Source organism: Actinoplanes lutulentus (assembly GCF_003259845.1).
Taxonomy (GTDB): Bacteria; Actinomycetota; Actinomycetes; order Mycobacteriales; family Micromonosporaceae; genus Actinoplanes; species Actinoplanes lutulentus.
In genome coordinates, this window is the sequence record NZ_QLMJ01000002.1 from 399708 (window position 1) to 787191 (window position 387484).

Annotated in this window: 332 protein-coding genes, 1 pseudogene and 1 riboswitch (1 of these 334 running past the window's edge); of the genes and pseudogenes, 192 read left to right on the forward strand and 141 right to left on the reverse strand. The window is 70.0% G+C overall.

Annotated elements, in window-relative coordinates; all coding sequences use genetic code 11:
- The 5 genes from B0I29_RS05230 to araA all read left to right on the forward strand — a co-directional run.
- Window positions 1–294: the end of an ABC transporter substrate-binding protein gene (locus B0I29_RS05230; protein ID WP_111647688.1), read on the forward strand. 696 nt of this gene lie to the left of the window's left edge; the window shows 294 of its 990 coding nt (coding positions 697–990); the start codon falls outside the window, past its left edge; its stop codon occupies window positions 292–294.
- Between the two features lie 67 nt (window positions 295–361).
- Window positions 362–1888: a sugar ABC transporter ATP-binding protein gene (locus tag B0I29_RS05235; RefSeq protein WP_111647689.1), complete on the forward strand. Its 1527-nt coding sequence runs from the start codon at window positions 362–364 to the stop codon at window positions 1886–1888.
- Window positions 1885–2895, forward strand: coding sequence for an ABC transporter permease (locus tag B0I29_RS05240; protein WP_111647690.1), 1011 nt, complete (start codon window positions 1885–1887; stop codon window positions 2893–2895). Before B0I29_RS05235 ends, B0I29_RS05240 begins: the two co-directional genes overlap by 4 nt.
- Window positions 2892–3917, forward strand: coding sequence for a galactofuranose ABC transporter, permease protein YjfF (gene yjfF, locus B0I29_RS05245; RefSeq protein WP_181557697.1), 1026 nt, complete (start codon window positions 2892–2894; stop codon window positions 3915–3917). Before B0I29_RS05240 ends, yjfF begins: the two co-directional genes overlap by 4 nt.
- Entirely contained in the window at window positions 3918–5399 is a 1482-nt protein-coding gene (araA, locus tag B0I29_RS05250) for an L-arabinose isomerase (RefSeq protein WP_111647691.1), read from the forward strand.
- A 32-nt stretch (window positions 5400–5431) separates the two neighbouring features.
- Here araA and B0I29_RS05255 read toward each other — a convergent pair whose 3' ends face one another.
- Window positions 5432–6154 (reverse strand): laminin G domain-containing protein, encoded by a 723-nt coding sequence (locus B0I29_RS05255; RefSeq protein WP_111647692.1) that lies wholly within the window; start codon window positions 6152–6154, stop codon window positions 5432–5434.
- A 275-nt stretch (window positions 6155–6429) separates the two neighbouring features.
- Between B0I29_RS05255 and B0I29_RS05260 the strand changes: the two genes are divergently transcribed.
- Window positions 6430–7131 carry a hypothetical protein gene (locus B0I29_RS05260; protein WP_221402302.1) on the forward strand — a complete coding sequence of 234 codons (702 nt, stop codon included), beginning with the start codon at window positions 6430–6432 and terminating at the stop codon, window positions 7129–7131.
- 41 nt (window positions 7132–7172) lie between these two features.
- On the opposite strand, the gene B0I29_RS05265 is transcribed toward B0I29_RS05260, so the two are convergent.
- From B0I29_RS05265 to B0I29_RS05275, 3 genes are all read right to left on the reverse strand, one after another.
- Window positions 7173–8810: an amidohydrolase gene (locus B0I29_RS05265; protein WP_111647694.1), complete on the reverse strand. Its 1638-nt coding sequence runs from the start codon at window positions 8808–8810 to the stop codon at window positions 7173–7175.
- A 40-nt stretch (window positions 8811–8850) separates the two neighbouring features.
- Window positions 8851–9789, reverse strand: a complete 939-nt coding sequence (locus tag B0I29_RS05270; RefSeq protein ID WP_146616723.1) for a hypothetical protein — start codon at window positions 9787–9789, stop codon at window positions 8851–8853.
- A 252-nt stretch (window positions 9790–10041) separates the two neighbouring features.
- The gene (locus B0I29_RS05275; protein ID WP_111647696.1) at window positions 10042–11274 is read right to left on the reverse strand and encodes a glycosyltransferase family 87 protein; all 1233 of its coding nucleotides are present in this window, start codon (window positions 11272–11274) and stop codon (window positions 10042–10044) included.
- 134 nt (window positions 11275–11408) lie between these two features.
- Between B0I29_RS05275 and B0I29_RS05280 the strand changes: the two genes are divergently transcribed.
- The 5 genes from B0I29_RS05280 (at window position 11409) to B0I29_RS05300 (ending at window position 17078) form a co-directional block, all read left to right on the forward strand.
- Complete coding sequence (locus tag B0I29_RS05280) at window positions 11409–13085, forward strand: AAA domain-containing protein (RefSeq protein ID WP_111647697.1); 1677 nt, start codon at window positions 11409–11411, stop codon at window positions 13083–13085.
- Complete coding sequence (locus B0I29_RS05285; RefSeq protein ID WP_111647698.1) at window positions 13082–13816, forward strand: hypothetical protein; 735 nt, start codon at window positions 13082–13084, stop codon at window positions 13814–13816. Before B0I29_RS05280 ends, B0I29_RS05285 begins: the two co-directional genes overlap by 4 nt.
- A 71-nt stretch (window positions 13817–13887) precedes the next feature.
- On the forward strand, window positions 13888–14451 hold the full coding sequence (locus B0I29_RS05290) for a TetR/AcrR family transcriptional regulator (RefSeq protein ID WP_111647699.1): 564 nt from the start codon (window positions 13888–13890) through the stop codon (window positions 14449–14451).
- Between the two features lie 18 nt (window positions 14452–14469).
- Window positions 14470–16695 (forward strand): MMPL family transporter, encoded by a 2226-nt coding sequence (locus tag B0I29_RS05295; RefSeq protein WP_111647700.1) that lies wholly within the window; start codon window positions 14470–14472, stop codon window positions 16693–16695.
- Window positions 16696–16793: 98 nt separating this feature from the next.
- Window positions 16794–17078 (forward strand): TM2 domain-containing protein, encoded by a 285-nt coding sequence (locus B0I29_RS05300; RefSeq protein WP_245972243.1) that lies wholly within the window; start codon window positions 16794–16796, stop codon window positions 17076–17078.
- A 24-nt stretch (window positions 17079–17102) separates the two neighbouring features.
- Here the strand turns inward: B0I29_RS05300 and B0I29_RS05305 are convergent, their stop codons facing one another.
- From B0I29_RS05305 to B0I29_RS05335, 7 genes are all read right to left on the reverse strand, one after another.
- Window positions 17103–17918, reverse strand: coding sequence for a hypothetical protein (locus tag B0I29_RS05305; protein WP_111647702.1), 816 nt, complete (start codon window positions 17916–17918; stop codon window positions 17103–17105).
- Between the two features lie 112 nt (window positions 17919–18030).
- On the reverse strand, window positions 18031–19119 hold the full coding sequence (locus B0I29_RS05310) for a glycoside hydrolase family 53 protein (protein WP_111647703.1): 1089 nt from the start codon (window positions 19117–19119) through the stop codon (window positions 18031–18033).
- The gene (locus tag B0I29_RS05315) at window positions 19119–20225 is read right to left on the reverse strand and encodes a glycoside hydrolase family 53 protein (RefSeq protein WP_111647704.1); all 1107 of its coding nucleotides are present in this window, start codon (window positions 20223–20225) and stop codon (window positions 19119–19121) included. Before B0I29_RS05315 ends, B0I29_RS05310 begins: the two co-directional genes overlap by 1 nt.
- 121 nt (window positions 20226–20346) lie before the next feature.
- Window positions 20347–21366: a LacI family DNA-binding transcriptional regulator gene (locus tag B0I29_RS05320; protein ID WP_245972245.1), complete on the reverse strand. Its 1020-nt coding sequence runs from the start codon at window positions 21364–21366 to the stop codon at window positions 20347–20349.
- Between the two features lie 14 nt (window positions 21367–21380).
- Window positions 21381–22232 (reverse strand): carbohydrate ABC transporter permease, encoded by an 852-nt coding sequence (locus B0I29_RS05325; RefSeq protein ID WP_245972246.1) that lies wholly within the window; start codon window positions 22230–22232, stop codon window positions 21381–21383.
- Window positions 22233–22234: 2 nt separating this feature from the next.
- Window positions 22235–23206, reverse strand: coding sequence for a carbohydrate ABC transporter permease (locus tag B0I29_RS05330; protein WP_111648014.1), 972 nt, complete (start codon window positions 23204–23206; stop codon window positions 22235–22237).
- Between the two features lie 65 nt (window positions 23207–23271).
- Entirely contained in the window at window positions 23272–24579 is a 1308-nt protein-coding gene (locus B0I29_RS05335) for an ABC transporter substrate-binding protein (RefSeq protein WP_111647706.1), read from the reverse strand.
- A gap of 209 nt (window positions 24580–24788) precedes the next feature.
- On the opposite strand from B0I29_RS05335, the gene B0I29_RS05340 reads away from it, so the two are divergent.
- Entirely contained in the window at window positions 24789–27077 is a 2289-nt protein-coding gene (locus tag B0I29_RS05340) for a beta-galactosidase (protein ID WP_245972248.1), read from the forward strand.
- A gap of 58 nt (window positions 27078–27135) precedes the next feature.
- On the opposite strand, the gene B0I29_RS05345 is transcribed toward B0I29_RS05340, so the two are convergent.
- Window positions 27136–27426, reverse strand: a complete 291-nt coding sequence (locus B0I29_RS05345; protein WP_220091279.1) for a type II toxin-antitoxin system Phd/YefM family antitoxin — start codon at window positions 27424–27426, stop codon at window positions 27136–27138.
- A 143-nt stretch (window positions 27427–27569) separates the two neighbouring features.
- Here B0I29_RS05345 and B0I29_RS05350 point away from each other — a divergent pair, with 143 nt between their 5' ends.
- From B0I29_RS05350 to B0I29_RS05375, 6 genes are all read left to right on the forward strand, one after another.
- Complete coding sequence (locus tag B0I29_RS05350) at window positions 27570–29165, forward strand: methyl-accepting chemotaxis protein (protein WP_111647709.1); 1596 nt, start codon at window positions 27570–27572, stop codon at window positions 29163–29165.
- A 41-nt stretch (window positions 29166–29206) separates the two neighbouring features.
- Entirely contained in the window at window positions 29207–31225 is a 2019-nt protein-coding gene (locus tag B0I29_RS05355) for a TRAP transporter permease (protein WP_111647710.1), read from the forward strand.
- Entirely contained in the window at window positions 31222–32223 is a 1002-nt protein-coding gene (locus B0I29_RS05360) for a TAXI family TRAP transporter solute-binding subunit (RefSeq protein ID WP_111647711.1), read from the forward strand. The genes B0I29_RS05355 and B0I29_RS05360 overlap by 4 nt, the downstream gene beginning before the upstream one ends.
- 67 nt (window positions 32224–32290) lie before the next feature.
- On the forward strand, window positions 32291–32785 hold the full coding sequence (locus B0I29_RS05365; protein ID WP_111647712.1) for a SigE family RNA polymerase sigma factor: 495 nt from the start codon (window positions 32291–32293) through the stop codon (window positions 32783–32785).
- Window positions 32786–32798: 13 nt separating this feature from the next.
- A complete protein-coding gene (locus tag B0I29_RS05370) occupies window positions 32799–33623 on the forward strand; it encodes a hypothetical protein (protein ID WP_111647713.1) in 825 nt (274 codons plus the stop codon).
- Between the two features lie 98 nt (window positions 33624–33721).
- Window positions 33722–34096: a ferric reductase-like transmembrane domain-containing protein gene (locus tag B0I29_RS05375; RefSeq protein WP_111647714.1), complete on the forward strand. Its 375-nt coding sequence runs from the start codon at window positions 33722–33724 to the stop codon at window positions 34094–34096.
- Between the two features lie 67 nt (window positions 34097–34163).
- Here the strand turns inward: B0I29_RS05375 and B0I29_RS05380 are convergent, their stop codons facing one another.
- The 3 genes from B0I29_RS05380 to B0I29_RS05390 are packed head-to-tail and all read right to left on the reverse strand — an operon-like array spanning window position 34164 to window position 36786.
- Window positions 34164–34994: an ABC transporter permease gene (locus B0I29_RS05380; protein WP_220091280.1), complete on the reverse strand. Its 831-nt coding sequence runs from the start codon at window positions 34992–34994 to the stop codon at window positions 34164–34166.
- Window positions 34991–35992: an aliphatic sulfonate ABC transporter substrate-binding protein gene (locus B0I29_RS05385; protein ID WP_111647715.1), complete on the reverse strand. Its 1002-nt coding sequence runs from the start codon at window positions 35990–35992 to the stop codon at window positions 34991–34993. The genes B0I29_RS05380 and B0I29_RS05385 overlap by 4 nt, the downstream gene beginning before the upstream one ends.
- Window positions 35989–36786 carry an ABC transporter ATP-binding protein gene (locus B0I29_RS05390; RefSeq protein WP_111647716.1) on the reverse strand — a complete coding sequence of 266 codons (798 nt, stop codon included), beginning with the start codon at window positions 36784–36786 and terminating at the stop codon, window positions 35989–35991. The genes B0I29_RS05385 and B0I29_RS05390 overlap by 4 nt, the downstream gene beginning before the upstream one ends.
- A 94-nt stretch (window positions 36787–36880) precedes the next feature.
- Between B0I29_RS05390 and B0I29_RS05395 the strand changes: the two genes are divergently transcribed.
- The 7 genes from B0I29_RS05395 (at window position 36881) to B0I29_RS05430 (ending at window position 43779) form a co-directional block, all read left to right on the forward strand.
- Window positions 36881–37660, forward strand: coding sequence for a TIGR02452 family protein (locus B0I29_RS05395; RefSeq protein WP_111647717.1), 780 nt, complete (start codon window positions 36881–36883; stop codon window positions 37658–37660).
- An 875-nt stretch (window positions 37661–38535) separates the two neighbouring features.
- Window positions 38536–39087, forward strand: a complete 552-nt coding sequence (locus B0I29_RS05405) for a hypothetical protein (RefSeq protein ID WP_111647719.1) — start codon at window positions 38536–38538, stop codon at window positions 39085–39087.
- 53 nt (window positions 39088–39140) lie between these two features.
- Complete coding sequence (locus B0I29_RS05410) at window positions 39141–39584, forward strand: MarR family winged helix-turn-helix transcriptional regulator (RefSeq protein ID WP_111647720.1); 444 nt, start codon at window positions 39141–39143, stop codon at window positions 39582–39584.
- A 40-nt stretch (window positions 39585–39624) separates the two neighbouring features.
- Window positions 39625–41175 carry an MFS transporter gene (locus tag B0I29_RS05415; protein WP_111647721.1) on the forward strand — a complete coding sequence of 517 codons (1551 nt, stop codon included), beginning with the start codon at window positions 39625–39627 and terminating at the stop codon, window positions 41173–41175.
- 112 nt (window positions 41176–41287) lie between these two features.
- Window positions 41288–42919 (forward strand): methyl-accepting chemotaxis protein, encoded by a 1632-nt coding sequence (locus B0I29_RS05420; RefSeq protein WP_111647722.1) that lies wholly within the window; start codon window positions 41288–41290, stop codon window positions 42917–42919.
- Window positions 42920–42992: 73 nt separating this feature from the next.
- Complete coding sequence (locus B0I29_RS05425; RefSeq protein ID WP_111647723.1) at window positions 42993–43265, forward strand: hypothetical protein; 273 nt, start codon at window positions 42993–42995, stop codon at window positions 43263–43265.
- Window position 43266: 1 nt separating this feature from the next.
- The gene (locus tag B0I29_RS05430) at window positions 43267–43779 is read left to right on the forward strand and encodes a GAF domain-containing protein (RefSeq protein WP_111647724.1); all 513 of its coding nucleotides are present in this window, start codon (window positions 43267–43269) and stop codon (window positions 43777–43779) included.
- Here B0I29_RS05430 and B0I29_RS05435 read toward each other — a convergent pair.
- Entirely contained in the window at window positions 43761–44411 is a 651-nt protein-coding gene (locus B0I29_RS05435; protein WP_111648016.1) for a hypothetical protein, read from the reverse strand. The genes B0I29_RS05430 and B0I29_RS05435 overlap by 19 nt on opposite strands.
- 72 nt (window positions 44412–44483) lie before the next feature.
- Between B0I29_RS05435 and B0I29_RS05440 the strand changes: the two genes are divergently transcribed.
- From B0I29_RS05440 to B0I29_RS05450, 3 genes are read left to right on the forward strand one after another with little or no spacing between them, the layout of a single operon-like run.
- Window positions 44484–44930, forward strand: coding sequence for a hypothetical protein (locus B0I29_RS05440; RefSeq protein WP_111647725.1), 447 nt, complete (start codon window positions 44484–44486; stop codon window positions 44928–44930).
- A 43-nt stretch (window positions 44931–44973) separates the two neighbouring features.
- Window positions 44974–46038, forward strand: coding sequence for a carbohydrate kinase family protein (locus tag B0I29_RS05445; protein WP_111647726.1), 1065 nt, complete (start codon window positions 44974–44976; stop codon window positions 46036–46038).
- A 7-nt stretch (window positions 46039–46045) separates the two neighbouring features.
- Window positions 46046–47374, forward strand: a complete 1329-nt coding sequence (locus B0I29_RS05450) for a family 4 glycosyl hydrolase (RefSeq protein WP_111647727.1) — start codon at window positions 46046–46048, stop codon at window positions 47372–47374.
- Window positions 47375–47439: 65 nt separating this feature from the next.
- Here B0I29_RS05450 and B0I29_RS05455 read toward each other — a convergent pair whose 3' ends face one another.
- On the reverse strand, window positions 47440–48615 hold the full coding sequence (locus B0I29_RS05455) for a fatty acid desaturase family protein (protein ID WP_111647728.1): 1176 nt from the start codon (window positions 48613–48615) through the stop codon (window positions 47440–47442).
- Window positions 48616–48652: 37 nt separating this feature from the next.
- Window positions 48653–49762, reverse strand: coding sequence for a ferredoxin reductase (locus tag B0I29_RS05460; RefSeq protein WP_111647729.1), 1110 nt, complete (start codon window positions 49760–49762; stop codon window positions 48653–48655).
- 77 nt (window positions 49763–49839) lie between these two features.
- Between B0I29_RS05460 and B0I29_RS47385 the strand changes: the two genes are divergently transcribed.
- The 7 genes from B0I29_RS47385 to B0I29_RS05495 all read left to right on the forward strand — a co-directional run bounded on the left by B0I29_RS47385 (window position 49840) and on the right by B0I29_RS05495 (window position 56246).
- Entirely contained in the window at window positions 49840–51045 is a 1206-nt protein-coding gene (locus tag B0I29_RS47385) for a PucR family transcriptional regulator (protein WP_111647730.1), read from the forward strand.
- Between the two features lie 68 nt (window positions 51046–51113).
- On the forward strand, window positions 51114–51800 hold the full coding sequence (locus B0I29_RS05470) for a YqeB family protein (RefSeq protein WP_111647731.1): 687 nt from the start codon (window positions 51114–51116) through the stop codon (window positions 51798–51800).
- Window positions 51797–52999: a sensor histidine kinase gene (locus B0I29_RS05475; protein WP_111647732.1), complete on the forward strand. Its 1203-nt coding sequence runs from the start codon at window positions 51797–51799 to the stop codon at window positions 52997–52999. Before B0I29_RS05470 ends, B0I29_RS05475 begins: the two co-directional genes overlap by 4 nt.
- Window positions 52987–53649 carry a response regulator gene (locus B0I29_RS05480; RefSeq protein ID WP_111647733.1) on the forward strand — a complete coding sequence of 221 codons (663 nt, stop codon included), beginning with the start codon at window positions 52987–52989 and terminating at the stop codon, window positions 53647–53649. The genes B0I29_RS05475 and B0I29_RS05480 overlap by 13 nt, the downstream gene beginning before the upstream one ends.
- Before the next feature lie 137 nt (window positions 53650–53786).
- Entirely contained in the window at window positions 53787–54761 is a 975-nt protein-coding gene (locus tag B0I29_RS05485) for a methionine ABC transporter ATP-binding protein (RefSeq protein WP_111648017.1), read from the forward strand.
- Window positions 54758–55414 (forward strand): methionine ABC transporter permease, encoded by a 657-nt coding sequence (locus B0I29_RS05490; RefSeq protein WP_111647734.1) that lies wholly within the window; start codon window positions 54758–54760, stop codon window positions 55412–55414. Before B0I29_RS05485 ends, B0I29_RS05490 begins: the two co-directional genes overlap by 4 nt.
- A gap of 19 nt (window positions 55415–55433) precedes the next feature.
- Window positions 55434–56246 carry a MetQ/NlpA family ABC transporter substrate-binding protein gene (locus B0I29_RS05495; RefSeq protein WP_111648018.1) on the forward strand — a complete coding sequence of 271 codons (813 nt, stop codon included), beginning with the start codon at window positions 55434–55436 and terminating at the stop codon, window positions 56244–56246.
- Between the two features lie 52 nt (window positions 56247–56298).
- Here the strand turns inward: B0I29_RS05495 and B0I29_RS05500 are convergent, their stop codons facing one another.
- On the reverse strand, window positions 56299–56994 hold the full coding sequence (locus B0I29_RS05500) for a lytic polysaccharide monooxygenase (protein WP_111647735.1): 696 nt from the start codon (window positions 56992–56994) through the stop codon (window positions 56299–56301).
- A gap of 124 nt (window positions 56995–57118) precedes the next feature.
- Here B0I29_RS05500 and B0I29_RS05505 point away from each other — a divergent pair, with 124 nt between their 5' ends.
- Window positions 57119–57304, forward strand: a complete 186-nt coding sequence (locus tag B0I29_RS05505; RefSeq protein ID WP_111647736.1) for a hypothetical protein — start codon at window positions 57119–57121, stop codon at window positions 57302–57304.
- A 72-nt stretch (window positions 57305–57376) separates the two neighbouring features.
- On the opposite strand, the gene ald is transcribed toward B0I29_RS05505, so the two are convergent.
- A complete protein-coding gene (ald, locus tag B0I29_RS05510) occupies window positions 57377–58492 on the reverse strand; it encodes an alanine dehydrogenase (protein WP_111647737.1) in 1116 nt (371 codons plus the stop codon).
- 131 nt (window positions 58493–58623) lie between these two features.
- Between ald and B0I29_RS05515 the strand changes: the two genes are divergently transcribed.
- Together B0I29_RS05515 and B0I29_RS05520 are read left to right on the forward strand one after the other, a co-directional pair.
- Complete coding sequence (locus B0I29_RS05515) at window positions 58624–59091, forward strand: Lrp/AsnC family transcriptional regulator (protein ID WP_111647738.1); 468 nt, start codon at window positions 58624–58626, stop codon at window positions 59089–59091.
- Window positions 59092–59153: 62 nt separating this feature from the next.
- Entirely contained in the window at window positions 59154–60389 is a 1236-nt protein-coding gene (locus B0I29_RS05520; protein ID WP_111647739.1) for an endonuclease/exonuclease/phosphatase family protein, read from the forward strand.
- Window positions 60390–60715: 326 nt separating this feature from the next.
- On the opposite strand, the gene B0I29_RS05525 is transcribed toward B0I29_RS05520, so the two are convergent.
- Genes B0I29_RS05525 through B0I29_RS05545 form a run of 5 tightly spaced genes read right to left on the reverse strand, consistent with a single transcriptional unit; the run spans window position 60716 to window position 65428 of the window.
- Complete coding sequence (locus tag B0I29_RS05525) at window positions 60716–61291, reverse strand: hypothetical protein (RefSeq protein ID WP_111647740.1); 576 nt, start codon at window positions 61289–61291, stop codon at window positions 60716–60718.
- Window positions 61288–62118, reverse strand: coding sequence for a carbohydrate ABC transporter permease (locus tag B0I29_RS05530; protein WP_111647741.1), 831 nt, complete (start codon window positions 62116–62118; stop codon window positions 61288–61290). Before B0I29_RS05530 ends, B0I29_RS05525 begins: the two co-directional genes overlap by 4 nt.
- Entirely contained in the window at window positions 62118–63095 is a 978-nt protein-coding gene (locus B0I29_RS05535) for a carbohydrate ABC transporter permease (protein WP_111648019.1), read from the reverse strand. The genes B0I29_RS05530 and B0I29_RS05535 overlap by 1 nt, the downstream gene beginning before the upstream one ends.
- Window positions 63096–63100: 5 nt before the next feature.
- On the reverse strand, window positions 63101–64393 hold the full coding sequence (locus B0I29_RS05540) for an ABC transporter substrate-binding protein (RefSeq protein ID WP_111647742.1): 1293 nt from the start codon (window positions 64391–64393) through the stop codon (window positions 63101–63103).
- A 9-nt stretch (window positions 64394–64402) separates the two neighbouring features.
- Entirely contained in the window at window positions 64403–65428 is a 1026-nt protein-coding gene (locus B0I29_RS05545; protein WP_111648020.1) for a LacI family DNA-binding transcriptional regulator, read from the reverse strand.
- A gap of 231 nt (window positions 65429–65659) precedes the next feature.
- Here B0I29_RS05545 and B0I29_RS05550 point away from each other — a divergent pair, with 231 nt between their 5' ends.
- The 14 genes from B0I29_RS05550 (at window position 65660) to pruA (ending at window position 82557) form a co-directional block, all read left to right on the forward strand.
- Window positions 65660–66979 carry a Gfo/Idh/MocA family protein gene (locus B0I29_RS05550; RefSeq protein ID WP_111647743.1) on the forward strand — a complete coding sequence of 440 codons (1320 nt, stop codon included), beginning with the start codon at window positions 65660–65662 and terminating at the stop codon, window positions 66977–66979.
- Entirely contained in the window at window positions 66976–68379 is a 1404-nt protein-coding gene (gene uxaC, locus B0I29_RS05555; RefSeq protein ID WP_111647744.1) for a glucuronate isomerase, read from the forward strand. Before B0I29_RS05550 ends, uxaC begins: the two co-directional genes overlap by 4 nt.
- Window positions 68376–69812: a mannitol dehydrogenase family protein gene (locus B0I29_RS05560; protein ID WP_111647745.1), complete on the forward strand. Its 1437-nt coding sequence runs from the start codon at window positions 68376–68378 to the stop codon at window positions 69810–69812. The genes uxaC and B0I29_RS05560 overlap by 4 nt, the downstream gene beginning before the upstream one ends.
- Window positions 69809–70906 (forward strand): Gfo/Idh/MocA family protein, encoded by a 1098-nt coding sequence (locus tag B0I29_RS05565; protein ID WP_111647746.1) that lies wholly within the window; start codon window positions 69809–69811, stop codon window positions 70904–70906. The genes B0I29_RS05560 and B0I29_RS05565 overlap by 4 nt, the downstream gene beginning before the upstream one ends.
- A 9-nt stretch (window positions 70907–70915) precedes the next feature.
- Window positions 70916–71251 (forward strand): cupin domain-containing protein, encoded by a 336-nt coding sequence (locus B0I29_RS05570; RefSeq protein WP_181557699.1) that lies wholly within the window; start codon window positions 70916–70918, stop codon window positions 71249–71251.
- Between the two features lie 8 nt (window positions 71252–71259).
- Complete coding sequence (locus B0I29_RS05575; protein ID WP_111647747.1) at window positions 71260–72579, forward strand: pectate lyase family protein; 1320 nt, start codon at window positions 71260–71262, stop codon at window positions 72577–72579.
- A 1200-nt stretch (window positions 72580–73779) separates the two neighbouring features.
- Window positions 73780–74964 carry a hypothetical protein gene (locus B0I29_RS05580; protein WP_111647748.1) on the forward strand — a complete coding sequence of 395 codons (1185 nt, stop codon included), beginning with the start codon at window positions 73780–73782 and terminating at the stop codon, window positions 74962–74964.
- Window positions 74965–75078: 114 nt separating this feature from the next.
- Window positions 75079–75738, forward strand: a complete 660-nt coding sequence (locus B0I29_RS05585; protein WP_111647749.1) for a GntR family transcriptional regulator — start codon at window positions 75079–75081, stop codon at window positions 75736–75738.
- A gap of 149 nt (window positions 75739–75887) precedes the next feature.
- The gene (locus B0I29_RS05590) at window positions 75888–77102 is read left to right on the forward strand and encodes an ABC transporter substrate-binding protein (RefSeq protein ID WP_111647750.1); all 1215 of its coding nucleotides are present in this window, start codon (window positions 75888–75890) and stop codon (window positions 77100–77102) included.
- A gap of 69 nt (window positions 77103–77171) precedes the next feature.
- Window positions 77172–78449 (forward strand): branched-chain amino acid ABC transporter permease, encoded by a 1278-nt coding sequence (locus B0I29_RS05595; protein WP_111647751.1) that lies wholly within the window; start codon window positions 77172–77174, stop codon window positions 78447–78449.
- Between the two features lie 8 nt (window positions 78450–78457).
- On the forward strand, window positions 78458–79429 hold the full coding sequence (locus B0I29_RS05600; RefSeq protein WP_111647752.1) for a branched-chain amino acid ABC transporter permease: 972 nt from the start codon (window positions 78458–78460) through the stop codon (window positions 79427–79429).
- Window positions 79419–80219, forward strand: a complete 801-nt coding sequence (locus B0I29_RS05605; RefSeq protein WP_111647753.1) for an ABC transporter ATP-binding protein — start codon at window positions 79419–79421, stop codon at window positions 80217–80219. The genes B0I29_RS05600 and B0I29_RS05605 overlap by 11 nt, the downstream gene beginning before the upstream one ends.
- Window positions 80216–80950: an ABC transporter ATP-binding protein gene (locus tag B0I29_RS05610; protein WP_111647754.1), complete on the forward strand. Its 735-nt coding sequence runs from the start codon at window positions 80216–80218 to the stop codon at window positions 80948–80950. Before B0I29_RS05605 ends, B0I29_RS05610 begins: the two co-directional genes overlap by 4 nt.
- Window positions 80947–82557: an L-glutamate gamma-semialdehyde dehydrogenase gene (pruA, locus tag B0I29_RS05615; RefSeq protein ID WP_111647755.1), complete on the forward strand. Its 1611-nt coding sequence runs from the start codon at window positions 80947–80949 to the stop codon at window positions 82555–82557. The genes B0I29_RS05610 and pruA overlap by 4 nt, the downstream gene beginning before the upstream one ends.
- Here pruA and B0I29_RS05620 read toward each other — a convergent pair.
- Window positions 82554–83132: a hypothetical protein gene (locus B0I29_RS05620; RefSeq protein ID WP_111647756.1), complete on the reverse strand. Its 579-nt coding sequence runs from the start codon at window positions 83130–83132 to the stop codon at window positions 82554–82556. The two genes, pruA and B0I29_RS05620, sit on opposite strands and share 4 nt — an antisense overlap.
- A 177-nt stretch (window positions 83133–83309) precedes the next feature.
- Here B0I29_RS05620 and B0I29_RS05625 point away from each other — a divergent pair, with 177 nt between their 5' ends.
- Window positions 83310–85316 (forward strand): MFS transporter, encoded by a 2007-nt coding sequence (locus tag B0I29_RS05625; RefSeq protein WP_111647757.1) that lies wholly within the window; start codon window positions 83310–83312, stop codon window positions 85314–85316.
- Here the strand turns inward: B0I29_RS05625 and B0I29_RS05630 are convergent.
- Window positions 85313–86236 (reverse strand): class I SAM-dependent methyltransferase, encoded by a 924-nt coding sequence (locus tag B0I29_RS05630; protein ID WP_111647758.1) that lies wholly within the window; start codon window positions 86234–86236, stop codon window positions 85313–85315. The genes B0I29_RS05625 and B0I29_RS05630 overlap by 4 nt on opposite strands.
- A 47-nt stretch (window positions 86237–86283) precedes the next feature.
- Between B0I29_RS05630 and B0I29_RS05635 the strand changes: the two genes are divergently transcribed.
- Window positions 86284–86850 (forward strand): helix-turn-helix domain-containing protein, encoded by a 567-nt coding sequence (locus B0I29_RS05635; RefSeq protein WP_111647759.1) that lies wholly within the window; start codon window positions 86284–86286, stop codon window positions 86848–86850.
- A gap of 48 nt (window positions 86851–86898) precedes the next feature.
- Here the strand turns inward: B0I29_RS05635 and B0I29_RS05640 are convergent, their stop codons facing one another.
- Genes B0I29_RS05640 through B0I29_RS05650 form a run of 3 tightly spaced genes read right to left on the reverse strand, consistent with a single transcriptional unit; the run spans window position 86899 to window position 89937 of the window.
- Window positions 86899–87915 carry a LacI family DNA-binding transcriptional regulator gene (locus B0I29_RS05640; RefSeq protein WP_111647760.1) on the reverse strand — a complete coding sequence of 339 codons (1017 nt, stop codon included), beginning with the start codon at window positions 87913–87915 and terminating at the stop codon, window positions 86899–86901.
- Window positions 87916–87931: 16 nt separating this feature from the next.
- A complete protein-coding gene (gene gap / locus B0I29_RS05645) occupies window positions 87932–88927 on the reverse strand; it encodes a type I glyceraldehyde-3-phosphate dehydrogenase (protein WP_111647761.1) in 996 nt (331 codons plus the stop codon).
- A 47-nt stretch (window positions 88928–88974) separates the two neighbouring features.
- Complete coding sequence (locus B0I29_RS05650) at window positions 88975–89937, reverse strand: GlxA family transcriptional regulator (protein WP_111647762.1); 963 nt, start codon at window positions 89935–89937, stop codon at window positions 88975–88977.
- 135 nt (window positions 89938–90072) lie between these two features.
- Between B0I29_RS05650 and B0I29_RS05655 the strand changes: the two genes are divergently transcribed.
- A complete protein-coding gene (locus B0I29_RS05655; RefSeq protein ID WP_111647763.1) occupies window positions 90073–91083 on the forward strand; it encodes a LacI family DNA-binding transcriptional regulator in 1011 nt (336 codons plus the stop codon).
- Here the strand turns inward: B0I29_RS05655 and B0I29_RS05660 are convergent.
- Entirely contained in the window at window positions 91080–92447 is a 1368-nt protein-coding gene (locus B0I29_RS05660; protein WP_181557700.1) for a serine/threonine-protein kinase, read from the reverse strand. The two genes, B0I29_RS05655 and B0I29_RS05660, sit on opposite strands and share 4 nt — an antisense overlap.
- 160 nt (window positions 92448–92607) lie before the next feature.
- On the opposite strand from B0I29_RS05660, the gene B0I29_RS05665 reads away from it, so the two are divergent.
- From B0I29_RS05665 to B0I29_RS05690, 6 genes are all read left to right on the forward strand, one after another.
- The gene (locus B0I29_RS05665) at window positions 92608–94434 is read left to right on the forward strand and encodes a sensor domain-containing diguanylate cyclase (RefSeq protein WP_111647765.1); all 1827 of its coding nucleotides are present in this window, start codon (window positions 92608–92610) and stop codon (window positions 94432–94434) included.
- Window positions 94431–96722: a putative bifunctional diguanylate cyclase/phosphodiesterase gene (locus B0I29_RS05670; RefSeq protein WP_245972250.1), complete on the forward strand. Its 2292-nt coding sequence runs from the start codon at window positions 94431–94433 to the stop codon at window positions 96720–96722. Before B0I29_RS05665 ends, B0I29_RS05670 begins: the two co-directional genes overlap by 4 nt.
- A gap of 162 nt (window positions 96723–96884) precedes the next feature.
- Complete coding sequence (locus B0I29_RS05675; RefSeq protein WP_146616724.1) at window positions 96885–98816, forward strand: zinc ribbon domain-containing protein; 1932 nt, start codon at window positions 96885–96887, stop codon at window positions 98814–98816.
- A gap of 9 nt (window positions 98817–98825) precedes the next feature.
- Window positions 98826–99326 carry a hypothetical protein gene (locus B0I29_RS05680; protein WP_111647767.1) on the forward strand — a complete coding sequence of 167 codons (501 nt, stop codon included), beginning with the start codon at window positions 98826–98828 and terminating at the stop codon, window positions 99324–99326.
- Window positions 99323–100186, forward strand: a complete 864-nt coding sequence (locus tag B0I29_RS05685; protein WP_111647768.1) for an SCO6745 family protein — start codon at window positions 99323–99325, stop codon at window positions 100184–100186. Before B0I29_RS05680 ends, B0I29_RS05685 begins: the two co-directional genes overlap by 4 nt.
- Before the next feature lie 73 nt (window positions 100187–100259).
- Window positions 100260–101033, forward strand: coding sequence for a hypothetical protein (locus B0I29_RS05690; RefSeq protein ID WP_111647769.1), 774 nt, complete (start codon window positions 100260–100262; stop codon window positions 101031–101033).
- Window position 101034: 1 nt separating this feature from the next.
- Here the strand turns inward: B0I29_RS05690 and B0I29_RS05695 are convergent, their stop codons facing one another.
- The 7 genes from B0I29_RS05695 to B0I29_RS05725 are packed head-to-tail and all read right to left on the reverse strand — an operon-like array spanning window position 101035 to window position 107784.
- Entirely contained in the window at window positions 101035–102174 is a 1140-nt protein-coding gene (locus B0I29_RS05695; protein ID WP_111647770.1) for an ABC transporter substrate-binding protein, read from the reverse strand.
- A gap of 11 nt (window positions 102175–102185) precedes the next feature.
- Window positions 102186–102941: an ABC transporter permease gene (locus B0I29_RS05700; protein WP_111647771.1), complete on the reverse strand. Its 756-nt coding sequence runs from the start codon at window positions 102939–102941 to the stop codon at window positions 102186–102188.
- Window positions 102938–103696, reverse strand: a complete 759-nt coding sequence (locus tag B0I29_RS05705) for an ABC transporter ATP-binding protein (protein WP_111647772.1) — start codon at window positions 103694–103696, stop codon at window positions 102938–102940. The genes B0I29_RS05700 and B0I29_RS05705 overlap by 4 nt, the downstream gene beginning before the upstream one ends.
- On the reverse strand, window positions 103693–104535 hold the full coding sequence (locus B0I29_RS05710; RefSeq protein ID WP_111647773.1) for an ABC transporter permease: 843 nt from the start codon (window positions 104533–104535) through the stop codon (window positions 103693–103695). The genes B0I29_RS05705 and B0I29_RS05710 overlap by 4 nt, the downstream gene beginning before the upstream one ends.
- Window positions 104532–105533, reverse strand: coding sequence for a TIGR03842 family LLM class F420-dependent oxidoreductase (locus B0I29_RS05715; protein ID WP_111647774.1), 1002 nt, complete (start codon window positions 105531–105533; stop codon window positions 104532–104534). Before B0I29_RS05715 ends, B0I29_RS05710 begins: the two co-directional genes overlap by 4 nt.
- Window positions 105534–105544: 11 nt before the next feature.
- Window positions 105545–106945 carry a dihydropyrimidinase gene (gene hydA, locus B0I29_RS05720; protein ID WP_111647775.1) on the reverse strand — a complete coding sequence of 467 codons (1401 nt, stop codon included), beginning with the start codon at window positions 106943–106945 and terminating at the stop codon, window positions 105545–105547.
- Window positions 106942–107784, reverse strand: coding sequence for a nitrilase-related carbon-nitrogen hydrolase (locus B0I29_RS05725; protein ID WP_111647776.1), 843 nt, complete (start codon window positions 107782–107784; stop codon window positions 106942–106944). Before B0I29_RS05725 ends, hydA begins: the two co-directional genes overlap by 4 nt.
- 193 nt (window positions 107785–107977) lie before the next feature.
- Here B0I29_RS05725 and B0I29_RS05730 point away from each other — a divergent pair, with 193 nt between their 5' ends.
- The 6 genes from B0I29_RS05730 to B0I29_RS05755 all read left to right on the forward strand — a co-directional run bounded on the left by B0I29_RS05730 (window position 107978) and on the right by B0I29_RS05755 (window position 115596).
- Entirely contained in the window at window positions 107978–109354 is a 1377-nt protein-coding gene (locus B0I29_RS05730) for an aminotransferase class I/II-fold pyridoxal phosphate-dependent enzyme (RefSeq protein ID WP_111647777.1), read from the forward strand.
- A gap of 28 nt (window positions 109355–109382) precedes the next feature.
- Entirely contained in the window at window positions 109383–110678 is a 1296-nt protein-coding gene (locus tag B0I29_RS05735; RefSeq protein WP_111647778.1) for an aspartate aminotransferase family protein, read from the forward strand.
- 149 nt (window positions 110679–110827) lie between these two features.
- Window positions 110828–111742: a sugar phosphate isomerase/epimerase family protein gene (locus B0I29_RS05740; RefSeq protein ID WP_111647779.1), complete on the forward strand. Its 915-nt coding sequence runs from the start codon at window positions 110828–110830 to the stop codon at window positions 111740–111742.
- On the forward strand, window positions 111742–113808 hold the full coding sequence (locus B0I29_RS05745; protein WP_111647780.1) for a PQQ-dependent sugar dehydrogenase: 2067 nt from the start codon (window positions 111742–111744) through the stop codon (window positions 113806–113808). The genes B0I29_RS05740 and B0I29_RS05745 overlap by 1 nt, the downstream gene beginning before the upstream one ends.
- Window positions 113809–114046: 238 nt before the next feature.
- A complete protein-coding gene (locus B0I29_RS05750; protein ID WP_111647781.1) occupies window positions 114047–115273 on the forward strand; it encodes an inorganic phosphate transporter in 1227 nt (408 codons plus the stop codon).
- A gap of 11 nt (window positions 115274–115284) precedes the next feature.
- On the forward strand, window positions 115285–115596 hold the full coding sequence (locus tag B0I29_RS05755; protein ID WP_111647782.1) for a hypothetical protein: 312 nt from the start codon (window positions 115285–115287) through the stop codon (window positions 115594–115596).
- Between the two features lie 47 nt (window positions 115597–115643).
- Here the strand turns inward: B0I29_RS05755 and B0I29_RS05760 are convergent, their stop codons facing one another.
- Together B0I29_RS05760 and B0I29_RS05765 are read right to left on the reverse strand one after the other, a co-directional pair.
- Complete coding sequence (locus B0I29_RS05760; protein ID WP_111648023.1) at window positions 115644–116735, reverse strand: glycerophosphodiester phosphodiesterase; 1092 nt, start codon at window positions 116733–116735, stop codon at window positions 115644–115646.
- Between the two features lie 121 nt (window positions 116736–116856).
- Complete coding sequence (locus tag B0I29_RS05765; protein ID WP_111647783.1) at window positions 116857–119814, reverse strand: glycine--tRNA ligase; 2958 nt, start codon at window positions 119812–119814, stop codon at window positions 116857–116859.
- Between the two features lie 44 nt (window positions 119815–119858).
- On the opposite strand from B0I29_RS05765, the gene B0I29_RS05770 reads away from it, so the two are divergent.
- On the forward strand, window positions 119859–121001 hold the full coding sequence (locus B0I29_RS05770; protein ID WP_111647784.1) for an acyl-CoA dehydrogenase family protein: 1143 nt from the start codon (window positions 119859–119861) through the stop codon (window positions 120999–121001).
- Window positions 121002–121094: 93 nt separating this feature from the next.
- On the opposite strand, the gene B0I29_RS05775 is transcribed toward B0I29_RS05770, so the two are convergent.
- Window positions 121095–121841 (reverse strand): hypothetical protein, encoded by a 747-nt coding sequence (locus B0I29_RS05775; RefSeq protein WP_146616725.1) that lies wholly within the window; start codon window positions 121839–121841, stop codon window positions 121095–121097.
- 162 nt (window positions 121842–122003) lie between these two features.
- Between B0I29_RS05775 and B0I29_RS46285 the strand changes: the two genes are divergently transcribed.
- On the forward strand, window positions 122004–122777 hold the full coding sequence (locus tag B0I29_RS46285; protein WP_146616726.1) for a DUF6082 family protein: 774 nt from the start codon (window positions 122004–122006) through the stop codon (window positions 122775–122777).
- Between the two features lie 118 nt (window positions 122778–122895).
- Here B0I29_RS46285 and B0I29_RS05785 read toward each other — a convergent pair whose 3' ends face one another.
- The 3 genes from B0I29_RS05785 to B0I29_RS05795 all read right to left on the reverse strand — a co-directional run bounded on the left by B0I29_RS05785 (window position 122896) and on the right by B0I29_RS05795 (window position 125991).
- Entirely contained in the window at window positions 122896–124428 is a 1533-nt protein-coding gene (locus B0I29_RS05785; RefSeq protein ID WP_111647787.1) for a sensor domain-containing diguanylate cyclase, read from the reverse strand.
- Window positions 124429–124555: 127 nt separating this feature from the next.
- Window positions 124556–125443: a hypothetical protein gene (locus B0I29_RS05790; protein WP_111647788.1), complete on the reverse strand. Its 888-nt coding sequence runs from the start codon at window positions 125441–125443 to the stop codon at window positions 124556–124558.
- Entirely contained in the window at window positions 125440–125991 is a 552-nt protein-coding gene (locus tag B0I29_RS05795) for an RNA polymerase sigma factor (protein WP_245972251.1), read from the reverse strand. Before B0I29_RS05795 ends, B0I29_RS05790 begins: the two co-directional genes overlap by 4 nt.
- A gap of 200 nt (window positions 125992–126191) precedes the next feature.
- Here B0I29_RS05795 and B0I29_RS05800 point away from each other — a divergent pair, with 200 nt between their 5' ends.
- Window positions 126192–128000, forward strand: a complete 1809-nt coding sequence (locus tag B0I29_RS05800; protein WP_111647789.1) for a glycoside hydrolase family 6 protein — start codon at window positions 126192–126194, stop codon at window positions 127998–128000.
- 79 nt (window positions 128001–128079) lie between these two features.
- Here B0I29_RS05800 and B0I29_RS05805 read toward each other — a convergent pair whose 3' ends face one another.
- Together B0I29_RS05805 and B0I29_RS05810 are read right to left on the reverse strand one after the other, a co-directional pair.
- Window positions 128080–128688 carry a DUF3455 domain-containing protein gene (locus B0I29_RS05805; protein ID WP_220091282.1) on the reverse strand — a complete coding sequence of 203 codons (609 nt, stop codon included), beginning with the start codon at window positions 128686–128688 and terminating at the stop codon, window positions 128080–128082.
- 115 nt (window positions 128689–128803) lie between these two features.
- Window positions 128804–129592, reverse strand: a complete 789-nt coding sequence (locus B0I29_RS05810; protein WP_111647790.1) for a hypothetical protein — start codon at window positions 129590–129592, stop codon at window positions 128804–128806.
- A gap of 380 nt (window positions 129593–129972) precedes the next feature.
- Between B0I29_RS05810 and B0I29_RS05815 the strand changes: the two genes are divergently transcribed.
- Genes B0I29_RS05815 through B0I29_RS05825 form a run of 3 tightly spaced genes read left to right on the forward strand, consistent with a single transcriptional unit; the run spans window position 129973 to window position 133862 of the window.
- Window positions 129973–131841: a translation initiation factor III gene (locus tag B0I29_RS05815; protein WP_111647791.1), complete on the forward strand. Its 1869-nt coding sequence runs from the start codon at window positions 129973–129975 to the stop codon at window positions 131839–131841.
- Entirely contained in the window at window positions 131838–133313 is a 1476-nt protein-coding gene (locus B0I29_RS05820) for an NADH-quinone oxidoreductase subunit NuoF family protein (protein ID WP_111647792.1), read from the forward strand. The genes B0I29_RS05815 and B0I29_RS05820 overlap by 4 nt, the downstream gene beginning before the upstream one ends.
- Window positions 133314–133337: 24 nt before the next feature.
- Complete coding sequence (locus B0I29_RS05825) at window positions 133338–133862, forward strand: TlpA family protein disulfide reductase (RefSeq protein WP_245972252.1); 525 nt, start codon at window positions 133338–133340, stop codon at window positions 133860–133862.
- 42 nt (window positions 133863–133904) lie between these two features.
- Here B0I29_RS05825 and B0I29_RS05830 read toward each other — a convergent pair whose 3' ends face one another.
- A complete protein-coding gene (locus B0I29_RS05830; RefSeq protein ID WP_111647793.1) occupies window positions 133905–134156 on the reverse strand; it encodes a PspC domain-containing protein in 252 nt (83 codons plus the stop codon).
- A 173-nt stretch (window positions 134157–134329) separates the two neighbouring features.
- Between B0I29_RS05830 and B0I29_RS05835 the strand changes: the two genes are divergently transcribed.
- Window positions 134330–136105, forward strand: a complete 1776-nt coding sequence (locus tag B0I29_RS05835; protein WP_111647794.1) for a serine/threonine protein kinase — start codon at window positions 134330–134332, stop codon at window positions 136103–136105.
- Window positions 136106–136124: 19 nt separating this feature from the next.
- On the opposite strand, the gene B0I29_RS05840 is transcribed toward B0I29_RS05835, so the two are convergent.
- On the reverse strand, window positions 136125–138515 hold the full coding sequence (locus B0I29_RS05840; protein ID WP_111647795.1) for a Tex family protein: 2391 nt from the start codon (window positions 138513–138515) through the stop codon (window positions 136125–136127).
- 402 nt (window positions 138516–138917) lie between these two features.
- Here B0I29_RS05840 and B0I29_RS05845 point away from each other — a divergent pair, with 402 nt between their 5' ends.
- Both B0I29_RS05845 and B0I29_RS05850 read left to right on the forward strand, forming a co-directional pair.
- The gene (locus B0I29_RS05845) at window positions 138918–139637 is read left to right on the forward strand and encodes a PP2C family protein-serine/threonine phosphatase (protein ID WP_111647796.1); all 720 of its coding nucleotides are present in this window, start codon (window positions 138918–138920) and stop codon (window positions 139635–139637) included.
- Between the two features lie 10 nt (window positions 139638–139647).
- The gene (locus B0I29_RS05850) at window positions 139648–140214 is read left to right on the forward strand and encodes a GNAT family N-acetyltransferase (protein ID WP_111648027.1); all 567 of its coding nucleotides are present in this window, start codon (window positions 139648–139650) and stop codon (window positions 140212–140214) included.
- Here the strand turns inward: B0I29_RS05850 and glgB are convergent.
- From glgB to B0I29_RS05870, 4 genes are all read right to left on the reverse strand, one after another.
- Window positions 140202–142307, reverse strand: coding sequence for a 1,4-alpha-glucan branching protein GlgB (glgB, locus tag B0I29_RS05855; protein WP_111647797.1), 2106 nt, complete (start codon window positions 142305–142307; stop codon window positions 140202–140204). The two genes, B0I29_RS05850 and glgB, sit on opposite strands and share 13 nt — an antisense overlap.
- A gap of 65 nt (window positions 142308–142372) precedes the next feature.
- Window positions 142373–143689, reverse strand: a complete 1317-nt coding sequence (locus B0I29_RS05860; protein WP_111647798.1) for a maltokinase N-terminal cap-like domain-containing protein — start codon at window positions 143687–143689, stop codon at window positions 142373–142375.
- Window positions 143686–145443 (reverse strand): maltose alpha-D-glucosyltransferase, encoded by a 1758-nt coding sequence (gene treS, locus B0I29_RS05865; protein ID WP_111647799.1) that lies wholly within the window; start codon window positions 145441–145443, stop codon window positions 143686–143688. Before treS ends, B0I29_RS05860 begins: the two co-directional genes overlap by 4 nt.
- 10 nt (window positions 145444–145453) lie before the next feature.
- Window positions 145454–147418, reverse strand: a complete 1965-nt coding sequence (locus B0I29_RS05870; RefSeq protein ID WP_111648028.1) for an alpha-1,4-glucan--maltose-1-phosphate maltosyltransferase — start codon at window positions 147416–147418, stop codon at window positions 145454–145456.
- A 382-nt stretch (window positions 147419–147800) separates the two neighbouring features.
- Here B0I29_RS05870 and B0I29_RS05875 point away from each other — a divergent pair, with 382 nt between their 5' ends.
- From B0I29_RS05875 to B0I29_RS05885, 3 genes are all read left to right on the forward strand, one after another.
- Window positions 147801–148382: a hypothetical protein gene (locus B0I29_RS05875; protein ID WP_111647800.1), complete on the forward strand. Its 582-nt coding sequence runs from the start codon at window positions 147801–147803 to the stop codon at window positions 148380–148382.
- Between the two features lie 145 nt (window positions 148383–148527).
- Entirely contained in the window at window positions 148528–149109 is a 582-nt protein-coding gene (locus B0I29_RS05880) for a SigE family RNA polymerase sigma factor (RefSeq protein ID WP_111647801.1), read from the forward strand.
- Window positions 149099–150001: a hypothetical protein gene (locus B0I29_RS05885; RefSeq protein ID WP_111647802.1), complete on the forward strand. Its 903-nt coding sequence runs from the start codon at window positions 149099–149101 to the stop codon at window positions 149999–150001. Before B0I29_RS05880 ends, B0I29_RS05885 begins: the two co-directional genes overlap by 11 nt.
- Window positions 150002–150563: 562 nt before the next feature.
- Here the strand turns inward: B0I29_RS05885 and B0I29_RS05890 are convergent.
- On the reverse strand, window positions 150564–151025 hold the full coding sequence (locus tag B0I29_RS05890; protein ID WP_111647803.1) for a PPOX class F420-dependent oxidoreductase: 462 nt from the start codon (window positions 151023–151025) through the stop codon (window positions 150564–150566).
- Window positions 151026–151817, reverse strand: coding sequence for a polyphosphate--glucose phosphotransferase (gene ppgK, locus B0I29_RS05895; protein ID WP_111647804.1), 792 nt, complete (start codon window positions 151815–151817; stop codon window positions 151026–151028).
- Window positions 151818–152065: 248 nt separating this feature from the next.
- Between ppgK and B0I29_RS05900 the strand changes: the two genes are divergently transcribed.
- Window positions 152066–152827, forward strand: coding sequence for an RNA polymerase sigma factor SigF (locus B0I29_RS05900; protein ID WP_111647805.1), 762 nt, complete (start codon window positions 152066–152068; stop codon window positions 152825–152827).
- 55 nt (window positions 152828–152882) lie between these two features.
- On the opposite strand, the gene B0I29_RS05905 is transcribed toward B0I29_RS05900, so the two are convergent.
- The gene (locus tag B0I29_RS05905) at window positions 152883–153521 is read right to left on the reverse strand and encodes a general stress protein (RefSeq protein ID WP_221402299.1); all 639 of its coding nucleotides are present in this window, start codon (window positions 153519–153521) and stop codon (window positions 152883–152885) included.
- Complete coding sequence (locus tag B0I29_RS05910) at window positions 153518–154393, reverse strand: phosphatase PAP2 family protein (RefSeq protein WP_245972253.1); 876 nt, start codon at window positions 154391–154393, stop codon at window positions 153518–153520. The genes B0I29_RS05905 and B0I29_RS05910 overlap by 4 nt, the downstream gene beginning before the upstream one ends.
- 271 nt (window positions 154394–154664) lie before the next feature.
- Here B0I29_RS05910 and gsmA point away from each other — a divergent pair, with 271 nt between their 5' ends.
- The gene (gene gsmA / locus B0I29_RS05915; RefSeq protein ID WP_111647807.1) at window positions 154665–155777 is read left to right on the forward strand and encodes a sporangiospore maturation cell wall hydrolase GsmA; all 1113 of its coding nucleotides are present in this window, start codon (window positions 154665–154667) and stop codon (window positions 155775–155777) included.
- A gap of 67 nt (window positions 155778–155844) precedes the next feature.
- Window positions 155845–158127: an ATP-binding protein gene (locus tag B0I29_RS05920; protein ID WP_245972254.1), complete on the forward strand. Its 2283-nt coding sequence runs from the start codon at window positions 155845–155847 to the stop codon at window positions 158125–158127.
- A gap of 7 nt (window positions 158128–158134) precedes the next feature.
- Here B0I29_RS05920 and B0I29_RS05925 read toward each other — a convergent pair whose 3' ends face one another.
- Window positions 158135–158494 carry a response regulator gene (locus B0I29_RS05925; RefSeq protein ID WP_111647809.1) on the reverse strand — a complete coding sequence of 120 codons (360 nt, stop codon included), beginning with the start codon at window positions 158492–158494 and terminating at the stop codon, window positions 158135–158137.
- Window positions 158495–158630: 136 nt separating this feature from the next.
- On the opposite strand from B0I29_RS05925, the gene B0I29_RS05930 reads away from it, so the two are divergent.
- From B0I29_RS05930 to B0I29_RS05945, 4 genes are all read left to right on the forward strand, one after another.
- Window positions 158631–159704 (forward strand): LCP family protein, encoded by a 1074-nt coding sequence (locus B0I29_RS05930; RefSeq protein ID WP_221402297.1) that lies wholly within the window; start codon window positions 158631–158633, stop codon window positions 159702–159704.
- Between the two features lie 55 nt (window positions 159705–159759).
- Window positions 159760–163680 carry an ATP-dependent RNA helicase HrpA gene (gene hrpA, locus B0I29_RS05935; protein WP_111647810.1) on the forward strand — a complete coding sequence of 1307 codons (3921 nt, stop codon included), beginning with the start codon at window positions 159760–159762 and terminating at the stop codon, window positions 163678–163680.
- A 75-nt stretch (window positions 163681–163755) separates the two neighbouring features.
- Window positions 163756–164136, forward strand: coding sequence for a DUF6401 family natural product biosynthesis protein (locus B0I29_RS05940; RefSeq protein WP_111647811.1), 381 nt, complete (start codon window positions 163756–163758; stop codon window positions 164134–164136).
- Window positions 164137–164210: 74 nt separating this feature from the next.
- Window positions 164211–164954: a LamG-like jellyroll fold domain-containing protein gene (locus B0I29_RS05945; RefSeq protein ID WP_111647812.1), complete on the forward strand. Its 744-nt coding sequence runs from the start codon at window positions 164211–164213 to the stop codon at window positions 164952–164954.
- A gap of 596 nt (window positions 164955–165550) precedes the next feature.
- Here the strand turns inward: B0I29_RS05945 and B0I29_RS05950 are convergent.
- From B0I29_RS05950 to B0I29_RS05965, 4 genes are all read right to left on the reverse strand, one after another.
- Complete coding sequence (locus tag B0I29_RS05950) at window positions 165551–165775, reverse strand: hypothetical protein (protein WP_111647813.1); 225 nt, start codon at window positions 165773–165775, stop codon at window positions 165551–165553.
- A 161-nt stretch (window positions 165776–165936) separates the two neighbouring features.
- Window positions 165937–166959, reverse strand: a complete 1023-nt coding sequence (locus tag B0I29_RS05955; RefSeq protein ID WP_181557704.1) for a cobalamin B12-binding domain-containing protein — start codon at window positions 166957–166959, stop codon at window positions 165937–165939.
- Window positions 166956–168602: a PP2C family protein-serine/threonine phosphatase gene (locus tag B0I29_RS05960; RefSeq protein WP_111647814.1), complete on the reverse strand. Its 1647-nt coding sequence runs from the start codon at window positions 168600–168602 to the stop codon at window positions 166956–166958. The genes B0I29_RS05955 and B0I29_RS05960 overlap by 4 nt, the downstream gene beginning before the upstream one ends.
- A 41-nt stretch (window positions 168603–168643) precedes the next feature.
- Window positions 168644–169414, reverse strand: a complete 771-nt coding sequence (locus B0I29_RS05965; RefSeq protein WP_111647815.1) for an exodeoxyribonuclease III — start codon at window positions 169412–169414, stop codon at window positions 168644–168646.
- Between the two features lie 238 nt (window positions 169415–169652).
- Between B0I29_RS05965 and B0I29_RS05970 the strand changes: the two genes are divergently transcribed.
- Window positions 169653–170276, forward strand: coding sequence for a hypothetical protein (locus B0I29_RS05970; RefSeq protein ID WP_111647816.1), 624 nt, complete (start codon window positions 169653–169655; stop codon window positions 170274–170276).
- A gap of 3 nt (window positions 170277–170279) precedes the next feature.
- Here the strand turns inward: B0I29_RS05970 and B0I29_RS05975 are convergent, their stop codons facing one another.
- The gene (locus B0I29_RS05975; protein WP_111647817.1) at window positions 170280–172628 is read right to left on the reverse strand and encodes a putative bifunctional diguanylate cyclase/phosphodiesterase; all 2349 of its coding nucleotides are present in this window, start codon (window positions 172626–172628) and stop codon (window positions 170280–170282) included.
- A gap of 68 nt (window positions 172629–172696) precedes the next feature.
- Window positions 172697–173464 (reverse strand): universal stress protein, encoded by a 768-nt coding sequence (locus tag B0I29_RS05980; RefSeq protein ID WP_111647818.1) that lies wholly within the window; start codon window positions 173462–173464, stop codon window positions 172697–172699.
- Between the two features lie 173 nt (window positions 173465–173637).
- Between B0I29_RS05980 and B0I29_RS05985 the strand changes: the two genes are divergently transcribed.
- The 7 genes from B0I29_RS05985 (at window position 173638) to B0I29_RS06015 (ending at window position 192524) form a co-directional block, all read left to right on the forward strand.
- Window positions 173638–174921: a citrate synthase gene (locus B0I29_RS05985; protein ID WP_111647819.1), complete on the forward strand. Its 1284-nt coding sequence runs from the start codon at window positions 173638–173640 to the stop codon at window positions 174919–174921.
- Window positions 174922–175548: 627 nt separating this feature from the next.
- On the forward strand, window positions 175549–177114 hold the full coding sequence (locus B0I29_RS05990) for a gluconokinase (protein ID WP_111647820.1): 1566 nt from the start codon (window positions 175549–175551) through the stop codon (window positions 177112–177114).
- A 62-nt stretch (window positions 177115–177176) separates the two neighbouring features.
- A riboswitch (cobalamin riboswitch) is annotated at window positions 177177–177298 on the forward strand.
- A gap of 55 nt (window positions 177299–177353) precedes the next feature.
- A complete protein-coding gene (locus B0I29_RS05995; protein ID WP_111647821.1) occupies window positions 177354–179414 on the forward strand; it encodes a magnesium chelatase subunit D family protein in 2061 nt (686 codons plus the stop codon).
- A gap of 132 nt (window positions 179415–179546) precedes the next feature.
- The gene (gene cobO / locus B0I29_RS06000; RefSeq protein ID WP_111647822.1) at window positions 179547–180146 is read left to right on the forward strand and encodes a cob(I)yrinic acid a,c-diamide adenosyltransferase; all 600 of its coding nucleotides are present in this window, start codon (window positions 179547–179549) and stop codon (window positions 180144–180146) included.
- Window positions 180140–181486 (forward strand): cobyrinic acid a,c-diamide synthase CobB, encoded by a 1347-nt coding sequence (locus tag B0I29_RS06005; RefSeq protein WP_111647823.1) that lies wholly within the window; start codon window positions 180140–180142, stop codon window positions 181484–181486. The genes cobO and B0I29_RS06005 overlap by 7 nt, the downstream gene beginning before the upstream one ends.
- Complete coding sequence (locus B0I29_RS06010) at window positions 181483–181878, forward strand: cobalamin biosynthesis protein (protein ID WP_111647824.1); 396 nt, start codon at window positions 181483–181485, stop codon at window positions 181876–181878. The genes B0I29_RS06005 and B0I29_RS06010 overlap by 4 nt, the downstream gene beginning before the upstream one ends.
- Before the next feature lie 83 nt (window positions 181879–181961).
- A complete protein-coding gene (locus B0I29_RS06015; RefSeq protein ID WP_146616728.1) occupies window positions 181962–192524 on the forward strand; it encodes a hypothetical protein in 10563 nt (3520 codons plus the stop codon).
- 547 nt (window positions 192525–193071) lie between these two features.
- On the opposite strand, the gene B0I29_RS45620 is transcribed toward B0I29_RS06015, so the two are convergent.
- From B0I29_RS45620 to B0I29_RS06030, 3 genes are all read right to left on the reverse strand, one after another.
- Window positions 193072–194265 carry an acyltransferase family protein gene (locus B0I29_RS45620; RefSeq protein WP_181557705.1) on the reverse strand — a complete coding sequence of 398 codons (1194 nt, stop codon included), beginning with the start codon at window positions 194263–194265 and terminating at the stop codon, window positions 193072–193074.
- Window positions 194266–194311: 46 nt separating this feature from the next.
- Entirely contained in the window at window positions 194312–195787 is a 1476-nt protein-coding gene (locus B0I29_RS06025) for a glutamate-cysteine ligase family protein (RefSeq protein WP_111647827.1), read from the reverse strand.
- 165 nt (window positions 195788–195952) lie between these two features.
- Window positions 195953–196474, reverse strand: a complete 522-nt coding sequence (locus tag B0I29_RS06030) for a hypothetical protein (protein ID WP_111647828.1) — start codon at window positions 196472–196474, stop codon at window positions 195953–195955.
- Window positions 196475–196695: 221 nt separating this feature from the next.
- Between B0I29_RS06030 and B0I29_RS45625 the strand changes: the two genes are divergently transcribed.
- Together B0I29_RS45625 and B0I29_RS06045 are read left to right on the forward strand one after the other, a co-directional pair.
- Window positions 196696–198912, forward strand: a complete 2217-nt coding sequence (locus B0I29_RS45625) for a hypothetical protein (RefSeq protein WP_181557706.1) — start codon at window positions 196696–196698, stop codon at window positions 198910–198912.
- Window positions 198913–199041: 129 nt separating this feature from the next.
- The gene (locus B0I29_RS06045) at window positions 199042–200190 is read left to right on the forward strand and encodes a SigB/SigF/SigG family RNA polymerase sigma factor (protein ID WP_111647830.1); all 1149 of its coding nucleotides are present in this window, start codon (window positions 199042–199044) and stop codon (window positions 200188–200190) included.
- Window positions 200191–200234: 44 nt separating this feature from the next.
- Here B0I29_RS06045 and B0I29_RS06050 read toward each other — a convergent pair whose 3' ends face one another.
- The 4 genes from B0I29_RS06050 to B0I29_RS06065 form a co-directional block, all read right to left on the reverse strand.
- On the reverse strand, window positions 200235–200948 hold the full coding sequence (locus tag B0I29_RS06050; RefSeq protein ID WP_111647831.1) for an ATP-binding protein: 714 nt from the start codon (window positions 200946–200948) through the stop codon (window positions 200235–200237).
- Window positions 200949–201049: 101 nt separating this feature from the next.
- Entirely contained in the window at window positions 201050–201775 is a 726-nt protein-coding gene (locus B0I29_RS06055; protein WP_111647832.1) for an ATP-binding protein, read from the reverse strand.
- A gap of 63 nt (window positions 201776–201838) precedes the next feature.
- On the reverse strand, window positions 201839–202954 hold the full coding sequence (locus tag B0I29_RS06060) for a glycosyltransferase (RefSeq protein ID WP_111648032.1): 1116 nt from the start codon (window positions 202952–202954) through the stop codon (window positions 201839–201841).
- A gap of 8 nt (window positions 202955–202962) precedes the next feature.
- Window positions 202963–203976, reverse strand: coding sequence for a glucosyl-3-phosphoglycerate synthase (locus B0I29_RS06065; RefSeq protein ID WP_111647833.1), 1014 nt, complete (start codon window positions 203974–203976; stop codon window positions 202963–202965).
- 183 nt (window positions 203977–204159) lie between these two features.
- Here B0I29_RS06065 and B0I29_RS06070 point away from each other — a divergent pair, with 183 nt between their 5' ends.
- The 8 genes from B0I29_RS06070 (at window position 204160) to B0I29_RS06105 (ending at window position 212432) form a co-directional block, all read left to right on the forward strand.
- A complete protein-coding gene (locus B0I29_RS06070) occupies window positions 204160–205152 on the forward strand; it encodes a Gfo/Idh/MocA family protein (protein ID WP_111648033.1) in 993 nt (330 codons plus the stop codon).
- The gene (locus B0I29_RS06075; protein ID WP_111647834.1) at window positions 205145–206248 is read left to right on the forward strand and encodes a zinc-dependent alcohol dehydrogenase; all 1104 of its coding nucleotides are present in this window, start codon (window positions 205145–205147) and stop codon (window positions 206246–206248) included. The genes B0I29_RS06070 and B0I29_RS06075 overlap by 8 nt, the downstream gene beginning before the upstream one ends.
- 57 nt (window positions 206249–206305) lie before the next feature.
- Complete coding sequence (gene secA2 / locus B0I29_RS06080) at window positions 206306–208597, forward strand: accessory Sec system translocase SecA2 (protein WP_111647835.1); 2292 nt, start codon at window positions 206306–206308, stop codon at window positions 208595–208597.
- 360 nt (window positions 208598–208957) lie between these two features.
- Window positions 208958–209407, forward strand: a complete 450-nt coding sequence (locus B0I29_RS06085) for a winged helix-turn-helix domain-containing protein (RefSeq protein WP_375790609.1) — start codon at window positions 208958–208960, stop codon at window positions 209405–209407.
- Between the two features lie 52 nt (window positions 209408–209459).
- Window positions 209460–210089 (forward strand): nucleoside/nucleotide kinase family protein, encoded by a 630-nt coding sequence (locus B0I29_RS06090; protein WP_111647837.1) that lies wholly within the window; start codon window positions 209460–209462, stop codon window positions 210087–210089.
- 199 nt (window positions 210090–210288) lie between these two features.
- Complete coding sequence (locus B0I29_RS06095) at window positions 210289–210711, forward strand: TraR/DksA family transcriptional regulator (protein WP_111647838.1); 423 nt, start codon at window positions 210289–210291, stop codon at window positions 210709–210711.
- Window positions 210712–210954: 243 nt separating this feature from the next.
- Window positions 210955–211212, forward strand: a complete 258-nt coding sequence (locus B0I29_RS06100; RefSeq protein WP_111648034.1) for a BatC protein — start codon at window positions 210955–210957, stop codon at window positions 211210–211212.
- The gene (locus tag B0I29_RS06105; RefSeq protein WP_111647839.1) at window positions 211212–212432 is read left to right on the forward strand and encodes a cupin domain-containing protein; all 1221 of its coding nucleotides are present in this window, start codon (window positions 211212–211214) and stop codon (window positions 212430–212432) included. Before B0I29_RS06100 ends, B0I29_RS06105 begins: the two co-directional genes overlap by 1 nt.
- Here the strand turns inward: B0I29_RS06105 and B0I29_RS06110 are convergent.
- The 5 genes from B0I29_RS06110 to B0I29_RS06130 form a co-directional block, all read right to left on the reverse strand.
- Complete coding sequence (locus B0I29_RS06110; protein ID WP_111647840.1) at window positions 212424–213128, reverse strand: hypothetical protein; 705 nt, start codon at window positions 213126–213128, stop codon at window positions 212424–212426. The two genes, B0I29_RS06105 and B0I29_RS06110, sit on opposite strands and share 9 nt — an antisense overlap.
- The gene (locus tag B0I29_RS06115) at window positions 213125–215866 is read right to left on the reverse strand and encodes an FtsK/SpoIIIE domain-containing protein (protein WP_111647841.1); all 2742 of its coding nucleotides are present in this window, start codon (window positions 215864–215866) and stop codon (window positions 213125–213127) included. The genes B0I29_RS06110 and B0I29_RS06115 overlap by 4 nt, the downstream gene beginning before the upstream one ends.
- A gap of 20 nt (window positions 215867–215886) precedes the next feature.
- Complete coding sequence (locus tag B0I29_RS06120) at window positions 215887–216777, reverse strand: hypothetical protein (protein ID WP_111647842.1); 891 nt, start codon at window positions 216775–216777, stop codon at window positions 215887–215889.
- Between the two features lie 4 nt (window positions 216778–216781).
- Window positions 216782–217042: a hypothetical protein gene (locus B0I29_RS06125; RefSeq protein WP_111647843.1), complete on the reverse strand. Its 261-nt coding sequence runs from the start codon at window positions 217040–217042 to the stop codon at window positions 216782–216784.
- 363 nt (window positions 217043–217405) lie between these two features.
- Entirely contained in the window at window positions 217406–217783 is a 378-nt protein-coding gene (locus B0I29_RS06130; RefSeq protein ID WP_111648035.1) for a PIN domain-containing protein, read from the reverse strand.
- A gap of 247 nt (window positions 217784–218030) precedes the next feature.
- Between B0I29_RS06130 and B0I29_RS06135 the strand changes: the two genes are divergently transcribed.
- Window positions 218031–220622, forward strand: a complete 2592-nt coding sequence (locus tag B0I29_RS06135) for an ATP-dependent Clp protease ATP-binding subunit (protein WP_111647844.1) — start codon at window positions 218031–218033, stop codon at window positions 220620–220622.
- A 46-nt stretch (window positions 220623–220668) separates the two neighbouring features.
- On the opposite strand, the gene B0I29_RS06140 is transcribed toward B0I29_RS06135, so the two are convergent.
- Together B0I29_RS06140 and B0I29_RS06145 are read right to left on the reverse strand one after the other, a co-directional pair.
- Window positions 220669–221658 carry a LysR family transcriptional regulator gene (locus tag B0I29_RS06140; protein WP_111647845.1) on the reverse strand — a complete coding sequence of 330 codons (990 nt, stop codon included), beginning with the start codon at window positions 221656–221658 and terminating at the stop codon, window positions 220669–220671.
- 126 nt (window positions 221659–221784) lie between these two features.
- On the reverse strand, window positions 221785–222279 hold the full coding sequence (locus tag B0I29_RS06145) for a hemerythrin domain-containing protein (RefSeq protein ID WP_311733580.1): 495 nt from the start codon (window positions 222277–222279) through the stop codon (window positions 221785–221787).
- A 127-nt stretch (window positions 222280–222406) separates the two neighbouring features.
- On the opposite strand from B0I29_RS06145, the gene B0I29_RS06150 reads away from it, so the two are divergent.
- Together B0I29_RS06150 and B0I29_RS06155 are read left to right on the forward strand one after the other, a co-directional pair.
- Window positions 222407–223714, forward strand: a complete 1308-nt coding sequence (locus tag B0I29_RS06150; protein ID WP_111647847.1) for a M20/M25/M40 family metallo-hydrolase — start codon at window positions 222407–222409, stop codon at window positions 223712–223714.
- 22 nt (window positions 223715–223736) lie between these two features.
- Window positions 223737–224405 carry a hypothetical protein gene (locus B0I29_RS06155; RefSeq protein ID WP_111647848.1) on the forward strand — a complete coding sequence of 223 codons (669 nt, stop codon included), beginning with the start codon at window positions 223737–223739 and terminating at the stop codon, window positions 224403–224405.
- A gap of 24 nt (window positions 224406–224429) precedes the next feature.
- On the opposite strand, the gene B0I29_RS06160 is transcribed toward B0I29_RS06155, so the two are convergent.
- From B0I29_RS06160 to B0I29_RS06180, 5 genes are all read right to left on the reverse strand, one after another.
- Complete coding sequence (locus tag B0I29_RS06160) at window positions 224430–224627, reverse strand: DUF5703 family protein (protein WP_111647849.1); 198 nt, start codon at window positions 224625–224627, stop codon at window positions 224430–224432.
- A 4-nt stretch (window positions 224628–224631) separates the two neighbouring features.
- Window positions 224632–225705 (reverse strand): hypothetical protein, encoded by a 1074-nt coding sequence (locus tag B0I29_RS06165; RefSeq protein WP_111647850.1) that lies wholly within the window; start codon window positions 225703–225705, stop codon window positions 224632–224634.
- A 76-nt stretch (window positions 225706–225781) separates the two neighbouring features.
- Window positions 225782–226420, reverse strand: coding sequence for a response regulator transcription factor (locus B0I29_RS06170; RefSeq protein WP_111647851.1), 639 nt, complete (start codon window positions 226418–226420; stop codon window positions 225782–225784).
- Window positions 226417–227577 (reverse strand): sensor histidine kinase, encoded by a 1161-nt coding sequence (locus tag B0I29_RS06175; RefSeq protein ID WP_245972258.1) that lies wholly within the window; start codon window positions 227575–227577, stop codon window positions 226417–226419. The genes B0I29_RS06170 and B0I29_RS06175 overlap by 4 nt, the downstream gene beginning before the upstream one ends.
- Before the next feature lie 3 nt (window positions 227578–227580).
- Window positions 227581–228576, reverse strand: a complete 996-nt coding sequence (locus tag B0I29_RS06180; protein ID WP_111647852.1) for an aldo/keto reductase — start codon at window positions 228574–228576, stop codon at window positions 227581–227583.
- A 115-nt stretch (window positions 228577–228691) separates the two neighbouring features.
- Here B0I29_RS06180 and B0I29_RS06185 point away from each other — a divergent pair, with 115 nt between their 5' ends.
- From B0I29_RS06185 to B0I29_RS06210, 6 genes are all read left to right on the forward strand, one after another.
- Window positions 228692–229738, forward strand: a complete 1047-nt coding sequence (locus tag B0I29_RS06185) for an LLM class F420-dependent oxidoreductase (protein WP_111647853.1) — start codon at window positions 228692–228694, stop codon at window positions 229736–229738.
- Window positions 229738–230415 carry a histidine phosphatase family protein gene (locus tag B0I29_RS06190; protein ID WP_111647854.1) on the forward strand — a complete coding sequence of 226 codons (678 nt, stop codon included), beginning with the start codon at window positions 229738–229740 and terminating at the stop codon, window positions 230413–230415. Before B0I29_RS06185 ends, B0I29_RS06190 begins: the two co-directional genes overlap by 1 nt.
- Window positions 230416–230524: 109 nt before the next feature.
- Window positions 230525–231139, forward strand: a complete 615-nt coding sequence (locus B0I29_RS06195; protein ID WP_111647855.1) for a DUF3090 domain-containing protein — start codon at window positions 230525–230527, stop codon at window positions 231137–231139.
- Complete coding sequence (locus tag B0I29_RS06200; RefSeq protein WP_111647856.1) at window positions 231136–231951, forward strand: SCO1664 family protein; 816 nt, start codon at window positions 231136–231138, stop codon at window positions 231949–231951. Before B0I29_RS06195 ends, B0I29_RS06200 begins: the two co-directional genes overlap by 4 nt.
- A gap of 89 nt (window positions 231952–232040) precedes the next feature.
- Window positions 232041–233285 (forward strand): cysteine--1-D-myo-inosityl 2-amino-2-deoxy-alpha-D-glucopyranoside ligase, encoded by a 1245-nt coding sequence (gene mshC, locus B0I29_RS06205; protein WP_111647857.1) that lies wholly within the window; start codon window positions 232041–232043, stop codon window positions 233283–233285.
- Window positions 233286–233521: 236 nt separating this feature from the next.
- On the forward strand, window positions 233522–233974 hold the full coding sequence (locus B0I29_RS06210; protein WP_111647858.1) for a hypothetical protein: 453 nt from the start codon (window positions 233522–233524) through the stop codon (window positions 233972–233974).
- Window positions 233975–234043: 69 nt separating this feature from the next.
- On the opposite strand, the gene B0I29_RS06215 is transcribed toward B0I29_RS06210, so the two are convergent.
- The gene (locus B0I29_RS06215; RefSeq protein ID WP_245972303.1) at window positions 234044–234691 is read right to left on the reverse strand and encodes a response regulator transcription factor; all 648 of its coding nucleotides are present in this window, start codon (window positions 234689–234691) and stop codon (window positions 234044–234046) included.
- A 140-nt stretch (window positions 234692–234831) separates the two neighbouring features.
- Window positions 234832–236145, reverse strand: a complete 1314-nt coding sequence (locus B0I29_RS06220) for a histidine kinase (protein ID WP_111647859.1) — start codon at window positions 236143–236145, stop codon at window positions 234832–234834.
- 108 nt (window positions 236146–236253) lie between these two features.
- Between B0I29_RS06220 and B0I29_RS06225 the strand changes: the two genes are divergently transcribed.
- Window positions 236254–237561, forward strand: coding sequence for an alpha/beta fold hydrolase (locus B0I29_RS06225; protein WP_111647860.1), 1308 nt, complete (start codon window positions 236254–236256; stop codon window positions 237559–237561).
- Here B0I29_RS06225 and B0I29_RS06230 read toward each other — a convergent pair.
- A complete protein-coding gene (locus B0I29_RS06230) occupies window positions 237548–238339 on the reverse strand; it encodes a GntR family transcriptional regulator (protein WP_111647861.1) in 792 nt (263 codons plus the stop codon). The genes B0I29_RS06225 and B0I29_RS06230 overlap by 14 nt on opposite strands.
- A 299-nt stretch (window positions 238340–238638) precedes the next feature.
- On the opposite strand from B0I29_RS06230, the gene B0I29_RS06235 reads away from it, so the two are divergent.
- From B0I29_RS06235 to B0I29_RS06250, 4 genes are all read left to right on the forward strand, one after another.
- Window positions 238639–239055, forward strand: coding sequence for a DUF6232 family protein (locus B0I29_RS06235; protein WP_111647862.1), 417 nt, complete (start codon window positions 238639–238641; stop codon window positions 239053–239055).
- 132 nt (window positions 239056–239187) lie between these two features.
- Window positions 239188–240108 carry a helix-turn-helix domain-containing protein gene (locus B0I29_RS06240; protein ID WP_111647863.1) on the forward strand — a complete coding sequence of 307 codons (921 nt, stop codon included), beginning with the start codon at window positions 239188–239190 and terminating at the stop codon, window positions 240106–240108.
- Window positions 240109–240302: 194 nt separating this feature from the next.
- Window positions 240303–240515 (forward strand): DUF397 domain-containing protein, encoded by a 213-nt coding sequence (locus B0I29_RS06245; RefSeq protein ID WP_111647864.1) that lies wholly within the window; start codon window positions 240303–240305, stop codon window positions 240513–240515.
- 157 nt (window positions 240516–240672) lie between these two features.
- On the forward strand, window positions 240673–240858 hold the full coding sequence (locus tag B0I29_RS06250; protein ID WP_111647865.1) for a DUF397 domain-containing protein: 186 nt from the start codon (window positions 240673–240675) through the stop codon (window positions 240856–240858).
- Window positions 240859–240866: 8 nt separating this feature from the next.
- On the opposite strand, the gene B0I29_RS06255 is transcribed toward B0I29_RS06250, so the two are convergent.
- Window positions 240867–241736, reverse strand: coding sequence for a PAC2 family protein (locus tag B0I29_RS06255; RefSeq protein WP_111647866.1), 870 nt, complete (start codon window positions 241734–241736; stop codon window positions 240867–240869).
- A 116-nt stretch (window positions 241737–241852) separates the two neighbouring features.
- Here B0I29_RS06255 and B0I29_RS06260 point away from each other — a divergent pair, with 116 nt between their 5' ends.
- The 3 genes from B0I29_RS06260 to B0I29_RS06270 are packed head-to-tail and all read left to right on the forward strand — an operon-like array spanning window position 241853 to window position 243232.
- Window positions 241853–242407, forward strand: a complete 555-nt coding sequence (locus B0I29_RS06260) for a hypothetical protein (protein ID WP_221402292.1) — start codon at window positions 241853–241855, stop codon at window positions 242405–242407.
- A gap of 58 nt (window positions 242408–242465) precedes the next feature.
- Entirely contained in the window at window positions 242466–242792 is a 327-nt protein-coding gene (locus tag B0I29_RS06265) for an ArsR/SmtB family transcription factor (protein WP_111647868.1), read from the forward strand.
- Complete coding sequence (locus tag B0I29_RS06270; RefSeq protein ID WP_111647869.1) at window positions 242789–243232, forward strand: SRPBCC family protein; 444 nt, start codon at window positions 242789–242791, stop codon at window positions 243230–243232. The genes B0I29_RS06265 and B0I29_RS06270 overlap by 4 nt, the downstream gene beginning before the upstream one ends.
- Window positions 243233–243324: 92 nt before the next feature.
- On the opposite strand, the gene B0I29_RS06275 is transcribed toward B0I29_RS06270, so the two are convergent.
- Both B0I29_RS06275 and B0I29_RS06280 read right to left on the reverse strand, forming a co-directional pair.
- Window positions 243325–245862 (reverse strand): ABC transporter permease, encoded by a 2538-nt coding sequence (locus tag B0I29_RS06275; protein WP_111647870.1) that lies wholly within the window; start codon window positions 245860–245862, stop codon window positions 243325–243327.
- The gene (locus tag B0I29_RS06280; protein ID WP_111647871.1) at window positions 245862–246629 is read right to left on the reverse strand and encodes an ABC transporter ATP-binding protein; all 768 of its coding nucleotides are present in this window, start codon (window positions 246627–246629) and stop codon (window positions 245862–245864) included. Before B0I29_RS06280 ends, B0I29_RS06275 begins: the two co-directional genes overlap by 1 nt.
- 329 nt (window positions 246630–246958) lie before the next feature.
- Between B0I29_RS06280 and B0I29_RS06285 the strand changes: the two genes are divergently transcribed.
- The 3 genes from B0I29_RS06285 to B0I29_RS45630 all read left to right on the forward strand — a co-directional run bounded on the left by B0I29_RS06285 (window position 246959) and on the right by B0I29_RS45630 (window position 249250).
- Window positions 246959–247558 carry a neutral zinc metallopeptidase gene (locus B0I29_RS06285; RefSeq protein WP_245972260.1) on the forward strand — a complete coding sequence of 200 codons (600 nt, stop codon included), beginning with the start codon at window positions 246959–246961 and terminating at the stop codon, window positions 247556–247558.
- A 69-nt stretch (window positions 247559–247627) separates the two neighbouring features.
- Window positions 247628–248275: an HAD family hydrolase gene (locus B0I29_RS06290; protein ID WP_111648039.1), complete on the forward strand. Its 648-nt coding sequence runs from the start codon at window positions 247628–247630 to the stop codon at window positions 248273–248275.
- A 576-nt stretch (window positions 248276–248851) separates the two neighbouring features.
- Complete coding sequence (locus tag B0I29_RS45630; protein WP_181557707.1) at window positions 248852–249250, forward strand: hypothetical protein; 399 nt, start codon at window positions 248852–248854, stop codon at window positions 249248–249250.
- Window positions 249251–249775: 525 nt separating this feature from the next.
- On the opposite strand, the gene B0I29_RS06300 is transcribed toward B0I29_RS45630, so the two are convergent.
- Window positions 249776–250687 (reverse strand): LuxR C-terminal-related transcriptional regulator, encoded by a 912-nt coding sequence (locus B0I29_RS06300; RefSeq protein ID WP_245972262.1) that lies wholly within the window; start codon window positions 250685–250687, stop codon window positions 249776–249778.
- A 307-nt stretch (window positions 250688–250994) separates the two neighbouring features.
- Window positions 250995–252170: a RecB family exonuclease gene (locus B0I29_RS06305; protein WP_111647873.1), complete on the reverse strand. Its 1176-nt coding sequence runs from the start codon at window positions 252168–252170 to the stop codon at window positions 250995–250997.
- Between the two features lie 77 nt (window positions 252171–252247).
- On the opposite strand from B0I29_RS06305, the gene B0I29_RS06310 reads away from it, so the two are divergent.
- The 13 genes from B0I29_RS06310 (at window position 252248) to B0I29_RS06375 (ending at window position 266687) form a co-directional block, all read left to right on the forward strand.
- Entirely contained in the window at window positions 252248–253456 is a 1209-nt protein-coding gene (locus B0I29_RS06310; protein ID WP_111647874.1) for a site-2 protease family protein, read from the forward strand.
- Window positions 253457–253466: 10 nt separating this feature from the next.
- Entirely contained in the window at window positions 253467–254435 is a 969-nt protein-coding gene (locus B0I29_RS06315; protein ID WP_111647875.1) for a tRNA (adenine-N1)-methyltransferase, read from the forward strand.
- 62 nt (window positions 254436–254497) lie between these two features.
- Window positions 254498–255088 carry a hypothetical protein gene (locus B0I29_RS06320; protein ID WP_111647876.1) on the forward strand — a complete coding sequence of 197 codons (591 nt, stop codon included), beginning with the start codon at window positions 254498–254500 and terminating at the stop codon, window positions 255086–255088.
- A 315-nt stretch (window positions 255089–255403) separates the two neighbouring features.
- A complete protein-coding gene (gene arc, locus B0I29_RS06325; RefSeq protein ID WP_111647877.1) occupies window positions 255404–257185 on the forward strand; it encodes a proteasome ATPase in 1782 nt (593 codons plus the stop codon).
- Between the two features lie 60 nt (window positions 257186–257245).
- Window positions 257246–258448, forward strand: coding sequence for an acyltransferase family protein (locus B0I29_RS06330; protein ID WP_181557708.1), 1203 nt, complete (start codon window positions 257246–257248; stop codon window positions 258446–258448).
- Window positions 258449–258495: 47 nt separating this feature from the next.
- Window positions 258496–260013, forward strand: a complete 1518-nt coding sequence (gene dop, locus B0I29_RS06335) for a depupylase/deamidase Dop (RefSeq protein ID WP_111647879.1) — start codon at window positions 258496–258498, stop codon at window positions 260011–260013.
- 80 nt (window positions 260014–260093) lie between these two features.
- Complete coding sequence (locus tag B0I29_RS06340) at window positions 260094–260309, forward strand: ubiquitin-like protein Pup (RefSeq protein WP_111647880.1); 216 nt, start codon at window positions 260094–260096, stop codon at window positions 260307–260309.
- A 183-nt stretch (window positions 260310–260492) separates the two neighbouring features.
- Window positions 260493–261332 (forward strand): proteasome subunit beta, encoded by an 840-nt coding sequence (prcB, locus tag B0I29_RS06350; RefSeq protein WP_111647881.1) that lies wholly within the window; start codon window positions 260493–260495, stop codon window positions 261330–261332.
- Between the two features lie 33 nt (window positions 261333–261365).
- The gene (gene prcA, locus B0I29_RS06355) at window positions 261366–262181 is read left to right on the forward strand and encodes a proteasome subunit alpha (RefSeq protein ID WP_111647882.1); all 816 of its coding nucleotides are present in this window, start codon (window positions 261366–261368) and stop codon (window positions 262179–262181) included.
- Between the two features lie 174 nt (window positions 262182–262355).
- Window positions 262356–263714, forward strand: a complete 1359-nt coding sequence (gene pafA, locus B0I29_RS06360) for a Pup--protein ligase (protein ID WP_111647883.1) — start codon at window positions 262356–262358, stop codon at window positions 263712–263714.
- A gap of 147 nt (window positions 263715–263861) precedes the next feature.
- The gene (locus tag B0I29_RS06365) at window positions 263862–264074 is read left to right on the forward strand and encodes a hypothetical protein (RefSeq protein ID WP_146616730.1); all 213 of its coding nucleotides are present in this window, start codon (window positions 263862–263864) and stop codon (window positions 264072–264074) included.
- A gap of 169 nt (window positions 264075–264243) precedes the next feature.
- Complete coding sequence (locus B0I29_RS06370; RefSeq protein WP_111647885.1) at window positions 264244–264894, forward strand: O-methyltransferase; 651 nt, start codon at window positions 264244–264246, stop codon at window positions 264892–264894.
- A 338-nt stretch (window positions 264895–265232) separates the two neighbouring features.
- Window positions 265233–266687: a GGDEF domain-containing protein gene (locus B0I29_RS06375; RefSeq protein WP_245972264.1), complete on the forward strand. Its 1455-nt coding sequence runs from the start codon at window positions 265233–265235 to the stop codon at window positions 266685–266687.
- Window positions 266688–266690: 3 nt separating this feature from the next.
- Here B0I29_RS06375 and B0I29_RS06380 read toward each other — a convergent pair whose 3' ends face one another.
- Both B0I29_RS06380 and B0I29_RS06385 read right to left on the reverse strand, forming a co-directional pair.
- Window positions 266691–267773, reverse strand: a complete 1083-nt coding sequence (locus tag B0I29_RS06380; protein WP_111647886.1) for a DUF3866 family protein — start codon at window positions 267771–267773, stop codon at window positions 266691–266693.
- A gap of 11 nt (window positions 267774–267784) precedes the next feature.
- The gene (locus B0I29_RS06385) at window positions 267785–268738 is read right to left on the reverse strand and encodes a cation diffusion facilitator family transporter (RefSeq protein ID WP_181557709.1); all 954 of its coding nucleotides are present in this window, start codon (window positions 268736–268738) and stop codon (window positions 267785–267787) included.
- A gap of 59 nt (window positions 268739–268797) precedes the next feature.
- On the opposite strand from B0I29_RS06385, the gene B0I29_RS06390 reads away from it, so the two are divergent.
- The 6 genes from B0I29_RS06390 to B0I29_RS06415 all read left to right on the forward strand — a co-directional run bounded on the left by B0I29_RS06390 (window position 268798) and on the right by B0I29_RS06415 (window position 273445).
- Window positions 268798–269781, forward strand: a complete 984-nt coding sequence (locus B0I29_RS06390; RefSeq protein WP_111647888.1) for a helix-turn-helix transcriptional regulator — start codon at window positions 268798–268800, stop codon at window positions 269779–269781.
- On the forward strand, window positions 269778–270740 hold the full coding sequence (locus tag B0I29_RS06395; protein WP_111647889.1) for a helix-turn-helix transcriptional regulator: 963 nt from the start codon (window positions 269778–269780) through the stop codon (window positions 270738–270740). Before B0I29_RS06390 ends, B0I29_RS06395 begins: the two co-directional genes overlap by 4 nt.
- A gap of 54 nt (window positions 270741–270794) precedes the next feature.
- Window positions 270795–271037, forward strand: a complete 243-nt coding sequence (locus B0I29_RS06400) for a hypothetical protein (protein ID WP_111648042.1) — start codon at window positions 270795–270797, stop codon at window positions 271035–271037.
- A 134-nt stretch (window positions 271038–271171) separates the two neighbouring features.
- On the forward strand, window positions 271172–271522 hold the full coding sequence (gene tatA, locus B0I29_RS06405) for a Sec-independent protein translocase subunit TatA (protein ID WP_111647890.1): 351 nt from the start codon (window positions 271172–271174) through the stop codon (window positions 271520–271522).
- Window positions 271523–271543: 21 nt separating this feature from the next.
- Entirely contained in the window at window positions 271544–272506 is a 963-nt protein-coding gene (tatC, locus tag B0I29_RS06410) for a twin-arginine translocase subunit TatC (RefSeq protein ID WP_375790614.1), read from the forward strand.
- A gap of 39 nt (window positions 272507–272545) precedes the next feature.
- A complete protein-coding gene (locus tag B0I29_RS06415; protein ID WP_111647891.1) occupies window positions 272546–273445 on the forward strand; it encodes a diacylglycerol/lipid kinase family protein in 900 nt (299 codons plus the stop codon).
- A 107-nt stretch (window positions 273446–273552) separates the two neighbouring features.
- Here B0I29_RS06415 and B0I29_RS06420 read toward each other — a convergent pair whose 3' ends face one another.
- Entirely contained in the window at window positions 273553–274287 is a 735-nt protein-coding gene (locus B0I29_RS06420; RefSeq protein ID WP_375790608.1) for an HAD family hydrolase, read from the reverse strand.
- Between the two features lie 77 nt (window positions 274288–274364).
- On the opposite strand from B0I29_RS06420, the gene B0I29_RS06425 reads away from it, so the two are divergent.
- The 3 genes from B0I29_RS06425 (at window position 274365) to B0I29_RS06435 (ending at window position 278441) form a co-directional block, all read left to right on the forward strand.
- Window positions 274365–277127, forward strand: a complete 2763-nt coding sequence (locus B0I29_RS06425) for a DEAD/DEAH box helicase (protein ID WP_111647893.1) — start codon at window positions 274365–274367, stop codon at window positions 277125–277127.
- A 145-nt stretch (window positions 277128–277272) separates the two neighbouring features.
- The gene (locus B0I29_RS06430; RefSeq protein WP_111647894.1) at window positions 277273–278103 is read left to right on the forward strand and encodes an ATP-binding protein; all 831 of its coding nucleotides are present in this window, start codon (window positions 277273–277275) and stop codon (window positions 278101–278103) included.
- Window positions 278100–278441 (forward strand): STAS domain-containing protein, encoded by a 342-nt coding sequence (locus B0I29_RS06435; protein ID WP_111647895.1) that lies wholly within the window; start codon window positions 278100–278102, stop codon window positions 278439–278441. Before B0I29_RS06430 ends, B0I29_RS06435 begins: the two co-directional genes overlap by 4 nt.
- 4 nt (window positions 278442–278445) lie before the next feature.
- On the opposite strand, the gene B0I29_RS06440 is transcribed toward B0I29_RS06435, so the two are convergent.
- From B0I29_RS06440 to B0I29_RS06450, 3 genes are read right to left on the reverse strand one after another with little or no spacing between them, the layout of a single operon-like run.
- Window positions 278446–278826: a VOC family protein gene (locus B0I29_RS06440; RefSeq protein ID WP_111647896.1), complete on the reverse strand. Its 381-nt coding sequence runs from the start codon at window positions 278824–278826 to the stop codon at window positions 278446–278448.
- A gap of 9 nt (window positions 278827–278835) precedes the next feature.
- Entirely contained in the window at window positions 278836–280626 is a 1791-nt protein-coding gene (locus B0I29_RS06445; protein ID WP_181557710.1) for an AMP-dependent synthetase/ligase, read from the reverse strand.
- A complete protein-coding gene (locus tag B0I29_RS06450) occupies window positions 280626–281294 on the reverse strand; it encodes a TetR/AcrR family transcriptional regulator (protein WP_111647897.1) in 669 nt (222 codons plus the stop codon). The genes B0I29_RS06445 and B0I29_RS06450 overlap by 1 nt, the downstream gene beginning before the upstream one ends.
- 101 nt (window positions 281295–281395) lie before the next feature.
- Between B0I29_RS06450 and B0I29_RS06455 the strand changes: the two genes are divergently transcribed.
- From B0I29_RS06455 to B0I29_RS06465, 3 genes are read left to right on the forward strand one after another with little or no spacing between them, the layout of a single operon-like run.
- Complete coding sequence (locus B0I29_RS06455; protein ID WP_245972268.1) at window positions 281396–282205, forward strand: inositol monophosphatase family protein; 810 nt, start codon at window positions 281396–281398, stop codon at window positions 282203–282205.
- A 20-nt stretch (window positions 282206–282225) separates the two neighbouring features.
- Window positions 282226–283467 (forward strand): DUF3500 domain-containing protein, encoded by a 1242-nt coding sequence (locus tag B0I29_RS06460; protein ID WP_181557711.1) that lies wholly within the window; start codon window positions 282226–282228, stop codon window positions 283465–283467.
- Window positions 283464–284087, forward strand: a complete 624-nt coding sequence (locus B0I29_RS06465) for a hypothetical protein (protein WP_111647899.1) — start codon at window positions 283464–283466, stop codon at window positions 284085–284087. Before B0I29_RS06460 ends, B0I29_RS06465 begins: the two co-directional genes overlap by 4 nt.
- A 496-nt stretch (window positions 284088–284583) precedes the next feature.
- On the opposite strand, the gene B0I29_RS06470 is transcribed toward B0I29_RS06465, so the two are convergent.
- The 11 genes from B0I29_RS06470 to B0I29_RS06520 form a co-directional block, all read right to left on the reverse strand.
- The gene (locus B0I29_RS06470) at window positions 284584–285786 is read right to left on the reverse strand and encodes an MFS transporter (RefSeq protein ID WP_111648046.1); all 1203 of its coding nucleotides are present in this window, start codon (window positions 285784–285786) and stop codon (window positions 284584–284586) included.
- Window positions 285787–285982: 196 nt separating this feature from the next.
- Window positions 285983–286816 carry an alpha/beta fold hydrolase gene (locus B0I29_RS06475; protein ID WP_111647900.1) on the reverse strand — a complete coding sequence of 278 codons (834 nt, stop codon included), beginning with the start codon at window positions 286814–286816 and terminating at the stop codon, window positions 285983–285985.
- 90 nt (window positions 286817–286906) lie between these two features.
- A complete protein-coding gene (locus B0I29_RS06480; protein ID WP_111647901.1) occupies window positions 286907–289144 on the reverse strand; it encodes an ATP-binding protein in 2238 nt (745 codons plus the stop codon).
- A gap of 22 nt (window positions 289145–289166) precedes the next feature.
- Window positions 289167–289778: a double zinc ribbon and FHA domain-containing protein gene (locus tag B0I29_RS06485; protein ID WP_111647902.1), complete on the reverse strand. Its 612-nt coding sequence runs from the start codon at window positions 289776–289778 to the stop codon at window positions 289167–289169.
- Window positions 289775–291040, reverse strand: coding sequence for a vWA domain-containing protein (locus tag B0I29_RS06490; protein ID WP_111647903.1), 1266 nt, complete (start codon window positions 291038–291040; stop codon window positions 289775–289777). The genes B0I29_RS06485 and B0I29_RS06490 overlap by 4 nt, the downstream gene beginning before the upstream one ends.
- A gap of 10 nt (window positions 291041–291050) precedes the next feature.
- On the reverse strand, window positions 291051–292661 hold the full coding sequence (locus tag B0I29_RS06495; RefSeq protein WP_245972270.1) for a PP2C family protein-serine/threonine phosphatase: 1611 nt from the start codon (window positions 292659–292661) through the stop codon (window positions 291051–291053).
- 11 nt (window positions 292662–292672) lie between these two features.
- The gene (locus B0I29_RS06500; protein ID WP_245972273.1) at window positions 292673–294730 is read right to left on the reverse strand and encodes a serine/threonine-protein kinase; all 2058 of its coding nucleotides are present in this window, start codon (window positions 294728–294730) and stop codon (window positions 292673–292675) included.
- Window positions 294731–294921: 191 nt separating this feature from the next.
- Complete coding sequence (locus B0I29_RS06505; RefSeq protein ID WP_111648048.1) at window positions 294922–296091, reverse strand: hypothetical protein; 1170 nt, start codon at window positions 296089–296091, stop codon at window positions 294922–294924.
- The gene (locus B0I29_RS06510; protein WP_181557712.1) at window positions 296088–297026 is read right to left on the reverse strand and encodes a glutamate ABC transporter substrate-binding protein; all 939 of its coding nucleotides are present in this window, start codon (window positions 297024–297026) and stop codon (window positions 296088–296090) included. Before B0I29_RS06510 ends, B0I29_RS06505 begins: the two co-directional genes overlap by 4 nt.
- Complete coding sequence (locus B0I29_RS06515) at window positions 297026–298318, reverse strand: MCP four helix bundle domain-containing protein (protein WP_111648049.1); 1293 nt, start codon at window positions 298316–298318, stop codon at window positions 297026–297028. Before B0I29_RS06515 ends, B0I29_RS06510 begins: the two co-directional genes overlap by 1 nt.
- Window positions 298319–298402: 84 nt before the next feature.
- Entirely contained in the window at window positions 298403–299950 is a 1548-nt protein-coding gene (locus B0I29_RS06520; protein ID WP_111647906.1) for a long-chain-fatty-acid--CoA ligase, read from the reverse strand.
- A gap of 207 nt (window positions 299951–300157) precedes the next feature.
- Here B0I29_RS06520 and B0I29_RS06525 point away from each other — a divergent pair, with 207 nt between their 5' ends.
- The 3 genes from B0I29_RS06525 to B0I29_RS06535 all read left to right on the forward strand — a co-directional run bounded on the left by B0I29_RS06525 (window position 300158) and on the right by B0I29_RS06535 (window position 303131).
- Window positions 300158–301309, forward strand: a complete 1152-nt coding sequence (locus tag B0I29_RS06525; RefSeq protein ID WP_245972275.1) for an HDOD domain-containing protein — start codon at window positions 300158–300160, stop codon at window positions 301307–301309.
- Window positions 301310–301450: 141 nt separating this feature from the next.
- On the forward strand, window positions 301451–302200 hold the full coding sequence (locus tag B0I29_RS06530) for a peptidase associated/transthyretin-like domain-containing protein (protein ID WP_111647908.1): 750 nt from the start codon (window positions 301451–301453) through the stop codon (window positions 302198–302200).
- 43 nt (window positions 302201–302243) lie between these two features.
- Entirely contained in the window at window positions 302244–303131 is an 888-nt protein-coding gene (locus B0I29_RS06535; protein WP_111647909.1) for a GGDEF domain-containing protein, read from the forward strand.
- Here the strand turns inward: B0I29_RS06535 and B0I29_RS06540 are convergent.
- Window positions 303111–303800 (reverse strand): response regulator transcription factor, encoded by a 690-nt coding sequence (locus tag B0I29_RS06540; RefSeq protein ID WP_281270871.1) that lies wholly within the window; start codon window positions 303798–303800, stop codon window positions 303111–303113. The two genes, B0I29_RS06535 and B0I29_RS06540, sit on opposite strands and share 21 nt — an antisense overlap.
- Window positions 303797–305041, reverse strand: coding sequence for a sensor histidine kinase (locus B0I29_RS06545; protein ID WP_111648051.1), 1245 nt, complete (start codon window positions 305039–305041; stop codon window positions 303797–303799). The genes B0I29_RS06540 and B0I29_RS06545 overlap by 4 nt, the downstream gene beginning before the upstream one ends.
- A gap of 110 nt (window positions 305042–305151) precedes the next feature.
- On the opposite strand from B0I29_RS06545, the gene B0I29_RS06550 reads away from it, so the two are divergent.
- Together B0I29_RS06550 and B0I29_RS06555 are read left to right on the forward strand one after the other, a co-directional pair.
- Window positions 305152–305994 (forward strand): ABC transporter ATP-binding protein, encoded by an 843-nt coding sequence (locus B0I29_RS06550; RefSeq protein WP_245972276.1) that lies wholly within the window; start codon window positions 305152–305154, stop codon window positions 305992–305994.
- Window positions 305991–308387 carry an ABC transporter permease gene (locus B0I29_RS06555; protein ID WP_111647910.1) on the forward strand — a complete coding sequence of 799 codons (2397 nt, stop codon included), beginning with the start codon at window positions 305991–305993 and terminating at the stop codon, window positions 308385–308387. Before B0I29_RS06550 ends, B0I29_RS06555 begins: the two co-directional genes overlap by 4 nt.
- A gap of 613 nt (window positions 308388–309000) precedes the next feature.
- Here B0I29_RS06555 and B0I29_RS06560 read toward each other — a convergent pair.
- Window positions 309001–309876, reverse strand: coding sequence for a DUF1028 domain-containing protein (locus B0I29_RS06560; RefSeq protein WP_375790607.1), 876 nt, complete (start codon window positions 309874–309876; stop codon window positions 309001–309003).
- Here B0I29_RS06560 and B0I29_RS06565 point away from each other — a divergent pair.
- Window positions 309875–311038: a Rieske 2Fe-2S domain-containing protein gene (locus tag B0I29_RS06565; RefSeq protein WP_111648052.1), complete on the forward strand. Its 1164-nt coding sequence runs from the start codon at window positions 309875–309877 to the stop codon at window positions 311036–311038. The genes B0I29_RS06560 and B0I29_RS06565 overlap by 2 nt on opposite strands.
- 172 nt (window positions 311039–311210) lie before the next feature.
- Here the strand turns inward: B0I29_RS06565 and B0I29_RS06570 are convergent, their stop codons facing one another.
- From B0I29_RS06570 to B0I29_RS06590, 5 genes are all read right to left on the reverse strand, one after another.
- Window positions 311211–312047, reverse strand: coding sequence for an ABC transporter permease (locus B0I29_RS06570; protein ID WP_111647912.1), 837 nt, complete (start codon window positions 312045–312047; stop codon window positions 311211–311213).
- A complete protein-coding gene (locus B0I29_RS06575) occupies window positions 312044–312985 on the reverse strand; it encodes an ATP-binding cassette domain-containing protein (RefSeq protein WP_111647913.1) in 942 nt (313 codons plus the stop codon). The genes B0I29_RS06570 and B0I29_RS06575 overlap by 4 nt, the downstream gene beginning before the upstream one ends.
- A 69-nt stretch (window positions 312986–313054) precedes the next feature.
- On the reverse strand, window positions 313055–316195 hold the full coding sequence (locus B0I29_RS06580; protein WP_111647914.1) for an ATP-binding protein: 3141 nt from the start codon (window positions 316193–316195) through the stop codon (window positions 313055–313057).
- Window positions 316196–316248: 53 nt separating this feature from the next.
- Window positions 316249–317736 (reverse strand): GGDEF domain-containing protein, encoded by a 1488-nt coding sequence (locus B0I29_RS06585; RefSeq protein WP_111647915.1) that lies wholly within the window; start codon window positions 317734–317736, stop codon window positions 316249–316251.
- Window positions 317737–317766: 30 nt separating this feature from the next.
- The gene (locus B0I29_RS06590; RefSeq protein ID WP_245972277.1) at window positions 317767–318402 is read right to left on the reverse strand and encodes a TetR/AcrR family transcriptional regulator; all 636 of its coding nucleotides are present in this window, start codon (window positions 318400–318402) and stop codon (window positions 317767–317769) included.
- Window positions 318403–318476: 74 nt separating this feature from the next.
- Between B0I29_RS06590 and B0I29_RS06595 the strand changes: the two genes are divergently transcribed.
- On the forward strand, window positions 318477–319916 hold the full coding sequence (locus tag B0I29_RS06595; RefSeq protein WP_111647917.1) for an MFS transporter: 1440 nt from the start codon (window positions 318477–318479) through the stop codon (window positions 319914–319916).
- 261 nt (window positions 319917–320177) lie between these two features.
- Here B0I29_RS06595 and B0I29_RS06600 read toward each other — a convergent pair whose 3' ends face one another.
- The 6 genes from B0I29_RS06600 to B0I29_RS06625 form a co-directional block, all read right to left on the reverse strand.
- Window positions 320178–321254: a glycosyltransferase gene (locus tag B0I29_RS06600; protein ID WP_111647918.1), complete on the reverse strand. Its 1077-nt coding sequence runs from the start codon at window positions 321252–321254 to the stop codon at window positions 320178–320180.
- A gap of 5 nt (window positions 321255–321259) precedes the next feature.
- Window positions 321260–322216 carry a phosphodiester glycosidase family protein gene (locus B0I29_RS06605; RefSeq protein ID WP_111647919.1) on the reverse strand — a complete coding sequence of 319 codons (957 nt, stop codon included), beginning with the start codon at window positions 322214–322216 and terminating at the stop codon, window positions 321260–321262.
- Between the two features lie 46 nt (window positions 322217–322262).
- Complete coding sequence (locus tag B0I29_RS06610; RefSeq protein WP_111647920.1) at window positions 322263–323138, reverse strand: helix-turn-helix domain-containing protein; 876 nt, start codon at window positions 323136–323138, stop codon at window positions 322263–322265.
- 213 nt (window positions 323139–323351) lie between these two features.
- On the reverse strand, window positions 323352–325157 hold the full coding sequence (locus B0I29_RS06615; RefSeq protein WP_111647921.1) for a carbohydrate-binding domain-containing protein: 1806 nt from the start codon (window positions 325155–325157) through the stop codon (window positions 323352–323354).
- Between the two features lie 37 nt (window positions 325158–325194).
- Window positions 325195–325941 (reverse strand): polyphosphate polymerase domain-containing protein, encoded by a 747-nt coding sequence (locus B0I29_RS06620; protein WP_245972278.1) that lies wholly within the window; start codon window positions 325939–325941, stop codon window positions 325195–325197.
- Window positions 325938–326534 carry a DUF4956 domain-containing protein gene (locus B0I29_RS06625; RefSeq protein WP_111647922.1) on the reverse strand — a complete coding sequence of 199 codons (597 nt, stop codon included), beginning with the start codon at window positions 326532–326534 and terminating at the stop codon, window positions 325938–325940. Before B0I29_RS06625 ends, B0I29_RS06620 begins: the two co-directional genes overlap by 4 nt.
- Window positions 326535–326691: 157 nt before the next feature.
- Here B0I29_RS06625 and B0I29_RS06630 point away from each other — a divergent pair, with 157 nt between their 5' ends.
- Genes B0I29_RS06630 through B0I29_RS06645 form a run of 4 tightly spaced genes read left to right on the forward strand, consistent with a single transcriptional unit; the run spans window position 326692 to window position 330688 of the window.
- Window positions 326692–328095, forward strand: a complete 1404-nt coding sequence (locus B0I29_RS06630; RefSeq protein WP_111647923.1) for a ferredoxin reductase family protein — start codon at window positions 326692–326694, stop codon at window positions 328093–328095.
- Window positions 328096–328114: 19 nt separating this feature from the next.
- Window positions 328115–328525: an FMN-binding protein gene (locus tag B0I29_RS06635; RefSeq protein WP_111647924.1), complete on the forward strand. Its 411-nt coding sequence runs from the start codon at window positions 328115–328117 to the stop codon at window positions 328523–328525.
- 52 nt (window positions 328526–328577) lie between these two features.
- Window positions 328578–329276, forward strand: a complete 699-nt coding sequence (locus tag B0I29_RS06640) for a response regulator transcription factor (RefSeq protein ID WP_111647925.1) — start codon at window positions 328578–328580, stop codon at window positions 329274–329276.
- The gene (locus B0I29_RS06645; protein ID WP_111647926.1) at window positions 329273–330688 is read left to right on the forward strand and encodes a HAMP domain-containing sensor histidine kinase; all 1416 of its coding nucleotides are present in this window, start codon (window positions 329273–329275) and stop codon (window positions 330686–330688) included. Before B0I29_RS06640 ends, B0I29_RS06645 begins: the two co-directional genes overlap by 4 nt.
- Window positions 330689–331950: 1262 nt before the next feature.
- On the opposite strand, the gene B0I29_RS06650 is transcribed toward B0I29_RS06645, so the two are convergent.
- Window positions 331951–332625 (reverse strand): GntR family transcriptional regulator, encoded by a 675-nt coding sequence (locus tag B0I29_RS06650; RefSeq protein ID WP_111647927.1) that lies wholly within the window; start codon window positions 332623–332625, stop codon window positions 331951–331953.
- Between the two features lie 155 nt (window positions 332626–332780).
- On the opposite strand from B0I29_RS06650, the gene B0I29_RS06655 reads away from it, so the two are divergent.
- Window positions 332781–333854: a 4-oxalomesaconate tautomerase gene (locus B0I29_RS06655; RefSeq protein WP_111647928.1), complete on the forward strand. Its 1074-nt coding sequence runs from the start codon at window positions 332781–332783 to the stop codon at window positions 333852–333854.
- A 217-nt stretch (window positions 333855–334071) separates the two neighbouring features.
- Here the strand turns inward: B0I29_RS06655 and B0I29_RS06660 are convergent, their stop codons facing one another.
- Window positions 334072–334482: a cupin domain-containing protein gene (locus tag B0I29_RS06660; RefSeq protein WP_111647929.1), complete on the reverse strand. Its 411-nt coding sequence runs from the start codon at window positions 334480–334482 to the stop codon at window positions 334072–334074.
- A gap of 147 nt (window positions 334483–334629) precedes the next feature.
- On the opposite strand from B0I29_RS06660, the gene B0I29_RS06665 reads away from it, so the two are divergent.
- From B0I29_RS06665 to B0I29_RS06720, 12 genes are all read left to right on the forward strand, one after another.
- Window positions 334630–335202: a carboxymuconolactone decarboxylase family protein gene (locus B0I29_RS06665; protein WP_111647930.1), complete on the forward strand. Its 573-nt coding sequence runs from the start codon at window positions 334630–334632 to the stop codon at window positions 335200–335202.
- The gene (locus tag B0I29_RS06670) at window positions 335199–336707 is read left to right on the forward strand and encodes a sugar ABC transporter ATP-binding protein (RefSeq protein ID WP_220091284.1); all 1509 of its coding nucleotides are present in this window, start codon (window positions 335199–335201) and stop codon (window positions 336705–336707) included. Before B0I29_RS06665 ends, B0I29_RS06670 begins: the two co-directional genes overlap by 4 nt.
- Window positions 336704–337666: an ABC transporter permease gene (locus B0I29_RS06675; protein WP_111647932.1), complete on the forward strand. Its 963-nt coding sequence runs from the start codon at window positions 336704–336706 to the stop codon at window positions 337664–337666. The genes B0I29_RS06670 and B0I29_RS06675 overlap by 4 nt, the downstream gene beginning before the upstream one ends.
- A 3-nt stretch (window positions 337667–337669) precedes the next feature.
- Window positions 337670–338596 (forward strand): sugar ABC transporter substrate-binding protein, encoded by a 927-nt coding sequence (locus B0I29_RS06680; RefSeq protein ID WP_111647933.1) that lies wholly within the window; start codon window positions 337670–337672, stop codon window positions 338594–338596.
- 5 nt (window positions 338597–338601) lie between these two features.
- Complete coding sequence (locus B0I29_RS06685) at window positions 338602–339522, forward strand: LysR family transcriptional regulator (RefSeq protein ID WP_111647934.1); 921 nt, start codon at window positions 338602–338604, stop codon at window positions 339520–339522.
- Between the two features lie 91 nt (window positions 339523–339613).
- The gene (locus tag B0I29_RS06690; RefSeq protein WP_111647935.1) at window positions 339614–340516 is read left to right on the forward strand and encodes a VOC family protein; all 903 of its coding nucleotides are present in this window, start codon (window positions 339614–339616) and stop codon (window positions 340514–340516) included.
- Window positions 340513–341928: an NAD-dependent succinate-semialdehyde dehydrogenase gene (locus tag B0I29_RS06695; RefSeq protein ID WP_111647936.1), complete on the forward strand. Its 1416-nt coding sequence runs from the start codon at window positions 340513–340515 to the stop codon at window positions 341926–341928. The genes B0I29_RS06690 and B0I29_RS06695 overlap by 4 nt, the downstream gene beginning before the upstream one ends.
- 1 nt (window position 341929) lies before the next feature.
- On the forward strand, window positions 341930–342694 hold the full coding sequence (locus B0I29_RS06700) for a fumarylacetoacetate hydrolase family protein (RefSeq protein ID WP_111647937.1): 765 nt from the start codon (window positions 341930–341932) through the stop codon (window positions 342692–342694).
- Complete coding sequence (locus B0I29_RS06705; RefSeq protein WP_111647938.1) at window positions 342691–343062, forward strand: VOC family protein; 372 nt, start codon at window positions 342691–342693, stop codon at window positions 343060–343062. The genes B0I29_RS06700 and B0I29_RS06705 overlap by 4 nt, the downstream gene beginning before the upstream one ends.
- The gene (locus B0I29_RS06710) at window positions 343062–343829 is read left to right on the forward strand and encodes an alpha/beta fold hydrolase (RefSeq protein ID WP_111647939.1); all 768 of its coding nucleotides are present in this window, start codon (window positions 343062–343064) and stop codon (window positions 343827–343829) included. Before B0I29_RS06705 ends, B0I29_RS06710 begins: the two co-directional genes overlap by 1 nt.
- Entirely contained in the window at window positions 343829–344275 is a 447-nt protein-coding gene (locus tag B0I29_RS06715; RefSeq protein WP_111647940.1) for a GlcG/HbpS family heme-binding protein, read from the forward strand. Before B0I29_RS06710 ends, B0I29_RS06715 begins: the two co-directional genes overlap by 1 nt.
- Complete coding sequence (locus B0I29_RS06720) at window positions 344268–345323, forward strand: methionine synthase II (cobalamin-independent)-like protein (protein ID WP_111647941.1); 1056 nt, start codon at window positions 344268–344270, stop codon at window positions 345321–345323. The genes B0I29_RS06715 and B0I29_RS06720 overlap by 8 nt, the downstream gene beginning before the upstream one ends.
- Window positions 345324–345439: 116 nt before the next feature.
- Here B0I29_RS06720 and B0I29_RS06725 read toward each other — a convergent pair whose 3' ends face one another.
- On the reverse strand, window positions 345440–345727 hold the full coding sequence (locus B0I29_RS06725) for a putative quinol monooxygenase (RefSeq protein ID WP_111647942.1): 288 nt from the start codon (window positions 345725–345727) through the stop codon (window positions 345440–345442).
- A 151-nt stretch (window positions 345728–345878) separates the two neighbouring features.
- Between B0I29_RS06725 and B0I29_RS06730 the strand changes: the two genes are divergently transcribed.
- The 5 genes from B0I29_RS06730 (at window position 345879) to B0I29_RS06750 (ending at window position 352267) form a co-directional block, all read left to right on the forward strand.
- Entirely contained in the window at window positions 345879–347324 is a 1446-nt protein-coding gene (locus tag B0I29_RS06730) for an aldehyde dehydrogenase family protein (RefSeq protein ID WP_245972283.1), read from the forward strand.
- 18 nt (window positions 347325–347342) lie between these two features.
- Window positions 347343–348539, forward strand: coding sequence for an L-2-hydroxyglutarate oxidase (lhgO, locus tag B0I29_RS06735; RefSeq protein WP_111647944.1), 1197 nt, complete (start codon window positions 347343–347345; stop codon window positions 348537–348539).
- A 124-nt stretch (window positions 348540–348663) separates the two neighbouring features.
- Window positions 348664–349536, forward strand: a complete 873-nt coding sequence (locus B0I29_RS06740; RefSeq protein ID WP_111647945.1) for an amidohydrolase family protein — start codon at window positions 348664–348666, stop codon at window positions 349534–349536.
- 1 nt (window position 349537) lies between these two features.
- A complete protein-coding gene (locus B0I29_RS06745) occupies window positions 349538–351211 on the forward strand; it encodes a thiamine pyrophosphate-dependent enzyme (protein ID WP_111647946.1) in 1674 nt (557 codons plus the stop codon).
- Window positions 351212–351220: 9 nt separating this feature from the next.
- Window positions 351221–352267 (forward strand): Ldh family oxidoreductase, encoded by a 1047-nt coding sequence (locus B0I29_RS06750; protein WP_111647947.1) that lies wholly within the window; start codon window positions 351221–351223, stop codon window positions 352265–352267.
- 5 nt (window positions 352268–352272) lie between these two features.
- Here B0I29_RS06750 and B0I29_RS06755 read toward each other — a convergent pair whose 3' ends face one another.
- From B0I29_RS06755 to B0I29_RS06770, 4 genes are read right to left on the reverse strand one after another with little or no spacing between them, the layout of a single operon-like run.
- On the reverse strand, window positions 352273–353880 hold the full coding sequence (locus B0I29_RS06755) for a methyl-accepting chemotaxis protein (protein ID WP_111647948.1): 1608 nt from the start codon (window positions 353878–353880) through the stop codon (window positions 352273–352275).
- 39 nt (window positions 353881–353919) lie between these two features.
- Window positions 353920–354702 (reverse strand): ABC transporter ATP-binding protein, encoded by a 783-nt coding sequence (locus B0I29_RS06760; protein WP_220091292.1) that lies wholly within the window; start codon window positions 354700–354702, stop codon window positions 353920–353922.
- A gap of 48 nt (window positions 354703–354750) precedes the next feature.
- Window positions 354751–355779: a FecCD family ABC transporter permease gene (locus B0I29_RS06765; protein ID WP_111647950.1), complete on the reverse strand. Its 1029-nt coding sequence runs from the start codon at window positions 355777–355779 to the stop codon at window positions 354751–354753.
- Window positions 355776–356714 carry a FecCD family ABC transporter permease gene (locus tag B0I29_RS06770; RefSeq protein WP_181557721.1) on the reverse strand — a complete coding sequence of 313 codons (939 nt, stop codon included), beginning with the start codon at window positions 356712–356714 and terminating at the stop codon, window positions 355776–355778. Before B0I29_RS06770 ends, B0I29_RS06765 begins: the two co-directional genes overlap by 4 nt.
- 249 nt (window positions 356715–356963) lie before the next feature.
- Between B0I29_RS06770 and B0I29_RS06775 the strand changes: the two genes are divergently transcribed.
- From B0I29_RS06775 to B0I29_RS06795, 5 genes are all read left to right on the forward strand, one after another.
- Window positions 356964–358004, forward strand: coding sequence for an ABC transporter substrate-binding protein (locus tag B0I29_RS06775; RefSeq protein WP_111648055.1), 1041 nt, complete (start codon window positions 356964–356966; stop codon window positions 358002–358004).
- Window positions 358005–358085: 81 nt separating this feature from the next.
- Entirely contained in the window at window positions 358086–359084 is a 999-nt protein-coding gene (locus tag B0I29_RS06780; protein WP_221402286.1) for an ABC transporter substrate-binding protein, read from the forward strand.
- Entirely contained in the window at window positions 359084–360109 is a 1026-nt protein-coding gene (locus tag B0I29_RS06785) for a FecCD family ABC transporter permease (protein WP_111647951.1), read from the forward strand. Before B0I29_RS06780 ends, B0I29_RS06785 begins: the two co-directional genes overlap by 1 nt.
- The gene (locus B0I29_RS06790; RefSeq protein WP_111647952.1) at window positions 360106–361152 is read left to right on the forward strand and encodes a FecCD family ABC transporter permease; all 1047 of its coding nucleotides are present in this window, start codon (window positions 360106–360108) and stop codon (window positions 361150–361152) included. Before B0I29_RS06785 ends, B0I29_RS06790 begins: the two co-directional genes overlap by 4 nt.
- Window positions 361149–361937, forward strand: coding sequence for an ABC transporter ATP-binding protein (locus B0I29_RS06795; RefSeq protein WP_111647953.1), 789 nt, complete (start codon window positions 361149–361151; stop codon window positions 361935–361937). Before B0I29_RS06790 ends, B0I29_RS06795 begins: the two co-directional genes overlap by 4 nt.
- Window positions 361938–362339: 402 nt before the next feature.
- Here B0I29_RS06795 and B0I29_RS06800 read toward each other — a convergent pair whose 3' ends face one another.
- A complete protein-coding gene (locus B0I29_RS06800) occupies window positions 362340–362687 on the reverse strand; it encodes an MmcQ/YjbR family DNA-binding protein (RefSeq protein ID WP_111647954.1) in 348 nt (115 codons plus the stop codon).
- Window positions 362688–362772: 85 nt separating this feature from the next.
- Between B0I29_RS06800 and B0I29_RS06805 the strand changes: the two genes are divergently transcribed.
- Complete coding sequence (locus B0I29_RS06805) at window positions 362773–363768, forward strand: sulfotransferase family protein (protein ID WP_111647955.1); 996 nt, start codon at window positions 362773–362775, stop codon at window positions 363766–363768.
- 109 nt (window positions 363769–363877) lie between these two features.
- Here B0I29_RS06805 and B0I29_RS06810 read toward each other — a convergent pair.
- The 6 genes and pseudogenes from B0I29_RS06810 to B0I29_RS06835 form a co-directional block, all read right to left on the reverse strand.
- Window positions 363878–364147: pseudogene (locus B0I29_RS06810) on the reverse strand (ArsR/SmtB family transcription factor); the annotation flags it as partial.
- Window positions 364148–364207: 60 nt separating this feature from the next.
- Window positions 364208–365710, reverse strand: a complete 1503-nt coding sequence (locus B0I29_RS47775; RefSeq protein ID WP_111647957.1) for a cellulase family glycosylhydrolase — start codon at window positions 365708–365710, stop codon at window positions 364208–364210.
- Between the two features lie 128 nt (window positions 365711–365838).
- Window positions 365839–366864, reverse strand: coding sequence for an ABC transporter ATP-binding protein (locus B0I29_RS06820; RefSeq protein WP_111647958.1), 1026 nt, complete (start codon window positions 366862–366864; stop codon window positions 365839–365841).
- Entirely contained in the window at window positions 366861–367661 is an 801-nt protein-coding gene (locus B0I29_RS06825) for an ABC transporter permease (RefSeq protein ID WP_111647959.1), read from the reverse strand. The genes B0I29_RS06820 and B0I29_RS06825 overlap by 4 nt, the downstream gene beginning before the upstream one ends.
- Window positions 367649–368509 carry an ABC transporter permease gene (locus B0I29_RS06830; RefSeq protein WP_111648057.1) on the reverse strand — a complete coding sequence of 287 codons (861 nt, stop codon included), beginning with the start codon at window positions 368507–368509 and terminating at the stop codon, window positions 367649–367651. Before B0I29_RS06830 ends, B0I29_RS06825 begins: the two co-directional genes overlap by 13 nt.
- Before the next feature lie 25 nt (window positions 368510–368534).
- Window positions 368535–369656: an ABC transporter substrate-binding protein gene (locus B0I29_RS06835; RefSeq protein ID WP_245972287.1), complete on the reverse strand. Its 1122-nt coding sequence runs from the start codon at window positions 369654–369656 to the stop codon at window positions 368535–368537.
- Window positions 369657–370034: 378 nt separating this feature from the next.
- On the opposite strand from B0I29_RS06835, the gene B0I29_RS06840 reads away from it, so the two are divergent.
- Window positions 370035–370361: a hypothetical protein gene (locus B0I29_RS06840; RefSeq protein ID WP_111647961.1), complete on the forward strand. Its 327-nt coding sequence runs from the start codon at window positions 370035–370037 to the stop codon at window positions 370359–370361.
- Window positions 370362–370455: 94 nt separating this feature from the next.
- Window positions 370456–371388, forward strand: coding sequence for an alpha/beta hydrolase family protein (locus B0I29_RS06845; RefSeq protein ID WP_111647962.1), 933 nt, complete (start codon window positions 370456–370458; stop codon window positions 371386–371388).
- Window positions 371389–371418: 30 nt separating this feature from the next.
- Here the strand turns inward: B0I29_RS06845 and B0I29_RS06850 are convergent, their stop codons facing one another.
- Complete coding sequence (locus tag B0I29_RS06850; RefSeq protein WP_111647963.1) at window positions 371419–371976, reverse strand: hypothetical protein; 558 nt, start codon at window positions 371974–371976, stop codon at window positions 371419–371421.
- Window positions 371977–372062: 86 nt separating this feature from the next.
- Here B0I29_RS06850 and B0I29_RS06855 point away from each other — a divergent pair, with 86 nt between their 5' ends.
- Complete coding sequence (locus B0I29_RS06855) at window positions 372063–373031, forward strand: FUSC family protein (RefSeq protein WP_181557714.1); 969 nt, start codon at window positions 372063–372065, stop codon at window positions 373029–373031.
- Between the two features lie 588 nt (window positions 373032–373619).
- Here the strand turns inward: B0I29_RS06855 and B0I29_RS06860 are convergent.
- Complete coding sequence (locus B0I29_RS06860; RefSeq protein ID WP_221402285.1) at window positions 373620–375146, reverse strand: M28 family metallopeptidase; 1527 nt, start codon at window positions 375144–375146, stop codon at window positions 373620–373622.
- A 208-nt stretch (window positions 375147–375354) separates the two neighbouring features.
- Between B0I29_RS06860 and B0I29_RS06865 the strand changes: the two genes are divergently transcribed.
- The gene (locus tag B0I29_RS06865) at window positions 375355–376800 is read left to right on the forward strand and encodes an ATP-binding protein (protein ID WP_111647966.1); all 1446 of its coding nucleotides are present in this window, start codon (window positions 375355–375357) and stop codon (window positions 376798–376800) included.
- Window positions 376801–376804: 4 nt separating this feature from the next.
- Here the strand turns inward: B0I29_RS06865 and B0I29_RS06870 are convergent, their stop codons facing one another.
- Both B0I29_RS06870 and B0I29_RS06875 read right to left on the reverse strand, forming a co-directional pair.
- Window positions 376805–378451 carry a serine/threonine-protein kinase gene (locus B0I29_RS06870; protein ID WP_111648058.1) on the reverse strand — a complete coding sequence of 549 codons (1647 nt, stop codon included), beginning with the start codon at window positions 378449–378451 and terminating at the stop codon, window positions 376805–376807.
- A 46-nt stretch (window positions 378452–378497) separates the two neighbouring features.
- Complete coding sequence (locus B0I29_RS06875) at window positions 378498–380783, reverse strand: putative bifunctional diguanylate cyclase/phosphodiesterase (RefSeq protein ID WP_245972289.1); 2286 nt, start codon at window positions 380781–380783, stop codon at window positions 378498–378500.
- Between the two features lie 151 nt (window positions 380784–380934).
- Here B0I29_RS06875 and B0I29_RS06880 point away from each other — a divergent pair, with 151 nt between their 5' ends.
- Genes B0I29_RS06880 through B0I29_RS06895 form a run of 4 tightly spaced genes read left to right on the forward strand, consistent with a single transcriptional unit; the run spans window position 380935 to window position 384620 of the window.
- Complete coding sequence (locus B0I29_RS06880; protein ID WP_111647968.1) at window positions 380935–382635, forward strand: methyl-accepting chemotaxis protein; 1701 nt, start codon at window positions 380935–380937, stop codon at window positions 382633–382635.
- A gap of 9 nt (window positions 382636–382644) precedes the next feature.
- The gene (locus B0I29_RS06885; protein ID WP_111647969.1) at window positions 382645–383316 is read left to right on the forward strand and encodes a phosphatase PAP2 family protein; all 672 of its coding nucleotides are present in this window, start codon (window positions 382645–382647) and stop codon (window positions 383314–383316) included.
- Window positions 383317–383326: 10 nt separating this feature from the next.
- Window positions 383327–384079, forward strand: coding sequence for a phosphatase PAP2 family protein (locus tag B0I29_RS06890; protein WP_111648059.1), 753 nt, complete (start codon window positions 383327–383329; stop codon window positions 384077–384079).
- Window positions 384080–384110: 31 nt separating this feature from the next.
- Window positions 384111–384620: a ribonuclease FAU-1 family protein gene (locus tag B0I29_RS06895; RefSeq protein WP_111647970.1), complete on the forward strand. Its 510-nt coding sequence runs from the start codon at window positions 384111–384113 to the stop codon at window positions 384618–384620.
- On the opposite strand, the gene B0I29_RS06900 is transcribed toward B0I29_RS06895, so the two are convergent.
- The gene (locus B0I29_RS06900) at window positions 384611–386023 is read right to left on the reverse strand and encodes a sulfatase-like hydrolase/transferase (RefSeq protein ID WP_245972291.1); all 1413 of its coding nucleotides are present in this window, start codon (window positions 386021–386023) and stop codon (window positions 384611–384613) included. The two genes, B0I29_RS06895 and B0I29_RS06900, sit on opposite strands and share 10 nt — an antisense overlap.
- A 35-nt stretch (window positions 386024–386058) precedes the next feature.
- Window positions 386059–387084, reverse strand: a complete 1026-nt coding sequence (locus B0I29_RS06905; RefSeq protein WP_111647972.1) for a hypothetical protein — start codon at window positions 387082–387084, stop codon at window positions 386059–386061.
- Window positions 387085–387484 lie beyond the last annotated feature (400 nt).

Here is a 387484-nt window from a genome sequence, read left to right on the forward strand (position 1 = left end):
GCGCACAACGACGACATGGGTCTCGGCGCCATCGAGGCGATCGAAGCGGCCGGCAAGAAGCCCGGCACCGACATCAAGATCATCACGGTGGACGCGGTCAAGGACGGCATGACGGCGCTGTCCGAAGGCAAGATCAACTTCATCGTGGAGTGCAGCCCGCTCCTCGGCCCGCAGCTGATGGACCTGGTCAAGAAGGTCGACGCCGGTGAGGAGATCCCGACCCGGGTGCTCACCGAGGAGACCACCTTCACCCAGGCGCAGGCCAAGGAAGCCCTGCCCACCCGCCAGTACTGATCGATCGATCCGTCAGCGCCCCGGCCGGCCCGGCCGGGGCACTGCGGAGCTTCGAAACGGAGCACGAATGGGCGAGCAGTCCCTGGTCCTCGAGATGACCGGGATCCGAAAGGTCTTCCCCGGCGTCGTCGCACTCGACGGCGTCGATTTCCGGCTGTTCCCGGGCGAGGTCCATGCCCTCATGGGCGAGAACGGCGCCGGGAAATCCACCCTGATCAAGGTGCTGACCGGGGTCTACACGATCGACGGCGGCGAGGTACGGCTGGGCGGCGAGGTCGTGCACATCAACGGCCCGCTCCAGGCTCAGCAGGCCGGCATCAGCACCGTTTACCAGGAGGTCAACCTCTGCACCAACCTCTCGGTCGCGGAGAACATCTTCATCGGGCGTGAGCCGCGCAAGTTCGGCCGGATCCAGTGGGGCCTGATGCGGCGGCGCGCGAGCGAGCTGCTCGCCCGGCTCGACCTGGACATCGACGTGTCGGCCCCGCTGAACACGTACTCCCTCGCGATCCAGCAGATGGTCGCGATCGCGCGCGCGGTCGACATCTCCGCGCGCGTGCTGATCCTCGACGAGCCGACGTCCAGCCTGGACACCTCCGAGGTGGCGCAGCTCTTCGCCGTCATCCGCCGGCTCAAGGCGGACGGCGTGGCGATCCTCTTCGTCTCGCACTTCCTCGACCAGATCTACGAGGTCTCCGACCGGCTCACCGTTCTGCGTAACGGTCAGCTGATCGGCGAGTTCAAGACCGAAGAGCTTCCCCAGGTACGCCTTGTCGAGAAGATGATCGGCAAGGAGCTCGCAGCCCTGGAGTCCCTGGAGGACAAGGCCCAGCGCACCCGCGAGAAGGTGGCCGAGGCCGAGCCGATCCTGCAGGCCAAGGAGCTCGGCCGGACCGGTGCGATCGCCCCGTTCAACCTGACGATCCACGCCGGCGAGGTTGTCGGGCTGGCCGGGTTGCTCGGGTCCGGGCGTACCGAATTGGCTCGGTTGTTGTTCGGCGCCGACAAGCCGGACAGCGGTGAGCTGCTGCTGGAGGGCAAGCAGGTCAATCTGCGTGACCCGCAGGTGGCGATGAAGCGCGGCATCGCGTTCTCCTCGGAGAACCGCCGCACCGAGGGCATCATCGGCGAGCTCAGCGTCCGGGAGAACATCATCCTGGCGATGCAGGCCTCCCGGGGCTGGACCCGCCCGATCCCGCGCCGCAAGCAGGACGAGATCGTCGAGAAGTACATCAAGGCGCTGCAGATCCGGCCGGCCGATCCGGAACGCCCGGTGCGCAACCTGTCCGGCGGCAACCAGCAGAAAGTGCTGCTGGCCCGCTGGCTGATCACCGAGCCCCGGCTGCTGATCATCGACGAGCCGACCCGTGGCATCGACGTCGGCGCCAAGGCGGAGATCCAGAAGCTGGTCGCCGAGCTCTCCGACGGCGGCATGGCGGTGCTCTTCGTCAGCGCCGAGCTCGAAGAGGTCCTCCGGCTCAGCCACAAGATCGAGGTGCTCCGGGACCGCAGGCTGGTCGAGGAGCTGGAGAACACGTCGGACGTCGACGCCGACCGCATCATGCAAACCATCGCCAGCGGAGCGACTTCATGACCATCCTCAAGAACAGGTTGTTCTGGCCGGCGGCGATCCTGGTGGCGCTGCTGATCGTCAACGCGTTCACGTCCAACCAGTTCGTCACGGTCCGCGACGGGCACCTCTTCGGCAGCCTGATCGACATCCTGCGGGGCAGTGCGCCGCTGGTGCTGGTCGCGCTCGGCATGACCCTGGTGATCGCCACCGGCGGCATCGACCTCTCGGTCGGCTCGGTCATGGCGATCTCCGGCGCTGTCGCGTGTCTGCTGATCAGCGACCTCGGCAACCAGAACAGCGTCGGCTCGGTGCTGCTGATCATCGTGATCGCGATCGCGGTGTCGCTGCTGGCCGGCCTCTGGAACGGCGCGCTGGTCGCTCTGGTCGGCATCCAGCCGATCATCGCGACGCTGATCCTGATGGTGGCCGGCCGGGGCATCGCCCAGCTGATCACCGACGGTCAGATCATCAACGTGCAGTCCGGGCCGTACGCGACGATCGCGACCGGCTTCTTCCTCGCGTTGCCGGTGGCCTTCCTGATCGCGGTCGCCGCGGTCGTCCTGATCACGTTGCTGACCCGGCGTACCGCGCTGGGCCTGCTGCTGGAGTCGGTGGGCGGCAGCCCGACGGCGAGCCGGCTGGCCGGCATCCGGTCCCGGCGGATCACCACGATGGTGTACGTGGTCTCCGGCGGGTTCGCCGGGCTCGCGGGCCTCATCTACAGCGCGAACATCAAGAGTGCCGACAGCATCTCGGCCGGCAACCTGATCGAGCTGGACGCCATCCTCGCCGTGGTGATCGGTGGCACCGCGCTGATCGGTGGCCGGTTCTCGATCGCGGGGACCGTGCTCGGCGCCGTCCTGATCCAGGCGCTCGGCGTCACGGTGGTCGCGGTGGGTGTGCCGCCCGAGGCCACGCTGCTGTTCAAGGCCGTCGTCGTGGTCGCGCTCTGCCTCTCTCAGTCCGCGGCTTTCCGGGAGAAGGTCTTCGGGCGCTTCACGTCGACGCGAACGGAGGCGATCGCATGACGACCATCGACGCGACGCCGGACACCGGCAACAAGAAGGACTCGCCCGCCAACCCGCGCCGGCGGGTCTACCGGCCGAACGCGAAGTACATCCCGATCCTCTCGACCCTCGCCCTGCTGGTGATCATGTACAGCGGCGCGGTGGCGAACTTCGAGAACTTCGGGCAGCCCAGCGTCGTGGTCAACCTGTTCCGCGACAACGCGGTGCTGCTGGTGGTCGCGGTCGGGATGACCTTCGTGATCATCACGGGCGGCATCGACCTGTCGGTCGGCGCGGTCATCTCGCTGACCACCACGCTGACCGCGACCCTGCTGCAGGGCGGCTGGCCGCCGCTCGTGGTCCTGGTCCTGGTGCTGCTGCTCGGCTCGCTGATCGGCGCCGGACAGGGTGCGGTGATCCACTACTTCAAGGTGGAGCCGTTCATCGCCACCCTCGCCGGGCTGTTCCTGGCCCGGGGACTGGCGCTGTTCATCAACCAGCAGTCGATCCCGATCCGCGACGAGACCTGGAAAGCCATCTCGGAGTACCGGATCCCGCTCGCCGAGGGCGTCGTCACCAAGCCGATCGCCATCGTGGCGCTTGCCGCGGTGCTGATCGCCGCGGCGGTGCTGGCCTGGACCCGGTTCGGTCGCAACGTCTACGCGATCGGTGGCAGTGCCGACTCCGCGCTGCTCATGGGCCTGCCGGTCGCCCGTACGCGGATCGCCGTCTACACCCTGAGCGGCTTCTGCGCGGCCCTCGGCGGTGTGCTGTTCAGCATCAACTCGACCTCCGGCTGGGCCCTGCAGGGCAACGGCCTGGAACTCGACGCGATCGCGGCCTGCGTCATCGGTGGCGTGCTGCTCACCGGCGGATCCGGTTACGTGTTCGGTGCGCTGCTCGGCGTACTGGTCACCGGCCTGATCCAGACGATCATCATTTTCCAGGGTGACCTGAACGCGGCCTGGACCCGGATCATCGTCGGGGTCCTGCTCTTCGCCTTCATCGTCCTGCAGCGACTCGTGACGAGAAAGGTCAAGTAGATGAGCAACGGGGAAGTCTGGTTCCTGACCGGCAGCCAGGGCCTCTACGGTCCGGAGACCCTCGACCAGGTCGCGTCGCAGTCCCGGGAGATCGCCGCCCAGCTGGACGCGAGCCTGGACGCCGACGTGGTCTGGCAGCCGGTGCTCACCACGGCCGAGCAGATCCTCGACATCTGCCGCCGGGCCTCGTCGACGCCCGGCGTGCTCGGCGTGATCACCTGGATGCACACGTTCTCGCCGGCCAAGATGTGGATCGCCGGTCTGGACGCGCTGCGGGCGCCGCTGCTGCACCTGCACACCCAGCACAACGTGGCACTGCCCTGGGCCGAGATCGACATGGACTTCATGAATCTCAACCAGGCCGCGCACGGTGACCGGGAGTTCGGGTTCATCGAGACCCGGCTCGGTGTGCCGCGCAAGACGGTGGCCGGGCACGTCAGCAACCCGGCGGTGGTGAAGCGGATCGACACGTGGGTGCGGGCGGCCCGTGGTTACTCGGCCATGCGCAACCTCAAGCTCGCCCGGTTCGGCGACAACATGCGCGACGTGGCGGTGACCGAGGGGGACAAGGTCGAGGCGCAGTTGCGCTTCGGGGTCTCGGTCAACACGTACGGGGTCAACGACCTGGTCGCCGTGGTCGACCAGATCGCTGACGAGGATATCGACAAGCTGGTCCGTGAATATCAGGATATTTACGAGGTTGCCCCCGAGCTGCTCAATGAGCGGCGCGAGTCCCTCCGTTACGGGGCGAGGATTGAACTCGGGCTACGGCAGTTCCTCACCGAGGGCGGCTTCAAGGCGTTCACCAGCAATTTCGAGGACCTGGGCGGCCTGCGCCAGCTCCCCGGCCTCGCGGTCCAGCGCCTGATGGCCGATGGGTACGGGTTCGGTGGCGAGGGCGACTGGAAGACCTCGGTGCTCGTGCACACCCTCAAGGCGATGGCACCCGGCGGCGCGACGTCCTTCATGGAGGACTACACGTACGACCTCACGCCGGGCAACGAGGTCATCCTCGGCGCCCACATGCTGGAGGTCTGCCCGTCGATCGCGTCCGGCACGCCGAAGCTGGAGATCCACCCGCTCGGCATCGGCGGCCGGGAGGACCCGGTCCGGCTCGTCTTCGACGCCGCGCCCGGCCCGGCGATCGTGCTCGGCCTGGCCGACCTGGGTGAGCGGTTCCGCCTGGTCGCCAACGAGATCGAGGTGGTTCCGCCGACCGCGCCGCTGCCGAAGCTGCCGGTCGCCCGGGCCGTCTGGAAGCCGGCGCCGTCACTGGAGACCTCAGCCGAGTGCTGGCTGACCGCGGGCGGCCCGCACCACACGGTGCTGTCGTCGTCGGTCGGCGCCGAGGAGCTGGCGGACCTGGCCGAGATGGCCGGCACCGAGCTGCTGGTGATCGACTCGGCCACGACATCGCGGTCGTTCACCAAGGAGGTGCGCTGGAACCAGGCGTACCACCGGCTGGCGCGAGGCTTCCGCTAACCGCTTTTTCACGAGGAACGACGGCCATGCGCTCACCACTCCGGGCGCATGGCCTCGATCGTGATGTAGTCCAGATCCCCCGCGTAGTAGTCGCAACCCACGTCGATCTGGTCGCACTCGTACTTGCCGCCGATCGTCACCGGCCACGAGTTGGCGATCGGCCCGGTCCAGCCGTCCCGCGCCGCGACCTGCTGCCCGTCGATGAACAGGACCACCCCGGCCTGGACGCGGACACACCGCACGACGTGCCAGTACCCGTCGTTGATCGAGTACGGCGCGATCACCTCCAGGAACGCCTTCGGGCCGCGGAACGTGCACTCCACCCGTCCGCTCGGGATCTGCAGCTTGAAGTTGCCGCCGGAGACCGTGGCCTGGCCTTTCTGGATGATGTTGCCGAACTTGTTGGTGGTCCGGAGCCGGACCGTGACGGCGTAGTCGTTCGTCCCGGGATCGAGCGCCGAGTCGTCCGGAACGACGACCAGATGGCCGGGTCTGGCAGGCGGAGTGTCCGGTTCGAGTCGTTCGAAGTGGTACCCGATGTCGTCGCCGAGCATCAATCCGGTGCCGACCTCGCCGCCGATTCTGCCGTCCAGGCCGTTGCCGCTGCCGTCGATCATGCGGCTCGCGCCGGGCTCCTCATCCATGCTCCAGGATGCCACCGGATAGCCGTCGGCTCGCGCCGGGCTTCCGACCAGCGCGGAAGCGGCCGTCAGCGTGGTTGTCAGGGCGGCGACCAGCGCGCGGCGGCATTCCATGGCTCATCCTTGAGGGGCGGCGGAGCAGAGTTTAATGATCTTATGGGGCAAATGTTCTTTTTACGTAGCGTTCCGGGATTCGGCTGCTCAGTGTCATCGCCTGATCACTGAGGATCTCTCGCAAACGACCTGCTCAGCTTGGTAGCATCCGCCGATCATGGTCGCTCTCCGACGGGAACCCGGGGCAGCGCCTGACCCCCCGCGCTGACGAATCAGATAAGGAACGTGTCGAAGTGCTGCTCAATGGGACGGACAGTGAGACCTCGGAGCACGCGATGATCCCCCCGAACCCCGGTCTGCCGAACCAGGCGCTCCAGGTGCTGGCCCTCGCCCAGCGCACCGCCGAGGAGCACGTGGCGAGTGCCCAGCACCACGCGGACAAGATCCGTACGGACGCGCTGGCCGCCGCCGAGCAGATCGCCCGCGAAGCACAGGCCCACGCGAACAACGTGCGCCGCGAGGCCGACCGGGTGCTGGCCGAGGCCCGCGCCGGAGCCGAGCAGATGGCTCGTGACGCTCAGGCCCGCGCCGAGGACGCCCGGCGTACCGGAGAGAAGATCGTCGCGGACTCCCGCGCCCGGGCCGAGACGATCGGCGCCGACGCGATGGCCGGCGCCGAGCAGCTGCGCCACCAGGCGCAGCAGCGGTACGACGACGTGGTCGGCAGCCTCGGCACCAAGCGGGAAGCGCTCCAGCAGCAGATCGAGGCGCTGGAGGACTTCGACCGCGATTACCGGGGCCGGCTCACCGCGTTCATGCAGAGCCAGTTGCGCGCCCTCTGGATGGACGCGCCGCAGCTCACCGCCGAGGTGATCGACGAGGAGCCGGTGGCGGAGGAGCTGGAGGCGGCGCAGGCCCATGCCCAGGCCCAGGCCCGGCACGGCGCGCCTTCGCACGGAGCCCCTTCGCACGGTGCTCCGGATGCGGACGACGAGGACTTCGACGACGAGGACGAGCAGCCCGCCGAGAAGCAGTAAGCAGTAATAGGGAAGGCCCGGGGGAAACCCCGGGCCTTTTCTCATGAGGCCGCGGTGTAGACCCGCTCCCCGCCGACGTAGGTGATCGCCACCGACGCGTCGCCGATCTCCTGCGGCGCGCCGGCGAACGGATCCCGGTCCAGCACCACCAGGTCGGCCCGGTTGCCGGCCCGGATCACCCCGCTGTCGTCCAGGTGGTTCACGAACGCCGACCCCGCCGTGTACGCCGTCAGCGCCGCCGCCAGATCCAGCTCCTGACCCGGCAGGAACGGCGGGTAGTCGCTGCCGTGATGCACCCGGTTCACCGCCACGTGGATCGCTTCGAGCGGATCCGGCGTGGTGACCGGCCAGTCGCTGCCGGCGGCCAGGTGCGCGCCGGCCCGCCGCAGGTCGCCGAACGGATATTGCCGGCCCACCGCGTCCGGGTCCAGGAACGGGATCGTCAGATCATCCATCTGCGGCTCGTGCGACGCCCAGTACGCCTGCAGGTTCGCGCTGGCGCCCAGCTCGCGGAACCGGGGAATGTCGTCCGGGTGCACCACCTGCAGATGGGCGAGGTGCGGCCGGGTGTCCTTCCAGCCGTTCGCCGATCGGGCCGCCGCGACCGCGTCCAGCGCGTCGCGTACCGCCCGGTCGCCGAGCGCGTGGAAGTGCGCCTGGAAACCGAGGGCGTCCAGCTCGGTGACGTACCCAGGAAGTGCTTTGGGGGCGATGAAGGACAGGCCCTGGTTCGTGGTGGCGCAGCCGCAGCCGTCCCGGTAAGGCGAGGTCATCGCGGCCGTGAAGTTCTCCGCGACGCCGTCGAGCATCAGCTTCACGCTGTCGCAGCGCAGCCGGCCCACGGTGAACTTCTCCCGTTTCGCGACCAGCTCCGGGATCTGCGAGGCGTCCCGGTCCCGGTCCCACCAGAGCGCGCCGACCACTGTGGCGCGCAGCGAGCCGTCCCGGGCCGCCGCCAGGTACGCGTCGGAGACGTCCGGATATCCGTTGGTGGCGCACACCATGGCGTCCTGCCAGGACGTGACGCCGAGCGAGAAGAGCAGGTCCTGGCCCCGGTACAGCCCGGCCAGCCGGTCCGCGGCGGTCAGCTCCGGCAGCAGGTCGGTGACCATCTGCATGGCGCCCTCCTGCAGCCCGCCCGACGGTGAGCCGTCCGGCGCCCGGTCGATCCGGCCGTCCGCCGGGTCCGGGGTGTCCGCGGTGATCCCGGCCAGCTCCAGGGCGCGGCTGTTCACCCAGGCGCCGTGGTGGTCGCGGTTGGAGAGGAACACCGGCCGGTCCGGCACCACGCTGTCGAGCAGCTCGCGCCCGGGAACCCCGCCGGGGAAGCTCTCCATCGCCCAGCCACCGCCGGAGATCCACGCGAGGTCCGGGTGCTCGTCGGCGTACGCCCGGACCCGCCGGAGGTATTCGTCGACGACGACGGTGCCGCTCAGATCGCACTGGTTCAGCTCGACGCCGCCCATCACCGCGTGCACGTGCGCGTCCTGGAACCCGGGCAGCAGCAGCCCGCCGTTCAGGTCGACGATCTCGGTGCCCGGGCCGGCGAGGTCGCGGACCTCATCGGTGCCGACGGCCTGGATCCGTCCGTCCCGCACGGCGACGGTGGTGGCGTATCCGCGGGCGGCATCGGCGGTGAAGATCCGTCCGCCGACGAAAAGCAGGTCAGCTGCGGGCATGACGTCCAGATCCGATCTGTCGGGAGTATTGATCGAATCACTAGCCGTGAGCGCCCGTCAACGTCACCATCAGGACAGCGAGGCAGACCGTCGCGCCTGCCAGCGGCCGGCCGAGCGAGGCGGCGAGCAGCGCGAGATAACCGAGCAGCGCCCCGGGCCACCACCGCCGATCCGGCATCAGCGCGAGCACCATCACGGTCGTCACCGCGACCGGCCCCCAGTAATACCGCAGCTCCACCGAGTCGGTGGCCACCCGCAGCAGCACCGCGGCGGCCGGCGCACCCGCGATCACGATCGTCTTTTCCCGGAAGCGCCACGCCACCAGCCCGCAACCCCCCGCCACGACGACCGCCTGCACGAGCCGCACCGCCCAGGTCACCTGATCCAGCCCGGCGAACGCCGCGAGAGTCCCCTCGGCAACCGGCCAGACATGCCCGAACATTCCGAAATGCCCACCGGCCACAAACGGCAGATAAGCCGCCACCCCCACGATCCCGCCAAGCCCCGCCACCCGCACGACCAGCCGCAACGGCCCGGCGGCGAGCAGACACGGAAAACCCAGCACCGCCCACGGCGCGATCGCGACGGCCACCCCCAGCACGGTCCCGGCCGCGACCCGCCGCCGGCTCTTTCCCAAGACCATGGCGTACGCCCAGAGCACCGGCACCACCAGTTCCGCAGGATGCCCGTCCCCGACGACCGGCAGGGCGATCCATAGCAGCGCGAGCAACCCGGTGATCGCCTCCCGCCGAGGGTTCCCGCCACAGAGCCGGAGCGCGGCGATCATGAGCCCCGCGTTGACCACGAAGAACGTGGCAGCCGAGGGCTTCCCGTCCGCACCACCGATCATGAGGAGCCGGCTCACGAGCAGCTGAAGTGGGCCCGCCTGGTTCCAGCCGCTCTCGTAGATCCCGTCCAGATGCCCGCCGAGCAGCCGCTGCCCGGCCCCCGCGAAGTCCGCCAGATCCGGAGGCGCCATCCGGGTGACCACCCCGACAATCCCGGCAACGACAGCGGCCCCGGCGGTCCGAGCGGCCCCGGCGGCCCGAGTGGCTCCCTTGGCCCCGACGAGCTGCCGACCGGCCCGCGAACATCCCGCCATCACTCGCGAGCCACCGGCCGGACGCTCACTCACCGTGTGCCCCAGCCCGGTGAACAGCGGCCCACAGTGCGCCCCCACCCCGGCGTGACCGAAGCCCACCGTGTGCTCGCGCCCCGCCTGGACGCGCGCTCACCGTGTGCCTTGGGCTCGGTGGGGCGACACCGTCGGGGAGGCCGGCTCCGGCTCGGAATCGCCCGGCCGCCCGGCACCACCTGGGCGGCGCACCCCACGACCCGAGCGGTGCATGGTGAGCAGGGCCGTGAACAGCAGCAGCTCGGCCAGGACGAACCATGTCTGGCCGCTTGATCGCTGGCCCAGCAGCATCGGGACGTAGGGCCCGGGGATCGCCAGCAGCGTGATGCCGGGTGTGAACATGATCCAGGCCCGTGACCCCGCCGGCTGCAGGGCCAGCAGCAACAGGATCGCGGCGAGCACCACCAGCAGGTAGTGCACTTCGGATATGCCGCCGGCCAGTAGGGTGCCGACGAGGACCAGGGTGCCCAGCCAGACGGGAGACGGGCGTTTTTCGGAGGTCAGGGACGCCATTACGCGTACCCCGAGAATCAGCGATGTTGCCGCGGCCGCGGCAATGCCGGTGAGGTGCGGCCAGGCGTGCGCTTCCGCCCAGCCACGCAGGGAGAGGTTGTTGATCGCGTTTGCGCCGTGCAGGTTGGTGCCGGATACGACATAGCGCAGGATTTCGGGATAGTGCGAACCGCCCGGGATCAGCGCCATCGCGGCCAGCAGGAGCGCGCCGGCCGGGATCATGGTGCGGGCCAGGGCGGACCATCGGCGGTGCAGCAGCGGTACCAGGATCAGCGGCGCCAGCATCGGCTTGACCAGCAGTGTCGCGGCCAGGATCGCGCAACCCAGCGTCCAGCGGCCCCGGTGGAACGCCAGGAGGATCGCGATCACGGCGGGCACCAGGAAGACGGTGAGGTTGCCCAGTGAGAGTGACCGGGACGCGGCGAAACCGCCGAGCAGGCTGAGCAACGCGACCGCGGTGATGATCGCGCGCCGGCCGGGCGCGGCCAGCGAGCGGGAGTCGGGCTCGGCCTGGCGGCCGGCCAGCCACGCCGCGCAGGCCAGTGCGGCGCCGCCGGCGAGCGTCCACAGGGCGAAGGCGGTGTACGGGTCACCCAGCGCCGTCGGCAGCAGGAGCGGTACCGCTGTCGGGGGATAGACGAAGTACGGGTCGGTGAAGACGGATTCGCCGTGCAGCAGGGATGTGGCGGCGTTGCGGAGCGGCTCGAAGTCGATCCCCATGGCCAGCACCTGGAGCACCTGGATCAGGCCGCTCAGCGCGATGAACGCGGCCAGCGCCACGAGCGCGGTTCCGGGCACACGGCGGATGCGGTCCACGACTGACCTATCGGCATGTCACCCGCCGGAGTGAACCGGCCAGAGGTACCCGAGCGCACATGGGAGCGATTCCATAGCCGGAAAGCGCACAAAGCGTGTTGGGTGGCCCGCAGGGGCCCAACTATGGTGGGCGAATGGCGTCGACCTCTGTCGATTTGGATCGTGATGACCGCGAACGCCACACCTCCGGTGGCGGCGGTCTCGGCGTCGATGCCTTCTATCCGGGACGCTACAAGAACGACCGGTTCTGCGCCGCCCTCGAGCTCGCTGTGGTGGCCGCCCACGAGCTCGACGCGGTGCCCGACCGGATCCCGGGGCCGCGGGCGCCGGCCGAGGAGCCGGTCGAGTTCGGTCTGGGCCAGCGGATCCAGCGGGACGCCATCGTCCGGCTGCGAGCGGGTGCGACCGCCAACGCGGGGCTGCTCGCGCTGCTGGCCGAGGGCCGGTTCGCGCCACCGGGCCCGTTCTGGCAGGACAACAACACCAAGCACACCACCCCGGAAACACGGGCGCCCGCCCCGGACCGCGCCGAGGCTGTCCGGCGGGCTCTTGCCGTACCCGATCTGCTCTGTCTGATCGCGCCGCGAGGCGCCGCACGGACCTTGACCGTCGTGGAGATCGTGCGAGCCGCCGCGGAGCGCGGTGAGCGCGTGCTGATCACCGCACCCGACTCGGCGACCGTCGACGCCGTGGTGGACAGGTTGCCGCCCGGGCCGACAGTGGTCCGCGCCGATCAGCCCGGGGGAGGTCCCGGCAGCCTCGCCGCGGCTGCGTCCGAGACCCAGCGGCGGATTCTGGCGCGCTCGCAGGCCGCCGCCGTCGCGCTCGAACCGTGGCTCGGTGAGCCGTCGCCGGCGATGGGCTGGCTGCGCCGGCTCACCACCGCGCTGGCCGAGGCCGAGCAGGAACGCCGGCGCGCCGACCAGGCCGGCGACGAGCGGGACGCGATCGCCGCGGCCGCCCGGGAACGGCTCGGTGCCTCGCTGCGTGACCACGGACGGGTCGTCGAGGTCGCCGAACGAGCTTTCACCCTCGCCGAGGACGCGATGCGCCGGCTCGGTGTTGCGCTGAGCCGGGCGGAGAATTCCCGGTTCGGGCGGTGGCGGGCCGGGCGTCTGCGCACCCGGCTCGCTGTCGCCGCGCCCGCCGCGCTGACCGCGCGGGAAACCCTGGCGAGGGTACGCGAGGAGCACGCCGACCATCGTGACCGGCTGGACAAGGACGTCGAGCAGGATGCCGCCGTCCGGGCCGCCGCGGATCGGGCCGCCTTCGCCGACGTGGCGGCCCATCGTGCCCTCGAGTCCGCCGAACGCTCCGCGCACCGGCTGACCCGCCTGATGTCCGGCGTCGCGCCGGAGCCGGCGTGGACCGCCGACGCGGCCGGCCTCACCGATTTCGCCGGCCACTGCTCCGGGCTCGAACCGGTGCTGCGCGGCCGGGCCGGCCTGCTGCGCGAGTGGCGTCAGCGGGCCGCGCGGCCGAGCCGCCAACTGCACGCCGAGCTGCTGCGGTACGCCGATGTGGTCGCCACCACCTGCCTCGGTGTAGGCCGCCCGGAGCACGGCGACCTGGAGTTCGACCTGGTGGTGATCGTGGACGCGGGCCGGACCGGGCTGCCGGTCGCGCTGGTGCCGCTGGTCCGGGCCCGCCGGGCGGTGCTCGCCGGCTCGGTGGGCCGGATGCCGCTCTTCGATCTCGGGGCGGCGCCGGTGCCGGACGAGGTGACCGGGCTGCTCCATCGCAGTGTGCTGGAGCGGCTTCTGGAGAAGGCGCCGGCCGCGAATCGCGTACGCCTGAGGTCCGGATCGTGAGCGAGCCGGCGCACCTGCCGTTGCGGGAGATCGAGCGCCGGGTGGCCGCCCTGCCCGGTGTCGAACCGCAGCGGATCGTGCCGCTGCTGCTCCCGATGTGGGCCGTCGAGGTGACCGCGACCGTCCGCGACTCGCAGCCGTACGACGTGCTGGACCGCTATCTGTCCCGGGCCGTCGCCGAGGGCGGCCTCGACCGGACCGACGAGCTCGCCGGGTTTCTCGGTGTCGAGCCGCCGCTGGTGGCCCGGGCGGTGCGTCACCTCGCCGGGATCGGCCATCTGGTACGCGACGGCGACAAGCTGAACATGACCGAGCTGGGCCGTCGTTCCGTGGCGGACGGCCGGCGGTACCACCTGGCGGCGGGGCGGCGCCTGTCGTTCCGGTTCGACGGTTTCCAGGGTGAGCCGGTGCCGTACGCGACGGTGGTGCACTCGACGTGGCTGCCATCGCCGGAGCTGACGCTGAGTGATGGGACGGTGTTCTCGGCGGTCTCCGGGGTGCCGTTGCCGTCGGATGCGGTGTCGTTGCTGCTCGCCCGGCCGGATGCGGGGGACTTCACGGGGGCGGTGGTGCCGGTGACGGCGTCGGTTGATCGGGTCGTCGGACGATATCTGCCGATTTATCTGGTCATCTGCGCGGAAGACCATCTGGTCTTCGGCACGGCGCTGGACGGACCGGATCCCTACCTCGCCGGGTTTATCCCTTTCCTCGGCGGGAACCTCGAAACCTGACATGAATCAGTGTGGGGACCAACACGGTCCTTGACGGACCGTCCTGGTCCATTCCGGTCTACGGTGGTCCTATGCCCCGTCCCACCCGACAGCAGATCGACGACGAGATCCTCGACGCCGCGGCCAGCCTCTTCGCCCGCCACGGATTCAGGGAGACGTCGATCCAGCGCATCGCCGACACGGTGGGCTACTCGAAGACCGGCCTGCTGCACCGCTTCCCCAACAAGGAAGCCCTGCAGCACGCGGTCATCGAGCGCTGCGTCAACCAGGTCCGTGACATCGCCACCGGTGTGTCGGACCTGCCGGTGGGGCCGGAGCGGGACCGCGCCGTGATCACGGCCGTGGCCCAGCTCGCGCTCGCCCAGCCGGGTGTCGTCGCTCTGCTCCTCTCCTCCCTGGTCAGCGAACCGGAGAGCGAGATGGGGCAGGCGTTGAGGGAGATCGGCGAGGCCATCACCGCGGCCTTCGGCGAGGAGTTCCTCTGCGACCCGCCCCGGGCTCTGCGCAAGGTCGGCGCGCTCGGCGCGATCGCGGTGGCCAGTGTGGCCCTGCGTGACGTGCTCAGCCCCGACGCGATGGCCGGCCTCGTCGAGGTCGGCTGTAACGCTCTCGGCCACCCCTCCGTCACACACTGAGAAATTAGGGATCCCCTCATGGCAACGTTGTTGCATCGCCTCGGGTTGGCGTCGGTACGCCACAGGATCATCGTCACGTTGGTGTGGCTGCTGGCCCTGGTGGCCGTCGGGGTCGGAGCGGCCACTCTCTCCGGGACCACGGCCAACACCTTCAGCATCCCCGGCCAGGAGTCGACAAAGGCCCTGGACCTGATGACCGAGAAGTACGGCGCGGCGTCGGCCGGCGCCACCGTGCAGGTGGTGTTCGAAGCCCCCGCCGGCGAGACCGTGACCGCGCCGGAGAACGCCGCGCAGATCGCCAAGGCGGTCACCGACCTCGGCACGGTGCCCGGCGTCGTCGGGGTGAGCAATCCCCTCGACAAGGCCAACCCGGCGGTGTCCCGGGACCAGACCGCGGCGTACGCCTCGATCACGTTCGGCGTGCAGCCGTCCGAGGTCACCGATGAGCAGCGCGAATCCATCATCGCCAAGGTCGAGCAGGCCCGGTCGCTCGGCCTGACCGTCGAGGCCGACGGTGAGGCGCTGAGCAACCCGGCCGACATCGGTGGCGCCTCGGAGATCCTCGGTGTCGTCGTCGCCCTGCTCGTGCTGGCCCTGACGTACGGCTCGCTGGTCGCCGCCGGCATGAACCTGCTGACCGCGATCGTCGGCGTCGGCATCGGCGCGGCCGGCATCGTCACCCTGACCGGCTTCGTCGACCTCCAGTCGACCACCCCGATCCTGGCGGTGATGCTGGGCCTGGCCGTCGGCATCGACTACGCCCTGTTCATCATCACCCGGTTCCGGCACGAGTTGCGCCGCGGCCTGGCGGTCGAACCCGCCGCCGCGATGGCCGTCGGCTCCGCGGGCTCGGCGGTCGTCACGGCCGGCCTCACCGTCGTGATCGCGCTGGCCGGGCTGTCGATCGTCGGCATCCCGTTCCTCACCGAAATGGGCCTGGCCGCCGCCGCGACGATCGTGATCGCGGTGCTCGTGGCGATCACGCTGGTGCCGGCGATCCTCGGGTTCGTCGGGGTTCGTGCGCTGCCGCGCAAGCAGCGCGAGATTGCCGGCGGCTCTGCGGGGGACGAGATTCCGGTCGGGCGTGGCTTCATCGCCGGTTGGGCGCGGCTCGTCACCACGAAGCGCACCCTCAGCCTGGTCCTGGCCGTCGCGGTCCTCGCCATCATCGCGATCCCGTTCTTCTCGATGCAGACCACGCTGAACCAGCGCGCCGCCGAGGGCAGCACCCAGGCCAAGGCTCAGGCGATCATGGACAGCCGCTTCGGCCCCGGCGTGAGCAGCCCGCTGCTGGTTCTGGTCGACGGACCCAACGCGGTCGGTTACGCGGCCACCGTGCAGAAGCAGGTCGCCGCTCTGCCGGACGTCGCTCTCGCCACCCCGGCCCAGCCCAGCCAGGACCAGTCGGCCGCCCTCATCACGATCATCCCGGGCTCCGGCCCCGAGGATCAGAAGACGATCGACCTGGTCAACGCCATCCGTGACACGGTCCCGGACGCCGACGGCGCCGAGGTCTACGTCACCGGCAACACCGCGGTCAGCATCGACGTCTCGCAGAAGCTGAACGACGCGCTCCCGGTGTACCTCGCGCTCGTCGTCGGCCTCGCGTTCGTCCTGCTGGTGCTGGTCTTCCGGTCGATTCTGGTGCCGGTCGTCGGCGTACTCGGCTTCCTGCTCACCATCGGCGCCGCGTTCGGCGCCACGGTCGCGGTCTTCCAGTGGGGCTGGGCCGCTTCTCTGGTGAACGCGGGCTCCACCGGTCCGATCCTGAGCCTCGCGCCGATCATCATCGTCGGCATCCTGTTCGGCCTCGCGATGGACTACCAGGTCTTCCTGGTCGCCCGCATGCACGAGGCGCACGCCCACGGCGCCTCACCCCGCGACGCCATCGTCACCGGCTTCCGCCAGGCCGCCCCGGTCGTGGTAGCCGCCGCCACCATCATGTTCGCGGTCTTCGCCGCCTTCGTCCCCGAGGGCAACGACACGATCAAGCCGATCGCGTTCGCGCTGGCGGTGGGCATCGCGTTCGACGCGTTCATCGTGCGGATGGTCCTGGTCCCGGCGGCGCTCGCGCTGCTCGGCCGTTCCGCGTGGTGGCTGCCGGCGTGGCTGCGCTGGCTGCCGGAACTCGACGTGGAGGGCGCCGCTCTGGAGCGCAAGGCCCCAGCCCCGGCTGCTTCCCCGGCATCGACTCCGGCCTCGGCCTCGGCTCCGGCCCCGATCGACGAACCCAGCTCCGTCTGACGCGCCTGGTTCGTCTGACTCACCCTTGAGAGAGGCCGTCACCCTTCCCGGGTGGCGGCCTCTCCCGCATGGGTACGCGTCTCGCTATCGTTGCGCCGGTGAGCGACCCGATCAAGTACCGCCTGCTCCGCGCCGAGTCGGAGTCCGCCTCGGTGCGGAAGGACCTGAAGGTGGCGGTGGTCCTGTGGTGTTTGACAGGGTTGCTGGGCGGCCACAGGTTCTACCTGGGCGACACGGGCCGCTCGGTGGCGATGCTCTTCACCCTGGGTGGCCTGGGCGTGTGGACACTGGCCGACGTGTTGTTCCTGCCCCGCCGCGTCCGCGTGGTGAACGCCCGCCGCCGGGCAGAGGTGATGGCCCGACACGGCCTGCTGGAGGGGTAACTCAGCCCTGCGCGTTCGGCGGGGTCAGGGCTTGCGGGGGCGGGTGGCTCGGCTCGGGAGCCTGGTGCCGGCCAGCGTCAGCATCGCTGCCTGACTCCGCAGCCGCCGCCGGGCAGCCGCCGGGGAGTGGAAACGGCCCGCGGTCAGGGCATCGCTGTGCGGCGTGAACCGGGCCGGCGCAAGCTCGGAGGCCGCCGGGGCGTCCGGGGCCGGGACTCCGGGGGCCAGATCCTCGTAAGCCGACGAGCTCTCCCCGGGAGCCGGCGAGCGCTCTTCGACGGTGGCGTTCTCGTCGAGGTCGGCGACAGCGTCCTTGTCCAAATCGACGGCGGCTTCCTCGTCGAAGTCGAAGGCCGGGACGTGGTCAGGGAACTCGGCGAGCGTGGATGCGGCTGCGGGCTGGGCATAAGCGGCTCGGAACAGGATCCAGGCCGCCGCCACGTTGACCAGGGCGAACGGGGCCGCCAGCATGGCCACGCCGGGGGTTGCCGTCAGCAGGATCGCTGCGGCTGCCGCTGTCGCCAGGGCTGCCACGCCGTCCGCGATGCGAGGCGGATCAGACGGGCGGCGGGCGAACCGTACCGTCGCCACCGCGTTGAGCGCGCCCAGCGCGAGGGCGCCGGTGAGCGAGGCCACCAGGGGCCAGAGGCGCTGCCAGGTCTCGGTCTCGTCGGCGAAGAAGAAGAGCATGAACGGTACGCCGACCACCGCGATCGCCAGCAGGATGATGGCATTCGCGGTGAGCACGATCGCGGACGCCGTGATCGTGTCCAGTCGCCGCCGGCCCTGGCCCGCGGGTCGCCAGTCCTGGCCGGTGTCTGTCGTATCGATGCTGACCATGACTCGGCACCGTAACGTATCGCGCCCACTTCGTGGATGTGCGGCTCTTTGCGCGTACCCCAGCAAGGAGCCCGGTCCGGCGGGGAGCCGGACCGGGCGTCATGGGAGTGAGTTACGGGGTCCAGGTGAGGTTGGGGTTGACGTTGCCGGTCCAGTCGAAGGTGGCCATGTTGTCCCAGCCGTCGCCGGTGCCGTTGATGTTGGCGGGATCCCAGCCGTTGCCCTTGATGGCATACCAGGTGGGTTCCCAGTAGAAGACGCCGATGGCGCCGGCGTTGCGAGCGGTGTTCTGCACCCAGCTGAACTGCTGGGCCTGGCCCGCGAAGGTGGACGGGATGCTGTCGCAGAGCACGGTGCCCGGGATCGAGTTCTTCTCACTGTCGGCGTCGGCCGAGGTGAATTGGTACGCGGTCTCGGCGACCACGACCGGCTTGGCATAGCGGGTACGCAGATCGGTGATCACGTTGTAGAGGTTCGCCAGCGTCCCGTGCCACATGCAGTAGTAGGAGAGCGCGGTGATGTCCCACGTGACGCCGGCCGCCTTGATGCCGTCGTAGAACCAGCGGGCGTTCGTGAGGCTGTCCGAGTTCGCCGTGTGGATCATGACCTGGGTGGAGCTGTTGCAGGCCTTGGTGGCGTTGTAACCCTGCTTCAGCAGCGACGCGAGCGGCGTGAAGTTGCTGCTCACGATCTGTCCGCGCGGCCAGAGCATGCCGACGTTGATCTCGTTGCCGATCTGCACGCTGTCCGGCGTGGTGCCCTGCGCCTTGAGCGAGGTGCAGACGTCGTAGGTGTAGTTGTAGACGTCGGTCTGCAGCTGGGTGAGCGAGTGCGAGGCCCAGGCCACCGGCGGGTACTGCTTGCCCGGGTCGGCCCAGGTGTCCGAGTAGTGGAAGTCGATCAGCAGCTTCAGGCCCTTGGCCTTGATCGCTTTCGCCTGCTGGAGGACCTTGGCCTTGTTGTTGTAACCGCTGGCCGGGTTGTTCCACACGCGCAGCCGCATGTAGTTGGCGCCGGCACCCTTGAGGATGTCGTACGGGTCGGTGGCGGTGCCGTTCTTGTAGTACTTCGCGCCGAGGTCGAGGCTGCGCTGCAGCGAGGAGACGTCAGCGCCGAGCATCGTCATGGAGGCCGCCTGGGCGGGACTGGGAGTGAAGGCGATCAGGACCGCCGCGATGAGGATCGCTCGAAGGGCGCGCATCACTTCTCCCAGCGGATGTAGGGGTTGATGCGGCCGTTGTCGTCGAAGGTCGCCATGTTCTCCCAGGCGTTGCCCGAGTTCTCGATGTCCTCGGTGTCCCAGCCGTTGCCGTCGATCGCGGTCCAGGTGGGTTCCCAGTAGAAGACGCCGAGCGCCCCGGCGGCACGGGCCGTGTCCTGCACCGCGGAGAACTCCTGTGCCTGGCCCTTCTGGGTGGCCGGGATGTCGTCGCACGGTGCCGGCGACAGGATGATGTTCTCCAGGTGGTCGTAGTTCTCGGTGGTGTACGGATACGCCGTCTCGGCGATGACGACCGGCTTGCTGTACCGGGTCTTCACGTCGGTGATCACGGTCGCCAGGTTGTCCAGGCTGCCGTGCCACATGCAGTAGTAGGAGAGCGCGGTGATGTCCCACTTCGCGCCGGCCGCGGTGATGCCGTCGTAGAACCAGTGGGCGGCGCCGATGTTGCCGGCGTTGGCGGTGTGCACCAGGACCTGGGTCTTCCGGTTGCAGGCCTTGGTGGCGTCGTAACCGGCGTTGAGCAGGCTCGCCACCGGGGCGAAGTCGCTGTTGGCGACGTATCCGACCGGCCACAGCATGCCGACGTTGATCTCGTTGCCCACCTGCACGCTGTCCGGCGTCGTGCCCTGCCGCTTGAGCGAGGTGCAGACGTCGTAGGTGTAGTCGTAGACGTCCTTCTGGAGCTGCGGGAGGTCGTGGCCCTCCCAGGCGCCCGGGATGAACTGCTTGCCCGGGTCGGCCCAGGTGTCCGAGTAGTGGAAGTCGATCAGCAGCTTCAGGCCCTTGGCCTTGATCGCCCTCGCCTGCTTGAGCACCTGCTCCTTGTTGCTGTACCCGCTGGTCGGGTCGTTCCAGATGCGCAGCCGGGCGTAGTTCACGCCGGCCTGCTTCAGGATGTCGTACACGTTGTCGCGCCGGCCGCGGAAGTCGTAGAACTTCGCGCCGAGCTCCAGGGAGCGGGGAAGGGTCGAGACGTCGGCGCCGCGCATGGTGAGTTCCGGGCCTTTGCCCGAGGTATGCGCTGACGCGGGTGCGGGGGTGAGGATCGCCGCGAGGACGGCGACGATCGCGAGGACGGATCTCATGACACTCCTTTGTGGACAAAAGGGGCGAAATGGGGGTGCGTGTTTCCAGTGGAGCGCGGGGCCGGTCGCGGTACATGGGGGAAAACCGAGGCCGGCCCCGCCGGGGAGCCCGAGTAAGAACTCAGGCAGGTGAGGAGGAGCGGATCACCAGGCTGGTCGGCACGGTGATCGAGAGCGGGGTACGGCCGGCGATCACATCGGTGAGCAGCCGGACCATCTCCTCGCTGATCCGTTCCAGCGGATGCCGGACGGTCGTGAGCGGCGGCTCGGTGGTGGCCGCCAGCCCGGAGTCGTCGAAGCCGACGATCCGGACGTCGCCGGGAACGTCCCGGCCGTGCTCGCGCAGCACCGGCAGGGTCGCCGACGCCATCGCGTCGGACGCGGCGAACACCGCGTCCACGTCCGGGAGACGATCGAGCAGGGTACGCATACCAGCCGCACCGCTCTCCCGGCTCCAGTCCCCGTGCACGATCAGGGCGGGGTCGACCTCGATACCCGCCGCGGTCAGCGCGTCCTTGTAACCGCGCAGCCGGAACACCCCGCCGAACGTGTCCTGCGGCCCGGTGATCGTGGCGATCCGGCGGCACCCGGCGGCGAGCAGGTGCTCGACCGCGCTGCGGGCGCCACCCCAGTCGTCCGCCGAGACCGAGCTGATCGTGTCCTCGAAGCCGAGCACCTGCCCGCACGCCACGATCGGCACCTCGGCCTGCACCAGCTGCTTGAGCAGCGGGTCACCGGAGTGCGGGGAGACCAGCAGCACCCCGTCGACGTGGCCGCCGGAGAGGAACGTGATGGTCCGGTTCCGCTCCTCGGGCGTCGACGCGATCATCAGGATCAGCGTCAGTTCCCGGTCGGAGAGGGCCTGCGCCACCCCACGCAGCAGCACCGAGAAGTTCGGGTCCTCGAAGAGCAGGTGCTGCGGCTCGGTGAGCAGGAACGCGATCGACCCGGATCGCCCGGTGGCCAGCGAGCGGGCGTGCTGGTTCGTTGTGTAACCGGTCCTGGTGATGGCGTCGTTGACCGCGCGGACCGCTTCCGGGCTGACCCAGTCGCGCCCGTTGAGCACCCGGGACACCGTCGCGTAGGACACCCCGGCCTCGCGAGCGACGTCGCGGATGGTGGGGCGTTTACGCGACTGCACGTTCGGGATCATAGCTACGCCTTGACCCCGCCGGCGGCCAGGTCGACCTGCCAGTAGCGCTGCAGCGCCAGGAACAGCGCGATCAGCGGGATGATCGAGAGCAGCGCGCCAGTGACCACCGAGGTGTACATGGCCGGCTGGTTGGCGCCCTGGTTGAGCAGCCCGTTGAGGCCGACCGTGATCGGGTACAGCTTGTCGTCGCCGAGCATGATGTACGGCAGCATGAAGTTGTTCCAGACCGCCACGAACTGGAACAGGAAGACGGTCACCAGGCCGGTACGCATCATCGGCAGCACGACCCGGGCGAACGTACGCCAGTCGCCGGCCCCGTCGATGCGGGACGCCTCCAGGATCTCGGTCGGCACCGCCGCGGCCGCGAAGATCCGGGCCAGGTAGATGCCGTACGGGCTGATGAAGCTGGGCAGCAGCACCGCCCAGTACGTGTTGGTCATGCCGACCTTCGCCAGCAGCAGGTACTGCGGGATGGCCAGGATGACGCCGGGCACCAGGACGCCGGCGAGGATCACGTTGAAGACGAAGCTCTTGCCGCGGAACTCGAACTTGGCGAGCGCGAACCCGGCCATCGCCGAGATCAGCGTCGAGACGGCGGCGCCGACACCGGCGTACAAAGCGGTGTTCGCCATCCAGCGCCAGTACAGGCCGTCGCGGTAGTTGTTCAGGTCGACGATGTTGTCCCACAGGTGGGTGCTGGGGGCGAGGGTGAACGTCGAGAACAGCTCGCCGGCGCTCTTGCTGGAGGCGATCAGCACCCAGAGAACGGGGAGCAGGCAGTACGCGGCACCGAGAATCAGCAGCGTGGTGGCAAGCGTGCTGCGATTCTGCTTCTTGGCGGTCATCGTTGTCATCGTCAGTCTTCCTGGTTGAACGCGCGCCGGCCGACGAGCTTCAGGAAGCCGAAGGACACGATGAACGTGGCGAGCGCGATGATCACCGAGGTGGCGGCGGCCGCATAGATGTCGTTGCGGGTGAAGGCGTCCCGGTACACCTTCATGAGCGGCGTCCACGTCGTGGAGATCGTGTTAGCGAGCGGCCGCAGGGTCATCGGCTCGGCGAAGACCTGAAGTGTGGCGATCAGCGAGAACACGAACGTCATGACCAGCGAGGGCATCACGATCGGGATCTTGATGCGCCACGCGATGGTGAAGTCCGACGCGCCGTCGATCCGGGCTGACTCGTACAGGCTGGTCGGGACCGCCCGTAACGCGGTGTAGATGACGATCATGTTGAAGCCGGTGCCGCCCCAGATCGCGATGTTCGCCACCGCCCAGAGCGTCAGGTCGCTGGAGAGCAGGTTCGGCGCGGTGATGCCGACGGCCTCGAACAGATCGGTGATCGGGCTGACCCGGGGCAGGTAGAGGAAGCCCCAGAGCAGCGAGGCGACGACGGCCGGCACCGCGTACGGAAGGAAGATCGAAATGCGGGCGAACTTGCTGATCGACTCCCGGGTGCGGGCGGCGTCCAGCAGCAGCGCCATGAGCAGTGCCAGGCCGAGCATCGTGGGCACGACGATCAGTCCGTACGCCCCGACGCGCAGCACACTCGGCAGGAAGTCCGGGTCGGTGAGCGAGCGGGCGTAGTTGCTCAGCCCGGCCCACACCTCGGTCCGTGACTTCGCGCCCAGCCCCAGCCCGCTGACCTGCACCTTGCGCAGGCTCAGGTAACCGGCGTAGAAGATCGGCGCGGCGAGGAAAAGGGTGAAGAGGATCATCGCCGGGGCGAGGAAGGCGTAGGGGGTGCCGGAGCGCTTGGCCGGGCGCTTGGCGGCCTTCGCCGGGACCTGGCGCGCCGGGGCGGCAGGCTTATCAATGATCAGCGACATCGCCGAACCTTTCTCCATGAGGCCCGGGCGGGCCTTCTAAACTCCGGAGACCCGCCCGGGAGGACTCATCCAGCGACGTTGAAGCCGGTGTTCTTCAGGTCGTCGACGGTGGTCTGCTGGATGGTCGCGAGCGACTCGGTGAAGGCGGCGGCCTTCTTCGACTCGGCGGCCTTGCCGAAGGCGTCGTTGAACGCGCTGTACGCGACGTTGACGTTCGGGCCGTAGGTGAACGGCTTCGTCGCCTTCGCGGCCTCGGCGGCGATCGTGTAGTAGTCCGCCTGGTCCGAGAAGAACGCCGGCGGCGTGGTCAGGACGCTGGTGGCGTCGTTCGCGGCCGGGTAGATGTTGGCGTCGGTGGCCAGCAGCTTCAACGCGGCGGGGTCGCTGTTGAGCCACGCGATGAACTTCGCGGCCTGCGCCTTGTGCTTGGTCTGGGTCGTCACGCTCGTGGCGGAACCACCCCAGTTGCCGGTCGCCGGGCTGGCGGCGTCCCACTGCGGCATCGGCGCCGCTTTCCACTTGCCCTTGGTGTCCTTGGCGCTGCCCTCAAGCACGCCCGGCGCCCACACGGCGCTGACCCAGCCGACCTGGGTGCCGTCGTTCAGAGCGGCGTTCCACTCCGGGGTGTACATCGGCTTGTTGTCGACGACACCCTTCTCGACCAGGCCACCCCAGTACGAGGCGACCTTCTGGGTGGCGGCGTCGTTGATGTTGACGCTCCAGGCGTCGCCGTTCACACCCCACCAGGAGGCGCCGGCCTGCTGGGCGAGGCCGGTGAACAGGCCCGCGTCAGTGGCGGAGAAGGTGCCGATGTACTGCTTCGCGTCCGCCTTGTGGATCTTCTCGGCGGCTGCCGCGTAGTCGTCCCAGGTCTTGGGAGCCGCGAGGCCGTTCTTCTCGAAGACGTCCGAGCGGTAGAAGAACATCAGCGGGCCGGAGTCCTGCGGGACGCCGTAGACGGCCTCCGAGCCGAGCGTGACACCGTTCCAGGAACCCTCCGGGAACTTGTCCTTCAGCGAGCCGACTTCGCCGGCGATGTCGGCGATCGCGTCCGAGGAGACCAGGGTGGGGATCTTCTGGTACTCGGCCTGCATGATGTCCGGCGCGCCGCTGCCGGCCTTGATCGCGGTCAGCAGCTTGGTGACGGCCGGGTCGCCGCCGTCCTGCTTGTTGACCGTGATCTGGATGTTGGGGTTCGCGGAGTTCCAGGCCGCGACCACCTTGTCCATGTTCGGGGTCCAGGTCCAGTAGGTCAGCGCGACCTTCTCGTCGGGGTTGACCTCCTCCGCGGAGTCGGAGCTGCTGCATGCGGTGCCGGTGAACAAAGCCGCTGCGGTCAGAGCCGCCATGAGCGGGGCGTATTTAGTCTTCATCGATCCTCCTTGATCGGCTTGGCCGGTAACGGGAAGCCGTTGACGGGTCCGTCCGAGTGGTGAGCGTCTCGGTAAGGAGCCTGTGACCGGTTACAGTGCTGGTGTTACGGCCATGTGTCAAGCCCTTGCTTTTAGGCTGTCGAGGCTGTGTATCGTTCGGGCTCGCCGGGCTGTGACCGGTTACAGTCAAATTTCGAGGAGGGGTTCTCGTGACCACTGAATCAACGAGGTGGCCAGAGCCGCTCTCCGTCCGCCACCAGGGTTGGACGACGCCGCTGAGCCGGCCGCGGATGGCCAACGACGAGGACGTACGACCCGGTCTCGCACTGACGAATCGCTATCTGTCCCGCGACGGCGTGCCGCTGATCCCGGTCTCCGGCGAGGTGCACTACAGCCGGATTCCCCGGCACCGCTGGGCCGAGCGCCTGCGTCAGATGAAGGCCGGCGGCGTGACCGTGGTGGCCAGCTACATCTTCTGGCTGCACCACGCCGAGCACCGTGACCAGGTGAGCTTCGAAGGCGACCTGGACGTGGCCGCATTCGTCGACCTGGCGATCGAGACCGGCCTCGAGGTGGTGCTGCGGATCGGCCCGTGGGTGCACGGCGAGAGCCGCAACGGCGGCTTCCCGGACTGGGTGCAGCAGGCGCCGGTCCGGCATCGCACCGACGACCCGGCGTACCTCGAACTTGTCCGTGAATGGTTCGGTCAGATCGGTGCCGCTCTCGACGGAAAGATGCACACCGTTCTCGGCATCCAGCTGGAGAACGAGCTCTACGACCAGCCACAACACCTCGTCACGCTCAAGCGGATGGCCCGTGAGGCCGGGATGAGCGCGCCGATCTGGACGGCCACCGCGTGGGGCGGCGCCGACCTGCCGGAGACCGAGGTGCTGCCGCTGTACGGCGGTTACGGCGACGGCTTCTGGGTCGACGCCGACGCGCCCTGGGATCCCACGTTCCGGGACCACTACTTCTTCTCGCACGTCTGGGACGACGCGGGCATCGGCGCGGACGTCCGGCGGGCACAGGCGATCGAGGCGGCGTCCGGCGGTCCGCGTACCCCGTCGGAGCTCTTCCCGGCCGCGACCTGCGAGCTCGCCGGTGGGATGGCGACCGCGTACCACCGCCGCCCGCGCCCGGAGGCGCTCGACGTCGCCGCCATCGCGCACTGCAAGATCGGTAACGGGTCGGCCTGGCAGGGCTACTACATGTACACCGGCGGCACCAACCCGCCCGGCGAGCACGGCATGCAGGAATCACACGCGACCGGGTACCCCAACGACATCCCGCGCCTCGGATACGACTTCCACGCGCCGATCGGCGAGGCCGGTGTGCTGGCCGGCAGCCACGCCGAGCTGCGCCGCCAGCACGCGTTCCTCGCCGCGTTCGGCGACCGGCTCGCCGAGATGCCGTCCAGCCTGCCCGCGATCCGCCCCACCGGCGTCGAGGACGGCGAGACCCTGCGCTGGGCGCTGCGCAGCGACGGCCGGTCCGGCTTCCTCTTCGTCGCCTGGCATCAGCCGCACTTCCCGCTGTCCGTTCATGAACAGGCCCGTTTCCGGGTCGAGCTGGACGGCGGCGAGGTTCTCGAATTCCCGTCGACGCCCATCGACATCCCGTCCGGCACCCTCGCCCGCTGGCCGGTCAACCTGGCCGTCGGCGACACCACGATCGCCTGGGCCACCGCGACCGCGCTCACCCTGCTGCCCGGATCCGTCCCGACACTGGTGCTGATCGCCGAAGCGGGCATCCCGGCGGAGGTCGCGCTCGCCGGCTCGGCGCCCGTCATCGTCGAGCCGGGCTTCACCCCTGTCCGTTTCGGATCTCTCGACGTCCTCGTCCTCCCGGCCGGGACGGCCGGATCGGCCTGGGTGGTCGAGCAGCCGGCTCGCCGCCTGCTCCTCTCCGCCGACGAGCTCCAGTGGGACGCTTCCGGCAAGGTGCGGGTCAAGGCCGCGGAGACCCCGTGGGTACGCGTATACGACCCGGCCACCCACGCGTTCCGTGACCGGGACATGCTCCCGTCCGTGACGGTGTCCGGCCCGGTCTCACCGGTGGTGACCGCCGAGCTGGTGCGCCCGGCGGCCACGGCGGTCCCGAACAGTTACGGCAAGCACGACGGCCGCCCGTCCGCGCCCGCTCCGGATGTCTTCGACGAGCTGGCCGCGGTGTACCGCCTGACCCTGCCGGCCTGGGCCGCCGAACCCTCCGCCGACGCGCTGCTGCGCATCGACTGGGCCGGCGACATCGGCGAGCTGCGCATCGACGGCCGCACCGTGACCGACCGCTTCTGGGACGGCTCCCGCTGGCTGGTCAACCTCACCGACGTGGGTTACCACCCCAGCGCCGAGGTCACCCTCCACCTGCTGCCCCTGGCGGCGGGCTCCCCGGTGCACGTCCCGGCCGACTCCCGTACCCGCCTCACCACCGTCGACAACCAGCTCCTGGAGATCGACGCCGTTGACGTCCAGCCCCGCTACACCGCCACCGAGCACTGACCGCCCGGCCGGCGGCAGCCCACCTGCCGCCGGCCCGGGGTGAAGCGCACGCTCAGCCTCACGCCACGGCCTTCGTCTCGCCGTTCGTCTTGTCGAGCATGGTGTCGGGGTCGGTCAGGTCGTGTTCATGGGTGAGGCCGGCGTCGGCCTGGGCGATGCTCTCCAACAGGCGGCGGGCCTGGCCCGGAGTGCCGAGCAACCGCAGCGTTTCCTTCATGGCGTTCCACTCATCCAGCGAAACGATGACGACTGCTCGCCCTCCGCCGCGGGGGATGACGGTCTCCTCGGCATCGTCGATGACCGCATCGACCACGGCGGCGAGACTACGCCGGACCTCACTGATCGTCATGACTTTCATCTTGTACCTCCCGAAGTACCTTCCAGCGTACAAGTCGTCCGATGGAAAAGCTGTCACCTCAGGGGCTCAGTGAGGTCCGGCCGGTGCCGAACCAGGGGGTGGGGAGGAGTGGCTGCCAGGAAAGGGACCGGAACATGTCTCGCTCGCCGTGGCAGCGTCTTGCCGACCTGCCTATGGCGGTCAAAGTGCTCACTTCGGTCGTGGCCGTCGCGATCGCCTGCGCCGCGGTCATCGGTATCGCCGTGGGTGGGTTGCGGACCGTCGAGACCAAGTCCAAGGTCGTGTACGAGCACGGGGTGACACCGATCCAGCTGCTCGCCAGCCTGCATCAGGACGTGCTGCGGACCCGGATGTTCACGCTGAACTACTTCATGTCCGGCGCCGCGTACCGGGAGAAGATCACCGCGCAGGTGGCCGACCTGGACGCGGAGGTCGCGGCGACCTGGGACGACTACACGCCGCTGGCCGCCGACGCGGAGCTGAACACCGAGCTGCGGGCCAACTACGAGAAGTTCATCCAGCTCCGCGACGACGTGATGCTGCCGGCCGCGTCCACGAGCAACCTGCCCGGGTTCTGGACCGGATGGAACGAGGGGACGACGGTCTTCACCGACGTCGACGAGCAGTTCGCCACGCTGGAGACCGAGCACGCCGAGCAGGCGGCCGCCGCCATCCAGGAGGTCTCCGACGCGAAGGGCTCGGTGACCACCCAGGTTCTCGTGATCGGTGTGCTGGGCCTGCTGATCGGTCTCGGTGTGGCACTGCTCGCGGTGCGGGCGCTGGTCGGACCCGTACGCAGGGTGACCGAAGTCCTCAAAGCTGTCGCCGCCGGTGACCTCACCCGGGACGCCGACGTGCACAGCCGCGACGAGGTGGGGCAGATGGCGGTGGCGCTGCGGCAGGCGACCACGAGCATGCGGGACGCCGTCACGGTGATCAACGGGAGCGCCGCGACCGTCCTCGACTCGTCCCGGAACCTGAACGCCGTAAACGACAACCTGGCCGGCGGGGCGGCGACGGCGTCGGACCGGGCGGCCGCCGCGCAGCAGGCCGCCGAGGACGTGGCGCGGCACGTGAACACGCTGAGCGCGGCCGCCGAGGAGATGGGCGTGTCGATCCGGGAGATCGCCACGAACGCCTCGGACGCGGCCGGCGTCGCCAGCGAGGCCGTCACGGTGGCGCAGGAGACCAGCGGCATCGTGGCGAAACTGGGTGAGTCGTCGAACGAGATCGGCAACATCGTCAAGGTGATCAACCAGATCGCCGAGCAGACCAACCTGCTCGCGCTGAACGCGACGATCGAGGCCGCTCGCGCCGGTGAGCTGGGCAAGGGCTTCGCCGTGGTGGCCGGTGAGGTCAAGGAGCTGGCGCAGGAGACCGCGAAGGCGACCGAGACGATCAGCCAGCGGGTCCAGGAGATCCAGGGCGACACGTCGAGCGCGGTTGCCGCGATCGAACGGATCTCCGAGGTGATCGTGCGGATCAGCGATTACCAGACCACGATCGCGTCCGCTGTCGAAGAGCAGACCGCGACGGCCGGCGAGATCAGCCGCAGCGTCACCGAGGCGGCCGGCGGCGCCGAGGAGATCGCCCGCAACATCAGCGAGGTGGCCGACGCCGCGCAGGCGACCACCTCCGGGCTGCGGGGTTCCCGGGCGGCGGCACACGAGCTCGCGGGCATGGCCGACGAACTGACCGGCGCGGTGCGGAGGTTCGAGATCAGTCGTTAGCGGTCGTTACAGATCGGAACGGACATAGTACTCTCCGTTTCATGGGCGTTGATCGATCTATTGAAGTTCATTACGACGAGGAGGAACGGCCCGCCCGTGCGCTGACCGGCCGGATCGGCGCCTTCGTCTCGATCGTCGCCTTCGGTGTCGCCCTGCTCGTGCTCGCCCAGGTGTTCCGCCCGCTCGCCCAGGGGAGCCAGTTCTACCTGATCATTTTTCTGGCCGGCACGCTGCCGCTCGTCTTCCTCGCGTACTCATCAGGTTTTGAAAAAAGAGGAAGTGGCCCCACCTGGATCGACCTGGTCCTGGCTGGGCTGACTTTGATCGTCTGCCTTTATCCGGTGAATCCGTTCACCGGCGGGTACAACGCCTTCCTCGACCGGCAGGGTCTGCTCGAACCCGTCGACGTCGCCTTCGGCGCCGTTCTCCTCCTTCTCGTCGTCGAGGCCTGCCGCAGGACCACCGGGTGGGCACTCCCCGTCGTCTGCGCGATCTTCCTTGGGTACGCGTATTACGGCGGCCTGCTACCCCAGCACTGGCCCGTCGCGCATGCCGGACTCGACTTCGCGCAGATCGTGGACGCGCTCTACAACTCGGGCAGTGGCTTCTACGGCACGCCGCTGGACGTGGCGGCGACCTACATCGTGCTGTTCACGATCTACGGCGCGGTGCTCGACCTCTCCGGTGCGAGCCGCTTCTTCGTCGATCTGTCGGTCGCCGCTTTCCGCAGGTCACGCAGCGCGGCGGGGCGCACCGCGGTAGCCGCCGGCTTCCTGCTCGGCACGGTCTCCGGATCGGGTACGGCCACCGCGGTCAGCGTCGGAGCGGTCACCTGGCCGATGCTCCGCAAGGCCGGGTACCCCCGTGAGCAGGCCGGCGGGATGCTGGCCGCCGCCGGGGTCGGCGCGATCCTGTCACCGCCGACGCTCGGGGCGGCCGCGTTCATCGTGGCCGAATATCTGAACGTCTCGTACCTGACCGTCCTCGGCTGGGCGATGATCCCGACGGTCCTGTACTACCTGGGCATTCTGCTCGCTGTCGAGATCGACGTGCGGCGGTTCGGGGTGCGGCCTCTTTCCTATTCGGGGGCGAGCGCCTGGCGGCTGCTCGGTCGCTTCGGTTACCACTTCTCGTCGCTCGTGCTGATCGTGGTGCTGCTCGCGCTCGGCGAGTCGGCGACCCGCTCGGTGGTCTACGCGACCCTCCTCGCCGGGGCGCTGTCGTTCCTGGACCGGCAGACCTGGCTCACCCCGCGCCGGGCGTTCGAGGCACTCGCCGCCGGGGTGCGCAGTGTGCTGCCGGTCGTCGCGGTCTGCGCCGCCGCCGGCATCATCACGGCGACCACCACGAAGACCGGCCTCGGCGCCCAGCTGGCGTCGCTGCTGGTCAACGCGGCACAGGCGGTCAGCGACAACCCGACAGTGGTGCTCGGGCTGACCGTGGTGCTGGCGGCGTTCGCCCTGGCGCTGCTAGGCCTCGCCGTGCCGGTCACCGCCAGCTTCATCATCGGCTGGGTGATCATCGGGCCGGCGCTGCTGACGCTGGGTGTGCCGGCGCCGGCCGCCGCGATGTTCGTCTTCTACTACTCGGTGCTCTCCGAGGTCACCCCGCCGACGGCTCTGGCGGCGGTGGGCGCCAGCGCGATCACCGGCGGCCGCGCGATCCCGACGATGTGGCAGGCGCTGAAGTACGCGCTGCCGGCGTTCCTCGCGCCGATCGCGTTCGTGCTGACCGACAACGGGGAGCATCTGCTGGCCCGCGGGTCGGTGGTGGGGGTGCTGTGGACCACGGCGGTGGCGGCGCTCGCGGTTTTCGGCCTGGCCGTCGCCACCGGGGGATGGGTGCTCGGGGTGGGGCCGGCCGGGGTGGTATCCCGGGTGCTGGCCGCTGTGGCGGGGTTGTTGCTGCTCTATCTGGAGCCGGTCGCGGTGGGCATCGGCGTGGGCGTGCTGGCGCTGGCCGTCGTGCTGGCAGCGCTCGGGCGCCGCGATCCGGTCATTGCGGAGGCTGCTCCCGGCATTTCCGATTTATCCGACCCGATTCCTCGGAGGAGTTCATGAGAAGGATTGTGGGCATCACCGCGGTCGCCGCCCTGGTGGCAGCTGCTGCGGCCTGTGGCGGTAAACAGGACAGCGCCGCCACCGACACCGGTGGTGACGTCACCTGTGAGGTCGGCCAGTCCACCCGGATCGGCATCGCGACCGGCAATGCCACGGGTGTCTACTTCGCGCTCGGTAACGCGTACGCCGAGCAGATCAACGCCGCGGGCGGCAACGTGCAGGCGACCGCCTCGGAGACCGGCGCCTCGGTGCAGAACATCCAGCAGCTGGTCGCCGGCACCTACGACGTGGCGTTCTCCCTGGCCGACACGGCCGCGAACGCGGTGAACGGCACCGGCAGCTTCACCAGCAAGCAGCCGGTCGCCGCACTGGCCCGGATCCACACCAACTACACGCAGGTGATCGTCCGCAAGGGCGCCGGCATCACCGACGTCGCCGGGATGAAGGGCAAGCGAGTCTCCACCGGCTCGCCGAAGTCCGGCACCGAGGTGATCGCGAACCGGATCCTGACCGCCGCCGGGCTCACGCCGGAGTCCGACGTGAGCGCCCAGAAGCTGGACCTCACGAAAACCGTCGACGGGATGAAGGACGGCACGATCGACGCGCTGTTCTGGTCCGGCGGCCTGCCCACGCCGGGCATCACCGACCTGCTCACCACGTCGGCGGACAAGGTCGAGTTCCTCGACATCACCCCGCTGCTGCCGGAGATGCAGAAGATCAACGAGGTGTACCAGGAGGGCTCGATCCCGGCCGCCACCTACAAGACACCGGCCGACGTGAAGACGATCGTGGTGCCGAACGTCCTGCTGGTCCGCGAGGACTTCGACCCGGACGTCGCCTGCGTCCTGACCAAGACCCTCTTCGACCGCAAGACCCAGCTCGAACAGGCCAACGCCGCCGCCAAGGAACTCAGCCTGACCACCGCCCGCGCCACCGACCCGGTGCCGGTCCACCGAGGAGCCACCAAGGCCCTGGACGATCTGGGCGCACCTCAATAGACAACCGATGCAACCTCGGGGTGCGGTCGGCTCGTGCTTAGCCCGAACTGACGAGATGGGGGACGGGATGAGCGACCGCGACGAGGCGTTCGCCGAGTACTTCGCGGCCAGGTCGGCGGCCATGCGGTCGACGGCCTATCTGCTCTGCGGCGACTGGCATCGCGCTGAGGACCTGGTGCAGACCGCCTTCACGAAGCTCTACCTGCGATGGAACCGGGTGCAGCGGCATGACGCGCTGGACCCGTACGTCCGGAAGGTTTTGATCCGGGCCTTCATCGACGAGGGCAGGTGGGGATGGTGGCGGCGGGAACGTCCGCACGAGACGCAACCGGACGTGGCGACGGCTGCCGTGCCGTCCGACGACCGGGTGATGCTGCTGGCCGCGCTGGCCCGGGTGCCGGACCGGCAGCGTGCCGTGCTGGTGCTGCGGTACTGGCAGGACCTGAGCGTCGAGGAGACCGCGGAAGCGCTGGGCTGTTCGGCCGGGACGGTCAAGAGTCAGGCCTCCCGGGGGCTCGTGACGTTGCGTGCCCTGGTCACCCCACCCGTCGCCGCTGAGTGAGAGGAGGATTCTTGTGGACGAGAACGACTTGCGCGCCGCCATGCGAACCACGATGACGGTGAGCCAGGAACCACCGGCGATGGAGTCGGCGACCGCGCTCGCCGCCGGTCGCCGCGCCGCCCGACGGCGTAACACCCTGTCCGGTGCGGGCGCCGCCGTCGCGCTGGCCGCGGTGGCTCTGGCGATCGTGCCGCTGCGGGGCACGCTGGGTGAACCGGCCGGGTTGCAGGCCGCGGCTCCGGTGCCGTCGCCCGGTGCCGGAGGGCTTCCGGTGCCCGGCGAGGACGAGACCAAACCGGCCTGGCCGGCGGAAGCCAGCGGGGACGCGACCTACGACAGCGGAACCCATTTCACGAAAGGGGAGAAGCTGCTCGACGAGATCCTCGCCGTGGTGCCGAAGGGTTACACGAAGCCGGAGGTCACCACCGCGGACGGCATCGAGTCGCGGTATCACCAGGCCACCTTCGAGGACGACGGTGCGGCCTATCTGGCGCACGCGTGGATCGCCAAGGGCGGCGGGACCGGGCGGCTGCTCGCCGAGGTGCGCGGTTCGGGTGCGTCGATGCCCGCCGATGTGTGCGACCTGGCGAAATCGTTCTGGGGAATGGGCGGCACGTGTACGCCGGCCACGGTCGGCGGCGAGCAGGTCGGTGTTGTCGCCGATTCGCCGGATCCGCGGCTGAGCCAGTGGGCGGCTTATCGGCACGCGGACGGAACCGTGGTATTCGTGGCTCAGGGATTGAAGGCGGACGATTCGGTTCCGGGTTTGGCGGAGCTGCCGTTCAGCGTACAAAAGCTCGCGGAGCTGGCCACCGATGAGCGTTTCCGGTTGCAGTGAGATCTCGAGTTCTGTCGCGGAGCGGCGAAAGCCGCCGAACCGGAGAGTGATGGGCGCGGTACACCCTGTAGGCAGGAAGTCCAGCAGGGGAGACCGGGATGATCATCGGCCGTCGCTCTGCCCCGGTCGCCCGCGCGGCGCTCTGGGCCTTCCTCATCTTCTGGCTCGCGGTGCTGCACCCGGTTTTCGTCATCCTGGGGTTCGCGAGATATGACCAGGTGTCGTTCCCGCGGACCGCCCTGTCGCTGTCCCGGCAGCTCCCGGTGCTGCTCGGCGTCATCGCGGTCGCGCTGATCGTGCTGGTGGTCGCGCTCTCCGTGCGGGCCGCGCGCCGGCGTCTCTCCTATGAGGCCTGGCACGCGGTCCACCTGCTGCTCTACGCGGCGCTGACCCGGACGGTGGTGGCTGGTTTGCGGGCGCTGAAGGTGCCCGGCCGCCAGGTGCACGCGGAGCTGTTCCGCCTGGCCTCCTGACGCCGCGCTCGCCGGCGGGCGGCGTGGGGGATCTCGGTTCCACCAGCGCATCCACATCGAGGCACTATCACCTGCGGTGGGCCAGGAGGCGGTTCTCGGCCTGGCCCAGGATCGTGTCGCTCAGCTTGCCGAGCAGGGCCAGCAGGATTATCGCCAGGAGCATGATGTCGGTTCGGCCGGTGTTCTGGCTGTCGATCAGGAGGAAGCCCAGGCCCATCGACGAGGCGATCAGTTCGGCGGCCACCAGGAAGAGCCAGCCCTGTGCCAGGCCCAGCCGTAATCCGGACAGGATCGCCGGGGTTGCCGCCGGGAAGAGGATCGTGGAGAGCAGGGGTAGGCCGGAGCGGCCGTACGCGCGGCCCACCTCGATCAGGTGCGGGTCGATGTGCGCAAGGGCGGCCGAGACCGTCGTGTAGACCGGGAAGAACGCGCCGATCGCCACCAGCACGATCTTCGGGGTTTCGCCGATGCCCAGCCAGAGCAGCAGCAGCGGTACCCAGGCCAGCGACGGCACCGCGCGGATCGCCTGGATCGTCGGGGAGAGGGCGGCGCTCGCCGTGCGGGAGAGGCCGACCAGGCCGCCCAGGGCGAGGCCGAGGACCGAGCCGGCGGTGAAACCGATCAGGACCCGCTGGGTGCTGATCGCCAGGTGGTGCCAGAGTTCGCCGCGCCGGATCAGCTCGGTCAGGGCCGACAGGACCTCGCTCGGCGGCGGCAGCTGCGCCGTGGAGTAGATCCCGGCCGACGCCGCCAGCTGCCAGCCCGCGAGCAGCAGCAGCGGAAGCAGCAGGCCGAGGAGCGACCGGCCGGACAGCGCCGGCAGGGAAGACAGGGCCGAGCGGCCGGCGCGCGGAGAGCGCTGGCCGGCCGCATCGGTTTTCGGGTGGAGCAGGGTCACGAAACGCTCCGGGCGGTGGCGTACTTGGGCTCGAAGAGGGTGTCGATCGCGGTCTTGGCCGACTCCTCGGTCTTCACGTTGGCGTCCGCGACCAGGACCGGCAGGATCTTCTCGAAGACGGCGCGCTGCGCGGCGCCGGGGACCGGGTCGATGTCGAGGCCGGTACGTGTGGTGAGCACCGTCTTCGCGACCTGCTCCGAGATCTTGGCTTCCCGGGCGTACAGTGCCGTGGCCTCGTCCGGGTTGTCCTTGATCCACTGACGGGCCTTCTCGTACGCGTTCACCACGGACTGCGCGAGCTCCGGGTTCTCGGTGAGGAAGGCCTCCCGGGCGTTGAGGACGCCGTACGAGTTGAAGGCGACGTTGCGGTAGATCAGCTTCGAGCCGGCGTCCAGTTCGGACGTGGCCATCAGCGGGTCGAGCCCGGCCCACGCGTCCACGTCGCCGCGTTCCAGAGCGGCCTTGCCGTCCGCGTGCTGCAGGTTCGTGACGACCACGTCGCTGGGCTTGAGCCCGGCCTCGTCGAGGGCCTGCAGCAGGAAGAAGTACGGGTCGGTGCCCTTGGTGGCCGCCACCTTCTTGCCCTTGAGCCCGGCGACGTTCGTGATCGCCGAGGTCTTGGGTACGACGATCGCGGCCCACTCCGGCTGGCTGAACACGCTGATCGTCTTGATCGGCGAACCGTTCGCGCGGGCCACGAGGGCCGCCGCGCCGGCCGTGGAGCCGATGTCGACGGCGTCCGCGCGCAGCGCCTCGTTCGCCTTGTTGCTGCCGGCCGAGAGCTGCCAGCTGACCGTGACGTTCTTGGCGGCGAGCTCGGTCTCCAGCCACTTCTGCTCGCGCAGCACCAGGCTGGCCGGGTTGTAGTAGGCGTAGTCGAGCCGCAGCGTGGTGGCGTCGCCGGCGCTGCCGGCGACGGGTGTGTCCTCACCCTGGACACAGCCGGCCAGCAGGGCGGTGGCTACCGCCGCGGCGGCAAGAACGCGGTAGATCCTCATATCAGGGATTCCTTTTTCACGGGGGAAACGGGGGTTTGCACGCCGAGTTCGGCAAGGAGCGTCACGCGCAGGGCGGCGAGCTCGGCGTCGCCGCGGTCGCGGGGGCGGTCGCCGGGCACGGGCTGGATCAGGCGTACCGAAGCGGGCTTGCCGGGAGCGGAAGCTCCCAGAAGGACCACACGGTCGGCCAGGTGCAGGGCCTCGTCCACGTCGTGGGTGACCAGCAGCACGGTGGTGCCGGCCTCGCGCTGGACCTCGGCGAGCAGGTCCTGCATGCGCAGCCGGGTCAGGGCGTCGAGCGCCGCGAACGGCTCGTCGAGCAACAGCACACCGGGACGCCGGGCGAGGGCGCGGGCCAGGGCGGCGCGTTGCGCCATGCCGCCGGAGACCTGCCGGGGGCGATGCCGGGCGAAGTCGGCAAGGCCGACGACCGAGAGCCAATGCGCCACTTCGGTACGCGCACGCTCACCGGTGGTTCCGCGCGGGAGTCCGTACGCGACGTTGCGCTCGATGGTCCGCCAGGGAAGAAGCCGTGGCTCCTGGAAGACGACGGCGCATCGGGGCTCGAAGCCGCGGACCGGGCTGCCGTCGACGAGCACCGTTCCCGCGCTCGGCGTGTCCAGGCCGCCGGCCAGGCGCAGCAGCGTCGATTTGCCGCAACCGGACGGGCCGAGCAGCGCCACCACCTCGCCGGCGGCGACGTCGAGATCCACATCGGCCAGAACGGCGTGCCGGCGGCCACTCGCGGTGAAGTCCTTGCCGACGCCGGAGATGGTCAGGGGTACGGCGCTCATGCGGGGAAGTTTACCCATAAATCCTACGGACTTACTAGACTAAGATGCATGTGAAGATCTCCATATCTGGTGGTCGGATGGCAGACTTCCGGATATGCGTGACACGTTGCGAGCCATGGCGGCCGAGACTCTCGCCATCGTGCAGGACGGTCGCCTGGGCGGCGCCGACATCTCCGACGAGATCGAGAGGGCCATTCGTGGCACCCGGCTGTACCTGCCCGGCGACGACCTTCCCCTGCCGGTCGCTGTGGGCGGTCCTCCGGCGATCGAGATCACCGGAGAGTCCACGCTGGCCGCGGCGGCGCGGCTCGACGACCCGCTCTGCCTGAACTTCGCGTCGGCCACCAAGCCGGGCGGCGGTTTCATCAACGGGGCGCAGGCCCAGGAGGAGAGTCTGGCGCGCAGCTCGGCGCTCTATCCGAGCCTGCTCGCGGCCGAGGAGTTCTACGTCCATCACCGGCAGCACCGGGGGCCGCTCTACAGCGATCGGGTGATCTATTCGCCGCGGGTGCCGGTGTTCCGGGACGACCGGGGTTCGCTGCTGCCGGAGGCGTACCCGGTCTCCTTCGTCACCGCGGCCGCGCCGAACCGGACCGCCATCGTCCGCGATCGGCCGGATCTGCTCCCGGAGGTTCCCGGCGTGCTGGCCCGCCGGGCCGCGTGGATCCTGCGGGTGGCTGCCGCTCACGGGCATCGGGAGCTGGTGCTGGGTGCGTGGGGGTGCGGCGTGTTCGGCAACGATCCGGCGCTGGTGGCGGAGGTCTTCGCCGGTGCGTTGCGCGAGGCGCCATGGTTCGACCGGGTGGTCTTCGCGATCCTGGATCGCCGGGAGCAGGTCCGTGACGTCTTCCGTGAGCGGCTGGCCGAGAAGTGAGTCCTGGCCGATCGGCCTCATGAGGGCGCTCCGCCGTTTCGTCACTCACGGCCGCCACACCCGACAGTTGGCAGTCATGCGTGACAGCCATGCCGAGGCGGCTGCACGTCACGGTCGCCACACGTGACAGCCGGCAGCCGTGCGTGACAGCCATGCCGAGGCGGCTGCACGTCACGGTCGCCACACGTGACAGCCGGCAGCCGTGGGTGACAGCCAAGCCGAGGCGGCTGCACGTCACGGTCGCCATACGTGACAGCTGGCAGCCGTGAGTGACAGCCGCCGCCGGGCTTGCGCACCAGGGCTGAGCGGCTGGTGCTCGTGGTCGCGTTTGAGCCCTGTTATCGACCGCAAGCGCTGGCCGGCTCCGGATTGGCCGGTATCGCTGCCCGGTGGCGAGCTCTTGCGGGCGAGCCGTAGCTCAGATAGGTCATCGGACCCGGATGAGGTGTCTGGACTACGGCTCGTCGACCTGAGCCGTAGTCCAGGCATGTCATCGGGCCCTCATGACATATCTGAGCTACGGCTCGCCGCGGTGGTTCCAAGATCTGCGCGCCGGGTCTTCAGCGTGTCGATTTCGGGTGCACATCGAACCCGAAATCGACACGCTCTAGAGCGCCCGGCCGGCGGCCCTCCCTGCCGCCGCTGCCTCCCGCCGCTGTCCTCCCGGCGCCCGGCCCCCCGGCGCCCGGCCCCCGGCCCCCGGCGCCCGGCCGGCTGCCGTCCCGTGGCTGGCTTCCCTTCCTGCCGGCTGCTGCCCTCTTTTGCTGGCTGCTCGCCCGGCCTAAAGGCACGCCGGTCTCCGTTTTGGCCTGCCGTGGGTGGTGGGGTGGCCGGTAGGCTTTCGGGCGGAGACTTCGGCTCGGTGGGGGCTGGCGATGGCGACGAACTCCGAGGATCCGCTTGTCCGCGTCGGGCGCTGGGCGCTGGGCAAGGTCTGGTTCGGTTGCGTGCTTTCCGGGGCCTATGCGGCCGGCCGGCATTACCACTGGTCGCACGCCTTTCTCTCGGTTGCGGCGGTGCTCGGTGCGATCGGGCTGGCGCTCGCTACGTCGTTTCTGCCGATCTGGACCCGGCAGCGGCCCAGCGGCATTCCGGTCGTGGACGTCGGCCTGCGCGTGATGGTGTGGGCGGGGCTGACCGGCTCGGTTATCGCGCTGCTGATCGGGATGCCCGCGATCGGCATGGTCGCGACGGCGCTGCTGCTCAATACGGCGGCGCGCACGTTCGGCGATCCGTTCGCGCCGTTCCTGCGCCGGCTGCCGATCACGCCCGCGGTCTCCGCCTGCGCCGACCACACCGACACCGGCGGTCCCCGCCGGCCAGCCGATCACGCCGGCGGTTCCCGCCGATCAGCCGATCACGCCCGCGCCGGCGGTCGGCGGTGGTCTGTTGATCACAGTGGCGGTGTCTTGCGTAAGGGAAAGTGACGCGCCACCCATGAGCTTGAAATAGGTATGCCGTCATACCTAATAATGGCTTCATGACCGAGACGGCCGTTCAGTTGATGCACCTGGCACACCAGTTGCACCGCAATCTTGAACGCCGTCTTCAGTCCGACTTCACCCACCCGAAACCGCCGGAGTTGCAGCTCAGTGCGCTCTGGCAGGTCCGGGAACGTCCTGGCATCACGGTTCGCGAGCTCGCCGACGAGCTCCAGCTGCGGCCGAACAACGCCAGCGCCCTGGTCACCGCGATGGTGAACGACAACCTGCTGCGCCGGGAGCCCGACGAGCGGGACCGGCGGGTGGTGCGGCTGCACGCCACCGAAGAGGCCCGGCATCGGATGGATGCGGTGCAGGGGCACTTCGCCGGCTATCTGTCGGCCGCTCTGGAACAACTGAGCGAGGAACAGCGGGTCGCGGTGGGTGTCGCGATGCCATTGCTGGCTGAAGTGTCGCGACTTATTCGTGACGGCGGGCGCTGAGCTATTTCCGTATCAAATGGTTTGAAGATGGAGCACCACCATGTCCGCATCCCAACCGCCGGTGGCCGCAGGCCGCCGCGGTAATCCCTGGCTGTCGCTGATCGCGGTCGCTTTCGGTCTTTTCATGGTCGGACTCGACGGCAGTGTTGTGTCGATCGCCAACCCGGAGATCGGCCGTGATCTCGGCGCAAGCACTGCTGAGCTGCAGTGGGTCACGAACTCTTATCTGCTGGCGCTGGCCGCGGCGCTGATTCTCGGCGGCAAGCTGGGTGACCGATTCGGTCGGCGGCGTTACTACCTGATCGGTGTCGCGGGCTTCACCGTGGCGTCGGTCGCGATCGGTCTCGCGGGGTCGATCGAGGGTGTCATCGCCTTCCGCGCGTTGCAGGGATTCTTCGGCGCGCTGCTCATGCCGAACACGCTCGGTACGCTGCGTGCGGTCTTCCCGCCGAAGAAGTTCGGCATGGCGGTCGGCATCTGGGCGATGGTCTCGTCGGTCTCGACCGCGCTCGGCCCGATCGTCGGCGGTCTGCTCGTGCAGAACGTCAGCTGGGAATCGGTCTTCTACATCAACGCGCCGATCGGCGTGATCGCCCTGGCCTTCAGCGCCTATGTCCTGCCGGAGAGCAAGAATTCGACCGGCAGGCACAAGTTCGACGTGGCGGGTGTGCTGCTGCTCGCGGCCGGTCTGCTCGTCCTGATCTTCGGGGTGGTCAAGGGCGAGACCTGGGGCTGGGGCTCCGGATCGACCATCGGCACGATCGTCGCGGGCCTACTGATCATCGTGGTGTTCGGATGGTTCGAGACGCGCCAGGAGCACCCGCTGCTGCCGATGCGGTTGTTCCGCAGCCCGGCGCTCACCATCGGCGCGGTGATCACCGCGATCAACTTCTTCACGCTGCTCGGCTCGATCTTCTACATCATGCTGTACCTGCAGAACGTCCGCGGTTACACACCGGTGATGGCCGGCGTGCTCACCCTGCCGCTCAGCCTCGCCTCGGTGGTCGCCTCCCCGATCGGCGCGGCGCTCACCGACAGGTTCGGCCCGCGTCTGACCATGCCGGTCGGCATGGTCCTGCAGGGTGCGGCCTCGCTCGGCCTGCTCTTCCTGGACACCGATTCGAGCTATCACGTGATGTGGCCGTCGTTCGTCGGCCTCGGTCTCGGCGTCGGCATGGTGATGGCGGCGTCGAGTGAGGCGATCGTCGGGAACGCGCCGGTCAAGGACGGCGGTGTCGCCGGCGGCCTTCAGGCCACCATGCTGCAGGTCGGCGGCGCGCTCGGCACGTCGGTGCTGATCTCCCTGATCAGCAGCCGGGTCGGTGCCACGCTGGTCGGCTCGCTCACCGACGCGGGAGTCCCCGCGCCTCTGGCGCAGGGCCTCTCCGAGGCCAAGGACGCGGTGAGCATGGGAGTCGCGCCGGTCACCGCCGACATGACAGCTTCGGTACGCGCAGCCGTGGTCGAAGGCGCCGGAACAGCGTTCATCAATGGGGTCCACGTGGCGGCCCTGGTCGCGGCGGTGCTCTGTTTCGCCGGGGCGCTGGTGGCGGTCGTCGGAATCCGCCGGGGTACGCCGGCGCATCAATAGGGGGATGGGCTCTCGCCACGGCGGGAGCCCATCGCTTTTAGAGTTAAATGTCGGACTTGTAGTGGCCCGGTGGGGTCTCAGTAGTTGCGGCACGGTTGCCGACTGGGTAGGCATGAGCGCGATGACGGCGACGGCCGTGCTGCCCCGGGCCAAGGGGCGGGCCTACTGGGCGGACCTCAGTGTCAACATCAAGATCCTGGTGGCGGTCTGCGTGGCCGCGGTGGTCGCACTCTTCATCGGGGTGCTGGGCCTTCGCGCGCTCTCCAGCGCCAGCGACTCGGCGCAGACGATCTACAGCAGCAACGTGCTGGGCGTCGCGGCGCTGGGCGAGGTGCAGAACGGCATGACCCAGGCGCGCCTCGACCTGACGAACTCGGCGATGAACAGGGACGCCACCACCAAGGAGAAGTTCGCGGATCTGTACGCCGCTGACGTCGAAGCGGTCGAGGCCAGCTGGGACGAGTACGAGGCCACCGGGCCGGTCCCGCCGGCCGCCATGATCGCCGACGTGCGGGAGGACTGGCAGGCCTTCGTGAAGATCGCCCAGGAGCAGCTGCTCCCGGCATCGGCGCAGAACGACCTGACCACGTGGCTGGCGGTCCGCAACGGCGACATGCAGGATCTGGTCACCGAGATCAAGGAACACGTCGCGGAGATGAACGCGATGGAGCAGGCCGCCGCCGCGGAGGCCGCCAAGCAGGCCCATGACGCCTACGAGTCCAGCCGGCTCCAGTCGATCACGCTCCTCGTCCTCGGCATCGTCGTCGCGATCGCCCTGGGCATCGTGGTGGCCCGCGGCATCGTCCGGTCGCTGCGCCGGGTCACCGACGTCTGCGAAGGCCTCGCCGACGGCGACCTGACCCGCAGCAGCGGCCTGACCTCGCACGACGAGCCGGGCCGGATGGGCCGCGCGCTGGACGCCGCGATCCTGCGGCTCCGGGACACCGTCAACACCATCGGCGGATCCGCGGCCACCCTGGCCGGTGCCTCCGAGGAACTGTCGGTGGTCAGCGCTCAACTGCAGAGCGGCGCCTCCGACGTGGCCGCGAAGGCCGGCTCGGCCAGCACCGCCAGCGAAGAGGTGAACACCGGCGTCCAGTCGATCGCGGCCGGCGCCGAGGAGATGAGCGCCTCGATCGCCGAGATCGCCTCCAACGCCTCCCAGGCGGCCCGGGTCGCCCAGGAGGGCATGGCCGTCGCCGAACGCACCAACAACCAGGTCGCCGAGCTGGGTGCGGCGAGCGCCGAGATCGGCGACGTGGTCCGGCTGATCACCAGCATCGCCGAGCAGACCAACCTGCTCGCTCTGAACGCGACCATCGAGGCGGCCCGCGCCGGTGAGCTGGGCAAAGGCTTCGCCGTGGTGGCCGGCGAGGTCAAGGAGCTCGCCCAGCAGACCGCCAAGGCGACCGAGGAGATCACCCAGCGGATCGGCGCGATCCAGGAGTCCAGCAACTCGGCGGCCACCGCGATCGGTGAGATCACCTCCGTGATCGAGCGGATCGGCGACTACACCACCACGATCGCCTCGGCCGTGGAGGAGCAGACCGCCACCACCGGCGAGATGAGCCGCTCGGTCGCGGACGCGGCCACGAGCAGCGGGGACGTCGCGCGTACCGTCTCCGGGGTTGCCGAGGTGGCGAACGCGACCGCCGACGGCGCGCGGGCCACCCAGCAGGCCGCCGCCGACCTGACCCGGCTCGCCGGCGACCTCACCAACCTGGTCGGCGGGTTCCGGCACTAGATATCTCTCGGTTCGGCGGATCGGCCGCCGATGCTCCCTTCGCTGATGTCCCCTAGCCGAACCGGAGCCGTGGATGACTGTGCTTTCGCTGGACGCCGAGGTGTACGGGCTCACCCGGCCCACCGTCGAGGACGCGCGGGACGCCGTGCTCCGGGTGCACCGTTCGAACGGGCCGGTGATCTGGGAACAGCTGGTCCGGGCCGCCGGTTCCGGCTCCTCGCTCGATCGTCTCCTGCCGGTGATGGCGGCCGCCGACCCGACGACCCGGCTCTGTGCGCTCGCCCTCCAGATCCGGCTCACCGCGTACACCGAGCTCGCCGCCGCACAGACGACAGTCAGGAGCTGACGTGCACACCGAACTGTTCGACCGGCTCGGCACCCCGGAGCGGATGCGGGAGATCGCCGGGTACGACCTGCTCGACCCGGATCTGCGTACCAGCCTAGACGAGGTGGCCAAGCGCAGCGCGACGCTGCTCGAAGCGCCGGTGTCGCTGGTCTCGATCGTGCTGGACACGTCCCAGATGATCATCGGAGGACACGGTGTCTCGGGCTGGGTGCAGCAGGCGCAGGGCACGCCGGCGGAGTGGGCGATGTGTACGCACACCGTGCTCGCCGGCGAGCCCTACTGCGTGATCGACGGCCGGGACGACCCGCGGCACGCCGGGAACCCGTTCCTGGAGATGACCGGGCTGCGCAGCTATCTCGGCGTACCGCTGCTGGGTGAGGGCGGGCAGGTGATCGGGGCGCACTGCGTGATCGACAGCCGCCGGCGGATCTTCACGGATGTGGACCTGGCGCTGCTGACCGACGGCGCCGAGAAGGTGATGCGGCTGCTCGGTTCTTACCGGGCGGCGGCCTGACGGGGATTGGCGTCCCAGCGCCACTGGGACAGCAGCGGGTGGCCGGGCAGCTCGCCGCGGCCGGTCGCCCAGAGCAGCGTCGGCCAGCGCTCGGTGTCCAGCGGCGCGTCCGGGAAGAGCCGCCACAGCACCCGGTCGCAGAGATCGGCCGGCGGGTTCCATGCGAGCCCGAGGGCGGCCGCCACGTCGTGCACATGGACGAGCGTCTCGACCAGGCCCATCGCGGCGAAACCCTCGGCGTCGGCCATGCCCATCGGGTGGTAGGCGCGCCGGTCCGCCGGCGTGACCTGTGCCGTCGCGGCGAGCAGCCCGCCGCAGGAGTCAAGCACCTGCAGGAGGCCGGTCACGCCGCCGTCCGGGTCGGCGTAGACGGTGAGCGCCGGGCCGCCGTCGCGGTGTTTCCAGCCCCAGGAGACGTACGAGGTCATCGGCGGGGTGGCCGTGGCGAGCTGGCCGGCGTACGAGAAGAGGTCGTCGGCGATGTGCTCGACCGTCTCCCAGCAGGTCCAGGTGAGGCCGCTGGCCGGGATCTGCCAGTCGTGGTCATCGTCTGCTGCCGCGGTGAGGGTGTCCACGGCGAGGGCGACGGCTGTGCGTACATCTGCCGGTGTGACCGGTCCTGGGTGATCCATGCGGGCGACCATAACGGACCGTCCGGTTTGCCGCCGCCGAAAATTGTCATAGGCAGGCGGCATCATCGCGGCATGGGAGAACCAGCCGTACCGATCCGTCGCCGCATCGAGCTCACCGTCGCCGAGGCGCGCCTGCGGTTCCAGCAACTCGTTCGCGTCACCGGGGTCACCGGCCAGGTGACGGTGGTGGTCGACGGTGGACGGCCGATCGCCGCCATCGTGCCGGTCAGCGATCTGGTGGGCGACAAGCCGCCGGCCGGGGCGCCACCCGCCCCGCCGCCCGTCCCGCGACAGGTCGCGCCGATCCACGCGGCGCCCTCGCGGGTGGAGGAGGGCTGGCTGCAACGGATCGAGCGGGTCCGCGAGGACGTCCGCCGTCAGCACGCCGGCCGGATCAGCGAGCTCACCCGGGCTCTCGACGAGGCGTGGGCGGCGCTCGACGCGGTCCGCCCGGCGGGTGCCGATCGGGTGGTGGACACGCTGCGTGCCGCCCATGGTGACCTGCGCCGCCCGCGATGATCAATTGATACTTGGCCGATGGGTGCGGGGGTAAGATCGGACGATGCCTGGACAGCTCGACCTGTTCGTGCCGGGGGTGGTGTACCTCGACGTCATCTTCACCGGCCTCCGTGAGCTGCCCGGGCCCGGCACCGAGGTGTGGGCGCCGGGGATGGGCTCGTGCCCCGGCGGGGTGGCCAACCTGGCCGTCGCCGCGAGCCGGCTCGGCCTGCACACGGGGCTCGGCACGGCGCTGAGCACCGACGCGTACGGCGAGTTCTGCCACCAGGTGCTCAGCCGCCAGGAGGGCATCGACCTCTCCGCGTCGAAACGCGTGAGCGACTGGCACTCGCCGGTCACCGTCTCGGTCGCCTACGACCGGGACCGCAGCATGATCACCCACGGTCATCCGCTGCCGACCGAGCCCGACGGGCTGGTCAACGGCCTTCCGGCGGCCCGCAGCGCGGCCGTCAGCCTGGCCGGCTCCGGCATGGGCTGGGTGCACCGGGCCAAGGCCGAGGGCATGCTCGTCTTCGCCGACGTCGGGTGGGACGAGACCGAGGAGTGGTCGCCGGACGTCCTCGCCACGCTGACCGACTGCCACGCCTTCCTGCCGAACTCGGTGGAGGCGATGCGGTACACGCGGACCGACGAGCCCCGGCAGGCGCTCGACAAACTCTCCGGCCTCGCCCCGGTCGTGGTCGTGACCTGCGGCGGTGACGGCGCGATCGCGACCGACGCGACCACCGGCGAGGTGGCCTCCGTCCCGGCCGTGCCGGTGGAGGCGCTCGACCCGACCGGCGCCGGCGACGTGTTCACCGCCGGGTTCATCACCGGCACGCTCGGCGGCTGGCCGCTCGCCGACCGGCTGGCCTTCGCCAACCTGGTGGCGGCGCTGTCCGTGCAGCACTTCGGCGGGTCGCTCTCCGCGCCCGGCTGGGGCGACATCGCCGACTGGTGGGCGGGTGTGCGCGCTGCCGGTTCTCGTGGCCACGACGACTCCGCCGAGGCCGAGCTGGCCCGCCGGTTCGGGTTCCTCGACGACGTGATCCCGCCCGGCCGGCGTGACGCCGTGCACCGGGCCACCGCGACCATCGCCCGGCTCTCCGACGCCCGGGCCGAGCACTGAGGTCTCCATGCGACTGACGATTCTGGGTGGCGGCGGTTTCCGGGTGCCGCTGGTCTACCGCGCGCTTCTCGCTGATCACCGGCACACCGGGATCACCGAGGTGGCGCTGCACGACGTCGACGCGGCACGCCTCGACGGGATCGGCCGGGTGCTCGCCGCCCTGGCCCGGGACGTGCCCGACGCGCCCGCCGTGGTCACCACCACCGACCTGGACACCGCGGTGACCGGGGCGTCCTTCGTCTTCTGCGCGATCCGGGTGGGCGGCCTGTCCGGCCGGGTCCTCGATGAGCGGGTCGCCCTCGACGCCGGCGTGCTCGGCCAGGAGACGGTGGGTGCCGGCGGCATTTCGTACGGCCTGCGGACGGTCCCGGTGGCGCACCACGTCGCCTCACGGATCGCCCGGCTGGCCCCGGAGGCCTGGACGATCAACTTCACCAACCCGGCCGGCCTGGTCACCGAGGCGATGACGGCCGAGCTCGGCGACCGGGTGATCGGGATCTGCGATTCACCGTCCGGGATGGTCGACCGGGTGCTGCGGGCGATCGGCGCCGATCCGGCGACGACCCGGGTGGATTACGCGGGGCTCAACCACCTCGGCTGGCTCTACGGCGTCGGGGTCGATCTGCTTCCCGGTCTGCTGGCCGATACGACGAAGCTGCAGTCACTGGAGGAGGGCCGCCTCTTCGGCGTCGACCACCTGCGTGAGCTGGGCGCGATTCCGAACGAATACCTGCACTACTACTACGACGCGGCCGGCACGCTCGCCGCGGTCCGGGACGCGCCGCAGACCCGCGGGGAGTTCCTGCTCGACCAGCAGCACCGCTGTTACGCGTCGCTGGCCGCCACCGATGACCCGCTCGACGCCTGGCTCGGCGCGTGGCGGGAGCGGGAGGCGACGTACATGGCGGAGAACCGGGAACTCGCCGGTGCCGGTGAGCGCGAGCACGACGAGTCACGGCCGGCCGGTTACGAGGGGGTCGCGCTGTCGGTGATGCGGGCCCTCGCCCGGGACGAACCGGCCCGGCTCATTCTGAACGTGCGCAATCGCGGCACCCTCGACGTCCTCGACGACGCGGCCGTCATCGAGGTTCCGTGCACGATCGACGCGGGTGGCGCGGTGGCGGAGAAGGTCTCACCGCTGCCGGATCACGCGGTGGGCCTGGTCCAGGCGGTCAAGACCGCCGAGCGCGGGGTACTGGAAGCGGTCACCACCGGCTCCCGGGCCGCCGCGATCCGGGCGATGGCCGCTCACCCGCTGGTCGGATCCGCCGAGATCGCCGGCCGGCTGGTCGACGGTTATCGGGCGTCGTTCCGGCAGCTCGACTACCTGCGCTGACGCCGCCGGCTTTCGCAAGCCGGCGGCGTCGGTGACCGGCTTTTTCAAGCCGGCGGCGACAGTGATCAGACGACGGCCGGCTCGCGGCGCGGCGGGACCGAGTGGTCGATGTCGTTGGCCGGCTTGCGGTTCGGCAGGGCCAGGCGGATGACCTTGGCCCAAGCCGACGCGACCTGCATGGGCAGCGGGCCGGTGACGTAGTTCAGCTCGTACTTCTCGAAGAGCGCCCGCACCTTCGGCGCGATCTCCGCGTACCGGCTGGCCGGCAGGTCGGGGAAGAGGTGGTGCTCGATCTGGTGCGACAGGTTGCCGGTCATGATGTGCATCAGCTTGCTGCCGGAGATGTTGGCCGAGCCGAGCATCTGACGCAGGTACCACTCGCCGCGGGTCTCGCCGGTGATCGAGGTGCGCTCGAAGGTCTCGACGCCGTTCGGGAAGTGGCCGCACATGATGACCGAGTGGGTCCACAGGTTGCGGGCGATGTTCGCCACCACGTTCGCGCTCAGCGTGCCCAGCAGCGCGCCGAACGGGTTGCCGAAGGCCAGGCCGATCGGCACCGAGAGCAGCGGGTGGACCAGGTAGTCCTTCGCCGCCTGCTTGCGGATCTTGCGGCCGACCTGGGCGAGGCGTGCCCGGAACGCCGGGTTGTTGCGCCGCTTCTTGGTCGCCAGGTTGCGGCCGAGCTCCAGGTCGTACGCGGCGATGCCGTACTCGAAGAAGATGGCGTTGACGAAGTTGTAGAGCGGCTGGCCGAGGTGCGCCGGCGTCCACCGCTGCTGCTCGTCGACGCGCATGATGCCGTAACCGAGGTCGTTGTCGCGGCCGATCACGTTCGTGTACTTGTGGTGCAGCTCGTTGTGCGAGTGCTTCCACTGCTCGGCCGGCGACGCCGAGTCCCACTCCCAGGTGGTCGAGTGGATCTTCGAGTCACGCATGAAGTCGTACTGGCCATGCAGGATGTTGTGGCCGATCTCCATGTTCTCCAGGATCTTGGAGATGGTCAGGCCCAGGGTGCCGACGATCCAGGCCGGCGGGAACAGCGAGAAGAGCAGCACCGCGCGGCTGCCGACCTCGATCTGCCGCTGGACCTTGATGACGCGCCGGATGTAGGCGGCGTCCTTCTCGCCGCGCTTGGCGATGAACTCGTCGCGGATGGCGTCGAGCTCGACGCCGATCGCCTCGATGTCCTCAGGGGTGAGGTGGGCGATCGGGTTGACGTCCTTGCGCTGCAAAGTGGTCACGGCGTTCCTCTGTTTCTCAGGGAGGCGGAGCTGAATGTCAGGCGTCCAGACGGCACGGCCCGGCGGCGGCCGAGATACACGTCTGGATGAGGATGGGTTCGTCGAGCTCGGTCGCGGTGGTCAACGATCCGTCGCGCATGTCGCGGACGATGCCCTCGCGCAGCGGCAGCACACACTTGAAGCAGATGCCCATCCGGCAGCCGGACTGCATCAGCTGGCCGGCGGACTCGCCGGCGTCGAGGATCGAGACACCGCCGGGAGCGTCGGCGACCGTCCCGGAACGTTCGAAGGCGACAGTGCCACCGTCGCCGGCCACCAGCACGGTCGGCCGGAAGCGCTCGACGTGCAGCAGCTCCTCGGCGCCCGCGTCCGTCCAGTGCTCGGTGAGCGCGTCGAGCATCTCGCCCGGGCCGCAGGCCCAGGTCTCCCGCTCGAACAGGTCGGGCACCAGGTCGGCCAGGTCAGCCGCCTTGATCCGGCCGTCGGCGCGGGTGTGCCGCTCGATCAGGCGGATCTTGCCCTGCTCGCTCAGCTCGCGCAGCTCACGCCCGAAGACAACATCCTCTTCGGTACGCGCGGAGTGGACCACCACCACGTCGGGAAGCTCGTGGATCGCGCTGCGCAGCATCCCCATGACCGGGGTGATGCCGCTGCCCGCGGTCAGGAAGAGGGCCTTGGCCGGCCGCTGTCCCGGCAGCAGGAAGTCGCCGGCCGGCAGGTCGAGCGCGAGAAGCATCCCGCGCCGGGCGTTCCGGAGAAGGTACGAGCTGACGACACCGTCCTGGACGGCGTTGACCGTCACCGTGAACTTGCCGTCGGCACGGCCGGCCGCGCTGCTCACCGAGTACGCACGCCAGAGCCGCACGCCGTCGACGTCCACGCCGAGGCGGACGTATTGTCCGGGCTGGTGCGGCTGCCAGTTGCGACCTGGGCGCAGTTCGAGCGTGACGGAGTTCTCCGTCTCCGGGCGAACCGCCTCGATCCGGGCGCGCAGGACGTTGGGATTGCGGAGCGGCGCGATGACGTCGAGGTAATCAGCAGGCACCACCGGTGTGGTGATCAGCTCGACGACACGCCACGCTCCGTTGCGCAATGTCTGTGTAACTGGCACGTGTACAAGACTGCTGGCTCGGCCGGGCGAAAGCATGACCTGGGGAAGTGAATCCGAGGCCGCATAATTGTTCGACGGGAACAAGGGTCGGACTGTAAACGAGAGGAGCTCGTGTGCGAGAGCCATTACGCGACGTGCGGTCCTACCGGCTTCCCGAGGAAGTCGTCGCTCCGCTGCTGCACGGGCTGCCCGAAGTGGCAGTGCAGACGATCGCGGCCATCACCATGGAGGTGCCGGCGTACGCCGAGGCGTTCGCCGGCGAACTCGGGCACAAGATCGAGCGGGCCGTGCAGGCGGCCCTCGGCACATTCTTCAAGCTCGTGTCGCGTCCCGGGGCCGATCCGGGAACTCCGCTGCAATCGGCGCTCGACGGGGCGTACGCATTGGGAAGGGGTGAGGCCCGATCGGGCCGCAGCCTGGACGCCCTGCTGGCGGCCTATCGGGTTGGCGCGCGGGTCTCCTGGCGTGAGCTGGCCGCGATCAGTGTCGGCACCGGGCAGCCGGCCTCGACCATCGCCGACTTCGCCGAGCTGGTCTTCGCCTACATCGACGAGCTCTCCGCGGCGAGCGTGGCCGGGCACGCCGACGAGCTGGCCGCGACCGGGCGGATCCGGCTGCGGCACCTCCAGGAGCTGGCACAGGCCCTGGTGGCCGGCGAGCCGGCGCACGTCCTGCAGACGCGCGCCGAGCAGGCCGAGTGGACGCCGCCGCAGACGCTCACCGCGATCATGCTGCCGGAGCGCGCGGCGCGCTGGGTGATAGACCTTCTGGATCGGCGGACGCTTCAGCTCGCCGACGCGGTGCCGGAGGTGCCCGGGATGACGGTGCTGCTGGTCCCCGACCCGCAGGGCGCGTCCCGGCCGACGCTGTTCCGGCTGCTGACCGGGCACAGCGCGACCATCGGGCCGGCCCGCCCGTGGCTGGAGGCGCAGACCTCGGTGGCCCGGGTGATCCGGGTGCACGAGCTCTGCCGCAGCAGTGCCCCGGGCGTGCTCGACACCGAGGATCACCTGGCCAGCGTGGTGGTGACCGCTGACCAGGGTGCGCTCGCCGACCTGCGGGCCCGCGCGCTGGCGCCGCTGGCGGGGGAGAAGGGCGCGGCCGCGGCGAAACTGCTGGAGACGCTGCGCAGCTGGCTGCTGCACCACGGCCGGCGCGAGGACGTGGCGGCGGAGCTGTTCGTGCACCCGCAGACGGTGCGGTATCGCATGGCGCGGCTGCGGGAGCTCTACGGCGACCGGTTGAAGGAGCCGGAGTGGGTGCTGGCGCTGACGATCGCGCTGGCGGTGCCGGATCCGGGCGGGGTCGGCTCGGGATAGACCAAAGTCGCGGACGGCCGACTTTGGTCGTCTGGCCCGGCCTTTCCGCAGGGCTTAGCGTCTATCTCGTGAGCAGCGAACCGACCGTCCTCAGCCTCTCCCGGCTCGACCGGGCACTGATCGTGCTCGGCCCGGTGACGGTCGGCGTTCTGCTCGCCCTGGTCCTGCCGCCTCTCGCCCGATGGCTGGTGGGCCTCGGGATCGCCCTGCCGTTCGGCTTCGTGGTGAAAGCTGTTGCCGGCGTCGGCGGCGGCTGGCAGCTCGCCGTGCAGGCGGTGATCTTCGGCGTCCTCGGGCTGCTGGTCACCGCCGAGATCCTGCGGCGCGTCACCCGGATCACGGTCGCCGACGACGTGGTCGAGCTGCTGACCGCGGGCGACCGGCGCACCTTCGCGCGCATCGACATCGGCGCGCTCTACCCGGAGCGTGACCTGCTGATCATGCTCGACCCCGACTCGCGGCGGATGTTCCACGGCGAGCCCGGCGCGAGCAAGGCCGCGATGGGGCAGGCGTTCCGCGACCATGGTTACCCGTGGCACGACACCGACCCGTTCGGCGAGCTCTACTCCCGGTGGGAGCCGGAGTCCGGCCGTCTGCCGATCGAGGCCGAGGCGGTGCTGTCGGCGCGTGCCGTCGCGCTGCGCAAGAAAGCCGGCACCGAGGCCGGTGAGCTGCGCGAGACGCTGCAGAAACTGGGATACACGGTCCGCGACGACGGCGACAAGCAGTTCTGGCGTCCCCTGGTCCGCCGATGAGAGACGCCAAGGAGCCCAACGCCAAGGACCCCATCGCCACGGAGCCCAACGCCAAGGACCGGGCGGTCGACGTCGCCGCCATCCTGATCTCCTGCTTCTGCGCGATGCTGCTCGCCGGCGAGGCCGAGTCGACCGGCCGGATCCACGGCGAGGAGACCTTCTGGGTGCTCCTGCTCGGCTGCGCCGGCTCGCTCGCGCTCTGGTGGCGGCGTCATCACCCGTTCGCCGTGGCGCTCTTCCTGATGCCGATCGCCGCGATCACCGACACGGCGGCCTACGCCGGGGTGGCCGCTCTCTACACCCTGGTCATCCAGCGGCGGACCCGGGCGCTCGCCGTGACGATCGTGCTGAGCGTGTTCACCGCCGCCCTCTACGGGTGGCGCCGCCCCGATCCGACCCTGCCGCCGGTCGCGGAGGTCCTGCTCACCTCGGCGCTGCTCGTCGTGGCGGTGGCGGTCGCGGTGGCGGTGCGTTCCCGGTTCGAGCTGATCGAGTCGCTGCGTCACCGCGCCGAGCAGGCCGAGGAGCAGGCCCGGCTGCGCGCCGACCGGCTGCGCTCGCTGGAGCGCGAGCGGATCGCCCGGGAGATGCACGACTCCCTCGCCCACCGGATCTCGATGGTGAGCCTGCACGCCGGCGCCCTCCAGATCCGCCCCGACCTCACCGCCGACGAGGTGGCGAAAGCGGCCGCGACGATCCGCGACAGCGCCCACCACGCCCTCGAGGACCTGCGCGAGATCCTCGGGGTGCTGCGCGCCGGGGAGACCGTGGGCGAGCCCGACGGCGGCCTGCGGCCGCAACCCGACCTGAGCCGGCTCAGCGACCTTCTCACCGAGGCCGAGACCGCTGGGGTACGCGTCGAGGCCGTCGACCACCTCAACGGGACGCCCGTCTCCGCGTCGCTGGGCCGCACGGTCTACCGCCTGGTTCAGGAGGGCCTCACCAATGCCGGCAAACACGCGCCGGCCGCGCCGGTGCGCCTGCTCCTGGAGCGATCCGGCGACGACGAGCTGCACGTCCTCATCGCGAACCCGCTGACGCCCGGCCAGAAAACCGCCGTGCCCGGTGCGCACGCCGGGCTGGTCGGCCTGACCGAGCGTGTCGAGCTGATCGGCGGCCGGCTGCGCCACGGTGTCCGGGCCGACCCGTTCACCGGCGCGGCCTTCTATCTGGAAGCGTGGCTGCCATGGCCGAGCTGATCCGGGTGCTGATCGCCGATGACGACCCGCTCGTGCGGGTCGGCCTGACCCTGGTCCTGGGCGCCGGGCCGGACCTGCGGGTGGTGGGCGAGGCCGGCGACGGGGCCGAAGCGGTCGCGGCGGCCCGGGAGCTGCGGCCGGACGTCGTGCTGATGGACATCCGGATGCCGCGGATGGACGGCCTGGCCGCCACGGCCGAGCTGCGCCGCGACGGGCCGCTGCCCGCGATCGTGGTGCTGACGACGTTCGACACCGACGAGCACCTGCTCGGGGCATTGCGGCTGGGCGCCAACGGTTTCCTGCTCAAGGACATCGCGCCCACCGAGATCCTGACGGCGGTGCGCCGGGCCGCGGCCGGCGAGTCCATCCTCGCCCCGTCGGTGGTGCCTCGGTTGATCTCGCACGCGATCGGCCGTACCCCGGACCCGGCCGCTGACCGGCGGCCGAGCCCACTGGACCGGCTCTCCGAGCGGGAGCGCGACGTCGCCCAGGCGGTCGCCACCGGGGCGTCGAACGCGGAGATCAGCCGTGATCTGCACATGAGCATCGCCACCGTGAAGGCGTACGTGTCCCGCCTGCTGGAAAAGCTCGCGTGCGCCAACCGGGTGCAGATCGCCATTCTGGTGCACGAGGCAGCCCAGCGACGGTGAAAGTGGCGGTTGCCGTGAGGGTCGTTACACCAATTGGATTCACAGCAACCTGAACGCTACGGTTGGCCGCGGTGCAAAACCCATCGATTGAGTATGTTTTGCGACGCGCGTCACATCGGCTGACCAGGGTGTTTTACGTGATAGAAATCCGCGGGCTTCGCAAGACGTACCGCTCCAGAAAGCAATCCGTCAATGCTGTCGACAACGTCGACCTGACCGTCGGCGAAGGCGAGGTCTACGGCGTACTCGGGCAGAGCGGCGCCGGCAAGAGCACGCTGCTGCGCTGCGTCAACATGCTGGAGCGGCCCGACACCGGGACCGTCGCGGTCGACGGCGTCGAGCTGACCGCGCTCGGCGGCAAGCGGCTGCGGATCGCCCGGCACGGCATCGGGATGATCCACCAGCACTTCGCGCTGCTCTCGTCGCGGACCGTGGCGGGCAACGTCGCGTTCGCACTGGAGGTCACCGGCGCGCCGCGGGCCGAGCGCCGGGCACGGGTGGCGGAACTACTCGAACTTGTCGGGCTCAGTGGGCGTGCTGACGCGTACCCCTCGCAGTTGTCCGGTGGGCAGAAGCAGCGGGTGGGTATCGCTCGCGCGCTCGCCGCGCGGCCGAAGGTTCTGCTCTCCGACGAGGCGACGTCCGCGCTCGACCCGGAGACCACCGACTCGATCCTGCGCCTGCTGCTCGATCTGAACCGGCGGCTCGGCCTCACCATCCTGCTGATCACCCACGAGATGACCGTGGTGAAACGGATCTGCACGTCGGCCGCGGTGATGCGGGACGGGAAGTTCGTCGAGTCCGGGCGGGTCGCCGACCTGCTGCGCCGCGATTCCGAGCTGGCTCGTGACCTGTTCCCCCTCGACGGGCCGTCGTCGGTGGACGGGTCGGCGGTGCTCGACGTGACGGTGAGCGGCGACGACGCGGACAAGCCGCTGCTCGCCGAGGTCGCACGGCGCTTCGACACCGATGTGCGGATCCTCGCCGGTCACGTCGAAACGCTGGCCGCCACCCGGGCCGGCCGCTGGCGCATCGCTGTCCCCACTGCTGCCTCCGAGGATGCGGCGGACTTCCTGCGCAAATCCGGCGCACAGGTGGGGGTCGCGTCATGACCTGGGATGAAGTCTTCGAGCTGCTCGCCGTCGGATTCCAGGAGACCGCCTGGATGGTCGGCGTCTCCGCGCTGCTCACCGCGGTCGGCGGCCTGCTCGTCGGGGTGCTGCTGGTGCTCACCGACTCTGGTGGCCTGCTCGCCGCGCGGCCGGTCAACGCCGTGCTCGGCCTGATCGTCAACGTCGGCCGGTCGCTGCCGTTCATCATCCTGCTCGTGGCGATCATCCCGTTCACCCGGGCGGTCGTCGGCACCACCATCGGCACCGACGCGGCGATCGTCCCGCTGACCGTCGGCGCCATCCCGTTCTTTGCCCGGATCGTCGAGGCGGCCCTGCGTGAGGTGCCCGCCGACGTGGTCGCGGCGAGTGTCGCGATGGGCGCCACCCGCCGCCAGATCGTCGGCAAGGTGCTGCTCCGCGAGGCGCTGCCCGCCCTCATCGCCGGCCTGACGATCACCGTGATCGCGATCATCGGGTACTCCGCGATGGCCGGCACGGTCGGCGGCGGTGGCCTCGGTGACCTTGCGATCCGGTACGGCTACCAGCGCTTCGAGACCGAAGTCATGATCGCCACGGTGGTGGCGCTGGTGGTCTTCGTCCAGCTTGTCCAGATGGTGGGCGACGTCCTCGTCCGCCGGCTCTCGCACCGTTGATTCAGGAAGGCAATTGATCATGCGCCGCTTGGCCGCTCTCCTCGCCGCCGGTTCCCTCGTCCTCGGGCTGGCCGCGTGCGGTTCATCCGACGACTCCGCAGCAGCGGGCGACACCCTCAAGATCGGCGTCAGTCCGGTCCCGCACGGCGAGATCCTGAAGTACGTCGCCGACAACCTCGCCGCCGCCGAGGGCCTCAAGCTGGAGATCGTCGAGTTCAACGACTACATCCAGCCGAACGTCGCCCTCAGCGAGAAGCAGATCGACGCGAACTACTTCCAGCACATCCCGTACCTGGAGGAGGAGGTCGCCGCGAAGGGCTACACGTTCACCGCGCTCAAGCCGGTGCACATCGAGCCCCTCGGCGTGTACTCCAAGACCGTGAAGACGATCGCTGACGTCCCGGATGGCGGCGTCGTCGCGATCCCGAACGACCCGTCGAACTCGGGCCGTGCCCTGAGCCTGCTCGCCAAGAACGGCCTGCTCACGCTGAAGGACGGCGTCGGCGTCAAGGCCACCGAGAAGGACATCACGGCGAACCCGAAGAACCTGCAGTTCAAGGCCCTCGAAGCCGCGCAGCTGCCGCGTAGCCTGGAGGACACCGCGATCTCGGTGATCAACGGCAACTACGCGATCGAGACCGGCCTCAAGCCGTCGACCGACGCGCTCGCGCTGGAGGCGGGTGACGACAACCCGTACGCGAACCTGGTGGTGGTGCGTACCGGTGACGAGACCAGCGAGAAGATCGTCAAGCTGGAGAAGCTGCTGCACTCGGCCGAGGTGAAGAAGTTCATCGAGGACAAGTACCAGGGCTCCGTTCTCGCCGCGTTCTGAGCTGACTGACAGAGGGCCGCGCATCGCGCGGCCCTCTGTCATGTAGGAAAGATCAGCAGGGGCCCTGGTCGACCCAGACGGCTGCCGCGCCCGGGGTCTCGCCCTGCGTCCACCAGGACGCCTTCCACTTGCGGCCGTTGTGGGTGGCGAAGTTCCCGCCGACGTACACGGTCGAGCTCGTCCACGCCGCGACCCCGCCGCAGCTGCCGGTGGGCGGCGGAGTGGTCCCGCCACCGCCGCTGCCGCCGATGTTGACGTCGATGCACGAGTAGAACGCGTTGGTGGTGTCCGAGATGTTCCAGACGGCGAGGATCTTCTGACGTCCGGAGAACCCGCTCAGGTTCACCGTGTGCGACAGCGTGGCCGGCGGCTGCTGGTTGTTGCCGCCGAACGACGCGACCCGGGTGTTCCCGATCCAGTACTCCCAGTTCGCCGTCGCGTGCCGCGCCGTGTTGACCCAGGTGAACGTCTGTGACGTGCTCACACTGGTGGCCGGCCAGCCCCGGCTGTCGTCGTTGAGCTCGGCGAACCCGGCCACGTTCGCGTTGCAGGTCTTCAGGCCTTTCGGGCCTTCGACACTCTGCGGTTCGTACTTGATCTGCCCGCACGACATGACGCCCTGCGCGCAGAGCGCCTGACGACTGGGCGGCGAGGAGACGTACCCGTGCGCTGCTGCCGGGGATGCCGCCAGCAGAGATCCGGCGGCGCCGACGATGGCGACCGCGAGCAGGGCGAGCAACTTGCGCATGTCACTCCTCCAATGATGAACATCAATTGATGGGTGTGACAGAAATATAAAGCAAACTTTCCTAACAGAAAAGACGCGGGTCCAAGGTCGATTTCAAGATGCCGCACCGGCGCATAATCAGCACATGGATGACGCGAGCCAGGTGGACGAGGAAACAGTCGACGCTCAGCGCAAGGCGCGGTTCGGTGCTCTGCCGCCGCGGATTCAGCCCGATGACTTCATCGGCGAGGTCGAGACCCGCAAGCACGAGGGCCGGCACTTCTCCGCCGTGAGTGACGCCCAGGCGTCCGCCCTGCCGGTCTCCGGCTGACGACCAAAGCCCCGGAAACGGGGCGCGCCCTCGCGCTGGGGGAGCAGCGGAGGGCGCGTGGGGGAGGGTGGATCAGGCCAGGGTGCTCGCGACCGTCTCGGTCGGGAGGCCGAGGGCGGTGCCGACCGACTCGTTGGTCAGCACTCCCTCGTGGGCGTTGAGGCCGAGCGCCAGGGCCGGGTCCGCGCGCAGGGCGTCCTTCCAGCCGAGGTCGGCGAGCCGCAGCACGTACGGCAGGGTGGCGTTCGTCAGCGCGTACGTCGAGGTGTTCGGCACCGCGCCCGGCATGTTCGCGACGCAGTAGAAGACCGACTCGTGAACGCGGTACACCGGCGCCTCGTGCGTCGTCGGCCGCGAGTCCTCGAAGCAGCCGCCCTGGTCGATGGCGATGTCGACAAGTACCGAACCCGGCTTCATTCGCTTGACCAGGTCGTTGCTGACCAGGGTCGGCGCCTTCGCGCCGGGCACCAGCACCGCGCCGATCACCAGGTCGGCCTCGATCACCGACTGCTCGATCGACAGCGAGCTCGACACCAGCGTCTTGACCCGCCCGCCGAACTGCGCGTCGATCTGCCGCAGCCGCGGGATGCTCAGGTCGAGGACGGTCACGTCGGCGCCGAGGCCGAGCGCGATGGTCGCCGCGTTCACCCCGGAGACGCCGCCGCCGATCACAGTGACCTTGGCCGGGGTCACGCCGGGCACGCCACCGGGGAGGACGCCGCGGCCACCGCTGTTGCTCATCAGGCTGTACGCCCCGACCTGCGGTGCGAGCCGCCCGGCGACCTCGGACATCGGGGCGAGCAGCGGCAGCGAACCGTCGGCGAGCTGCACCGTCTCGTACGCGATCGCGGTGGTCCCGCTCTCCAGCAGCGCCTTCGTGCCCTCGGCGTCGGCGGCGAGGTGCAGGTAGGTGAAGAGGACCTGGCCGGCCCGCAGGCGGTGGTACTCGGAGGCGATCGGCTCCTTCACCTTGAGGATCATGTCGGCGGCGTCCCAGACGGCGTCCGCGTCCGGCGCGATGGACGCCCCGGCGGTGAGGTAGTCCTCGTCGGTGATCGCGGATCCGATGCCGGCGCCGGCCTGGATCAGAACCTCGTGCCCATGCCGTACCGCCTCGACCACGCCGGCCGGGGTGATGGCCACCCGGTACTCGTGGTTCTTGACCTCTTTCGGTACGCCGATGCGCATGGGGTTCGTCCTTTCGACCTCGTTGTCCTCTGGCGATAGAGTGGAACGATGTGCAGTAGGCAGGCAAGACGAGCGAAGATGATTCTGTTCGTAACGGACGGGATGCAGATTCTGCGCGCCGAGCCGCTCCGGTGACCGATCTTCCGAAGGATGTTCGAGGCCTCGACAACGTCGATCTGGAGCTTCTGAGCCTGCTGACCGCCGACGGCCGGATGCCGAACAACGCCCTCGCCGACCGGGTGGGCATCGCCCCGTCGACCTGCCTCACCCGGGTTCGCCGGTTGCGCGAGATCGGCGCGATCCGCGGCTTCCACGCCGACGTCGACCCGGCCTGGGTCGGCCGCCCCATCCAGGCGATGATCGCGGTCCGGATCCGCTCCGACGCCCGCGACGGCATCGGCAAGTTCGCCGAGTCGCTGGCCGGGATCCCGGCCGTCCGGGACGTCTACTTCGTCTCCGGCTCCTACGACTTCCTGCTGCACGTGGCCGCCGCCGACGTCGACGACCTCCGTACGGTGATCACCGAGCGGCTCAGCAGCACCCGCCTGGTCGCCGGCACCGAGACCTACCTGATCTTCGAACACCGCCGGGGCGCGTGAGGTTGCCCTGATGTTCCACCGTCCGGTATGGAGGGTTAACACTCCGGCGATCGGATGGTGCGATGAGAAGACTTCTGGCGGCCGCGGTGATCACCGCGGCGGTTCTGACCGCTGCGCCGAGCCTGGCTCAGGCCGGCGGGCGGCATGACGACATCCGGTTCGCGACGTACAACCTCTCGCTGAACAGGCCGGCCGAGGGGCTGCTCCGCGAACACCTGGCGAACCCGGGCGTCGACGACGTCTACCGCCGGCAGGCGCGCAACGTGGCCGAGGTGATCCAGCGGGCCGCGCCCGACGTCGTGCTGATCAACGAGTTCGACTACGACCCCGAGGCGGCCCGCCTGTTCGCCGCGAACTTCCTGGAGAAGTCGCAGAACGGCGCACCGGCGATCACCTACAAATACCGCTATGTCGCCCCGTCGAACACCGGCATCCCGTCGGGCTTCGACCTGAACAACAACGGCGTCACGGACACCACGCCAGGCGACGGGTCGTACGGCGACGACTCGTTCGGGTACGGGGTCTTCCCCGGCCAGTACGGGATGGTCGTGTACTCGAAGTACCCGATCTCGACCCGTGACGTGCGGACCTTCCAGCTCTTCAAGTGGAAGGACATGCCGGGCAACCTGATCCCGGCGGACTTCTACTCGCCGGAGGAGCAGGCAGTCCTGCGGCTCTCCTCGAAGAGCCACTGGGACGTGCCGATCCGGGCAAACGGCAGGACCGTGCACTTCCTGGTCTCGCACCCGACGCCGCCGACGTTCGACGGCCCGGAGGACCGCAACGGCCGGCGCAACCACGACGAGATCCGCTTCTGGGCGGACTACGTGCGGAGCGCCCGGTACATCTACGACGACAAGGGCCACCGGGGCGGCCTCACGCCGGGCGCGGCCTTCGTGATCGCCGGGGACCAGAACGCGGATCCGTTCGACGGCGACTCCTACGACGACGCGATCCACCAACTGGTCGACCACCCGCTGATCAACGCGCGGCGCGCGCCGTCGTCGGCCGGCGCGGCCGAGGCGTCGGTGTTGCAGGGCGGCGCGAATGCCACGCACGAGGGCGACCCCCGCACCGACACTGCCGACTTCGCGGACACTGCGCCGGGCAACCTGCGCGCCGACTACGTGCTCCCGCGCCGCGGCCTCAAGGTCACCGGAACCGGCGTCTTCTGGCCGGTCCAGTCCGACCCGTTGTCCCGCCTTACCGGCGTGTACAGCCCGGAGTGGTCCGCGGTGGGCGGCTACCCCACCTCCGACCACCGCCTGACCTGGACCGACATCTCCCTGCGCCACTAACCACCAGTCCGGCTTGTGCTCGTGGTCGCCGGCTTGTGCCGGGAACGACCACGAGCACGAGCCGGATCGGGGTGACGTTCTGGCTTGCGCTTGTGGTCGCCGGACGGGGCTGGGGGCGACCGTAAGCGCGAGCCGGGGGCGGGGTGAGCGTGAGGGGACGCCGGGGACGGCGGCGAGGTGCGCCGGGGGGACGGGCGTCAGGGGCGGAGCATTCGGTGCGGCGTCGCTTGCGGTTGTGGGGCTCGTCGGGCGTATCCACGATGGCTGGTGAAAAGGGGGAGCCGCCGCGCGGGGCCGGGATGGAACGGCCTCGCGCGGCGGCCGGCTCAGGTCAGGCGATCGCTGATCATGTGGGCGGCGAAGAGTTGGAAGCCGATGATCAGGGGGATCGTCGCCGGGACCGAGAGAGCCAGGAAGAGGGCTATCGCGGCGGTCGTGGTGATGGCGCCGGTTGCTGCGGGGTGGGTCCAGGACCAGCGGGCCGCGGTGCGCCATGACTGGTTTGGATCACGTCCGAGGGCGGTCAGGGATAGGCCTGCTATGCCGGCCAGCCAGGCTGTTGCCGCTGCGGTGGCGATGAGGAGCACGGGGCCGCCGGGGACCCAGCGTCGTGCCACCGCGGTCAGGTCCAGGAGTAGGAAAAGGGCTATGAGCAGGACCGGAAGGCCTCGGAGCAGGCCTTCGCGGAACTGTCGCAGCAGGGGGCGGATCGGGGGCAGGGTGTTCTGGCGGTACCGGTGATGGACGGCCGCGGAACCGGCCGCCAGCGCTGCCGGTGCGGTGAGTACCGGCAGCGCGAAGACCGTGGTGACGATTCCGATCAGTGCGATGTCGGTGCCGAGGGTGAAACGGTCCCGCCAGTCCGGGCGTGGTGGCGCTTGGTCCTCCTCGGCGGTTCTCATCCCTTGAGGCCGGAGGTGTTGATGCCTTCGACGAGCATGCGCTGGAAGGCCACGAAGAACAGGAAGACCGGGGCCAGGGAGAGCACCGACATCGCGAACATCGGGCCCACCGCTGATTGGCCGGTGGAGTCGATGAAGAGGGTCAGCGCTACCGGGGCGGTGTATTTCTCCAGGTCGGAGAGGTACACAAGCTGGCGGAAGAAGTCGTTCCAGGTCCAGATGAACGAGAAGATCGCGGTGGAGACCAGTGCCGGGCGGGACAGCGGCAGGATCACGTGCCGGAAGACGCCGTACGCCGTGCAGCCGTCGATCTTGGCGGCGTCGTCGAGTTCCTTGGGTACGCCTCGCATGAACTGGACCATGAGGAAGACGAAGAACGCCTCGGTGGCGAGCAGTTGCGGGACGATCAGCGGGGCATAGGGCCAGTCGCCGCCGACCCAGCCGAACGTCTTGAACATGACGAACTGCGGGACGATCAGCACGTGGCCGGGCAGCAGCAGCGTCCCGATCATGATGGCGAACCAGAAGCCGCGCAGCCGGAACCGCAGGCGGGCGAACGCGTACGCGGCAAGCAGGCACGAGATGCAGTTCGCGACGACGGTGAGTCCCGCGACCATGGCGCTGTTCAGGAAGAACCGGCCGAACGCCACGTCGAAGTGGTTCCACCCGTCGATGAAGTTGCCCGGGGTGAACTCCCGCGGCCATGCCGACATGTTGTTCAGGACCTCCTGCGGCGACTTGAACGCGCTGCCGAGCATCCAGACCAACGGGTAGAGCACGATCGCGGTGAGCAGGACGAGAACAAAGGGTCGTGCTCTGAGAGTCATCAGTCCTCCCCGTCCGAGTAGTGCACCCAGAATTTGCCGGTGCGGAAGATGAGCGCGGTGACCAGGCCGATCGAGAGCAGGAAGACCCAGGCCATCGCGGACGCGTAGCCCATCTGGTACTCGGTGAAGCCCTTGTTGTAGAGGTGCAGCGTGTACATCAGCGTCGAGTCGACCGGGCCGCCGGTGCCGCCGGAGAGTACGAACGCCGAGGTGAAGCCCTGGAACCCGTTGATCGTTTCGAGGACCAGGTTGAAAAAGATGACCGGCGACAGGATCGGCAGCGTCACGTTGAAGAACTGCCGCACCGGGCCGGCGCCGTCCACCGACGCCGCTTCGTAGAGCTCGGCCGGCACCTGCTTCAGACCGGCCAGGAAGATCACCATCGGGGCGCCGAACTGCCAGACGGCCAGCAGGATCAGCGTGCCGAGCGCGTAGTCCGGGTCGTTGACCCAGGCCTTGCCGGTGATGCCGAACCAGCCGAGGAACGAGTTGAACGCGCCGTCCTGGTTGAACATGCTGACCCAGACGATCGCGACCGCCACGCTGCCGCCGAGCAGGGACGGCAGGTAGAACAGGCCCCGGAACAGGCCGCCGGCGCGGAACGAGCGGTTCAGCAGCAGGGCCACGCCGAGGGCCGCGGCCAGTTTGAGCGGGGTCGCGACCAGGGCGAACGTGATGGTTACGCGTACCGCGTGCCAGAACGAGGGGTCCTCGGTCATCATCTGGCGGTAGTTGTCCAGCCCGACCCACTCGGTCGCCGACCAGTCGCTGAGCACGTCGTAGTTGGTGAAGCTGAGGTAGAGCGACATGAGCATCGGGATCGCCGTGATGGCGGCGAAACCGAGCAGCCAGGGGGAGAGGAAGACATATCCGGCCACGCCGTCGGTCTTGGGCCGGGCGGGCCGGCCCCGCCGCCGGGTGGCGGCGGGACCGGCGGGCGGCGGCGCTGGCGACGGCGGCGCCTGGGTTACTGCCACGGGACTCACCGGCTGACTGCCGCCTGGCTGGCGGCGAAGAACTGCTCGGCGGCCTTGGCCGGGGTGGCGCGACCGTACTGGGCCTCCTCGGCTGCCTTGATCAGCTCGCTGCGGACCGTGCTGTGGCCTCGCGGCGGCACGGACGGCGACGGACCGTAGTTCTTGGACAGCTCGTCGATGGTCGCGATGGTCTGCTTCATCGACGCGTTGTCGGTGGAGGCGGCGACCGCCGCGCGGATCTCGGTGTTCGACGGCAGGCCCCGGTCGGTGCCGAGCAGCTTGCCGGCCTCCGGGTCGTTCGCCAGGAAGTTGATCACGTCGACCGCGATGTCCTTGTGCTCGCTGCCGCGGAAGACCGAGAAGTACATCGAGGCGCGCGGCCACTGCTTGCTGGCATCACCCGGGTACGCGACCAGACCGAGCTCGTCCTGTGTGTTCTTCTGCAGTTCGGGCATCTGGTTGGCCCACACCCATGAGGTGAGCGCCTTGTTCGTCACCACGAGCTGCTTGGTGATGTCGGTGGCGTTGCCCTCGTGGATCACGTCGGCGGTCGGGGTGGCCTTCGCGTCGCGGGCGCCCTTCCACAGCTCGAACCACGCCTGCACGTCGGCCTGGGTGAAGCCGAGCTCGTTGCCGTTGTACATCTCCTTGCCCTGCTGGCGCAGCCACACCCAGAACGCCTTGTAGTCGGCGCTCGGGTCCATCGTGCCGGCGAGTTTCGTGGCGGCGCCCGCCTTGCCGGCCCAGGCGATGAAGTCCTCCCAGCTCATCCCGGTCTCCGGAAGAGGCTGCTTGGCGGCGTCCAATTTGGACTTGTTGAAGACGAGGCCCTGGGTGTTCTCACCGAAGGCGACACCCGCGAGCTTGCCGTCGACCACGCCGTACTTCCACAGGCCCTCGGGGAACTTCGAGGTGTCCAGCGTGCCTGCTGTCTGGTACGACGTGAGGTCGAGCGTCACGTTGCGGGTCGCGTACTCGGCGAGGAAGTTGTCGTCGATCTGGAAGATGTCCGGGGCGTCGTCGCCGGCCGTGAGCGTGGCCAGCTTGTCGAAGTAACCCTGGTTGGCCTGCCACGTCTTCTTGAACGTGACGTCCGGGTGCTTGGCGGTGTAGAGAGCGAGAGCCTTCTCGGTAAGTTCGGCCCGGGCCTCGCCTCCCCACCAGAAGAAGCTCAGCTCGGTCTTGCCGTCGTCGCCCGAGTCGTCGCCGCCACAGGCGCCGAGGACCAGGGGAAGGGCGAGCATGCCGGCTACAAGAGTGCGCAGAAATCTGCGGCGGGGCGGGTGTGTTGCGGTCATGGCTTGTCGTCACTCCTTGACGTATGCGGCGACCTCAGCGGTGGTCGCACCGGCCGGCAGGAAGGGTCCCGGGCCGGTGGAGTTGCGGATGACCAGGTCGGTGTGCAGATTGATCTGTCCGGTGGAGCCGTCGTCGCCCTGCTGGAGCAGCATGTCGACGGCGGCCCGTCCGGCGGCCGCGGTCGGGTTCGCCACCGTGGTGAGCTGGGGACGGACCAGTTCGCTTGCCGCGATGTCGTCGATACCGACGACGCTGACCTGACCGGGCACCGCGATGTCACGGTCCTGCAGTGCCTGGAGCAGGCCGATCGCCATCAGGTCGTTGTAGGCGAGCACGGCGGTGGCGCCGGTGGCGAGCACGGCCTCGGCGGCCGCGGCGCCGGCCGCGGAGACCGGCTGGTGCGGGCCGAGGACGGTGAGCTCCGCGCCGGCCGCCCGGGCGGTGGCCCCGGCTGCCTGGCGGATTTTCTGATTGGTCCAGGAGCCACGTGGCCCGGACAGGTAGACCAGGTGGCGGTGCCCCAGGTCGAGCAGGTGACGCACGGCGGACCGGGCGCCCTGACCGACATCCATCACCACCGCGGGCAAGCCGGTGATCATGCGGTTGATGACGACCAGCGGCACCTCACGACGGAGCTGCTCGATCTGGTCGTCGCTCATCCGGGGGCTGCAGAGCAGGATCCCGTCGACCTGTTTCGCCAGGGCCTGGACCAGGTCGGCCTCGACGATCGGGTCTTCATCGGTGTCGGCGACGAACACGTGGTAGTCGCGTCGCCGGGCATGTGTCTCGGCCGCCTTGATCAGCGGCGGGAAGAACGGGTTGGCTATATCGGCCACGATCAGGCCGATGTTGTGGGTACGTCCGGTGATCAGCGCCCGGGCCGCCCGGTTGGGGCGGTAACCGAGCTGCTCCGCGGTGGCCAGCACCCGGGAGCGGGTCTCGGGGTTGACCAGATGCGGCGCGGAGAAGGTGCGCGACACCGTGGAGATGTGCACTCCGGACGCTCGTGCTACGTCCCGGATCGTCACGGCCACGGTGCCCTCCTCGGTTTGCCTGTGAGAGGCCGGCATCGATGTGACCCCGGTCTCTCAGTGAGAGCAATTGATGCAAACGGTTGCGGACGTGTCAACCCCTGTCTATGTCGATCTTGTTTCCGTGGCGTTATGAAAGTGGGATAAATGTGGACGATTTTCCCAAGACATTGACTTCTGTCGTGGTCTCTTCCCTAATCTGTTGCAAACGTTTGCTGTTGATGGAGGCTCGGAATGACCCACGCACCCCGTCGGCGGTACGCCCTCGTCGGCGCCGGCGCCCGGGCCGGACTCTTCGTCAGGGCGCTCACCACCGACCACGCGGACGTGGCCGAGCTGGTCGCCCTGGCCGACACGAATCCGGCCCGGATCGCGGTACACAACGCCCGCCTCGCTTCACCGGTGGCTGCTTACGACGCCGCCGATTTCGCCGAGATGCTCAAGCGGGAGCGGGTGGACGTCGCCCTGGTCACGACGGTGGATCGATATCACGACGACTACATCGTGACGGCGCTGGAAGCCGGGTGTGACGCCATCACGGAGAAGCCGATGACGGTGGATGCGGCGGGGTGCCGGCGGATCCTCGACGCGCGGGCTCGATCTGGCAAAAAGGTCAAAGTCACGTTCAACTATCGCTACAACCCGCTGCACGAGGCCGTGAAACGCATCCTCTCCAGCGGTGAGATCGGTGAGATCGGCTCGGTGCACTTCGAGTGGCTGCTCGACGTACGCCACGGCGCCGACTACTTCCGGCGCTGGCACCGCGACAAGGCGAACTCCGGCGGACTGCTCGTGCACAAGGCCAGCCACCACTTCGACCTGGTCAACTGGTGGCTGGACGACTCGCCGTCGGAGGTGTTCGCGGCCGGGAGGTTGTTCTTCTACGGGGATCAGGGGCGCAAGCACGGGTACGCGCGGGACTATGACCGAGCCCATGGTGCGGCCGACGCAGCCGATGATCCTTTTGCTTTGAAGCTGCAGGAAGAGCCCGCTCTCAAGGCGCTCTACCTCGACGCCGAACACCACGACGGATACCACCGCGACCAGAATGTCTTCGCACCGGGCGTATCCATCGAGGACGATATGGCAGTGCTGGTCCGATACTCCGGTGGCGCTTCGATGAGCTACCACCTGACGGCGTACGCGCCGTGGGAGGGGTACCGGCTCATGGTCAACGGCAGCAAGGGACGCCTCGAACTCGAGGTGGTGGAGAGTGACCACGTCGCGCCTTCGGCGGCCGGCGCGGTCAAGGGCGAGCCGGGTGCGGCCGCCACGGCGGAGCGGGGATCAGCGCGTCTGCTGGTCCGTCCGTACTGGGCGCCGCCACGGGAGGTGACCGTCGAGGGGTATTCCCGGGGCGGTCACGGCGGTGCCGACGTACGGATGCTTGATGATCTTTTGTCCTTTGAAGATCGGCAGGATCCACTCGGCCGGGGCGCCACCGAGAAGGACGGCGCCCGTGCCCTGCTCACCGGACTCGCTGCCAACGAGTCGCTGCGGACCGGCACCGCGGTACGCGTGAAGGACGTCCTGGATCTTGAGGAGATCAGGTGACCCATCTCTTTCCCTCCGACCCGACGCAGCGACAGATCGCCGGTGAGCTGTATGAACTCGCCAAGGATCTGCCATTGATCAGCCCGCACGGCCATGTCGACCCCGCTCTGCTCGCCGACGACACCCCGTTTCCTGATCCGGCCCGGTTGTTCGTGGTGCCGGATCACTATGTGACCCGGATGCTCGCCAGTCAGGGGATTCCGCAGAGCCGGCTCGGGGTGCCGAGTGTTGACGGGTCGGAGGTGGAGACCGACGGGCGGGCGATCTGGAGATTGCTGGCGGCCAATTGGAAGTTGTTCCGGGGGACGCCGTCGAGATTGTGGACGGAGAAGGTGTTCTCGGAGGTTTTTGGCGTCGATTCCACGCTCAGTGAAGTCACGGCGGACGCCATTTATGACGAAATATCGGGCAAACTGAACCAGCCCGAATTCCGGCCCCGGGCACTGTTCACCCGGTTCAACATCGAAGTCCTCGCCACCACCGAAAGCCCCCTCGACGAACTCACCTCGCACGCCAAACTCGCCGCCGACGGCTGGGGCTCCCGAGTCATCACCACCTTCCGCCCCGACGACCTCGTCGACCCCGAATGGGCCGGCTGGCAGAACCGGGTCGCCGCCCTCGGCGAGCTGACCGGAACCGACGTGGGCACCTACTCCGGCTTCCTCGCCGCCCTGCGTTCCCGCCGCGAGCGCTTCATCGCGGCCGGCGCCACCAGCTCCGACCACGGCCACCCCACCGCCGCCACCCTCGTGCTCGACGACGGCGAGGCCGCCGTCCTGTACCGCAAGGCGCTCGGCGGCGGCGCCGACGCCCGGGACGCCGAGGCCTTCCGCGCGCACATGCTCGTCGAGTTCGCCCGGATGTCGCTGGACGACGGCCTGGTCATGCAGCTGCATCCGGGTTCGGTGCGCAACCACTCGCTGTCGCTGCATCACCGGCACGGCCGTGACGTGGGCGGCGACATCCCGTCGGCCACCGAGTACGTGCGCGGTCTCCGGCCGCTCCTGGACGCGTACGGTGACGACCCCCGGCTGCGGATCGTGCTCTACACGCTCGACGAGACCACGTTCACCCGCGAGCTCGCGCCGCTCGCCGGCGTTTATCCGGCGCTCTACCTCGGCGCACCCTGGTGGTTCCTGGACAGTCCCGAGGGTCTGCGCCGGTTCCGCGAGGCGGTCACCGAGACGGCCGGTTTCTACAACACGGCCGGGTTCGCCGACGACACCCGGGCGTTCTGCTCGATCCCGGCCCGGCACGACGTGGCCCGCCGGGTCGACGCCGGATTCCTGGCGCGCCTGGTGGCGGAGGGCCGGCTGCCGCTGGACGAGGCCGCCGAGACGATCGCGGATCTCGCCTATCACCTGCCGAAGCGAGTCTTCCGGCTGGACCGGCCGGCATGACGGTGACCACCCGGCTCGGGCTCTCCGCCCTCGACTCGCTGCCGATCGCGAACCGCCCTCTGGTACGCCCCGGCGAGGTCCGCCCCGGCATCGTCCATCTCGGACTCGGCGCGTTTCACCGGGCGCACCAGGCCGTCTACACCGAGGCGGCGGTCGCCGCGTCCGGCGGTAACTGGGGGATCGTCGGCATCGCGCCCCGGTCCCGGGAGATCCTCGACCAGTTACGCGAGCAGGACCGGCTCTACAGCGTGCTCACCGCGGGCGGTCCGGCCGACGAGGCCCGGGCGATCGGCATCCTCGCCGGGCTCGGTCACGCCGCCGGTGACCCGTACGGCGTCGTCGCGGCGATCGCCGATCCGGGCATCCGGATCGTGTCGATGACCGTGACCGAGAAGGCGTACCGGATCCTCGACGATGGCCACTTCCGGGCACAGCTCACCGGGCACGCGCCGCCGGTCTCGGTGCCCGCCCTGCTGGCCCGGGGGCTGCTCGCGCGCCGGGCCGCCGGTGCCGGTCCGCTCACCGTGCTCTGCTGCGACAACCTGCAGAACAACGGCCCCCGGATCCGGGACATGGTCACCCGCGCCCTCGCGGTGGCGGGCGCGGAACTGCCGGACGACGTCGCGTTCCCGGCCACCATGGTCGACCGGATCGTGCCCGCGACCAGCGCCGATCATCGCCGGCGTGCGGCGCTCGCACTCGGCGCCGACGACGCGGTCCCGGTGGTGGCGGAACCCTTCACCCAGTGGGTCATCGAGGATCGGTTCCCTGGTGGGCGCCCTGACTGGGCGGCGGCCGGAGCGATCCTCACCGATGACGTCACGCCGTGGGAGACGCTCAAACTGCGTGCTCTCAACGCCGTGCACTCGGCTCTCGCGTACCTCGGCGCGCTCGCCGGGCTTCCCCTGATCGCCGACTCACTGGAACTTCCGGGCATGCCCGAGCTGCTGCGGCGCTTCCTCGCCGACGAGGTCGCGCTCACCGTCACCCCGCCGCCCGGCGTGACCGTTTCCGGTTACGGCGAGACCGTCCTGGTCCGCTTCGCCAACCGCGAACTCGGGCATCGCAACCTCCAGGTCGCCATGGACGGCACCCAGAAACTGCCACATCGCCTGCTCGGCACCATCCACCACCTGCGCGATCTGGGTGCCCACTCACCCTGGGCGGCGCTGTTCCTGGCCGCGTGGATGCGCTTCGCGCGTGGGTACGCCGACAGCGGCGCGACCTTGCCACTCGACGACCCGCTGGCCGAGCGGATCCGGGAGGCGCTCGCCGCCGCGCCGGACACCCCGGACGGCGTGGTGGGTGCGCTCCTGGAGTTGTTCCCGCCCGCGCTGGCCGGCGACGACGTCGTGCGGCGCGAGGTGATCCGCTGGTACACGTCGCTGGAGCGGTACGGCGCCGCGGCGACCGTCCGGGAGGCTTTCGCGTGAGCCTTCCCCGGGTGGCGCTGATCGGAGCGGGTGGGCACGGCATCTCGCATCAGCGGGTTCTGCATGCCTTGTCACTCTCCGGATGTGTTTCGGTGGCCGCGCTCTGCGATCGGCAGCCGGTCGTGTCCGACCTTCTGCCTGGCGTTCCGTTCTTCACCGACCACGAGGTGATGCTCGCCGAGGTGCGCCCGGACGTCGTGATCATCTGTACGCCGCCGCACACCCACCTGCCGATCGCCCTCTCCTGTCTGGAGGCCGGCGCCGACCTGCTCCTGGAGAAACCGCCGGTGATGTCACTGGCCGAGCATCGCCGGCTGTCGGCGGCGGTCGCCGAGAGCGGGCGGCTCTGCCAGGTCGGGTTCCAGGCGCTCGGATCGGCGGCCCTGCGATCTCTGGTCGACGCCGAGCCGAACGGCCCGATCGGGGTCTTCGGCGCCTGGTGGCGGCCGGACACCTATTACTCCCGGGCGCCGTGGGCCGGTCGGCGATCCGTCGGCGGCCGGCCCGTCTTCGACGGCGCGCTGGTCAACCCGTTCGCGCACGCGCTGATGCAGGCGCTCGTCCTGGCCGGTCCCGGATTCCGGCCGGCGCAGGCCGAGGTGGCCCGGTACCGGACCCGGAACATCGAGACCGACGACACCACGTTCCTGCGGGTCACCGGGGTGGACGGGCGGCGGATCACGGCGGCCGTCACGCTCGCGTCGGCGGTCTTCCTGGCCGGGGAGATCCGGGTCGGCGGGGCAGCCCTGGAATATCCGACAGACCGCTTGCGGCTGCCCGGCGAGGACACGTTCCGCGAGGTGCCGGGCCGGGCCGGGCTCCTCGGCAACCTGCTCGACCACCGTGCCGATCCGGCGGTGCCGTTGCTGGTGCCGCTGGACCGTACCGAAGCCTTCACGACCGTGGCCGCAGCGATCGTCGGGTCCGCGCCGCCGGTGGAGATCGCGTCGCGGTGGCTGGCGCCGCATCCGGACGGTGGTGGGTGCGTGCTGCCCGGCATCGACGAGGTGGTCCGGGAGGTCGCCGAGACCGGTGAACTGCCGTCGGCGGTTCCGTGGGCTGGTCCTTCTTCTCTCGTCTCATTTGTTCAATAGGAGGGTTCGATGCGCAAATTGGCTGTGTCCGAGCTCGCGGATCACTATCGCGGGCCACAGTTCACCAGTGTTCTCCCGGGTCATGTCGTGCAGCGTGGTGGATTCCGGGTTTACGCCCAGCCCGGTTTCCGTACGCATGACGAGCCTGGGCGGCACGTTCATTCCGTACCCGAGGTCTTCGTCATCATTCAGGGCAGCGGGGTCATCGAGATCGAGGGTGCCGAGGTGGACAAATTCCAGTCGGGTGAAGCCGTCGTCTTCGAACCGGGGGAGGACCACCACCTGATCAGCCGGGGCTCGGAACCGCTGGTCTTCGTGTGGATGCACCTGGAACCGGTCGAGTAGGCCTCGCGATGCGCTCCCTTTCTCTCTTTTCTTGTTTTTCGGTGGCACTTGTCCTCGCTGGTGCCGCGGCCGTCCCCGCCGCCGCTGCTGTTCCCGCTGCCGTTCCGGCGGCTGCCCGTCAGGTTCTGCCCGCTAACGACGGATGGGCCGCTGCCACCAGCGGAACCACCGGCGGCGCGGCAGCCGACGACGCGCACGTCTTCGTGGTCCGCAACCGGGCCGAGCTGGCGGCCGCCCTGGCCGGCGGCACCGATCCCACCCCGCGCATCGTGCTGATCGCCGGAACCATCCGCGCCAACACCGACGACTCGGGCAATCCGCTGACCTGCGACGACTACGCCGATCCGGCGTACGATCTGGATTCTTATCTCGCCGCTTATGACCCCGCCGTCTGGGGCACCGCCGCCCGGCCGAGCGGACCCCTGGAAGAAGCCCGGGTGCGCTCCGCGCGCAATCAGGCAGCCCGAATCCAACTGCGAGTCGGCGCGAACACCACCATTCTCGGCCTGCCGAACGCTCGCCTCGTCGGGGCGAACCTGCTGATCCAGAACGTCGACAACGTCATCGTCCGCAATCTGCGCCTCGAAGACGCCGCCGACTGTTTCCCGCTGTGGGACCCGACCGACGGCGCGGCCGGAAACTGGAACTCGGCGTACGACCTCGTGACATTGACCGGCGCCACCCACGTCTGGGCCGACCACAACACCCTGAGCGACGGCAACAACGTCGACGCGGCGCAGCCGCTCTATTTCGGACGCCCCTATCAGGTGCACGACGGCGCCCTGGACATCATCCGGGCATCGGATTATGTGACGGTCTCCTGGAACACTTTCCAGGAACACGACAAGACCATGCTGATCGGCTCGACGAACACGGTCGGCGCGGATGTCGGCAAGCTGCGCGTGACCATCCACCACAACAAGTTCGCGAACGTCGGCCAGCGTGTGCCGCGCGTCCGTTTCGGCCAGGTGGACGTCTACAACAACTATTACTATCTGACCGACGAGGACGACTATTCGTATTCGTGGGGCGTAGGCGTCTATTCCGCCATCTACGCGGAGAACAACTTCCTCCTGCACAGCGCCGACATCAGCCTGGACGAGTTCGTCTACGACTGGGGCGGCACAGCGATCACCGAGATCGGCACGCTGGCCCGCGTGGGCACCGGCCCGGTCCGCGAGGTCAACCTGCTGGCGGAGTACAACGCCACCCACGACCCCGACCTGGGCACCGACGCGGGCTGGACTCCGGCCCTGCGAGCGGGCCTTTCCCCGGCGGCTCAGGTACCGGCTCTGGTGAACGTTTACGCCGGAGCAGGCCGCATCTGACGTGCCGCGTTTCTCAGATGGCGGTGGGCCAGATGTGCCCGCCGCCGTCCGGGGCGGGGGGGCGGTGTGTCATCTGGTGGTTGCTGCTGCCCTGATTCCTGCGATAGTGACACCCGCCGCGACCCGGCGTTCGTGGTGACGCCAGATCACCAGCAGACGCGAGGCCGAGCCTGAGTGTCGAGTTCGGGTCCGTGCCGCACCCGGGGTCGACAGGGGCGGGCGCTCTCAGAAGGGGTGGGCGCTGTCAGAACGGGCGCGCGCTGTCTGAAAGGGCGCGCGCTGTCAGAGGCGCGTGTCGAGTTCGGGCGCATATTGAACCCCAGTTCGACACAATGAGCAGCCCGCCAGATCCCGGGGCAGCCGCTCCCCAGATCTTGAGCGATTTCCGACCGCCCGATGTAGAAAGTCGCTCAAGATCGCAGCAGGCCAACGGGCGCACGCGTCAACGAGCCAACGAGGCAGTGGGCCAATGGGCGCACGGGCCAACGGGCCAACGGGGCAGTGGGCGAGCGGGCGAGCGGGCCAACGGGTAATCGGCCGACCGGGCGAACGGGTAGGTGGGCCGGCGGGCGCACGGCCGCTCAGCTCGATCTTGTTGAGTTGTGCGGACCGTTCGCGGTGAACTCATCAAGATCGACCAGCCGTATTCGATCTTGATGAGTTGAGCTGACACGTGTCCGGGAAAGTCAACAAGATCGCCGCCATCCGCGCGCCCAGCTGCCGGTCTGATTGCGTACGCCGCACCTATGGGGGCGTCACCGTGCCTTGTGGTGGCAGGTTGATGCGCGGCGTAGAAGCGGCCCTTTCTGCGATCTTGAGCGACTTTCGACTGCGGGGTGTGGAGGATCGCTCAAGATCTGCGGCGGGCCCGCGGCGCCGGCGGTGACGCGAGGCGACCTTGTGAGGTTGTGCCGCGTGGTCGACCGCAAGCTCACAAGATCTCCGCCAGCGGGGGCGCGGCCCACCGTGGGCTCCCGTGTTGGCGGGACGGGGGCTCACCGTGGGTTCGCGTGTTGGCGGGATGAAGGCTCACCGTGGGTTTTTGTTTGGGCTGGTCAGCGGGATATTGGCTGATCGTTAACGGTCAGGTTTCTTAAGAGGGCGACCCCTCGAACCTTAAGTTTCTCTTTATTTCGATCTCTCGTGGGAGCGTTCCCGTATGGACCGATCGAGTAGGCGGTGCGACAGGAAGGCACAGAGATGAAGCGCTACCGGAGCAACGGCGGATCGAATGTCCGGCGCTGGCGTGTGGCCGGCGTGGCGGGTGTCGCGGTGGCGATGGTCGGAGTCGGACTGGGTGTGGCCGCTGCGGCTGACACCGCGGTGCCGACCGTTAACTGCGCGTCCGTGGCGGACAAGCTGCCGGCCGTTCCGGCTTCGGCCAAGGCGGAGATTGAGCGGAACCTGGCGCTGCTGAACACCCAGATCCAGGAGGCGAACGCCCGGATCGTGAGTACGCAGGGTCAGGGTGGAGCGAATTTCATCCAGAACGCGATCCTCGGCCCCCTGAAGGACAAGCGTTTCGCCACCATCAATCGGATGGAGACGGCGATCGGGCGTACCGCGGCCAAGCCTGACCTGAACGCGGAGGCCCTCGCGCCCTGTTCGCTGAACGCCAACGGCGGCGGCAACGCGGCGCCCGAGCCCGCGGTCGTGCCGAGCGCAGCGGCCGGAAACAACGCCGGCGGCAACACCGGTAACGGCGCCGCAGCCGGTGTGGCGACCGTGAACTGCCCGGCCGTGACCATCAACGTCGCGGTTCCGGCGCAGGCCAAGGCTGAGGTCGAGCGGAACCTGGAGCTGCTGAACACGCAGATCAAGGAAGCGAACGCCCGGATCATCAGCACGCAGGGTCAGGGTGGGGCGAACTTCATCCAGAACGCGATTCTCGGCCCGCTGGAGGACAAGCGGTTCGCGACGATCAACCGGATCGAGACGGCGATCGGCCGCAACGCCCCGAAGCCGAACCTGAACGCCGAGGGTCTGTCGCCGTGCAGCCTGAACCAGAACGGTGCGGCCTCCGCGGCCCAGCCGACCGCCGTCGCCACCGCCGCTGCCGGCAATGGCAACGGGAACGCCGGTAACGGCGCTGTCAAGACCGTGAACTGCCCGGCAGTGACCATCGGTGTGGCCGTTCCGGCGCAGGCGGCGGCTGAGGTGGCCCGCAACCTGGAGCTGCTGAACACGCAGATCAAGGAAGCGAACGCCCGGATCATCAGCACGCAGGGTCAGGGTGGAGCGAACTTCATCCAGAACGCGGTCCTCGGCCCGCTGGAGGACAAGCGGTTCGCGACGATCAACCGGATCGAGACGGCGATCGGCCGCAACGCCGCCAAGCCGAACCTCAACGCGGAGGGCCTCGCCCCCTGCACGCTGAACGCGTGAACTAGCAGTTGACGAAGGGCCCGGTCACCACGGTGACCGGGCCCTTCGCGCGTAGGACGGCCACATACACTCAAGTCTTCTCAACCCGAAAACGAAGACCCGTGAAGGACCGCCGTGGTACTCCCGAAAAGTTTGCAGCCCGCCCCGGTCGACGGGGTCCAGTTCGCTGCGGACAAGGCGTACCAGGAGCTGCGCGACGCGATCCTGGACGGCGACATCGCCCCGAACCGCCGGCTCGTCGAAGAGGAACTGGCCGCATCCCTCGAAGTGAGCCGCACCCCGGTACGCGAGGCGCTGCTCCGCCTCGCGCAGGAGGGCCTGGTCACCCGGGTTCGTGGCTGGGTGGTACGCGACCACTCGCCCCAGGAAGCGCTGCAGATCGTCGAGGCTCGCGCCGCCGTGGAGAGTGCCGCGGCGCGCCTGGCCGCCGAGCACATCAGCACCGAGGACCTGGAGCAGCTGGCCCGGATCGCCGACGCGATCGACCAGCCCGGTTCGACGGTGAAGGACCTGAACCGGCTCAACCGGCAGTTCCACGGGCTGATCACGGCGGCTTGCGGCAACCCGTTGCTCGTCCAGTTCGCGCAGCGGACCAACATCAGCCACTGGTCGCTGAGCGCTACCTGGCTCATGTCGGCCAAGGACGCCGCCGAGGTCAACGCCGAGCACCGTCAGATGATTGAAGCGTTGACACACCGTGACGGTGCGGCGGTCGAGATGCTGGTTCGGGAGCACATCGGGCGTACCCAAATGATCTTGAAGCAAGCGATCTAACCTACCGCGACCAGCGCAGAAGCCCGGAGGCCATCGGCCTCCGGGCTTTCGTTACATTGTCGTAATGGGCTCTGTATACGGTGCCGGATACAAGATCGGCGAGACTCTCGTATACCGATTGGTATCCGCACCGTGAATAGGAGTGCAGCATGGCTGCTGTCCGTCGTGGACTTATAACTACGCTCGTCACCGGTGGCCTCGTGGTCGCTCTCACCGCCTGCTCGTCGAGCGGTGACGCCCCTGAAGAAAAGACCGGCGGGCCGCTGAAGGTCGGCGCGATCCTGCCGCACACGGCCTACGCAGGTGCAGGTGAAGCCCTGGTCAGCGCGGTCGACGTCGCGGTCGAGGAGATCAACGCGGCGGGTGGCGTGAACGGCGGCAAGGTCGAGCTCAAGCAGGTCGACTCGACCGACAACAACGACACCGCGGTCCAGGCCGTCGACAGCCTGGTCACCTGGGGATCGAACGTGGTGATCGGCGCTTACGGCTCGGGCATGTCCGGCGCCATCGTCAGCAAGATCACCGAGTCCGGGGCGCTGCAGGTCTCCGGCTCGAACACCTCGTCGAGCCTGACCGGCATCAACCCGCTGTACTTCCGCACCGCACCGACCGACGCGCTGGAAGCGGCCAAGCTCGCCGACCTGGTCGTCCAGGACGGGCACGCCACCGCGGCGATCATCGCGCAGAACGACGCCTGGGGTCAGGCGTTCCAGAAGTCGATGGTGGAGTCGTTCACGGCAGCCGGCGTCGAGGTCGTGGCGCAGCAGCAGTTCAACACGACTGATACTGATTACAGCGCGCAGGTCGACGCCGTTGTCGCGGCCAAGCCCGAGTCGATCGTGCTGCTCTCCTACGCCTCGTACTCCGGCAGCATGATCGAGTCGCTGGTCGGCACGCACGGGTTCACCGACAAGAATCTGTACCTGTCGAACTCCACGCTCGGCAAATACACGATCAAGCCGTCGCTGCTGAAGGGCCTGCGCGGATTCCTGGCCGGCCCCGACCCGGCCGTCGAGGCCGAATTCGACAAGAAGCTCCTGGCGAAGAACCCCAACCTCAAATCCTTTGCGTACGCAGGATCGACCTACGACGCCGTGATCGTCTCCGCCCTGGCGGCCATCGCCGCGAAGTCGGCCGACGGCAAGGCGGTCGCCGCGAAGATGGCCGAGGTCTCCGGCGGCGCCGAGGGCTCGACCAAGTGCAAGGCCTTCAAGGAGTGCGCCGACCTGCTCGCGGCCGGCACGAAGGTCGATTACGACGGCCTTAGCGGCGGGTTGAAGTTCGCCTCCAACAACGACGTCACCGAGACGGCCTACAACCTCTACGCATACGACGACAAGGGCTCGTACGCGGTCGCCCCGTAACAAAGCCAGGACCCACGGTGGCCCCGGCGACGGTGCCGGGGTTACCGCTGACGACAAGGAAAAACCTCAGTGACACCGAGCAAAGCCATCAGGTGGCTGCTGGCGGTCCTGGCGCTGGCATGTGTCCTCGCCCTGCCGTCTCCAGCCGCTGCAGCGCCGGCCGACGAGTGGGGCTTCCGCGGCCTGCTGCGGGACGGGGAGAAACAGCCGGTCAGCGGCGCCGCCGTCCAGGTCAAGGACGGCGACACGGTCGTGGGCAGCGACACCACCGACGACAAGGGCCGCTGGGAGATCATTCCGGTGCCCGGTCCGGGTACCTACACGCTGACCATCGACACCACGGCCGCCTCCGGCCACTTCGCCGGCGATGAGTACGAGGTGGACAAAGAGCTGGTCGAATCGCCGACCACCCTCCCTGTGCTCAACGTCGTGGTCTCCACGACCGAGAGCTCCCAGCAGGTCGCGAGCTTCACCGACCGGCTCGCCCAGCGCGCCGTCTCCGGATTCAACCTCGGGCTGCTCATCGCCATCGCCGCGATCGGTCTCTCGCTGGTCTTCGGCACCTCCCGGTTCACGAACTTCGCACACGGCGAGAGCGTCACCTTCGGTGGCCTGACGGGCTTCGTCCTCGCCCACGTGCTGGGGTTGCCGCTGCTGCTCGCGGCGGCCGTCGCCACGGTGCTCGGCGGGTTCTTCGGGTACGCCCAGGACGTCGCGTTCTGGCGGCCGCTGCGCCGCCGGGGCGTCTCCCTGATCACCCTGATGATCGCCAGCATCGGCATCAGCATGGCGATCCGCAGCCTCATGCAGTTCTCCTTCGGCAGCGCCTCGCGCGGGATGACCGAGGAGAGCTGGGGCACGGTCACCCTCGGGCCCGTGGTCATGCCGGCCACCAGTTACGCCGGCATGGGCATCAGCATCGTGGTGCTCGCCGGCGTCGGGCTGTGGCTCAAGCACGGCCGGATCGGCAAGGCCACCCGGGCGATCGCCGGCAACACCGCGCTCGCGGCGACCAGTGGCGTCGCCGTCGACAAGATCACCCGCATCGTCTGGGTCCTCGCGGGTGCGCTCGCCGCGCTGTCCGGCGTGCTGCTCGGCGTCTTCAACCAGGTCTCCTTCGACATGGGCTTCAACCTGCTGCTGCTGATGTTCGCCGGGGTGATCCTGGGCGGCCTCGGCACGTCCTTCGGCACCCTGGCCGGCTCGATCGTGGTCGGCCTCTGCACCGAGATCCTGGTGCTCTGGATCCCCGCCGACATGAAGTACGTCGGCGGCCTCGCGGTCCTGGTCATCGTCCTGCTGGTACGCCCGCAGGGCATCTTCGGCCGCCGTGAGCGGATCGGTTAGGGGTCGGCATGGACATCATCTGGAACTCACTGCGCGAGCTGATCACCCCGACCACGGCGGCGTACGCCCTCGCGGCGATCGGGCTCAACGTCCACTTCGGCTTCACCGGCCTGCTCAATTTCGGCCAGGCCGGCTTCGTCGCCATCGGCGCGTACGGCTTCGCGATCTCGGTCATGACGTTCGGCTTCTCCACGCCGCTCGCCATCGCGGTCACCCTGGTGCTCGCGGCCGGGTACGCGCTCCTGCTCGGCGTGCCGACGCTGCGGTTGCGCGCCGATTATCTGGCGATCGTCACCATCGCGGCCGCCGAGATCATCCGGTTCGCCCTGAACTCCAGTGCTTTCGCGAAATGGACGGGCGGCGCCAATGGCCTTTACAACGAGTATTCGGGCTGGCTGAAGGGCTCCAACCCGTACCCAAGTGGGGTGGTGACGGTAGGTCCTTGGACTTTCGGTAGCAACGATTTATGGATCGCCACCGTCGACTGGCTGGTGGTGCTGCTGACCGCCGGCGCCATTTATCTGCTGGTGCGCAGTCCGTGGGGGCGGGTGCTCAAGGGGATTCGCGAGGACGAGCACGCGATGCTCAGCCTCGGTAAGAACGTCAATCTCTACAAGCTCCAGGCGCTGGTCATCGGTGGGGTGATCGGAGCGGCGGCCGGAATTCTGTACGTGCAGCCGACGTCGGTGCAGCCGTTCGACTTCGCGACCCGGATGACTTTCAACATGTACACGATGCTCATTCTCGGCGGCGCCGCCACGGTTTTCGGTCCGATTCTCGGCTCGATGATTTTCTGGGTGGTCATGCGTTTCACCGACGAGCTGGTGAATCTGGGCGTGGACGGCGGCCTTTTCGACAACGTGACGCAGGGCAGTCAGCTGCGGTTCGTTCTGGTCGGGGTGGCGCTGGTTCTGCTGGTCGTGTTCCGCCCGCAGGGCATCCTCGGAAACCGGACGGAGCTGAGCTTCGATGCCAAGTAAGAGAGACCCCATTCTGGTCGCCGACCGCGTTCACCGGCACTTCGCCGGGGTCACCGCCGTCGACGTCGACCACGTGGAGATGCCGCGCGGCAAGATCACCGCACTGATCGGGCCGAACGGCGCCGGCAAGACCACGTTCTTCAACCTGCTGACCGGTTTCGACAAGCCGCAGACCGGGGCGTGGAGCTTCGAAGGCAAGCCCATCGCCGGTCTCGCGCCGTGGCAGGTCGCGCGGCGCGGCATGGTGCGCACGTTCCAGCTCACCAAGGTGCTCGGCCGGCTGACCGTGCTGGAGAACATGTTGCTCGGGTCGAAGAATCAGCGGGGGGAGCGGCTGCTTCCCTTCTTCTGGAGGAAGCAGGAGAGATCCGACAGCGCGCGAGCACTGGAGATCTTGGAGAGGTTCAAGCTCGGCGCCAAGGCGCACGATTACGCCGCCAGCCTCTCCGGCGGGCAGCGCAAGCTCCTCGAGATGGCCCGCGCGATCATGAACGAGCCGTCACTGGTGATGCTCGACGAGCCGATGGCCGGCGTGAACCCGGCGCTCACCCAATCGCTGCTGCACCACATCAAGGACCTGAAGAACCAGGGCATGACCGTGCTCTTCGTCGAGCACGACATGCACATGGTCCGGTACGTCGCGGACTGGGTGATCGTGATGGCCGAGGGCCGGATCATCGCCGAGGGGGTGCCCGGCGAGGTGCTCTCGTCCACGGCGGTGGTCGACGCCTATCTCGGCGCGCACCACGACACCGATCTGCGTGAGCTCGTCCGGGAGATGGAAGCATGACCGTCGTTGAAGTGAAGAGCCTGGTCGGCGGTTATCTCCCCGGCATCGACATCCTGAACGGGTGTGACCTGACCGCCGGCAAGGGCGAGCTGGTCGGCGTCCTCGGCCCCAACGGCGCCGGCAAGTCCACGCTGCTCAAGGCCATCTTCGGGATGGTGCGGATCCGCAGCGGGCAGGTGCTGATCGGCGGCGAGGACGTCACCGGGATCAGCGCGGAGAAACTGGTGGCCCGGGGCGTCGGATTCGTGCCGCAGAACAACAACGTCTTCACCGACCTGACGCTGCGGGAGAACCTGGAGATCGGGATCTTCCAGCGGCCCAAGGAGTTCGCCGGCCGCCTCGCCGCGGTCTGCGACCTCTTCCCGGATCTCACCGCGCGGCTCAAGCAGAGAGCCGGATCGCTCTCCGGCGGTCAGCGGCAGACCCTCGCGATGGCCCGGGCGCTGATGACGAACCCGTCGGTGCTGCTGCTCGACGAGCCGTCGGCCGGGCTCTCCCCGCAGCGGCAGGACGAGGTGTTCCTGCACGCGTACCGGATCTCCCGGTCCGGAGTGGCGGTGGTCATGGTGGAGCAGAACGCCCGGCGCTGCCTGCAGATCTGCGATCGCGCGTACGTGCTGGACCAGGGGCGCAACGCGCACACCGGTACCGGCGACCAACTCATGCACGACCCCAAGGTGATCGAGCTCTATCTCGGCACGCTGGCAACTGATGTGGAGAACGAGCAATGACGGTGCCCACACCGATCAACGAGCCGGTGCGCGGCTACGCCCCCGGTTCCCCGGAACGCCTCACCCTGCTCAAGAGGATCGCCGAGCTGGCGGGGGAGACCGCCGAGCTGACCCTGACCGTCGGCGGCGTGTCGCGGATGGGTGGTGGCGAGGCGCACGACGTCGTCCAGCCGCACCGTCACGCGCACGTGCTCGGCGTGACCCGCAACGCCACCCACGCCGACGCGCGGGCCGCCGTCACCGCAGCGACCGCCGCCGCTCCGGGCTGGCGGGAGCTGCCGTTCGAGGCCCGAGCCTCGATCTTCCTGAAGGCCGCCGACCTGGCCGCCGGTCCGTGGCGCGACACCCTGAACGCCGCCACGATGCTCGGTCAGTCCAAGACCGCGCAGCAGGCGGAGATCGACGCGGCCTGCGAGCTGATCGACTTCCTGCGGTTCAACGTGCACTTCGCGCAGGGGATCCTGGAGCAGCAGCCGATCTCGTCGCCCGGCGTCTGGAACCGGATCGACCACCGGCCCCTCGAAGGCTTCGTCTACGCGATCACACCGTTCAACTTCACCGCGATCGCCGGGAACCTGCCGTCGGCGCCGGCGCTGATGGGCAACACGGTGATCTGGAAGCCGTCGGTCACCCAGCAACTCGCCGCACACCACACGATGCGGCTCTTCGAAGCGGCCGGGCTGCCAGCCGGTGTGATCAACATGGTAACGGGTGATGGGCTGGCCGTCTCCGATGTGGTGGTGACCGATCCTGATCTGGCGGGCATCCACTTCACGGGTTCGGCGGGGGTTTTTCAGACCCTGTGGTCGGCGGTAGGTGCCAATGTCGCGAGATATCGGTCCTATCCGCGTCTTGTCGGCGAGACCGGCGGCAAGGACTTCGTGCTCGCTCACCCGTCCGCCGACGTGGATGCGCTGGTGACGGCACTCGTCCGGGGTGCCTTCGAGTTCCAGGGACAGAAGTGTTCGGCCGCCTCCCGGGCCTACATTCCGCGTTCTCTCTGGGAGGGCGGTGTCCGTGATCAACTCATAGCGACAGTTGACGCGATAACTTATGGCGATATAACCGACTTCTCGCACTTCGGTGGCGCGGTCATCGACCGCCGGGCTTTCGCCCGGCACGCCGCCGCGCTCTCGCGCGCGGACGCGACACCCTCCTGCACGATTCTCGCCGGCGGCACCGTCGACGACAACGTGGGTTATTTCGTACGCCCCACCGTCATCGCCTGCACCGACCCGGCCGACGAGGTGTTCACCACCGAGTACTTCGGTCCGATCCTCGCCGTGTACGTCTACGACTCCCTCGACGAGGTCGTGGACCTGGTCGACACCGCCAGCCCCTACGCGCTGACCGGGGCGATCTTCGCGCAGGACCGGGGCGTCCTGGAGGATCTGGGTCGCCGGCTGCGGTTCACGGCCGGCAACCTGTACCTCAACGACAAGCCCACCGGCGCCGTCGTCGGACAGCAGCCGTTCGGCGGTGGCCGGGCCTCCGGCACCAACGACAAGGCCGGATCCTGGCACAACCTCGTCCGGTGGACGTCGCCTCGGACGATCAAGGAGACGTTCGTGCCGGCGGTCGGGCACGCGTACCCACACATGGGTTAGTCGCCGGCTCGCAGGAGGCCTTCCAGACCGGGGCGGGCCTCCTGGCGGGCCATTCGCACGTCGTGTTCGACGATCCGGGTCTCCTCGGCGAGGACCTCGGCCGCCACCTCCGCCACGTGCGCCTCGTGCCGCACCTGGGCCGTCTCGGCGAGCGCGCGGTCGTACTCCTCGCGCGCCGCGTCGACGTTCTTCGGCTCCCATTCGGGAGCACCCGACTGTTCCCAGATGTTGTTCAGTTGCGTCACGCTCAGATCACCCCTTTGGTACGCGTCCAGAGCCGCCTTCTGAACGAGACGGTTCGCCTCGTCCTCCGGCTCCGCGCGGGTCTCCCACTGGGACGCCAGGTACCGCTGCTCGGCCTCGGAACTGGCCTGTTCAGCGGACTCCGCCCGATCTCTCGCCTCGTCGGCGGCCACCACCGCGCGTCCGGCCGCCGCGCGTACCGCGTCCGCGTCGGCGAGCAGTTCGTCCACTTCGAACGGTGCGGGCGGGGCCGGCTGGCGGCCCTTCGCGATCACCCATCCGCCGAATAGCGCGGCGGAGACGACCACGGCCGCCACGAGCATCCAACCCATCCGATAAGTCCTCCTCCGTACCCAATGTTGTCGATCTTCGACCGTAAGGTGATCATCGGGAGCTCGCCACTCGGCAGCGGAATCGCGCGCGGCGTGCCCGGTCCGGTAGCGTTCGCCGGCGCGCGTAACACCGGCGTGGTAGAAAGCCCGGCGAGTTGAAGGAAAGGGGTTACCGGCGTGAGGCAGCTCAACGACCTGATCGCGGATTTCTGGCGCGATTACGCCGCCCTCGTATTGCTCGGCGGGGGCCTGATCGGCGTCTTCGCGCTCATCGGCCTGTTCGTCTGGGCCAAGAAATCTCAGAAGCCGCTGCGTCCGGTCGCCCTGGCGTTCAGCATGAACCTCGCCCTGCTGCTCAACGCGGAGGGCATGTGGGTCATCGCGGTCGACCAGCTCAAACTGCCGAAGATCTTCGCGGTGCTGGTCTTCGCCGTCTTCGAGATCTGCTTCCTGACCGCGACCTCGCTCGCCGCCGAGCAGTACCGGCGGACCACGACATACGGTCCGGACGGCAAGATCATCACGCCCGGTCACCCCGGGCCGATGCTCTACATCGCCGCTCTGATCGCCGCGATCTCCGGCATCATCGTGGCCAGCAACGCCGTCACGGGCACCGAGAAACTGCTGCGTCTCGCCGTACCCTGTGTGATCTTCCTGATGTGGTGGGCGGCGCTGACCGCCGCCGGTCAGCGCGTGCGCCGCGGCCGCTTCGCCTACAGCCCGCGCCGGATGGCCGAACGCTGGGGCTGGCTGATCCCCGACGACGACCCCGATCTGGTACGCATGGCCGCCGAACGGCAGGTCCGCCGGATGGTCGTGAACTACCACCGGGTGAGCGGCAAGCGCTGGCCGCAGGCGTGGTGGAAGTCCCGGTTGCTGAAGGACGCCCGGACCGCCGGCGAGCCGGTGGTGGCCGATGTGGTCCAGCAGCTGGCGCGGATTCAGCGGGTGATGGACCTGCTGCTGCCCGGCGGCCTCCAGGTGGCGGCGCCGGCGTCGGCGGGCGTGGCCACGGAGCTGCTGACGGTGTCGTCCTCCGCGGAGCCGGTGGCGGAGCTGCCGGTCACGGCGCCGGCCGTTCCCGCCGCGCCGCTGGTCCAGCCGGTGCGGTTCATGCAGCCGGTGGCCCAGGAGGAGACCGCGGTCGTCTCTCCTGTTGCCGAGCCGCGGAACGGATCGGTGGGCATTCCCGTTCCGGTGCCGGCGCCTCGCCGGTCGGTTGAGGACCTGCCGGGTGGCACGGCTACCGTCCCGGCCGTGGTCCCCGCGGTCACCGCGCCCGTGCCCGCCGCGCCGGTACCGACCGCTCCTGTGTCGACCGCTCCTGTGCTGACTGCTCCTGGGTCGACCGCTGCGGTGCCGACCGCTCCGGTCATCGCGTCGGCCTCGGTGCCCGTGCCGGTGCCGCCGGTGGCGATTCCCGCCGCGCCCGTGTCGCCGGCTCCGGCCATCCCGGCCTGGGCTTCGATCGGGACCGGGGCGCGTCCCGCCGTCAGCATCGTCGGCTCGCCGTGGTGGCGGCTCGCCGTCGACCGGCTCAGCAAGGCCGTCGCCCAGGAGATCAGCTCCGAGGATCTGCCGGACATGACGTACACCCGGATCGGCGAACTCGCCCGCAACCTCGCCTCCCGTAACTCGGAACTCGGCGAAGGCGTGGTGCGGGCATTCGTCAACGACTACGTCCGCGAACTCAACGGGGAGTACGGCGAGGTCGCGTACCCATGGCGTGATTTCCTCCCGGAACCCGCGACCGCGGCGCCCGGCTCGGCACCCTGGCTGGCCGCGCTCGAAGAGCTGCACGCCGCCCTGGAGGAGGAGCTCAGCCAGGGCGAGCTGCCGGCCGACCCCTACGACCTGGCCGAACTCCTCGCGCCCAGCGCGCCGCGGCTGGACGAGGACACGATCCGCGGGTTCATCGGCGACTACCTGCTGGCGCTGGGTGGGCAGCCGGGTTCGGGTGGCTCCCAGCCGTGGCAGCACCTGATGCCGCGCCCGCAGAGCGCCCGGTCGGCGTCCGACGAGGAGATCCTCGAGGTGTACGGCGGTCAGCTGGAGGAGTACCTGGCCGTCAACGGCCGGATCACCCGCAACCGGGTCCAGTCGATCACCGGCATCAAGAGCCGCCTCCAGGCCGACCGCATCAAGGTCACCCTGGAGGAGCGAGCCGGAGTCCCGATCGGCTAACGGGCGATCCAGACGTCTCTCGTGCTCGTCAGGGAGACGATCTTCTGGGCGGCGAGGGCACCGGGGACGAGCAGCTCGTCCAGCGCGGCCTGGTCATCGGGAGAGATCAGGTCGCCGAGGGCTGTCCGGTACCGGCTCAGGACCGTGGTGGCGTACCGCAGGGCGTTGTCCGGGAGCGGGGCCGGGACCTCGACGGTCAGGGTCCGCTCGGTCAGCACGGTGAAGCCGGCCGCGGTCAGGCGCTCGGACCAGTTCGCGCCGGCGTTCGGCAGGTGCTCGGCGCGGGCCTTCGCGGCGGCGGCCTGGCAGCGGTCCTCCAGGCCGTTCGCGAAGCCGGCCGGCAGGAACGTGGGCATCGCGTCCATCTCGACCACCACGAACAGGCCGCCCGGGCGCAGCGTGGCGCGGATGTCGCGCAGGACGCGGTCCGGTTCGGCCATGTGGTGCATCGATGAGGCCGCCCAGATCAGGTCGACCTGCTCGACGCTGGGCCAGCCCGCGTCGAGGTCGGCCCGGAGCGGCCGGATGCGGTCGGCCACGCCGTGCCGGCCGGCGCTCTCCGCCAGGTGCTGGAGCATCTCGTCGGAGCTGTCGACAGTGGTGGAGACGGCCTCGGGGAAGCGGTTGAGCAGGGCGAACGTTCCGGTTCCGGTGCCGCTGCCGACGTCCAGGATCGTGCGGATCGGGTGATCGCCGGCGAGGCCGGCGATCTGGGCGGTCAGGGCTTCCACCTGGGTACGGGCGACTTCGGCATCCAGGTCGAGCAGGTTCGGCAGCGTCAGATCCGATCCGCCGCCGTGCTGTCCGCCATGCCCGTGCCCGTGCTGCTCGCCATGTCCGTGTCCGTGCTGGCCGCCGTGTCCGTGCTGGCCGCCGTGGGTGTGCGGTGCGGCCGGGGTGTGGTGGTCGTCGTGTGGCATGGGTCAACCATACGACCTTCTTGCGGGAAGCGCATATACTCTTGCGTATGACGCAAGACGCTGAAGTGGACGCGCTGGTTCGGGCGCGGATTCGAGGGCTCCGGCTGGCGAAGGGCTGGTCGCTGGACGAGCTCGCCACACGCTGTTATCTGAGCCCGTCGACGCTGAGCCGGATCGAGACCGGGCACCGGCGGATCGGGCTCGACCAGCTGACCGCGATCGCCCGGGCGCTCGGGGCCAGCCTCGACTCACTCGTCGAGACGGCGAGCGACGAGGTGGTGATCAAGCCGCATCACCACCCGGAGCGGGGGATCACCACCTGGGTGCTCAACCACGAACCCGGCCGGCAGGGCATGACGGTCGCCCGGATGCGGGTCACCCAGCCGCCCGACCGCGGGCCGGACGCGCTGCGGGTGCACCCGGGCCGGGACTGGTTCACGGTGCTGTCCGGGACGATCGAGCTGGTGCTGGGCGAGCGGACGATCCTGATCGAGGCAGGTCAGGCGGCGGCGTTCTCCACGATGGTCCCGCACGCGATCGGCGCCCACGGCGGCCCGGCCGAGGTGATAGCGATCCTCGACCACGACGGTGAACGCGTCCACGTCGACGCCTGACGCTCAGCCGGCGTTCGCACAAGCGGGCCTTTGGGCGTACCCAAGAAGTCAGGGTGAGGGAGGCGCGCAGCTGGAGCGCCAGGCGATGGTGGCCTCGGCCGGCTCGGTGCGGGGGAGCGGGTCGTCGCCGAGGGCGAGGGCCATCGCGCGCTCGCCCATCTCGACCAGCGGCAGGCGGACGGTGGTCAACGGCGGGGTGACGTCGCGGGCGATCGGCATGTCGTCGAAACCGGTCACCGAGATGTCGTCGGGTACGCGGACGCCGCGGTCGCGCAGGGTGGCGAGGGCGCCGACCGCCATGGAGTCGTTCAGGGTGATCAGGGCGGTCAGGGTCGGGTCGGTGTCCAGCAGGGTGGTGGCCGCGGTCATGCCGCCGTCGCGGGTGAAGTCGGCGTGCACGACGCGATGAGCGGGGAGGGGAACGCCGAGGTCGGTGAAGGCCCGGCGGAAACCGGTCAGGCGGTCGGTGGTGGTGGTCAGGGTGCGAGGGCCGGCGATGACGCCGACCCGCCGGTGACCGAGGCCGAGGATGCGCAGGCCGAGGGCGTGCGCGCCGGCCTCGTTCGCCGGCAGGACCGCGGAACCGACCAGGCGGTGCCGGCCGATCACCGCGACCCGGCCGCCGGCATGTTGATACGCGGACAGCTCGGCGTTCAGACGGTCGGTGAAGTCGTCGTCGTGATAGCCGGAGCCGGCCAGGATCAGCGCGTGCACCTGCTGGGCGCGGAGCAGGGCGACGTACGCCAGCTCGCGCTCCGGATCCCGATAGCTGTTGCAGATCACCAGCAGCCGGTCGTGGTCCCAGGCCTGGCGCTGGAGACCGCGGGTGATCTCGGCGAAGTACGGGTCGGAGACGTCGTGGACGATCACGCCGACGGCGGACTGGCGGGGACGGGCCACGTTCTGAGCGTGCGCGTTCGGTACGTAGTGCAGGTGCGCGACCGCGGCCAGGACCCGCTCCCGGAGGTCGTCGTTGACCCGTTTCGCGCTGTCGTTGATCACGCGGGAGACGGTCGCGGGGGAGACCCCGGCAAGCCGGGCCACATCTGCCAGGGTGACCGCCATCGCGACAGTCTAGAGACTAACTCCGGCCCAGCAGGCGCAGTGTGTCGGCGACGCGGTTGGCGAAGCCCCATTCGTTGTCGTACCAGGCCACGGCCTTGACGAGGCGGCCCTGTGCGGCGGTCAGCAGCGAGTCGACGATGGAGGACGCCGGATTGCCGGTGATGTCGCTGGAGACCAGCGGGTCCGAGGAGAACTCGAGGATGCCCCGCAGGGGTCCGGCCGCCGCCGCTTCGAACGCGCTGTTGATCTCGGCGGCCGTGACCGGGCGTTCGACCAGGGCGTTCAGCTCGACCAGGGAGCCGACCGGGACGGGTACGCGTACCGAATAGCCGGTGAGACGGCCTTGCAGCCGCGGCAGGACCGTGCCGATCGCGGTGGCCGCGCCGGTGGTGGTCGGCGCGATGTTGAGAGCCGCGGCCCGAGCCCGCCGCAGATCGCGGTGCGGGCCGTCCTGCAGGTTCTGCTCCTGTGTGTACGCGTGAATCGTGGTCATCGATCCGACCTCGATACCGGCGAGATCGTCGAGGACGGCCGCGATCGGGGCGAGTGCGTTCGTCGTGCAGCTGGCGTTCGACACGACGTCGTGGACGGCCGGGTCGTAGTCGCCGTGGTTCAGTCCGTACGCGATGGTGATGCCGGCGCCCTTCGACGGGGCGCTGACCAGCACCTTGCGGGCCCCGGCGGCGAGATGGGCGCGGGCGTCGGCGGCAGCGGTGAACCGGCCGGTCGACTCGACGGCGATGTCGACGCCGAGCTCCTTCCAGGGCAGGAGCGACGGGTCGCGTTCGCGGGACACCTCGATGCGCCGGCCGTCGACGATCAGGTGGTCGTCGTGTGCCTCGACACCGCGACCGAGCCGGCCGAGGGTGCTGTCGTAACGCAGCAGGTGGGCGAGGGTGGCCGGGTCGGTCAGGTCGTTGATCGCGACGATCCGCAGGTCCGGGTCGTCGATCGCGGCTCGGAGCAGGCTGCGGCCGATGCGGCCGAAGCCGTTGATGGCGATGCGTGTCATGGGTTCAGCTTTGTTCACGATAAAAGCTGAAAAAAGCGGGAGAAGCGTCAGGAAGCGCGAGGTTCCCGCCAGCGGAAGGCGCGCCGGTACTCGGTCGGCGTCGTGGACAGCACCCGCTGGAAGTGCAGCCGCAGGTTCGCCCCGGTGCCCAGCCCGACCCGCGCCGCCACCTGGTCGACGCCGAGGTCGCTCGACTCCAGCAGCTCCCGCGCCAGGTCGACCCGGGCCCGCAGGATCCACTGCATCGGCGTGTACCCGGTGTCCTCGACGAACCGCCGGCCGAACGTGCGCTCGGAGACCCGGGCGTGCCGCGCGAGAGCGGACACCGTGAGCGTCTCGTCGAGGTTGCGCAGCGCCCACTCCCGGGTCGCCGCGAACACGTCGCCGAGCGGTTCCGGGATGCTCCGTGGCACGTACTGCGACTGTCCGCCGCTGCGGTACGGCGCCGCGACGATGACCCGGGCCACCGCGTTCGACGCCTGCACCCCGTGGTCGCGCCGGATGATGTGCAGGCAGAGGTCGATGCCGGCGGCCACCCCGGCCGACGTCAGCACCTGGCCCTCGTCGACGAAGAGCACGCTGCCGTCGACGTGCACCTTGGGGTAGTCGCGGGCCAGGATCGGGGCCAGCCGCCAGTGCGTGGTGGCGCGGCGGCCGTCGAGGATGCCGGCCGCGGCGAGCGCGAACGCGCCACCGCAGATCGAGACCATCCGGGCGCCCCGGAACGCGGCGTCGCGCAGCGCGTCGAGGGCGGCCGGCGCGGGCGGGCGCTGCGGCAGGCGGAACCCGGGGACGATGACGGTGTCCGCCTCGGCGATCGCCTCCAGGCCGGCCTCGACGACGAAGCCGAGCCCGTCGCGGCCGGGCACCGGGCCGGGCGCCAGCGAGCAGGGCGTCAGATCGTATGACGGGTGGCCGTCGCGGGGTGAGAAGACCTGCATGGTGACGCCGAGGTCGAGTGGCGAGGCGCCCGGCAGGACCAGCACGGCTATCTTGTGAGTTCCGGTCACAGGACCACTTTGCCGGGCGCGCGGCGCGGCGCGGAACTGGCGGTCCGGACAGGGTACGCAAGGATTCCGCCAGGCGGACTACCCTCGTGACGCGTACGCACGTACCGTGTGGCGACGCGGAAAGGACGGCCGGCGATGCGAGAGGACCGGAGTCGCTCGACAGGGCGGCCGACGCTGGAGGAGGTCGCGGCCCGGGCCGGAGTCGGCCGGGGCACGGTGTCCCGCGTCGTCAACGGGTCGGCGCAGGTCAGCCCCAAGGCACGAGAGGCCGTCCAGGACGCGATCGACGCGCTGGGTTACGTGCCCAACCGCGCCGCCCGCGCGCTGGTCACCCAGCGAACCGATTCGATCGCCCTGGTGATCTTCGAGTCGGGTGAGCGGTTCTTCGCTGAGCCCTTCTTCGGCCGGATCGTGCAGTCGGTCTCCTCGGTGCTGGTCGCCCGGAACCTGCAGATGGTTCTGATGATCGCGCAGGCGCCCGAGGAGCGCCGCCAGCTCGAGGGATACCTGACCCGGCAGCACATCGACGGCGCGCTGCTGCTGTCGCTGCACGGCGACGACCCGCTCCCCGGGATACTGGAGGAGCGCGGCGTGCCGACCGTGCGGGTCGGCCGCCCGATGCATCCGGACATGGTCAGTTCGGTCGACGCGGACAACCGCGGTGGCGCCCGCGCGGCCGTCACCTACCTGCGGGAGCAGGGCCGCCGCTGCATCGCCACGATCACCGGGCCGCTGGACATGGCGGCCGGCATCGCGCGGTTCGACGGTTACCGCGACGTGGTCGGCGACGGCCCGGCCGCCCGGGGCGACTTCGGTGAGCTCAGCGGCGCGACCGCGATGGAGTGGCTGCTCCAGCAGTACCCGCAGATCGACGCGGTCTTCGCGGCCTCCGACATGATGGCCGCCGGTGCGCTGCGGGTGCTGCGCCGCGCCGGCCGCCGGGTGCCGCAGGACGTCGCGGTGATCGGGTTCGACGACTCGGTGATCGCCCGGCACACCGATCCGCCGCTGACCAGCGTCTACCAGCCGATCGAGCAGATGGGCCAGGAGATGGTCCGGCTGCTGCTGAGCAAGCTGGACGGCGAGGAGACGGCGGACTGGGAGACGGTCCTGCCGACGCGGCTGATCCTGCGCGGATCAGCCTAGGCGGAGGCGCCTTTGAGATCGTCCAGCCGATCCTGGATGAGACCCGCCTGGTCCGAGGTCAGCCCGCCCTCGCCGAGCCGCTGGCGCACCTTGCGGCTGAGCAGGTCGACCTGGTCGTCGACCTTCACCTCGGAGAGCCCGTCCAGCTGACCGAGAAGGTTCAGGAAGTCGAGCGCGACGTCCGACCGGATCTCGCCGGCCTCCTCGCCCTGTTCGACGGCGTCCCGTACCCGGCCCACCGCCGCGTCGACCGTCAGCGTCTTCTCCTCGGGCGCCGGGCTGGGTGGCGCCGGTGGGGCGGTCGTCTCCCGTGTCGCGGACGGTGACGGCGACGGGCTCGGCGGCGCGGCGAACTGCGCGTCGTCCTCGGCGCCGCCGACCGTGTTGACCAGCACCACGAATGATCCGGCCACCACGGCCAGGCCGATGCCGAGCGCGATCCGGCGGCGGTTCAGTGACGGGTCGCCGGCGCCGGTCAGGCGCGGGACGACCCGGGCGCTGCCGGTCGGCGGGCGGGTGGGCAACGGGATGGTGCGCCGCGACGCCGTCGAAGGGATCAGCCGGGTCAGGGCCCGGCGCGCTTCCGCGGCCGAGGGACGACGGTACGGGTCCTCCTGCAGGCACCGCCCGATGAGATCCCGGAGCCGCTCCGGCAGCGACTCGGGCAGCCGGGCCGGACCGTGTGACTGCGCGGCGGCCAGTTCCTCCCAGGTGTCCACCGAGTACGGCGGCTCGCCGGCGACCATTTCGAAGAGCAGGACGCCGAGACCGTACAGATCGGTGGCCGGCTCGGCGGGTTTGCCGTCCAGACGTTCCGGTGCGGCGTACGCCGGGGTGCCGAACGTGGCGCCGGTGTCGTCGTCGTCCGGTTCGCCGGCGGTGGCGCTGATCCCGAAGTCGAGCAGTTTCACCCCGCCGGTGCAGAGCATCACATTGCCGGGCTTGATGTCGCGGTGCACGACGCCGGCCGCGTGGGCGGCGGCCAGGGCCTCGGCGACAGCCGCGGCGATCGAGACGGCCTCACCCCACGGCATCGGGCCGTCGGTGAGGCGGGCCGCGACGGTCTCGCCGCTGAGCAGTTCCATCACGACGAAGGGCGCGACCGAGCCGTCCGGGCGTACCGCCTCGCGGTAGTCGTGCACGGCGGCGATGCCGGGATGCGAGAGGCGGGCGGCGAGCCGGGCCTCCCGCCAGGCCAGATGCGCGGCCCGGGTGTCACCGGCCGGAAGCTTCACCGCGACCGGCCGATCGAGCAGCTCGTCGGTGGCCCGCCAGACCTGAGCCATACCGCCCGTCTCCAGCAAGGTGACGAGGCGGTACCGCGAGGTGAGGAGGAGCCCCGGGGCCGGCCAGACATCGTGCATGCCAGGACATTCGCGGAGTCCGGCGGGCATGTCAACCGCTGGAGGCCGATACGGGATCCCGGTGCTCGAATCTCGGCGGGGAATCGGCCGGCCGAAGATCTAAGACAATGCGAATTCCGGCCGATCGCTGGCAACGTCAGGGAACGGACGGGAGACGAGAATGCGCAGCCGGGATCCGGTGCTCGTCGTGCTTCTGCTCGCCGGGACGGTGCTGACCGGCGCGTACGCACTCGATCTCGGTAGCGCCCGGGCACAGACCCTGGCCGCGTGGCTGTTCACGCCGCTGCTGGACCTGCTGCTTGTCGTCTGGGCCGGAGCGGTGGCTCGCCGCCCCGGGCTGCGGGCGCCGGCCCGCCGGTTCTGGCTGTCCATCGCGGTCGCCGGGCTGGTCTTCCTCTGCGGTGACTCGGTGCAGTGCGCCGTGCTGCTCGCCGAGCCGGCCGCCGATGGGCTCACCTTTCATCCGGCGCAGTCCGCCGCCGCGCTGACCGGCCTGCTCCTGGTCTGTGTCGCCGCGGTGCGTTATCCGACCCGGTCCTGGCGGAGCGGCGCGAGCATCCGCTTCGCTCTCGACGCCGGCATCGTGGGCACCGCCGCCGTCGTGACGGTCTGGTGCGTGATGACCTGGCCCGGACTGGCCGGCGTCGGGGCGAGCGTGTCGCTGCCGGTGGCCTTCGGCTCCGGCCTGCTGCTCTGTGCCGTCTTCCTGGTGGTGCGGATGGCGCTCAGTGGTGACAGCCCGATGTCGCCGCGGGCAGCGACGCTGCTGGTGGCCGCCCTGTTGTTACAGGTCCTGGCCACCGCTCTGGTGCCCGTCCTGGACGCGGGTCACGCCAGCGTGCAGCTGGTGCTCGCCTTCCTGCCGTGCGTGCTGTCCGCGGCCGGGGCGAGGGTGCAGATGACCGGGGCGGGCGAGCCGCGGCGACGCGACCTGCCGGTGAGCATGCGGCGCGGGTACAGCGTGCTGCCGTACACCGGAACCGTGATCTGCGCGGCGGCCCTGGTGACCGGCCTGGCGTCGCAGGGGCTCGGCCTGACCGCGTGGGGCGCGCTGGCCGGCCTGATCCTGAACGTGGCGCTGGTGGTGGCCCGGCAAGTGGTCTCGCTCGCCGAGAACAACCGGCTCGTCGGCCGGCTCGACGACAGCCTCGGCGAGATCCGCAAGCGGGAGCGGCTGCTGGAGTCGATGCTGCGGCATTCCAGCGAGATCATCTCGATCGCCGGCGCGGACGGTAGGTTCTTTTATGTGAGCCCGGCCGTGGAACGGCTGCTCGGCCTGCCGGTCACGGACGTGCTGGGCCGTTCAGCCAGGGACATCCTGCATGCCGAGGACGAGAAACGTCTCGGCGCGGACCTGGATCATCTGTACCGCACACCCGGCGCCGAACTCGCCTATCAGGGCCGCTACCGCCGGGCCGACGGCAGCTGGCGCTGGCTCGACGTGTTCGCGGTCAATCTCGGTCACGAGCCCGGCATCGGCGGCATCATCTGCAACGCCCGCGACGTCACCGAGTCGCGGGAGCTGCACGAGCGGCTGACCTTCCAGGCCGGCCACGACGAGCTGACCGGGCTGGCGAACCGGCGCGCGTTCACCGCGGCCGTGCTCGGCGTGCCCGGCGACGCCACGGTCCTGCTGATCGACCTCAACGGCTTCAAACAGATCAATGATTCGTACGGGCACAGCACGGGTGACGCGGTGCTCCGGCACGTTGCCGGGGTACTCGTGGAGTGCGCGGAACCGGGCGACCTGCCGGCCCGTCTCGGCGGCGACGAGTTCGCGGTCCTGATCGGGGGAGCGGGAGAAGACAACGCCCAGCGCCTCCGGACCGCCCTCGCCCGCCCGGCCACGATCGGCGGCCGGATTCTGCCGGTGGGCGCCAGTATCGGCGTCGCCACCGGCCCGGCCTGCGACCCCGACCACCTGCTCAACGCCGCCGACCTGCGGATGTACGAGGACAAACAGCGCTCCAGGACGGTCACGTCGTGATCGCTGCGCTGATCGCGGTGCTCGGCGTTCTCTGGTACGCGCACTGGACCATGGCCGGAGGCGGCTCGGCCGCGGTCGCGTACCTGTTCATGCCGGCCGGCATGCTCGGCGCCCTGCTGGCGATCCGCAGAATGCGGCGGGCAACCCCACTGGAACCGATCGGCCGGCGCTTCTGGCGGACCCTGGAGATCGCCTGCTGGCTGCTGACCGCCGGCTACGGAATCCTCGCCGGGGCCGCGTTCGTCTCCGCCCCCGAGCTGCCGGTGATGCCGGTGCCCGCTGTCGCGTTCGCCGGCGCCGGGATGGTGCTGGCCATGTGGGCCGTGGTCCGGGTTCCGCTCGGGGTGACCAGCTGGCACGAGCGTGGCAAGCAGAGCCTGGACCGGCTCATCGCGCTCCTCGGCTGCGGCATCGTGCTCTGGCACTTCGGCCTGGCCCCGATGGTCTTCGCCCCGGAGCCGTGGAGCACCCCGGTCCTGGCGATCATCCTGCTGGCGTTCCTCTTCGCGGCCGGCGCGATCACCAAGGTCTCGTACATCACCGGCGGCCCGGTGGACCGCACGGCCGTCCGGGCGATCGCGATGACCGGTCTGGTCGCCGCCGTGGTCGCGGTCGCGGCGGTGGCCGGCGGCGCGAACGGGCCGGTCATCGCCCAGACGCTCTGCCTGCCGATGGTTCCGGTGCTGATCGCGGTGGCGGCCTGCCGGCAGCGTGCCGCCGCCGGTGCTCCGCCGCGCCGGAGCAACATCATGCTGCCGTACCTCGCGATGCTGGCCACCGACGTGGCGGTCGCGCACGTGCTGTTCGGTACCGCCAGCCGGGACGAGACCCGGGTCGTGGTCGGTGCGTCGGTCATGGTCACCGCGCTGGTCACGGTGCGGCAGTACCTGGCGTTCCGGGCGAACAACCGGCTGCTGGGCGAGCAGCGCGCCTCCGAGGAGCGGATGCGGTACGAGGCCACCCACGACGGGCTGACCGGGCTCGCCAACCGGGCGCTGTTCCGCCGCCGGCTGGACGAGGAGCTGGCCGCCGGCGAGGCCACGGTCCTGCTGGTCGACCTGGACGACTTCAAGACGGTGAACGACTCGCTGGGCCACGATCTCGGCGACGACCTGCTGATGGCGTTCGCGGCGGCGCTCAGCAGCGCGACCGGCTCCGACGGCGAGGTGGCCCGGCTGGGCGGCGACGAGTTCGCGGTCCTGGTCCGGCGCGGCGAAGGCGAAGGTCTCTCAAAACCGGGCCGGGCCGAGCTGCTCGCGGAACGGGTGATGGCGATGACCGCCGCGCCGGTCGGCGAGAACCGGCTGCTCGTCCACGTGAGTGCCGGCCTGGCGTCGGCACCCGCCGGCACCGCGGCCAGCGCGCTGCTGCGCGCCGCCGACACCGCCATGCACGTCGCCAAGGAGCGCGGCAAGAACAACTGGGTGCGGTACGCGAGCGGCATGGAACAGGCCGCGCAGGCACACGCCCGGCTCGGCGGCGAGCTGCGCCGGGGCCTGGACGCCGGCGAGTTCCGGGTCGTCTACCAGCCCCTGGTCTCGCTGGACACCGGCCGGATCATCGGCGCGGAGGCCCTGGTCCGCTGGGCGCATCCGGAACGCGGCCTGGTCTCGCCGGCCGACTTCATCCCGGCGGCCGAGCGCACCGGGCTGATCGTGCCGCTGGGCCGGTTCGTGCTGCGCGAGACCTGCCGGCAGGCCGCCGCCTGGCTCGCCGAGTTCGGTCCGGACGCCCTCGCGAAGGTCGCGCCGAACGTCTCGGTCCGCCAGCTGCACGACCCCGATTTCGTCGACGATGTGAAGGCCGCGCTCGCCGACTCCGGCCTGTGCGCCGAACGCCTCGTCCTGGAGCTGACCGAGTCGGCAGTGCTGCGGGGCGCGCAGGCGCTGCGGGTGCTGCACGAGCTGCACGACATGGGCGTGCGCCTGGCACTGGACGACTTCGGCACCGGCGAGTCGTCGCTGAGCCTGCTGCGCGCGTTCCCGGCCGCCATCGTCAAGCTGGACAAGTCGTTCGTCGACGGCATCGAGTTCGACGAGCTGGGCACGCCCGCTGCCGACGCCCGCCAGGCGGTGGCCCGCGCGGTGATCCAGCTGGCCGGCGCGCTCGGCCTGGACACGGTCGCCGAAGGCATCGAGAACCAGGAACAGGCCGACCGCCTGCACCGCCTCGGTTACACCGTCGGCCAGGGATATCACCTGGGCCGCCCGGTCCCGCCCGAGGAGATCACCGCCCGCTTCGCGGCCGAAGCCGAGCAGGCGCGACGCTCCCAGCCTGCCGCGGCCTGAGCTCACTGCCACAACAGACCCCGCTGGAGCCGAGCCGTGGTTGCCGGCGGTGCGATCAAAGTCGAGGTGACGACGGAATTGTCGGGTGCGTGAGACGAGCTTGTCGGGCTACGCTTCCACGGACAAGAACAAGTGTTCGAATCCGGGGCGGTGAGCAGGAGCGTGACCCGTGCCGCGACTGCTGCCCCGAGGAAGACCCGGGGAAAGTCGAAGCAGAAGAACTGGCGGAGAGAAACGGATGCTCCAGTTGCGGTGATTCCGCTTGAGCTGGACCTGTCGGACCCGGCGATCCGGAGCCGGGTATTCGCGATGTTCGGGGCGATCTGGCATCTGCGCCGAGCCTTGCAGCGCCGGGCCGTGAACCGGGTCGACGCGTACTGGCGATCCAAGCGTCTGCGTGCGTCTGACCCGAGGGCTGCGCGCGTGGCGTTCGGCCTGTCGCGGCGAGCGTTCGAGCAAGCCGCGGCCGAGCATGTAGACCGGTCGGGATGGCTACGGCGGCACTTGACCAAAGCCGTTGCGATGCATCTCGCAGACGAGATCTGGGCTGCCGTCGACCGGCACCTGTTTTCTGACGAGTCCGGCAACCGGCACGGTCGGCCGCGAGTTGGATCGTGGTGGACATCGAACCGGATCCCGGGCAGAGCCCGCTCGCATACAAAACCAAAGACGTGGGAGACGTTCCATCTGGTCGGGTCGCTAGGCGCGCATCGGGAGGCGGGAGGGCATCACGGCCGCACGCCGATCAAGCCTGTCGAGCGGGCGACGTGGTGGGATTACGGCGGTCCGCTGGCTGTCGTGTTCACCGGCGCCGGTGACGATCTGGTCCTGCCGATCAGGCTCCAGAGCAGGCCTGGCAGTCAGGCCCGGTTTGATCATTTTCTCGGCCGCCCGCAGCTGTGGCACAAGGTTGACCTGGTGAGAGTCGAAGACCCGAAAGCACCCGGCGGCTGGCGCGTCTACGCGCACCTGATGATTCTCGGCCCCGGTTGGACCAGCCCCGCCGTCGCCGGCCAACGGGCTGCGGCACCGTCCGATCGGCTCGGTGGCGTCGACGGCAACGTTTCCAGCCTCGCGGTTGTGTCCATGCCGGCAGACCCTGCTGAACTCGGTGGCCTGCGCACAAGCCTGGTCACCATCACCGCAGAGCAGCGCGAGTCTGCCGCGCGCGCGGCGAAGAAGGCCCGGGACCAGCAGCGATCCTTGGATCGGTCCCGGCGTAATAGCAATCCCGGCCAGTACCAGCAGTCGAAACGGGAGCGAGGGCGCGCGGACCGACGGGCGGGTGCCGGCTTGGTGCCGAGGCAGGTGCCGACGCCGACCGGTGCCCGGGTCGCGAACAGGAATGGGGTGCCTCGGCAGGCATATCGCAAAGACCAACTCAGCCCTGCCTACCGGCGCACCCGCGCCGAACACGCGGCCGCGGCCCGGTCGAGGTCGCAGGCGAAACACGCCCGAGCCCAGCAGATCAGCCGGGCGATCGTCGCTGAACACGGACCGCGTTTGGTTGTCGAACACACGAACATCCACGCTTGGGCGAGGCTTTGGGGTCGCGGTATCGCTCTGTTCAGCCCTGGCATGTTGATCGCCGCGTTGAAGGTCGAATGCGTCGCGGCCGGCGGGCGAATGCTGCGGGCCGGTACCCGACAGACCGCCCTGTCGCAGCAATGCCCATGCGGCCGCCGTGAGAAGAAACCTCTCAGTCAACGCGTCCACGCCTGCCCGGTCTGCGGCCTTCGAGGGCATCGGGACCTGGTGGCCGCCGCGATGGGTGCCTGCGTCACATTCGGCGACCCGGACCAGCCGAGCACTGCTTACATCGATCAATTCCTCCGGGAGGCTCTCGCCTACCGGATCGAGATCCAAGGGCAGCAAGACGCCCTGACCTGGTCAACCGCAACCGCCAATGCCCGCAGTCCTGGGGTGTCGGTAGGTACGGCAGCCGCTGAATCGCAGCGGCCTCTGCCAGACAAACCGGATACCACCGAGACGGACCACCCTCCGATGACCCACACTGGCTTCTCTGGTCGGCGTGAGCACGCGGAGCCATCCGTCCGGCACGGCCCTGAGTCCTCACATCGGCTCAAGTCTTAGGGTACGGAAATGGACACGGACGACGGCACCGGTACGGCACAGTCGCTCGCGGACCGGCTGGATCAGCTGACCTTCGCTGAGCTGACGGAGAGCCAGGCGACGGCCCGGATTCTGGACACCGTGGCGGACTGGGCCGGCGCGCAGGGGTGGCGGGTCTACCGCCGGGCGCCCAGCGTCTTCCCGTTGCCGGCCCCGCTGCGTGGCAACTCGGTGCTCGACGTGGCCTGCGCCCGGCCGGACGGCCCGCCGATCGCGATCGAGATCGACCGCAGCGACCGGCAGCGCACTGTCGACAAGCTGCTGGCCGAGGCCGCGGCCGGCCGGGTCGCGATCTGGGTCCGCTGGGGCGCCGGCCCGTTCCCGCCCCCGCCGCTGCCGGTGCACCTGGTGACCCGGGAGACGGCCCGCCGCGCCGGGAAATGGCACACCGTGGCAGACATGCCCGCACCGGCCCACTCGGAGCAGTTACTTTCCGGTAACATCGCGGAACTGCCTCTGGAGGACACATGACCGAGAGCCCGTACCACCTGGCCTGGCGCGTGACCGAGCCGATCCACTCGATGATCTACTTCGTGCCCGAGGGGCCGGAGGCGTACGCGAAGGCCGGGCTGGACGACGCGGGAGCCGGTTACTTCGCGTCCCGGGGCGCGGTGTTCGGCGCGACCGGACCCCAGGTCGTGACCGCCACGTTCTACAACTTCAACCCGCGCCTGGTCGCCCGGGTTCTGCCGGCCGCCTGGCAGAAGACCACGCCGGAAGCGATGATCGCGGCCCGTTACGCCGCTGTCGACGCGGCACTGACCCGGGGCCTGGGCGCCGAGGTGCTCGCCGGTCCGGAGGTCGCCGAGGCGGCCGAGCTGGCCCGGACCGCCGCCGAGGCGGCGACCCGGTGGCCGCAGGGCCGGCCGCTCTTCGCCGCGCACGCCGAGCTGGCCTGGCCGGAGCAGCCGCACCTGGTGCTCTTCCACGCGCAGACGCTGCTCCGCGAGTTCCGTGGTGACGGGCACATCGCCGCGCTGCTCACGGCCGGTCTCAGCGGTCTGGAAGCGGTGGTGCTCTACGTGAAGCAGGGCCTGTCCGACGAGCGGTTCCTGCGGCCCACCCGGGGCTGGAGCCGCGACGAGTGGGCGGCCGCCGCCGAGGGGCTGCGTGAGCGCGGCCTGCTCGCCGGCGACGAGCTGACCGACGAGGGCCTGCGGCTGCGCGCCGGGATCGAGGAGCAGACCGACCGGCTGGCCGAGCCGGCGTACTCGGTGCTGGGCGAACAGGGCGCGCTGCGGCTCGCGGACCTTACCCGGCCGCTGAGCCGCACCCTGGTGAAGGCCGGTTTCCTCGACCCCCGGGGGCTGAGTCCGCAGCGTCCGAGCTGAGGAAACTTTCGGGTGAAAAGCCGCACCGGCCAAAAGCGTTGTCGTTCGGTAGCGAGAGGGTCACTCTTGGTTGGTGAGCGAGCTACGGAGACACCCGGCGTCCTGGTGGGCGCAGTTCCAAGAGTCCTCCGACAGGTTCGACACGGCGGTCCTCACCGAAGGACTCAGCGACCTGATCACCGCGAAGATCTCGTCGCCGCTGCTGCGCCGTGAGGCGCAGATCGCAGCGGAGATCGTTGTCCGGCACCTGAACAAGCCGACCAGCCCGGAGCTGGCCGAGCGCTCCACCAAGGCCGTGGAACGGCTGGTCGAGACGGTGGACCGGCTCGAGGAACGTTCCGGCGAGGGTTTCGAGCTGGCCGAGGCACGGGCGCTCTGTCACCTGCTCGAAGGCCGCTTGGGCGACGCGGCCTCGGAGGCCGAGGGGTTCGTGAGGACGCAGTCGATCCTGCGGCTCTTCGTCTCTTCGCTGCGGATGGAACGGTTCGACAACGACCTGGCGGTGCGGATGCTCGCGGCCGGGCACGCCCCGGCGGCAGCGCTCGGTTCCGGCGCCGTGATGGGCAAGTACAGCTGGTGGCCGAGCTGGCTCACCAAGGTGGTGACCGAGCGGGCCATGGCCGGCAACCTCGACCAGCACACGATCACCGCTCTGGACCGCTGCGCGTACGCCGAGCTGAGCCCGGCGCAGGCACGCATCGCGCGCCGGCTGCTCTCCGGCGAGCAGGACCTGATCGAGGCCTCCGCCACCCGCCTGGAGATGCTGAACGAGCCCCGGGCCGCCAAACTGCTCCGCGAGGGCGACCTGACAGCGGTCGCCCTCGCGGCAAGACTTATCCCGCTCTAGATCAGGCGCCGCCCTCTTCCAAGGTGACGGTGGCGGGAGCGAAGCCGGTGCCGTTGACGTCGACGCCGGCGGTCTTGGCGGCCTCGACGGCCTTGTTGATGTAGTCGTTGGTGTAGGCGAGGCCCTCGGGGGCCTTGGTCAGCACCGAGTCACCGGTCTGGTTCTTGGTGGTCTGCGAGATGTCCACGGTCTGCTTCCAGGCCGCCTCGTCGATGACGCCGATGCCACCGGTGGCCGGCCAGATCAGCTTGTTGACCTCGTTCATCTGCCAGAGCTGGTGGCTCTTGCCGAGCTTCGAGCCCTTCGCGATCACCAGGTCACGGCACTTCTCCGCGTTGTCGCGGCAGAACGCCCAGCCCTGGATCGTGGCGGTCAGGAACTTCACCGTCTGCTGCTGGTACGCCGGGTCGTCGAGCTTCTCGGTGTTCGCCCAGACCGCGTCCTGGAGCATCGAGGAGCCCTCGGTCTTCCAGTCGATGATCGAGAAGTCGGCGGCGGTGTACAGCTTGCCGGTCGCCGGGTTCTTCGCCTCGAGGAGCTGGGCGTACTCGTTGTAGCTCATCGCCTGGGCGGCGTCGATCTCCTTCTTCAGCAGCGCCTGCATGTCGAACTGCTGCTGGACCAGGGTGACGTCCTTGCCCGGGTCGATGCCGGCCTTGGTCATGCCGGCGAAGAGCTCGAACTCGTTGCCGAAGCCCCAGTTGCCGACCTTCTTGCCCTTGAGGTCAGCGGCGGTCTTGATGCCGCTGTCCGCCCACGCCACCTGATAGGTGCCGGAGCGGGCGAAGATCTGGCCGACGTCGGTGATCCCGGCGCCCTGCTCCCGCGACGCCAGGGCCTTCGGCACCCACGCCACCGCGTAGTCGGCCTTGCCCTGGGCGAGCACGGTCTGCGGGACGATGTCGACGCCGCCTTCGATCAGCTCGACGTCGAGACCCTGCTCCTTGTAGAAGCCCTGGTCGACCGCGGCGATGTACCCGGCGAACTGTGCCTGGTAGAACCACTGCAGCTGGAGCTTGATCGGGGTCAGCGCGCCACTGGCGCCGGGCGCGGGGGTGGCGGTCTCGTCGGCGGTACCGCAGCCGGCGAGGATCAGGGTGGAAGCGGCAATGATGGAGGCGAATATCCGGGTTCGGCGCATGAAGAAACCTCTCAGGAGATGAGCGACTGCCGCCACGGCATGGCTAGCCGTTCCAGCAGGAGCGTGACGAGGTAGAAGGTGAGTCCGAGCAGGCAGGCGCCGGCCACGAAGGCCCAGGCACGGGGGTAGGCGGTGAACGCCGCGGCGGAGGTGATCCGCGCGCCGAGCCCGTCTTGCAGCCCGCCGAAGTACTCGGCGACGACCGCGGCGATGACGGCCAGCGACGACGCCTGCCGCAGGCCGGTGAAGAGATGGGGGAGTGCGCCGGGCAGGCGTACCTTGCGGGCGAAGGTCCAGCCACCCGCGGCGTAGGTGTGCATCAGCTCCTGGTGGACCGGGTTCACCTCACGCAGCCCGCGCAGCAGGTTCAGGAAGACCGGGAAGAACACCACGATCGCGGTGACCAAGCGGCGGGGGACGCTGCTGGTCGACTCGAACATGTTGTTGAGGATCGGGGCGAGCGCGATGATCGGCAGCGCGTTGATCACCGCGGCGAACGGGACGGACACTTCACCGAGGATTTTCGACCGGCTGACGGCGAGAGCGGCCAGGATCGCGATCAGGGTGCCGGCCACCAGGCCGACCAGGGCGTTGGTGCCGCTGGCGAGTGCCGCCTCCCAGACGTTGGTCCGCTGGGCGAGCAGCTCGCGCCAGATCGCCGACGGCGCCGGCAGGATGAACGGGGCGATCCGGCCCAGCGTGACGATCAGCTCCCAGAGGACCAGCGCGAGGACTCCGACGATCACCGGAGGCAGGACGCGTCTCATGAGCGCAGCGCCTTGCGTACCTCAGTGATCTTTTCGAAGTAAGCCGGCGCCTGCCGTCCTGCCTCGTCCCGTGACGGGATCTTGATGTCGATCGCCGCGGTGATCCGGCCGGGGCGCGCCGACATCACCACCACCCGGTCGGAGAGGAAGACCGCCTCGGAGATCGAGTGGGTGACGAAGACGGTGCTGGTGCCGGTCGTGGCGCAGATGCCGAGCAGCTCGGACTGGAGGCGTTCGCGGGTCATCTCGTCGAGCGCGCCGAACGGCTCGTCCATGAGCAGCAGCGGCGGCTGCACGGCGAGGGCCCGGGCGATCGCGACACGCTGCTGCATGCCGCCGGAGAGCTGGCCGGGGTAGTGGCCGGCGAAGTCGGCGAGGCCGACCAGCTCCAGCATCTCCTCGGCCTTGGCCTTGCGCTCGGAGCGCGAGACGCCGCGCAGTTCCAGGGGCAGCTCGACGTTCTTGCGGACGGTCCGCCACTCGAAGAGGCCGGCCTGCTGGAACGCGATGCCGTACTCCTGCTCCTTGCGGGCGGTCGCGGCGGGCCGGTCGGCGACGGTGACCGTGCCGGTGGTCGGCGTGATCAGGTCGGCGATCAGGCGCAGCAGGGTGCTCTTGCCGCACCCGGACGGGCCGATCAGGGAGACGAACTCGCCGTTCTGAATAGAAAGATCGATTTCGGCCAGGGCGGTGACCTCATCGGGCCGGCCCTGGTTGAAGATCTTGGACACGTTGTCGACCACCACGGCGGTCATAGAGTCACCACCTCCACGTGGCGTCGATGCCGCATCAGCGGCACTTCCAGGAGACTGACGGCGGCCGCGACGAGGAGGCCGAGCAGCGCCGCCCCGAGCATGGCCGTGTAGACCTTGGCGGGATCCGAGGTGGCCTCCCGGGAGTACTCGATGATCAGGCGGCCGATGCCGCCGCGGGTGCCGGTCGAGATCTCACCGACCACCGCACCGACCACCGCTGCCGCGCCGGCCAGGCGCAGCGCCGGGAAGAGGTAGGGCAGCGCCGCCGGGAAACGGAGCTTCACCAGCGTGCGCCACCACCCCGCGGCGTAACTGCGCATCAACTCGACGCCGCTGGCGGACGGTGACTGAAGACCGCGCAGCATGCCCACCGCCACCGGGAAGAACGCGAGGTAGGCGGCGATCACCGCGACCGTGGCCCAGGGCGGCATCACGACGCCACCCCAGCCGGCGATCAGCGGCGCGAGCGCCACCAGCGGAACGGTCTGGGAGAGGATCACGTACGGAAGCAGCCCGCGCTCGACGATCCGGAACCGCTGCATCGCGACCGCCAGGACCAGCCCGATCAGCGCGCCGGCGACGAATCCGGCCGCGGTGATGCCGAGGGTGAAGACGCAGGCGTCCAGCACCACCTGCCACACCGGACGGCCGCCGGCCAGCTCGGGCGCGCCGAGCCGGTCGGCGATCGTCGCGAGGTGCGGCATGGAGAGGTCGTCGGCGCGCGGGAGGACCCGCACGCCGAACAACACCGTCCCCTCGGGATTGCCGACCGCCTTGTAGCCTTCCCAGGCCAATCCCGCGATCAGCAGCCCGGCGATCACCGAGAGGACGCGCCTCATGCGTTGAAGGCCGGGATGATCTTCTCGCCGTACGCGGCGAGGGTCTCTTCCTTCGCGTCGTGCTGGAGGTAGACGGCGAATTGGTCGACGCCGAGCTCCTTGAGCTGCTGCAGTTTCTTCACGTGCTCCTCGACCGGGCCGAGGACGCAGAACCGGTCGACGATCTCGTCGGGCACGAACGTGGTGTGGCTGTTGCCGGCCCGTCCGTGCTCTTTGTAGTCGTACCCTTCCCGCGCCTTGATGTAGTCGGTGAGCGCCTGCGGCACCGCGCCGCCGTCGCCGCCGTACCGGCCGACGATGTCGGCGATGTGGTTGCCGACCATCCCGCCGAACCAGCGGGTCTGATCCCGCTGGTGTGCCAGGTCGTCACCGACGTAGGCGGGGGCCGCGACGCAGAACTTGATCGAGTCCGGGTCGCGTCCTTTAGCGGCGGCGGCGCGGCGGACCGCCGTGATCATCCACTCGGCGATGTCCGGGTCGGCGAGCTGCAGGATGTACCCGTCGCCCACCTCGCCGGTGATGGCGAGAGCCTTCGGCCCGTACGCCGCCACCCAGACCTCCAGACGGCTGTCGGCCGCCCAGGCGAACTGGATCTCGTTGCCGCGTACCGTGACCTTCTCGCCGTTGCCCAGGCCCTTGATCACCTGGACGCTCTCGCGGAGCTGGCCCAGGGTCTGCGGCGTGAGGCCGAGGACGCGCAGCGCCGAGTCGCCACGGCCGATGCCGCAGACGGTCCGGTTGCCGTACATCTCGTTGAGCGTCGCGTGCAGCGAGGCGGTGACCGTCCAGTCCCGGGTGCCCGGGTTGGTCACCATCGGCCCGACGATGATCCGCTCGGTCGCGCCGAGGATCGCCGAGTAGACGACGTACGGCTCCTGCCAGAGCACGTGCGAGTCGAACGTCCAGAAGTGGCTGAAGCCGGCCGCCTCGGCCTTCTTCGCCCACTCGACGATCTGCAGTGCCGGTGGGTCGTTCTGGAGGACTACACCGATGTCCATGTGAGCCCCTTTCAGACCAGGTAGTCGGTGAGGCCGCGCTTGACGTACCGGCCACGGCCGGCCCGCCCGGTGTACCGGCCACCGGTGGCGATCACCTCGCCGCGGGAGATGACGGTGTCGACCTTGCCGTCGATCTCCCAGCCCTCCCAGGCGGAGTGGTCCATGTTCATGTGGTGCGTCTCGGCGCTGATCCGGGTACGCCCGTTCGGGTCGTACAGCACGATGTCGGCGTCCGAACCGGGCGCGATGATGCCCTTCTTCGGGTAGAGGCCGAACATCCGCGCCGGCGTGGTAGCGATCGTCTCGACCCAGCGGCTCAGCGACAGCTTGCCGTCGACCACGCCCTGGTAGAGCAGGTCGACCCGGTGCTCGACGCTGCCGATCCCGTTCGGGATCTTGGAGAAATCACCACGGCCGAGCTCCTTCTGGTCCTTGAAGCAGAAGGGGCAGTGGTCGGTGGAGACGACCGACAGGTCATTGGTACGCAGGCCCTGCCACAGGTCGGCGCGGTGGCTCTCGTGCTTGCTGCGCAGCGGCGTCGAGCAGACCCACTTGGCGCCCTCGAAACCGGGCGCGCCGAGCTGGTCCTCCAGCGTCAGGTACAGGTACTGCGGGCAGGTCTCGGCGAACACGTTGCGTCCCCGGTCCCGGGCCTCGGCCACCTGCTCCAGAGCCTTGGAGGCGGAGAGGTGCACGATGTACAGCGGGCAGTCCGCCGCGACGCTGGCCAGCCAGATGGCCCGGCTGGTGGCTTCCGCCTCCAGCTCCTGCGGCCGGGTCAGGCCGTGGTGGATCGGGTCGGTCTCGCCCCGCTCCAGGGCCTGCTTGACCAGCACGTCGATGGCCGGCCCGTTCTCCGCGTGCATCATGATCATGGCGCCGTTGTCGCGGGCCTTCTGCATGGCGCGCAGGATCTGGCCGTCGTCGGAGTAGAACACCCCCGGGTACGCCATGAAGAGCTTGAAGCTGCTGATCCCCTCGTTGGCGACCAGGTAGTCCATCGCCTTGAGGGACTCGTCGTCGACCCCGCCGAGGATCATGTGGAAGGCGTAGTCGATGTGGCAGTTGCCGTCCGCCTTGCCGTGCCAGGCGGCCAGGCCGTCCTGCACGACCTCACCGGTCTTCTGCACCGCGAAGTCGATGATCGTGGTGGTGCCGCCGATCGCGGCCGCCTTGGTGCCGGTGTCGAACGTGTCGCTCGCCGCGGTGCCGCCGAACGGCAGCTGCATGTGGGTGTGCGCGTCGACGGCGCCCGGGATGACGAACTTCCCGGTCGCGTCGATCGTCTCCTCTTGATGAGGTGCGGTGCCCGGCGCGAAGAGCGCCACGATCTTCTCGCCGTCGACCAGCACGTCCGCCGGGATCGCCCCGCTGGGACCGATCACGGTCCCGCCCTTGATCAGGAAACTCATGGCTGCACCAGGTCCCCGTACGCGTCGGGACGGCGGTCCCGGTAGAACTGCCAGCGGTCGCGGACCGTGGTGAGCAGGCTCAGGTCCAGGTCGCGGATGATCAGTTCGGGGTTGTGGGTGTCGCCCACCTCGCCGACGAACTTGCCCTCCGGGTCGACGAAGTACGTCTGACCGTAGAAGTCGTTCTCACCGAGGTCCTCGACGCCGACCCGGTTGATGGCGCCGATGAAGTACTCGTTGGCGACCGCGCTGGCCGGCTGCTCCAGCTGCCAGAGGTACGAGGAGAGTCCGCGGCTCGTGGCCGACGGGTTGAACACGATCTGCGCGCCGTTGAGGCCCAGCGCACGCCAGCCCTCCGGGAAATGGCGGTCATAGCAGATGTAAACGCCGACCTTGCCGACCGCGGTGTCGAATACCGGATATCCGAGGTTGCCCGGGCGGAAGTAGAACTTCTCCCAGAATCCCTTGACCTGGGGAATGTGGTTCTTGCGGTACTTGCCGAGGTATTTACCGTCGGCGTCGATCACAGCGGCGGTGTTGTAGAGAACGCCGGGCTGCTCCTGCTCGTACATCGGCAGGACCATGACCATGCCCAACTCGGCGGCGAGGGCCTGGAAGCGCTCCGTCGTCGGCCCGGGGATGGACTCCGCGTACTCGTAGTAGGCGGCGTCCTGCACCTGGCAGAAGTACGGGCCGTAGAAGAGCTCCTGGAAGCAGATCACTTTCGCGCCCTGGGCGGCGGCTTCACGAGCGTAATCCTCGTGTGCCTTGATCATCGATTCCTTGTCGCCCGTCCAGGTGGTCTGGACGAGGGCGGCGCGGACGACGCTGGTCGTCATTGCGGCCCCTCTCTCTTGATCTCTTTTTACGCACGCGCAGTGCGCTGCTAAGCGCCTGTGATCGTGTGTTTACTCCTCGGCGTGGGCCCTGCGCTAGCTCTTGCTTGTGAGCGCCGGATGCCGTAGGACACTAACGACACACATTGAGGCGGACAATTGCTCGTACGTTACGGAATGTTTCGGAGAGAATAATTTGCTCACGCTGATCACCGGGGCGGTTCAGGACCGCAGTGCCCGGGGCATCGCGGCGGCCGTCAGCCGTCTGATCACCGCCGGCCGGCTGCCGGCCGGGATCCGGCTGCCCACCGTCCGCTCGGTTGCCACCGAGCTCGGGGTCAGCCCCACCACGGTCAGTGAGGCGTGGCGCAGCCTCATTCTCGCCGGTGCGATCCAGACGCGCGGGCGTTCCGGCACCTACGTCTCCGGCCCGCTGCCACCCCGGGAACGCCTGCGGTACACCCAGCTCGGCAACGCCAGCGTGACCCTGCCGAAGGACCTGTCCACCGGCGTTCCGGACCCGGCGCTGCTGCCCGATCTCAGCGGGGCGCTGCGCCGCATCGGTGACGGGCGGTGGGCGGGCAGTTACCTGGACGCGCCGGTGCTGCCGGAGCTGGAGGCGGTGCTGCGCGAGCGGTGGCCGTACCCGCCGGAGCGGCTCACCGTGGTGGACGGCGCGATGGACGCCCTCGACCGGATCGCCGGCGCGATGCTGCGTTTCGGCGACCACGTGCTGGTGGAGAACCCGGCGTTCGCGCCGCTGCTCGACCTGCTCCAGGCGGTCGGCGCCACCGTGATCGGGGTGCCGATGGACGCGGGCGGTGTCGACCCGGCCGCGCTGCGGCAGATCCTGCGCGATTACCGGCCGGTCGCGCTGTTCCTGCAGCCACGGGCGCAGAACCCGACCGGGACCAGCATGGACCGGAACCGGGCGCTGACGCTCGCCCAGGTCCTGCTGGAAGCCCCGAATCTGTTGATCGTCGAGGACGACCACGCCGGCGACATCGCCTCCGCGCCGCTGGTCAGCCTCGGCTCGCACCTGCCCGACCGGACCGTGCACGTCGCCAGCTTCTCCAAGAGTCACGGGCCGGACCTGCGGCTCGCCGCGATCGGCGGGCCCTCGCACGTGATCGACGCCGTCAGCGACCGGAGGCTGCTCGGTCCGGGCTGGTCCAGCCGGCTGCTGCAGGGCGTACTCCTGGATCTGCTCACCGACCGGCGGGTGATCGCTCAGGTCGCCACCGCGAGGGATACGTACGCGGCGCGTCGCGCCGCCCTGCTCGCCGTGCTGCACGGGCACGGGGTCGAGGCGACCGCGGCCGACGGCATCAACCTGTGGATGACCGTTCCTGATCAGCAGAACGCGATGGTGGCCCTCGCCGCGCACGGTGTCGCGGCGGCACCCGGCGCGCCGTTCTGCGTCCAGCCGCTCGCCGAGGACCACCTGCGGATCACCGCCGGGCTGGTCACCGGCGGATACGACGAACTGGCCGAGGTACTCGCCTCGGCCGCCTTCCAGACCAGCCGCGGCAGCGGCCGGCGCGGCCAGGGACACCCCCACGGCTGGCGCTGAAATCCCTCGTCGTTCAGGAGGTACTTTCATGAGTCTGCTGGATCGGCATCGAGCCGTCATGCCAGGCTGGATGCCCGTGTACTACGGCGATGACGCCTTGGAGATCGTGTCCGGAAAGGGCCGGCGGGTCACCGACGCGGCCGGCCGGACTTACCTGGACTTCTTCGGCGGGGTGCTGACCACCATGGTCGGTTACGACATCGCCGAGATCAGTGACGCGGTCCGCAGTCAGGTGGACACCGGCGTGGCGCACACCTCCACGCTGTACCTGATCCGGCAGCAGGTCGAGCTCGCCGAGAAGATCGCCCGGGTCTCCGGCATCCCGGACGCGCGGGTCTTCTTCACCAACTCCGGCACCGAGGCGAACGAGTCGGCGCTGCTGTTCGCCACCAACGTGCGCCGCTCCAACCAGATCCTGGCGATCAAGAACAGCTACCACGGCCGGACCTTCGCCACGATGGCCGTGACCGGGCATCGCAGCTGGTCGTCGAGCTCGCTCAGCCCGCTCTCGGTGAACTGGCTGTCCTCCGCCGACCGGCTGCGCGGCCGGATGGCCGGGCTGGACGACGGCGACCTGCTCGACGCGGCCGTCGACGATCTGCGCGAGGTGCTCGCCACGGTCACCGCGGGTGACGTCGCGGCGCTGATCGCCGAGCCGATCCAGGGTGTCGGCGGTTTCGTGGCCGGGCCGGACGGGCTGCTCGGGGCGTACCAGAAGGTTCTCTCCGAACACGGCATCCTGCTGATCGCCGACGAGGTGCAGACCGGCTGGGGCCGCACCGGCGAGCACTTCTGGGGATATCAGGCGCACGGCGTCACGCCGGATCTGATCACTTTCGCCAAGGGCATCGGCAACGGGTACGCGCTGGGCGGCGTCGTCGGGCGGGCCGAGGTGATGAACGCGGTGCCGGCGATCAGCTTCTCCACCTTCGGCGGCAACCCGATCAGCGCGGCCGCCGGCAACGCCGTGCTGGATTACGTCCTCGACCACGACCTGCAGGGCAACGCCAAGCGGGTCGGTTCGATCCTGCTGGACGGGCTGCGCGCGCAACAGAGCGCGATCGTGGCCGAGGTACGCGGACGCGGCCTGATGATCGGCATCGAGTTCGTCCGCCCCGGAACCTCCGAGCCGGACCCGGCGGCAACCCTGCGCGTCTTCGACCTCTGCCGGGAGGGCGGCCTGCTGGTCGGCAAGGGCGGCCTGTACGGCAACGTGATCAGAATCGGTCCGGCGCTGACCCTGACCGAGGACGAGGCCCGCGAAGGGCTGGCCGTTCTGACGGACGCGATCGCGGTGGCGGATTCTGAGTCGCGTATCGCCTGATATTTAGCCGCAAAACCCCCGCAATCGCGGGGGTTTTGCTGTAGGCGCGGGAACTTTCGCTTGATCTGAAGAAACTTGTCTTCACTTTGGACGAAACAGATCGGTAACGTCTCGATCCATGTAGATAGATCGATGACAGGGGGACCGCAATGCCGCAGTCACTCAGCCGCCGCAGCCTGCTCGGCGCCGCCGCCGCCGCGGGCGCGGCCGGAGCCACCGGAGCGCTGGCCGTACCGGGCGCCGCCGCCGCGGGGGGACACGGTCGCGCCGGCCGTGTCCCGCGCGATCAGATCAGCGTGCAGCTCTACACGCTCCGTAATCAGCTTTCGATCAACTTGGAGACGAGCCTCGCCGAGCTCGCCGAGATCGGATACACCCGGGTCGAGCACGCCGGCTTCGTCGGGCGTACCGCCGCGCAGTTCCGCGCGGCTCTGGACAACGCCGGCCTGCGTGCCACCTCGGGCCACGTCGGCATCCCGCAGCCCTTCAACGCCGACACCTGGAAGCGCGCCCTGGAGGACGCCGCCATCGTCGGTAACAAGTTCATCGTCCACCCGTTCTTCGGGCAGGGCGCGACCGGGCCGATCCGCGACGCGGCCGTGTACCGGGCCTTCGCGGCCGATCTGAACAAGGCCGGAGCGCTGGCCCGCCGGGCCGGTCTCAGCTTCGGCTATCACAATCACCACGCCGAGTTCTTCCGGCAGAACGGCACCAACCTGACCGGGTTCGACATCCTGACGTCGGAGACCGACGCGCGCAACGTCCATCTGGAGGTCGACCTCTACTGGGCGTTCCGCGGGGCGAACGACCCGGTTGACCTGATCAAGAAGCATCGGGGCCGGATCCGCCAGGTGCACGTCAAGGACCTCGACGTGAACGCCAGCTTCGCCGACCCCGGCGACGGGCTGATCGATTTCGGCCGGATCTTCGAGCACTCCCGCGAGGCCGGTCTCGTCGAGTACATCGTGGAACGCGACGATGCCGGGTCACCGCCGCGTACTCCGGCGGATGCCCTGGTCACGGCGCAGCGTGGGTACGCGTACCTGGAGGGGTTGCGATTCTGATGGGGTTTCGCCGTCTCTCCGCACTGATCATCGCCGGAGCGGCCGTGCTGGTCGCCCCGGTCCCGGCCGCCGCCCATCCCGGGCACGAGTTCCCGTCCGACTTCCAGAAGGTCACCCTCGACGATTTCCCGGGTGAGCCGATCGCGCTCGCGGTGCTGCCGGACAAGCGGGTGCTGCACACCGCCCGCACCGGTGAGGTCCGCATCCACGAGCCCTCCACCGGCCGCAACGTGCTGGCCGCCAAGATCCCGGTGTACCTGCACGACGAGGAGGGTGTGCAGGGCATCGCGATCGACCCGGACTTCGAGCACAACAAGTGGGTCTACGTCTACTACTCGCCGGTGCTGAACACGCCGTCCGACGACCCGGCCACCCCGGGGATCAACGAGGGCGACGCACCCGCGACCGGGACCGCGGCCGACTTCGCGCCGTTCAAGGGGCATCTGCAGCTGTCCCGGTTCAAGCTGTCCGGCAACACGCTGCGGCTCGGCACCGAGCAGAAGATCCTCCAGGTGCCGACCGATCGCGGTCAGTGCTGCCACGTCGGCGGCAAGATCGATTTCGACCGGTCGGGCAACCTGCTGATCTCCACCGGTGACGACAGCAACCCGTTCTTCTCCGACGGGTACGCGCCGATCGACGAGCGGGCGAACCGCAACCCGGTCTTCGACGCGCAGCGCAGCTCCGGCAACACCAACGACCTGCGCGGCAAGCTGCTGCGGATCAAGGTCGGCCAGAACGGTCGCTACACCGTTCCGCGCGGCAATCTGTTCAAACCGGGCACACCCAAGACCAAGCCCGAGATCTACGCGATGGGCCTGCGCAACCCGTTCCGGTTCGCTGTCGACCCGGTGACGAACGTGGTCTACCTGGCCGATTACTCGCCGGACGCGCAGAGCGCCAACCCGGCGCGCGGGCCGGCCGGACAGGGCCGCTGGATGGCGATCGACAAGCCCGCCAACTACGGGTGGCCGTATTGCGTGGCGCCGGACCAGCCCTACATCGACTACGACTTCGCCACCGGCGTCTCGGGGGCGCCGTTCAACTGCGCGGCGCCGGTCAACGAGTCGCCGAACAACACCGGGCTGCGCAACCTGCCGCCGGTCGAGAAGGCCGAGGTCATCTATTCGTACGGGGCCAGCGCGACCTGGCCGGAGCTCGGGACGGGTGGCATCGGCCCGATGGGCGGCCCGGCGTACGACTACTCCGCCCGCAACAGGTCGCAGACCAAGTGGCCGAAGGAGTTCGACGGGCTGCCGCTCTTCGCCGAGTGGACCCGCGACTACGTGAAGGCCTTCCACCTGGACAAGCGCAACCAGGTCACCCAGATCGACCCGGTGCTGCCGAACCTGGTGTTCGACAACCCGATGGATCTGGAGTTCGGCCCGGACGGCGCGCTCTACGTACTGGAGTACGGCGACGGCTACTTCGCCGAGAACCCGGACGCCCAGCTGTCCCGGTTCGACTTCGTGCGGGGCAACCGGACGCCGATCCCGGTCGTCAAGGCCACCCCGACGTCCGGGGAGGCGCCGCTCACGGTGTCGTTCTCCAGCGCCGGCACGACCGACCCCGACGGCGACGCCCTGCGGTACGCGTGGGACTTCAACGCCGACGGCCGGGTCGACTCGCGGGAGCCGAACGCCACGTACACGTTCACGGCCAACGGCAACTACCGCCCGGTCCTCAAGGTCACCGACAGCACCGGTCGCTCCGCGGCGGCCGAGGTGATCCTTCCGGTCGGCACCCTGGCGCCGGTCGTCACGTTCGTGTCGCCGGTCGAGGGGCAGCCGTTCGAGTTCGGCGACACGGTGAACTACGAGGTGGCGGTGACCGACGACCAGCCGGTCGACTGCGCCGACGTGACCGTGACGTACATCCTCGGGCACGCCGAGCACGGGCACCCGCTCTCCACGTCGGCGGGTTGCACCGGGTCGATCACGACCTTCGTGGATCCCGGGCATGCCGGGGCCGAAGGGCTGACCGCGGTGTTCGTCGCGTCGTACACGGACGCCGGTGACCCGCCGCAGACCGGGACCGCGGAGGTGGTGCTGGACCCGGCCGACTGATCGCGCGTCGTCGATGAGAGCCGGTCGGGCCGAGAGGCCCGGCCGGCTCTTTCGGCGGTCTGTCAACCGAATGGACATAAAGAAATGTTCATTGGTAGTCCGTTGACATGAGCGCAACGTGTTTGAACGGTCACCCAAAAATGATGTTTGGAAAACGGGAGGTTAACGGAGGCGGAATCTTGTACATGTACCGCTCACCCTATGGCCGCCGCACAGCAACCTCCGTCACGATCACGGCGTGACTGAAACATCCGTGATCTTGGCGCTGGTGGTCCTCACGGCCCTGGCCTTTGATTTCACCAACGGGTTCCATGACACCGCGAACGCGATGGCCACCTCCATCGCTACGAAAGCGCTGCGGCCCAAGACCGCCGTCGCGCTATCAGGTGTGCTGAACCTGGTCGGCGCCTTCCTCTCGGTCGAGGTCGCGCTCACCGTCACCAACGCCGTTGTCAAGATCCAGGACAAGAGCGGCCTGCCGAAAGCGGAACTTCTCGCCGACGGCGGCAGCGGGCTTCTCCTGATCATCTTGGCCGGCCTGGTCGGCGGCATCGTCTGGAACCTGCTGACCTGGCTCGTCGGTCTGCCCTCCAGTTCCTCGCACGCCCTCTTCGGCGGCCTCGTCGGCGCGACGATCGCCGGGCTCGGCTGGGGCGGCGTCAACTGGAACGGCGACGGCTCGAAGCTGGACGGGGTCGTCGGCAAGGTGCTGCTGCCCGCGGTGCTCTCTCCTGTCATCGCGGCCGTGGTCGCCGCGGTCGGCACCTGGATCATCTTCAAGATCACGTCGGGGATCGCGGCGCGCTTCACCGACAAGGGCTTCCGCTGGGGCCAGATCGGCAGCGCCTCGCTGGTCTCCCTGGCGCACGGCACCAACGACGCGCAGAAGACGATGGGCGTGATCACCCTCGCGCTGATCGCGAGCGGTCACTGGAGCGACACCGAGAACATCCCGCTGTGGGTGAAGGTCTCCGCCGCTCTCGCCATCGCGCTCGGCACCTACCTCGGCGGCTGGCGGATCATCCGCACGCTCGGCAAGGGCCTCACCGACATCAGCCCGCCGCAGGGCACCGCCGCGCAGTCCGGCGCCGCCGCGGTCATCCTCGCCTCCAGCCACCTCGGCTTCGCGCTCTCCACCACGCACGTCGCCACCGGCTCGGTGCTCGGCTCCGGCCTCGGCCGTCCCGGCGCCACCGTCCGCTGGGCCGTCGCCGGCCGGATGATCGCCGCCTGGATGATCACCCTCCCGGCCGCCGGCCTCGTCGGCGCGGTGATGTGGTGGGTCGGCGACATGGTCGGCGGCGTGGCCGGCGCACTTGTCGTCTTCACCCTGCTGGTGATCGCCTCGGTCGCGATGTACCTGCGCTCCCGCTCCGGTCGCGTCGACTCGTCGAACGTGAACGACGACTGGGACGCCGCCGCCGAGACCCCGGTGGCTCCCATTCCCGCCACCGCGACGAACTGAGAGACGACGACATGCACAACCTGGGATTCGCACTCGACGGCGCGTGGCAGGTCCTGCTCGCCGGCCTGGTCCTCGGCGCCGGCCTGCCGATCATCTTCGCCCTCGGCATCCGGTCGCTCGCCTGGGGCGCCGGTGAGGCCTCGGTGACCGGCAGCGGCGTGACCGCGCCCGGCCCGCGCCGCCCGATCGGCACCGTGATCGGTTACCTGCTCTTCGCGGTCGTGATCCTCGGCGTGGTCCTCGGGATCACGTTCATCGTGGCCGGCGGCTTCGGCTACAAGCTGGACTTCTCCAACGTCTTCCCGACCCTGATCGAGAAGTAGCACATTCTTCGATGGCCCGGCGCTCGCGCGCCGGGCCATCACTGTTTTCAGACCAGGGAGCGAGCCAGGACGCCCACGTCCGGGTTGTCGGTGAAGAGGCCGTCGATCCCGGTACGCAGGAACGTCACCTGCTCGTCGATCGCCTTACCGTAAGCGGCCACGTCCGTGCCCACCCGCAGCTCAGCCGGCAGGAACGAGTTCTCCGCCCGGAACGTGTACGGGATGACCTTGAGGCCGGCCTGGTGGGCGTTCTTCACCAGCGCGGTCGGCGTACCCAGGGTGCCGTCCGCATTGCGCGGGATGATCTGGCCCTTCTCCGGGCCGAGACCGTCGACGAACTGGGAGAGCTCCTTCAGCCCGGCCGGCGTCAGGTAATCGGCGTAACTGCGCGGGTCGTTGAACGGCCCACCGGCCCCGCCGGTCAGGAACACCAGCGGAACCTGGACGCGGTGCTTGTCGGCGAGCTCACGCAGGTTCGCGGCCTCGAACGACTGCACGAAGACCTTCGCACCGCGCCGGTCGAGTCCGTTGCGGCGCAGGACGCGGACGAGCGTGCCTTCCAGCGGCAGGCCCAGCCGCTGGAAGTACGTCGGGTGCTTGGTCTCCGGGAAGACGCCGATCTCGCGGTCGAGCTCCTTGGACAGGCGCTTGCGCAGGTCGAGGACCTCCTGGAAGGTCGGCACCGGGAAACGGCCGTCGTACAGCGTGTTCCGCTGCCGGATCGCCGGGATCCGCTCGGTCGCGCGCAGCGTCTTCAGCTCGGCGAGGGTGAAGTCCTCGGTGAACCAGCCGGTCACGCTGATCCCGTCGAGCAGCACGGTCTTCTTGCGGGCCGCGAACTCGGGCCGCGACGACACGTCGGTCGTCCCGCCGATCTCCGGCTCGTGCCGGCACACCAGGACGCCGTCCTTGGTGATCACCAGGTCCGGCTCCATGTAGTCGGCGCCCAGCCGCGCCGCCAGCTCGTACGACGCGAGCGTGTGCTCCGGCCGGTAGCCGGACGCCCCGCGGTGGCCCACCACCAGCTTCTTCGTGCTGCTGCTGTTGCCGGCCAGCGCGGGTGCGGCGACGGTGCCGGCCAGCGCCGGAGCGGCGGCGGCCGCCGCTCCGATACGCAGCACCTGACGGCGATCTGCCACGTTCTCCTCCACGAGTTCGGTGCCCGGCGCGTGCCGCCGAACTGTCCGCTCGCAGTCCAGGTGACCGATTCGTCGAGGAGGAGAACTGATCGTGGCGTGTCCGCAAACGCCCAGCCAAGGATCACCCCAGGCGGAGGTGCGTCCAGTCGAGGAGGCCGTCTCCCAGGTCGCGGACCTTGGCGAGCAGGCCCAGGCGGGCGGCTCGCAGCGCCGGGTCGTCGGCCATCACGAACACCTCGTCGAAGAAGGTGTTGAGCGGCTCCACCAGCCCGCGCGTCGCCTCCACGAAACCGGAGACATCCGAGAAGTCGCCGACCTCGCCGACCGCGTTGTGCAGCGCCACCTCGGCCGGCTCCTTCAGCACCGACGGGTCGTAAGTACCCGCCGTCCCGGCCGGGACGATCCGCCGGGCGCGCTGGATCGCTGCCGCCACCGCCACGAAACCCGGATCGGCGGCCAGCGAAGCCAGCTGCGTCAGCAGGACGTCCACCGTCGACGGCCGGCTCGCGTGAGCCAGCACGGCACGGACCCGGTCGACCGGTTTGCCCTCCTCGGTCAATGCCTGCTCCAGGCGCTTGGCGAGGAAGTCCGCGCACGCTTCCAGGACGGCCGGTGACACCGGGACCGGCTGGGCGGCCGCGGCCAGTGCCAGCGCGTCGACCAGGTCGAGCGAGGCCAGGGCCGGTGTGGCGCGGTGCACGGCGAGCAGGCCCAGGACGGCGCGGCGTACCGCGAACGGGTCGCTGCTGCCGGTCGGCAGCCCGACGGTCGCGGCCAGGCCGGTGATGACGTCGAGGCGGTCGGCGACGGAGAGCAGGGCGCCGGCGACGCTGCGCGGCAGGGCGTCCCCGGTGTTGCGGGGGAGCTCGGCCTCGTAGATCGCCTGCGCGACCGGACGGTCCTCGCCGGCGTTGAGGGCGTAGTCGCGGGCCATCACACCGGCCAGGCTGGTCATCTCGGTGACGAGCTGCGAGCCGAGGTCGAACTTGACCAGCGACGCGGCCCGGTCCAGGACGGCCGACGACAGGCCGAGCCGCGAGGCCAGCAGCATGGCCAGCGCGGCGATCCGGTCGGCCCGGTCGGCCATCGAGCCCAGCTTGTCGGTGAACGTGAGCCGCGACAGCCGCTCCTTCAACGACGCGAGCGGCACCTCACGGTCGGCGCGGTAGAAGAACGCCGCGTCCTCGTACCGGGCGCGCAGCACCGCCTCGTTGCCGGTGCGGACCAGCTCGACGTCGACCGGGCCGTTCGCCACGGTCACGAACATCGGCAGCAGGGCGCCGTCCGCGTCGCGGACCGGCAGGTACCGCTGATGCTTGCGCATCACGGTGGTCAGCACCGCGTCCGGCAGTTCCAGGTACGCCTCGTCGAACGTCCCGAGCAACGGCAACGGCTGCTCGACCAGGTCGGTGATCTGGTCGATGAGTGCCGCTTCGCCCGTCACGTCGATCTTGCCGTCCGGGTAGACGAGGTCCTGCGCGCCGACCACGATCAGCTCGCGGCGGTCCTCATGGTCGGGGACGATCCCGTTCACCCCGAGCGTCTCGATGAACGTCTCGGCCGACTCGACCGCGATCACCGGGACGGCCGCGGTGCGCAGCAGCCGGGTCTCGCGACCGGCCGCCAGCGTCGAGACGGTCACCGGCACCACGTCGTCGCCCCAGAGCGCGGTCAGCCAGCGGATCGGCCGGCTGAACGACAGCTTCGGGTCGTTCCACCGCATGTTCTTCGCGGCCCGCAGACCGCTCACGACCTGCGCGAGCACGTCGGCGAGCACGGCGGGTGCCGCGCGTCCGGCTTCGTGCTTTTCGAAGACCACATGCTGTACGCCGTTGAGCTCCACACTTGTCACATCGGTGACCGTGATGCCCTGGCCGCGTACGAAACCTTCCAAGGCCTTGGTGGGGGTGCCGTCCGAGGCGTACGCCTGCTGGGTTTTTGGTCCTCGGACCGTGCGCACGTGATCGTCCTCGCGCGCGCCCACCGCGGGTACGACGGCGATGAGCCGGCGTGGTGTTCCGAAGACCCGGATCTCGCCGTGGGTGAGCCGGGTGCCGGCCAGACCCTCGGTGACCAGGCGCAACAGCTGGGTGCGGGCGGAGCGCAGCTCGCCCGGCGGGAGTTCCTCGGTGCCGATCTCGAAGATCAGGGTGCGGGCGTCCTCGCTGGTCTGCGTGGTGGCCGGCGGGCGTGCGGCGTCCAGCGGCGGCACGGTGCCCAGCGGCAGGCCGAGCTCGGTGCGGCGGGTCACCCAGAGGCCGGCGACCTCACCGGCGAGGCGGCGCATCCGGGAGAACTCGGCGGCCCGCTCGGCGGTGGAGACCGCGCCGCGCGAGTCGAGGACGTTGAACGCCTGCGAGCACTTCAGGACGAAGGTGTGCGCGGGCACCGGCAGACCGGCGTCGATCATCCGCTGGGCCTCGCCGGCGTAGATGTCGAGCAGCTTCCGGTTGGCCTCGATGTCGGCGTCGTCGAGGTAGTAGCGCGACATCTCGTACTCGGACTGGCCGAACACCTCGCCGTAGCTGACGCCCTTCGAGTACTCGATCTCCTTGAAGTGGGTCTTGTCCTGGAGCGCCATGATGATGCGCTCGATGCCATAGGTGATCTCGACGCTGACCGGGTCGAGGTTGAGGCCGCCGGCCTGCTGGAAGTAGGTGAACTGGGTGATCTCCAGGCCGTCCAGCCAGACCTCCCAGCCCAGGCCCCAGGCGCCGAGCGCGGGGGAGGCCCAGTTGTCCTCGACGAACCGGACGTCGTGCGCGGCCACGTCGATGCCGATCGCGGTGAGGCTGCCGAGGTAGAGCTCCTGCGGGTTGCCGGGGTCGGGCTTGAGGATGACCTGGAGCTGGGTGTGGGTCTGCAGCCGGTTGGGGTTCTCGCCGTAACGGGAGTCGTCGGGGCGGACCGACGGCTCGACGTAGACGACCTTCCACGGCTCCGGGCCGAGCACGCGCAGGAAGGTCGCCGGGTTGAGGGTTCCGGCGCCGACCTCGGTGTTCATCGGCTGGACGACCAGGGCGCCCTGATCTGTCCAATACGCGGTCAACCGGGCCAGTGCGTCCTGCATGGTGAGCATGGGATCGAAGTCTAGGTGGGGCTTTACGGGGGTACGAACCGAACATGCTTGCCGGAGATCTTTACACCTTTCAGGGGCTCCTGTCGGATGACGAGTCCGCGATCGTGCAGCGGGTGCGGGACTTCCTCGCCGCCGAGGTGACGCCGATCGCGAACGAGTACTGGACCCGGGCCGAGTTCCCGACCCACTTGATCAAGAGATTCGCCGGGCTAGGCCTGGCCGGTGCGGAACACTCGTCGCTGCTGGGCGGCTGGCTCGCCCTGGAGATGGGCCATGCGGATGCGTCGATGGCGACGTTCTACGGCGTGCACGCGGGCCTCGCCATGGGCAGCATCCAGACGTGCGGGTCGCCGGAGCAGCAGGAACGCTGGCTGCCCGCGATGACCTCGTTCGACACGATCGGGGCGTTCGCGCTGACCGAGCCGACCGGCGGGTCGGACGTGGCCGCCGGGTTGCGGACCACCGCCCGGCGCGAGGGCGACACCTGGGTCCTGAACGGGCAGAAGCGCTGGATCGGCAACGCCACCTTCGCCGACCTGGTCGTGGTCTGGGCCCGCGATGTGGAGGACAACCAGGTCAAGGGCTTCGTGGTGCCGGGCGACGCACCGGGTTTCACCGCCACCAAGATCGAGAACAAGATCGCTCTGCGGATCGTACAAAATGCGGATCTTGATTTTGCCGACGTGCGGGTTCCGGAGATCGATCGGTTGCAGCGGGCCAACTCGTTCAAGGACACCGCGAAGGTGCTGCGGGAGACCCGCGCCGGAGTGGCCTGGCAGGCGGTCGGCGTGATGCTGGCGGCCTATGAGATCGCCCTGGAGTATTCCAAGGAACGGCATCAGTTCGGCCGGCCGATCGCGAAGTTCCAGCTCGTGCAGGATCTGCTGGTCCGGATGGTGGGGAACGTGACCGCTTCGCTGGGGATGTGCGTGCGGCTGGCGCAGTTGCAGGACGAGGGTGTGTACAAGGACGAGCATTCGGCGCTGGCGAAGGCGTACTGCACGACCCGGATGCGGGAGGTGGTCGGTTGGGCGCGCGAGCTGCTCGCCGGCAACGGGATCGTGCTGGACTACGACATCGGGCGGTTCGTCGCGGACGCCGAGGCTCTCTACTCGTACGAGGGCACGCGCGAGATCAACTCGTTGATCGTGGGCCGGGCGATCACCGGCCACGGAGCGTTCGTGTAGCGGTGCCCGCGCCGGCAGGCCCCTTCTTTTCCGCGATCTTGAGCGATTTTCCACCTTGGGGGGTTGAGAATCGCTCAAGATCGGCGGCGGCGGTCAGACGTAGGCGATCTCGGTGGCCGTCTGGGTGGCCGTGTAGGACAGCTGGCAGCGGGTCGGCTGGCCGGGCTCGCGCGCGACACTCGACCAGGTCACGTAGAAGTGCCCGGCCGGCTTCGTCGGGGCGAGGTCGAACTCGGCGGGTCCGGCGCCGTCGGGGAAGTCCCGCCAGCCCGGGTCGCCGGGCTCGTGCTTGTTCCACGGGTCCGGGGTGAAGCCGAGGCTGCCGCCGGACCGGGTCTGCCCGCAGTCACGCTGGAAACTCAGGTGCACCGGTCCCTGACCCAGCGTCAGCTCCGGGCTGTGCGCCCGGCAGACCGGCGCGCACTGCATGTTCGTCGCTTTCCAGGTGTAGATCAGGCGCTTGACGGTACGGGTCGTGTAAACGGCCAGGTAGTCACTGCCGGAGGCTTCGCCGCGCTTCTTGTTGCCCCGGTACACCGCCTGGTAGTCACCGGACGTGGTCGCCGTCAGGGTGGTGCTGAACCGGCCCGTCGCCGACGCCGCGATCCGGCCGATCCTCGCGTACGCGTCGTCCTCCGACTTGCGGAAGTACAGGTCGACCGGCCCGGCGTTGCCGGAGTCGCCGGCACCCGCCTCGCCGGCCAGGGTGATCCGGGAGCCCTTCGTGACCGCGTCCGGCGAGACCGCGAACGTCATCTCCGTCACCGGGCCGCGCACCACCGGGGCCTGCGCTCCGGAGGCCAGCACGGTGGCGGCCACTAACAAATGGGTCCCGAGCATTGTGCGGTCCTTCCAGGTCGGTTGCCGCCAGAAAGTACCAAATCATCCTTTAAGTCCGCTCATCCTGGCGTGCGCGCCGAGCAACAAATGCTCATTCGGTAGTGATGAGGTTGCGCTGAGTGCTCACCCTCAACTCATCACCATCGATGTAGGAGGCGGGCTGTGGCGCTTGGTTCAAAAATCTCCCGGAGAACCCGCCGGGCGCTGGAGACCGGAGCACTTCCGGTCGTGGCGCTGTTCGTGGTCCTTGTCGTCACTCTCGGCGCGCCCCTGCTGATGGTCCTTCTCGCCGACGCGAGTCTGCCCTGGGGCCGGCTGGCAGAGGTCGGCGAGGCTTTCGGCGGGGCTTCGGCGCTGCTTTCCGCGATCGCGCTGAGCGGCGTGGTGGCGTCGTTGCTCTTTCAGCAAAGGCAGATCAGGCAGCAGGTCGCCGATATTGAGGGACAGCACCACATGGAATTGGTCAAGCTGGCGATCGATAATCCGGAACTGATCGAAGTGCTGGACGGAGAGTCTGCGAACAGCTCCCAGGCGCGAAAGGAGATTTATGCCAATCTCACCCTGATGTATTGGCTCAGGCTCTGGGAGCTTGGGCAAATAGACAATGACCAACTGAGAACCATGGCGTCCCGAATGTTTTTGAGTGCTGTGTCGCGTTGCTGGTGGAGGCGGGTCGGCGGGATCTGGATCGGCACCCGTGAACGCCCACAGCGGAGGGCATTCATGTCAATCGTGAGCGAGGAGATGACGTCGGCCGAAAAGGCAGCTGCCGTGTCCACGTCATCGGGAGCGGAGGCTGGCCGCGATGTCGATCACCCAAGGGTCGGGGTGGGAGCGCCGGCGGCGCTTGTGTCCCTCGGGATGGTTGTTGTCGGAACGGCCGTGACCGGATATATCTATGGTCGATGGAATCGGCATCGCGCAAATCATGAATAAAGGCACGCCAGGACATCTCGACGCATGCGCTGTTAGCAACCGAATAAGACCCCTTTCGCCACATCGCCGAGGATATCCGCGCGGTGTGGGCTGCTCCTATAGCCCGATGCCAAGCCCTTCACTCGGAAGCGTGACTCACGCGTACGCCGCCGCCGTTGCGTTTGGCCTCGTACATGGCGGCGTCGGCGGAGCGCATCAGGGCGCCGAACTCGGTTGCGTGCTCCGGGTAGAGGGCGACGCCGACGCTGGCGCCGATGCGTACCTCCTGGCCCTCGATGTCGAACGGCTCCCGGAGGCGCTCGCAGACGCGCTCGCCCGCCGTGACCGCGGCGTGCTGGTCCGGGTCGCCGGTCAGCATCACCGCGAACTCGTCGCCGCCGAGGCGCGCCACCAGGTCGGGGTGCCGGACCGTGGCCTGCAGGCGTTTCCCGACCAGCTGGAGCAGCACATCGCCGGCGTGGTGCCCGACCGTGTCGTTGACCTGCTTGAACCCGTTGAGGTCGAGCAGCAGCAGGGCCACGTTGGTGCCGGTCGCGTACCCGATCTCGACGGCCTGTTCGGCCCGGTCCAGCAGGTGCTTGCGGTTCGGCAGGCCGGTCAGCGAGTCGTGGAACGCCTGGCGGGTCAGCTCGTCCATGTGCTGCTGCGACGCCTGGCGCATCCGGGCGCTGTCGATGATCAGCGCGCCCTCGACGGCGAGCTGCTGGGCCAGGATGCGGTCCCGGACGCTCCAGTCGCGGGTGCCGCTGGAATCGCCGCAGACCACGATGCCGACCGCTCCGGTGCCGGACATCAGCGGAATCGCGATGAACGACTTCACGCCGATCCTCTGGATGAACCCGCCGGACCGGCTCTTCGCCGTGGAGGCGTCACCGACCAGCATCGGCTCACCCGTCTCGGCGATCGCCCGCCAGATCGGTGAGTCGGCCGCGAGCTTGCCGATCAGGCCGTCGGTCACGGTCTCCCGGGTCTCCTCGGGGAAGCCGACGCCGTGCACGTACCGGATCCGGCCCTCGGCGTCGATCAGGTGCATCCCGGCGTGTTCGGTACGGAACGCGGTGGCACACGACCGGGCCAGCAGCTCGGCGGCGGCCTCCACGTTGCCGGCCGTCATGCCCTGCTCGAACAGGTCGCGGATGGTGGCGCTGCTGTGCGTGACGAACTGCCGCTGCTTCTCGGCGGACAGCCCCTGAAGCGTGGTGGCGAAGTGCAGGGCCAGCGTGGAGATGGTCTCCTGGCGCAACTCGGCCAGCGCGCCGCCGGTCAGCAGCAGGACGCCGACCGTCTGCCCGCCGATCCGCAGCCGGATCGCCATCTGCTCGCCGTTGACCACCGGCTTGCCGCCGGCCGGGGTGCGGAACACCTTGCCGGCGACCATCTGGTCGCGCCGGCCGGCCTCACCCATCTGCGCGGTCGCCGTCATCATGCCGGTCTCCGAGTCGAGCTCGAAGACGGTGGCGGCGGTCAGCCCGGCGATCTCGCGCAGATGCGGCCCGGTCAGATCAAGGACGTGCTGCACCGACGGCGTGTCCTTGGTCATGAAGGCGACCAGTTCGGCCAGCAGGAGACCCTGCCGGTCCGTAGTCATGGCCGCTTCGCCGGGGAGCTCCACCTGGAGTCCGGCTGTGTGCACTGCGCTGCCCACGGTCATGGTCCTAGGGTCGGCACCGTCTCCGCCCGGTTGAGCAGCAAGGCGCCCCGGTGAGGTCGCAAATCAGGTGCGACCGGTTGCCAGTCCGCGCACCCGGCTCAGGGCCGGCGCATCCAGGGCTCAGCGGTCAGCGCACCCAGGGTTCGGCGGCCAGGCAGTCCGTCTCGCCCGGTGCGCCCTCTTTGCCGGTTTCGGCGGGGTAGATGACGGTGCCGTCCGGGGCGGCGTAACACTGGTCGCGCATCGAGAGCGGCGCGAAGAACCGGTCTCGCTCGACCACCTCGCCGGCCGCGTCGTAGGCGACCAGTTTCGCCTCGGGTCCCACGTCCTCGGTCGTGGTGACCAGGCCGAACGCGCCCTGCGACAGGCGGGCCTCGGTGCTGGCGCCGTTGCCGTGCTCCAGGACCAGGCGGTCGACCCGGGCGCTGACCCGGCCGGCCGCGAAGACCCAGCCGGACTCGTGTCCCGAGGAGCCGTAGTCGATCAGCTGCACCGGGCCGGGCAGCCAGTCTTTCCGGTCGTGCCACTCGTCGATCGAGAAGCCGCCGCTCTCCTCGTTGTCGCCCTCGCGCACCGTGTGGCAGCTGAGGAAGCCGTCGTCGGCGAGGTAGATCGCCATCGCCCGGCCGCTGTGCTCGGCCGCGACGGCGAGATCGCCGGCCGCGACCGGGAACCGGGGCATATGCGCGAACATCGGATCGTCCGGGTAGCCGGCCAGGCAGTCGCTCGCGGTCTCGGCGAGCGAGGAGGTGAGCTCGGACGGCCCCATGGCCAGGGTCGTGGCGGGCGCCGGGTCGTCGCCGAGCAAGGGGGCGGCGACAGCGCCGGCCGCCGCGAGACTGACCGCGGCCAACAAAGCAAGCCGCACCCGCCCACTCCGGCGGCCGGGAGCGAGCTTGCCGGCGCGGTGGTCGGGTGTGGGGGAGTCGGTCTGGCTCAGCAGGGTGGCGCGGATGGTGGCGGCGCGCGCGGGCGGCAGGTCGCGCTCGGCGGGCGGCTCCAGGCTGGTGATCATGACTCCTCCGAGGTGGCGAGCTTGGCGGCGCGGGCGGCGGCATCAGGGGCGGTGGTCAGGCGGGTCAGGCGGGATCGGGCTCGGCTCACCCGGCTGCGGACGGCTGTCTCGGTGATGTCGAGGGCGGAGGCCGCTTCCGCGTACGAAAGGTTGGACCAGAGGCAGAGCGCCACCGCCTCGCGCTCGGCCGCGGGGAGTCGCCGCACCGCGGCGAGGACCTCACCCATCCGTCTCTCGTCATCGAGACGGTTGGCCACATCATCGGCGGGGTCGGCCACCGTCTCCGGCGGAGGGGCTTTTCGCAGGCGATTTCGCCAGCGGGTGAGGGTACGTTGCTCGTCGCGTGCCTGGTGGCCGGCGGTGACCAGCAGCCAGGGCAGGGGTGAGCCGTCGACGAGCCGGATGTCGGCACGCCGGCGCCACGCCGTCAGAAAGGTGGCCTGAGTGACGTCCTCAGCGGTCGACCACGAGCCGGTGAGCCGGAAGGCGTGGTTGTAGACAGCACGGGAGTAGCGATCGAACATGTCGCCGAAGTCGAGGGTGGTCACACCTCACTATGGCCACGAGCGGCGTTCGTGTTGCAGCCGAAATCCGGCCGTGAACTGGGGTTTGCCGCAGTGTTTCCGGATCATTGCGCTGGGAGCGCTCCCATGCAATGCTGTCCACATCGGCCAGCGATCCCCACCGATGCGTTGGCTGTCGTTCCCTGGCGCGCTCCCGCGCCGCCCCCGTCTCTAGGAGTCCTCACATGAGACCCTTCCCCACCCGTGCCCGGGCTCTCACGGCGGCCGCTGCCGTGAGCATCGTGGCCGGCGCCGGTGCTGTCGCCGTGGCAGGCAGTGCCAGCGCCGCGGCCGGTTGCCGCGTCGACTACTCGGTGAACCAGTGGAGCACCGGGTTCACCGCCAACGTCACCGTCACCAACCTGGGTGACCCGATCAGCGGCGGCTGGAACCTGAAGTGGGCCTACGCCGGCAACCAGACGGTCACCCAGGGCTGGAGCGCGACGATCACCCAGTCCGGGCAGAACGTCACCGCTGTCAACCCGTCGTGGGCGGCCTCGCTGGGCACGAACGGCACCGCCAACTTCGGCTTCAATGCCAACTACTCGGGTACGAACACCGCGCCGGCGTCGTTCTCGCTGAACGGAACGGCCTGCAACGGCGGCACGACGCCCAGTTCGCCGTCGAGCTCCCCGTCGACGTCACCGTCGAGCTCGCCCTCCAGCTCGCCGTCCAGCTCCCCGTCGAGCTCGCCGTCGAGTTCCCCGTCCACCTCGCCGTCGACCCCGACGGTCCCGGGGACCAAGGTCGACAACCCGTACGCCGGAGCCCGGGGTTACGTGAACCCGGAGTGGAAGGCGAAGGCCGAGTCGGTGACCGGCGGCAGCCGGGTCTCCAGCAACCCGACTGCGGTCTGGATCGACCGGATCGCCGCCATCAACGGCACCACGGGCAGCAGCTCGAACGGTTCGATGGGCGTCCGTGACCACCTGGACGCGGCCCTCGCGCAGGGTGCCGGTTACATCCAGTTCGTCGTCTACAACCTGCCCGGCCGGGACTGCGCGGCGCTCGCCTCCAACGGTGAGCTCGGCCCGAACGACCTGCCCAGGTACAAGACGGAGTACATCGACCCGATCGCGGCGATCCAGGGCGACGCCAAGTACGCCAGCCTGCGGATCATCAACATCGTCGAGATCGACTCGCTGCCGAACCTGGTCACCAACACCTCCGGCCAGGCCGGCGGCACGGCGACCTGCGACACGATGAAGGCCAACGGCGGTTACGTCCAGGGCATCGGGTACGCGCTGCAGAAGCTGGGCGCGCTCGGCAACGTCTACAACTACGTGGACGCCGCCCACCACGGCTGGATCGGCTGGGACTCGAACTTCGGCCCGAGCGCGGACATCATGCTGCAGGCGGCTCAGGCCTCCGGCAACGTGAAGAACGTGAACGGCTTCATCACCAACACGGCCAACTACTCCGCGCTGCGTGAGCCGTTCGTCCAGCCCACCACCCAGGTCAACGGCCAGAGCGTACGGCAGTCGAAGTGGGTGGACTGGAACCAGTACACCGACGAGCTGACGTTCGCCCAGGCGTTCCGGACCAAGCTGGTCTCGATCGGCTTCGACTCCAGCATCGGCATGCTGATCGACACCTCCCGCAACGGCTGGGGCGGTTCGGCCCGGCCCACCGCGGCGAGCACTTCGACCGACATCAACACCTTCGTCGACCAGTCCCGCATCGACCGCCGGATCCACGCCGGCAACTGGTGCAACCAGGCCGGCGCCGGCCTCGGCGAGCGTCCCACGGCGGCTCCGGCCTCCGGTATCGACGCGTACGTCTGGGTGAAGCCCCCGGGTGAGTCGGACGGCTCCTCGACGCTGATCCCGAACGACGAGGGCAAGGGTTTCGACCGGATGTGCGACCCGACCTACACCGGTAACGCCCGGAACGGCAACAGCCTGACCGGTTCGCTGTCCGGCGCCCCGATCTCGGGCGCCTGGTTCCCGGCACAGTTCGCCCAGCTCATGGCGAACGCGTACCCGGCACTCTGATCCACGTTCTCCATCCGGCGACCGGCCGGCGCTTCTCGGGCGCCGGCCGGTCGCTTCTTTCGCGGATGGGGATGGGGTGTCAGCTCTTGGCGACGAAGAAGCGGTAGACCGCTCGGTACGGCACGGCGGTGGTGGCCCCGGCCGTACAGGAACCGGACGGGGCGATGCCGCCGACCGTGTCGAGCCGCTGGATGTAGGTGACCTTGCCGAACAGGCCGCCGCCGCGGTTGAGTTTCGCGGTGATCCGCAGCTGCGGGATGCTGTCCGGGTGTGCCGAGGAGGCGCGGATCGCAGACGCGCCGTCACCCTCGACCAGGCTGCCGTCCTGGTCGGACTGCCAGCTCGGGCCGCGGAAGTGCAGAGCGGTCACCTTCTTGGTCGGGCGCGTGGTCACCCCGGTCAGCGAGGCGGCCGGCTCGATCAGCGTCCAGGCGGCGGCCGTGCAGCCGTAGATCTGGACGCCACGGGCCTTGAGGACCGCGTGCACCACGTGGCCGGCGGGCGGGGCCAGTTCGGCCGGCACCCGGGGCTCGCTGCTGGTGGAGCTGTCGGTTTGGGTGGCGGCCGCCGCGACCGGCGCGGCGGGCAGCCGGTCCGTCCCGGCGAACGAGACGCCGGCCGGAATCGCCACCGCGACTAGTGCGAGGGCGCCGACCGCCCCGAAGGTTTTCACCGAATGCCTGGTCACGAGGCCCTCCCCAATGGACGGTGACATCAGGGAAGACCGTAGCGGGCCGCCGGGCGGTGGCGGCCCACGCTGTCGGGAAATCACCCGCAGGATAGGGCGTATCAGGATAAATGGGCTACCGGGGCATCGTGTAGAAGCCGGTCGGCGCCCGCTGTGACTCCTGCCGGGCCGACCGCGACCGGGACCGGATGCGCAACAGCAACAGGACGCCGAGGAAGACCAGCACGCCGCCGACGATCAGGCCGGGGCCGAGCAGGAAGGAGTCCTCGGAGACCAGGGCCGCCTCGGCGTCGCGCGACTCGTCGCCCGATCCGGCGGCCGGTGCCTCCGACGTCTCGCCGGTCGCGTCGCCGGCCGGCTCCGGTTCCGCCTCGGCGGACGGTGACGGTGACGGCGAGGGTGACGGCTCGGGCTCCTCGTCGCTCTCCACCTGCACGCTGGCGCCACCCGCGGTCAGCAGGGTGCCCTGCGCGTCGAAGGCCTGCGCCTCGAACTGCACCTGCCCGGCGTCCGGGCCGGTGAAGGCGACCTGCCAGCGGCCGGTGACGGTACGCCCGCGGCACAGCGTCCCCGGGTCCAGCTGGTCGTCGAGGATCGTCGTGGTGATGCCCGAGGTGCTGGTGCTCGTACGGAACTCGCCGTCGTCCTCGACCCGGACCACCTTCAACTGGTCGTCCTGCAGCCCGGAGTGCACCAGCAGAGCCCAGCGGACCTTGCGGCAGCGCCGGTTGTCCGACGTGACCACGGCGGTGACGGTCTTCGCCGACTCGCCCGTCGTGAGGTCCTCGGGCGCGGTCACCCGCACGCTGAACCCCGGCTCGTCGGCGCCGGCCGGCGCCTCCAGCGTCATGCCCAGTACGGCGCCGGCGAGCACCGCGCCGAACAGAGCGGTGGAGTGACGCATGGCGATCCCCCTTCCCATGCAGGCGATAGATTCGCCTCCAGTACTTAGTTCGCCGCCACGGCCGGAATGGTTCACCCCGTGTCCTGGGTCACCACCACCGGGGACTTTAAATCTTCCTTAGGAGAGCAACCTGATCGCCATTTCTGCTGGTCAGCAGCCATGAGCGAACGGTAGCCGCGCGGTTACGCAAAAAATTCCGACGGTGTTCATCCGAACCCAGGCCGGCCACGTAATCCGGGGAGGACACGGACCGGGGTACGGCAGGGGAAAGCAACGGCCACGGATCGTTTCCAGCAGCGCTTGAGCGCGGGGCGTTCCCCACGGACGCCGCGTCCCACCGCCCACGGGACGTGCCCGCACGCAAGGAAAACGAGGAGTCAATGGCCAGGTCGAAGAACAACCAGCGAGCTGCCCCTCGGGTGGCGGTCGAAGTCGGATCCACCGGTACGCGTCCGGCCTCGAGAGCCGCGATCGCACTGGTCGTCGTCTGCATCCTGGCGGCACTCTGGTCCGTCGCCATGATGACCACTCCTGGTCGAGTCGGGTACTACTACTTCTTCATCTACGCCGAGTACTACATGGGCGTCATCAGCCTGGTGTCGCTCTCGATCACGATCATGGTCGGGCTGGTGGCCACCGACCGGCTGGTGCTCAGCATCCGCCAGCGTGTCCTGCTCCAATCCACCCACCGCACCACCGGTCTGATCGCGGTCACCGCTCTCGTGGTGCACGTCTGGACGAAGTACGCCGAGGAGCACATCCGGCTCATCGACATCCTCGTCCCGTTCCTGTCGCCCGGGAACACCCTGTACATCGGCCTCGGCACCGTCTCCGGCTGGATCATGATGCTGGTGATGTGGACCGGCATCTTCCGGTCCAAGTTCATCGGCCGTGGCAAGCCCTGGATGTGGCGCGGCATTCACTCGATCTCGTACCTGATGTGGCCGATCGCGCTGTTCCACGGTCTGTCCGCCGGTCGCCCGGCGGCCACCTGGGTCAACGTCAGCTACGTCGTCTGCGTCCTGGGTGTGCTGGTCGGCCTGGCCGTGCGCCTGTCGGTCAGCCTGAACCGGAAGAAGGACTTCTCGTCGGCCGCCGGTACCGGCATCAAGCCGGTCGGCCAGCTGGTGCCCACCGGCTCGCCGGCACCGAAGCGGCGGCCCGGCCGCCGTGGTGAGCCCGCCGTGGAGATGCTCGCGCCGGTCAGCCCGATCACGCAGACCTGGACGCCGGCTGCTCCGCCGGCGCCGCCCGCTCCGCCGGTCGCCCGTCCGGTCAGCCCCGCCCCGGCGATGCCGGTCAGCCCGGCGCCGGCCGGTTACCCGATGGAGCAGGCCGGTTATCCGATGGAGCCGGACCGTGGCCCGGCCGACTTCGAGGCACCGGCGCCCCGGCAGCGCCGCGCCGCCGAGGACGACGACCGGTACGACACGTCGACCAGGGCGATCTCGCGCCGCGACGTCGAGGACGAGCGCTATCGGTACGACGAGGAGCCCGCTCCGCGTACCCGGGGTGGCCGTTCCCAGGAGATCTACGACGAGGGGCCGCGCCGCGGCCGCCGTGCCGCCGACGACGAGCCCGCGCCCCGGGACCGCCGTGACATGGAGTCGACCGGCACCCGGATGCGCCGGGACGAGATCGAGTCCACCGGCACCCGGATGCGCCGCGACGTGGAGTCGACCGGCACCCGGATGCGTCGCGACGACGTCGAGGCGACCGGTACCCGGATGCGCCGGGACGACCTGGAGGCGACCGGGACGCGGATGCGCCGGGACGAGATCGAGGCGACCGGTACCCGGATGCGTCGCGACGAGCTCGAGGACACCGCCACCCGGATGCGGCGGTACGCCGACGACGAGCCGCCGCCCCGCAGCCGCCGCCGCGAGCCCGAGTACGACGAACGCCCCCGCCGCCGCGACGACGAGTACGACGAGGCGCCCCGCCCGCGGGCCGCCCGGTACGCCGAGGACGAGCCGCCCGCGCCGCGCGCAGCTCGGTACGCCGAGGAGGAGCCGCCCCGCCGTCGTGCCCGTGACGACGCCCGGAGCAGCCGCAGCCAGTTCGTCGACCTAGCCGACGGACAGTGGGGCGGCGAGCCCGACGACTCGCCGACCCTTGTCGACACGACGTCGCGACGCACCCGACGCTCCGAACCGCTGGAGCGGGAGAGCCGGTCCAGCCGGCGCGGCCGCGACGAGGACGACAATTATTTCTCCCAGCTACGTGGTGACATCAGGGAAACAAATTGAGTACCGCACAGGTCCCACCGGTCACGGCGATCGGAACCCCACGCATCACGGCGGGGTTCGACGAATACGGCCGCCTCGACCTCGTCGCCCACCAGGAGGTGCACGGCGGATTCGCCGCGCTCTCCTCCGGTGAGCTGGTCGGCCTCGCCGACCGCATCGAGCTCCGCGGCCGGGGCGGTGCGGGCTTCCCGTTCGCCCGCAAGGTCCGGGCCGTCATCGACTCCTGCCGGCGGCAGGAGCTGCCGCCGGTGATCGTGGTCAACGCGACCGAGGGCGAACCGCCCTCCTGGAAGGACAAGGCCGTGCTCACCCGCGGCCCGCACCTCATCCTGGACGGCGCGGCGCTCGCCGCCGCCGCCCTGGAGGCCGAGGAGATCGTCATCGGCGTCGCCGACGACGGTGTCGGCCTCAACTCGATCACCGAGGCGCTGGCCGAGCGCAAGATGCCGTGCCCGACCCGGATCGTCACCGTGCCGCACCGGTTCATCTCCGGTGAGGGCGGTGCGCTGGTCCGCGGCATCAACGGCGAGGCGCACATCCCGCCCGGCCGCAAGGTGCGGTCCAGCGACAACGGTGTGATGGGCCTGCCGACCCTGCTCTCCAACGCGGAGACGTACTCCCAGCTGGCGATCGCCGCGCGGATAGGGCCGTGGGAGTACAACTCGGTCGGCATCCCCGAGGAGCCGGGCACGGTCATGCTCACCATCGGCGGCTCGGCCACCGCGCCGGCCGTGGTGGAGGCGCCGAGCGGCACCCCGCTGATGGACGTGCTGAACATGTGCGGCGCGGACCTCGGTCCGGGCCTGCTCGTCGGCGGTTACCACGGCAAGTGGGTCAGCGCCGAGGCGGCGAAGACCATCACGATCTCCCGGAAGGGTTTCGCTAAGGTCGGCGGCACCCTCGGCGCCGGCATGCTGATCCCGATCGGCTCCAAGACCTGCCCGCTCGGCGAGGTCGCCCAGGTCGTGCAGTACCTGGCCGGCGAGTCGGCCGGTCAGTGCGGCCCGTGCCGGATCGGCCTGCCCGACCTGGCCCGCGCGGTCACCCTGGTGTCGCTCGGCGGCAACGCGGTGGAGAACGTGCGGCAGGCGGCCGGCCTGGTCAAGGGTCGTGGCGCGTGCAGCCACCCGGACGGTACGTCGCGGTTCGCGCTGTCCGCCCTGGAGGTGTTCGCCGCCGACGTGGCCGCGCACACCAACGGTGAGGGCTGCGGCAAGCAGGTGCGGGGCATCCTGCCGCTGCCGTACACGGCCGAGAAGGGCGCGCGGAAGCTCGCTCTGGACTGGTCGCGGTGCGACGGGCACGGGCTCTGCTCGGCGGTCGCCCCGGAGATCATCCGGCTCGACCACAACGGGTTCCCGGCGTTCCCGCAGACGCCGCTGCCGCCATGGCTGGAGGACGGCGCCCGCAAGGCCGTCAACGTCTGCCCGGCGCTGGCACTGCGGCTGACCGAGCCGACCACGGTCAAATAGTCCTTAGCAGAACGGAGGCGGGCTTTGCGCGTACCCAAGCTGGTGTTGGCCCTGCTCGCGACGCTTGTCGCGGCAGCGGGCTGTGCCACCGCCAAGAGCGCGTTGCCCGCGGCCGCGAGTGTGTCGGCGTCTCCGGCTGTCATCGTGCCGCAGACGCTCACGTTCAGCGGGACCACGCTCGACGGGGCGGCGTTCGACGCGGCCAGCCTCGCCGGAAAGCCGGCGATGCTCTGGTTCTGGGCGCCGTGGTGCGCGACCTGCGCGAGCGAGGCGCAGTCGGTCGCCGACCTGCACGACGAGTACGGCGACCGGCTCGGCATCCTCGGCATCGGTGGGCTCGGCACCAACGACGCGATGAAGGAGTTCGTCAGCGAGATGCAGGTCGGCGCGGTGCCGCATCTGAGCGACCCGGCCGGCAAGCTCTGGCAGCGGTTCGGGATCGCGCAGCAGAGCTGGTACGTCTTCGTGGACGCGAAGGGGACCATCGTGCACCGGGGTTATCTGGACGACCTGCAGCTGACGACGAAGGTCAAGGAACTGACTGCCTGAAAGGGGTGTCGCCCGGCCGGAAGGCCGGGCGACGGGGGTGCGTCAGAACGTGGTGGGCGGAGCGGGCGTGGCGGCCCACTCGTGCTTCTCGGCGGGCATCAGGATCCAGAGGACCGGGTAGATCAGGATCTGGCTGCCCGGGATGACGAAGAGGATCAGCACGAAGAGCAGGCGCGCGATCCACGGGTCCAGGCCGAAGCGGCGGGCCAGTCCCGCACAGACACCGGCGATCATCCGGCCGTCCTGCGGGCGGACCAGACCCTGTCGGGCCATCGAGTCGTGCACGGCGTTCATGGTGGATCTCGCTTTCCGGTAGTGGCTGATGTATCAAGCTTGCGCGCTCCGGACGCCCGATTCCATCGGGTCTTGCCCGGATCGGACCCTGAGACCGCCCTCCGGGAAGAACGTAGGAGACCCCGACCGATACAGTGCAGCCGGCGACAGAGAGCGGCCGGGGGGCGTAAGCGATGGTCGATGGAACACTGCCGGGGGAGCGGACCGCTCCGCTGCGTCCGCGTGATCCGAAAAGCCTTGGCGACTACCAGTTGGTGGGTCGTCTCGGCGAGGGTGGAATGGGCACGGTCTACCTGGCGCGGACCGCGCAGGGAGTCCTGGTCGCGGTCAAGATGGTGCGCGCCGACCTGGCGCACGACGACGAGTTCCGCCGCCGGTTCCGCAGCGAGGTGAACCGGGCCCGGCAGGTGCCGCCGTTCTGCACGGCCGAGGTGCTCGACGCCGATCCCGACCACGAGCATCCGTACCTCGTCGTCGAGTACGTGGACGGGCCGACGCTGGCCGAGGTGGTCGAGGAACGCGGGCCGCTGACCAACGCCAACCTGCACGGCGTGGCGATCGGGGTGGCGACCGCGCTGACCGCCATCCACGGCGCCGGCGTGATCCACCGCGACCTCAAACCGCGCAACGTGCTGCTCGCGCCCGGCAGTCCCAAGGTGATCGACTTCGGGATCGCCCGGGCCATGGAGGCGACCAGCGCCAACACGAGTACCGACCAGATGGTCGGCACGGTGGCGTACATGGCGCCGGAGCGGTTCGGGACCGAGGCGGACAGCCCGGTGACACCGGCCGCGGACATCTTCGCGTGGGGGAGCGTGGTGGCGTACGCGGGGACCGGCAAGACGCCGTTCGCCGCCGACTCGCCGATGGCGACCGCGGCGCGGATCCTCACCCAGCCGCCGCGTCTGGACGGGCTCTCCGGTCCGCTGCGCGACCTCGTCGCGCACGCGCTGGAGAAGGACCCGGCGAACCGGCCCAGCGCCCGTGAACTGCTCGACCTGCTGATCTCCGGCGAGCGGCCGGTCGCCACCGCGGCCGCCTTCGCCGACCAGCCGGACCTGAAAGCGGCGGCGGTCGAGGCGCAGGCGGTCACCGGCTTCGCGCCCGCACCGGCCCTGACCATCCCGCACGGCCTGGTCGGGTACGACGAGAACTCGATCGTCACGGTCCCGATCTCCGAAGCCGCAACCCTCTTGGGTACGCCCGCCGGCCCCCGCCCGCCGCACCGCACCGGCCGCCGCTGGGCGCTGCCCGCCGGTGTCGTCGTGCTGATCTCCGCGATCGCCGCCGGCGCGGTCATGCTGGCCCTGTCGCTGCGCCCGACGGCCGGTGACGTCGCCGAGCCAACGCCGTCGGCCGGTGTGCTCGGCCCGGCGATCACCGACGGGACGCCGCTGATCGCCGATTCGCTGCGCCAGAAGCTGTTCTGGCAGCCGACCGAGCAGGAGAAAGAGGGCGCGACCTGCAGCTTCGAGGACGCGCTGGTGGTACGCCGGGAAACCGAGGGCGTGTACCGCTGCCGGGGACCGGCCGACGCGATGCCGGCCGATCTCAACGCCGAGGTGCGGGTGCGGCTGCTCACCGAGGACAGCTGCGCGGCGATCTGGTTCCGGTTCGAGAAACTGCACGGCTACCAGCTGCGGGTCTGCGAGAACAACATCTATCTCGGCGTGCACGAGCGGACCGGCGAGATCAAGGTGCTCAAGACGTTCCCGATCGGGGACGCGCCGATCGGGCTGGAGGACGAGACGGCCCGGATCGGGCTGTCCGTCATCGGGGACCAGATGCAGGTCACCCGGGACGGCCTCGCGGTCGGCGCCGCCGTGCTGAAGGACAAGACGATCACCGGTGGGCAACTGCTGCTCGGCGTCTACACCGAGCAGCACGTGGACCTGAAGGGCCCGTACGAGGTGGCCTTCACCGATGTGAAGATCTGGGCCGCGAACTAGCGGCCCAGATCCACATCGATCAGTCGCGGGTCAGGCCGGCGCGGCGCAGAGCGTCGGCCATGGCGCTGTTGGCGATGGTGCCGCTCGGCCGGCCGCCGCCTTGACCACCGCGCTGGCCTCCGCCCTGCTGGCGGGGCTGGCCGCTGCGCTGACCGCCGCCTTGAGGGCGCTGGCCCTGGCCTCGCTGGCCGCTCTGACCACCTTGACCGCCTCGCTCTTCCTTGGGACGGCCGCCCTTGTTCGCCGGCTCGTCCTGCAGGCGCATCGACAGGGAGATCCGCTTGCGGGCCTCGTCCACCTCGAGGACGCGGACCTTCACCACGTCACCGGACTTGACCACCTCGCGCGGGTCCTGCACGAACTTGTCGGAGAGCGCCGAGACGTGCACGAGGCCGTCCTGGTGCACGCCGATGTCGACGAACGCGCCGAACGCGGCCACGTTCGTCACCTGACCCTCCAGGATCATGCCCGGCTTCAGGTGGGACAGCTTCTCGACGCCCTCGGCGAAGGTGGCCGTGGTGAACGCCGGACGCGGGTCGCGGCCGGGCTTCTCCAGCTCCTTCAGGATGTCCGTGATGGTCGGCAGGCCGACCGTGTCGGTGACGAACCGGTCCGGCCGGATGCCCTTGAGGAGCGGGCTGTTGCCGATCATCGTCTTGACGTCCGAGCCGGCGTCCGCCGCGATCGTCCGGACCAGCGCGTACGACTCCGGGTGCACGCTGGAGAAGTCGAGCGGGTCCTCGCCGCCCGAGATGCGCAGGAAGCCCGCGCACTGCTCGAACGCCTTCGGACCCAGCCGGGCCACGTTCTTGATCTCCTTGCGGTTCGTGAACGGGCCGTTCTGGTCGCGGTGCAGCACGATGTTCTCGGCCAGGCCGGCGGTGATGCCGGAGACCCGGGTGAGCAGCGGTGCCGAGGCGGTGTTGATGTCCACGCCGACGCCGTTCACACAGTCCTCGACCACCGCGTCCAGCGACTTCGCCAGCTTCACCTCGGAGATGTCGTGCTGGTACTGGCCGACGCCGATCGACTTCGGGTCGATCTTCACGAGCTCGGCCAGGGGGTCCTGGAGTCGGCGGGCGATCGACACCGCGCCGCGGATCGAGACGTCCATGCCGGGCAGTTCCTGCGACGCGTACGCGGACGCCGAATAGACCGACGCGCCCGCCTCGGAGACGACCGCCTTCGTCAGGTTCGCCTCCGGGTGCCGCTTGATCAGCTCGGCGGCCAGCTTGTCGGTCTCCCGGGACGCGGTGCCGTTGCCGATCGCGATCAGGTCGACGTTGTGCTTGCTCGCCAGCGCGGCCAGCCGGTGGATCGACTCGTCCCACTTGTTCTGCGGGACGTGCGGGTAGATCGTGTCGGTGGCGACCACCTTGCCGGTCGCGTCGACCACTGCCACCTTCACACCGGTACGGAAACCGGGGTCCAGGCCCATCGTGGCCCGGGTGCCGGCCGGAGCGGCCAGGAGCAGGTCACGCAGGTTGGCGGCGAAGACGCGTACCGCCTCGTCCTCGGCGGCCTCGCGCAGCCGGACCCGCAGGTCCGCGCCGAGGTGGATGAGGATCCGGGTACGCCACGCCCACCGCACCGTGTCGATCAGCCACTTGTCGCCCGGCCGTCCGTGGTCGGTGACGTTGTTGCGGCCGGCGATGCGCCCCTCGAAGTAACCCTCGTCCTCCTCCGGGTGCGGCTCCATGGTGAGCTCGAGGACGTCCTCCTTCTCGCCGCGCAGCATCGCCAGGATGCGGTGCGAGGGAAGCTTGGCGTACGGCTCGGCGAAGTCGAAGTAGTCGGAGAACTTCGCCCCGTCGGTCTCCTTGCCGGAGCGGACCTTCGCCACGAAACGGCCCCGGGTCCACATCTGCTCCCGGAGATCACCGATCAGGTCGGCGTCCTCGGCGAACCGCTCGATCAGGATGGCCCGGGCGCCGTCCAGGGCGGCCTGTGCGTCAGCCACGCCCTTCTCGGCGTCCACGAACGCCGCTGCGGCCGCTTTGGGGTCGACCGAGGGGTCGCCCAGCAAGCCGTCCGCCAGAGGCTCCAGGCCCGCCTCACGGGCGATCTGGGCTTTGGTACGCCTTTTCGGCTTGAACGGCAGGTAGATGTCCTCCAGGCGGGCCTTCGTGTCGGCCTCGAGGATCTGCTGTTCGAGAGCGTCGTCGAGCTTGCCCTGGGAGCGGATCGACTCCAGCACCGCGGCCCGCCGGTCCTCCAGCTCCCGCAGGTAGCCGAGCCGTTCTTCGAGCGTACGCAACTGGGCGTCGTCGAGGGTGCCGGTCACCTCCTTGCGGTAGCGGGCGATGAACGGCACCGTGGCCCCGCCGTCGAGCAGATCGACGGCCGCCGTGACCTGTCCTTCCCGGACCCCGAGTTCCGAGGCGATGCGCTGATGGATAGCTGTCGTCACGCCGTCGATTGTTACCGAGGCCGCTGTGCGTTGTCGCGCCGCCCCGCGCGCCCGGCTGTTTGCGGGTCACCTCGCGGACGACGCCGGCGCCGTCTGGAGATCATGACCGTGCCGATGTGGTAGGGCGCCGCCGGGTCACGCTGTGGTGGGTCCCGCGTACCCCGATGTCGCGAATGTCACGAGCCGCCGGGAACGCGCCCGGGCGCGCGCGAAATGCCGATTCGGCTGCTCGGAGCGGGCCGGCCGATCGCCGTAGCCGTCGCTCCGGGCCGTGACCAGCACGATCACCGCCCGGTCGGCTCCTGTTGATTGTCCAGCCCGGGAGCGTTGCACACGACCGTCGGCGCACACTAGGTGGGAGGTACTAGAGACAAGGGAATCGGGCTTTGGCACTCTTGTCACATGACGCTTGCTGTCCGGGCGGTCGCCGCCACTGATCAGGGCCTGGTCCGGTCCAACAACGAAGACGCTGTCTTCGTCGGAAATCGACTGTTCGTCGTGGCGGACGGCATGGGCGGGCTCCCCGCCGGGGAGCTGGCGAGCGATATCCTGGTGCAGTCGCTCAGCATCGTCGACACGACACCGGACACCGGTGAGCCTTTGCAGGACCTCATCGCCGCGCTGCAGACCGCCAACCAGCGGATCGAGGCGGCGGTCGCCGACGACGACGCGCGCGACGGCATGGGGACGACGGTGACCGCCCTGCTGCTGTCCGGCGACCGGCTGGCGGCGCTGAACGTCGGCGACTCCCGCTGTTACCTGCTGCGCGACGGCGAGTTCACCCAGCTCACCCGGGACGACACCTATGTGCAGGCGCTCGTCGACCAGGGCGTGCTGACGCCGGATGACGCACGGCGGCACCCGCAGCGGGCCCTGGTGACCCAGGCCGTGCAGGGCGGCCCGTTCCGCCCGGCCGGCCGGATGATCCCGGCCCGGGTCGGCGACCGGTACCTGCTGTGCAGCGACGGGCTGTCCGATTACGTCGAGGACGCGATGATCGCCCAGACGCTGCGCGAGGTGGCCGACCGCAAGGAGTGCGCGGGCCAGCTGGTCCAGCGCACCCTCGACAACGGCGCCCCCGACAACGTCACGGTCATCGTCGCCGACGTCATCGAATCCTGATCCGGTGCTGATGGCGACGGAACGGCTCACCCTGCGGCGATTCCGGGCTTCGGACGTGGTGCGGCTCGCGGAGTACCGCTCGGATCCGGACGTGGCGCGGTACCAGTCCTGGGTTGCGCCGTTCCCGCTCGACCGGGCCGAGGTCGCGGTGCGCAACTTCGCGGCGAGCTCACCGGACGAGGCCGGCCATTTTCAGTACGCGATCGAGCACACCGCCGAGCGGGTTCTCGTCGGAGACGTCTACGTGCGGCTCCACGACAACCTTCAGCAGGCCGAGATCGGGTTCACCCTCGCTCAGGCGTACCAGGGGAAGGGTTTTGCCTTTGAAGCCGTGAGCGCGGTCCTGGACCGGCTTTTCCGCCGTCAGCGGCTGCACAAGGTCACTGGCGAGTGCGACGCGCGGAACGTGGCGTCGGCGGCGCTGATGGAGCGGCTGGGGTTCCAGCGGGAGGGTCTGCTGCGGCAGCAGACTCTGATCAAGGGTGAGTGGACCGACGACCTGCTCTACGGCCTGCTCGCCCCCGAGTGGCTAGGGAGCGAGCAGGCCGGCAGAGTGCGAGCCGGTCAGCCTTCGTAACGCAGCCAGAGGGCGCCGAGCGGGGGGACCCGCAGGGCGGCCGAGGCGTCGAAGCCGTGCCAGGGGATGTTCTCGGCGTGGACCTCGCCGAGGTTGCCGACACCGGAGCCGCCGTAGATCTCGGCGTCGGTGTTGATGACCTCGGTCCAGCGGCCGGCGCGGGGCAGGCCGATGCGGTAACCCTCGTGCGGGACCGCGGCGAAGTTGACCACGCAGGCCAGGGTGTCGCCGTTCGGGGTGAAACGGACGAACGAGAACGTGTTGTGCTGCGAGTCCTCGCTGGTGATCCAGCGGAAGCCGGCCGGGGAGGTGTCCTGGGTCCAGAGCGCGGGGGTTTCGCGGTAGACCCGGTTCAGGTCGGTGACCAGGGACTTCATGCCGCCGAACTGCGGGTCCTGGAGCAGGTCCCAGTCCAGGCCGCGTTCCTCGCTCCACTCGCGCAGGTCACCCATCTCGGCGCCCATGAAGAGGAGCTGCTTGCCGGTGAACGCCCACATGAAGCCGAGCAGGGCGCGGGTGTTCGCCAGTTTCTGCCACAGGTCGCCGGGCATCTTGCCGGTGAGCGAGCCCTTGCCGTGCACGACCTCGTCGTGGCTGATCGGCAGGATGTAGTTCTCGCTCCACGAGTAGACGGTCGCGAAGGTCATCTGGTGGTGGTGCCACTGCCGGTGGATCGGCTCCTTCTCGATGTACGAGAGGGTGTCGTTCATCCAGCCCATGTTCCACTTGAAACCGAAGCCCAGGCCGCCCAGGTGGGTGGGGCGGGTGACGCCCGGCCACGCGGTCGACTCCTCGGCGATCGTCATGACGCCGGGGTGGTTCTTGTAGACGGTCGCGTTCATCTCCTGGAGGAAGCTGATCGCGTCCAGGTTCTCCCGGCCGCCGTACTGGTTCGGGGTCCACTCGCCTTCCTTGCGCGAGTAGTCCAGGTACAGCATCGAGGCGACCGCGTCGACGCGCAGGCCGTCGGCGTGGAACTCCTCGCACCAGTACAGGGCGTTCGCCACCAGGAAGTTGCGGACCTCCTTGCGGCCGAAGTCGAAGACGTACGTACCCCAGTCGGGCTGCTCGCCGCGGCGCCAGTCGCCGTGCTCGTACAGCGGGGTGCCGTCGAACCGGGCCAGGCCCCACTCGTCCTTCGGGAAGTGCGCCGGTACCCAGTCGAGGATCACGCCGATGCCGGCCTGGTGCAGCTTGTCCACCAGGAAGCGGAACTCGTCCGGCGAGCCGAACCGCGAGGTCGGGGCGAAGTAGCCGGTGACCTGGTAACCCCAGGAGCCGCCGAACGGGTGCTCCATGACGGGCATCAGCTCGACGTGGGTGAAGCCGGTCTCCAGGACGTAGGCGACCAGCTGGTCGGCCAGCTCGGTGTAGGACAGTCCCGGCCGCCACGAGCCCAGGTGGACCTCGTAACAGCTGATCGGCTCCTGGTGCCACGACTTGCGGGCGCGCTCGCGCATCCACTGCTCGTCGTGCCACTGGTACTCGGTCTGGAACACGACCGACGCGGTGGCCGGCGGGACCTCGGTGTGCTGGGCGAGCGGGTCGGCGTGCTCGCGCCACACCCCGTCCTGGCAGAGGATCTTGTATTTGTACTTGGTACCGGAGTGCGCTGCCGGGATGTACACCTCCCAGACACCGCTGGAGCCGAGCGACCGCATCGGCCAGCCGTCGTGCGGGCCCCAGCCGGAGAAGTCGCCGACGACCTGCACGCCCCGGGCGCTCGGCGCCCAGACCGCGAACGCCACGCCGGTGCCCCGCGGCTGCGCGCCGAGGACCTTCCACAGCTTCTCGTGCCGGCCCTCACCGATCAGGTGCAGGTCCAGCTCGCCCAGGGTGGGCAGGTGCCGGTACGGGTCGTCGGCCTGCGTCCCGTCCACATCGAGGCGGTAGTCGAGCACCGTCCCGGCCAGCTCGGCCGCGAAGATCCCGTCGGGGTGCACCAGCGTCATCTCGGTGCGTTCCCCGTCGTGCAGGACGGCCACCTTCGAGGCGCCCTTGCGCAGGGTACGGATCACCGTGTGCCCGCTGTGCGGATGAGCGCCGAGGACGGCGTGCGGATCGTGGGTGTCCCCGGCGATCACGCTGTTCATGGCCCGCTGATCGGCAGCTAGGCGCGAGGTGGTTTGCCCGATCATGATGGTTGGTTCCTCCGGGGTCATCCGACGAGCCGGGTGATGGACCGCAGGGGGATCCGCAGCCATCCCGGGCGGTGCCGGGCTTCGTACGCGGCCTCGTAGACCGCCTTGTCGAGCTCGTACGCGGACAGCAGCGCACCCTGCTCGCGCGGGTCGGAGCCGGCGACATGGGCGTACCCGTCGCAGAACGCGGCCCGGTTGCGGTCCACCCACTCCCGGGCGCGCGCGGCCAGGTGCTCGTCGTCGTCCTGGTCGACGAGCAGCTGGTAGGCCGCGTACTCGTAGGAGCGCAGCACACCCGCCACGTCACGCAGCGGCGAGTCCGGCATCCGGCGCTCGTCGAGCGGCTGGCCCGGCTCACCCTCGAAGTCGATCAGCAGCCAGGCCTCGGGGGTCCGCAGCACCTGGCCGAGGTGCAGGTCGCCGTGCACCCGCTGGACGGTCACCTGCTCGCCGGTGAGCGCGGTGAACCGGTCGTTGATCGCCGGGACGAACTGCTGGAGTTCCGGCACCGAGTTGGCGGCGGTGCGCAGCCGGGCCAGGAACGCGTCGAGCGGGAACGGCGCCGGGCCGGTGCCGAGCTCCTCGGCGAGGGTCTGGTGCACCGACGCGACGGCCTCACCGAGCCGGTACGACTCACCCTGGAAGTCCCCGCCCACCTCGTCGGCGGCGAACTCCGCGTCGGCGAAGAGGTCCCGGGCCGACGCGGTGGCCATGGCCCAGCCCTCGGCGGAGTTGGTCGCGTACTCGGTGACCATGCCGAGCGAGCAGGAGCCCGAATCGTCGGCCGACTGCAGGGAGCCGAGCAGCCGCGCCACGTGCGGGTTCCCGGCGCGGCCGAGAACCCGGTTCAGCTCGATGTCCGGGTTGATGCCGCAGGTGACCCGGCGGAACAGCTTGAGGATCGCGTCCTCGTCGAACACCACGCTGGTGTTGCTCTGCTCGGCGTCGAAGACCCGCGGCCACGCCTCCAGCGGCAGATCGACGCCGGGCTCCTTCTCGAACGACACGTCGCCGGCCGTCTCCGACCGGTCGACCAGGCCGAGCAGGTGACGGGTGGCCCGCGGATCGTAGAGCGCGTCGTAACCGACCCGGCCGTCGTCGGCCGTGCCGATCGTGGCGATCGCGCTGTACTCCGGCAGCGGGCCCTCGTCGCCCCAGCCCACCATGATCTGGTAGCGCTCGGAGCTGCCGTCGGTGTACTCCACGTCGACGAGGACCAGTTCGAGTCCCTCGCCGAGGGACGTGGCCGACGCCTCCTTGATGGACGCGAGCACCCGGCTGCGCCCCGCGTACCAGCGTTGTTTCGGTAACCACTCGGCGAAAGGCAGCGTCATTGCTTCTCCTCCGACCCGCACAACTGGAACCAGTAGAAGCCGTGTCCCGGAAGGGTCAGAAGGTACGGCAACTGGCCGATCCTGGGGAAGTTGACGTGTCCGGTGAGCTCGACCGGTGTGTACCCGTTCCAGTGCTGGAGGTTCAGCTCGATCGGCTGCGGGAAGCGGGACAGGTTGTTCACGCAGAGGACCACGTCGTCGCCGTACTCGCGCAGGTACGCCAGCACGGACGGGTTGGAGCCGCCCAGCTCACGGAACGTGCCGACGGCGAACGCCTCGTGCCGGCGGCGTACCGCCAGCATGGTCCGGGTCCAGTTCAGCAGCGAGGTGGAACTGTCCCGCTGAGCCTCCACGTTGACGGCCTGGTACCCGTAGACCGGGTCCTGGTTGACCGGCAGGTAGAGCCGGCCCGGCGTGGCGGTGGAGAACCCGGCGTTGCGGTCCGGCGTCCACTGCATCGGCGTCCGCACACCGTCGCGGTCGCCCAGCCAGATGTTGTCGCCCATGCCGATCTCGTCGCCGTAGTACAGCACCGGTGAACCGGGCAGCGACAGCAGCATCGCGGTGAACAGCTCGATCTGGTTGCGGTCGTTCTCCAGCAGCGGGGCGAGACGGCGGCGGATGCCGACGTTCGCCTTCATCCGCGGGTCCTTGGCGTACTCCGAGTACATGTAGTCGCGCTCTTCGTCGGTGACCATCTCGAGCGTCAGCTCGTCGTGGTTACGCAGGAAGATGCCCCACTGGGTGTTCTCCGGGATGGCCGGCGTGTTCGCCAGGATCTCCGAGATCGGGAAACGCGACTCGCGCCGGACCGCCATGAAGATGCGCGGCATCAGCGGGAAGTGGAACGCCATGTGGCACTCGTCGCCGCCGGAACGCGGGTCGCCGAAGTACTCCACCACGTCGGCCGGCCACTGGTTCGCCTCGGCGAGCAGCACCCGGCCCGGGAACTCGTCGTCGATCACCTTGCGGCAGTGCTTCAGGAACGCGTGGGTGGCCGGCAGGTTCTCGCAGTTGGTGCCCTCCTCCTCGAAGAGGTAGGGGACCGCGTCCAGCCGGAAACCGTCGATGCCGAGATCCAGCCAGAAACGCAGGACGTCGAGCATCGCCTCCTGCACCTTGGGGTTCTCGTAGTTGAGGTCGGGCTGGTGCGAGAAGAACCGGTGCCAGTAGAACTGCCGCCGCACCGGGTCGAACGTCCAGTTCGACTCCTCGGTGTCGACGAAGATGATCCGGGCGTCGGCGTACTTGTCGCTGGTGTCGTTCCAGACGTAGAAGTCGCCGTACGGGCCCTCGGGGTCGTGACGCGACGCCTGGAACCACGGGTGCGAGTCCGACGTGTGGTTCATGACCAGGTCGGTGACCACCCGGATGCCGCGCTTGTGCGCCGCGTCGAGCAGCGCCACGAAGTCCTCGACCGTGCCGAACTCGGGCAGCACCTTGTAGAAGTCGCGGATGTCGTAACCGCCGTCGCGCAGCGGCGAGTCGTAGAACGGCGGCAGCCAGAGGCAGTCCACGCCGAGCCACTGCAGGTAGTCCAGACGCTCGATCAGGCCGCGCAGGTCGCCGCCACCGTCCGAACCCGAGTCGTAGAAGGCGCGCACCAGGACTTCGTAGAAGACGGCGCGCTGGAACCACGTGCGGTCGGCGGGGAGTGCCCGGGCGTGGCCGAAGTCGTCGGAGTTCGGGTGCTCGACCACACCATCCTCGGTGTGGCTGCCCTCCGCCGGATCGTGCTCGCTCGTCAACTCCATCGTGTTCCCCCTACCCCGTCTGCACGACGAAGATGTGTGCCGGCTCGACGTAAGGGTCGATCCGGACCGCATTGTGTTGACCCCACTCGTATGTCGCCCCGCTGATCTGGTCGACCACGGTGAAGCGGTCGTGCCATTCCAGGCCGAGGGCGGCCATGTCGAGCGTCGTGTTGCCCCACTGCACGTTGCTGGAGTCGAACGAGCAGATCACCAGGACCGTGTTACCGGTGTCCGGGTCCCGCTTCGAGAAGCACAGCATCGCGCCGTTGTCGATCTCGTGGAACTTGAGGTTCCGCAGCCAGTGCAGGGCGGGGTTTTCTTTCCGGATCCGGTTCAGCCGGGTCAGGTACGGCGCCAGCGACCGGCCGGACCGCTCGGCACCGGCCCAGTCCCGGGGCTTGAGTTCGAACTTCTCGTTGTCGATGTACTCCTCCGCGCCGGGGCGGGCCACGTGCTCGAACAGCTCGAAGCCCGAGTACATGCCCCAGGACGGCGTGAGCATCGACGCCAGCACCGAGCGGATCTTGAACATCGGCGGGCCGCCGTGCTGCAGCGACTCGTGCAGGATGTCGGGGGTGTTCGGCCAGAAGTTCGGCCGCATCCAGTCGACAGTGGTGAGAAGCTGCTCCATGTACTCGCGCATCTCCCAGGCGGTGGTCCGCCAGGTGAAGTACGTGTACGACTGCGTGAAGCCGATCTTGCCGAGCCCGTTCATCATGGCCGGCCGGGTGAACGCCTCGGCCAGGAAGAGGACGTCCGGAGCGGTCTCCTTGACCTTCGGGATCAGCCACTGCCAGAAGTTGACCGCCTTGGTGTGCGGGTTGTCGACGCGGAAGATCTTCACGCCGGCGTCCACCCAGTGCATCACCACGCGGTACACCTCGTCGCGCAGCGCCCGGTAGTCGTTGTCCCAGTTCAGCGGGTAGATGTCCTGGTACTTCTTGGGCGGGTTCTCGGCGTACGCGATGGTGCCGTCGGCGCGGGTCGTGAAGAACTCCGGGTGCTGGGTGACCCACGGGTGGTCCGGAGCGGCCTGGAGAGCGAGGTCGAGCGCGATCTCCATACCCAGTTCTTCGGCCTTCTCCCGGAAGAAGACGAAGTCCTCCAGGGTGCCCAGCTCGGGGTGGATCGCGTCGTGGCCGCCCTCGTCCGAGCCGATCGCCCACGGTGAGCCGACGTCTTCCGGCCGGGCCACCAGGGTGTTGTTGCGACCCTTGCGGTTGATCTTGCCGATCGGGTGGATCGGCGGCAGGTAGACCACGTCGAAGCCCATCGCCGCGACGGCCGGCAGGCGGTCGGCGGCGGTCCGGAACGTGCCGTGCTTGATCGGCGTGGCGTCCGGGCCGATCTCGGCGCCCTCGGAGCGGGGGAAGAACTCGTACCACGCGGAGTAGAGGGCGCGCTTGCGGTCCACCCAGATCGCGAAGGACCGGGTCGTGGTGACCAGCAGGCGCACCGGGTTGTGCCAGAGCAGCTCTTCCAGCTCCAGGCCGGGGGTGACCCGGGCGAACAGCGACCGCTGCTCGTCGCGGAGCGCGGCAGCAGCGTCGCGGACCCGTTCCTCGTCCTCCGGCGGCACCACCTTGGCGGCGAGGTCGAGCAGGTCGGCGCCCTCGGCGAGGTCGTTCGCCAGGTCTTCCAGGCCCTGCCCGGCGCCGATCTTCTTGGCGACGGCGTTGCGCCACGTCCGGTACGGGTCGTCGAACGCCTCGACGGTGAACGTCCACCGGCCGACCGATTCCGGGCGGATGGCGGCGTGCCACTGGTCGAGGCCGGGCTCACCCGGTTCCATCCGGGTGAAGGGCTTGGTCTCGCCGTCGGGGCCGCGCCATACCACGTTCACACCGAGCGCGTGGTGACCTTCTCGATAGGACACGGCCGACACCGGGACCAGTTCGCCGACCACCGCTTTCGAGGGGTAGCGGCCACCGGAAACAGCCGGTGTCACGTCTTCGATGGGGAAGCGTCCGGTCATGATCTCCACCGTAGTCAGAGGGGTGCGTGAGGACTCGGCGACCGGAAAAACCAACGCCGGCACCCAATGACTTCTCCGGAATGGAGGCGAATCAAACAGAAGGGTGACGGGGAAACCGGCCGACCGCCGAGTTGCCTTCAACCTACCGGAGGACCCCTACGGTGGCGCATCCAGACGCGGCCGTGCGGCGCTGGAAAACACGACAAGTTCACCTGAACGCAACAGGCGCTCGGCGCGCTCGGTAGCCCGCCTCGCTCAAAGGAGCGCGTTGGTTGCCGCGGGTTGCCATCGAGGATCACTGCTCAAGTCCGGGGCCACAGGACCGAGCTATACCCCTGACGCCAACCGAACACGGAAGGCGCCTCTGGGAGGAGATCCACACGTGGCTGGACCGTCGACGGCGTTGTCCCCGGTTATCGCTGCCAGCACCCACTGGCTGGCCCGCGCCTACCCCGGCGGCGAGTCCAACACGGTCGCCTGCACCCTCGCCGAGCTGCAGGCCCGGCAGGCCGTGACGGTCGCCGCGTGGCTGCGGTACCCGACCGAGATCGACGCGGCGCTGGTCGCCATCGCCGGCCCCGGCGGCTCCGCCCTCCTCGACTGGAAGGCCGGCAGCGAGCCCGAGGACGAGTTCGCCGACGGCGAGGGCTGGCGCACCTGGGTCGACGAGGTCGTCGTCAGCTGGGCCGCCTGCCTGCTGGCCGACCCGATGCTGGCCCGTCGTGGCGTCGACTCGGTCATCGCCGCGATGCCGATCCCGGAGCCCCGCCCCCGCCCGCACGCCCGCCGCGCCGGTGGTCTGCCGAACGAGTTCCGTCGTCTGCTCTCGCCGGACGCCCGTGACCGCGACGCCGCCACGCTGCTGCGCCACCCCGACCTGCTCGAGCCGGTCGCCGCGATGCACCGCGACTCGCTGCTCTACCTGTTGGACGCTGAGAAGGACCGCTCGCCGCTGAGCGTCTGACCTTCCGCTTCTCTCTGAACCAGCACGGCCGGCACCCTCCTGTCCTCCTGGGGTGCCGGCCGTGCTTTTTTCTTTTTTCCAGATCCGTGCAGCATCGTGGTGTCCCGGGCCGTTACCGGTGCATCGATGACGAGCGGGGGACGGTATGCGGGATGCGGCCGGCTTCGACGACTTCTACCGGGACACGTCCGTGCGCATGGTGCGTTACGGGTACGCGCTGACCGGTGATCTCGCGGAGGCGCAGGACCTGGTGCAAGAGGCCTATACACGCGCCTGGCGGCAGTGGGGGACGGTGTCGGCGCATCCGGCGCCGGACGCCTGGATCCGCCTGGTGCTGGCCCGGCTGGCGACCGACCGGCGGCGCCGGTTGCGTGGCTGGTGGGCGGCGCTGAGCAGAAGCGGCCCGCCCGAGCCGGTGAGACCGCCGGCCGACGACACCGTGCTGGTGACCACGGCCCTGCGGCAGCTGCCGGAGCACCTGCGGCAGGCGCTCGCACTGCACTACCTCTTCGACCTGCCGGTGGCCGACATCGCGGAGGAGACCGGCGCCGCGGTCGGCACCGTCACGTCCTGGCTGACCCGGGGCCGCCGCGAGCTGGCCGCGCTGCTCACCGACCCCGAAGCGACGTCCGCCTCCGCGACCGTCCGGGTCTCCAAGCCGGGTCCGCGCTCGACCGTTTCTGATCACCGCTCGGCCCGGATGGGGGAGGTCTCCGATGTCGAATGAGCTGGAGCGCGCCTACGACGCGTTGTCCCGCGACGCCGGTCGCGCCCGCCTGCTGCCCGCCGCCGAGCTGCGCGGCCGGGCCCGCCGCCAGACCGTCGTCCGCTCGGCCGCCGGCCTGGTCGCGGTCGCGGTGCTGGCGGCCGGCGTCACGGCCGGCACCCGGTTCGCCCTGGCCGGCGGCGACGAGCCGCAACCGATCCTGCCCGCCGTGACGACCTCACCGCAGACCTCACCGTCACAGCAGGCCTCACCGTCACCATCGGCCGCTTCATCACCGCCCGCCTCATCACCGCCCGCCTCGCCCTCGTCGCCGGGCACCCCGGCGATTCCGAAGTCGGTTCCGGCCCGGGCTCTGCTGACCAAGGCCGACAGCAACACCGGCGAGTTCACCCGGCACGACGAACCGCGCACTCCGCCGCGGTTCTGCGCCGACGCGTCCTACCCGAGCGAGGAGGCGATCGGCGTGCGCGCCTCGGTGACACTGCTCTACCGATCTCCCGAGCTCAGCGCCGAGTACACGCCGGAGGACGAGGTCCACGACACCGTCACGGTCTATCGCGGCGACGGCGCCGAGCGGTTCATGGACGACCTGCGGGATAACGTCCGGCTCTGCCCGACCGGCAAGCTGGGCGATCTCGACGCGACGTTCCGCGGCCTCGGCTCCCTCGATCTCGGCGACGAGTCGCTGCTGGTCGAGCGCTCCACCGCCGGTTACAACGACGACGGAACACCGAGCAAGGGCAAACGACCCACCTACATCGCGGCGGTCCGGGTGGGTGACTCGGTCACCCTTCTGGAGACCCTTGGGTACGAGTCAGCGCCCTCGGACCGTGACGATGTCGAGTCCCTCACAGCGACCGCCACCGTCAACCTGGCCGGCTGGCGACAGTAAAGATCGACTCCCGCTGGCCACGGCACGACCGTGGCCTGGCGGGCGCACGCGGATCGTGGAGCTTGTCGCGGGCGAGCCGTAGCTCAGATATGTCATCAGGGTCCCAGAACAGTCCTGGACTACGGCTCAGCCGCGCGAGCCGTAGTCCAGACATGTCATGCGGGTCCGATTACCTATCTGAGCTACGGCTCGCCCGAGACAACCTCGCCACCAAGCAGCGACCCCGGCCAGCCCGGAGCCGGCTTGCGCTCACGGCCGTGCGCGAACCGGAAAGGCGACCGTAAGCGCTAGCCGGACGGGATTGGCTTGCGCTCGTGGTCGTGCGCGGGCCGGGAACGCGACCGTAAGCACAAGCCGGACAGGGCCGGCTTGCGCTTACGGTCGTTGGCAGGGCTCGACCACGACCGCGAGCGCCAGCCGAACGACCGTGGTGTACAGCCGGGCGGCGGCTGTCGCGTTTGGCTGCCGGCTGTCACGGGTGGCGACCGTGGTGTGCGGCTGGTTGGGGATTTGGCGGTGGGTGGTGGGGTTGGGAAACGGCGGGTTCGGATTGCGGGTTTTGTCAGGCGAGGCGGGCTGGGAAGCCGCCTGTTGCCAGCGGGCCCCAGGACTCGATCGTCACGCGGATCAGGCATTTGCCCTGGTCGAGCATGGCCTGGCGGTACTCGTCCCAGTTCGAGTGCTCGCCGGAGATCACCCGGAAGTACTCCACCAGGGGCTCGACCGCCTCGGGCAGGTCGATCACCTCGGCGACGCCGTCGACCTGCACCCACGGGCCGTTCCACTCGTCGGACAGGACGCAGAGGGTGACCCGCGGGTCGCGGCGGATGTTCGCCACCTTGGCCCGCTCGGGGTAACTGGAGATGACGATCCGGCCCTCGGTGTCCACGCCGCAGGTGTTCGGTGAGGACTGCGGGCGGCCGTCCTTGCGGGTGGTCATCAGGATCGCGTGGTGCCGGGGGCGTAGGAACTCCAGCAACTCGTCCCGGCCGACACGGTCATTTCTCGCGATGGTGCGCGCCATTTATTCCGTACCCTCTGATTTTGCGGCCTGGGCGGCCGCATCCACCTGGAGTGACGCGGGGTGTTGCTCGGCGCTGACCGCCGCGCCGATGATGCCGGCGTTGTTGAGCAGGGTGGCCGCGACCATCGGGGTGCGGATGTCGATCAGCGGGAAGAACTTCTCGGATTTCTTGCTCACGCCGCCGCCGATGATGAAGAGCCGGGGCGCGAGCAGCATCTCGACGTGGCGCAGGTATTTCTCCACGCGGGGCGCCCAGTGGTCCCAGGAGAGCTCCTTGGCCTCGCGGATGCGGTCGGAGGCGAGCAACTCCGCGTCGCGGCCGTCGATCTCGAGGTGGCCGAGCTCGGTGTTCGGGATCAGCACGCCGTCCAGGAAGAGCGCGGTGCCGATGCCGGTGCCCAGGGTGACCATCATGATCAGGCCGGACTGGTCGCGGCCCGCGCCGAACGCCACCTCGGCGGCGCCGGCCGCGTCAGCGTCGTTGAGCACCGTGGCCGGCTTGCCGAGCCGCTCGGTGAAGAGCCGGGCGGCCGGGGCGTTGAGCCAGGACTTGTCGACGTTCGCCGCGCTGCGGGTCACGCCGTCGACGACGACGCCGGGGAACGTGATGCCGACTCTGTCGTAGTCGCCGAATTTCTCGGCGACCTCAGCGACCGCCTCGACGACGCTCTCCACGGTCGCCGGCTGTGGGGTGGGCACGCGGAACCGCTCTTCGAGCAGCTCCCCGCGCACCGTGTCGACCGGTGCGCCTTTCACACCGGAGCCGCCGATGTCGATGCCGAGGATGGTCATCCGTTTTCCGTTCTCCGCTTCGGGTTGTTGCCGATGCTGTCTACCACGCGGGTGCGACACCGAAACTCGTGGTCACCGGACTCCGCGGATCCGACACTCTAGGATGAATTCGCTCCGCTGTTTCCTCATTCACGCAACGTCACTCATCCTTTCGGCTAGGCGGAGCTAGTCTTCTTGGATAGCGTTGCACTTCAGAACGGTCGCCGCTCGCGGGCACGGCTCTCTGCCCGTCTGATGGAGGACCTGACATGACCCTTCTTGCCAACGCGCCCACCAGCGCCTCCGAACTACTCGAAGCGATGACCGCCGCGCCGCCGGCGCAGCGGGCCCGGCTCCGTGACAAGGCGATCGAGGCCTGGCTGCCGCTCGCCCGTCACCTCGCGCACCGATATGCGGGGCGCGGCGAGCCCACCGACGACCTGATCCAGACCGCGACGGTGGGTCTGATCAAGGCGGTGGACAAGTTCGACCCGGAGCGTGGGGTCGACTTCGCGGGTTACGCGATTCCGACGATCATCGGTGAGATCAAGCGTCACTTCCGGGACCGGACGTGGTCGGTGCGGGTGCCGCGCCGGCTGCAGGAGCTGCGTCTGGCGATCACCGAGGCCAACAGCACTCTGACCCACTCGCTGGGCCGTTCCCCGACAGTGCCGGACGTCGCGGTGCACCTGGGGATCAGCGAAGAGGACGTTCTGGAAGGCCTGGAGGGCGCCCGCGCCTACAACGCCACCAGCCTCTCGACGCCGATCTCGGCGGACGGCAACACCGAGCTCGGTGACACGCTGGGCGGCGAGGACCACGAGTTCGAGATCGCCGAGACCCGGGTCGCTCTCGGGCCGGCTCTGGCCACGCTCGACGAGCGTGAGCAGAAGATCCTGACGCTGCGCTATTACGGCAACCTGACCCAGTCGCAGATCGCCGATGAGATCGGGATCTCCCAGATGCACGTCTCCCGGCTCCTGACAAAGGCGCTCACCAAGCTGCGCAACCAGCTGGACGCCGGGCTCTAGGAAGGAAACGAAGAAGCCCCACGGACCGGGTCCGTGGGGCTTCAACGCGTGCAGGTCACTCAGCTCCGCTGGCGCGCCAGTTCAGCTGGACCAGCAGGGTACGGGCCTCGTCGGCGACGTCGGCGTCGGCCAGGACCGCGTACTGGGCGGCCTGGAGCGAGCTGCGCGACGAGAAGTCGCGGCGGCCGCCGGTCGCGGCGTGCGCGATCGCGCCGAAGATGGCACCCCAGATCGCACCGATGATCAGCGTGGTCAGGATGAGGCCGAACCAGCTCTCGTCGCTGAAGATGCCGAACAGCAGACCGATGAAGAGGCCGAACCAGGCGCCGCTCGCCGCGCCGGCGAGAGCCGCCCGCGCGGTGGTGAGGCGGCCCAGCACGGTCTCCACGAGGCGCAGGTCGGTGCCGACGATCGAGACCCGCTCGACCGGGAACTTGTTGTCCGACAGGTGGTCGACCGCCTGCTGGGCGAGCGCGTACTCCGGGTAGGTGCCGACCACGACGGTCGGGCCGGCCGCCGCGGCGGCCTGTGCCGGACCGGTCTGCGCGGGCAGAGTGGGCACGCCGGCCGGGCCGGGCGGGACCGCGCCGGGACCGGTGGGGGAAGCCGCCACCGGGGTCGCCACCGACGGCGTGGCGGCCGCCGGGGTGCCCGCCGGGATCGGCGTGGTGGGTTCGGTCGAAGGACTGGTCATTTCTTCTTGCCTCCCGGAACGGGCCGGCTCGACGGCGGTTCGTCCGCCGTGAGCCGTACCCAGATGATGAACGTGCCGGCGACGCAGGCCACGATGCCCGCGCTGCCGGTGGAGAACGCGAACTGTCCGGAGACGAACTCGGGGGAGCCGCGCTCGGTCAGTGCCACGGCGAGAAGGCCGATCAGACCGGCGGCCGCGGTCACCGCGCTGGTCACCGCGAGGATTCCCATCACCAGCATGTTCGGCAGGTGCAGCGGGCGGGTGGCGCCGCGCCGCCGCAGGCGTACGCCCCAGACGACGAGCCCGCCGCAGGCCAGGACGATCAGCAGGGCGGCGATGGTGTCGCTGGGCCGGTGCCACTCCGCCCAGACCGTGGCGACCGCGACGACCGTGACGTAGACGGCACCGATCAGCCCGATCGTGCCGCGCAGCGCCCGCGGGAAGACCAGCACCAGCACGAACGCGACCGACGCGGCGGCGGTGACGTGCCCGCTGGGGAACGAGTTCATCATCGCGGTGCCGTCCAGGTCCGGCCGGGGCAGGCGGGACTTGAGCAGCTGCGTCGCGAGATTCGCCGCGCCGACCACGAAGGCCGCGCCGATCGCCAGGTCGAACCGGCGCTGGACCACGCCGAGCCCGGCGGCCAGGACGCAGACCAGGCCGAGCAGCGTCAGGTGGGTGTAGTTCAGGGCCTTGCTGAGTACCTCGATCACCTGCGGGTGGTTCACGTCGCCGCCGGACATCGCGGTGGTGTCGACCAACTGCCCGAGCGAGGTCCGGACGAACACGTAGTACATGGCCGCGACACCGCCCGCCGCCAGGACGCTGACCAGCAGCGGCGACACCGTGTGCCAGAAACTCCGTGCAGGCACGGCGCTGTTTCCGGCGGACCGGGCCGGCTTCGAAGCAACGGTCGTCAACTCGACCTCCAAGTGCGGCGGGTGATGCCGTCACGGCTTTCCCCGTGACAGGAATTCTCAAGCACACCAGGGACACATGTCCCCTGCCACTTCTGTCACCTCGGCCACATCGGACGCCGGTCCTCCGGAGTGGCAACCCAGACGCACCCGGACGGGCTCCCCGCGCGCAACGCCCGCCCGCGACCTTCTAACGGACGCCGCCCGCTATGAAGGAGACGTTCCAATGAGGCACACGACCCGACGACTGCTCACCGGCGCCGCGCTGGTGCTTGCCGCCGGGGGCGGGCTGGGCATGTCACCCGGCACGGCTTACGCGGCCGGACTCTCGGCCACCATCGACGTCAGCGGCGACTTGAAGATCCGCTCGGCGCCCTCCACGGCCTCGAAGGTCGTCGGTACGGTCAAGGACGGCACGAAGGTGTCGATCGCCTGCGCGGTGAACGGCCCGACGGTGAGCGGCAAGGTCCGCACCACCAAGGTCTGGGACCGGCTCACCAGCGGCGCCTACATCTCACACGGGTACGTGCGGACCAGCGCGAAGATCCCGGCCTGCGCGGCGCCCGCCAAGACCACCCCGGTGTACGTGACCGGCACGGTCCGCACCACCGACGGCGCGGTCAACACCCGGACCGGGCCGTACACGTCCAGCGCGGTGGCCGGCACCCTCGCGAACAACACCATCGTGAAGATCGACTGTGCTGTTCAGGGCAGCTCGGTCGCCGGCACCGTGCGGACCACGGCACAGTGGGACCGGCTGGCCGACGGGCGGTACGTCGCTCACGCGTACATGCTCTCCGGAACCGTGAAAGCGTGCGCCGCGGCGCCGAGCGCGCCCACGACGCCGGTCGCGCCCGTCCTGACGCCCGAGCAGTTCATCAAGGCCGCGGTGCCCGGCGCCCAGCAGGGCTGGCGCGATTACGGCGTGCCGCCGTCGGTGACCATCGCCCAGGCCATCCTCGAGTCCGGCTGGGGACGCAGCGGGCTGTCGGCGGTCGACAAGAACTACTTCGGCATCAAGTGCCAGAACGGCGCCTACGGCCCGCACGCCTCCGGTTGTCATGTCTACAAGACGACCGAGTGCACCAAGGCCGGCAAGTGCTTCGAGATCAACGACGCGTTCCGCACCTACTCCTCGATGGCCCGGTCGTTCCGCGACCACGGCCACTTCCTGAAGGCCAACAAGCGGTACGCCCCGGCGTTCGCCTACACCAAGAACGCTGACAAGTTCATCGAACAGGTCTGGAAGGCCGGGTACGCGACCGACCCGAAGTACGTCCCGAAGGTCACCGGAATCATGGCGACCTACGGCCTCTACCAGTACGACACCTGGAAGTAGGCAACCCCTGCGCCCCCGTTGGCCGAACCTGGCCGACGGGGGCGATTTGCGTCTTACGCTCTTTATGGTGGGGCGACGAATAGGTGGCGGACTCCTCGCCGCCGGGGTGCTGCTCACGGGACTTCTGGTCACCGTGCTGGTGGCGGCCGGGCTCCAGGCGGCACAGCAGGACAAGGCCGAGCGGGTGATGGACCAGCGGCACGCCATGGCTCTCGCCGCGGTGGAGACCGAGATCGGGCGATACCGCTCGCTGCTCGAGGCGACGGCCGCCGGTGTCGCCGCGCAGACCGTGCTCACCTGGGAGGACTTCGACGTCGGCACCGAACCGCTGGACGATGCCAAGCTGATCGGGGCGGCCGCTCTGGCGTACGTGGTGCCGGCCGCCGACAACCAGGTCGCCGAGGTTCAGCGTTTCTGGCGGGGACGGGGCGCCGAAGGGCTCACCCTGGCGCCGAAGGGCTCCGGGCCGGAACACTACTTCCCGATCTTCACGAGGCCGCTCGCCGACGGCGAGTCGTCGACCGGCGGGATGGACCTCACCAGCGCGCCGGAGCTGAAGAACGCGCTGGACGAGTCGCGGCGGATCCATGCCACGGCGGTCTCCGACACGTACATCCTGCTGCGCGACCGGGACAATCCCGCCTCGTCGCAGCAGCAGTCGTTCGTCTTCGTCGCGCCGCTGTGGTCGCGCGCCAACACACCCGTCTTCAAGGGCTGGGTGGTGCTGGGGCTGCGCGGGCGGACCTTCCTCTCCGGCGTGCTCGACACGATCAGCCAGGGCCAGCTCTTCGGCAGTCTGGAGGCCACCGACAGCGACGGCACCACGGTGACCATCGCTGACTGGTCCGTGCAGGGCGAGCCCGACCTCACCCGGCACTCCTCCTTCGAGGTCGGTGACCGGTCCTGGGTGCTGACCACCCAGGCCGACTCGGCGCGCCTGCCGGGCGCCGGTGGTCATCTGCCGGAGCTTGTCCTCGGCGGTGGGGTGGTGCTCACCTCGCTGCTGGCCTGGCTCGTCTGGGCGCTCGCCACCGGCCGGGCCCGGGCCCGGGATCAGGTCCTGATCGCCACCGGGGAGCTGCGCGAGGCCGAGGCGGAGAGCCGCCGGCAGGCCGGCCTGCTCGGCGCGGTGCTCAACAGCATCAGCGACGGGGTGAGCGTGGTCGACGAGACCGGCCGGGTCCTGATGGAGAACCCGGCCGGCAAACGGCTGATGGGCATCCCGGACTCCAACGACACCCCCGGCGAGTGGCAGCAGCACTACGGCGTGTTCCGGACCGACGGGAGCACCCCGCTGCCGGTCGAGGAGATGCCGCTGATCAGGGCGCTGCACGGCGAGTCGTGCGACGGCGTGGAGATCGTCATCCGCAACCCGCAGCGGCCCGACGGCGTGCTGCTCAGCGTCGACGGACGCCCGCTCGACCCGAGCGCCGGCCAGCGCGGCGCGGTCGCGGTCTTCCGCGACATCACCGAACTGCGACGGTACGAGTCCGACCTGCAGGTCTTCGCCGGTGTCGTGGCGCACGACCTGAAAGCGCCGCTGGCCATCGCCCGCGGGCACGCCGAACTCGCCCTGGACGACGTGCCGGCCGACAGTCCGGCCCGCGCGAGCCTGGTACGCATCGTGGCGACCACCGATCGGATGGACGCGATGGTGGAGACGCTTCTGGCGTACACCACCGCCCGTAACGCGCCGCTGAAGCTGCGGGCCGTCGACCTGGCGCCGCTGGTCCGCGAGGTGATCGAGGAACGGCTCACCCATCAGGAGGCGGCCTGGTCGGCCGGTCCGCTGCCGCTGGTGACCGCCGACCCGGGGATGGTCCGGCACGTGGTCGACAACCTGGTCGGCAACGCGGTGAAGTACGTCCGGCCGGGTGTGCCGCCCCGCATCGACGTGACCGGGTGCCTCACCGCGGACGGCTGGGCCCGGATCGAGGTGGCCGACGGCGGGATCGGCATCCCGGACTCGGACAAGCCTCGGGTCTTCGAGTCGTTTCACCGTACCGAGGAGGCCGCCGGATATGCCGGCACCGGTCTCGGCCTGGCGATCTGCCGCCGGATCGTGGAACGGCACGGCGGCGAGATCGGCGTCGCCGACAATCCGGGCGGTGGCTCCCGGTTCTTCTTCACCCTGCCCGCTGCTCCCTCTTCCTCGCCCTTGGAGATCGCTGTGCCTGATACGTCCCCTGAGTCGCCGGACGACGAGGCTGTCCGCGCCGCGCTGGAGCGGGCGCTCGCCGAGCGGGCCGCGATCATGGAGGCCGCGCACCTGCCCGGCCTCGGTGTGCAACCGCCGGTCGAGGAGCAGCCGCTGCGCGCGCCCCGCCAGGAGCGGCAGCGGCAGGACTAGATCCGCTCTACATCTGTGGGAGCAGGGTCGCGATCAGCGCGATGAGCTGGGCCGGGACGAACGGTTTCAGCAGGGTCGCCGAGGCGCCGGCCTCCTCGGCCCGCCCGTCGCCGGGCATCAGCGACCCGCTGGCGACCACGACCGGAATGTGCCGCAGGTCGTCGTCCGCCCGGATCGCCCGGCAGAGGTCGAGGCCGGTCATGTGCGGCATGTCCACGTCGGTGACGACGAGATCCGGCCGATGCTCCCGGATCGCCTCCAGCGCCTCGGCGCCGTCGGCGGCGGCCACCACCCGGTGCCCGGCACGTTCCAGGGAACGCTTGAGGACGTACCGGATGTCCTCGTGATCCTCCGCGACTACGATCACGGCACACCTCCGTCGATTGGCTGCTCGGTGGGGATACCGAGCCAGGGCCGGGCCGGGAAACGGCGGATTCCCCCGCTTCTTGACCAGTTCCACCTGAAAGGTTGATGACCTTCGCTCACCCCTTGGGTTGGGTGTCATGGTGGATTCAGAGAGCGATCTTGCGCCGGTGGTGAAGAGCGGCCGGTTCGCGGCCTTCGGCAGGCTGGCCGGCTGGAAGAAGGCGTTGATCGTTCTGTCGGCGCTGGTCCTGGTGATCGCCGGCGGGCTCACCGGTGGCGGTTTCTACCTCTACCACCGGTACGAGGACAAGGTCGATCGCGCCCCGCTGATGCCGTCGCTGTCGGCCGAGGACGCCAAGAAGACCGAGGAGAACTGGGCGTCGGGGCCGCTCAACCTGCTGCTGCTCGGCTCCGACTCGCGGGCCGAGGAGGTGACCAGCGGGGTCAGCCCGATCGGTGAGCGGTCGGACACGATCATGGTCCTGCACATCTCCAAGAACCGGGACCGGGCCGTGTTCATCTCGATCCCCCGGGACAGTTACGTCGAGGTGCCGCCCGGCGGGAGCTGGAACGGCGGCAAAAACAAGATCAACTCTGCGTTCGCGTTCGGTGGGACGCCGCTGACGGCCGAGACCGTACAGAAGCTGACCGGGGTCACCCTGGACGGCGCCATGGTCGCCGACTTCGGCAGCATCCGGGAGATGGTCGACGCGGTCGGCGGGATCAACGTGTGCATCGAGTACCGGGTGCGCGCGCTGGACACCGGCAAGGTCTGGGAGCCGGGCTGTCACGACATGGACGGCGCGACCGCCCTGGAGTTCGTCCGCCAGCGGCACGGCGTGATCGGCGGCGACTTCGGCCGGATGCACAACCAGCAGCTCGTGGTGAAGTCGCTGATCTCGAAGGTCTCGTCGAGCGGCACACTCACCAACCCCCTGGAACTGGACAGCCTGCTCGGCGTCACGGCCGGCGCGCTCACCGTCGACGACAAGCTGGACCTGCGGGATCTGGCATTCGCGGTACGCGGCATCCGGCCCGGCGACATCGATTTCCGGACCGTGCCGTACTCGCGGGCGGACCTGGACACCTCGGCCGGCACCGCGGTGCAGCTCGACGCGGAGGCCTCGGCGTCGATGTTCGCGGCGCTCGCCGGCGACACCATCGATCAGTGGCTCGACGCGAACCCGCCGCAGGTCCAGGCCGGCACCTGAACGCGTCGTTAATCACGAGGCGTTTCCAGCGTCTTCCGCCTATTCTTGCTGCGCCATGTCGATTTCGCCTGCCGCACCAGCTGTTTCAGAGCTGCGTAACCGGATCTCCGCGCTCCTTCCCCGCGACGAACGCCGCCTGCAGCGCCGGCTGGAGGGGACGAGGCGCATCCGTGACGATGCCGCCCGCTCCGCCGCGCTCACCGAGATCGCTGCCGAGGTGGAGCAGGCCCAGCGGCGCCTGGAAAGCCGTCTCGCCACGATTCCGCAGGTCAGGTACCCGGAGGCGCTGCCCGTCAGTGCCCGCAAGGACGACATCGCCGCGGCGATCCGGGACCACCAGGTCGTGGTCGTCGCCGGTGAGACCGGCTCCGGCAAGACCACCCAGATCCCCAAGATCTGCATGGAGCTGGGCCGTGGCGTGCGCGGGCAGATCGGGCACACCCAGCCCCGGCGGATCGCGGCCCGCACGGTGGCCGAGCGGATCGCCGAGGAACTGGACCGGCCGCTCGGCTCGACCGTCGGTTACAAGGTGCGTTTCACCGACCAGGTGAGCGACGACACCATGATCAAGGTGATGACCGACGGCATCCTGCTGGCCGAGATCCAGACCGACCGGATGCTGCGGCGGTACGACACGCTCATCATCGACGAGGCGCACGAGCGCAGCCTCAACATCGACTTCATCCTGGGTTACCTGCGTGAGCTGCTGCCGAAACGGCCCGACCTCAAGCTGATCATCACGTCGGCGACGATCGAGACCGCTCGGTTCGCCGAGCACTTCGCGGACGCGGACGGCAAGCCCGCCCCGGTGATCGAGGTGTCCGGTCGGACCTTCCCGGTCGAGGTCCGGTACCGCCCGCTGGTCATCGTGACCGAGGATGAGACCGAGGAACCGCAGGACCAGATCGACGGCATCGCCGACGCCGTCGACGAGCTGGGCCGGGAGAGTGACGGCGACATCCTGGTCTTCCTCTCCGGCGAGCGGGAGATCCGGGACACCGCCGACGCGCTGAACAAGCGGGACCTGCGCAACACCGAGATCGTCCCGCTGTACGGCCGGCTCTCCGCGGCCGAGCAGCACAAGGTCTTCGAACGGCACACCGGACGGCGCGTCGTGCTCGCCACCAACGTGGCCGAGACGTCGCTGACGGTCCCGGGTATCCGCTACGTGATCGACCCGGGCACCGCCCGGATCAGCAGGTACTCGCACCGGCTCAAGGTGCAGCGGCTGCCGATCGAGGCGGTCTCCCAAGCGTCGGCTAACCAGCGCAAGGGCCGCTGTGGGCGTACGTCGGACGGCATCTGCATCCGGCTCTACTCGGAGGAGGACTTCGAGCAGCGCACCGAGTTCACCGAACCGGAGATCCTGCGGACCAACCTGGCCAGCGTCATCCTGCAGATGACCAACCTGGGCCTCGGTGACCTCGCCAAGTTCCCGTTCATCGACCCGCCGGACCGGCGCAACATCACCGACGGCGTGAAGCTGCTCGAGGAGCTGGGCGCGCTCGACGACCGCAAGCTCACCCCGATGGGCCGCCAGCTCGCCCAGCTGCCGGTCGACCCGCGGCTGGCCCGCATGGTCATCGAGGCGGACCGGCAGGAGTGTCTCGCCGAGGTCATGGTGATCGCGGCCGCCCTGTCGATCCAGGACCCGCGCGAGCGTCCCGCCGAGAAACAGCAGCAGGCCGACGAGCGGCACGCCCGGTTCGTCGACAAGGAATCGGACTTCTTCAGCTATCTCAATCTGTGGCGCTATCTGCGCGAGAAACAACAGGAGCTCTCCGGCAATCAGTTCCGCCGGCTCTGCCGCAGCGAATTCCTCAACTACCTCCGGGTACGGGAATGGCAGGACATCTACTCGCAGCTGAAGCAGGTCGCGCGTACCCTGGGATTGTCCTTGAAGGAGGACTGGGAAGCGGGAGTCGCGCCGCAACCGGTGCACACCGCCCTGCTCGCGGGTCTTCTCAGCCATATCGGATTCAAGGATTCCGACAAGCGGGAATATCTGGGTGCCCGTGGCGCCAAGTTCGCCATCTTCCCGGGGTCGGCGCTGTTCAAGAAACAGCCGCGCTGGGTGATGTCCGCCGAGCTGGTCGAGACGAGCCGGCTCTGGGGCCGGGTGAACGCCCGGATCGAGCCGGAATGGGCCGAGAAACTCGCTCCGCACCTGGTCAAACGTAGTTACTCGGAGCCGCACTGGGACCGCAAGATGGGCGCGGTGATGGCTTTCGAGAAGGTGACCCTTTATGGTCTCGCGATCGTCCCGCGCCGCCGTGTCGGTTACAGCAAAGTCGACCCGATCGTCTCCCGGGAATTGTTCATCCGGCACGCGCTCGTCGAGGGTGACTGGGAGACCCACCACAAGTTCTACGGTGAGAACCTGCGGCTGCTCAAACAGATCACCGATATCGAGAACCGGGCCCGCCGGCGGGATATCGCGGTCGACGACGAAACGGTGTACGCGCTGTACGACGCGCGGATCCCGGCCGAGGTGGTGTCCTCGCGGCATTTCGACGGCTGGTGGAAGAAAGCCCGTGTCGAGTCGCCGGAACTGCTCACCTTCACCCGGGAAGACGTCGTCAACGCGGGACGCGACACGGTCGACCCGAACGCGTTCCCGGACGCCTGGCTGGCGAGCGGCGTGAAACTCCCGCTCTATTACGAATTCAATCCCGACTCGCACGCCGACGGTGTGACGGTCCGGATGCCGCTCGATCTGATCAACAAGGTCGACGCGGAGGACTTCGGCTGGTCGGTGCCGGGCTTCCGCAAGGACGTGGTGATCGCGCTGATCCGGGCGCTGCCGAAACACCTGCGCACCGCGTTCGTCCCGGTGCCGGACTGGGCCGAGGCCGTGATCGACCGGGTGCCGCCGCGCCGCGGGCCGCTGCCCGACGCCATCGGCGCCGAGTTGCGCCGGCTCAACGGCACCCTGGTCCCGGCGGACGCGTGGCGTCCCGACCAGGTTCCCGAGCATCTGCGGATGAACTTCCGGGTGGTCAACGAGGCGGGCGAGGTGGTCGCCGAGGGCCGTGACCTCGACGTGCTGCGCCGTCAGCTCGCGCCGAAGGTGCAGGCCACCATCTCCCGCGCGGCCGGCAACCTGGAACGCCGCGGCATCACCACGAACGACTTCGGCGCGCTGCCGCGCAAGGTCGTCCAGGTACGCGGCGGGTACGAGGTCAACGTCTGGCCCGCGCTCGTCGACGAGGGCACGTCGGTGGCGGTGAAGGTGTTCGAGACCGAGCCGGAACAGCGCACCGCCATGGTCGCCGGCACCCGCCGGCTGCTGATGCTCACGCTGCCCCCTGCTGCTCGTTTCCTGCAGGGCCGGCTCGACAACAAGGCCAAGCTGGAGCTGTCCCGGGGTAATCCCTATCGGTCAATCTCCGACCTTCTCGACGACTGTACGGGAGCGGCGGTCGACCGGCTCGTCGCCGACAACGGTGGCCCGGTCTGGTCGTCCGTCGAGTTCGCGTCGCTGCGTGACCATGTCCGTCAGGACCTGGTCGACGCCGTGGCGAACGTGGTCACCCAGGTGCAGGCGGTCCTCGCCACGGCCTACGACGTCGAGCAGCGGGTACGCGTCCTGCGCGACCCCACCCTGCTGCCTGCGCTCGCCGACATCCGTCAGCAGCTGAAGGGCCTGGTCCATCAGGGGTTCGTGACCGAGACGGGATGGCGGCAGCTGCACCACATGCCGCGGTACCTGCGCGGGATCGTCTACCGCCTGGACCGGCTCGGTGGTGGTCTCGGCCGCGACCGGCAGCTGACCACGCAGATCCACGAGATCGAGGCGGAGTTCCGGGAGCTGCGCGCCGAGGCGCCGAAGGGTGGTCCGGCCGAGGAGGGCCTGCGCGAGATCCGGTGGATGATCGAGGAGTTGCGGGTCAACTTCTTCGCGCAGACGCTCGGGACCGCCTATCCGATTTCGGACAAAAGGATCTACAAGGCGATGGACGCGCTGCCTCTCTAGCAGGGTCGGTGCGTGCGGGGTGCCGTTCGGTTACCCCCCTGTTCAGGCTGGTCGCCGGGCTTTAGCGTCTTCCGCATGACGAACGAGAACCTCGCCATCGCCCCGATCGCCGCCGCTGTCGCCGTCCGTCCCGCCGGCGCCCACCTCGACGAGATGATGGCCCGGATCGGTGTCGACGGTCTGGCCGCCGCGTTCGCCTCGCCCGCTCTGCTGGCCCGCGTCGACCAGCACGCCGCCGCGGTTCGGGACGCGCTCGCCGACGCCGGCCGGGAGCTCGACGCCGAGGGTCTGGCGTCGTACGCACGGGCCATCACGGCCGGTGCCGTCCGGATGGGACGCACGATCCCGGCCGTCGGCGAGGCGCCGATGACGGCCGCCGGATGGGTGGGCGCCGAGTGGACGCTGCAGCGGCTCCTCGGTGTCTGTCTGCTCGCCGTGGAGGCGGGCCTCCTCTGAACCGGCGACCCCATACGGTCGACTTTCGCTGGGTGTTTTGACCAGTTGTGGGGTGAATGAGCGATCTTCTTTCCATGAGGATCCTCAAGTACTCGATTTTCGCTCTCCTCGCCGTCCCGGCTCTGGCGGCACCGGCCGCCGCTGCGCCTTCGTTGCCTTCTGAAGTTCCGGCGCCGGGTCTCGTCGCGCGCTACAACTTCGACGGTGGGGCCACCGAGGGGCGGGTCAGTGATCTGTCCGGCCGGGGCGGGCCGCTGACGGTGCGCGGCTCCAACAACGGGCAGGTCGCGTTCACCGCGCTCGGCGCCGGCCGGTTCGCCACGTTCCCGGTCGCCTGCGCGGCCGGGACGGCCACGTGCCCGCGGGCGTTGCTCGAAGCGGCCGACGACGCCGACCTCGACCCGGGCACCCGTGGTTTCAAATGGGCAGCCACGGTACGCGTCGCCGCCGGGCAGCTCACCGGCAACGCCAACGTGATGCAGAAGGGCGTCGCGAACGCCGGCAGCCAGTGGAAGATGCAGATCAGCGGCAAGGCCGGCCGGGCGCAGTGCGTGATGGTGGCACAGGGCACCGGGCAGAAGTTCACCGCCACGTCGGCGAAACCGATCGCGGACGGCGCCTGGCACAAGCTGGTGTGCGAGCGGGCCGGGACCGGGCTGAGCGTGTCGGTGGACGGCGTGGCGAGCGGCCGGGCGGTGATCCCGGCGACGCTGGCCGTGGACAACGCGATGCCGCTGCGCGTCGGCGGCCCGAACCTGCAGACCGGCGGCGACATGTACCACGGCCAGATCGACGACGTTTATGTCCAGCTGGGCTGATTGAGTGGCCGCAGTGCGGTGGTGCGGCACGGCACGGCGCGGTGGTGCGGCGCATGCTGCGGTGCTGAATGTTGCGGTGTTGCGGTGCTGCGGTGCTGCGGTGCGGGGTGTTCGGCGTCCGGGCGTTGTGGGCGTCCGGGCGTTCGGAGTCGCGGGGGACGGACGGCAGTGTGTCGAGTTGAGGTGCGAGTCGCGCCCGAATTCGACACGCATGCTGTCAGTGGTCCCGTGCGTGTCGAGTTGGGGTGTGATCCGCGCCGGAAATCGACACGCGGCGGCTCTGTGACTGAGGCCTGCCACGACCGCGGACAACGGAGGCTGCGCGACGGCCGTTCGTGGATCTTGTGAGCTTGTGCCGTCCCGCCAGCCAGAAACTCACAAGATCCAGGCTGGTGCCCGCGAGGCTGGTGCCCGCGATGCTGGTGCCCGCGAGGCTGGCGCCCGCCAGGCCGGCCCCCGGCTTGCCCGCCCGCTCGCTGGCTGTCAGAGCTCGCTGGCTGTCAGAGCTCGCTGTCAGCGCTGGCTCGCGGCCGTCGTGACAGCGCTGAGCACCGGCCGGACCGGCCGGTGCTCAGCGCTGGCAGCAGGCGGGTCGGTCAGCTGCGCCGGAACGCGTAGCTGCGCCCACCCGCGGCACCCGCTGCCCGGCCCGATCGGTCGCGGCCGGAGCGTTCCCGGGCGGCCTGGCGGGCGTCGCCGGCACCGTGATGAGCGATGTCCCCAGCGCCCGGCGCCGGGGTCTCGGGAGAGGACTGGTCGAGTGCGGCGGCAAGCTCGCCACGGGCGAGATCGTCGAGATTAATGTGAACGGAAAAAGGCATGGAGCGGCCCCTCACCAAAGGAGAAAGAGGTAAGCCAAGGCCCGGCCGAGGCTCAGGGAAACACGCCGGCTCGCAGAGGGAGCTTCGGCGGGGGAAACTGACCGGAATTCATCACAGCATGGGGCAACGCTAAACCCGCCCCGGAGCCCCGTGCAAACGAATTACGCCGCGATGCGAGCCATCGACGAGTCGATCATGCGGGTCGCCTCCGGGAAGTCCACCAGCTGGTCGCGGACCAGCCGCAACCCCACGCGCAGCGCCCCCGCCGGCACACCCCGGCTTCCCAGTACCCCGGCCGTCCAGCCGACGAAGTCGGTGAAGATCGTTTCCTCGCCGACGTACAGCGCGGCGGCCAGGAAGTCGGCGATGTGGCCCAGGTCCTCGGCCGTCGCGTCGATCTCGGCCTGGTCGTAGTGGTGGGCGCCGGGATAGGCCGCCGGCAGCCGTTCCATCGCGGTCGCGATGAGCCGGGGCCGCGACCGGACCAGATGCGTGTACTCCTCATCACCGAGGGACGTGCCGGGGTGCTCGGCCACCCACGGCGGTGGCCAGTCCGCTGACAGCCGGGCGACCGCGTCCTCGCCGGTGGCCGCCCACGCGTCGGCGCCGAGGCGTTCGGCGTACCGGCCGTCCGGGCCGAAACCCGCCCCGCCGGCGATCACCGGGATGCCGGCGGCGCGGCACGCCGTGATGGCGGCGTGTGCCCGGGGGAGCCGGGTCGGGATCATGCAGCTGAGCGCGACCGCGTCCGGGCCGGTCTGGTGCAGGTGGGTGATCAGGTGCCGGCCGGGGACGCTGGCACCGAGGAAGTCGACCCGCCAGCCGTCCAGGCGCAGCAGTTCGGTGAGCATCCGGGCGGGCAGCCCGTGCCATTCGCCGTCCACGCAGGCCAGGGTGATCCGGCCGCGGGCGGCCGGCGCGGTGGTCCGGGCGCCGACGGCGGCCAGGACGCGCTCGCTGACCGCGGTGGCGGCGTGCTCGCGGGCCACGCCCCACTCGTTTGTCGCCCAGAGCTCGCCGACGCGTCGCTGGGTCGCGCCGATCACGTCGACGATCACCCGCTGTGCGGGCACGCCGGAGTCCAGCAGGGTGGTCGCGAGAGCGATCGCGCCGCGCTCGTCACCGTCGCCGACCAGGTCCAGATAGTGATCGAGCGCCAGATCGGCGGTAGCCACGGAGGTCACGGGCGAGACCGGACCCGCCGGTCACCACGCTGGGCGGCGACCAGGTACGGCGAGGCGTTGCGCGCACCGCCGCCACGCAGGGTCAGGGGTGGCCGGGTATGCGCGCGGACCGCCAGCAGGGCGATGTCGTCGCGGGGGCCGCCGTGCACCCAGTCGGAGACGAGCTGGCGCAGCCGTTCCACCGCGACCGCTCCGGGCATGCCCACGCAGCCGGCCAGGTGCCGGTGCAGCCGTTCCTCGCCGAACTGCTCGTCGCCGCTCGGGCCGCCGCGCGCCTCGGTGAGGCCGTCGCTGTAGAGCAGGCACAGCTCGCCGGGCGCCAGCTCGACGGTGGCGGGGCGGACCGTGATCTCCGGGAGGACACCGATCAGTGTTCCCTTGGCGGGGACCTCTTCGACCGTACCGTCGTGGCGCAGGACCAGCGGTGGAGGGTGACCGCCGCTGGCGAGTCTGAGTCGCACGCGGCCGTGCTCGGATCTGTGCACCGATCCGACGACCAGCGTGACGAACCGCTGGCGGCGACGGCCGGGCTGCAGCAGCGCCTGGTTGAGAACCGTCAGCATCGCCTCGGGGGTGATGCCGACGAGCCGCAGCGCGCGCAGGGTCTGGCGGACCTTGCCGGTCAGGACGGCGGCCTCGGGGCCGGTGCCGCAGACGTCGCCGAGCGCGATGACCGTGTCGCTGCCGCCGTTGACCGGGCCGAGCACGTCGTAGAAGTCGCCGCCGATGCGCAGCGAGTCGCGAGCGGCCTGATAGGAGGCGGCCAGCTCGAAGCCGTCCGGCTGGGGGATCTCCGGCGGCAGCAGGTCGGCCTGCAGGACCGCGGTGGTGTCCACCTGCTCCTGATAGAGCGTGGCGGCCGCGATCGCGGCGCCGGCCCGGGCCGCGAAGACTCGGGCGAGCATCTCGTCGCCGGCGGAGTACGTGGCCGTGTGCCCGCTGCGCGCCAGGATCAGGGCGCCGGCCGGTTCGGCGTTGCCGGGCAGCGGGATGACCAGCAGCGCGCCGATCGGCCCGAGGCCGGCCGGGAAGAGCCAGCCGGGCGCCTGGGCGGGGTCGAGCCAGCGGCTCGGGATCGGCGGGAAGCCGTCGAGCGCCTCGGGCAGGCCGGGGACCTCGATCAGCATCCGCTCGGCGAGGGTGCCCTCCTCGGCGGCGTGCCCGGGGGAGAGGCGGATCCAGGCGCACCTGCCGTTGTCGAGCGGCATCACCACCATGGCGGCGTCGGCCAGGTGCGTCACCGCCAGCTCGGCGGTGGTACGCGTACACCTGCGGACATGGAGTGAGGCGGAGAGCCTGCGACCCGCCTCGGCGAGGAAGGCCGTGCGGGACCGCTCGACCTCAAGCTCGGCGGTGCGCTCGGTCTCCTCGGTGTGGTCGCGCAGGAACCAGGCGTAGTGGTCGTCGTCGAGCCGGCGCCGCATCCCGTAGACGTGGCGGCCGTCGTGCTCGGCGCGGTACGAGTCCCCGGACAGAGGGCTGTCCTCGCCGGGGTTCACGCCGGGCAGCAGGCGCAGCGCTTCCGCGTTCGCGAAGAGCACCACGTCGCCCGCGGCGGCGCAGAGAATCACGGCCTCGGTGGCGGCGTCCATCACAGCCCGGAGCAGGGCTGGTGCGGGCGCGACCGGAACGGTACGCGTCATCAGTCGCCTCCTTTACGCCTTCAGGTTACGTGGTTTCCGGCTCAGTCCTTGATGTCGACCACGATCGGGGCATGGTCCGACGGGCCTTTCCCCTTGCGCGCTTCCCGGTCCACCAGGGCATCCGTGACCCGGCCCGCGATGTCGGAACTCGCGTAGACCAGATCGATCCGCATGCCTTTGTTCTGGTGGAACATCCCCGCACGATAGTCCCAGTACGTGAAGGGATGGTCACCCTTGAGCGGCCGGGCCGGCACGTCGCTGAGCCCGAGCGCGCGCAGCTCGGCGAGGGCCGCCCGCTCAGGCGGTGTCACATGGGTGGAACCGGCGAAGACGGCCGGATCCCAGACGTCGGCGTCGGTGGGCGCCACGTTGTAGTCGCCGGCGACCACGACCGGGCCGGCCGCCAGATCCGGGACGAGCGCGGTACGCAGAGCGGCCAGCCACTGAAGCTTGTAGGTGTAGTGCGGGTCCTCCGGTGTGCGGCCGTTCGGCACGTACACCGACATGAACCGGATGCCGCCGCAGATCGCGCTGACGGCGCGGGCCTCCGCCTCGGGAAAGCCCGGTTCGCCGTCGAACCCGTGGCGCACGTCGCCGAGGCCGGCCTTGGAGAGGATCGCGACACCGTTCCACCGGCCCTGGCCGTACGCCGCCACCTCGTATCCCAGCTCGGCGACCTCGCCCGGGAACCCGTCCTGCGCGACCTTGGTCTCCTGGAGGCAGACGACGTCCGGCGCGGTGGTGGTGAGCCAGTCGAGCAGGCGCGGCAGGCGGGCCTTGACCGAGTTGACGTTCCAGGTGGCGAAGCGCATCCGCCCAGACTGCCCTATTTCAGCCGGCTGGGCCGCACCGGCCCGCGCGTGGCGGTGAACAGGGCCGCGGCGAGCCCGGTCATCAGCACGAGCAGCAGCATGAGTAGCACGGATCTCTCCTGACGTGACCTGGCACACAACCCAAATCCGTGTGCGAATAATGCCGGAGTTGCCCGCACAGCGCCAGTCCTGCTGACAGGTTTGTCCAAGAGACAAGTACTGATCACGGGGAGCGATCATGGAAGTCCAAGTGCTGCCGGAACTGCCGGAAAACCTGTACGACGACGCCTGGGCGTTCTACCAGGAGACCTTTTCCGATCTGGCCATCCTCGCGGTCAACCGGCACCTGATGTACCGCCACGAGTTCGACGAACTGATGGCGGACAAGCGGGCGGACAAGTACGTGGCGATCGACTCCGACGGCGGCATCGTCGGGCTCGGCGTGATGACCAACGAACTGGACGCGGTGCCGCTGATCTCGCCGAAGTACTTCGAGTACCACTGGCCGGACCTGTTCGAGGAGCGCCGGCTCTTCTACGTGGTCTTCGTCGGCGCCTCGGTGGGCACTCGGGGCGCGGGAGTCTTCATCAGCCTGCTGCGGTCCATGTACAAGGCGATCGGCGCGGTCGACGGCAAGGTGTTCGTCGACATCTGCTCGTACAACGAGGAGCGCAACTCGCTGCCTCGGATGATCTCGATGATCCTGGGCCGGGTCGCCGGTCAGGCGCAGCCGACCCGGCTGGACGCCCAGTCGTTCTGGATGTACGAGTTCCCGCCGCCCGGAACGCTGGTCCGCGAGGAACGCCGGAGCGGATTCCGGGAGCGCCGCGGCGGTCTCCCGGAACGCCGCGGCGGCCGCTAGTTCCTACTCGGACCGGCGGTGCCGGCCGTACACCGATTCCAGCGCTGACGTGATCGCGGGGACCTGGACCTCCGGGGGACCCGCGATCACGTCTTTGTGCCACCGCTCGGCGAACTCCGACGCCGGCACCGCCTTGCCCCAGAGCCAGCCCTGGCCGTTGACCACGCCGACCGCGTACAGGGCCTCACGCTGCAGCGGCGTCTCCACGCCCTCGGCGATCACGCTGAGCCCGAGCGCGTGGCTCATCGCCACCACCGCGCGCACGATCTCGTCGTCCTCCACGTTGACGCCGAGGCCGATCACGAACGAGCGGTCGATCTTGACGCCGGTGACCGGGAAGCGGCGCAGGTATCCGAGTGCCGAGAAGCCGGTGCCGAAGTCGTCGATGAGCAGCTTCACCCCGAGCTCACGCAGCTCGAACAGGACCCGGGCGGTCACGCTGGAGCCGTCCACCATCACCGACTCGGTCATCTCCAGGGCGACGCAGTGCGCCGGTACGCCGTACCGCAGCATCTCGCCCGAGACGATCAGCGGGAGTTCCGGCTCGTTGAGCTGGCGCGGTGACACGTTGATGGAGAGGTAGAAGTCGTCGCGGACGACGCCCTCGGAGCGCCAGACGCCGAGCTGGCGCAGCGCCTCCTGGCGTACCCAGGTGCCGATGCTGCCGATCAGGCCGGCGTCCTCGGCGATCGGGATGAACGTCATCGGCGGGATCGCGCCGCGTTCCGGGTGTTCCCAGCGGACCAGGGCCTCGGCGCCGACCGGGATGCCGGTCTCCAGCCGGACGAGCGGCTGGTAGTGGACGCGCAGCTGGTTCTCGGCGAGCGCCTGGCGCAGGGCCACCTCGAGCTCGATCCGCTCGCGGACCTGGTCGTGCATCGACGTGTCGAAGATCGAGGAGCGGCCCGGGCCCTCGCCCTTGGCGCGGTACATGGCGGTGTCGGCGTCGCGCATCAGTGCCTCGGCGGTCACCGCGGCACGGGCCGCGTCACCGGCGGCGTGCGAGATGCCGATCGACGCGCTGATCACCACTTCGGTGTCGCGTACCGGGAAGGGCCGGGCGAAGCAGCCGCGGATGTCGTCGACCAGGTGCAGGGCGCCGCCCTTCTCGCCGACGAACGCGAGCAGGAACTCGTCGCCGCCGACCCGGGCCACCGGGATGCTGGCGGCCACCGCCGAGCGCAGCCGCCGGCCCACCTCGATGACCAGCTGGTCACCGGTGTCGTGGCCCCAGGAGTCGTTGACCCACTTGAAGCCGTCCAGGTCGAGCATGTAGACCCAGACCCGGTCGTGGCCCTCCGGGTCGACGACGGTGACCAGGCGTTCGATCTCCGACGAGATGGACGTCCGGTTCGGCAGCGAGGTCAGCGGGTCGTGGGTGGCCTGGTGCTCGGAGCGCAGCTGGGCGGCGACCTGGGCCTGCACGGCCGACGTGGCCCGGAACAGCAGCAGGCCCACGGTCAGGGCGCCGACCCCGGCGATCAGCACGCGCTCGCCGGTGCCGCTGCTCCGCTCGGTCAGCAGCAGCACGGACGGCAGGACCATCGCCGGGGCGAGCAGGGCCAGTCGCTGCCAGCCCCACTCCTGCACCGGCGCCCGGGCGGCGCGGCTCATCTCGACGACCGACGGATGCAGGGCGGTGACGCCGAGGGCCGTGTACGCGATCAGGAACGGCACGTTGAGCAGCGGGTCGGCGTAGATCTTCCCGCTGACACCGGCGATCGCGTACAGGAAGTCGCCGGTGAACATCCCGATCATCGTGACGGTGAGCGCGCTCAGGCTGAACGGCCAGGTCTTCGCCGTGAAGGTCAGGTTGACGATCAGCAGCATGATGATCACGTCGAAGAGCGGGTAGGTGCCCTGGATCAGCGACAGCAGGGCCGGCCGGCCGGTCATCGCGGCGGCCGGCAGCGCCAGCAGCAGCGTGGTCGTCACGCCGGCGGCCAGGGTGACGATCAGGCCGTCGAGCACGGCGTGCCGGTCCAGGCTCTGCCGCTGGCGCAGCAGCATCGCCAGGAAGACGCCGAGCAGCACGTAACCGCTGAAGCTGAACACGTCGGCGACCAGCGGCCACGGCATGGCCTCCTCGGTGACCGTGGGCCGGATCAGCACCCCGATCAGGAAGAGCAGCGCGGCCGCGCCCATCAGCAGCCAGGCGGTCGGTGGCTCGGCGCCCCAGCGGCGGGGACCGAGGAAGCAGGCCGCGACCGTGACGACGCCGAGCAACACGAAGCTGATGTTGCTGATCAGCGTGTCCGGGAACAGCGCGTAGAGGGCCGTGGCGGCGATGCCGGCGGCGGCCATGACCTGCCAGAGCCGCCGGACGATTACGGGCGGGAGCGCAGGTTGCACCGGGCATTCCTCCCGAAGATCAATGTTGGGATCAACGGTAGCAATCCGGGCACTTCGGGTACCGAACTTTAGTGAACTGGTCTCACGGCCGCATGGGCGAAGACCACCGGGCTGGCGCCGCGCCGCAGTACCTCGCGCGCGACCGAGCCGAGCCGCCGCGCGCCTCCCGCACCGCGTGCGCCGAGCACCACGAGCCCGGCGCGGCGGCTCAGGCGTACCAGGGTGGCCGCCGGTGGGCCGACCAGGATCCGCCGGCCGGACTCCGGGACCGAGGCGAGCAGACGATCGGCGGCAGCCCTGGCCGCCGGCCCGTAGGTGGCGATCACATGCACGGCGTACAGCTTGCTGCCGCGCAGCGCGGCCTCCTCGGTCGCGAACCGCAGGCCCAGCGCGGAGAACTCCGAGTCGTCGACCGCGGCGAGCACCGGACCGACCGGCGGCCGCGGCCCTCGGGCCAGGATCACCGGGCACCAGGACTCCGGGACGAGTGTGCGTACCAAAGAGCCCGAGCCGAGCCGGGCGAGCCCGTCGCCACCCACCACGACCAGGGCGGCGCTGCGGCTCAGGCCGATCAGAACGCGCGCGGGGGGTCCATCCCGCAGTTGTCCGCGCGCATCGACGCCGGGTGTGGAACGCTGGACGGTGGCGACCGCCTCATCGAGCATCCGCGAAGCGGCGCCACGAGCCGAAGCGTAATCGGTGCCCTGATCGGGCCAGGTGAAAGCATGAACGACCTGCAACGCGCACGCGCGGGAGAGGGCCTCCCGGGCGGCCAGCCGGACCGCGGCGCGACTCGCCGCGGTGCCGTCGGTACCCACCACGACGGGATCTCGCATCGGTCCTCCCGTAACAAAGCCGCAATATACCGACCATTGTCTATGGTGCAACGGCCCATACGTACTGGTGACCAATGCCTCAACAGGTGGCTACCTGATGACCCATTCAGGTTGAGGGTTTACGGTGAACGGCAAAATCTTTGGGACATCTGCCGGTGAAGTGAGGGAAATACATGACGGATGTCAAGCTCGACCACCCTGGTGGCCAGCTGTCGATGTCGGTACGCGAAGCCGTCGACGGGCCGGGCGGCATCGACGTCAGTGCTCTTCTTAAAGAGACCGGCTACGTAACGCTCGATCAGGGCTTCGTGAACACCGCTTCAACCACGTCGTCGATCACCTACATCGACGGCGACCAGGGCATCCTGCGGTACCGGGGTTACCCGATCGACCAGTTGGCGGAGAAGAGCACCTTCCTTGAGGTGTCCTACCTGCTGATGAACGGCGAGTTGCCGACCGCTCCGGAGCTCCGGGACTTCGCGGACAAGATCCGCGTGCACACCCTGCTCCAGGAGGAGATGCGCACGTTCTTCTCCGGTTTCCCGCGCGACGCGCACCCGATGGCGGTGCTCTCCTCGGCGGTCACCGCGCTGTCGACCTTCTACCAGGACTCGCTCGACCCGCTCGATCCCGAGCAGGTCGATATCTCCGCAATCCGCCTGATGGCGAAACTTCCGACGATTGCGGCGTACGCCTACAAGAAGTCGATCGGGCACCCGCTGCCGTACCCGGACAACTCGCTGGACTACGTCGAGAACTTCCTGCGTCTGACGTTCGGGCTGCCCACGCTGCCCTACGACGTCGACCCGAAGGTCGCCAAGATCCTCGACATGCTGTTCATCCTGCACGCCGACCACGAGCAGAACTGCTCCACGTCGTCCGTGCGCCTCGTCGGCTCCTCCCAGGCGAACCTGTTCGCCTCGGTCTCGGCCGGCATCAACGCCCTCTCCGGCCCGCTGCACGGCGGCGCCAACGCGGCGGTGCTCGAGATGCTCGAGCAGATCCGCAAGGACGGCGGCGACGTCAACGCGTTCGTCACGCGAGTGAAGAACAAGGAAAAAGGCGTCAAGCTGATGGGCTTCGGCCACCGGGTCTACAAGAACTACGACCCGCGCGCCGCCATCGTGAAGAAGGCCGCCCAGGAAGTCCTCTCGACCCTGGAAACGCCCGACCCGCTGCTGGAGATCGCCTTCAAGCTGGAGGAGATCGCGCTCTCCGACGACTACTTCATCTCCCGCAAGCTGTACCCGAACGTCGACTTCTACACCGGCCTCATCTACAAGGCCATGGGATTCCCGACGAAGATGTTCACGGTCCTCTTCGCGATCGGCCGCCTGCCGGGCTGGATCGCGCAGTACCGCGAGATGATGGTCGACCCGGCCAACAAGATCGGCCGCCCGCGCCAGATCTACACCGGCGCCCCGGTCCGCGACTTCGTCGCTCTGGACAAGCGCTGAGCTTTCCGCTCCACAACGCCCTGCCGGTGGCTCCGGCAGGGCGTTTCGCTTTCTCTTCTTGGGTACGCGTAACCGCACAGCCCCGTGCCACTCCACCGCGAGGTCACTGCCCACTCCAGGCCGCCCGGCGCCCATCGCTACCGGTGCATGCTCCAGGCCGTCGCCCACGGTGACCGGTCCGGCCAGGAGGTCCCGGCGGGCTTGACCCCGCCGCTGCCTTCGGCGCAGCCCGGCGACCCCACCCGCAGAGCCGGGACGGGGGGCCCACGGTGTGCTCGGGTCCAGCCGGGACGCGTCCGCGGTCCGCCGTCCGCCGGGGCGGTGAGCGCACGCAATGACGTTTTGCGTGCGCCCACCGCCGTCATAGGGGCGGTCAGCGCACGCGATCGGCTTGTGCGTGCGTTCACCGCCCCGGCCCGACGGTTGCGCGTGCGCTGACCGCCCCCAGCGCGACTTATGCGTGCGTTCACCGCCCCAACCGCCGATGCGCCCGCGCCGGCGCCGGAAGCCCTCCGCTCCCGCTCCGGCCCCGCGGGATCGGCCCGCGCCACGCCGGTACGAAAGGATGTTCGGCGGGTATGCCAGAACGCGCCGGGAAACTGCCGGGCGCCGCGAGGGAGGCTACGCATGGACGTCGTGATCGGGATCGACACCGGGACCACCGCCACCAAGGGTGTCGCGACCGGGCCACTCGGTGAGGTGCGTGCGCTGACCAGCGTGCACTACCCGCTCTCGGTTCCCGGGCCGGGCCGGGCCGAACTCGACCCGGAGCAGCTCACCGCCGCCGCCGTGAAAGCGCTCGTCGACGTCGCCACCGAATGCCGGCAGAACGGCGACCGGGTGATCGCTATCGGTCTCAGCGCGTTCCTGCACGCCCTCGTGCCGATGTCCGCCGACAGCACGCCGCTGGGGCCGCTGATCACCTGGGCGGACGGGCGTTCGGCCGAGCAGTGCGAGCGCATCGTCGCCGAGGGGCGGGCCAGGACGCTGCAGGCCCGGACCGGCACGCCGGTGCACCCGATGTCGCCGCTGACCAAGCTTGCCTGGTGGGCCGAGAACGACGCCGAGACGCTGCGCGGCACACCCCGCTGGGGCGGTGTGAAGGAGTTGATCGTCGCGGCGCTCGCCGACGCGCCGTTCCAGGTGGACCTGTCGATCGCGTCCGGCACCGGGCTTTACGACATCCACTCCCGCAAGTGGGACGACGAGGCACTGGAGATCGCCGGGGTCCGGGCGAACCAGCTCGCCGAGGTGGTACCGACCACCACGATTCTGCGCCTGCGGTCCGACATCGCCGCGGCGGCCGGTCTGGACAAGGACGTGCCGCTGGTGATCGGCGCCGCCGACGGTCCGCTCGCCAACCTCGGTGTCGGCGCCACACCACCCGGTGTGGCGGCGGTGTCCCTCGGCACGAGCGGCGCCCTGCGTACCGTCGTGGATCGACCGACGACGGACGCCGCAGGGCGTCTGTTCTGTTATGCGCTCACCGAGGACCGGTGGGTGATTGGCGGCGCCGTGAACAACGCCGGGTCGGTGGTCCGGTGGGCGGGGGAGGCGTTCGCCGCCGGATTCGAGCGGCCCGGTTCCGAAGGGGAGGACGCCGACGAGCGCGACGCCGCTCTGCTGGAGGAGGCGGCCGGGGTCGAGGCGGGCAGCGAGGGGCTGTTGTGCCTGCCCTACCTGCTCGGCGAGCGTGCGCCGTGGTGGCGTCCCGGTATGCGTGGCGCCTATCTCGGACTGCGTCGCGAGCACACCCGCCCGCATCTGGTCCGGGCCGCCGTCGAAGGGGTGTGCCAGCAGCTCGCCCTGGTCCGGGACTCGTTCGAGGCCGAGGGCAGCTCGCTCACCGAGATCCGGGCGACGGGTGGGGCGGCCGCGTCCGAACTGTGGATCCAGACCCTCTCGTCGGCGATGAATTTGCCGGTCGCGGTCGCCGACACCCCGGAGGGCACCGCCCTGGGCGCCTGCCTGCTGGCCCGGCACGCCCTCGGCGAGCTGCCCGATCTGGACGACGTGGCGGCGCTGGTGCCGATCAGCCGGCACACCCAGCCGCAGCCGGCTGACGCGGCGCTCTACCGCAAGTTGCGCCCGCTCGTCGAGAAGTCCGCCCTCGCGGTACTGGACGTGGTGGCCGAACTGGACCGGATCGCGCCGGAGCCGCTGCCCGGCACGGAGAAAGCGGTGAAGAGCTGACGTGATCCTCGCCGTAGGCCGCCGGGAATCGACCGCGCTAGAGTGACGCGCGAGCGGAAGCGGAGGAACCCCGGTGCGAATCCGGGACGGTCCCGCCACTGTGACCGGGGAGCGACCCGCGTTTTCCACGGCCGGAAATCGGCCGGAAGGAGCGGCGAGCACTGATCCGGGAGTCAGGAGACTCCGGCCGCTCGTTTCGGCCGTCGCGCGGGCGTGGACACCCGCCGGAAGGGATCTCTGTGACAACTCCGTACCCGTTCTCGGCCGTGGTCGGCCTCGATGACCTGCGCCTGGCGTTGCTGCTCACCGCCGTTTCGCCGGCGGTCGGCGGCGTGCTGGTGCGCGGCGAGAAGGGCACCGCGAAGAGCACCGTGGTACGCGCCCTGGCCACCCTGCTGCCCGGGATCGACACGGTCCGCGGCTGCCGGTTCGCCTGCGACCCGGCAGCACCCGACCCGGCGTGCCCGGACGGACCCCACCAAGCTGGTGATCCCGGAAGAAGAAGGCCCGCCAGCCTCGTCGAACTCCCGGTCGGCGCCACCGAGGACCGCGTCGTCGGCACCCTCGATCTGCAGCGCGCGCTCAGCGACGGCGTGAAGGCGTACGAACCGGGTCTGCTCGCCGCCGCGCACCGCGGTGTCCTCTATGTGGACGAGGTCAACCTGCTCCCCGACCATCTGGTCGACCTGCTGCTGGACGCGGCCGCGATGGGCCGGGCGCACGTCGAGCGCGACGGGGTGTCGGTCAAGCACGCGGCCCGGTTCCTGCTGGTCGGCACGATGAACCCGGAGGAGGGCGAGCCGCGCCCGCAGCTGGTGGACCGGTTCGGCCTGGTGGTGAACGTGGCCGCGCCCCGCGACGCCGTGCAGCGCGCCGAGGTGGTCCGGCGCCGGCTGGCGTACGAGGCCGACCCGGACGGTTTTGCCGTGCGGTTCGCCGGTGACGAGAGTGCATACGCCGGTCGCATCGCCGCCGCCCGTGCCCAGCTGCCGCTGGTCGTGCTGCCCGACGAGGAACTGGACCGGATCGCGCGGGTCTGTCTCGCGTACGGCGTCGACGGCATGCGCGCGGACATCGTCGTGGCTCGCTGCGCGGTGGCCCTGGCGGCCTGGCACGGCCGTGACCGGGTCACCGCCGGGGACATCGCGGACGCGGCCCGGCTCGCGCTGCCGCACCGCCGCCGCACCGATCCGCTCGACCCGCCCGGCACCGACGAGGAGAAACTCGACGAGGCCCTCGCCGAGGCGGAACGCCAGGCTTCGCAGGAACGAGAAGAACAACACAACGACGAACCGGACGAGGATCCCGACGGTGACGGGCCGCCTGACGGCGGCGGAGGCGGTGCGCCACAAGGTCCGCGCGACGGTGGCGGGCCGCAGGGCGCAGGCTCCGATCACGAGGGTACGCGTAACAGCACGGCCCCCGAGCAGCCGGAACAGAACGGGGCCGGCCAGCAGCAGGAGAAGGCCGGAGCCGTGGCGGGCGCCGGGCCGGCCTACCGGACGCGGACGCTGAGGATCGCCGGCCGTGGTGAGGGCGGGCACGCCGGGCGGCGGTCGCCGGCGTACGCACGGCGCGGCCGGGTCGTCGGCAGCCGGACCCCCACGGGCAAGCTGGCCGGAGCGCCGCACCTGCCGGCTACGCTGCGGGCCGCTCTGGATCGCAGTGCCCTCAACCGGACCACATCGGACCGGATCCGGGTCTCACCCCGGGATCTGCGGGAGTCGGTGCACGTGGGGCGGGAGGCCAATCTGGTGCTCTTCGTCGTGGACGCCTCCGGGTCGATGGCGGCTCGCAAGCGGATGACTCTCGTGAAGACGGCGGTGCTGTCGTTGCTGCGGGACGCGTACCAGCGGCGGGACCGGATCGGGATGATCACGTTCCGGGGCGCGGACGCCGATCTGGTGCTGCCGCCGACGTCCAGCCACGAGGTCGGGGTGATGCGGCTGGCGGCGTTGCGGACCGGTGGGCGTACGCCGATCGCGGCCGGCCTGCGCACCGCGGCCCGGACCATCGCGACCGAACGCCGGCGGGATCCGCGTCGCCGGCCGCTGCTGGTGCTGGTCACCGACGGGCGGGCCACGAGCGGCCCGGATCCGCTGCGGATGGTGCCGGCTCTGCATGGGGTGTCGGCCGTGGTCGTCGACTGCGAGTCCGGCCCGATCCGGCTGGGACTGGCCGGGCGGCTGGCGGGCGCGCTGAAAGCCGAGCTGATGCCGCTCGAACAGTTGCAGGCCTCGGTGCTGCAGGGAGCGGGGCCCGTGACCGCGGTGGACCGTGCCTATCGGCGGGCGGCCTGACGCGGGTGAAGCCCGGCCACCGGCGGTGGGTGAGCGGGGTGAGCCGGACCGCGCCCGTCAGGGGCGGGTTCTCGAACGGCCACGGTAATTCGGCGGGACGGGTTTCGGCCCGTACAGAAAAAAGGGTTTGAAATGCCACAAGGGAAAGTTGCCGTCACGCCGGACGATGGGCTGACCACGCGCCAGAGGCGGCGGCAGGCGGTGTTCGCGGTGCACACCGGTCCGGGCAAAGGGAAATCGACGGCCGCCTTTGGGATGGCGCTGCGCGCGTGGAGTGCGGGGTGGCCGATCGGGGTGTTCCAGTTCGTCAAGTCGCAGAAGTGGAAAGTGGGGGAGGAGACCGCCCTCAAAGCGCTCGACGGCATCAACGACACCCCGGTCACCTGGCACAAGATGGGTGAGGGCTGGTCGTGGATTCAGCGGGCAGGCACGGAGCGTGACCATGCGGCCGAGGCTGCCGAGGGCTGGGCGCAGATCAAGCGGGATCTGGCGGCGGAGACCTACAAGTTCTATGTGCTCGATGAGTTCACCTACCCGATGAAGTGGGGCTGGGTGGACGTCGCCGATGTCATCGAGACTGTTCAGAATCGGCCAGGCACCCAGCACGTGGTGATCACCGGGCGGGATGCGCACCCGGATCTGATCGCGGCGGCCGACCTCGTCACGGAGATGACCAAGGTGAAGCACCCGATGGACGCCGGTCGCAAGGGACAGCAGGGCATCGAATGGTGAGCCGCGTCGTGATCGCCGCGCCGGCGTCGGGGCACGGGAAGACGACGGTGGCGACCGGTCTGCTCGCCGCGTTCGCCCGCCGGGGAAAGGCGGTCGCGCCGTTCAAAATCGGTCCTGACTACATCGACCCGGGCTATCACGCGCTTGCCGCGGGACGGCCCGGCCGCAACCTCGACCCGGTCCTGGTCGGTGAGGACCAGATCGGGCCGCTCTTCGCGCACGGCTCGGCCGGCGCCGACATCGCGATCATCGAAGGCGTGATGGGCCTCTATGACGGCCGCACCGGCGCCGGTGACACCGGATCCACCGCGCAGGTCGCTGAGCTGCTCCAAGCCCCGGTGATCCTGGTCGTGGACGCCGCCGCGCAGGGCCGTTCGGTCGCCGCGCTGGTGCACGGATTCCGCAGTTTCGGAACGGTCCGGCTGGCCGGCGTCATCCTGAACCGGGTCGGCTCGGACCGCCACGAGCAGATCCTGCGGGACGCCTGCGAGGAGGTCGGCACGCCGGTTCTCGGTGCGCTGCGCCGATCAGAAGCGGTCGCCGCGCCATCACGCCACCTCGGTCTCGTGCCCGCCGCCGAACGCCGCGCGGAGGCACTCGCCTCGGTGGACGCGCTCGCCGCGCTGATCGCGAACGCGATCGACCTGGACGCGGTCGCGGCCGTCGCGCGCTCCGCGCCGCCGCTGACGGCGACACCCTGGAGCCCATTGTCGGAAGATCCGGTTCCGGGCCGTCCGCTGGTCGCGGTCGCCGGTGGTCCGGCTTTCTCCTTCGGGTACGCCGAAACGACCGAACTGCTGGCCGGAGCCGGTGCTGAAGTGGTGACCGTCGATCCGTTGCGGGACGAGGCGCTGCCGCCCGGAACCCGCGCGCTGGTCATCGGCGGCGGATTCCCCGAGGTCTACGCGTCCGAGTTGTCGGCGAACGCGCCGCTGCGGGCCTCGGTCGCCGCCCTCGCCGCGGCCGGCGGGCCGATCACCGCGGAGTGTGCCGGGCTGCTCTGGCTCTGCGCGTCGCTCGACGGTAAGCCGATGTGCGGGGTGATCGACGCCGAGGCGGCGATGACACCCACGCTGACCTTGGGTTATCGGGACGCGGTCGCGCTCACCGACAGCCCTCTGGCGCAGGCCGGCACCCGGGTGACCGGGCACGAGTTCCACCGGACCACGGTGCATCCCCGATCCGGAGTCCTGCTGTCCCCGGCCGCCGGTGCGGCCTGGGCGTGGCGTGGCGCCGATCCGGAAGGGTTCGCCGGTCCCGGCGTGCACGCCTCGTACCTGCACCTGCACTGGGCCGGGCATCCGGAGCTGGCGCGCCGGCTGGTGCGGGCCGCTGCATGATCGTTGTCGGTCTGGGGTCGCGGACGGGGGTCACCACCGCGGCCCTGGCCGCAGCGGTTCGCGAGGTGCTCGCCGACGCCGGTCTCGCATTTCGGGACGTCACGGCTCTCGCCACCCTGGATCGGCGGGCCACCTCCCCTGAGGTGCGTGTTCTCGCCACCGAGGCCGGCTGGCGGCTCGTCGGTTACTCCGCCGACGAGCTCGCCGGTGTTGAGGTTCCGTCACCCAGCGCGACTGTCGCGGCGGTTACCGGCACGCCCAGCGTCGCCGAGGCGGCGGCCCTGATCGCCGCTGGTCCGAAAGGTGGCCTAATGGTGCCGAAAAGGATTATCGGCACGATCACTGTGGCTGTTGCGACGGATGTTTCCAGTGTGACGGATGTTGTCGAATAACGGTTCCTAGTCGATGACCAGCCATTTATTCGAACATTTCTAAAAAACGGACTTTGCCCTGGTCGGGGTTTAAAAATCAATTCGTGCTCTCGCCTCGACGGGATCCGCGCAGGCGGATCGCAGCCGTAGTCGTCATCGTGCTCACCCTGTCGCTCGGTATCTGGTCCGATACCAGTCTCGCGGCGAGCACTCTCACCACGTCGGCGCAGGCGCTGCGCGCGAACCTGGCGGCTGTCGGCGGTGTGATCACCGCCAGCCTGGCGAGCCCGACGAACGCGCAGACGTGGTCCGACGGCGGCGGTACCGCCTCGGCCTCGGTGACGAATCCCGGGCTGAAGCTCATCGGCATTCCGATCCTGACGAGCGGCGTGGTCTCGGCCACCGCCGGGCCGGCGATCACCGGCGGCGGCCGGGCGGTCTCCGACGTCGCCGGGCTGGGTCTGCTCGGCGCGGCCGGCATCACCGTCGACGCGATCCAGTCCACCTGCATCATGAACCCGTCCGGGATCAGCGGCAACGTCGTTCTCACCGGACTCAAGGTCGGCGGGACGACGATCGCCAACCCGGACGTCAACCTGAAGCTCAACCTGCCCGGGCTCCTCGGCGTCACCATCGACAAACGGACCGTCAGCTGGAACACCAACACCGGCAAGTACGACTACACGGTCCGCGCCCTCGACGTGAACCTGCTCGGTGACGGCGGCCTCGGCGTCCTCGCGAACGGCACCGTGGTGGTCGCCGAGTCGATCTGCTCGGGCACCGTCAAACTCGGCGCGATCACCGTCGACCCGGTCGCGCTCGCCCCCGGCCAGAACGGCACCCCGACCGTGACCGTGACCAACACCGGTGACGCGGGCGCGAACAACACCACCATCAAGATCCCGAAGCCGCCGTCGGTGTACGTGCTGGACACCCCGTCGGTCACCGGCGGTGGCACCTGCTCCACCTCGGACAACGACTACGTGATCTGCTCCGGCGTGACGGTGCCCGGCAGCGGCAGCGTGAAGGTCTCGCTGCCGGTCAAGCTGAAGGCGTCCGCGCCGAGCGGTGCCGCGTTCTGGTCGCCCGGTGCCGGCACGATCAGCGCGTCGAGCAACCCGGTTCCGCAGGCGACGCCCACCACCCCGGGCGCCGCCACCACCATGGAGATCACCGGCAGCGGCGCGCTGGTCACCTCGAAGGCCCGGGAGACCTCGGCCGGCACGGTCACCGTCACCCCGGCCACGCTCCCGGCCGGCAAGACGGTCACCACCGGCGTGAAGGTCGCCAACCAGGGCCCGTCCGACACGCTCACCACGATCACCATCCCGATGACGGGCCGGCCCACCGGCGTGAGTGTCACGGCCGCGGCGATCGGCGGCACACCCTGCACGTTCGACAGCACGGCGATCACCTGCTCCGGCGTGACCGTGCCGGCCGGCGGCGACGTGACCGTCGACGTGAGCACGGCGGCGACCGCCTCGGCGACCGTCGGCGCCACCTGGGATCTGGCCGGCATCGCCGCCACCATGAACGGCACCGCGGTCACCGGCCAGGGCCGGCTGCTCACCATCGGCAGCCCGGACGTGAACCTCACCGGCGGGCTGTCCATCACTCCGGCCACCGCGGTGCCCGGCGGATCGGCCGCCACCGCGACGATCCAGGTCACCAATGCCGGCGCGGCCACGGCCGGCCCGGCCTCGATCACCATTCCGCTGCCGCCGGCGGGATACACCGTCGGCACGGTCACCACGAACGGCGGCGGGACCTGTGTCACCGGCGCGAGCGCGATCAGCTGCACCGGCGTGACGATCCTGGCCGGCAAGACGGTCGCCGTGTCGGTGCCGGTCGCCCTCGCCTCCTCGGTCACCGCGCCCTGGACCGTCGCGGCCGGCACCCCGATCACCGCGGCGGCCGGCAACTCCACCGGCACGGTCGCCGGCACCGTCATCACCCCGGCGCCGCGGCACACCCTCGGAGTCACCGCGACCGGCCCGGACGACGGCACGGTGAGCCCCGGCCAGAGCACCACGATCACCGCGAACATCTACAACCAGGGCCCGTCGGACGCGACCCAGCGCACGTTCACGGTGGTCGCCCCGCCGCGGACGGTCTTCGGCACCCCGACCGGCGCCAGCTGCACGGCGGCGGCCCTGAACACCCAGCTCAACTGCACGGTCACCATCGCGGCCGGCGCGCCGCCGGTGGCGCTCACCCTGCCGCTGACCGTCTCGGTGCTGGCCAACCCGAACGATCCGATCACCGGCGGCTGCGTGAGCCTCGACGGCGACACGGTCTGCACCGGCGCCGACGACGCCAAACTGCCGGACATCGTGCTGCGCAGCCCGCTCGCCACCCGGCTCACCACGACGTTCGACGCGGCCACCATCACGCCGGGAATGGACGCCACCGGCAAGGTGACCCTGCGCTCCACCAAGGCCGAGACCGGCGTGACCGCGACGATCTCGACGGCCCTGATGCCCAGCTCGTTCTCGATCCTGGGCGCCTCGGTGAACGGTAACCAGTGCACGATCGGCTCCGGCGCGATCACCTGTTCCGGGATCAGCCTCGCCGCGAACACCGCGAAGGACATCTCGGTACGGATCGCCGCCGCCCAGGCGGCGCTGCCCGGTGTCACCTGGACGCCGCTCGTCACCATCGCCACCAGCAACGAGACGGCCGCCGCGGTGGGTGCGCTGGCCGGCACCGGCACGGTCTCGTACACCCTGACCGCTACCTCGACCGGTCCGGCGGCCGGGACCGTCGAGCCGGGCAACCCCACGTCGATCACGGTGAACGTCACCAACATCGGCCCGTCGGCGGCGAGCCCGGCCACCTTCAACGTGACCGCGCCGTCCGGCGCCACGTTCGGCACGCTCGGCGCGCCGGCCGCGGCCGTCTGCCAGGTCAGCACGCCGGCGCTGCTGCTGTGCAGCAAGACCCTGGCCGCGAACATCGCGACCGGCGACCTCACGATCCCGCTGAACATCTCCGCGAACGCCGACCCGGACCAGCCGGTCACCGGCGGCTGCGTGGATGTCAACGGTATCCCCGGCTGCGGTGCCGCCGACCGCGCGATCCCGGACATCAGCCTGCGGGTGCCGTTCGCCCGCCAGGTCGGTGTCACCGCGGAGCGCGCCGATGTGGTGCCCGGGCGGACCGCCGTGGCGACGCTGAAGATCGCCGCCACTCACAACGACCTCTCCGGCGTGGCGGTCACGATTCCGGCGGCCGGACTGCCCGCCAAGGTCACCGTCACCGGGGTGGCCGGTCCGAACGGCGCCAGCTGCGCCATCGTGACCGGCACGAACCTGGTCGAGTGCACCGGCATCACGATCTCCAACGGGGCCGTCGCCGAGGTGAAGCTGACCTTCACGGCGCTCGCCGACGCGACACCGGGTAACACATGGAACGCCACCGGCATCACGGTCGGCGCCGGTGGACAGTCGGTCACGGTCACCCCGGGCCTGGAGCTGGCCCGGGTCGCCCCGGCGCAGTCGACCCTGGACACCACGGTCAACCTGACCGGGCTCACCGCGCTGCCCGGTGGCGGCGGCACGCTCAACGTCGCCCTGGTCAACAGCGGCCCGTCCGACGCGGTGAACAAGCCGATCACCGTGATCGCCCCGGCCGGCACCACGTTCGGCCCGCTGGACGCCCACACCGACACGTACTGCGACCTCACCCTCGACAGCACCAAGGCCACCTGCACGGTGAGCCTCCTGGTCGGCGGCACGCTGAACCTGGCCTTCCCGGTGAAGATCGGCCTGAACGTGCTGCCCGGCAAGGCGATCACCGGCGGCTGCGTCGACCTCGACGCCACCAGCAGCTGCACGATCACCATCGACAAGGCGCTGCCGAGCATCACCGTCGGCACCCCGCTCCAGCAGCGGCTCTCGGTCACCACCACCAAGGCCCAGACCCTGCCCGGCCGCGAGGACGATGCCAAGATCAATATCAGTTCGAGCGCCGTGGAGACGAGCCTCAAGGTCACCGTGCCGGCCACCGGGCTGCCCACCGGGGCCTCGGTGGTCGCGGCGAGCGCGCCCGGCGGCGCCACCTGCGTCCTGGGCCCGCCGGTCGTGTGCAGCAACGTCGCGCTGCCCACCCCGGGCACCCCGGTTGCGGTCACCCTGCGGGTGCGCTCGGCCGCCGACGGTGTGGCCGGCACCTGGACCGCGACCGCGATCAAGGTGGAGACCGCGACCGAGGAGGCCACCGAGGCCGGCGACCTCGCCGTGATCTCCGCGCCGCAGAGCACCCTGACCGGCGCCGTCACCGTCCCGGCGACCGGCACCACGACGCTGAACAGCACCGCGTCCGTCTCGGTGACCGTGACCAACACCGGGCCGTCGAACGCGGCGCCGGCCACCTTCACCGTCAGCGCTCCGGCCGGTACGACGTTCGGCGTCACCATGCCGGCGAACTGCACGCGTACCAGCAACACCCTGGTCACCTGCACGCTGCCGCTGGCCGCCGGCGCGAACACCGGGGCACTCGCCTTCCCGATCGTGGTACCGGCCGGCGCCGACCCGTTCACCCCGCTGAGCGGTGGCTGCGTCAACCTGGACGGGGTCGCCGGCTGCGGCGCCGCCGACCAGGTGGTCCCGGACATCACGCTGAAGGTGCCGTTCGACCGGACGGTCACGCTCACCTCGGCGCAGGCCACCGTATCGCCGGGACGTACCGGTTCGGCCACCGTCACCGTCACCGCCGACCGGGTCGCGCTCACCGGCATCTCGGTGAGCATCCCGACCGGCGGCAAACCGGCCGGCGTCAGCATCGGTACGCCGACCGGCGCCACCTGCACCGGCACCGACCCGATCGTCTGCGGCCCGTTCACGGTGGGGGCCGGGGCGGCCAAGACGATCAGCCTGCCGCTGTCCGCCGCCGCGAACACCGCGCCCGGTGCCACCTGGGATCCGGTGGTCACCGTCGGGGACGGCGTCGACACGATCACCGGAACACGGCGGCTGGCCACCATCGGCGCGGCCGAGGTGACCCTCGTGCCGGCCGTGACGGTTCCCTCGTCGATCGAGCCGGGCCAGACCGGCACCGTCGGCGTCACCATCGTCAACCAGGGCGTCTCCAACGCGAACGCGGTCGCGTACCAGATGATCCCGCCGCCCGGCACCACCTTCGGCACCCCGCCGGCGAACTGCATCGTGGTCCTCGGCACCGACCGCCTCGCCTGCACCGCCACCGTGATCAGCGGCGGCAGCCTCGGCCCGGTGCAGTTCCCGCTGATCATGGACGCGACCGCGGTACCCGGCCAGTCGGCGACCGGCGGGTGCGTGGACCTCGACAACGACAGCCGCTGCGCGATCCCGCCGGACGTCGCGATCGGCTCGATCACCGTGGCCACGCCGTTCGACCGGCAGGTCAGCGTGCGAACCGTGCCGGTCACCGTGGCGCCCGCCGCCACCGGCACCGCCCAGGTCGTGGTCGAGTCGAGCCAGGCGCAGGTCGCGGCGGTGACCGTCACCATCCCGATCGGCAACCACCCGGCCGCGATCACCGTCGGCACACCCACCGGCTGCACCTCGGACGGCACCACGATCACCTGCACCGGCGTGATGCTCAACAACAGCCCGTACCGGGCCACCATCGACATCCCGATCTCGGTCGCCTCCGGCACCGCGGCCGACCAGGTGTGGAGCATCTCCGGCGTCCAGGTCGTCAAGTCGGTGACCGAGTCGGTCGGCGGCGGCGGCGTGCTGGTCCGCACCGGCGCCGCGCCCTACACGCTCGGTGCGTCCGCGGTCGTACCGGCCGGCGACACCGTGCTGCCGGGCAGCACCACCACGGTCACCGCGACGATCACCAACACCGGCGGCAGCGCCGCGACCGGCATCCCTGTCACCGTGTTCGCGCCGGCCGGCACCACGTTCGCCACCACCGGCCTTCCGGCCGGCTGCACGGCGCTCTCCACCACCAGCCTCAGCTGCGTGGTCACCGTCGCCGCGACGAACGGCTCGACGGCCCTGCAGCTGCCGATCGTGATTCCGGACCCGGCGCCGTCCGGCGGGATCGGCGACGGCTGCGTCGACCTCGGTGGCGACGGCCACTGCGACGCCGGCACCGACATCACGATCCCCGGGTTCACCCTGCGCAAGCCGCTGGGCACCGCGATCACGGTCGGCACGGTGACCACGACGCCGGTGACGCCCGGACTCACCGGAACCACCACCGTGCAGCTCGCCGCGAGCGTGACCCGCGACGACATGGTCCTCACGATCGGCGCCGACGGCCGCCCGGCCGGGCTGTCGATCATCGGAGCCACCGTCGGCGGCGCCGCGTGCACGATCAGCGGCGACGTGGTGACCTGCTCCGACGTGGACATCGCGAACGGTGGCGCCGCCACCCTGAACCTGACCGTCGCCGCCGACTCGACGGCCACACCGGGCAGCACCTGGGTCCCGTCGATCAAGCTGGAGAAGGGCGCGGAGAACGCGACGATCCGGCAGAAGATCGCCGAGGTCGGGTCCGCCGATCACGGCAGCGGCCTGGCGATCGGGGTCGTGATGCCGGCCGACAGCACCGTCCTGCCCGGCGGCAGCGCCGTGCTGCGGGTGACCATGACCAACCCGGGGCCGTCCGCGTACCCGGGTGCCCGAGCGGCCTTCCGCGCGCCGACCGGCACCACGTTCGGCACCCTCGACGTGCCCGCCTCCACCTTCTGCCTGAAGCCCTCGTCCACGCTGGTCACCTGCACGGTCGACCTCGGCGTCGAGGCGCGGCAGTACCGGCTGCCGCTGGACATCCCGGCCACCACCGCGCCGGGAGCGACCATCGGCTCCGGCGGTTGCGTCGACGCCGGTTTCGACGGTGTCTGCGATTCCGGCGACATCGCGTTCAGCACGTTCAAGCTGGCCAAGCCGTTCAGCGCGCAGGCCCAGCTCTGGATCACCACCGGGACCGTCACACCGGGCGAGACCGGTACCGGCCTGATCCGGCTGACCGCGGACCGGGCACTGACCGGGCTCACCGTCACGATCCCGCTCACCGGCCTGCCCACCGGCATCACGGTGACCGGTGCGACCGGCCCGGCCGGCTCCACCTGCACGCTGACCCCGGCGATCGTCTGCACCGGCGTCACCGCGCCGCAGGCCACCGTCGACCTGATCTCGGTCGGCGTACGCGCGGCGTCCTCGCTCGCGGCCGGCGTCACCTGGACACCGCCGTCGGTCACCGTGACCAGCGCCACCGGTGACACGTCGACGAACACCGGGCCGCTGGCGCGTACCGGTACGCCGGTTTCCGACCTGAGGTTCGCCGCAACGCTGCCGGACGGCACTGTCGCCTCCGGCGGCACGGCGGCCATGACGATCAGCGTGACCAACGCCGGGCCGTCCGACGCGGCCGGAACCGTCACCCGGGTCAAGGCACCGGCCGGCACCACGATCGGCGACCTGGTCAGCCCGGCCAGCACCGACTGCGTCCGGATCGGCAACACCCAGCTCGACTGCACGGTCCGGCTCGCGGCCGGCGGTGCCGCGGTGAAGTGGATCGTCCCGGTGGTCGTCCCGGCCAACGCCGACCCGGACACCGAACTCACCGGCGGCTGCGTCGACACGTCCCGCGACTCGATCTGCGGCGCCGGCGACACCCCGCTGCCCGGCATCCACCTGACCCCGACACTCACCCAGGGCGTGAAGATCACGGCGGCCGACCCGCCGGCGATCCGGCCCGGGCGGACCGGCACGATCGCCGTGAAGCTGGAGGCCACCAGGGCGCGTACCGGCCTGGCCGTCAGTATTCCGCTGACCAGCCTGCCGGCCGGCATGACGATCTCGCAGGCCCAGGTGCCCGGCGGGCAGTGCGTGGTCACCAGCGCGGCGGTGAACTGCACCGGCGTCGACATCAAGGCCGCCGGCACGGTCACCGTGACGCTCAACGCGGCCGTCGCCGGCTCGGCCAACCCCGGCGACACCTGGACGCCGACCGCCACCGTCACCGAGGCGGCCGACCACACCGCCCGTACGCTCAGCGTCGCGACCGTCGGCACCGCCGACACCGCGCTGGCCGTTGCCGTGGCGGTGCCCGCCGCGAACACGCTGCGGCCCGGGGACACCGGTTCGATGGCGGTGACCGTCACGAACACCGGCAGCTCGACCGCGCGGGCCAAGGCGTACACGTTCATCGCGCCGGCCGGCACCACGTTCACCCCGCCGGCCGCCACCACCGGCTCGACCTGCGTGGTCGCCTCGGCCGGGGCGCGGATGAACTGCACTGTCGACGTCAACGGCAATGCCCGTACGCAGTTCCCGCTGCCGTTCGTGGTGTCCGGCTCGGCGAACCCGCGTACGCCGATCACCGGCGGCTGCGTCGACACCAACACCGACGGCGTCTGCACGGTGGCGGACACGGCTATTCCGTACATCCTGCTGGCGCTCTCGCTCGCTGAGCGGGTCACCATCGCCGGTGCGCCGGCGACGGTCGCACCGGGACGCAGCGGCAACGGCGTCGTACGCCTCACCAGCACGGTCACCCTGACCGGCACCACCGTGACGGTCCCGCTGGCCGGCCTGCCCACCGGCATGAGCGTCACCGGCGTCACCGGCCCGGCCGGGGCGAGCTGCACCCGTGACGCGACCGCCGTCACCTGCACCGGCGTCACCCTGACGGCCGGGCAGAACACCGACGTCTCGATCACCACGCAGCTGACCGGCACCCTCGCGCCCGGTGCCACCTGGTCGCCGTCCGCGGTCGCGGTGGCCCTCGGCAGCGACAGCACCAGCGGCCCCGCCCAGCTGATCGTGGCCGGGCCCCGCGAGTCGGTGGTCACCTGGCGGGTCGGCGGTGCCGGCGGCTCGGTCACACCCGGCGCCACCAAGACGATCACGGTGGCCGGGACCAACGCCGGGCCGTCCAGCGCGCCGAACGGCACCGTGTCCGTGGTCGCCCCGGCGAACAGCACGTTCGGCCAGCTCACCGGCCGGGCCGCCCAGGACTGCACGCCGACCACCAGCAAGCTGCTCTCCTGCCGGTACTCGCTGGACTCCGGTGGCACCGCCACCTGGGACATCCCGATCGTCGTGGACAGCGGCCTCACCGAGGGCGCCAAGGTGGACGGCGGCTGCGTCTCGGCCGACGGCAACACCACCTGCGGCGGCACCGGCGACGTCGCGATCGACCCGTCGACCGTGGACCTGCCGCTGCGCTCCAACGGCACGATCAGCCTGACCAACGCGGTGATCGGGGCCGGCAAGTCCGGTACCGCGAACGTCGGGATCTCGGCGACCACGGCCTTCACCGGCCTGAAGCTGACCGTCCCGCTCGGCGCCCTGCCGGCCGGGTTCACGGTGACCGGCGCGACCCTGGACAGCACCGCCTGTGCGCTCAGCGCGACCGCCGTCACCTGCACCGGCGTCGACCTGGCGGCGATGACACCGCGCACGCTGAAACTCGCGGTGAGCGTCGCCGCGACCGCGTCCACCACGGCCGCGTGGCGGGCCACCGGGATCACCCTGGCCGACCCCGCCCAGACGGCCGACGTGCTGACCGCGTCCGGCCTGCTCGTGAGCACGAGCGCCAGTGGGTACGCGGTGAGCGTCTCGCTCGGCGCGCCGTCGGTGCTCAAGCCGGCCCGGGCGCAGACCACCGTGCTGCCGATCACGCTGTACAACGCGGGGCCGGACGCCGCCGACCCGTACCCGGTGACCGTGATGCTGCCGAACGACACCACCCACGGCACCCTGCCGGCCGGGTGTGTCGAGGGCGCGACCGCGCGTACCGTCACCTGCTCGGTGTCGCTCGCCGCCCGCGGCACCGCGAAGATCTCCCTGCCACTCGTGGTGGACGCCGAGGCCGAGCCGGACATCCTGCTCACCGGCGGCTGCCTCGACCAGGCGCTCAGCGGCGGGGAGCCGGAGTTCGACCTGGTCTGCGGCGGCGCCACCGACATCCCGGTGCCGAACATGACCGTCGGCCGCTTCGACGTGGACCTCGACCTGGACTACACCGGCGGCACGGTCGCCGCCCCGGCCGGCGGGACACTCACCGTCAAGGTCGATTACGGCAACAGCGGCACCGAGACCGCCGACGAGATCGAGTTCACCATCGTGCCGCCGGCCGGCGTGACCGTGGCCGGCGCCGACATGCTGCTCGAACCGACCGGCGACGTGACCACCGCGGACGAGGCGTCAGCGGACATGGTGGCGGCGACGTGCCGGGCCGCCCCTGACGTGGCGTCGAACGCGATGATCTGCGACGCCCCGGACTCGGCCGCCGACTCGGGCAGCCAGGTCTGGATCAAACTGAAGGTCGGAACCGCCTCGAAAGCGGGCGTCTATCCGATGAAGGTCACCATCAGTACGGTCGACGTCGACGGCTACATGGAGGACAACACCGTCAGCGTCCCGTTGCGGATGGCCGCCACCGACAGCGACAACGGCGACGACGGTGACGGCGATGACGGCGATGACGGCGATGACGGCGACTCGGACGACGGTGACTCCGGCGACGACGAGGCCGGCGACCTGCCGACGACCGGCGCCCGCATCGCCGAACTCGCCGTGATCGGCGCCCTCACCGTGGTGACCGGCGTCAGCATGGTGACCCTGGCCCGCGACGGCGGCCCGTCCCTGCGCCTGGCAGTCCTGTTCCGCACCATCTGGGAAACAGACGCACTGCGCCGCTTCCGCCACTGGATCCGCCGCCCCTGACCCCAGAGCGAACCCCGCCAACACCCAAAGCCCTAGCCCACCCCGCCGCAGCCCGCCCGCCTAGCCGCGCGGAGCCGTAGCCCGCGTAGCCACGCCGAGCAGTAGCCCGCCTCGGCTCGCGACGGGCCACTGCCGAGGTCAAGGCGAGTTCCGCCCACGTCCCGACCACCAAACGCGACCGCAAGCGCAAGCCGGTCACCGCCGGCTTGTTCTTGTGGTCGCGTTTGGTGGTCGGAATCGCGACCGTGAGCGCGAGCCGGCCGCGAGTCGATGCCGCTCAGCTTAAGTTGATCTTTGTGGGCACTCGTGGCGGCGTTCGTGGACGGGCCAGTTCGGGCGGGGTTGAGTGGAGCCCGGCGGGACGAGGTCGCACGTTGGCGTTGTGTGCGATTTCAGCATCGCCATAGCCGTGATCAGGTCGCACGGAATGTCAATGTGCGACCTGATCACGGCGTTCCGGGGGCTCACCGTGGGCTTTCGTCATCGCTGCCGAATCGCTGTCGCGGCCGCATTTACTGCCGTAGCCGTGGCCCACAGGACCGCGGCCTTAAACGGGGCCGGCCGTCAATTGCCGAACCGGCGCCACCGGTGGGCCCGCCGGCGACTCCAGCACCTCCGGAGAACCCGAGGAACCCTGAGAAACCGGCGAATCCGGCAAACCAGAATGCCCCGACGACCCCGAAGAACCCGAGGCAGCCCGGGGCAGCCTTCTCTTCATCCATCCAGCCACCGGCTGCTCCACCAGCCGGTGCACCAGCCACGAAGCCGCCAGCATCGCCGTGAGCACCACCATCACCACCACCCAGTGCGGCGCGAAATCCCGGACCGCGTGCATGACCGTCCACCCGACATATTCGTGAATCAGATAGAACGGATATGTCAGCACACCCGCCGTTGTCAGCCACCGCCACTGGATCCACGACGTCCAGCCGAGCGCCACCACCCCGAGCACCACGAAGAACACCGCGACCGCCGCGATGCAGACGACCGGGTTCAGATGGCGAGCCGCGGCACGCAGCGAGGCGTTGTGCGCCCCGAGAGCGAACGACAACCCCACCAGGCCCCACACGCGCAGGTCGCCGGGTCCGAATCGGTGGACCAGGTAAAGGCCGATCCCGCCGACGAAATACGGCGCGTATTCCGGCTGGAGAATGACATTCACGACGGGCAGCTTGGCATTCCAGGTCAGCATGGCGAGGACCAGCCAGCCGTACCCGAAGATGAGGACGCGGGGCAGGGTGAGCCCTCGCCAGAGAAGGCAGACCGCGAAGAGCAGATAGAACCGCGCCTCCGACCACAGGGTCCAGTACACGGCGTCGATGCTGGTCACGTTCAGCGGCGTGTTGAGCATCGTCAGGTTGGTCAGCACCGCGTCGAGGCTCGGCGCCTTCCACAGGAACGGCCACAGGTACAGCACCGTCGTGGTGAGCAGCACGGCGAACCAGTACGCCGGGAAGAGCCGCATGATCCGTGAGTACGCGAACTGGGCCGGCGTCCGGCCCCAGCTGCTCATACAGATCACGAAACCACTGATCATGAAGAACAGCTGGACGCCGAGCCAGCCGTATTTGAGGACGTCGCTGACGCCGGGGAACGCGACGTCGCGCGGCGCGCCCCAGACCGGCGTCGACGCCGTCTCGTGTGCGGTGTAGTGGTAGAGGGCCACCATCAGGGCGGCGGAGATGCGCAGGCCGTCGAGAGTCGCCAGGCGTGTCCTGGATGGCGGATTGGGCGAATTCACAGCGACACCATAGGGCATTCACAAATTGCCTATGACCAACTTTTGGTTAACTGACAGGCCATTCGTGAACGGGAATGTTGTCGTGCATTAACGGAAGGTATCTGCGAAGCATCTCGTGCAGGGATCGCTGCCGGTCCTGCCCCTGCGCTTCGAGACTGTGCAGCGTGTCCACCTGCCACGACGCGCCATTGCGATGCAGCAGGCAGCGCTGTTCGATGATGCCGAGCAACCGGTCGCGCTGTGCCGGTGAGACACCCCACGAGTCCAGTCCTTCGGCGGCCTGAGGCAGCAGCCGGCGCAGCACCAGCTCGGTCACCGGCAGGGTTCCGTGGCCCGGCCAGAAAACGCTGGCGTCGATGCCGTGCCGGGCGCAGTTGTGGAAGTTCTCCTCGGCGGCGCGGAAGCTCATCTGGGTCCAGAGCGGCCGGTCCGCCTCGGCGAGCGATCGGGTCAGTCCGTAGTAGAACGCCGCGTTGGCCATCGTGTCGGCGACGGTCGGGCCGGCCGGCAGGACCCGGTTCTCCACCCGCAGGTGCGGCCGCCCGTCGACGACCGCGTAGATCGGCCGGTTCCACCGGTACACGGTGCCGTTGTGCAGCCGGAGCTCGCTGAGCGCCGGGATCTCGCCGCGTTCCAGGATGTCGGCCGGATCGTCCACGTCGCAGATCGGCAGCAGCGCCGGGAAGTACCGGACATTCTCCTCGAACAGGTCGAAGACACTGGTGATCCAGCGTTCGCCGAACCACACCCGTGGGCGTACCCCCTGGGCTTGAATTTCTTCCGAGCGGGTGTCGGTGGCCTGTTCGAAAAGAGGGATGCGGGTCTCGCGCCACAATTCGCGGCCCAGCAGCAGCGGTGAGTTCGCGCCGAGCGCCAGCTGGATGCCGGCGATCGCCTGCGAGGCGTTCCAGTACGCCGCGAACTGGTCCGGGCTGACCTGGAGATGCAGCTGGGTGCTGGTGCACGCGGCCTCGGGCGCGATGGTGTCGGTGGTGACCGCGAGCCGGTCCACACCGTCGATGCGGATGTCCAGGTCCTCGCCACGGGCCGCGAAGATCTGCTCATTGAGCAGCTGGTACCGCGGGTTCACGGTGAGCGCCTCGCCGGTGAGGTGCTCGCGCCGCAGGGTGGGCAGGATCCCGATCGTCACCATGTGCGCGCCGGCCGCGCGGGCACGCCGTTCCGCCTGGTTGAGGCTGGCCCGCAGGCTGCGTTCGAGCTCGGCGAAGTCGTCGCCGGCGAGCCGCCGTGGCGGCAGGTTGATCTCGATGTTGAACTGGCCCAGCTCGGTCTGGAAATCCGGGTCGGCGATCGCGCCGAGCACCTCGGCGTTGCGCATCGCCGGATCGGCATCGTCGTCGATGAGGTTGAGCTCGATCTCCATTCCGGTCAGTGGCCGTTCGAACTCGAATCGCGCCTCGCGCAGCATCGTCGCGAACACGTCGAGACTCCGGCGGATCTTCTGCCGGTAGCGGGTCCGGTCCTCACGGGAGAATTCGGTCTGTTCGACTTTCTCGCCCACAGCGCACCACCCTTCAGCCGATGACGGTGTCGGCCTCGGCCTCATGATGACGGTTGTCTATCGATGTTCTCGTCATGAGAGCCGGGCATTGTCGCCAGATGGCCAAGGTGTCTGCAGAGATTGACGAGGACATGGGCCCACCGTTACCCGCTCGGCGCGAAATTCTCACCTGAGCAGTGCGGCGAGGACCACTCCGAAGATCGTCAAGCCGGCGGCGGCCTGGAGCAGCATGGCCGGGCCGAGGTGTGACCAGCGCGTCGGGATGCGTGGCGTGAGTGGCTGCATCGTGGTCAGGTTCACCACTTGCATCAGCTTCACCGGCAGCGTCGGGTCGGCCTGCGGCTGGGTACGCACCTGGACCAGATCGCCGCGGTGCAGCGCCGACTGCGGCAGCTGACCGTGCATCTCGATCTCGTACGTCTGCCCGAGGTCGTCACGCAGGCGCACCGGCGTGACCAGGAACTCCGGGCCTTTCCGGAGTTCTTTCAGGGTGCGCCGGGCCGGCCTCATCCGCAGCAGCGAGCCGATCATCTGCGCGATCCCGGCCGTGAAGAACACGGCCATCGCGAGGGCGCGGCCCACGCGGACCTCGCGGGTGTACGAGGCCTGGAAGCCGACGAAACGGCCGGTGATGATCGGACTGACATGCCGGAGGATTCGCTCACGGTGCAGGTCGGTGTCGTCCATGGGGGGTCACCTCCTGGATATTTCTTCATGTTACGGAGAGAACTTGCTTGCGCACCGTGAGTGAATAACTCTGCTTACCTCCACTCCTCATCGGGCGCGGCCGCTTCGCCGCGAATTCCCCACCGATCTGCGGAAACCCGCCCTCGCGGTACCCCCGCCGGGGTGAACTGGTCCGGGGAACGCGTGCACCCGGCGCGTCCCGTGATGGGGGGCGGAGTGCAGTGGCGTCGACGAACGCGTACGTGAAGCCGGAAAGCGTGCTGGCACGCACCGCGCGCGAGATGGTCGAGGCGCACGCGGCAGCCCCCGGGACGATCCTGTGCCAGGTCTGCGGCGAACGGCATCCGTGCCGCACCGCCCTGTCCGCGGCCGAGGTCATGGAAGCGGCCGGCCTGGCCGAGGCATCCGGCCTCCTGGCAGCGAGCCGCCCCGCCTGGAGCCCGTCCACCGAGCAACAGCCGCCCGCCGAGACGCCTCCCTGGGCGGTCGCCGGCCCGCAGGAGCCGCCGTCGTGGACCCCGCAGACGCCTTCCCTGCCGTCAGCCGCGGAAACACCCAAATCTCTCGCCCCTTCGGGCCTCACCTGGCCGCCCTCGCCCGAGCCCGCCGGGATCGTTCCGCCCGTCCCGGATCCGGCGACGCCGCCATGGAACCCAGGACCGGACGCGGCCTCCCCGCGGGCGCAGGCTCCGGCGAGCGACATCGCGCTGCCCGCAGCGCCTTCTTCCAGCCCCATGGGTACGAGTGAAAGCTCCAGTCCCCGCCTGCCATGGCCCCTGATCGACGGGCCAAGCCGAGCCCCGCAAGCCCTCAGCGACGAGCCTTCCGGCACGGTGCTGGGCCCCGCGCCCGCTCCCGGATCACCGGCACCCTTCCCGCTCGCCCCCGCCGAGCCAGAGCCCCTCGCATCCGGACCAGTCGCATCGGGGCCAGTCGGATCTGGGCCAGTCGCATCGGGGTCGTTCGCATCGGGGCCGTTCGCGTCGGGATTGTCGCTTCCGCAGACCATGCCGCCGGCCGCGTCGCCGATGCCGGCCGCGGGACTCTCGGCCGGCACACCGGGCCCGGCACCCTCCCTGGACAAGCCGTACCCCGCTCCGGCCCCGGACGGGCCGTCGGCGGGCGCGTTCCCCGGGCTGCCGCGGGCCGAACCTCCGCGGGCCGATGCGCCGCGGGCCGATCCGCCGTGGGCTCAGCCCATGTCAGAACCCGCCGCGGTCCAGCCGGCCCAGCGCCTGCCGCTGCCCCCACCTCTGCCCCTGCCCGACCCGGAGAGCTCGCCCGCCGAGCCCGCTGCGGAAATCCCTTCGGGGCGGCCCGCGTTCGGTAGCGCGCTGAGCCTCCCCGACCCCGAGGAGCCTCTGGCCGAACCGTCCTTCGGCGCGGCCCCCGCCCAACCGTTCCCCGGGCCGTCCCTCGGCCAGCCATCCCTCGGGCAGCCGGCCGCCGCGGCCGGCGTGCCGTTCTCGAACGCCGCAGCCGGCGATCGGGACGATCTGATGGGACAGCCGTCGGCTTACAGCCAGCAGAACAGTCCGCTCGACGCCCCGCGCTTCGCCCGCTCGGCGCGCCCGGCGGCCGGCCCGCAGGGCACCCCACCCGGACCGGGTCTCGGCAACCTGCCGGGATCGGGTCTCGGCACCCCGCCGGGACCGGGGCTCCCGGCCGAACCCCGGGGCATCCTCTCCGGCGACGCCACCTCGGGCGAACCGGCTAACTACCTGCCCTCCGCCGCGATGATGGCCGGCGATGCGGGCGCGCAGCCGGGAATGCCTCCCGCGCCGATGACCGGTTCCGCACCGAGCGCCCCGGGCATGCCACCGGCTCCGGGCATGCCACCCGCCCCAGGAATGCTCAACGCCCCGACCTCGCCCGCCGGCTCAGGCCTGCCCGGTGCTCCGGCAGCGCCCGGCGGTTCCGGCTTGCCCGGTAGGCCCGCGCCGGCCGGGGCCGCGCCGGCCGGGGCCGCGCCCAAGCGGCCGCCGCTTCAGGCCCCCGACATGGGTCAGAGCCAGCCCGGGCCGAACGCCATCCCCAGCGTCGCCGGACCCGGCACCGGCACCAACCTGGGACCGGCGGGTCCGGGAGCCGGAACCAACGCCGGAACCAACGCCGGGCCCGGCACCGGCACCAATCTCGGCCCGGCCGGCGCCAACGCGGGGCCGGGCGCCGCGCCCGCTCGGAAGCGGCCGTCGCTTCAGGCGCCGGACATGGGGCAGCACAACCCGGTCGGTCACCCGGCGCTCCAGGCGCCTGATCTCGGGCAGCACGCGCCGGTCGCCGGCGTTCCGCAGAACACCGCGCCGGCTCCGGCAGCTCCCGCCCCTGCTCCGGTAGCCCCGGCCGCGCCGCGGGCGGAATCGGCCGGCCCGGACGTTCTCGACGACCCGGCCAGTGCGCCGTCGGGGCTGCCGGGACGCCGGAATCGGCAGGGCTGAGCCGCCGGGAAGATACCGAAAGGGGGGCCGGTGGTGATTGTTTGAGTCCCTGACTCAACGGGCACTAGCGTGCCACGCAAGAGCAGAGTCACGCCGTCCTGCCTGGTACTGGTTGTGGAAAGGCCTGATATGTCCGCGCGCCGCCCCGCCGGCGAGTCTGCCGACACCGCGTTCGAGGATCTCGACGTGGCCGCGGCCGAGTACGCGGAACGCCGGGCCGCCGCCAGCCCCGCGCAGATGGATTCGCTGCGTGAGGACCTGATCCGGCACTGCCTGCCGTTCGCCGGCCGGCTCGCCCGCCGCTATCGGAACCGGGGTGAGTACCTCGAGGACCTGGAGCAGGTGGCCCGGCTCGGCCTCGTGAAGGCGATCGACCGCTACGACCCGGAGCGCGGCTCGTTCACGGCGTACGCGGTGATCACCATTTCCGGGGAGTTGAAGCGGCACTTCCGGGACCGCACCTGGGGTGTGCACGTACCACGCCGGGTGCAGGATCTCAGCCTCGAAGTGGGGCACGCCTCGATGGTGCTGACCAGCGTGCTGGCGCGTACGCCCACGATCGCCGAGCTGGCCGAGCGCCTCGGGGTAGGCGAGGCCGCAGTGCTGGACGCGGTGGAGTCGGCCGCCGGGTACTCGCCGGCGTCGCTGAACGCGCCGGTCGCCGGTGACGGTGTGGCCGAGTTCGGCGACCTGATCGGTGACCTGGACGGTGACCTGGAGTCGGTCACCGACAAGCTGACCGTGATGGAGCTGCTTCTTCGCGTGCCGGCCCGGGAACGCCGGATGCTGGCGATGCGCTTCTACGGCAACCGGACCCAGGCCGAGATCGCCACCGAGCTGGGCATCTCGCAGATGCACGTGTCCCGGCTGCTGAGCCGGGCGCTGTCCTGGCTGCGGGAGGCGATGCTCAGTGACACACCGCCGCGCTGGGACGGTGGCGAACCCCGGGCGGCGCCGCACGGCATGCAGGTGACTGTCGACAAGGACGGCGCCACGATGGTGGTGCGGGTCCGCGGCGAGGTGGACCGGGACAACGCCGAGCGGCTGCGGACGGCGCTGCGCCACGCGACCGGCTCGGGCGCGAGCGCGGTCGTTGTCGACTTCGCGGGCGTCCCGCTGGTCGACGCGGCCGGTGTCGCGGTGCTGGTCGACGCCGTGCAGGCAGCCGGTGCGGCGAGTGTGGACATCGCGGTGAGCGGCGCGCAGCAGTACGTCGCGCGTACCCTCGCGGTCTCGGGCCTGGAGAACGTCCTGCGGCGAGCGAGCGACCGGGTCTGAGCCCGGCGGAGCCGGCGAAAAAGGAAGAAAGAACGCGACAGCGATCAGGGCCGGAGCAGTGAGGCCCAGACGACCTTGCCGCCCTCGGACGGCAGCCATCCCCAGGTGTCGGCGACCGAGCTGACGAGCAGCAGCCCACGGCCGGCGGCCGACGCGGGCTCGTCCGGACCACCTGGCTCCGGTGGCCGCGGTGTGCCGTCGCGGACCGCCAGGTGCAGGTGCTTGGACCGCAGCGATATTCGCAACGACATCATGGTGTGCGCGTGGTCGATCACGTTCGCGACCAGCTCGGTGACGATCAGGCTGGCCGGGGCGACCAGGTCCGGCAGTTCCCAGAGCAGGCAGGCCTCGGTAGCGACGTCCCGGGCGTGCCGGGTGGCACCGCTCACCGGCAGCAGGTCCTCGCTGATCAGCGGTATGGCGCGGTGGTCGTCGCCGAGGTGCGCGTACGCCGCGGCCAGGTCGTCGAAGAGCGGCAGCTGGAGCAGGTGCTGCCGGGTGTTCCCGGCGGGGGAGCAGAGCAGCACCGGCGTGCCCGGCCAGCGGGCGGCCTGGCGCAGCACCACGGTGAAGGCGTCGAGGGCCGGAGGCTGGTCGACCTCGAGGCCGGCCAGGTCGATGAGAAGCGCGTCGGGCTGCTCGGCCAGGCACTTGAGCAGCCGATCCCGCAGCGGTACGACGTCGGCGAGCTGGAGCCGTCCGCTGGTGGACACGACCAGGCGTGCGCCGTCGGCTCGAACCTCGCACTGGACCGTCATGCCTCCGCCTTCCGAGGATGCCCGGGTACCCCCGGCGACGCGGACCAAAACGCCGGGCCGGTGAAAACGTCAGGCAGTACCCATCTCGACGATAGTGCCGGTCAGACGAGCTGTGTCCACACGACCTTGCCGTCGCTCACCGGGAGGACACCCCAGGCGTCGGTCAGGTCGCGGACCAGGCGCAGGCCGCGCCCGCCCGCGTCGGTGATCGACGGGTCGAGGGTCCGGGGCATCAGGAGGCTGCCGTCGCGTACCGCCATGATTATCCGGCCGTCGCGCAGGCCGAGGGTGAACCGCATGGTGGTGTGCGCGTGCCGGACCACGTTCGCGACGAGTTCGGTGGCGACCAGGGCCGCGGTCGCCGCCGCGTCGGGCCGCTGCCATCCGGCGCAGGCCTGGTCGACGAGGTTGCGGACCTGGCGGCAGGCTTCCGGCACCGGCCGCAGCCGGACCCGGATGGCGTTCTGGGCGGGCTGGGCGTCCGCCTCGGCGAGCGCCGTGGCGCAGTCGTCGGCCATCCGCAGCCCGAGACAGTCGGGCGCGGACGCCAGGGCGTCACGGGTCGCCCGGCCGGCGCCGCACACCACGATCGGCACCGCCGGGAATTCCGCGGTCTGGCAGACGACGGCGCCGAGCGTGGTGAGCGCGAGCGGGTCGGCGATATGAAGCCGCCCGACGTCGAGCAGCAGCCTGCTCGGAAGCACGGACAGACTCCGGCGCACCGCGGCGCCGAGGGCTTCGCCGGTGAACCGGTCGAGGGTGCCGCTGATCGTGAGGACACCCACCGGCAGGTCCCGTTCCGGCCGGCAGACGAGCTGGCTGGGCATCGGGTCCCGCCTCCCTTCACCTACGTCGTGCAGGGGGTGCCCTCGCTATCGGCCCGGCAAACGTCAGGCCGGGTTCCGGATCTGTTCGTAGAGCGCCAGGTAGGCCTCGGCCATCACCGCGGGAGTGAATCGGCGCTCCGCCTCGGCCCGGCAGGCACGCGGATCGATCGCGACGGCCTTGCCGACCAGTTCACCGAGGTCCTCCTCGGAGCTGGTGAGCAGACCGGTCCGGCCGTGTTCGATCAGCTCGGGCAGACAGCCGCGGGCGATCCCGACGACCGGGGTGCCCAGCGCGAGCGACTCGACCACGGCGGTGCCGCCCGGTTCCTCCCAGCGCAGCGGGAACAGCGCCACGCGAGCGCGGGCCACCAGCAGGTCACGCTCGCGTCCGGTCACCGTTCCGGCCCACCGCACGCGTACCCCGTCGACGTGCGGCGCGACCTCGTCGCGCCAGAAACGCACGTCGGGGTTGAGCGCCGCGGCCGGGTCACTCTCCGCGGCGGCGAGCTCTTCGGGGCTTTGGTACGGGCCAACCGGCCCCGCCAGCACCAGGTCGAACCCGTGCCGGTGGGCGAGACGGGCCGCCAGATCCTGTCCCTTGCCCGGGTTGATCCGGCCGAGGACCAGCGCGTACTCGTCCTTGGCCACGTCGATCGGCGGCTCGGCGGCCAGCGGCGTGGCGAGGTGGACGTGCCCGATCGCGTGGTCCCGCAGGGCCTGCGGGGCGCGGGCCAGCTGGGCGGCGGAGACGCCGTTGACGTGTACCCGGCCACCGCCGTCGAAGCGGGAGTAGAGCTCGGGGTGCTTGTGCAGGTCCCAGTGCAGGGTCTGCAGGCCGGGTGGCGCGTCGGCGCCGAGCGTGGCGAGGGTGACCAGGCCGGCCGCCTCGACGTGGTCGTGGATCAGATCGATGTCGTCGCGGCCGCGCAGCGCCCGCACCACGGCGTGCTGGTGGGCCTGCACCACGCCGACGGCCTGGTTGTACGGCCGCTGGATCGCCGCGAACTGGCCTTTCTCGAAGACCGAGATCCGCTCCTCCGTCTCGATGGTGCTCTCGCCGACGCTGGCGAGGACCACCTCGACGCCGAGGCGCCGCAGCTCCGGCACGAGCGCGGCGACGATGTTCTCGATGCCGCCGTACCCGGCCGGTGGCACCGGCAGCCATGGGCCGGCGTTCATCAGGACCTTCACGCGGCGACCGCCCGGTTGAGCGCGGGCAGGTCGAGCGAGATGAGCGGCGGCCGCTCGGTCACGCCGGTCTCGGTGATCGCGATCTGCCGGTCCAGATTGGGCAGCGCGTCGTCGCCGCCCCGGCGGAACTGGGTGAGCAGGGTGGACGGCGGCAGCGAGTCGCCGACCAGGCCGCGCCGGTGCATCCGGGACCAGGCGGTCACCATGATCTGCGCGGCCATCCGGCCGAGCGCCTCGGTGCCCTGGTGGCGGTGCTTGCGCTCGCCGAGGTCCACCTGGGCCAGGGCGTCCAGCCCGACCAGGTCGACGAGGTCGATCAGCATGCCGACCTCGACGCCGTACCCGGAGACGAACGGGATGCGCTCCAGGGTGCGGCGGCGGCCGGCGTACTCGCCGGCGAGCGGCTGAACGAATCCGGACAGCTCCGGGAAGAACAGGTTGAGCAGGGGCCGTGCCGCAAGCTCGGTGACCCGGCCGCCGCCGTCGGTCTCGACACCTGCCGTCCCGATCAGCGGCCGGTGGTAGAAGCCCTTGACGAAATCAACGGTGGTGTCGGTCAGCAGCGGGCCGAGCAGCCCGGTGACGAAGTGCGCGGAGAACTCCCGCAGGTCGCCGTCGACGAACGCGACGACGTCGCCGGTGCTGGCCGCGAGCCCGGCCCAGAGCGCGTCGCCCTTGCCCTCCATCCGGGGCAGCCCGCGGGTGAGCCGGTCCTGGCTGACCACCCGGGCGCCGGCCCGGCGGGCGACCATCGCGGTCGCATCGGTGGACCGGGAGTCGACCACGACGATCTCGTCGACCAGCGGTATCCGCTCGACCAGCTCCCGGCGGATCGTGGACACGATCGCGCCGATGGTGGCCTGTTCGTTGCGGGCCGGGATCACCACACTGACCCCGGTACCGCCCTTCGCCGCGAGCAGCTGCTCCGGCGTCCACTGGGAAGCCCGCCCGGTCCGGTACGTCGTCCACGCCTCGACGATCGGTGAGGCTGTGTCATTCGCCTGCCACATCAGCTTTCCCCCAAGCTCGCGATCTTCTGGCGCCGCAGGCCTTTCCCGGGATGTGGCTTTGTCAATCTTTCTGGATGGTTACAGATTGAATGCGGGTAGGTGTCCTCCCTTATGGATGGTTTGGGATCGCGTCCGCTGGTAATCCATCGCTGCGAATCGACCGAGCGGGTGGACGGAGAGCACGTGGCAAGAACCAGGATCGGCATCATCGGTGCGGGCGGCGTGGCGGCGCGTCATGCACGAGTCCTCTCCGAGAACACGGACGCGCAGGTCACCGGCGTGACCGACGTGCTGCCGGAGGCGGCGGCGCGACTGGCCGGCGACCATGGCGCACGGGTGTTCCCGACCGTCGAGGCCCTGATCGATTCCGGTCTGGACGCCGTTTACGTCTGCGTTCCGCCGTTTGCGCACGGCGACGCGGAACGGGCGGTGATCGCGGCCGGGCTGCCGATGTTCGTGGAAAAGCCCATTTCGATCAATAGTGAAATCGCTCACGAAATCGCTGCGTTGATTGCCGAGCGTGATTTGACAACTGCTGTTGGTCACCATTGGCGATATCTGCCGGTGGTCGAACGAGCCCGCGAACTGCTCGGCGGACGTCCGATCCGGCTGATCAGCGGCGCCTGGCTCGACAAGGTGCCGCCGGTCTCCTGGTGGGCGCGGGCCGACCGGTCCGGCGGGCCCGTCGTCGAGCAGGCGGCACACGTCATCGACCTGGCCCGGCACCTCGGCGGGGAGGTGGACGAGGTTTTCGCGTACGGGAACGGGACGCCGCCGGAGGCGCCGGCCACACCCGGGGCGGATGTCGACGGGGCCACCACGGCGGTGCTGCGGTTCGCCTCCGGTGCGGTCGGCACCCTCGCGGCGACCTGCGTGCTCGGCTGGAAGCAGCGGGCCGGCCTGGAGGTGTACGCCGACGGCCTGGCCCTGGCACTGACCGAAACCGAGCTGGTGATCCGGGACGGCTCGGGCACCGAGGTGATCGACTGTGACCCGGTGATCGCCCACCACGCCGTCGACCGGGCGTTCGTGGCCGCCGTCCGGGGCGAGCAGGACGACATCCGGGTGCCGTACGCGGAGGCCACGCGTACCCATGATGTGGCTCTGGCAGTGAGCGCGTCGGTGGCCGCCGGCCGCCCGATCAGCGTGAGCCGCACGGAGGCCGCGCGTGCCTGACCAGAATCCTGACAAGAATCTCGTCGTCACCGCGCCCGGCACGGTGGAGATCGCCGAGGTGGCGAGCGAACCGGTACCGGAGGGCGGCTTCCGGGCCCGGACGCTGTTCAGCGGCATCTCGGCCGGCACCGAACTGACCTTTCTGAAAGGCACCAACCCCGCGCTGCACGCCGGTTTCGACACCGCGCTCGGACTCTTCGGCGCGCCACCCGAGCAGGCCTATCCGGTGAACCGGCTGGGCTACATGGAGGTGGCCCGGGTCGAGGACAGCCGCACGCCGGCCTACCGCGACGGGACCGTGGTGGCGATGACCTACGGCCATCGCACCGGGTACACCGGGCATCCGCTGCGCGACCGGGTCGTGGTGCTGCCGGACGGCCTGGACCCGCTGCTCGGCATCTACGCCGCGCACATGGGCCCGATCTGCGCGAACGGTCTGCTGCACGCGGCCGCTGACCGATTCGGCCCATCGGTGCGCTCGCTCGGTGACGGGGTGCTGGGCGCCCGGGTCGCGGTCGTCGGCGCCGGTGTCGTCGGTGTGCTGACCGCGCTGCTCGCCCGCGCGCACGGCGCCGCCTCGGTGGTGGTCCTGGATCCGACCCCGGCGCGGCGCGCGGTCGCCGAGGCCCTGGGCCTGGCGACGCTGGACAGCTCGGCGGACGCGGACGACCCGGCGGTGATCCTGAAGACCCTCTGGCGGCACGCCGACGGCGACCGCGGCGCCGACGTGGTCTTCCAGTGTCGTGGGCAGGCGGCAGCGCTGCACCTCGCGTTGCGGCTGCTCCGCCCGCAGGCGACGGTGATCGACCTGGCTTTCTATCCGGGCGGCGCGGACGAGGTCCGGCTCGGCGAGGAATTCCACCACAACGGGCTGGGTGTCCGCTGTGCGCAGATCGGCAGGGTTCCGCGCGGATTGGCGCACTCCTGGGATCGGGAACGGCTCTCCGCCGCCACCCTCGATCTTCTTCGGTCCGACGGTGACGCGATCCGGAAACACCTGGTCACCGCCGTGGTGCCGTTCGCCGAAGGTCCGGAAGTGCTCACCGAACTGGCCGGGCGCAAGCGTCAGGAGACGCAGGTGGTGCTCTCGTTCTGAGCAACGGGCGGAGGTCCGTGGCCTGAGACCGGGGAAAATAAAGTACCGTTGCCCGCCATGGGTGTGTCGCAGCGGTTCAAGAACCGTTTCCGAAAGTTTCTGCAGCGTCCGGGTACGACGGTGGACCTGGGGCCGTTGTCGAAGCGGCTCGGTGCGATCGAAGCGCGTGAGGAAGCGCTGAAAGAGCTGGATGACGCGGCGCTGACCGAGGCCGCGCGGGAGGCGACCGATTACGTCGAGCTCTGCGCGATCGGCCGTGAGGCGTCCCGCCGCGCCATCAGCCAGAGGCCGTACGACGTTCAGCTCCTCGGCGCCATGGCGCTGCTCGACGGCCGGGTCGTCGAGATGGCCACCGGTGAGGGCAAGACGCTCACCGCGACACTCGCCGCGTACGGCCACACGCGTCTCGGGCACGGCCCGGTGCACGTGCTGACCGTCAACGACTACCTCGCCAAGCGTGACGCCACCTGGATGGAGCCGATCTACGAGCTCCTCGGGCTCAACGTCGCCTGGGTGACCGAGGCGATGACGCCGGAGGAGCGCCGCGAGGCGTACCTCGCCGACGTCACCTACGTCTCGGTCAGCGAAGCCGGCTTCGACTACCTGCGCGACCAGCTGGTCACCGACGTGGCCGACCGGGTGCAGCGCGAGCTGGCGACCGGCATCGTCGACGAGGCCGACTCGATCCTGATCGACGAGGCCCGGGTGCCGATGGTGCTCGCCGGTAGCGTCGCGACCGAGAGCGACCCGGTGCACGAGGCCGCCACGCTGGTGCGTGAGCTGCGCAAGGACAAGCACTACGAGGTGGCCGAGGACGGCCGCAGCGTCGCGTTCACCGACGACGGCCTCAAGCACCTGGAGTCCGAGCTCGGCGACGTCGACCTGTACGCCGACGAGCAGGTCGCCCACCTCTCCGCGCTCAACGTGGCGCTGCACGCGCACGCCCTGCTGCGCCGCGACGTCGACTACATCGTCCGCAACGGCAGCGTCGAGCTGATCGACGAGATGCGCGGCCGGGTCGCTCAGCGCCGCCGCTGGCCGGACGGCCTCCAGGCGGCCGTCGAGGCGAAAGAGGGCCTGTCCGCGACCGCCGAGGGCGAGGTTCTGGACACCATCACGGTGCAGGCCTTCATCGCGCTCTACAAGACGGTCTGCGGCATGACCGCGACCGCGGTGCACGTCGGCGAGCAGCTGCGCGAGTACTTCAAGCTCGAGGTGGCGGTGATCCCGCCGAACACCCCGAACATCCGCGAGGACGACCCGGACCGGATCTACTCGGCGCACGACATGCGCGACGAGGCCCTGGTCGAGGAGATCAAGCTGGCCCACGAGAAGGGCCGGCCGGTACTGATCGGCACCCTCGACGTGAAGGCCTCCGAGCGGCTCGCCCAGCAGCTGGCCGACGCCGGCGTGCCGAGCAGCGTGCTGAACGCGAAGAACGACGCCGAGGAAGCCGCGATCATCGCGGAGGCCGGCGCGCTCGGCGCGGTCACCGTCTCCACCCAGATGGCCGGTCGTGGTGTCGACATCCGCCTCGGCGGCAGCGACGAGGCGGACCGTGAGCGGGTGGTCGAGCTCGGTGGTCTCTACGTGATCGGCTCCGGCCGGCACGACAGCCGCCGCGTCGACGACCAGCTCCGTGGCCGGGCCGGCCGGCAGGGCGACCCGGGCGCCTCGGTCTTCTTCGTGAGCCTCGAGGACGAGCTGGTCTTCCGGCACGCCGGCGACATCCTGCCCGCCTCGCCGCGGATGGACATGGACGGCGTGGTGCACGACCCGCAGGTGGACTACGCGGTCGAGCACGCCCAGCGGGTCGCCGAGGGTGTGAACTACGAGATCCACCGCAACACCTGGCGGTACAGCGTCGTGATCGAGCAGCAGCGTCTGCTGCTGGCCGAGCGTCGTGAGCGGCTGCTCACCTCCGAGGTCGCCGCGATCATGCTGCTGGAGCGGACGCCGGAGAAGGCCAAGGAGATCGACGAGGACGTCCTCTCCGACGCGGCCCGGGCGATCGCTCTCTTCCACCTGGACCGGCTCTGGGTGGACCACCTGGCGTTCCTCTCCGAGGTTCGCGAGGGTGTGCACCTGCGGGCGCTCGGCAAGCTGGACCCGCTGGACGAGTTCCACCGGGCCGCCGTGCCGGCCTTCCAGGAGTTGCTCACCAAGGTCGAGTCGCGGACCATCGAGACGTTCGACGAGGTCGACCTGACCGACGGCTGGCAGCCCGAGCGCGCCGAGATCGTCCGGCCCAGCGCCACGTGGACGTACCTCGTGCACGACAACCCGTTCGGCTCCGAGCTGGACCGGCTGATCGCGGCCGTCGGCCGCCGCCTCACCTCCGGCGGCTGATCCGCGGCTGTCCGTGGCTGTTCCGAAGGGCTTTCTCCCGACTGGGAGAAAGCCCTTCTGCGTTTGTTCCGTTCGGCAATCTTTAATGAGGCTGACAGAAACCGTTCCCGGAATACGTTTCGGAGACGATGAACAATGTGGAACGTCTTTCCCACACTGTGGTTGGCGACTTGACCCGTGAACGTGCGGGCAGGAAATATCGTCCCCGCTTTACGCACAGTGATCGGTTGTATTCGCTTGCCGCAACAAATTCTGGGGGCCATATCAATGCCGGGCAGCGCATTGTCGCCGCGTGCCGATCGCCGTTCTGCCGGACCGGGCCGTGGATCCGCCCGTCGTACCGCCGAGCCTGCGCTCACCGTGACCTTGGCCATTCCGCTCACCGGGGACGCCGTTTCGCCGCAGGCACACAAACTGCTCACCGCGGTCCGTGAGCTGGTGGAGCTGAGCCGCGGCACGGTCACCGTGGAACCGGCCGTGCCCGCCGATCAGCCTCTCGCCGAGGGGCCTGAGGTGCGTCTGCTCACCGGGTCCCGGCAGGCGCTGCTGGACGGTGAGGCGCTGCCGCTCACCCGGCTCGAGTTCGACCTGATGCTGTACCTCGCCGAGCGGCCCCGCCGGGTCTTCTCCCGGGCGCAGCTGCTCGCCGCCGTCTGGGGGTACGAGAGGGCCGGAGAGCGCACCGTGGACGTGCACGTACGCCGGCTGCGCCTCAAGCTCGGCGCGAGCGTACCGGCGATCACGACGGTGTACGGGGTCGGTTACCGGCTGGCCGACGACGCCCGCATCGAGATCATGCCGCACGACTGACGGGTGATCACGCGCTTTCGCCAAGCTTGCCGCGAGCGAGGATCATGGACGAATGCGCGTCGTTCCCGTCACTTTCGAGAACCTGGTCGAGGGTCTCGCTGACCAGATCACGAGTCGGGAATCCGACAGCCGGGTGCGGGTGGCCGTCGACGGCCCCGGCGCCGCCGATCCGGCGCGTCTCGCCGACGCCCTGGTCGGCCCGCTGCGGCTCCGCGGCCGCCCGGCCGTCCGGGTGGACACCGGCGACTTCCTGCGGCCCGCGTCGCTGCGTCTGGAGTTCGGACGGACCAATCCGGACTCGTTCTACGCCGGCTGGTTCGACGAGGCCGGCCTGACGAGAGAAGTCCTGGTCCCGGCCGGTGCGGACGGCTCCGGCCGGATCGTGACCCGGCTCTGGGACGCGAGCACCGACCGGGCCGCGCGCCAGGCGTACCAGGAGCTGGCCGGCACCGCGATCGTGCTGGTCAGCGGCCCTCTGCTGCTCGGATCCGGCCTGCCGTTCGACTTCTCCGTCCATCTTGAGCTCTCGCCGGCCGCCCTGGAGCGCCGCACCGCCGAGGAGCAGCGCTGGACCCTGCCGGCCCTGCACCGGTACACCGCCGAGGTCGCCCCGGAGACGTTTGCCGACGTCGTCGTACGCCTCGACGACCCCCGCCGTCCCGCCCTCGTGATCGAGAGGTGAGTCTCGGCACAAGACCCGTGTGCCGAGTCCGTGGCGGATTCAACCACTGACAGTTATGCTCCGGTTACTTTTTCGCGGGGCTCCCGTTTGGGATCTCCGGCGGTGGGTATCGTCCGGCTCCACCGAGCCGGTCCGCGGGACGAGGATGACCTGCGGTAGATACCACCGGCTGGGGCTGAATGAAGGGCAGGGGGACTGCATGCTCGTCAACGGAGCGATTGTTGCGGGTAAGGGCGCTGGCTCGGTGAAGACGCGTTCGTCCGAGGAGACCGAGCAGATCCGGGTGATCCTGCGCAGCCGGTTCGACGAACTCAATGCCGAGTACGAGGAAGCCGCGGCGCAGAACCATCGACTCCGCCTTGTGGAGATCGGTGACGCGGCCGGCGACGACCAGGCCGACAGTGGATCCAAGACGGCCGAGCGCGACGCGGCCAGTTCGCTGCTGCGCACCCTGCTGGAGCGGCGGACGCAGGCGGAGCACGCCCTGCAGCGGCTGGACGCCGGCAGTTACGGCAACTGTGAGGGCTGTTCCCACCCGATCCCGGTGGAGCGGCTCGAGGTCTTCCCGTCCGCGACCACGTGCGTGAATTGCAAGGCGGTGCGCGAGCGCCGGGCGAGCTGACGTTTTTCCGGGGGCCCGGCTGAGGCCGGTTGGTACCCGGAAAACAACGACCACCTATTTCGAAAATCGTCATTGCCGCGCCGAAATGGGCACTCGTCAATGAGATCGTCGTCACCCCGGCGGCTGTCGAAGTATTTACTTCGACGGCCGTCGTTTCATTTCAGGAGCCACCTCCGGGCGGGATTAGACCTGATCATCGCGGGTATGCCGCTGATCGGTCATATCTGGCATAAGGAGCGAATCATGGCACTCAGCGATCAAGAGATCATCAGCTCGGACCCGGACGGCCTCGCCGGCGAAGGCCCGGCGGACGGCGGTGCCAACCCGACCGGCCGCGACGGCGGTGCGGACGGTGGCGCGGGCGAGGGCCCGGCCGACGGCGGCGCCGACCCGGCCGGGCATGACGGCGGCGCGGACGGCGGCGCCTCGGGCGAGGGCCCGGCCGACGGGGGAGCGAACCCCAGCGGGCGGGACGGCGGCGCCGACGGCAGCGCCTCTTGATGACCGCACTCTCCCGGGTCGTCGCCCTGGACGGCGACACGTTCGCCGGCGCCGTCTGGGGCCGTGAGCCACTGCTGTCCCGGGCCGCCGACCTCGGCGGCCCGGGCGGTTTCACCGGTCTGCTCGGCCCGGCGGACGTCGACGAGCTGCTCAGCCGGCGCGGGCTGCGTACCCCGTTCCTGCGGGTGGCGCGCCAGGGGGAGGTGCTGCCGGCGAGCCGGTTCACCGGAGGCGGCGGCGCGGGCGCGGAGATCACCGACCAGGTCCGCGACGAGGACGTCATGCGTCTGTACGCGGATGGCGCCACCCTGGTGCTCCAAGGATTGCACCGGCTCTGGCCGCCGCTGATCGCCTTCGCCGGTGAGCTCGGCGCCGAACTGAACCGCCCGGTGCAGGTCAACGCGTACCTGACGCCGCCGGCCAGCCAGGGATTCCATACCCACTACGACACCCACGACGTCTTCGTCCTCCAGGTGGACGGCGTCAAACGCTGGTGCGTGCACCCGCCGGTGCTGGCCGACCCGCTGGAGAAGCAGCCGTGGGGCGGCCGCGCCGACGAGGTGGCCGCGACCGCGCAGGGCGAACCGGCCCTCGACGTGGTGCTCGAACCCGGTGACGCGCTCTACCTGCCGCGCGGCTGGCTGCACTCGGCGCGCGCCCTGGGCGGCCGGTCACTGCATCTCACCGCCGGGATCCGCGGCCTGACCCGGTACGCCCTGGTCGAGGAACTCCTGACCCTGGCCGCCGCCGATCCCACGCTGCGCACCACCCTGCCGTACGGCCTGGACGTTGCCGACCCGGACGCGATCGAACCGGAGCTGGCGGCCACTGTCGCCGCCCTGCGCGACTGGCTGAGCTCGGCGGACCCGGCCGCGCTGGCCGGGCGGCTCCGCGACCGGGTCTGGCCGGCCGCCCGCCCGGCGCCGATCAGCCCGCTGGCGCAGCTGGACTTCGCCGACGCCCTCGCCGGCTCCGATGAGATCATCGTCCGGCCCGGCCTGCGATGGCGGCTGGCGTCCGTCCCGGACGACCGGGTGGAGCTGCGGGTTCCCGGCCGGGAGCTGACGTTCCCGGCATCGTGCGAGCCGGCCGTCCGGGCCGCTCTGGACGGAACCCCGCACGCGGTGGCCGGCCTGCCCCTGCGCGAGGCAGCCGACCGCCTGGTCCTGGCCCGCCGGCTGCTGAAAGAGGCGCTGGTGGTCCCGGCAGGCTCAGGCTGACTGGGCGAACTGGACCGCCGTGAACAGCAGGCCGGCGGTCACCAGCCCGGTCGTCAGCACCGTCGCCACCGCGGCCGTGTCCAGGCCGACGCCGCGGCGATCGGCCACCAGTTTCGCGGTGACCACGGCCAGCACCGGGCAGGCGAGCAGCACCAGCAGCGCCACCACCGGCGCGGCCTGGTGCCAGTCCCCGCCCGCGGCCTCGCCGGTCTGCCGCAGAGCGGTGTTCCCGATGACGCCGAGCACCCCGCCCGCGAACCCGAGGATGCCGAAGAGCACCGTGGTCCCGAAGGTGAGCGGCCGGGCCGGCGGCGTGTACTTCACCCGGGTCTCCACCTCGTCCAGGTAATCCTGGGCGCCGCGTTCGGAGCGCTGGCGCGGGATGCTGGCCGGCGGCAGGGTCCGCCCGAACCGTTCCGCGGCCGGGCCGACCCGGTGCACGAACTCCGACCAGAGGCCGGCCGCCCGCGCGTCGACGGTCTCCAGGTCACGTTGCGCCTCGCGGACGGCGTGCCGCGCTACGCGTACCTCGTCCTCCGCTTCCTTGACCGAGTCGGAGGCCGCGGTGGCGCGCTCGGCGTGCCACCGCTCGGCCTCCTCGCGCAGCGCCGCGGCGCGCTGGTCCAGCGTGGTGAGACGACGCAGGACGGTACGGTAGTCGGCCCGCTCGAAGTCGGACGGCTGCAATTCGCTCATGAGGTTCCGTAAGGGATGATGACCTCGGCGCCACGATGCACCGAGCGGTCGAAATGCAGGGCCCGCCAGGGCCGCGGGTACCAGTTCGGAGCGCCGGCGCCCGGGTAGAACGGCGCGAGCTCGCTGCCGTGCACGTCGAGGGCGACCCACGCGCCGATCGGATCGGTCCGGGACGCGTGCCCGCCGAGCGAGTCGCGCAGCAGGCCGGCGCCACGCCACCAGCCGAGCACGTGCAACCGTCGCTCCGGACCCTGGCGCAGCACGGTCCGCAGCTGGTCGGCGGCGGCCTTGCCACCGGGCAGCGCGTCGGCCGCGTAGATCAGGATGAAGTGCGGCCGATCGGCCGGCCAGGCCGCTGTCGCCTCGGCGGCGGCGTCCTCCAGCAGCCAGTCGACGTTCTCGCTGTCGTACCAGCCGCACTCCGGGATCCGGGCGTGCAGCGCCTCGGCGGCGGCCTGGGCGTCCTGGTCGAGGCAGACCACCGAGAAGCGGGCGCCGTCCGGCTCGAACTGCGCGGCGAGCGAGCGGGCCGCGGTGGCGAGCACCGCGCACGCCTCGTCGACCCGGGTGCCGAGCACGGCCAGGTTGCGGCCGGGCGCGCGGCGCAGCACGGTACGCGCGGAGCGTGCCGTCACGTCGATGGTCTCGCCGAGCAGGGCGATCGGCGCGGCCGGCGACTCGGACGGCCGCAGCGCCCGGAAGTCCGGGCTCTCCGCCAGGCGCGGCACCACGTCGCCGTCGAAGAGCCGGGGCGGCCCCAGCTCGGCCGGCCGTTTACGCCACAGCCGATGCTGCAGCGCGCTCCACTGGTCCCGGTCACCGGCCGCCGGCACCCGGACCACCTGGTTCGCCGAGGCCGCGCCGGAGTCGGCGTTGACCACGGCGTGGTAGCGAGGAAGCGTGTCGGCGGCGTTGTTCTGCTCGGCGAGCACCCGGCGGGCCTTGGGCAGCGCGATCCGCAGCGAGAACTGCGCGACCAGGGCGGGCCGGCCCCACAGCGCCTCGATGCCGGAGACGTCCTGGCTGGCGAGCACCAGGTGGATGCCCTGCGACCGGCCCCGGCGGGCGAGGTCCTCGAGCAGGTCGACGGCCTCGGCGGCCACCGCGTCCCGGCCGGAGAGCAGCACCTGGAACTCGTCGACCACCGCGACGATCCGCGGCCAGGAGCCTTCCGGGTCCTCGGCGCGCAGCTCGGCCAGGTTGGTGACCTCGTGCTGCTTGGCGGCGTCGGCCCGGCGGCGCAGCTCGCCGCCGAGGAACCTCAGCAGCGCCAGGCCGAACTCGCGGTCGGTGTTGACGTTGACACCGACCAGCCGGACGTGCGGCATCCAGCTCGGGTCCCGCCGCCCCGGCGCGAACCGGGCGAACGACACACCCTCCTTGAAGTCGAGCAGATAGAAGGCCAGCTCGGCGGGGGAGTACCGGGCCGCGAGCGCGCCCAGCCAGGCGTAGATGAAGTTGGTCTTGCCGGTGCCGGACGGGCCGGCGATCAGCGCGTGCGGCGGGTAGTCGCTGAGCGTCACCCGGACCGTGGAGCCCTGCGGGCTGTCGCCGAGCGGCGCGGTCAGCGCGGCCGCCGCGCTCTCCTGCCACTCCTGGCCGGCCTCCGGGAGCAGGCTCTCCAGCGCGACCGGCGCCGGACCGGCGGCCACCGCCTCGGCGATCTGCCGGCAGGTCGCGGTCAGCACACCCGGCGGCGGGCCGGGGTCCAGGCGGACCGGAAGATCGCCGGCGCCGGCCACCCGGGCGTCGTCGCCGGGCGCCGCGTGCACGAACTCGATGCCGGGACCGGGCTCCACCGCCAGCCCGTGGATGACCAGGTGCACCCCGCAGGCCGCGCCGGTACGCAACAACCGGTCCAGCTGGCTGCGCTCGTGCCGGGACAGCTCCGGCGCGCCCAGCAGCACTGCCACCCGCCACGGCTCCGGGCGCCGTTTGGTGACGGCGTGCAGTTCGCGCAGTGAGGCGTACTCGCCGGCCAGGACCTTCTCGTTGATCCGGCGGACGTGGCCGACCATGTCCTCGAGCAGGGCGGGAAGCTCGCTCGGGCCGGCGAAGGTGAGCACGCCCGCGGTGGCCAGGGGTGCGAAACCGGCCAGTCCGCCGCCGAGGTGCTCGGGGTCGTACCCGACGATCTGCACCATGCCGGCCGCACTGGTGCCCAGCGCGCGCAGCAGCAGGCTCGCGACCAGTTCGTCGGCGAGCCGGTCGTCGCCGCCGACCACGACGTGCCCGTGGTCGAGCAGCGGCACCAGCGCCGGAACCTCCGGCTGGTCGTCGTCCGGCAGCGGCTCGGCGGGTTCCCGGGGTGTGCCGGGCGCGGTCGCCCACGGGCTCGGTTCGGCCCGCTGGGTGCGCTCGGGGTGCGGATGCGGCGCCTCCGGCAGCAGCAGCCGGCCGACGCGCAGCTCGGCGGCTTTCGCCAGCGGGGTCACCTCCCAGCTGTGCCACGGCTCGCCGGCCGCACCGGGCGCGGCCCGATCGGCCGCGGCCGCCGCCGCGCCGGCGAGGGCCGCCAGCTCGGTGTCGTGCCAGGAGACGATGTCGGCGATCCGCTGGTCACGTGCCGCGGACAGCTTGCGCCGGCGGCCGGTCACCGCGTCGGTCACCCGGCGCCGGTGCTCGTCCGCGGCGGCCGCCGCCTGCTGTGCGTGCTGCAGCGCGGTCTGTGCGGCGCCGAGCGCGTGCGAGAGCCCGGCCCGGATCTCCATGACGCGCTGCTTGGTAGATTCCGACATTTCCTACCGTTTGGTCGTTTTCATGAGCGGTCCTCCTGGGAGTCGGCCCTCGGGCGTACCGGCTCGGGCGCATCGGGGTTCAGCGACCCGGCGTCACGGCCGAGCCTGGCCAGCAGGACGCCGGTCAGAACGCTCGCCGTCACCGCGTTGTCGGCGGGATGGTCGGGCTGTTGCTGCTGCTCCTTCATCGGTGCCCGGCAGATCCGGCCGATCAGCGTCTCCAGGACCGCCGGGGACGTGCCCGGGAGCAGCGACTTCACCCGGGCCTCGGCGGCGCTGCGCAACCGCGGAACGTCCTCCGGCCGCGGCTCGTGACCGAGCAGATCGCCGGCGAGGCGGTGCAGCACCTGCGGTGTCAGCGCGGCCAGGCCGAGCCCGGTGGACGCGGACACCGCGTGCAGTTCCCGCCCGAGACGAGCGCGGTCACCGGCCCGCACGCCGGCGGCGACCCGCCTGAGCAGCTCGGACGAGCCGGTCTTCTCCGGTTGCTGTCCCTCTTGCCGCTCCGGGGCCGGCTCGCCGGTCAGCTCGGCCACCCGCGCCTGCCACCACGGTCCCAGCGACTCGGATCGCTCAGCGGGAGGCTTCTCCGCCTGGCGGCTCTCGTCGTGTTTCAGCGCGGCCCGCCACTCCTGCCCGGGCGCGGCACCGGGCGTCCCGGCCAGGCCGGCCGCCGCCAGGTAGGCCTCGATCGCGTCCTGCGCGACACGCACGGCCGCTGCCGCGCGTTCCGCATGCTCGGTGGCATTTCCCAGCACGGGTACGCCCAAATCGTCGACCGACTGCTCGCGCACCCAGTTGAGGATCTCGGTGGCGTTGCGGAGCCGCTCCATCGCGGCGGTGATCAGTCCGCTGGGTAGCTCGTCGGAGGTCGCGCGAAGCTGGGCGCCGAGTTCCTGCAGCAACGACATCGCGTCAGAGCTGCGCCGTGTAGGTCTGCGCCTGCTCGACCGCCACCAGCGTCGCGCCCAGGCACTCTTCCAACTGCTGGTCGGCCTGCGACAGGGAGGCGTGCGCCGCTCCGACCAGGTCGCTCGCGCTGCCGTCGAGGGCCGCCGCGAGGCTCTGCTGCGCCTCACCGAGTCGTTGCCGAGCCGCCTCGATCGCCGCCTGCCCCTCGCGAACCTGCTCAAGTGCGGCGTCCACGGCGGATCTGACTTCGGCGACACTGGCCACGCTTTGCAGCCTCCTGTTACGAAACTCTGCTTCCAGTCGCAGCCTACCGCCCGGTTCCCGCCCGGCCGTCCTCGGATGCCCTGATTTGGCAGTGGCCGGGGTTACCGGGGTTCGGTGTGGACGCAGTGCGAAAGTAGCGATCCGCCCTGGTGATCGCCGTGTCCATTGTGGATCATGGCGTAGGCGGCGCCACATCGGGGTCCTACCCGGTCAGGGCTAGATCCACTCCTCGGTGGGGTGGTGGCCCGCACACCTGGCGTGTCGCTGCGCCGCTTTCCCGGGTTTTCCCGCCCCGGGGGTACCGGGTCGCGCGCTGTCACCAATCGACTGCGCAGTGCGGCTCCCGGTTGCGTGCAACGGCCATCAGCGGGGGACCGCGGACGGGCCCTTCGTCTCGGCGCCCAGGGCCACGGCCCGCTCCCGCAGGCCGCGGTCGGCGGTGATCACGATGACGCGGCGGCCCTGTTCCGCGCGTACCAAGTCAATGATCTTGTCGTCGCCGGAGCGCGACGCGCGCTCGATGCGCACGCCGCCGGGAGCTTGCGGGATGTCCCGGGCCTGACCCTCGACGACCAGGATCACCTCGACCGGGGCCGGGACGCCGTCCAGGCCCGCGGCGGGCACCGCCGCGAGGTTGTCGCGGAGCCGGACCGCGGCACCCGCCCGATCGCGCCACCAGCCGTCCGGCACCGAGCCGACGACATTCGCCCCGTCGACGATGACCAGCGCGACGTTGACCAGCGGAACGCCGGATATCGGTGTCGGAGCGCCCGGCTCCTGGAACGCTGGGGTCAGGGACCCGCGATCGTTGGGGGCGGGCTCCGATGCCTTCATAGAGTTGAGCCTACGTCAGTCAACTTTTTGGCCGGAACGGGAATCAGGAGGTCGGTGAGAGCGCTGTGATCCCCGGCAACGTCAGTTAGTTGCCTGGATGGGCCGGGTAGGCCTACATCCGCCTGAGTGAGGTACCAGAAGGAAAGAGACCCTGATGAGCATCGGACCGTTCGGACCAGCTGGGTCCGGCAACTGGGACGACCTGTTCGCGCGCTTCTTCGGAGCGGCCGAGTCGCACCGGCCCGCGCAGCGCTTCGACATCGCGCGTTACATGAGCAACGACGCCCGGCAGGTCCTCGCCGACGCGGCGCGCCGGGCCGCCGAGCTGTGCGGCGGCGAGCGCGCGCTGGCCGACCTCGACACCGACCACCTGCTCTGGGCCGTCCTCCAGCAGGAGCCGATGAAGCAGACCGTGCGCCGCGCCGGCACCGACCCGGTCGCGCTGCTGGCCGAACTCGACGCCCAGCTCGACAGCGAGGTCGCCCGCACCGCCGCCGCGAACCGCCGCGCCGACATGAGCGCCGCCACCCGCGAGACGCCCGAGCAGGTCGCGTTGACCCCGGCCGCCAAGCGCGCGCTGCTGGACAGCCTGCAGATCTCCCGGGCCGTCGGCGCCTCGTACATCGGGCCGGAGCACATCCTGATGGCGCTCGGCCTGAACACCGATTCCGCGGCGGGACGGCTGCTCGCCGGCCGGCTCGACCCGCGCAACATGCCGCACCCGGAGACGTCCCCGGGCTCGGGCGGCGGTGGGCACCACCCGCACCCGAGCAACCCGAACACGCCGACGCTGGAGCAGTTCGGCGTCGACCTGACCGAGTCCGCCCGGCGCGGCGAGATCGACCCCGTGGTCGGGCGTGCCGACGAGATCGAGCAGGCCGTGGAGATCCTGTCCCGGCGTACCAAGAACAACCCGGTGCTGATCGGTGAGGCCGGCGTCGGCAAGACCGCGATCGTCGAGGGCCTCGCCCAGCGCATCGTGGACGGCGACGTCCCGCTGACCCTGCAGGACAAGCGGGTGATCCAGCTCGACCTGGCCGGCCTGGTCGCGGGCACCCGTTACCGGGGTGACTTCGAGGAGCGCCTGCGCAAGGTGATCGAGGAGATCCAGTCGTCCGGCGACGGGCTGATCGTCTTCCTCGACGAGATCCACACCCTGGTCGGCGCCGGTGGCGGTGGCGGCGAGGGCGGCGGCATGGACGCCAGCAACATGCTCAAGCCGGCGCTCGCCCGTGGCAAGCTCCGGGTGATCGGCGCGACCACCCTCGACGAGTACCGCAAGCACATCGAGAAGGACGCGGCCCTGGCCCGGCGGTTCCAGCCGGTCCTGGTCGGCGAGCCGACCGTCGAGGACACCGTGGCGATCCTGCGCGGGCTGCGGGACAACTACGAGGCGCACCACCAGGTCCGGATCACCGACGAGGCGCTGGACGCCGCCGCGGTGCTCTCCGACCGGTACATCACCGACCGGTTCCTGCCGGACAAGGCGATCGACCTGATCGACCAGGCCGGCGCGCGGGTACGCCTGCGGGTGAAGACCCCGGACGCCGGCCTGCGCGAGCGGGAGCGCCGTCTCGAGGAGCTGTCCCGCGACCGTGACCAGGCCGTCGCGGCCGAGAAGTACGAGAAGGCCTCCGAGCTCCGCGACGAGATCAACTCGCTGAAGGAGCAGATCGCCACGGCCGGTGTCGGCCCGGACGGCATCCCGCAGGTGACCCCGGACGACGTCGCCGAGGTGGTGTCGCGCTCCACCGGCGTGCCGGTCGCGCAGCTCACCGAGGCCGAGCGGGACCGCCTGCTCCGGCTGGAGCAGCACCTGCACGAGCACGTCATCGGCCAGGAGGACGCGGTCGAGGCGGTCGCCGAGGCGGTACGCCGCTCGCGGGCCGGACTCGGTGACGAGGACCGGCCGGTCGGCAGCTTCCTCTTCCTCGGACCGACCGGCGTCGGCAAGACCGAGCTGGCGCGGTCCCTCGCGGAGGCGCTGTTCGGCGAGGCGGACAAGATGATCCGGCTGGACATGAGCGAGTTCCAGGAGCGGCACACCGTGTCGCGGCTGGTCGGCGCCCCTCCCGGTTACGTCGGTTACGACGAGGCGGGACAGCTGACCGAGGCGGTGCGGCGGCGGCCGTACAGCGTGGTGCTGCTCGACGAGATCGAGAAGGCCCACCCGGACGTCTTCAACATCCTGTTGCAGGTGCTCGACGACGGCCGGCTCACCGACAGCCAGGGCCGGACGGTCAGCTTCAAGAACACCGTCCTGATCATGACGTCGAACCTCGGTTCGGATCTGATCACCGGCTCGTCCCGCAGCGTCGGGTTCGGTGCGGCCGACAACGGCCGGTCCGCCGACGACGAGCTCCGCGACCGGCTGGACCGCCGGCTCAAGGACTCGCTGCGGCCCGAGTTCATCAACCGGATCGATGAGATCATCATCTTCCGGCAGCTGGAGAACCAGCAGCTCCACAAGATCACCGAGATGATGCTGGGGGAGACCCGCCGCCGGCTGCACGCGCAGGACGTCCAGATGGAGATCAGCGACGCGGCCGTCGACTGGCTGGCCGAGCGCGGGTTCCAGCCGGAGTTCGGCGCGCGCCCGCTGCGCCGCACGATCCAGCGTGAGCTGGACAACCGGTTGTCGAAGATGCTGCTCGCCGCGGATCTGGCCCCGGGCCGCAAGGTCCGTGTCGACGTGGCCGACGACAAGCTGACCTTCGAGGTGGAGTCGGCGGTCTCGGCTCGCTGATGCAGAGATGAGAAAAAAGGGGGGCCCCGGGGCCCCCCTTTTTTCGTCAGGCCGCGGCGAGCTGGGCGGGCACCGCACCGATGCCGCTGAGATCGGGGTGGGCGGCCATCCAGCTGACGTATTCCTCGTTGCGGGCGATGACGTCCTGGTACGCCTCATAGGCCAGGTACATCAGGTTGGGGGCGCTGCGGGCGGCGGGGGAGTCGGGGTGCCAGCCGACGGCCGTGCGCCAGCGCAGGGGCGCGCCTTTGAACGGGCGGGACGTCAGGCCGACGGGTGGGCGGAACGTCGGCTGGCAGAGGCCGACCGCGAGGCCCAGCTCGACCATGTCGACACAGGCGCGGGGGTCGGTCTCCAGGACCTTGCGCGGTGCGAAACCGGCGCGGGCGCACGCCGCGGCGAAGCAGTCGGCGAAGCACCCGTCACCGGCGCCGGCGACCCATTGCTCCTCGGAGAGCTCGGCGAGATCGACTTCGGGTTCCTTGGCCTGCGGGTGGTCTTCCGGCAGCAGCGCGCAGACGGCGTCGACCGCGATGGTCTGCCAGACCAGGCCGTACTCGGCGGAGGGCAGGGCATCGCCGCAGACACCGACCTGGGCGAAGTCGAGCTTGCCGGCGAGGACCATGGTGGCCAGCTCGTCGACGTAGTACGACGCGTGGGTGGAGATCTGGGCATCCGGCTGGTTGGCCGAGAGGCGGTGCAGCAGGTGGGCCACGACGGGTCCGCCGATCGCGCCGATGCGATAGCGGCTCATCGTTTCGTGACCACCCGCTGCCAGTCGTGCGGCCTCGTCCTGCAGGCCTTTCATAGCCGGCAACAACACCCGGGCACGGGAGAGCACCAGCTCGCCCAGCGCGGTCGGGCGTGCGCCGCGACGGTCCCGGTCGAACAACGGGCCACCCAGCGTCCGCTCGATGCGCTGCAGTTGCGCGGTGAGCGCCGGCTGGGCGAGGCCCAGCTGCGACGCGGCCTTGGTGACGCTGCCGGTCTCCGCGATGGCGCAGACCACCTTCAGGTGCCGCAGCTCGAGGTTCATAGCGTGACGTTAGGACCAGAATGGGATCCACGGCTAGTCCTGGGAGAGCTGGAAAGATCGGCAACCCGTGACAAACATATTAACGAACAGGACAAGGTGGGCGAATCGCCCGCCGCTTAGGTTTAGTTACAGATCACGTACATATGTTTTACGGCCAGTGACCGCATCGCGGGCTTTGTCGACCACTCCGATGAGCGGGTCGACGACCTTGTTCCACGGCGGCGTCGACGGGGTCGCCGGGTGCGGGCGGGTCGGTGCCGCCTCCTCGGCCGTCTCCAGACGGTTGCCCAGCCGGACCAGATCCTCGGACGGGACCATCTGCGACAGCATCGGCAGCAGCTCCTCGGCGTCGGCGGCCACGTGCCGGCGGATCGCCGCGGCCGTGGCGTTGATGTCGTCGCCACTCAGCAGGTGCATCAGCGTCTGGTCCTCGGCGAGCTCGCGGTCGGCCAGCTCGTCACCGCCGGGCACGGCGGTGCGGATCGCCGGGTAGAGGTACTGCTCCTCGGCGCAGAGGTGCCGGGACGCGACCGCGACCAGGACACTCTTCACCTTGGGGTTGTCGGGCTCGGACTCCATCTTCGCGATGAGGCCGAGCAGCTCCTGGTGTTGCTTGTTCACGACATCGACGATGCTCCGCCCGGGAGTCTTGCCACCGGTCGGCGGGAGCGGGGGGAGATTGACTTCAGACACGGCCGTCGAGTTCCCCATCGGGATCGTTGTTACACCTTGCTGGTAAGAAGGGCGGATGGACACCACCGCCGTGGACGAGGTCGTCGGCCTCTGCCGTGACCTGCTGCGCATCGACACCACCAACACCGGGGACCCGCGGACCACCGTGGGCGAGCGGGTCGCCGCCGAGTACGTCGCCTCTCGTCTGGAGGAAGTGGGTGTCGAGACCACGCTCCTGGAGTCCGCGCCGACCCGGACCAACCTGGTGGCCCGCATCCCGGGCGCGGACCCGTCGCGTGGCGCGCTGCTGGTGCACGGTCACCTCGACGTGGTGCCGGCCGACCCGAGCGAGTGGTCGGTGCACCCCTTCTCCGGCGAGGAGAAGGACGGATACCTGTGGGGCCGCGGCGCGGTCGACATGAAGGACTTCGACGCCATGGTGCTGGCCGTGGTCCGGGAGTGGAAGCGGGTCGGTTACACCCCGCCGAGGGACATCGTCCTGGCGTACACGGCCGACGAAGAGGCCGGCATGGAGTACGGGTCGCAGTGGCTGGTGCGCAACCACGCGGGACTGTTCGACGGGGTGACCGAGGCGATCGGTGAGGTCGGCGGGTACTCGTACACGGTCAACGACGATCTGCGCCTCTATCTCGTGCAGACCGCCGAGAAGGGCCTCGACTGGCTGCGCCTGCACGCGCACGGCCGCCCCGGGCACGGCTCGTTCATCCACGACGACAACGCGGTCACCGCGCTCGCCGAGGCGGTCGCCCGGGTCGGGCGGCACCGGTTCCCGACCGTGGTCACGCCGACCGTGCGACAGTTCCTGGAGCAGGTCAGCGACGCGCTGCAGATCGACCTGGATCCGGACGAGCCGGAGCTGGCGATCTCGAAGCTCGGCCCGATCGCCAACCTGATCGGCGCGACCATCCGCAACACCGCCAACCCGACGCGCCTGGAAGCGGGTTACAAGGACAACGTGATCCCCGGCAAGGCGTCCGCCACGATCGACTGCCGGACCCTGCCCGGGCACGCCGACTCGTTCCTGGCCGAGCTGCGCGACATCATCGGGCCGGACGTCGAGATCGAGCACGTCCACCAGCAGTCCGCGGTCGAGACCAGCTTCGACGGCGACCTGGTCGATGCGATGGGCGCGGCTCTGCGGGCCGAGGACCCGGGCGCGCGTACGGTCCCGTACCTGATGTCCGGTGGCACCGACGCGAAGGCATTCGCCACCCTCGGGATCCGCTGTTTCGGCTTCGCGCCGCTGCGCCTGCCGCCGGACCTCAACTTCAGTGCGTTGTTCCACGGCATCGACGAGCGGGTTCCGACCGAGGGGCTAAAGTTCGGCGTGCGCGTTCTCGACCGACTGCTTCGAAACAGCTGAAATCCGGAAGGAACCAATTTCCATGTCTGACCAGAATGCGGAGCTCGACGCCGCCCTGGAGTCCGTGATCGAGGCGGCCCGGGCGCACCTCGTGGCCGTCAAGGCCGCGGCCGGCCGCATTGACGACGACGACGTGTGGCAGGCGTACGTCCACCTGAACAACGCGTCGTACGCGTACGACGAGAAACTTCTCGACGCGTTCGGTGAAGTGACGCCGTGGGATGTCGAGTCGATCGACCCGGACGAGGCGGACCACCGGTTCGGGCTGGTCGGGGCGGGAGCTGACGGCTCCGGCGAGGACCCGTACGACCAGGTGATCTCGGTGCGGCAGCGTCGTGACTACCGGGTGCCGAGCGTGGACGCGCTGCTGAAGGTGGCCGAGACCGCCCGCCGCGGCTCGGTGCCGGAGGACGAGGACGCCGGACCGATCGAGTCGGTCGGCGAGGCCGTGCTGGAGCTGCTCCAGGCCGGCGACGGTTCGCTCGCGTCGCTGGACGTTCCGGAGCTGGAGCCGCTCGACGGCCTGCTCACGGTCACCGAGGTGACGGCGCCGCTGGACCTCGAGGCGTTCGACGACGCCGACGGTTCGGGCCCGTTCGCCCCGGTCGACGGCGACCAGCTGGTCGGCCGCCTGGACGAGCACCCGTTCCTCCCGGACGACGAGGACGACCACGCGGGTCATAACCACTGAGTGGTACGACCGGACAGCCCGGCCTCAGTAGCTGAGGCCGGGCTGTGGGGTGGGCGTTGACGCCCGGCGGCGGCGGAGCATCACCTTGCGGGTGCCGTCGGCGAAGAGCTGGACCTTGGCCAGTTCCCACCCGGAGAACTCCGCCTGGATGGCGAGCTGCGCCGCGGCGGTCAGACGATCAACATGCGAAGGCAGCCGGAGCGGCGCGTATTCGTAGTCCATCGAACTAATATGCGTCAGCTGCCGAGTCCTGCACCAGCCCCGACACGCCCTCCGGGCGGCCACAACGCGGGCACGGCGGGCGGCGGCGCAGGTGATAGGCGTACGCCGCCGCGCCGAGTGCCGCACCCCACAGCGGCCACAGCAGCCCGGGGATGGTCGCGGCGTTCAGCCCGCCGTGGACCAGCATCTCCGAGCCCTCCGCGGTGTACAGCGAGATCGACCCGGAGAACACGAAGAGCGCCACCAGCGTCGCCGGGACGGTGGCCAGCCTGATCGGCACCTCGCGGCCGGCCAGGCCGATCATCCAGCGCGGGAACCGCTCACCCCAGCGCTGCGTGAGTCCCAGTGTCAGCACCGCGCCGGCCAGCGCGAACGTACCCAGCCCGGCACCGGCCCAGACCAGACCGGTCTCCTGCATCTCGGTCAGGAACTCGCGCTCGATGCCGAGTGGGATGCCGGCCGCCCAGGCCAGCCGGACCACGGCGTACAGGCTCGGGATGATCACCGCGATCCACACCGCGATCCGGCCCCAGCGGGTCGCCGACGCCGGCGTGGTCCAGCCGGTTCCGGACTCGGTCCGGCCACAGTCCTCGCAGGCCCCGGCCGCGCGCCGCTGCCGGCGCAGCACCGCCCGGACGATCAGCAGGCCACCGGCGACGGCGAGCACCTCGTTCGCGAGCGTCCAGGTGAAGATCTCGGCGTAGTCGATCGGCGGCCATCCGAACGGCAGCCCGCCGATCAGCATCGGCAGATATCCGGCGACGGTCAGCAGCCGCACGTCCGGGACCAGGACCAGCAGCGCGGCCGCCACCAGCCACAGATATCCGAGCAGCACCCGGCGCGGCACCGCCGGCAGCCGCTCGGCGCCGATCGCGACCAGGGCCGCCGCGGCGGTCAGCAGCACCACCGCGAAGATCGGTGCGCCGATCGCCGGATCGAGCGCGCGCAGCAGGCTGGCGGTGTTGTGCGGCGCGTCCGGTCCGTAGGGAAAACCGCTCCCGGTCACCGTCCACACCACCGCGAGAGCACCGTATCCGGCGGCCCAGACGGCCGCCGCCTTCTCTTTGACATCGGTCATACGTCGATGCTTGTCGCTGCGCGACCTGCGCGGATCCCCAGGCCGAGGGGCGCGTCCCCCTCCTGCGAGGGAGATTCTAGAGAGAGACAAACCCCGATTTGTACGCGAGAACGACCGCCTGAGTCCGATCCCGCACCCCGAGCTTGCCGAGGATGTTCGCGACGTGTGACTTGACCGTCTCGACGCCGAGCACCAGCCGCCCGGCGATCTCGGCGTTGGACAGCCCGTCGGCCATCAGCGTCAGCACCTCGGACTCCCGGGCGGTCAGTTCCGCGCCGCCGACCCGGCCGTCCGGCGGGCCGTAGGCGGCGGCCAGCCGGCGGACCGCGGCCGGGAAGAGCAGCGAGTCGCCCCGGGACACCACGCGGACCGCTTCGGTGATCTGTTCCGGCCGGGCGCGCTTCAGCAGGAAACCGCTGGCGCCGGCCCGCAGCGCCTCGTAGACGTACTCGTCGTTGGCGAACGTCGTCACGACCAGGACCCGGGGCGGGTGGGTGAGGCGTTCCAGCAGCAGCCGGGTGGCCTGGATGCCGTCCATCCGGGGCATCCGGACGTCCATCAGCACGACGTCGGGGCGCAGCCGGACGGCGGCCGGCAGCACCTCGGTGCCGTCGGTGACCTCGCCGGTGACGGTGAGATCGGGTTCGGCGCCGACGATGGCCCGCAGACCGGCCCGGACCAGGGCGTCGTCGTCGGCGATCAGGACGCCGATCATGCCGGGCCGATCGGGAGTGTGGCCTCGACCCGCCACTGGTCGCCGTCCGGGCCGGCGGACAGCTCTCCGCCGAGCAGGCGGAGGCGCTCGCGCATGCCGCTTATCCCGTACCCATGGCCGGTTTTGATCGGGGTGTTGATGGGGTTGGTCACCGTGATCGTCAGCTCCTCGTCCTGGCGGATGCGCAGCGTGGCGGGTCCGGAGCCGTGCCGGGCCGCGTTGGTCAGCGACTCCTGCACGATCCGGAACGCCTCCCGGGAGACCGCTGCCGGCACGTCCACCGGACCGATCTCGGCCAGCACCGACGAGGTGAGCAGCCGATCCAGATCGGTCAGGGTGGGCGCGGCCCGCCGGTCCGCGGAGAGATCGTCCCGGAGGACGCCGAGCACGGTGTCCAGCTCCTCGGCGGCAGCTCGCCCGGTCTCCTCGATCGCGCCCAGCGCCTGCCGGGCGAACGCCGGGTCCGCGTCGAAGACCGCCCGCGCGGCACCGGCCTGCAGGGTCATCGCGGTCAGCGCGTGCCCGACCGAGTCGTGCAATTCCCTGGCCAGGCGGTTGCGCTCGGCCAGCCGGCGTTCCCGATCCCGCTCGGCGGCGGCGCGCTGGGCCGGCGACGGGCCGAGCAGCGCCGGCGCCATCGTCGCGGCGAGCCGGCCCAGACCCGCGGCGGCGCCGGCCGCGACGACCAGCAGCAGGAGGCCGGCGAGAGCCCACCAGGGGTCGCGGCTGTCCAGCAGGCCGAGATCAAGACCGGTCAGCGCGCCCTCGGTCAGCCCGATCCGCTCGGTGAACGCGAACAGCGCCACCGGGATCGCGATCAGTGCGACCGCGCCGATCAGCCCGCCGGTGAGCAGGTGCAGGGCGAACCAGATCGCGGTACGCAGCCGGGTCTCCACCGCCGGCGGCCGAGTCCGATCGTGATCAGGCAGGTCGACGCCGAGCAGTGCCCGGGCCGCGGTGATCTCCAGCTCCCGGGTGCCGCCGAGAAACGGCGGTACCGCGGCCACCAGCACGGTGACCAGGGTGATGGCGATCGCGCCGGCCCGGTTCGGCTCGCTGTCCGCGATCATCTGGCCCAGCAGGCCGGCGGCGAGCACGTACGGCAGCAGCAGCACCCCGCCGAGCAGCAGGAACACGGTCCGGCGCAGGATGCCCACCGGTCACTCGTCGGCGTGCGGGTAACCGGTGCCCTCACGCTCCGGGTAACCGACGTCGATGGCCGAGACGTCGTCCAGCGCCATCGCGATCTCGGCCGGCAGGATCAGCTGCTCGCTGCGGAGCGCGCCCTGCAGCTGCCCGGCGGTCCGGGCGCCGAGGATGGCCGACGCCACACCGGGCCGGTCCCGGATCCAGGCGAGCGCCACCTCCAGCGGTGAGACGCCGAGGCCGCCGGCCGCTATCACCACGGCCTGCACGATGCTGGAGCTGCGCGGTTCCAGGTACGTCTGCACGAACGGGGCCATGTGCTCGGAGGCGGCCCGGGAGTCGAGCGGGCGGCCGTTGCGGTACTTGCCGGTCAGCACACCCCGGCCCAGCGGCGACCAGGCCAGCACGCCGAAGCCGAGCGCCGACGCGGCCGGCAGCAGCTCACGCTCGATGCCGCGCTCCAGCAGCGAGTACTCCATCTGGGCGGCCACGATCGGCGCGCGCCCCGGGTACGCCGACTGCCAGGTCGCCGCCCGTGCGGTCTGCCAGGCCGCGAAGTTGGACACCCCGACATACCGCACCTTGCCGCTGGTCACGGCGTGGTCCAGGGCGGCCAGGGTCTCCTCGAACGGGGTGTGGTTGTCGTACCCGTGTATCTGCCACAGGTCGACGTAATCGGTCCCGAGCCGGCGCAGCGACGCGTCGAGCGAGCGCAGCAGGTTGCCCCTCGATGCGTCCCGCGGCCGGTAACCGCGCGGGGTGAGACCGGCCTTCGTGGCGATCACCACCTCGTCGCGGGGGACGAGGTGGTCGAGCAGTGAGCCGATCACCGACTCGGCGTCGCCGTCGCCGTACACGTCGGCGGTGTCGATCAGGGTGCCGCCGGTTTCCAGGAAGATCTTCAACTGGGCGGCCGCGTCATCGGGGTCGGTGTCCCGTCCCCAGGTCATGGTGCCGAGCGCGAGCCGCGAAACCGCTAGCCCGCTTCGGCCGAGCGGTCGCTGGTGCATGAGTGAACCTTATTCAGACCTGGTCTTGTGCGGAATGCTCAAGTACCCGCGCGGCGCGTCGGTTACCGGACGGAAATATGCTTTGCGGTGACGGACCATGATCTCGGGAGGGCACGTGCGGCTCGGACTCAACCTCGGTTACCAGACAGCGTGGAGTACGCCCGCCGATCATCTCGCGATGGCGCAGGAGGCGGACCGGCTCGGTTACGCCGTGGTGTGGGCGGCCGAGGCGTACGGCTCGGACACCGTCAGCATGCTCGCCTGGATGGCCGGGCAGACGCAGCGCATCGATCTGGGCGCCGCCGTCATGCAGATCCCGGCGCGGACGCCGGCGATGACCGCGATGACGGCCGCCACCATCGACACCCTCTCCGGCGGGCGGTTCCGGCTCGGCCTCGGCGTCTCCGGCCCGCAGGTGTCGGAGGGGTGGCACGGGGTCCGGTTCGCCAAGCCGCTCGCGCGTACCCGGGAATATGTGGACATCGTGAAGCTGGCTCTCGCCCGGGAGCGGGTCGCCTATGCCGGCGACCACTACACGCTGCCGCTGCCGGACGGCGCCGGCAAGGCGATCAAGCTGGGGTTCCACCCGCTGCGGCCGGACATCCCGATCTACCTGGCCGCCGTCGGGCCGAAGAACCTGGAGCTCGCGGGCGAGATCGCGGACGGCTGGCTGGCGATCTTCTTCGCCCCGGACGCGGTTGCCGATTATGTCGGACATATCGCTCGGGGCCGAGAGAAAGCTGGTCGTGACATGACCGGCTTCGACATCGCGCCGACCGTGCCCGTCGTCCTCGGCGAAGACCTGAGCGCCTGCGCCGACGTCATCCGCTGGTACGCCGCCCTCTACATCGGCGGCATGGGCAGCCGGGAGCAGAACTTCTACAACCAGCTCGCCGTCCGGATGGGTTACGAGAAGGAGGCGAAGCTGGTCCAGGACCTCTACCTGAGCAAGCAGGTCGCCGAGGCCGCCGCCGCCGTGCCGCAGGAGTTCATCGAACGCACCTCGATCCTCGGCACCAAGACCCAGATCAAAAAACGCCTTCAGGAGTACGCGGCCGCGGGCGTCGGCACCCTCTCGATCAGCCCCTATGTCGGCGACCGCGAGTCGGGCATCGAGACGCTGCGCGTGGTCGCCGAGGCCTTCGCGGAGTCGGGTCTCTGATGGCGACCGTCCTGTTGCTCCGGCACGGCCGGACCACCGCGAACGCGTCCGGCGGGCTCGCCGGCCGGCAACCCGTCGAACTCGACGACACCGGGCGTGACCAGGCTGCCCGGGTCGGTGAACGACTGCGGAAACTGCCGCTGGCCGCCGTGGTCAGCAGCCCGCTGATCCGCTGCCGGCAGACCCTGTCGATCGCGCTGCCCGACGTCGCCGTCGAGGTCGAGGACGGCCTGATCGAGTGCGGGTACGGCGACTGGGAAGGGCAGCCGCTGAAGGAGCTGTCCAAGGATCCGCTCTGGCCGGTCGTCCAGCAGCACCCCAGCGCCGTCGTCTTCCCGAACGGCGAGGCGATGGCCGACATGTCCGCGCGGGCGATCAAGGCGATCCGGGACTGGGACGCCAGGATCACCGCCGAGCACGGTGCCGAGGCGGTCTGGGTGGCGTGCAGCCACGGCGATGTGATCAAGGCCATCGCGGCCGACGCGCTGGGCCTGCACCTGGACCAGTTCCAGCGGATCGTGGCCGATCCGGCGTCCATCACCGCGATCCGGTACACCCCGACTCGCCCGTTTTTGGTGCGCCTCAACGAGACCGGTGACCTGGCGTCCGTCGTACCCCCCAAGCGGGTGGAGAGCGACGCCGCCGTCGGCGGGGGTTCGGGAGGCGGCGCCGTCTGACGACGCTCCGTGACCGGTGGTTAGCCGCAGGGTAGGGGTCGTTGCGCCCTCGGCGAACCCGCGATGGTGACCCGCGCGGTTACCGGCACGGATGGCTAGGGTTGTCGGTATGACCCACCAAGTACATGCCTTCGAGCCGCCGGAGCGGTTCGTCGCCGGGACGGTGGGCGAGCCGGGGGACCGTACTTTCTTTCTCCAGGCCCGCGGCGGCGGCCGGGTGGTCAGCGTGGCGCTGGAGAAAGTTCAGGTGTCGCTGCTCGCCGAGAAACTCGAGGAGCTGCTCCTCGAGGCGAACAAGCGTTTCGGCGTGATCCTGCCGGACGGCATCCTGCCGGCCACGCACGACAACGAGCCGCTCGACACCCCGGTCGACGAGGAGTTCCGCGTCGGGACGCTGGGCCTGGCCTTCGATGTCGACACCGGCACCGTCGTGATCGAGGCGATCGAGGCCGGTGAGCCGGATGCCGATCTCTCCGGCAGCCCGCTCGACGAGGACGACGACGACGATGACGAAGAAGTCGAGGTCGACGTCGAGGACGACGAGGACGAGCCCGACGACGACCTCGACCGGCTGCGCGTGCGGCTCACCCCGGAAGCGACCCGGGCGTTCATCGACCGCGCCCGCCGCGTGGTCGCCGCCGGCCGGCCGCCGTGCCCGCTCTGCGGCCAGCCGCTCGACCCGGCCGGCCACCTCTGCCCCCGGCACAACGGTTACCACCGGTGACCGCGGAGCCCACGGCAGTGCTGGCCGAGGCGGACGCCCTCGAACTGCTCGGCCGTGGCGCGATCGAGATCGAGGGGCGTCTCGTCGACGCCTCCAACACCACGCTGCGTGCCGAGATCTCGCTGGGCAACCTGACCCGCCGCTGCGTCTACAAGCCGGTCCGCGGCGAGCGCCCGCTCTGGGACTTCCCGGACGGCACCCTGGCCGGCCGTGAGGTCTCGGCGTACCTGGTGTCCCGGGCCACCGGCTGGGACCTGGTCCCGCCGACGATCCTGCGCGACGGCCCGCTCGGTCCCGGCGCCCTCCAGCTGTGGATCGACGAGCCGGAGGACGTCGACGGCCTGATCGGTTTCGTCCCGGCCTACGACGTCCCGGACGGCTGGTTCCCGGTCGCTGCGGCCCGCGACGACGACGGCGACGCGTACGCACTGGCCCACGCCGACGACCCCCGGCTGGCCCGGCTGGCCATCTTCGACGCCGTCATCAACAACGCCGACCGCAAGGGCGGCCACGTGCTGTACCCGGCCACCGGCGGCGTGCACGGGGTGGACCACGGCGTGAGCTTCCACGTGGAGAACAAACTCCGCACGGTCCTCTGGGGCTGGACGGGCAAGTCCCTGCCGGACGACGGGGTGGCCGTGCTGCACCGCCTGCTGGCCGACCTGACCGGCCCGCTGGGCGAAGCCCTGGACGACCACCTCACGATCTCCGAGGTGCAGCACGTGACGCTGCGCATCAAGCGCCTGCTGCGAGCGCGCAGATTCCCGCAGCCACCTCAGGAATGGCCCGCGATCCCCTGGCCACCGATCTAGGTCCTGGCGTACCGAAGCCTGGCGGTCGGTGTTGGAGGTTTAGGTCACGTGGTGGGCAAACGTGGTCATGGGCTGGTTAGGCTCCGGGGATGGATGCTTGGACCGGTCATGACGTGCCCCGCCTGCCGGAGACTCCGGGGCTCTCGCCGCTGCGGCTCTTTGACACGGCGCGTGGCTCGGTCGAGCCGAGCACGCCGGCCGGGACCGCGACCATGTATGTCTGCGGTATCACCCCCTATGACGCCACGCACCTGGGGCACGCGGCCACGATGATCGCGTTCGACCTGGTCAACCGGATGTGGCGGGACGCCGGGCGGGACGTCGATTACGTGCAGAACGTCACGGACATCGATGATCCGCTGCTGGAGCGGGCCGCGCGTGACGGTGAGGACTGGATCGTTCTCGCGATGCGGGAGACAGCGCTGTTCCGGGAGGACATGGAGGCGCTGCGGATCATTCCGCCGGCGCACTACGTGGGTGCGGTCGAGTCGATCCCGCGCATCGTCGAGCACGTGGTCGAGCTGGTGGGCAAGGGCGCGGCGTACCGGCTCGAGGACGGCACCGGGGACGTCTACTTCGACATCAGCGCCGCGTCGAACTGGGGTTACGAGTCGCATCTGTCCCGTGCCGAGATGCTCGTCCTCTCCGCCGAGCGCGGTGGCGACCCGGAGCGAGCGGGCAAGCGTGACCCGCTCGACCCGCTGCTGTGGCGCGGCGCCCGTGACGGCGAGCCGGTCTGGGACGGCGGTGACCTCGGCCCGGGACGTCCCGGCTGGCACATCGAGTGCGCCACGATCGCGCTCGGGCTGCTCGGCGACACCATCGACGTGCAGGGTGGCGGCAGCGACCTGGTCTACCCGCACCACGAGTGCTCGGCCGCGCACGCCGAGGTGCTGACCGGCGCGCAGCCGTTCGCCCGGCACTACGCGCACGCCGGCATGATCGGCCTCGCGGGCGAGAAGATGTCGAAGTCCAAGGGGAACCTGGTCTTCGTGTCCCGGCTGCGCGGCGACGGCGTCGACCCGATGGCGGTGCGGCTGGGGCTGCTCACCGGGCATTACCGCACCGACCGGGAGTGGACCGACGAGGTGCTCAAGGCCGGCCTCCAGCGTCTGGCCCGCTGGCGGGAGGCGGCGGCCGCTCCGGCCGGGCCGTCCGGCGCCGGGCTGCTCGGCGCGGTCCGGGAGGCTCTCTCCGACGATCTCGACGCTCCGGCCGCGCTCGCGGTGGTCGACGCGTGGGTCGAGGCGGCTCTCGCCGGTGTCGGTGATGATGCCGAGGCGCCCGCGTTGATGGCCCGAACTGTCGACGCATTGCTCGGCGTCCGTTTGTAGACGACGTTTCGTTTCCGGCCCCCGTTCGCGGGGGCCTTTCGTCTTTTCCGGCCCGGTCATGCCTTTATCGGCGCGCGGGATGGAGATCCCCGGACGGACCCTAGACGCCTCTGACCAGCGGCGTAGGAAAAATCGGGAAAAAATGCACCATTGTTCTTTTATGAGCGAAAATCCGCGCGTTATCCCGCGGGAAGGGACAGACTGGGTCGGTCAAAACAACTCCGAAAGGAAAAATCATGCGTCGTACGGCTCTGTTCCTCGGGGGTCTCTTCCTGGCCACCGGCGCGAGCCTCGCGCTGGCCGGCCCGGCTCAGGCTCACGACGGCAACTGCAAGAAGGACCACGGCAACGCGGCTTCCATCAGCTCGCACGGCGACCGTGGCTCCGCGGCTTCCATCGGCACGAAGGGTGACCGTGGTTACGCGGCCGCCGCTTCGCTCGGCGACGACGACGACACGAACGTCATCGTCATCAACGACCGCCAGTTCTACCGCGGTCACTACTACGGTGGTTACGACTCCGCTTACTGGCTCGGCTTGGGCTTCGACTTCCACCTCGGTGGGGGCAGCACCTACTACCCCGGATACGGTCGCGGGGGCTGGGGCTGGGGCTTCGGTGGCGGCATCGGTATCGGTATCGGCGGCGGATTCGGTGGCGGCGGCGGTTTCGCCTACAACGCTGCTGTCTGATCCAGCCAACACAGCTACTGTCAGGCCCGGGACGCCGCCGCGTCCCGGGTCTGCCACGTTCTCAGCAGTTCAGATCAGCTCCGCGTCGTGCACCAGCAGGGCTATCTGCACCCGGTTGTTGAGGTCGAGCTTGGTCAGCAGGCGTGAGACGTGACCTTTCGCCGTCGGCACGCCCATGCCCAGCGCGGCGGCGATCTCCGCGTTGGACCGGCCATGGCCGACCAGCACCGCCACCTCGGTCTCCCGCGACGTCAGCTCGGCCAGCCGGGCTCGCGCTCGCGCCCGGCGGTTGCCGGCCGCCGGATCGGCCACGTGATCGATCAGATGACGGATCACCATGGGCGAGAGAGTCGCGGCACCGGCCGCGACGGTGCGCACCGCCTCCAGGATCTCCCGGGGCGGCGTGTCCTTGAGCAGGAAACCGCTGGCCCCGCCGCGCAGCGCCTCCAGAACGTACTCATCCACGTCGAACGTGGTCAGCACGATCACCTGAGGCGCGTTCGCCCGGCTGCGGATCCGGCGGGTCGCGACCAGCCCGTCGACCCGGGGCATCCGGATGTCCATCAGGATCACGTCAGGCCAGTGCGCGTCCGCCGCCGTCACGGCCTGCGCGCCGTCACCGGACTCGGCGACCACCTCAATGTCGTCGGACCCACCGACCAGAATCCGCAGACCAGCCCGGACCAGGGGATCGTCGTCGACGATCAGCAACCGGATCGGTTTGGCCAGCCCTGAGGTCGGCCCTGAGGTGGCCGGCGCTGAGGTGGCCGGCCCTGGGGTAGCCGGCCCTGGCGTGGCCGGCGTTTGGGTAGCCGGCCCTGGGGAAGCCGGCGCTGGCGTGGCCGGCCCTGGTGTGGTCACGTCGGGTGCGGCCATGGCAGCTCCGCCTCCAGCCGGAACTCGTTGTGGTCGGCGCCGTATCGCACGGTCCCGCCGGCGATCGCCACCCGCTCGGTGATGCCGACCAGTCCCAGGCCCCCGCAGGGAGCCGGTGTGACGGGTGCTGGTGCTTCGCGCGTACCCGAAAGGGGGTTGGTGATCGTGATGCGCAGGCCGCGACCGGCGGCACCCAGCAGGCGCACCGACGCAGCCGGGCCTGATCCGTGCTTGCGCGCGTTGGTGAGGCCCTCCTGGACGATCCGGTAGGCCGTGCGGCCCAGCACCACCGGTGGCGCCTCGGGCGGGACGGCGCTGGTGAAATCGATCGTCATGCCGGCTTCCCGCACGCCCGCCACCAGATCGGGCAAATCGCCGAGCCCCGGCTGGGGCGGGTCAGGCAGCTTGCCGAATCCCGGCTGGAGTGGGTCGGGCGGCTTGCCGAGGCCCGACTGGAGTGGGTCAGGCAGCTTGCTGAATCCCGGCTGGGATGGGTCAGGCAGCTTGCCGAATCCTGGCTGGGGTGGGTCGGGGAGCCTGGCGCGGGTCGCGCCGACGACCGCCCGCAGCTCTTCGAGGGCCTCGTGCGCGCCGGTCCGGATCGCGCCGGCCGCGATCGACAGCTCGCCGGGCGAGACCGTCCCGCGCACTTCGAGGGCGCCCGCGTGCAGGCTGATCAGGGACATCCGGTGCGCGATCACGTCGTGCATCTCCCGGGCGATCCGCGCGCGCTCGGTGAGTTTCGCCTGCTCGGAGCGGAGTTGCTGCTCGGCCTCGAGCCGGGCCGCCTGCTCACGCAGCGATGCGGTGAGCCGGCGGTAGGCCTGGGTGAACAGGCCCCAGCCCAGCGCCGCCACGGTGACCACCGCGCGCAACGCGACGTCAACCCAGATGTCGAAGGCCGGCGCGCTGTGCAGCAGGAAGTAGACCCCCGCGGTGGCGACGTTGACCGCGCCGAGCGCCAGCAACAGGGGAGGGCGCAGCCGGATCGCCGCCGTGAAGAGGGTGATCAGAATCGGACCCGTCGCCATCACCGAGATCGCGCCGAGCGGCAGCAGCGCGAGCGTCAGCCCGGCCGGATGCCGGCGGCGGAGCACGAGCGCGCCGGCCGCGGCGACACCGACCGCCACGTCGGCCTGCCAGGGCAGGAACGCGCCCGGATCGCGCGCGTCGCCCAGCACCACCATGATCGCGCCGTAGGCCAGCGCCAGCACGATCGCGATGCCGTCGGCCAGCCGGTCTCTGGCACGCGCACGCCGGTCACCGGAGTCGGGGACCAGCAGCGCGAAAAGCATGGCCGAAGCCTATTTCGCGGCGAGGGGCGCGGACACCTACCAAAGTATTGCCTTTGGTATATCCCTTGGCCGCTGTGGACATACCCAGGTCGTAGGCACAGTCGCGTCATGAAGTGGTTGATTCCCCTGCTCCCCGCGGTCGTCTGGGGCGCGATCTCCGCCTGGTGGACGCCGCGCGGCCCTCTGACCAGCATCGAAGCGGTCGTGACGATCGCTGCCAGCTTCGCGGCCGGCACCCTCGCGGCCCGCTCACGCTGGGCGTTCCTCACCGCGCCCCTTCTGTACGCCCTAACGGTCGAACTGGTCCGCATCCGCGTCTCCGGCCCGTCGGTCGACGCACCACATCCGAGTCCGTTCGGGGCGATCGCGCTGGTCACCGGACGGGGCGTCCACGGGGTGCTGGCGCTGTTCCCGATGTTCCTCGGCGCCCTTCTTCCGCGGCGAGGCCGGGTGTTCGCGGCCGTGGCGCTGCCGGTGCTGGTCCTGCTGGCCGTGACGGTCGCGATCCCGGGCCGGACCGCCGGCATACCAGGTGGCGTGGCGGAGCTGACCAGGGTGGACGGGCTGAACCTGATGATCCGGGGCGCCGATCGGGCGCTGCCGGTGCTGCTCTTCGTGCCGGGTACGCCCGGTGGCTCGGAGATGGGCGCGATGCGCAAGCATCTGTCCGGTCTGGAGCAGAGGTTCGTGGTGGCGACGATGGACCGGCGTGCTTTCCCGCCGGCGGACGTGACGGTCGACGACGAGGTGGCCGACGTGCTGACCGTCACCGACTACCTGCGGTCCCGGTTCGGGCAGTCGAAGATCTATCTGGTGGCGTTCTCCGGTGGATCGATTCCGGGGGTGCTCGCCGTCGAGCGGGAGCCGTCCCGGTTTGCCGCCTACATCGGAACGGGTCAGGCTGTCGATCTGCGGGCCAGTGACCAGATCTTCTATGCCGACATCCTGGCGTGGGCACGGGCGGGTGGGCGGGCTGATGTGGTGGCGCAGCTGGAGGGTTCCGGTCCTCCTCCCTATGCGGATTTCTGGGGCTACGAGCCGTTTCTGCTCTATGAGAACCAGGCCTACGACCAGGGAGAGCCCGCCTTCGAGCTGGGCGCGTCCGAGTACTCGCCGCTGCGGAAAGCACACACCCTGACCGCGATCATGGACACCTGGGACGCGCTGTACCCCCGGATGCAGGACGTCGACCTGCGGCGGGACGTGCCGCGGCTCGGCGTACCGGCGTACTTCGTGCAGGGCGGTGCGGAGATGCGCGGGCTGTCCGAGCTCTTCACACCCTGGTACGAGGCGTTGCTGGCACCGTCGAAGCAGGTCGAGTTCTATCCCGGTGCGGGGCACCGGGCGATCTTCGAGGACCCTCAGAGATTCGTGGCGACGATGTCCCGGATCGCCGGGGAGGTCATGCCAGCGTGAGGCCGGGGTCCGGGTCGGGTTCCGGTGACGGGGCGGGGATCCGGTACTCCTCGGTCAGCGTCGTCATCGGGCCCGGCCAGGTCGCCTGCGCCACCTCGATCGGCTTGCGGGTCTCGTCGAACGCGATGTGCAGCAGGTGCAGCACCGGGGTGTCCGGCCGGATCTGGAGGATCTCCGCCTCCTCCCGGCTGGGCTGCCGTGCGCTGATCGTGTCGGTGGCCTGCGCGTACCGGCGGCCGATCACCTCCTCGGCCTCCTGGTACAGCGGCCGGCCGAACGCTTCCAGCCGTTCCAGCGAGGTCCCGCTCACGTCGGTCACCCGGAACCACGAGGCGCCGAGCTCGACGGTGGCGTCGTCGGTGCGTACCACGTGCCGGCGTACCAGCATCTCGGTGCCGTCGCGCACCCCGAACGCGTCCGCGACCTCCGGCGGCGCCGGCTCCCGGCCGACCCGGACGAGCTGCTGGCGGTACCGGGCGGCCAGGTCGGCGTGGTAGCCACGATGCGCGCCGTACCGGCCACGGGACAGGCGGTTCAGGCGGCGGCGGGTGCCACGGACATACGTACCCGATCCGGGTTTCGTGATCAGAACGCCCTCGACCCGCAGCTGATCGACGGCGCGCTGCACCGTCTGCTTCGCGACCCCGAACATCTCCGCCATCGCCGGAATCGAGGGAAGCCGCTCACCGGGCTGCCAGTCACCACGACGGACACGTTCCTTGAGCTGGTTGGAGATCTGCCGATGCGGAAACTCGGCCGCACCCGGATTGATCGTCATATGCCCTCCCGAGGCCCCAGCGAATTCCGGCTAGGTTCCTAGGATGCCCTACGGGGGGTGTGCCGTGTGTGCGCGACACGCGGGGTGCTAACAGCTACACAGCAAATAGACGTATAGCGATCATGTGATGTGGGCCTACATACTGTTGTTACAGAGAGTGGACTCACCGGCACACACGGAAATGGCGGCACCCAGGTGCAACTGGATGCCGCCAGGAGTTCCCTCTCGCGGAGGGGGCTCACTCATGTTTCATCCTACGCACCTCCCCTCCGTCGGCAAGCCCCGGCGAGAGGGAGGAGATGCTGTTGTCAATTTTCTATCGAGGTCCGCGAGCGCTGATCACCGACGAGTTCTTCGAGGTGGCGGGCTCGCGACGGTACCCGGTGTGCGCGCTGCGGGACGTCCACATCGTCCGGTACCAGCCAACCGGGGAGGGCCTGCATCAAGCGATGGGGCTCTCGGCCATGGCCGCGGCGGTGGTCGCGATTCCGCTGGTGGGACGGGAGTCCGCGATTCTCGGGGCGCTCATCGTCGTGGTGCTGCTGGCGCAGGCGGCCTTCTCGCTGAGCCGGCGCCCACCCCCGAGATGGGATCTGGTCGCGGTCTGCGACCGGGAGTACGCCGTGCTGTTCAGCTCATCGGACCAGCGCGAGTTCGAGCAGGTTTGCCGAGGCCTGCAGAGAAGTCTGGAACGGCTCGCGGAGGGGGCTGGCTGACAGCTGTGCAGCAGGTGGGGCAGGCTCGTTGCGCATCGCCGCAGCGAGCCTGTCTGTTCACCATTCGTCTCAGTGGAGCCGACCCGTCACACAGAGTGCTAGGTTTCTATCTGACATGTAGCAGATTGAGGTATGGCTGTTCAGCCGGGATGGGATGGCATGGGCGTGACGCAGGGAGAGCCTCCAGCCGTCGCCCGCCGGCGGGTCCGCTTCGCCCTCCGGCGCTTCCGGGCCGCGACGGGGCTGAATCAGTCGCAGGTCGCCAAGCGATTGAGCTGGTCGTTGTCGAAGATTCAGCGTATCGAGGGCGGCGAGGTGGCGGTCTCGGTAACCGACCTGCGTGCCCTTTTCGATCTCTATGGCATCGAGGATGGCCCGGAGACCGACAGGCTGGTCGAGGACGCTCAGATCGCCCGTCGGCAGCGGTGGCACGAAGCCGCCGAATACCGGCGGCATCTCAGCAAAGGCGTCCGCCAGCTACTCCAATTCGAGGCGGAAGCGAGGGTGATCAAGGTCTATCAGCCCGCTCTGGTTCCAGGAGTCCTTCAGACATCGGCGTACGCGAACTCCGTGTTGAACTGGTGGGACAAGAGCCTCTCGGCCGATGACCGCCGGGTTCGCTACGACGTTCGGATGCTGCGGAAGCGGCAGATCCTGGACCGCCGGGCCGGTCCCGAATATCACCTGATTCTCGATCAGTCCGCGCTTCTTCGTGAGGTCGGCGGCGCCAGAGTGATGGCCGAGCAATTGGAGTCGCTGGAGGAGGTCTCGCGGCTTGCGAATGTTCACGTTCGATGCGTGCCTTTCGACAAAGGTCCACATGCCGCCGTTCTCGGCCCCTTCCAGATCATCGATCTCGGGGAGGGCGATGACGACGACGCGGTCCTTTACCGCGAGTTCTACAACCGGGACAACGTGACGCACGACCCCGACGAGATCGAATTCTACCGGGTGGTTTTCGAGAAGTTGTGGTCGAACTGTCGGGATGAAGACAGCACCCGGCGGGCGATTCTGCTGGAGTCGCTTCGACTGCGCCAGTCCCTGGAAGGGTGAGGGTTTCCGGATAAACGCTGCAAATCGGACGCCATCCCCTGATAGTGTCGATCAGTTACGCCACCCGTATGGGGGATGTGCTTACCCCTATAGGCCGATAGCTTCGTTACGTTTTCGGGCAACGGATGCCCGATTTGTCCCGATTTGGCTTCTGGTGCACCAGTAAGCCCTCATGGTTGAGAGCGAGGCGCCGGATGACCCGGTCCGTAGAGCCCACGTCGGCGTGGACTCGAAGCACCTTCTGTGCAGACAGCGCATGCGTGGAAGTGGCAGTCGCGAGTGGCGGAAACGTATTGGTACGGGACTCGAAGAACCCGGACCAGCCGTATCTCAGCTTCACCCGCCAGGATTGGGCCGTCTTCGTCGAGAATCTTGCGGGCGACTCGCGCAGTCGGCGCGAAGTATAGCTCAGCCGAAGGTTGCAAAGCACAGGTCTCTTTAGGCCTGTGCTTTGTTTTGTCCCAAGGTGCTATGCCCGCTGAATGTAAGGGCGAGCAAAGGCTGACCGTCTTCGATGTGGGTCGTACCCTGAGGCATGTCCTTGGCTGACCGGAGGTTCGCCGCATGTCCGAGTCGATTATCTGGCAACGAAGCAGTCATTGTGCAGACAATGCATGTCTTGAGATCGCGCTTCGGGACGACGAAGTCCTAATCCGTAACAACAGCCGACCAGAGCAGGTCGTGATCGCCACCCGCGAGGAGTGGGAGGCGCTGGTCGCCGGCGTCGATGCCGGCGACTTCCGCGTCTGAGCTCCGGATTACCAGGAGCCCGCTGTCGGGCCTGCCGATCCGCCTCGGCGCCGCAAGTACTTCTCGAACTCGCTGGCGATCTCGTCGCCCGTCAGCGGCTGGATGCCCGCGTCCCCCACCCGCTCCTCCAGCTCGCGCACGTACTCGCCGAGCTCTGAGTCCTGCTCCGCCGCCGCGCGGACCCGCTTCTCCCACTCGTCCGCCTGCTCGGCGAGGTCGGCCATCGGGACCGGGAGGTCCAGGACGTCCTCGATGCGGCTCAGCAGGGCCAGGGTCGCTTTCGGGCACGGCGGGTTGTTCGCGTAATGCGGCACGTGCACCCAGAACGACAGTGCGTCCAGGTCGGCGCGTGTGGCCGCCTCCTGCAGCACCCCGACGATGCCGGTGGGCCCGTCGTAACGGGTCGGCACCACGTTGTACTTCTCGGCGATCTCGGTGTGCGAGGCGCTGCCGCTGATCGGCAGGGGCCGGGTGTACGGGACGTCGGCCAGCAGCGCGCCGAGCAGCACGATCCGGTTCACCTCGAGGCTGTGGCAGATCTCCAGGACGGACTCGCAGAACGTGCGCCAGCGCATGCTCGGCTCGATGCCGCGGATCAGGACCACGTCGCGGTCGCTGCCTTCCGGGCTCGCGACGGTGAACCGGGTCGTCGGCCACTCGATCTTGCGGGTTTCGCCCTCGGCCATGGTGATGGTGGGGCGGCTGACCTGGAAGTCGTAGAAGTCCTCCGGGTCGATGCTGGTGATCTCCTTGGCCGCCCACACCTGTTCGAGGTGTTCCACGGCCGCGGTCGAAGCGTCCGCAGCGTCGTTCCAGCCCTCGAAGGCGGCGATGGCCACGGGGGAGCGGAGCAGCGGGAGGCCGTCGAACTCAGTCATGGAACACAGCCTACGTGCGCCCTGGCAGACGCACCCGGCGGCCGCGCCGTGGATCAGGGTGGGCGGAGTCGTCCATCTATCGGATCAACCGGGTGATATCCGCGCATAATCGCACCATGACCGACCACGTGGATCAAGTGCTCGGGCCCACCGACGACACGGTGAGCTTCATTCAGGCGCGCGGCATGTTCTTCGTGACAACGCTCTGGGTGCTCGCCGCGGCCTGGGTGCCGATGCTCGCCGTCTACCTGCTCATCAAGATCGCGGCGGGGCATCGGCCGGAGCCGGCGGACATCGTCGTCTACGCCGAGGCGGCCCTGATCGTGCCGGCGATCACGGCGGCCGCGGTGATGCTGATCGTCTGGCGCCGGCTGGGCTGGCTGCACACCTCGGTGCACGGGCTGGACTTCGCGGCCACCGGGCGTCATCCCGTACACATTCCCTGGTCAGGTATCGCCTCGGTGGCTCTGCACGGCCGTGGGCCGTTCACCGAGCTGGTGGTGACGCCGGTGTCCGAGGACTACGCCACCGAGCTCGCCGGCGCCGGTGGTCACCCCCGGATCCGCCGCCGGGGCGCCGAGATCGCGTACGTCGTGGACGTCGGCCTGATGTCACCCGGCCCCGAGGTTCTCCTGGCCGAGCTGCACCGCCGGGTTCCCAGCAAGGTTTGACTCGCGAAGGCGACAGAGCTAGGTTCTTAACCCACTCGTTAATTAACGGAGAGGTTAAGTGACCGACCGGCTCAGTGTGATCTTCGCGGCGCTCGCGGACCCGACGCGCCGCGCCATCCTGGCGCGGCTGGCCGAGGGTGAGGCGACCGTGACCGAGCTGGCCGAGCCGTTCGACATCAGCCTCCCGGCGATCTCCCGGCACCTGAAGGTCCTGGAGACCGCGGGGCTGATCTCGCGCAGCCGTTCCGCGCAGTGGCGCTCCAGCCGGCTGGAGGCCGAGCCGCTGCGGGAGGCGACCGCGTGGATGGATCGGTACCGCCGGTTCTGGGACGAGAACTTCACCCGCCTCGACGCCCATCTCAAACGCATCCAGGAGAAACCATGACAGACCTGGTCATCACTCGCATCTTTGACGCGCCCCGCGCTCTCGTCTACCAGGCCTTCGTCGACCCCGACCAGCTCGCCGCGTGGTTCGGCCCGGTCGGCTGGTCGGTGCCCCGCGACAGCGTCGACATCGACGCCCGGGTCGGCGGTCACCAGCGCTTCACCATGGTCAACGACGACGACCCGGCCATGAGCTCCCCGCAGAACGCCACCTTCGTCGAGGTGATCGAGAACGAACTGCTGGTCGGCGAGGAATCGGTCGCCCACATCCCCGACTTCGGCGCCGACAAGCTGCGCCTGCGCCTGGAGTTCCACGACGAGGACGGCGGCGCCAAGACCCGCCTGGTGGTCACCCAGAGCCCGTTCCCCGAGCAGATGGCGGACGGCGCCCGCGAGGGCTGGGGCAGCAGCTTCACCAAGCTCGACAAACTTCTCTCCTGACAAAACCCTTCTTGGGTACGCGTACAGAACACCGCCCACCGGCGCCACAACACTGTGGCATCGGTGGGCGGTGTCGTGCGCAGCCGTGCGGGTCAGTCGTGAGCGATGGCGTTCAGGATGTTCAGCCGGGCGGCCCGGATCGCCGGTGCCACCGCGGCCACCACGCCGACCAGGGCGGCCAGCCCCAGATAGGTGCCCATCCGGCCCCACGGGAGCACGATCTGGCTGATCCCGTCGTCCTCCAGGGCGCGGGCCACCGCGCTGCCCATCCCGGCGCCGACCGCGACACCGAGCAGCGCCCCGAAGACCGAGATCACCACGGCCTCCACGGTCACCATCCGCATGGTCTGCGCCCGGCCCAGCCCGACCGCGCGGAGCAGGCCCAGCTCACGGGTGCGTTCCAGGACGGACAGCGCCAGCGTGTTGATCACGCCCAGCACGGCGATCAGGATGGCCAGCCCGAGCAGGATCTGGATCATCGTGATGATCTGGTCGAACTGCGCGGCCTGCGCGTTGACCCAGGTCTCCTGGTCGGTCGCGGACACCTCGGGACTGTCCGCCAGCAGGGCTTTGACCTGCGGCAGGACGGCCGAGACCGGCACACCGTCGTCGAGCCGGACGAAGCCGAAGGTCGGCTGGGTGATGCCGAAGTCCTTGATCGCGGCACCCGGCATGATGATGCTGCCGGGCAGCGTGTTCTCCGCGAAGATCGACGAGACCGTGTACGTGTGCTGTTCGCCGCGGGACGCCTGGATCGTCACCGTCGATCCGACCTGCCAGCCGCTGTCGGTGGCCTGCGGCCCGCTCACCGCGATCTGGTCGTCCCGCAGCGTCGCGGCGGTCGTCCCGTACGCCTGGCCCAGGATCGCCAGGTCCTCGGTGGCGGTCACGTACTCCTGATCGCCGCCGACCGCGACGAGGTCGTTGTACATGGCGGCCGCCGCGCGTACCCCAGGGATTTGATCTGTCTTCTGGATGACGGCCGGGTCGAAGGTCGGCGGACGGGGGCCGTTCTGATCCCCGCTGATCATGATCTGTGATTTCAGGATGCTCGCGGCCTCGGTCTTGAGGCTGCTCTTCGCCGAGTCCATGACCACCGTGACGCCGGTGACCAGGGCGATGCCGACCATCAGCGCGGCCGCGGTGATCGCGGTGCGGCGCGGGTTGCGGCCCGAGTTGAGCCGGCCCAGCCGGCCCGGCACCGACCAGGAGAAGAGCCGGCCGAGCAGCGACACCACCGGCCTGCTGATCAGTGGGGTGAGCAGGGCCACCCCGACGAACGTGACCAGTACGCCACCGAAGATCAGCCAGAGGTCGGCGTCGCCGGCGTCGGTGAACAGGCCGACGCCGAGAGCGGCCGCGCCGGCCGCGGTGACCACCGTGCCGGCCACGCTGATCCTGGTGAGCGGGCGGTCCGGGGTGGCGACGTCCTGCATCGCGGCGACCGGGGCGATCCGGGACGCGCGCAGCGCCGGCATCACCGCCGCGACCACGGTCACGACCAGGCCGACCAGGAACGAGCTGATGATCGCGGCCGGTGGCACGCCGACCGGGGCGAGGTCGAGACCGCCGCCACCGAGGCTGCTGAACAGCGATGCCAGGCCGGCGCCGGCGCCGACCCCGGCGGCCAGCCCGAGCACCGAGGCGATCAGGCCGACCACCACGGCCTCCACCAGCACCGAGTTGATCACCTGGCGGCGGCTCGCGCCGATCGCGCGCAGCAGTGCCAGCTCACGGGTGCGCTGGGCCACCACGATCGAGAACGTGTTGAGGATGATGAAGATGCCGACGAACAGCGCGATGCCGGCGAAGCCCAGCAGGATCTGGTTGAAGAAGCCGAGACCCTCCTTGATGCTCGCCGAGCTATCCTCCGCCAGATCGTCGCCGGTCTTCACGACGTAATCGGCGCCGAGTGCCGGGGCCAGCTGATCACGCAGTTGCGCGGGCGAGACGCCGTCGGCGGCCTCCACGGTGACCGAGGTGAACACGTCCTTCTCGCCGAGCATCAGCTCCTGCGCGACGGGCGTCGTGAACGCGACCTCCTGGGTGCCGCCGATGCTGTCCCGGTCGCCGCTGTAACCCCAGATCCCGACCAGCGTGAACTCGCGTTTCGGCTGCTGGGTGAGCACCGGGACGGAGTCGCCGATCCGGTAACCGGCGAGCTCGGCGGTGGTCGCGTTCACCGCGATCTCACCGGGCGCCTCCGGGCCGCGGCCCTCGCGCATGTCCATGACCGCGTCGACGCCGGTCCAGTTCGCACCGAGCCGGGGCGGGCCCATCGACGTGAGGACCTTGCCGTCGGACCCGATCACGCGGGCGCCGTCGACGTCGATGCGGCCCACCGCCGCGCGTACCCCGGCCTGGCTCTTGATCTTGTCAATTGCTGCCGCAGGCAGCGGGGCGGCGACCTGTTCGCCCTCGAATTCGGAGACCTCAACCTTGGGTTTCGCGCTGACCGAGACGTCGGTGGCCGAGTAGACATCGGAGAAAAGCGAATCAAAGGTACGGTTCAGCGTGTCGGTGAGCACGAACGTGCCGGACACGAACATCACGCCGAGCACCACCGCCAGGCCCGACAGGACCAGCCGCAGCTTGCGGGCGAGCAGGCTTTTCAGGGTCGCGCGCAACATCAGAGCATCACCGGGTCGGTGTGCTTGTCGAGGCGCTTCATCGTGTCGAGGACGGTCTCCGGGGTCGGGTTCGCCAGCTCGTCGACGATCGCGCCGTCGGCCAGGAAGACCACCCGGTCCGCGTAACTCGCCGCGACCGGGTCGTGGGTGACCATCACGATCGTCTGGTCGTGCTCGCGGACGCTGTCGCGCAGGAAGCTCAGCACCTCGGCGCCGGAACGGGAGTCCAGGTTGCCGGTCGGCTCGTCCGCGAAGATCACGTCGGGACGGCCGATCAGCGCCCGAGCGCAGGCGACACGCTGCTGCTGGCCGCCGGAGAGCTGGCTGGGCCGGTGCCCGAGCCGGTCGCGCAGACCCACCGTGTCGATCACGGTGTCCCACCAGGCCGGGTCCGGCTTGCGGCCGGCGATGTCCAGCGGAAGCTTGATGTTCTCCGCCGCGCTCAGCGTCGGCAGCAGGTTGAACTGCTGGAAGATGAACCCGATCCGGTCCCGGCGCAGGCGGGTCAGCGCCTTGTCGCCCAGCTTGCTGATCTCGGTCCCGCCGATGTGCGCGGTGCCTTTGTCCACCGTGTCCAGTCCGGCCAGGCAGTGCATCAGCGTCGACTTGCCGCTGCCCGAAGGGCCCATGATCGCGGTGAACCGGCCCCGTCCGAACTCGGCACTGACCCCCCGCAGCGCCACGACCTGAGCCTCGCCCGAGCCGTAGACCTTCCAGATCTCGTCCGCTCGCGCCGCTACCGGCCCGCCGGCATTCGTCGCTGCCACTGTCGTCCCCCTGGTTTAGACCGTCCCCTTGGTCCGGCCGGGGCATGTTGCCCCGACCGGCCAGCTCAGTCTGTCGGCGGAATCGGCGTGTGGCGTCCGTCCGGCGGCGTAGCCCTACGCGGAGATTTTGTGGGGGACTCACCCAGGGAGTTCTCAGGGTGGTCCCTGAGTGCTAGGGCGTTGGGTGTGGCTTTTGCGAGGCTTTTGCATGGCGCGCGGTTCTGGTGGAGTCCGTCTACCGTGGATCCATGCGCGCTTGTGCGGCCCTCGTCTCATTGGTGCTTTTGATGTTCGCGGCCGGTTGCGGACTTCCTTCCGATCCGGCCCCGGTGACTCCTGCTCCTGGCACGTCGTCCAACGAGGACGGCACCGACACCCCCGAGGAATTCAGCGCCGACATCCAGGCCGCGGAGGAGATCGCTGCCGAATACTGGGCCGAGCGGCTCGGCGCCGGCTTTTCGCCGGTCCAGCAGCTGATTGCGTACGAACGGGAAGGCGACGTCGACTGCTCCGGTGAGCCGTTGCCCCGCAACAACGCGGTGTACTGCTCGGCGGGGGACTTCATCGCGTACGACGTGAACTGGGCCTTCGACGCGTTCCGGCAGATCGGCGACGCGTTCCTGTTCTACCTGCTGGGCCATGAGTACGCGCACGGCATCCAGGCGCGGCTCGGCATCCGGAAGGAGTTCACCATCGAACAGGAGCTGCAGGCCGACTGCATGGCCGGTGCCTTCATCGGTGACAAGGCTCGCGAGGGCCGGCTGCTGATGGCGGACAACGACACCCAGGAACTCGCCGACGGCCTGGAATCGGTCGGCGACGAGCCCGGGCAGCCGTGGTTCGCCGAGGGCTCGCACGGCAGCGCCGAGCAGCGGATGGACGCGTTCGCCGGTGGGTACGAGAACTCGCTGGAGTCGTGCGGGCTGTAGGGGCCCTTTGTCTGTAGGGGTAGTCACATCTGATCCCGGTTTCCGGCCGCGGCCCGGAGAATGGCGGCGATGGACGCCGTACTTTTCGACATGGACGGGACCCTCGTCGACAGCGAGCGGGTCTGGGGCATCGGACTCGCCGAGCTGGCGGCCCGTGCCGGGGGAACGCTGTCCGACACCGCCCGCCTCGCCATGGTCGGCAGCAGCATGAGCCGCAGCATGCAGCTCTTCCGCGACGACCTGGGCCAGCCGGACCGGCCCGAGGCGCCGGACGTGGAGTGGCTGACCGACCGGGTCTTCTCCCTGTTCGCCGACGGCCTCGTCTGGCGGCCCGGCGCGATGGAGCTGCTGCTCGCCGTCCGGGCGCTCGGCGTACCCACGGCTTTGGTCACCTCGACCGGCCGGCGGCTCGTCGAGGTCGCCCTGAAGACGCTCGGCCCGGAGAACTTCGACGTCGTGGTCTGCGGCGACGAGGTGACGATGCCGAAGCCCGACCCGGAGCCGTACCGGACCGCTGCCGCTCTGCTCGGCGTACCGATCAACCGTTGTGTGGCGATCGAGGACTCACCCAGCGGTGTGGCCAGCGCCCTCGCCGCCGGTGCCGCGGTCCTCGCGGTCCCGGCCGAGCTGGAGCTCCCGCCGGTCGACGGGGTACACCTGCGGACAACGCTTGTCGGAGTCGATCCCGCTTTCCTGGCCGGTCTGATTCGTCCCTGAGGCACGATATGTGACGTGGACCTCGCACCTTATGTGACCTCACTGACCGCGCCCCGCCTCCAAGCCTCGGTGCGGGACGTACTGGTCCGCGCCCTGACCGAGGCGGCGACGGAGATAGCCGGTTCCGGGGTCGAGGTGCGCTCGGAGGGCCAGTCAATCGCCTTCACCCGCCCGCCAGCGCTGGGTTCTGGGGTGCCTGGCCCGGGAGCGCTTGGTTCGGGGGCGCTTGGTTCGGGGGCGCTTGGCGCGGTGGTGCTGAGGCGCGCGGTGCCGCTGGAACCGGTCGAGTCGCCGTCTGCCCCGGCTGCCAGGTGGTGGTCGCGGGCAGGTCGGCGGGCAAAGCGCGCCGCCGCCTCTCGTCGCGATACCGCTGTCTCTCCTCGCGCTGCCGCTTCTTCTCCCGCTGCTGCGAATACCTCCCGGGCATCCCGCCGGGCCGCCCGGTCCGCGGACCATTCCCGGGTCGCCGCTGTCTCCGATGCTGCCGAGCCGGGGACTTCTGCCGTGCCTACGGCTTCTTCCGCCCCGGGGGCTTCTGCTGCGCCGAGGGCTTCTGCCGCGCCGGGGATTTCTTCCGTGCCGAGGGCTTCTTCCGCGCCGGGGGTTTCTTCCGAGGTGGGGAAGATCGCGGCGGAGGGGAGCGGCGTCGGCAAGGCCGTGACGGCTGAATCCGGGGGTGACGTGGTCGCCGTCGGTCCGCCGGATGGCGCGATGGTCCGTTCGATGGGGCTGGTCGCGGAGCTGCACGATCACTTCGATCTGGAAGGCTCGGACGGCGAGCTGGCCCAGGTGATGCTGCGGATGCCGGAGTCACTGCGCATGCACGTCGAGCAGATCGCCGCCGCCGAAGGCATCTCGATCAACGCATGGCTGGTACGAGCCGTCACCGTAGCGGTCAACCAGCAACACGGCCCGCCACCGGTGGCCCACGGCTCGTGGTCGGGCAAGCGGGTAACGGGCTACCTGCCCTCCTGACCGCCGGCCCGCTGCGTCCCGCAGCCCTGGGTAAGCCGCGGCTGCGTGGTGGGTGGGGTGTGCCAAGAGCTGGACGGTCGGCAGCGGGTCAGGCCGGCGTGGCCTGATGGAGCCGCCGTAGCGTGCCGACTCCGGTTGTCCGTGAGCGCCTTCGTGACGCGCTGCCACCACAACGGTGGAGAGTTCCGGCTTTGTGGAGACCTGCGGGGGTCAGAGCATCCACGGGTTACCAAGATTCGGCTGGTGACGGCGGTGTCCCTTGCCGGACGTTCACCCTCAGCGACAATGCGATGAGACGAGTGACGCCAGCCGGTAACCCGGTCGCACCCGCGCGAGGGCCTGGGCGCCTATGGCCGGTAACCCGGTCGCACCCGCGCGAGGGCCTGGGCGCCTATGGCCGGTAACCCGGCCGCACCCGCGCGAGGATCTGGGCGCCTATGGCCGGCGACGCGGCCACGGGCGCGTGAGGATTTTCGGTGCCGCGCCGTCGGGCGGGACGTGAGGTTTCCGGGAACGGGCGACGGGCTAGGCGCCTGGCTTGATCAGGCCTGTTTCGTAGGCCAGGACCACAGCCTGGGTACGGTCCCGCAGTCGCAGTTTGGTCAGCACGTGGCCCACGTGGGTTTTCACGGTGGTCTCGCTGACCTGCAGGGTTTCGGCGATCTCGGTGTTGGTGCTGCCTCGGGCCACGTGGATCAGGACCTCGCGTTCGCGGCCGGTCAGGGCGTTCAGCACGGCGGCGTTGTCGCTCGGTGGCGCGGGTACCGCCTCGGCCAGGCGGGTGAGGATCCGGGCCAGCAGTTTCGGGGCGATTATCGCGCCGCCCGCGGCGACCGTGCGGACGGCTGTCACCAGGTCGGCGTGCGGTGCGTCCTTGCTGAGAAAGCCGGTGGCTCCCGCGGTCACGGCGGCCACGATCTGGTCGTCGCCGTCCTGGTTGGTGATCACCAGGATCCGCACCGGCAGGCGTGCCTCGGTAACCGCCCGGGTCACGGCGAGGCCGTCCAGGCGGGGCAGCGTGAGCTCGACGATCAGGACGTCGGGCAGCAGCCGCCGGGCCAGATCAAGCGCCTCCGCGCCGTCGCCGGTCTCGCCGGCCACCACGATATCCGGCAGCGGGCTGCCGGATATTTCCGTCATGTCCGCGAAGTCGAGCACCACATCGCCCGCTGGCTTGATGGCCTCCACCGGCTTAGTTGCATCCACCGGCTTGGTCGCATCCACCGGCTTGGTGGCGCGCGTCGGGTTGGTGGCGCGCGTCGGGTTGGCGGCGTGACCCGTGATGGTGGTGGCGACAGTCATGGGCGGGCTCAGCGGCGGTGCTGCGGCGAGCGGCAGGCCGTTGGGCGTGGGCGGGGAGGCCAACAAGGCCCGCAGCCCGGCACGTTGCAGCGGGGCCGGGTCGGCCAGCAGCACCCGAATGGGCGGGATACGCACCGCCGCCCCGGGGATCTGCGATGGTGTCGCTCCCGTCTCGGGGATGCGGGATGGCGTCGCCTCCGCCCTGGGGATCTGCGATGGCGTCGCCTCCGCCCTGGGAATCTGGGATGGCGTCGCCTCCGCCTTGGCGATCCGCGATGGCGTCGCCTCCACCTTGGCGATCTGCGATGGCGTCGCCCCCGCCTTGGCGATCTGCGATGGCGGCGCCTTCGCCCCGGGGATGCGGGACGGGCCCGGAGGGTCGGTGGGAGCTGATGGGGGGACGGAGGGTGAGGGCGAGTCCGGGTCTGCGGGCTGGGTCTGGTCAGCCAAGGGGATCGTCTCGCAGGCGGGGGCCGACTCGGTCGGGCTCGGTGTCGGCGGCGTCGGCGGTGGTGAGGGCGGTGGTGGCGGAGATGGGGGTCAGGGGGAGCTCGGGGAACGGGGGTGGGGTGCCGCCGAACTCGGGGCACAGGTCCTGGTGGCGGCACCAGCCGCAGAGGCGGCTCGGTTTGGGGCGGAAGTCCCGGTCGGCTTTCGCCCGCTCGATGGCTGCGGAGAGGGCCGTCAGGGTGCGCTCGAAGCGCTCCAGCTCGCCGGCCTCGGGGCTGTAGTCGAGGACCTCGGCGTCTTTCAGGTAGAGCAGCCGCAGGACACGGGGGACCACGCCTCGGGTGCGCCAGAGGACCAGGGCGTAGAACTTCAGCTGGAACAGGGCTCGGCCCTCGAAGGCCTCGCGGGGGGCGCCGCCGGTCTTGTAGTCGACGACGCGCAGGTCGCCGGCGGGGGAGACGTCGAGGCGGTCGATGTAGCCCCGGAGCAGCAGGTCGTCGCCGATCACCGTGGAGATCAGGGTCTCGCGCTCGGCGGGCTGGAGGCGTTGCGGGTCCTCCACCGCGAAGTAGCCGCTGAGCAGGGCGGTCGCGCTGGAGAGGAACGCGGCGATGCGGGCCACCTCGGCCTCGGCGGCCGGCACGTCGACCAGCACCGCCTGCCCGGTCGCATCAGCCTCGGCAGCGGCCGCCGCCGGATCGGCGCCGGCCGAAGCAGCGCCGGTCGAAGCAGCGCCGGTCGAAACAGCGCCGGCCGAGGCAGGCCCGGACGCTGCAGCGCCGGCCGAAGCAGGCTTGGACGCGGCGGTGCCGGCTGCTGGGAGTGGGGGTGGGGTGGTGAAGATCTCGGCTAGGGACGGCTCCTGCACGAGGAGCTTTTGCCACTCGGGGGCGACCAGGGCGGCCGCTGCCTCCGGGGTGCGGGCGGCGGCGGGGAGGTCGAAGAGGCGCTCCAGGACGGCGTGCACGAGGGTGCCGCGGATCTGGTCGGCGGTGGGCAGCTCGGGCAGCTTGTCGATGGTGCGGAAGCGGAACAGCAGCGGGCACGTCTTGAAATCGGCCGCCCGGGACGGCGAGAGGGAGGGCCCAGCCGGTGACTCGGGCCGCTTGCCGCGGGCTGCGGGGACCGCGGAAGGCTGGGAAGCCGTCAGGGATGGGTGCGCCGTCATGGGGAAGAGGCTAGGCCAGGGGTACGACGAAAACGCCGGGGTGGGTCGCGCGGCGGCGTGTCCGTAGCATCGACCGCGTGGAGGATCAGGGGCGCGCGACCCGTAATCAGCCGGCGGCCGGCCGGCCGGTCGGGCACGTCCTGGGCATCCCGGTGTTCGCCAACGCGTCGATGCTGCTGCTCGCCGGGCTGGTCACCGTGGTCTACGGGAACTACGCGCAGTCCGAGCTGGGACTGACGCCGCCCTGGTCGTACCTGGTGGGTCTGGGTTTTGTGGTGTGCCTGCTCGGATCGGTGCTGTTGCACGAGCTGGGTCACGCGGTGATCGCCCGCAGGCATGGCATCGGCGTGCGGCGGATCACCCTGGAGCTGCTCAGCGGCTGGACCGAGATGGACCGGGACGCGCCGACGCCGAAGGTGGACGCGCTGGTCTCGCTCGCCGGTCCGCTGGTGTCGCTGTTGCTCGGCGGGATCGCGACGGGCGCGGCGTTGCTGCTGCCGTCCGACACCGTTCCCGGACAGATCGCGTTCCAGCTGGCGGTCAGCAACGTCCTGGTGGCGGTCTTCAACGTGCTGCCGGGGCTGCCGCTGGACGGTGGCCGGGCGCTGCGGGCCGGCATGTGGGCGCTGCTGAAGGACCGTAACCGGGCGACCGTGGTGGCCGGCTGGGCCGGCCGAGTCCTGGCGTTGCTCACCGTGGTCGTCGTGGTGGCGCTCTACCAGCTGCGGATCCTGACCGTTTTCGGTCTCGTCTTCGTGCTGCTCGTGGTGCTCACCCTCTGGCAGGGCGCCGGGCAGTCGATCCGGCTGGGGCGGATGACCGGGCGGTTCCCGCTGATCGATCTGAACGCGCTGGCCCGGCCGATCATCGCGGTGCCGGCCGGCACGCCGCTGGGTGAGGCGCAGCGGCGCCGGGCCGAGGATCCGCGGCCGGACGTGGTGCTCGCCGTCGCCGACGCCGCGGGCATCCTGACCGCGCTGGTCGACCCGGTCGCCGCCGAGCGGGTGCCGGTGGACCGGCGGCCCTGGGTGAGCGTGGAGAGTGTCTCCCGGTCGCGGGACGCGCTGACCTCGTTGCCGCTCGGGCTCAGCGGTGAGCAGGTGGTCCGGGCGCTGCAGGCTCACCCGGGTGCGCAGTACCTGGTGACGGCAGGGGAGGATGTCGTCGGTGTCCTGCGGGTCGCCGACGTGGCCGCGGTCCTGGAACCGCGCACTGTGCCGAGCCCCAGAAAAGAAACCCCGGGAAAAGACACCCCGGGCAAAGACAGCCCGAACGAAGACAGCTGAGAGTAGATCTGTGACCACGACCCCGACCACCGACGTCACCGCCTCCGACGAGCAGGTCCCCGCGCACCGCGGACCGTTCCGGGTGGGCGACCGCGTGCAGCTCACCGACCCGAAAGGGCGGATGCACACCATCGTGCTGGAGCCCGGCAAGGCGTTCCACACCCACCGTGGCGCGCTGGAGCACGACGCGCTGATCGGGCTGCCCGACGGCAGCGTCGTCACCTCGACCGGCAGCACGGCGTACCTGGCGCTGCGGCCGCTGCTCAGCGACTACGTGCTGTCGATGCCGCGCGGCGCTCAGGTGATCTACCCGAAGGACGCGGCGCAGATCGTCGCGATGGGTGACGTCTTCCCCGGCGCGAAGGTCCTCGAGGCCGGCGCCGGCTCCGGTGCGCTCACCTGCTCGCTGCTGCGGGCCGTGGGCAGCACCGGCGAGGTGCACAGTTACGAGCTGCGCGAGGACTTCGCGAAGATCGCCCGCAAGAACGTCGAGGCGTTCTTCGGCGGCCCGCACCCAGCGTGGCACCTGCACGACGGTGACGTCGCGGGCAACGAGATCGGTGGCTTCGACCGGATCATCCTGGACATGCTGACCCCGTGGGAGACGCTCGACATGGTCGAGAAGTCGCTCATCCCGGGCGGCGTGTTCATCGGTTACGTGGCGACCACCCCGCAGCTCAGCGAGCTCGTCGAGGCGCTGCGGGAGCGCGGTGGCTGGACCGAGCCGCGCGCCTGGGAGTCGCTGGTCCGGGACTGGCACGCGGACGGCCTCGCGGTGCGCCCCGACCACCGGATGATCGCGCACACCGCGTTCCTGGTCTCCGCGCGCAAGCTCGCGCCGGGCGTCACGGCTCCGCCGCGCCGCCGCAAGCCGAGCAAGGGCGCCGAGGCGTACGCGGCCCGCAAGGCGACCCAGGCCGCACTGCACGCACAAAAAGAGAACCCCGCCGCAGAGCAGGAGAACCCCACCGGGGAGTGACCGTCATCGTGGCGTCGGGTAGGTTCCGTTCCAGCGTCTAAGGGGAGGGGCAGGGTGGCAGCATGAGCTCTCCGCCGTTCGGGGGAAGCAACGAAATGCCGGCGGTTTTCCCCGATTGGTCCCCGTACCCGGATTTGGATTCGGCGGCCCGTGCCTACCTGCGTGACCCCGATGTGGCGCTGGACGCGCTCTTCGGGGTCCTGCGCGGGGCCTCGGTCCTCTGCTTCACGCTGGAACGCTTCGTCAACGAGGTGAACGGCGTGTGGCAGGAGGTCGTGGTCTGCGACGGCAGCCGCCTGGTGCTCTGGCACGGCGAGGACGTCGCTCCCGGCGACGGCCCGGCCGGTTCGATGACCTCGTCGCTGCGGGTGGTGCCGCTCTCCACGGTGACCGAGGTGGGCTGCCGGCGGCGGCTCACCCGGACGCCGAACGGCCAGGCGCGGGTCGACAGCATCGACGTCTACCTGCTGCTGAGCTCGGTCGACGACGCGGTGCCGCCGCCCGGTGTCGGTGAGGACGAGGGCCGGGCGCCGCTGCGGCACGACGCGCTGCGTTTCGGCAAGACGATCGACGACGGCGGCGCGGGTCAGATCGCCCGGCTGGAGGAATTCTCCCGCGTGGTGGCCTCCCTGGTCGGGAGACCCACCCTCTGAAAAAGAGGGCCCACGCTTTAGCAGAAGACGTGCGTAAAGCGGCGAAAGATCACCCGTGGTGTTTCCCACGTAACCGATCACGTGCCCAAACCAGCCCCGATCTATCGAGGCACAGAGGTGCCCGGCAGTGTGCGCCGGGTCCCTCACCTCCCACAACAGGGCCGCGCGGACCGTACCCGAAGATCCGATACACCCATCGGCCACAGGTTGATCAATCGATCAAGAGTCGGTGACGAGGGTGTTGCAGGGGTCGAAAACCGCTTCGGAGCAGCTAGTGTTATGCCAAGACGTTCGAGCCCCCCGGGGAGGTGGGACGTGGCACGTAGCGACGAAGCGGACTCCCGCGCCGCACGATGGGAGAAAGAGGCCAACGATCTCTCGAGTCAGGTCGCGTTCCTGCAAGAGGAACTCGCTCTGGTCCGGAGGAAGTTGACCGAGAGCCCCCGACACGTCCGGCAGCTTGAGGAACGGCTCGCGGCAACGCAGGCGCAGCTGGCCCGAGTGACCGAGAACAACGAGCGGCTCGTGGCGACCCTCAAGGAAGCCCGGACCCAGATCGTCACTCTCAAGGAAGAGATTGACCGGCTCGCCCAGCCGCCCAGCGGCTACGGCGTTTTCCTGGCCGCACACGAGGACGGCACGGTGGATGTCTTCACCGGCGGCCGCAAACTGCGGGTGGCGGTCTCGCCGTCGCTCGCGGTCGAGGAGTTGCAGCGGGGACAGGAAGTCCTGCTCAACGACGCGCTCAACGTGGTGGACGCGTTCGGTTTCGAGCGCACCGGCGAGGTGGTCCTGCTCAAGGAGGTCCTGGACAACCCGTCCGGCGGCCCCCGCGATCGGGCCCTGGTGGTCTCGCATGCCGACGAGGAACGCATCGTGTTCCTCGCCGACTCGCTCGAGGTCGGCAAGCTCCGTGCGGGTGACTCGCTCATGATCGAGCCCCGTTCGGCGTACGCCTATGAGCGCATCCCGAAGAGCGAGGTCGAGGAACTCGTCCTCGAGGAGGTCCCCGACGTCGACTACACCGACATCGGTGGACTGCACTCGCAGATCGAGCAGATCCGCGACGCGGTGGAGCTGCCGTTCCTGCACGCCGACCTGTTCCGGGAGCACCAGCTGCGCCCGCCGAAGGGCATCCTGCTCTACGGCCCGCCCGGTTGTGGCAAGACCCTGATCGCCAAGGCCGTGGCGAACTCGCTGGCGAAGAAGATCGCTGAGCGTCGCGGCGAGGAGAAGCACACCAGCTACTTCCTCAACATCAAGGGTCCGGAGCTGCTCAACAAGTACGTGGGTGAGACCGAGCGGCACATCCGCCTGGTCTTCCAGCGGGCTCGGGAGAAGGCCGGCGAGGGCACACCGGTCATCGTGTTCTTCGACGAGATGGACTCGATCTTCCGGACGCGTGGCTCCGGTGTCTCCAGTGACGTGGAGAACACCATCGTTCCCCAGCTCCTCAGCGAGATCGACGGCGTCGAGGGCCTGGAGAACGTGATCGTCATCGGCGCGTCGAACCGGGAAGACATGATCGACCCGGCCATCCTGCGCCCCGGACGTCTCGATGTGAAGATCAAGATCGAGCGCCCGGACGCCGAGGCGGCGAAGGACATCTTCGGCAAGTACATCCTCTCCGACCTGCCGCTCAGTGGGGACGACCTCACCGAGCACGGCGGGAACAGGGACGCGACGGTCGCCGCGATGATCGAGGCGGTCGTGCTCCGGATGTACACGGAGACCGAGGAGAACCGCTTCCTGGAGGTCACCTATGCCAACGGTGACAAGGAGGTCCTGTACTTCAAGGACTTCAACTCCGGCGCCATGATCCAGAACATCGTGGACCGCGGCAAGAAGATGGCGATCAAGGAGTTCCTCACCTCCGGCAAGAAGGGCCTCCGGCTGCAGCACCTGCTCGACAGCTGCGTCGACGAGTTCCGGGAGAACGAGGACCTGCCGAACACCACCAACCCCGACGACTGGGCGCGCATCTCCGGTAAGAAGGGCGAGCGGATCGTCTACATCCGCACGCTCGTCTCCGGCGGCAAGGGCGCCGAGGCCGGCCGTTCCATCGAGACGGCGAACAACACCGGCCAGTACCTGTAACAACGCCTGAAGACAGGGCCGGAGGGGCAACTCTCCGGCCCTGCTCTCGTTCCACCCCCTGTGAGACAAAACCGCCTGGCGTGGCTTGACGCTCTCCGTGGGTACGCCGCGGTGGTCGTCGCCGCCTTCCACCTCAGCCCGGTGATCCTCGGATCCGCCACCCACCTGCAGATCTACCGCGTGTTCGACCTCGGTAAATACGCCGTGCTGCTCTTCTTCCTGGTGAGCGGTTACGTCATCCCGATGTCGCTGGAACGCCACGGTTCACTGCGCAGGTTCTGGGTGGGCCGGCTCTGCCGGATCTACCCGGCGTACCTCGCGACGATCCTTCTCGCCGCCGGCCTGACGGCCGCCGGGCTCTTCCGCCTGCCGGACCAGCTGCGCACGGAGACCACCGCGAGCGTGCTCGCGCACGCCACGATGCTTCAAGACCTTCTTGGGGTACGCGGAATCGTGCGGCCGTTCTGGACGCTCAGCTTCGAGATGCTGTTCTACCTGCTGGTGGCAGGGCTCTTCGCGTGGCGGCTGCACCGGTTCAGCGGGTGGTGGGCGGGTGGGCTGACGCTGGTCGCCGTTCTTGGTGGCAGCCGGTTGCCGGATGCCCTTGCCGGCGGTACCGGCGCTGCCCGGACGATCGTGGCGGCCGTGGTGGCTGTGGTGGTGGCGGGGGTCGTCTGGGCGTACCAAAGCAGTCGCTCAGGTCTCGTCCGGCTTGCCGGCGGCGTCTCGCTGGGTTTGATCTTTCTTGCCATGGCCAACGGCCATGCGACGCGGTGGGTGACCAGCGGGTCCTCGGCGCAGGCGATGCTGATGCTGGCGGTGATGTTCGCCGGGACGGTGGTTTATCGGGCCGAGCATCGTCAGATCGGGCGAAGCGCGGCGATCCTGGCGCTCGGGGTCGTCCTTGCGGGTGTCGCCGTGCATCCCTGGCAGGGGGGAGGATGGTGTGCGATAGCGGTCGCCGGGACGTTCGCGGTGATGTTCGCGCTGCGTCACCGATCGATGCCCGGAGTGTTGAGCTGGCTCGGGACCGTCAGCTATTCGCTCTATCTGCTGCATCTGCTGGTGCTCGCCGTGGTCACCCGGCTGACCAGTGACAAACCGCTGATCCTGCTCGGTTTTACGGTGGGCACGCTGGTCTCTGCCTGGGCGTGTCACCGCTGGGTGGAGCGGCCGGGGCAGCGTCTCGCGAAGATCTTTATCGCCACGCATGGTGAAACGACGCGTACTGGCAGCATCGGCAAGCAACGGGAGAGCGTCTAGGCTCAATACATGAGCAGGCTTGGCTTCGTGGCGGACAGGGTGGTCGCATGAGTGTTCGACGGATTATGGGAACCGAAGTCGAGTACGGCATCTCGGTGCCCGGCCAGCCCGGCGCCAACCCGATGGTGACGTCCTCGCAGGTGGTAAACGCCTACGGAGCCCGCCCCGAACTCAACCGTAACGGCCGCGCACGCTGGGATTACGAGGAAGAGTCGCCGCTGCGCGACGCCCGTGGCTTCACCTACTCCGGCGCTGCCTACGACCCTGCCGAAGCCCTCGCCGACGAGGATCTCGGCCTGGCCAACGTGATACTGACCAACGGCGCCCGTCTCTACGTCGACCACGCGCACCCGGAGTACAGCACTCCGGAGTGCACCAACCCGCTCGACGTCGTGAAGTGGGACAAGGCAGGCGAACGGGTGATGGCCGAGGCCTCCCGGCGCGCCGCCTCGATTCCCGGCACGCACCGGATCCAGCTCTACAAGAACAACACCGACAACAAGGGCGCGTCGTACGGCTCGCACGAGAACTACCTGATGCGCCGGCAGACCCCGTTCGCCGACATCGTCGCCCACCTCACGCCGTTCTTCGTCACCCGGCAGATCTTCACCGGCGTCGGCCGGGTCGGCATCGGGCAGGACGGCACCGGATCCGGTTTCCAGATCTCGTCACGCGCCGACTTCTTCGAGGTCGAGGTCGGACTGGAGACCACGCTCAAGCGGCCGATCATCAACACCCGGGACGAGCCGCACTCGGACGCCGACAAGTACCGCCGCCTGCACGTGATCATCGGCGACGCGAACCTCTCCGAGATCGCGTCGTACCTGAAGATGGGCACCACCTCGCTGGTGCTCAACATGATCGAGGAGAAGGTGTTCACCGGGGAGCTCGGCATCGCCGACCCGGTCACCGAACTCAAGGCGGTCAGCCACGACCCCACGCTGAAGCACCTGATGCGGCTGCGCGACGGGCGCCGGCTCACCGCGCTCGATCTGCAGTGGGCGTACTACGAGCGGGCCCGCGCGTTCGTCGACGAGCGGTACGGCACCGACACCGACGAGCAGACCGCCGACGTGCTCGACCGCTGGGAGGACGTGCTCACCAAGCTCGGCGACGACCCGATGCAGCTCTCCGACTCGCTCGACTGGGTGGCGAAACTGCGGCTGCTGGAGGGTTACCGGGAGCGCGAGGAGCTCGGCTGGAACTCGCCGAAACTCCAGCTCGTCGATCTGCAGTACTCCGACGTGCGGCCGGAGAAGGGCCTGTACCACCGCCTGGTCGCCCGCGGGTCGATGAAGACCCTGCTGGACCCGGACGAGACGCAGCGCGCGATGTACGAGCCGCCGGAGGACACCCGGGCGTACTTCCGCGGCCGCTGCCTCGCGCAGTACGCCTCCGAAGTGGTCGCCGCCAGCTGGGACTCGGTCATCTTCGACATCGGCCGGGAGTCGCTGGTCCGGGTTCCGATGATGGAACCGGAACGCGGCACCAAGAAGCACGTGGGCGCGCTCTTCGACAAGTGCGAGAGCGCCAAGGACCTGCTCGAGGTGATCACGAGCCGGTGATGCGTTTTGTCACAGGCGCGAGGTAGGTTTTTTCCAACCCGATGTTGCAGGACTTCGGGTGGCTGAGAAGGGGGACATCCATGGCAACCCGAGACACAGGTGGTCAGTCGCAGAGTGGCAAGAGCCAGAGCGACCAGGAGATCGAGGACGTCACCGTCGAGGCCAACCCCGAGGTAGCCGAGCGGCACGCGGAAATCACCGAGGACGTCGACGACCTGCTGGACGAGATCGACTCCGTTCTGGAAGAGAACGCCGAGGAGTTCGTCCGCGGATACGTACAAAAAGGCGGCCAGTGAGTTAATTGTCCGCTTTAGGAGGAGCGCCGGGCTTCGCATGCCAATGCGACGTCCGGCGCGCCATTCGATGGACAACACTTAGACCATGGTCATCGCACCGGGCACGGTGCGCGCGATAGTGTGCTTCAACTGCAGCGGTGGCCTTTCCGGCGCCGAAGCGATCACGTACCTGAAAGGAACCACGTGGCGACGGGCTTTGATCCATCCGGGCGTCTACCGGATTTCTTCACCAATACGGGGACGTCCTCCTTCACGCAGTTCCTGAGTCAGGCCGCGCCGGAGATGCTTCCGGGCCGGCGGCCGCTTCCGCCCGGGCTCTCCGGTGACATCGCGCCGCACGGCACCACGATCGTCGCGATCGCGACGGCGGACGGTGTGGTGATGGCGGGCGACCGCCGCGCGACCATGGGGAACCTGATCGCGAGCCGCGACATCAGGAAAGTCCACCCGGCGGACTCGTACTCGCTGATCGGCATCGCGGGTACGGCGGGCATCGGCATCGAGCTGATCCGGCTGTTCCAGGTGGAGCTCGAGCATTACGAGAAGATCGAGGGAGCGATGCTCTCCCTCGACGGTAAGGCGAACCGGCTGGCCGCGATGGTCCGCGGCAATCTGGGCGCCGCGATGCAGGGCCTCGCCGTGGTCCCGCTCTTCGCCGGCTTCGACCTGTCGCCGATCGACTCGGCCCGTGCCGGGCGCATCTTCAGCTTCGACATCGCCGGTGGCCTCTACGAGGAGACCGGCTACGAGGCGATCGGCTCGGGTTCGCTGTTCGCGAAGTCGGCGCTGAAGAAGCGGTACCGGGCCGGGGTGAGCACCGCCAACGCCATCAAGCTGGCGGTGGAGGCGCTCTACGACGCGGCCGACGACGACACCGCGACCGGCGGGCCGGACGTGACCCGCAAGATCTATCCGGTGGTGATGACGGCGACGGCAGCCGGCACCCAGCGGCTCAGCGACGAGGACATCACCACGGTGGCCGAGCAGGTCGTCCAGGGACGCATGGAGAACCCGGGCGGCTGATCCGCTCTTTCACGAAGACAGGAGAAGCCAACCGTGGCCATGCAGTTCTACGCATCGCCCGAGCAGGTCCAGCGGGACCGCTCGGAGTACGCCCGTAAGGGCATCGCCCGCGGCCGGTCGGCCGTGGTGCTCACCTACGAGGGCGGCATCCTGCTGGTCGCCGAGAACATCACCACCCTGCGGAAGATCAGCGAGATCTACGACAAGATCGCGTTCGCTGCCGTCGGGCGGTACAACGAGTTCGAGAGCCTGCGCCGGGCCGGCGTGCGGATGGCCGACATGCTCGGCCTCAGCTACGACCGTCGCGACGTGACCGGGCGGGCCCTGGCCAACGCGTACACGCAGACCCTCGGTGCGATCTTCTCGGAGACGCAGAAGCCGTACGAGGTGGAGATCTGCGTGGCGCAGGTCGGCGCGACGCCCGCCGAGGACGAGCTGTACCGGGTGACCTACGACGGCTCCGTCATGGACGAGCCGGGCTTCATGGCGATGGGCGGCCAGGCCGAGGCGATCTCCAACGTGCTGCGTGAGCGGCACGACACCGCCGCGGACCTGCAGACCGCGCTGGCACTCGCCGCCGAGGCGCTCGGCAGCGTGGGCGGGGAGAACGGTGCCACCCGCACCCTGGACGCCAAGCAGCTGGAGGTGGCGGTCCTGGACCGGCGCCGGCAGGGACGGGCGTTCCGGCGGCTCACCGGGGCGTCGCTGACCACCCTGCTCGGGCACGAGTCGGTGCCGGAAGCAGATCTGGGCGACGTCGACGCGGCGCCGCCCGCACCGGCCGAGGCCAAGCCGACGATCTCGGCGGCGTCCTCGGACAAGGAGAAGACTCCCGAAGCCGACTCCTGAGCTGACGGCGACGGCCGGGCGACCTGTGACGGTCCGCCCGGCCGTTGTTGTGCTTTTACGCGTACCCACGATGGAGCCTGCGCGGGCGCGCCTGGCGCGCCCGTCGCGGGGTGTGTGCGGGAAAGAGCGAGTTGTGACTGCCGCTGAACCGTTTTTTGAGGCTAGTGTTCTGACATGGAACGGCGAATTTTCGGCCTCGAGACCGAGTACGGAGTCACGTGCACCTATCGGGGGCAGCGGCGGCTGTCTCCGGACGAGGTGGCCCGCTACCTGTTCCGCCGAGTGGTCTCCTGGGGACGCAGCAGCAACGTGTTCCTTCGCAACGGCGCACGCCTCTACCTCGATGTCGGTTCCCACCCCGAGTACGCGACCCCCGAGTGCGACTCCGTCACCGATCTGGTCGCTCATGACCGGGCCGGCGAGCGGATCCTGGAAGGCCTGCTCGTCGACGCGGAGAAGCGTCTGCACGACGAGGGCATCGCGGGCGAGATCTACCTCTTCAAGAACAACACCGACTCGGCCGGCAACTCCTACGGCTGCCACGAGAACTATCTCGTGTCGCGGCACGGCGAGTTCGGTCGTCTCGCCGACGTCCTGATCCCGTTCCTGGTCACCCGCCAGCTGATCTGCGGCGCGGGCAAGGTGCTGCAGACGCCGCGCGGCGCGGTGTTCTGCCTCTCGCAGCGCGCCGAGCACATCTGGGAAGGCGTCTCCAGCGCGACGACGCGCAGCCGCCCGATCATCAACACCCGCGACGAGCCGCACGCCGACGCCGAGCGGTACCGCCGCCTCCACGTCATCGTCGGCGACTCGAACATGAACGAGGTCACCACCCTGCTCAAGGTGGGCGCCGCCGACATCGTGCTCCGCATGATCGAGGCCGGCGTGGTGATGAAGGACCTGACCCTGGAGAACCCGATCCGGGCCATCCGCGAGGTCAGCCACGACATCACCGGCCGCCGCAAGATCCGCCTGGCGAACAACAAAGAGGTCTCCGCCCTCGACATCCAGCAGGAATACCTGGCGAAGGCCACCGAGTTCGTCGAGCGCCGCGGCGGCGACCCGGTCGCGAAACGCGTCGTCGAGCTGTGGGGCCGCGTGCTCAACGCGGTCGAGACCGGCAACCTCGACGCCGTCTCCCGCGAGATCGACTGGGTGTCGAAGTACAAGCTGATCGAGAAGTACCAGGCCAAGCACGAGATCCCGATGTCGCATCCGCGGATCGCGCAGCTGGACCTGGCGTACCACGACGTGCGCCGCGGCCGCGGGCTCTACGCGCTCATGGAGAAGCGCAAGCAGGTCGACCGGATCGCCAACGACCTGCAGATCTACGAGGCCAAGGAGACGCCGCCGCAGACCACGCGGGCGCGGCTGCGCGGCGAGTTCATCAAGCACGCGCAGGAGAAGCGCCGCGACTTCACCGTCGACTGGGTGCACCTCAAGCTCAACGACCAGGCGCAGCGGACAGTGCTCTGCAAGGACCCGTTCCGGGCGTACGACGAGCGAGTGGAGCGGCTGATCGCCAGCATGTGACGACGGCGGTCGCCGCCGGTGGGATGGCAGGTGGTTTGCGGTGCCGCGGGGTTTGCGGTGCCGGAAACCACCTACCATCCCACCGGTTACAAGGCGACCGCCTGCGGAGCGAAGCGGAGCCGGTGGCTCAGTTACGCTGGCCAGGTTATGACTTACCCTGGCCAGCCTTCCCTGCCTCCCGAACCTCCTGAGAGCACCGAGCACGAGGTGCGCTGGGGGCGTCTTCAGCGCCGTCGTGAGCGCGTTTACCGCCAGATCCAGAAAGACCGCGCCGGCAATCACAAGATCCCGACGTGGGTCTATGTCACGGCTCTCGCGCTGCTGCTGGCCGGCTGGGCTTACCTGATCGTCACTTCTTAAGATCAAACTCCGGTCGCAGCGGGGTGGTGGGTACGGACCGCTGCTCCCGCCGAGGGCCCGGCGCGGCCTCGCTGCGCTCGCCGCACCGGGCGGCCTGCGTGAGCGGTTGCGCTCTTTTCTGTCACCCCCGTGGTTTCGTCCGGAGTGTGTGGCGTGCTTGTGTTCAGGTATGGCAGACATCGTTGATCCGGCCGTATCCGACTACCTGCTCGACCACTGCACCCCCGCGGACGAACTCCTGCGGGAGCTCGCCGCGGAGACGTATGCGAAATTTCCGCCCGGGGCCGCCGGCATGCAGGTGTCGCACGACGAGGGCGCGCTGCTGACGATGCTGGTCCAGCTGACCGGCGCCGATTACGCCGTCGAGATCGGCACGTTCACCGGGTACTCGTCGATCTGCATCGCCCGGGCGCTGCGGCCGGGCGGGCGGCTTCTCGCCTGCGACGTCTCCGACGAGTGGACGAGCGTGGCGCGGGCGTACTGGGCGAAGGCCGGCCTCGACGACCGGATCGAGCTGCGCCTGGCACCGGCGATCGAGACGGTGCGATCGCTGAACTCCGATCCCGTGATCGACTTCGTGTTCCTGGACGCGGATAAGACGGGGTATCCGGCGTACTACGAGGAGATCGTGCCGCGGCTGCGCCCGGGCGGCCTGCTGGTGATCGACAACGTGCTGCGCGGGGGCGAGGTCCTCGACCCGCACGACGAGTCGAGCCGCGCGGTGGCGTCCCTGAACGACGCGATCGTCACTGATGATCGCGTCGAGTCGGTGATGCTCCCGGTCCGCGACGGGGTGACGCTGGTCCGCAGGCGCTCGTAGCCAACTGACCGCCCGTCTGTCCGCCGTCTGTCCGCCGTCCGCCCTCCTGCCGCCGTTCGGCTGCGCGATCTTGTGAGTTTTCGGCTGGTATCTCGGCGAAAGCTCACAAGATCTTCGTGGGGGTGGCGGCGGCGTTGGGCTTCGTGCGGGATCTTGTGAGCTTTCGGCTCGCGTGGCGGCGAAAGCTCACAAGATCTCGGCCTGGGCGGCGGCGAGTGGCGGGTGGCGGGGTGCTGCGGGGCCTCGGGTGGGATGGCAACCTGATCGCCCCCGGTGGGGAACTTCGGGTTCGCCCTGGATGACGTCTCCTTGAACCTGTGTCGAGTGAGCGCGGTGCTGTGCGTCTCTTCTCGGTGGTCGCGGTGCTCGCGATCACCGGGTATCTGATGCTGCCGGAAAACGTCTGGGTTCGTACCGTCTGGCAGGTCACGACCGGATATGCGGCCACCGCCGCGATTCTCCTGGGCGCGCACCGGCTGCCGCGGGCCGACCGGCTGCCGTGGTGGTGTTTCGCGGCCGGGGTGTTCCTCAACACCACCGGGATCCCGGTGTCGGTGGTCGGTGAGATCTACTTCGGGTTTCTGGACCTGCCGACGCCGGCGGACCCGTTCTTCCTCGGGCTCTATCCCGCGTGCGCGCTGGGGCTCGGCGTGCTCGTGTGGCGCCGGGACCGGCGGCGGGACTGGACCGCGCTTGTCGACGCTGCCACGATCACCACCGGGTTCGGGCTGCTGGCCTGGGTCTATGTCATCGAGCCACAGGATCTCGGCGACCGGATGAACCGCTGGGCGCACGCCACTCAGGTCGCGTACCCGATCGGGGATCTTCTTTTGATCGGCATGATGACCCGGCTGCTGCGGAGCGGCGGCAGCCGCGGACCCTCGCTCTGGCTGATCACCGGCGCGCTCGCGGCGTTCCTGATCGGTGACACCGCGTGGGTGGTGCTCGGCAACCTGGGCGAGTTCGGGGTCATGCTGGAGAACGCGCGCTGGTTCCGCCGGCCGCTCGAGTCGGTGTTCCTGATCGGGTTCCTGCTGTTCGGGGTGGCCGCGCTGCACGCCGACGCGCGGCAGGTCGCGGCCGCCGCCGAGACGCCGCCGGCCCGGCTGGGACGAGGGCTGCTGGCGCTGCTCGCCGGGGCGTCGCTGATCGCCCCGGCGCTGCTCGCGGTGCAGCTGCACCACGGCACGGTGGTCAACGGCTGGGCGCTGGTGTTCGGCTCGACGACGCTGTTCCTGCTGGTCGTGGTGCGGATGGCGATGCTGGTCCGGGAGACCGAGCGGCAGGCCCGGCAGGTGCGCGATCTGGCGCGGTCGGACGAGCTGACCGGCCTGCCGAACCGGCGCGCCTGGAACGACGAGCTGCCCCGGGCGCTGGAGCGTGCCCGCCGGGACCGTACCCCGGTGGCCGTCGCGTTCCTCGATTTGGACCACTTCAAGGTCTTCAACGACACGCACGGCCACCCGGCGGGGGACCGGCTGCTCAAGGCGGCCGCCGCGGCCTGGCACTCGGCGCTGCGCGAGGTCGATCTGATCGCGCGCTACGGCGGTGAGGAGTTCGTGGTCCTGCTGCCGGGCGCCGGCGCGGCCGAGGCGCGGCAGATCCTGGCCCGGGCGCTGGAGTCCACGCCGCTGGGCCAGACGTTCTCGGCGGGCGTCGCGCTCTGGGACGGCAGCGAGACGTCCGACGAGCTGCTGAAGCGCTCGGACGCGGCGCTCTACGTGGCGAAGGCGAACGGCCGCAGCCGGGTGGAGCTGGCCTCCGACAACTGGACGATGCAGCAGGCCGGATGAAGACTAGGAGAGCAGCGACGCCGCGTGCCTGCCCGCGGCCGCGGCCGCCAGGAAATAGGCGTGGTCCTGGTCCAGCTTGCGGCCCATCGTCGACAGCGGCACCGGGCACTCCCGCAGCGCCCGATCCAGCCCGTCAACCCCCACGCGGACCAGGCGGTGCCTCTCGCCGAGCGGCGCGAGCGCCGCGTCGACCTCCGCGGCCAACTGCGACTCCAGACCGTCCGGCACGACCAGGTCCGCGCTCGCAAGAGCGACTTTCCCGTACGCCGTAACGCTGTGATGTGACACTCCACGATGCCGTTCCCGGCCGTCGGCGTCGGAGATCCGCAGTGAGCCGACAGCCCGGCCACCGAGGACGGCGATCGCGTTGATCGCCTCACCGAGGGCCACCCCGGAGAAACCCCAGGCGGTGCCGGTGCCGAGATTTCCGGGACCCTGGGCGACGATCGTGACGTCCGCGCCGAGCACGTGCCGGGCGGCGAGCAGCCCGGTGTGCACGGTGCTCGCTTCGAGGTCGCCGCCGAACGCCTGGCCGGTGGTGACGGTGCCGGCGAGGTGGTCGCGAAGCCCGTCGAGGGTCCGGGAGAACCAGGCCGGCAGGGCCCCGCCGTCGGTCATCACGTACGCGACCGACGCCTCCGGGCGGTCGGCGTGGATGCCGGCCAGGATCGCGGGCAGCGCCGAGTGCAGATCAGCGGTGACCACCGGCATGCCGTCGATCGAGGACGCGGCCTCCATCACCGGCCGGTGCGGCGAGGCCTCCTCGTCGACACCGAGCAGGATCGCCTGCAGCGGGGTGTACCGGGCTTTCACCAGGTGACCGCTGTCCCGGGTGCCGCCGTCCACCTCCGGGTCGGCGGGCAGCCGGTCGGGCAGGGTGACCACCAGGGCGTACCCGCCGGTGCCGAGGCCCATCACGAGCGCGCCGACGTTGAGCAGCACCCGGTCGCCGGGCTCGGGGGTGCCGACCAGGCCGGGGTACGCGAGGGCGCGCAGCGGGCCGCCGGTGGTCTCCACGTCGAGTTCGAGGGCGCCGCGCCAGCTCCGCCGCACCGCAAGGACCGTTCCGGACCGCCAACGCACCATGACGGCTGACCCTACAAGCCGGCCGAATCCTCAGAGCCGCCGCGGGTCGGGTCGAGGAACACGTACCGAATCTCGGGGTAACGGGCCCGCAGCCGGCGTTCGGCCTCGTCAGAGGCCTTCTCGATCTCGGAGCCGGGTGCGTCGTCGGCGAAGTCGACCTTCGCGGCGACCAGGATGTCGTCCGGCCCGATCTGCATGGTGAACAGGGTCGGCACCGCGGTCACGACGCCGATCGACGCGATGTCCTCGGCGATCTGGTCGTGCAGCCGGGGCGGGACCGCGCGCCCGACCAGCAGCGTCACGTTGCTCTTGGCGAGGACCGCCGCGACGACGAGCAGCAGCAGACCGATCAGGATCGAGGCGAGGCCGTCCCAGAGGGCGTTGCCGGTGATCTCGGCGAGGCCGAGTCCGGCGGCGGCGAGCACCAGGCCGATCAGTGCGGCGGAGTCCTCGAAGTACACGGCCTTGACCGTGGTGTCCGGAGTGAGGCGCAGGAACCGGCGGGTCGACACGTTCCACCGGCTGGACTCGGTGCGCACCTGCCGGCGGGCCTTCAGGAACGAGGCGCCCTCGGCCAGGAACGAGACGGCCAGGACGATGTACGACGCCAGGTACGGCCCGCTCTCCTCACCCTCGATGATCGTGTCGATGCCGTGGTAGATGGAGAATCCGGCGCCGCCGACGAACGTGAACAGCGCGGCGATGAACGCCCAGACCCAGCTCTCCTTGCCGTACCCGAACGGGTGTTCTTCGTCGGCGGGGCGGGAACCGCGCCGCAGCGCGACGTAAAGGAAGACCTCGGTGACGGTGTCGGCGAACGAGTGGGCCGCCTCGGAGAGCATCGCGGCGGAGCCGGAGGTGAGACCGGCCACCAGTTTCGCGAAGGCGATCGCCAGGTTGGCGGCTCCGGCGACGACGACGGTGCCGACGCTCTCGGATTGCGCGGGTTCAGTCACGGCTGCCATCTTCCCCCGCCCATTGGCGGATAACCGCCCGTGTGACGAGGCTGCTAGCGTTGCCTCTCGTGTCGCGCACTCGCACCGAGCGCCTGGTAAATCTGGTCATCTGTCTTCTCTCGACGCGACGGTTCCTGACCGCCGCGCAGATCGCCGCGACCGTGCCCGGTTACGAGCACGACCCCGCCGATCCCCGCGATCACGAGGCGTTCCAGCGCAAGTTCGAGCGCGACAAAGCGGAGCTGCGCGAGCTCGGTGTTCCCCTGGAGACCGGCACGGCCAGCATCTTCGACCAGGAGCCCGGTTACCGGATCGCCCAGCGTGAGTACGCGTTGCCGGACATCCTTCTCGAACCCGACGAGGCCGCCGCCGTGGGCATCGCGGCCCGCCTCTGGCAGCACGCCGGCCTCGCCGCGGCCGCCTCCTCCGGGCTGGCCAAGCTGAGAGCCGCCGGTGTCGAGGTCGACCCGCAGGCCACCCTCGGCGTGGAGCCGGTGGTCACCGTCGACCCGGCGTTCGGGCCGCTCACCACAGCGGCCCGGCAGCGGCGCGCGGTGACGTTCAAGTACCGCACACCCGAGGGCGACGAGCCGAACACCCGCCGCCTGGAGCCGTGGGGCGTGGTCTGCTGGCGCGGCCGGTGGTACGTGGTCGGCCACGACCGGGACCGCGACGCCGCCCGCTGTTTCCGGCTGTCCCGCATCGTCGGCGACGTGAAGGCGACCGGCCGCCCGGACGCGTTCGCGCCCCCCGAGGACGCCGACCTGATCAGCCACGTGGCCCGCTCGTCCGGCCCGATCGCGCGGAACGGCCGGGCCCTGGTCACGGTCCGCCCGGGGCGCGCGGCCGGCCTGCGGCGGATGGCCCGCGAGTCGGTTCCGGTCGCCGACGGCGACCAGCTGACCATCGCGTACGGGGACGTGGACTGGCTGGCGTCACGGATCGCCGGGTACGGCCCGGACGTGCGCGCCGACGGGCCGCCGGAGCTACGGGACGCGGTGATCCAGCACCTCAAGGAACTGGTCGCCCGGCACGAGCTGGTGACGCCGTGACCGCGCCGCGCAACAGCACCTCGGCCGACCGGCTGGGCCGGCTGCTGAACCTGGTTCCGTACCTTCTGGCCCGTCCCGGCATCCGGGTCGCCGAAGCGGCCGGTGACCTGGGTGTCACCGAGAAACAGCTGCGCGAGGACCTGGAGCTGCTCTGGGTGTGCGGCCTGCCCGGTTACGGTCCGGGCGACCTGATCGACATGGCGTTCGACGGCGACCGGGTGACGATCAGCCACGACGCCGGCATCGACAAGCCGCTGCGCCTCAACCCCGACGAGGCGCTCGCCCTGGTGGTGGCGCTGCGGATGCTCGCCGAGACGCCCGGCATCGGCACCCGGGACGCGATCGAGGGCGCCCTCGCCAAGATCGAGAGCGCGGCCGGTGACCTGGCCGACGCCCCGGTCGCGGTCCGCTTGCCGGCCAACCAGAAGAAGCTGGAGGAGGTGCGCTCGGCCGTCGACTCCGGGCACGCCCTGCTGCTGACCTATTACACGGCCGCCCGCGACGAGACCTCCGAGCGGGTCGTCGACCCGATGCGGATGCTGATGGTCGGCGGCACGGCCTATCTGGAGGCGTGGTGCCGGCGCGCCGAGGGGACCCGGATGTTCCGGGTGGACCGGATCGACGCGTTCACCGAGCTGGCCGAGCCGTCGGTGCCGCCGCTGGAGGCGAAACCGCAGGACGTCAGCGCCGGTGTCTTCCGGCCCGGTCCGGAGCTGCCGCTGGTCACCATGCGGGTGGGCCGGGGCAGCCGCTGGATCACCGAGTACTACCCGGTCGAACAGGTGCAGCGGGACGGCGCCGAGTGGCTGGTCACGATGCGGGTCACCGACCTGGGCTGGGCACAGCGATTCCTCGCCGGCCAGGGCCGCGACGTGACCGTGCTGGGTCCGCCGGAGCTGCTGGACCGGATCCGCGCGCAGGCCACGACTGCCCTCGACCAATACGCCGAGCCGAGCTAGCGGCTCCGCCTCGCTTCGTGGCAACCGCGGGCCGGGTAGGGTGGCCGGGTGCTGATGTGGGTCTGGATTGTTGTGGGCGCGATCGCGCTGATCGTCCTGGTTTCGGTCGCCATGCGCCTGCTGGGCCGGGTGCCGGAGCTCCGCCGTGCCGCGATGAAGCTGCAGCGCCGCCAGGAAGAGGCGCTGACGCTCCAGGCCGCGGCTGAACAGTTGCAGCAGACCGTGCTGGGCCTTCAGCAGCGGGCCGAGCGCTCTCAGGACTCGATCACGCAGATCAAGGCCAACCTGGGCCGCTGACGCAGGGGGTTCCTTCCCTGTTGTCCGAGACTTAGCAAGATCTTGAGAATCCCAGGGCATCCGGAAAGCAGATTCCCAGGAATCCACACGTACGATGGACCCCGCAACCTGATCCGACCGACTGGAGTCATTCCATGGGCGCCCTCAAGCCATGGCACATCATCGTTCTCGTCGTCGTGCTCGTGCTGCTCTTCGGCGCGAAACGACTGCCGGACGCGGCGCGTTCCCTCGGGCGCTCGCTGCGGATCATCAAGGCCGAGACCAAGGGACTCGTCGATGACGACAACAACGTCGCGGAGAAGGCGGAGCCCCAGCACAGCCGCACCCCGCTGAACGGCGAGGTCCAGCAGCCGTACCAGCAGCCCGGCTACCAGCAGGCGCCGCCGCCGCAGGGCTACCAGCAGCCGCAGCCGGGCTACCAGCAGCCGCAGCAGCCGCCGGCGCAGCCCTTCGTCGACCCGGTGCAGCGCACCAACGACCGCTGACCCGGCCCGATGGCACTGAGCCTGAGCCTGCGGCGGAAACCTAAGAAGCCGACCAAGTTCCAGCAGGCGGCCGACGGCTCGATGACGCTCATCGAGCACGTCCGGGAGCTCCGTAACCGGCTGTTCTGGGCCTCGATCGGCATCGTGGCCGGCCTGATCGTCGGCTTCATCGTGTCGAACTACGTCTTCGACCTGCTCAGTGGCCCGTATTGCAATCTGGACAGCTCCTGGGTGCTCAACGCCGACGGCGTCAAGGAGTGCCGTTACCTGACGCTCGGCGCCACCGACGGTCTGATCCTCAAGCTGAAGATCGCGTTGTGGGTCGGCCTGATCGTGGGCGCACCGGTCTGGCTGTTCCAGCTCTGGGCTTTCATCGCGCCCGGCCTGCACCGGCACGAGCGCAAGTGGGCCTACGTCTTCGTCGCGATCGCCGCGCCGCTGTTCGCCGGTGGCGCCGTCCTGGCGTACTTCGTGGTCGAGCACAGCCTGGCGTTCATCATGGAAGCCGGCGTGCTGGAGGAATCCCAGCAACTGGAGGTCACCGCCTACATCGGGTTCGTCACCACGATGATCCTGCTGTTCGGTGTTGCCTTCGAGTTCCCGCTCGTGCTGCTCATGCTGAACTTCACCGGGGTCGTCTCGGCCCGGCGACTGCTCAGCTGGTGGCGTGCGGTGGTCTTCCTGTCGTTCGCGTTCTCCGCGATCGCCACACCGGACCCGGGGCCGTTCGGCATGACGCTCCTCGCCGCGTGCATGTCGTTGCTGTACTTCATCGCGGTCGCTGTCGCGTTCCTCAACGACAAGCGCAAGGGCCGCGGCAAGGAGCTCTACGAGGGTCTCGACGACGACGCGATCTCGGAACTCCCGGAGGAGAAGGTGCCGGTCGGCGCCTCCGATCCGATCGAGGCGCCGTCGGCGGTCGACGGTCCGTCAGCGGTCGAACGGCCGTTGCCGATCGAACGCAGATTCGACGACATGACCTGAGTTAGGTCGCTGGTGGCGGGCGGTATACCGTCTGCCGCCATGACGAGCAGTTTCATCGCGGTGCTGGCCAACCCCTCGGCGGGGCGTGGCCGGCACCGCGGTTTGCTTCCCGGGGTTGTCGACGCCCTCGGAGTCTCCGGCCGGCCGGTGCGGATTCTCGACGCCGGCACCGGTGCGGAAGCGGAGCTCGCCTGCCATCGGGCGGTCGCCGACGGGGCCGCCGCGGTGGTCGCGGTCGGCGGGGACGGCACAGTGCACCGGGCATTGCAGGCGGTCGCCGGGACCGAGGTGCCGTTCGGGGTCGTGCCGGCGGGTACCGGTAACGACTTCGCGAGTGCGGTGGGCGTACCCATGGCCGGGTTGGAAGCTGCGGAGGCGATCGGGCTGGCGCTGCGCGAGGAGCGCGCCCACCGCTGTGATCTGGCCCGGACCCGGGACGCGCAGGGTGAGCAGCGGTGGTTCTGTGCGGTGCTGGCGGCCGGGTTCGACGCGCTGGTCAACGAGCGGGCGAACCGGATGCGCAGGCCGCGCGGGCCGCGACGGTACGACCTCGCGATCGTCCTGGAACTGGCGCGTCTGCGGGCGCGGGACTATGTGATCACCCTCGACGGCGTCGAGCACCGGTTCCGCGGCGAGATCGTCGCGGTGGGCAACTGCGCGAGTTACGGCGGCGGCATGCGGATCGCACCGGACGCCGATCCCACCGACGGGCTGCTCGACGTGATCTTCGCGTCGCGCCTGGGGAGGCTGGGCGTCGCCCAGCTCAAGCCGCGGCTGCGCCACGGCACCCACATCAGCGATGCGCGGGTCACCGTGCTGCGAGGGCGCGAGGTCCGTCTGGCGACGGCCGGGATCATCGGGTACGCGGACGGCGAGCGAATCGGCGCCCTGCCCCTCGACATCACCTGCGTCCCGGGCGCGCTACGCCTGCTGCGCTGAATCACCGGGAGAGCTCGCGCCGTGGCGTGTCGATTGCGGGCGCGATCCGCACCTCAACGCGACACGCGGGCGGGACAGTGATCGCCGGGTGGGCTGGGGGAGTGCGGTTAGGGGCAGCCGGCCAGGGACAGGGTGGCGGCCAGGCCGTTGGCGCGGCCGGCCTCGGCGGCCGGGATGACCAGGACCGAGCAGCCGGCGTTGACCGCGCCCGCGTCGGCCGGGGTGTCGCCGACCATCAGGGTGCGTTCCGGGTCGGCGCCGAGCAGGCCGCAGGCGCGCAGGAAGATGGCCGGGTCGGGTTTGGTGCGGCCGACCTCGAAGCTCAGGACGAACGAGTCCACCAGCGAGTCCAGGCCCCAGGCGGCGAAGTGCGGGCGGATGTCGAAGCCGACGTTGCTCACCACGCCGATCTTGATGCCGGCGTCGTGCAGCTTGCGCAGGGTCGGCTCGGTGTCCGGGTACGGCAACCAGCCGTCCGGCCGGAGCAGACGGTCGTAGAGGGCGTCGGCGAGACCCTCCACGTCGGTGTGCACGGTCGATGCGAGGCCGGTGTAGGCGGCGCGGTGACTGTGCTCGTAGAGATCGCGGTCGGCCCAGTACTCAGCGAGCTGGGGTGGCACCCGGTACGGCATCGGGCCGCCCGCTCGTCCCGCGGTCAGCAGCCGGTCGGCCAGAATCGTCGCCTTGCCCCGGTCGAGCTCGCGGCCACACGCGGCCGCTGCCGCGACGACCCAGGTCAAAGGATCCTCCACCTGGGCGAGCGTGCCGTGGAAGTCGAACAGGACCGCCTCGACCGGCCGCGCGGTATGTGGAGGGTGATTGGCATCCGGCACGTGGTGCACGATACCGATGCCCTGTGACCCTTCCGACGGCCACCACCGTGCTGCGATTTGTCATACGCACGAACTAATGTTGGGTCATGACGAGTCCCGCCGAACGGTATGCGGCTTCCAAGAAGCGGGCGGCGCGGGTCGCCGAGTTCCCGGAGCTCGAGGATTTCATGCTCGATGTCGGCTTCGACCTGGACGACTTCCAGCGTGAGGCCTGCCAGGTGCTGGAGCGGGGCAACGGCGTTCTGGTCTGCGCGCCGACCGGTGCCGGCAAGACCGTCGTGGGCGAGTTCGCCGTGCACCTGGCGTTGCGGTCCGGCCAGCGCAAGTGTTTCTACACCACCCCGATCAAGGCCTTGTCCAACCAGAAATACCACGACCTGGTGGCCCGTTACGGCGCTGACAAGGTCGGCCTGCTCACCGGTGACAGTGTGATCAACGGTGATGCCCCGGTGGTCGTGATGACCACCGAGGTGCTGCGCAACATGCTCTACTCCGGCTCCGACGCGCTGCGCAACCTGGCGTACGTGGTGATGGACGAGGTTCACTACCTCGCCGACCGGTTCCGCGGCGCGGTCTGGGAAGAGGTGATCATCCACCTGCCGGCGTCGGTGACGCTGGTCTCGCTCTCCGCCACGGTCAGCAACTACGAGGAGTTCGCCGACTGGCTGGTGACCGTCCGCGGCGAGACCGAGGTGGTGGTCAGCGAGCACCGGCCGGTGCCGCTCTGGCAGCACATGCTGGTCGGCCGCCGGATGTTCGACCTGTTCCACGACGCCGACGCGGCGAAAAAGCACGACGTCCACCCCGAGCTGTTGCGGTACACGCGGGAGATGGACCGGCGCCTCGACCTGGGCGACCGGGCCGCGACCGGGTGGAGCGGGCGCGGCGGCGGCGGGCGTGGCCGGCGCTGGCAGCCACCACCGCGCGCCGAGGTGATCGACCGGCTGGACCGGGCCGGGCTGCTGCCGGCGATCGTGTTCATCTTCAGCCGCAACGGCTGCGACGCCGCCGTGCAGCAGTGCCTGGCCGGCGGCATGCGACTGACCAATCCCGACGAGCGCGCCGAGATCCGCCGGATCGCGTCGGCGAAGGTGTCGAGCATCCCGGCCGAGGACCTGTCGGTGCTGGGCTACTGGGAGTGGCTCGACGGCCTCGAGCGCGGCGTCGCCGCCCACCACGCCGGCATGCTGCCCGCCTTCAAGGAGGCGGTCGAGGAGTGTTTCGTCCGCGGCCTGGTCAAGGCGGTCTTCGCCACCGAGACCCTGGCGCTGGGCATCAACATGCCGGCCCGCTGTGTCGTGCTGGAGCGGCTCGTCAAGTTCAACGGCGAGGCGCACGTCGACCTGACCCCGGGGGAGTACACGCAGCTCACCGGCCGGGCCGGGCGTCGGGGCATCGACATCGAGGGCCACGCCGTGGTGCTCTGGAGCCCCGACATCGACCCGCGGCAGGTGGCCGGCCTGGCCTCCACGCGCACCTATCCGTTGCGCTCGTCGTTCCGGCCGTCGTACAACATGGCGGTCAACCTGGTCGGCACGGTCGGTGCGGAGAAATCGCGGGACCTGCTGGAGTCGTCGTTCGCGCAGTTCCAGGCGGACCGGTCGGTGGTCGGCCTGGCCCGTCAGGTGCAGCGCAACGTGGAGACGATGCAGACGTACTCCGAGGACGCCTCCTGTCACCACGGCGACTTCGCGGAGTACTTCGCCATCCGGGTCGCCATCGCCGACCGGGAGAAATCGATGTCCCGTCAGGGTGTGGCGCAGCGCCGCTCGGCGGCCGTCGACGGTCTGGAGAAACTGCGGGCCGGCGACGTGATCCGGGTGCCGCAGGGTCGCCGGGCCGGGCTGGCCGTCGTGCTGGAGCCGTCCGACAGCGGGTTCGGCGAGCCACGGCCGCTGGTGCTCACCCAGGACCGCTGGGCCGGCCGGGTCAGCCCCGCCGAGTTCAGCGGGCCGGTCGACGTGCTCGCGCGGGTGCGCGTACCCAAGAATTTCAATCATCGCTCGCCGGCGGCGCGCCGCGACCTGGCCGCGCAGGTGAGCGCGACCGGTCTGGACCGTCATCCGGACCAGCGGCGCAAGCGTGGCCGGCAGATGCCCGGCGAGGACGCCGAGATCGCGCTGCTCAAGGTGCAGATGCGCGAGCACCCGTGTCACGCCTGCGCGGAGCGTGAGGACCACGCCCGGATGGCCGAGCGGCGGCAGCGGCTGCTGCGCGACACCGACGCCCTGCGGGACAAGGTGGCCGGGCGCACCGGCTCACTGGCCCGCACGTTCGACCAGGTCTGCGCGGTGCTCACCGCCCGGGGTTACCTCTCCGCCGACGGCGAGGTGACCAGTCACGGGCGGATGCTCGGGCGCATCTGGTCCGAGGCTGATCTGCTGGTCGCCGAGTGCCTGCGGCAGGGCGTGTGGGACGGCCTCGCACCGGACGAACTGGCCGCCGCCGTCTCGATGGTGCTCTACGAGTCGCGCCGCGAGGGCGAGGACCGCGCCTCGGTGCCGAAAGGCTCGGTCACCGCGGCCGTCGACGCCTGCGCCAAGCTCTGGGGTGAGATCGCCGCCGACGAGGCGGACAACGGTCTGTCGCTGACCCGGGAGCCCGACCCCGGTTTCGTCTGGCCGATGTATCGGTGGGCCCGCGGTGAGCCACTCGCCCGGGTGCTGGCCAGCGGTCAGCACGACGCGGACATGCCGGCCGGTGACTTCGTGCGCTGGGCGCGTCAGGTGCTTGACCTGCTCGGACAGATCAAAGAGGCGGGTTCGGCGTCGCCCAGCGTCAAGGAGACCGCCCGCAAGGCGATCACCGCGGTGAACAGAGGGGTGCTCGCGATGCAGCGGGGTTTGTGAGTGGTTTCCGTCCTGTTGCCTGACCGGTGACGTGGACTGCTTCGTGGCGGATGGTGAATCTCCGTTGACGCTGTCTTCCGGATAAATCAAGAATTGCGGCGGCAGTATCGACACAGCTGATTGCAATTCGCCGGAAGGCGGGCACATGGGGGCGGGTTCGCCGCATCTGATCGGCTGGTCCGATGACGCCGTGACCGACTCCGTGCTGGCCGTCATCGACTCCGAGACGGCGGTCATCGAGTTCTCGGTCTGGGGCGAGTGGGACCGGGCGCTGTCCACACAGGCACGGATGGTGCTGGACAAGTGCCTGGCCGAGCACCCGACCGGGATGATCGTGGACCTGCACGAGCTGAGCGACGCGCAGGCGGTCAGCGCGTCGCTCTGGCTGACGGCCTGCGCTCAGGGCGCCGCCATGCGGCCACCGGTCACGGTCGCCGTCTGCCTGAAGGCGAACGCGCCGCTGGCCAGCCGTCTGCGGCGTCTCGGCGCCCGGGACTGGCTGGTGCTCAACGCGACCGTCGCTCAGGCCCGCGCCGCCCTCACCCATCCGCATCCGGTGCCGGGCCGGATGCATCTGGCGTTGCCCCCCGACCCGGGCGCCGCGGTGCTGGCCCGCGCGCTGGTGAACGACGCCTGTCAGGAGTGGGAGCTCCAGCACCTGTGCCACCGGGCTCGGCTGGTCATCTCCGAGCTGGTGGTGAACGCGGCCGAGCACGCCGGCTCGGACATCGAGGTGATCGTGTCGATGCGCGGATCGGGACGGTCGGGCGCGCTGCACCTGGCCGTGTACGACGGCGACCTGATCCTGCCCAGGGTCCGTGACCCGGTCGCCGGCCCGCTCGGGCCGTCCCTGGTCGACCGCGGCCTCGGGCTGCGGATCGTGAACGCGGCGGCGTCGGCCTGGGGCGCGCTGCCGGCCCGCAGCGGCAAGCTGGTGTGGGCGATCGTCCGTGCTCGTCCCGAGGAGATGACGTGAGTCTTCCTGGAACTCGCATCGCCGGGGAACGTGACGGCGACCGGCTGCTGATCACGCTGCAGGGCAGCCTGGACGCCATGTCGGCGACGGCGTTGCAGTCGCAGCTCTACGACCTCACGCAGGTCCACGACCTGCTCGGGCTGGGTGTGCCGGTCCGGCAGATCCACATCGACCTGGCCGGGGTGGATTTCTGCGACGCGGCCGGGCTGCGGATGCTGGTCGCGGCCCGGCGGGTCGCCGAGGCGCGGCAGGCGACCTGCCACCTGCACGCCCCGCAGCCACATCTGCGGTGGCTGCTCCGGGCGACCCGCGCGGCCGACCTGTTCCACCTGCATTAGGGATCTAGTCCCAGGTGCGGGCCTCGCGGTCGAACAGGTCGCCCTCGCTCTGCACCGGCACCACGCAGAACAGGTGGCCGCCGGGCGCTCGCAGCGTCTGGTGGCCACCGTTGTCCACCTCGACGACCGCACCGAGCGCGATCAGCCGGGCCGCCTCGGCCGGGACGTCGTCGGTCTCGATGTCGAGGTGGTACCGCGGGGTGTCGTCGACCGCCTGCACGTCCACGGCCAGGCCGGGGAACGCGCCGGTCAGGGCGATGAACTCCTCCTCGCCGGGCACCGGCTTGGCGGTCGAGCCGAGCGCCGCCGACCAGAACGTGGCGGCGGCGCCGGCGTCGGCGAGGGGGGTGTCGATGAAGATGCCGAATAGGCGGCTGCGATGCATACCGCGACTCTACGTATACAGACTGTCCAATTGCGACTGATAACGCTTCTCTACAACTCTGCGACGGAGCTTGAGAGAAGGGGTCAGGTCGCCGCCCTCGATGTCCAGGTTCTCCTCGAGGACCACGAACTTCTTGATCGTCTCCCAGGAGTTGAGCGTGGCGTTCAGCGCGTCGAGGCAGCGGGAGATCTCCTCGCGGAGAGCGGCCGATCGGGCGATCTCGGCGTGCGACGCGTCCTTCATGCCGTGCGCGCCGGCCCACTTGCGGGCCTCGTCCGGGTCCAGGTCGATCAGGGCGGTGATGAACTTGCGGTTCTCGCCGTGCACCACGACCTGACCGGCGAGGGAGCAGACACCCTTGAAGCGGGCCTCGATCGCCTGCGGCGCGACGTACTTGCCGTTCGACGTCTTGATCAGGTCCTTCTTGCGGTCGGTGATCCGCAGCGAGCCGCGGGCGGTGATCTCGCCGATGTCGCCGGTGTGCAGCCAGCCGTCGACCAGGGTGGCCGCGGTCGCCTCCGGGATCTCGTGGTACCCCTGCATGATGCCGGGGCCCTGGAGCAGGATCTCGCCGTCCTCGCCGAGCCGTACCCGGGTGCCCGGCAGCGGCAGGCCGACCGTGCCGTACTCGGGCCGGTCCGGCCGGTTGAAGATCGTGGTGGCGCAGGACTCGGTGAGGCCGTAGCCCTCGGCCACCGGCAGGCCGATCGCGTCGAACCACTCGGCGATCTCGGGGGACAGGGCGGAGGCGCCGGAGATGAAGAAGCGCATCCGGCCGCCGAAACGGTCCCGGACCTTGGACAGCACCAGCCGGTCGGCGATCGGCAGCAGGACGCCGCGCCGCTTCGCGACCCCGATGGCCCAGGTGTAGAGGCGGGCCTTCAGCCCACCCTCGCGTTCCATGGTCGCGGCGACACCGGCGTACACCTTCTCGAAGATCCGGGGGACGGCCGGCATGATCGTCGGGCGTACCTCGGTGAGCCGTTGCACGATCTTGCTGACGTCGCCGTCGACGGCGAACTCGAAGCCCACCGAGAGCTGACAGGAGAGCAGCGCCTTGCCGAACGCGTGGGAGAGCGGCAGCCAGAGATAACCCAGGTCGTCGGGGTGCACGATGCCCATGGCCTGGATGGCGAGGCCCTGGTAGACCCAGGCGTCGTGAGCGATCCGCACGCCCTTGGGCAGCCCGGTCGTACCGGAGGTGTAGATCAGGGTGGCGAGGTCGTCCGGCCCGATCGCGGCGGTGGCCGCTGCGACCAGGTCCGGATTTTCGGCTAATTTCGCCCGGCCGCGCTCGCGCACCTCCCGCAGGCTGAGAGCGCCCTCGGCCTCGCCGTCGATCAGGATCGCCTGCTCCACCGGGGAGCCGTCAGCGAGGATCTTGGCGAGGTGGCCGGCGTTCTCCACGAACGCGAACCTGCTGCCCGAATCGGTGAGGATGTGCAGCACTTCCTCGGGCGAGGAGCTCGGATAGACCGTCGTGGTCGCGCCGCCCGCGCACATCACCCCGAAGTCCGCCTCGATCCACTCCACCCGCGTCGCCGAGCAGATCGCCACCCGGTCCTGCGGCCGTAGTCCGAGATCGATCAGGCCGGCAGCGATCTCGGTGACCGCTTCCGCGGTCATGGCCCACGTGCGCGAGACCCAGCGTCCATCGGCGCCGGGCGTGCGATAGGCAGGACCATCAGGGGTACGCGCGGCGCGGTCCAGAAACATCGCCCCGAACGAGGACGGACTGTTTCGTCGCAGCTCGGCGACGAGCGCTTCCTCGGCCGCCGGCGCGGCGCACTCCTGGGCCATCAGTTCTCCTTCGGATGTGTCACGTCCACCATGCGGCAGAGCCAGCTGGAAAGTTCGTCGACCAGCAACGAGAGGTCGGGTTCGGGGCCGGCGTCGAGGGCGTCCGAAGCGCTCTGCCGTAGTGCGTGGATGGCACCTAGGTAGGCACTGAACGGGACCTCTTCGTGCGTACCCGGGAAGCGCTCGGAGCGCAGGTCGCGCACGAAGCGTGCCAGATCGGTGAGCGCGGCGCGGCGGCGCTCGCGCGCCGCGCGTCCGAGAGCGTCCATCTCCACCTGGAAGGCGCGGGCCGCGACCAGGTCGCGTTGCAGGGTGCCGAGGTACGACGTGACGAAGGCGCGCACGCAGCCCGGCCAGTCGGAGCCGGCGGCGCCGCTGTCGGCGAGGTGGTGCAGGAAGACCGCGATGAAGCGGTCGTAGGCCGCGTAGACGCAGGCGTCCTTGTCGGCGAAGCACTCGTAGAACGCGGCCCGGGAGACCGCCGCGCGGGAGCAGATCTCGCGCACCCCGAAGCCTCGGTAACCCACGCCGGCCAGCAGTTCGGTCGCGGCGATCAGCATCCGCTCGCGCTGCGCGGCGGTCACCTCATCGCGGCTCAGCACGTGCCGGCCGCGGGGCAGCGACGGCGGCGTGGTGAAGACGACGCCGCTGGTGATCGGCTCCAGCAAGTTGTTCGCCCCATTTAAGTACGCGATGTTACTTCAATCTTGCCACGCTGTTCTCGCGTCACTGGACAAGCCCTCGACCGCGGCCCGGCAGGATGGGAACCGTGACAGAAGATCTGAAAATCGCACAGACGGCGGCGCTCGCCGGAGCCGAGATCGCCCTCCAGCACTTCGCCGCGGTGGCCGACCTGCCCCGTGAACTCAAGGCCGACGGGTCGGTCGTGACCGTTGCTGATCGGGCGGTCGAGACGGCCATCCGCGCGGTACTCGGCGAGGCGCGGCCGGACGACGCGATCCTCGGCGAGGAGCACGGCGCCACCGGCAGCGACAGCGGGCGGCGCTGGATCATCGATCCGATCGACGGGACGGCCCTCTTCGTCGAAGGCGACGACCGATGGCTCGTGCTCGTGGCCCTCGAGGAACAGGGCGCGATCACGGCGGGGGTCGCTGTCGTTCCCGCGCGGTCGCGCGTCTGGTGGGCCGCGCTCGGTTCCGGAGCGTACGAGGGAGGCCTCCGGGACGGGGGCATCGTGGATCCGGTGCGGATCTCGGTGGCCGGCGGGGCGGCGCCTTCGCTGGATGCGGCGACGCTCGGGGTCGTACCCGACTGGGGGCGCGAGCCGGCCGCCGCGCTGATCGCCCGCGCGGATGAGCGGCCGTGGCCGCTGCATCCGCCCCTGCTCGTGGCGCGCGGTGATCTCGATCTGGCAGCGCAGACCAGCGGGCAGATCTGGGACTTCGCAGCGACGTCGCTGATCGTGGCCGAGGCCGGTGGCGTCTACGCGGGGTTCGACGGGAACGAGCGGCCGGGCCCGGGAGCGTCGATCTTCGCTCGGAGTCGGGAACTGCGGGACGAAGCTCTGAAAGTCGTCACCGGGGGCGGTACGGTCCGGGATGGTTTTACTGGGCGGTAACCGTCGTTTAGGAGTTTTCCGTGACTCACGTCCGCAGGTGGCTCGGTCTGGCCACGGCCGCGGTCCTGCTCGTCTCCTCCGCCGGATGCGGTGACAGCGGCGACGACGAGGCGAGCACCAGTGCCAGCTCGTCGGCGACCGTCAAGTCGTACGAGAAGTCGGTGGCCGGCGTCGTCGAGGCGTCCGAGGCGTTCCTCACCACGCTGGACGACGACCAGAAGGCCGAGGTGCAGCTGGAGCTCACCGAGGAGAACGCGGTCGCGTGGTCGAACCTGCCGTGCGGGTCGACGTGCCGGCCGGGTATCGCGTTCTCCGACCTTGACGCGAGTCAGCTGGCGGCGGCCAAGAGTGTGCTGAAGACGGCGCTCGGGGCGGAGACGGATTCGGGGTATGCGCGGGTGGAGCAGTTGCTGCTCGCCGACGATTACCTGGCGGATGCGCAGTCGTCTTCCTCGTCGTCCTCCGGGGGTCCTGGCTCCTCGGGCGGGCCTGGCTCCTCCGGAGGGCCTGGCTTTTCCGGCGGGCCTGGCTTTTCCGGCGGGCCTGGCGGGGGCATGTCTGGTGGTCCGGGATCCTCGGGCGGTCCGGGTGGGGACAGCAGTGGTGGTGGCTACGGGAGCGGCCTCTACTACCTGGCCTTCCTGGGCGCGCCGAGTGTGACCGGGACGTGGCAGCTGAACTTCGGTGGGCACCACCTGGCGATCCACATGACGTACAAATCCGGAAAAGTCATCGGAGCGTCCCCGTTCTTCGTCGGGGTCGAGCCGACCAGCTGGACCGACGCCGGCACCACGCACGCGCCGCTCGCCGACATGAAGAAGGCGCTGCTCGCCATGACCGGCAGCCTCAGCGCCGCCGAGCTGAAGAAGGCGAAGCTCAGCCAGACCTTCACCGACGTGCTGGTCGGGCCGCAGAAGGACGGGCAGTTCCCGGAGACCAAGCAGGGACTCGCGGTCAGCTCGCTCACCGACGCCCAGAAGAAGCTGGTCCTCGCCGCGATCGAGCCGTGGGTGGCGGGCGCCGACGACGCCACGGCGACCTCGTTGCTCGCTACGTATGAGGAGGAGCTGGACAAGACGTACATCGGCTGGTCCGGCACGACGGCTCTGGAAGCGCACGCTGACTACGTACGCATCGACGGGCCGAGCGTGTGGGTGGAGTTCGTCTGCCAGGACGGCGTGGTCATCCAGAACCAGATCCACTACCACACCGTTTATCGCGACCACACCCGTGACTACGGCGGCGAGTTCTCCTTCTCATGATCGTTCTGGTTCTCGTGGCGGCGGCGCTCCTTCTCGGGTCGCCGCCGCCGGCGTATGCGCACCCGATGCCGGATTCCGCGGTCGTCCTGGAGATGGGGGAGTCGTCGGTGTCGGCGTCGATCCGGATCCCCGCTGAGGAGCTGATGCTCGCGAGTGGCGCTGACGTCCGGTCCTATCTGAGTGCTCACCTGCGGCCGGTCACCGAGGACGGTGTGCCGTGGCAGGTGTCGATCGACGAGGTGGGGACGGAGCAGTCCGGTTCGTACCGTGAGGTGGTCGCCTCGGCGAGGCTGACGCCGCCGGGTGGCGGGGCGGTGGGCCGGTTCGTGCTGGGGTACGACGCGGTGGTGCACCAGGTGGCCACGCATGTGGTCGTGGTTTCGGTGCGGGTTCGGGGTGGGCTGCGCGAAGTGGGCGTGGTGCGGATGGACAACCGCACGATGACGATCCCGCCGCTGGTGGTGGATGTCGGCGGGGGTGGTCGGGGGGCGGTGTCGAGCTTCGGCCTGGACGCCGAGCAGGTGGCGGAGTTGGCAGTGGCCGCAGTGGCCGCGGCGGCCGTCGTGATCGGCGGGTCAGCGGCGTTCGTGGCAAGGCGAAGGCGCACGTCCACCAGCTGACGGCCACGAAACCGAGGCGGCGTTGCCTGTTCTGCTCGGGGCGTGGGGAGCTGTGGGGGGCGTTGCCTGTTCTGGTCGGGGGTCTGGAGCTGCGGCGGGGCTGCCTGTCTGGTCGGGTCCGTGGTGCGTCGGGGCATGCGCGGAGCGCCAGTCGGACGGGGGCGTGGGTCGGGTCGCGGCGTGGGTCAGGTCGCACATAACGCCACCGTGTGCCCGGGTCTACGCCCTGGCCGTGATGAAGTCGCACAATCCGCAACCGTGCGACTTCATCCACGCAAATCCGAGCATCCGTGCGCTCCCAGCGACGTGCGCCCGAGCTCACCGTGTGCCCCTAAGCAGCGTGTGCCCGAGTCCACCGTGCGTCCCCAAGCAACGTGCGCCCGAGCCCGCCGGCACCGGCACCGGCACCGGCACCGGCACCGGCACCGGCACCGGCAGCACCGGCGCCGGCGGCAGCGGCGGTGGCAGCGGCGGTGGCGGCGGCGGTGGCAGCGGGTCAGGGGCGGGTGGCCTGGGCTATTGGGGTCCAGGCTGCGGCCAGGATTGCTGTCATTGCTGCTGCGGCCAGCCAGAACGGGAAGGTCAGGCCCCATGTCTGGGCAAGCACCCCGCCCAGCAGGGTTCCGATTGCCGCGCCGCCGGTCTCCAGCAGGGCGTAGACGCTGCTCACCCGGCCCAGCAGGTGGTTCGGGACCAGGCGTTGCCGCAGCGACGACGTGATCACGCCCCAGACCACCGTCTGGACGCCGAACAGGATCAGGACCGTGCCGGCTACCCACGCGTGTGTTGTTGTTGCCAGGACCACGTGGGTGAGGATCTCCACCAGCAGGCCGGTGCGCAGGACCGCCGCCGCGCCGAAGCGGGACGTCACCCGGGACGCCAGCGCCGCGCCGAGCAGGCCGCCGATGGCGAATGTGGTCAGCAGCAGGCCGTAGCCGACATCGGAGACGCCGAGGCGGTGCCGGGCGTAGAGGACGAACACCGCGAACGCCGTACAGAACGCGATGTTGCCGAGGCCCATCGCGCCGGCGAGCGTACGCAAGAGGCGATCTCCATGCAGAAAGCGCAACCCTTCGGCGATGTCCTTGCGCAGGGAGCGACGCGGCATAACGGACGAAACGCCGGGTGAGGGGAGGGAGAAGATCAGGGCGGCCGACACCGCGAAGCTCACCGCGTCGACGCCGAACGGCACGGCCGCGGCGATTCCGAACAGCCATGCGCCCAGTGGCTTCGCCGCGAACTGGTTCGCGACCGTGAACGTCGCGCTCAGCCTCGCGTTCGCGCGGGGCAGATCCGCCGGCGCGACCAGCTGGGGCAGCATCGCGCCGCCGGCCGTGTCGACCAGGGTCTCGCCGGTGCCGAGGATGAACAGCACCAGGTAGATCAGGACGACGGAAGCGAACCCGAATCCGACCGCGACGGTCAGGACGGTCAGCGCCGCCGCTCGGCCCAGGTTGGCCGCGACGATCAGGCGGCGACGGTCGAGCCGGTCCGCGAAAACCCCGCTGAGCAGGGAGAACAGCAGCCAGGGCAGCTGCTGGGCGAAGACGCCGCCGGCGATCAGGATCGGGTTGCCGGTGACCGAGGCGAGCAGCAGCGGGCCGGCCACCATGGTGAGGCCGTCGCCGAGGTTGGAGACCGCCGACGCGGTCCAGAGACGGTTGAAGCCCGCGCCGAGGCGCGGGAGGAGGGTACGCAAAACAGCTCCTCGAGCCAGGAGGGAAACGGTCGTCGAGAACCGCTCCACGAAGGCGAGGAACTACAGCCGCGCGGCTGTTCAGCGGGCGGCGAGCTCCAGCGAACGCGAAGCGGTGACCGTGACCAGGCTGAGGCGCATATCCACTCCCCAAAAAAGACGAAGGGGTCCCGGGGAGAAACCCCGGGACCCCAACCTATCAAGCGTTGTAACTGTTCAGGAACGCCAGCAGATCGTTGTTGAGCTGGTCCTTGTGCGTGTCGGTGATGCCGTGCGGCCCACCCTCGTAAACCTTCAGCTCAGCGCCCTTGACCAGCGCCGCGGACGCCTTGCCGCCCACCTCGAACGGCACGACCTGGTCGTCGTCACCGTGGATGACCAGCGTCGGCACGTCGAACTTGGCGAGGTCGCCGCGGAAGTCGGTGGCCGAGAAAGCGGCGATCGACTCGTACGCGTTCCGGTGCCCGGACGCCATGCCCTGCAGCCAGAACGAGTCACGGGGTCCCCGCGCCACATTCGCGCCCGGCCGGTTGTTGCCGAAGAACGGGCCGTCGGCGAGGTCCCGGTACAGCTGCGAGCGGTCGGCGAGCGACCCGGCACGCAGGCCGTCGAAGACCTCGAGCGGAACGCCACCCGGGTTGTCGGGCGTCTGCAGCATCAGCGGCGGCACCGCGGACACCAGCACGGCCTGCGCGACCCGCGAGGTGCCGTGGTTGCCGATGTACCGGCTGATCTCGCCGCCGCCGGTGGAGAAGCCGATGAGGGTCACCTCGCGAAGATCGAGACTCTCCACCAGGAAAGCCAGGTCCGCCGCGTACGTGTTCATCTCGTTGCCGTGCCAGGTCTGCGTCGACTTGCCGTGGCCGCGCCGGTCGTGGGCGATGACCCGGTACCCGTTCTCGGCCAGGAAGAGCTGCTGCGCCTCCCAGCTGTCCGAGTTCAGCGGCCAGCCGTGGCTGAGCACGACCGGACGTCCCGTGCCCCAGTCCTTGTAGAAGATCTGGGTGCCGTCCGAGGTCGTGACGAAGCTCATGTGGATCCTTTCCGTCCGGCGGCGCACCGAACCGGCGCCGCCGCATAGGGAAATTCCACCATCGCGGACGAGAGGAAACCACGCAGGAAATTAGGCAGAAGTAAGCGCGGCCAGCTGTGCACGGGCGAGCGCGATGCCCTTCTCGAAGTGTGCCTCTTCGAGAAGCTCCAGCGCCAGGGTCAGCGAGGTACGCGCCGCGTCCGGCGAACCCAGCGCGGAACGGGCCCGGCCCAGCGTGAGGTGGACCTGCCCGGTGAGGCTGTTGTCGCCGGTCTGCTGGACCATCGGCAGCGCCAGTTCGGCCTCCCGCAGGGCCTCCTCCCAGCGGCCCAGGCCGGCGAGGACCTCACCGGCGAACGTGTGCGCGCCGGCCTGGGCGCTCATCGCAGGCCGCGGTGAGACGGGCCGGATCGCCGCCTCGCGGATCGTCGAGGCGAACATCTCCAGGGCCTCCTCCTCGCGTCCCATCGCGGCGAACAGCAGGCCGAGACCCTGGAAGTGCTGGATGTACGCGTCATGATCGCCGACGTCCGAGGCCAGCTTCTGCGCCCGCTGGTACAGCGGCAGGGCCCGTTCGAGCTGACCGGCGAACCGTGAGGCGGTGCCCGCGTAGGTCAGCGCCCAGGCCTGCTCCTTCACGTCGCCGATCTCGACGGCCAGGTCGTACCCCCGCATCGCGATGTCGGCGCCCTCCTCCGGCCGCCGGGCCGCGTGGGTGGCCGCCCAGGCGAAGTAGTTGAGGTGGGTGACCTCCTGGTGGCGGTCGGGCAGCTGGGCGGCGGCGGTTTGGGACAGGCCGTAGACCTCGTACCAGCCGGCCCAGAAGACCATCGAGTCGGAGAACCAGTGCATAGCCTCGGCCACGTCGACGACGAGCTGGTGCCGCCCGGCCTCGGCCGCCCAGCGCAGCGCGCCGAGCCAGTTGTCCGCCTCGGAGCGCAGCCACTCGCCGGCCTCCGCCTCGTCGGCGAGCGGCACCAGGCCGTCGTAGTCGTCGGGGCGGCTGCCGTAGCCCGGTTCGAACCAGCGGCCGGCCACGATCGCGGTCTCCAGCAGCCATGTCGTCAATCGGGAACGGGTTTCCGCGCGTACCCCGGAAGGCTCTTCGGTGTTGAGTCTCTGCGCGGCGTAGAGGCGGATCAGGTCGTGGAAGCGGTAGCGGATCCAGCCGTCCGGTTCGGGCATCAGCATGCCCAGCTCGACGAGTTCCTCCAGGCCGTCGACGGCCTCGTCCGGTCCGATCCCGGCGAGCACCGCGGCGATCTCCGGGGAGAAGCAGACGCCCGGCACGTGCGCGAGACGCCGGAACAGCGCCCTGGCCGGCGCGCTGAGCTGGGTGTGCGAGAGCGCGAACGCGGTCGCCACCCCGGCGTCGCCCACCGACAGGGCGGCCAGCCGCCGGTCGGCGTCGGCGAGGCGGGTGAGCAGGTGACCGACGGTCCAGGAGGGCCGGGTGGCGAGGCGGGTCCCGGCGATCCGCAGCGCGAGCGGGAGGTGGCCGCAGAGCAGCGAGACCTGGTCGACCTCGGGTCCGACGGCCTGCGCGGCGATCGCACCGAGCAGCTCGGCCGACTCGGCGGGGGCCAGCGGCGCGAGGGGCAGCCGGAGCACGCCTTCCAGGCCGCCGAGGACCCGGCGGCTGGTCACCACGGCCACGCTCGCGCCGTCACCGGGCAGTAGTGGGCGTACCTGTGCCTCGTTGCCGGCGTTGTCGAGCACCAGCAGGCAGCGGCGTGAGGTGAGCGCGGCCCGCAGCTGGCTGGAGCGTTCCTCGTTGGTCTCGGCGATCCGGCGCGGGCTGACCTCCAGGGCGCGCAGCAGCCGGACCAGGGCCTCGCCGACCTCCATCGGGGCCTCGTCGGTGCCGCGCAGGTCGAGGTAGAACTGCCCGTCCGGGAACCGGTCCTTCAGATCGCCGGCGAGCCGCAGCGCGAAAGCGGTCTTGCCGAGCCCGGCCTGCCCGTGCACCACGGCGACGGGGGCGGGCCTTTCTGCCTCAAAACCCACAAAATCCCGAAAAATGCGAATTTCCGCCGCCCGGCCCACGAAATCACTGACCGCCCGCGGCAGCTCGCACACCCGCGGCCGGTCCGAAACCCCGCGCGACCTCTGCTCCTCGGCCGCGTCCTCCAGCTCCCGCAGCTTCGCCGCGTCAAGGCCGAGCCCACCGGCGAGCGCGGTGAGCGTGCGGGCCTGCGGCGCACGGCTGTGCCCGCGCTCCATGTCGCTGATCGCCCGGCCGCTCACCCCGGACGCCGCGGCGAGCTGCTCGATGGTCAGACCGGCGGACCGGCGGAGGGAACGAAGGCTTGCACCGAACGAGGACACGCCATTACTCAACCAAACGAGCTCACCCGGCCGCGTGCAGGGTGATCGTCGTCCAGATACCCACGTGCACCTGGTCACCGTCCTTGAGGGTGCGGGTCTGCCCGGCGGTGAGCGGGGCGTCCTCGTCGTTGATGTACGTCCCGTTCGTCGAGCCCAGGTCGGAGACCAGCCAGTCGCCGTCGATCGTGAGCGTCAGCAGCGCGTGATGGTGCGAGACTCCCGGGTCGTCGGAGAGGTCCAGGTCGGGTTCGATGCCCTTGGACGAGCTGCGACGCCCGATCCGCACCTGCGGCGGCGCGAGTGGCACGGTCAGCCGGGGAGCGTCGTCCGGGAACGTGACACCCTCGACGTCGTTGGCGTCGAAGTAGACGCGGTCCGCGAAGACCGTCCCGGTCCAGCCGGTGATCGGCGTGCCGGGCAGGCTGTCCAGCTGGGGTGCGCGGCCGGTGTCGTGGTCGTACCCGCAGTCCTCACAGAAGCGGCCGCCGCGCGGGGTCCCGCAGTGCGGGCACGAAGTTTCGGATATTTCCGAAATTTCGGAAACAACAGGAGCTGCGCCGATCTTCGCCCCGCAAACATCACAAAAGTCGCTCTCCGACGACTGATGTCCCTTCGGACAGACCCAGGAACTCACTGAGCCCGCCCGACCCGCACCGTCTTCGTCGACCGGGTGTCCAACGCCATCTCGTCCTCGGCGTTGACCTTCCGGCGCAACCGCACCGTCCCGGTGGCCGGATCCTCTATCTCCACGACCTTGGCGAGCAGCTCCGACGTAGCAGTGTTCCCACTCGCGTGCGCCAGCTGCGCGGCCCGCCCGAACTTCAGCGTCGCCGTGTGATCGTCACCGGTCTCCCGGGCGGCCAGGCCCTCCTGGATCGCCGAGGCGAGTTCAGCCTGCCCGGTGTAGTGCGCCACCTGCCTGTTGATCCGGGTGGACAGCGCCGTGTCGTCGGTCCACACCGCCTTGACCAGCGACTGCGAGTGCACGGTGTCGCCCTCGACGACGGAGACCCGGGCGGCGAGCATCTCGTCACCGGCCGCGCCCGGCGTCACGTCCACGCAGATGTGGTAGTCGCGGCTCTCCTGGCCCCAGGCGCCGAGCGGGTATCGGCCGGCCCGCGGACCGTCCTCGACCCGCTTGCCGGTCAGGTCGGTCACCTGCGGCTCGACCTGTTTCACGAACCGGACCGTGGTGTTGACCGGGGTCCAGACCTTGAGCTGCACGTCGGCGCTGGTCTTGCCCATCGCGGTGGTCATCATCTGCTGGAACGCGGCGGTCAGCTCGATCGGCCGGGCCACGATGTCCACGGTGCCCAGCATCGCGGTGGCGATCTTGCGGAGTTCGGAGACCTTCCAGTTCGTGCCGACACCCCGGCAGTCGACGCTGAACCGGCCGTTGATCGACTCCAGGACCTGTTCGAGGTACCCGTACCGCTCGCCGTTGTCACCGTCGGTGAGCAGGATGGCGTGCGCGATGTCGCCGGGACGCTGGGCGAACAGCTGCGCCGCGAGCAGCAGCCACGCGCCCATCGCGGTGCCGCCGGACGCCTGCAGCCGGTCGATCGAGCGCAGCGCCGTGGCGCGGGTCTCGGGCGAGGAGACCGCGAGCCGTCCCGGTTCCGGGAAGAGCTGCTGCGCGGTGCTCACCCCCGCGATGATCGCGAAGTGCACACCGTCGTCGATGCACTCCACGGCGGCTTTCGCGGCCTGCCGGGCAGCCCCGATCCGGCCTTCGGCCTGCATCGATCCGGACGCGTCCACAATGATGATCTCGGTGGCGCCGGCCGTGCGGACGCCACCCGCCGCGCCGGTCGACGTGACCGTGACGATCGCGTTGACCTCGCTCGCGCCCAGGGGGAGAAACTCGTTCTGGAACGCCTCAGCGGTGTACGACACTCGAACTCCCTCAGCTTTCGTCAACGGCGTGAACCGGGACCAGTGCGACCGTGATGTTGTCGGCGCCGCCGGCCGTGTTGGCGAACTTCACCAGCGCCCGCGCGGCATCCAGCAGCGTGCTGCCCGCGGCGATGCTCTCCCGCACGGTCGCCGCGAAGGCCACCGGATCGGGCAGGTAATTCCACAGCCCGTCGCTGCACAGCACCAGCAACCCGTCACTGGTCGCGGTGAACGCGCCGACCCGCGGCATGATCGGCCCGGCGTCCGCGCCGAGCCAGGCGGTGATCGCGTGAGCGCGCGGATCGTCCATCGCCTCGATCGGGTCGGCGCCCAGCTTGACCATGTGGGCGGCCCACGAATCGTCCTCGGTGAGCTGCTCCGCGGGCCCGTCCGCGCCGAGCCAGTAGATCCGGCTGTCACCCACCCACCCGAATCCGACGTGCGGTCCGCGCACCGCAGCCGCCACGATCGTGCAGGCCGGGTTCGACGCCGCCCTCCGCGGGTCGCCCGTGTGCGCGAGCGAGACCACGGCCTCGGCAGCGCCGGCTATCGCCGCCGCGACAACTCCAGCGACAGCGACAGCAGGCGAACCCTCACCCTCAGAGATCCGAGGCGGCTCGCCGCCGGCTTCCCCCTCGGGTACGCCCACCGCGCCCCCCGATCCAGCATCGCTGCCGCCCTGCGAGTCTCCATCGGCATCGCTACCCACGTGTCCAAGGCTGCCATCACCCTCTGCCGCATCGGAGCCGCCCGTGCTGGAGCCGCCCGAGCCGGAGCTTTCCGGACCGCCGGTGACGGAGCCGCCCGGCGCTCCTTCTCGGCCGGACAAACCCGACTTGTCGCCAGCGGGTCCGATATCCGAATTGCCGTCGGCGGCATGGCGAGGGGATGCGAACGGACCGGCGTCCAGCTCTCCGGTCGCCGCGGCCAGGTCGATCGTCGCGTCGGGGCTGAGGCCGTCCGCGGCCGGCGGATGCTGGGCGGCGGCGAGCAGTTCGCCGGCCGTGCGGGCCGCGATGTCGGAGGCGGCGTCCGGGTCGAACGACGCCGACACCCCGTCGCAGACCACGACGTCAGCGGCCGCGTCGCCGACCGCCAGCCACATGGCGTCCTCGTTGCGATGGTGCCGCCGCCCGCGGTCACTCACCGCCGCGGCGACCGCGCCGCCGTCCGCTTCGATGTGATCCCGGGGCCGACCGGCCAGCATCCCGCACTCCTCGCAGTACCCGTCGGCGCCGACCGTCCGGCCGGCACCGCAGTGCGGGCACCCCCGCCGGCGCCCGGACGACGGCTCGGAATCGCCGTCCGCACCCGGCCCGCCGTCAGCACCCAGCCTGCCGTCCACCGTGGCCTCGCCGGAAGTGGCCGAACCATCGATTTCCGCGTCTTTACCGGTTTCCCCGGCAACGAAAGCCGCGCCGCCGGCCGAAGCGCCCCCGTCGGCCGAAGCGCCCCCGTCGGCCGAAGCGCCCCCGTCGGCCGAAGCGCCGCCAGCGCCCCCAGCGCCGCCGGAACCGGCCAGGTCGGAGCCGGCGGAATCCAGGTGCCGCCCGCAGGCCTCGCAGAACGCCGCGCCCGCCGCCCGCTCATCCGCGCACGCGACGCAGTCCATAACGATCATCGATGCCTCTTTCACGTCCGCGTCCGGGGCCGTGCCGCGTTGGCCTGGTCGACCAGGCGGATCTTCTCCGGCCCATGGGCGGCCCGGGCCATCTCCCGGTACGCCGCCTCCAGCGCGAACCGTACGTCCCGCTCCCCGGCGGTGCCGCTCCCGGTCCGCCCGAGCACCGCGACCGGAACCTTGACGCCGGTGGTCAGCGTGCCGAGAGCCTGTTCGAGCAGTTCCGCGCGGAGTGCCGCGAGCTGCGCCGCCTCCACCGTGAGGCGCTCGATCAGCTGGGCGGCCGTGGTGAGCGCGTCCACGTCGACCCGGGCCGACGGATGCGGCCGGACCAGCGCGCGGATCGCACCGACCTGCGAGCCGGAGTACGCCGACGACGTGCCCGGCACCCGGTTGTAGGCCTCGACAGCACCGGCCCGGTCCCCGGCGGCGAGCCGGCAGCGGGCCAGACCGGCGGCGGCCGTGGTGTACGCCGGATCGGTCCGGCTGACCACGTCGTAATGGGTCAGCGCGGCGTCCCGGTCGCCGGCCAGCTCCGCGGTGAAACCGAGGGCCAGCTGCGGCGCCAGCTCGCCGGGCAGCACCGACCAGACCGCGTCGAACCGGTCCCGGGCCCGCACGTGATCACCGGTGGCGAGAGCGAGCAGCCCGTCGAACCAGGCCACCCGCCAGTCCGCGCCGGCCGACTCGGCGAGCAGCGTACGGAACGTGGCCGCCTCGTCGAACCGCCCGGTACGCGCACCGAGGTCGATGTGCGCCCGCAGCTCCCGCAGCCGAACCTCAAGGGTGTAGTGCGGCGCCTTGCCGAGCAGCGTGAGCACCTCGGCGGGGTCGGTGACGGTGACCGAGGCCAGAAACGCCGCCGCCGCGTCCCCGAGGTCGATCATCGGCGTGGGAAGGTCCTGCCACCGCACCCCGTCCGACTGCGGGTCGGTCCGCAGCTCGCCGGTGAACAGCTTCGACGGGGCAGGCCGCGCCTCCCCGCCGGCCGCCAGCACCTGCCGCAGCACCCCGAGCATCTGGTCGGTCATCTCGGCCGCGTCGACGAACCGGTCCGCCGGATCCGCGCTGGTGGCCCGATCCACGAGCCGGTAGAACGCCTCGTGCCGCACGTACACGTCGAACGACTGCCGATCGGGCAGGCTCTCCTTGAACGTGCTCTGATAGCCCCGGAAATCGGTGGTGAGCACCGCGAGGGTCCGGCCGATCGTGTACAGATCGGACGCGATCGACGGCCCGGCCGTCGCCATCTCCGGCGCCTGATAGCCGATCGTCCCGTACAGCGCCGACTCGTGGTCGTCGATGTGCACGACGCCGCCCAGGTCGATGAGCCGCATCTGGTCACCGGACTGGATCACGTTGTCCGGCTTGAAGTCGCAGAAGATCAGGCCGCGGTCGTGCAGATAACCGAACGCCGGCATGATCTCCAGGACGTACGCGAGGGCCTGGTCCACCGGCAGCGGCACCGAGGCCGCTTTGAGCAGGTCCTTGAGGGACTTGCCGCCGACGTACTCCATCACGATGTACCCGGCGCCGTCGTGTTCCACGAAGTTGTAGATCTTGACGATGTTCGGGTGCTCGACCTCGGCGAGGAACCGGCGCTCGGCCACCGCGGCGGCCAGGGCGTCCTCGTCGCCGGAATTGAGCAGGCCCTTGAGCACCACCCACCGGTCCGAGACGTTCTTGTCGACGGCCAGGTAGATCCAGCCGAGACCGCCGTGGGCGAGCGGGCCGGCCACCTCGTACTGCCCGGCGACGAGGTCGCCCTTGACCAGTTTCGGGGTGAAGTTGAAGGACTCGCCGCAGGTGGCGCAGAACCCGGAGGTGCGGCCGGGCCGGTCACCGCGGCTGCGGCCGACCGGGGTGCCGCACTTCGCGCAGTACCGTTTCGACTCCGGCACCTCGCCGGCACTCATCACGGCGGTGGCCGGGTCGGCCTGGACGATCGGCGCGATCTCGACGAGCCCGCCGCCGAAACGCCGCCGGGTCTGGCCGCGCGATCCGCTGCGCCCGCTGGCGCCGGTCCGGGTGGACAGGGCCGACGACCGGATCGAGGAGGACCCGTTCACCCGGGGCCGGGGCATGGTCGGCGCGGACAGCGCCGGCGTGGACGCCGCCGGCCCAGAAACCGCCGGTCCAGAAATTACCGGCCCAGAAACTGCCGGTCGGGAAACCGCGGGCGCGGAAACGGCCGGGGCCATGCCGCAGGTGTCGCAGTACCCGTCCTCAAGCGTGCCGGGACAGTTCCGCTGGCATCTGGTCACCGGGCATCCCTCGCAGCGATCGTGGTTGACAGAGCCTCCTGGTACGCACCGACCGCGGCCCGTGCCACGGTCAGATCGCACGGCGCCTCGTAGAGCGCGGCCCGCGCCGCCTCGGCGAGCGGCGTCAGCACGGCGTCCTCGCCGAGCCCGCGCCGCAGCGCCTTCGCCCGGTACCCGTCGAGCCGCCCGCGCAGCTCGCCACGCTCGGCGAGCAGACCGGTGTTGTGTGCGGCCGCCGCCCGTAACGCGGCCAGCCGCTCGTTCGCCTGCCGGTTCCACTGGGCCAGCCTCGGCGCGATCAACGCCCACTGTCCGGCGGCGGCCAGCGCCTCGATCGCCGCGAGCTCGGTTTGTGGGTCGGTTACGCGTACCGCAGCGATTTTGGGCTCGGGAAAACGCCCGGCCGCGAGGTGCCGCGCAGCGTCCGCGGCCCGCAGGGCCGTGCCGATCTCGGCCGTGAGCGTTCGGGCGTCGCGCAACCGCTGTTCCAGCCAGGCGCGCAGCTCGGTCGCGGAGGTCCGTTCCGCGTCGGCGCGGGTGATCAGATCACGCACCCGGGCCAGGATCGCCGGATCGGCGCTGAGCGGATCGGAGGCGAGCGTGCCGGTGAAGGTACCGAGCAGGCGGTTCGCATCGTCGAGCAGCGGACCGGAACCGAGCGCCCGGGCGTGTGCCAGCGCGGCAGCGGCGTCGGCGGCGCCGGGCAGCAGCCGCCGCCACCGGTCACCGGCCTGGGAGACGACGTCGACCGCGGTGGCGAACGCGGACTCCATGGCGGCGAGCAGATCACCGGGGGAGCAGACCGTGCTGACCTGGCCGGCGCCGGTGAGACCGCGCTGCGCGAGTGGAACCGTGCTGGTGGAGAGCGTGATCGAACCACCGAGGATCAAGCGGGTGAACGCGGCGGCGTCGACCCGGCGGGCTCCGCGCAACGCCCGGGCCTCGGCGATCAGCTCACCGAGACGCCGATGACCCTGCCAGAGCTGTGCCAGCGCGTCCTCGGCGTCGGCCCAGGCGATCGCGGTCTGCCCGGTCAGCCGGGTGGCGCCGAGTTCCTTGCGGTCCGGGTTCTCGTCGAGCTCGACCAGGTTCGCCGCCATCGCCGCGACGGCGCTCTCCAGTCGCTCCAGCTCGATGTCGGCGCGGGTCAGTGCGGGATCGGTCATCGGTATCGCGCCGCCGGTGGCTGTGGGGCCGGGCCGAGGGCGCCCAGCCATTTCTCGTAGGTGGTCTTCCAGGTGCCGTCCCGGCGGCTCTGATCGAGGACCGCGTTGACGAACCGGGTGAGATCGGGGTGCTGTTTCGAGATGGCGACAGCGTACGGCTCCTCGGTGAACCGCGGGCCGACGACCTTGGCGAACGGGTCCTGGGCAGCGAGTCCGGCCAGGATCGTGTCGTCGGTCGAGATCGCCACGACCTCGTTCTGCTGGAACGCGACGAGGCACTCGCCCCAGCCGTTGCGGGCCGTCGCACCGGTTCCGGCTTTCTGCAGGTTGGCCAGCGACGTCGAGCCGACCGCTGCGCAGACCTTCTGATCCTTGAGGTCGTCCAGGCCGTCCACCGTGGAGTCCTCGGCGACGAGCAGCCGCTGCCCGGTCTCCAGGTACGTCGTGGAGAAGTCGACCTGCTCCCAGCGGGCGCAGTTCGCGGTCATCGTGTTGATCACCAGGTCGACCGTGTCGGCACCGTCGCTGAAGATCGTGGTGCGATCGGCGTGCGGGATCACCCGGATCTGCAGCTTGTTCTCGTCACCGAAGATGGCCTTGGCGATGAGCTTGCCCATGTCGATGTCGAAGCCCTCGACCTTCCCGCTGAACGGGTTGCGCGAGCTGAACAGCGGACTGTCCTGGCTGGTGCCGAGGACCAGCCGGCCTCGTTTCTGGATGGTCTCCAGGTAGCTCCTGGCCGGCATCTTCCCCGGTGCGGGAGTGGCGCCTGACGGCCGGAGGCTGGCGCGGGCGTCGCAGTTGACCGGCGCCGGCGCCGTGGTCTCCTTCGTCGTCTCCACCGGGACCGGAGCCGCCGTTTGCGGCGCGTCGTCCGTGCACCCGGCCAGGAGCAGGACCAGCGCCATCGCTCCCACTGTGATCCTGGTACGCATCAGCGGTACTCCTCCAGACGCGCACGCAGCCCGAGCGCGGCCAGTACGCACGCCGCCAGCACCAGCAGCGGCGCGAGAATCGTCAGCGCACCGAGGCCCCGCCCGGCCTGATGGATCTCCTCGTCGAAGACCGCCCGACGCCTGTCGAGGGCCTCGTCCAGCGTGCCGGTGAGCGCCGCGAACGCGTCGGTGGAATCCTGCCCGACCGCGAGTTTCACGGCGCCGTCGTAATCGCCGTTGTCGTCGAGCTCGCGGACCTGCTGGTGCAGCGCCAGGTAGGCGTCGTGCTGGGCACGCGCCTGCCGCATCAGCCCCGCTTCCTTGAGCAGCTCCGGGTCGTCGAACGTGAGCCGGGCCTGCGCCGCCGTGAAATCCTCCTCGTGCGGGCCGTCGCCGGCCCGGGCCGCGAGCGTCAGAGCCTCCGAGGCCCGCTCGCGCAGCGCGAGGATGCGCCGCTCGGCGAGCGCGGTCACCGGCACCGAACCGTCCTCGCCGGCGCTGCGCAGATGGTCGCGCTGCAACGCGAACAGCACGCCGGTCGCGGCCACCAGCAGCACGGTCAGGCCGGTCGCGGCCACCAGCGGCAGGTTGAAGGTCCGGCGCGTGGCGCGGCTCAGATAGACCTGGGTGGCGACGAGCGCGCTGGTCAGGGCGACCACCAGGACCAGGAGCAGGATCAGCCACCAGGAGCTGCGGGCGACCTCGTAACCCGCGTCGACCTCGCGGGAGGCGAACTGGAACAGCGACTGCGCGGTCGGCTGCAGCGTCTGCTGGTTGAGCTCGGAGGCGGTGGAGAGGTAGGACGCGCCGACCGGCAGTCCCTGCCGGTTGGCGGCGCGCGCGGTCGCGACCAGCGCGGCGTACCGGGTGGTCCCGGCCGCGAGGGCGTGCACCGCCTCTGCCGCCTCACTGCCCTCAGGGGTACGCCGTGACGCCGAGGTGAGGGCCGTGGTGACCTGTGCCAGCCGCTCTTCGTACCGTGCGGTGAGCGCGGCCGGCTCCAGCCCGCCGGCGAGGAACGCCTGCGCGGCGATGGTGTCCGCCTCGGCCAGCGAGGAGTAGATCGTCTCCGCCTCGGCGAGCAGCGGCTGAGCCCGATCGCGCAGGTCAGCGGTGCCGGCCGCGGCCGAGGTCGCGGTCAGCCCGGCGACCAGGCCGGTCAGCGCGCCGAGAACGAGCAGCAGAACGAGCAGCAGTTGCAGCCGGCCGGGAGAGGTGTGCCGCAACTGGCCGGCCCGGCGCAGCGCACCCCGGCCGCCAGGGACAGGGTGTTGCGCCAAGAGTGTGGTCAAGCGGGCCTCCGTGTCGTCCACCCTCCACTGTGAGACACCCGCGCAACCGATCAACGGTTGCGCGGGTGCCGTTTTCACATGTGTCTATTTGAGCTCGCGCTTGAGCAGCTTCCCGGTGGCGGTCATCGGCAGCGACTCGACGATGCTCACCACGCGCGGGTACTTGTAGCTCGCCATCTGCTCCTTGCTCCAGGCGACGATCTCGGCGTCGGTGGCCTGGGCGCCCGGCTTGAGGATCACAAACGCCTTGATCTCCTCGCCGTGGCTCGGGTGCGGCACGCCGATCACCGCGGCCAGCGAGATCGCCTCGTGGGTGAGCAGGACCTCCTCGATCTCCCGGGGGTACACGTTGAAGCCACCCCGGATGATCATGTCCTTGGCGCGGTCGACGATGTAGTAGAAGCCGTCCTTGTCGCGGCGGGCCAGGTCGCCGGAGCGGAACCAGCCGTTGTTCATCACCTCGGCGGTCGCCTCGGGGCGGTTGTAGTAGCCGCGCATGATGTTGTGGCCACGGATCGCGACCTCGCCGATCTCGTCGACGCCGTCGATCGTGTTCCACTCGCCGTCGATCAGCTTCACCTCGACACCCCAGATCGGGATGCCGATCGAGCCGGGCCGGGGCTCCGAGTTCGGATCGCTGAACGTGGCGACCGGCGACGTCTCGGACAGGCCGTAACCCTCGAGGATGGTGACGCCGAAGCGCTCCTTGACCGCCTTGATGATCTCGATCGGGAGGCTGGAGCCGCCGGAGACCGCGACCCGCATGTTCCGCGCGATCCGCTCGACGTCGACGTCGTCACCGAGGGCGTTGAGCAGGCCCCAGTACATCGTCGGGACGCCGGCGAAGAACGTCACGTTCTCGCTCTGCAGCAGCTGGACCGCGGCGTTCGGCTCGAAGCGGGGCAGCAGCACCAGGGTGGCGGCGGTGGCGAAGCCGGCGTTCATGTTCACCGTGCTGCCGAACGAGTGGAACAGCGGCAGCACCAGCAGATGCGTGTCGGTGGCCGGCTGGGTGCCGAAGAGCCGGTTGCAGGTGAGCGCGTTCAGCACCAGGTTCGAGTGGGAGAGCTCCGCGCCCTTGGCCTGCCCGGTCGTGCCGCTGGTGTAGAGGATCACCGCGGCGTCGGTCTCCGCGCGCTGGACCGTCTCGAAGGCGGGTGACTGCCCGGCCAGGGCCTGCCCGAGCGTCTCGGCGCCCTCGACGCTCGACGCGGCCGCCGGGTCGGCGGTGATCAGGAAGAAGTGCTCGGTGCCCTCGGTCTCGGTGAACCCGGCCCAGCCCTCGGCGCCCATCGGCAGCTCCGGCGTGCCCTGGAAACAGAGGTACGCCTTCGCCTCCGAGTCCTTCAGGTGGTACGCGATCTCGCGGCCCTTGAGCAGCACGTTCAGCGGGACGACGACCGCGCCGGCCTTGAGGATCCCGTAATAGACGATCGGGAAGTACGGCAGGTTGGGGCAGGAGAGCGCCACCTTGTCACCGGGTTGGATGCCCCGGGCGGTGAGCATCGCGGCGACCTGGCCGGCCGCTGCGTTCACCTGCGCGTACGTCAGCCGCGTCGGACCGAGCACCACGGCGGCACGGTCCGGGTAGAGGCGGGCGCTGTCCTCCAGGAGTACGGAGAGGTTGAGCATCCGGTGGATCCTTTGCATCAGATTGTGACGGCCGTCTCATACCAACATGGGGACGGCTGTCCGAGGAACCCTCCGTTTCGACTTTGTTTCCTTCCGCCTGTTTCTCAACTGTCGTCTGTTACTGCCGATGGCCTCGACGTGGGAATCCCGACGTTGGACGCCGTGCATGTGGGACGTCAGCCGATCTTCGATGCCAAAGGTGTCGTTGTGGCTTACGAGCTCCTCTTCCGCGGTCGCATGGACGCTGTCGCGTCGGGTAGGCAGGACACCTATGCCACCAGCACGGTGATGGTCAACGCCTTCACCGAGTTCGGTATCGCCGAGGTCGCCGGCAACCGCCCGTGCTTCATCAACCTGACCCGTGAGTTCGTGACCGGGCGGCTGCCCCTGCCGTTCGGCCCCGAGCAGGTTGTCCTGGAGATCCTGGAAACCGTCGAGATCGACGACGAGGTGATCGCCGGCATCACCGCCCTCGCCGAGGCCGGGTACCGGATCGCCCTCGACGACTTCGTCTGGGGCTCCGGCCACGAGCGGCTGCTCGGGCTGGCCTCGTACGTCAAACTCGACCTGCTCGACGGCGACCTGAGCGACCTCGACCGGATCGTCGGCGAGATCCGGCAGCACCCCGGCCTGAAGATCGTCGCCGAACGCCTGGAGACCGCCGAGCAGCTGGCGATCGCCGACCGGTACGGCATGGAGCTGCGCCAGGGATACGTCCTGAGCCGTCCCCAGGTGCTGAGCACCCCGAGCCTGTCGCCGTCCCGGCTGCGCCGCCTCGAACTCGTCGCCGCCCTGATGCACCCCGACGTACGCCTCGACAAGGTCACCACGATCATCGCGAGCGACCCGGCACTGGCCCTGCGGGTGCTGCGGGTCAGCAACTCGGTCGCGGCCGGCGTCGTCAGCCGGATCTCTTCGGTACGCCAGGCGATCATGCTGATCGGTCTCACCCACATCCGCCGCTGGGCGACGCTGATGGTGGTCGACGACGTCGGCGAGGCTCCGGAGGAGCAGCTGCTGACGGCGCTGACCCAGGCGCGGCTGTGCGAGACGGTGGCGCCGCGCTTCGGCGCCGACCCGGCCGAGGCGTTCGTGGCCGGCCTGATCAACGGCATGGCCCAGGTGATGGCGATGACCCCGGCCGCGATGGTCGAGCAGCTGCCGTTGACGGCGGAGGTGTCGGACGCGCTGACCACGGGCAGCGGGCGCCTCGGCGAGGTGCTGCGGGCGGTTCGTGCGTACGGGGAGGGTGACTGGGGCACGGACGACCTGGCCGGGCCGTTCCTGGACGCGATGCGCTGGTCGACGCGGACGTTGTCGGCGGCCCAGCGCTTCACCCCGGCGACGACGGCACCCTGAGTTCTTTTTCGCCCACGGAACCGCACGGAACCGACGGCAGGGACACCGAAGAACAAATATCTCAAAACAGCGCTTTTCTGTAATCCCGCCTGCAAAGATCAACTGCGGTCCTGGTGATCGGGTGCGGGGGGAGTGGCTGAAGTGCGTAGCGATGAGAACGGCGGGACGCCGGTCATCAGCCGAGGTGAGAATCCGGCGGCCCTGCCGGGTGCGCGCCGCGCCGGGGAGCCGCCGGTGCTCCTGACGCCGGCGCCGGCCCAGGCGCCGGTCATCCCGGGGAGCAGCGGGACGGCGCTGCCGCAGCGGTCCGTCCCGGGTACCGCCTGGATGGCGGGTCCGGCGACGCGCGCGGTGAATCCCAAGACCGCGCTGCTGCTGACCCCGGACCTGGAGGGTCGCGCTCACCACCTGCCGCTGGAGCTGGTCCGCCGGGACATCGCCGGTGATCACCCCGGTGTGCCGCTCATGCTGCGGATCCGGGTCCTCGGCGACGAGTCCGGCGACCCGGTCGTCGGTGCGGTCCTGGACATCCGGCACTGTGACGCGCTGGGGCGTACCCAGGTCCGCGGCGCGCAGATGACCGACCACCAGGGGTACGCGGAGTTCCGCACCGTGCATCCCGGATGGCTGCCGGACGAGCCGGTGCACATCGCGGCCGAGGTGCACGTCGGTGGATACCTGGCCGGTGGGCGGTCGATCGCCCACTCGGGCCGGCTCTACCTTCCGGAATCGCTGGCCGCCCAGGTGGCGCAGATGCCGCCGTACCGGAACATCCGCACCACCCGGGCCGTCGACGACGAGCACGCCAGCACCCTGCACGTGGTGCCGCGGGATCGGTTCCACCTGGCGTCCGGGCTGCTGGCGTCGATCGTCATCGCCGTACAGAACTGACGCGATCCCTCAGATCGAGGCGCTCCGAGCCGATCCCCTCTTCGTGCGTTTCGGAAGCGAGTCACCTCTCGCCGCGGTCATCGAGTGGCTGGGCCGTCTGCCCAGCCGCACGCTGACCGCTGTCTCGGTCGCGCTGGTCGGCGTGATGGGTGTCGCCGACTTCTGGACCAGCCGGGACGTCTCGGTGGCGGTCGCGTACGTCCTGCCGGTGTTCCTCGCGGCGGCCGCCGGCGGGCGGTCCAGTACCCGGGTGGCGGCGATCGCGACGCTGACCTGGACCGGGATCGAGGTGCTCACCAAGGTGGGCGAGCCGATCCCGCCGGGCATCGTGATCTGGAACCTGCTCGCCAGGTTCGCGGTCCTGTGGATCGTCGGCGCACTCGGCAGCCATCTCGCGGAGAAGCTCGCCGAGGCCACCGACCTGTCCCGCACCGACGCGCTGACGTCGCTGCCGAACGCCCGGTCGTTCCGCGAGTCGGCGGACGAGGAGATCGAGCGGATGCGGCAGACCGGCACCCCGCTGACAGCGGCGTACCTGGATGTCGACGGCTTCAAGGCGATGAACGACACGAACGGCCACGCGGCCGGCGACCAGGTGCTGATCACGGTGGCCCGGGTCCTGGAATCGTCGATCGGCGAGCACGGGCGGGTGGCACGGCTGGGCGGCGACGAGTTCGCGGTGCTGCTGCCGGGCACCGGGCTGGACGAGGCGCTGGGCCGCCTCGGCTGGCTGCACCACAACCTGCTGGACGCGACCCGCCAGTGCTCCCCGCCGCTGGGCTTCAGCATCGGCGCCGTCACCTTCGACGCGCCCCCGCACGACGCCGCCGACCTGGTCGAACGAGCCGACCGCGTGATGTACGCGGTGAAACACCACGCCCGCAACACCGTCCGCGGCGAGCGTGCCCAGCTAGCCGCGCAAGTAGGCTAGAACGGCCCGGACCCGGCGGTGGTCGTCGGCGTCGGGTGGCAGGTCCAGCTTGGCGAGCAGGCTGCCGATGTGTTTCGCGACGGCCGCCTCGGTGACCACGAGCGCACGGGCGATCGCCGCGTTGGACCGGCCCTCGGCCATCAGCGCGAGCACCTCCCGTTCCCGCCCGGTCAGCCGGTGCAGCGGGTCACGGCGCCGCCCGAGCAGCTGGCGCACCACCTCCGGATCGACGACGGTCCGCCCGGCCGCGACCGCGGACAGCGCGTCGACGAACTCGGTGACCTCCCCGATCCGATCCTTGAGCAGGTAACCGACGCCGGCGCTGTGCCCGGAGTCGAGCAGCTCGGCGGCGTAGGTCTGCTCGACGTACTGACTGAGCACCAGCACCGGCAGGTCCGGATCGGCGGCGCGCAGGTCGATCGCCGCCTGCAGCCCTTCGTCACTGAACCCCGGCGGCATCCGTACATCGGTGACGACGATGTCCGGCCGGTGCTCACCGACCGCCGCTCGCAGCTCATCGGCGTCACCGACAGCCGCGACGACCTCGTGCCCGAACCGCCGCAGCATCCCGGCGACACCCTCCCGCACGATCAGCCCGTCCTCCGCGATGACCACCCGCAGTCCGGTACCGGCCGCTCCTCGCCGGACAGCACCGGGATCTCCGTTCACGATCGCTCCTCGCCGGACAGCACCGGGATCTCCGCCCGGAGCACGGTCGGGCCGCCCGGTGGGCTGGAGACGGTCACCGTGCCGTCGAGCACGGCCGCCCGGTCGGCCAGCCCGACCAGACCGGAGCCGGCGGACGGGTCGGCGCCGCCGCGGCCGTCGTCGCGTACCTCAAGAAGGAGCCTGCCGCCCACCAACCTGGCGGCGACCGCGGCGCGTGAGGCGCCGCTGTGTTTCGCGATGTTGGTGAGCGCCTCCACCGTGACGAAATAGGCGGTGACCTCCACGGCCGGAGGCAGCCGGCCGGGCAGGTCGAAATCCAGGTCGACCGGGAGCGGAGCGGTCGAGGCCACCTCGCCGACCGCGGCGGCCAACCCGCGGCCGGTGAGCACCTGCGGGTGCACGCCCCTGATCAGCTCGCGCAGCTCGGTGAGCGCCTGCTTGGCCAGCTCGTGAGCGGCGGCGATCGGCTCGGCGGCGGGCGAGCCGGCCGGCAGCTCCAGACGGGCCAGGCCGAGCTGCATGCTGAGCGCGACGAGCCGCTGCTGGGCGCCGTCGTGCAGGTCACGCTCGATGCGGCGGCGCTCCACCTCGAACGCGTCGACGAGCCGGGCCCGGGACCGGGTGACCTCGACGAGCCGCTCGTCGGTGCGCGGGGCGAGCATGGCGCGGGCCATCGCGGCGCGGGCGCCGGCCCAGGCGGTGATCGGGTACGCCAGGACGACGGTCAGTGGCACTCCCAGCATCGCCAGCGGCAACGTGTTGCTGAGCGGCTCGTCGTCGATGAACCAGGGAGCGCCGAGCAGGGCGATGATCGTGTAGCCGACCCCGCCGATGACCAGCGCGTCCATCCAGCACAGCAGGCCGGCGGAGAGCGCGGCGTAGCCCAGCTCGCGCCACGTCACCTCCTCACGCAGCCGTACCCGTACCCACGCGCGCACCCCGGGTGTCGTCACCGGTACGTGCGGGTCGGGCAGGTCCGCGACGTCGACGAGCCGGAGCCGCCGGCGTTCCAGCCGGGCCACCACGATCCCGGAGAGCACCACGGCGACGAACCCGGCGAAGCCCACCACCAGCACCGACAGCAGCGTTCCGGCGATCAGCAGGGCGACCACGGCGACGACGGTGGCCCAGCCGATCAGGGCGCCGCAGAGCAGATAGGCCAGCGAGCGCCACGGCCACGGCGACCGCAGGAACACGGTCGGCCGTAGCGACAGGGCCTCGAGGGCGTTGTGGACCGCCATGCCCTGGACCGTACCGAGAGCCTCCGGCAATGTCGGTAGTGCTGGGTATACCTTCGATCCTCGCTCCTGCGTGACTGTTTTCGGCGGCCCGCACGGCAAGGCTCGAAGTCATGACGACGAAGAGCACCCACGCTGTCGAACTCAGGGCGGTGACCAGGCGGTACGGCGCCGGCGAGCGCGCCGTGACCGCTCTGGACGCGATCGACGCGACGTTCGCGGCCGGCACGTTCACCGCGGTGATGGGCCCGTCCGGCTCCGGCAAGTCCACACTCCTGCACTGCGCCGCCGGCCTGGACCGGGTCACCGCCGGCGACGTTCTCATCGACGGGACTCCCGTCGCGGGCCTCGGCGAACGAGCGCTCACCCGGCTGCGGCGCGACCGGGTAGGTTTCGTGTTCCAGGCGTTCAACCTGGTCCCGGCGCTGACCGCGGCGCAGAACGTGGCGCTGCCGATGCGCCTGGCCGGCCGCCGCCCGGCCGCCGGCGAGGTGACCGCGGCGCTCGCCGAGGTCGGCCTGTCCGGCCGGGCCGGGCACCGTCCGGCCGAGCTCTCCGGCGGCCAGCAGCAGCGGGTCGCGATCGCCCGCGCGCTGGTCACCCGCCCGGCGGTGCTCTTCGCCGACGAGCCGACCGGCGCGCTCGACGCGACGTCCGGCGCCGAGGTGCTGCGCCTGCTGCGCGACGCGGTGGACCGGCACGGCCGGACCGTGGTGATGGTGACCCACGACCCCTACGCGGCGGCCCACGCCGACCGGGTTCTCTTCCTCGCCGACGGCCGGGTGGTCGACGCGCTGAGCGGCCCGGCTGACGCCGAACACATCGCCGTCCGCACCGCGCGCCTGGAAGCAGCGCGCGCGACCGGCGCCGCAGGCGACGCGACCAGCTCCGGAGGCCGTGCGACCGGCGATGCCGGCCGCTCGACCAGCGACAACGACAGCGCGGTGACCCGGTGAGCGCGGCCTGGGCGATGGTCCGGCATCGATTCGCGAGCTTCGCCGGGACCTTCGTCGCGGTCGCCCTCGGCGTCGCCGTCCTGGCCGCCTCGGCCACCCTGCAGCTCAGCTCGAAACCGCAGGCACCGGCACGATACGACGCCGCGCCGCTGCTGGTGCTGCCGCCCGAGACGGGCACGAACGATTACGGCGAGCCGGAACGCCCGAACTGGACCCCGTCCGAGGCCACCGACCTGGCCGGCAAGCTCACGTCGCTGCCCGGCGTCACAGCGGCCGTCCCCGACCCGTCGTTCTACATCCAGCGGCTGATCGATGGAAAGGCGACCGGCGACCCCCAGGCGTCCCGGATCAACGGTCACGCTTGGTCATCGGCAGCCCTCGGTGGATATCAGCTGGCCGCCGGTCGCCCGCCGACGAAAGCCGGTGAGGTCGCGGCCGCCGGAACCACACCCGGCGAGCGGATCGAGGTGCTCACCGCCCGTGGACCGGAGACCTGGACGGTCACCGGGACAGTGATCGACAACGGACATCACGCCGGCTTTTTCGTCGCGGATTCGGTGGCGTTCGCGCGTGCTTCGGGCGTACCCCTGATCGGTCTGACCCTGACCGGCGACGACGGGTGGGTGGCGGCAGCGGCGCGAGCGCTGATCGGGCCGGCCGGTGTGGTTCTGGCCGGCGCCGACCGTGATCAGCTGGAGCCCGGCAGCGTCAGCCGGATCCGCTGGATCGGCGCACAGTTGCTGATTGTGCTGGTGGCGCTCGGTGCTTTCGCGACGGTCTTCGTGGTGTCGTCGACGTGTGCGCTCAGCGCCGCCCAGCGGCGACGCGAGCTGGGACTGCTGCGCGCGGTCGGCGCGACTCCCGGCCAGGTGCGCCGGATGATGTACGCCGAGACAACCCTGATCGCCCTCTTCGCCGGTGTCATCGGCGCTCCGATCGGTGCCCTGTTCGCACCGCTGCTGGCCGACCCGATGGTCGAAACCGGTCTGGAACCGCCCGGCTTCGCAGCGACCTGGCAGCCCTTGGCTCTGGCCGGAGCCGTGCTGGTAGGCCTGTTCGCCGCCCTGGCCGGTGTGGTGGTCGCGGCCCGCCGAGCCTCCCGAATCTCCCCGCTCGACGCCCTGCGCGAGTCCGCCGCCGACCCCCGCCCGATGCCGCCATCACGCTGGGTAACGGGCATCGCGAGCGCGGCGGCCGGCGGAGCACTCCTCGCCGTGATGCCGTCCCTGTCGAACGCGTCGAAGACCACCGCCGGCCTGGGCGCCGCCATGCTCCTGATCACCGCGGCCGCGCTGCTGTCCCCGGTGCTGATCGTCCCGATCGTGCGCCTGCTCGCCGCGCCCTGGAGGAACTCGGCAACCGGGATGCTGGTCCGCGAGGGAACGCTCACCGGTGTCCGCCGGGTCGCCTCGACAGCCGCGCCGGTCCTCGCGACAGTGGGCCTGACCGTCCTGCTCACCGGCATGATCGCGACGATCGAGGTGGCATCCGGCATCGACGAGGCCGCGGAGTACCCGGTCGCGAACCTCCTGGTCCCCCTGAACACGCCGGGCCTGTCCGAGGCCGCGGTCGCGACCCAGAGCGGCACCTCCCGCTTACCGACGCGCGTCCAGGTCACCGTCCCGACAACGACCAGAGGGTACGACGGAGCAGGCCTCACCGGGCCCGAGTCTTCTCCGGTCGGGCCGGCGGGCGGCGTGGGGGAGCGTCCGGGAAGCGAAGCCGGGGCGGGCGCGGTGCTGCACGCTGACACCGCCGGCGAGCTCGGGGTCGCGGCGGGCGCCACGATCGCGCTGCGGTTCGCCGACGGCACCCGCGCCGAGCTGCCGGTTCTCGCCGTCGACCCGAACGCCGAAGCGCCCATCGTGCTCCCGCGTGCCCTGGTCCGCGCCCACGACCCGGACGCGCTCACCGACATGGTCGTCCTGAACGGCCCGGCCACCGAGGCAGCCGGCGCGGAGTCCCTGCCGGTAGCCACCTATGTCCAGCGGGAAGTAGACGACGAAGGCCGGCTGGTCGACCTGTTCCTGTGGGCGATGATCAGCCTGAGCGCGGGCTACACCGGCATCGCGGTCGGCAACACCCTGCTCATGGCGGTAGCCGCCCGCCGAGCCGAGCTGCGAGTGCTACGACTGGCCGGCGCCACCCGCCGCCAGATCCTGGGAGTCCTCGCCGCGGAGTCCCTGCTCGCGGTAGGCGTAGGCGCCGTACTAGGCGCGGCTGTAGCGGCGATCTCCCTGCTAGGCATCCGAGCGGCGGTGGAGTCCGAGCTGGGCCAAGCCGTCACCCTGGTGATCCCCTGGACCGCCGCCGCAGCGGTAACCACAGGCTGCGCCCTGATAGCCCTCGTAGCCGCAGCAGTCCCCACCCTGCACCGCCCCACCGGGCCTTGATTCCCGTCCGCCACCGCCCCGACGCAGGCTGATCCCACGGCGCAGAGCACCTAGTCGCCGTCACGGCCCCACCGCACCGAGATCTTGGCAAGTTTCGCCCACCTGTGGACCAGAGCTTGCCAAGGTCGCAGATGGGGCGGAGCCGCCGTGTCCACAGGCCACAGATCTTGTGCGGTTGGGCCGTTCCGCCGACCACAAACTCACAGGTTGACGTCCCCGCCACCCGCCACGCGAGAACGTGGCACCGCCTGGCGTCGACGCCGTGACCACGCACCGGATGGCACCGGCGAACGGGGCGCCCCACCACGAGATCTTGAGCGATTCTCCACGCCCGGCTGTACAGAATCACTCAAGATCCGGAGGGGGCCGCCCGGGCGGACGGGATCGTGCGGGCCGGCGTCGAGCCTCCCGCCCCCGCGACGCCAAGATCTCCGAGTGCGAACTGCTCCCGAACTCGACACGCTCGGGCGGCGTCCAGCACGCGTGTTGAGTTCGGGCGCGGATGGCGCCCCCATTTCGACACCGGCGGACGACTTCCGGCGCGCGTGTCGAACTGCGGCCCGCCGCACTGCGCCCACGTCGACCGGAACCCGCCAAGATCTGAGCGGGAGGGCTAACCCGCTGCCCTTAGGTGGGTCAGCACCAGCGGATCGATCGACCCTTTCACCACCCGCATCTCCAGGTTCTCGACGCCGGCCCACGACGCGAGCTCCTCCTCCAACTCCTCACCGCCGAACCCCGCCGCCGCCAGCAGCGCCCGTACCTCCTCCGCCACCGGCCCCGTCAAAGCGATCAGCGACGACGGCTCAGGGCTCTCGAAGTACAGACTGTGCATGGTCAGCAGCCGACCCAGCTCCGCCACCGGATCCACGTGGTCGTCCACGCGCAGATCCACCCAGACATCGCTCGTTCCGCCGTACCCACGCCCGGGAGAAACCACCAGCAAAGCCGCACTCTGCCGCCCACGGCGATCACCGCCTGCCTGATCGCCGGCGCGCAGCGCGGCGAGCAACCGATAGGGCAGCGCGCCGCTGGAGCCGAGCCACGTCTGCTCCATGCCGGCGATCACCGAGGGTCCGGCGAGCATGTTGCCCTGCGCGGCATATCCGTCGCCGGCGGCGCCGCCGGCCCAGTCGTGGCAGTCCGCGCCGGTGAACGTCGCGCCCGGCCCGGTCATCCCGACGATCCCGGCCTGGCGGTGTGAGACCGGCCCGTCGTCGGCCGCGATCAGCCCGGCAAGCGCAGCGGAAGCGGACACCCCGGTGCCGAGCAGAGCGAGCGCCTGTGGGCGATACGCCAGGTTCGCATATGACTGCGTGGCGACCGCGCCGACATCAGCCAGGGCTGCCGGGACGGCTGCGCCCACGCCGAGGAACTTGCTGGCCACGGCCACTCCGACGGCCTTGCCGTCGTCCGAGCGGCCCACGATCGAGAATGTCATGGCCGCACGGTATCTGCCGGAAACACTCCGGGCGCAGACTGCGGCCATGGAGTGGTTACCCGTCGCCGAGGCTTCCCAGGTGGGCACTCGCCCGCTCGCTGTGACCGCTGCCGGCATCCCCTTGGTGATCTTCCGGCCGACGCCGGACGCCGATCCGGTCGTCTTCGCCGATCGCTGCCCGCACCGGCTCATGCCGTTGTCCGCCGGCACGGTCGAGGACGGGCGGTTGCGGTGCGCGTACCACGGCTGGGAGTTCGACGGCTCCGGCGCCTGTGTCACGGTGCCGTCGCAGGATAGCGGCCCGCCGCCGCGCGCCAGCCTTCCCGCAGGACCACACATCAAGATCAAGAGCGGTCTTGTGTACGTGGCCGCGAACGAACTGCCTTCCCCGGACCCGACGGAGCTGCTGACCAACGAGGACCCCGCGTTGCTGCGTGCCTGGCACCCGGTGGGACTTGTCAGCGAAAATCCGGAAAAAGTGCGGCTGATGGGACGGGACTACGTCGTCGCCGACGAACGTACCCAAGAGCGCTGGGGCATGATCTGGCTCGCGCCGGAAGAACCGCGCACGTCGCTCTTCGAGGACCCCGACCTCGACGACCAGAACTACGTCGGCGCCTGGCTGCCGCCGGCCCGCACCCCGGTCTCAGCCGGCATCGTGGCCGACAACTTCCTCGACGTCGCCCACTTCCCGTTCGTGCACGAGAAGACGTTCGGCGCGGCCGAGGAGACCGTCGTCGAGAAGTACGACGTCATCGCCGAGCCGTACGGCTGCCGCAGCATCCAGGACCAGTGGTTCGACAACCCGGAGGACCCGGGTGTGATCGCCGGCCTGCGCCCGGTGCGGCAGCGGCGCCGGGCCACGTACGTCTACCGCGCACCCTTCCAGCTGATGCTCCGCCTGGAGGAGCTGGACGCCGGTGCCGTGAAGACGATCCTCTTCTTCGCCCAGCCGGAGTCCGCGACGAGCACCCGCATCTATACGAAGATGCTGTTCCACGGCATCGGCGGTGTGCCAGATCCATCGGCGGACGTGGTGGCCCGCGAGGTCGCGTTCGAGGAGGCGGTCCTCGAGGAGGACCTGGAGTTGCAGTACCGGATGCGGGTTCCGGGCTTGCCTTTGCGAATGCGCGATGAGCTGCACGTACGCGCGGATCTTCTCGGAGTGAGTTTGCGCAGGGTGCTCGCCGAGTTCAAGACTGCGGGGTAGAGCCACCGGTCGCGCCCGTTCCCCGCAGGGGCGCGCCCGGTTTCCCGGACCGCTCTGGCCGGAGCGCGGTCCACGGCCGAAGGGTCGCTTTCCGCCCGAAGCGTCCCCGGCCGGCGACGCTGCGGGCGGGAACGGTCGTTGCCGCGACCCCGCCCGCAGCGTCGCACTACCCTCAGCGGCCCAGTCGCCGGTAGCGATGCACCGCGAGGGGCGCGAAGATCGTGATCAGCACGAGCGGCCAGACCACCGCGAGCAGCATCGAGTGCTGCGTCGCCCACGAGTCGCCGGTCAGCCCCGGGTTGCCGAAGAGCTCGCGGATCGCCGCCGTGGTCGCCGAGATCGGGTTCCAGGCCGCGACGGTGCCGAGCCAGCCCGGCATCAGCTCCGGCGAGACGAAGGTGTTCGACACGGCGCTCAGCGGGAACGCCAGCGGGAACACGATCGTCGCCACCGTGTCCGCGTTCGGCGCGACCAGCCCGAGGTACATCCCGACCCAGCTCAGCGCGAGCCGCAGCAACAGCAGCAGGCCGAGCGCGGCCATGAAGTTGCCGATACCCCGGTGCCAGTCCCAGCCGACGAGCAGACCGCAGATCACCAGCACCGTGATCTCGAGCAGCGCACGTGCCTGGTCGGCCACCGCACGCCCGGTCATCAGCGCTGACCGGGCCATCGGCATCGACCGGAACCGGTCCACCACACCGCGGCCCGCGTCGGTGGCGATGCCGGTCGCGGTGGCGCCGATCCCGTACAGCATGGTCATCACGAACACGCCGGGCAGCAGGAACTCCCGGTACCCGCCGCCGCCCGGCACCTGCATGCCGCTGCCGAAGACGTAGCCGAACACCAGCACGAACATGATCGGCAGGCTGAAGTAGATGACGATCTCCTCCGGCGCGCGCACCACGTGCCGCAGGTACCGTCCGGTCATCACCCACCCATCCGCGACGGCGCGGCCTTTGTGGCTGGTCGCGCTCACTTCGTGGGTACGCGTCGGAGCGAGGGTGGTCATCGGGTTGCCCCTGTCAGCTGGAGGAACACTTCGTCCAAGGTGGGCCGGTGCAACCCGGCGTCGGCCACGGTGATTCCGGCGTCCTGCAATGCGCGTACCGTCGCAATGAGCGAACCGACCCGGTCGGTGACCGGTACGCGCAGCCGGCGCAGCTCGGTGTCGACGCCCGGAGCCGCACCGGTGAGCCGGGCCACGACGGAGGCCGCGTCGCCGAGCCGGCCGGCGTCCTCGACGACGATCTCGAGACGGTCGGCGCCGATCGTCGCCTTCAGTTGTTCCGGGGTGCCCTCGGCGACCACGGTCCCGGCGTCCACCACCGCGATCCGGGCGGCGAGCTGATCGGCCTCGTCCAGGTACTGCGTGGTGAGCAGCACCGTCGTGCCGTCCGAGACCAGGGCGCGGACCGCGTCCCACACCTGGTTGCGGCTGCGCGGGTCGAGCCCGGTCGTCGGCTCGTCGAGGAAGAGCACCCGCGGCCGGCGGATCATGCTGGCCGCCAGGTCGAGGCGGCGGCGCATGCCACCGGAGTAATCCTTGGCGGACCGCCCTTTGGCGTCGACGAGGCCGAACTGTTCGAGCAGCTCGTCCGCCCGCCGCTTCGCATCCCGGGCACTGAGGTGTTGCAGACGTCCGAAAAGGACCAGGTTCTGCCGCCCGCTGAGGATCTCGTCGACGGCGGCGTACTGCCCGGTCATCGCGATCCGGTCCCGGACCAGGCCGGGCTGGGTACGCACGTCGGCGCCGGCCACCTCCGCCCGGCCGGCGTCGAACCGCAGCAGCGTGGCGAGCACCCGCACCGCCGTGGTCTTGCCGGCGCCGTTCGGCCCGAGGAGTCCGTAGACCCCGCCGGCCGGGGCGTGCAGATCGAAGTCGTCGAGCGCGGTGACCCCGCCTTTGTAGCGCTTGAGCAGCCCTTCGGCCACAACCGCATATGTCATGCCGCTACCCTGCGACCCCCCACTGACCACCGGCGCACGAGTCGCGCACCGAGCGCGCACCGGCCCCGGTCAGCTGCTCAGGACGGACAGGGCCTGGTCCGGGGTGAGGGCGGAACCGCGGGAGCTCGCTGAGGCGTACCCCTGCTCGCCGAGCTCGGCCACGATGCCGGCCGCGACCTGCGCGGCGAGCTCGCTGCCCTCGGGGGTGGTGCGTAGTTGCAGGGCGGTGACCGTTCCGAGGAGCTCGGCCGCGCGGCGCGGGTCGCCGGTGGCGAGCGCGAGGGAAGCGAGGCGGTCGACGGCCTCGGCCATCACCTGATAACCCAGCATGCCGTTGTGGACCACAAAGACTGACCGGTAGTGATCGGCGGCCGCAGCCAGGTCGCCGCGTGTCTCAGCGATCCGGCCGAGCATCACGAGGATGGCCATCCGGGTGCCGTCGGCGCCGTACCAACCGGCCGGGCACGCGGCGAGCGCCGACTCGCAGCGGCGTGCGGCCTCGTCGAGGGCGCCCTGGCGCAGGGCGACGGCGCTGGAGCCCAGCCGGGCCGCGGCGACCAGTTCGAGCGCGCCGCACTCGCGGGCCAGCTCGGCGGAGCGGGTGAAGTCCTCCTCGGAGCCGGCCAGGTCGCCGGCGCTGAGCCGGCCCTCGCCGCGGCCGCGCAGCAGGTCCGCGACGTCGACAGTGGAGCCCAGTTCGGTGGCCAGGCGCAGCGCTTCGCCGATGGGTTCGATGGCGGCGGCCGGGTCGCCGCGCCAGACCGCGAGTTCGGCGAGGCCGGAGAGGGAGAGCATGGTGCCCCAGCGTTCGCCGATCGCCCGGAAACCGGTCAGCGCCGCGGCGAAGTCCGGTTCGGCGGCCTCCGGTCCGGCGCCGGCGAAGAGCAGCATCCAGCCGCCGCCGATGCCGCTGAGCGCGTTGATCCACGGGTCGTCGCCGAGCCGGGTGCTCAGCTCGTGGTTGAGCGTGACCACGTCACCGGGCGGGGAATCCGGCGGGCCGACCGCCATCGCCGACAGGTAGAGCAGGAACGGCTGCACCGGCGGCCGTTCCAGGCTGAGCAGGTAGCGATCCCACGGCGCCGCGGGGCGGGCGCCTCCGAGGGCGGCGTTGAACACGCAGACCACGTACTCCTCGGTCAGGCCCGGCGGCGGTTGCGGGCCGGCCTGGCGCAGCACGCGCTCGCCGAGCGCGGTGGCCTCGGCCCGCAGGCCGCGCAGCCACCAGTAGAACGACAGCGCGGAGACCAGCCGCAACGCGGTCCGGGTGTCGCCGCGCCGCAGGGCGGCATGCAGGTTGTCCCGGTCGGCGTCGAGCAGCGCGAGCCAGGAGAGCTGGTCCGCGGTACGCAGTCGCGGGTCGGCGGTCGTGGCCAGCCGCAGGAACCAGGCGGCGTGCGCCTCGGTCAGCCGCTGCCGCTCACCGGACTCGTCGAGCCGTTCGCTGCAGAAGGCCCGGATGGTGGCGAGCATCCGGTAACGGTCGCCGTCCCGCTCGATCAGCGACTTCCCGACGAGCCCGGCGAGGATGTCGAGGACGTCGCCGTGATCCGGATCAAACGAACAGACCGCTTCGACACCCTGGATGTTCGCGCTGCCCGCGAAGATGGTGAAGCGCCGGGCGAGCACCCGCTCCGGCTCGGTCAGCAGGTCCCAGCTCCAGGCCACCACGGCGTACAGGGTCCGGTGCCGCGACTCGGCGGTGCGGCTGCCTTTCGACAACAGCCGGAACCGGTCGTCGAGCCGCGCCGCCACCTCCTCGACGGTCAGCGCCTGCAGCCGGGCCGCGGCGAGCTCGACAGCGAGCGGCTGCCCGTCCAGCATCCGGCAGATCCGGCGCACCGCGGCGGCGTTCTCCGGCGTGACGCTGAACCCGGGCGAGACGTCAGCGGCCCGATCGGCGAAGAGCCGCACCGCCGGGTAATCGAGGAGATCCGGAGGTGCCGGTTTTTCGGGTGGTGCGGGGAGGCCGCCGACCGGCTGCAGTGATTCGCCGGTGATCCCGAGCGGCTCCCTGCTGGTGGCGAGCACCCGCAACCCCGGCGCGCCCGCGAGCAGCCTCCCGGCCAGCGTCGCGGCCGCCTCGATCACGTGCTCGCAGTTGTCCAGCACCAGCAGCAGGCGCCGGTCGGCGAGGGCGACAACCAGGCGGTCGGTCGCTCCAGGCGCCTCGGCGCCGGCATTGGCATGGGTACGCTCACTGAGCCCCGCCTCGCGAAGTCCGAGAGCCTCCAGAACGGCGCGGGGCAGGTCGTCCCCGGTCGTGGCGGCCAGCTCCACGAAACAGGAGTCCCCGGCATATCGCCCGGCGACCTCCGCGGAGAGCCGGGTCTTGCCCGCACCACCCGGTCCGTGCAGCGTGACCAGGCGCGCGGTGGCGAGGGCCGTGGTGACCCGGTTCAGGTCGGCGTCGCGTCCGACGAAACTGGTGAGTGCCACCGGGACACCGCGCCGGCCGTGCGTGACGCTTGGCGGAGTCGCCGTTCCGCGCAGGATCGCTGTGTGGATCTCGGTCAGCTCGGGAGACGGGTCGGCACCGAGCTCCTCGGCCAGTGTCCGGCGCGATTCGGCGTACACAAGAAGGGCCTCGGCAGGGCGACCGGCCGCGGCCAGAGCGCGCATGAGCAACGCTCGCGGCCGCTCGCGGAGCGGATGCGCCGCGACCAGCGCGCGCAGCTCGGAGATCGCGTCACCGTCCAGAGCGGTGCTGGTCAGGAGCAGTTCCGCGGCGAAGAGGTCTTCGGTGGCGGTGAGGCGCAGCTCGGTCAGGCGGTCGGCGTGCGCGGCGGCGAACGGCGCGTCCCGGACATCGGCGAGGGGCTCGCCGCGCCACAACGACGCCGCTTCGCGCAGGGTGGTCGCCGCCCGGTGCGGATCGCCGGCGGACAGGGCGTTCCGGCCTGTCGTGACCAGGGCGGCGAAGTGATGCGCGTCGACGTCGGCGGGTTCGATCGCCAGCCGGTAACCGGCCGGTTCCCGCTCCACCGGGAACGTCTGGCGCAGGCGGGACACCTGCGACTGCAGCGCGTTCGCGGCGCCGGCCGGCGGGTGCTCGCCGTAGAGACCGTCGATGAGTCGCTCGATGCCTATCGGACGGCCCGCGTCGAGCAGCAGCATCGCCAGGAGCGCGCGCAGCCTCGGACCGCCGAGCGGGATGGCCCGGCCGTCGGAGTGATCCGCCCGCAGGGGACCGAGGATGCCGAACCGCATGGCGACGATTCTGTCGGTTGTCCCGCCGCTTGTCGCACCCGGCGCGCTGGATGTCAGGCTGCCTGACTGGGGTATGACTCGACGGCGCTGGTCACGCGGTTGCGGCCGGCGTTCTTCGCGGCGTAGAGCGCCCGGTCCGCCGCGAGGACCAGTTCCGCCGTGGTGGCGGCGCCGGGCATCCCGGCCACCCCGGGCATCCCGGCGACCCCGACCGAGACGGTGACCCGGATCAGCCGGGAGTCGGCCACCGCGATCGGTGCGGTGCCGATACCGCGCCGTACCTGCTCGGCGATCTCGCGGGCCTGCTCAGGGCCGGTCGCCGGTAGCAGGACGGCGAACTCCTCACCGCCGTACCGGGCGACCACGTCACCGGCACGGACCATCTCCGTGAGCCGGTGGGTGACCTCGACCAGAACCCGGTCGCCGCCGTTGTGCCCGTGCGTGTCGTTGACGTTCTTGAAGTGGTCGATGTCGAGCAGCAGCATGCTCAGCGGCAGGCTGTGCCGGGCGGCGCGGGCGCTCTCGGTGCCGAGCGCCTCCTCGAAGAACCGCCGGCTGCGCAGCCCGGTGAGCCCGTCGGTGATCGCGGCGTTGCGCTGGGCCCGGACGAGGCCGGTCATGCGTACCAGGACCAGCAGGAACAGTGCGTTGCAGACGATCGCGGCAGCGATCGTGTCCGGGTCGTCGTGCCGGAGCTCCTGCACCAGCATCGACGTGGGCGCGGTCATCGCGGCCACGGCCAGAAGGCCCAGGCGTGCTGTCGTGGCGTCCGGGGTGGCCGTGCTGGACCGGCTCACCAGGGTCGGCGCGGCCGGGTGCAGGACCGCGGCGGCGAAGACGAAGCCGGAGGTCATCCAGAACGCGTCCAGGTAATCGCCGGCCTGGAACGTCTGGTTGATCGACTGATAGCTGTAGAACGTGTCGGCGAACAGCACCAGCGCGAGATAGAGCCCGATCATCCGCAGCGGGGTGCCACGCGGGCCGGCGCCGAGCATCAGCCGGGCACCCACCACGATCAGCATGAGGTCGCCGATCGGGTACGCCACCGAGACGAATCCGACGAGGTCGGCCGTCGAGCTCCGCATCATCGGGCCGATGACGAACTCGTACACCAGGAATCCGCCGCCGACCGCGACGATCGCCGCGTCGATCATGCTGGCGCCGTCCCAGCCCGGTGTGCGCCGCCGCACCATGAGCAGCATGCCGAGCGCGAGCATCGGGTATGCGGCCAGGTAGAAGACGTCGGCGACGCTCGGGTAGACCTCCTCGTGGTTGACCAGCGCCACGAAGTAGTACGTGACGTCGCCGGTCACGCCGCACAGCGCCGAGCCGGCGATCACCAGCATCACGGTCCGCAGCTCCGGGTGCCGGCGGGCGGCGACGAGGCCGCTCGCCGCGAGGGTGCCGTTCGCACTGCAGTAGAGCGCGACCTGGGCGCCGGCGAGCACGTCGTTGCCGACCAGCACGAAGTAGGCGAGCATGACCAGCACGCCGGCGGCGAGGCAGAGATGCCAGGCCTGGACGCGCCGGTGCTCGCTCATCCCACCAGGATGCCTACGCTCGGTTGCGGATCAGGCGCTGATGGTGATTGCGTTCAGGATCGTGTCGAGGTGGGCCATCGGGTCCGGCTGCTCCGAGGTGAACACGTCCTCGTACCAGACCCGGAACGCCGCGGTGGAACTGCCGACCAGCAGGCGCAGCCGCCAGTCCGTCGCGTCGCCGTCCGGCCGGCGGGCCGCCAGCAGGGTGGCGATCTCCGCTTCCTGCTCGGGCCGGAGCGCGATCTGGGAGACCCGCAGGTGATTGGAGCGCCGCGCGACCAGGCGCAGGGCGGTCAGCAGTTCCCGGTGCTCCAGGGCGAAGCGGCCCACCTCGCGCTGGGCCTGATGGAGGGCGTCGGCGTCGGAGATCTCCGGTGACGACGCCAGGAGGTGGTCGGTGAGCAGCGTGGTCATCCGGCGTACCGGCTCGACGACCACGTCCTCCTTGCTGGCGAAGTAGCGGTGGAACGTCCGCGGGGCGATGTCGGCGGCCGCGCAGATGTCGGCGACGGTGACGTGGTCGTACCCCCGCTCGATGAAGAGCCGCCAGGCGGCCTCGACCGCGCCGAGCCGGCTCTGCTCGCGCTTCCGTTCCCGCAACGTGGTGATCGTCTGCTCCTTCTGGTGCCTTCTGGCTGGTGACGCCGGTCTCAAGAAGCGTCTCACGCGACGCTCCGGAAACCTGGAAGTGGCAGTCTCTGCCTCGTGGCACATTCTGCCACGAAATCTTAGGAGTATTCATGTCCGAAGTCGCCGTCGCGGCCCCCGCCGAGGCCGCGGGCAAACGTGGCTGGTCGAGCCGTCAGGTGCTCGTCCTCCTGGTGATCGGCACCGCCGCGCTGATGGTCTCGCTGACCCAGTCCCTGCTGGTGCCGGTCCTGAACGAGCTCGGCACCGACCTGAACGCCGGCAGCGACGGCGTGGCCTGGCTGCTCACGTCCACGCTGCTGGTCGGCGCGGTCGCGGTGCCCGCCTTCGGACGGCTCGGCGACCTGTACGGCACCAAGAAGATGGTGCTGATCTCGCTCAGCATGCTGGTGCTCGGCTCGCTGGTCTGCGCGTTCTCCGACTCGCTCGCCCCGATGATCGCCGGCCGCGCGATCGTCGGTCTCTCGGTCGCCACCGTGCCGCTGAGCATCAGCCTGGTCGGCGTGGTCCTGCCCCGTGAACACTCCGCCGCCGGTATCGCCCTGATCAGCGCGATGCTCGGTGTCGGCGGCGCACTCGGCCTGCCGCTGTCCGGCCTGGTCGCCGAGTACGCCGACTATCACGTCCTGTTCTGGATCTGCGTCGCCGGCGGCCTGCTCGTCATCCCGCTGATCGCCCGGATGGTGCCGGCGCCGCAGCGGGCCGGCCAGGGCCGGATGGACATCCCCGGCACGATCCTGCTCGGCGGCGCGATGCTCGCCCTGCTGCTGCCGCTCGCCCAGGGCGACTCGTGGGGCTGGACCGACCCGCTGACGATCGGCCTGCTCATCACCTCGGCCGTCCTGCTGGCCGTCTTCATCATCGTCGAGCTGCGGATCTCGTCGCCGCTCGTGGACGTGCGCACCACGGCCCGCCCGGCGCTGCTGCTCACCAACGTGGCGTCGCTGTTCGTCGGCTTCGCCCTGTTCGCCACACTGATCGGCACCGCGACGTACGTACAGATGCCCGAGGTGACCGGTTACGGCTTCGGCAAGTCGATCCTGGTCGGTGGTCTGTGCATGCTTCCCGGCGGCATCATCATGCTGGTGCTCTCGCCCCTGTCGGCGAAACTAGCGCCCCGCACGGCCCTGATCATCGGCTCGCTGATCATCGCGGTCGGCTTCGCCTCCCGCATCTTCCTCACCGACAGCCTGTGGCAGGTCATTCTGGGTGCGACGGTTGCGGGTGCGGGCACCGGCATCGCGTACGCGGCCATGCCCGGCCTGATCTCGCACGCGACCCCGCTGTCCGAGCTGGCCGCGGCCAACGGACTGAACTCCCTGTTCCGCAGCGTCGGCAGCTCGCTGGCAAGCGCGATCGGCGGCGCCCTGCTGGCGGCCAAGACGGTGAGTTTGGGTGGGCATGAGCTGCCGTCGCTGGGTGCATACCAGTGGTTGTTCGCGCTGTGCGCGGGAGCCGCGGTCCTGGCTGCCGCGCTGGCCCTGCTGATCCCCAAGCACTCAGCCACAGCCGACGCCGCAATCCCGGAGTAACCAGCCCCCGAGCCTGTTCCGCCCGGCCCGCGTGGGCCCGGCCCGCGTGGGCCCGGCCCGTGCGGCCCTCGCGCGGCCGGCTTGCGCTTACGGTCGTTGGCTGTCGTCTACGGCGACCGTAAGCGCCAGCCGGCGACCGTGACGGACAGCCGGATCGTGCGTCTCGGGCTTGGCTTGCGCTTACGGTCGTCGGCTGTCGGCTGTCGTCTGCGGCGACCGTAAGCGCAAGCCGGATCGTGCCTCTCGGGACTGGCCGGCGGTTCATGGCTGGCGGGTGGCTCCTGCGGCGACCGTCAGCGCGAGCTGGGGGCGTGGGGTGGTGCGGTGGGTTCGGGCGAACACGAACGCCCTCTGCACCACGAAGCCCGCGGCGAACAAACTCAGCTCGGTCAGCAGCTTCGCGACCGGAAGTGATCCGAACGTGCCGGCCAGGGCGCGCAGCAGCAGAACGTTTGCCACCAGCGAAACCAGGGCCAGGGCGGCATAGCGCGGCGCCGCGTACCGGTGCGGTGCGAGCGGGCCGAAGACCGTGCGGCGGTTGACCGTGTAGTTCAGTGTCGCGCTGACCAGGCGGGCCGCCACCGCCGACGCGATCAGGTGGCCGCTCGCCGTGACGAAGACCGCGAGCAGCGCCGCGTCGGCCGCGAACGCCAGCAGGGACGATCCGGCGAACGCGAAGATCGAACCGAGCAGCGGGCGATAGATGCGCACCGAGTCCTGGAGCGGCCGGAAGTGTGACGACCGGTTGCCGTCCAGATAGACCGTGGCGATCTCCACCTCCTCGATCGCGAGGCCTTCGCGGACGGCGCGCAGCAGGAGCCGCAGTTCGTACTCGAAGCGGTCGCCCGGGGTCGCGCCGAGCCAGTTCAGCACCCACGACGGATACCCCCGCAGGCCGGTCTGCGTGTCCGTTACTGATCGGCCGGTGACGAGCCGGAACAGCACCCGTGTGGCGGTGTTGCCGAACCGGCTGCGGGCCGGCACGTTCCCGGTGAACCGCCGCACGCCGAGCACCATCGCCGCCTCGGTCACGGCGACGCGCGACGCCACCGCCGCGATGTCGGCCGGCCGATGCTGCCCGTCGCTGTCGGCGCAGACCACGTCCTGCCCGGGATGCCGCGCCGCGATATGGGCAAAACCGGTCTTCAGCGCGAAACCCTTACCCCGGTTGTGGTCCAGCCTGATCACTTCGGCGCCGGCTTGCCGCGCGGCTTCGAAGACCTCTGTGTACGCGCTACCGCTGCCGTCGTCGACAACGACGATGCGATACCGAGCCAGGTCCGAGCAGATCTGGACGAGCCGATGGTCGGGCTGATAGGCCGGAATGAGAACGATCATGGCGGTCAGCCCGCGACGTACAGGATGTCGCTGGTGCCACGTTCCTGGCCCTTGCCGAGCGGGTTGTTCACCAGCTCGTCGCGGAAGATCATCGCCGATGACCCGCCACCGTCCAGGTTGTACGCCACGGTCGCGCCCAGGCCTACGAAGATGTCCGCGAACTCCGGCATCGTCACGCCCCGGCTGTAACCCTGGCTGCGCCCGTCAACCACCACGAAGAGCAGGTGGTTCTCGTCGATCAGGCCGACGCCGGTGCGCGGCTGCTGACCCTGGATCGAGTGGTTGCCGAAATTCGTGTCGACCTCGATCTGGTCGACCCCGTCGATCGCCTTCCCGCTCTCGACCAGGCCGGGCCCGAACGACAGGGTGTTCCACACCCCGGCGGCGAGCAGCTTGTCGGCGGTCGTGGCGGTCTCGTCGTAGAGCTTCATCGACCCGTCGGCGTAGAACGCCAGCCCCTGCCGGGCGCCCGAGTCGCGGAACTTCACCCCGTTGCGGATGACGATCCCGGTGTCCCGGAACCCGTAGTAGTCACCGTTGATGGCGAGGACCGCGTTCACCGAGGAGGCGATCTCCGACGGGTTCGCCACGATGTTCTCGCCGAACTGATCGTTGGCGAACGCCGACCGTACGATCGTGGCGTCGGTGACCTGGACGTCCGCGACGAAGTAAGTGATCTTGTCGCTGCCCGATCCGGTCGACACCGTCTCGATCGAGATTTTCGAGGTGTCGCTGGACCAGGTCGTCGCGGTGGCGGTGCCGTCGCCGGCCGCCTCGGCCACCGAGACGTTCTGCGCGGTGAGGGTGGAGGCGCCGGTGACCTCGACGTGGTCGAGGACGTACCGGTCGAGGGCCCAGGCTCCGCCGCCGGCGGCGGCCGCCAGAACGCCGAGGCCGCCGGCCAGGAAACCACGCCGGCCGACGCGGCGAGGGGGACGCTGAGCTGCGGGATTGGCTGTCACAAGGGCTAGTGAACTGCCCTATCTTGTGGCCGCTCTGTGCGTCACCCTAGGAAAGGTCGTCGATTTTGGTCAGCATCCGGCGGAGGAAGTCCGGGGTGCGGCTGGGGTGTTCGGCCTCGATCGAGAGACGGCCGAACGCGGCCGCGTAATTGTCGACCTCCTCGCGCCTCTCCAGGTAGAGGCCGCTGGTGAGGTGTTCGATGTAGACGACGTCCGGCAGCTTCTCGTGCGGGAACCGCAGGATGCTGAACGCACCACCGGCGGCCGCGTGCCCGCCGGAGGAGAACGGCATCACCTGCAGCCGCACGCTGGGGGACTCGGAGATGTCCAGCAGGTACTGGATCTGCTCGCGGAGGACGTCGGGGCCACCGATCGGCCGGCGCAGCACCGCCTCGTCGAGGACTGCCCAGAGCCGGGGAGCATCCGGTCGCTCCAGCACCTGCTTGCGGGCCATCCGCAGCCGGGCGCGGCGGTCGATCTCGCCGGCGTCGGCGGTGTCGTGACCGAGACGGATCACCGCTCGGGCGTACCCGTCGGTCTGCAGCAGGCCCGGGACGAACTGCACCTCGTACGTGCGGATCAGCTCGGCCGCCTGCTCGAGGTCGAGGTAGTTCTGGAACCAGGTGTCGAGCACGTCACCGTACGCGTGCCACCAGCTCGGGGTGTTCGCCTCCCGGACCAGGCCCAGGACCCGCTGGTGCTCGGCCGGGTCCTCCACGCCGTACAGCTGGAGAAGGTCCGTGACGTCGCGTTCCTTGAAGCTGACCTTGCCCAGCTCCATGCGGCTGATCTTTGATTCGGACCCGCGTATTCGGTACCCGGCCTCGTCACGGGTGAGGCCCTTAGCCCGGCGCAGAGCGCGCAGATGCGCGCCGAGCTGCAACCGCCGCACGGTTGCCCCGCCGTTGTCGTTCTCGGTCACCCCGTCAGCCTCCCCTTCGGGGACCGGCGGTGCCCCCACGTGCCGGTTGCGCCGATACTACTGCGTTCCGGCGTGCCGGTTCCAGACGCACCCCCTCCAAAGTAGACGGATTCCGAAGCAGGAATGCCCGGAAATGGACATAACGCGGCCCCCGGTGCCGGAGGAGGTAGGTTCCGGAACCGAGGGCCGCGCGGGGGAGGGGTAAAGCCTGGGTCAGCGACGCCCGCCGCGACCGCCCGCGGGCGCCTCGCCGGCGGTCACCGTGGCGACCGTGGTGGCCGATCCGAGCGAACCGGAAGCGGCCAGGCCTCCGGTGCTGTCGCCGGTGGCGGTGCCGCCGATCTGGATCGTGTACTTCTCGCCGGACGTGATCGCCGACGAGGAGAAGACGATGTTCTGCACGGTCCGGCTGGTCACGTACGTGGCGACCACGTCGCCGGACGCGTCGACGATCTGCACGGTGGTGCCGGCCGCGATCGCGCTGTCCACTGTGGCGGACAGCCAGCCCTGCGCGGAGTCGGTACTCGGGGCCACCACCATGCCGGAGCTGCCGGCCGCGAGCAGCGTGCCGCCGCTGATCGTGAAGGTTCCGTTCACGTCGAGCGCGCCGTTGCCGTTGCCCTCCGGCCCGTTGACCACCACGGTGCCGCCGGTGATCGAGGCGGTGCCGTTGGAGTCGAGGCCGTCGCCGTCCGCGTCGATCACCAGGGTGCCGCCGTTGATCGTCACCGAGAAGTCGCCGACGTCCTCACCGCCACCACCCGGACCGCCGCCGAAGCCGCCACCACCCTGGTCCTCCGACGTGGAGGAACCGCCGGCGGCGTTGATGCCGTCGTCGCTGGAGACCACGTGCACGTCGCCGGAGTTCAGCACGATGTCGGCCGCCTCCAGGCCCTCGACCGACGAGGTCACCTCGATGGTGCCGCCGTCGATGACCTGCGCGCCCTCGGCGTGCACGCCGTCGTCGCCGCTGGCCACGCTGACCGTGGCACCGGTGAAGTGGATCGCGCCGTCGCTGTGCAGCGCGTCGTCGGCGGCGTCGACGGTGGCCGTGCCGCCGGCGAGGACGGTGATCACGCCGGACTTGAGGCCCTTGGCCGAGGCGTCGTCGGCGACCTTCGCGGTGTGCCCGCCACCCGAGACGACCGTGAGGGTGCCGTCGGTGACCACGATGTCGGTGGTGGCGTCGAGACCGTCGCCGCCGGCGGTGACATCGAGAACGCCACCGCTGACCGCGATGTATCCGGCATCGGCGTCTTCGTCGTTGTCCGCCTTCACGCCGTCGCCGCCGGCCGTCACGGTGATCGTGCCGCCGTTCACCACGACGTAGTCCTTGCCGCGGATGCCGTCGTCCTTGGCCTCGACCGTGATCGTGCCGGACTCGATGAGCAGGCCGTCCTTGCTGGTGATCGCGTCGTTGCCGTTGCCGGTGACGGACAGCGAGCCACTGCCGGTGATGGTCAGGTCACCCGCGCTGAACAGGGCCGCGTTCACGTCGGCGTCCTCGGCGTACGACGACGTGTCGGCGAGGGTGTTCGTGGTGCCGTCGGCCAGCACGACCACCAGCTGCTCGGCCTCGGTCGCGGCGATCGCGGCCGTGCTGGAGCTGGTGATCGTCACGCCGTTGAGGATCAGCGTGACGGTGGCGTCGGGTGCGGTCACCACGATCTGGCCGTCGGTCAGGGTGCCGCTGAGTGTGTACGTCCCGGCCGCCGTGATCGTCACCGTGGAACCGTCGATGGTGACGCCGTCGGCGGACGAGGACGCGGAGGTCCCGGAGAGGGTGATCGCGGCGGCGCCGGAAGCGCTGGACGACCCGGCCGTATGCACGGACTCGTTCGCGGCGAGCACGGCGGAAGCGCTCTGGGTGCCGTCGACGGTGGCGGTCGCGGCGGCGGTGACTCCCGAGGTGCTTGTCGAATCGGAAGATGTCGACGCGTCGCTGGAGCAGCCGGCCAGCATCGCGGCGGCGAGAACGGCCGAGCTGACGGCGGCGACGATTTTTCTGCGCAGTCTCATGGGAGCCCAATCAAAGGTGGGGAGGGAATCAGGAGGATCAGGGAGTGAAGTGCCGGCGCAGGACGCCGTGCCATTTGTTCGCCGGCAGGTCCGGGCGGAGCGCGGCGAGCCCGGTGGCGTACTTGGAGATGCGGGACGGGCGGTGGCCGAGTGACCAGAGCAGCCGGTCGACGTCCGAGGCGGCCCGCGCCGACTTGGTCTCCACCACGACGGAATCCGGCATCCGCAGCGTCGAGCCGTCCGGGAGCATCCAGGCCAGGTCGCTGTCGATGGTCACCCGGCTGCCGGTCTCCGGGACGAACAGCGTCGTCCGGCGGTAGTAGGTCGCCATCACCGGTGCGTACTCGTGCCCTTCGGCACAGATGCCGGCGCCGGTGAGCACCTCGGACGCGTACGCCTCGCCCTCGGACCCGAGGCGGGATCCGTCTCCGGCGTACGGAATCCGCTCCTTGATCGTGACACCGCGCGCGCCGCGCGTCTTGACCTCGACGAAGTCGAGTCCGCTGTCCAGGTACGTCCTGATCCGGATCTTGAAGCGGCGCCGGCGGCCGTGCGCGGCCGCGTGGTAACTCTCCAGGCCGGCCGTGTCGAAGTAGATCGACCGGTACGAGAAGGAGCGCCGGCTGTCGATCTCCAGCATCCGCACGCCGGACGGCATCCGGTCGAGCAGGCCGTCCAGTTCGGTGGCCGGAACCAGGTATTTGCGGTCCAGGCGGGTCAGCAGGGCGGCCTCACCGACGAGCTCGTCGAGGGTGATCGGCGGGAAGGCGGTCATGACGCTCATGCGGCGTTCACCCGCTGACGCAGAGCCGGCTCCTGCGGCGCGCGACCGGCGGCCGGCGCCGTGTAGCGGACGTCCACCAGGGTGCTGTCGTTGACCAGGTCCACCTGGCGCACCACCATGCTGGTCACCCGGCCACCGAGCAGCGTCTCCAGGTGGGTACGCAGAGCGTCCTCGTCGGTGTACGCCACATCCAGGCGCAACTGCTGGTTACGCGACCGCTTGAACAACGCGGGGTGGTCACCGACCCAGAGGCCCGCGATGATCAGCAGCATCAGGCCGATCGTGGTCGGGGTGGGCGTGCCGCCGAGCCCCGAGATCAGGCCCAGTCCGAGCGCCGCGAAGTAGTACGCGATCTCGTGCTGAGTGATCTCGTCGGAGCGGAGCCGGATGATCGACAGGACGCCGAACAGCCCGAGGCCGAGGCCCGCGCCGACGGTCGTCGAGCCGAGCACGATCGCGACCGCCAGAACCCCGATGTTGATACCGAGGAACGCGGTCACCAGGTCGCGGCGGCGGTGCCGGGGGTAGTAGACCCCGAACGTCAGGAGGGCGATCGCGATGAGGTCCACCGCGGCGGCTAGCAACGTGGTCACAGTCAGTCCTTCAGGCTCTGTTCATCTGGTGTTCCCATTGGGGACCCGCGACCTGTTCACCACCTGTGAACGCCGTAAGGCGTTGATGAAAGCTGTTCTTAGACAACCCTTAGGCTCGCCCTGACGGCCTCTTAACCAGGCGAGCCAGGGTTGCCGCATGACCGCCACCGCCGCACCCGGAACCGCCCGAACCGCCGCACATCGCCGGCCACGCGCCGCGCCACGATGGTGGAAAGACGCAGGTGGCGCCGCCGCCGGGCTGAGTCTGCTGATCGTCACGGCGCTCTGGGTCTACAACGGCGGTGTGCGGCAGATCGGTGACGGCGGGTCCACGGCGATCACCGCGGTCGCCCGGCTCGCCGGCCTCTGGGCCTCCGACCTGCTGCTGCTCCAGGTGCTGCTGATGGCCCGGATCCCGATGGTCGAGCGCGCGTTCGGCCAGGACAAACTGGCGCGCTGGCACCGGTGGACCGGGTTCACCTCGTTCTGGCTGATGCTGCTGCACATCGTCACGGTCACCATCGGGTACGCGGCCGGCACGACCAACGTCTTCGTCCAGCTCTGGGACCTGATCTGGACGTACCCCGGCATGCTGCTCGCCGCGGCCGGGACACTGCTGCTGCTCCTCGTGGTGGTCACCTCGATCCGCGCGGCTCGCAGCAGGCTCCGGTACGAGTCGTGGCACCTCCTGCATCTGTACGCCTACCTGGGCGTCGGTCTCGCACTCCCGCACCAGATCTGGACCGGAACCGACTTCGCCGGCAATGCCCTTGCTCGCGGGTACTGGTGGACCCTCTATGCGGTGTCAGCGGGGGCCGTTATCGCGTACCGTCTGGCTCTGCCCGCGTGGCGTAACTGGCGGCACCGCCTGGTGGTTTCCAAGATCGTGCCCGAAGGGCCGGGCTTGACCTCGGTGTATCTGAGCGGTCAGCGGCTCGGTGAGCTGCCGGTGCGCGCCGGGCAGTTCTTCCACTGGCGCTTCCTGGATGGCGCGGGCTGGACGCGGTCGAACCCGTTCTCGCTGTCGGCGACCCCGCAGCCGGACATGCTGCGGATCACGGTGAAGAACCAGGGTGACGGATCGGCGCGGATCGCGACGCTGAAGCCGGGGACGCGGGTGCTGATCGAGGGACCGTTCGGGAAGCTGACCGGGGAGTCCTATGCGGGCGGGCCGGTCGTGCTGATGGCCTGTGGAATCGGGATCACGCCGCTGTTGTCGCTGCTCGGTGAGCTGCCGTATCGCAGTGGTGAAGCGACGCTGATCTATCGGGCGCGTAGTGAGGCGGATCTGGCGTTCGGTGCTGAGCTGGAGTGGTTCGCGGCGCAGCGCGGGGTGCGGGTCGTGCATCTGGCCGGGCATCGGGCCGGGCGGGCGTCGTGGCTGCCGGCGAGTCTTGCCGGTCAGGCCGACGCCGATGTGTTGCGGCAGGTGGCGCCGCAGATCGCTGCTTCGCACGTCTACATCTGTGGTCCGGAGGAGTGGGCGGGGCTGGCTCGTGCCGCGGCTGTTGAGGCCGGGGTCAAGCCGGCGCGTGTCCACACCGAACTGTTCGCCTGGTAAGTCTGGAGATTTCCGAAAAATGCGACGAATTACGTTGTGGTTGTTGTCGACGGTGGCGGCGCTGGTGCTGCTGTTCAGTTATCGGACGAGTACCGGGCAGGCGGTGACGCCCTCGACCGTGGCGGCCGCGCCGGTCGCCTCCGAAGCGGGTTCCAAGGTCTATACCGGCGACACTGTGCAGACTCAGGAAGGCGACGTCCAGGTCTCCATCACCGTTGCCGACGGGAAGATCACCGCGGTGACCGTGCCCGTCTACCCCGGTGGCAGTGCCCGGCACGAGGAGATCAGCGCCCGTGCCCTGCCGGTTCTCGTGGAGGAGACCCTGGCCGCGCAGAACGCCGACATCGACTCGGTTTCCGGCGCCACGTACACCAGTGGCGGATACAAGGAGTCACTGCAATCCGCGCTCGACGCGGCCCAGCTGTCGTAGGCATCGGACCCGGTTGAAGAAGTTGTCGTACCCGGCTGGCAGGGTGGAGGGCATGAGGATCCTGGTGGTCGAAGATGACGCGGCGGTGCGCGACTCGCTCGCCCGCACCCTGCGCTTCGAGGGTTACCAGGTGGAGACCGTCGGTGACGGCCGGGCCGCGCTCGACGCGGTCCGCACCGGCGAGCCCGACGCGGTCATCCTCGACGTCAACATGCCCCGGATGGACGGCTTGGAGGCGTGCCGGCAGCTCCGGGCCGACGGGGCGGTGCTGCCGGTGCTGATGCTCACCGCCCGTGACACCGTCGGCGACCGGGTGGCGGGGCTCGATGCGGGCGCCGACGACTACCTGGTCAAGCCGTTCGCCCTGCAGGAGCTGCTGGCCCGGATCCGCGCGATGCTGCGGCGGTCGGCGCTGTCCGTTCCGGCGGTTCCCGACGATCCGGGGGAGTGGTTGTCGTTCGGGGACGTGCGGCTCAATCCGCGTACCCGAGAGGTCTGGCGTGGCGCCAGATCGCTCAGATTGACCCGCACGGAGTTCACCATTCTCGAAGCGTTCCTGCGGCACCCGCGGCAGGTGCTCTCCCGGGCCGCGCTGTTCGAGCAGGTCTGGGGTTACGACTTCGGCGAGGGGTCCAACAGCCTGCACGTCTACCTGGGATACCTGCGCCGCAAGCTGGAGGCGGAGGGCGAGACCCGCCTGCTGCACACCGTCCGGGGCGTCGGGTTCGTCCTGCGCGAGGAGCCGTTGTGACCCGCTGGTGGCGCGAGCGCACGCTGCACGCCCGGCTGTCCCTGCTCGTCGCCGGTGCGGTGGCCGCTGCCGTCCTGCTCGTGTCGGCGGGCGCCTGGTTCCTGGTCCGCGAGATCCAGCAGGACAAGATCACTGCCGAGCTGGCGTCCGACGCGGGCACCATCGCGGCAAACCCCGCATATTGGCTGGCCGCCGAGGGCAGCAGGACCGGTTACGGCGACGACCTCGGGTCGGGCCCGGCGCCGCACGGCAAGGAGCTCGGCCCCTGCTGGCAGATCCTCGACACCACCGGCTCTGTGGTCGGCGGCACCGCCACACCGCTGCCGGTCACCACCGCCGCCACCGAGGTCGCGGCGGGCACCCAGCGTGAGTCGGTGCAGGAAGAGGTCACGCTCGGCCACGGCGACTACCTGATGCTGACCATGCCGATCAAGGGTGGGGGAGCGGTCCAGGTGGCCGTCGACCGTTACCCCGACGACCGTCTCCTGACCATGTTCGCGGTCCTGCTCGCGGTCGGTTGCGCGGCCGGCATCGGGGGCGCGGCGCTGCTCGGGCGCACTGTGTCGCGCGCCGGCCTGGCCCCCGTGGACCGGCTCACCGAGGCGGTCGAGGATGTCGCCGTCACCATGGATCTGACTCGCCCGATCGACGTCGCCGGCAAGGACGAGGTGGCCCGGCTCGGCCGCTCGGTCAACGCGATGCTGTCCGCCCTCGACGCCTCACGCCGGGCTCAGCGGGCATTGGTCGAGGACGCGGGGCACGAGATGCGTACCCCGCTGACCAGCATCCGCACCAACGTCGAACTGCTCCTCTCGGTCGAGCGCCGCCCCGAGCTGGCCCACCGCCTCACCCCCGAGGACCGGGCGAATCTCCTGGAGGACCTCGACGCCCAGGTCCGCGAGCTGGCGACGCTGACCACCGAGCTGGTCGAGCTCTCCCGCGAGGAGGGCAGCCGCGAAGCGGTCGAACAGGTCGACCTCGCCGAGATCGTGACCGCCGCGATCAACCGCGTCCAGCTGCGCGCCCCCGAGCTGACCTTCACCACCGACCTGCGCCCGGTCACGGTGCTGGGCCGCCCCGGCGAGCTCGAACGCATGGCCGTCAACATCCTCGACAACGCGGCAAAATGGAGCCCACCAGCAGGAACGGTGACGATCCGCCTGACACCCGACGGACCCGGTCTGTGCCGCTTGACCGTTACGGACACCGGCCCGGGCATCTCCCCGGAAGACCTGCCCCACGTCTTCGACCGCTTCTACCGCGCAGCGGCCGCCCGCTCGATGCCCGGCTCCGGCCTGGGCCTGGCCATCGTCGCCCAGACAGCCGCCCAGCACGGCGGCTCAGCGACGGCAGCTCCCCACACCCCGCACGGCACCGAGATCACCGTCCGCCTCCCCGGAACCCCATCCTGACCTGCTCTTTCTCACGCTCCCCATTCAATACGCGTAACCGCAGGGGCACCGCCGCCCTCGACACCTGCGGCCCCTCCCGCCGGCCCCTCCCGCCGGCCCACCCCGCCGCCGGCCCCGCCCTTCCCTCACCCCGAGCCCTTGCGCTCGCGTCTGCCCTTGCGCTCGCGTCTGCCCTTGCGCTCGCGTCCGTCCTTGCGCTCGCGTCCGTCCTTGCGCTCGCGCCCGCCCTTGCGCTCGTGTCTGCCTTTGCGCTCGTGTCTGCGTTTGCGCTCGCGTCCGCCCCCGCCCCGCCCTCGCGTCCGCGTCCGCGCGTGCGTCTGCCCTCGCGCCTGCGTCCGCCGGAGTGGGTGCGAGGATGGCGTCTGCAAGGGCGGCGAGACGGATGATGTTGTGAGTTTGCGGCTGGCGAGGCGGCCCAAGCTCACAAGATCTGCACGCGACGGGGTCGCGCCGCGCGCTGAGCAGCCCGATTGCCCGTGATCCCGGCGTGCCGCAGCCGCCGCGGCAAAGCTCCCAGCCCTCACGGTCACGGACGGTGAGCAGTCTGCCGGGTGGCAGCCCGATCTTGGAGCCCAACAGGTGCCCTGACCCCACCAAACAACCAAACATAGGCCCGCAGCCAGCCCGCCCGGCCGTCCCATCACCGTCCGTAAAGCGCGCCGCCGACAAATGCGGGAGGCTGCTCTCAAATATCGAACCCGAGCGCCCCCAAACACCCAGACCATCGCCGGCGCCAGCCCCGGTCGAAAGCGTGTCGAATTGAGGCGCAATCCGAACCCGAAGTCGACACGTAAGTCGCCCGCCGCCCGCCCGTGTCGACTTGAGGTGCGGTCCGCGCCCGAAGTCGACACGCACACCAGCCGCCGTCCGCCTGTGCCAGCTCGGGGTGGAGCTCGCGCCTGAAGTCGACACGCGGGTCGGGGGCCGTCCGCCTAGGCCTCGTCGTCTTGAGGGCGAGCCGTAGTTCAGACAGGTCATGAGGGTGCGATGACCTATCTGAGCTACGGCTCGCGCCGACCAACCGTAGTTCAGACACCTCATAGCGGCCCGATGACGTATCTGAGCTACGGCTCGCCCCGGCGGACGGCTCGCCCCGGCGGACGGCTCGCCCCGGCGGACGGCTCGCCCCGGCGGACGGCTCGCGTCAACGGCCGGGTCGGTCCGTGTAGCGGGCTGGCGGCGACACGCCGTGAGCGCCCCGCCTGGTGTGTGTCGAGTTGAGGGGGGAGGGGCCGCAGGTGGCGAGGGGGCGGGGCTTGTCGTTACGCGTACGAAAGGGATTTTAGGGATTTTAGGGCTTCTGTGACGCTGGAGATGTGGGTTCGCATTGCTGTTTCGGCTGCTTGGGGGTCGCGGCTGCGGATGGCGGCGATGATGCGTTCGTGCTGGGGGAGGGACGTTTGGGGGCGGCCGGGGACCAGGGAGAGCATGTATTGGTGGCGGACCAGCTGGCCTCGGAGTGTCTCGACTATGCGGTCGGCTGTCTGGTGGCCGGCTATGTCGCGGATCAGGGCGTGCAGGCGTTGGTTGAGGTCGCTGTAGCGGCGGTATTCGCCGGCCTCTACGGCTCGGCGCATCAGCAGGCCGATCTCGTCGAGTTCGATGGCCTCGTCGTCTGTCACCCGCTCGGCGGCTCGGCCGGCTATCAGGCCCTCGACGACCATGCGCACCTCGGTGATCTCCACCGCCTCGGCCATCGAGACCTTGCGGACCTGGGCGCCTCGGTTGCGCTGGACTTCGATGAGGCCTTCGGCGGCCAGGTCCTGGAGGGCGGCGCGGACGTTGAAGCGGCTGGCTTCCAGGCGTACGCAGAGCTGGGCCTCGACCAGGCGCTCGCCGGGCAGGTACTCGCCGGCCAGGATGGCCTCGCGCAGGGCGTCGCGGACCTGGACGGCGGTGTTCGCGGCGCGGGCGGGGCGGCGCTCGTCGTGCGGCATGGGTACCCCCGATGTGGTTGAACCATCAATCATGCCGGAAGCGGGTTTGTTCAGACAACATCGTCAACAATTGCAGTGCCGGCGGCACCGGCCTAAGGTTCGTGGCGAGGGTGTGGCGCTGACAAAATTGTCGACAAAGTTGAGGCGAGCGGCTGATGGCTGGTGTGCCGGTTCTGGTGATGCGTGGCGGCACGTCCAAGGGCGCGTATTTTCTAGCCTCTGATTTGCCGAAAAATCCGGAAATAAGGGATGAGCTGCTACTGCGGATCATGGGCTCGCCTGATCCGCGGCAGATCGACGGCATCGGTGGGGGTCATCCGCTGACCAGCAAGGTCGCGGTTGTCAGTGTGTCCGACTCGCCGGACGCTGATGTCGACTACCTGTTCCTGCAGGTGCATGTCGATCGGCCGCTGGTCAGCGCGGAGCAGCCGTGCGGGAACATTCTGGCCGGGGTGGGGCCGTTCGCTGTCGAGCGCGGGTTGGTCGCCTCGGTCGGCGGGGGCATTACGAGGGTACGCGTACGCATGGTCAACACGGGTGCCCTGGCAACGGTGGAGGTGCCCGTTTCCGATGGCCGGCCGGTGTATTCAGGCGATACCGCGATCAGTGGCGTGCCAGGCCCGGCCGCCCGACTTCTCGTGGAATTTCGCGATTTAGCGGGATCCGTCACCGGCGCCCTGCTCCCCACCGGGAACCGCGTCGACGAGCTCGACGGCATCCGCGCCACCCTCATCGACAACGGCATGCCGGTCGTCCTCATCGAAGCATCGTCACTGGGTGTCACGGGTTACGAGTCCCCGACCCGCCTCGAATACGACGAGAGCCTGCGCGACCGAGTCGAAAAACTGCGCCTGCTGGCCGGCGAACTGATGGGCCTCGGCGACGTCCGCGACCAGACCGTGCCGAAGATGTGCCTGGTGGCGCCGCCGATCGACGGGGGAAGCCTGTGCACCCGGATGTTCGTCCCGCACCGTGTGCACAGTGGGATCGGGGTGCTGGCCGGCGCATCGGTGGGTGCGGCGGCGGCATTGCCGGGGAGTGTGGCGGCGGGAGTGGTCACGCCGGAGTTCCGTGGCCACGGGGCTGCGGCCGGCCCGGCTCCGCATCACACGTTCCGGCTGGAGCATCCGGCGGGGTGGTTCGACGTCAGGGCCGAGATGGATACTGGGCGGACGTCGATCGTCAGCACCGCTCGGCTCCTGCTCGACGGCATCGTCCACCCTCGTTGACGACAGGATTGTCGCCAATGCTGAGATTTCCCTGAAAAAGGCCGCTCACCTGTGGTGATGCGGCCATTTTTGTGCATCCACAACGCAGCGTCGTGATTTTGTTGACATTATCTCCGACGATTCGTAACGTCCCCGTTACGCCCGTCGGCCGCGCGCACCGGCCGGGCCCCATCTGGATCGCTGTTTCCAGGAAGGTCCCGGGTTCATGTCTGTGTGTTCAATCCCTGCCCATCTGATCCTGCGGCGACAGGTGCTCGACGGTGACCCCGGTGTCGGTGAACGTCCTGGTCACATGCCCCGACGTGTACACCCACAGGATGCGCAGCGGCTCATCGCCGACATTGCGGAACAGATGCGGGATCGGCGACGCGATGTACGTCGTGTCGTACTGGCTGAGCCGGGTCACCGAACCCTCGACGAGGACCTCGGCCTCACCGTCCAGGATGGTCACGTGCTCGTCGCAGTTGTGCGAGTGCATCGGCGCCCCGGTGCCGGCCGGGTACACGCTGATCCCGCTGGTGATCCGGTTCTCGCCGGCGGCCGACGTGGTGGTGATGAGCGGCGTCGTGGCGATGGCCCCGCCGCGATCGAGAACCTCGACCTCGGCCGACTTGATGATCACGGTCATGGCCCGAGCGTAGGCCGGTCTTGGCCGCGCGAGACGCAGCCTTACGTTGCGCTCGGCGACCTGTGAGGCCCTAACACCTCGTTGTTACGTTCCTGCGAAACACCCACCCCGAGTGCTCGGGATCACAAGCTAGAGGGCTGGCTGCCGATGAGACTTCCCCTGATCAATCCGGATGACATGACCCTGCGGCAGCGAGAGGTCGCCGAGCGCATCGCCGGTCGGCGGGGTGCTGTCCGCGGACCGTTCCGGGTCTGGCTGAACAGCCCGGAACTGTGCGACAAGGTCGAGTCGCTCGGAGCGTTCCTGCGTTTCGACTCCAGCCTCCCGTTGCGGCTGCGGGAGTTGTCGCTGCTGATCGCGGCCCGGCATTTCGACGCGCAGTACTCCTGGAACGCGCACTGGGAGAAGGCGGTCTCCGAAGGGATCCCGGTCGACGCGGTGCGGGCGATCGCCGCACAGGCGACACCCGTTTTCGACAACGAGGAAGACGCTGCTTTCTACGGATTCTGCACCGAGTTGCTGGAGAACCACTTCGTGTCCGCCGAGACCTACGAACGAGCGCTGGCGTTCTTCGGGCCGGAGGGGCTCGTCGACGCCGTCGGCTCGCTCGGGAACTTCAGCATGCTGGCGATGTGCCTGAACGCGTTCGAAGTGGACCTCCAGGCCGACCGTGAGCCGCCGTTCCCGGACATCCGCGGATACGCCCGGATCGCGCAGTGACCACGGCAGTGACCACGGCTATGACCACGGTGATCCGGGTCGACCGCATCACCAAGAGTTTCGGCGGCGCCGCGGCTCTCACGGATGTGTCGGTCGACTTCTTCCCCGGTGAGGTGCACGCCCTCATGGGCATGAACGGCGCCGGCAAGTCGACGCTCGTACAGATCCTGTCCGGGGCCTTGAACCCGGACTCGGGAACCCTGGAGGTGGGCGGGCTCGTCCAGAACCAGCTCAACCCCCGGCAGGCTCGCAAGGTCGGCATCTCCACCGTCCCGCAGCGCCGCGAGCTGGTGATGAGCCTGACCGTCGCCGAGAACATCATGCTGGGCCAGCTGCCGACCAGCGGCGCGATGGTGCGCTGGCATTCGGTACGCGAAACCGCACAGGAAGCCCTGCGCGCCCTCGGCATCACCATCGACGCGGACGCGATCGCCGGCGACCTGACCGTGGCCGAGCAGACCATGGTCGAGGTGGCCCGTGAGGTACGCCGAGGCGGCAAGGTGCTGATCCTCGACGAGCCGACCGCATGCCTCGGCCCGGAGGCGGCGCAGCAGATCCGCGACCTGGTGCTCCGGCTCCGGGACAGCGGCGTGGCGATTCTCTTCATCTCGCACCACATCTCCGAGGTCCTGCACCTCGCCGACCGGATCACCGTGCTGCGCGACGGCCGGGTGACGTGGGCCGGCCTGGCGACGGAGACCGACGAGAAAGGCCTGGTCCGCGACATGGTCGGCCGGGACGTGGTGTCGCGGCGCCCGGTCCGGCCGGCGCGGTCCAACGAGGTCGGTCTCTCGGTGCGCGGGCTCTGCGACGGCCGGTTCCTGGACTGCTTCGACATCGACGTCCGGCGGGGCGAGATCGTCGCGGTGCTGGGTCCGGCGGGTGACGCGCAGTCCCGGTTGTTCGACCTGCTCTCCGGGCGTCGGCGCTTCGACGGCGGGCAGGTCTCGGTTGCCGGAAAGAAACTGAAAAACGGCAAGATAACCGACTCGCTCGCCAGTGGACTCCGCTGTGTCACCGGCGACCGCCGCCGGCTCGGGCTGATCCCCGGCCTGACCATCGACGAGAACGTGATGCTCGCCCAGGACCGGCTCGACAAACGCCGCATCCACCGGTGGAGCCTGCTGACCCGCCGGGCGAAACCACTGCGCGAGCGGTACCGGGTGGTCTCGCTCGCCGAGAACCCCCCGGTCGAACAGCTCTCCGGCGGCAACCAGCAGAAGGTCCTGCTGGCCAAGTGGCTCGGCACCGCGCCGTCCGCGGTGCTGTTGGAGGACCCGACAAACGGCGTCGACGTCTCCGCGATGGCGGAGATCCACTCTCTCGTCGACCGGCTGGCCGGCGAGGGCGTCGCGGTCCTGCTGGCCTCGTCGTCCGCCGAGGAGGTCATGCGCCTGGCCGACCGCGTCGTGGTGGTACGCGACGGCCGGCGGATCGCCGAGTACCAGGTGGACCGGATCACCCGGGACGAACTGATCGCCACCACGCTAGGAGGAGCACTGTGAGCGCCGTCGCGACCCTGACCCGGCCCGTCCGGGTCGGAAAGATCCCGCACGCGGGCCTGCTGCTCGTCCTGGTCGGGATCATCGTCTTCGCCAGCGTGCGGACCGACTCGTTCCTCAACACGAACAACCTGCTCAACGTGGCCCGCCAGGTCAGCGTCGTCGCGGTCATCGCGGCCGGCCTGACCCTGCTGATGGTCGCCGGCGGCATGGACTTCTCGATGGGTGGCAACGTCGCGGTCACCACGGCGGTCGCGGCGCAGATGCTCTCGCACGGTTATGCGACCTGGTTGACGCTGGTCACCGCGATCGGCCTGTCGATCGCTGTGGGCCTGGTCAACGGCGCGGTCGTGACATTTACCAACGTGGCGCCGTTCGTCGCGACCCTGGCCACCGCGACCCTGCTCGACGGCGTGGCACTGCTGGTCATCAACGGCATGAGCATCTCGATCGACGAGCACCTGTCCGGGCTCGGCAGCGGCACCACGTTCGGCCTGCCGAACCTGGTCTTCGTGGCGGCCGCGGTGCTGGCCGTGGTGGCCTTCGTGATGCGGTACACCTCGTTCGGCCGGGACGCGTTCGCGATCGGTGGCAACGAGGACGTGGCCCGGCTCAGCGGCATCACCGTGTCCCGCGACAAGCTGGTCCTCTACGGTCTCGCCGGCGCACTCTCCGGGCTGGCCGGCATCATGCTGCTCTCCCGGCTCGCGGCCAGCAGCCCCGGCACCGGTGGCCTTCAGCTGCAGCTCACCGCGGTCGCCGCGGTCGTCATCGGCGGCACCTCACTGGCCGGTGGCAAGGGAACGATCGGCGGCACCATCCTCGGCGTCCTGCTGCTCGGTGTGGTCGCCAACGTGCTCAACCTGCTCCAGATCTCCTCCTATTACCAGCAGATCTCGGTCGGCGCGGTGCTCCTGATCGCGGCGATCGCGAACCTCCTCCAGTCGTCAAGGAAGCGATAAGATATGAAATTTCGGGCATTGATCGCGGTGGCACTCTGTGCGGCGTCGCTGAGCGCCTGCGGTGAAGAGGCCAGTGGCAGTGACAGCGTCACCCTCGGCTTCGTCAACGGCGCCAACACCGAGTTCCACACCTGCCTGCAGCGGGCCGTCGAGGCCGAGGCGAAGACCGAGGGCGCGGAGCTGATCACCGCGAACTCCAAACAGGACCCCGGCACCGAGCTCAACAACATCGAGGACATGATCTCGCGCAACGTCGACGCGCTGATCGTGCAGACGGTGAACGTCGACGCGCTGAAGAACGACATCACCAAGGCGAAGAGCGCCGGCATCCCGATCTTCCTGACCTCGGTGATCACCAGCGACACCTCGGACATCCTCGGCGCCGTCGTGGTCGACCTGAAGCAGGTCGGCGCCCTCGACGCCGGTTACGTCGCGAAGGACGCCGGCGACGCGCAGGTCGAGGCCGGGATCATCGCCGGCGCGCCCGGTGCCGCCAGTGATCTGCTGGTCGGTGGCTTCTCCGACGCGCTGCCGCCGAATGTCAGCGTGGTCGCGAACCAGCCCGGCATGTTCAACCGGGCCAAGGCCCAGGACGTCGCCGAGAACATGATCCAGGCCCACCCCAGCCTTCAGTACGCCTTCGTCGCGAACGAGGAGATGGCGTTCGGCGCTCTGCAGGCGTTCCAGGCGGCCGGTAAGAACGTCAAGATCGTCACCACGAACGGCACCGACGAGGGCCTGGCCGCGGTGAAGGACGGCCGGTTCGCGGCGACCGTGGCGAACTCCGCGACGGTCACCGGTCAGCTCGCCGTGAAGAACGCGATCACGCTGCTCAACAAGGGAACCGCGGAACGGATCGCGAACACCCCGATCAAGCTGATCACCAAGGACAACCTGGCCGACGCGCCGCAGTACTGCCTAGAGGGCTGACATTCATGGATCGCATTCTCGTCATGCGCAGCTTCGTCACGGTTGCCAAGATCGGCAGCTTCAGCGGCGCCGCGAAACAGCTGGGCACGTCGGGTTCGCTGATCTCCCGGCACGTCGCCGACCTGGAAAAACAGCTGGGTGTGCACCTCGTCAACCGCACCGCGCGATCGGTCAGCCTGACCGAACCGGGCCAGCGGTACAGCGAGTTCGCCCAGCGGATCCTCGACGAGATCGACGAGGAGGACTCGCGGATCGCGGAGCTGCACGACCGCCCCGAGGGTCCCCTCTCGATCATCTGTCCGAAATGGATCGGCGGCCTCGACCTCGGCGACGCGATCGCCGAGTTCTCGGTCGCCCATCCGAAAATCGCGGTGCGGTTCGAGCTCGGTGGCATGTCGGACCGCACCTACGACTTCCTCGACTCCGGCTTCGACGTCGCATTCCACACCCGTGACCTGCGGGACTCCAGCGTGCGGCTGAAACGGATCGCGTCGCTGCCGTTCGTCCTCTGCGCCGCCGATTCGTACATCGAGAAGCACGGGCTGCTCACCGATCCGAACGCGCTGAGCGACCACGACTGCCTCGTGCACGTGAACGACCCGGTGTGGCGGATCGGGCACGGGCACTCCAGCACGCTGCACAAGATCCGGAACATCGGGTTCCAGTCGAACTCGTACATCGCGCTGCACAAGGCTGCCGTGCACGGGCGGGGGATCGCGCTGTTGCCCACGCGATCGGCGTACGACGATCTGGTCGACGGGAAACTGCGGGTGCTCCTGCCCGAGTTGCCGGTGCCGAGCCGCTCGCTCTACGCCATTTACGGGCCGGCGCCGCAGGCCCCACGCAAGGTCGAGGTGTTCCTCGGTTACCTCACCAAATGGTTCGCCGAGAATCCGCTGCCGGTATTCGAACGCAGCCTGCAATAAAGGCTTGCGAAATCACGGGGGCTCGACTCCCGCATCCACTTCTAGGCTTCGTCCGACACCCCAGAAAGACACCCCAGAAAGGTAGGCGGCGGTGGGAATCCAGCGCATCGAGTCGGTGATTTACACCGTCGATGACCTCGACACGAACGTTCGCTTCTTCACGGATTTCGGGCTGACGCCGGTCTCCCGCGACGCGACGAGCGCGGTCTTCGAGACACGAATCAAACAGACCCTTCATCTGTACGCGGAACCGAAGCCCGGCCTGCCGCCCCCGGTGGAGCAGGGCCCGACTCTCCGCGAAATCGTCTGGGGCGTCGACACTCCGGCCGAGCTTTCCCGGCTGGCAAAGAAGGCGGGCGCGGATCGGGAGACCCCGGACGGCGTGGTGCACACCATCGACCACACCGGTTTCGGGGTGGGCCTCACGGTTGTGCGTTCGTCAGAACTGGAGCACGAACCACCTCGACGGGCCAACAAGTCCGGCTACGTGAACCGGGTCAACCAGGCGCTCGGCCCGGTCGGCCAGGTACGCCCGATCCGGATGTGCCACGTCGCGCTGAACATTCCGAAAGTGGGGCGCGAGGAGGCGGTGGCGTTCTACACCGACCGCCTCGAGTTCATCCCGACCGACGTGGTCAAGCCGATGGGCGTCTTCATGCGGGTCGAGGGCGACGCCGACCAGCACAACTTCCTGCTCTGTCACCGGCCGGACAAGGCCGGCGTCAACCACGTGTCCTATGAGGTCAACGGCTTCGATGACGTCATCGAGGGCGGCAACCACATGATCGAGCGGGGCTGGCAGGAGGCCCGCAAGCTCGGCCGGCACACGGTCGGTTCCAACGTCTTCCGGTTCGTGCACGCGCCGTGCGGCGGGCGGGTCGAGCTCGCCGCCGACATGGACCGGATCGACGCGTCCTACGGCACCCGGGTGCACGAGACGACGCCGCCGCATCACATCTGGACCCTGCGTACCAACCGGGAGAGCAGCTCATGAGTCTCTACATCGACGGGTCCTTCCTCTCCGACCGGCCGACAGTGCCGGTGCTCAACCCGGCGACCGAGGAGGTGATCGGTCAGGTTCCGCTGGCGACGCCGGAGGATCTCGACCAGGCGATCGCGGCCGCCGTCCGCGCCTTCGCGACGTGGCGCGACACCCCGATCGCCGAGCGCACCCGGATCCTGCTCAAGGCCGCCGACCTGCTTGTCTCCCGTGCCGACCACGTCGCCCGGGTGATGACCATCGAGCAGGGCAAGCCTCTCGCCGAGGCCCGCAGCGAGGTGCTGCGGGTCGCCGGGGCGCTGCGCTGGGATGCCGAGGACGCCCGCCGGGCCTATGGCCGGATCATCCCGTCGGCCGGGGACACCGTGCTGAGCGTGCGGCACGAACCGATCGGCCCGGTCGCCGCCTTCACCCCGTGGAATTTCCCGGCCGGATCCCCGATGCGCAAGATCGCCGGAGCGCTGAGCGCCGGCTGTTCGATCGTCATCAAGGCGTCCGAGGAGACGCCGGGTACGGCCGTCGAGCTCGTCCGCTGCTTCGCCGAGGCCGGGCTGCCCGCCGGCGCGCTCAACCTGGTCTTCGGTGATCCGGCCGAGGTGTCGCGGCACCTCATCGCGTCGCCGGACATCCGGCTGGTCGCGTTCACCGGCTCGATCCCGGTCGGCAAGCTGCTCGCGGCGCAGGCCGGCGCCGCGATGAAGCCGTCGCTCATGGAACTCGGCGGCCACGCCCCGGTGATCGTCTGCGAGGACGCCGACCCGGTGCTGGCAGCGCGTAAGGCCGTTGCCGCGAAGTTCGCGAACGCCGGCCAGGTGTGCACGTCACCGAGCCGATTCTTGGTACATGAAAGCCTATATGAGCGATTTGTCGAGGAATTTCGCGCCCAGACCAGCAGGGTCGTCGTCGGCGACGGCCTGACCGAGGGCGTCACGATGGGCCCGCTCGCCAACGAGCGCCGGCTCAAGGCCATGGAAGAGTTCGTCACCGACGCGGTCAGCAAGGGAGCGACGATCGTCGCTGGTGGCGAGCGCCTCGATCGGCCCGGTTACTTCTTCGCTCCCACCGTACTGACCGGCGTGCCGGGCGACGCACGGGTCATGCGGGAGGAACCGTTCGGGCCGATCGCGCCGATCAACTCCTTCACCGATCTGGACGACGCGCTGCGCATCGCGAACGAGCTGCCCTACGGCCTCGCGGCGTACGGCTTCACCCGGTCGTCGAAGACCGCCGAGAAACTGATCAGCGGGCTCGAAGCCGGCATCCTGTCGATCAACCACTGTGGTGGGTCGGTGCACGAGGCGCCGTCCGGCGGGGTCAAGTCCAGCGGGTACGGCAAGGAGGGCGGGCCCGAGGGCCTGGAGGCCTACCTGATCACCAAGCGCGTCTCGCACCTGCTGGTGGACTGACGTGCGATACAGCCGGATCACCCTGCACGGCCGGCCGGTCTGGGCCGAGGTCGCCGACGGGCTCGTGCACGTCCTGGACGGCGACCCGATCACCGGAAAGCCGAGACGCACCGCGGAACGCGTACCCCTGAATGGTGTTGATCTGCTGCCGCCGGTGATTCCGCCGGTGTTCTATGCGGTGGGTTTCAATTACCGCAGTCATCTGGAGCATTTCGGCAAGCAGGCGCCGGAACGGCCGGAGATCGGGTACCGCGCCAACAACGCGCTCACCGGGCACGGCTCGCCGATCGTCCGCCCGGCCGGTGTCGAAGGCCGATTCGAGGCCGAGGGCGAAGTGGTCGCGGTCATCGGCCGCACGGTCAAAAAGGCGACCCGGCAGGAAGCGCAGGAGTCCGTTTTCGGATGGACCATCGGCAACGACGTCAGCGCCCGGGAATGGCAGCACGCCGACCGCACTTTCTGGCGCAGCAAGAACAGCGACACGTTCAAGCCGATGGGCCCGTGGATCGAGACCGATGTCGACCCGCTCGCGCAGACCACGACGGTACGGATCGACGGTGACGTGAAAGCGAAATTCGCCACCGGCGACATGATTTTCGACCCGTTCGACTACATCGTCGAGGTCACGAAATACATCACGCTGCACCCCGGCGACGTGCTCTGGATGGGCGCCGACAGCACCGTCCAGCTGGAGCCCGGCAACACGGTCGACATCGAGATCAGCGGGATCGGCGCGCTGTCCAATCCTGTCCTGGAGGAACAATGAGTAACGCACCGAAGTACATTCACCACGTCAACTTCCCGACCACCGATCCGGAACGCACCAAGGAGTGGTACTCCAAGGTGTTCGGGCTCAAGGCGATCACCCCGAAGAGCAACACCAAGGTGGTCCTGATGACCCGGGGCAACTTCGACCTGCATTTCACGCCGGTCGAGGAGATGGACCGGATGGCGCCCTATCACTTCGCCATCGAGGTGGAGGACTGGGACGCATTCCTCGCGCATCTCCAGGAGCTCGGCATCCGGCACACCCGGCCGATCGAGCGCCCGGAGAACCAGTCCAAGTTCTGTTACATCCACGACCCGGATCACACGATGATCGAGCTCGTCTTTCACGGAAAGCGGCCCGCCTGATGCCAGTTGTCAGTTCGTTCGACGGTGCGAAAATCTATTACGAACGGCACGGATCGGGTCCGGCGATCCTTTTCGTGCACGGCTCCGGCGGGCACCACGCCGCCTGGTGGCAGCAGGTAACCGCGCTGCGTGACCGGTTCACTGTCGTCACCGTCGACCTGCGTGGGTTCGGCAAGTCCGACTCGTCGATGCCCGAATTCGACGGGCAGGACTTCCCCGGTGACCTGATCGCGGTCCTGGACGCCGAGGACCTGCGCGACGTGCTGCTGGTCGGCCAGTCGATCGGCGCGGTCGCCGCGCTGCGCGCCGCCCTGAAACGCCCGGACCGGGTACGCGGTGTCGCCCTCGGCCACTCCCTCGGCGGCCTCGACCACCCGGAGCTGTCCGAACTGGTCGCCGCCGACCGATCAGAAGCGGTCAAGCTGCCCGTTCTCGATCGGCTCCTGTCGCGGCGCTTCCAGGAGGAGGAACCGGCCAGGACCTTCCTCTTCCAGCAGATGGGCACGTTCAACGTCGCGAAGATGGCCGACCTGCGCAACCTGTCGGTGAACGGCCCCTCGATCGACGAGATCGTCGCGTCCGGCGTCCAGGTCTGGTTCCTCGCCGGCGAGACCGACGCGGTGCTTAGCGTCGCCACCGTGCGGCGGGCCCATGAGCTGCTGAAAGGGTCGTTCCTGAAGATCGTTCCAGGTGCACCGCACTCGATGTACTGGGAATCGCCCTCGCTGTACAACGCGGCCGTCGCTGAGATCCGGGAGGGGCTCTGATGTCCCGGCTCAGCCTCACTGCGGCCGAGGAGATCCTGGCCGGCGTGCTGGTCCGCGGTGATCAGCTCGGCAAGGCGCTCAGTGTCGCGATCGTCGACGCCGGCGGCCACCTGATCTCGGTGAAACGTTCGGACGGCGCCCGCGCGCTCACCCCGAGCATCGCGATCGCGAAGGCGTACAGCGCCGCGATCATGGAGCGCCCGACGAACATGCTCTACGACTGGGCGCAGAGCAATCCCGGCTTCTTCGCCCAGCTCTCGACCATGGCTGCGCACCCGATCGTCGCCACCGAGGGCGGCGTCACGATCAAACGCGACGGCGAGATCCTCGGCGGTCTGGGAGTCTCCGGCGGCACCCCCGCCGAGGACCAGCAGGCGTGCGAAGAGGTGCTGAAGGAGCTCGGGTACGAGCTGATTTTCGCAGCGTGGGGGAAGAATCGTGGCTGACACCTTCAAATTCCGCATCGACCACCACGGCAGCCTGGTCCGCCCGCCGGAGCTGCTGGCAGCCCGCGCCGCCTCCTCCGACGACCTGCGCGACATCGAGGACGCGGCCATCGCCGAAGCCGTCCGCAGGCAGCGCAAACTCAGCCTCACGGTGGTCACCGACGGAGAATTCCGCCGCGCCGACCTACGCAGCGCCGTCTTCGACGCGGTCCACGGCTTCAAACGCGCCGACAGCTCCAAGAGCGCCGATAGCTCCAGGAGCACCGACGGCTCCAAGCGCGCCGGCAGCGAAAGCTGGATCGCCGAGGGTGAACTCAAGCCCTACCGCTCGCTCGTCGCCGACGACGTCGCCGCCATTGCCACCCTGACGCAAATCCCCGCGAAGGCCACGCTTCCCTCACCGGCCTACCTCGCGGCGACCACCTTCCAGCCCGGCGGCGCCTGGGCGAGCGCGCGCGAGCTGGGCGAATTCCTCGCCCCGCTCATCCGCGACGAGATCCAGGCGATCATCTCCCGCGGCGTGCGCCTCATTCAGATCGACAACCATGGGTACGCCCAAAGCCTCTTCAGTGACCGCGAAGGATCACTGACATTCGACGACGCGCTGGCGGTCGACGCCCTGGCGGTGACCATCGCCGACAAACCGTTCAACGTCCGCATCGGACTGTGCCCGCTCACCCGGGCGGGCGGCGAGCTGAATGTGGCAGCCGCGGAGAAGCTGTTCACCACGATCCCGGTGGACCGCTGGGTCCTGCCCTACGACACCGGCGCCCCGGCCGAGGCCCAGCTGCTCCGCGCCGTCCCCTCCGGCCGCGACGTCTGCCTGGGAATCGTCTCCCCGCTGACGCCCCAGCTGGAGGATGTCGACACGGTGATGGACCGGATGGACCACGCCGCCACGATCCGCGACCTGGAAGACATCGCGATCAGCCCGAGCGCCGGCTTCTCCGAGCTGGCCGGCCACCCCACGATCAGCGCCGAGGACCAGTGGCGCAAGCTCACCCACGTCGAAACCTTCGCCCGGATGTGCTGGGGCAACGAACTCTGAGCGACGGCAGGCGCGGGCTGTCAGGGGTCGCGGGCGGATCTAGTGAGTTTGTGGCTGACGTGGCGGCCAAACCTCACAAGATCCGGGGCAGAGGACGACAGCGGCGGGCAGCATGCTCAGAGGGGTTCGGCGAACGTCACCCGGCGCTCCAGCAGGCGGGGGCGGACAACGCCGATGATGTGTTCGGCGAAGTGGGGGCTGGCGGCGTGGGCGTCGAAGCCGGCACGGTCCGTGTAGACCTCGTAGAGGACGAACGACGCCGGGTCTGACGTGTCGGCGTGGACCACGTACTCCAGGTTGGCCGGCTCGGCCCGGGTGTGCTCGCGCATCGTCAGCAGCGTCGCGCGGACCAGCTCGGCGTCCTGGAGGGCGCAGCGGTAATGGGCGATGACGGCGTAGGGCACGGGTTTACCTCCAGCTCGGGAAAGACGACCGCATTTGATCAGAGAAAACGGTGCGCCGGACGCAACCAATGCTTCTCTCTCAGCGCATGGCGCGCGCATTTCGCCGTTCCTACCATTCGCGATACCGATGCGATTTCCCCGAGGAGCTGTGATGTCCGTTCGCACCATGGAGACCCTGGCAGGCGGACGCTGGTTCGGCGCCGAGTCCTGGATCGACGTCTACGACCCGGCCGATGTGCGTACGCCGTTCGTCCGGGTTCCGGCGCTGACGCCCGCGCAGGTGACCGAGGTCTACGACGCGGCCGTGGCCGGCGCCGCGGTGTGGCGGGCCACCTCCGCGATCGAGCGCTCCAAGATCCTCGCGAAGGCCGCGGTGCTGCTGCGGGTCCGTGCCGCGGAGATCGCCGACGCGGTCGTCACGGAGAATGGCAAGACGCTCGCCGAGGCCCGGGTCGAGGCCGAGAAGGCCGCCGACTTCTTCGAGTACTACGCCGGGATCGGCCGCCAGGAGTACGGCTCGCTGCTGCACGACGTGCGGCCGGGCACCCGGGCCGGGTTCCAGCGCGAGCCGCTCGGCGTCGTCCTCGCGATCACCCCGTGGAACGACCCGCTGATCACCCCGGCCCGCAAGCTCGCGCCGGCCCTCGCCGCCGGCAACGCGGTTGTGCTCAAACCGGCCGGCGAGACACCCACGTCCGGCCTGCACCTGGCCCGGGCGCTGCACGACGCGGGCGTGCCGGCCGGCGTGATCAACGTGGTGACCGGGCGTTCCGCCGAGATCTCCGGCGCGCTGCTGGACGACCCGCGGATCGCCGCGGTCAGCTTCACCGGCGGCAACGAGGTCGGCGAGGCGCTGCGGGTGCGGCTCGCCGAGCGCGGTGTCCGCTTCCAGTCCGAGCTGGGTGGCAAGAACGCCTCGGTGGTGCTCGCCGACGCGAACCTGGAGAAGGCCGCCACCCTCGTGGTCGCCGCCTCGTTCGGCCAGGCCGGCCAGCGCTGCACCGCGACCAGCCGGGTCCTGGTCGACCGGGCCGTGCACGAGGAGTTCATCGCGCTGCTGCGCGCGAAGGTCGCGGCCCTGCGAGTCGGTCCCGGCAAGAGCGAGGGTACGAACGTCGGCCCCCTGGTCAGCCCGTCGCACCGGGACAGCGTGCTCGCGCACATCGCCGGCGCGGTCAAGCAGGGCGCCCGGGTCGAGATCGGTGGCGAGCCGGCCGGCGAGCCCACCGGCTGCTGGGTGGCACCGACCGTCCTGGCCGGCATCACCCCGGACATGGACCTCTGGCGCGACGAGGTGTTCGGCCCGGTCCTCGCGGTACGCGTCATCGACGGCCTGGACGAGGCCATCGCCGCCGTCAACGACAGCAGATACGGCCTCGCCGCGGCGGTGTTCACCGACAGCCTCGCGGCGGCCCACCGTTTCCTCGCGGAGGCGGACTGCGGTCAGGTCGCCGTGAACACCACGACATCCGGATGGGACGTCCACCAGCCGTTCGGTGGCTTCCGGGACTCCGGCTCCCCGTTCAAGGAGCAGGGTGCCGAGGCGCTGCGGTTCTATACCAAGGTCAAGACGTTCGCCATCGCGTTCGGCGGCTAGCAATCGGAGGCAACACACGTGTCGGACGAGACCATCGCGATCGTCGGGGCGGGCATCGTCGGCCTCGCGATCGGCCGGGAGATCACCCTGCGCCGGCCGGGCACCAGGGTCGTGATCCTGGAGAAGGAGGCCGCGGTCGCCCAGCACCAGACCGGCCACAACTCCGGGGTCGTGCACGCCGGCATCTACTACACGCCGGGCAGCCTGAAGGCCGAGCTCTGCACCCGCGGCCGGTTGCTGCTCCGGGAGTACTGCGCGGACCGGGGGATCGCGTACGACGAGTGCGGCAAGCTCGTCGTCGCGGTCCGTGCCGACGAGCTGGGCCGGCTTGACGACCTGGAGAAACGAGCCCGGGAGAACGGCGTGCCCGGCCTGCGCCGGGTGGATGCGGCCGGTATCCGGGAGATCGAGCCGCACGCCGCCGGCCTGGCCGCGCTGCACTCGCCGGAGACGGCGATCACCGACTTCCCCGGTGTCGCGACGGCGTTCGCCCAGGACATCGTCGCGGCCGGGGGAGAGGTACGCACGAACTTCGCCGTCGACCGCCTCACGCCCACCGGCTCCCGCATCGAGATCGCGGCGGGGGAGCGCCGCCTGCTCGCCGACCAGGTGATCGTCTGCGCCGGCATCCACAGCGACACGGTGGCCCAGCTCGCCGGCGACACCGCGGCACCCCGGATCATCCCGTTCCGCGGCGAGTACATGCGGGTCAAGCCGGCCAAGGCGGACCTGGTCCGCGGCATGATCTACCCGGTTCCGGACCCGCGGTACCCGTTCCTCGGCGTGCACTTCACCCGCCGGGTCACCGGGGTGGTCGAGGTCGGCCCGAACGCGGTCCTGGCGACCGCACGGGAGGGCTATCGGCGTACCCAGGTCAATGTTTTTGATCTTTTAAAAATCGCCGCGTGGCCGGGGACCTGGCAGATGGCCCGGCAGCACTGGCGCACCGGTGTGAAGGAGGTGCGTGGCTCGCTGTCCAAGCGGCGGTACATGGCCGAGGCGATGCGGTACGTGCCGGAGATCGGCGCGACCGACGTCCACCGTTCCGGCGCCGGAGTCCGTGCGCAGGCCCTGGACCGCGACGGCAGCCTCGTCGACGACTTCCGCATCCATCGGCTGGGCCCGGTCACGGCCGTCCGCAATGCGCCCTCACCTGCGGCGACGTCGTCGCTGGCGATCGCCGAGCACGTGGTCGGCCAGATCCTCGTCCAGTGAGCGCTTCGTGCAACAACCGATTGCGCCGCACGGACTCCGCAGGACGAGAAATCGCCAATAGCTTCATTCCCATCCCCGGCAGACAACCGGTACGGCAGGACAGCCGGTAAGAAAGGAAACGCATATGTTCGTCGTCGACTCCCAGGTTCACATCTGGAAGGAAGAGACCCCGGACCGCCCCTGGGTTCCGGGCGCTCGCGAGCGTATCCGGCTGAACGGCCACCGGGAGGACCCGTTCAGCTACGAGGAGTGCCTCGCGCTGATGGACGAGGCCGGCGTCAACCGGGCGCTGATCCTGCCGCCGTCATGGGAGGGCGACCGCATCGATTACGCCCTCGAGGCGTGCGAGGCACACCCGGACCGCTTCGGCATCATGGCCCGCATCCCGCAGAACAAGCCCGCCGAGGGCAAGGCCATGCTGAAGGACTTCGCGCAGAACCCGTACGTGAAGGGCACCCGGCTGACGTTCCACCGGCCGATCGACCGCAACTGGATGATCGACGGAACGAACGACTGGTACTGGCCCCTCGCCGAGGAGCTGAACATCCCGACGATGGTGCACGCGCCGATCTGGAAGGCCGAGCTCGGCGCCATCGCCGGCAGGCACCCCGGCCTGAAGATCATCATCGATCACATGGGCATCATGGCCCGCTGCGTGGACGACGCGATCGGTTACTGGGTGCAGGAGACCGCCGACCTGCACAAATACCCGAACATCTACGTGAAGGTGTCGGCGCTGCCCGGTTACTCGACGCAGCCCTTCCCGAACCTCAACATCGAGAAGTACGTCCGCGAGATGGTCGACAAGATGGGCCCGCGGCGCTGTTTCTGGGGCACCGACATCACCCGCCTGCTGGGCCACGGCCTCAGCTACGTGGAGACCATCGAGCAGTTCACCAAGCACTTCGACTTCTCGCCCGAGGAACTCGAATGGATCATGGGCCGGGGCATCTGCGAGGTCCTGGACTGGCCGATCGAGTCCCGGGACGCGAACTGACATGACCCACTCCACCGACGGCGGCGATGCGGTCATCAGCGCGTTCAACGCGGTCGGCGCGGATTACATCTTCTCCTCGCCGGGGTCCGAATGGGCCCCGGTGTGGGAGTCGCTGGCCCGCCGCCACCGGGACGGACTGCCCTGCCCCCACTACCTCGACCTGCTCCACGAGACCGTCGCGGTCGGCATGGCGACCGGGTACGCCTTGATCACCCGACGTGCCCAGGGTGTGCTCCTGCACGCCGGCCCGGGGCTGCTGCAGGGCTCGATGGCGGTGCACGGCGCGCTGCTGGCCGGCGCACCGATGGTGGTGACCTCCTCGGAGTCGATCACCTACGGCGACGGGCCGGGCCCGGACCCGGGCGGCCAGTGGTACCGCAACCTCTCCGTGGTCGGCGGCCCGCACACCCTCGCCGCGCCGTTCACCAAGTGGTCGAACCAGGCGGCCAGCGTGCACACGCTGACCACGATGATCACCCGTAGTGCCGAGCTGGCGGCCCGTGCCCCGGCCGGACCGGTGTACCTGAACATCCCGCTGGAGGTCCTGCTCGACGAGTGGGACGGCCCGGAACCGAAACCTCTCGCCGCCCCGGGCACCACGGTCAGCTCCGCCGAGGACATACAGGTGGTCCTGGAGCTGCTCGCCGGCGCCGGGAACCCGGTGATCGTCACCGAGACGACCGGCCGCGAGCCGGGCGGCCTGGAAGCGCTCGTCGTGTTCGCCGAGACGCTGGGCATCCCGGTCGTCGAGCCCAGCTCGGCGGTCTGCGTGAACTTCCCGCGCGACCACGAACTGCACGCCGGCGGCGACGTCGAGCCGTTCGTCGACACCGCCGACGTGATCGTGCTGCTGAACTGCCGGGCGCCGTTCTACCCGCCGAGCCGCCGCCCGGCGACCGCGAAGATCGTCGTGATCGACGAGGTGCCGCAGCGGCCGCACATCGTCTACCAGGTGCTGAACGCCGACCACTACCTGGAAGGCGGGGTGGCCGCGACGCTGCGGGAGATGGCGGTCCGCTGGACCGAGCAGGGATTGACGCGAGAGGCCGGGTTTGCCGGCTCGGAGCCCGCCGCAGTCCGGGCAGCCGAGGAGAAGGCCGCGAACAACAGCACCGGCATCGATCCGGTCCACCTCGTCGCCACCCTGCGCGACCTCCTCGGTGATGACTCCGTCGTCGTCGACGAGACCATCACGCACAGCCGGATCGTCCAGCGGCACCTGCGGCGTACCGCGCCCGACTCCTATTTCTACGTCCAGGGCGGCCTCGGCCAGGGCATCGCGGTGGCGCTCGGGGTGAAGCTGGCCGCCCCGGACAAACAGGTCGTCTTCACTGTCGGCGACGGGGCGTTCCTCTACAACCCGATCGTCCAGTCGCTCCAGGCCGCGAAGGCCAACGGGTTGCCCGTCCTCATCCTGGTCTTCAACAACACCGAGTACCGCTCGATGAAGATGAACCACCTGCGGTTCTATCCGCAGGGCGCTGCGGTCGCCACCGGTGAGTTCCTCGGCAACGACCTGAGCGACCAGCCCGAGCTGTCCGCGTTTGCCGAGCCGTTCGGGATGCACGGCGAGCACGTCACCGCCGCCGAGGAGCTGGTGCCGGCCCTGGACCGGGCCCTGAAGGCCGTCCGCAACGGCACCACCGCGATCGTCAACGTCCGCGTCTCACGCTGAGGAACCGTCATGCCGCCTCCCAAAGTCCTCGTGCCGGCCGCTGAGCTGCGCACCTTCACCACGGCGCTGTTCGCCGCCGCCGGTGTCTCGGCCGAGCACGCCGCCACCATCTCCGACGTGCTGACCTGGGCCAGCCTGCGCGGTGTCGACTCGCACGGCGCCTCCCGGGTGCCGCGTTACCTGGAGCTGCTCGACTCCGGCGAAGCGAACAAGGCGCCGGCTCTGGCGTTCGGCTCGACCAGCCCCGCCGTCGCGGTGCTCGACGCCGACCGGGCGCCCGGGCCGGTGGCGCTCACCGCGGCCGCCGACGAGGCGATCAGCCGGGCACGGGCCAGCGGCATCGGCGCGGTCGGCGTACGCCGGACCGTGCACACCGGCGCCATCGGTTACTACACGTCCCGGATCGCCGACGCGGGCCTGGTCGGCATCGCCTTCGTCGCCGGGATGCCGAACATGGCGTACCCCGGGGTGAAGGGCGCCGCCGTCGCGACCAGCCCTCTCTCCATCGCGGTCCCGGCGCCGGACCGGCCGCCCGCGCTGCTCGACATGGCGACGGCCGGCATCGCGCTCGGCAAGATCGCCCAGTTCCGCAACGCCGGAAAACAACTTCCCGAGGGTACGGCGGCAACGGCCGACGGCACCCCGACGACGGACCCGAACCTCGCGAAGATGCCGCTGCCCCTGGGCGGCGTCAAGGGCGCCGGCATGTCGCTGGTGTTCGAGCTGCTCACCAGCGTGCTGGTCGGCGCGCCGATCCTCAGCTCGTTCCACAGCGACGACCCGCAGGGCCGGGTGCACCGGCAGAACGCGCTGATCCTGGCGCTGGACCCGGCAGCCTTCGGCAATGCCGACGAGTTCGGCCCGGCCGTCGCCGGAACCCTGACCAGCCTCAAGGGGCTGACCAGGGCGGACGACGAGTCGGAGATCCGTTACCCGGGCGAGGGCAGCGCGGCCGTCGCGGGCCGGCGCACCGCCGAGGGTGTGCCGGTCGCCGCGAAGGTCTGGGCCGAGATCCAGGTGGCCGCCGAGAAGCTGGGTGTCCCGGCCCCGGTGTAAAGAGATCAGCGGTACTGGAAGCGGCCCACCAGGTTGTTCAGGTCGTCGGCCAGGGTCGCCAGCTCGGCGGCGGCCTGCTGGCCCGAGGCCACGGCGGTCCGGCTCTGACCGGCGGCGGTGGAGACGTACCCGATGTTCTCGGCGATCCGGGCCGCGCCGGACGCGGCGGTCGCCACGTTGCGGTTCATCTCCGAGGTGGTCGCGGTCTGCTCCTCGACCGCCGACGCGATGGTGGTCTGGAACTGGTCGATCCTCGCGATGACCTCGCCGATCCGGGTGATCGCGGCGACCGCGCTGTCGGTGTCGGCCTGGATCGCCTGAACGCGCTGGGAGATGTCCTCGGTCGCCTTCGCGGTCTCCTGGGCCAGCTCCTTGACCTCGCCGGCCACCACCGCGAAGCCCTTGCCGGACTCGCCGGCCCGGGCCGCCTCGATGGTCGCGTTGAGTGCGAGCAGGTTGGTCTGCTCGGCGATCGAGGTGATCGCCTTGACCACGTCGCCGATCTTCTGCGAGCTGGCGCCCAGTTTGCTGACCGTCTCGGTGGTCTCCGCCACCACGGACACCGCCTCCATGGTCACCCCGGCGCTGGCGCTGGCGCTCTGCGCGATCTCCTGGATCGCCAGCGCCATCTCGTCCGCGCCGGTGGCGACGGTCTGCAGGTTGAAGGAGACCTCCTCGGCGGAGGTGTTCGCCGACTCGGCCCGCTCCGACACCGCCTGCGAACCGGCCACCGTCTGAGCGTTGACCTGGGACAGGGCCTTCGAGCTCTGCGCCAGCGTGGCGGCACCGTCGGCCAGGGCGGACACCGTGTCGCGTACCGAATGGGTGGCCTTGTTGACCGAGCGCGCCATCGCGCCGATCTCGTCCTTGCCGGTCGCCGGGACGGTCCGGGTCAGGTCGCCGGCGGCGACCGCCTCCATCGCCTCGGCGACCGAGTCCAGCCGGCGGGTGATCGAGCGGGCGGCGGCGAGCGCGCACCCGATACCGATCAGCAGGCCGACGCCGAGGGTGGCGAGCACCTCGCGGCGGGCCGACGTGTACCGGTCGTGCGCGGCCTGCGCGGCCTGGGTGGCGGTCGCCGCGGCCTCCTCGGAGAGCACCGCGAGATTGGCGTCCATGCCGCTGACCACGGTCTCGAAGTCGATGTCGGCTTCCTTGCCCGCCGCGATGCTGGCCATCGCGGTGCTGTACTGCTCCCACCCGGCGGAAAACGTGGCAAGCGTCGCCGTTTCGGCGGCGCTCTTGGCCTGGGCCTGGTACGACGCCAGGGCCACGCCGAGGATCTCCATCGCGGCCGCCCGGTTCTTTCCGATGGCGGCCTGGGCCGTGGCGTCGCCGCCGGCCGAGATCGACGCGGCGGCATAGTGGTTGAGCAGCGACTGCGCGCCGCGCATCTCGCTCAGCAACGCCAGGTTGCGGACGTTGGTGGTCCGCACCTCGGTCATCCGGCGATCCATGTCGGCCATCCGCATGACCGCCAGCACACAGGCAGCCGTCACGACGACCGCAACAAGCAGCACAGCGGTGAGAATTTTGTTCCTGACCCGGAGGTTCGTGAACGACCGGGTCAGGAAATTACCGCTCGGGCTGTCCGGCGCTGCTTGAGGGGGCATGTCCCCTATATCGTCAGACAATCACCGGTGATGAGAGCTTCAGCCTGCCGCCGCCGTCTGGGCGCGTTTGCGGGCCGCCGGGACGACCAGCGGGGTGCCGGTCTCCGGGTCGTCGATGACCCGGCAGGGCAGGCCGAAGACGTCCTCGACCAGCTCGGCGGTGAGCACCTCGCCGGGCGGGCCGGTCTTCGCGATCTTGCCGTCGCGCATGGCGATCAGGTGGGTGGCGTACCGGGCGGCGTGGTTGAGGTCGTGCAGGACCGCGACCAGCGTCCGGCCCTGGGTCTCGTGCAGCTCGGCGCAGAGGTCGAGCACCTCGATCTGGTGCGCGATGTCCAGATATGTGGTCGGCTCGTCGAGCAGCAGCAACGGTGTCTGCTGGGCGAGCGCCATGGCGAGCCAGACCCGCTGACGCTGGCCGCCGGACAGCTCGTCGACGTTGCGGTCGGCCAGGTCACCGACGTGGGTGGCGGCCATCGACTCGGTCACCACCTGCTCGTCCTGTGCCGACCAGCGGCGGATCAGGCTCTGGTGCGGGTACCGGCCGCGAGCCACCAGCTCGGCCACGGTGATGCCGTCCGGCGCGGTCGACGACTGCGGCAGCAGGCCGAGCGTCTTGGCGACCTGCCGGGTGGGCACCGAGTGCACGTCCTTGCCGTCCAGCAGGACGGTGCCGGCGGCCGGCTTGAGCAGCCGGGACAGCGCCCGCAGCAGGGTGGACTTGCCGCACGCGTTCGGGCCGATGATCACGGTGAACGAGTCGTCCGGGATGTCGACGCTCAGCTCCTCGGCGATGACCCGCTTGTCATATGCCAGAGTCATTCCCGTACCGCTGAGGCGACTCATCTTCTCTCCTGAGTTAGACATTGATCAGATCCGCCCGGCCCGGCGTTCCATGGTGAGCAGCCAGACCAGATAGGCGCCGCCGATGGCGCCGGTCACCACGCCGACCGGGAGCACCCGGGGCGTGTGCTGCGCGATCCAGTCGGCGCCGACCAGCAGCAGCGCGCCCATGGCGAGGGCGGGAACCAGGTTCGGCCCGGGCGCCCTGGTGATCTTCTTGGCCAGGTGCGGTGCGATGAGCGCGACGAAGGCGACCGGTCCCGCCGCTGCCGCGGCGCAGGCCACGAGCAGGGTGGCGGTGAAGAGCGCGGTGGTCCGCAAGGCCTTCACGGGTACGCCCAGCGCGGCCGCCGAGTCGTCGCCCATCTCCAGGATCCGCAGGCCGGGACCGCAGGCCAGGAGCAGGATGGGCAACGTGAGCACCAGCACGCCGAGCAGCGGGCCGGCCTGCTGCCAGTCCCGGCCGTCCAGGCTGCCGGTCAGCCAGAGCAGCGCCCGGGCGTTCTCCATCTGCACGCCCCGGGTCAGCAGATAACCGCTGATGCCGGTGAAGATCGCCGACATCCCGATGCCGACCAGGATGAACCGGTAACCGTGCAGGCCGTGCTTGCCGCCGACCAGCTGGATCAGCACGGCCGCGCCCAGGCCGCCGGCGACCGCGGCGAGGGAGAGCTGGGTGCTGCTGCCGCCGAGGATCACCACGGTGAGCGCGGCGGTGCTCGCGCCGTTCGTGATGCCGAGCACATCCGGGCTGCCCAGCGGGTTGCGGACCAGCGACTGGAAGACCGCGCCACCGGCGGCCAGGGCCATGCCGACCAGGATCGCGGTGATCACCCGGGGCAGGCGCAGCTCGTTGACGATGAAGTCCTGCGCCGCGGTGCCCTGACCGAACAGGGTCTTCACCACGTCGGCGGGCGGGATCGGGAACTCGCCGGTGCCCAGGGTCAGCACCGCGATCGCGGCGGCGAGGAGGGCGGCGACCACCCCGACGACCACGGCACGCGGCCGGACGCCGACCCGGCTGCCGACCGTTTTTTCCAGAGTGAGGGTGGTCATCGGGCGGCTCGCACGAGGTAGAGGAACAGGGGACCACCGAGGACCGCGGTGACCGTGCCGACCTGCAGCTCGCCGGGGCTGCCGAGGATCCGGCCGAGCACGTCGGAACCGAGCAGCAGCACCGGCGCGAGCACCGCGGTGTACGGCAACAGCCAGCGCAGGTCCGGCCCGGTGAACGGGCGGACCATGTGCGGGACGAGCAGGCCGACGAAGACGATCGGGCCGCAGGCGGCGGTGGCGCCGCCGCAGAGCAGGGTGACCGCCACGATGACCGCGGTGCGGATCACCGCGGGCCGGGCGCCGAGGGCGCGGGCCGCGTCGTCACCGAGCGACAGCGCGTTCAGCGGGCGGGCCGCCGCGAGCGCCACCAGCAGGCCGGCCGCGAAGAACGGCAGCAGCCGGGTCACCGTGGCGAAGTCCGCGCTGGCCAGCGAGCCGGCCGTCCAGAACTTGACCTTCTCGATGGCCTGCGAGTCGGAGAGCAGGGTGGCGCTCACATAGGAGTACAGCGTCGCGTTGAGCGCCGCTCCGGCGAGAGCGAGCCGGGCCGGGGTCGCCGACCGTCCACCACCGACCGTGTAGACCAGGGCGGTGACGACCGCGGCGCCGAGCAGGGCGAACCAGATGTATCCGTAGAACGACCCGATGCCGAGGAAGACGGCGGCCGAGGCGACACCGGCCGAGGCGCCGGCGTTGATGCCGAGCAGACCCGGGTCGGCGAGCGGGTTGCGGGTCAGCGCCTGCATGATCGCGCCGGCCAGGCCGAGCGCCATACCGACCATCAAACCGAGCAGGGTACGCGGAAGCCGCATCTCGTGGACGATCCGGTAGTACGGCGAAGCGGGGTCGGTGAGTCCGGCCCAGACCTCGCCGATGCTGAGGAACCGTGCGCCGAAACCGATGCTGAGCACGAGCACCACGGCGAGCAGGATCACCGAGACGAGCAGGCCGGTGAGGCGTACCGGGAAGCGCCTGCCCGGGTGCGCGGGACCGGGTTTGTCCACGTCGCCGGGACCGGCCGGTGACGTGGTGCGGATCCCCTGGTCCGTCGGGGTGTCATAGGTGGACAGTTGATGCTCCCGTCACGGTTCGGTAGATCCTGTTGACGCGCGTTCGGTTCGTTAGGTTAGCCTAACCATTCACGCGGTCGAGTGACCGGTCGTACCCATGAGAAAGACTCGATGATGTCGAACTCCCACCTTTCTTTGTCCCGTCGTGGCCTGCTGGCCGCCGGCGGCGCCGCCGGTATCGGCGCGCTGCTGAGCGCCTGTGGCAGCAACGAGGAGACCGGGTCGTCTCCCGCCGCCTCCGCTCCCGCCGCCGCTGCCGGCCCGTGGTCGTTCACCGACGACCAGCCCAAGGAGCTGAAGGCCGACAAGACCCCCAGCAAGATCGTCGCGTTCACGGGTACCGCCGCCGCGCTGGTCGACCTGGGCCTCCAGGACAAGATCGTCGGCGTCTTCGGCGAGACCAAGAAGGCCGACGGCACCGCCGAGGACCAGGCCGGCGACCTGGACATCAACAAGGTCCAGATCATCGGCAACGCCTGGGGCGAGTTCTCCGTCGAGAAGTACGCGGCGCTCAGCCCCGAGCTGCTCGTCACCCACATGTTCGACCCGGGCGCGTACTGGTACATCCCGGACGAGAGCAAGGACAAGATCCTCGGCCTCGCGCCGACCGCCACGATCACCGTCGGCCGGGTCCCGCTGACCAAGCCGATCGAGCGGTACGCCGAGCTCGCCGCCTCCCTCGGCGCCGACCTCAACGCCCCGAAGGTGACCGAGGCCAAGGCCCGCTTCGAGAAGGCCGCCGCGGACCTGTCCGCCGCCGCCAAGGCCAGCGGTGGCATCAAGGTGCTCGCCGGCTCCGGCGCGGCCGACATCTTCTACGTGTCGAACCCGAAGGTGTCCTCCGACCTCATGTACTTCAAGGAGCTCGGCGTCGACATCATCATCCCGGAGAAGACCGACGGTGGTGACTACTACGAGTCCCTGAGCTGGGAGAACGCCGACAAGTACGCGGCCGACATCATCTTCCTGGACGCGCGTACCGGCACCCTGCAGCCGAACGACCTGGCGTCGAAGCCGGGCTGGTCCGCGCTGCCCGCCGTCAAGGCGAACCAGGTCTTCCCGTGGCAGGCCGTCCCGATCTACTCCTGGAACGGCGCCGCCCCGCTGCTCGAGGCGCTCACCGCCGCGATCAAGAAGTCCAAGAAGCTCGCCTGATTTCTCTGAATCCCCGTCGATGCCGGTGACAGCCGGCATCGGCGGGGATTTTGCCGACCCCCCGATGGAAAGCGAAGTCCGATGGTGAAAAGAGTTCTCACCTCTCTGATAGCCCTGACGCTCAGCGCCGGCGCGCTCGTCGCCTGCGCCTCCTCCGACGACGAGACCGTCACGCCGGAAGCCGGCTCGTCCGGGGCCGCCGCGGGGGCGTTCCCGGTCAGCATCACCCACAAGCTCGGCACCACCACCCTGGAGAAGGCCCCCGAGCGGGTCGTCGCGCTCTCCGACGCGGACCTCGACGCCCTGCTGCTGCTCGGCGTGCAGCCGGTCGGCGTGTACCAGTCGGTCGCCGAGGGCGGCGTCAGCCCGTGGGCCAAGCCGATGATCACCGGCAGCCCGAAGCAGCTGGTCCAGGGCGAGAACGGCGTCGACCCGGAAGAGATCGCCGCGCTCAACCCCGACCTGGTGCTGGCCGGCGGCGACTACTACATCGACAACGAGTACAAGGCGCTCTCGCCGCTCGTGCCGACCACCGCGTACGAGACCGGGCCGTTCGAGGACCCGTGGCAGACCACGCTGCGTCAGGTCGCCAAGCTGCTCGGCAAGTCCGAGCAGGGCGAGCAGATCATCGCGCAGGTGCAGGCCAAGTCGGACGCGGTGAAGACCCAGTACCCGCAGCTGGCCGGCAAGACCTTCACCATCTCCCAGGTGTACGAGGCCGGCACCATCGGCGTGCTGCGCTCCGACAAGGACGTCACCGTGAAGGCCTTCGCCGACCTCGGCATGAAGCTGGCCCCCGCGGTCGCCGCCCTGCCCGGTGAGGACTTCGCGGTCACCCTGAGCCTCGAGAAGATCGCTACGATCGACGCCGACGTGGTGCTGGTCTACTGCACCGAGCCGCAGCTCAAGACAGCGCTGGAGTCGAACACCCTGTTCAAGAACCTGAACGCGGTCAAGGGCGGCAAGTACGTGGCCGTCGGCACCGACGCGTTCATGGCGCTGCGCAACCCGAGCCCGCTCTCGGTGCCGTTCTTCATCGACAACACGGTTCCGGACGTCGCGAAGGCGGCCGGGGCCTGATGACGGCAGCCGGGACACTCACCCGCACCGGGCGAGGGTCCCGGCTCGTCGGGCTGGGCGCGTTGCTGCTGCTCGCGGCGGTCGCGGTGCTGCTCAGCCTCGGTCTCGGCGCGCAGGCCCTGCATCCGGCCGAGGTGTGGCAGGCCCTTGTTCACCCGGACGGCTCCGACGCCACCGCGGTGGTACGGGAGCTGCGCGGTCCGCGTACCGTCCTCGGGGTTTTGGTGGGGTTGGCTCTTGGCGCCGCAGGCGCATTGATGCAGGGGCACACGCGCAACCCGATCGCCGACCCCGGGTTGCTCGGGGTTTCCGCGGGAGCGAGCCTCGCGGTGGTGCTCGCCATCTCGATTTTCAAGATCAACGACTTCCATGGGTACGTGTGGTTCGCGTTCGCCGGCGCGCTCGTCGCGAGCGTCCTGGTCTTCTCGCTCGGCGCGGCCGGCGCCGGCGGGCCGACACCGGTCACGCTCGCGCTGGCCGGGATGGCGCTCAGCGCGCTGTTCGCGTCGTTCACCTCGTCGATTCTGATCAACGACCCGGACACGCTGTCGGTGTTCCGGTTCTGGGTGGTCGGCTCGCTGGCCGGCCGCGATTACGCGACCGCCTGGGCGGTGCTGCCGTTCATCGTGGCCGGGCTGATCGTCGCGGCGATCAACGCGCCGGCGCTGAACGCGCTCGGCCTCGGCGAGGACGTGGCCCGCGCGCTCGGGCAGAACATCGTGGTCGCCCGGACCCTCGGCGTGACCGCCATCGTGCTGCTGGCCGGCGCCGCCACCGCCGCGGTCGGCCCGCTCGCGTTCGCCGGGCTGATCGTGCCGCACATCGCGCGGGTCCTGACCGGTCCTGATCACCGATGGCTCGTTCCGTTCGCCGCGCTGCTCGGTGTCAGCCTGGTGCTGATCGCGGACGTGGCCGGGCGGCTGATCGCGAGCCCGGCCGAGTTGCAGACCGGGATCGTGCTGGCGTTCGTCGGCGCGCCCTTCTTCATCTGGCTGGTCCGCCGGATCCGGATGGTGAGGCTGTGAGCTCTCCCTTGCTGGTGCTTCCCGGGCGGCGGGTTCTCCGGGCCGGGCCGGTCTCCGCCGCCATTCCGCTGCGGACCGTCGCGGTCACCCTGCTCGCGCTCGCTGCCACCGTCGCGGCCGGAGTCGTGGCCGTCGGGCACGGCGACTTCCCGATCAGCCCGGAGACCGTCTGGCAGGTCGTCACCGGCGGCGGCACCCGCATCGAGCGGCACATCCTGCTCAACCTGCGGCTGCCCCGGGTGCTCTGCGGCCTGCTCGCCGGCGCGGCCCTCGCGGTCGCCGGAGCACTCACCCAGACCTTCGCCCGCAACCCCCTGGCCAGCCCGGACGTGCTCGGCGTGACCTACGGCGCGTCGGTCGGCGCGGTCGCCGCCATCGTCCTCGGCGTGGGGCTCATCCCGATCGCCGCGCTGGCCGGCGCGCTGCTCAGCGCCGCCGCCATCTATCTGCTCGCCTGGCGGCAGGGCATCGACGGCTATCGGCTCGTGCTGATCGGGCTCGGCGCCGGGCAGCTGCTTGCCGGCATCACCTCGTGGCTGCTGCTGCGCGCCGACGTGGCCGACGTGTCCCGGGCCAGCATCTGGCTCAGCGGATCCCTCGCCGGGCGGGACTGGTCACACGTACGCCCTCTCGCGGTCGCCCTGGTCGTGCTCCTGCCCGCCGCCGTCGCCGTCTCGATCGCGCTGCGCGTGCTCCAGTTCGGCGACGACACCGCCCGCGGGCTCGGTCTGCGCCTCCAAGGCGCACAGTTGGCCGTCGTCGTGGTCGCGGCCGCCCTTGCTGCCGCAGCGGTCGCCGCCGCCGGGCCGATCGAGTTCGTCGCGTTCGTGGTACCGCAGATCGCCCTGCGACTCTGCGGCGGCAGCCGGCCACCGCTGGTCGCGTCCGCGGTGCTCGGGGCGTTCCTCGTGGTCGGCTGTGACCTGCTCGCCCGGATCGTCGTCGCGCCCGAGGAGCTGCCGGTCGGCCTGCTCACGGCGATGGTCGGCACTCCTTATCTGCTGTGGTTGTTGTTGCGACGCTCCCGAAGGATCAGCGGATGAACGACCGGTTGCGCGGATCGGATCTGACCCTTTCCTATGGCGACGTCGAAGTCACGAAAAATCTGGATATATCCGTGACGGACGGGCGGATCACCGCGATCATCGGGCCGAACGGCTGCGGCAAGTCCACCGTGCTCCGCGCCCTCGGCCGGCTGCTGCGTCCCGGCGGGGGAGAGGTGCTGCTCGACGGGGTACGGATCGACAAGATGCCCACCCGCGACGTCGCACGGATTCTCGGTGTCCTCCCGCAGTCGCCGAGCGCCCCGGACGGCCTCACCGTCGCCGACCTGGTGATGCGCGGACGGCACCCGCACCAGACCTGGTTCCGCCAGTGGTCCAGCGACGACGAGGAACTGGTCGCCGACGCGCTGAGCTGGACCGGCATGCTGGAATTCGCCTCCCGCCCGGTCGACGCCCTCTCCGGCGGCCAGCGGCAGCGCGCCTGGATCAGCATGGCCCTCGCCCAGGGCACCGACCTGCTGCTGCTCGACGAACCGACCACGTTCCTCGACCTGGCCCACCAGATCGACGTGCTCGACCTGATCCGCCGTCTGCACCGGGAGAAACAGCGGACCGTCGTGATGGTCCTGCACGACCTCTCGCTCGCGGCCCGCTACGCCGACGTGCTGGTCGCCATGAAGGACGGCCGCATCGTCGCGACCGGCACGCCGGAGGAGGTGCTCACGCCGGAGCTGCTCGACGAGGTATTCGACCTCAAGGCGATGGTCGTCCCGGACCCGGCGACGGGAACACCCTTGGTCATCCCCGTACCCAGAGAGACGTAACCAGCCACGCCGCGCTGCCCGCCGCTGCTCGCTGCTCGCCGCGCTGCCCGGCGCTGCTCGCCGCGCCAGGTCGTCGCGGAGGGCGGACCACCCGAAATCGACACGCCACGGACGGCCGTCCCGGAAACTCGTGCGTTTGCGGTCGACCGGACGCCCAAACCGCACAAGATCTGTCCGAACGGCACCTCGCAACGAGCAGTCGGCGTGACCAGCGGTTGCCCGTCTTCCGGGACGGGGTCGCACGGAAGAGCCGCCCAGCGGGGATGCGCGCACACCGAAGAACCGCCCAACGCTGACGAGCGGCCACGCAACCCGTCTCTGGCCTCCCGGCCCGGCTATAGCGTTGCTGAACGCACACGGAACGGCTTGAGCCGATCTTGCCGCTGAAGCGGGCGTCGGCCTCTAGGGACGGTCTTTCTTGGGCAACGCCGCCACCACCGTCTCGTAGGACGCGTCGACGGCCTCGAGGATCTCGTCGTCTCCGATCGCGCCGCCGAAGCGCAGAGTGTTCCACCCGTGCCGCCCGATATACGCGCTCGCCGCCGCGTCGTCGGGGTAACGCGAAATCCACTCATCAGCCGCGTCCCGGCCCTTGCCGCACTTCACTCCGACGGTGTGACCGGCCTGCACATCACCCAGAAACGCGAAAATCCTGCTGCCCACCTTGACGACTACGTCACCTTCCCAGGGCTCGTCCTGCCAGGCTCCGGGCTTCGCGAGGCAGTGTCTCAACAGGTCAGAAGCGTTCATGAGGCCGGTTTACCACATCCCACCGACTCCATATAGATACGACTTTCTTTGCAAAAGGGACAAAAACTATTTTACGGTCTAAGTCATGTCCAGTGACCGCCCGATCTTCGTCGTCGGATGTCCCCGCTCCGGCACGACGATGCTTCAGCTGATGCTGCACGCCCACCCGCGGATCGCGCTGCCGCCGGAGAACCGGTTCCTGCTGCCGGCCTACGAGCGCCGCCACGAGTACGGCGACCTCAGCAGCCCCGCACAGAGGCGGGCGCTGGCGGAGTGGATCGTCGCGTCTCCGCACTTCGACGACCTCGGTCTCGAAGGACCAGCGGTGGTCGAGGCCGTCGTCGCGGCGCCGGCCACGCTCGGCTCGGCCTTCGGGACGATCTTCAAGCTGTACGCGCAACGCTTCGGCAAGCCTCGTTGGGGTGACAAGCGGCCGTCCTACCTGCGGAACCTGCCGATCATCCTCCGGTTGTTCCCGGACGCGCAGATCATCAACATCCTGCGTGACGGCCGGGACTGCGTCGCCTCCCTCAAGGAGACGCCGTGGCGCCCGACCGACTTCGGCAAGCTCGTCGACACGTACGCCCGTTCCGCCGACGCCTCGATGCGGGCCGCCCGGCTCTATCCGGCCGACGTCTACCACCAGGTGCGGTACGAGGATCTGGTCTCCGACCCGGCGCCGCACCTGCAGTCGATCTGCGCCTTCCTCGGCGAGGAGTACGACCCGGCGATGGCCCGCCCGTCCAAGCTGGCCCCGGTGGCCGTGCCGGAGTACAAGACGTGGCACTCGCTGACCCACTCCGAGGTGACCACGGCCCGGGTGGCGAGCTGGCAGACGCGACTCACGGCCGAGGAGATCGAGCTGTGCGAGGCGGTGTTCGGCGACCGGCTGACCCGACTGGGTTATCAGGTGTCGGCGGCGGCGCACCGGAGCAGCCGGGCGCGGGCCACGCGCACGTGGCTGGCGGTGCGGGATCGGCTGGGACCGGCCCGCCTGCGAGCCGACGACGTCCGGGGCAGCCTGCGCAGCCGCCGCCGCGGCCCAGCCCTGCCGGCCCGCCTGGAGTCCGCCGACCACTGACCCACCGAGCCGGCTTGACGTCACGGTCGCCGTGCGCGACAGCCGGCAGCCCTGACGTTAAGCCGGCCAGCCCGCCGAGCCCGCCGAGCCCGGTCTAGCGCGGAACCGGCGCCCACGCGCTCCGGAAGCGGTCCAGCCAGGCGTCGATCTCGCGCAGCGCGGTGTCGTCGACCGCGTAGAGGCGGCGGGCGCCGTCCGGGCGTACGGTGGCGAAGCCGTTGTCGCGCAGCACCCGCAGGTGCTGGGACACGGCCGGCTGGCTGATGCCGAACTCCGCCCGGATCGCGGCGGTCACGGCACCGGAGGTCTGCTCACCGGCGGCGAGCAGCTCGAGGATCCGGCGCCGGACCGGATCCCCGAGTACGTCGAACCCATGCACGAATGAACCTCGGATAAGACCGGGCACCGGCCCCTTACAACCGGTGCCCGGAGCAGTGGATCAGGCGCGGATCCGGTTCCGGATCAGTGCGCCCGACTCGGTCAGCGACCCGGTTCCGGAGAACGAGCCGGCGTTGCATGTGCCCGGCTTGAGCGCGGCACTGCCCTCGCTCGCGTCGGAGAACGTCCAGTTCGCATAGGAGATCTTCAGCCGGTCGAGCAGGTCGAGCCAGGTGTTCGTGCTGGCCGTGTCGACCGCGCCGCCGCCTGTGTAGTCGACCGAACCGAACTCGGTGACGAACAGCGGGATCGAGGCGGCCGCCTTCTCCACCTCGGCGCGGTAGTTGTCCTTGTGCGACGCCGCGTAGAAGTGGAACGCGTACATGATGTTCGCCGCGTTCACCGGGTTGCTGACGATCTCGGACGAGGTCGAGCCCTCGGAGACGCCCAGCGAGGACCAGCCGCGGCTGCCGACGATCACGACGGCGTCCGGGTCGTTCGTGCGGATCACCGGGATGACCTGCTCGGCGTAGCTCTTGATCTGCGCCCAGCTCACGCCGTTCGGCTCGTTCGCGATCTCGTAGATCACGTTGTTCTTCGACGCGTGTTTGGCGGAGACCTCCCGGAAGAAGGTCTTGGCACGCTCCAGGTTGTAGTTCGGGTCACCCGGCGTGAGCGTGTGGAAGTCGATCAGCGCGTAGAGTCCGCGGGCCGTGGCCTTCTCGACGAGGTTGTTGACCTGCGAGGTGAACCCGCTCGGGTTGGTCTCGTAGCCGCCCTCCTGGACGTACATCGAGATCCGGAACAGGTCCGCGTTCCACTCGTTCGCCAGGACGTCCAGCGAGGAATCGGTGTAGCAGCTGGGGAACCACTGCAGGCCGTGCGTGCTCATGCCCTTCAGCTGGACCGCCGCGCCCTGCGCGTTGCAGAGCTTGGTCCCGCAGACCTTCAGCTGCCCGTTGATCGCCACCGGAGTGGTCCCGGCCGGCGGCTGCGTCACGCTGGGGGTCACGCTGGGCGACGCACTCGGCGAAGAGGTGCGCGATGCGCTCGGTGAAGAGCTGGGCGACGCGGTCGCGCTCGGCGAAGAGCTGCGCGACGCGCTGGGTGACGAGCTGGGCGAGGCGGTCGCGCTGGGCGATCCGGTCGCGCTCGGAGACGTGGGTACGCCCAACCCGGTGCAAGCCTTCCCGTTCACGAGACAGCTCGTCGGCCGGCCGGTCCCGTTCACGATGAACCCGAAGCTGGTCGCCGCTCCACCCGCGATCGTCGCGTTCCAACCGGCCGGGGTGAACGTGTACGTGTTCCCGGCCACGCTCATCGATGAGCTCCAGGCCTGGCCGACCGTCGTCCCGGACGGTAGCGTCAGCTCCACCTTCCAGGTGTTGATCGCTGACGACGACTCGTTGCTGACCGTCACCTGGCCCTGGTAACCGCTGTTCCAGGAGTTCGTGACGGTGAACGTCGCGGTCTCCGCGCCGGCCGGCAACGCGAAGAACGCGGTTGCCGACGCGACGGCCACGGCGGCTGCCGTGGCCAGGAGGACTTTGGCTCTGCGTTTCACTGCTACACCTCGGGGGATGGTGTGGGAGAGGGGACTGGGAGCGCTCCCAAGGGTCCCGACTGTAACCCGAGCATCGAGGTGTGTAAAACCGGGCCGGCCACTGTGAACAGCGGCCGGCCCTGTTCATGTCAGTCCTGTAGCGCCACCGGAACCGGCTGTAGTTCCAGGCGTACCGCGGTGCCCGGTGTCAGTGACGGCAGCTGCCCGCTCGGCACCTGGGCGACCACGAGCTGATCGCCGGCCGTCACGGTGACCCGGCTGGTCGGCCCGAGGAAACTGGCGGTCAGCACCTTCGCCTCCGATGTGGCGTCCGGCGTGACCCCGACCGCCTCCGGCCGGACCAGCGCGGTCACCGCCGAGCCGCCGGTGTGCGGCGTGACCAGCGGCAGCCGGGTGCCGAGCACCTCGACCACGTCACCGTGGACGGTGCCGGCCAGGCGGTTGCTGAGCCCGACGAAGTCGGCCACGAACGCGGTCGCCGGCTTCTGGTAGATCTCGGCCGGCGCGGCCAGCTGCTCCAGCTTGCCGGATTTCATCACGCCGACCCGGTCGGCCACCGCCAGGGCTTCCTCCTGGTCGTGCGTCACGAACAGCGTCGTGGTGCCGACCTCGGTCTGAATCCTGCGGATCTCGTCGCGCAGCTGTACGCGTACCTTGGCATCGAGGGCCGAGAGCGGCTCATCCAGAAGGAGCACCTGGGGTTCGATGGCGAGGGCGCGCGCCAGCGCGACCCGCTGCTGCTGGCCGCCGGAGAGCTGATGCGGGAAGCGTTTCGCGAAGCCGGCGAGCCCGACCAGTTCCAGCATCTCGGCCGAGCGCGTGGCAGCGTCCTTGCGGCCGCGCAGACGCAGGCCGAACTCGACGTTGCGCTGCGCGTCCAGGTGCGGGAAGAGGCTGTACGCCTGGAAGACCATGCCCATGCCCCGCTTGCTGGCCGGCAGCCCGGTGACGTCCTTGCCGCCGACCAGGACCCGGCCGGCGTCGGCGTCGTCGAGGCCCGCGAGGATCCGCAGCGCGGTGGTCTTGCCGCAGCCGGACGGCCCGAGCAGCGCGATCAGCTCGCCCGGCTCGATCCGCAGGTCCAGGTTGTCGAGGGCGTGCGTCGCGCCGAAGGTCCGGCGCAAGCCCTCCAGATGCACGGCCACGCCGGTCATGACTTCTCCTTGGCGGTCGTCCGGCGGTCGCCGAACAGGGACAGGACGATCAGCAGGACGAACGCCAGCAGCAGTGCGGCGAGCGAGACGGCGACCGACATGGTGGCGCTGCTCTTGCCGAGGTAATCGATGGCGACCTGCAGGTTGGTGCGGTGCAGCAGCGACGCGATGGTGAACTCGCCGAGCACCAGCGCCACGGTGAGGAACGCCGCGGAGAGCACGGCCGAGCGGATGTTCGGCAGCACCACCCGCCAGATCACCGTCATCCAGCCGGATCCGAGGCTGCGTGCCGCCTCGGCCAGGGTCTTCACGTCGATCGCGGAGAGCCCCGCGTCGATGGCGCGATAGGCATAGGGCAAGACCAGGATTGTGTACGCGAAAACGAGCGTCAGTGACGAGCCGCCGATGAGGTAGTTGACCCACGCGTACACCGGGGCCAGGCCGACGACCAGGACGATCGCCGGGATGGTGAGCGGCAGCAGACAGAGGAACTCGACCAGCGGCCGCAGTTTCGGCAGTCGCAGCCGGACCCAGATCGCGGTCGGCACCAGCAGGACCAGCATGAGCAGCGAGGTGAGCGCGGCCTGGCCGAGCGAGGAGACGATGCCGTTCGCCAGGTCCGGGTACGTGGCGCTCAGCTGCGGCCAGTCCACCAGCAGCGGCCAGGTCTCGGAGTTGCGGGTGCTGAACTCGACCATCGCGGCGAGCGGGAGCAGGAAGAACGTGCCGAGCACGATCAGCACGGTCCAGCGGAAGGCGCGCTGCTTGCGGGCCCGCTTGGCGGCTAGCCCAGCCATTTCGCAGTCCTTTTCTGAAGCAGGGCGTACAGCGTCATGACGACCGCCACCACGATCACCATGCCGAGGGCCATGGCCTTGCCGAGGTTCGCCTGGCCGAGGACGACCTCGCTGGTCAGGGCGCCGCGGATCTGCAGCGGCACGATCGGGCTGCCCTGGCTGACCAGGGCGGCCGCGGTCGCGTACGCGGAGAAGGCGTTCGCGAACAGCAGCAGCGCCGAGCCGAGGAACGCCGGTGCGAGCAGCGGTCCGGCGACCCGGGTCCAGTACTGCCAGGTGCTGCTGCCCAGGCTCTCGGCGGCCTCACGCCACTGCGGCCGGATGCCGTCCAGAGCGGGCAGGAACACGATCACCATGAGCGGGATCTGGAAGTACGTGTAGACGAGGGTCAGGCCGGGGAGCTCGAAGAGCCAGACGCCATTCCCGTACAGATCAATGCCGTGGTCGGACAACCAGAGGGTGAGAAAGCCGGAGAGGCCGATGGTCGCCAGGAAGGCGAACGCCAGGGTGACGCCGCCGAACTGCGCGAGCACGCCGGCCGCCGAGGTGACGACCCGGCGCAGGATGCCGTCCGGGCGGGCGGTGACCAGGGCGTAGGCGAGGACGGCGCCGAGCGCCGCGCCGATCAGCGCGCTCATCGCGGAGAGCGCGATGCTGCGGCCGAAGGCCTCCACGATGTACGCGTCGCCGAGTGAGCGCACGTTGGACAGGGTGAACCCGCCGTCGTCCGAGGCGAACGCCCCGATCACCACGACCAGCGTCGGGATGATCAGGAAGATCGCCACGTAGGCGAAGAACGGCACCGTGCCGAGCAGGGCGGCGCCCCGCAGGCGTGGCCGCTTGGCCACGCGCTGCGGAGCTGCCGCGACGACCTCAGCCAATGGCCTTGGCCCAGTTCGCGGTCAGGTATTCCTTCGCCTTGGTGCTCTGCGCCTCGGTCGGGATCACCGGGGTGCCCTCGATCTTCGGCAGCGCGGCGAACAGGGCCGCGTCGATCGTGCCGGCCTTCTGCATGGCGTCGGCACGGACCGGGCGGGCGCCACCCTTGAGCCACAGGTTCTGGCCCTCGTCGGAGTAGAGGAACTCCTGCCACAGCCGCGCGGCGGCCGGGTGCGGGGCGTCCTTGCTGACGGCCTGGGCGTAGTACGAGCCGAGGACCGAGCCGGACGGGACGAAGACCTTCCACGTCGGGGTCTTCGCCGACTGGGCCGCGTTCAGGTAGTCCCAGTCGAAGACGACCGGGGTCTGGCCGGACTCGATGGTCGCCGAGGTCGGGTCGACCGGCAGGAAGTTGCCGGCCTTCTTGAGCTGGGCGAAGAAGTCCACACCGGCCTTGATGTCGTCGACGGTGCCGCCGTTCGCGATCGACGCGAGCTGCACGCCGCCGAACGCCGCGCCGGCCTGGGTCGGGTCGCCGTTGAGCGCGACCTTGCCCTTGTACTCGGCCTTCAGCAGGTCGGCCACGCTGGTCGGGGCCGGCACCTTGGAGCTGTCGTAACCGATCGACATGTAGCCGCCGTAGTCGTTGACGTACGCCCCGGTGGCTTCCTTGAGGTCGGCCGGGATCTCGTCGAACTTCTCGGTCTTGTACGGGGCGAAGAGCGCGGTGTTCGCGGTCGCCACGGACATGCCCAGGTCGAAGACGTCCGGCGCGGTGTCCTGGCCCTTGAGCTGGGTCGCGGCGTTGATCTCGTCCTGGCTGGAGCCGTCCGGCTGCGCCGAGTTGACCTTGATGGAGTACTTGTCGCCGAACGCCTTGATGATCTCACCGTAGTTCGCCCAGTCCGGTGGGAGCGCGATGACGTTGAGCGCACCCTCCTTCTTGGCCTCGGCGATCAGGGCGTCCAGGCCACCGAGGTCAGCCGCGCTGGTGGCGGTCGCCGCGCTGCTGGACGAGGCGGCGGACTCCTTCTCGGGCGGGGAGCACGCCGTGGAGAGCGAGACTATGGTCGCGGCCGCGAGAGTCACCGCGGCCGTGCGGGAAAACGTGCGCACTGTTGTTCCTCCTTCTGCGCCACCGGTAACGATGTGCGCTGGGTGGATCATGAAAGTGCTGGGTTGAGGGCAGGAGTACGGCAGGAAACCGGACGGCGACATTTGGCCGCGGCAGGGTTTCCTTTGCCTGGACCTCGGGTGAAGGGGGCTCTTTCCGCACCTTCCCACGTCGCCGCCGTGATCGAAAGTGATCTTTGATTACAAGACGGAGAAGGGCCCCGCGCCTCCTGGCGGGGAGGAACGGAGCCCTTCTCCGGTGCCGGCCGTTTTGCTGGGGACAAGTCCGGCCGGCGGGGGGTGCTGACGGCTAGTGGACCGGTGTCGCGGATTGGTTGCCCCGCTGTGACGCGGGTCTCGGTTGTGGCATGATCCGCGATCATGAATCCGGGACGGCTCGCCGCGGTTCTCGGGATCGCGGGCATCGCGGTGCACCTGGCCCTCGCCGGTGAGCACGCGGGACACGCACCGGCTGTCCTCGCCGGACTGGCCGTCCTCGCCCTGGTCTGCCTGCCGTGCGGGTTTCAGCTCTGGAAACGACCGTCGGATCGGGCGGCGTGGATGAGTCTGCTCGCGCTCAGTGTGCTGATGACGTTGCTGCACCTGGGCATGCGGCCGCAGGGAGCGATGCTGTTCACGGTCCTGGCGATCCCGGTGGCACAGCTGCTGCTCGGCGCTGTCTTCTTCGCGCGCCCTGTTACGCGATAGTCCGCGCCTCCCTACCGGTAACTGGCCATGGGTGGATTCCGCGTGTCTGGACACCTCTTGACTACGACCGGATCCATCGACATAGTCCGTATCCATGAATGTGACGTTGTTCCGTTCTTGGAAACAGCGGGCCGCGGCGATCTCGGCTGCCCTCCTCGCTGTGACGTTCGCCGCGACCCCCGCGACCCCCGCGGCCGCTGCGACCACGGCGGTCGCCAGCTACACGACGACCATCAACGGCGACAGTGCCGACGTGTACTACCCGACGACCGGGACCCGGTTGTCGGTGGCGCTCTTCCTCCAGGGCGCCAACGTCGACAAGTCCCACTACTCCACCTATGCGTCGACCCTCGCCTCGTACGGGTTCGTCGTCGCCGTCCCCAACCACACCCGATCCCTGTTCGGCGTGAGCGGCCTCTACCCCGAGGGTGCGCAGGCCGGCTGGGCCGTCGACTGGGCCGACGCCGAGGACGACAACCCGGCATCCCCGCTCTACAAGCGCATCAACGAGAACGAGCTGGTCCTGGCCGGCCACTCGTTCGGAGCCGCCACCGCGCTGAGCATCAGCGCCGGGCTCTGCATCATCCCGTTCTGCGCGATCGCGAACATCGCGCCGAGTGAGCTCGAGGCGGTCGTCACCTACGGCGGCAACAACGTGCTCTACGGCACCGACCTGGTGCTGCCGGTGCTCAACACGGTGCCGGTCGGATACATCCAGGGCACGGCGGACGGGGTGGCCACGACGAGTGAGGGTCAGACCACGTACAACCTGACCGCCGGCACGCCGAAGGCCTTCATCCAGGTCGCCGGCACCAACCATTACGGCATCACCAATGGCCAGAACCCGGCAGGCGCGCTGCCGGACGCCTCCGCGCAGACGCTGAACCAGGCCGTCGGCGTCGAGACGATCGCCCGCTGGTCCGCCCAGTGGCTGCTCGCCCAGACCGGCGACAGCGCGGCGAAGAAGTACGTCTACACCACCGGCGACGCCGCGGACGCGAACGTCACGGTCACGTACGTCAAGTAGGTCCTTCTGTTGACTGCGCGGCCGCGCCCTCTAGGTGCGGCCGCGCCGGCCGCGTTTCACCCCATGGGGTACCGGCATCGGCGCGACCAGATCGTCCGGCCACACCGCCCGGACCGCGCCGTGCGCCTCCCACTCGACGGCGAGCTCACCGAGCTCGGCCGCGGCCCGGGTCACCTGCTCGTCGGACCAGGGGAAGTCACCCCCGTCGAACGAGATCCACGCGTCCCGGGCCAGCGCGGTCACCCGGTCGGCGTCGCCGTCCTCGACCACCTGGTGCACCACCCCGGCCAGCAGCTCCGCCGTGGTCAGAGCGCGTTTGTGCGCTTCGAGCAGCAGCCTGCTGCGCTGCGCGGCGTCGTGCCTCGGTTTCCCGCTGATCAGTTTCATATTGGAGAAGACCCCACCGGCCGCGATAGAGCCGAAGACGCCGTCGCTCAGGCCGAGAGTGCGCTCGGTGGCGAAGTGCGCCAGATCGTGGGGAACCCGATGTTTCCGGTCGTAACCGGGTAGTTGAAGGACCACCCCGTCGCCGCGGTGCACCGTGGCGACGGTCGAGCCGGTACCGCTGTGCGCGAACAAGACCAACATTTCGTCATGCTGCCAGAGGCAACCTCCGCAGGTCATCGCACAGAAGTGACTATTGCGCCCCTCGCTGATTTATGGTCGAACTCATCATGGGGATCTTGCTGAAGGACGCCCCGGCGGCGCTACGGGCCGGCGTCAGCGTGGCGACCCCGCTGCTCGTCGTGCTGCTGCTCGACCGCCCGCACTGGTCGATGTACGCCGCCTTCGGCGCCTTCACCTCTCTTTACGGCCGCACCCGCACCGGTCGCGCCCGCTTCACGATGCAGTCCGGCGCCGCATCAGCCCTGGTCCTGGCGGTCCTGCTCGGCGTACTGATCAGCGTCCTCGACGACCGCACCTGGCTGGCCGTCCCGATGGCCGCCCTGATCGCCGGCGCCGGCACCGCCCTCGCCACCATCGCCGGCTGGCACCCACCCGGCGCCCTCTTCCTGGTCTTCGCCTTCGGCGCCGTAGCGTCGGTCCCGCACCACCTCACGGACCTGCCGGCGGCACTGGGCGTCGCCGCCGCGAGCGCGGCGTTCTCCCTGCTCGTGGGCGCGGTCCCCGCGCCTTCCGATCCAACCCCTTCTGGGGTACGCGTAACGCTGGCGCACGCCTTCCCCGCTTCGCTCACGTGCGCCGCCTCGGCGCTGATGGCCGGCACGATCGCGACGGGTTTCGGCATCGGCCACCCGTACTGGGCCACGGTCGCAGCGGTGGCACCCCTGTCCGCCCAGGGCCGATCAGCCCAGCTGGTCCGGGCGGGCCACCGCATCGCCGGAACATCGGCCGGCCTGGTCCTGGCGGCGGTGCTGCTGGCGCCGGGCTTCGACCCGTACCCGGCAGTGGCGATCCTCGCCCTCCTCCAGGTGGCGGCCGAGCTGGTGGTAGCCCGCAACTACGGCCTGGCGATGCTCTTCATCACCCCGCTGGCGCTGCTGATGAACCAGGTAGCAGCCCCGCGCCCGGCGGCCGACCTCCTCTGGGACCGAGGCCTGGAGACGGCAATCGGTGCAGCCGTAGCCTGCGCCGCCATCCTCACCACCCACCACCTCACCAAACCCCACCCCACCCCCTGACCCGCGTGTCGAGTCAAGGCGCCTATCGCACCCAAAGCCGACACGGCGCGGGGCCGCTTCGCCCGTGTGTCGAGTTGGGGTGCGTATCGCACCTGAAGTCGACACGCGGTCGTGCCTCCCGCGCCGTGTGTCGAGTTGGGGTGCGGACGGCGCCTGAAGTCGACACGCAACGGATGCCACTCGGGTTGTGTGTTGATTTCGGGTGCGGATCGCGCCCTGAATCGACACGCGGTTGGGGTGGGTTGCCTGTGTGTCGATTTCGGGTGAGGGGGCCGGACTGGGCCCCTGCGCTGAGCGCTGGCAGGACCGGCTTACCGGCTGGCGCTTACGGCTGTCCTGCAACGTTTCACAGCAACCACTAGCGCTAGCCGGACCGAACCGGACTGAACTGGCTGGCGCTCATGGCTGTGCTGCAACGTTTCAGCACAGCCACATGCGCCAGCCGGGCGAAACGGGCGGCGGCTATGCCCTGCTTGGCTGCGCGCCTTGCTTGTCTGCGGTGGCTGGCCGGCTCCGGGGCTGGGTTGCTGAAAAGTGAGCATGGAAGAGGGCGCCGTCAACGTGACGGCGCCCTCCGGGTGGAACTTGTTAGCTGGCGGGGTGGCCGTGGGAGCCGCCGCTGGCTGCGCCCTCGCCGGTGGTGGCCGGGGCTGCCGGGGACGCCAGGGCGCCCTTCAGGCGACCCACGGTGTAGACCGCGTGGGCTGCCGCGTCGCCGAGTTCGCTCAGCGAGCGGTTGTTCAGGTTGGAGATGTCGTCGCAGGCCGCGTGGTAGCACGGGTCGTAGGGCTCGCCCGCGACGCCGCCGTACTCCGCTGCCTGCTCGGCGGTCTTGACGCCTTCGGCGCCGCTGAAGAGGCCGCCGGCCGGGATGCCGACCGCGATGAACGGGCCGTAGTCGGAGCGGCCGTCGAACGCCGTCGGGTCGCTGGCGAGGCCCTGCGCGGTGAAGTAGTCGTTGAAGACCGCTTCGATCTGGCCGGAGCCGTCCGGGCCGGCGGTGCCGGTGTCCGAGCCGTCGCCGTCGTAGACGAACCGCACGTAGTTGGGTGAGCCGACCATGTCGAAGTTCAGGTTCGCGTAGATCTTGGCCTGGTCAGCGGCGCTGAGCGTGGTGACGTAGTGCTCGGAGCCGAGCAGGCCCGCCTCTTCCGCACCCCAGAACGCGAACCGCAGCTTCTGGTTCGTCTTCACCTTCAACTTCGCGGCCTGCTCGGCGATCTCCAGGATCGTCGCGGAACCGCTGCCGTTGTCGTTGATGCCCGGACCGGCGGTGACCGAGTCGAGGTGGGCGCCGACGACGAGAACCCTGTTCGGGTCGCCGCCCTTGCTGTCCGCGATGATGTTGCTGGTCGTCGCGTTCGGGTCGGTGAACGTGCTGGTCTGCGCGCGTACCGTCACGGTTCCGGCGGAAGCGGCGGCGGCGAGGGCGCTGCCGTCGGCGAAGCTGAGACCCACCACCGGCAGGTCGAACGGCTCGCCGAGGGTGCCGGTGAGCAGGTCGTCACGGCCCGGCTGGCCCTCGTTGAAGATGATCACCGCGTCGTACCCGGCGGCCTTCGCGTTCTGCGCCTTCACGATGAAGTTGCAGCCACCACGCTGGACCAGGGCGATCTGGGTGACGGTCGCCGACGCCGGGGCGTAGTCGGCAGGCGCGCAACCGGCCAGCGACGACGGCGCCGGGGTGGGCGGCAGCACGTTGTTCAGCGCCGGGACCACCTGACCGGTGACGTCGCCGGTGCCGGAGAAGTCGAACGTGTGGGTCTCGTACGCCGGTCCGGCCGGGGACACCCGGGTGAGCTGGGCCGGAGCGAGCTCGTCGAAGAACGGGAAGATGAACTTCTGCTCGGTGACCCGGTAGCCGGCCTTCTTGAGCGTCTTCTTCACGTAGGCGGCACTCGCCTCGAAGCCGGGCGTGCCCGAGGCGCGGTTGTCGTCATTGCGGTCGGCGATCTTCTGGAACGCCTTCAGATGATCACGCACACCGGAGACGGTGACCGCCTCGCGCAGACGCTTGGAGCTCTCGGAATGGTGGTGCCCGCCACCGGCGGCCGCTGGTTGGGCGGCACCCGCGACGAGCAGTGTCGCGATGACGGGGATGGCCAGTTTTCGCAACGAAACTCTCCTCCGTGCGATGGTCGCGATCCACGCCGGAACCGGCGTGAGCCCGCGACATCGAGGGTTGTCAGCGTCGCTGAGATTAACCCGCTTGGATGCCTGCGGGAAGCGGGGCGGAGTCGCTTGTGCACCGGCGTGTCACTCTTGGTGGAGCGGGTACTCCCCAAAACCTAGCCGGAACGCACCGAACCAGGCGGAGGACGGCATGTCGGAAGCACGGCCAGGCAGCGAGACCTTCGAGTACGCGGGCGCCACCGTCGAGATCGTCGACGCGGTCACCCTGCTCGCGGCGGCCCGGGTGAACCCGGTCGAGCTGCTGCGGCGCTCGACCTGGCCGTCGCCGGTGCAGAGAGTGGACATGACGGTGTCGGCCAACGGCGAGAACCACGTGTTCACCGCCCGGATCTCGGCCGGTGCCGAGCCGATGTCGACCGAGCGGATGCGCAAAATCGTGCTCGGCCAGGACCCGATCGGCCTGCTGCTCTCGAAACGGATCGCGGCCGGCGACCCGGTCGCCACCCGAATCGTCGATGGCGTCGGCACGGCGGCCGCGGCCGCGTACCGGAAATTGGGTCTTGATCGGCCCACCGGGCCGGCGGCCGAACGCGAACCGGGAGTGCTCGCCGACGCCGTGGTGGGTCTGCAGGCGACCGTGACGTACGAGGAGAGCGGGACCGTCGCGCGGCTCGAAGCGCGGATGCCGCGCGACGAGGCCGGCGCCGGCCACCTGCGCGCGTTCGTCACGCTGACGCTGCAGGCGGTGCTGGAGATCAGCGGACCGGACACGCTGACCGGCCGGCACTACGTGGTCAGCCGGGAGACCGTGTCGAAGACGCCGATGACCACCCAGGCGGTCACCCTCGACATGGTCGGTGGCCTGGCCGGCGTGGTGTCGGAACTACGCCAGGTGGCGGTCTCCTTCCGCCATCCGGAGGCGATGGCACGCTGGGGGGCACGCCGCCCTCAGGGCATTCTGATGTACGGGCCTCCGGGCACCGGCAAGACGATGCTGTCCCGGGCACTGGCGAACGAGATCGGCGCCGACTTCCGGGAGATCCGCACCCCGGAGATCCTGGACAAGTGGCTGGGCGGCTCGGAACGCAACATCAAGCAGATCTTCCGGGATGCCCGGCGTTACCGGGTGCCGACACTGATGCTGTTCGACGAGTTCGACTCGATCGTCAGTTACGCGGGCGCCGGTGGTGACGCGGCCAGCCAGGCGCTGAACGCGGTCGCCGGCATCTTCAAGCAGGAGATGAACGACCTCATCGAGGCGAACCCGAACGTGCTGGTCGTGGCGACCACGAACTTCCCGCACCGGGTCGACGAGTCGCTGATCCGGTCCGGCCGGTTCGACATCAAGGTCAGCGTCCCGAAACCGGACGAGACGGCCCGCTCCGAGATCTTCCGCAAGATGGTCCGGGCGCTGATCGCGGTGCACGAGACGCCGGGGTTCCGGATGTTCGCCGAGGACCTGGACTTCGGGGCGCTCGGGGTGGCGGCGACCGGGATGACCGGCGCCGACATCAAGGAGGTGCTGCGGCGGGTCCAGCTGACCAAGGCGATGCAGGACGCCCGGGGCGGGGGAGCGGACCCGATCAGCCAGCAGGAGCTGCTGACGGCGGTGCGCGAGCTGCGCGGAACCCCGTGACGGCTCAGGGCTCCCAGACCTGGACGTTGGCGAAGTGGACGAGCCCGGAGTCCGGGGTGCCGGTGGGCCGTGCCCGGAAGGTGTCGTCCCGCACGACACCGAGGGCGAGCCAGCCGTACTCGATGAAGTCTCCGGCAAGCCGCGTGTGAATCAGCGTCTCGCCGTCGAGGTCGGCTTCGATGTACCGGTCGCGGGCCAGAACGGTGAGCCGGCCGCGGTACGGGTCGCCGTTCGCGTTGCCGAGCGACACCGATCTCGTGGTGATCGTGCTGTCCTCGCCGGGGAAAGGGCGCTCGGCCACCAGCGTCAGGCGGTCGGCACAGACGGCGATCCGGTAAGCGCCCTGGGGCCCGACCCGTAGCCAGACGGCCGCGCATTCTCCTTCGAAAGGCAGGGCGATGTCGACGGCGACGATCGGGTTGGCGAAGTGCATGTCCGGGCCAGGGCAACGATAGAGCGAGCCGGTGGTCCGGCTCGCGACCAGCCCGTTCCATGCGAAGGTGCAGCCGCCGCTCGGGCCGGAGGACGAAGCGGGCTGCCACAGGCCCGGCCCGCTCAGCGGGTCGGCGACCGTCAGCATGCTCAGAGCGCTCGTGGAGTCAGGCCGGGGCTGGTCCGCGAGGACGGCCGCGACGCCGGCGCCGGCGGCTATCGCGAGGACGGCCAGGACGGTGACGGCGGCCATGGTGCGAAGACGGCGGCTCCGGCGCCGCCGGCGGGCGACCCAGGCCCACGCGGCCTCAGCGTCCTCGGCTCTCGCCGCCTCGGCCTCGGCGTTGTTGCGCATGGCGAGAGCGGCCCATTGGACCTGCGGCTGTTCCGCGAGGCTCGCGCCCACGGCCAGCAACAGGGTCAGCAGGTCGTGCGCGCTCGGCCGTTCCTCCGGATTTTTCGCGAGGGCGGTCAGGACCAGGTCCCGCATCGGGCCGTCGAGGCCGTCCAGGTCGGGAGGCTGGGTGAGGATGCGTGCGGCCGTCGCTACCGGTGAGTCCGCCGCGAACGGTGTCGTCCCGGTCGCCGCGTACGCCACCAGCACACCCCACGCGAACACGTCCATGGCCGGGCCGGCCGCCGCCCGTGCCTCGCCGGTCTCGAAGCGTTCCGGCGCCATGTACGCGATCGTCCCGACCATCTGATCCGGCCGGGTGTGCTCGGTCGGCGCCTCGGCCGCCCGCGCGATGCCGAAGTCGATCACTTTCGGGGTGCCGAGGGACAGCAGCACGTTCGCCGGTTTCAGGTCCCGGTGGATCACCCCGGCGCTGTGGATCGCGGCGAGCGCGGTGGCCACCCCGATCGCCACGCTGTGCAGGGCGCCGCCCCGCAGCGGGCCGTCCCGGCGAACCATCTCCTCCAGGCTGGCGCCCTCGACGTACTCGACGACCAGGTACGGCGTCGGATGCTCCGGGTCGGCGTCGAGGACCGCGGCGGTGCAGAACGGCGGCACCTGGCGGGCCCGGCGTACCTCGCTGCGGAACCGGGCCCGGAACGCCGGGTCGGCGGCGAGCTCGGGGCGGATCAGTTTGATCGCGACCCGGCGGTCGTCGGCGTCGTGCGCCAGGAACACCGCGCCCATGCCGCCTTCGCCGAGCCGGGCATGGAGGTGGTATCCGCCGAGGCGGCGCGGGTCGTCCGGCCGCAGGGGTGTGCTCACGGCCACGGACGCTACAAAGGCTCGCCCAGCGGCAAACCGCTATATGTCAGAACTTACTGGTGGATGCCTCATTACGCGCGAACTCCGGGACCCGGGCCGGATGACCGAAGTGGTACCCCTGCGCCCGGCGGTACCCGATCCGGTACAGCTCCTCGGCCTGCTCCGCGGTCTCCACGCCCTCGGCCACCGCGACCAGGCCGAGTCCGTTGGCGACCTGGATCAGCGACGTGGCGATCACCGCGTGCCTGCCGGCCAGGGTCACGTTCTCCACGAACGACTTGTCGACCTTGAGTACGCGTACCGGAAGGGTTTGCAAAAGTCCGAGCGACGAGTGGCCGGTGCCGAAGTCGTCCAAGGCGATCTCCACGCCGAACTCGGTGAGCTCGTGCACGGCCCGGACCGCCGCGCCGCCGCCGAAGACCGCGGTCTCGGTGACCTCGACGATCAGGTCGCCCGGCACCATCCGGGTCTCGGCCAGCACCGCCGCGACCATGCCGGCGAACCCGGGCTCGGCCAGCTGGCGTGCGGAGACGTTGACACCCATCCGGCGGGGTGCGATGCCGCTGCGACGCCACGCGACGTGCTGGGCGCAGGCGGTCCGCAGGATCCATTCGCCCAGCTCGACGATGAGGCCGGTGCGCTCGGCCACCGGGATGAAGTCGCACGGGCTGATCAGGCCGCGGTCCGGGTGCTGCCAGCGGATCAGGCTCTCGACGGCCTCGACCCGGCCGTGCGGCAGTTCCACGATCGGCTGGTAGACCATGAACAGCTCGCCGGAGTCCATGGCGGCGCGCAGCTCGGCGCCGAGGCGGGCCTCCTCGCCGGCCTGGTCGTCCAGGACGGCGGCGTACCGGCGGTGCCGCCCGCCGTCGGCCTTCGCCGCGTACATCGCCACGTCGGCGCGGCGGAGGACCTCCACCGCGGCATGGCCGACCGAAGGGAGGTCATGATCGCGTGGGTTTCGTCCGGGTTTCCCGGAGAGGCGGAACAGGCCGGTGTCGTCGGCGATGCCGACGCTCGCGCCGACCAGCAGGTCCTGGCCGCCGGCCCGCACCGGCCGGTGAATCGCGGCCCGCAGGTGCCCGGCCAGGTCCTCGGCGGCCTCCGCGGTGATGCCGGGCAGCAGCACGGCGAACTCGTCGCCGCCCATCCGGGCCGCGAGGGCGCCGGCCGGCAGCTCGGCACTGAGCCGCTGCGCGACCACGACGAGCAGCTCGTCGCCGACGGCGTGGCCGAACCGGTCGTTGACCGCCTTGAAACCGTTGAGGTCGAGCAGCAGCACGTGCGGTGAGCCCTCGGCGAGCGCGGCGGTGAGCCGGCGTTCGAAGCGGCGCCGGTTGGAGAGCCCGGTCAGCTCGTCGTGCATGGCCAGGTCCTCGAGCTGGCCGGCCTGCGCCTGCACCTGCTTCACGAAACCCCAGGTCCGGGCCAGGACCAGCAGGAACAGGGTGACCGCCCCGGCGCCGATGCCGGCCCAGGCGATGTTCGCCGGGTCCTGGACGCCCTGCATGACGAGCAGGCCGGGCGCGAGCAGCGAGCAGGTGGCGAGGATCGCGAGCCGGCGCCCGCCGACCCGGTTCGCCTCGACGCCGCTGCGCGGTCTCTGGCGCATGCTGGGATGCAGCGCGGCGGCCGCCCAGCAGATGTACGCCATCAGGAACCCCGAGTCGACGAACCCCCCGGTGTACTCCGCCGAGCTGGACATCGTCGTGTAGATGAGATCGCAGGTCAGCATGAGCATCGCGCCGACCGCGAGCAGCCGCAGGCTCGGTGTGCGGTTCTCGGCGCGGGTCAGCATCCGGGCGGTCGCGGCGGTCAGCAGCACGTCGGAGAGCGGGTACCCGATGGTGACGAGCCGCTCCAGCACCGGCGAACCGGCGTCCTCGAGCGTCGGCCCGACCACGAACACCCAGTAGATGAGCCCGATCCCGGTGGAGATCACCGCGGCGTCGATCAGGCCGCCACGGTCCCGGTCGCCGCTGCCGCGGCCCAGCCGCGACAGACCCGCGAAGAGCATCGGGTACGCGCAGAGATAGAGCGCGTCCGCCCAATAAGGGTACGGATATTCGCCCAGCCGCAACTCGGTGACGTCATACGTGACGTCCCCGGAGACGAAGATCGCCACACCGCTGCCGAAGAGCAGCCAGGCGCCCCGGTGCTCCGGGCGGTTCCGCAGGATGCCGAAGAAGAGCATCAGCACCGACGAGACGCCGACGGTGTTGACGTAGATCTTCGCCGGCACGCTGTCGTCGGGCACGAGCGGGAAGCACAGGGCAGCGATCGTCGCCACCACCAGCCAGCCCGACCAGAGCTGAACCCGAACGTTCCGCACGATTGGAGATCGTCCCAGGCCGCCGGTGTCTGAGGACGACCCGGGTTGCATGGTGGGTGCTCAGCAAAGTCCGGCCGGTGCCGAACAGGAGGCTGTGGGGTGGTTCCGTCCGCTTGCGGCGTTTCGGCGCGGAGAGCTGCCACCCACGTTGATGCTGGTCGCGCTGATGCTCGTGGTGCTCGCCGCGCCGGTTTACCTGATCACCCTGCGCGCCTTCGACCAGCTGGAACGCAACGAGCTGGGCCGCGAGGCGGAGGAGCTGCGGGTGGCGATCGCCGCGCACGCCCAGCGGCTGCGCGACTTCGGCGTCACGAACTCGATCTGGACGAGCCTGTACCAGGACATCGCGGCCGGTGACGACGAGCAGTTCGCCGTCGACCTGCCCCCGTCGGTGCTGGGCGACCAGTACGGCATCACCGCAGCGGTCGGCGTCGACGCCACCGGCACGATCCGGGTCGGCGGCACCATGCGGGACGGGAAGTACGCGCCGATGCCGTCCGGGTTCGCCGACCCGGCCACCATGCTCGAATACATCCGGCCCGCGGCCGAACCGGGCGACGGCTTCTGCGGCCTGACCAGCGTGACCGGCGAACCGGCCGAGTTCTGCAGCTTCGCGGCGTACCAGGACCAGGGCGCCGGCGACCCGAAGGGCGCCCTGCTGATCGTGCGGGCGCTGGACGCCGCGGCGGTGGCGTCGCTGGCGGGGCAGACCGACGACTCGATCACCCTGCGGTCCGCGCCGCGCGAGGGCGCGCAGGCGCTGCGCGAGCTGGCCAGTCCGTTCGGCACGATCGGGGTGACCACCACGACGGTCGGCGACAAAATCGCGGTGGCCTGCACGATCGTCGGGGTGGACGGCGTCGCGGTGACCCTGGAGTCGTTCAACGACCGGCCGATCCACGTACTGGCCCAGTCGACGCTGCTGCGGCTCGGCATCGTGGTGCTGATGACCGTCGCGCTGGCCGGGGCGATGATCGCGATGGCCCAGCGCCGGGCCGTCCGGGTCCAGGTGCGGCCGCTGCGGAAGACCACCGAGAAGATCCGGAAGTCCGGTGACCTGACGCTGCGGGTGCCGCCCGCGAACAGCCCGGATATCGACGCGCTGGGCGGCGCCATCAACGACATGCTCACCGCGATCGAATGGGACACCACCGAGATCGAGAAGATGAGGGTACGCGAGACCGCCGAACACGAGGACCGCCTGCACGAGCAGGAGGAGCACCGCCGGGAGACGGCCGAACGGGTCCGCGCCGAGTCCGAGCAGATCATCAGCGGGGTGTCCGGCCGGCTCGGCGACGCGGTGCGCGGTGTCGACGCGGTACGCGCCTCGGTGGCCGACATCAACGCGGGTTCGGCTGCCGCGCACGCCGCCACCGAGCGGATGGCCGGCAACGCGGCGCAGGCCGACCGGGCCGTCGAGGCGCTCACCGTGACCCTGCCGGCGACCCGTGACCTGGCGGCGCTGATCGGCTCGATCGCCGGGCAGACCCGGATGCTCGCGCTGAACGCCACCATCGAGGCGGCCCGCGCCGGACCGGCCGGTCTCGGCTTCGCGGTCGTCGCCGACGAGGTCCGCAAGCTGGCCGACGACACCGCCGAATCCGCCGAGCGGATCACCGCGACGCTCGGCATGCTGACCAGCACCGCCACCGACGTCTCCGGCGCGGTCGCCACGATGACCGAGGCGATCGGACGCGTCCAGGAGGCGATCGGCCAGGTCAGCTCGGTCGCCGACGACCAGCAGCGGACCATCAGCGCGCTGGTCGACCAGGTGCGTGACGCGCTCGGCGGCATCGGTGAGCTCGCGGCCGGACCGGCCCCACAGGTGCTTCGCAGCGGCGATGTGGGGTAATGAGCGCCTATGCCGACCACCCACTCCGACATCGACATCGCGGCCCGTAACCGGGTGGCCTTCCCGCTGCTCGTCCCGTTCGTGCTGATCGCGGCGCTGGTCGCGGTGCGCTGGGCGCCGCTGCACACCCTCGACGATACGGTTTCCGACCGCATGCACGCGGCGGCGCTCGCGGGTGCCGGCTGGGTGGACGTGTCGACGTGGCTGACCCACATCCTCAGTCCGACCAGCTGGCGGCTCGCCGTACTGGTTCTGGTGATCTGGCTCTTCCGCCGCGGCGCGCGGTCGGTAGCGCTCTGGGCAGCCGGCACGATGATCGTCGGCGGTGTGCTCGGCGCCGTCCTCAAGCTGGTGTTCAGCCGGGCCCGCCCGGAGTTCCTGGAGCCGATCGCGAAGGCGTCCGGATACGCGTTCCCCTCCGGGCACGCTCTCAACAGCGCCCTCGGCGCCGCGATTCTGTTGCTGGTCCTGCTGCCGATCCTGCGCGGCCGGCCCGGTGCCCGCGCCGCCCTGTGGACCGCGATGATCGTGCTTCCGCTGGTCACCGCCCTGACCCGGGTGGTTGTCGGCGTGCACTGGCTCAGCGACGTGACGGCCGGCCTCTTCCTCGGTGCCGCGATCGCTGTCGCTTCGGCTGCCGTCTATTCCCGGAGAGGTGTTCCGGAGCCCGTCACCGGGTAATGCGGCGGTCGTGGTCGCACTAGCTAAGCAAGCTCTCATCCGGATCGTGCTGCCGATCGGCATCCTGTTGCTGTTCCTGATCGGGCTCGGGCTGCTGCTCACCCATCAGGCGGCGCACTGGTGGCCGCTGACGATCGAGGACGGGGTGAACCGGGAGTTCGCCGGGGACCGCGTCGAGCCACTCACCCAGATCTCCGGCTGGGTCAGCGCGGTCGCCAACACCGGCTGGATCATCGCGGTCACCGCGGTCGTCGCGGTGATCCTGCGGCTGGTGCTGCACCGCTGGCGGGAGTCGGTCTTCCTTTGCCTCGCGGTCACCGCGCAGGCCCTGGTCTTCTTCTTCACCACGAAGGCGATCGACCGGCCGCGCCCGGACGTGGAGCGTCTCGACGCCTCGCCGCCGACCTCCAGCTTCCCCTCCGGGCACACGTCGGCCTCGGTCGCGCTCTACCTGGGTCTGGCGTTGCTGCTGGCCGGGCTGGTCCGGCACACCTGGCTCAAGGCGCTCTGCTGGGCGCTGGTCCTGGTACCGGTCGCGGTGGCGTTCTCCCGGATGTTCCGGGGCATGCACCACCCGAGCGACGTCGTCGCGGCGTTCATCAACGGCATCACCTGCGTGATCGTGATGTCCCGGGCGATATTGGATCGCGCGGTCTCCTGGCGACTGCCTAGGGTGAAGGGATGGCCACGCTCGATTTCCCTTCCCCGCCCGCGCCGAACGGATACAGCCACGTCGTCGCCGTCACGCCGGGCAGCCGTCTGATCGAGGTCGAGGCCCTCGCCGCCGTCGCGTCATGAGCGCGGCGATGCGGTTCACCAAGTGGGGCGGCTCGCTGCACTGGCACTATCCGCTGGAGCCTCTCGGCTCCGATGCGCACGGTCTGTGGTTCGGCGCGCGCTCCGGGACGATCATGACCAGAGGGTACGAGGAACCGGTCCGCCAGCCGCACGACTTCATCACTCTCGTGCCGAGGGTGGGGGACTGGATCGCCAGCTTCAACCCGTCGACGGCCGATACGGATGTCTCCGTCTACGTCGATGTCACGACGCCTCCATCGTACGAAGGTGGGGTGGTCCGTGCCGTTGATCTTGATCTTGATGTGGTCCGGCTCTTCGACGGCTCGGTGCGGGTGCTCGACGAGGACGAGTTCGCCGAGCACCAGATCCTGTACGGGTACCCGCCGCCGGTGATCGCGCAGGCCCGCGCGACCACCGACGACCTGGTCAGCCGGCTGACCGCGGCGATCGAGCCGTTCGAGACGGCCGCCGCGGCCAGGCTGGCCGCCTATGTCGATCAGCTGTAACTGAGCAGGCTCGCGTTGATCTCTTCCCACTTGGCGCGCAGCTCGGCGACGATCTCCGGGTGCTTCGCGGCGAGGTTGGCCTGTTCGCGAGGGTCGGTCTCGACGTCGTAGAGGGCGTCGCTGGTGGACAGGCGGAGATATTTCCACTTGCCGCGGCGCAGGGCGCGGTTGGCCCGGGTACGCCAGAACAGGTCCCGCTCCGGGGCGTCCGAGCCGCGCAGCAGGTAACCGGCGAGGCTGGAGCCGTCCAGCGGGAAGTCCGCGCTCGGCTCGGCGCCGGCGATCTCCAGCAGGGTGGCCGTCCAGTCGTGGGTGACGACCGGCTCGTGGCTGACCTGGCCGGGACGGATCCGGGCCGGCCAGCGCAGGATCGTCGGCACCCGGATGCCGCCCTCCTGCAGGCTGCCCTTGTTGCCGGTGAGCGGCCAGTTGTACGAGAACCGCTCGCCACCGTTGTCGCTGGCGAAGACGACGAGGGTGTTCTCCTCCTGGCCGGTCTGGCGCAGCGCGTTGAGCACCTGCCCGATCCGCTTGTCCAGGTTCTCCACCATCTTTGTGTACGTGTCGAGCGAGCCACCGTCGTAGTGGAAGATCGCCTGGGCGTTGCCGGCCTTGATCTTCGCGGTGATCTCTTCGCTGATCTTCTGGTCGCCAGGGGCTTCCCAGGGCCAGTGCGGGCTGGTGAAGTTGAGGTTCAGCAGCCAGGGCTTGTCATGCTTTTTACGGACATATTCTTCGGCCTTGTCGGCGATGACGTCGGTGTAGTACCGGCCGTCGTTCGGGACCTCGGTCTCGCCCTCGAACAGGTCATATTTGCCGGTGTGGCTGTACTTCGAGTAGTAGTCGACACCGCCGGAGTAGTTGCCGAAGAAGTAGTCCCAGCCGGTGCGCAGCGGGCTGAAGTTCGGCAGGAAGCCGCCGTGCCACTTGCCGATCAGGGCGGTCGCGTACCCTTTCGCGCGCAGGAGCGAGGCCAGCGTCGGGTGGGTCGCGGGGATGCCGTCGCGGTCGTTGACGGCGCCGATCGGCTCGGGCAGGCCGCCGGGCGTGCGGCCCGGGTACCGCCCGGTGTAGAGCGCGACCCGGGTGGGCGAGCAGACCGCGCCGGCCGAGTACCCCTGGGTGAAGCGGACGCCGCTCTTGGCGAGCCGGTCCAGGTTCGGCGTCGCGATGTCCGGCGAGCCGTAACTGCTCAGGTCGGCCCAGCCGAGGTCGTCGGCGAGGATGAAGAGAATGTTGGGGCGCTTGCCCTTGCCCTTGGCGGTCGTTGCCGCGAACGGCTTCTCATCCTGGCCCTTGTCCGGGCTGCCGGCGAAGGCGGCCTCGGCGGGCAGGGCGGTGGCGGCGGCAGCGCCGGCGAGCGCGCCGAACACGCCCCGGCGGGTGGTCCCACGGTCAGTCACGTCGTCTCCTGTGGATCGAGGAAGGCGCTCCGAGATTAACCACCATCTCGATAGGAGTAAAGGGTTATCCCAAACCGGGAATCCGGCCGGCGGAGAGCGCTGACGACAAGGGCCACGCCGAGCAGGAGAAGCGTCGCGCCGAGCGCCGACCAGAACCGATCCCAGCGGTTCGGCGCACTGTCCACGTCCACGTATGCGTACGTGGTGTAGGCGCCGTCCGAGTCCGCAGCGATCGTCTCGAAGGTGTCCACGCCGTACCGATACGCGTCGACGTGGAGTTCCCACTGCCGGATGTCCGGCGGGCCGGGCTGGGCCGACACCAGGTCGTTGCCGCCGGCTGAGGACATCGCGCCGACCACGAGCAGGGCCAGCGGCACCAGGCCCGCGGCGGCGGCCAGCAGCGGCCCGCGGCGCAGCACCGCGGCGTTGATGGCGAACCCGGCCAGGATGAGAACACCGGCCGGGATCAGCAGGAGGCTCGCCCGGTTCCCGATGTTCGGCGGAATCTCACCCGGCCCTACGTAGACGTTGACCACCTGCTCGGCGCCGAACATCACCACGGTCGCCCCGAACACGCCCGCCGCGATGAAGCCTGCGGCGGGGTGTTTGGAGGGACCGCTGTTTGGCGGGTTGTTTTTTGGCGGGTTGTTTTCCGCCGCGCTGTTTTTTGGCGGGTTGTTTTTTGGCGGGCTGGGCTGCGCCGGGTTGTTTTTCGCCGGGCTGGGTCTTGCTGGTCCGCGGCTCTGAGCCTGCTTCAGGACGGCCAGTGCGAGGGCTGCCACGCCGCCGGTCAGCAGGCCCAGTTCGATCAGGCCCAGGAGGCCGTCGCCGCTGGTCAGATCGGCGGTAGCGCCGGTACGCGCCTCCACCAGGCCGACGCCGGCCGCCAGCAGGGCCAGCCCGGTGACCAGCGCGGGGTGCGGGCGGCGCCAGGTCAGCACATAGGCCAGCAGCGCGCCCAGCGTCAGAGCCCCACCGAACGGCAGGAACCCCTCACCGGTGAGGAACAGCCCGAAGACGTACAGGGCGCCGGACGCCAGGAACGAGAACACAAAGAGCACCCGAGCATGCTCGCCCAATCCACAACGTGCCGCTATCCCGCCGAGGGCCGCCGCCACCCGGCCGCCCTCCGAAGCTGAGAGGAAACAGCCGCAGTACGCCACCCCGACAATCCGCCCGAAGCCGGCTGGCGCTTGTGGTCGCGTGCGGTGCTTCGGTGCTTCGGTGCTTCGGGCGGTGGGGCGGTGGGGCGGTGGGGCGGCGAGCCGTAGCTCAGCCCTGTTATGGGCCAGCGATAACGTGCCTGGACGACGGCTCATGTCCCGCGGCCGTCGTTCAGGCGCGTTATGAAGGTCCGATGACATCTCTGAGCTACAGAGAGGATTGGTGGTGAGCACCTCCCGCCCGGGGTCTGACCCACTGAGCTACTGACTTCGGGTCTTCGAGCCGATCTGTCGGCTT

Excerpts from the sequence above, each read along its gene's own strand:
- B0I29_RS05235 (WP_111647689.1), top strand. The coding sequence starts at position 362 with ATGGGCGAGCAGTCCCTGGTCCTCGAGATGACCGGGATCCGAAAGGTC.
- B0I29_RS05240 (WP_111647690.1), top strand. The coding sequence starts at position 1,885 with ATGACCATCCTCAAGAACAGGTTGTTCTGGCCGGCGGCGATCCTGGTG.
- yjfF (WP_181557697.1), top strand. The coding sequence starts at position 2,892 with ATGACGACCATCGACGCGACGCCGGACACCGGCAACAAGAAGGACTCG.
- araA (WP_111647691.1), top strand. The coding sequence starts at position 3,918 with ATGAGCAACGGGGAAGTCTGGTTCCTGACCGGCAGCCAGGGCCTCTAC.
- B0I29_RS05255 (WP_111647692.1), bottom strand. The coding sequence starts at position 6,154 with ATGGAATGCCGCCGCGCGCTGGTCGCCGCCCTGACAACCACGCTGACG.
- B0I29_RS05260 (WP_221402302.1), top strand. The coding sequence starts at position 6,430 with ATGATCCCCCCGAACCCCGGTCTGCCGAACCAGGCGCTCCAGGTGCTG.
- B0I29_RS05265 (WP_111647694.1), bottom strand. The coding sequence starts at position 8,810 with ATGCCCGCAGCTGACCTGCTTTTCGTCGGCGGACGGATCTTCACCGCC.
- B0I29_RS05270 (WP_146616723.1), bottom strand. The coding sequence starts at position 9,789 with ATGGCGCCTCCGGATCTGGCGGACTTCGCGGGGGCCGGGCAGCGGCTG.
- B0I29_RS05280 (WP_111647697.1), top strand. The coding sequence starts at position 11,409 with ATGGCGTCGACCTCTGTCGATTTGGATCGTGATGACCGCGAACGCCAC.
- B0I29_RS05290 (WP_111647699.1), top strand. The coding sequence starts at position 13,888 with ATGCCCCGTCCCACCCGACAGCAGATCGACGACGAGATCCTCGACGCC.
- B0I29_RS05295 (WP_111647700.1), top strand. The coding sequence starts at position 14,470 with ATGGCAACGTTGTTGCATCGCCTCGGGTTGGCGTCGGTACGCCACAGG.
- B0I29_RS05305 (WP_111647702.1), bottom strand. The coding sequence starts at position 17,918 with ATGGTCAGCATCGATACGACAGACACCGGCCAGGACTGGCGACCCGCG.
- B0I29_RS05310 (WP_111647703.1), bottom strand. The coding sequence starts at position 19,119 with ATGCGCGCCCTTCGAGCGATCCTCATCGCGGCGGTCCTGATCGCCTTC.
- B0I29_RS05315 (WP_111647704.1), bottom strand. The coding sequence starts at position 20,225 with ATGAGATCCGTCCTCGCGATCGTCGCCGTCCTCGCGGCGATCCTCACC.
- B0I29_RS05325 (WP_245972246.1), bottom strand. The coding sequence starts at position 22,232 with ATGACAACGATGACCGCCAAGAAGCAGAATCGCAGCACGCTTGCCACC.
- B0I29_RS05330 (WP_111648014.1), bottom strand. The coding sequence starts at position 23,206 with ATGTCGCTGATCATTGATAAGCCTGCCGCCCCGGCGCGCCAGGTCCCG.
- B0I29_RS05335 (WP_111647706.1), bottom strand. The coding sequence starts at position 24,579 with ATGAAGACTAAATACGCCCCGCTCATGGCGGCTCTGACCGCAGCGGCT.
- B0I29_RS05345 (WP_220091279.1), bottom strand. The coding sequence starts at position 27,426 with ATGACGATCAGTGAGGTCCGGCGTAGTCTCGCCGCCGTGGTCGATGCG.
- B0I29_RS05350 (WP_111647709.1), top strand. The coding sequence starts at position 27,570 with ATGTCTCGCTCGCCGTGGCAGCGTCTTGCCGACCTGCCTATGGCGGTC.
- B0I29_RS05355 (WP_111647710.1), top strand. The coding sequence starts at position 29,207 with ATGGGCGTTGATCGATCTATTGAAGTTCATTACGACGAGGAGGAACGG.
- B0I29_RS05360 (WP_111647711.1), top strand. The coding sequence starts at position 31,222 with ATGAGAAGGATTGTGGGCATCACCGCGGTCGCCGCCCTGGTGGCAGCT.
- B0I29_RS05365 (WP_111647712.1), top strand. The coding sequence starts at position 32,291 with ATGAGCGACCGCGACGAGGCGTTCGCCGAGTACTTCGCGGCCAGGTCG.
- B0I29_RS05375 (WP_111647714.1), top strand. The coding sequence starts at position 33,722 with ATGATCATCGGCCGTCGCTCTGCCCCGGTCGCCCGCGCGGCGCTCTGG.
- B0I29_RS05385 (WP_111647715.1), bottom strand. The coding sequence starts at position 35,992 with ATGAGGATCTACCGCGTTCTTGCCGCCGCGGCGGTAGCCACCGCCCTG.
- B0I29_RS05390 (WP_111647716.1), bottom strand. The coding sequence starts at position 36,786 with ATGAGCGCCGTACCCCTGACCATCTCCGGCGTCGGCAAGGACTTCACC.
- B0I29_RS05395 (WP_111647717.1), top strand. The coding sequence starts at position 36,881 with ATGCGTGACACGTTGCGAGCCATGGCGGCCGAGACTCTCGCCATCGTG.
- B0I29_RS05405 (WP_111647719.1), top strand. The coding sequence starts at position 38,536 with ATGGCGACGAACTCCGAGGATCCGCTTGTCCGCGTCGGGCGCTGGGCG.
- B0I29_RS05410 (WP_111647720.1), top strand. The coding sequence starts at position 39,141 with ATGACCGAGACGGCCGTTCAGTTGATGCACCTGGCACACCAGTTGCAC.
- B0I29_RS05415 (WP_111647721.1), top strand. The coding sequence starts at position 39,625 with ATGTCCGCATCCCAACCGCCGGTGGCCGCAGGCCGCCGCGGTAATCCC.
- B0I29_RS05420 (WP_111647722.1), top strand. The coding sequence starts at position 41,288 with ATGAGCGCGATGACGGCGACGGCCGTGCTGCCCCGGGCCAAGGGGCGG.
- B0I29_RS05425 (WP_111647723.1), top strand. The coding sequence starts at position 42,993 with ATGACTGTGCTTTCGCTGGACGCCGAGGTGTACGGGCTCACCCGGCCC.
- B0I29_RS05435 (WP_111648016.1), bottom strand. The coding sequence starts at position 44,411 with ATGGATCACCCAGGACCGGTCACACCGGCAGATGTACGCACAGCCGTC.
- B0I29_RS05440 (WP_111647725.1), top strand. The coding sequence starts at position 44,484 with ATGGGAGAACCAGCCGTACCGATCCGTCGCCGCATCGAGCTCACCGTC.
- B0I29_RS05445 (WP_111647726.1), top strand. The coding sequence starts at position 44,974 with ATGCCTGGACAGCTCGACCTGTTCGTGCCGGGGGTGGTGTACCTCGAC.
- B0I29_RS05450 (WP_111647727.1), top strand. The coding sequence starts at position 46,046 with ATGCGACTGACGATTCTGGGTGGCGGCGGTTTCCGGGTGCCGCTGGTC.
- B0I29_RS05460 (WP_111647729.1), bottom strand. The coding sequence starts at position 49,762 with ATGCTTTCGCCCGGCCGAGCCAGCAGTCTTGTACACGTGCCAGTTACA.
- B0I29_RS05475 (WP_111647732.1), top strand. The coding sequence starts at position 51,797 with ATGAGAGACGCCAAGGAGCCCAACGCCAAGGACCCCATCGCCACGGAG.
- B0I29_RS05480 (WP_111647733.1), top strand. The coding sequence starts at position 52,987 with ATGGCCGAGCTGATCCGGGTGCTGATCGCCGATGACGACCCGCTCGTG.
- B0I29_RS05490 (WP_111647734.1), top strand. The coding sequence starts at position 54,758 with ATGACCTGGGATGAAGTCTTCGAGCTGCTCGCCGTCGGATTCCAGGAG.
- B0I29_RS05495 (WP_111648018.1), top strand. The coding sequence starts at position 55,434 with ATGCGCCGCTTGGCCGCTCTCCTCGCCGCCGGTTCCCTCGTCCTCGGG.
- B0I29_RS05500 (WP_111647735.1), bottom strand. The coding sequence starts at position 56,994 with ATGCGCAAGTTGCTCGCCCTGCTCGCGGTCGCCATCGTCGGCGCCGCC.
- B0I29_RS05505 (WP_111647736.1), top strand. The coding sequence starts at position 57,119 with ATGGATGACGCGAGCCAGGTGGACGAGGAAACAGTCGACGCTCAGCGC.
- ald (WP_111647737.1), bottom strand. The coding sequence starts at position 58,492 with ATGCGCATCGGCGTACCGAAAGAGGTCAAGAACCACGAGTACCGGGTG.
- B0I29_RS05520 (WP_111647739.1), top strand. The coding sequence starts at position 59,154 with ATGAGAAGACTTCTGGCGGCCGCGGTGATCACCGCGGCGGTTCTGACC.
- B0I29_RS05525 (WP_111647740.1), bottom strand. The coding sequence starts at position 61,291 with ATGAGAACCGCCGAGGAGGACCAAGCGCCACCACGCCCGGACTGGCGG.
- B0I29_RS05530 (WP_111647741.1), bottom strand. The coding sequence starts at position 62,118 with ATGACTCTCAGAGCACGACCCTTTGTTCTCGTCCTGCTCACCGCGATC.
- B0I29_RS05540 (WP_111647742.1), bottom strand. The coding sequence starts at position 64,393 with ATGACCGCAACACACCCGCCCCGCCGCAGATTTCTGCGCACTCTTGTA.
- B0I29_RS05550 (WP_111647743.1), top strand. The coding sequence starts at position 65,660 with ATGACCCACGCACCCCGTCGGCGGTACGCCCTCGTCGGCGCCGGCGCC.
- B0I29_RS05560 (WP_111647745.1), top strand. The coding sequence starts at position 68,376 with ATGACGGTGACCACCCGGCTCGGGCTCTCCGCCCTCGACTCGCTGCCG.
- B0I29_RS05570 (WP_181557699.1), top strand. The coding sequence starts at position 70,916 with ATGCGCAAATTGGCTGTGTCCGAGCTCGCGGATCACTATCGCGGGCCA.
- B0I29_RS05575 (WP_111647747.1), top strand. The coding sequence starts at position 71,260 with ATGCGCTCCCTTTCTCTCTTTTCTTGTTTTTCGGTGGCACTTGTCCTC.
- B0I29_RS05580 (WP_111647748.1), top strand. The coding sequence starts at position 73,780 with ATGAAGCGCTACCGGAGCAACGGCGGATCGAATGTCCGGCGCTGGCGT.
- B0I29_RS05590 (WP_111647750.1), top strand. The coding sequence starts at position 75,888 with ATGGCTGCTGTCCGTCGTGGACTTATAACTACGCTCGTCACCGGTGGC.
- B0I29_RS05600 (WP_111647752.1), top strand. The coding sequence starts at position 78,458 with ATGGACATCATCTGGAACTCACTGCGCGAGCTGATCACCCCGACCACG.
- B0I29_RS05605 (WP_111647753.1), top strand. The coding sequence starts at position 79,419 with ATGCCAAGTAAGAGAGACCCCATTCTGGTCGCCGACCGCGTTCACCGG.
- B0I29_RS05610 (WP_111647754.1), top strand. The coding sequence starts at position 80,216 with ATGACCGTCGTTGAAGTGAAGAGCCTGGTCGGCGGTTATCTCCCCGGC.
- pruA (WP_111647755.1), top strand. The coding sequence starts at position 80,947 with ATGACGGTGCCCACACCGATCAACGAGCCGGTGCGCGGCTACGCCCCC.
- B0I29_RS05620 (WP_111647756.1), bottom strand. The coding sequence starts at position 83,132 with ATGGGTTGGATGCTCGTGGCGGCCGTGGTCGTCTCCGCCGCGCTATTC.
- B0I29_RS05630 (WP_111647758.1), bottom strand. The coding sequence starts at position 86,236 with ATGCCACACGACGACCACCACACCCCGGCCGCACCGCACACCCACGGC.
- B0I29_RS05635 (WP_111647759.1), top strand. The coding sequence starts at position 86,284 with ATGACGCAAGACGCTGAAGTGGACGCGCTGGTTCGGGCGCGGATTCGA.
- B0I29_RS05640 (WP_111647760.1), bottom strand. The coding sequence starts at position 87,915 with ATGGCGGTCACCCTGGCAGATGTGGCCCGGCTTGCCGGGGTCTCCCCC.
- gap (WP_111647761.1), bottom strand. The coding sequence starts at position 88,927 with ATGACACGCATCGCCATCAACGGCTTCGGCCGCATCGGCCGCAGCCTG.
- B0I29_RS05655 (WP_111647763.1), top strand. The coding sequence starts at position 90,073 with ATGCGAGAGGACCGGAGTCGCTCGACAGGGCGGCCGACGCTGGAGGAG.
- B0I29_RS05660 (WP_181557700.1), bottom strand. The coding sequence starts at position 92,447 with ATGCACGATGTCTGGCCGGCCCCGGGGCTCCTCCTCACCTCGCGGTAC.
- B0I29_RS05665 (WP_111647765.1), top strand. The coding sequence starts at position 92,608 with ATGCGCAGCCGGGATCCGGTGCTCGTCGTGCTTCTGCTCGCCGGGACG.
- B0I29_RS05680 (WP_111647767.1), top strand. The coding sequence starts at position 98,826 with ATGGACACGGACGACGGCACCGGTACGGCACAGTCGCTCGCGGACCGG.
- B0I29_RS05685 (WP_111647768.1), top strand. The coding sequence starts at position 99,323 with ATGACCGAGAGCCCGTACCACCTGGCCTGGCGCGTGACCGAGCCGATC.
- B0I29_RS05695 (WP_111647770.1), bottom strand. The coding sequence starts at position 102,174 with ATGCGCCGAACCCGGATATTCGCCTCCATCATTGCCGCTTCCACCCTG.
- B0I29_RS05700 (WP_111647771.1), bottom strand. The coding sequence starts at position 102,941 with ATGAGACGCGTCCTGCCTCCGGTGATCGTCGGAGTCCTCGCGCTGGTC.
- B0I29_RS05705 (WP_111647772.1), bottom strand. The coding sequence starts at position 103,696 with ATGACCGCCGTGGTGGTCGACAACGTGTCCAAGATCTTCAACCAGGGC.
- B0I29_RS05710 (WP_111647773.1), bottom strand. The coding sequence starts at position 104,535 with ATGAGGCGCGTCCTCTCGGTGATCGCCGGGCTGCTGATCGCGGGATTG.
- B0I29_RS05715 (WP_111647774.1), bottom strand. The coding sequence starts at position 105,533 with ATGGACATCGGTGTAGTCCTCCAGAACGACCCACCGGCACTGCAGATC.
- hydA (WP_111647775.1), bottom strand. The coding sequence starts at position 106,945 with ATGAGTTTCCTGATCAAGGGCGGGACCGTGATCGGTCCCAGCGGGGCG.
- B0I29_RS05725 (WP_111647776.1), bottom strand. The coding sequence starts at position 107,784 with ATGACGACCAGCGTCGTCCGCGCCGCCCTCGTCCAGACCACCTGGACG.
- B0I29_RS05735 (WP_111647778.1), top strand. The coding sequence starts at position 109,383 with ATGAGTCTGCTGGATCGGCATCGAGCCGTCATGCCAGGCTGGATGCCC.
- B0I29_RS05740 (WP_111647779.1), top strand. The coding sequence starts at position 110,828 with ATGCCGCAGTCACTCAGCCGCCGCAGCCTGCTCGGCGCCGCCGCCGCC.
- B0I29_RS05745 (WP_111647780.1), top strand. The coding sequence starts at position 111,742 with ATGGGGTTTCGCCGTCTCTCCGCACTGATCATCGCCGGAGCGGCCGTG.
- B0I29_RS05755 (WP_111647782.1), top strand. The coding sequence starts at position 115,285 with ATGCACAACCTGGGATTCGCACTCGACGGCGCGTGGCAGGTCCTGCTC.
- B0I29_RS05765 (WP_111647783.1), bottom strand. The coding sequence starts at position 119,814 with ATGCTCACCATGCAGGACGCACTGGCCCGGTTGACCGCGTATTGGACA.
- B0I29_RS05770 (WP_111647784.1), top strand. The coding sequence starts at position 119,859 with ATGCTTGCCGGAGATCTTTACACCTTTCAGGGGCTCCTGTCGGATGAC.
- B0I29_RS05775 (WP_146616725.1), bottom strand. The coding sequence starts at position 121,841 with ATGCTCGGGACCCATTTGTTAGTGGCCGCCACCGTGCTGGCCTCCGGA.
- B0I29_RS05785 (WP_111647787.1), bottom strand. The coding sequence starts at position 124,428 with ATGACCGTGGGCAGCGCAGTGCACACAGCCGGACTCCAGGTGGAGCTC.
- B0I29_RS05790 (WP_111647788.1), bottom strand. The coding sequence starts at position 125,443 with ATGATCACCAGCCTGGAGCCGCCCGCCGAGCGCGACCTGCCGCCCGCG.
- B0I29_RS05800 (WP_111647789.1), top strand. The coding sequence starts at position 126,192 with ATGAGACCCTTCCCCACCCGTGCCCGGGCTCTCACGGCGGCCGCTGCC.
- B0I29_RS05810 (WP_111647790.1), bottom strand. The coding sequence starts at position 129,592 with ATGCGTCACTCCACCGCTCTGTTCGGCGCGGTGCTCGCCGGCGCCGTA.
- B0I29_RS05815 (WP_111647791.1), top strand. The coding sequence starts at position 129,973 with ATGGCCAGGTCGAAGAACAACCAGCGAGCTGCCCCTCGGGTGGCGGTC.
- B0I29_RS05830 (WP_111647793.1), bottom strand. The coding sequence starts at position 134,156 with ATGAACGCCGTGCACGACTCGATGGCCCGACAGGGTCTGGTCCGCCCG.
- B0I29_RS05835 (WP_111647794.1), top strand. The coding sequence starts at position 134,330 with ATGGTCGATGGAACACTGCCGGGGGAGCGGACCGCTCCGCTGCGTCCG.
- B0I29_RS05845 (WP_111647796.1), top strand. The coding sequence starts at position 138,918 with ATGACGCTTGCTGTCCGGGCGGTCGCCGCCACTGATCAGGGCCTGGTC.
- B0I29_RS05850 (WP_111648027.1), top strand. The coding sequence starts at position 139,648 with ATGGCGACGGAACGGCTCACCCTGCGGCGATTCCGGGCTTCGGACGTG.
- glgB (WP_111647797.1), bottom strand. The coding sequence starts at position 142,307 with ATGAACAGCGTGATCGCCGGGGACACCCACGATCCGCACGCCGTCCTC.
- B0I29_RS05860 (WP_111647798.1), bottom strand. The coding sequence starts at position 143,689 with ATGACGCTGCCTTTCGCCGAGTGGTTACCGAAACAACGCTGGTACGCG.
- treS (WP_111647799.1), bottom strand. The coding sequence starts at position 145,443 with ATGGAGTTGACGAGCGAGCACGATCCGGCGGAGGGCAGCCACACCGAG.
- B0I29_RS05870 (WP_111648028.1), bottom strand. The coding sequence starts at position 147,418 with ATGACCGGACGCTTCCCCATCGAAGACGTGACACCGGCTGTTTCCGGT.
- B0I29_RS05880 (WP_111647801.1), top strand. The coding sequence starts at position 148,528 with ATGCGGGATGCGGCCGGCTTCGACGACTTCTACCGGGACACGTCCGTG.
- B0I29_RS05885 (WP_111647802.1), top strand. The coding sequence starts at position 149,099 with ATGTCGAATGAGCTGGAGCGCGCCTACGACGCGTTGTCCCGCGACGCC.
- B0I29_RS05890 (WP_111647803.1), bottom strand. The coding sequence starts at position 151,025 with ATGGCGCGCACCATCGCGAGAAATGACCGTGTCGGCCGGGACGAGTTG.
- ppgK (WP_111647804.1), bottom strand. The coding sequence starts at position 151,817 with ATGACCATCCTCGGCATCGACATCGGCGGCTCCGGTGTGAAAGGCGCA.
- B0I29_RS05900 (WP_111647805.1), top strand. The coding sequence starts at position 152,066 with ATGACCCTTCTTGCCAACGCGCCCACCAGCGCCTCCGAACTACTCGAA.
- B0I29_RS05905 (WP_221402299.1), bottom strand. The coding sequence starts at position 153,521 with ATGACCAGTCCTTCGACCGAACCCACCACGCCGATCCCGGCGGGCACC.
- gsmA (WP_111647807.1), top strand. The coding sequence starts at position 154,665 with ATGAGGCACACGACCCGACGACTGCTCACCGGCGCCGCGCTGGTGCTT.
- B0I29_RS05930 (WP_221402297.1), top strand. The coding sequence starts at position 158,631 with ATGGTGGATTCAGAGAGCGATCTTGCGCCGGTGGTGAAGAGCGGCCGG.
- hrpA (WP_111647810.1), top strand. The coding sequence starts at position 159,760 with ATGTCGATTTCGCCTGCCGCACCAGCTGTTTCAGAGCTGCGTAACCGG.
- B0I29_RS05940 (WP_111647811.1), top strand. The coding sequence starts at position 163,756 with ATGACGAACGAGAACCTCGCCATCGCCCCGATCGCCGCCGCTGTCGCC.
- B0I29_RS05945 (WP_111647812.1), top strand. The coding sequence starts at position 164,211 with ATGAGGATCCTCAAGTACTCGATTTTCGCTCTCCTCGCCGTCCCGGCT.
- B0I29_RS05950 (WP_111647813.1), bottom strand. The coding sequence starts at position 165,775 with ATGCCTTTTTCCGTTCACATTAATCTCGACGATCTCGCCCGTGGCGAG.
- B0I29_RS05960 (WP_111647814.1), bottom strand. The coding sequence starts at position 168,602 with ATGACGCGTACCGTTCCGGTCGCGCCCGCACCAGCCCTGCTCCGGGCT.
- B0I29_RS05965 (WP_111647815.1), bottom strand. The coding sequence starts at position 169,414 with ATGCGCTTCGCCACCTGGAACGTCAACTCGGTCAAGGCCCGCCTGCCG.
- B0I29_RS05970 (WP_111647816.1), top strand. The coding sequence starts at position 169,653 with ATGGAAGTCCAAGTGCTGCCGGAACTGCCGGAAAACCTGTACGACGAC.
- B0I29_RS05980 (WP_111647818.1), bottom strand. The coding sequence starts at position 173,464 with ATGCGAGATCCCGTCGTGGTGGGTACCGACGGCACCGCGGCGAGTCGC.
- B0I29_RS05985 (WP_111647819.1), top strand. The coding sequence starts at position 173,638 with ATGACGGATGTCAAGCTCGACCACCCTGGTGGCCAGCTGTCGATGTCG.
- B0I29_RS05990 (WP_111647820.1), top strand. The coding sequence starts at position 175,549 with ATGGACGTCGTGATCGGGATCGACACCGGGACCACCGCCACCAAGGGT.
- cobO (WP_111647822.1), top strand. The coding sequence starts at position 179,547 with ATGCCACAAGGGAAAGTTGCCGTCACGCCGGACGATGGGCTGACCACG.
- B0I29_RS06005 (WP_111647823.1), top strand. The coding sequence starts at position 180,140 with ATGGTGAGCCGCGTCGTGATCGCCGCGCCGGCGTCGGGGCACGGGAAG.
- B0I29_RS06010 (WP_111647824.1), top strand. The coding sequence starts at position 181,483 with ATGATCGTTGTCGGTCTGGGGTCGCGGACGGGGGTCACCACCGCGGCC.
- B0I29_RS06030 (WP_111647828.1), bottom strand. The coding sequence starts at position 196,474 with ATGGACGACACCGACCTGCACCGTGAGCGAATCCTCCGGCATGTCAGT.
- B0I29_RS06045 (WP_111647830.1), top strand. The coding sequence starts at position 199,042 with ATGTCCGCGCGCCGCCCCGCCGGCGAGTCTGCCGACACCGCGTTCGAG.
- B0I29_RS06050 (WP_111647831.1), bottom strand. The coding sequence starts at position 200,948 with ATGACGGTCCAGTGCGAGGTTCGAGCCGACGGCGCACGCCTGGTCGTG.
- B0I29_RS06055 (WP_111647832.1), bottom strand. The coding sequence starts at position 201,775 with ATGCCCAGCCAGCTCGTCTGCCGGCCGGAACGGGACCTGCCGGTGGGT.
- B0I29_RS06060 (WP_111648032.1), bottom strand. The coding sequence starts at position 202,954 with ATGAACGCCGGCCCATGGCTGCCGGTGCCACCGGCCGGGTACGGCGGC.
- B0I29_RS06065 (WP_111647833.1), bottom strand. The coding sequence starts at position 203,976 with ATGTGGCAGGCGAATGACACAGCCTCACCGATCGTCGAGGCGTGGACG.
- secA2 (WP_111647835.1), top strand. The coding sequence starts at position 206,306 with ATGGGTGTGTCGCAGCGGTTCAAGAACCGTTTCCGAAAGTTTCTGCAG.
- B0I29_RS06090 (WP_111647837.1), top strand. The coding sequence starts at position 209,460 with ATGCGCGTCGTTCCCGTCACTTTCGAGAACCTGGTCGAGGGTCTCGCT.
- B0I29_RS06095 (WP_111647838.1), top strand. The coding sequence starts at position 210,289 with ATGCTCGTCAACGGAGCGATTGTTGCGGGTAAGGGCGCTGGCTCGGTG.
- B0I29_RS06100 (WP_111648034.1), top strand. The coding sequence starts at position 210,955 with ATGGCACTCAGCGATCAAGAGATCATCAGCTCGGACCCGGACGGCCTC.
- B0I29_RS06105 (WP_111647839.1), top strand. The coding sequence starts at position 211,212 with ATGACCGCACTCTCCCGGGTCGTCGCCCTGGACGGCGACACGTTCGCC.
- B0I29_RS06110 (WP_111647840.1), bottom strand. The coding sequence starts at position 213,128 with ATGAGCGAATTGCAGCCGTCCGACTTCGAGCGGGCCGACTACCGTACC.
- B0I29_RS06115 (WP_111647841.1), bottom strand. The coding sequence starts at position 215,866 with ATGTCGGAATCTACCAAGCAGCGCGTCATGGAGATCCGGGCCGGGCTC.
- B0I29_RS06120 (WP_111647842.1), bottom strand. The coding sequence starts at position 216,777 with ATGTCGTTGCTGCAGGAACTCGGCGCCCAGCTTCGCGCGACCTCCGAC.
- B0I29_RS06135 (WP_111647844.1), top strand. The coding sequence starts at position 218,031 with ATGAGCATCGGACCGTTCGGACCAGCTGGGTCCGGCAACTGGGACGAC.
- B0I29_RS06140 (WP_111647845.1), bottom strand. The coding sequence starts at position 221,658 with ATGAACCTCGAGCTGCGGCACCTGAAGGTGGTCTGCGCCATCGCGGAG.
- B0I29_RS06150 (WP_111647847.1), top strand. The coding sequence starts at position 222,407 with ATGGACACCACCGCCGTGGACGAGGTCGTCGGCCTCTGCCGTGACCTG.
- B0I29_RS06155 (WP_111647848.1), top strand. The coding sequence starts at position 223,737 with ATGTCTGACCAGAATGCGGAGCTCGACGCCGCCCTGGAGTCCGTGATC.
- B0I29_RS06160 (WP_111647849.1), bottom strand. The coding sequence starts at position 224,627 with ATGGACTACGAATACGCGCCGCTCCGGCTGCCTTCGCATGTTGATCGT.
- B0I29_RS06165 (WP_111647850.1), bottom strand. The coding sequence starts at position 225,705 with ATGACCGATGTCAAAGAGAAGGCGGCGGCCGTCTGGGCCGCCGGATAC.
- B0I29_RS06170 (WP_111647851.1), bottom strand. The coding sequence starts at position 226,420 with ATGATCGGCGTCCTGATCGCCGACGACGACGCCCTGGTCCGGGCCGGT.
- B0I29_RS06180 (WP_111647852.1), bottom strand. The coding sequence starts at position 228,576 with ATGCACCAGCGACCGCTCGGCCGAAGCGGGCTAGCGGTTTCGCGGCTC.
- B0I29_RS06190 (WP_111647854.1), top strand. The coding sequence starts at position 229,738 with ATGGCGACCGTCCTGTTGCTCCGGCACGGCCGGACCACCGCGAACGCG.
- B0I29_RS06195 (WP_111647855.1), top strand. The coding sequence starts at position 230,525 with ATGACCCACCAAGTACATGCCTTCGAGCCGCCGGAGCGGTTCGTCGCC.
- mshC (WP_111647857.1), top strand. The coding sequence starts at position 232,041 with ATGGATGCTTGGACCGGTCATGACGTGCCCCGCCTGCCGGAGACTCCG.
- B0I29_RS06210 (WP_111647858.1), top strand. The coding sequence starts at position 233,522 with ATGCGTCGTACGGCTCTGTTCCTCGGGGGTCTCTTCCTGGCCACCGGC.
- B0I29_RS06220 (WP_111647859.1), bottom strand. The coding sequence starts at position 236,145 with ATGCTTTTCGCGCTGCTGGTCCCCGACTCCGGTGACCGGCGTGCGCGT.
- B0I29_RS06225 (WP_111647860.1), top strand. The coding sequence starts at position 236,254 with ATGAAGTGGTTGATTCCCCTGCTCCCCGCGGTCGTCTGGGGCGCGATC.
- B0I29_RS06230 (WP_111647861.1), bottom strand. The coding sequence starts at position 238,339 with ATGACGATCAATCCGGGTGCGGCCGAGTTTCCGCATCGGCAGATCTCC.
- B0I29_RS06235 (WP_111647862.1), top strand. The coding sequence starts at position 238,639 with ATGCTGTTGTCAATTTTCTATCGAGGTCCGCGAGCGCTGATCACCGAC.
- B0I29_RS06240 (WP_111647863.1), top strand. The coding sequence starts at position 239,188 with ATGGCTGTTCAGCCGGGATGGGATGGCATGGGCGTGACGCAGGGAGAG.
- B0I29_RS06245 (WP_111647864.1), top strand. The coding sequence starts at position 240,303 with ATGACCCGGTCCGTAGAGCCCACGTCGGCGTGGACTCGAAGCACCTTC.
- B0I29_RS06250 (WP_111647865.1), top strand. The coding sequence starts at position 240,673 with ATGTCCGAGTCGATTATCTGGCAACGAAGCAGTCATTGTGCAGACAAT.
- B0I29_RS06255 (WP_111647866.1), bottom strand. The coding sequence starts at position 241,736 with ATGACTGAGTTCGACGGCCTCCCGCTGCTCCGCTCCCCCGTGGCCATC.
- B0I29_RS06260 (WP_221402292.1), top strand. The coding sequence starts at position 241,853 with ATGACCGACCACGTGGATCAAGTGCTCGGGCCCACCGACGACACGGTG.
- B0I29_RS06270 (WP_111647869.1), top strand. The coding sequence starts at position 242,789 with ATGACAGACCTGGTCATCACTCGCATCTTTGACGCGCCCCGCGCTCTC.
- B0I29_RS06275 (WP_111647870.1), bottom strand. The coding sequence starts at position 245,862 with ATGTTGCGCGCGACCCTGAAAAGCCTGCTCGCCCGCAAGCTGCGGCTG.
- B0I29_RS06290 (WP_111648039.1), top strand. The coding sequence starts at position 247,628 with ATGGACGCCGTACTTTTCGACATGGACGGGACCCTCGTCGACAGCGAG.
- B0I29_RS06305 (WP_111647873.1), bottom strand. The coding sequence starts at position 252,170 with ATGACGGCGCACCCATCCCTGACGGCTTCCCAGCCTTCCGCGGTCCCC.
- B0I29_RS06320 (WP_111647876.1), top strand. The coding sequence starts at position 254,498 with ATGAGCTCTCCGCCGTTCGGGGGAAGCAACGAAATGCCGGCGGTTTTC.
- dop (WP_111647879.1), top strand. The coding sequence starts at position 258,496 with ATGAGTGTTCGACGGATTATGGGAACCGAAGTCGAGTACGGCATCTCG.
- B0I29_RS06340 (WP_111647880.1), top strand. The coding sequence starts at position 260,094 with ATGGCAACCCGAGACACAGGTGGTCAGTCGCAGAGTGGCAAGAGCCAG.
- pafA (WP_111647883.1), top strand. The coding sequence starts at position 262,356 with ATGGAACGGCGAATTTTCGGCCTCGAGACCGAGTACGGAGTCACGTGC.
- B0I29_RS06365 (WP_146616730.1), top strand. The coding sequence starts at position 263,862 with ATGACTTACCCTGGCCAGCCTTCCCTGCCTCCCGAACCTCCTGAGAGC.
- B0I29_RS06370 (WP_111647885.1), top strand. The coding sequence starts at position 264,244 with ATGGCAGACATCGTTGATCCGGCCGTATCCGACTACCTGCTCGACCAC.
- B0I29_RS06380 (WP_111647886.1), bottom strand. The coding sequence starts at position 267,773 with ATGGTGCGTTGGCGGTCCGGAACGGTCCTTGCGGTGCGGCGGAGCTGG.
- B0I29_RS06385 (WP_181557709.1), bottom strand. The coding sequence starts at position 268,738 with ATGGCAGCCGTGACTGAACCCGCGCAATCCGAGAGCGTCGGCACCGTC.
- B0I29_RS06400 (WP_111648042.1), top strand. The coding sequence starts at position 270,795 with ATGTGGGTCTGGATTGTTGTGGGCGCGATCGCGCTGATCGTCCTGGTT.
- tatA (WP_111647890.1), top strand. The coding sequence starts at position 271,172 with ATGGGCGCCCTCAAGCCATGGCACATCATCGTTCTCGTCGTCGTGCTC.
- B0I29_RS06415 (WP_111647891.1), top strand. The coding sequence starts at position 272,546 with ATGACGAGCAGTTTCATCGCGGTGCTGGCCAACCCCTCGGCGGGGCGT.
- B0I29_RS06425 (WP_111647893.1), top strand. The coding sequence starts at position 274,365 with ATGACGAGTCCCGCCGAACGGTATGCGGCTTCCAAGAAGCGGGCGGCG.
- B0I29_RS06430 (WP_111647894.1), top strand. The coding sequence starts at position 277,273 with ATGGGGGCGGGTTCGCCGCATCTGATCGGCTGGTCCGATGACGCCGTG.
- B0I29_RS06440 (WP_111647896.1), bottom strand. The coding sequence starts at position 278,826 with ATGCATCGCAGCCGCCTATTCGGCATCTTCATCGACACCCCCCTCGCC.
- B0I29_RS06445 (WP_181557710.1), bottom strand. The coding sequence starts at position 280,626 with ATGGCCCAGGAGTGCGCCGCGCCGGCGGCCGAGGAAGCGCTCGTCGCC.
- B0I29_RS06465 (WP_111647899.1), top strand. The coding sequence starts at position 283,464 with ATGATCGTTCTGGTTCTCGTGGCGGCGGCGCTCCTTCTCGGGTCGCCG.
- B0I29_RS06475 (WP_111647900.1), bottom strand. The coding sequence starts at position 286,816 with ATGAGCTTCGTCACGACCTCGGACGGCACCCAGATCTTCTACAAGGAC.
- B0I29_RS06495 (WP_245972270.1), bottom strand. The coding sequence starts at position 292,661 with ATGATCGTTATGGACTGCGTCGCGTGCGCGGATGAGCGGGCGGCGGGC.
- B0I29_RS06505 (WP_111648048.1), bottom strand. The coding sequence starts at position 296,091 with ATGACCGATCCCGCACTGACCCGCGCCGACATCGAGCTGGAGCGACTG.
- B0I29_RS06510 (WP_181557712.1), bottom strand. The coding sequence starts at position 297,026 with ATGCGTACCAGGATCACAGTGGGAGCGATGGCGCTGGTCCTGCTCCTG.
- B0I29_RS06520 (WP_111647906.1), bottom strand. The coding sequence starts at position 299,950 with ATGCTCAACCTCTCCGTACTCCTGGAGGACAGCGCCCGCCTCTACCCG.
- B0I29_RS06545 (WP_111648051.1), bottom strand. The coding sequence starts at position 305,041 with ATGGCGGTCCACAACGCCCTCGAGGCCCTGTCGCTACGGCCGACCGTG.
- B0I29_RS06550 (WP_245972276.1), top strand. The coding sequence starts at position 305,152 with ATGACGACGAAGAGCACCCACGCTGTCGAACTCAGGGCGGTGACCAGG.
- B0I29_RS06565 (WP_111648052.1), top strand. The coding sequence starts at position 309,875 with ATGGAGTGGTTACCCGTCGCCGAGGCTTCCCAGGTGGGCACTCGCCCG.
- B0I29_RS06560 (WP_375790607.1), bottom strand. The coding sequence starts at position 309,876 with ATGGCCGCAGTCTGCGCCCGGAGTGTTTCCGGCAGATACCGTGCGGCC.
- B0I29_RS06570 (WP_111647912.1), bottom strand. The coding sequence starts at position 312,047 with ATGACCACCCTCGCTCCGACGCGTACCCACGAAGTGAGCGCGACCAGC.
- B0I29_RS06575 (WP_111647913.1), bottom strand. The coding sequence starts at position 312,985 with ATGACATATGCGGTTGTGGCCGAAGGGCTGCTCAAGCGCTACAAAGGC.
- B0I29_RS06580 (WP_111647914.1), bottom strand. The coding sequence starts at position 316,195 with ATGCGGTTCGGCATCCTCGGTCCCCTGCGGGCGGATCACTCCGACGGC.
- B0I29_RS06585 (WP_111647915.1), bottom strand. The coding sequence starts at position 317,736 with ATGAGCGAGCACCGGCGCGTCCAGGCCTGGCATCTCTGCCTCGCCGCC.
- B0I29_RS06595 (WP_111647917.1), top strand. The coding sequence starts at position 318,477 with ATGTCCGAAGTCGCCGTCGCGGCCCCCGCCGAGGCCGCGGGCAAACGT.
- B0I29_RS06600 (WP_111647918.1), bottom strand. The coding sequence starts at position 321,254 with ATGATCGTTCTCATTCCGGCCTATCAGCCCGACCATCGGCTCGTCCAG.
- B0I29_RS06615 (WP_111647921.1), bottom strand. The coding sequence starts at position 325,157 with ATGAGACTGCGCAGAAAAATCGTCGCCGCCGTCAGCTCGGCCGTTCTC.
- B0I29_RS06620 (WP_245972278.1), bottom strand. The coding sequence starts at position 325,941 with ATGAGCGTCATGACCGCCTTCCCGCCGATCACCCTCGACGAGCTCGTC.
- B0I29_RS06630 (WP_111647923.1), top strand. The coding sequence starts at position 326,692 with ATGACCGCCACCGCCGCACCCGGAACCGCCCGAACCGCCGCACATCGC.
- B0I29_RS06635 (WP_111647924.1), top strand. The coding sequence starts at position 328,115 with ATGCGACGAATTACGTTGTGGTTGTTGTCGACGGTGGCGGCGCTGGTG.
- B0I29_RS06640 (WP_111647925.1), top strand. The coding sequence starts at position 328,578 with ATGAGGATCCTGGTGGTCGAAGATGACGCGGCGGTGCGCGACTCGCTC.
- B0I29_RS06650 (WP_111647927.1), bottom strand. The coding sequence starts at position 332,625 with ATGCCGCACGACGAGCGCCGCCCCGCCCGCGCCGCGAACACCGCCGTC.
- B0I29_RS06655 (WP_111647928.1), top strand. The coding sequence starts at position 332,781 with ATGGCTGGTGTGCCGGTTCTGGTGATGCGTGGCGGCACGTCCAAGGGC.
- B0I29_RS06660 (WP_111647929.1), bottom strand. The coding sequence starts at position 334,482 with ATGACCGTGATCATCAAGTCGGCCGAGGTCGAGGTTCTCGATCGCGGC.
- B0I29_RS06665 (WP_111647930.1), top strand. The coding sequence starts at position 334,630 with ATGAGACTTCCCCTGATCAATCCGGATGACATGACCCTGCGGCAGCGA.
- B0I29_RS06680 (WP_111647933.1), top strand. The coding sequence starts at position 337,670 with ATGAAATTTCGGGCATTGATCGCGGTGGCACTCTGTGCGGCGTCGCTG.
- B0I29_RS06685 (WP_111647934.1), top strand. The coding sequence starts at position 338,602 with ATGGATCGCATTCTCGTCATGCGCAGCTTCGTCACGGTTGCCAAGATC.
- B0I29_RS06695 (WP_111647936.1), top strand. The coding sequence starts at position 340,513 with ATGAGTCTCTACATCGACGGGTCCTTCCTCTCCGACCGGCCGACAGTG.
- B0I29_RS06705 (WP_111647938.1), top strand. The coding sequence starts at position 342,691 with ATGAGTAACGCACCGAAGTACATTCACCACGTCAACTTCCCGACCACC.
- B0I29_RS06710 (WP_111647939.1), top strand. The coding sequence starts at position 343,062 with ATGCCAGTTGTCAGTTCGTTCGACGGTGCGAAAATCTATTACGAACGG.
- B0I29_RS06715 (WP_111647940.1), top strand. The coding sequence starts at position 343,829 with ATGTCCCGGCTCAGCCTCACTGCGGCCGAGGAGATCCTGGCCGGCGTG.
- B0I29_RS06730 (WP_245972283.1), top strand. The coding sequence starts at position 345,879 with ATGTCCGTTCGCACCATGGAGACCCTGGCAGGCGGACGCTGGTTCGGC.
- B0I29_RS06740 (WP_111647945.1), top strand. The coding sequence starts at position 348,664 with ATGTTCGTCGTCGACTCCCAGGTTCACATCTGGAAGGAAGAGACCCCG.
- B0I29_RS06745 (WP_111647946.1), top strand. The coding sequence starts at position 349,538 with ATGACCCACTCCACCGACGGCGGCGATGCGGTCATCAGCGCGTTCAAC.
- B0I29_RS06750 (WP_111647947.1), top strand. The coding sequence starts at position 351,221 with ATGCCGCCTCCCAAAGTCCTCGTGCCGGCCGCTGAGCTGCGCACCTTC.
- B0I29_RS06755 (WP_111647948.1), bottom strand. The coding sequence starts at position 353,880 with ATGCCCCCTCAAGCAGCGCCGGACAGCCCGAGCGGTAATTTCCTGACC.
- B0I29_RS06760 (WP_220091292.1), bottom strand. The coding sequence starts at position 354,702 with ATGACTCTGGCATATGACAAGCGGGTCATCGCCGAGGAGCTGAGCGTC.
- B0I29_RS06765 (WP_111647950.1), bottom strand. The coding sequence starts at position 355,779 with ATGACCACCCTCACTCTGGAAAAAACGGTCGGCAGCCGGGTCGGCGTC.
- B0I29_RS06775 (WP_111648055.1), top strand. The coding sequence starts at position 356,964 with ATGTCGAACTCCCACCTTTCTTTGTCCCGTCGTGGCCTGCTGGCCGCC.
- B0I29_RS06780 (WP_221402286.1), top strand. The coding sequence starts at position 358,086 with ATGGTGAAAAGAGTTCTCACCTCTCTGATAGCCCTGACGCTCAGCGCC.
- B0I29_RS06785 (WP_111647951.1), top strand. The coding sequence starts at position 359,084 with ATGACGGCAGCCGGGACACTCACCCGCACCGGGCGAGGGTCCCGGCTC.
- B0I29_RS06795 (WP_111647953.1), top strand. The coding sequence starts at position 361,149 with ATGAACGACCGGTTGCGCGGATCGGATCTGACCCTTTCCTATGGCGAC.
- B0I29_RS06800 (WP_111647954.1), bottom strand. The coding sequence starts at position 362,687 with ATGAACGCTTCTGACCTGTTGAGACACTGCCTCGCGAAGCCCGGAGCC.
- B0I29_RS06805 (WP_111647955.1), top strand. The coding sequence starts at position 362,773 with ATGTCCAGTGACCGCCCGATCTTCGTCGTCGGATGTCCCCGCTCCGGC.
- B0I29_RS06820 (WP_111647958.1), bottom strand. The coding sequence starts at position 366,864 with ATGACCGGCGTGGCCGTGCATCTGGAGGGCTTGCGCCGGACCTTCGGC.
- B0I29_RS06825 (WP_111647959.1), bottom strand. The coding sequence starts at position 367,661 with ATGGCTGGGCTAGCCGCCAAGCGGGCCCGCAAGCAGCGCGCCTTCCGC.
- B0I29_RS06840 (WP_111647961.1), top strand. The coding sequence starts at position 370,035 with ATGAATCCGGGACGGCTCGCCGCGGTTCTCGGGATCGCGGGCATCGCG.
- B0I29_RS06845 (WP_111647962.1), top strand. The coding sequence starts at position 370,456 with ATGAATGTGACGTTGTTCCGTTCTTGGAAACAGCGGGCCGCGGCGATC.
- B0I29_RS06850 (WP_111647963.1), bottom strand. The coding sequence starts at position 371,976 with ATGTTGGTCTTGTTCGCGCACAGCGGTACCGGCTCGACCGTCGCCACG.
- B0I29_RS06855 (WP_181557714.1), top strand. The coding sequence starts at position 372,063 with ATGGGGATCTTGCTGAAGGACGCCCCGGCGGCGCTACGGGCCGGCGTC.
- B0I29_RS06865 (WP_111647966.1), top strand. The coding sequence starts at position 375,355 with ATGTCGGAAGCACGGCCAGGCAGCGAGACCTTCGAGTACGCGGGCGCC.
- B0I29_RS06880 (WP_111647968.1), top strand. The coding sequence starts at position 380,935 with ATGCTGGTCGCGCTGATGCTCGTGGTGCTCGCCGCGCCGGTTTACCTG.
- B0I29_RS06885 (WP_111647969.1), top strand. The coding sequence starts at position 382,645 with ATGCCGACCACCCACTCCGACATCGACATCGCGGCCCGTAACCGGGTG.
- B0I29_RS06895 (WP_111647970.1), top strand. The coding sequence starts at position 384,111 with ATGAGCGCGGCGATGCGGTTCACCAAGTGGGGCGGCTCGCTGCACTGG.